383 protein-coding genes and 9 tRNA genes (1 of these 392 only partly in view) are annotated in these 447,716 nt (G+C 67.8%); 208 read left to right on the top strand and 184 right to left on the bottom strand.

Annotated elements, in window-relative coordinates:
• Nucleotides 1–473: 473 nt before the first annotated feature.
• The 5 genes from MLG87_RS07425 (at nucleotide 474) to MLG87_RS07400 (ending at nucleotide 5,603) form a co-directional block, all read left to right on the top strand.
• Entirely contained in the window at nucleotides 474–1,064 is a 591-nt protein-coding gene (locus tag MLG87_RS07425; protein ID WP_243294545.1) for a hypothetical protein, read from the top strand.
• A 44-nt stretch (nucleotides 1,065–1,108) separates the two neighbouring features.
• On the top strand, nucleotides 1,109–2,884 hold the full coding sequence (locus MLG87_RS16075) for a tail fiber protein (protein WP_279341079.1): 1,776 nt from the start codon (nucleotides 1,109–1,111) through the stop codon (nucleotides 2,882–2,884).
• 101 nt (nucleotides 2,885–2,985) lie between these two features.
• Entirely contained in the window at nucleotides 2,986–4,185 is a 1,200-nt protein-coding gene (locus MLG87_RS07410; RefSeq protein ID WP_243294569.1) for a collagen-like protein, read from the top strand.
• A 145-nt stretch (nucleotides 4,186–4,330) separates the two neighbouring features.
• Nucleotides 4,331–4,786 carry an aminoacyl-tRNA deacylase gene (locus MLG87_RS07405; protein WP_243294544.1) on the top strand — a complete coding sequence of 152 codons (456 nt, stop codon included), beginning with the start codon at nucleotides 4,331–4,333 and terminating at the stop codon, nucleotides 4,784–4,786.
• 64 nt (nucleotides 4,787–4,850) lie between these two features.
• On the top strand, nucleotides 4,851–5,603 hold the full coding sequence (locus tag MLG87_RS07400) for an SDR family NAD(P)-dependent oxidoreductase (RefSeq protein ID WP_243294543.1): 753 nt from the start codon (nucleotides 4,851–4,853) through the stop codon (nucleotides 5,601–5,603).
• Here the strand turns inward: MLG87_RS07400 and MLG87_RS07395 are convergent.
• On the bottom strand, nucleotides 5,584–5,949 hold the full coding sequence (locus MLG87_RS07395) for an antibiotic biosynthesis monooxygenase family protein (RefSeq protein WP_243294542.1): 366 nt from the start codon (nucleotides 5,947–5,949) through the stop codon (nucleotides 5,584–5,586). The genes MLG87_RS07400 and MLG87_RS07395 overlap by 20 nt on opposite strands.
• A 126-nt stretch (nucleotides 5,950–6,075) precedes the next feature.
• On the opposite strand from MLG87_RS07395, the gene MLG87_RS07390 reads away from it, so the two are divergent.
• Genes MLG87_RS07390 through MLG87_RS07380 form a run of 3 tightly spaced genes read left to right on the top strand, consistent with a single transcriptional unit; the run spans nucleotide 6,076 to nucleotide 8,199 of the window.
• Entirely contained in the window at nucleotides 6,076–6,858 is a 783-nt protein-coding gene (locus MLG87_RS07390) for a helix-turn-helix domain-containing protein (RefSeq protein ID WP_243294541.1), read from the top strand.
• A 33-nt stretch (nucleotides 6,859–6,891) separates the two neighbouring features.
• The gene (locus MLG87_RS07385) at nucleotides 6,892–7,629 is read left to right on the top strand and encodes an alpha/beta fold hydrolase (RefSeq protein ID WP_243294540.1); all 738 of its coding nucleotides are present in this window, start codon (nucleotides 6,892–6,894) and stop codon (nucleotides 7,627–7,629) included.
• 15 nt (nucleotides 7,630–7,644) lie between these two features.
• The gene (locus MLG87_RS07380; protein ID WP_243294539.1) at nucleotides 7,645–8,199 is read left to right on the top strand and encodes a hypothetical protein; all 555 of its coding nucleotides are present in this window, start codon (nucleotides 7,645–7,647) and stop codon (nucleotides 8,197–8,199) included.
• 51 nt (nucleotides 8,200–8,250) lie between these two features.
• Here the strand turns inward: MLG87_RS07380 and MLG87_RS07375 are convergent, their stop codons facing one another.
• Nucleotides 8,251–9,480 carry an MFS transporter gene (locus tag MLG87_RS07375; RefSeq protein ID WP_243294538.1) on the bottom strand — a complete coding sequence of 410 codons (1,230 nt, stop codon included), beginning with the start codon at nucleotides 9,478–9,480 and terminating at the stop codon, nucleotides 8,251–8,253.
• Nucleotides 9,481–9,542: 62 nt separating this feature from the next.
• Between MLG87_RS07375 and MLG87_RS07370 the strand changes: the two genes are divergently transcribed.
• The 16 genes from MLG87_RS07370 (at nucleotide 9,543) to MLG87_RS07295 (ending at nucleotide 21,151) form a co-directional block, all read left to right on the top strand.
• Nucleotides 9,543–9,833 (top strand): DUF2164 domain-containing protein, encoded by a 291-nt coding sequence (locus tag MLG87_RS07370; RefSeq protein WP_243294537.1) that lies wholly within the window; start codon nucleotides 9,543–9,545, stop codon nucleotides 9,831–9,833.
• A 9-nt stretch (nucleotides 9,834–9,842) separates the two neighbouring features.
• Entirely contained in the window at nucleotides 9,843–10,211 is a 369-nt protein-coding gene (locus tag MLG87_RS07365; RefSeq protein WP_243294536.1) for a 5-carboxymethyl-2-hydroxymuconate Delta-isomerase, read from the top strand.
• An 8-nt stretch (nucleotides 10,212–10,219) separates the two neighbouring features.
• Entirely contained in the window at nucleotides 10,220–10,423 is a 204-nt protein-coding gene (locus tag MLG87_RS07360) for a hypothetical protein (protein WP_243294535.1), read from the top strand.
• A gap of 139 nt (nucleotides 10,424–10,562) precedes the next feature.
• Complete coding sequence (locus MLG87_RS07355; RefSeq protein WP_243294534.1) at nucleotides 10,563–10,940, top strand: thioesterase family protein; 378 nt, start codon at nucleotides 10,563–10,565, stop codon at nucleotides 10,938–10,940.
• A gap of 132 nt (nucleotides 10,941–11,072) precedes the next feature.
• Nucleotides 11,073–13,595 (top strand): putative Ig domain-containing protein, encoded by a 2,523-nt coding sequence (locus tag MLG87_RS07350; RefSeq protein WP_341848579.1) that lies wholly within the window; start codon nucleotides 11,073–11,075, stop codon nucleotides 13,593–13,595.
• 97 nt (nucleotides 13,596–13,692) lie between these two features.
• The gene (locus MLG87_RS07345) at nucleotides 13,693–15,225 is read left to right on the top strand and encodes a M14 family metallopeptidase (protein WP_243294532.1); all 1,533 of its coding nucleotides are present in this window, start codon (nucleotides 13,693–13,695) and stop codon (nucleotides 15,223–15,225) included.
• A gap of 232 nt (nucleotides 15,226–15,457) precedes the next feature.
• Nucleotides 15,458–15,874 (top strand): DoxX family protein, encoded by a 417-nt coding sequence (locus tag MLG87_RS07340; protein ID WP_243294531.1) that lies wholly within the window; start codon nucleotides 15,458–15,460, stop codon nucleotides 15,872–15,874.
• Between the two features lie 62 nt (nucleotides 15,875–15,936).
• Nucleotides 15,937–16,344 carry an SRPBCC family protein gene (locus tag MLG87_RS07335; protein ID WP_243294530.1) on the top strand — a complete coding sequence of 136 codons (408 nt, stop codon included), beginning with the start codon at nucleotides 15,937–15,939 and terminating at the stop codon, nucleotides 16,342–16,344.
• A gap of 64 nt (nucleotides 16,345–16,408) precedes the next feature.
• A complete protein-coding gene (locus MLG87_RS07330; RefSeq protein WP_243294529.1) occupies nucleotides 16,409–16,834 on the top strand; it encodes a YciI family protein in 426 nt (141 codons plus the stop codon).
• A 44-nt stretch (nucleotides 16,835–16,878) separates the two neighbouring features.
• On the top strand, nucleotides 16,879–17,298 hold the full coding sequence (locus MLG87_RS07325) for a VOC family protein (RefSeq protein ID WP_243294528.1): 420 nt from the start codon (nucleotides 16,879–16,881) through the stop codon (nucleotides 17,296–17,298).
• A 10-nt stretch (nucleotides 17,299–17,308) separates the two neighbouring features.
• Nucleotides 17,309–17,887 carry a dihydrofolate reductase family protein gene (locus MLG87_RS07320; RefSeq protein ID WP_243294527.1) on the top strand — a complete coding sequence of 193 codons (579 nt, stop codon included), beginning with the start codon at nucleotides 17,309–17,311 and terminating at the stop codon, nucleotides 17,885–17,887.
• A 32-nt stretch (nucleotides 17,888–17,919) separates the two neighbouring features.
• Nucleotides 17,920–18,393 carry a VOC family protein gene (locus tag MLG87_RS07315; RefSeq protein WP_243294526.1) on the top strand — a complete coding sequence of 158 codons (474 nt, stop codon included), beginning with the start codon at nucleotides 17,920–17,922 and terminating at the stop codon, nucleotides 18,391–18,393.
• 75 nt (nucleotides 18,394–18,468) lie between these two features.
• The gene (locus MLG87_RS07310; protein ID WP_243294525.1) at nucleotides 18,469–19,743 is read left to right on the top strand and encodes an RNA polymerase sigma factor; all 1,275 of its coding nucleotides are present in this window, start codon (nucleotides 18,469–18,471) and stop codon (nucleotides 19,741–19,743) included.
• A 43-nt stretch (nucleotides 19,744–19,786) separates the two neighbouring features.
• Nucleotides 19,787–20,146 (top strand): YciI family protein, encoded by a 360-nt coding sequence (locus MLG87_RS07305; protein ID WP_243294524.1) that lies wholly within the window; start codon nucleotides 19,787–19,789, stop codon nucleotides 20,144–20,146.
• A 104-nt stretch (nucleotides 20,147–20,250) separates the two neighbouring features.
• On the top strand, nucleotides 20,251–20,892 hold the full coding sequence (locus MLG87_RS07300) for a sensor domain-containing protein (protein WP_243294523.1): 642 nt from the start codon (nucleotides 20,251–20,253) through the stop codon (nucleotides 20,890–20,892).
• 10 nt (nucleotides 20,893–20,902) lie between these two features.
• Nucleotides 20,903–21,151 (top strand): DUF4342 domain-containing protein, encoded by a 249-nt coding sequence (locus MLG87_RS07295; RefSeq protein WP_243294522.1) that lies wholly within the window; start codon nucleotides 20,903–20,905, stop codon nucleotides 21,149–21,151.
• Nucleotides 21,152–21,154: 3 nt separating this feature from the next.
• Here MLG87_RS07295 and MLG87_RS07290 read toward each other — a convergent pair whose 3' ends face one another.
• Nucleotides 21,155–22,132, bottom strand: a complete 978-nt coding sequence (locus MLG87_RS07290; RefSeq protein WP_243294521.1) for a SpoIIE family protein phosphatase — start codon at nucleotides 22,130–22,132, stop codon at nucleotides 21,155–21,157.
• Nucleotides 22,129–22,629, bottom strand: coding sequence for a DinB family protein (locus MLG87_RS07285; RefSeq protein ID WP_243294520.1), 501 nt, complete (start codon nucleotides 22,627–22,629; stop codon nucleotides 22,129–22,131). Before MLG87_RS07285 ends, MLG87_RS07290 begins: the two co-directional genes overlap by 4 nt.
• 85 nt (nucleotides 22,630–22,714) lie before the next feature.
• On the opposite strand from MLG87_RS07285, the gene MLG87_RS07280 reads away from it, so the two are divergent.
• The 3 genes from MLG87_RS07280 to MLG87_RS07270 all read left to right on the top strand — a co-directional run bounded on the left by MLG87_RS07280 (nucleotide 22,715) and on the right by MLG87_RS07270 (nucleotide 24,554).
• Complete coding sequence (locus MLG87_RS07280) at nucleotides 22,715–23,368, top strand: CGNR zinc finger domain-containing protein (RefSeq protein ID WP_243294519.1); 654 nt, start codon at nucleotides 22,715–22,717, stop codon at nucleotides 23,366–23,368.
• 78 nt (nucleotides 23,369–23,446) lie between these two features.
• Entirely contained in the window at nucleotides 23,447–24,046 is a 600-nt protein-coding gene (locus MLG87_RS07275; RefSeq protein ID WP_243294518.1) for a hypothetical protein, read from the top strand.
• A gap of 103 nt (nucleotides 24,047–24,149) precedes the next feature.
• Nucleotides 24,150–24,554 carry a VOC family protein gene (locus MLG87_RS07270; protein ID WP_243294517.1) on the top strand — a complete coding sequence of 135 codons (405 nt, stop codon included), beginning with the start codon at nucleotides 24,150–24,152 and terminating at the stop codon, nucleotides 24,552–24,554.
• A 13-nt stretch (nucleotides 24,555–24,567) separates the two neighbouring features.
• On the opposite strand, the gene MLG87_RS07265 is transcribed toward MLG87_RS07270, so the two are convergent.
• A complete protein-coding gene (locus MLG87_RS07265; RefSeq protein ID WP_243294516.1) occupies nucleotides 24,568–26,367 on the bottom strand; it encodes an AMP-dependent synthetase/ligase in 1,800 nt (599 codons plus the stop codon).
• Nucleotides 26,368–26,390: 23 nt separating this feature from the next.
• Nucleotides 26,391–27,212, bottom strand: a complete 822-nt coding sequence (locus MLG87_RS07260; protein WP_243294515.1) for a DUF4388 domain-containing protein — start codon at nucleotides 27,210–27,212, stop codon at nucleotides 26,391–26,393.
• Nucleotides 27,213–27,534: 322 nt separating this feature from the next.
• Between MLG87_RS07260 and MLG87_RS07255 the strand changes: the two genes are divergently transcribed.
• The 6 genes from MLG87_RS07255 (at nucleotide 27,535) to MLG87_RS07230 (ending at nucleotide 34,158) form a co-directional block, all read left to right on the top strand.
• The gene (locus MLG87_RS07255) at nucleotides 27,535–29,550 is read left to right on the top strand and encodes an NADPH-dependent 2,4-dienoyl-CoA reductase (protein ID WP_243294514.1); all 2,016 of its coding nucleotides are present in this window, start codon (nucleotides 27,535–27,537) and stop codon (nucleotides 29,548–29,550) included.
• Between the two features lie 142 nt (nucleotides 29,551–29,692).
• A complete protein-coding gene (locus tag MLG87_RS07250; RefSeq protein WP_243294513.1) occupies nucleotides 29,693–30,877 on the top strand; it encodes a winged helix-turn-helix domain-containing protein in 1,185 nt (394 codons plus the stop codon).
• Nucleotides 30,874–31,470, top strand: a complete 597-nt coding sequence (locus tag MLG87_RS07245) for a methyltransferase domain-containing protein (RefSeq protein WP_243294512.1) — start codon at nucleotides 30,874–30,876, stop codon at nucleotides 31,468–31,470. Before MLG87_RS07250 ends, MLG87_RS07245 begins: the two co-directional genes overlap by 4 nt.
• Before the next feature lie 62 nt (nucleotides 31,471–31,532).
• Nucleotides 31,533–32,543 carry an ABC transporter substrate-binding protein gene (locus MLG87_RS07240; protein ID WP_425250882.1) on the top strand — a complete coding sequence of 337 codons (1,011 nt, stop codon included), beginning with the start codon at nucleotides 31,533–31,535 and terminating at the stop codon, nucleotides 32,541–32,543.
• Complete coding sequence (locus MLG87_RS07235) at nucleotides 32,540–33,358, top strand: ABC transporter permease (protein WP_243294510.1); 819 nt, start codon at nucleotides 32,540–32,542, stop codon at nucleotides 33,356–33,358. The genes MLG87_RS07240 and MLG87_RS07235 overlap by 4 nt, the downstream gene beginning before the upstream one ends.
• On the top strand, nucleotides 33,355–34,158 hold the full coding sequence (locus MLG87_RS07230; protein WP_243294509.1) for an ABC transporter ATP-binding protein: 804 nt from the start codon (nucleotides 33,355–33,357) through the stop codon (nucleotides 34,156–34,158). Before MLG87_RS07235 ends, MLG87_RS07230 begins: the two co-directional genes overlap by 4 nt.
• A gap of 7 nt (nucleotides 34,159–34,165) precedes the next feature.
• Here MLG87_RS07230 and MLG87_RS07225 read toward each other — a convergent pair whose 3' ends face one another.
• The gene (locus tag MLG87_RS07225) at nucleotides 34,166–34,507 is read right to left on the bottom strand and encodes a hypothetical protein (RefSeq protein ID WP_243294508.1); all 342 of its coding nucleotides are present in this window, start codon (nucleotides 34,505–34,507) and stop codon (nucleotides 34,166–34,168) included.
• Nucleotides 34,508–34,570: 63 nt separating this feature from the next.
• Between MLG87_RS07225 and MLG87_RS07220 the strand changes: the two genes are divergently transcribed.
• Nucleotides 34,571–35,200, top strand: coding sequence for an HAD family hydrolase (locus MLG87_RS07220; RefSeq protein WP_243294507.1), 630 nt, complete (start codon nucleotides 34,571–34,573; stop codon nucleotides 35,198–35,200).
• Here MLG87_RS07220 and MLG87_RS07215 read toward each other — a convergent pair whose 3' ends face one another.
• Genes MLG87_RS07215 through MLG87_RS07205 form a run of 3 tightly spaced genes read right to left on the bottom strand, consistent with a single transcriptional unit; the run spans nucleotide 35,201 to nucleotide 38,655 of the window.
• Nucleotides 35,201–35,677 carry a pyridoxamine 5'-phosphate oxidase family protein gene (locus MLG87_RS07215; RefSeq protein WP_243294506.1) on the bottom strand — a complete coding sequence of 159 codons (477 nt, stop codon included), beginning with the start codon at nucleotides 35,675–35,677 and terminating at the stop codon, nucleotides 35,201–35,203.
• A complete protein-coding gene (gene mutS / locus MLG87_RS07210; RefSeq protein WP_243294505.1) occupies nucleotides 35,674–38,202 on the bottom strand; it encodes a DNA mismatch repair protein MutS in 2,529 nt (842 codons plus the stop codon). Before mutS ends, MLG87_RS07215 begins: the two co-directional genes overlap by 4 nt.
• 33 nt (nucleotides 38,203–38,235) lie before the next feature.
• The gene (locus tag MLG87_RS07205) at nucleotides 38,236–38,655 is read right to left on the bottom strand and encodes a GxxExxY protein (RefSeq protein ID WP_243294504.1); all 420 of its coding nucleotides are present in this window, start codon (nucleotides 38,653–38,655) and stop codon (nucleotides 38,236–38,238) included.
• 134 nt (nucleotides 38,656–38,789) lie between these two features.
• Between MLG87_RS07205 and MLG87_RS07200 the strand changes: the two genes are divergently transcribed.
• The 7 genes from MLG87_RS07200 to MLG87_RS07170 all read left to right on the top strand — a co-directional run bounded on the left by MLG87_RS07200 (nucleotide 38,790) and on the right by MLG87_RS07170 (nucleotide 50,759).
• Nucleotides 38,790–39,881 (top strand): NAD(P)/FAD-dependent oxidoreductase, encoded by a 1,092-nt coding sequence (locus tag MLG87_RS07200; RefSeq protein WP_243294503.1) that lies wholly within the window; start codon nucleotides 38,790–38,792, stop codon nucleotides 39,879–39,881.
• Between the two features lie 231 nt (nucleotides 39,882–40,112).
• Nucleotides 40,113–40,886, top strand: a complete 774-nt coding sequence (locus MLG87_RS07195; RefSeq protein WP_243294502.1) for an outer membrane protein — start codon at nucleotides 40,113–40,115, stop codon at nucleotides 40,884–40,886.
• A gap of 131 nt (nucleotides 40,887–41,017) precedes the next feature.
• Nucleotides 41,018–44,032: a serine/threonine-protein kinase gene (locus tag MLG87_RS16070; RefSeq protein ID WP_279341077.1), complete on the top strand. Its 3,015-nt coding sequence runs from the start codon at nucleotides 41,018–41,020 to the stop codon at nucleotides 44,030–44,032.
• A 445-nt stretch (nucleotides 44,033–44,477) separates the two neighbouring features.
• Nucleotides 44,478–47,051 (top strand): ATP-dependent chaperone ClpB, encoded by a 2,574-nt coding sequence (gene clpB, locus MLG87_RS07185; protein ID WP_243294501.1) that lies wholly within the window; start codon nucleotides 44,478–44,480, stop codon nucleotides 47,049–47,051.
• A gap of 309 nt (nucleotides 47,052–47,360) precedes the next feature.
• The gene (locus tag MLG87_RS07180; protein ID WP_243294500.1) at nucleotides 47,361–48,797 is read left to right on the top strand and encodes an HD-GYP domain-containing protein; all 1,437 of its coding nucleotides are present in this window, start codon (nucleotides 47,361–47,363) and stop codon (nucleotides 48,795–48,797) included.
• A gap of 31 nt (nucleotides 48,798–48,828) precedes the next feature.
• Nucleotides 48,829–49,839, top strand: a complete 1,011-nt coding sequence (locus MLG87_RS07175; protein WP_243294499.1) for a glycoside hydrolase family 3 N-terminal domain-containing protein — start codon at nucleotides 48,829–48,831, stop codon at nucleotides 49,837–49,839.
• Nucleotides 49,839–50,759 (top strand): diguanylate cyclase, encoded by a 921-nt coding sequence (locus MLG87_RS07170; protein ID WP_243294498.1) that lies wholly within the window; start codon nucleotides 49,839–49,841, stop codon nucleotides 50,757–50,759. The genes MLG87_RS07175 and MLG87_RS07170 overlap by 1 nt, the downstream gene beginning before the upstream one ends.
• Before the next feature lie 87 nt (nucleotides 50,760–50,846).
• Here MLG87_RS07170 and metK read toward each other — a convergent pair whose 3' ends face one another.
• Nucleotides 50,847–51,989, bottom strand: a complete 1,143-nt coding sequence (metK, locus tag MLG87_RS07165; protein ID WP_243294497.1) for a methionine adenosyltransferase — start codon at nucleotides 51,987–51,989, stop codon at nucleotides 50,847–50,849.
• Between the two features lie 183 nt (nucleotides 51,990–52,172).
• Here metK and MLG87_RS07160 point away from each other — a divergent pair, with 183 nt between their 5' ends.
• The gene (locus tag MLG87_RS07160; RefSeq protein ID WP_243294496.1) at nucleotides 52,173–53,306 is read left to right on the top strand and encodes a hypothetical protein; all 1,134 of its coding nucleotides are present in this window, start codon (nucleotides 52,173–52,175) and stop codon (nucleotides 53,304–53,306) included.
• 132 nt (nucleotides 53,307–53,438) lie between these two features.
• Complete coding sequence (locus MLG87_RS07155) at nucleotides 53,439–55,847, top strand: Ig-like domain-containing protein (RefSeq protein WP_243294495.1); 2,409 nt, start codon at nucleotides 53,439–53,441, stop codon at nucleotides 55,845–55,847.
• A gap of 55 nt (nucleotides 55,848–55,902) precedes the next feature.
• On the opposite strand, the gene MLG87_RS07150 is transcribed toward MLG87_RS07155, so the two are convergent.
• Genes MLG87_RS07150 through MLG87_RS07130 form a run of 5 tightly spaced genes read right to left on the bottom strand, consistent with a single transcriptional unit; the run spans nucleotide 55,903 to nucleotide 64,110 of the window.
• The gene (locus tag MLG87_RS07150) at nucleotides 55,903–57,156 is read right to left on the bottom strand and encodes a 1-acyl-sn-glycerol-3-phosphate acyltransferase (RefSeq protein WP_243294494.1); all 1,254 of its coding nucleotides are present in this window, start codon (nucleotides 57,154–57,156) and stop codon (nucleotides 55,903–55,905) included.
• A 1-nt stretch (nucleotide 57,157) separates the two neighbouring features.
• On the bottom strand, nucleotides 57,158–58,390 hold the full coding sequence (locus MLG87_RS07145; RefSeq protein WP_243294493.1) for a spinster family MFS transporter: 1,233 nt from the start codon (nucleotides 58,388–58,390) through the stop codon (nucleotides 57,158–57,160).
• 21 nt (nucleotides 58,391–58,411) lie between these two features.
• A complete protein-coding gene (locus MLG87_RS07140) occupies nucleotides 58,412–59,011 on the bottom strand; it encodes an OmpH family outer membrane protein (protein WP_243294492.1) in 600 nt (199 codons plus the stop codon).
• Between the two features lie 57 nt (nucleotides 59,012–59,068).
• Nucleotides 59,069–61,639, bottom strand: coding sequence for an outer membrane protein assembly factor BamA (gene bamA, locus MLG87_RS07135; protein WP_243294491.1), 2,571 nt, complete (start codon nucleotides 61,637–61,639; stop codon nucleotides 59,069–59,071).
• Complete coding sequence (locus MLG87_RS07130; RefSeq protein WP_243319851.1) at nucleotides 61,636–64,110, bottom strand: ATP-dependent Clp protease ATP-binding subunit; 2,475 nt, start codon at nucleotides 64,108–64,110, stop codon at nucleotides 61,636–61,638. Before MLG87_RS07130 ends, bamA begins: the two co-directional genes overlap by 4 nt.
• Before the next feature lie 217 nt (nucleotides 64,111–64,327).
• On the opposite strand from MLG87_RS07130, the gene MLG87_RS07125 reads away from it, so the two are divergent.
• The 3 genes from MLG87_RS07125 to MLG87_RS07115 all read left to right on the top strand — a co-directional run bounded on the left by MLG87_RS07125 (nucleotide 64,328) and on the right by MLG87_RS07115 (nucleotide 65,902).
• Nucleotides 64,328–65,635, top strand: a complete 1,308-nt coding sequence (locus MLG87_RS07125) for an adenylosuccinate synthase (RefSeq protein WP_243294489.1) — start codon at nucleotides 64,328–64,330, stop codon at nucleotides 65,633–65,635.
• Between the two features lie 104 nt (nucleotides 65,636–65,739).
• Nucleotides 65,740–65,814 (top strand) — tRNA-Lys (locus MLG87_RS07120).
• 13 nt (nucleotides 65,815–65,827) lie between these two features.
• Nucleotides 65,828–65,902, top strand: a tRNA-Glu gene (locus MLG87_RS07115).
• Between the two features lie 433 nt (nucleotides 65,903–66,335).
• Here the strand turns inward: MLG87_RS07115 and MLG87_RS07110 are convergent.
• The gene (locus MLG87_RS07110) at nucleotides 66,336–67,646 is read right to left on the bottom strand and encodes a hypothetical protein (RefSeq protein WP_243294488.1); all 1,311 of its coding nucleotides are present in this window, start codon (nucleotides 67,644–67,646) and stop codon (nucleotides 66,336–66,338) included.
• Nucleotides 67,647–67,735: 89 nt separating this feature from the next.
• Between MLG87_RS07110 and MLG87_RS07105 the strand changes: the two genes are divergently transcribed.
• Entirely contained in the window at nucleotides 67,736–67,978 is a 243-nt protein-coding gene (locus MLG87_RS07105) for a helix-turn-helix domain-containing protein (protein ID WP_243294487.1), read from the top strand.
• Between the two features lie 607 nt (nucleotides 67,979–68,585).
• Here MLG87_RS07105 and MLG87_RS07100 read toward each other — a convergent pair.
• The 3 genes from MLG87_RS07100 to MLG87_RS07090 form a co-directional block, all read right to left on the bottom strand.
• Nucleotides 68,586–68,978, bottom strand: a complete 393-nt coding sequence (locus MLG87_RS07100; protein ID WP_243294486.1) for a lysozyme inhibitor LprI family protein — start codon at nucleotides 68,976–68,978, stop codon at nucleotides 68,586–68,588.
• A 59-nt stretch (nucleotides 68,979–69,037) separates the two neighbouring features.
• Nucleotides 69,038–76,153: a glycoside hydrolase family protein gene (locus tag MLG87_RS07095; protein ID WP_243294485.1), complete on the bottom strand. Its 7,116-nt coding sequence runs from the start codon at nucleotides 76,151–76,153 to the stop codon at nucleotides 69,038–69,040.
• 808 nt (nucleotides 76,154–76,961) lie between these two features.
• Nucleotides 76,962–78,326: a hypothetical protein gene (locus MLG87_RS07090; protein ID WP_243294484.1), complete on the bottom strand. Its 1,365-nt coding sequence runs from the start codon at nucleotides 78,324–78,326 to the stop codon at nucleotides 76,962–76,964.
• An 845-nt stretch (nucleotides 78,327–79,171) separates the two neighbouring features.
• Between MLG87_RS07090 and MLG87_RS07085 the strand changes: the two genes are divergently transcribed.
• Entirely contained in the window at nucleotides 79,172–79,342 is a 171-nt protein-coding gene (locus MLG87_RS07085) for a hypothetical protein (RefSeq protein WP_243294483.1), read from the top strand.
• A gap of 174 nt (nucleotides 79,343–79,516) precedes the next feature.
• Here the strand turns inward: MLG87_RS07085 and MLG87_RS07080 are convergent, their stop codons facing one another.
• From MLG87_RS07080 to MLG87_RS07070, 3 genes are all read right to left on the bottom strand, one after another.
• Nucleotides 79,517–80,476: an ATP-binding protein gene (locus tag MLG87_RS07080; RefSeq protein ID WP_243294482.1), complete on the bottom strand. Its 960-nt coding sequence runs from the start codon at nucleotides 80,474–80,476 to the stop codon at nucleotides 79,517–79,519.
• Between the two features lie 457 nt (nucleotides 80,477–80,933).
• Complete coding sequence (locus MLG87_RS07075; RefSeq protein WP_243294481.1) at nucleotides 80,934–81,278, bottom strand: lipase family protein; 345 nt, start codon at nucleotides 81,276–81,278, stop codon at nucleotides 80,934–80,936.
• Nucleotides 81,279–82,075: 797 nt separating this feature from the next.
• Nucleotides 82,076–86,965 (bottom strand): RHS repeat domain-containing protein, encoded by a 4,890-nt coding sequence (locus MLG87_RS07070; RefSeq protein ID WP_243294480.1) that lies wholly within the window; start codon nucleotides 86,963–86,965, stop codon nucleotides 82,076–82,078.
• Between the two features lie 723 nt (nucleotides 86,966–87,688).
• Here MLG87_RS07070 and MLG87_RS07065 point away from each other — a divergent pair.
• Nucleotides 87,689–87,841, top strand: a complete 153-nt coding sequence (locus tag MLG87_RS07065; protein ID WP_243294479.1) for a hypothetical protein — start codon at nucleotides 87,689–87,691, stop codon at nucleotides 87,839–87,841.
• 21 nt (nucleotides 87,842–87,862) lie between these two features.
• The gene (locus MLG87_RS16355) at nucleotides 87,863–88,144 is read left to right on the top strand and encodes a helix-turn-helix domain-containing protein (RefSeq protein ID WP_425250881.1); all 282 of its coding nucleotides are present in this window, start codon (nucleotides 87,863–87,865) and stop codon (nucleotides 88,142–88,144) included.
• Between the two features lie 247 nt (nucleotides 88,145–88,391).
• Here MLG87_RS16355 and MLG87_RS07060 read toward each other — a convergent pair whose 3' ends face one another.
• The 3 genes from MLG87_RS07060 to MLG87_RS07050 form a co-directional block, all read right to left on the bottom strand.
• Nucleotides 88,392–88,826: a hypothetical protein gene (locus tag MLG87_RS07060; protein WP_243294478.1), complete on the bottom strand. Its 435-nt coding sequence runs from the start codon at nucleotides 88,824–88,826 to the stop codon at nucleotides 88,392–88,394.
• 333 nt (nucleotides 88,827–89,159) lie between these two features.
• The gene (locus MLG87_RS07055; protein ID WP_243294477.1) at nucleotides 89,160–89,831 is read right to left on the bottom strand and encodes a hypothetical protein; all 672 of its coding nucleotides are present in this window, start codon (nucleotides 89,829–89,831) and stop codon (nucleotides 89,160–89,162) included.
• 271 nt (nucleotides 89,832–90,102) lie between these two features.
• Entirely contained in the window at nucleotides 90,103–92,250 is a 2,148-nt protein-coding gene (locus MLG87_RS07050; RefSeq protein ID WP_243294476.1) for a C10 family peptidase, read from the bottom strand.
• Between the two features lie 742 nt (nucleotides 92,251–92,992).
• On the opposite strand from MLG87_RS07050, the gene MLG87_RS07045 reads away from it, so the two are divergent.
• The 11 genes from MLG87_RS07045 to MLG87_RS06995 all read left to right on the top strand — a co-directional run bounded on the left by MLG87_RS07045 (nucleotide 92,993) and on the right by MLG87_RS06995 (nucleotide 112,260).
• Entirely contained in the window at nucleotides 92,993–93,904 is a 912-nt protein-coding gene (locus MLG87_RS07045; protein WP_243294475.1) for a type IV toxin-antitoxin system AbiEi family antitoxin, read from the top strand.
• A complete protein-coding gene (locus MLG87_RS07040; protein ID WP_243294474.1) occupies nucleotides 93,879–94,751 on the top strand; it encodes a nucleotidyl transferase AbiEii/AbiGii toxin family protein in 873 nt (290 codons plus the stop codon). The genes MLG87_RS07045 and MLG87_RS07040 overlap by 26 nt, the downstream gene beginning before the upstream one ends.
• A 207-nt stretch (nucleotides 94,752–94,958) precedes the next feature.
• Entirely contained in the window at nucleotides 94,959–96,593 is a 1,635-nt protein-coding gene (locus tag MLG87_RS07035) for a type I restriction-modification system subunit M (protein ID WP_243294473.1), read from the top strand.
• A 2-nt stretch (nucleotides 96,594–96,595) separates the two neighbouring features.
• Nucleotides 96,596–97,780 carry a restriction endonuclease subunit S gene (locus MLG87_RS07030; protein ID WP_243294472.1) on the top strand — a complete coding sequence of 395 codons (1,185 nt, stop codon included), beginning with the start codon at nucleotides 96,596–96,598 and terminating at the stop codon, nucleotides 97,778–97,780.
• 2 nt (nucleotides 97,781–97,782) lie between these two features.
• Complete coding sequence (locus MLG87_RS07025; protein ID WP_243294471.1) at nucleotides 97,783–100,980, top strand: type I restriction endonuclease subunit R; 3,198 nt, start codon at nucleotides 97,783–97,785, stop codon at nucleotides 100,978–100,980.
• A 161-nt stretch (nucleotides 100,981–101,141) separates the two neighbouring features.
• Nucleotides 101,142–102,299, top strand: coding sequence for a hypothetical protein (locus MLG87_RS07020; protein ID WP_243294470.1), 1,158 nt, complete (start codon nucleotides 101,142–101,144; stop codon nucleotides 102,297–102,299).
• 158 nt (nucleotides 102,300–102,457) lie between these two features.
• Entirely contained in the window at nucleotides 102,458–105,904 is a 3,447-nt protein-coding gene (locus tag MLG87_RS07015) for an exodeoxyribonuclease V subunit gamma (protein ID WP_243294469.1), read from the top strand.
• Nucleotides 105,901–109,368: a UvrD-helicase domain-containing protein gene (locus MLG87_RS07010; RefSeq protein WP_243294468.1), complete on the top strand. Its 3,468-nt coding sequence runs from the start codon at nucleotides 105,901–105,903 to the stop codon at nucleotides 109,366–109,368. Before MLG87_RS07015 ends, MLG87_RS07010 begins: the two co-directional genes overlap by 4 nt.
• Complete coding sequence (gene recD / locus MLG87_RS07005; RefSeq protein ID WP_243294467.1) at nucleotides 109,361–111,265, top strand: exodeoxyribonuclease V subunit alpha; 1,905 nt, start codon at nucleotides 109,361–109,363, stop codon at nucleotides 111,263–111,265. Before MLG87_RS07010 ends, recD begins: the two co-directional genes overlap by 8 nt.
• 181 nt (nucleotides 111,266–111,446) lie before the next feature.
• A complete protein-coding gene (locus MLG87_RS07000) occupies nucleotides 111,447–111,629 on the top strand; it encodes a hypothetical protein (RefSeq protein WP_243294466.1) in 183 nt (60 codons plus the stop codon).
• A 40-nt stretch (nucleotides 111,630–111,669) separates the two neighbouring features.
• Entirely contained in the window at nucleotides 111,670–112,260 is a 591-nt protein-coding gene (locus MLG87_RS06995) for a uracil-DNA glycosylase family protein (protein WP_243294465.1), read from the top strand.
• 13 nt (nucleotides 112,261–112,273) lie between these two features.
• On the opposite strand, the gene MLG87_RS06990 is transcribed toward MLG87_RS06995, so the two are convergent.
• From MLG87_RS06990 to MLG87_RS06970, 5 genes are all read right to left on the bottom strand, one after another.
• A complete protein-coding gene (locus tag MLG87_RS06990; protein ID WP_243294464.1) occupies nucleotides 112,274–113,356 on the bottom strand; it encodes a 3-oxoacyl-ACP synthase III family protein in 1,083 nt (360 codons plus the stop codon).
• Nucleotides 113,357–113,466: 110 nt separating this feature from the next.
• On the bottom strand, nucleotides 113,467–115,473 hold the full coding sequence (locus MLG87_RS06985) for a DNA topoisomerase 3 (protein ID WP_341848583.1): 2,007 nt from the start codon (nucleotides 115,471–115,473) through the stop codon (nucleotides 113,467–113,469).
• A 61-nt stretch (nucleotides 115,474–115,534) separates the two neighbouring features.
• Nucleotides 115,535–116,767, bottom strand: a complete 1,233-nt coding sequence (locus tag MLG87_RS06980; protein WP_243294462.1) for a hypothetical protein — start codon at nucleotides 116,765–116,767, stop codon at nucleotides 115,535–115,537.
• Nucleotides 116,768–116,810: 43 nt separating this feature from the next.
• On the bottom strand, nucleotides 116,811–116,987 hold the full coding sequence (locus MLG87_RS06975) for a DUF3606 domain-containing protein (RefSeq protein ID WP_243294461.1): 177 nt from the start codon (nucleotides 116,985–116,987) through the stop codon (nucleotides 116,811–116,813).
• Between the two features lie 115 nt (nucleotides 116,988–117,102).
• The gene (locus MLG87_RS06970) at nucleotides 117,103–120,330 is read right to left on the bottom strand and encodes a lantibiotic dehydratase (RefSeq protein ID WP_243294460.1); all 3,228 of its coding nucleotides are present in this window, start codon (nucleotides 120,328–120,330) and stop codon (nucleotides 117,103–117,105) included.
• A 200-nt stretch (nucleotides 120,331–120,530) separates the two neighbouring features.
• Here MLG87_RS06970 and MLG87_RS06965 point away from each other — a divergent pair, with 200 nt between their 5' ends.
• The 6 genes from MLG87_RS06965 (at nucleotide 120,531) to MLG87_RS16060 (ending at nucleotide 127,139) form a co-directional block, all read left to right on the top strand.
• Nucleotides 120,531–120,692, top strand: coding sequence for a hypothetical protein (locus tag MLG87_RS06965; protein WP_243294459.1), 162 nt, complete (start codon nucleotides 120,531–120,533; stop codon nucleotides 120,690–120,692).
• 25 nt (nucleotides 120,693–120,717) lie between these two features.
• The gene (locus MLG87_RS16280; RefSeq protein WP_243294458.1) at nucleotides 120,718–121,806 is read left to right on the top strand and encodes a sensor histidine kinase; all 1,089 of its coding nucleotides are present in this window, start codon (nucleotides 120,718–120,720) and stop codon (nucleotides 121,804–121,806) included.
• Nucleotides 121,778–122,518 carry a LytR/AlgR family response regulator transcription factor gene (locus tag MLG87_RS06955; protein WP_243294457.1) on the top strand — a complete coding sequence of 247 codons (741 nt, stop codon included), beginning with the start codon at nucleotides 121,778–121,780 and terminating at the stop codon, nucleotides 122,516–122,518. The genes MLG87_RS16280 and MLG87_RS06955 overlap by 29 nt, the downstream gene beginning before the upstream one ends.
• A 183-nt stretch (nucleotides 122,519–122,701) precedes the next feature.
• The gene (locus MLG87_RS06950) at nucleotides 122,702–125,365 is read left to right on the top strand and encodes a M1 family metallopeptidase (RefSeq protein WP_243294456.1); all 2,664 of its coding nucleotides are present in this window, start codon (nucleotides 122,702–122,704) and stop codon (nucleotides 125,363–125,365) included.
• Nucleotides 125,366–125,442: 77 nt separating this feature from the next.
• The gene (locus tag MLG87_RS06945) at nucleotides 125,443–125,727 is read left to right on the top strand and encodes a hypothetical protein (protein ID WP_243294455.1); all 285 of its coding nucleotides are present in this window, start codon (nucleotides 125,443–125,445) and stop codon (nucleotides 125,725–125,727) included.
• Nucleotides 125,728–125,810: 83 nt separating this feature from the next.
• On the top strand, nucleotides 125,811–127,139 hold the full coding sequence (locus tag MLG87_RS16060; RefSeq protein WP_341848578.1) for a protoporphyrinogen/coproporphyrinogen oxidase: 1,329 nt from the start codon (nucleotides 125,811–125,813) through the stop codon (nucleotides 127,137–127,139).
• On the opposite strand, the gene MLG87_RS06930 is transcribed toward MLG87_RS16060, so the two are convergent.
• Entirely contained in the window at nucleotides 127,132–128,379 is a 1,248-nt protein-coding gene (locus MLG87_RS06930) for an MFS transporter (protein ID WP_243294454.1), read from the bottom strand. The genes MLG87_RS16060 and MLG87_RS06930 overlap by 8 nt on opposite strands.
• Nucleotides 128,380–128,453: 74 nt before the next feature.
• On the opposite strand from MLG87_RS06930, the gene MLG87_RS06925 reads away from it, so the two are divergent.
• On the top strand, nucleotides 128,454–129,365 hold the full coding sequence (locus MLG87_RS06925) for a LysR substrate-binding domain-containing protein (protein ID WP_243294453.1): 912 nt from the start codon (nucleotides 128,454–128,456) through the stop codon (nucleotides 129,363–129,365).
• A 53-nt stretch (nucleotides 129,366–129,418) separates the two neighbouring features.
• Nucleotides 129,419–131,992 (top strand): serine/threonine-protein kinase, encoded by a 2,574-nt coding sequence (locus MLG87_RS06920; RefSeq protein WP_243294452.1) that lies wholly within the window; start codon nucleotides 129,419–129,421, stop codon nucleotides 131,990–131,992.
• A 7-nt stretch (nucleotides 131,993–131,999) separates the two neighbouring features.
• Here MLG87_RS06920 and MLG87_RS06915 read toward each other — a convergent pair whose 3' ends face one another.
• Nucleotides 132,000–134,003, bottom strand: a complete 2,004-nt coding sequence (locus tag MLG87_RS06915; RefSeq protein WP_243294451.1) for a sigma-54-dependent Fis family transcriptional regulator — start codon at nucleotides 134,001–134,003, stop codon at nucleotides 132,000–132,002.
• A gap of 265 nt (nucleotides 134,004–134,268) precedes the next feature.
• Between MLG87_RS06915 and MLG87_RS06910 the strand changes: the two genes are divergently transcribed.
• Nucleotides 134,269–135,999 (top strand): aldehyde ferredoxin oxidoreductase family protein, encoded by a 1,731-nt coding sequence (locus MLG87_RS06910; protein ID WP_243294450.1) that lies wholly within the window; start codon nucleotides 134,269–134,271, stop codon nucleotides 135,997–135,999.
• A gap of 1 nt (nucleotide 136,000) precedes the next feature.
• On the top strand, nucleotides 136,001–136,234 hold the full coding sequence (locus tag MLG87_RS06905) for a MoaD/ThiS family protein (protein ID WP_243294449.1): 234 nt from the start codon (nucleotides 136,001–136,003) through the stop codon (nucleotides 136,232–136,234).
• A gap of 10 nt (nucleotides 136,235–136,244) precedes the next feature.
• Here MLG87_RS06905 and MLG87_RS06900 read toward each other — a convergent pair whose 3' ends face one another.
• Nucleotides 136,245–136,958: a nitroreductase gene (locus MLG87_RS06900; RefSeq protein WP_243294448.1), complete on the bottom strand. Its 714-nt coding sequence runs from the start codon at nucleotides 136,956–136,958 to the stop codon at nucleotides 136,245–136,247.
• A gap of 168 nt (nucleotides 136,959–137,126) precedes the next feature.
• Between MLG87_RS06900 and MLG87_RS06895 the strand changes: the two genes are divergently transcribed.
• Nucleotides 137,127–137,765 carry a LysE family translocator gene (locus MLG87_RS06895; RefSeq protein ID WP_243294447.1) on the top strand — a complete coding sequence of 213 codons (639 nt, stop codon included), beginning with the start codon at nucleotides 137,127–137,129 and terminating at the stop codon, nucleotides 137,763–137,765.
• A 40-nt stretch (nucleotides 137,766–137,805) separates the two neighbouring features.
• Here MLG87_RS06895 and MLG87_RS06890 read toward each other — a convergent pair whose 3' ends face one another.
• Nucleotides 137,806–138,471 (bottom strand): hydroxyacylglutathione hydrolase family protein, encoded by a 666-nt coding sequence (locus MLG87_RS06890; protein WP_243294446.1) that lies wholly within the window; start codon nucleotides 138,469–138,471, stop codon nucleotides 137,806–137,808.
• A 93-nt stretch (nucleotides 138,472–138,564) separates the two neighbouring features.
• Here MLG87_RS06890 and MLG87_RS06885 point away from each other — a divergent pair, with 93 nt between their 5' ends.
• The 4 genes from MLG87_RS06885 to MLG87_RS06870 all read left to right on the top strand — a co-directional run bounded on the left by MLG87_RS06885 (nucleotide 138,565) and on the right by MLG87_RS06870 (nucleotide 142,614).
• Complete coding sequence (locus MLG87_RS06885) at nucleotides 138,565–139,632, top strand: bifunctional methionine sulfoxide reductase B/A protein (RefSeq protein WP_243294445.1); 1,068 nt, start codon at nucleotides 138,565–138,567, stop codon at nucleotides 139,630–139,632.
• Between the two features lie 58 nt (nucleotides 139,633–139,690).
• Nucleotides 139,691–140,590, top strand: a complete 900-nt coding sequence (locus tag MLG87_RS06880; RefSeq protein ID WP_243294444.1) for a serine O-acetyltransferase — start codon at nucleotides 139,691–139,693, stop codon at nucleotides 140,588–140,590.
• On the top strand, nucleotides 140,587–140,988 hold the full coding sequence (locus tag MLG87_RS06875) for a phage holin family protein (RefSeq protein WP_243294443.1): 402 nt from the start codon (nucleotides 140,587–140,589) through the stop codon (nucleotides 140,986–140,988). Before MLG87_RS06880 ends, MLG87_RS06875 begins: the two co-directional genes overlap by 4 nt.
• A gap of 156 nt (nucleotides 140,989–141,144) precedes the next feature.
• Complete coding sequence (locus MLG87_RS06870; protein ID WP_243294442.1) at nucleotides 141,145–142,614, top strand: hypothetical protein; 1,470 nt, start codon at nucleotides 141,145–141,147, stop codon at nucleotides 142,612–142,614.
• 9 nt (nucleotides 142,615–142,623) lie between these two features.
• Here the strand turns inward: MLG87_RS06870 and MLG87_RS06865 are convergent, their stop codons facing one another.
• Complete coding sequence (locus MLG87_RS06865) at nucleotides 142,624–143,346, bottom strand: lysophospholipid acyltransferase family protein (protein ID WP_243294441.1); 723 nt, start codon at nucleotides 143,344–143,346, stop codon at nucleotides 142,624–142,626.
• Nucleotides 143,347–143,352: 6 nt separating this feature from the next.
• The gene (locus tag MLG87_RS06860) at nucleotides 143,353–143,991 is read right to left on the bottom strand and encodes a peptidylprolyl isomerase (RefSeq protein ID WP_341848576.1); all 639 of its coding nucleotides are present in this window, start codon (nucleotides 143,989–143,991) and stop codon (nucleotides 143,353–143,355) included.
• A gap of 67 nt (nucleotides 143,992–144,058) precedes the next feature.
• Here MLG87_RS06860 and MLG87_RS06855 point away from each other — a divergent pair, with 67 nt between their 5' ends.
• On the top strand, nucleotides 144,059–144,973 hold the full coding sequence (locus MLG87_RS06855; RefSeq protein WP_243294440.1) for a prepilin peptidase: 915 nt from the start codon (nucleotides 144,059–144,061) through the stop codon (nucleotides 144,971–144,973).
• On the opposite strand, the gene MLG87_RS06850 is transcribed toward MLG87_RS06855, so the two are convergent.
• Nucleotides 144,970–145,446 (bottom strand): MarR family winged helix-turn-helix transcriptional regulator, encoded by a 477-nt coding sequence (locus tag MLG87_RS06850; RefSeq protein ID WP_243294439.1) that lies wholly within the window; start codon nucleotides 145,444–145,446, stop codon nucleotides 144,970–144,972. The two genes, MLG87_RS06855 and MLG87_RS06850, sit on opposite strands and share 4 nt — an antisense overlap.
• A 54-nt stretch (nucleotides 145,447–145,500) precedes the next feature.
• Here MLG87_RS06850 and MLG87_RS06845 point away from each other — a divergent pair, with 54 nt between their 5' ends.
• Nucleotides 145,501–146,007 (top strand): hypothetical protein, encoded by a 507-nt coding sequence (locus MLG87_RS06845; protein WP_243294438.1) that lies wholly within the window; start codon nucleotides 145,501–145,503, stop codon nucleotides 146,005–146,007.
• Between the two features lie 7 nt (nucleotides 146,008–146,014).
• Here MLG87_RS06845 and mce read toward each other — a convergent pair whose 3' ends face one another.
• The 5 genes from mce to tmk all read right to left on the bottom strand — a co-directional run bounded on the left by mce (nucleotide 146,015) and on the right by tmk (nucleotide 149,723).
• Nucleotides 146,015–146,419 (bottom strand): methylmalonyl-CoA epimerase, encoded by a 405-nt coding sequence (gene mce, locus MLG87_RS06840; protein ID WP_243294437.1) that lies wholly within the window; start codon nucleotides 146,417–146,419, stop codon nucleotides 146,015–146,017.
• Between the two features lie 44 nt (nucleotides 146,420–146,463).
• Entirely contained in the window at nucleotides 146,464–147,660 is a 1,197-nt protein-coding gene (locus MLG87_RS06835; RefSeq protein WP_243294436.1) for a PDC sensor domain-containing protein, read from the bottom strand.
• A 57-nt stretch (nucleotides 147,661–147,717) separates the two neighbouring features.
• Nucleotides 147,718–147,960 (bottom strand): DUF2492 family protein, encoded by a 243-nt coding sequence (locus MLG87_RS06830; RefSeq protein WP_243294435.1) that lies wholly within the window; start codon nucleotides 147,958–147,960, stop codon nucleotides 147,718–147,720.
• 75 nt (nucleotides 147,961–148,035) lie between these two features.
• Nucleotides 148,036–149,049 carry a hypothetical protein gene (locus MLG87_RS06825; protein ID WP_243294434.1) on the bottom strand — a complete coding sequence of 338 codons (1,014 nt, stop codon included), beginning with the start codon at nucleotides 149,047–149,049 and terminating at the stop codon, nucleotides 148,036–148,038.
• A gap of 8 nt (nucleotides 149,050–149,057) precedes the next feature.
• The gene (gene tmk, locus MLG87_RS06820; RefSeq protein ID WP_243286737.1) at nucleotides 149,058–149,723 is read right to left on the bottom strand and encodes a dTMP kinase; all 666 of its coding nucleotides are present in this window, start codon (nucleotides 149,721–149,723) and stop codon (nucleotides 149,058–149,060) included.
• Nucleotides 149,724–149,821: 98 nt separating this feature from the next.
• Between tmk and MLG87_RS06815 the strand changes: the two genes are divergently transcribed.
• Nucleotides 149,822–150,940, top strand: coding sequence for a zinc-ribbon domain-containing protein (locus MLG87_RS06815; protein WP_243294433.1), 1,119 nt, complete (start codon nucleotides 149,822–149,824; stop codon nucleotides 150,938–150,940).
• A 2-nt stretch (nucleotides 150,941–150,942) separates the two neighbouring features.
• The gene (locus MLG87_RS06810) at nucleotides 150,943–151,425 is read left to right on the top strand and encodes a hypothetical protein (protein WP_243294432.1); all 483 of its coding nucleotides are present in this window, start codon (nucleotides 150,943–150,945) and stop codon (nucleotides 151,423–151,425) included.
• Nucleotides 151,426–151,450: 25 nt separating this feature from the next.
• Here the strand turns inward: MLG87_RS06810 and rfaE1 are convergent, their stop codons facing one another.
• From rfaE1 to MLG87_RS06775, 7 genes are all read right to left on the bottom strand, one after another.
• Complete coding sequence (gene rfaE1, locus MLG87_RS06805) at nucleotides 151,451–152,455, bottom strand: D-glycero-beta-D-manno-heptose-7-phosphate kinase (RefSeq protein ID WP_243294431.1); 1,005 nt, start codon at nucleotides 152,453–152,455, stop codon at nucleotides 151,451–151,453.
• Nucleotides 152,452–152,634, bottom strand: coding sequence for a Trm112 family protein (locus MLG87_RS06800; protein ID WP_243294430.1), 183 nt, complete (start codon nucleotides 152,632–152,634; stop codon nucleotides 152,452–152,454). Before MLG87_RS06800 ends, rfaE1 begins: the two co-directional genes overlap by 4 nt.
• A 117-nt stretch (nucleotides 152,635–152,751) precedes the next feature.
• Nucleotides 152,752–153,105 carry a P-II family nitrogen regulator gene (locus MLG87_RS06795; protein WP_243294429.1) on the bottom strand — a complete coding sequence of 118 codons (354 nt, stop codon included), beginning with the start codon at nucleotides 153,103–153,105 and terminating at the stop codon, nucleotides 152,752–152,754.
• A 12-nt stretch (nucleotides 153,106–153,117) separates the two neighbouring features.
• A complete protein-coding gene (locus MLG87_RS06790; RefSeq protein WP_243294428.1) occupies nucleotides 153,118–154,830 on the bottom strand; it encodes an ammonium transporter in 1,713 nt (570 codons plus the stop codon).
• Between the two features lie 52 nt (nucleotides 154,831–154,882).
• Nucleotides 154,883–155,791 (bottom strand): TorF family putative porin, encoded by a 909-nt coding sequence (locus MLG87_RS06785; RefSeq protein ID WP_243294427.1) that lies wholly within the window; start codon nucleotides 155,789–155,791, stop codon nucleotides 154,883–154,885.
• A gap of 635 nt (nucleotides 155,792–156,426) precedes the next feature.
• Entirely contained in the window at nucleotides 156,427–157,968 is a 1,542-nt protein-coding gene (locus tag MLG87_RS06780) for a sigma-54 interaction domain-containing protein (RefSeq protein ID WP_243294426.1), read from the bottom strand.
• An 84-nt stretch (nucleotides 157,969–158,052) separates the two neighbouring features.
• Nucleotides 158,053–158,745: a superoxide dismutase gene (locus tag MLG87_RS06775; RefSeq protein WP_243294425.1), complete on the bottom strand. Its 693-nt coding sequence runs from the start codon at nucleotides 158,743–158,745 to the stop codon at nucleotides 158,053–158,055.
• 323 nt (nucleotides 158,746–159,068) lie between these two features.
• Here MLG87_RS06775 and MLG87_RS06770 point away from each other — a divergent pair, with 323 nt between their 5' ends.
• The gene (locus MLG87_RS06770) at nucleotides 159,069–160,151 is read left to right on the top strand and encodes a 3-deoxy-7-phosphoheptulonate synthase (RefSeq protein WP_243294424.1); all 1,083 of its coding nucleotides are present in this window, start codon (nucleotides 159,069–159,071) and stop codon (nucleotides 160,149–160,151) included.
• Here MLG87_RS06770 and MLG87_RS06765 read toward each other — a convergent pair.
• The 3 genes from MLG87_RS06765 to MLG87_RS06755 all read right to left on the bottom strand — a co-directional run bounded on the left by MLG87_RS06765 (nucleotide 160,129) and on the right by MLG87_RS06755 (nucleotide 166,779).
• Entirely contained in the window at nucleotides 160,129–162,633 is a 2,505-nt protein-coding gene (locus MLG87_RS06765) for a Kelch repeat-containing protein (RefSeq protein ID WP_243294423.1), read from the bottom strand. The genes MLG87_RS06770 and MLG87_RS06765 overlap by 23 nt on opposite strands.
• Nucleotides 162,634–163,020: 387 nt before the next feature.
• Nucleotides 163,021–164,613 (bottom strand): methyl-accepting chemotaxis protein, encoded by a 1,593-nt coding sequence (locus MLG87_RS06760; RefSeq protein ID WP_243294422.1) that lies wholly within the window; start codon nucleotides 164,611–164,613, stop codon nucleotides 163,021–163,023.
• A 126-nt stretch (nucleotides 164,614–164,739) separates the two neighbouring features.
• Complete coding sequence (locus MLG87_RS06755) at nucleotides 164,740–166,779, bottom strand: (Fe-S)-binding protein (protein WP_243294421.1); 2,040 nt, start codon at nucleotides 166,777–166,779, stop codon at nucleotides 164,740–164,742.
• 159 nt (nucleotides 166,780–166,938) lie between these two features.
• On the opposite strand from MLG87_RS06755, the gene MLG87_RS06750 reads away from it, so the two are divergent.
• From MLG87_RS06750 to MLG87_RS06725, 6 genes are all read left to right on the top strand, one after another.
• A complete protein-coding gene (locus MLG87_RS06750; protein WP_243294420.1) occupies nucleotides 166,939–167,292 on the top strand; it encodes a 6-pyruvoyl trahydropterin synthase family protein in 354 nt (117 codons plus the stop codon).
• Nucleotides 167,289–167,753 carry a signal peptidase I gene (gene lepB, locus MLG87_RS06745; protein ID WP_243294419.1) on the top strand — a complete coding sequence of 155 codons (465 nt, stop codon included), beginning with the start codon at nucleotides 167,289–167,291 and terminating at the stop codon, nucleotides 167,751–167,753. Before MLG87_RS06750 ends, lepB begins: the two co-directional genes overlap by 4 nt.
• 26 nt (nucleotides 167,754–167,779) lie before the next feature.
• Entirely contained in the window at nucleotides 167,780–169,039 is a 1,260-nt protein-coding gene (locus MLG87_RS06740; RefSeq protein ID WP_243294418.1) for a DUF418 domain-containing protein, read from the top strand.
• Nucleotides 169,040–169,160: 121 nt separating this feature from the next.
• Nucleotides 169,161–170,078, top strand: coding sequence for a helix-turn-helix domain-containing protein (locus tag MLG87_RS06735; RefSeq protein WP_243294417.1), 918 nt, complete (start codon nucleotides 169,161–169,163; stop codon nucleotides 170,076–170,078).
• A gap of 88 nt (nucleotides 170,079–170,166) precedes the next feature.
• Nucleotides 170,167–170,319 (top strand): hypothetical protein, encoded by a 153-nt coding sequence (locus MLG87_RS06730; protein ID WP_243294416.1) that lies wholly within the window; start codon nucleotides 170,167–170,169, stop codon nucleotides 170,317–170,319.
• Nucleotides 170,320–170,444: 125 nt separating this feature from the next.
• Nucleotides 170,445–170,783, top strand: coding sequence for a nuclear transport factor 2 family protein (locus MLG87_RS06725; RefSeq protein ID WP_341848582.1), 339 nt, complete (start codon nucleotides 170,445–170,447; stop codon nucleotides 170,781–170,783).
• A 10-nt stretch (nucleotides 170,784–170,793) separates the two neighbouring features.
• Here MLG87_RS06725 and lon read toward each other — a convergent pair whose 3' ends face one another.
• Both lon and MLG87_RS06715 read right to left on the bottom strand, forming a co-directional pair.
• Nucleotides 170,794–173,190 (bottom strand): endopeptidase La, encoded by a 2,397-nt coding sequence (gene lon, locus MLG87_RS06720; protein WP_243294414.1) that lies wholly within the window; start codon nucleotides 173,188–173,190, stop codon nucleotides 170,794–170,796.
• Nucleotides 173,187–173,600, bottom strand: a complete 414-nt coding sequence (locus MLG87_RS06715) for an Hsp20/alpha crystallin family protein (RefSeq protein ID WP_243294413.1) — start codon at nucleotides 173,598–173,600, stop codon at nucleotides 173,187–173,189. Before MLG87_RS06715 ends, lon begins: the two co-directional genes overlap by 4 nt.
• Before the next feature lie 113 nt (nucleotides 173,601–173,713).
• Here MLG87_RS06715 and murA point away from each other — a divergent pair, with 113 nt between their 5' ends.
• The 5 genes from murA (at nucleotide 173,714) to MLG87_RS06690 (ending at nucleotide 178,544) form a co-directional block, all read left to right on the top strand.
• Entirely contained in the window at nucleotides 173,714–175,015 is a 1,302-nt protein-coding gene (gene murA / locus MLG87_RS06710) for a UDP-N-acetylglucosamine 1-carboxyvinyltransferase (RefSeq protein ID WP_243294412.1), read from the top strand.
• 37 nt (nucleotides 175,016–175,052) lie between these two features.
• Entirely contained in the window at nucleotides 175,053–175,742 is a 690-nt protein-coding gene (locus tag MLG87_RS06705; protein WP_243294411.1) for a helix-turn-helix transcriptional regulator, read from the top strand.
• Nucleotides 175,743–175,808: 66 nt separating this feature from the next.
• Nucleotides 175,809–176,312 (top strand): DinB family protein, encoded by a 504-nt coding sequence (locus MLG87_RS06700; protein ID WP_243294410.1) that lies wholly within the window; start codon nucleotides 175,809–175,811, stop codon nucleotides 176,310–176,312.
• Nucleotides 176,313–176,433: 121 nt separating this feature from the next.
• Nucleotides 176,434–177,381, top strand: a complete 948-nt coding sequence (locus MLG87_RS06695) for a ribose-phosphate diphosphokinase (protein ID WP_243286763.1) — start codon at nucleotides 176,434–176,436, stop codon at nucleotides 177,379–177,381.
• Nucleotides 177,381–178,544 carry a class I SAM-dependent methyltransferase gene (locus tag MLG87_RS06690; RefSeq protein WP_243294409.1) on the top strand — a complete coding sequence of 388 codons (1,164 nt, stop codon included), beginning with the start codon at nucleotides 177,381–177,383 and terminating at the stop codon, nucleotides 178,542–178,544. The genes MLG87_RS06695 and MLG87_RS06690 overlap by 1 nt, the downstream gene beginning before the upstream one ends.
• A 62-nt stretch (nucleotides 178,545–178,606) precedes the next feature.
• Here MLG87_RS06690 and MLG87_RS06685 read toward each other — a convergent pair whose 3' ends face one another.
• A complete protein-coding gene (locus tag MLG87_RS06685; protein WP_243294408.1) occupies nucleotides 178,607–180,292 on the bottom strand; it encodes a DUF4382 domain-containing protein in 1,686 nt (561 codons plus the stop codon).
• 145 nt (nucleotides 180,293–180,437) lie between these two features.
• On the opposite strand from MLG87_RS06685, the gene MLG87_RS06680 reads away from it, so the two are divergent.
• Both MLG87_RS06680 and MLG87_RS06675 read left to right on the top strand, forming a co-directional pair.
• Nucleotides 180,438–181,076 (top strand): hypothetical protein, encoded by a 639-nt coding sequence (locus MLG87_RS06680; protein ID WP_243294407.1) that lies wholly within the window; start codon nucleotides 180,438–180,440, stop codon nucleotides 181,074–181,076.
• 80 nt (nucleotides 181,077–181,156) lie between these two features.
• Complete coding sequence (locus MLG87_RS06675) at nucleotides 181,157–182,215, top strand: helix-turn-helix transcriptional regulator (protein WP_243294406.1); 1,059 nt, start codon at nucleotides 181,157–181,159, stop codon at nucleotides 182,213–182,215.
• Nucleotides 182,216–182,218: 3 nt separating this feature from the next.
• On the opposite strand, the gene MLG87_RS06670 is transcribed toward MLG87_RS06675, so the two are convergent.
• From MLG87_RS06670 to MLG87_RS06640, 7 genes are all read right to left on the bottom strand, one after another.
• Complete coding sequence (locus tag MLG87_RS06670) at nucleotides 182,219–182,809, bottom strand: hypothetical protein (protein WP_243294405.1); 591 nt, start codon at nucleotides 182,807–182,809, stop codon at nucleotides 182,219–182,221.
• A gap of 77 nt (nucleotides 182,810–182,886) precedes the next feature.
• A complete protein-coding gene (locus MLG87_RS06665) occupies nucleotides 182,887–183,492 on the bottom strand; it encodes a hypothetical protein (RefSeq protein WP_243294404.1) in 606 nt (201 codons plus the stop codon).
• A gap of 1 nt (nucleotide 183,493) precedes the next feature.
• Nucleotides 183,494–184,684: a M48 family metalloprotease gene (locus tag MLG87_RS06660; RefSeq protein ID WP_243294403.1), complete on the bottom strand. Its 1,191-nt coding sequence runs from the start codon at nucleotides 184,682–184,684 to the stop codon at nucleotides 183,494–183,496.
• Nucleotides 184,685–184,687: 3 nt separating this feature from the next.
• Entirely contained in the window at nucleotides 184,688–185,374 is a 687-nt protein-coding gene (locus tag MLG87_RS06655) for a hypothetical protein (RefSeq protein ID WP_243294402.1), read from the bottom strand.
• Between the two features lie 115 nt (nucleotides 185,375–185,489).
• On the bottom strand, nucleotides 185,490–186,980 hold the full coding sequence (locus MLG87_RS06650; protein WP_243294401.1) for an ammonia-forming cytochrome c nitrite reductase subunit c552: 1,491 nt from the start codon (nucleotides 186,978–186,980) through the stop codon (nucleotides 185,490–185,492).
• Nucleotides 186,981–187,079: 99 nt separating this feature from the next.
• Nucleotides 187,080–187,577, bottom strand: coding sequence for a cytochrome c nitrite reductase small subunit (nrfH, locus tag MLG87_RS06645; protein WP_243286772.1), 498 nt, complete (start codon nucleotides 187,575–187,577; stop codon nucleotides 187,080–187,082).
• A 163-nt stretch (nucleotides 187,578–187,740) separates the two neighbouring features.
• Entirely contained in the window at nucleotides 187,741–188,553 is an 813-nt protein-coding gene (locus MLG87_RS06640; RefSeq protein ID WP_243294400.1) for a DUF4097 family beta strand repeat-containing protein, read from the bottom strand.
• 106 nt (nucleotides 188,554–188,659) lie between these two features.
• On the opposite strand from MLG87_RS06640, the gene MLG87_RS06635 reads away from it, so the two are divergent.
• Nucleotides 188,660–188,920, top strand: coding sequence for a hypothetical protein (locus MLG87_RS06635; protein WP_243294399.1), 261 nt, complete (start codon nucleotides 188,660–188,662; stop codon nucleotides 188,918–188,920).
• 10 nt (nucleotides 188,921–188,930) lie between these two features.
• On the opposite strand, the gene MLG87_RS06630 is transcribed toward MLG87_RS06635, so the two are convergent.
• Nucleotides 188,931–189,395 carry a DMT family transporter gene (locus tag MLG87_RS06630; RefSeq protein ID WP_243294398.1) on the bottom strand — a complete coding sequence of 155 codons (465 nt, stop codon included), beginning with the start codon at nucleotides 189,393–189,395 and terminating at the stop codon, nucleotides 188,931–188,933.
• A 70-nt stretch (nucleotides 189,396–189,465) separates the two neighbouring features.
• On the bottom strand, nucleotides 189,466–190,395 hold the full coding sequence (locus MLG87_RS06625; protein WP_243294397.1) for a GGDEF domain-containing protein: 930 nt from the start codon (nucleotides 190,393–190,395) through the stop codon (nucleotides 189,466–189,468).
• A gap of 104 nt (nucleotides 190,396–190,499) precedes the next feature.
• On the opposite strand from MLG87_RS06625, the gene MLG87_RS06620 reads away from it, so the two are divergent.
• The 6 genes from MLG87_RS06620 (at nucleotide 190,500) to MLG87_RS06595 (ending at nucleotide 195,481) form a co-directional block, all read left to right on the top strand.
• Nucleotides 190,500–190,574 (top strand) — tRNA-Gln (locus MLG87_RS06620).
• 17 nt (nucleotides 190,575–190,591) lie between these two features.
• Nucleotides 190,592–190,666 (top strand) — tRNA-Glu (locus MLG87_RS06615).
• 288 nt (nucleotides 190,667–190,954) lie between these two features.
• A complete protein-coding gene (locus MLG87_RS06610; RefSeq protein ID WP_243294396.1) occupies nucleotides 190,955–193,315 on the top strand; it encodes a DNA methyltransferase in 2,361 nt (786 codons plus the stop codon).
• Nucleotides 193,316–193,541: 226 nt separating this feature from the next.
• Complete coding sequence (locus MLG87_RS06605; RefSeq protein ID WP_243294395.1) at nucleotides 193,542–194,327, top strand: hypothetical protein; 786 nt, start codon at nucleotides 193,542–193,544, stop codon at nucleotides 194,325–194,327.
• 5 nt (nucleotides 194,328–194,332) lie between these two features.
• Nucleotides 194,333–195,277 carry a GAF domain-containing protein gene (locus MLG87_RS06600; protein WP_243294394.1) on the top strand — a complete coding sequence of 315 codons (945 nt, stop codon included), beginning with the start codon at nucleotides 194,333–194,335 and terminating at the stop codon, nucleotides 195,275–195,277.
• A gap of 15 nt (nucleotides 195,278–195,292) precedes the next feature.
• Nucleotides 195,293–195,481, top strand: coding sequence for a hypothetical protein (locus tag MLG87_RS06595; protein WP_243294393.1), 189 nt, complete (start codon nucleotides 195,293–195,295; stop codon nucleotides 195,479–195,481).
• Between the two features lie 43 nt (nucleotides 195,482–195,524).
• Here the strand turns inward: MLG87_RS06595 and MLG87_RS06590 are convergent, their stop codons facing one another.
• The 4 genes from MLG87_RS06590 to MLG87_RS06575 form a co-directional block, all read right to left on the bottom strand.
• Nucleotides 195,525–196,727, bottom strand: a complete 1,203-nt coding sequence (locus MLG87_RS06590; protein ID WP_243294392.1) for a rep family protein — start codon at nucleotides 196,725–196,727, stop codon at nucleotides 195,525–195,527.
• A 327-nt stretch (nucleotides 196,728–197,054) separates the two neighbouring features.
• Entirely contained in the window at nucleotides 197,055–197,279 is a 225-nt protein-coding gene (locus tag MLG87_RS06585; RefSeq protein ID WP_243294391.1) for an excisionase family DNA-binding protein, read from the bottom strand.
• A gap of 421 nt (nucleotides 197,280–197,700) precedes the next feature.
• Nucleotides 197,701–199,068, bottom strand: coding sequence for a tyrosine-type recombinase/integrase (locus MLG87_RS06580; RefSeq protein WP_243294390.1), 1,368 nt, complete (start codon nucleotides 199,066–199,068; stop codon nucleotides 197,701–197,703).
• A 510-nt stretch (nucleotides 199,069–199,578) separates the two neighbouring features.
• Nucleotides 199,579–200,328 (bottom strand): cytidylate kinase-like family protein, encoded by a 750-nt coding sequence (locus tag MLG87_RS06575; RefSeq protein WP_243294389.1) that lies wholly within the window; start codon nucleotides 200,326–200,328, stop codon nucleotides 199,579–199,581.
• 168 nt (nucleotides 200,329–200,496) lie between these two features.
• Between MLG87_RS06575 and MLG87_RS06570 the strand changes: the two genes are divergently transcribed.
• Entirely contained in the window at nucleotides 200,497–201,573 is a 1,077-nt protein-coding gene (locus MLG87_RS06570; RefSeq protein ID WP_243294388.1) for a VanZ family protein, read from the top strand.
• Here MLG87_RS06570 and yihA read toward each other — a convergent pair.
• A complete protein-coding gene (gene yihA, locus MLG87_RS06565; RefSeq protein ID WP_243294387.1) occupies nucleotides 201,562–202,149 on the bottom strand; it encodes a ribosome biogenesis GTP-binding protein YihA/YsxC in 588 nt (195 codons plus the stop codon). The two genes, MLG87_RS06570 and yihA, sit on opposite strands and share 12 nt — an antisense overlap.
• Nucleotides 202,150–202,237: 88 nt before the next feature.
• The gene (gene ftsE / locus MLG87_RS06560) at nucleotides 202,238–202,924 is read right to left on the bottom strand and encodes a cell division ATP-binding protein FtsE (RefSeq protein ID WP_243294386.1); all 687 of its coding nucleotides are present in this window, start codon (nucleotides 202,922–202,924) and stop codon (nucleotides 202,238–202,240) included.
• A 171-nt stretch (nucleotides 202,925–203,095) separates the two neighbouring features.
• Here ftsE and purU point away from each other — a divergent pair, with 171 nt between their 5' ends.
• Entirely contained in the window at nucleotides 203,096–203,950 is an 855-nt protein-coding gene (purU, locus tag MLG87_RS06555) for a formyltetrahydrofolate deformylase (protein WP_243294385.1), read from the top strand.
• Between the two features lie 8 nt (nucleotides 203,951–203,958).
• On the opposite strand, the gene MLG87_RS06550 is transcribed toward purU, so the two are convergent.
• The 5 genes from MLG87_RS06550 to zwf all read right to left on the bottom strand — a co-directional run bounded on the left by MLG87_RS06550 (nucleotide 203,959) and on the right by zwf (nucleotide 209,097).
• Complete coding sequence (locus tag MLG87_RS06550) at nucleotides 203,959–205,131, bottom strand: thiolase family protein (RefSeq protein WP_243294384.1); 1,173 nt, start codon at nucleotides 205,129–205,131, stop codon at nucleotides 203,959–203,961.
• 73 nt (nucleotides 205,132–205,204) lie between these two features.
• Nucleotides 205,205–206,047 carry an SHOCT domain-containing protein gene (locus MLG87_RS06545; protein ID WP_243294383.1) on the bottom strand — a complete coding sequence of 281 codons (843 nt, stop codon included), beginning with the start codon at nucleotides 206,045–206,047 and terminating at the stop codon, nucleotides 205,205–205,207.
• Nucleotides 206,048–206,107: 60 nt separating this feature from the next.
• Entirely contained in the window at nucleotides 206,108–206,950 is an 843-nt protein-coding gene (locus MLG87_RS06540) for an SIS domain-containing protein (RefSeq protein WP_243294382.1), read from the bottom strand.
• On the bottom strand, nucleotides 206,947–207,636 hold the full coding sequence (gene pgl / locus MLG87_RS06535; protein ID WP_243294381.1) for a 6-phosphogluconolactonase: 690 nt from the start codon (nucleotides 207,634–207,636) through the stop codon (nucleotides 206,947–206,949). Before pgl ends, MLG87_RS06540 begins: the two co-directional genes overlap by 4 nt.
• Nucleotides 207,637–209,097, bottom strand: a complete 1,461-nt coding sequence (gene zwf / locus MLG87_RS06530) for a glucose-6-phosphate dehydrogenase (RefSeq protein WP_243294380.1) — start codon at nucleotides 209,095–209,097, stop codon at nucleotides 207,637–207,639.
• Nucleotides 209,098–209,205: 108 nt separating this feature from the next.
• Here zwf and edd point away from each other — a divergent pair, with 108 nt between their 5' ends.
• Genes edd through MLG87_RS06510 form a run of 4 tightly spaced genes read left to right on the top strand, consistent with a single transcriptional unit; the run spans nucleotide 209,206 to nucleotide 214,227 of the window.
• On the top strand, nucleotides 209,206–211,038 hold the full coding sequence (gene edd, locus MLG87_RS06525; protein ID WP_243294379.1) for a phosphogluconate dehydratase: 1,833 nt from the start codon (nucleotides 209,206–209,208) through the stop codon (nucleotides 211,036–211,038).
• Entirely contained in the window at nucleotides 211,035–211,661 is a 627-nt protein-coding gene (locus MLG87_RS06520) for a bifunctional 4-hydroxy-2-oxoglutarate aldolase/2-dehydro-3-deoxy-phosphogluconate aldolase (RefSeq protein ID WP_243294378.1), read from the top strand. The genes edd and MLG87_RS06520 overlap by 4 nt, the downstream gene beginning before the upstream one ends.
• Nucleotides 211,662–211,683: 22 nt before the next feature.
• Nucleotides 211,684–212,682: a type I glyceraldehyde-3-phosphate dehydrogenase gene (gene gap / locus MLG87_RS06515; RefSeq protein WP_243294377.1), complete on the top strand. Its 999-nt coding sequence runs from the start codon at nucleotides 211,684–211,686 to the stop codon at nucleotides 212,680–212,682.
• Between the two features lie 60 nt (nucleotides 212,683–212,742).
• Nucleotides 212,743–214,227 (top strand): AGE family epimerase/isomerase, encoded by a 1,485-nt coding sequence (locus MLG87_RS06510; protein WP_243294376.1) that lies wholly within the window; start codon nucleotides 212,743–212,745, stop codon nucleotides 214,225–214,227.
• Nucleotides 214,228–214,601: 374 nt separating this feature from the next.
• Here the strand turns inward: MLG87_RS06510 and MLG87_RS06505 are convergent, their stop codons facing one another.
• From MLG87_RS06505 to MLG87_RS06455, 11 genes are all read right to left on the bottom strand, one after another.
• Nucleotides 214,602–216,869, bottom strand: coding sequence for an alpha-amylase family glycosyl hydrolase (locus MLG87_RS06505; RefSeq protein ID WP_243294375.1), 2,268 nt, complete (start codon nucleotides 216,867–216,869; stop codon nucleotides 214,602–214,604).
• 19 nt (nucleotides 216,870–216,888) lie between these two features.
• On the bottom strand, nucleotides 216,889–218,541 hold the full coding sequence (gene glgP, locus MLG87_RS06500) for an alpha-glucan family phosphorylase (protein ID WP_243294374.1): 1,653 nt from the start codon (nucleotides 218,539–218,541) through the stop codon (nucleotides 216,889–216,891).
• Between the two features lie 71 nt (nucleotides 218,542–218,612).
• Nucleotides 218,613–220,268, bottom strand: coding sequence for an alpha-amylase family glycosyl hydrolase (locus tag MLG87_RS06495; RefSeq protein ID WP_243294373.1), 1,656 nt, complete (start codon nucleotides 220,266–220,268; stop codon nucleotides 218,613–218,615).
• A 205-nt stretch (nucleotides 220,269–220,473) separates the two neighbouring features.
• Nucleotides 220,474–220,905, bottom strand: coding sequence for a pullulanase-associated domain-containing protein (locus MLG87_RS06490; RefSeq protein WP_243294372.1), 432 nt, complete (start codon nucleotides 220,903–220,905; stop codon nucleotides 220,474–220,476).
• 56 nt (nucleotides 220,906–220,961) lie between these two features.
• Nucleotides 220,962–221,852 (bottom strand): maltose ABC transporter permease MalG, encoded by an 891-nt coding sequence (gene malG / locus MLG87_RS06485; protein ID WP_243294371.1) that lies wholly within the window; start codon nucleotides 221,850–221,852, stop codon nucleotides 220,962–220,964.
• 11 nt (nucleotides 221,853–221,863) lie between these two features.
• The gene (gene malF / locus MLG87_RS06480) at nucleotides 221,864–223,396 is read right to left on the bottom strand and encodes a maltose ABC transporter permease MalF (protein WP_243294370.1); all 1,533 of its coding nucleotides are present in this window, start codon (nucleotides 223,394–223,396) and stop codon (nucleotides 221,864–221,866) included.
• A gap of 76 nt (nucleotides 223,397–223,472) precedes the next feature.
• Complete coding sequence (gene malE / locus MLG87_RS06475) at nucleotides 223,473–224,678, bottom strand: maltose/maltodextrin ABC transporter substrate-binding protein MalE (protein ID WP_243294369.1); 1,206 nt, start codon at nucleotides 224,676–224,678, stop codon at nucleotides 223,473–223,475.
• Between the two features lie 45 nt (nucleotides 224,679–224,723).
• Nucleotides 224,724–225,821 (bottom strand): ABC transporter ATP-binding protein, encoded by a 1,098-nt coding sequence (locus MLG87_RS06470; protein ID WP_243294368.1) that lies wholly within the window; start codon nucleotides 225,819–225,821, stop codon nucleotides 224,724–224,726.
• A 62-nt stretch (nucleotides 225,822–225,883) separates the two neighbouring features.
• Nucleotides 225,884–227,572, bottom strand: coding sequence for an alpha-amylase family glycosyl hydrolase (locus MLG87_RS06465; protein ID WP_243294367.1), 1,689 nt, complete (start codon nucleotides 227,570–227,572; stop codon nucleotides 225,884–225,886).
• 70 nt (nucleotides 227,573–227,642) lie between these two features.
• Nucleotides 227,643–229,001: a maltoporin gene (locus MLG87_RS06460; RefSeq protein WP_243294366.1), complete on the bottom strand. Its 1,359-nt coding sequence runs from the start codon at nucleotides 228,999–229,001 to the stop codon at nucleotides 227,643–227,645.
• A gap of 79 nt (nucleotides 229,002–229,080) precedes the next feature.
• Nucleotides 229,081–230,730: an alpha-glucosidase gene (locus MLG87_RS06455; protein ID WP_243294365.1), complete on the bottom strand. Its 1,650-nt coding sequence runs from the start codon at nucleotides 230,728–230,730 to the stop codon at nucleotides 229,081–229,083.
• Nucleotides 230,731–231,159: 429 nt separating this feature from the next.
• On the opposite strand from MLG87_RS06455, the gene MLG87_RS06450 reads away from it, so the two are divergent.
• The 5 genes from MLG87_RS06450 to MLG87_RS16055 all read left to right on the top strand — a co-directional run bounded on the left by MLG87_RS06450 (nucleotide 231,160) and on the right by MLG87_RS16055 (nucleotide 237,219).
• On the top strand, nucleotides 231,160–232,194 hold the full coding sequence (locus MLG87_RS06450; protein ID WP_243294364.1) for a glucokinase: 1,035 nt from the start codon (nucleotides 231,160–231,162) through the stop codon (nucleotides 232,192–232,194).
• Nucleotides 232,195–232,265: 71 nt separating this feature from the next.
• The gene (locus MLG87_RS06445) at nucleotides 232,266–233,234 is read left to right on the top strand and encodes a LacI family DNA-binding transcriptional regulator (protein WP_243294363.1); all 969 of its coding nucleotides are present in this window, start codon (nucleotides 232,266–232,268) and stop codon (nucleotides 233,232–233,234) included.
• A 115-nt stretch (nucleotides 233,235–233,349) separates the two neighbouring features.
• Entirely contained in the window at nucleotides 233,350–234,252 is a 903-nt protein-coding gene (locus MLG87_RS06440) for a DUF4097 family beta strand repeat-containing protein (RefSeq protein WP_243294362.1), read from the top strand.
• 13 nt (nucleotides 234,253–234,265) lie between these two features.
• Nucleotides 234,266–235,945, top strand: coding sequence for a M16 family metallopeptidase (locus tag MLG87_RS06435; protein ID WP_243294361.1), 1,680 nt, complete (start codon nucleotides 234,266–234,268; stop codon nucleotides 235,943–235,945).
• Entirely contained in the window at nucleotides 235,942–237,219 is a 1,278-nt protein-coding gene (locus MLG87_RS16055) for a M16 family metallopeptidase (protein WP_279341073.1), read from the top strand. The genes MLG87_RS06435 and MLG87_RS16055 overlap by 4 nt, the downstream gene beginning before the upstream one ends.
• Here MLG87_RS16055 and MLG87_RS06425 read toward each other — a convergent pair whose 3' ends face one another.
• Both MLG87_RS06425 and MLG87_RS06420 read right to left on the bottom strand, forming a co-directional pair.
• Complete coding sequence (locus tag MLG87_RS06425; protein ID WP_243294360.1) at nucleotides 237,220–238,098, bottom strand: phosphoribosylaminoimidazolesuccinocarboxamide synthase; 879 nt, start codon at nucleotides 238,096–238,098, stop codon at nucleotides 237,220–237,222.
• 93 nt (nucleotides 238,099–238,191) lie between these two features.
• Complete coding sequence (locus MLG87_RS06420) at nucleotides 238,192–239,235, bottom strand: tetratricopeptide repeat protein (RefSeq protein ID WP_243294359.1); 1,044 nt, start codon at nucleotides 239,233–239,235, stop codon at nucleotides 238,192–238,194.
• A 92-nt stretch (nucleotides 239,236–239,327) separates the two neighbouring features.
• On the opposite strand from MLG87_RS06420, the gene MLG87_RS06415 reads away from it, so the two are divergent.
• Together MLG87_RS06415 and MLG87_RS06410 are read left to right on the top strand one after the other, a co-directional pair.
• Nucleotides 239,328–239,924 (top strand): hypothetical protein, encoded by a 597-nt coding sequence (locus tag MLG87_RS06415; RefSeq protein ID WP_243294358.1) that lies wholly within the window; start codon nucleotides 239,328–239,330, stop codon nucleotides 239,922–239,924.
• 77 nt (nucleotides 239,925–240,001) lie between these two features.
• Nucleotides 240,002–240,763, top strand: a complete 762-nt coding sequence (locus tag MLG87_RS06410) for an MBL fold metallo-hydrolase (RefSeq protein ID WP_243294357.1) — start codon at nucleotides 240,002–240,004, stop codon at nucleotides 240,761–240,763.
• A 7-nt stretch (nucleotides 240,764–240,770) separates the two neighbouring features.
• Here MLG87_RS06410 and MLG87_RS06405 read toward each other — a convergent pair whose 3' ends face one another.
• The 8 genes from MLG87_RS06405 to MLG87_RS06370 form a co-directional block, all read right to left on the bottom strand.
• A complete protein-coding gene (locus MLG87_RS06405) occupies nucleotides 240,771–241,130 on the bottom strand; it encodes an Hpt domain-containing protein (protein WP_243294356.1) in 360 nt (119 codons plus the stop codon).
• A gap of 94 nt (nucleotides 241,131–241,224) precedes the next feature.
• Nucleotides 241,225–241,647, bottom strand: coding sequence for an ATP synthase F1 subunit epsilon (gene atpC, locus MLG87_RS06400; protein WP_243294355.1), 423 nt, complete (start codon nucleotides 241,645–241,647; stop codon nucleotides 241,225–241,227).
• Between the two features lie 115 nt (nucleotides 241,648–241,762).
• Nucleotides 241,763–243,184 carry a F0F1 ATP synthase subunit beta gene (gene atpD / locus MLG87_RS06395; protein WP_243294354.1) on the bottom strand — a complete coding sequence of 474 codons (1,422 nt, stop codon included), beginning with the start codon at nucleotides 243,182–243,184 and terminating at the stop codon, nucleotides 241,763–241,765.
• Between the two features lie 113 nt (nucleotides 243,185–243,297).
• Complete coding sequence (atpG, locus tag MLG87_RS06390; RefSeq protein ID WP_243294353.1) at nucleotides 243,298–244,179, bottom strand: ATP synthase F1 subunit gamma; 882 nt, start codon at nucleotides 244,177–244,179, stop codon at nucleotides 243,298–243,300.
• A 117-nt stretch (nucleotides 244,180–244,296) separates the two neighbouring features.
• A complete protein-coding gene (gene atpA / locus MLG87_RS06385) occupies nucleotides 244,297–245,865 on the bottom strand; it encodes a F0F1 ATP synthase subunit alpha (RefSeq protein WP_243294352.1) in 1,569 nt (522 codons plus the stop codon).
• 37 nt (nucleotides 245,866–245,902) lie between these two features.
• Nucleotides 245,903–246,445: an ATP synthase F1 subunit delta gene (atpH, locus tag MLG87_RS06380; RefSeq protein ID WP_243294351.1), complete on the bottom strand. Its 543-nt coding sequence runs from the start codon at nucleotides 246,443–246,445 to the stop codon at nucleotides 245,903–245,905.
• Nucleotides 246,442–247,209 carry an ATP synthase F0 subunit B gene (locus MLG87_RS06375; RefSeq protein WP_243294350.1) on the bottom strand — a complete coding sequence of 256 codons (768 nt, stop codon included), beginning with the start codon at nucleotides 247,207–247,209 and terminating at the stop codon, nucleotides 246,442–246,444. The genes atpH and MLG87_RS06375 overlap by 4 nt, the downstream gene beginning before the upstream one ends.
• Nucleotides 247,210–247,211: 2 nt before the next feature.
• On the bottom strand, nucleotides 247,212–247,724 hold the full coding sequence (locus MLG87_RS06370) for a F0F1 ATP synthase subunit B family protein (RefSeq protein WP_243294349.1): 513 nt from the start codon (nucleotides 247,722–247,724) through the stop codon (nucleotides 247,212–247,214).
• Between the two features lie 195 nt (nucleotides 247,725–247,919).
• Here MLG87_RS06370 and MLG87_RS06365 point away from each other — a divergent pair.
• From MLG87_RS06365 to MLG87_RS06350, 4 genes are all read left to right on the top strand, one after another.
• A tRNA-Val gene (locus MLG87_RS06365) sits at nucleotides 247,920–247,995 on the top strand.
• Nucleotides 247,996–248,017: 22 nt separating this feature from the next.
• Nucleotides 248,018–248,094 (top strand) — tRNA-Asp (locus MLG87_RS06360).
• A gap of 337 nt (nucleotides 248,095–248,431) precedes the next feature.
• On the top strand, nucleotides 248,432–248,959 hold the full coding sequence (locus MLG87_RS06355; RefSeq protein ID WP_243294348.1) for a DinB family protein: 528 nt from the start codon (nucleotides 248,432–248,434) through the stop codon (nucleotides 248,957–248,959).
• 460 nt (nucleotides 248,960–249,419) lie between these two features.
• Nucleotides 249,420–250,424, top strand: coding sequence for an oxidoreductase (locus MLG87_RS06350; protein ID WP_243294347.1), 1,005 nt, complete (start codon nucleotides 249,420–249,422; stop codon nucleotides 250,422–250,424).
• A 120-nt stretch (nucleotides 250,425–250,544) separates the two neighbouring features.
• On the opposite strand, the gene MLG87_RS06345 is transcribed toward MLG87_RS06350, so the two are convergent.
• The 6 genes from MLG87_RS06345 to MLG87_RS06320 form a co-directional block, all read right to left on the bottom strand.
• Nucleotides 250,545–251,096 (bottom strand): DinB family protein, encoded by a 552-nt coding sequence (locus MLG87_RS06345; RefSeq protein ID WP_243294346.1) that lies wholly within the window; start codon nucleotides 251,094–251,096, stop codon nucleotides 250,545–250,547.
• A 714-nt stretch (nucleotides 251,097–251,810) separates the two neighbouring features.
• Nucleotides 251,811–252,662 (bottom strand): hypothetical protein, encoded by an 852-nt coding sequence (locus MLG87_RS06340; RefSeq protein ID WP_243294345.1) that lies wholly within the window; start codon nucleotides 252,660–252,662, stop codon nucleotides 251,811–251,813.
• A 278-nt stretch (nucleotides 252,663–252,940) separates the two neighbouring features.
• On the bottom strand, nucleotides 252,941–253,579 hold the full coding sequence (locus MLG87_RS06335) for a hypothetical protein (protein ID WP_243294344.1): 639 nt from the start codon (nucleotides 253,577–253,579) through the stop codon (nucleotides 252,941–252,943).
• Nucleotides 253,580–253,990: 411 nt separating this feature from the next.
• Nucleotides 253,991–254,059 (bottom strand) — tRNA-Thr (locus tag MLG87_RS06330).
• Nucleotides 254,044–256,527 (bottom strand): type I DNA topoisomerase, encoded by a 2,484-nt coding sequence (gene topA, locus MLG87_RS06325; protein ID WP_243294343.1) that lies wholly within the window; start codon nucleotides 256,525–256,527, stop codon nucleotides 254,044–254,046. Before topA ends, MLG87_RS06330 begins: the two co-directional genes overlap by 16 nt.
• 148 nt (nucleotides 256,528–256,675) lie before the next feature.
• Entirely contained in the window at nucleotides 256,676–257,533 is an 858-nt protein-coding gene (locus tag MLG87_RS06320; RefSeq protein WP_243294342.1) for a DNA-processing protein DprA, read from the bottom strand.
• A gap of 208 nt (nucleotides 257,534–257,741) precedes the next feature.
• Here MLG87_RS06320 and MLG87_RS06315 point away from each other — a divergent pair, with 208 nt between their 5' ends.
• The 11 genes from MLG87_RS06315 (at nucleotide 257,742) to MLG87_RS06265 (ending at nucleotide 265,723) form a co-directional block, all read left to right on the top strand.
• A complete protein-coding gene (locus tag MLG87_RS06315) occupies nucleotides 257,742–258,599 on the top strand; it encodes an N-acyl homoserine lactonase family protein (protein WP_243294341.1) in 858 nt (285 codons plus the stop codon).
• A 156-nt stretch (nucleotides 258,600–258,755) separates the two neighbouring features.
• Nucleotides 258,756–258,947 carry a 50S ribosomal protein L28 gene (gene rpmB / locus MLG87_RS06310; protein WP_243286606.1) on the top strand — a complete coding sequence of 64 codons (192 nt, stop codon included), beginning with the start codon at nucleotides 258,756–258,758 and terminating at the stop codon, nucleotides 258,945–258,947.
• 80 nt (nucleotides 258,948–259,027) lie between these two features.
• Entirely contained in the window at nucleotides 259,028–259,726 is a 699-nt protein-coding gene (gene tsaB / locus MLG87_RS06305) for a tRNA (adenosine(37)-N6)-threonylcarbamoyltransferase complex dimerization subunit type 1 TsaB (RefSeq protein ID WP_243294340.1), read from the top strand.
• Nucleotides 259,723–260,145, top strand: coding sequence for a GNAT family N-acetyltransferase (locus MLG87_RS06300; protein WP_243294339.1), 423 nt, complete (start codon nucleotides 259,723–259,725; stop codon nucleotides 260,143–260,145). Before tsaB ends, MLG87_RS06300 begins: the two co-directional genes overlap by 4 nt.
• Before the next feature lie 107 nt (nucleotides 260,146–260,252).
• Nucleotides 260,253–260,711 carry a hypothetical protein gene (locus MLG87_RS06295; RefSeq protein ID WP_243294338.1) on the top strand — a complete coding sequence of 153 codons (459 nt, stop codon included), beginning with the start codon at nucleotides 260,253–260,255 and terminating at the stop codon, nucleotides 260,709–260,711.
• Nucleotides 260,712–260,830: 119 nt separating this feature from the next.
• Nucleotides 260,831–261,343, top strand: coding sequence for an RNA polymerase sigma factor (locus MLG87_RS06290; protein WP_243294337.1), 513 nt, complete (start codon nucleotides 260,831–260,833; stop codon nucleotides 261,341–261,343).
• Nucleotides 261,340–261,948: a hypothetical protein gene (locus tag MLG87_RS06285; protein WP_243294336.1), complete on the top strand. Its 609-nt coding sequence runs from the start codon at nucleotides 261,340–261,342 to the stop codon at nucleotides 261,946–261,948. Before MLG87_RS06290 ends, MLG87_RS06285 begins: the two co-directional genes overlap by 4 nt.
• Nucleotides 261,949–262,069: 121 nt before the next feature.
• The gene (locus tag MLG87_RS06280; protein WP_243294335.1) at nucleotides 262,070–262,549 is read left to right on the top strand and encodes an RrF2 family transcriptional regulator; all 480 of its coding nucleotides are present in this window, start codon (nucleotides 262,070–262,072) and stop codon (nucleotides 262,547–262,549) included.
• 35 nt (nucleotides 262,550–262,584) lie between these two features.
• Complete coding sequence (locus MLG87_RS06275; RefSeq protein ID WP_243294334.1) at nucleotides 262,585–263,904, top strand: cytochrome ubiquinol oxidase subunit I; 1,320 nt, start codon at nucleotides 262,585–262,587, stop codon at nucleotides 263,902–263,904.
• A gap of 10 nt (nucleotides 263,905–263,914) precedes the next feature.
• On the top strand, nucleotides 263,915–264,940 hold the full coding sequence (cydB, locus tag MLG87_RS06270) for a cytochrome d ubiquinol oxidase subunit II (protein WP_243294333.1): 1,026 nt from the start codon (nucleotides 263,915–263,917) through the stop codon (nucleotides 264,938–264,940).
• Between the two features lie 156 nt (nucleotides 264,941–265,096).
• Nucleotides 265,097–265,723 (top strand): OmpW/AlkL family protein, encoded by a 627-nt coding sequence (locus MLG87_RS06265; RefSeq protein ID WP_243294332.1) that lies wholly within the window; start codon nucleotides 265,097–265,099, stop codon nucleotides 265,721–265,723.
• 45 nt (nucleotides 265,724–265,768) lie between these two features.
• Here MLG87_RS06265 and MLG87_RS06260 read toward each other — a convergent pair whose 3' ends face one another.
• The 3 genes from MLG87_RS06260 to MLG87_RS06250 form a co-directional block, all read right to left on the bottom strand.
• Nucleotides 265,769–267,532: a B12-binding domain-containing radical SAM protein gene (locus tag MLG87_RS06260; protein WP_243294331.1), complete on the bottom strand. Its 1,764-nt coding sequence runs from the start codon at nucleotides 267,530–267,532 to the stop codon at nucleotides 265,769–265,771.
• A gap of 65 nt (nucleotides 267,533–267,597) precedes the next feature.
• Entirely contained in the window at nucleotides 267,598–268,431 is an 834-nt protein-coding gene (locus MLG87_RS06255; protein ID WP_243294330.1) for a class I SAM-dependent methyltransferase, read from the bottom strand.
• Between the two features lie 180 nt (nucleotides 268,432–268,611).
• Complete coding sequence (locus tag MLG87_RS06250) at nucleotides 268,612–269,835, bottom strand: DNA methyltransferase (RefSeq protein ID WP_243294329.1); 1,224 nt, start codon at nucleotides 269,833–269,835, stop codon at nucleotides 268,612–268,614.
• Between the two features lie 40 nt (nucleotides 269,836–269,875).
• On the opposite strand from MLG87_RS06250, the gene MLG87_RS06245 reads away from it, so the two are divergent.
• Nucleotides 269,876–271,969, top strand: a complete 2,094-nt coding sequence (locus MLG87_RS06245) for a sensor histidine kinase (protein ID WP_243294328.1) — start codon at nucleotides 269,876–269,878, stop codon at nucleotides 271,967–271,969.
• A 747-nt stretch (nucleotides 271,970–272,716) separates the two neighbouring features.
• Here the strand turns inward: MLG87_RS06245 and MLG87_RS06240 are convergent.
• Entirely contained in the window at nucleotides 272,717–273,814 is a 1,098-nt protein-coding gene (locus MLG87_RS06240; protein WP_243294327.1) for an NADH:flavin oxidoreductase/NADH oxidase, read from the bottom strand.
• Nucleotides 273,815–274,143: 329 nt separating this feature from the next.
• Between MLG87_RS06240 and MLG87_RS06235 the strand changes: the two genes are divergently transcribed.
• On the top strand, nucleotides 274,144–274,614 hold the full coding sequence (locus MLG87_RS06235) for a MarR family winged helix-turn-helix transcriptional regulator (protein ID WP_243294326.1): 471 nt from the start codon (nucleotides 274,144–274,146) through the stop codon (nucleotides 274,612–274,614).
• Nucleotides 274,615–274,826: 212 nt separating this feature from the next.
• A complete protein-coding gene (locus MLG87_RS06230; protein WP_243294325.1) occupies nucleotides 274,827–275,729 on the top strand; it encodes an NAD-dependent epimerase/dehydratase family protein in 903 nt (300 codons plus the stop codon).
• On the opposite strand, the gene MLG87_RS06225 is transcribed toward MLG87_RS06230, so the two are convergent.
• Genes MLG87_RS06225 through MLG87_RS06210 form a run of 4 tightly spaced genes read right to left on the bottom strand, consistent with a single transcriptional unit; the run spans nucleotide 275,710 to nucleotide 278,447 of the window.
• Nucleotides 275,710–276,234, bottom strand: a complete 525-nt coding sequence (locus tag MLG87_RS06225; RefSeq protein ID WP_243286589.1) for an adenine phosphoribosyltransferase — start codon at nucleotides 276,232–276,234, stop codon at nucleotides 275,710–275,712. The two genes, MLG87_RS06230 and MLG87_RS06225, sit on opposite strands and share 20 nt — an antisense overlap.
• A gap of 2 nt (nucleotides 276,235–276,236) precedes the next feature.
• The gene (locus tag MLG87_RS06220; RefSeq protein WP_243294324.1) at nucleotides 276,237–276,509 is read right to left on the bottom strand and encodes an acylphosphatase; all 273 of its coding nucleotides are present in this window, start codon (nucleotides 276,507–276,509) and stop codon (nucleotides 276,237–276,239) included.
• A gap of 13 nt (nucleotides 276,510–276,522) precedes the next feature.
• Nucleotides 276,523–277,284: a 5'/3'-nucleotidase SurE gene (gene surE, locus MLG87_RS06215; RefSeq protein ID WP_243294323.1), complete on the bottom strand. Its 762-nt coding sequence runs from the start codon at nucleotides 277,282–277,284 to the stop codon at nucleotides 276,523–276,525.
• Between the two features lie 29 nt (nucleotides 277,285–277,313).
• Nucleotides 277,314–278,447 (bottom strand): diguanylate cyclase, encoded by a 1,134-nt coding sequence (locus MLG87_RS06210; RefSeq protein ID WP_243294322.1) that lies wholly within the window; start codon nucleotides 278,445–278,447, stop codon nucleotides 277,314–277,316.
• A gap of 142 nt (nucleotides 278,448–278,589) precedes the next feature.
• Between MLG87_RS06210 and MLG87_RS06205 the strand changes: the two genes are divergently transcribed.
• The 7 genes from MLG87_RS06205 (at nucleotide 278,590) to MLG87_RS06175 (ending at nucleotide 285,998) form a co-directional block, all read left to right on the top strand.
• A complete protein-coding gene (locus MLG87_RS06205) occupies nucleotides 278,590–279,291 on the top strand; it encodes a hypothetical protein (protein WP_243294321.1) in 702 nt (233 codons plus the stop codon).
• A 64-nt stretch (nucleotides 279,292–279,355) separates the two neighbouring features.
• Nucleotides 279,356–279,925 carry an RNA polymerase sigma factor gene (locus MLG87_RS06200; protein WP_243294320.1) on the top strand — a complete coding sequence of 190 codons (570 nt, stop codon included), beginning with the start codon at nucleotides 279,356–279,358 and terminating at the stop codon, nucleotides 279,923–279,925.
• Entirely contained in the window at nucleotides 279,922–281,019 is a 1,098-nt protein-coding gene (locus tag MLG87_RS06195; protein ID WP_243294319.1) for a hypothetical protein, read from the top strand. The genes MLG87_RS06200 and MLG87_RS06195 overlap by 4 nt, the downstream gene beginning before the upstream one ends.
• Nucleotides 281,020–281,085: 66 nt before the next feature.
• Nucleotides 281,086–283,467 (top strand): VIT and vWA domain-containing protein, encoded by a 2,382-nt coding sequence (locus MLG87_RS06190; RefSeq protein ID WP_243294318.1) that lies wholly within the window; start codon nucleotides 281,086–281,088, stop codon nucleotides 283,465–283,467.
• 115 nt (nucleotides 283,468–283,582) lie between these two features.
• Nucleotides 283,583–284,275 carry a protein-L-isoaspartate(D-aspartate) O-methyltransferase gene (locus tag MLG87_RS06185; protein ID WP_243294317.1) on the top strand — a complete coding sequence of 231 codons (693 nt, stop codon included), beginning with the start codon at nucleotides 283,583–283,585 and terminating at the stop codon, nucleotides 284,273–284,275.
• A 31-nt stretch (nucleotides 284,276–284,306) separates the two neighbouring features.
• Nucleotides 284,307–284,597 (top strand): Trp family transcriptional regulator, encoded by a 291-nt coding sequence (locus tag MLG87_RS06180; RefSeq protein ID WP_243294316.1) that lies wholly within the window; start codon nucleotides 284,307–284,309, stop codon nucleotides 284,595–284,597.
• Between the two features lie 27 nt (nucleotides 284,598–284,624).
• Complete coding sequence (locus MLG87_RS06175) at nucleotides 284,625–285,998, top strand: TrpB-like pyridoxal phosphate-dependent enzyme (RefSeq protein WP_243294315.1); 1,374 nt, start codon at nucleotides 284,625–284,627, stop codon at nucleotides 285,996–285,998.
• Between the two features lie 71 nt (nucleotides 285,999–286,069).
• Here MLG87_RS06175 and MLG87_RS06170 read toward each other — a convergent pair whose 3' ends face one another.
• From MLG87_RS06170 to MLG87_RS06105, 14 genes are all read right to left on the bottom strand, one after another.
• Entirely contained in the window at nucleotides 286,070–287,620 is a 1,551-nt protein-coding gene (locus MLG87_RS06170; protein ID WP_243294564.1) for an efflux transporter outer membrane subunit, read from the bottom strand.
• Nucleotides 287,620–290,790 (bottom strand): efflux RND transporter permease subunit, encoded by a 3,171-nt coding sequence (locus MLG87_RS06165; protein ID WP_243294314.1) that lies wholly within the window; start codon nucleotides 290,788–290,790, stop codon nucleotides 287,620–287,622. Before MLG87_RS06165 ends, MLG87_RS06170 begins: the two co-directional genes overlap by 1 nt.
• 12 nt (nucleotides 290,791–290,802) lie before the next feature.
• On the bottom strand, nucleotides 290,803–291,945 hold the full coding sequence (locus tag MLG87_RS06160; RefSeq protein WP_243294313.1) for an efflux RND transporter periplasmic adaptor subunit: 1,143 nt from the start codon (nucleotides 291,943–291,945) through the stop codon (nucleotides 290,803–290,805).
• 96 nt (nucleotides 291,946–292,041) lie between these two features.
• Entirely contained in the window at nucleotides 292,042–292,701 is a 660-nt protein-coding gene (locus MLG87_RS06155) for a TetR/AcrR family transcriptional regulator (protein WP_243294312.1), read from the bottom strand.
• Between the two features lie 367 nt (nucleotides 292,702–293,068).
• Nucleotides 293,069–293,734, bottom strand: coding sequence for a TetR/AcrR family transcriptional regulator (locus MLG87_RS06150; RefSeq protein WP_243294311.1), 666 nt, complete (start codon nucleotides 293,732–293,734; stop codon nucleotides 293,069–293,071).
• A gap of 548 nt (nucleotides 293,735–294,282) precedes the next feature.
• Nucleotides 294,283–294,359 (bottom strand) — tRNA-Pro (locus MLG87_RS06145).
• Between the two features lie 35 nt (nucleotides 294,360–294,394).
• The gene (locus MLG87_RS06140; protein WP_243294310.1) at nucleotides 294,395–294,796 is read right to left on the bottom strand and encodes a helix-turn-helix domain-containing protein; all 402 of its coding nucleotides are present in this window, start codon (nucleotides 294,794–294,796) and stop codon (nucleotides 294,395–294,397) included.
• Between the two features lie 129 nt (nucleotides 294,797–294,925).
• Nucleotides 294,926–296,305, bottom strand: coding sequence for a sigma-54-dependent transcriptional regulator (locus MLG87_RS06135; RefSeq protein ID WP_243294309.1), 1,380 nt, complete (start codon nucleotides 296,303–296,305; stop codon nucleotides 294,926–294,928).
• A gap of 47 nt (nucleotides 296,306–296,352) precedes the next feature.
• Nucleotides 296,353–296,940 carry a TorD/DmsD family molecular chaperone gene (locus tag MLG87_RS06130; protein ID WP_243294308.1) on the bottom strand — a complete coding sequence of 196 codons (588 nt, stop codon included), beginning with the start codon at nucleotides 296,938–296,940 and terminating at the stop codon, nucleotides 296,353–296,355.
• Nucleotides 296,941–296,952: 12 nt separating this feature from the next.
• Nucleotides 296,953–297,933 carry an NrfD/PsrC family molybdoenzyme membrane anchor subunit gene (gene nrfD, locus MLG87_RS06125; RefSeq protein ID WP_243294307.1) on the bottom strand — a complete coding sequence of 327 codons (981 nt, stop codon included), beginning with the start codon at nucleotides 297,931–297,933 and terminating at the stop codon, nucleotides 296,953–296,955.
• A 9-nt stretch (nucleotides 297,934–297,942) separates the two neighbouring features.
• A complete protein-coding gene (locus MLG87_RS06120; protein WP_243286571.1) occupies nucleotides 297,943–298,494 on the bottom strand; it encodes a 4Fe-4S dicluster domain-containing protein in 552 nt (183 codons plus the stop codon).
• Nucleotides 298,495–298,506: 12 nt separating this feature from the next.
• Entirely contained in the window at nucleotides 298,507–300,693 is a 2,187-nt protein-coding gene (locus MLG87_RS06115; protein WP_243294306.1) for a molybdopterin-dependent oxidoreductase, read from the bottom strand.
• Nucleotides 300,694–300,773: 80 nt separating this feature from the next.
• Nucleotides 300,774–302,462: a DUF3373 family protein gene (locus tag MLG87_RS06110; protein ID WP_243294305.1), complete on the bottom strand. Its 1,689-nt coding sequence runs from the start codon at nucleotides 302,460–302,462 to the stop codon at nucleotides 300,774–300,776.
• Nucleotides 302,463–302,519: 57 nt separating this feature from the next.
• A complete protein-coding gene (locus tag MLG87_RS06105; protein WP_243286568.1) occupies nucleotides 302,520–302,840 on the bottom strand; it encodes a c-type cytochrome in 321 nt (106 codons plus the stop codon).
• Between the two features lie 286 nt (nucleotides 302,841–303,126).
• Between MLG87_RS06105 and MLG87_RS06100 the strand changes: the two genes are divergently transcribed.
• Complete coding sequence (locus MLG87_RS06100; RefSeq protein ID WP_243294304.1) at nucleotides 303,127–303,504, top strand: (2Fe-2S) ferredoxin domain-containing protein; 378 nt, start codon at nucleotides 303,127–303,129, stop codon at nucleotides 303,502–303,504.
• Between the two features lie 28 nt (nucleotides 303,505–303,532).
• Here the strand turns inward: MLG87_RS06100 and mobA are convergent, their stop codons facing one another.
• The 3 genes from mobA to MLG87_RS06085 form a co-directional block, all read right to left on the bottom strand.
• Nucleotides 303,533–304,120 carry a molybdenum cofactor guanylyltransferase gene (mobA, locus tag MLG87_RS06095; protein WP_243294303.1) on the bottom strand — a complete coding sequence of 196 codons (588 nt, stop codon included), beginning with the start codon at nucleotides 304,118–304,120 and terminating at the stop codon, nucleotides 303,533–303,535.
• Nucleotides 304,117–305,163: a GTP 3',8-cyclase MoaA gene (gene moaA / locus MLG87_RS06090; RefSeq protein WP_243294302.1), complete on the bottom strand. Its 1,047-nt coding sequence runs from the start codon at nucleotides 305,161–305,163 to the stop codon at nucleotides 304,117–304,119. Before moaA ends, mobA begins: the two co-directional genes overlap by 4 nt.
• A 74-nt stretch (nucleotides 305,164–305,237) precedes the next feature.
• Complete coding sequence (locus MLG87_RS06085; protein WP_243294301.1) at nucleotides 305,238–308,294, bottom strand: sensor histidine kinase; 3,057 nt, start codon at nucleotides 308,292–308,294, stop codon at nucleotides 305,238–305,240.
• Between the two features lie 74 nt (nucleotides 308,295–308,368).
• Between MLG87_RS06085 and MLG87_RS06080 the strand changes: the two genes are divergently transcribed.
• The 3 genes from MLG87_RS06080 (at nucleotide 308,369) to MLG87_RS06070 (ending at nucleotide 311,937) form a co-directional block, all read left to right on the top strand.
• Nucleotides 308,369–309,148: a TatD family hydrolase gene (locus MLG87_RS06080; RefSeq protein ID WP_243294300.1), complete on the top strand. Its 780-nt coding sequence runs from the start codon at nucleotides 308,369–308,371 to the stop codon at nucleotides 309,146–309,148.
• Complete coding sequence (locus MLG87_RS06075) at nucleotides 309,124–309,819, top strand: hypothetical protein (protein WP_243294299.1); 696 nt, start codon at nucleotides 309,124–309,126, stop codon at nucleotides 309,817–309,819. The genes MLG87_RS06080 and MLG87_RS06075 overlap by 25 nt, the downstream gene beginning before the upstream one ends.
• 102 nt (nucleotides 309,820–309,921) lie before the next feature.
• Complete coding sequence (locus tag MLG87_RS06070; protein WP_243294298.1) at nucleotides 309,922–311,937, top strand: DUF6600 domain-containing protein; 2,016 nt, start codon at nucleotides 309,922–309,924, stop codon at nucleotides 311,935–311,937.
• Between the two features lie 64 nt (nucleotides 311,938–312,001).
• Here the strand turns inward: MLG87_RS06070 and MLG87_RS06065 are convergent, their stop codons facing one another.
• Nucleotides 312,002–313,786, bottom strand: a complete 1,785-nt coding sequence (locus MLG87_RS06065; protein WP_243294297.1) for an acyl-CoA dehydrogenase family protein — start codon at nucleotides 313,784–313,786, stop codon at nucleotides 312,002–312,004.
• A 135-nt stretch (nucleotides 313,787–313,921) separates the two neighbouring features.
• Here MLG87_RS06065 and MLG87_RS06060 point away from each other — a divergent pair, with 135 nt between their 5' ends.
• Nucleotides 313,922–314,614, top strand: coding sequence for a class I SAM-dependent methyltransferase (locus tag MLG87_RS06060; RefSeq protein WP_243294296.1), 693 nt, complete (start codon nucleotides 313,922–313,924; stop codon nucleotides 314,612–314,614).
• 15 nt (nucleotides 314,615–314,629) lie between these two features.
• Here MLG87_RS06060 and MLG87_RS06055 read toward each other — a convergent pair whose 3' ends face one another.
• From MLG87_RS06055 to pyrR, 8 genes are all read right to left on the bottom strand, one after another.
• Nucleotides 314,630–316,375, bottom strand: coding sequence for an acyl-CoA dehydrogenase family protein (locus tag MLG87_RS06055; RefSeq protein ID WP_243294295.1), 1,746 nt, complete (start codon nucleotides 316,373–316,375; stop codon nucleotides 314,630–314,632).
• Nucleotides 316,376–316,457: 82 nt separating this feature from the next.
• Nucleotides 316,458–317,006 (bottom strand): AAA family ATPase, encoded by a 549-nt coding sequence (locus MLG87_RS06050; RefSeq protein WP_243294294.1) that lies wholly within the window; start codon nucleotides 317,004–317,006, stop codon nucleotides 316,458–316,460.
• Nucleotides 317,003–318,619 carry a PAS domain S-box protein gene (locus tag MLG87_RS06045; RefSeq protein WP_243294293.1) on the bottom strand — a complete coding sequence of 539 codons (1,617 nt, stop codon included), beginning with the start codon at nucleotides 318,617–318,619 and terminating at the stop codon, nucleotides 317,003–317,005. Before MLG87_RS06045 ends, MLG87_RS06050 begins: the two co-directional genes overlap by 4 nt.
• Nucleotides 318,620–318,628: 9 nt before the next feature.
• Nucleotides 318,629–320,164, bottom strand: coding sequence for a 2,3-bisphosphoglycerate-independent phosphoglycerate mutase (gene gpmI / locus MLG87_RS06040; protein WP_243294292.1), 1,536 nt, complete (start codon nucleotides 320,162–320,164; stop codon nucleotides 318,629–318,631).
• Nucleotides 320,165–320,167: 3 nt separating this feature from the next.
• Nucleotides 320,168–320,656 (bottom strand): ORF6N domain-containing protein, encoded by a 489-nt coding sequence (locus MLG87_RS06035; RefSeq protein WP_243294291.1) that lies wholly within the window; start codon nucleotides 320,654–320,656, stop codon nucleotides 320,168–320,170.
• A 2-nt stretch (nucleotides 320,657–320,658) separates the two neighbouring features.
• A complete protein-coding gene (locus MLG87_RS06030; RefSeq protein ID WP_341848575.1) occupies nucleotides 320,659–321,165 on the bottom strand; it encodes an ORF6N domain-containing protein in 507 nt (168 codons plus the stop codon).
• The gene (locus tag MLG87_RS06025) at nucleotides 321,162–322,121 is read right to left on the bottom strand and encodes an aspartate carbamoyltransferase catalytic subunit (RefSeq protein WP_243294289.1); all 960 of its coding nucleotides are present in this window, start codon (nucleotides 322,119–322,121) and stop codon (nucleotides 321,162–321,164) included. Before MLG87_RS06025 ends, MLG87_RS06030 begins: the two co-directional genes overlap by 4 nt.
• Complete coding sequence (gene pyrR, locus MLG87_RS06020) at nucleotides 322,121–322,693, bottom strand: bifunctional pyr operon transcriptional regulator/uracil phosphoribosyltransferase PyrR (protein ID WP_279341070.1); 573 nt, start codon at nucleotides 322,691–322,693, stop codon at nucleotides 322,121–322,123. The genes MLG87_RS06025 and pyrR overlap by 1 nt, the downstream gene beginning before the upstream one ends.
• 408 nt (nucleotides 322,694–323,101) lie before the next feature.
• Here pyrR and MLG87_RS06015 point away from each other — a divergent pair, with 408 nt between their 5' ends.
• Nucleotides 323,102–323,458, top strand: coding sequence for a response regulator (locus MLG87_RS06015; RefSeq protein WP_243294287.1), 357 nt, complete (start codon nucleotides 323,102–323,104; stop codon nucleotides 323,456–323,458).
• A 58-nt stretch (nucleotides 323,459–323,516) separates the two neighbouring features.
• Nucleotides 323,517–324,818 (top strand): asparagine--tRNA ligase, encoded by a 1,302-nt coding sequence (asnS, locus tag MLG87_RS06010; RefSeq protein WP_243294286.1) that lies wholly within the window; start codon nucleotides 323,517–323,519, stop codon nucleotides 324,816–324,818.
• A gap of 492 nt (nucleotides 324,819–325,310) precedes the next feature.
• Here the strand turns inward: asnS and MLG87_RS06005 are convergent, their stop codons facing one another.
• A complete protein-coding gene (locus MLG87_RS06005) occupies nucleotides 325,311–325,580 on the bottom strand; it encodes a DUF493 family protein (protein ID WP_243294285.1) in 270 nt (89 codons plus the stop codon).
• Between the two features lie 45 nt (nucleotides 325,581–325,625).
• Here MLG87_RS06005 and MLG87_RS06000 point away from each other — a divergent pair, with 45 nt between their 5' ends.
• Entirely contained in the window at nucleotides 325,626–327,062 is a 1,437-nt protein-coding gene (locus tag MLG87_RS06000) for a pyridoxal phosphate-dependent decarboxylase family protein (protein WP_243294284.1), read from the top strand.
• Nucleotides 327,063–327,105: 43 nt separating this feature from the next.
• On the opposite strand, the gene MLG87_RS05995 is transcribed toward MLG87_RS06000, so the two are convergent.
• Nucleotides 327,106–327,381, bottom strand: a complete 276-nt coding sequence (locus MLG87_RS05995; protein ID WP_243286548.1) for an HU family DNA-binding protein — start codon at nucleotides 327,379–327,381, stop codon at nucleotides 327,106–327,108.
• 49 nt (nucleotides 327,382–327,430) lie between these two features.
• Nucleotides 327,431–328,672 carry a type IV pilus twitching motility protein PilT gene (locus MLG87_RS05990; protein WP_243294283.1) on the bottom strand — a complete coding sequence of 414 codons (1,242 nt, stop codon included), beginning with the start codon at nucleotides 328,670–328,672 and terminating at the stop codon, nucleotides 327,431–327,433.
• 142 nt (nucleotides 328,673–328,814) lie between these two features.
• Here MLG87_RS05990 and typA point away from each other — a divergent pair, with 142 nt between their 5' ends.
• From typA to rsmI, 6 genes are all read left to right on the top strand, one after another.
• Nucleotides 328,815–330,641 (top strand): translational GTPase TypA, encoded by a 1,827-nt coding sequence (typA, locus tag MLG87_RS05985; RefSeq protein ID WP_243294282.1) that lies wholly within the window; start codon nucleotides 328,815–328,817, stop codon nucleotides 330,639–330,641.
• Between the two features lie 136 nt (nucleotides 330,642–330,777).
• The gene (locus MLG87_RS05980; RefSeq protein WP_243294281.1) at nucleotides 330,778–332,187 is read left to right on the top strand and encodes a hypothetical protein; all 1,410 of its coding nucleotides are present in this window, start codon (nucleotides 330,778–330,780) and stop codon (nucleotides 332,185–332,187) included.
• Nucleotides 332,188–332,218: 31 nt separating this feature from the next.
• Nucleotides 332,219–332,533, top strand: a complete 315-nt coding sequence (locus MLG87_RS05975) for a hypothetical protein (RefSeq protein WP_243294280.1) — start codon at nucleotides 332,219–332,221, stop codon at nucleotides 332,531–332,533.
• Nucleotides 332,518–332,919 carry a YdcF family protein gene (locus MLG87_RS05970; RefSeq protein WP_243294279.1) on the top strand — a complete coding sequence of 134 codons (402 nt, stop codon included), beginning with the start codon at nucleotides 332,518–332,520 and terminating at the stop codon, nucleotides 332,917–332,919. The genes MLG87_RS05975 and MLG87_RS05970 overlap by 16 nt, the downstream gene beginning before the upstream one ends.
• Before the next feature lie 112 nt (nucleotides 332,920–333,031).
• Nucleotides 333,032–333,865, top strand: a complete 834-nt coding sequence (locus MLG87_RS05965) for a hypothetical protein (RefSeq protein ID WP_243294278.1) — start codon at nucleotides 333,032–333,034, stop codon at nucleotides 333,863–333,865.
• Between the two features lie 274 nt (nucleotides 333,866–334,139).
• Nucleotides 334,140–334,988, top strand: coding sequence for a 16S rRNA (cytidine(1402)-2'-O)-methyltransferase (rsmI, locus tag MLG87_RS05960; RefSeq protein WP_243294277.1), 849 nt, complete (start codon nucleotides 334,140–334,142; stop codon nucleotides 334,986–334,988).
• Between the two features lie 342 nt (nucleotides 334,989–335,330).
• Here rsmI and MLG87_RS05955 read toward each other — a convergent pair whose 3' ends face one another.
• The 4 genes from MLG87_RS05955 to MLG87_RS05940 all read right to left on the bottom strand — a co-directional run bounded on the left by MLG87_RS05955 (nucleotide 335,331) and on the right by MLG87_RS05940 (nucleotide 337,269).
• Nucleotides 335,331–335,636 (bottom strand): hypothetical protein, encoded by a 306-nt coding sequence (locus MLG87_RS05955; RefSeq protein ID WP_243294276.1) that lies wholly within the window; start codon nucleotides 335,634–335,636, stop codon nucleotides 335,331–335,333.
• A gap of 205 nt (nucleotides 335,637–335,841) precedes the next feature.
• Nucleotides 335,842–336,408 carry an SRPBCC family protein gene (locus MLG87_RS05950; RefSeq protein ID WP_243294275.1) on the bottom strand — a complete coding sequence of 189 codons (567 nt, stop codon included), beginning with the start codon at nucleotides 336,406–336,408 and terminating at the stop codon, nucleotides 335,842–335,844.
• A gap of 71 nt (nucleotides 336,409–336,479) precedes the next feature.
• Nucleotides 336,480–336,824, bottom strand: a complete 345-nt coding sequence (locus tag MLG87_RS05945; protein ID WP_243294274.1) for an ArsR/SmtB family transcription factor — start codon at nucleotides 336,822–336,824, stop codon at nucleotides 336,480–336,482.
• Nucleotides 336,811–337,269: an SRPBCC family protein gene (locus MLG87_RS05940; RefSeq protein WP_243294273.1), complete on the bottom strand. Its 459-nt coding sequence runs from the start codon at nucleotides 337,267–337,269 to the stop codon at nucleotides 336,811–336,813. Before MLG87_RS05940 ends, MLG87_RS05945 begins: the two co-directional genes overlap by 14 nt.
• Nucleotides 337,270–337,424: 155 nt before the next feature.
• Between MLG87_RS05940 and MLG87_RS05935 the strand changes: the two genes are divergently transcribed.
• Nucleotides 337,425–337,955 (top strand): flavin reductase family protein, encoded by a 531-nt coding sequence (locus MLG87_RS05935; protein WP_243294272.1) that lies wholly within the window; start codon nucleotides 337,425–337,427, stop codon nucleotides 337,953–337,955.
• Between the two features lie 11 nt (nucleotides 337,956–337,966).
• Here MLG87_RS05935 and MLG87_RS05930 read toward each other — a convergent pair whose 3' ends face one another.
• The 12 genes from MLG87_RS05930 to MLG87_RS16050 all read right to left on the bottom strand — a co-directional run bounded on the left by MLG87_RS05930 (nucleotide 337,967) and on the right by MLG87_RS16050 (nucleotide 358,894).
• Entirely contained in the window at nucleotides 337,967–338,482 is a 516-nt protein-coding gene (locus MLG87_RS05930; protein ID WP_243294271.1) for a YbhB/YbcL family Raf kinase inhibitor-like protein, read from the bottom strand.
• Between the two features lie 5 nt (nucleotides 338,483–338,487).
• Nucleotides 338,488–339,567, bottom strand: a complete 1,080-nt coding sequence (gene amrS / locus MLG87_RS05925) for an AmmeMemoRadiSam system radical SAM enzyme (protein ID WP_243294270.1) — start codon at nucleotides 339,565–339,567, stop codon at nucleotides 338,488–338,490.
• Nucleotides 339,568–339,571: 4 nt separating this feature from the next.
• Nucleotides 339,572–340,153 (bottom strand): AmmeMemoRadiSam system protein A, encoded by a 582-nt coding sequence (amrA, locus tag MLG87_RS05920; RefSeq protein WP_243294269.1) that lies wholly within the window; start codon nucleotides 340,151–340,153, stop codon nucleotides 339,572–339,574.
• The gene (gene amrB, locus MLG87_RS05915; RefSeq protein WP_243294268.1) at nucleotides 340,128–340,964 is read right to left on the bottom strand and encodes an AmmeMemoRadiSam system protein B; all 837 of its coding nucleotides are present in this window, start codon (nucleotides 340,962–340,964) and stop codon (nucleotides 340,128–340,130) included. Before amrB ends, amrA begins: the two co-directional genes overlap by 26 nt.
• A gap of 80 nt (nucleotides 340,965–341,044) precedes the next feature.
• Nucleotides 341,045–342,400: an SMP-30/gluconolactonase/LRE family protein gene (locus tag MLG87_RS05910; RefSeq protein WP_243294267.1), complete on the bottom strand. Its 1,356-nt coding sequence runs from the start codon at nucleotides 342,398–342,400 to the stop codon at nucleotides 341,045–341,047.
• A 123-nt stretch (nucleotides 342,401–342,523) separates the two neighbouring features.
• On the bottom strand, nucleotides 342,524–344,503 hold the full coding sequence (gene aspS, locus MLG87_RS05905; protein WP_243294266.1) for an aspartate--tRNA ligase: 1,980 nt from the start codon (nucleotides 344,501–344,503) through the stop codon (nucleotides 342,524–342,526).
• Nucleotides 344,504–344,786: 283 nt separating this feature from the next.
• On the bottom strand, nucleotides 344,787–347,885 hold the full coding sequence (locus MLG87_RS05900) for a multidrug efflux RND transporter permease subunit (RefSeq protein ID WP_243294265.1): 3,099 nt from the start codon (nucleotides 347,883–347,885) through the stop codon (nucleotides 344,787–344,789).
• 85 nt (nucleotides 347,886–347,970) lie between these two features.
• Nucleotides 347,971–351,081 carry an MdtB/MuxB family multidrug efflux RND transporter permease subunit gene (locus tag MLG87_RS05895; RefSeq protein WP_243294264.1) on the bottom strand — a complete coding sequence of 1,037 codons (3,111 nt, stop codon included), beginning with the start codon at nucleotides 351,079–351,081 and terminating at the stop codon, nucleotides 347,971–347,973.
• A gap of 4 nt (nucleotides 351,082–351,085) precedes the next feature.
• On the bottom strand, nucleotides 351,086–352,279 hold the full coding sequence (locus MLG87_RS05890) for an MdtA/MuxA family multidrug efflux RND transporter periplasmic adaptor subunit (RefSeq protein WP_243294263.1): 1,194 nt from the start codon (nucleotides 352,277–352,279) through the stop codon (nucleotides 351,086–351,088).
• A gap of 191 nt (nucleotides 352,280–352,470) precedes the next feature.
• Nucleotides 352,471–352,962: a MarR family winged helix-turn-helix transcriptional regulator gene (locus MLG87_RS05885; RefSeq protein ID WP_243294262.1), complete on the bottom strand. Its 492-nt coding sequence runs from the start codon at nucleotides 352,960–352,962 to the stop codon at nucleotides 352,471–352,473.
• A 76-nt stretch (nucleotides 352,963–353,038) separates the two neighbouring features.
• Nucleotides 353,039–354,355: a DEAD/DEAH box helicase gene (locus tag MLG87_RS05880; protein WP_243294261.1), complete on the bottom strand. Its 1,317-nt coding sequence runs from the start codon at nucleotides 354,353–354,355 to the stop codon at nucleotides 353,039–353,041.
• Between the two features lie 204 nt (nucleotides 354,356–354,559).
• Nucleotides 354,560–358,894, bottom strand: a complete 4,335-nt coding sequence (locus tag MLG87_RS16050; protein ID WP_279341068.1) for a BadF/BadG/BcrA/BcrD ATPase family protein — start codon at nucleotides 358,892–358,894, stop codon at nucleotides 354,560–354,562.
• A gap of 240 nt (nucleotides 358,895–359,134) precedes the next feature.
• On the opposite strand from MLG87_RS16050, the gene MLG87_RS05870 reads away from it, so the two are divergent.
• Nucleotides 359,135–360,904, top strand: coding sequence for a tetratricopeptide repeat protein (locus MLG87_RS05870; RefSeq protein WP_243294260.1), 1,770 nt, complete (start codon nucleotides 359,135–359,137; stop codon nucleotides 360,902–360,904).
• A 57-nt stretch (nucleotides 360,905–360,961) separates the two neighbouring features.
• Here the strand turns inward: MLG87_RS05870 and hisS are convergent, their stop codons facing one another.
• On the bottom strand, nucleotides 360,962–362,206 hold the full coding sequence (hisS, locus tag MLG87_RS05865) for a histidine--tRNA ligase (RefSeq protein WP_243294259.1): 1,245 nt from the start codon (nucleotides 362,204–362,206) through the stop codon (nucleotides 360,962–360,964).
• On the opposite strand from hisS, the gene MLG87_RS05860 reads away from it, so the two are divergent.
• From MLG87_RS05860 to prfA, 6 genes are all read left to right on the top strand, one after another.
• Nucleotides 362,205–362,996 carry an N-acetylmuramoyl-L-alanine amidase family protein gene (locus MLG87_RS05860; protein WP_243294258.1) on the top strand — a complete coding sequence of 264 codons (792 nt, stop codon included), beginning with the start codon at nucleotides 362,205–362,207 and terminating at the stop codon, nucleotides 362,994–362,996. The genes hisS and MLG87_RS05860 overlap by 2 nt on opposite strands.
• Before the next feature lie 108 nt (nucleotides 362,997–363,104).
• Nucleotides 363,105–363,181, top strand: a tRNA-Arg gene (locus MLG87_RS05855).
• Between the two features lie 256 nt (nucleotides 363,182–363,437).
• The gene (locus tag MLG87_RS05850) at nucleotides 363,438–363,764 is read left to right on the top strand and encodes a PadR family transcriptional regulator (RefSeq protein WP_243294257.1); all 327 of its coding nucleotides are present in this window, start codon (nucleotides 363,438–363,440) and stop codon (nucleotides 363,762–363,764) included.
• Nucleotides 363,765–363,777: 13 nt separating this feature from the next.
• On the top strand, nucleotides 363,778–364,539 hold the full coding sequence (locus MLG87_RS05845) for a hypothetical protein (RefSeq protein WP_243294256.1): 762 nt from the start codon (nucleotides 363,778–363,780) through the stop codon (nucleotides 364,537–364,539).
• A 141-nt stretch (nucleotides 364,540–364,680) separates the two neighbouring features.
• Nucleotides 364,681–364,929 carry a 50S ribosomal protein L31 gene (rpmE, locus tag MLG87_RS05840; RefSeq protein ID WP_243294255.1) on the top strand — a complete coding sequence of 83 codons (249 nt, stop codon included), beginning with the start codon at nucleotides 364,681–364,683 and terminating at the stop codon, nucleotides 364,927–364,929.
• 69 nt (nucleotides 364,930–364,998) lie between these two features.
• Nucleotides 364,999–366,072, top strand: coding sequence for a peptide chain release factor 1 (gene prfA, locus MLG87_RS05835; RefSeq protein WP_243294254.1), 1,074 nt, complete (start codon nucleotides 364,999–365,001; stop codon nucleotides 366,070–366,072).
• Nucleotides 366,073–366,182: 110 nt separating this feature from the next.
• Here the strand turns inward: prfA and MLG87_RS05830 are convergent, their stop codons facing one another.
• Complete coding sequence (locus tag MLG87_RS05830; RefSeq protein WP_243294253.1) at nucleotides 366,183–367,025, bottom strand: hypothetical protein; 843 nt, start codon at nucleotides 367,023–367,025, stop codon at nucleotides 366,183–366,185.
• 53 nt (nucleotides 367,026–367,078) lie between these two features.
• Here MLG87_RS05830 and hrcA point away from each other — a divergent pair, with 53 nt between their 5' ends.
• The 4 genes from hrcA (at nucleotide 367,079) to dnaJ (ending at nucleotide 371,992) form a co-directional block, all read left to right on the top strand.
• A complete protein-coding gene (gene hrcA, locus MLG87_RS05825) occupies nucleotides 367,079–368,128 on the top strand; it encodes a heat-inducible transcriptional repressor HrcA (RefSeq protein WP_243294252.1) in 1,050 nt (349 codons plus the stop codon).
• Nucleotides 368,129–368,162: 34 nt separating this feature from the next.
• Nucleotides 368,163–368,852, top strand: a complete 690-nt coding sequence (locus MLG87_RS05820) for a nucleotide exchange factor GrpE (protein WP_243294251.1) — start codon at nucleotides 368,163–368,165, stop codon at nucleotides 368,850–368,852.
• Between the two features lie 78 nt (nucleotides 368,853–368,930).
• Nucleotides 368,931–370,793 (top strand): molecular chaperone DnaK, encoded by a 1,863-nt coding sequence (gene dnaK / locus MLG87_RS05815; RefSeq protein ID WP_243294250.1) that lies wholly within the window; start codon nucleotides 368,931–368,933, stop codon nucleotides 370,791–370,793.
• A gap of 38 nt (nucleotides 370,794–370,831) precedes the next feature.
• On the top strand, nucleotides 370,832–371,992 hold the full coding sequence (gene dnaJ / locus MLG87_RS05810) for a molecular chaperone DnaJ (RefSeq protein WP_243294249.1): 1,161 nt from the start codon (nucleotides 370,832–370,834) through the stop codon (nucleotides 371,990–371,992).
• 3 nt (nucleotides 371,993–371,995) lie between these two features.
• Here the strand turns inward: dnaJ and MLG87_RS05805 are convergent, their stop codons facing one another.
• Together MLG87_RS05805 and MLG87_RS05800 are read right to left on the bottom strand one after the other, a co-directional pair.
• Nucleotides 371,996–373,153, bottom strand: a complete 1,158-nt coding sequence (locus MLG87_RS05805) for a GGDEF domain-containing protein (protein ID WP_243294248.1) — start codon at nucleotides 373,151–373,153, stop codon at nucleotides 371,996–371,998.
• Nucleotides 373,154–373,193: 40 nt separating this feature from the next.
• Entirely contained in the window at nucleotides 373,194–375,152 is a 1,959-nt protein-coding gene (locus tag MLG87_RS05800; protein WP_243294247.1) for a hypothetical protein, read from the bottom strand.
• 100 nt (nucleotides 375,153–375,252) lie between these two features.
• Between MLG87_RS05800 and pilB the strand changes: the two genes are divergently transcribed.
• The 3 genes from pilB (at nucleotide 375,253) to MLG87_RS05785 (ending at nucleotide 379,562) form a co-directional block, all read left to right on the top strand.
• Nucleotides 375,253–377,064 carry a type IV-A pilus assembly ATPase PilB gene (pilB, locus tag MLG87_RS05795; RefSeq protein WP_243294246.1) on the top strand — a complete coding sequence of 604 codons (1,812 nt, stop codon included), beginning with the start codon at nucleotides 375,253–375,255 and terminating at the stop codon, nucleotides 377,062–377,064.
• A gap of 12 nt (nucleotides 377,065–377,076) precedes the next feature.
• Entirely contained in the window at nucleotides 377,077–378,267 is a 1,191-nt protein-coding gene (locus tag MLG87_RS05790) for a type IV pilus twitching motility protein PilT (RefSeq protein WP_279341067.1), read from the top strand.
• Between the two features lie 92 nt (nucleotides 378,268–378,359).
• The gene (locus tag MLG87_RS05785; protein WP_243294245.1) at nucleotides 378,360–379,562 is read left to right on the top strand and encodes a type II secretion system F family protein; all 1,203 of its coding nucleotides are present in this window, start codon (nucleotides 378,360–378,362) and stop codon (nucleotides 379,560–379,562) included.
• A gap of 444 nt (nucleotides 379,563–380,006) precedes the next feature.
• Here MLG87_RS05785 and MLG87_RS05780 read toward each other — a convergent pair whose 3' ends face one another.
• The 5 genes from MLG87_RS05780 to MLG87_RS05760 form a co-directional block, all read right to left on the bottom strand.
• Nucleotides 380,007–380,414, bottom strand: coding sequence for a type IV pilin protein (locus MLG87_RS05780; RefSeq protein WP_243294244.1), 408 nt, complete (start codon nucleotides 380,412–380,414; stop codon nucleotides 380,007–380,009).
• Between the two features lie 72 nt (nucleotides 380,415–380,486).
• Nucleotides 380,487–380,960, bottom strand: coding sequence for a prepilin-type N-terminal cleavage/methylation domain-containing protein (locus MLG87_RS05775; protein ID WP_243294243.1), 474 nt, complete (start codon nucleotides 380,958–380,960; stop codon nucleotides 380,487–380,489).
• A gap of 141 nt (nucleotides 380,961–381,101) precedes the next feature.
• The gene (locus tag MLG87_RS16045; protein WP_279341066.1) at nucleotides 381,102–381,578 is read right to left on the bottom strand and encodes a type II secretion system protein; all 477 of its coding nucleotides are present in this window, start codon (nucleotides 381,576–381,578) and stop codon (nucleotides 381,102–381,104) included.
• Between the two features lie 176 nt (nucleotides 381,579–381,754).
• A complete protein-coding gene (locus tag MLG87_RS05765) occupies nucleotides 381,755–382,603 on the bottom strand; it encodes a tetratricopeptide repeat protein (RefSeq protein ID WP_243294242.1) in 849 nt (282 codons plus the stop codon).
• A 21-nt stretch (nucleotides 382,604–382,624) separates the two neighbouring features.
• A complete protein-coding gene (locus MLG87_RS05760) occupies nucleotides 382,625–383,698 on the bottom strand; it encodes a tetratricopeptide repeat protein (protein WP_243294241.1) in 1,074 nt (357 codons plus the stop codon).
• Between the two features lie 131 nt (nucleotides 383,699–383,829).
• On the opposite strand from MLG87_RS05760, the gene MLG87_RS05755 reads away from it, so the two are divergent.
• Nucleotides 383,830–384,609, top strand: a complete 780-nt coding sequence (locus MLG87_RS05755; protein WP_243294240.1) for an enoyl-ACP reductase FabI — start codon at nucleotides 383,830–383,832, stop codon at nucleotides 384,607–384,609.
• A gap of 103 nt (nucleotides 384,610–384,712) precedes the next feature.
• Here MLG87_RS05755 and MLG87_RS05750 read toward each other — a convergent pair whose 3' ends face one another.
• On the bottom strand, nucleotides 384,713–385,186 hold the full coding sequence (locus tag MLG87_RS05750) for a peroxiredoxin (protein ID WP_243294239.1): 474 nt from the start codon (nucleotides 385,184–385,186) through the stop codon (nucleotides 384,713–384,715).
• Between the two features lie 265 nt (nucleotides 385,187–385,451).
• Here MLG87_RS05750 and MLG87_RS05745 point away from each other — a divergent pair, with 265 nt between their 5' ends.
• Nucleotides 385,452–386,705 (top strand): L-serine ammonia-lyase, iron-sulfur-dependent, subunit alpha, encoded by a 1,254-nt coding sequence (locus tag MLG87_RS05745; RefSeq protein WP_243294238.1) that lies wholly within the window; start codon nucleotides 385,452–385,454, stop codon nucleotides 386,703–386,705.
• 14 nt (nucleotides 386,706–386,719) lie between these two features.
• Here the strand turns inward: MLG87_RS05745 and MLG87_RS05740 are convergent, their stop codons facing one another.
• From MLG87_RS05740 to MLG87_RS05730, 3 genes are read right to left on the bottom strand one after another with little or no spacing between them, the layout of a single operon-like run.
• Complete coding sequence (locus MLG87_RS05740; RefSeq protein ID WP_243294237.1) at nucleotides 386,720–387,427, bottom strand: hypothetical protein; 708 nt, start codon at nucleotides 387,425–387,427, stop codon at nucleotides 386,720–386,722.
• Nucleotides 387,424–388,086 carry a hypothetical protein gene (locus MLG87_RS05735; RefSeq protein WP_243294236.1) on the bottom strand — a complete coding sequence of 221 codons (663 nt, stop codon included), beginning with the start codon at nucleotides 388,084–388,086 and terminating at the stop codon, nucleotides 387,424–387,426. The genes MLG87_RS05740 and MLG87_RS05735 overlap by 4 nt, the downstream gene beginning before the upstream one ends.
• A complete protein-coding gene (locus MLG87_RS05730; protein ID WP_243294235.1) occupies nucleotides 388,068–389,429 on the bottom strand; it encodes an ABC transporter substrate-binding protein in 1,362 nt (453 codons plus the stop codon). Before MLG87_RS05730 ends, MLG87_RS05735 begins: the two co-directional genes overlap by 19 nt.
• A 132-nt stretch (nucleotides 389,430–389,561) precedes the next feature.
• Between MLG87_RS05730 and MLG87_RS05725 the strand changes: the two genes are divergently transcribed.
• Together MLG87_RS05725 and MLG87_RS05720 are read left to right on the top strand one after the other, a co-directional pair.
• Nucleotides 389,562–391,316: an ABC transporter ATP-binding protein gene (locus MLG87_RS05725; protein ID WP_243294234.1), complete on the top strand. Its 1,755-nt coding sequence runs from the start codon at nucleotides 389,562–389,564 to the stop codon at nucleotides 391,314–391,316.
• Nucleotides 391,313–393,205, top strand: coding sequence for an FUSC family protein (locus MLG87_RS05720; protein ID WP_243294233.1), 1,893 nt, complete (start codon nucleotides 391,313–391,315; stop codon nucleotides 393,203–393,205). Before MLG87_RS05725 ends, MLG87_RS05720 begins: the two co-directional genes overlap by 4 nt.
• Here the strand turns inward: MLG87_RS05720 and MLG87_RS05715 are convergent, their stop codons facing one another.
• A complete protein-coding gene (locus MLG87_RS05715; protein WP_243294232.1) occupies nucleotides 393,206–394,837 on the bottom strand; it encodes a GspE/PulE family protein in 1,632 nt (543 codons plus the stop codon).
• Nucleotides 394,838–394,938: 101 nt separating this feature from the next.
• Between MLG87_RS05715 and MLG87_RS05710 the strand changes: the two genes are divergently transcribed.
• The 18 genes from MLG87_RS05710 (at nucleotide 394,939) to MLG87_RS05625 (ending at nucleotide 410,692) form a co-directional block, all read left to right on the top strand.
• Nucleotides 394,939–395,325: an NADH-quinone oxidoreductase subunit A gene (locus MLG87_RS05710; protein WP_476729709.1), complete on the top strand. Its 387-nt coding sequence runs from the start codon at nucleotides 394,939–394,941 to the stop codon at nucleotides 395,323–395,325.
• Complete coding sequence (locus MLG87_RS05705; protein ID WP_275975692.1) at nucleotides 395,316–395,825, top strand: NADH-quinone oxidoreductase subunit B; 510 nt, start codon at nucleotides 395,316–395,318, stop codon at nucleotides 395,823–395,825. Before MLG87_RS05710 ends, MLG87_RS05705 begins: the two co-directional genes overlap by 10 nt.
• The gene (locus MLG87_RS05700; protein ID WP_243294231.1) at nucleotides 395,825–396,703 is read left to right on the top strand and encodes an NADH-quinone oxidoreductase subunit C; all 879 of its coding nucleotides are present in this window, start codon (nucleotides 395,825–395,827) and stop codon (nucleotides 396,701–396,703) included. Before MLG87_RS05705 ends, MLG87_RS05700 begins: the two co-directional genes overlap by 1 nt.
• A gap of 9 nt (nucleotides 396,704–396,712) precedes the next feature.
• Nucleotides 396,713–397,813, top strand: a complete 1,101-nt coding sequence (locus MLG87_RS05695) for an NADH-quinone oxidoreductase subunit D (protein ID WP_243294230.1) — start codon at nucleotides 396,713–396,715, stop codon at nucleotides 397,811–397,813.
• Nucleotides 397,814–397,832: 19 nt separating this feature from the next.
• Entirely contained in the window at nucleotides 397,833–398,999 is a 1,167-nt protein-coding gene (locus MLG87_RS05690; RefSeq protein WP_243294229.1) for a complex I subunit 1/NuoH family protein, read from the top strand.
• Between the two features lie 10 nt (nucleotides 399,000–399,009).
• Nucleotides 399,010–399,513 carry a NuoI/complex I 23 kDa subunit family protein gene (locus MLG87_RS05685; RefSeq protein ID WP_243286485.1) on the top strand — a complete coding sequence of 168 codons (504 nt, stop codon included), beginning with the start codon at nucleotides 399,010–399,012 and terminating at the stop codon, nucleotides 399,511–399,513.
• A 34-nt stretch (nucleotides 399,514–399,547) separates the two neighbouring features.
• A complete protein-coding gene (locus tag MLG87_RS05680; RefSeq protein WP_243294228.1) occupies nucleotides 399,548–400,099 on the top strand; it encodes an NADH-quinone oxidoreductase subunit J in 552 nt (183 codons plus the stop codon).
• Nucleotides 400,099–400,401, top strand: coding sequence for an NADH-quinone oxidoreductase subunit NuoK (gene nuoK, locus MLG87_RS05675; RefSeq protein WP_243294227.1), 303 nt, complete (start codon nucleotides 400,099–400,101; stop codon nucleotides 400,399–400,401). Before MLG87_RS05680 ends, nuoK begins: the two co-directional genes overlap by 1 nt.
• Before the next feature lie 20 nt (nucleotides 400,402–400,421).
• On the top strand, nucleotides 400,422–402,773 hold the full coding sequence (nuoL, locus tag MLG87_RS05670) for an NADH-quinone oxidoreductase subunit L (RefSeq protein ID WP_243294226.1): 2,352 nt from the start codon (nucleotides 400,422–400,424) through the stop codon (nucleotides 402,771–402,773).
• A gap of 21 nt (nucleotides 402,774–402,794) precedes the next feature.
• The gene (locus MLG87_RS05665) at nucleotides 402,795–404,465 is read left to right on the top strand and encodes a complex I subunit 4 family protein (RefSeq protein WP_243294225.1); all 1,671 of its coding nucleotides are present in this window, start codon (nucleotides 402,795–402,797) and stop codon (nucleotides 404,463–404,465) included.
• The gene (locus MLG87_RS05660; RefSeq protein WP_243294224.1) at nucleotides 404,465–405,928 is read left to right on the top strand and encodes an NADH-quinone oxidoreductase subunit N; all 1,464 of its coding nucleotides are present in this window, start codon (nucleotides 404,465–404,467) and stop codon (nucleotides 405,926–405,928) included. Before MLG87_RS05665 ends, MLG87_RS05660 begins: the two co-directional genes overlap by 1 nt.
• 60 nt (nucleotides 405,929–405,988) lie before the next feature.
• Nucleotides 405,989–406,270: an AtpZ/AtpI family protein gene (locus MLG87_RS05655; RefSeq protein ID WP_243294223.1), complete on the top strand. Its 282-nt coding sequence runs from the start codon at nucleotides 405,989–405,991 to the stop codon at nucleotides 406,268–406,270.
• Nucleotides 406,263–406,685 carry a hypothetical protein gene (locus MLG87_RS05650; protein ID WP_243294222.1) on the top strand — a complete coding sequence of 141 codons (423 nt, stop codon included), beginning with the start codon at nucleotides 406,263–406,265 and terminating at the stop codon, nucleotides 406,683–406,685. Before MLG87_RS05655 ends, MLG87_RS05650 begins: the two co-directional genes overlap by 8 nt.
• Nucleotides 406,686–406,697: 12 nt before the next feature.
• Nucleotides 406,698–407,429 (top strand): F0F1 ATP synthase subunit A, encoded by a 732-nt coding sequence (atpB, locus tag MLG87_RS05645; protein WP_243286477.1) that lies wholly within the window; start codon nucleotides 406,698–406,700, stop codon nucleotides 407,427–407,429.
• A 166-nt stretch (nucleotides 407,430–407,595) separates the two neighbouring features.
• Nucleotides 407,596–407,895, top strand: coding sequence for an ATP synthase F0 subunit C (locus MLG87_RS05640; RefSeq protein ID WP_243286476.1), 300 nt, complete (start codon nucleotides 407,596–407,598; stop codon nucleotides 407,893–407,895).
• Nucleotides 407,896–407,979: 84 nt separating this feature from the next.
• Complete coding sequence (locus MLG87_RS05635) at nucleotides 407,980–409,161, top strand: TIGR04552 family protein (protein ID WP_243294221.1); 1,182 nt, start codon at nucleotides 407,980–407,982, stop codon at nucleotides 409,159–409,161.
• Nucleotides 409,155–409,493, top strand: coding sequence for an anti-sigma factor antagonist (locus tag MLG87_RS05630; protein ID WP_243294220.1), 339 nt, complete (start codon nucleotides 409,155–409,157; stop codon nucleotides 409,491–409,493). Before MLG87_RS05635 ends, MLG87_RS05630 begins: the two co-directional genes overlap by 7 nt.
• Nucleotides 409,494–409,525: 32 nt before the next feature.
• The gene (locus tag MLG87_RS05625; RefSeq protein ID WP_243294219.1) at nucleotides 409,526–410,692 is read left to right on the top strand and encodes a PP2C family protein-serine/threonine phosphatase; all 1,167 of its coding nucleotides are present in this window, start codon (nucleotides 409,526–409,528) and stop codon (nucleotides 410,690–410,692) included.
• 10 nt (nucleotides 410,693–410,702) lie between these two features.
• Here the strand turns inward: MLG87_RS05625 and rfaD are convergent, their stop codons facing one another.
• From rfaD to MLG87_RS05600, 5 genes are all read right to left on the bottom strand, one after another.
• Nucleotides 410,703–411,638 carry an ADP-glyceromanno-heptose 6-epimerase gene (gene rfaD / locus MLG87_RS05620; RefSeq protein ID WP_243294218.1) on the bottom strand — a complete coding sequence of 312 codons (936 nt, stop codon included), beginning with the start codon at nucleotides 411,636–411,638 and terminating at the stop codon, nucleotides 410,703–410,705.
• Between the two features lie 30 nt (nucleotides 411,639–411,668).
• Nucleotides 411,669–412,619, bottom strand: coding sequence for a DMT family transporter (locus MLG87_RS05615; RefSeq protein ID WP_243294217.1), 951 nt, complete (start codon nucleotides 412,617–412,619; stop codon nucleotides 411,669–411,671).
• 67 nt (nucleotides 412,620–412,686) lie between these two features.
• On the bottom strand, nucleotides 412,687–413,649 hold the full coding sequence (locus tag MLG87_RS05610) for a DUF1573 domain-containing protein (RefSeq protein WP_243294216.1): 963 nt from the start codon (nucleotides 413,647–413,649) through the stop codon (nucleotides 412,687–412,689).
• Between the two features lie 28 nt (nucleotides 413,650–413,677).
• Nucleotides 413,678–414,643, bottom strand: coding sequence for a glycosyltransferase family 9 protein (locus MLG87_RS05605; RefSeq protein ID WP_243294215.1), 966 nt, complete (start codon nucleotides 414,641–414,643; stop codon nucleotides 413,678–413,680).
• Nucleotides 414,634–415,752 (bottom strand): glycosyltransferase family 4 protein, encoded by a 1,119-nt coding sequence (locus MLG87_RS05600; protein WP_243294214.1) that lies wholly within the window; start codon nucleotides 415,750–415,752, stop codon nucleotides 414,634–414,636. The genes MLG87_RS05605 and MLG87_RS05600 overlap by 10 nt, the downstream gene beginning before the upstream one ends.
• A gap of 63 nt (nucleotides 415,753–415,815) precedes the next feature.
• Between MLG87_RS05600 and MLG87_RS05595 the strand changes: the two genes are divergently transcribed.
• From MLG87_RS05595 to MLG87_RS05555, 9 genes are all read left to right on the top strand, one after another.
• Nucleotides 415,816–417,270, top strand: coding sequence for a sigma-54-dependent transcriptional regulator (locus MLG87_RS05595; RefSeq protein ID WP_243294213.1), 1,455 nt, complete (start codon nucleotides 415,816–415,818; stop codon nucleotides 417,268–417,270).
• 88 nt (nucleotides 417,271–417,358) lie between these two features.
• Nucleotides 417,359–417,859 carry a type II secretion system protein gene (locus tag MLG87_RS05590; protein WP_243294212.1) on the top strand — a complete coding sequence of 167 codons (501 nt, stop codon included), beginning with the start codon at nucleotides 417,359–417,361 and terminating at the stop codon, nucleotides 417,857–417,859.
• Entirely contained in the window at nucleotides 417,856–418,389 is a 534-nt protein-coding gene (locus tag MLG87_RS05585) for a YceD family protein (RefSeq protein WP_243294211.1), read from the top strand. The genes MLG87_RS05590 and MLG87_RS05585 overlap by 4 nt, the downstream gene beginning before the upstream one ends.
• 44 nt (nucleotides 418,390–418,433) lie before the next feature.
• The gene (gene rpmF, locus MLG87_RS05580) at nucleotides 418,434–418,619 is read left to right on the top strand and encodes a 50S ribosomal protein L32 (RefSeq protein WP_243286464.1); all 186 of its coding nucleotides are present in this window, start codon (nucleotides 418,434–418,436) and stop codon (nucleotides 418,617–418,619) included.
• A gap of 10 nt (nucleotides 418,620–418,629) precedes the next feature.
• Entirely contained in the window at nucleotides 418,630–419,655 is a 1,026-nt protein-coding gene (plsX, locus tag MLG87_RS05575) for a phosphate acyltransferase PlsX (protein WP_243294210.1), read from the top strand.
• Nucleotides 419,656–419,729: 74 nt separating this feature from the next.
• Complete coding sequence (gene fabD / locus MLG87_RS05570) at nucleotides 419,730–420,668, top strand: ACP S-malonyltransferase (protein ID WP_243294209.1); 939 nt, start codon at nucleotides 419,730–419,732, stop codon at nucleotides 420,666–420,668.
• A gap of 158 nt (nucleotides 420,669–420,826) precedes the next feature.
• Entirely contained in the window at nucleotides 420,827–422,617 is a 1,791-nt protein-coding gene (locus MLG87_RS05565; protein ID WP_243294208.1) for a 2-oxoacid:acceptor oxidoreductase subunit alpha, read from the top strand.
• 8 nt (nucleotides 422,618–422,625) lie between these two features.
• Nucleotides 422,626–423,513, top strand: a complete 888-nt coding sequence (locus MLG87_RS05560; RefSeq protein ID WP_243294207.1) for a 2-oxoacid:ferredoxin oxidoreductase subunit beta — start codon at nucleotides 422,626–422,628, stop codon at nucleotides 423,511–423,513.
• An 11-nt stretch (nucleotides 423,514–423,524) separates the two neighbouring features.
• On the top strand, nucleotides 423,525–424,046 hold the full coding sequence (locus MLG87_RS05555) for a ferritin-like domain-containing protein (protein ID WP_243294206.1): 522 nt from the start codon (nucleotides 423,525–423,527) through the stop codon (nucleotides 424,044–424,046).
• A gap of 109 nt (nucleotides 424,047–424,155) precedes the next feature.
• Here MLG87_RS05555 and MLG87_RS05550 read toward each other — a convergent pair whose 3' ends face one another.
• The 6 genes from MLG87_RS05550 to MLG87_RS05525 all read right to left on the bottom strand — a co-directional run bounded on the left by MLG87_RS05550 (nucleotide 424,156) and on the right by MLG87_RS05525 (nucleotide 430,059).
• On the bottom strand, nucleotides 424,156–424,818 hold the full coding sequence (locus MLG87_RS05550; RefSeq protein WP_243294205.1) for a c-type cytochrome: 663 nt from the start codon (nucleotides 424,816–424,818) through the stop codon (nucleotides 424,156–424,158).
• Nucleotides 424,819–424,835: 17 nt separating this feature from the next.
• Entirely contained in the window at nucleotides 424,836–426,398 is a 1,563-nt protein-coding gene (locus MLG87_RS05545; protein WP_243294204.1) for a DHA2 family efflux MFS transporter permease subunit, read from the bottom strand.
• Nucleotides 426,399–426,564: 166 nt separating this feature from the next.
• A complete protein-coding gene (locus MLG87_RS05540; protein ID WP_243294203.1) occupies nucleotides 426,565–426,999 on the bottom strand; it encodes a GxxExxY protein in 435 nt (144 codons plus the stop codon).
• Nucleotides 426,996–428,108, bottom strand: a complete 1,113-nt coding sequence (locus tag MLG87_RS05535; RefSeq protein ID WP_243294202.1) for an HlyD family secretion protein — start codon at nucleotides 428,106–428,108, stop codon at nucleotides 426,996–426,998. The genes MLG87_RS05540 and MLG87_RS05535 overlap by 4 nt, the downstream gene beginning before the upstream one ends.
• A gap of 11 nt (nucleotides 428,109–428,119) precedes the next feature.
• Nucleotides 428,120–429,538 (bottom strand): TolC family protein, encoded by a 1,419-nt coding sequence (locus tag MLG87_RS05530; RefSeq protein ID WP_243294201.1) that lies wholly within the window; start codon nucleotides 429,536–429,538, stop codon nucleotides 428,120–428,122.
• A gap of 38 nt (nucleotides 429,539–429,576) precedes the next feature.
• Nucleotides 429,577–430,059 (bottom strand): MarR family winged helix-turn-helix transcriptional regulator, encoded by a 483-nt coding sequence (locus MLG87_RS05525; protein ID WP_243294200.1) that lies wholly within the window; start codon nucleotides 430,057–430,059, stop codon nucleotides 429,577–429,579.
• A 482-nt stretch (nucleotides 430,060–430,541) separates the two neighbouring features.
• On the opposite strand from MLG87_RS05525, the gene MLG87_RS05520 reads away from it, so the two are divergent.
• From MLG87_RS05520 to MLG87_RS05500, 5 genes are all read left to right on the top strand, one after another.
• Nucleotides 430,542–431,246 carry a nitroreductase family protein gene (locus tag MLG87_RS05520; protein WP_243294199.1) on the top strand — a complete coding sequence of 235 codons (705 nt, stop codon included), beginning with the start codon at nucleotides 430,542–430,544 and terminating at the stop codon, nucleotides 431,244–431,246.
• 96 nt (nucleotides 431,247–431,342) lie between these two features.
• The gene (locus tag MLG87_RS05515; protein ID WP_243294198.1) at nucleotides 431,343–432,362 is read left to right on the top strand and encodes an alpha/beta fold hydrolase; all 1,020 of its coding nucleotides are present in this window, start codon (nucleotides 431,343–431,345) and stop codon (nucleotides 432,360–432,362) included.
• A 280-nt stretch (nucleotides 432,363–432,642) separates the two neighbouring features.
• Complete coding sequence (locus MLG87_RS05510; RefSeq protein ID WP_243294197.1) at nucleotides 432,643–433,086, top strand: hypothetical protein; 444 nt, start codon at nucleotides 432,643–432,645, stop codon at nucleotides 433,084–433,086.
• 52 nt (nucleotides 433,087–433,138) lie between these two features.
• Nucleotides 433,139–433,885, top strand: a complete 747-nt coding sequence (gene fabG, locus MLG87_RS05505) for a 3-oxoacyl-[acyl-carrier-protein] reductase (RefSeq protein WP_243294196.1) — start codon at nucleotides 433,139–433,141, stop codon at nucleotides 433,883–433,885.
• A gap of 7 nt (nucleotides 433,886–433,892) precedes the next feature.
• Nucleotides 433,893–435,836 (top strand): PP2C family protein-serine/threonine phosphatase, encoded by a 1,944-nt coding sequence (locus MLG87_RS05500; protein WP_243294195.1) that lies wholly within the window; start codon nucleotides 433,893–433,895, stop codon nucleotides 435,834–435,836.
• A 27-nt stretch (nucleotides 435,837–435,863) separates the two neighbouring features.
• Here MLG87_RS05500 and MLG87_RS05495 read toward each other — a convergent pair whose 3' ends face one another.
• The 3 genes from MLG87_RS05495 to MLG87_RS05485 all read right to left on the bottom strand — a co-directional run bounded on the left by MLG87_RS05495 (nucleotide 435,864) and on the right by MLG87_RS05485 (nucleotide 441,065).
• Nucleotides 435,864–438,638: a serine/threonine-protein kinase gene (locus MLG87_RS05495; RefSeq protein WP_243294194.1), complete on the bottom strand. Its 2,775-nt coding sequence runs from the start codon at nucleotides 438,636–438,638 to the stop codon at nucleotides 435,864–435,866.
• A 301-nt stretch (nucleotides 438,639–438,939) separates the two neighbouring features.
• Nucleotides 438,940–440,256: an exodeoxyribonuclease VII large subunit gene (gene xseA, locus MLG87_RS05490; RefSeq protein WP_243294193.1), complete on the bottom strand. Its 1,317-nt coding sequence runs from the start codon at nucleotides 440,254–440,256 to the stop codon at nucleotides 438,940–438,942.
• Entirely contained in the window at nucleotides 440,253–441,065 is an 813-nt protein-coding gene (locus tag MLG87_RS05485) for a transporter (RefSeq protein ID WP_243294192.1), read from the bottom strand. Before MLG87_RS05485 ends, xseA begins: the two co-directional genes overlap by 4 nt.
• 125 nt (nucleotides 441,066–441,190) lie before the next feature.
• Here MLG87_RS05485 and MLG87_RS05480 point away from each other — a divergent pair, with 125 nt between their 5' ends.
• From MLG87_RS05480 to MLG87_RS05465, 4 genes are all read left to right on the top strand, one after another.
• Entirely contained in the window at nucleotides 441,191–444,523 is a 3,333-nt protein-coding gene (locus MLG87_RS05480) for a S41 family peptidase (protein ID WP_243294191.1), read from the top strand.
• Nucleotides 444,524–444,697: 174 nt separating this feature from the next.
• Entirely contained in the window at nucleotides 444,698–446,317 is a 1,620-nt protein-coding gene (locus MLG87_RS05475) for an L-lactate permease (protein ID WP_243294190.1), read from the top strand.
• Between the two features lie 79 nt (nucleotides 446,318–446,396).
• Nucleotides 446,397–447,542, top strand: a complete 1,146-nt coding sequence (locus MLG87_RS05470; protein WP_243294189.1) for a glycerate kinase — start codon at nucleotides 446,397–446,399, stop codon at nucleotides 447,540–447,542.
• A gap of 143 nt (nucleotides 447,543–447,685) precedes the next feature.
• Nucleotides 447,686–447,716, top strand: partial view of an aldolase/citrate lyase/malate synthase family protein gene (locus MLG87_RS05465; RefSeq protein ID WP_243294188.1) — the 5' portion only. Its footprint extends 1,838 nt past the window's final position; 31 of the gene's 1,869 nt are visible here — the first part of the coding sequence; it begins with the start codon at nucleotides 447,686–447,688; its stop codon lies beyond the right edge, outside the window.

The raw sequence follows: 447,716 nt of genomic DNA, 5'->3' as shown, positions 1-447,716 counted from the left end.
GACCTTTTAGCCACCGATTTCGCTGATTTCAGTGATTCCCCGCGACCAGACAGCGTGGGCGGAGCCGGGGGGGGGGGGGGGGGGGCCCGGGGGGGGGGGGGGGGGCGGCCCCCCCCCCCCCCCCCGCCCCCCCCCGCCCCCCCCCCCCCCCCCCCGACTCCCTTCCGGCCACGCCGGAAGCCGCCTCCGGCGGGCCCATGCGGAAAATTCGCGGCGCGAAATCAGCGTCATCGGCGAAATCGGTGGCGAAAAAGGCCCTTGTAGATGCAGTCACAACGGGGTTCCGATCTGAGGCGGATGGCGATGACTTCATCCTCAATTCACTCCAAGTCAGCAGTCAGGCTTGCAGGTTACATCTTGTTTACAGAAGCCAGTCATTGCTGAATACAACTATTAAAAAACGATCATTTAACGTCTTGACATACTCCAATGGATCTAGGAAGAATAAGGCCTTCCACTGCTGAAAGATTTCTATGCGCATACGCCATCGACTCGCGGGCGCCGGTCTGGTTGCCGGTCTGCTCATCCCCCTCCTGGCCTGCTTCGGCAACGGCCGGCCGGCCGCCACGGCCGGCGGGGCCTTCCTGGCGCAGGTGAGCCCGGGGAGCCTGAGCATCCCCGCCGGCGGCGGCGGCTACGTCTCGGTGACCACGGCCCGCGCCCTGCCCCACGCCCCCAACCTCCAGGGCCCCCTGACCCTCAGCCTGGACCAGGCCCCCGCCGGCGTGACCGGCAGCGGGACCATCCCGGCGGACCGGTCCACGGGGACCCTCTCGCTCTGGGTGGACGCCGCCGTGGCGCCCCAGGCGCTCCAGGGCCTCCGGGTGAAGGTCACCGCCCCGGGCCTGGCCACCGTGGCCACCTTCGACCTGACCGTGACCGCGCCCCTGCCCCCGGGGCAGCTCCGCGCCGACCTGGTGCAGGCCAGCGGCCAGGCCCAGCAGGGCGGCGCCTACGCGAACACGCCGGTGGTCCAGGAGCCCGTGGCCGCCCGCCTCACCTCGGACGCCGCCCAGGTCCAGACCCTCCGCCCCGGGTTCCACCCCGCCGCGCCCGCCAACTGATCCCCCTGCGACCCCTCTTCCACATTCCCGCCCTGCGAGGTTCCATGCCCTTCCGTCCCACCCTCCTGACCCTGGCGCTGATCGGCCTGACCCCCGGCCTCCACGGCCAGGGGACGCCCGCCCCCACCGTCGCGGCCCCGGCCCCCCAGGTGGCCTACCAGGGCCGTCTGACGGAAGCCGGCCTGGCCGTCACCGGCACCCGCAGCTTCACCTTCGCCATCCTCGATGCCCAGGGGACGGAGCTCTGGACCTCGGGCCCGCAGGACGTCTCCGTGAACAACGGCCTCTACGCCGCGGTACTGGGCGGCACGGGCCAGCCCGCCATTCCCGCCTCCCTGCTGGGCACGCCGAACCTCAAGCTGCGCGTGGCCATCAACGGCGTGACCCTCACCCCGGACACGGACCTGGTGCCCGCCCTCCAGGCCCGCAGTGCCTTCGAGTTCTCCGGCCCCCTGGCCGGGGATGTCACCGGCACGCAGAGCGCCACGGTGGTACTGCGCCTCAACGGCATCCCCCTCGACGCCGCAACCCCCGCCGCGGGCCAGGCCCTGGTGTTCAACGGCTCCAGCTGGGCGCCCGCCACGGCGGCGGGCCCCATGGGCCCCGAAGGTCCGGCGGGCCCCGCCGGTCCCATGGGCCTCATCGGTCCGCAGGGCCTCCCGGGCGCGACGGGTCCCCAGGGCGCCACCGGTCCCATGGGCCCCGCCGGTCCGCCGCTCGCTTTCCGCAACGCCTGGAGCGCCGCCACCGCCTACGCCACCGGCGACGCCGTGGCCAAGAACGGGACGACCTACATCGCCCTCACCGCCAGCACGAACCTGGATCCCGCCGCGGATGTGGCCGGCTCCGGCGGACACTGGGCCGTGCTGGCCGCCAAGGGTGATCCGGGGCCCGTCGGCCCCATGGGCGCGACCGGTGCCACAGGCGCCACCGGGGCCACGGGTGCGACCGGCCCCATGGGACCGCAGGGCTACCAGGGCATCCAGGGCATCGCGGGTCCAACGGGCCCGACGGGCCCCATGGGACCGATCGGCCCCGTCGGACCGCAGGGCGCCACCGGCCCCCAGGGTCCCATGGGGCCCCCCGTCGCGTTCCGGAGCGCCTGGAGCGGCAGCACCGTCTACGCCATCGGCGACACCGTGGCGGAAAACGGATCGAGCTACATCGCCCTCACGGCCAACCTCAATGTCGATCCCGCCCTGGACGTGGCCGGCTCGGGCACCACCTGGGCGCTGCTGGCGGCCAAGGGCGCGGTGGGCCCCGCGGGCCCGCAGGGCGCGACCGGCGCCACGGGTCCGACCGGCGCCACCGGGCCCATGGGCCTCCAGGGTCCCATGGGACCGATGGGACCGACGGGCGCCCAGGGTCCCACCGGCCCCGCGGGGACGGTCGCGGTCGGCACCACCACCACCGGCGCGCCCGGGGCCGCCGCCTCGGTGACCAACTCGGGCACCTCCACCGCGGCGATCCTGAACTTCACGATCCCCCAGGCCCCGCTCATCTCGACCATCCCCCTGGGCGCCCAGCAGATCGGCACGGTCAAGGCGGTGGGACTCAACTACATCATCGCGCTGGTGGGGATCTTCCCGCCCAACTCCGGCAGCGGCAGCACCAGCTACTCGGAGCAGATCATCGGGGAAGTCCGGCTCTTCGCCGGCAACTTCGCGCCGGACGGCTGGGCCTTCTGCAACGGCCAGCTCCTGAGCATCTCCTCGAACGTGGCCCTGTTCTCCATCCTGGGCACCACCTACGGCGGCAACGGGAGCACCACCTTCGCCCTGCCCGACCTGAGGGCCGCCGTGCCCATGGGCCCCAAGTAGCCTCCACCCGCCAGCCTGCTCCCTCTTCTCCGGAAGGCCCTCCGGGGCCGCCTCCGGCCATGCCCTGCCCGCATCGACGGACACCCGCCCCGAGAGGTCCCATGCCCTTCCGCCCCTCCCTCCTCACCCTGGCGCTGGCCGTCGGCCTGGCCTCCGCCCTCCACGCCCTGCCGGCGCCGGTTCCCGCCCCAATTCCCGCGGCTCCGGCCCCCCAGGTGGCCTACCAGGGCCGCCTGACGGAAGCTGGCCTGGCCGTCACCGGCGCCCGCAGCTTCACCTTCGCCATCCTGGACAGCCAGGGGACGGAGTTCTGGACCTCAGGCCCGCAGGATGTCTCCGTGAACAACGGCCTCTACGCCGCGGTGCTGGGCGGCACGGGCCAACCCGCCATTCCCGCGTCCCTGTTGGGCACGCCGAACCTCAAGCTGCGCGTGGCCATCAACGGCGTGGCGCTCACGCCGGACACGGACCTGGTGCCCGCCCTCCAGGCCCGCAGCGCCTTCGAGTTCTCCGGCCCCCTGGCCGGGGATGTCACCGGCACGCAGAACGCCACGGTGGTGCTGCGCCTCAACGGCGTCCCCCTCGACACCACGGCCCCCACCGCGGGCCAGGCCCTGGTGTTCAACGGCTCCACCTGGGCGCCCGCCACGGCGGTGGGTCCCATGGGCCCCGAAGGTCCGCAGGGCCCCGCCGGTCCCATGGGCGCCATGGGTGCGACGGGCCCGCAGGGGCCCATCGGGCTCACCGGCGCAGCGGGTCCGCAGGGCGCCTCGGGGCCGCAGGGAGCCACCGGCGCGACCGGTGCGACGGGCGCCACCGGGCCGCAGGGCGCCACGGGCCCCATGGGCCTCACCGGCCCCGCGGGCGCGGCGGCCAGCGTCGCCGTGGGCACCACCACCACCGGCGCCCCCGGCACCGCCGCCTCGGTGACCAACTCGGGCACCTCCAGCGCCGCGGTGCTGAACTTCACCATCCCCCAGGGCTCCGCGGGACCGAACGGCGTGCACGTGGTCTCGGGCACCACCCCCAACTACCTCGTCGGACCCAACGATCTCACCGTGGTCGTGACGAGCACGGCCAACCCGACCATCGTCCTGCCCGCGGCATCCGCCAATCCGAACCGGGTGATCCAGGTGATGGCTGGAGGCTTCAGTTTCTCGCTGTCCGCCTCCGGAGTGCCCATCGTCGACGGCACCGGTTCCATCAACCCGACCTGGACCGTTACGCCGGTCGTGACCATCGCCTTCCCCTACTGGACGCTCATCTGCGTCTCCGATGGCACCTCCTGGTATGTGAACTGACCTCCCCTGGAGCGGCCGGACCCCGATGCGCGCCCGGCCTCCGGGCGCGCTTGGCGTCCTGACGTCCTCCCGGGGGACCGCGGCCGATGGCATGGGGACCATTCCGGCCCCATCCTTGGGTCGCGTTCGTTCCGAGGAGGCTGCCATGGCCACGACGAAGCTGGAGGAATTCCTCAACCAGAACGGGGTGGTCCACCAGATCATCCATCATCCGCTGGCCTTCACAGCCACTTCGGTGGCAGGGGCCGCCCACATCAAAGGCAAGGAGATGGCCAAGACCGTCATGGTGAACATGGATGGCCACCTGGCCATGGCGGTGCTGCCCGCCGACCGCAAGGTGGACCTGGAGCGACTGCGGCAGGCCACCGGGGCCGTCAACGTCGAGCTGGCCGACGAGCGCGAGTTCATCGGCGACTTCCCCGAGTGCGAGCCCGGCGCCATGCCGCCCTTCGGGAACCTGTACGGCATGGACGTCTACGTGGAGCCGCACCTGGCGGCGGACCCGGAGATCGCCTTCAACGCCGGCTCCCACACCGAGCTGATCCGCATGGCCTACAAGGACTTCGAACGCCTCACCCACCCGAAGCTCGTGGACATGTAGATCCGCTGAGATCGGCCTTTCCCGGGCGGGCGCCCGGCGCGCCGGGCCCTGTGAGGAGGTTCCCATGCGTCTGAAGGGCAAGTCCATCCTCATCACCGGCGGCGCCAGCGGCATCGGGCTGGCCACGGCGGAGCGCTGCCTGGACGAGGGCGCCGGCATCGTCCTCGCGGACCTCCCCACCTCCCAGGGCGTGGCCCACGCCAAGGACCTGAACGGCCGCCACGCGGGCCGCTGCCTGTTCCTGCCCTGCGATGTCACCGCCACGGACCAGGTGGACCGGCTCATCGCCGACACCGTCAAGGAGTTCGGCCGCCTGGACGGCGTGTTCAACAACGCGGGCATCGGCGGCATGAGCCTGGCCCACGCCTACAGCGATGAGGACTTCCTGCGGGTGATCGACATCAACCTCATCGGCGTGTTCCGCGTGGCCCGGGCCGCCCTGCGCCAGATGTACCCGCAGGGCAGCGGCAGCATCGTGAACTGCGCGTCCATCCTGGGCGTGTTCGGCCAGACCATGGTGGCGGCCTACTCGGCGGCCAAGGGCGGGGTGGTGAACCTCACGCGCACGCTGGCGCTGGAGGCCGCCACCAAGGGCGTGCGCGTGAACGCCGTGGGGCCGGGCTACATCGACACGCCCCTGCTCTCGGGCCTGGATCCCGACGTGCGCCAGGCGCTCATCGACCTGCACCCTCTGGGCCGCATGGGCCGCCCGGAGGAGGTCGCCCACGCCGTGGCCTTCCTGCTGAGCGACGAGGCCAGCTTCACCACCGGGGCCCTCCTGATGGTGGATGGCGGCTTCACGGCCGGGAAGTCCTGACCTCGGCGGCCTGGTAGGTCGCCCGCACCATCTCGACGCCCCAGGCCTTCAGGGCCGCGGGCATGTCGAACCCGAGCCGCTGGTAGTGGGCGCGGACCTCGCGGCCCGCCGCTTCGTAGGCTTCGCGGCTGGCCCAGGCGGCGAGGGTCACGAGGTTGAAGGCGGAGGCCCCGTCCCGCTGTTCGAGGACCAGGTGGCCCCGGAAGCCGGGCAGGGTTCGGATGAAGGCCAGGTTCTGCTGCATCCGGTCCGTGAACGCCGCCCGGTCGGCCTCGGGCACCGTGAATGCGTCGTGCAGGAAGTAGAGTCCGGGCTCGCGGTCGAGGTCGAGGGAGAAGGTGGACATGGAGGCTCCTGATGGATGGCGGAACGGATCGTGCCGCCCCTTGAATGCTTGTCGCGACGGCCATCTGGAACTTGTATGAATTCAGGAACTCCATGCAGGAGCTTCGGGCAGGAGTAGCATCACCCCATGCAGGTCCACGCCTTCGCCCCGACCGAGGCGCTCGTCCCCTTCGTCCGCGCCTTCGAGATCATCGAGGCGGACGGCGCCATGGAGAAGCTGCTCATTCCGGAGACGGGGCTGATCCTCGGCTTCCGCTACGCGGGCTCGTCGAGCCTGGTGGAAGGCGCCACGCGGCTCGAGGTCCCGGACCACGTCGTGACGGGCCTGCGGGCCACGGCCCGCCGCATGGTCACCGCCGCCGGCAGCGGGATCGTCCTGGCGAAGTTCCGGGACGGCGCGGCCGGAGCCTTCTTCGATCCGCCCCTGCACCAGCTCTTCGGGGCCACCCTGCCCCTGGAGGAGCTGGTGGACCGCCGGGCCGTGGAGGCCGCCTCCGCCGGCATCCGGGCGGCCCGAGGCCACCGGGCGCGCGTGGACGTCCTCGAGCGGTTCCTGCTGGCGCAGAGGGCGCCCCGGGACTGGCGCGCGGACCCGGTGGTGGGCGCCGCGCTCCGGGCCATCCGGGCGGACCCCGGCGCCTTGCGCGTCGCGCCCCTCGCGGGCGAGCTGGGCCTGAGCGTCGATGGGCTGGAGAAGCGGTTCCGCCGCAGCGTCGGGGCCTCCCCCAAGCAGGTGGCCTCCATCCTCCGCCTGCGGCGGGCCCTCGGCGCCCATCGCCCGGGGACGTCCCTGACCCGGCTCGCCCTGGACGCGGGGTACTACGACCAGGCCCACTTCATCCGCCAGGTCGTGGCCGCGGTGGGCGTGGCCCCGAGGGCCTTCCTCCACGCCGCGGAATTCTGCCTCTGAGGCGCTCCCGCGCGAAGCTGGGATACTGCCCCCATGTCCCTCCCAGGTCCCGATCCTTCACCGGCCCGCGCCGAGCGCCCGCTCCTGGTGCTGCTGCCCGGCCTGGACGGCACGGGGATCATGTTCGGGCCCTTCGTGGCGGCCCTGGGGGCCGCGGGCTTCGAGGCGCGGGTGGTGCGCTATCCGCCCACCCTGGTGTCCTACCCTGCCTGCGCCCACTTCGCCCACACGCTGCTGCCCCGGGACCGGCCCTTCCTGCTGCTGGGGGAGTCCTTCTCGGGCCCCGTGGCGCTGGCCCTGGCGGCGGAGGCACCGGAGTACCTGGTGGGCGTGGTGCTCTGCGGCACCTTCGCGAAGAACCCCCGGCCCGGCCTGGGCCGGCTGGCGCCGCTGCTGCCCATCCTGCCCAAACGCCTGCCGCCGGCCGTGATCCGCTTCCTGCTCCTGGGCCGCTGGGCCACGGCGCCGCTCATGGACCTGCTGCGCGCCCTGGTGCCCCAGGTGCCGCCCGCCACGGTGAAGGCCCGCCTGCGCGCCGTGGTGGCCGTGGACCAGACGCCGCTGCTGGGCCGCCTCCGCGTGCCCGTCCTGGCTCTCGTCGCCGCCCGGGACCGCCTGGTGCCCCCTTCCGCCACCGCCTGGCTCCGCGCCCGCCTGCCCAACCTGGACATCACGCGCCTGCAGGGCCCGCACTGGCTCCTCCAGACCCGCCCCGACGCCTGCGTCCAGGCCATCGCGGCCTTCCTGGACCGCCTGCCGAAACCCAGGTGATGGGATACTCGCCCCATGCCCTTCCTCGCCCGCCCCGCGATCCGCTGGTCCGTCCTCATCGCCCTCTGGGCGGTGGTGGGCGCGGTGCTGTGGATCCTGCTGGTGCAGGTCTTCCTGCTGGCGCTGAATCCCTTCTGCCACGCGCAGCGGCCCGGCGTGGCCCACGTGGAGGTGCGCAGCGTGGACCGGGATCCCGACAGCCAGATCACGGACTTCGTGACGGTGAAGCACGGGGACTCGGAGCAGGTGCTCAAGATGGCCAAGGCCGAGGCCGCGGAGCTGCGCCCGGACGACGAGGTGTGGATCCTCGACGCCTGGTACGCCGACGGCCTGCGCCCCACCCAGTTCCGCCTGACACCCCTGCGCGTGCTGCTGGAATACCCGGTGCTGCTGCTGCTGCCCGCCGCCTGGGGCCTGTGGCGCGTGCGGAAGGCGAAGCGGGTGGCCGACGCCGCCCCGCCCCCGCCCGTGCGCCGCGTCTTCACGGACGACTTCCACCTCCGCGCCCAGCGCTTCGCGAAGCCCACGGAAGCGAAGAAGGAGGAGCCGCCCGCGGACGGGCCCGCCTGAGGCGGGGCAGACTCCAGTCTTCCGCCGCGCCATGGACACCAGCTGTCCAGTTCACGCCCCTTCGGATTTCCCCACGTCCGAGGCCTTGAAGCTCCGGTAGAGCAGCAGGTCGTAGAGGATCTTCAGGCCTCCGGCGATGAGGAACGGCGCTCCCGCCAGGGCGGGAACGGCCAGCAGGGGCCCGGCCAGGGAGGGCGAAATCGCCGCGCCGGTGGTGCGGGCGATGCCGGTGACGCCGGCGGCGGCGGAGCGCTCGTCCGGCGCCACCACGGCCATGGTGTAGGCCTGGCGCGTGGGCACGTCCATCTGGGAGATGCTGAAGCGCAGCAGCAGCATGACCACCGCGAGCGGCAGGGTGGGCATCAGCGGCACGAGGATCAGCAGCACGTTCGAGGGGATGTGGGTGAAGACCATGGTGCGCACGAGGCCGATCTTCCCCGCCAGCTTCACGGCGTACAGGCTGGAGAGGCCCGCGAGGAGGTTCGCCGCGAAGAAGATCGACCCCAGGGTCCCGGGCGCCACGCCGAATTTCACGTGGAACCAGTAGGCCATGATGCTCTGGATGACGAAGCCGCCGGCGAAGGCGTCCAGCGAGAACAGCGCCGACAGCCGCAGCACCACGCCCTTGGAGGCGTGCAGGCCCCAGCGGCTGGCGTGGGCCGCGGCGGGCGGCGCCTCCACGGCTGGCGACATCCGCGCGAAGAGCGCTGCGAGAAGCAGCCCCACGGCGGCGTAGGCGAAGACCAGCACGCGGTAGCTGGCCACGGGGGTGCGGCCGGCGGCCTGGAGGGCCTGTGCGGACCAGCCCCCGGCCAGGGCGCCCAGGGCGGTGGCGAAGGAGCCCGTGAGGTTGTACCAGGCGAAGACGCCGGTGCGCCGTTCTCCGGGCAGCACCTGGGAGAGGGCCGCCTGCTCGATGGCCAGGAAGGGCCCCACCTCGTTGCCGGAGGGGCTGATGACGCCGAAGGTGGCCGCCAGCACCAGCACCGTGAAATCGCCGCTGAGGGCGAAGGGGATGCCCGCCGCCACCATGAGGGCGGCGCCCACCATCAGCATCTTCTTCCGGCCCAGGCGGTCGGCGTGGAGGGTGATCCAGAGCGAGATGAGCGTGTCGCCCACCAGGGTCAGCGTGAGCAGCAGCCCGATGCGCCCCTCGCTGAAGCCCAGGCCGGCCAGGTAGAGCACCAGCACCACGGACAGGAAGCCGTACGAGAACATCCGCGCGGCGCGGGTGAGGAAGAGGAGGCGGCCGTCGGCGTCCAGGCGGGCATTCGAGGGCATGGGACCTCCCGGCGAGTCCCCACTGTACACTTGCCCGGCCGCCCGCCGGCAGAAGGTCGCCCATGGACATCAAGCTCACCCCCGACACCGAGAAGCGCCTGCGCGGCCCCATCCAGCGCTTCGTGAACGAGGAATACGGCGTGAGCCTCGGCGACCTGGGGGCGGACACCTTCCTGCGCTTCTGCCTGGTGGAGCTCGGCCCGGCCATCTACAACCAGGCGGTGGCCGATGCCCAGGCCTGCGTGCAGGAGCGCGTGAGCGAGCTCTCGGACATCTGCTTCGCCGACGAGTCCGACTACTGGGACAAGGGCGCGAAGAAGAAGGTGGCGCGCAAGCCCCTCGGGGGAAGGTAGGAGCCGGCCATGCCCCACTGCATCCTCGAAGCCTCGGACAACCTGCTGGACGCGCCGGACTGGGCGGGCCTGCTGGAACGGCTCCACGGAACCTTGACAGCCACGGGCCTCTTCCGCGAGGAGGACCTCAAGAGCCGCGTCATCCTGCACCGGACCTTCCGCGTGGCGGACGGCGCGCCGGACCGCGCCTTCGTCACCCTGGACCTGCAGATCATGGAGGGCCGCGAGGACGCGGTGAAGGCGCAGCTCAGCGAAGCTCTCATGGCCCTGCTGGCCAAGGCCTTCCCCCGCACCTCGGCGGCCATGCGCCTGAACCTCACCGTGCAGGTCAGCGAGCTGAACCGCGCCAGCTACCGTCGCCAGACCAGCGAACCCTAGGAGCCCCCGTGGCCGAACCCATCACACCCCGCCAGAAGATGCTGCTGCAGCTGGTGGCCCAGCACCCCGACGTGGCCCGGGACCACCTGCTGAAGGCCGGAGCGGCGGAGGCCGACCTGGCCTACCTGGAGCGCCAGGACCTCATCCGCGAGCGGGAGCCTGGGCACTACCGCGTGTCCCACCTGGGGCAGCAGGTGCTGAAGCGGATGTAGGTACCGGTACCGAGACAGTCATGTTCCGCTGGGAAGCGGAAGGGCCGAAGATGGAGCCCGCACCCTCGCGGCCCGATGTTCCCCATGTTCGCGACCACCCGACTACGCGGGCTGAGGCGGCAGGGACTTCAACGACCACATGCGCAACACGACCGACCTGAACAAGGCCGCCGACACCCGCGCGCACTTCTTCGAGACCCACGGCTTCCCTGCGCCCGAGTTCCCACGCCTGCGGATCGGCCCCGTGGTGCGGAAGGACGAGGTCGAATACATCCGCGAGATCGGGTTGCTGGAGCCCTTCAGGGTCACGCTCGCCGTGGCGGCCCAGTCCGGGGACGGCAGCCGCCCCCAGCTCCGCAACGAGTTCTTCAAGGCCGACGGCCGCGTGGCCACTCGCATCACGAGCCTGGGCGGCTGGCTGGACCACGGCCCCCGCGACCTGGTGGCGCCCTCCGCCCTGCTACAGGCCATGGAGCGCACTGAGGACTTGCAGGACCTGCCGTCCCTGAATGCCTGACCAGCCCCGGCTCCCCAGGCGCGGTGAATGGTCTGGGCCCCGGTGGCCACCCGATGACGATTCGCAAAATAGGGTTGATCTTGCCTACATCATAGTGGATTATCTGGTCACCATAAAATTCCAGGTGAGCGTATGCGTCTGATGTCCAGGGTCTTACTCGGTGGTGTGAGCTGTCTCCTGCTCCTGATCGGCTGCGGAGGCGGAGGCTCCAGCAGCGGCGGGGCCACACCCGTGCAGCCACCCACCTCCCTTTCCTACAGCACCAGCCCTGCGGTTTACACCCGCGGAGTAGCCATTGCGCCCAACCTTCCTATGGTGGGTGGAGGGGCGGCGACCGCCTTCACCGTGTCGCCCGCACTCCCCGCGGGTCTGGCGCTCAATAGCGGTACGGGGGCCATCACCGGTACTCCCAACGCGATCACCCCTGGAGCGCTCTATGTGGTCTCAGTTTCCAATGCTGGTGGGACAACTAGCACGACCCTGAACATCACCGTGAACGACCAGGCCCCAGCCATCGAGCTGCCGGGCGGACCCTTCGTGTTCACGGTGGGCCTGGCCGTATCGCCCCTGGTCCCTGTCAACCACGGCGGATCCGCGGTCGCCTGGAGCCTCGCGCCAGCCCTTCCCGCAGGGCTCAACCTGAATCTTTCGGATGGATCCATCTCAGGGATTCCCACCAGTCCAACTGCTGCCCGGAACTACACGCTCACCGCCTCCAACACCGGGGGAACCACCACTGCCACCGTATCCATCGCTGTGGTCGATACGCCACCCGCCATCGCCCTGAATGGCGGGCCATTCGCATTCACCATCGGCAGGGCCATCACCCCCCTCGTCCCCACCAATACGGGCGGGACGGTTCTTTCCTGGTCGGTCACGCCGACCCTGCCCGCAGGACTCAGCCTCAATCCTGTGAACGGAACCATCAGCGGAACCCCCACCTCCGCCTCCACGACCCTCGAGTATTCCCTCCAGGCTTCCAACACGGGCGGCAACGCCACCGCCAAGGTCACGATCACGGTGAATGAGGCCCCTCCCTCCATCCACCTTGGAAGCGGAGCCTACGGGTTCATTCTCAATCAGCCCATCGCCCCCCTTGTCCCCGTCAACGACGGAGGCCCCGTGGCGACCTGGTCCATCACCCCAGGGCTGCCGCCGGGATTGAGCCTGGATGGGACGAACGGAACCATCAGCGGGACTCCGACCACCCTGGCACCACCCCAGAGCTACAGCCTCCAGGCGACCAATTCCGGCGGATCAAGCGCCGCCTCCGTCGAGCTGCGGGTGATCCCACCGCCGCCGGTCATCACCGCCCCGCCCCTGGACCAGACCGTCGATGGCGGCCAGACGGCCACCTTCACCGTCACGGCCACCGGAACGGGACCACTGACCTACCAGTGGAAGAAGGATGGTGTCTCCATTTCCGGCGCGACCTCCTCCACCTACACCACACCGCCCCTGTTCGTGCCCGACCGGAATGCCCAATTCAGCGTCCTGGTGAGTGATTCCTATGGAAGCAGCCTCACGAGCCCAGCAGCCACCCTGGGTGTGACGGATCCCTGGCCTGCGGCCCCGGAGTGGACCACTTTCCAGGGCAACGAGACGCACACTGGCTACGTTCCGGTATCCTGCGACCCCCGCGCCTTCAAGCTCGCATGGACGACTCCGCCGCTCGCCGCCCAAGTGGCCTTGAATCCCGCCACGGCAGGTGCGGGAAAGGTGTTCGTTTCCACCCAATCCTACTTCGGCAAGAACCTGCTCTTCGCGCTGGACATGGGCACGGGTGGCGTGCTGTGGTCCTATGATTTCGGCGGCATCCACGCCGTCCACCCCCCTGCCTTCGCGGGAAACCGGGTCTACCTCACCACCTCGGGGAATGTTGACGCCTTCCTCTGGTGCTTTGACGCGGCCACGGGAACTCCGCTGTTCCGATCCGCCTATGGGAATCAGTGGGAACGGTACTTCGCCCCCATCATCATCGGCGACCGGGTCTACATGGGAGGCGGCACCTACGGAGGAATGTGCTGCTTCGATGCGACCAACGGGACCAAATACTGGTCCGCCATCCTGAACCAGTACGACCAGTGGACCCCTGCCTACGCCAACGGGCGGGTCTACGCCTACACTGGTTCGTACTCTCCCAAGGTCAGTGTCCTGGACGCTTCCACCGGGCTTTCCGTCGGAGACATCCCCGATCCTGGATTCGTATGGAACGGCTGGTCCATGAACGAGGCTCCGACCCTCGGTTCCAGGAACAACCTGGTGGCCGTTCAGCAGGGGGGCAGTCGCCTGGTCTCCTTCGACCTCGCGGGAAGCCGCCTGGAATGGGTCCTGAATGGAACCTACAAAGGACATGCCACCATCGCCAACGGCGTGATCTTCGTCTTCAACAACAGCCAGCTGGAGGCCCGGTCGGAAACCGATGGATCCCTGCTCTGGATCTGGATCGCGCCCCTCGAGACCCCCACGGGCACCCTCGTCGCCACCCAGAACCTCCTGTTCATCAGCACCGCCACCAAGACCTACGCAGTGGACCTCTCCACCCACAAAGCCGTCTGGTCCTATCCCAAGGGCGGCCTTCTGGCGATAAGTCAGTCCGGCACCCTCCTCATCTCCAGCACCGATGGCACGGTAACGGCGATCTCGGTGAAATAACCCCCGGAGACCACTCCGGTCCACGACATGGAACCTCCCGCATGGACGCCAGGTCATCCATGGGGGGAGAATGCCCTTCCGATCCCCCGGAGGTTCCATGGCCCTGCTGACCCGCGCCGAAGCCACCCGCTACGAGGAGACCAGTCGCCACGCGGACGTGATGGCCTTCATCGCAGGCCTCCAGGCCAAGGGCGACAAGCGCCTGCATGTCACCTCCTTCGGCGTGAGTCCCCAGGGCCGCGAGCTGCCCCTGCTGGTGCTCTCCGCCCACGGCGCGACGACGCCCGAGCAGGCCCGCAGCCTGGGCCTCCCCGTGGTGCTGGTCATCAGCGGCATCCACGCGGGCGAGGTGGAGGGCAAGGAGGGCTGCCTGATGCTGGTGCGCGACCTGCTCGACGGCAAGCCGGGCCTGGACGCGGGCCAGATCCTCGAGAGCCTCACCCTCGTGGTGGCGCCGCTCTTCAACCCCGACGGCAACGACGCCATCGACCCCGGCAACCGCAAGCTGCACCTGCCCAAGCTCACGGGCCAACTCGGGCCCGACAGCGGCGTGGGCACCCGCGTGAACGCCGCCAAGATCAACCTGAACCGCGACTACCTGAAGTACGAGGGCGCGGAGATGCGCCTGCTCCAGACCCGCGTCTGCCAGCCCTGGGCGGCGGACCTCACCATCGACAACCACGCGACGAACGGCTCGGTCCACCGCTTCTCCATGACCTACGACATCCCCCACACCGTGGAGAGCGGACGGGGCGAGCCCATCGAGTACATGCGCAACCGCCTGCTGCCGCCCGTCACAGCGGCCCTGAAGGCCAACCACGGCCTGGACGCGGGCTGGTACGGCAACTTCGTGGAGGACGAGCGGGCCCTGGACGCGGACCGCGACGCCGAGCCCGGCGCCCCCGTGCGCGAAGGCTGGATGACCTACCCGCACCATCCGCGCTTCGGCAGCAACTACCGGGGCCTCACCAGCCGCATGGACCTGCTGCTGGAGTGCTACAGCTACATCCCCTTCTCCGAGCGGGTCCGCACGGCCTATGCCTTCATGCTGGAGACCTTCAAGTATGTGGCGGCCCACCGGGACGAGGTGGCGCAGACCGTGGCGGAGAGCCGCGCGCCCCGAAACCGCATCGCCGTGCGCTACGACCTGAAAACCTTCCCGCAGCCCGTGGAGATCCTCACGCGCACGCCCCGCACCCTGGAGGGCGCGCCCAGCGCCGTGACCATCCCCCACCTGGGCCGCTTCGTGGGCAGCCTGGTGGTGGACCGTCCGGCGGCCTACCTGGTGCCGCCGCCCGTGGCCGCCCACCTGCGCCTGCACGGGCTCGCGCTCCAGGAGGCCCTGGGCACCTTCGATGTGGAAGTCCCCGTGGTGGAGGCCCTGGAGACTGAAGGGGGCCGGGCCATCCTGGAGGCCGCCGCCGTGGGCGAGCTGTCCGTCTCCTGGCGGCGCGGCCCGCGGAAGGCCCCGGCCGGCTGGTCCCTGGTACCCACGGACCAGCCCCTGGGCGCCATCGCCGCCTACCTGTGCGAAGCCGAGAGCGATGACGGCGCCGTGGAGAACGGTCTCCTGCCCGCGCCCACCCCCGGCGACGAGCTGGCCCTCTGGCGCGTGCCGGATCTGGGCTGAGCGCAGCCCCTTCCGGAAGGAGGCTGAGGCCTCCGGCTTCAGCCGGTCGGGAAACCCACGTGTTTATTTACGCCAAATAAACAACTTAATAATTAATGGCAAAAAAAGTTTCAAAGCCTGTCGATTCCGCCGTCTCCCGTTCGTCGCATGAGTAGAATCCGGGATCTGCCGCCACCTCGCGCGGAAGCCACTCCCATGGTTCACGTCTGCAGCGCACCTGGAGGAGGCAACCATGCCAACCAACACCCAACCCATTCCCATCCCGACCGGACGGCTCTGGGCAGGCCGCATCCTCAGCGCCCTGCCCATCCTGTTCCTGCTCTTCGATGGCATCGCCAAGGTGCTGCAGCTTCCCCCGGTCCTCGAGGGCACCGCGAAACTCGGCTATCCCCTCGGCGTCGTCGTTCCCCTCGGGCTCACGCTGCTCGCCTGCACCGTGCTCTATGCGGTCCCCCGGACCTCCGTGCTGGGGGCCATCTTCCTTACCGGCTACCTCGGCGGCGCCGTCGCCTCCCACGTGCGCGTCGGTGATCCGCTGTTCTCCCACGCCCTGTTCCCGACCTATGTCGCGGTACTCATCTGGGGCGGGCTCTTCCTGCGGGATGCGCGCCTGCGCGCCCTCCTCCCCTTCGCCCGGCCCCTCGCCTAGCGTGGCCTCGTCCTGGTCGCTCGTTGAACCGCACCCAACTCCAACGCCTTAAAGGATGAAGCATGCCCATCACCGTTTCCTCGACCATTGCCGCTCCCCTCGCAGAGGTGTGGCGCGCCTACACGACCCCCGAAGACATCAAGGCCTGGAATGCGGCCTCTCCGGATTGGCACACCACCTCGGCTTCCGTCGATCTCCGTGAAGGCGGACAGTTCTCCTCACGCATGGAGGCGAAGGATGGAAGCATGGGCTTCGACTTCGCCGGCGTGTACACGAAGATCATCCCCCTCCACCTGATCGAATACGCCTTCGGAGATCGGACGGCGCAGGTCCGCTTCGAGGAGGGCCCTGGCGCGGTCACGCTCACCGTCACCTTCGAACCGGAATCCGTTTATCCCGAGGAACAGCAACGCGCGGGCTGGCAGGCCATCCTCGACAGTTTCGAGCGCCACGTGACTACTCGCGGCTGAGGTCCGCCGTCTTCATTCCCCGCAGAGCAGGGCTACATCCACCCTCGCGCCTCAGGAGGCCATCATGCGCGTCATGGTCATGATCAAGGCAAACCAGACTACGGAGGCAGGCACCCTCCCCGACGAGAAGCTGCTGGCCGACATGGGCCGCTACAACGACGAGCTGGTGAAGGCCGGCGTGATGCTCGCGGGGGAGGGGCTCCACCCCAGCTCGAAGGGCGTGCGGGTGCGGTTCTCCGGCGCGGCGCGGACCGTGATCGACGGGCCTTTCACCGAGACGAAGGAGCTGATCGCCGGCTTCTGGCTCTGGCAGGTCCGGTCGATGGCGGAGGCCGTGGAATGGATCAAGCGCTGCCCGAATCCCACGGGGGAGACGGCCGAGATCGAGCTCCGCCAGGTCTTCGAAGCCGAGGACTTCGGTCCCGAGTTCACGCCCGAGCTGCGGGAGCAGGAGGAACGCCTGCGCGCCCAGATCGCCGGAAAGGCCTAGTCGCACCAGCCCCACCTCCGCCACGCCACCAGGGAGAGCCTCCGATGCCAAAAATGATTTTCGTGAACCTGCCCGTCGCCGACCTCAAGACGTCGATGGCGTTCTACACCGCCCTCGGCTTCACCAACAATCCCGCGTTCTCGGACGAGACGGCGGCCTGCATGGTCTGGAGCGAGGCCATCTACGTGATGCTCCTGACCCATGCCAAGTGGCGCACGTTCACCACCCGGGCCATTCCTCCAGCCACCTCCAGCGAAGTGATGCTCTCCCTCTCCTGCGAGAGCCGGGAGGCCGTGGATGCCATGAACGCCGCCGCGGCCGCGCATGGTGGAAAGGCCGACATCAACCCCATTCAGGACCTCGGCTTCATGTACGGCCGCGATTTCGCCGATCCGGACGGGCACGCCTGGGGGCCGGTGTGGATGGATCCGTCGGCGATCCCCCATGACCAGCAGGCCGGTTGAAGGGGCTCCCATGAGAAGGCTCAAGATCATCGAACACATCTCGCTGGACGGCGTGATCCAGCATTCCGCCGATGACGACGGTTTCCGCCACAGCGACTGGACCGTGCCGTACCGGTCACCCGCGGGCCGGGATGCCATGCTGGCGGCGTATGGCGGGAGCTTCGATCTGTTGCTTGGCCGCCGCACCTACGACATCTGGTCGGGCTACTGGCCCAAGGCGCCGGGCAGCCCGATGGCGGACGGCCTCAATGCGGCCACCAAATATGTCGCGACCCACCGTCCGGAGAGCCTTGAGTGGGGCCCGTTCGAGGGCCTTGGGCCGGACGTCGTCGAGGGCGTTCGCCGCATCAAGGCCCAGGACGGCCCGGATCTCATCCTCTCGGGCAGCTCCACGCTGACATCGGCGCTGCTTGAACATGGGCTTGCGGATGAAGTCCTGCTGGCCGTCTATCCGGTCCTGCTGGGCACGGGGAAGCGCGTCTTCGCGGCGGGAACCCCGCCCTGTTCCTTCGAGCTCGTCAGCACGAAGGCCTTCCCGTCAGGCATCATCTTCGCCACGTACAAGACCGCTGGGCCCTTGAAGACCTAACCCGACGCTCACGATCCACAGGAGGCTTCCACATGAGCAAGAACACGATCTGTCTGTGGTTCGACCGCGACGCGGAAGAAGCGGCCCGCTTCTACACAGAGACCTTTCCGCAGAGCCGTCTCGGAGCCATCCACAAAGCCCCTTCCGACTATCCGGATGGGAAAGCCGGCGACACCCTGGTCGTGGAATTCGTCGTCGCCGGCATCCCGTGCATCGGGTTGAACGGCGGGCCCCAGTTCAAGCACAGCGAGGCCTTTTCCTTCCAGATCGCCACGGAAAGCCAGGAGGAGACGGACCGGTATTGGAACGCGATCGTCAGAAACGGCGGCCAGGAAAGCCAATGCGGTTGGTGCAAGGACAAGTGGGGCATCAGCTGGCAGATCACGCCCCGCCTCCTGACCGACGCGATGGCCAAGGGCGGTCCGGCTGCGAAGCGTGCCTTCGAAGCCATGATGCCCATGACGAAAATCGACATCGCTGCCATTGAAGCGGCCATCCGGGGTTGATTCCCACCCCTCGGAAAGGTTGAGGCCCCCCGGGAGGTTGCGGCCCGCCGAGGAAGCTGGTCTGATTCCCGTGTGATGACATCCGACGTCCATCGAGCCATCGACGCCGTCTGGCGGATGGAATCCGCGCGGCTCATCGGGGGGCTCCTGCGGATGGTGCGCGACCTGGACCTGGCGGAGGAGCTCGCCCAGGACGCCCTCGTCGCCGCCCTCGAGCAGTGGCCCGGGACGGGGGTCCCGGAGAATCCCGGGGCCTGGCTCATGGCCACGGCCAAGCGCCGGGCCATCGACCGGCTGCGGCGGATCAAACTGATGGAGCAGAAGCACGAGGCCCTGGGCCGGGAGCTCGAGGCCCAGCAGGAGACGGCCATGGAGGCCCTCGACGCCGAGCTGGACGATCCCATCGGGGACGACCTGCTGCGGCTCATGTTCATCGCCTGCCATCCGCGCCTCTCGCCCGAGGCCAGGACCGCGCTCACTCTGCGGCTGCTGGGGGGCCTGACCACCGGGGAGATCGCCCGAGCCTTCCTCGTGCCGGAGGCCACCGTCGCGCAGCGCATCGTCCGGGCCAAGCGGACCCTGGCCGAGGCGCGGGTTCCCTTCGAAGGGCCCCGCGGGGCCGAGCTCCGCGACCGCCTGGATTCGGTGCTGGAGGTGATCTACCTCATCTTCAACGAGGGCTATTCCGCCACCGCCGGCGAGGACTGGATCCGCCCCGGGCTCTGCGAGGAGGCCCTGCGGCTCAGCCGCATCCTGGCCGGGCTGGCCCCGCAGGAGCCGGAGGTCCACGGCCTGGTCGCCCTCCTGGAGATCCAGGCCTCCCGGCTGCGGGCGCGGGTGGGGCCCGAGGGCGAACCCATCCTCCTGCTCGACCAGGACCGCGGGCGATGGGATCAGCTCCTCATCCGGCGCGGCCTGGAAGCCCTGGAGCGGGCCCTGGCCCTGGCCGGGGAGCTGGGCGAGCCCCCGGGGCCCTTCACGCTGCAGGCGGCCATCGCCGGCTGCCACGCGCGCGCCCGCACGGCCGCCGGCACCGACTGGGCGCGCATCGCTGCCCTCTATGGCGAGCTCGCCCACGTCACCCCCTCTCCCGTGGTGGAACTCAACCGCGCCGTGGCCCTCGGCATGACCTTCGGCCCCGCCGTCGGGCTCGAGGCCGTGGATGCGCTGGCCGCCGAGCCTTCGCTCAAGGACTACCACCTGCTTCCGAGCGTGCGCGGAGATCTGCTCGCCAAGCTCGGCCGCGCGGAGGAGGCGAAGGCGGCCTTCGAGCAGGCCGCCGCGCTCACCCGCAACGCCCGGGAACGCGGCTTCCTGCTCGAGCGGGCGGCGGCCTGCGGCGACGCGTGACCACCCGGCCCGGATTCCGGACCCAACCCACCAGGAGCCTCCGATGCCCTACATGCTGCTGATCATGGAACCCCGAGGCCAACGCGCCGCCCGCGGCGAGGAGGCGGGCCGCGCCGTCTACGAGCGGATGCTGCGTTTTGCCGAGGACCTCCAGGGCCGGGGCCTGCTCAAGCTCACCAGTTCGCTCCACTCCGATCACGAGGGGGTTCGCGTGGAGGTGCGGAACGGAAGGCCATCCCTGCTCGACGGCCCCTTTGCCGAGTCCAAGGAGATGGTCGGCGGCTTCTTCTACCTCACCTGCCAGACCCGGGAGGAGGCGGTGGCCATCGCCCTGGCCTGCCCCGCCGCCGAGTGGGCCACCGTCGAGGTGCGTGAGACCGGGCCCTGCTACGAAAGCCCCTGACGGCCGCGATCCCCGGTCCTTCGCCGGCCCGGACCCGCGGTTCGCCGGTTCGCTCCCCGACGGGGGGGAACTCTCCCTAGATTGGAGACACCCCGGGAGATCCCATGCCCCTGCAGTCCCCTCCGCATCCTGGTTTCTTCGAGGTCCTGGCCACGCGCCGGGCCTACACGACCCTGCTCTACCTGCTGCTCACCCTCGTCACGGGCATCCTTGCCTTCACCTACGCGGTGACGGGGCTGTCCCTGAGTCTGGGGCTGGCCATCCTCATCATCGGCATCCCGGTGGCGGTGGCCTTCCTGGCGGGCGCCCGCCTGCTCTCCGCGGCGGAGCTGCGCCTGCTGGGAGCGCTCGTGGGCGACGGAACCCCCGAGGCGCCGGCCCTGCTGCCGGCGGGCGAAGGGTGGCTGGCCCGCACGAAGGCCCTGGTGGGCGACCCCCGCACCTGGACCAGCCTGCTCTACTTCGTGCTGCTCATGCCCCTGGGCAGCGCCTACTTCACGCTGCTGGTCAGCCTCCTGACCACGAGCCTGGCCCTCCTGGCCGTACCGGTGCTGCACCTGCTTCATGTGGGCGGCGGCTTCACCGGCGATGTGGGCGGGGTGGTCTGGATCTCCGCCCACCCGGGCCTGGCGGTGGCCCTCTGCGGCCTGGCGGGTCTGGCCCTCCTGCCCCTCACCCTCCACCTGGCCCTGCTGCTGGGCCGCTTCCAGATCTGGCTGGCCCGCCACCTGCTGGTCAAGCCCTGAAGGAGATCCCATGGCCACGCGCACCGAGGAATTCAAGCTCGAGGGCGGCAAGATCCTCGACAAGATCAAGGAGCTCATCCACCAGGGCAACATCCGGCGGATCACCCTGAAGAACGAGGAGGGGAAGACCCTCATCGAGATCCCGCTCACGGTGGGCGTGGTGGGCGCGGCCCTGCTGCCGGTGTTCGCCGCCGTGGGCGCCCTGGCCGCGGTGGTCACCCGCATGGTGATCGTGATCGAGAAGACCGGGGACGATTGACGCTCAGGCCGCCCGCCGGACCGCCACCAGGGTGAGATCGTCGCCGTGGGGGGCCCCAGCCAGGTAGCGGTCCAGGTCCGCCCGGCAGGCCGTCAGCAGGTCGAGGAGGGGAAGGCCGGCGCCCCGGCGCAGGGAGGCGGCCGCCCGCCCGATGCCGAACTCGCGCTCGCCCCGGGCGGCCTCGGTCCACCCGTCCGTGTAGAGCAGCAGGGTCTGGCCCGGGCCCAGCTCCAGTTCCCGCTCGGTGTAGACGGAATCCCCGAACAGCCCCAGCGGCAGGCCGCCCCCTTCGAGGGGCCGCACGCCGCGGCCGTCCGCCAGCAGCGGCCGGGGATGCCCCGCGTTGGCGATGGAGAAGCGCCCGTCCGATTCGAGCCTCAGGGCGGCCAGGGTCGCGTAGCTGACCGAGGAGGTGGCCTCGGCGAAGAGCTCGTTGGCCCGCTTGAACAGGTCCGGAAGCGGCTGGCCCGTGGGCACCAGGGCCCGGAACAGGGCGTGCAGGTGGGACTGGAGCAGGGCCGCCGCCACGCCCTTCCCCGACACGTCCCCCAGCACCAGGTGGAGGGAGGATCCGGGCGCGGAGGGCGGGATGAGGTCCACGTGGTCGCCGGAGACCACACCGCGGGGCTCCCAGTGGTAGGCCACCTCCCACCCGGCCAGGACCAGATGCGTGGGCGGAAGGAGGGTGCGCTGCACCTTCCCGGCGGCCTGGAGATCCCGCTCCAGGCCCCGGCGCTCGGCTTCCGACAGGCATTCCAGGCAGACCGTGACCAGGGGATCCTCGGCCAGGCGCTCCGAGCCCATGGGATCGTGGCAGACCGCGCAGAAGCCCCAGGTCCCCACCTCGAGGGAGCCGATGGCCGCGTCCACCCGCCGCATCAGGTCCACCCACCGGTGCTCGTTCCGGGAGGCGGTCAGGCGGGCCAGGTGGTCCCGCCGGGCGGTGAGCCGCTCGAGGGTCCGGGCTTCGAGGGGCGTCATGGCAGCTTCCCCAGGGCGGCCTCGGACAGCTTGCGGATCAGGCCGATCTGGCCCGCGTGGTAGGCGTTGTGCTGCAGGGTGCCGAGGAGGAGCCCCCGGAGGGTGGTGTCGGAGCCCGGTCTGGCCTCGTCCAGGCGGGCCTCCTCCAGCGCGCGCACCGCGTCCCGCAGGCCGCAGTGCGCCGCCTCCAGGGCCTGGCAGAGGGCCTGCCAGGCGGCGTCGGACCCGGGGGCCACGGCTTCCCAGTCCCCGCCGGCCTCCGGAGAGGTGCGGGCCTCGCCGAGGATCTGGCGCCGGGCGTCCTCCATCCAGTAGGCCAGGTGTCCCGCGAGCTCGGCGATGGAATGGCCCGAGGGCCCCGGCCGCCAGCGCGCACGGGCTGCATCGACGCCCGCCAGCAGCTCCATCACCGAGGGGCCGTGCCAGGCACCGCCCCGGAAGGCGCGCTCCAGCTGGTCCGCCAGGCGGGTGGGGGTCGTTTCGCAGGTCTCGGGCATGACTAACCTCCTTGATGCTTGTTGTGGGTTAATATGGACCGATCTTTTAACCTGTCAAGCATCCAAGGCAGGTTAGCCTTCTCCCATGGAACCTTCCTCCAATCTGGCCCCGTCAGCCCCCTTCGATCGCTCCGGAGGCGACCTCAGCCTGGATTTCGCGAACACCTGGGGGGACCGGGGCCGTCCCGAGACCGACGACCTGGGATCCTACCCGCGGCTCCTGGCCTTCGCACGGCAGACGGACCTGGTGGCCGCCGATGTGGCGGAAGCCCTGGCCACCCAGGCCCTGGCGGACCCAGCCGCCGCCGAGGCCGCCCTTCAGGCCGCCCGGACCCTCCGGGAGGCCCTGTACGGCCTCTTCTCGGCCCGGGCCCACGGGCGGGCGGTGCCCCCTGCAGATCTGTCCACCCTGAACCGGACCCTCCGGGAAGCCCTGCCCCACCTCTGCCTCGCCTTCGACGCAGGCCCCCCCGCCTGGCGCTGGCGGGAGATGGACCGGCACCTCACGGCCCCCCTCTGGCCCATCGCCCGGGCCGCGGCGGACCTGCTGACCGCGGAGAACTCGGCCCCGGTCCGGGAGTGCGGCGGCTCCCAGTGCACCTGGCTGTTCCTGGACCTCAGCCGCAGCCGCTCCCGGCGCTGGTGCTCGATGACCAGCTGCGGCAACCGGGAGAAGGCCCGGCGCCACTACCATCGGGTCCGGAAGCAGAAACCGGGGCCCGGGGGCACCCCAGATTGATGACGCCTCAATCTTCTTGATTTCCGGAAGGGCCGATGGAAGGATGGGCCGCCTTCCCCTTTTCCATCAGGAGATCCCATGAAGAAGACCCTCGCGCTCGCCCTGCTTCTCGGCGCCCCCCTCGCGGCCCAGTCCTTCGAGGTGGGGCTCTTCGTCGGGCAGCAGCAGTACCCCTCCCCCCACATGGACGTGGCGCCCGGCACCACGCTGAAGGTGGAGGCGGACAACAAGACCGTCGTCGGCGCCCGCTTCGGCTACTCGGTGGTGGACTTCGGCCCCGTCCTGCTCCAGCTCACCGCCGGCTACCAGCCGGAATCCAAGTCGACCCTCAAGGCCACCCTGGGCGGCACGCCCATGGGCGAGAGCGAGCTGAAGCAGAGCCACTGGTCCGCCGGGGCCATGTTCAACTTCAAGGCCGTCATCGCCGTGGGCGCGGGGCTGGAGTTCCGCTCCGAATCCCTGAAGGAGACCACCGGGGACAGCACCACCTACAACCGCGTGTGGGCGCGCGTGAACGCCGGATACGCCTTCCCCAGCCCCCTGGTGAAGCCCTTCATCGGCGTCGAGGCTGCCTTCCCCCTCAGCTCCAAGAGCAACGACTTCGCCTCCGCGGCGGACCTGCTGAAGAGCCTCGCCCCCAAGAGCCAGATCGGCATCTACGCCGGCATCCGGTTCTGATCACGTCCAGTCGGGCAGGCCCGGCGGCGCACCCGCCGGGCCTGCCCCGTTATGCTGGGGCCGGAGACACCCCGGCTATGCTGGGGCCGGAGACACCCCGGCCATGCGCATCCTCGCCCTCGACCACCTGGTCCTCCGCGTCACCGACCTGGGGGCCATGACAGACTTCTACACGCGGGTGATCGGCCTGGAGCTCGACCGACAGGTGCCCGACCTGGGCCTCGTCCACCTACGGGCGGGGCGCTCCATGCTCGACCTGATCTCCGTGGGCGGGAAGCTCGGTGCGTCCGGAGGTGCGGCGCCGGGCGCGGAAGGGCGCAACCAGGACCACTTCTGCCTGCGCATCGAGCCCTTCGACGAGGCCGCCCTGCGCGCCCGCTTCGCCGCCCACGACATCGGGCTGAGCGAGGTCCACGACAACTACGGGGCCGAGGGCACCGGCCCCTCCGTCTACCTCCGGGACCCGGAGGGCAACGTGATCGAGCTGAAGGGGCCCTCGGCGGACTGAGCGCGGGCGGGGTTCAGGCGCCCCTGTAGAGCGACTCGATGAGGGTGGCGTACATCTCGTTCACCACCCGGCGCTTCACCTTGAGGCTGGGGGTGAGCTGGCCGCTCTCCAGGCTCAGCTCGTGGTCGAGGATGGCCACCTTCTTGACCTGCTCGAAGTTGGAGAGGTGCTGGTTGACCGTCTCCACCCGCTCCATCATCAGCTCGTGCACCTCGGGGCGGGCCACCAGGTCGCGGTTGTTGGAGAAGTGGATCTTCTTCTGGTGGGCCCAGCGATGCAGGCTGTCGAAGTTGGGGATGAGCAGGGCGGAGATGTAGTTCCGCTTGTCGCCCAGCAGCACGGCCTGGGTGATGAACTTGTCCGTCTTGAGCAGCTCCTCGATGGGCTGGGGCGCCACCTTCTTGCCGCCGCTGGTGACGATGATCTCCTTCTTGCGGTCCGTGATCTTGAGGAGTCCGCGGGGGCTCAGCTCGCCGATGTCGCCGGTGCGGAAGTAGCCGTCCGCGTCGAAGGCCTCCGCCGTGCCCTCCGGATTCTTCCAGTAGCCCTTCATCACGTTCGGGCCCTTGACGAGGATCTCGCCGTCCTCCGCGATCTTCACGTAGGGCTTGCCGTCCCAGGCGTCGTAGATGGGGCGCCCCACCTTGCCGGGCACCACCTCGCCGAAGCGGTTGAAGGAGACCACGGGGCTCGTCTCCGTGAGGCCGTAGCCTTCGGTGATGGGCAGGCCCACGGCCCAGAAGAAGGCCATGACCTTGGGCGCCAGGGGCGCGCCGCCGCTGATGGCGAAGCGGATGTTCCCGCCGGTGCGGGCCAGGATCTTGTGGAAGACCAGGTGGCGGCTCCACCAGAGCTGGAACTGGATCCAGATCGGGATGTTCTGCTTCTCGTACAGGTAGGGCACGGACATGTCGCCGGCCCACATGGCCCAGTGGAAGATGAAGCGCTTCACCAGGCTGCTGGAGGCCACGTTCTCCCGCACCCGGGCGTAGATCTTCTCGTAGATGCGGGGCACGCTGATGATGATGGTGGGCTTGGTGGCCTGGAGGTCGTCGGCCACGGTGGCGATGCTCTCCGCATAGTAGATGCTGGCGCCGATGCGGAAGGTGGAGTAGTGCCCCGCCATCCGCTCCAGGATGTGGGAGAGGGGCAGGAAGGAGAGGCAGCGGTCCCCCTTCTTGAGCTGCAGCAGCTGGAGCGTGCGCTCCACGTTGGACACCAGGTTCCCGTGGGTGAGCATGGCGCCCTTGGGATCGCCCGTGGTGCCGGACGTGTAGATGATGGTCAGCAGGTCCTCCGCCTTCCGCGCCTTGGCCCAGGCCCGCACCTCGGCACGGCGGGCCTCCAGACCCTCGCCCTCGGCCATGAGGGTGGAGAAGGGGATCACGCTTGAATCGGCGGGGATGCCGTCCATCTGCACCACCCACTGCAGGGCGGAGCCGGGCCCCTGCGCGGTCAGGGCCTTCCGGGCCTGATCCGCCGTGGAGCAGAAGACGATGCGCGCCTCGGAGTGCTTGAGGATGAAGGCGCTCTGGGGCGCGTTCAAGGTGGGGTAGACCGGCACGGTGGGCAGACCGGAGATGGCGCAGGCGTAGTCCACCACCGCCCACTCGGGCCGGTTCTCGCAGATCAGGGCCACGGGCTCGCCCGCCTTGAGGCCGCGGGCCTCCAGGGCCAGGGCCAGGCGCTCCACCCGGGCCTGCAGGTCCTGGTGGGAGATCGGCACATAGCCGCCGCCCTTCCGGTAGGCCAGGGCATCCGGCGACTGGAAGGCACAGGCCTGATAGAACAGATCGGCGATGGTTTGGACCATGGTCTTGCTCCGGAAGAAGATCGTCAGGGCGCGGGCCGCACCACCACCGATTCGGTGGGGCCGAGGCCCCAGCTCTTGAGCAGGGGCTCAGGCACCGAGATCACGCCGTCGGCCAGGCCGGGCACGAAGCGCGCCGCCTCGTGCGCCACGCCGCCCCGCCACTGGATCCGCACCTGGGTGATGAAGCCGTGGCTGTAGGGCTGGAGGCCCCGCCAGCGGGATTCGTGGATGACGCCCAGCGCCACGTGGTCGCCCTTCTTGAACAGCCCCGTCTTCATCGTCTCCACGGCCAGCGGAACGGCAGGCTCGAAGACCTGGAGGCGCTCGGCCCCCAGCAGGGCGAAGGCCGCCTCCAGCACCGCCGTCTCGTTCAACTGGGTGGAGGCCATCACCTGGTGGAAGTCCTGGTAGCCGTCGAAGTGCGCGATGGCCTTGAGGGCCTCGGGGGTGAGCTTCAGGCCCGCGGTGAGGGCCGGCTCCGGCAGGAAGGTCCAGGGCACCGCGTCCAGGGACGGGAAGTAGGCCCCCAGGCGGCGGCGGGTGTCCAGGGTGCGGGCCGATTCCATGAGCAGGTCCGGCACGCTCCGCCGGATGCTGCCCACGGGCTTGACCGGCACCGCCTGGAACTCGAACTCGCCCCGCTCCCAGGCCAGCAGCTCGAAGGCGGCGGATTCGCCGGTGGAGCGCGAGGTTTCCGCGTGGACCACCGCGCCGCCGCTCACGTACATCACGCCCTGGAAGCGACCGTTCTGCATGAGCAGCTGGCCGGTCTTCTTGTTCAGATGGAGCAGCTGCACCACGTCCGTGATGCTGATGCTCTCGAGGAGGCCCCGGAGGTTGCTCATGGGCGCTCCGGAACCGTGAAAGCGTGGATTCCCGCGGCCCCGGCGGAAGGGGTGCTGCGGGGGAAGGCATGGCGCGATGAGTAGGGCATGGCCGGGGACTTACCAATCAAGGAGGATCGACGGGTTGAGTGGTCCATCATTGGAAGGCCCCGCGTGGACCTGGTCAAGATGCGGAAAATCGGCCCATGCAAGAGCCAGCGCCGGTGGCATGCGCCCAGGGAAAACCCGGCCTGGGCCATTGGCCCGTAGCGACACGAGGCATTCATGCCGGCATCGCGGATCTCCCGGGCACCGTACACTGGCATCACCCATCGGAGCCTCCATGCCGTACCCCCACCTGCTGGCCCCCCTCGACCTGGGCTTCACGACGCTGCGCAACCGCGTGCTGATGGGCTCCATGCACACCAACCTGGAGGAGGCCAAGGGCGGCTTCGCCAAGCTGGCGGCCTTCTACGCCGAGCGGGCCCGGGGCGGCGTGGGCCTCATCGTCACCGGCGGCATCGCGCCCAACCTGCGCGGCCGTCTCTCGCCCTTCGGCTCCCAGCTCTCCTGGCCCTGGCAGGTGGGGAAGCACCGCCAGGTGACGGCAGCCGTCCACGAGGCTGGCGGCAAGATCGCCCTCCAGATCCTCCACGGCGGGCGCTACAGCTACCACCCCCTCAGCGTGGCCCCCTCGGCCCTCAAGAGCCCCATCACCCCCTTCAAGCCCCGGGCCCTCTCCCCGCGCGGCATCCAGGCCACCATCCGCGACTACGCCCGCTGCGCCGCCCTGGCGAAGAAGGCCGGCTACGACGGCGTGGAGATCATGGGCAGCGAGGGCTATCTCATCAACGAGTTCATCGCCGCCCGCACCAACCGCCGCACGGACGCCTGGGGCGGCAGCTACGAGAACCGCATGCGCTTCCCAGTGGAGGTGGTGAAGGCCGTGCGCGCCGCCGTGGGCCCCGACTTCATCGTGATCTTCCGCCTCTCCATGCTGGACCTGGTGCCCGATGGCAGCACCTGGGAGGAAGTGGTCCAGCTCGCCAAGGCCATCGAGGCCGCCGGCGCCACGATCCTCAACACCGGCATCGGCTGGCACGAGGCCCGGGTGCCCACCATCGGCCCCATGGTGCCCCGCGGAGCCTACGCCTGGGTGACGAGGAAGCTCAAGGGCGAAGTGGGCATCCCCCTCGTCACCACCAACCGCATCAACACGCCGGAGGTGGCGGAGGAGGTGCTGGCGGAGGGCTGCGCGGACATGGTGAGCATGGCCCGTCCCCTGCTGGCGGACGCCGAGTTCGTGAAGAAGGCCGCCGAGGACCGCGCCCTGGACATCGCCACCTGCATCGCCTGCAACCAGGCCTGCCTGGACCATGTCTTCGAGCAGAAGCGCGCCACCTGCCTGGTGAACCCCCGGGCCTGCTACGAGACCGAGCTGGTGTTCGAGCCCACCATCGCCCCCCGGCACATCGCCGTGGTGGGCGGCGGCGCCGCGGGCATGAGCTTCGCTTGCCACGCCGCCGAGCGCGGGCACGTGATCACCCTCTTCGAGGCCCAGCAGGAGCTGGGCGGCCAGGTCAACTACGCCAAGCGCGTGCCGGGAAAAGAGGAGTTCTACGAGATGCTCCGCTACTTCGCCCGCCGCCTGGCCACCGCGGGCGTCACCCTGCGCCTGGGCGAGCGGGCCACCGTGGACCTGCTGGCGGACTTCGAGGAGGTCGTCCTGGCCACCGGCGTCCTGCCCCGCACGCCGGACTTTCCCGGCGTGGACCATCCCAAGGTCATCAGCTACCCGGACCTGCTCTCGGGCCGGAAGGTGGCCGGACAGACCGTCGCCATCATCGGCGCCGGGGGCATCGGCTTCGACGTGGCGGAGTTCCTGGTGCACACCGACCACGGGCCGGACCGCGCCCGCTACCTCGCGGAATGGGGCGTGGACGGCGCGCACGCCCACCGGGGCGGCCTGCTGCCCGCACCCCAGCCGCCTGCGCCGGCCCGCACCGTGTACCTGCTCCAGCGCAAGACCGACCGCATGGGGTCCACCCTTGGCAAGACCACCGGCTGGGCCCACCGGGCCGGCCTCAAGGCCATGAAGGTGAAGATGATGGGCGGCATCCACTACGAGCGTATCGACGACGAGGGCCTCTGGATCCGCGACGGCAAGGACGCGGGCTCCAGGTGCCTGGCGGTGGACAGCGTGATCCTCTGCGCGGGCCAGGTCTCCGAGCGCAGCCTCGCCACGCCCCTCACGGAGCGGGGCATCTCCGTCCACCTCATCGGCGGTGCCGACCTCGCCGCCGAGCTGGACGCCCAGCGCGCCATCCGCCAGGGGGCCGAACTAGCCGCGAAGATCTAAAAAACATTCACCGCAGAGAGCGCGGAGAACGCAGAGGGAAAGATCTTCTTTGTGGCTCCCAGGGTCCGGGCATCCTGGAACCGGCTTCCTTTCTCCGCGCTCTCCGCGTTCTCTGCGGTTGGCGTTCTTCTTTTGGTGATCCGTGTCCCCCATCATTTCCGCTTCCGCCGCGCGGCGCCTGTTCCTCGGCGCCCAGGGACTGCTGGACGATCCGGCGCGCCGAGCGACGGTGCCGTCGCTCCAGGCGCTCATCGAGAAGCTGGGCTTCGTGCAGATGGACACCATCAACGTGGTGGCCCGGGCCCACGACCTCACGCTCTTCAGTCGCCTGGACGGCTACCGGCCCGAGCAGCTGAAGAAGCTGCTGGAGGACCGGCGCAGCCTCTTCGAGGGATTCACCCACGACGCCTCCGCCATCCCCACGGCCTGGTTCGGACACTGGAAGCCCCGCTTCGCGCGGGACCGGGAGCGCATCCACGCCCACGCCTGGTGGCAGCACCACTTCCGGGGAACGGACGGCGCCCGGGTAGTGGGAGACGTGAAGACCCGCATCGAGCGCGAGGGGCCGCTGAAGTCCTCGGACTTCGAGCACCCGGAGAAACGTGGCCCATGGTGGGGCTGGAAGCCGCAGAAGGCCGCCCTGGACTTCCTCTGGCGCAGCGGCGAGCTGATGATCCCGCGGCGCGAGGGATTCCAGAAGCTCTACGACCTCACGGAGCGCGTGCTTCCGGACCATCACGCCCTGCCCTGCCCGGATCCCGAGGCGCACGTGGAATGGGCCTGCACCAGCGCCGCCGAGCGGCTCGTGATCTTCACGCCGAAGGAGCTGGCGGAGTTCTGGGCCTCCATCGAGGCTGCGGAGGCCAAGGCCTGGTGTGACCGCGCGGCCAAGGCCGGCCGCATTGTCCCTGTGGCCGTGGAGGGGGCCGATGGCGAAGCGCGCCCCGCCTTCGCGCTGACGGACTGGGAGAAGCGCCTGGCGAAGCTGCCCGAGCCCCCGGAGCGCACACGGCTGCTCTGCCCTTTCGACCCCATCCTCCGCGACCGGACGCGCGCCCTGCGCCGCTTCGGCTTCGACTACCGCTTCGAGGCCTTCGTGCCCGAACCGAAGCGCCAGTACGGCTACTTCGTGCTGCCCATCCTCGAGGGTGAGCGCTTCGTGGGGCGCCTTGATCCCAAGCTGCACCGCGACTGCGGCCTGCTGGAGGTCCGGGGGCTCTGGTGGGAACCCGGCATCAAGGCCACCAAAGCCCGGAAGCGCGGCCTGGACGATGCCCTGGAGCGCCTGGCCACCTTCGTGGGTGCCGAGGAGATCCTGCTCCCATGACCGCCCACCCCGATTACTGGAACGCCTTCTACGACGACGAAGCCCGGCCCGGCTGGGACATGGCGAGACCCACGCCCGTGCTGGAGGAAGCCCTGACCCACGCCTCCGCCGCGGGGTTGGCGCCGGGCGCCTCCGTCGTCGTGCCCGGCTGCGGCTACGGCCACGATGCCGCCGGACTGGAGGCCGGGGGCTTCGTGGTCACGGGCCTGGACTTCGCGCCCCTGGCCCTCCAGGGCGCCCGGGCGCGCTACGGCGACCGGATCACCTGGTCGTCGGCGGACTGGTTCTCTCCGCAGCTCGGACCCTGGGACGCCATCTTCGATCACACCTGCTTCGTGGCCATGGACCCGGGGCGGCGCCGGGACTACGTGGAGGCCTGCGCGCGCCACCTGAAGCCAGGCGGTCTGTGGATGGCCGTGGTCTTCGACGACGTCCAGGGGCGCCCCGGGCCGCCGCATGCCATCCCGCTGGAGACTTGCCGCGAGCTCGCCATCCCGTATTTCGAAATCCTCCACCTCGCGCGAGCGGCCGCCAGCCATCCCCGCCGGGCGGGGCGCGAGCTGCTGATGGTGGCGAGGCGCCGGCAGGATTGACCGGTACCCCTCCGGGAATCCTTGGCCTAGAATGGTCCAAACCCCCGGAGCGCCCCATGCGAATGAAGCCCTTGGCTTTCCTTCTCTCGCTATCCACGCTGAGCCTGCTGGCCCAGGACGTGGTGCGTCTGGGCAACCTGAAGTTCGCCCACTACGGCGCCGTGTCCTACATGAAGGAGATCGCGCCGAAGTACAACCTGAAGATCGACGAGCGGATGTTCGCCAAGGGCATCGACATCAACCCGGCCATCGTGGCCGGCGAGATCGACGCCAGCGCCGCGGCCCTGGACGCCGCCATCGCGGGCCGGGCCCAGGGCGTGCCCATCTACGTGGTGGCCGGCTTCGCCAAGGGCGGCGCCCGCATCGTGGTGAACGCCGCCACGGGCATCAAGTCGCTGAAGGACCTCAAGGGCAGGAAGGTGGGTGTGGCCCGGGGCGGCGCCCAGGAGCTGCTGCTGCTGGCGGAGCTGGCGAAGGCCGGCCTGACCTGGTCGGACAAGCCCGGCAAGGATGTGCTGGTGCTCTACATGCCCTTCGCGGACCTGAACCAGGCCCTCATGGCCAAGAACATCGACGCCATGTGCCAGAGCGAGCCCTACAGCTCCCAGGCCATCAACCGGAAGTTCGGCGTGGAGCTCCTGAAGCCCTATGACACCCCCCTCGGTGAGCCCATCCGCGCCCTGGTCATCACCGAGAAGCTCTACAAGGAGCGCCGCGACGTGGCCCGCCGCTTCCTGCTCTGCTTCGTGGAGGCCACCAAGAAGTTCATCGACGACCCCAAGCTGGCCGAGAAGTACGTCCGCGAGAACATGTTCAAGAATCAGATCAGCTCCGAGGATTACCAGGACGCCATCGGCAACTCCCCCTTCAGCTATGACATCACCACGGAGCATGTGCAGATCACCACGGACCTGATGGCCAAGTACGGCGTGGGCAAGATGGCCACGCCGCCCAAGGCGTCCGATTGGGTGAAGCTGGACCTCCTGGCCGAGGCCAAGAAGCAGCTGAAGATCGACCAGCCGGCGGCGGCTCCCAAGAAGGCGGCCCCCGCCAAGAAGGTGAAGAAGGGATGAAGCGCTACAGGCACGCCGCCTCCGGCATCCTCGTTCCGCTGGCGGCTCTGGCCCTCTGGCAGCTGCTGTCCGCCAAGGGCTGGGTGAACGCCACCATCCTGCCGTCGCCCATGCAGGTTCTCACCAAGTGGTGGGCCTACCTGCGACCTCTGGAGGCCTTCGATCCGGCCCAGGGCTCGTACCTCAAGTGGTGCTTCTCCGGCGAGCTGCCGCAGGACGCCATGGGGAGCCTCTACCGCGTGCTCGTGGGCTTCCTCATCGGCACGGGCCTGGCCCTGCCCCTGGGCCTGGGCATGGGGTACAGCAAGGTGGTCTACGCCCTCTTCAACCCGCTCATCCAGGTGCTGCGGCCCATCCCGCCCATCGCCTACATCCCGCTGTCCATCCTGTGGTTCGGCCTGGGCAACCCGCCGGCCATCTTCCTCATCAGCATCGGGGCCTTCTTTCCCGTCCTGATGAACACCGTCACCGGCGTGCAGAACGTGGACAGCATCTACCTGCGCGTGGGCCGCAACCTGGGGGCCTCGGGGTTCACCCAGTTCACGCGGATCATCCTGCCGGCCGCCACGCCCTACATCTTCACCGGCGCGCGCATCGGCATGGGCACGGCCTTCATCGTGGTGATCGTCTCCGAGATGATCGCCGTGAACAACGGCCTGGGCTACCGCATCCTGGAGGCCCGCGAATACCTCTGGTCCGACAAGATCATCGCCGGCATGTTCACCATCGGCCTGCTGGGCCTGGGCATCGACACGGTCATGAGCCGCCTCAGCTCGCGCATGCTGCGCTGGCACCGCGGCCTGGAGCAGGGATGAGCGCCATGGACAGCCACATTTCCGTCTCGGGCGTCCACAAGGTCTTCCAGAGCGGGGGCCAGGACGTGTACGCGCTCAAGTCCATCGACCTCGAGATCGCCCGGGGCGAGTTCGTCTGCCTGCTGGGCCCCTCGGGCTGCGGGAAATCCACGCTGCTGAACGCCGTGGCGGGCTTCAGCCTGCCCAGCTCCGGCCACATCCTGGTCGAGGGCCAGCGAATCGAGGCCCCCGGCCCCGACCGCGGCATGGTGTTCCAGGAGTACGCCCTGTTCCCCTGGATGACCGTGGAGCAGAACATCGCCTTCGGCCTCCAGATCAAGGGGCAGCCGAAGGCCGCCATCCAGTCCAAGGTGGACAGCCTGCTGGAGCTCCTGCACCTCCAGGATTTCCGGAAGCGCTTCCCCAAGGACCTCAGCGGCGGCATGCGGCAGCGCGTGGCCATCGCCCGGGTGCTGGCGCTGGACTCGCCCATCATGCTCATGGACGAGCCCTTCGGCGCCCTGGACGCCCTCACGCGGCGCAACCTGCAGGACGAGCTGCTGCGCCTGTGGACCGAGCTGAAGAAGACCATCCTTTTCGTCACCCACAGCATCGAAGAGGCCCTCTACCTCGCCGACCGCACCGTGGTGATGACCTACCGCCCCGGCACCATCAAGCGCGACCTGCGTGTGGACCTGCCGCGCCCCCGCGACGTGGCCAGCCCCGCCTTCAACACCCTGAAGAAGGAGCTGAGCCTGCTCCTCATGGAAGAGCAGAACCGGCACGAGCAGGACGAGTTCCGCGGCGCGGCGGTGGACTGAGGGCCGGTCACCCCCCGGGGTTGATCACCTTGATGGGGGGCTTGGCTTCCTCCGAAGCCGGAGGCTGGGGAAGGGCCTCCTCGCCTCGGCCCCGGGTGGCGAGGGCCACGGCCAGGGTCCAGAGGGGGGCCAGGTTCAGCCAGGGCACGGCCTCGGTGACGAAGGAGGGCAGGAAGGCCCAGTGGAAGCCCACCAGGATCCACATCACGACCATGGTGATCAGGTCCAGGCCCGCCCCCAGGAACCAGCCCACGGGACCCGTGAGGTCGGCCGGAACCTGGATGGCGTCCACCACCAGGGCGAGGGCCCAGGCCACGCGGATGCGCGTCTTGCTGAGGGGACGGATCATGTGAGGAAGTCTACGCCCGGTCGTCCGGAATGCGAGGATGGATGCTCCGCCTCCGGACGCCCCATGCCCCTCGCGCCACCCGCCCCATCCGCCATCCAGGCCGTGATCTTCGACTTCGGCCAGGTGGTCTGCACCTTCGACAACCGCCGCATGTATCGCGCCCTCTCGGCCCTCTGCGGCCTGTCGGAGGAGGACCTGGGCCGGCGCGTGGCCCGTTCGGACCTTCCCCGGGCCTACGAGACCGGCGAGATCTCCTCCCCGGCCTTCCTGGAGGGCCTGTCCGCCTTGTGCGGCTTCGCCTTCCCCGAGGCCACCTTCATCCGCGCCTTCACGGACATCTTCACGCCCATCCCCTCCACCTTCGACCTGATCCGGCGCCTGAAGCCCCGCTACCGCCTGGGCCTGCTCTCCAACACCAGCCCCTGGCACGCGGAGCACGGCATTCGGACCACGGGGGTGTTTCCCCTCTTCGAGGCCGTGACATTCTCCTACGACGTGGGCGCCATGAAGCCCGACCCCCGCATCTACCAGGACATCGTGGCCAAGCTCGGCCTCCCGCCGGAGGCCTGCGTCTTCATCGATGACCTCCCCGGGAACGTCGAAGGTGCCCGCGCCACCGGGATGCGCGGGATCACCTACCCGGGGCCGGCGGGTCTCCTGGCCGCGCTCCGGGAGCTGGGCGTCGAGCCCTGATCAGCGGCGGGCCTTGCCCGTGGCCCGCTCGATGCGGATCCGCACCACCGCCGTGCGGAAAAGGTCCTTGCCGAGCTCCCGCTCCACCACGTCCGCATGGTCCGGCGCGAAGCGCAGGCCCAGGGTCCGCAGGACTGATCGCTTCTCCGCCTCGTCCTCGATCAGCTCCGCATGGCCGAAGACGATGACACTGGCGTAGCGAGTGGCCAACTCAGCCGGGATGGGCTCCGCCAGGGTCACGGCGCAGTACGAGACCTTCGAGTTGACGGCCAGGTTGTCCAGCTTGTGACCCTTCGTGGCGCAGTGGAGGATCAGGTGGCCGTCCACCACCGCGTGGTTCACGGGCACCGCATAGGGCCATCCGTCGGCGTCCACCGTGGCCAGCACGCCCCACTCCGCCTCCTCGAGCAGGCGCAGGGTCTCGGCCCCGTCCAGGGCGCGGTCGCGGCGGCGGATGGGATGGTTCGGGGCGCTCATGGACGGTCCTTCTGCTTCATCGCCAGCCAGTTCAGCGCCTCCAGCGGCGTCATGCGGCTGAGGTCCAGGGCCTCCAGCTCGGCGCGGAGGGGATCGGCTTCGGCTTCGAACAGCGGCAGGGCGGGCTGAAGGACCGTGGGCGCTTTCAGCGGCGTTTCCGGTGCCTGGGCCATCAGGCGCTGGGCCTTCTGGATGACGGTCTTCGGCAGGCCCGCCAGGCGCGCCACCTGGATGCCGTAGCTGCGGTCCGCCGGGCCCTGGGCCACGCGGTGGAGGAAGTGCAGCTGCTCCTCCCACTCCTGCACCTCCACGTGGAGGTTCTGGATGCGGGCGTCGTCCGCCAGCTTGGTCATCTCGAAGTAGTGCGTGGCAAACAGGGTTCGGGGCGCACCACCCTTGAGGTCTCGGAGGAACACGGCGATGGCCTCGGCCAGGGCCAGGCCGTCGCGGGTGGAGGTGCCGCGGCCGATCTCGTCGAGGATCACCAGGCTGGTGGCCGTGGCCTGGTTGAGGATGCGGGCCGTCTCCGTCATCTCCACCATGAAGGTGGACTGCCCTTTGGCCAGCTGGTCCGAGGCGCCGATGCGCGTGAAGATGCGATCCACCAGGCCGAAGCGCATGAGCTCGGCGGGCACGAAGGAACCGGCTTGGGCCAGCACCACCAGCAGGGCCGCCGTGCGCAGGAAGGTGGACTTGCCGCCCATGTTGGGGCCCGTCACCACGGCCATGGGCTGCGCCGCCGTGAACTGCAGGTCGTTGGGGATGCACTCGCGCCCGAGGCGCGACTCCAGCATGGGATGGCGGGCGGAGGCCAGCACCAGTTCCCGGTCCTCGCCCAGCTCCGGCCGCGTCCAGCAGGACAGCCGGGCCCGCTCCGCCAGGGCCGCCAGCACATCAAGGGCGGCCACGGCCCGGGCCAGGTGCGTGAGGTCAGCCCGGTGCTCCAGGACGAGCGCCAGCAGGCGCTGGAACTGCGCGGCCTCCAGGCGTACCTGGTCGCTCTCGGCGCTCAGCAGCCGCTGCTCGAAGGCCACCAGCTTCTCCGTGGTGAAGCGCTCGGCGTTGGCCAGCGTCTGCTTGCGGAGGAAGTGCGCCGGCACGGCGCCCAGGTTGGCCTTGGTGATCTCGAAGTAGTAGCCGAACACCCGGTTGTATTTGATCTTCAGGCTCTGGATGCCCGAGGCGGCGCGCTCCTCCTCCTCCAGCTCCAGCATCACCTGCTTGGCATCCCGGGCCAGGCGGCGCACGGCGTCCAGCTCGGCGTCCACGCCCTCGCGGATGAGGCCGCCCTTCTCCAGGTCCAGGGGCGGGGCTTCGGCGAGGACGCGCTGAAGCTCGGACAGCAGGGGGGTGCAGAGCGGCGTCTCCGCAGGCCAAAGGCCTAGCTCCGCCACCTCGTCCGCCCAGCCTTCGTCGCGGATCCGCGCCGGCAGCTTCTGGAGGACGGCCAGGCCCTCGCGCAGCTGGGCCAGCTCCGGGGCCGTGGCGAGGCCCAGGGCCACGCGGCCCAGGAGGCGGTCCAGGTCCGGCACCTGGTCCAACAGGCCCTGGATGGGTGTGCGGCGGCGATCCTCCGTGAGCCAGGCCACCTGGGACCAGCGGCGCTCCAGGGTGGCGCGGTCGCGCAGGGGCTGCTCCAGCCAGGCCTTCAGGAGGCGCGAGCCCATGCGGGTTCGACACTGGTCCAGCAGGGCCAGCAGCGAGCCCGCGCGGCCGCCGTCGAGCCCATTGGCCAGCACTTCCAGATGCCGGGCGCTGGTGGCGTCCAGCAGGGGACCCGCCGCGCCCAGCTCCAGGGACACGCCCTGGAGGTGCGCGGGGCGGCCCTTCTGGGTGGCCTCCACATGGTCCAGCAGGGCCGCCAGGGCGCCGAGCGCCGCCGGATAGGGATCGAGGCCCACGCCCTCCAGGTGCTGCCAGCCGAAGAAGGCCAGCACCTGCTGTCTCGCCCGGGAGGGCTCGAAGCGCCAGGCGGGCAGGCGGGTGCGAGCGGTCTCCAGGTCGGAGAGGTCCTCGGCGCCTTCGGCCAGGATCAACTCCTGGGGGCCCAGGCGCTCCAGCGTGGCGCGGAGGGCCTCCTCACCTTCACCGGGCAGCACGCGCAGGGCGCCGGAAGCCAGCTGCAGCAGGGCCAGGCCCCAGGCGCTCCCCGAACGATGAAGCGCGCAGAGCCACCGGGCATCGTCGTCCAGCCAGGTGCCGGGCGTGATGATGCGCTTGATGGCGCGGGGCAGGAGCCCCTTCACCTCCTCGGCCTTGGCCGTGGGCTCGGCGATGGCCGCGGAGAAGCCCGCCGCCAGCAGCTTCGGGAGGTACGAGTCCAGCGCGAAGTGGGGCACGCCGCACATGGGGGTTTCCGAGTCCGTGCCCTTGCCGCGCAGCGTGAGCGCGATCTCCAGCACCGGCGCCGCCCGCACCGCGTCCTCGCCCAGGACCTCGTAGAAGTCGCCCATCCGCGTTAGCAGCACAGCATCGCCCGCCTCGCGCTTGAGGGCGGCGATCTGCTGCATCATCGGCGTGGACATGGGCTTCCTGACCTGAAAGAAAAAAGGAATGAATTAAGCGGAGGGAAGCGGAGGGGCGGAGGAAAGCGGAGAAACCCTGGGGTTCAGGATGCGCTTGATGCCGCCGTCCTTCATGGGCCAACGCCAGGAGTTGAGGAGGAATCCAAGCCGTTTGGAGGCACAACGCAGATAGGTCAACAGCTGTGCCTCGTGGAAATCCGTGAGGTGCTCCACGGTCTTCAATTCCAGCACGATCTCGCCCTCGACCAGCAGGTCCATCCGGTAGGCGACGGGAATCTCCAGGTTTTCGTAATGTATACCGAGGGGAACCTGGCGTTCGACTTTGAGCCCAGCCTTCTCGAGCTCGTAGGCCAGGCAAGCCTCATAGGCGCTTTCGAGCAGGCCGGGACCCAAGGCGCGCTGGACCTTGATGGCACAGCCCAGGATCGCCTCTGTCAAACGTTCCTGTTCCAATCCTCCGCTCTCCTCCGCCACTCCGCTCTCCTCCGCTTCTTTCCCGATTCCTTTCACCCGGAAATCCTCATGTTCATGCCGTGACGTGAACCCCGATCTTCCCACAGCCGCTGGGTTGCCGCGATGATGGGGCCATGGAACGGGTGGAGTGCATCGTCATCGGCGCGGGAGTCGTGGGGCTGGCTCTGGCGCGCGAGCTGGCCCTCCGGGGTCGCGAGGTGGTGCTGCTGGAGGCTGAGGAGCGCGTCGGTACCGGCATCAGCTCACGCAACAGCGAGGTCATCCACGCGGGGATCTACTACCCGACGGATTCTCTCAAGGCCCGCCTCTGCGTGGCCGGCAACCGGGCCCTCTACGCCTACTGCGCCGCCCGCGGCGTGGCGCACCGCCGCTGCGGCAAGCTCATCGTCGCCACGGAGCCGGGTCAGGTCGACGCCCTGCGGGGACTCCGGGCCAAGGCCGAAGCCAACGGTGTGCGGGACCTCCAGTGGCTGGAGGCGGACGAAGCCCGCGCCCTGGAACCCCGGCTCCGCTGCGCCGCCGCCCTGCTGTCCCCCAGCACGGGCATCGTGGACAGCCACGGCCTCATGCGGGCCCTGCGCGTGGACGCGGAGGCCGCGGGCGCGGCCGTGGTGCTGAAGAGCCCCGTCCTCGGCGGCCTGGACACGCCGGAAGGCCTGCGGGTGGACGTGGGCGGGGCCGAGCCCATGAGCCTCGTGGCGGCGCGCGTGTTCAACTGCGCGGGCCTGGGCGCCCAGGCCGTGGCGCGTGGCTTCGCGGGCAACCGCCCCGGCAGCGTGCCGCCCCTGCACCTCTCGAAGGGCAGCTACTTCTCCCTCTCCGGGGCGGCGCCCTTCTCGCGGCTGGTCTATCCCGTGCCCGACGGCAGCCACCTGGGCGTACACCTCACGCTGGATCTCGCCGGGCAGGCCCGGTTCGGACCGGACATGGAGTGGGTGGACCGCGAGAACTACGACGTCGACATCCGCCGGGCGGACGGCTTCTACGCCGAGGTCCGCAAGTACTGGCCCGGCCTCCCGGATGGCGCTCTCCAGCCCGCCTACGCAGGCATGCGGCCCAAGCTCCACGGCCCCGGCGAACCCGCCCCCGACTTCGTCATCCAGCGGGAGGACAGCCACGGGACTCCCGGCCTGGTGAACCTGTTCGGCATTGAGTCTCCTGGCCTCACCGCCAGCCTGGCCCTGGCCATGGAAGTGGCCGGCTAGGTCGCCGCTTCAGGCCGAGACCAACGGGAAGCCTCCGGGATTTGAGCACTGCCACCTTGGGCAGCGCCCGGAGTCCCCTCTTTTCATGATTTGAGATTTTATGACTTAAAATTACAACTAAATACGATCATTAAAAGCCGTTTTAAATTGACAGGGCAAAAGTGTCCGATCTATGCTCAAGTCGTCATGACAGCAAAAAACAGGCATTCAACCCTCAAAAGGAATCTTTTCATGAACCTGAGCAAACCCCTCCTCACCGCTCTGCTCATCGCCGGCGCCGCAGGCGCGGCCTCCGCCCAGTCGGCCGGCGATTGGACCGGCTTCTACCTCGGCGTCAACGCCGGCTATGGCTTCGGGAAGTCGGATGTGACGACCTCCACGGTCTTCAGCAGCACGGGCTACTTCGCCAACTCCAGCGTGGCTTCGATCAACGCCACCGGCGCGGACAGCGTGAAGCCCAAGGGCTTCGAGGGCGGCCTGACCTTCGGCTACAACGCCCAGAGCGGCCACACGGTGTATGGCTTCGAGATGGACGCCAATGCCTCCGGCCTGAAGGACGACCGCTCCACCACCGTGGTCTATCCCGGCTTCGCCCCTTCCACCTACACGATCAACCAGACCACCAAGGCCGAGTACCTGGTGACCCTGCGCGGCCGGGTGGGCTACGCCGACAACCGCAACCTGTGGTTCGGCACCGCCGGCCTGGCGCTGACCTCCATCAAGATCGAGGACAGCTTCTCGGACACCTTCGCCACGGCGGCGGAAAGCGTCTCCAAGTCGAAGTCCAAGACCGGTTGGACCCTCGGCGCCGGCTATGAGTACGTCACGCCGGACCACTGGACCTTCAAGGCCGAGGTCCTCTATGTGGATTTCGGCAAGGTCTCCGTGGATGGAGGGACCCTCACGGCCTACACGCCCTCCATCGCCTACCCCACCAGCACCTTCACCCACACGGCCAACCTGAAGGCGGAAGTCGTCCGCGTCGGCTTCAACTACAGGTTCTGAGCCCCGGCCCAGATCTGGCCATCAGCAGAGAGCCCGCGTGAGCGGGCTCTCTGTTTGGGGGGTCTTCCGCGCGAATGTCGGGTTTTCTGAGACACCGTGGGCCCCAGGGCAGATAATCCTGAGACCTGCCCATGACCGACCTCTTCCCGGATCCGCCCTCGCCCTCCTCCGTTCCCGGCGGCAACGGGGACGACTGGACCGCCGCCACCCCGGAACCGACCCAGGATGCGACCCGGCTCGAGCGGGCCGACGGGTCCTCCGGAAACTCCGGCGACCGCGCCCCCGGCCTGAGCCACGAGGAACTCCTGGCCCGTTTCCCGCTGCCCCGGGAGGGGCGCTACGAGGCTCTGGAGGTGGTCGCCGAGGGTGGCATGGGGGTGGTCTACCGGGCCTTCGACCGCCAGCTGCAGCGCACCGTGGCCATCAAGCTCCTCAAGCGGCTGGACCGGGAGGACACCGAGCGCTTCCTCCAGGAGGCACGGGTCCAGGCCCAGCTGGAACATCCGAACATCTGCCACATCTTCGAGGTCGGCGAGGCGAAAGGCCATCCCTACCTCGTCATGCAGTTCGTGGACGGCCCGACCCTCCGGGAAGCCAACGAGGGCCTCGACCTGCGAGCCAAGGTGGAGGTCATCCTCCAGACCGCCGAGGCCCTGCACGCCTGCCACCGCGCCGGCATCGTCCACCGCGACGTCAAACCCGGCAACGTGATGCTGCAGAAGACCGACAAGGGCCTGCACGCCTATCTCATGGACTTCGGCGTGGCGCGGGATCTGGACGCCATCTCGCACACCCACACCCACGCCATCATGGGCACCCCGGCGTACCTGAGTCCCGAACAGGCGCTGGGCCGGGCCGACAAGGTGGACCGCCGCTCGGACGTCTACGCCCTCGGCACCCTCCTCTACGAGTGCGTCGCGGGAGTGCCTCCCTTCCGGGGCGCGACCCCGCTGACCCTGCTGAGGAGCATCGCCGAAGACGAGCCCGTGCCCCCCGCCCGTCACGTTCCCGGGCTCCCGCGGGACCTCCAGACCATCATCCTCAAGGCCCTGGAGAAGGAGCCCGAGCGTCGCTACGACTCGGCCCGGGCCTTCGGCGAGGATCTCCGTCGCTTCCTCGACGGCGATCCGATCCAGGCCCGGCGCCCTTCCCTCCTCTACCGCGCGGACCGGCTCTTCCGGCGGAACCGGCCGGTGGCGATCCTCCTGGGCTGTTTCCTCCTGGCGGCGGTCTATGGCCTCTTCTCCGCCCTGAGGGCCCGCTCCCAGGCGCGCTTCGCCCAGCAGCTGGCCCAGGAGGTGGAGCGTCTCAACAGTCGCATCTTCCAGGTGCGCAGCCTGCCCCGCCATCCCACGGGCCCGGAGCTCCTGGAGGTTCGCGCCGCCCTGGCGCGGCTCCAGGCGGACACCGAGGCGCAGGGTCGCTGGGCCCAGGGGCCCGCCCGCCTCGCCCTCGGCCGCGGTCACCTCGCCCTGGGGGACCTGGAGCAGGCCCGCATCCAGCTCGAGGCGGCCCGGAAGGCCGTGCCCTGGGATCCGGACGCGGCCCAGGCCCTGGGCACCACCCTGGCGCGCCTCTACGTGGCGGAGCTCGAAGGCCTCCATGGCCAGGCCCTGGAGGAACGCCGCCGGGACCTGGAGTCCACCCTCCGCGGCCCGGCTCTGGCCCTGCTGCGCGAGGCGCGAGGGCGCAGCCTGGAGGGATCCGCCTACGCCGAAGGCCTGCTGGCCCTCGTCGAGGGCCGCCACGACGAGGCCCTGCAGAAGGCCAAGGAGGCCCAAGCCCGTCAGCCCTGGTTCCCGGAGCCCTGGCTGCTGGAGGCCGAAGTCCGCCAGGAGGTGGCCTTCGACCTTCTCGCCAAGGGCCGGCGGGAGGACGCCCTGGCCCAGATCGGGGAGGAGGGCGTGGCCCTCTCGGCGGCCCAGGACCGGGCCCGCAGCGCCCCCGAACCCCTGGTGGAGGAGGCCCAGCGCCGCTTCGTCCTGCTGGGCCTGAAGGTGGACCAGGGCCAGGCCACTCCGGTGGATCGCGACTGGGCGCTCACCCCCGTCCGCGACGCCCTGACGGTGGACCGTGACAACTGGCGGGCGCACAGCTACGGAACCGCCATCCACCGCCGCTGGGCCGCCTACCTCCTGAACCGCGGAGAGGACCCCAGCTCCGAACTCGATGCGGCCGCGGCGGACGCGGAGATGGCCCTCGCGCTCCGGCCGGTCGAGGCCGCCCTGTGGGTGAACTGGGCCACGGTCCTGCGCAACCGCGCCGAGCGCGAGATGGCCCAGGGGCGCGATCCGGAGCCGTTCCTGTCCAAGGCCGAGGCCGGCCTTCAGAAGGCGCTCGAGCAGCCGCGCCTGCACGACTACCTCCTGGACGCACTCGGCAACATCCACGCCCTGCGGGGCGAGCGCCAGCTCCAGACCGGAAAGGATCCGACGGCGGAGGTCCGGGCCGCCGCCGACCACCTGGAAGCCGCCTCCGCCATGCGTCCCTGGGTCGGCCACGACTACAGCGAGGGTGCGGCCTACCAGACCTTGGCCCAGTATCAGGCCTGGGCCGGCGTCGATCCCCGCGCCGCCCTCGAGGAGGCTCTGCGCTGCCACCGGAAGGGTCTGGCCCTCCAGCCCTCCTCGCGCCTCTCGCGCCTGGGCCTGGCCACCGCCCTCCTGGATCGGGCGGCCGCGGACCTGGCCCGGGGTCGGAACGCCAGCGCCGACTTGGCCGAAGCCCGCCGGGAGATCGAGGCCGTCCTGGCCCGGGGCCCTGGCCAGGCGGACGCCCTGGCGGCCAGCGCCCGCGAGCGGCTGCTTTCCGCCCTCGCTGCCCGCGCCTCCGCGCTGGCCCGGGAGGCCCTGGCCCTCCAGAGACGCGCCGTGATGGCCACCCCCGGCAACCCGGGCCTCCAGCTCGCCTGGGGCGCCCTGGCCCTCGAGGCCGCCCGGGAACTGCGGCTGCCCCTGGACCCAGGCGCGGCCGCCGCCCTCCGCAGCGCCGCCAGGACACGCCCCTGGGACGGCTGGGCCCAGCTGCTGGACGCAGAGCTGCTGAAGCGGGAGGGACGCCCCGACGAGGCCCGGACCCTGGCAGCCAAGGCCCTCCAGCTCAACCCGACACTGAAGCGCGAGGCGGCGAGGCGGGGCCTGGCCTGACCGACGGCCGTTCCTAGGGTCTGTTTTCAAAGTGGGGTGTGGCCGCCCCTTGCCCTCCGGGACTGTGGCCAGCCACGCCCCCGGCTGCGTTGCCGGCCTCGAACGATGCCCCGCATCGCCCTTCGGCCGCCGCCTTGCCATGAGCGCGGCTGGCCGCCTCGCGGCTCGCATCCATTTTGAAAACAGACCCTAGCCATCCTCCAGGCGGTCGGCGTGCCTCCTGGAACTGCCGATACTGGGCGAGCCAGCCGGAGGCTTCGCCTTGGGGCCTCGTCTCCAGTCGACAGACTCATGGGGAAGGGCTCGGCCGGAGCCTTGGCAAACGGGTGGGATCCACCCGGGTGGCGAAGGTGGCGCCATGGAGATTTAGGGTTCGTATAATTTTGGAAGAAAATTTTAGTGCAATCAAATCATATTTGCATCACCATGGAACCCGAGGTGGTTCATGTCCCTCCTTCCCTTCACCCAGAAAGCCAACGATGCCCTGGTGGTCGCCCGTGAGCGGGCCGTGGCGGACCAGCACCCGGAGCTGGTGCCCCAGCACCTCCTCCTGGCCCTGCTGGCTCCCGAGGCGGGGCTGCGTCCCCTGCTCGAGCGGGCCGGGCTGACGCCTGAGTCCACCCAGGGCCTGGTGGACGCCGCCGAGGAGCTCGTCTCGAAGCTCCCCCGGGCCGTGGGCGGCGCCGAACCCCAGGTGGGCCCGGCCTTCCGGCACTTCCTGGAGGTGGCCAGCGACACGGGCCGGGGCCTGGGCGACCGCTTCCTGGCCACGGACGCCCTGCTGCTGGCCCTCAGCAACGCCCACACGGACGCCAAGAAGGTGCTGGAGCGCTTCGGATTGGACCGGAAGCGCCTGGAGGCCGCCATCCGCGAGACCCGCAAGGGCTCGAAGGTGGAGGACGAGAAGGCCGAGGAGAAGTTCGCCAGCCTGGAGAAGTACGCCAAGGACTACACGGCCCTGGCCGAGGCCGGGAAGCTCGATCCGGTGATCGGCCGAGACGAGGAGATCCGCCGGGTGCTGCAGGTGCTCTCCCGGCGCACCAAGAACAACCCCGTGCTCATCGGCGAGCCCGGCGTGGGCAAGACCGCCATCGTGGAGGGCCTGGCCCAGCGCATCCACAAGCGGGACGTGCCCGAGAGCCTCAAAGGTCTGCGGGTCATGGGCCTGGACATGGGCTCCCTGGTGGCGGGCACCCAGTACCGGGGCCAGTTCGAGGAGCGCCTCAAGGGCGTCATCGAGGAAGTCGAGAAGGCCGAGGGCCAGATCGTCCTCTTCATCGACGAGCTGCACCTGCTGGTGGGCGCCGGCGCCGTGTCCGGCGGCATGGACGCCGCCAACCTGCTGAAGCCGGCCCTGGCCCGGGGCGAGCTGCGCTGCATCGGCGCCACCACCCTGGACGAGTACCGCAAGCACATCGAGAAGGACGCGGCCCTGGAGCGCCGCTTCCAGCCCGTGCTCGTGGACGAGCCCTCGGTGGAGGACGCCATCTCCATCCTGCGCGGCCTCAAGGAGCGCTACGAGCTGCACCACGGCGTGCGCATCCAGGACGCGGCCCTGGTGGCCGCCGCCCAGCTGAGCCAGCGCTACATCTCCGACCGCTTCCTGCCGGACAAGGCCGTGGATCTCATGGACGAGGCCGCCAGCGCCGTGCGCATGCAGATCGACAGCCGCCCCACGGAGATCGATGTCCGCGAGCGCCGCGAGATGCAGCTGCAGTTGGAGCGGCACTCGCTGACGAAAGAGAAGGATGCCGCCAGCCGCGCGCGGCTGGCAGATATTGAAAAAGAGTTGGCGGAACTGAACGAGGAACTGAGCAAGCTGCGGGCGCAGTGGGAGAACGAGAAGAAGGTCATCGAAGGGACCCGCGCCCTCCAGAAGAGGCTGGACGACCTGCGCATCGAGCTGGAGCAAGCCAAGACCAAGGGCGAGTACGAGCGGGCCTCCCGCCTCGAGTACGGCGAGATTCCGGCCCTGGAGAAGCAGATCGCCGCCGCCTCTCCCAGGGAGAGCGCCATGCTGCGCCTGGAGGTGGGCGAGCCGGACGTGGCGGCCATCGTCAGCCGCTGGACCGGCATCCCCGTGAGCCGCATCCTCGAAGGCGAGGTGGAGAAGCTCCTGAAGATGGAGGCCCGCCTCGGCGAGCGCGTGGTGGGCCAGGACCCGGCGCTCACGGCCATCGCCGACGCCCTGCGGCGCAACCGCGCGGGCCTGGGCGACCCCAAGCGGCCCATCGGCAGCTTCCTCTTCCTGGGCCCCACGGGCGTGGGCAAGACGGAGGTGGCGCGGGCCCTGGCGGAATTCCTCTTCGACGACGAGAACGCTCTGGTGCGCATCGACATGAGCGAGTTCACCCACGAGGCGGACGCCACGCGGCTCATCGGCGCCGCGCCGGGCTACGTGGGCTACGAGGAGGGCGGCCGCCTCACGGAGGCCATCCGGCGCCGGCCCTACGCCGTCATCCTCCTGGATGAAATGGAGAAGGCCCATCCGCGCACCTTCGACCTCTTCCTCCAGGTGCTGGAGGACGGCCGCCTCACGGACGGCCAGGGCCGCACGGTCAATTTCCGCAACACCGTGGTGCTCATGACCACCAACCTGGGCAGCCAGGCCATCTTCGATGCCGGCGGCGATGCCACCAAGGCCGAAGCCGCCGTGAAGGCGGCCCTCCACGGCCACTTCCGGCCCGAGTTCCTGAACCGGCTCGACGAGGTGGTGATCTTCCGCTCGCTGGACCAGGCCGACATGAAGGCCGTGGCCCGCATCCAGCTGAAGCGCGTGGAGGCCCTGCTGAAGGAGCAGCGGCTGGACCTGGAAGTTCCGGAGGACGCGCTGGACTGGCTGGCGTCGGAGGGCTTCGACCCCCACTACGGCGCCCGACCGCTGAAGCGGCTCATCCAGCAGTCCGTGGTGAACCCGCTCTCCCGCCTCATCCTCCATGGCCAGCTCCAGCCCGGCGGCCGGGCCCTGGTCTCGGTCCGCGACGGCCAGCTCCTGGTCGAGGGTGAGGCCGTCCAGTAGGCGCCCTCGCCCGCCAGCCGTTCACCCGGCGCTCCGCTTGGGCTCACGGGCCGGGCCTGCTCCCCCGCGAACGGACGCGCCACTGGCGCGTCCTCCCACTCGGCCTGCGCTGCGCTTGGCCTCGCGGAGCGGGTCCCAGGCTTTGTCTCGCCACATCGCCGTGCTTCCCCTTCGCCGCCCTCGCCCGGCAGTCGTTCACCCGGCGCTCCGCTTGGGTTCACGGGAGACCCGGGCAGAAAACGCCGCATCCGTGCGAAACTTGCCCCAGGCTTGGCCCCACCCGATGAGGCCCAGGTACACGGAGCCCGCGTGCCTCTCCCCCCTCCCATCCCCATCTTGATCGTGGACGATGAGGCCGATCTCCGGAACCTCCTGGTGGAGGCCCTGGTGGACCATGGCTATGACGCGACCGGCGCCGAGGATGGCGCCCGGGCCCTGGAGCAGGTCCGCCAGAAGCACTTCCCGGTCATCTTCACGGACCTCAACATGCCGGGCGGGCTGTCGGGCCTGGAGCTGCTGCGGGCCATCCACGACGAGGACCCGCGCAGTCTCGGCATCCTGATGACGGGCTACGCGACCACGGAATCGGCCATCCAGGCCCTCAAGCGCGGGGCCTACGACTTCATCCAGAAGCCCTTCAAGCTGGTGGAGATCGAGGCCAGCCTGGGACGCGCCCTGGAGCACTACCGGCTGCTGCGGGAGAACGAGGAATACCAGCAGAACCTCGAGCGCATGGTGGAGGCCCGCACCCAGGAGATCCTGGGCCTGAAGAACGACATCGAGCGGCTCTTCGAAGGCTTCGTGAACGCCTCCGTGACCGCCATCGAGGCCCGCGATCCCAGCACCTCGGGCCACTCCAGCCGCGTCGCCGCACTCACCGTGGGCCTGGCGGAGGCGGTGAATGGCACGCCCAACGGCCCCTACGGCCAGATCCACTTCACGCCGGTCCAGATCCGCGAGATCCGCTACGCCAGCCTGCTCCACGACTTCGGGAAGGTCGGAGTCCGCGAGCAGGTGCTGGTGAAGGCCAAGAAGCTGCCGCACGAGCGGCTGGAGAGCCTCTATCAGCGCCTCCACCAGCGTTCCGTCGAATCGCTGCGGGATCGGGTCGTCGAGGCCTGGGGCCAGGGACGGACCTTCGACGAGATCCAGCTCGAGGAGCTGCTGCGCCGCCAGGAGGAGGAGACCCGGCGCATCATGGACCTGGTGCGGCGGAGCAACGAGCCCACGGTGCTGCCCCAGGAGGTGGCCCAGGAGCTGGACCGGCTGGAGGACCTCACCTATCAGCACTGGAGCGGGGATCGCCGGGTCCTCTTCGAGCCCGACGACCTGGACCTGCTGCGGATCCCCAAGGGGAGCCTCTCCACCGAGGAGCGGGAGGAGATCCAGAGCCATGTCACCCACACCTACCGCTTCCTCACCCAGATCCCATGGACGAACGAGCTTGCCGGCGTGCCCGACATCGCCTACGCCCACCACGAGCGGCTGAACGGGCGCGGGTACCCCAGGCGCCTGACGGCACCGGATATCCCGGTGCAGAGCCGGCTCATGGCCGTGACCGACGTGTACGACGCCCTCACCGCGGCCGACCGCCCCTACAAGGCCGCCGTGAGCCTGGAGCGCAGCCTGGAGATCCTGGACCAGGAGGCCAGGGTGAACCTGCTGGATGCCGAGGCCCTGCGCATCTTCATCGAGGCCCGGATCTACGAGCGCACCATGGTGCACGGGAGAACGAACGTCTCATGACCGGCGCCGGCCCTCAAGGTAAGGTGAGGGGATGACCAGCCCGCAGCAGCTTCTCTGGACCGGCTTCCGGGGCCTCGACACCGCGGAGGTCGACCTGCCCTTCACGCCAGGCGGAGTCATCCTCTTCGCCCGCAACCTGGATCCCGATCTGGCGGCGGGCCCCGCCCGCTGCCGGGCCCTCATCGACGGCCTCCAGGCCCGCTACGGACGGGACCTGCCGCTGGCTGTGGCCCTGGACCAGGAGGGCGGCCCCGTGAGCCGCCTGCGCCCCTGGGTGGGGGCCACTCCGCCGCTGCGCCGCATCTGGACCAGCGGCGGCGCTCCGGCCTGCGAGGCCTGGGGCCGTCTCTGGGGCGAGGGGCTCCGCCTGCTGGGCTTCAACGTGGACTTCGCCCCCGTGGTCGACCTCTGGGACGGCCACCCGGAGGCGGGCATCGGCGATCGGGCCGCTAGCGCGGAGCCTTCCGGGGTCGCCGCCGCCGCCGGGGCCTTCCTCCACGGCCTGGAATCCACCGGCGTCCGGGGCTGCCTGAAGCACTTCCCCGGCCTGGGCGGCACGACCCTGGACAGCCACAAGGGCCTGCCCGGCCTGGAGGAGGCCGCCCAGGTGGATCGCAACGCCGCGGCCTTCCTCCCCCTCGCCCACGCGGACCGGCTGGTGATGGTGGCCCACCTCCGCACGCCCGCCTCAACCCCCCTGCCCGCCAGCCTCCACCGCGGCTCCGTGGCCGGGAACCCCTGGGGCATCCAGGGACGGTTCCTGCCGGACGACCTGGAGATGGGCGGCTGCGCGGACTGGACCTGGGACGAGCGCGTGCGCCTGTCGCTGGAAGCCGGCCACCAGTGGCTGCTGGTCTGCCAAAGCCCCGAGGGCTGGACCGCCTGCGCGGAGGCCGCGGACCGTCTTCCCGAGTCCCTGTGGGCCTCCCCCGTCCAAGCCGCCCGGGCCATGCGGCGCCACCTGCCCCCCGCCCCGCCCTTCGGGGCCGCGGCCTGGGACGGCTGGCTCAAGCGGCTCCGGAGCGCCGCCGATAGGGTCTGATGAGCGCCCGCGTCCTCATCGTCGACGACAACGCCATGATCCGGAACGAGATCAAGGCGGTTCTCATGCGCGACGGGGGGTTCACGCACTTCCTGGAGGCCGCGGACGGCCTCACGGCCTTCAAGACCATCATGGAGACGCCGCCGGACCTGGTGCTCTGCGACCTGGTGATGCCGGGTTTCGACGGCCTGAAGTTCCTCGGCCTCAAGGCCAGCCGCAAGGAACTGGAGCAGATTCCCGTGATCATGCTCACCGCCGAGGACGACCTGGACCGCAAGGCCGAGATCCTGGCCCGGGGGGCCTCCGACTACGTCACCAAGCCCTTCCACGAGAAGGAGCTGCTCGCCCGCGTCCGGATCCACACCAAGCTCAAGCGCCTCCAGGACGAGCTTCGGGAGATGAACGCCCGCCTCGAGGGGCTGTCCGTCACCGACGCCCTCACGGGCCTGGCGAACCGGCGCCTCCTGTACTCCCGGCTGGAGGAGGAGGTGCGGCGCGCCCGGCGCACCAGGGTGCCCCTCTCCGTCGTGATGATCGACATCGACCACTTCAAGAACGTGAACGACACCTACGGCCACGCCATGGGCGACCTGGTGCTGCGCAACATCGGGGCCCTGCTGAACGCCTCCATCCGGGCCACAGACCTGGCCGCGCGCTACGGGGGAGAGGAACTCACCCTGGTGCTTCCCTACACCGACGGCGCCGCGGCCCTCCAGGTGGCCGAGGCCCTGCGGCTGAAGATCGCCGATCAGGCTCACACCCTGGACGGCACTACCCTCCAGAAGACCGTCAGCCTCGGCGTCTCCTCCCGCAGCGGCAATGCCGAGATGCCCGGCGCGGAGGAGCTGCTGAGGCTGGCCGACGAGGCCCTCTACCGCGCCAAGCAGGGCGGGAGGAATCGGGTGGAGCGGGCGGAGTAGCCGTCAGCTGTCAGCCAATGCAAAAAGGACGCGGCCCGAAGGGCCGCATCCTTTTCCACTGATAGCTGATGGCTGAGAACTGACAGCCTACTTCGCCGCCTTCCGCAGCGCCTCGATCTTGTCCGTGTTCTCCCAGCTGAACTCCGGACGGCCGAAGTGGCCGTAGGCGGACGTCGCCCGGTAGATGGGCTTGCGGAGATCCAGGGCCTCGATCATGGCCTTGGGGGTGCAGCTGAAGACCTCGCGCACGGCGCGGACGATGGCCTCGTCCGACACCTGGCCCGTGCCGAAGGTGTCCACGGCGATGGAGACGGGTTCGGCCACGCCGATGGCGTAGGCCAGCTGGATCTCGCAGCGGTCCGCCAGGCCGGCGGCCACGATGTTCTTGGCGATGTAGCGGCCCATGTAGGCGGCGCTGCGGTCGACCTTGCTGGGGTCCTTGCCCGAGAAGGCACCGCCGCCGTGGTGGCCGCTGCCGCCGTAGGTGTCCACGATGATCTTGCGGCCGGTGAGCCCCGTGTCGCCCATGGGCCCGCCCACCACGAAACGGCCGGTGGGGTTCACGTGGAAGATGGTCTGCGGATCCAGCAGGTCCTGGGGCAGGGCGGCCTTGATGACATCCTGGACCACTGCGTCGCGGATGCTGTTCTGGGTGATGTGCTCGTCGTGCTGGGTGGAGATGACGACGGTGTGGATGCGCTTGACCTGGTCCCCGTCGTACTCCACGGTCACCTGAGACTTGCCGTCGGGGCGCAGCCAGGGCAGCTCGCCGTTCTTGCGCACCTCTGCCAGCTTCCGGGTGAGCGAATGGGCGAAGTGCACGGGCGCGGGCATCAGCTCCGGCGTCTCCCGGCAGGCATAGCCGAACATCAGGCCCTGGTCGCCGGCGCCGCCGGTGTCCACGCCCATGGCGATGTCGGGGCTCTGCTGGTCGATGGTGACCATCACCGCGCAGGTGGCGTAGTCGAAGCCCTTGATGTGGTGGTCGTAGCCGATGTCCTTCACCACGTCACGCACCAGCGCGGCGACGGGGATGTAGGTCTCGGTGGTGATCTCGCCCGCCACCAGCACGAGGCCCGTGGTGAGGAGGGTCTCGCAGGCCACGCGGCTGCGAGGATCGTCCTTGAGGGCCGCGTCCAGCACGGCGTCGGAGATCTGGTCCGCCATCTTGTCGGGATGGCCTTCGGTGACGCTTTCGGATGTGAAGAGATGACGCCCCTGGGCGGCCATGCCTGACTCCTGGGAACTCCTCCGGACGATCTCGGAGGAAACGGAAAGTATATCGTGGGACCTCAGGTTCATACACCTTTCGGATGACGCGGGAAACCTTGCCATGCCCTAACCTGTGGGATTAAGGTGGGATGTTTCCATCCCCGCAGCGATTGCCCCCAAGCCCCCTCAGTGGAGGAACCCATGATTCTCTTCCGTCGTCCGGCGCTGGCCCTCACGCTGATGGCCGCGTCCATCCTGATGGTGTCCACCGCGTGCAAGCGCGAGGATCCGCAGATCCGGGAACTGACCCAGAAGGCCGCCGAGGCCGACAAGGCCAGCCAGCAGGCCAACCAGGCCAGCGCGGAGCAGCAGAAGAAACTGGCCCAGGCCGGCGTGAACGACATCAGGCCCAATGCCGAGACCCTCCAGCTCACGGACGAGCAGAAGAAGGCCCTGGAAGAACGCATCAAGAACGAAAAGAACAGCTCCTACCAGGCCCTCCTCCAGGAAGTGCTCGACAAGGACAAGGAGATCAAGGACCTCAACTCGAAGATCGCCAAGCTGAAGGCCGACCTGCCCAAGCCTGACATCGCCCGTCCCAACGACAGCCACTACGGCATGGCCATGCGCTTCCTCAAGAAGAAGGGCGTGTCCGACGCCGAGGCCAAGAAGCTGGTGAGCCGCGTGGCCATCATGGAGAAGCTGGCCCCCGGCTTCGAGGTCTACCACTTCTACGCCAACGGCACCTACGGCACCTGGGTCTCCCAGGGCAAGGCGAAGATCACCCCCAACGACCTGATGCGCCAGGAGCGCGAGAAGATCGAGGGCGAGCGCGACGAGGCCGTGGCCCAGAACGAGAAGCTGCAGGAAGAGGTCACGGACCTCGAGACCCAGAAGCAGAAGATCACGGAAGAGATCGCCACGCTCCAGACCGAGCGCGCCAACCTGATCGACGAGCGCACCAAGCTGCAGGCCGACAACTCCGCCCAGCTGGCCAAGCTCAACTCGCTGCACTACGTCATCGGCAACCGCGACACCCTGAAGGCCGAGGGCGTCATCGAGATCCCCGTCTTCGCCAAGGATCGGGCCGGCAAGAACTGGCGGGACGAGGTCTTCACCCAGAGCCTCGACCTCCGCTCCGGCAAGACCATCACCATCAAGGCTTCTGAGGTGGGCTTGAAGAAGATCGGCAAGGTGAACGTGGTGCCCGGCTCCTACCTGAAGGACGAGCACTACAAGCTCACCATCAGCCCCGACAAGCAGACCGCCACCGTGGAGCTCATCACGGTGAGCCGCTTCAAGAACGACAAGGTCGTCTTCGCCGTCACCGACTGACCTACCCGAAGTCAACAAGGGGCCCCAACCGGGGCCCCTTGTTTTTGTGTGGCAATTCCACGCCGGGCCGCCTATTGTCATCAAACCAATCCAGGACCGATTCCACTTCAACCCCACCCATGAGGTGACGCGATGCTTTCACGCTTGAATCAGGCGCTCCTCGGCGCTTCCCTGCTGACGCTTCTGGCCTGCAGCAGCGGCGGGGACTCCAAGGCCCCCACGATCGTCACGGGCCCGGGCTACATGCCCAGCACCACCACGCCGGTGTTCGACCCCGCGAACGCGAACGTGCCCCTTCCGAACGTCCTGGCCACGGCCACGGCCGCGGACCCCCTGACGGGCCGGGCCCCGAACAAGCCCATGACGCCCCCCGAGGCCCTGGCCTACGTGAACCTCCATGAGATGGGCGGCACCAACGCCGTCTCCGGCCTGAACGCCCCGATCTACCTCCAGTTCAACGCTGCCGTGGACGCCACCACCGTCACCGCCGCCAACGTCAAGGTCTTCCAGATCACCCCGGACGCGGCTGGCACCGAGAACAACCCCCTCGGCTTCGCGGACGTCTCCGGCCTGTTCACCTACCAGTACACGGCGGGCGGGACCGACCTCTTCCTGTTCCCCAACTTCCCCTTGCTGCCGGGCACCCGCTACCTCTACGTCGTCACCAACCGCGTGAAGGACACCGCCGGCAAGCCGATTTCCGCCTCCCCCTACTTCGAGGCCCTCAAGTCCACCACCCCGCTCACCGGCTCCTTCGCCGCACTGGAACCCGTCCGGGCCAACGTCCTCAGCGGCTCCACCATCCTCTTCTCCGGCTACGCCAAGGTGATGAACGATCTCATCGCCGCCTCGGCCACCACCACCATCGCCCAGCGATCCGACCTCACGGTGATGGGCCGCTTCATCACCACGGGCGCCGGCTACATCGTGCCCAACCCCACCACCGCCCCCAACACCCGCATCCCCGTGGAGACCGCCCTGCGTTCCTTCGCGGCCGGCGCCACCCTGGGCGGCCTGCCGGGCAAGACCTGGTCGAACGCCGTCAGCGTGACGGCCGTCTTCGACCGTGGCGGCACGAACCCCAGCCCTGACGCCTACTGGAGCGCCGTCATGGGTACCGCCACCACGGCCCCCGCCAGCGTGGGCACGGTCATTCTCGGCACCATCAACAGCGGCGAGCTGTCCGTGGATCCCGTCGTCGTGGCCGCCAATGCCTCCGCCGCCGGCGGCGATCTCACGGGCGTCACCGGCGCCTACAACCCCGCGGCCGGCGTGGTCCAGCCCTATCGCACGAGCGGCGCCCTCACCAGCTACTACCACGTGCCCCGCGCCATCCCCTTCGTCTACATCGCCCCGGCCGCGGGCTCCAACTGGCCCCTGGTGATCTACCAGCACGGCATCACCAGCCAGAAGGAAACCGTCATCGCCCTCGCCCCGACGCTCAGCGCCGTCGGCCGCGCCGTGGTGGCCATCGACCTGCCCCTGCACGGGGCCCTGGCCGTCCCGGCCCACCAGGTCGCCCCCGGGGACTCCGCCACGGTGAAGGCCCAGAAGTCCGCGGCCTGGGGTCAGGACTTCATGGCCATCGGCGCCCCGCTGGCCACCCGCTCCAACATCCAGCAGGCCGCCTTCAACCTGAACCGCCTGGAGCTCACCGTGGCCGCCGGCGGCTTCGCCGCCCTGCCCGCGCCGCCAGCCGCCGCCGGCATCACCTTCGTCGGCCACAGCCTCGGCTCCATCGTGGGGACCTACTATCTGGCCGGGAACACCACCCTCGCCAGCACGGGCTACCCCTACACGCAGGCCACGCTGGATGCGGACATGAAGGGTTACCTCAGCGTGCCCGGCGGCCGCACGGCCTACCTCATCCAGAACAGCCCCGCCTTCGGCCCCTCTGTGGACGCCGGCTTGGCGGCCGTGGGCATCGCCAAGAACACGCCCACCTACCACCAGTTCTTCCTCGTGACCCAGACCATCGTGGACCCCGCGGACCCCGCGACCATGACCACCCCGCTCGCCGCGGGCCTGCCCAGCCGCCTCTCCAACCGCGTCTGCATCCAGGAATCCGTGGGTGATCAGGTCATCAGCAACCCCTACACCCGCTACCTGGGCAACGCCCTTGGCGGCCGCGAGGTTCTCGGCTCCGCCGGCGCCGCGGTGGCTCCCGGCTTCAAGCAGCTGGCCTACACCGCCGGCGGCACACCCAACCACGCCGCGGGCGTCCCGGCGACGTTCATGTTCACGATCTCCGGCGGTGCCCCCGCGCCGAAGGTGGCCAACGCCGCCACCACCGCCGCGGACACCACCCCCACCCAGGGCTACTTCCAGTTCGACCAGACCGGCATCGGGCACAGCTCCCTGCTGGATCCCTCGAACCTGACCAACCTCATGCTCATCCAGAAGCAGATGCGCTATTTCCTGGGCATGACCGGCGTCAACCTCGTGGTGGATCCCACCCAGGGCGGCGCCGCCCTGCCTGTGGCCCCGCCCGCCTTCCCCGGCGTGCAGGTGCCCGCGCAGTACACCATCCTCGGCCACTGATCCCAGGGCCGCATCCTGGAGAGGCGGGGCTTCGGCCCCGCCTCTCTCTTTGTGCCTACCCTTCCAGCTCCGGGAAGGCCGCGAGCAGCTGCTTCCGGGCCTCCAGCAGCTCGGGCACGGCCGGGTCCCGGCGGCGGCGGAAGCCCCGGATGGCCTGGAGGTCCTCCCCGGCCCGCTCGAGGACCGGAAGCCCCAGGAGGACCACCAGCAGGGCCAGGGGCGGGACCAGGCCGACGGGCCAGCCCCAGCGGCTGCCGACCAGGCCACCGAGGACCAGGGCCCAGAGGGGGTGCAGGAGAAGCCCCGCCAGCAGCTTCAGGGTGGCCGCCTGGTCGCCCTCGTCGGTGAATCGGCCCGCCGCCCAGTCCACCAGGCGGTAGGAAGGCCAGAACAGCAGCGCCGGTGGAAGCAGCAGGGCCGCCAGCCCCAGCCGCAGGACGGCGCCCGGCAGCCAGCGGCGGACCTCCGCGCCCGGATAGGGATGCCCCACCTGATCGGGCCGGACACCCTTGGCCCGGAGCCAGGCCTGGACCCCATGGATCCGGGCCTCCAAGGCAGCCAGGTCCTCCTCCGGCAGCGCGGCGAGGTGCGGCACCAGGGCCCGCACTCGGCGGCGCAGGACCTCCAGGTCCACCCGGCTGCCGGGCGCCTCCGTCAGGAGCCAGGCCACCTCCTGGGCCAGGGCCAGCACCCGCACCTCCTCATCGTGGAGGGTGAGGGGCTTGAGGGCGGCCCGGATGCGCGCGGTCAGCTCCGCCACGGCCTCCGGGTCCGCGCCTCGCGGCGCGAGGTCGTGCCAGACCACGGGCTCGCCTACCCGCAGGAGGACGCTGTGGCGGAAGGTGGCGCGATCCCCGTAGACCAGGCCCGCGGGCACCAGGGTCACCGGCACGGGACTGGACAGGGCCATCCGGGCGGCGCCGGTCTTGAGGGGGGCCAGGTCCGCTTCCGAGTGGCTCACGCCCTCAGGGAACATGGCCACGGAGCCGCCTTCGGCCAGCACGTCGTGGACCTTCCGGAAGCACTGCTGGATGGTCTCCGGCGTGGCGCCGCCATCCTTGGGCCGGGTGACGGGGATGGCCCGGAAGGCCGCCAGGAAGGGCCGCAGGGGGGCGAGCTTCCACAGCGTGGCCTTGGCCAGCCAGCCCGCCCGCCGTTCCAGGAGGGCCCCCGCCGCCAGGGGATCCAGCAGCCCGTTGGGATGATTCAGGAGGATCAGGCAGGGACCCGGCGGCAGGTCCGGGCCTTCCCGGCGGAGGGCCCGGAACCAGATCCGCCCCAGCAGCCGTGCGACCCGACTGGCCGCCATGTCAGGCCTTCGCCGGCCGGTGCCGCGCCCACCAGAGCGCCGCGCCGCTGAGGACGATGGCCGGCAGGACGAGGGTGAGGGCCTGGGCCAGGGCATCGCCGCCGGACCGCCCGGCGGCGTGGAGCGCATCCGCCCGGCGACCCACCAGCTCGGGGCTGATGGCGTCCCCCAACAGGTGGATGAGGAGCACGTTCACCGCCACCCCCGTGGCCCGGATGCTGGCGGGCAGGCTGCTGACCGTGAGGGCGTTGACGGGGCTGGTGTTCACGAAGAGCAGGAACATGCCCACGAAGAAGAGGGCATAGGCCGTCCCCAGGTGGCCGGTGGCCAGGGCCCAGGCCACCACCGGCGCCGAGGCCACCAGGGTGAGGCCCGAGATCCCGGCCCCCGCATCGGGCCAGCGCTTCTGCCAGCGGTCCGTGAGCCAGCCACCCAGGAAGGTCCCCAGGATGCCCGTCACCACCGCCAGCGCCCCGAAGACGAGGCCCGCCCGGGCGGTGGACACGCCAAACCGGCGCTGGACCAGGGTCGGCCCCCAGGTGCTGAGACCTCCCATGGCAAAGGTGTAGGCCACGTAGCTGGCGGTGCAGGCCAGCCAGATCCGGTTCCGGAAGACGTGGCCCAGGCGCCGCAGGTAGGGCTCCCCGGCCTCCTGGTCCCCGCCTTCATCCATGGCCCCCCGCACGGGATCCACCTGGAAGGCCATCCAGAGGGCGAGGAGCAGGCCCGGCAGGCCCGCCACCAGGAAGGCGGCCCGCCAGCCCCAGGCCCCTGCCACCAGGCCACCCAGGCCATAGCCGAAGGCGCTGCCCACGGGAATGGCCAGGTAAAACCAGGTGAAGGTCCGGGCCCGGTCCGATTCGTGGAAGCCGTCCGCCAGCATGGCCGGGCCCAGGCTGGCATAGGCGGCCTCGCCCACCCCCACCAGGGAGCGGGTCACCAGCAGGGCCGGGTAGCTGTGGACGAAGGCCGCGCCCACGGTGGCCAGGCTCCAGAGCGCAACGCCCCCGGCCACGAGGCGGGGGCGGTGGAACCGGTCGGCCAGATAGCCGAAAAGGGGCGCGGCGCACATGTACACCGCGATGAAGACGAAGGTCAGTCGTCCAAGCTGGGCGTCGGACAGGTGCAGCTCCCGGCCCAGGGGCTCGAGGATCGCCGCCACGACGTACCGGTCCAGGTAGTTCACCAGGTTGATGCCGGTGAGCAGCAGGAGCAGCCGTCGGGCGGCGGTCATCTCGTGGCGCGGCGGGTCAGGCTACTTCTTGGGGGCCGCGGGCTTGGCGGCGGGCTTGGGCGCGGGCGCCGCAGGCTTGGCCGCGGGGACGGCGGCAGTCTCGCTGGCGTCCAGGCGCTTGGCCACCTCGGCCGTGAAGCTCTCCATCCAGGCCTTGTCGCCCCAGGAGAGGACCTGCACGGCCTGGTCCGAGAAGACCATCTGGAGCTTCTGCTCCTTGGCGAGCTGCTCGACGATGGGGCCGGCCAGCTTGGTGATGGCCTCGCCCACCTTCTTCTCCACGCGCTGGTACTCCTGCTGGCTGTCCTCCTGCATCTTCTTCGCCTCGAACTCCAGGTCCCGGTACTTCTTGGCCAGGGCCTCCTTCTTGTCGGGGTCGATGCTGGGCGAGTTCAGCTGCTGCTGCAGGGTCTGCAGCTCCTGGCCCTTGGCCTGGAGCTTCTCCTGGAGGTTCTTCCCGGTGATCTCCAGCTCAGAGAAGATGGCGCCGGCCTTCTTGGAGATGCGGACCAGCTGGTTGATGCTGAAGAAGGCGAAGCGGGGAGCCTCCTGGGCCGCGGCGGGCGCGGCGAGGGCGGCGGACAGGCACAGGGCGGCCACGGACGGGGCGAGCAGGCGCATGGGGGATCTCCAGGGCGAAAGAGCCATTGTAGCGTGGGACGGGGCCCCTCGCGGGAATCAGAAGGTGGTGCCGATGGAGAACTGGAAGTCGTTCTGGCCCTCCGTATCGAAGGGATACGGATTCAGCTTCCGGGACCAGATCAGGCGCAGCGGGGCCGGGCTGATGGGCAGGAAGAACCGGAACTCCAGGCCCGCCGAGCGCAGCAGGGTCGGGTTCGTGTAGGAGTACTCGTTGTTGCTGAGGTCCTTGTAGGTCACCAGGTTCTTGCTGAAGACCTTCGTGCCGCTGCCCCAGGCGTTGCCCGCGTCATAGAAGAAGACGAGCCGGAACTGGTCGGCGATCTTGAACTGGTATTCGAAGTTCGCGATGAACTGCTTGTTGCCGCCCACCACCACGGGCTGGCCGTAGTTGTCCAGGAGGACGCTGCCCACCTGGCCGTAGCGGTAGCCGCGGATGCTGTTCTCGCCGCCGGGCCGGTAGAGGTCGTAGAGCGGGAGCTCGTCGCTGCCCATGTTCTGGAGGTAGCCGTAGCTGAGGTTGGCGGCGAAGATGTGGCGGTCGCCGATGTTGGCGAACTTGGCGAAATCCCAGGTGGCGCGCAGGAAGGGCTTGTCGCCCCCGAACTGCCAGCCGCCGTATTCCAGGCCGAAGGACACCCGGGTGCCCTGGGTGGGCTTGAACTGGTGGTTCACCGTGCTGAAGGTCAGGCTCTGGCTGAAGGTGGACGTCAGCTGGTTGCCCATGTCCCGGAAGTAGTAGTTCCGCCCGCCCTCGATGCGGATCAGCCGGAAGCTGTAGCCCATGGAGTAGGTCGTGAAGAAGGCCCAGGGCTGGTTGGGGAACCAGTTGCTCAGGCGCGCGCCCACGGACACGCCGAGGCTGCGGGTGAACTGCTTGTAGGCGTTGGCGATGCCCACGCGGGAGGCGTCGTAGTCCGCGGACCCGTTCGACACGGATGTCGAGAACGAGTACGGCAGGTCGAAGACGAAGGGCTCCGTGAAGCCCACCGAGATGTTCTTCGAGAACTTGCCGCCGTTGTAGCTCACGGACAGGGTCTCGCCGCCGCCACCGAGGTTGCGGGTGGAGAAGCTCACGCCCAGGGAGAAGCCGAACAGCGATCCGTAGCCGCCCTGGAAGAGCAGCTCGTTGACGCCGGCCTCCTCGCCGCGGATCACCACGTCCACCTGGGGCTTGTCCGGAACCAGGTCCACCTTGGGCTCGGAGTTCTTCACGTCGAAGAAGCTCAGCTGGCTGATGCCCAGCAGCGAATCCTTGAAGAAGTCCGTGCGGAAGAGGTCGCCCTCCTTCAGCATCATGCTGCGGCGGAGCACCTTGTCCTTGGTGGTGAGGTTGCCTTCGAACTCGATGCGCCGGACCGAATACTGCTCGCCCTCGTCCAGCTTCAGGAGGGTGTCCACCTTCTTGACGCCGTCCTCCTCGCGGATGTCGAACTTCTTCTCCGCGCGGAAGAGGATGTAGGCCTGGTTGCTGTAGGCCTCCTTGAGCTTGTCCACGGTCTGGTTCACCGCGTCCAGGTCGAAGGGCACCGGCTTGGCGCCGGGCTTCGGAGCCTCCAGCGACGGCCTGATGTTGAAGAACTTCTTGAGGAAGGAGTGGTTGTCCCGCTTCACCTCCGCGTACTTCATCGGGTAGTAGGTGTCGCGGAAGAGCTTGCCGCCCTCGGCCTTGAAGGTCCCTTCGAAGAACTGCTCGCCTTCGAGGATGGGAATGGTGAGGGTGGCGCGGAGGTCGTACTTGGGGGACTTCGCCTCCTTGATGCGCTTCTCGTTCTTCTTCTTCTGCTTCTCGGTGGTCTTGTCCTCCACCTCGATGACCGGCTTGCCGACGAAGACGTCCTTGTAGCCCAGCCTCCAGTAGGCCTTCTTGAGGTTCTCCAGGTCCTCTTCCATGTTCTTGTCCACCAGCAGGTCGTGCGTGGTGAGCCAGCTGAACATCCAGTGCCGGCGCGTCTTCTTCATGACGCTCCGCAGCTGGGCGCTGGAGAACACCTTGTTCCCGCGGAATTCCACGCGGTAGATCTTGGCCTTGCCGCCTTCCTTGATGTCGAACACCAGGCGGGCCACGCCCGGGCCCATGGGCTCGAGGGTGATGTCCACCACCGGGTTCCGGAACCCCTTCTCTCCGGCCTGCTCCACGATCTGGTTCTTGATCTTGCGGGCGGCCTCCGGGTCGTAGACCGTGTCCGGATTGATGGTGAGCTTCTTCTCCTTGATCTTGTCCTTGATGTTGGTGATGCCCACCTCGGTGCCGCCGCGGTAGTCGATCTCCTTGATCAGGGGGCGCTCCTTGATCCGGATGACCAGCTTCTTGCCGCCCGGGGCGTCCTCCACCTCGAGCTTGACGTCATCGAAGGAACCGCTGGCCCAGAGCTTCCCCATCACACCGCTGAAATCGATGTTCCGGAGGTCGTCGCCCACCTTCACGCCCGACTTGAAGATCACCGTCTCGGCGGTCTGCTTCTGGGCGCCGATCACCTCGATCTTGACGATGGGCTCGATGTCCTGGGCCGCCAGGGAGAACGAGAACCCCGCAGCCAGCAGCAGGGGAAGCACGCCGCTCCACCACCGGGGCTGAGTCCGGTTCCACTCCATGTTCCGCTGCGTCATTCAGGCGCTCCGACCAGATGGGTTTCCTGGCCAGCGGCCACGTCTCCGGAATCAGACAGGGTGGGGACGAGCTTCTCGCCCACCAGATCGAACTTCACGAGTCCCGAGGGCACCGTGTCCTGGCCCACCATCAGCTCGGCGAGGGGATCCTCCACCTGCTTCTGGATGGCCCGCCGCAGCGGCCTCGCCCCGTAGGCGCGATCCCGCAGGGTGGTCTTCACCAGCCAGTCGCAGGCGGCATCCGTGAGGGACACGGAGAGCTTGTGCTTCTGGAGGGTGACGTTGAGATCCTCCACCAGCAGGCGGACGATCTTGCGCAGCTCGTCGTCGCCCAGGCGGTTGAACACCACGATCTCGTCGATGCGGTTGAGGAACTCGGGCGGGAAGGTCCGCTTGAGCACCTTCATGGCGTCGCCGGACTTCGCGTCGGGACGGGCGTCCTGCTCGACAAAGCCGAGGTTCTTCTCCGCCAGCAGCTCCCGGCTGCCCACATTGGACGTCATGATGATGATGGTGTTCTTGAAGTCCACCAGGTTCCCGAAGGCGTCCGAAGCCTGACCGTCGTCAAAGATCTGCAGCAGGATGTTGATCAGGTCGGGATGGGCCTTCTCGATCTCGTCGAAGAGCAGGACGCAGTACGGATTCCGCCGGATGCGGTCCGTGAGCATGCCGCCCTCCTCGTAGCCCACGTACCCCGGAGGGGCTCCAAGCAGCTTGGAGACCTCGTGCTTCTCCATGTACTCGGACATGTCGAAGCGGATCATCTTCTTCGCGTCGCCGAACAGGAACGCCGCCAGGGTCTTGGCCAGCTCGGTCTTGCCCACGCCCGTGGGGCCCAGGAACAGGAAGGAGCCCATGGGCCGGTTGGGGTTCTTGAGGCCCGTGCGGGCCCGGCGCACGGCGCGGGCCACGGCGCTCACCGCCTCGGGCTGGCCGATGACGCGCTCGTTGAGCTTGGGCTCCATGTTCACCAGGTTGGCCTTCTCGTCGCCCTTGAGGGCCTTCACGGGAATGCCGGTCCAGCTGGCCACCACGTCCTCGATGTCCTGCTCGGTCACCTCGGGGAAGCGCGCGTAGTCCTCGTCCGTCAGCTCGCCCCGGTCCTTCTGCAGCTCCTCGCGCAGCTGCAGCTCCTTCTGGCGGAGCAGCACGGCCTTCTCGAAATCGCGGCTGAGGACCGCCTCGTTCATCTCGTTGATGACCCGGTGCAGCTCCTCCTCGTGCGACTGGCCCTCGGCGTCCTGACCGCCGGGCCCCACGCGCAGCTTCACCCGGGCACCGGCCTCGTCCAGCAGGTCGATGGCCTTGTCGGGCAGGAAGCGGTCCGTGATGTAGCGGTTGGACAGGTAGACCGAGGCCTCCATGGTCTTCTGGGCATAGCGCACCCGGTGGAACAGCTCGTAGCGGCTGCGGATGCCCTCGATGATGCGGAGGCTCTCCGCCTCGTCCGGGGGGTTCACCGTCACGGGCTGGAAGCGCCGGACCAGGCTGCGGTCCTTGTCGATGTACTTGGCGTATTCCTTGTGCGTGGTGGCGCCGATGCACTGGATCTCGCCCCGGCTGAGCGCCGGCTTCAGGATGTTGGCGGCGTCCAGGCTGCCCTCGGCGGCGCCGGTGCCGATGAGGCTGTGGATCTCGTCGATGAAGAGCACCACGCTGGGATCCTTGCTGGCCTCGGCGATGATGGACTTCAGCCGCTCCTCGAACTGGCCGCGGTACTTGGTGCCGGCCACCACGAGGCTGAGGTCCAGGGCGTAGATGCGCTTGTCCACCAGGCTGGGCGGCACCAGGCCTTCGTAGATCTTCTGGGCCAGGCCCTCCACGATGGCGGTCTTGCCCACGCCCGCCTCGCCCAGCAGGATGGGGTTGTTCTTCCGGCGCCGGCTGAGGATCTGGATGATGCGCTCGACTTCCTGCTCGCGGCCGATGAGGTTGTCGAAGATGCCGCGCTCGGCCATCTCCGAGAGGTTGCGCGCGAACTCGGAGAGGAGCGGGTGCTCCTTCTTCTTCTTCGCGATCTTCTCCTCCTTGGTGCTCTCCAGCAGGATCTCCTTGGCGGCGATGAGGTCCGCCCCGGCCTCGATCAGGAGGCGGCCGGCCAGGCAGCCTTCCTCCTTGAGCATGCCCAGCAGCAGGTGCTCGGCCCCCACGTGCTTGTGGTTGAGCTTGGCGCTCTCCGCCGTGGCGTGCTGGAGGATGCGCTTGACCTCCTCCTCCATGGGGATGTCGATGCTGGTGCTGCTGGGGGTGATCTTCTTGTCCCGCGGGGTCAGGGCCGCCACCAGGCGCTCCCGCAGGGCACTCACGTGCACGCCCATGCGCTCAAGCAGCTGGGTGCTGGTCTTTTCCGATTCGCGGAGAAGCCCCAGCAGGAGGTGGCCGCTCTGGATGCTTTCCGCACCGAACTGGCTCGCCTCGTAGCGGGCGAAGAACATCACGCGTCGTGCTTTTTCAGTGAATTTTTCGAACACGGGACACCCTTTCGGGTTAGGTGCGGATCGCCCTTACGGGGGATTGGATGGCTCCGAAGCCAGGATGGTTCCGGGGCGGCCTACCAGGGTAGCGCCTTCCACCCCGGTTGTCCCGGCCGCGCTGGGACAGAACCGAGCCCTGACCCGGGGAAGAACCCCGCCTCCGCCCGGGACAGAACCCCGCTGCGACGGTAGACTGGAGGGCTGGGAGGGCGACATGAGCCTGGTTAGGACCAATCTGGCGATCCTGGGGCTCCAGTGGGGGGATGAGGGCAAGGGCAAGGTCGTGGACCTCCTCAGCCCCAAGTTCCAGCAGGTCGTGCGTTTCCAGGGCGGCAACAACGCCGGCCACACGGTGGTGGTGGACGGCCAGAGCATCGCACTGCATCAGGTGCCCAGCGGCGCCCTCCACCCCGGCTGCTTCCTGGTGGTGGGCAACGGCGTCGTCCTCAACCTCGACGTCTTCCAGCAGGAGCTGGACCGCCTGAAGACCCGGGGCTTCGACCTGGGCGGCCGGCTGATGCTGTCCGACAGGGCCCACCTCATCCTGCCCCACCACATCGCCCTGGACCTCTGGCGCGAGGGCGGCGCCAACAAGATCGGCACCACGGGCCGGGGCATCGGCCCCGCCTACGAGATGAAGGCCGGCCGCATGGGCGTGCGTCTGGGCGACCTGCTGCACCCGGAGACCCTGGCCGACCGCATCCGCCCCGGCTACGAGGAGGTCCGCCTGCGCCTGGGCGCCGAAGCGGCCAGCCTGCCCGCCCTGGAGGCCATCGTCGAAGGCCTGCTCCGCACCGCCGAGCCCCTCCTCCCCTACATCGGCGACACCCAGAGCCACCTGGTGGCCGCCTGGGAGCGCGGCGACCGCATCCTCTTCGAGGGCGCCCAGGCCACCCTGCTCGACATCGACCACGGCACCTACCCCTTCGTCACCTCCAGCAACTGCAGCCTGGGCGGCCTCTTCACCGGCACCGGCCTGCCCCCCAAGGCCCTGGACAAGATCCTGGGCATCGCCAAGGCCTACACCACCCGGGTGGGCTCCGGCCCCTTCCCCGCCGAGATGCACGACGCCACCGGCGAGCGCCTGCGCCAGGTGGGCAAGGAGTTCGGCACCACCACGGGCCGGCCCCGCCGCTGCGGCTGGTTCGACGCCCCCATCACGGCCCACGCCTGCCGCACCAATGGCGTGGATGGCCTGGCCATCATGAAGCTGGACGTGCTGGACGGCCTGGACGAGGTGGGCCTCATCGTGGGCTACCGCACTGGCGAAGGCACCGTCACCACCAAGCTCCCCAGCTGCGCCGCGGACTGGAAGGACCTGAAGCCCGAGGTGAAGCTGTTCAAGGGCTGGGCCAGCACCCGGGGCATCACCCAGCACGGCCAGCTCCCGGACGCCGCCCACACCTACCTCGAAGCCCTGGTCGAGAGCGTCGAAGTGCCCATCGCCTACCTCAGCACCGGCCCCGATCGCCAGGAGGGCTGCATCTATCCCGGGACCTTCCTGGAACCGCTCCTGGCTTGACCATCAGCGCTATCGCAGGCACACTGGTCGTCCTGCCCATTCAGGCATCGCACGCTCGCGTGCACCGCGCGCTCGAGGGCTCGCGGGCCTGAAGCCACCGGCAAGGGCCCTTAGCTCAGCGGTAGAGCAGCGGCCTTTTAAGCCGTTGGCCGCGGGTTCAAATCCCGCAGGGCCCACCAAGTTCCACCCCATGGGGCTATCGTCTAGGGGTCAGGACACCGCCCTTTCACGGCGGTAACACGGGTTCGAATCCCGTTAGCCCTACCAGATGCGCGCCTGACTACGGTCAGGCGCTTTTTGTGTTAACAATAGGGTTACCCATAAGAATGCTTTGGCCCAATGATCTCAATCACTTGGATCAGCAGATGCGCTCTTCACCAACTCTCAGATTTTCCTAGTGCCATCCGAGAGTTGCCCGTGAAGTCGGAATTCTCGAGTTCTTTAACCCCATTGGGGCATGCAAAGTGGCTCCAGTGTTACCGATCAGCTACTCTTGGCCCGGTTTGATCTCGGTTGAGCCAACTCTTCCGAGAGCAAATTCGGCGGTAACACGACTGGTGTTTAAACGATTTTTATCTCGCCCCAAAATGGGCTCAGAAACAGAGAACGCGAACTGGGCCTTCGATGGGGCCTCTGGATCGCATCTGAGAGCATGGTCGCGAAATCTTCTCCCCAAAATATTCTCGGCGTTCCCACGTCTTCAGGAGTAGAAGGAGGGAACCCTGGAAGCCATCTGGATGTCCGAGCGCGAACGGGAGATCACGGCCATCGTCGCCCGCGAGCAGGGGAAACTGAAGAACTTCATCCGGAAGTGGGTGGCCGATGAGTCAGATGTCGAGGACATTCTGCAGGATGTCTTCTTCGAGCTGGTCGAGGCCCAGAACCTGATGACCCCTCTCAGGCAAGCTGGCGCCTGGATGTATCGGGTCGCGCGGAATCGGATGACAGACCTCTTCCGTAAAAAACGTGCCGAGGCTTTGAGGAACGCCCCGTTCATGGAAGCCCTGGATGCTGAATCCGCTTCATGGGAGGCTTGGCTCTCTGGTCGCTCAATCTGAGCCCTCAGATCAGTCAGCATGGTCTCGATCACGTCCTGATTTGTCGGGAGCCCAAGCGTCTGACGCTTCTGATCCAACCACTTGGTCCTCGCCAGGTCAAAGAGTCCCGTCACGTAGGGAGACCATGAGGGAGTGATCCAGAGCTTCTTGATTCCCTTAGGGTCCGGTGCTGCAGAGCGGCTCCAGTCTGAGTCTCCTACGCTCTGGAACCAGATGCTGCCTCTGGAGTCCCCCTCAAAGAAGCCATTTACCAAAGTCCCTTCACTCCTAAATTCATACAGAGTCTGCAGCCTGTTCAGGAGAAGTGTCGCATCCGACTCACTCGGAACCGGTCGAACCTTAATGGCCGCCAATGCAAGGAGCTGGTTTGAGTTTCGCGGGAAGAAGAAGTAGTAGTCCTCGCGCCAACCTCCTAGCTGAACCCTTACAATCCACCCTCGGTAGAACCACGAGTACAATTCTCGAAGGCAGGCCATCCGGTCGTTCTGGATGTTGCCCAGCAGTCGGGACTCTCTGTAGATCTCCACCTGAGCCGCCGTAGAGGCCCTTTCTTCGATCACCTGCTGGTTGAGTTGTAGATACTCAAAGGGTGGATTCTCGAGCATGACGAGCCCCCCGAGCTCCTCGACTCCGCTCACGTTGGCGCGGATTCCTGTCGCAGCGGGTTCCGCGCTCCGACCATCAAGAGCCACCTTCTTCGTGACCAAATCTGCGATCAGAGTCTTCTCTACACCGCTGATGTGAATCGCTACCTTAAAGCCGTCGACATTGACCAGACTCGATTGGAATACCCCTTCCAGCTTCGCCGTGCCAAACAGCTTCTGAAAGACAGGATCCTGAATCGCAGAGGTCGCAGGAGGGATTTGAATCTCTGTCGGTGGAGGTATCAGCACCATTGCCTGCAAGGCAATCGAGGAACCGAGAGTAAGGGCGATCTTGGAAAGCTTCACCATGATTGAGTCTCCCGAAAACAGATATAGTCTATTTTGGACTATTCTAATCGGGAATATAGCGTGACCCCTAGGCTCTCTCCTAGTGGTTCATGCAAAAGTCCATTGTTTCCAGGGAACACAAGATACTGTTGGCCTGCCTTAGGGAGGCTCGTGAGGCTTCTGGGCTGACACAGACCGAGCTGGCCGATCGTCTGGGCATGACGCAGAGCCAGATCAGCAAGTGCGAACGTGGCGAGCGACGACTGGACCTCATCGAACTCCGGGCGTGGTGCCAAGCCATAGGAATCAAGCTCACGGCCTTTGTTAGGACCTTTGATACCCAGGTGTCTTAGCCGCCTCCGTAGCAGCTCACCCCGCCGAACCACAGCGATGCAACGCGGTACAACCGGGAAGCTACAGAAGAGATTTCGACTTGTGACACCGGCGGTCGCCTTCTCTAGCCTGTTTACCCAAAAAAAGGGGTGAACCTCGCAACAAAGGCTAGGCCATCCTCCACTAGCCGGGCGGGGCCTGACCCAAGCTGGGGCGAGAGATGAACAGCCGCGCACCTGAACAGGTGCAGCAACGCATTTTCATGCACGAGCTCATCCACTACAAGCTGTGCCTGCTTTGAACCGCCCTTGAATCAGCTAGTTTGAACCGGCCTGGATAGCCCCGGACAGTCTCGGTGACAGGCGCAAACCTCAGGCCAAACCGCCATGAGGAACCCCACCGATGACCGGCATTTCTTTGATGTGGCGAATTCCAGAGAGTTCATCGGGGTTCCTACTCTTCGGCGAAGATGTGCGCCAGGGACCGTCGGATTGATGGAGCCGATGGACAACACGCGCACACAGGCACGCGCCGAAGCACGCGCCAGTGCCTTTCCTGGCGGAACGCACTCACGGGCGTGGGCACGAAAAAGCCCCCGAGGTTAGCGGGGGCTCTTCGGGGGATTGATCAGTGGTCGAACTCGTCTTTCAGAAGCTGGCGAAGCTCCTTTACACGCGCTTGGGTCATTCTCGTCATACAGTCCAACTTGATTTGAAGCTGAATTGTCCCGCCGTTGTAGAAGTAACCTTCAAACTCTGCCTCGGCGTCACGATACTTCTGCCATGCCTCCTGGGACGCTTTAAATGACTTCTTATGTGCTTCATCCGCCAACTTAGAAAGCAGGGTGGAGCAAACCTGATCTAGGTCCTTCTCTGCATCCTTAAGCTTGAACGCAGCGCACTCCCTCATTTCTAACGTTGTCTTTGGGTTGTCGCAGGGGTTAGCGCTTGGTTGCTGGCAGAAACCACCAGTCGAACCCACAGCCAACATCACCGTGACCAAGCTTGAAGCCAGCTTCATAGAACCTCCTCAATCAATCTCACCCTCAACACGGCTACATTCCTCATGACGGGGACCGCTCATGGGTATGTGCCGTTGTTATAGAGGTCTGTTTCTCGATCCCTTCGCGCCGGGATTCCCTTTCCGCCCTTAAGCCAACCACGGAATCCATCTTTAATGTTATCTGCCGTTGCTTTGCCGGAATTAATACTCTTTAGGAGTTGCGAACTCTCAAGAGAACCTTGACCGACGTTGTATGTGAAATCGACAAGTGCGTCGAACTGCGTCTGCGTCAGTTTGACCTTGACCAACCTCTGAACAGCCCCGACTGAATCTTTCAGGTCGGCATCTAACCAAGCAGTTCTGACCGTAGCCGGGACTTCGGTTCCAACCGGGTATTTCTTCTTCTCTTCTTCGGTCAGCTTGTGACCAACACCTGCTGTTGGGTTTTTGTCCTTGCTGCTGTCCGGGTAGACCTTGCTCTTATCGCCGCCTTCATTGTCTGCGATGAACTTCTTCCCCTTATCACTTACCTTCAGATCCTTGGGCTCGAATGTTGTTTGCGCGGGCGGTGGCTCAGCGGCTGGGGTGCCGGGGCGGTCGTTCGGTGATGGGCGGGAGCCATCTGCTTTCTTCTCCTCCTCTTCCTTCCTGCCGTCTGCCGCCTGCATTCCCGTCGGATCCGTGCTCATTATCGGGTTATTGCGCACGTAGCTGTAGATGTTCCAGGACTGCGTGTTCTCGAAGTGCTGGTCTCTTGCTGGGTCGGGGGATGTGAAGCGCCCCATCCAGGGCATGTAGAACCGAGCCTGCATGTATATCAACCCGCTCGGATCCGTCTGCTCGTGATTGGTATAGCCCTTGGATGTGAGGTAGGTCGATTCACTCTGATCCAGCAGTTCTCCGAACGGCAGATACTTCTGCCTTGATTCCACCTGACCTGATGGTCCCGTCACAATTCGCGGACTTCCCAGGTGATCGACCATCGTGATGTGAATTCCGGCGGCATCGATTTCCGCTGCTTCCCGGGTTCCTAAGTACAGAATGTCCCGCTTCCACGTGAGTGTGCCGCTCTCCGTGACGGTGACCGTCACCTGGGCACTATTCGATCCCGCATTGTTATTCACCACGAGAGTGTAGGTTTGTGTGCTCGCTGGGGCTACCACAATGCTGCCCGTGTCCATAGCCTGGCCATTCAGGGTAACTGAATCCGCTCCCTGAACCGCCCAGCTTAGCGTCGAGCTGCGTCCCTTGGTGATATCGCTTGGGCTGGCCGTGAAACTGACAATCACGGGTTTCTGCGTGACGGGAATACTGACCTGGGCCACGGTCGTGCCTCCGAGATTGCTCGCCGTGATCGCGTAAGTCGTATCCGACAGTGGCGTCACTGCCAGGCTTCCCGACGCTCCAACCCCTCCGATCCCGTTGTCGATCATGACCGAGGTCGGATCGTTGGTGATACTCCAGATTAGCGTCGCGCTGTTCCCCACGTTCACGCTCGTCGGGCTGGCGCTGAACGAGATCACCGGCTTCTGGACGACCACCACCGTGACGTTCGCACTCACCGATTTGCTAGGATCCAGGTTGTTCGTTGCCGTCAGGGTGTAGGTGGCGGTGCTGCCTGGAACGACCCATTGGGCTCCATTCGCCGGCACGCCTCCCACACCTGTCAGGGACACACTGATGTCTCCGACGCCATTGGTCACGGACCAACGGAGTGTCGTTCCATTCCCCGCCCCGATGGTCGTGATATCGGCGTAGAACCCCGTGATCGTCGGCACCGTCGGTCGGGGGTCCACTGTGATGGTCGCCTGCGCGGTTCTGACGACGTCCACACCGTTCAGGCTGTTGGTGGCCGTGAGGGTGTAGGTCGTGCTTACGCTCGGACTCACCCATCGACTGCCCGTGCCGATCACGCTTCCGATCCCCTGGTCGAGGATAAGACCGGTCACATTGCTCACGCCCCAACTTAGAGTGCTTCCGTCGCCCTGGAGGATCCTGGTCGAGTTGGCCGTGAACCACGAAATGACGGGCGCCTGAACCACGTTCACCGTGACGGTGGCGCTGGTGGTGCCTCCATCGTTCTTCGCCACGAGGGTGTAGGTCGTGGTGGAGGAGGGATAGACCGTCTGTCCCCCGCTCGCGCCCACGCCGCCACCCGACAGGGTCACGCTGCTGGCCCCCGAGACGTTCCAGCTCAACGTGGAACTGGATCCGATCGCTATGGTGGTTGGGCTCGCCGTGAAATCCACAATCGTCGGCGCGTTCGGCAGCACGGTGATCGCCACCGAGGTCGACTGGGGCACCCACGTCGTCTGGTACTGGTTGCACACCCGGTTTCCCAGATCGTCCCATCCCCAACTCACGCATTTGCCCTGGGTGGGGATCTGCACTGTCAGCGTCGCCGTATAGGTCCCTGGTGAACCGTACGCGTGGCTCGCCGTCCATCCACCGGCGCTTCCCCCATCCCCAAAAGCCCATGCCGGACTTGTCCCATCTGAAGATGACCCGGAAAACCACACCGCCTCACCTACGCGCACAGTAATAGGCCCAGATGGCGAGGTGATCATTGGGTCCGTTCCAATGGAAGCGGTCGTCATCCGAGTCTTGGAAGTGACCTTCTTCGAAACCTTCAATGTAGAGGTAGTCCCAGCCAAAGTTTGAGTCCCAGTCGGCACCAATCCCCCACTCAAACTTTCCTCGTACTGGCTCACCAACTGGCGCCCGTCGTTGTAGAGGTTGTAGATCCGCTTCACCAACGTCGATCCCTGCCACGCCTCCACCAGGCTCCGCAATCCTTCCGCGGTGTAGGCATACCGCTCCGAAGTGCTGTCCGGTCGCTCCAGCGCGACCACCCGTCCCAGGGCATCATAGTCCATCTTTAGCCTCGTACTGGCGTCCCCAGGCTTCTTGTAGATTTCCTTCAGGTTTCCCTGGTCGTCGTAGAGCGCCCCCGTCAACGCCCCTCCCTCTGTCGTCGCCGGAATCCGGTTTTGCTGGGACAGCGCCGCCGATCCGGGATCGAAGCTCACATTCACCACGTCCCGCCCTGCCGCGCTCAGCAGCGGTGAGGTCGTCGTGCTGGGCGTCGATTCTCCCCGCGCTCCGTTCCATCCCACCACCGCCAGGGTCTCGCTCGACGTCCGGTTCCCGAACGCGTCATACCCGAATCGCTGCAGCTGGTCCCCGAAGTCCCGGCTCTGCACCAGCGCCTCCACCAGCCGGTTCAGCGGGTCGTAGCGATACTGGTCGAAAGACCCTGTCGTAAGGTCGCTCTCCCGCGTCAGGTTCCCCACTTGGTCGTAGGTGTAGACCCACTGCGCCAGAGGCCCGCCGCTCGCGGGGCTGTGCACGATCTGGCTCAGTCGCGCTTGGTCCGCCCCGTAGTCGAAGCTGCTCACCGCGTAGTTCCCGTACTGGATGCTCCGGATCGCCCAGCTCACGGGGTCGTAGTTCCCCCACGGCGTGTCCGCCACCAAACCCCAGTTGTATGTGAGCTGCTTGGGAAGGTCCGTTTCGGGGTGGTAGCTCTGGCTCCACGGGGCGTGCCCGGTGTTCCCTCCGGTCCGTCTCCCGTACTCGTCGTAGGTGAACGTCTGGGTGAACGCCTGGCCCCGGATCGTCGTCTGAAGGGTGTCCAGGCGCCCTCCCCGGCCTCCATAGCCAAAGGCCGTGGCCACCGTTCCGTCCTGGCTGCTCGCCAGCTTTCCAAGGCCTCCCAATGCGGTGTCATAGACGAACGCCTGGCTCACCGTCCCGTCCTCGGACGCGAGATAGAGGGGCCGGCCCATCCAGTCCGGTGTCATCCGCACCACCCGCCCCGCGTAAGTCGTCACAGTCGGCTTCCCGCCCACGGTGAAGTCTGAATAGGCTGTGGATCCGCTTTCCGGTTGGATCAGCCCCGTCAGCCACCCCACGCCGTTGTAGCTCCATGTCCGCACCTGCTGCCGATTCGCCGCATCCGCCTGCCGCACCTCCCGCAGCCGGTCTCCCCCGTCGTAGCGGTAGACTGTCACCTGGCCGAGGGCATCCGTCACCTGGCCTAGCCGACCCGCGGCGTCGCTCCGGTACCACGTCGTCCGGGCATCACTGGTTCCCGCACCCACCGTGACCTTGCGCACAGTGCCTGGTCCGAAATATTCTGTCTGCACATTGATATTGTTGGCGTCCGTCGTGGATATCACCCGTCCACGCCCATCGTAGGCTGTTCGCTGACCCACATTCAGGGCCGAATAATGGGTGGTGGTGGTGGTCCCGGGAATGTACACCCATTCCTCACAGACCGGATCACCACCTTCAACGGGCGTCCAACGTAGGCAGTGGTTCCCTCCAGGCGTGGTGACCGTGACATCCGTCGCTTTGACCAGATAGTCCTTGGCCCAGTCCGCCTCGCGGCCCGCCCCGTCCCCTGGCTGCCACACCGTCTCGCCGGTCTTCCGCCCCAGAGAATCGTAGCCATAGAGCCGGTGAGTCCACGCCCCATCCGGCGCCTTCCGTCGCTCCAAGACCAATTCCCCGAAACCGTTGTACCTCAGCCCGATCACCTGGGCCCCCCGGGTAACCGTCATCCCCCGGAAATCCGCATCATACGCGATGTCCGTCGCCACCTCGTCCGGGGGCGCGATCCGCATCAGCCGCCCCGCCCCATCCCACGCGAAGTCATGCACCTTCCCGTTCATATCCGTCTGGCTGGTGGGCCGCCCCAGCCCATCCTGGACCTGGCTCACGGTGAGAGTCGTTCCGTCGTTCGGCTTCAGGCTAATAGAGCTCAGGTAACCGTTGGCGTCGTACCCATAGGCGCTGACCCCCATCTGTCCACTCAAGGCCAGCCCCGGCGAGGTCAGGAACGCGCTCTGGAGCTGCGTGGCCGCCAGCCCCGACGTCCCCTGGTACGTGAACCCCGTGGTCACCGTCATCCCGTCTGAACCCGTCAGTGCCACGGACTCCACCCGGTTGATGCTTGCGTGGAAGGTCTTTTGTGCCGTCGGCTGGATGCTCGGAAGCATCGTGCCCGGCATCAGTGAACCCGTGTTGTCCGCCACCGTAATAACCTGCTCCCCTTTCACCCGCCCGATGAACCAGTTCGGCACATCCGTGGCGAAGGTTCTCACCGTCTGGCGGGAAACCCCCTGAGTCGCCGGAGACGCTTCATAGCCCCGGCCCTGTTGCGCGAGGCTTAAATAGTCCACTGTCAGAGTCGGGTTAGCCGTGATCGCGGAAGTCCGGTAGACGTTTCCCCACCCGAACGACGCGCTGTCCCAGTTCGCCATCTCCTCGGTGACAAGCACCTGGCTCTCCTTGTCCCAGGTCCGCGTCCGCGTCGGATAGGGCACCGCCTGGTTCGCCAGCTCGCCCCCCGGCGCCCCGGTGGTTCGTACATCGAACCGGTCCTTCACCACCCACTTGTAGGCCGAACTAGACGCCGGGTCCGTCACCGACAGGTCCGACTGCCAGTCCACTCCCGGCAGGTAGAACCGAACCTCACGCTCTAGGGTTTTAATGAAGGCCAGATCCTGCATCGCACTTCCCTGATTCGGCGGCTCCGCGAACCTGTGCACGACCACCGAACCGTCCGCCTGGGTGATGGCGTCGTAGAAGGTGGTGTCCAACCACTGGTCGGGTGGGGCGTAACCTTGCTGGTAGAACCCCCAATTCGAGGTAGGCGTCTTTCTGTCGTGGCTGAGACGGCGCTTCTGAACCCCGTCGTCTTCGACCACCCCGATCACCCCGTAGGCATAGGCAGGTCGGCAAGGTGCGCTGCTGCTCACCATCCCGCCCCATGCCTCCGGGCCGTAGTTCATCCGGAAGGGGTAAGGTTTCCAGGTGAGCTGGATCTTGCGCGTGGACATCACCACTTCGGAGAGCACGGTGGGTGAGATGGTCACCAAACCCCAGGTCGTCGCCTCACCCATGCCGTAGTGGAATAGGATTTCTTCATTGGGCCCCTCCTGCACTACCCGCAGGAGTTGCAGAGGGTCGAGCGCGGCCCCAAATTCCGATCGTCCCATCGCCCAGGACCCTTCCGGAGCGTTGGCGGAGGAGCTCTCGGGTCCACTTCCAAGATACGGGTTCAGGAGCCCACCTTCAGGCGTACAGACTTCCAGGAGGTGGTCGGACAGGGGATATTCGATGCCTTCGTAGCTCACCCGGAGCTGGGTCGCTTGGGTCACCGGCGTCTTGCTGTCCGCGAGCGAAGGCGTTCCGGAAGCGACCGTCACGTCACCAATCCGCTGGACGTGGACCTTCACGGCCGGATTGACGCTCCAGGTGGCGGTGTACCCGATGGCATCTCCATCGTAGGTGAAGGAAATGGATTCGCCGAGCCTGTTCCGGATCCGGGTGATGGCGTAATGCCCCTGGTAGAGCTGTGTTTTCTGCGATATCGCCAGGTAGGGGATAGGAATCGACATATAGGCGTGTTGCACGTAGTGGAACTCGTAGGCGACCTCTCCCTGGATGACCACCATGCGGCGGGGAAGGTCCCAACGATACGTGCTGGATGGGTCCCGCTGGATATCGGCAGACACCTCGTCGGTGAGCTGGGTGGACGGTCCAGCCGCCCGGAGGGCCACCACCAGACTGCCGTCCGACCCCATCTGGATGAGCGGGACCTTCGTGATCCGCTCGACTGGTCCTGGTACGAAGCCAACGCCGACCGTGGCGTCGAACCCGAACTGAGTCAGCAGAGCCGGCACTGTGGTCACGTCCACGCCGACGGGAACCTGGCCCAGCACGCGGCCACCTCCGCCTCCAGGCAGACTGTAGGAGGTGGCTTTCCGGTCAAAGCCGCTCACCAGGGGCCCCAGATCCAGGGTGCCAGGAGAGAGGGAAGCGGATCCGAAGCTGCGCTGATAGAGGGTGTCGATGGTGGTGGTGCCCCAGAGCGTGTCGGATTGACCCCAGGCCGGAAGGACGATGACATTCTCCTCCGCCGAGGAGATTCCCAACTGGGGAGCCATCCGCATCGACAGGGTTGGCCGAAATGTCAGTCCCCGCGCCCCGATCCCCGGCCCGAGCGGAATATTCAGGCTCGCCGCCCCCGTCGCCGCGTCCACCTGCACGCCCCCATGGAACGTCGCTGGCCCCTTCGCCCGGTCGAACTTCACGTCCGAAAACGACGTCTGGTAACTCTGGGCGAGAACAGGGAGGCTGGCCAAGCCAGACAACAGGATTGACAAAAGCATGCGTCGGAACATTTTAGGATTCCTGTATAATTAGGGAGCTTCAACCAATCAGTAGAATTACCGATACCGGTGAACCTACAGGTCCACTTTCCTCGAACGGTTGGTTTTCACCGCCGAACGGTAGTGGCACCTCCACCTCAGGCAATATTTAGCGAACGCGTTTCGATTGCATGGATGTCACCTAGGGAGCCAACGTGCCTGATATTGCATCCATCTTGAAATCGAAAACCCGAACATAGGGGCGATGTGTCGCATTGTATGCCGCCCGAAGGTAGGTTCCCGGTTACGGTATGCCCTCTCAGTCGTACGAGTCCCACCCTGCTCCGAAGTGGTCAACAGGGGACTCCTCTCAAGGCCTCTTGGACAGATTCAGTTGCAGGCTCGCCTCATGGCACAGGGCACGGCCATGACTGAACAGGACCTGGATTTCGCCAAGATCAAAAGATGAATCTCACGCTCTGCCACAAAGCTCAGGCCATTCTGCGGGAGGCGGGCTTGGACCTCATGCCGCTCCCCGTGGTCTGATTGCCCCGCCTGCGCGCTGTGCGGGGCTCGTCGTGATCAGGAAGGACTCGCGGGGAAAGTGGCACCCGGAGATCCGCCTCAGCATCCCCCTGCTGGCCGCCGGGGTTTGGGCTGGTTGGCGAGAAACCGAGAAAATACCTGCTACCCAGCCTCGATATCAGATTAAGGATTAAGCATTGATAACAGTGTTCTAGAAGCTGACAAAGAGCCTCAATTAGTCAGCATTTGAGGCTCTTTGTCACTTTATTATATATCAAATAATTATGCAAATGTTTAATTTATACATTATGTTAATTCAGTAAGAAAATAGAAATGTCCCATAAACCATATCTTGCCATACGATTATTTCGGTGGCTCCAGTCCAATTCGTCGGAGGACGCCAGACCGAATAACCTGATTTTTGAATACTTCCCGAGGATAATGTCTCAGATGTTTTATTCGTCCAAGTATAATTTGAAGTTGAATTTAAATTAATTTTAACAAAAAAATCAACACTGCCCTTAGTGCTCGTAGATACACTGTAAACATCCTGAGATTCAGATGTTGTTGCATCGGATGTTGAATATTCAATGTCCCCTTGGACCAACTGAGGTCCCTGGCCCGGAGCAAGAGCTGCATAATAAATTGAACCCACTTGTTTAAATCTATTATTTTTTAACGAGCTATTGAACGATGGCCTCGTCCCATTCGTACCATCATTTGAGAATGGATTGGATCTGAGAATATTATTAAAATCTTCTATGGTTAAATCTTGCCCAGGTCCAGCCCACGTACGATTCAATCTTTCTCTAAGCGGAGCACTCATCAATGATGGGTTTTTAAGTTCAGCGACGGTTAGATAAATGATATCGGGTCCACCACCTGCATATGGATCGTTACTATCACAGGCAATGGTCCACAGTGGATTGTTAGCCACACTAGGGGAAGTCGAAGCAGCGAAAAGCATTACAGGGTTCAGACAAACGGCAATTTGATCAAAATCGTGATCAACTCCGTAAGGTGGATTTACCTGTCCCTGACTTATTAAAGAACTTCCAATCGTTTTAGATACGGAAAGAGTATTTGAACTTGTTTTTGTCGTAGTCCACCCAGCGCTATAAGTCGTAGTAGCATCAGCAATAAAAATACCTCCACCAACTTCGGCAGAAAATTGCATGCCATTTGAAAAAGACTTTGATACATTTGTAGAAATACCAGCAATAGAAGTTGCAGAATAATCCACACTATCATTAATCCCAGGTGCAGAATAAATTATACTTACTACTTGGTATTTAGGCGACAATCTTCCATTTCCATTGATATATCCCTGACCACCAGTTGCATATAAATAATAACTTGAACCATCGGTGGCTTGAATCTGTGTTAATGACGTGCTGGTTGTTCCGGTTAATTTTCTTGTTCCATCTGGATAATAAAGATATTTATAGTTCGTCTTTGTTGATCCATTAAAATAACGAATGATTCCATTATTATCTGTCCATTTCCAATTCGAATAAGTGGTGCTGATCGGCCAAAGGACGCTCGGATCATTCAAATCCTCTGAATAAATTGTAGATTCACTATTAGATACACTACCTCCAAGCGTCTGCGCTTTTGCCAACGCAGGCAGAAGCCAAAGCATCATAAAAACAATTACAAATATTCTAATCCTCAATATCATAGATTTCTCCTGTTTAATTTATATAATTAATTAAAATACCCACAAATAATATAATTATAACTTAATATTATAATCAAGTGCATTAACAAATAACCTTATGATCGGTGGGGGGCGCGAGAGAAGTGAGACAACATTACATCTACACATTGATTTCCCTAGAAGTTTGGTAATTGAAAACAATTAATTCAAAATCGATTAATTAATATATATGTAATAAATTTTAAAATAGTTTTTCCGCATTCTCGGTGGGTGGGACATGCCGTGACCATATCTTGGGGATCCTGGAAAATGCCTAGAATCTCTTTTTAAAATTTATTTTAATAACTACTAGCAAAGCTCAAAATGCGTTTATATTCTTCTTTGGAGACTATCCCACCTCAAATCAAATTCAACCATTCTCCCTGAACGGTTGATTTCACCCTCCGAACGGTTCCGATCTATATCGGATCTGCTGGCTCAATAATAATTGCCAATTGCAATCATCCGTTGATATCAGCACAATCTAAATATACATAAATCAGTTTTTATTTTCTTTGTTTAAACAAAACAATTTAACAAATCAATGTTTGATCTGTTAACAAACTCAGATGGCCCCCAACCAAACACATGCGCACAGGTGGAATCATGGGCCAGTATGGTGGGAAACCCTATCCCAAGCATTTGAGAGAAGCATCATTATAAATGCAAGACACCACAATGATTCATTGCTTCTCCACCACAAGCCGGGTCGCCCAGACCAAGCCCAGAATAGGAACACGCACCTCACCCTCCGCCACAAGACCCAGGCCATTCTCTGCGAGGCAAGCTAGGACCTAACGCCGCCTCCGGTGGCCTAGTCGCCCCGCATGGCCCGCTGCGTGGGGCTCTTCGTGATCGAGAAGGAGGCGCGGGGCAAGTGGCACCCGGAGATCCGCCTCAACATCTCCCTGCTGCGCCGCCTGGACTGGCCCTGCCCCACTGGATGTGGCGAGAAGAAGCACCCCCTACCGGGGCCAAAGCTCGACCAGCATGCATGAGGATCTCCAAGAACTGGAAGTGAGGCCGAGCATCGGGGGCACAGACGAAAGTTCGCCTGGATCCACAAAGGGGATTGGACCAAATCCTACGATTTGGGACCGAAACCCTTAGAAGATTTCCGCCAAATGGTCGGTTTTCACCGCCGAGCGGTATGAGAGCCTCTATGGTTCAGGCTATCCACGGGTCAGGGCCTCTCGCACTTTGGACCTTAGCCGTGAGGGCGTGAATGGTTTTCCGAGGAAGTGAACATTGGTTTCCAACACGCCATGACGCAGGATTGCGTCGTCGGTGTATCCGGACATGAAGAGAACCGCCAACCCGGGGTGGTGAAGGCTCGCTTGCTCGGACACTTGACGCCCATTCAACCCCGGCATGATCACGTCGGTGATGAGCAACTGAATCCGGTCTATGGACTGGGCGCAGAGCGCAAGGGCTTCATCCCCGTTCCGCGCTTCCAGAACGGCATAACCTGCCTGTCGCAGGATGGCCCCGGTTACTTCGCGAACCTGCTCTTCATCCTCCACCAGAAGGATGGTTTCGCTCCCGCCTTCATCAGCTGCTCCCACAGACATTGGTCCAAAGGAAGGCTGGTCCTGCCCTTGAAGCTGCGGGAAGTAGAGTTTGAAGGTCGAGCCAACCCCCGGTTCACTGTAGAGCCAGATGTGGCCTTGGCTCTGTTTCACGATACCGAAGACAGTGGATAGACCTAGGCCCGTCCCCTTCCCGGGCCCCTTCGTCGTAAAGAAGGGTTCGAAAATCCGTGCCTGCGTAGCCTTGTCCATTCCATGACCGGTGTCGCTGACGGCCAGCATGGCATAGGGACCTGGGGTGACATCGAGATGGTGACTTGCATAAGCCGTGTCCAGGTCGACGTTGTCCGTTTCCACGGTGAGCTTCCCGCCGTCTGGCATGGCATCCCGCGCATTGATCGCCAGGTTCATGACCACTTGCTCGATCTGGCTCGGGTCAGCGAAGACCATCCGAAGATCTGGGGAGTGGAGGATCTGAAGCTCGATGTCCTCACCAAGGAGTCGATGCAGGATCGGACCAAGATCTATGAGCGAAGCATTGAGGTCCAGAGGCTGCGGTGCCAGGACCTGTTGGCGGCTGAATGCGAGAAGCTGGCGCGTCAATTTAGCAGCGCGTTCTGAGGCCAGTGGCGATCGCTTGAGGGTAGCCTAGACCGGTAACACGCCTTGTACTTATGCGACTTATTTCTCGCCCCAAGATGTCCCCAAAATCTAGAGCACGATCTGGTCACTCCGCTGGTTTCCGAAGGGTTTCTGAGAGTACGATCCTGTAGCCTCTGAGCCGATCCCAGGAGCTTGAACCCAACCAAGACAACCCCGCCGTGTGGCAAGCAACCGCTGGAGACCTCACCCACTTAGTGGGGGCCATATTGGCTCCGAGAGGCCATAGATCGAGAGCGCATGTCCTTGCGGCGGTGCCGGAAAGATGTAATACGTTCGCCCGGCAATGCCCTCTACCTACCAGGGATTCGTCGGGCCAAAGCTGGATTCCTCACTCCCCATTAGGTCGACGAGCAGTTCGCCCTTCTTCCAGCGGCAAGTGGACGCTCCTTCTGTTCGGTCACCCCCGGACTCCCCAGGTGCCTCGGGCAGCGTGAACCCTCTGCCCTGCTCCAGCTGCTCCAAAGGTGTAGCAGGCCCCTACACAATCGGGGGCTAGGATTCGAGTTGCTACGATGGCTAACGCTCCCCCCAAAGAATGCCCGGTCATGATCAGTTGATCTGGTTTAGCAGTGGCCAGGGCTTTCTCGATGTCCTCTCGAACAAGTTGGAAGGCCTCCAGAAAACCGCTGTGGATCTCAAAGGTCTCCTTCCCCACAGCCACGCTTGCGAAACGAGCCTTGATGTCGGTTTTGATGTCTCCGAACAGGTGCAGCAACGCATTTTCAAGCACGAGCTCATCCATTACAAGCTCTGCCAGATTTGAACCACCCTTGAATCAACGGATTCAGACCAGCCCTGATAGACCAGGACAGTCTCGGTGACAGGCGCAACCTTCAGGCCAAACCGCCAGGAGGAACCCCGCCGATCACCGGCATTTCCGGGATGTGGCGAATTCCAGAGAGTTCATCGGGGTTCCTACTCACGAGCGAAGATGTGCACCCGGGACTGTCGGATTGATGGGGCTGATGGGCAACACGCGCACGCAGGCAGGCTCCACAACTCGCACCACAGCTTTTTCTGGGGGAATGCAATTGGGGGACACGGGTATGAAAATCGGGGACTCCCCTCATATTCGGGTGTACCTGGTAATCTGGAAGTTCCTCGATTCCTACTGAATCTATACCTAGGGCCTTTCTGAGTCGTCTAACGATTATGGACGATAACAACCAAATATAGACACAAATAGATGAATGCAATCGCTACAGGCAAGTTGACAATCAATATCAACTTGAGACTCAACTTACGTCGACCAAATGTTGTGATGATTGGAAGAACGACCCAGCTGATACTGCCTAAGATCCACGCATAACCAACCCCTTCCCAGTATTCAGCTCTGTAGGGATCTGAAGACTTGATAAAATAAAGGGCAGTATAGTAAAAAGCCATGGAGAGGCTAATCCACCCCCAGATCGATAAAATAATGATCGATATTTTGCGAATCATGACAGCACCCCATTAACACCTGATAAATGTGAAACAATGGTTATAATAATTAAAATATGCGATCGCCATTATATAAAATTTACACCTAGCGGATAGTTAGTGATAATGAATGTATATAGTTAAATTAATCAAACTATTCACATTTTGTTTGCAATTATTAGTGAAAAAACCATAACTTGAACTGAATCCAGATTGGACACCATATGCGGTTTCGAGGTCTGGAATAAAATCCGCCCCACCGATGAAATTTAGGGGACCAAGATTGGAAAGAGCTTGACCAGCTGCCGCAATATCGACATTTGCGTCCATTGACCAACCAGAAGATCCTCCATTTCCATAACTATACGTGTGTAGCAATGTCCCATCTGGATTTGTTGTCACAACAAATGAATGGGAAATCCCTCGACTGGTTGCCTGACCACTCCCACCGAATGTTCGGTTGACCCACCAAACGCCCGCCCCGCCCCCTGCCGCACTCCAATTTATTTGCGGCGAAACGGATATTACCGACCAAAGAAATTCATTATTGGGTCCAATTGAATACTGATATGTGGTTCCATTTAATTCAAAAGTCTGTCCTAAAATTGGGGTGGATGGGAATTGCATCAACTGGCCCCCTTGCGCGGTGTAGCCATTTGAGCCGAAATCAAATAAACTAGAATAAAATGATCCAGTCGATTCAGCGTTGGAGTTCTCAATGGGGTTTCTTGCATCCGGAATTCCCCCTGCCGACGCAGCTAGCCATAGCATCATGTAATAGCCCTGGTAGAATTGCATATCAACTTCAGGGACTTGGATGATCATTCCACTTGGGTCGCGCCCCAAGAACGGGCTCCCTCCCGCATAAGCCTCCTGATTCCACAGCCTGGGGTCCACACCTTGGTCGGAGTTCACAAATGCATGCCAGGCCGGGCTGTAGTAGCGACCCCGCATGTAGATGAGCCCCGAGACCTCGGTCTGCAAATGGCCTGTATAGCCGGTAACGGGCTGGTAATCACTCTGCGACATCAACTCGCCGTAAGGCCCGAAGGCCTGCCTGCCTTCCACGGTTCCATTGCTACCGCTGGGCCACGTGCCCGCACCCTTAGTAACAACCCTCGGGCTACCCAGGTGGTCACTATGCAGTTCGTGGACACCACCAGCGTCGATCTCAGCAATGGCCTGGGATCCCAAGTACACTACATCCCGCTTCCACGATGGTGTTCCAGTGGTGTTCACGTACTCCCCCAGGAGCAACCCTTGTGCGGTGTAAGCATACTTCCGGTTGTTCGCGCTCGTCGTGGTGTCAGTCACGCTCACACGCATACCCGAAGGTGCGTAGAGGTAGGCCTGGTTTCCGGCGGTCCACGTGATTGACTTCACCAGGCCCAGCCCATCCCAGCTCAATCCCAGCACGGTGGAACTGGCCGTGGCAGCACCCACCTGGGTGGCCTCACCCCGAAGGTTCGTGTTCCACCCGGTCGTGGCTTGGTTCTTCTCCGTCCCAGGAATCTGGTTGTTGATCATGGGATCGAATGTGAAGTTGTTGAAGGCCGGTGGCACGGGACTGGTGACTGCCGTGGCCGTGTGGGTGATGGCATTACCGAAAGCATCATACTCATGCGTTGTCGTGATACCAAAGCCGTCCGCATGAGTCAGGCGCCCCAAATCGTCATGTGTAAGAGTCGACCATTCTTGGACCCCACCCAGGGGGAGAGGGTCTAGGACAACGGATTTCAGGGTATTTTTCGCTCCATCATAGTCGTATTTTCGAACCTCGGGTCCGCCTCCCACATAACCTAAGCTCCATTTGGCCAGGCGTGTCCCCGTGAGGTCCGCATCCCACTGGTCCTGGGTTCCTGAGGCGAACTGGGTCTGGTATCGGTTCCCCCAATCGTCAAACTTGATGTTGCTCACCAAGGCCACGCCATTGTTCGTGATGCTGGTAACCCGATTCAGGGCATCGTAGCCGTAGCCGACCACGCGCCCGCTGGGGTAGGAGAGGCTGGTCAAATGCCCGGTGGTGGCGTCGTAGATGTACCCGATCCCCGTCGTCAGGCCCGGCTGGGTAGTGGTCTCCGTACTCAGGCGACCCCCCGGGCCGTTGTAGACGAAGGACTGGGACACGGTCACACCACCCACTGTGCGGGCGGCACTGGTGAGGTTCGGTCCCGTGTAGGTATTGGTCAGACTATCCGAGCCGTTAGTCATGCTCTGCATGCGCCCGAAACCATCGAAGACGAGGGTGCGAGTGCGCACGTCTCCAGTGCCAGCGGCTTCTTTCACCACCGTCGGCTGGTTCAAAGCATTGAAACCGGCAAAGGTCTGTGTGTTCGTCTCGGGCTCGGTCTTGGAGGTGAGCCGCCCCAAGGCATCGTAGGTCCAGGTTCGGGTTTGCACTGGCTGGCCGCTCGCCGGCGTGATGGTCAGGGTTGTCTGGTGTCCTGCGCCATCGTAGGCAGCCTGTGTGACGCTGCCATCAGGTGAATCCACCTGCACCGTCTGCCCGAGCGGATCGGTCCAGGTGGTGGAACTCACCTGATTGGAGAGGGTAGTCGTGACCTTGCTGTAGATGCCAAAGGCGTTGTAGGAAGTGGTGGTACCGCCCCCCACGTAGGGTGCCTGACTGGTCACGCGATCCAGCGGATCATAGGCCCAGGTCCGGCTCCGGCTGGTACCCGCTGGGTTGACTTCCGCCAGCGCCACCTGCCGTCCATAGGCATCGTAGGTCGGCGTCTGGGTCGTGTAAGTCGTGACGCCGCTGGTGCCGATCCCGGTGGGTGTCTTGGACTGGATGACCCTCCCGAACCCATCGTAATCCGTGGTGGTTACTTGGTTGTTGACCGTGACCTTGAGCGGGGTGGTCCCACCTCCGCCAATGCTGGCCACAGGATATTGGTAAGTCACCGTCGGGCTTCCGGAGCGGGACACCGACAGCTCCCGTCCCCGGTCGTCGTAGGTGTAATTGGTGGCCACCCCGGCGGCATTGGTGATAGTCGCGGGTCGTCCTGCCTTGTCGAACCCACTCCGGGTCTCCGTGAGCACTGGCGAGAGCGAGGGCTGATTAGCGATATTCGAGGAGGCAAGCGCGCCGGTGATGGAATCGTAGGTCACCCACTGGGTATTCGGCGAACTCACCGTGGTCGAACCTTCCACGTGGTGCACGTTCTGGATGTAGTGCCTCCCGTCCGTATCGTAGCTGTAGGTAGTCCCGTGTTGGCCCGTGGCCCCTCCGTCCAGGTAGCTCTTCTGAAGCTGGAGCAGGGCTGGACCAGAGCCAGGGTTGTCATAGACGTTCTTCAGGGTGATTGAAGGGAAGGCAGTACCGTCGGGCTTGTACCGTGTGGTCACCGTTTGGGTGAGCTGGCGGCCTTCGAGCATGTCCCATCGGGAAGCATAGGTGTTGACCGTGCTGGATACGGGGTGGGACACGCCCCCGCTATCCGTGACGCTCACGTCCTGCTGGGTCACCTGCAGGTTCGTGCTGTCGGGATACCCCAGGGTGGTGGTGATCGTGGGGGATCCGTCTCGTTGAACGGATACGGACTGGACGCGAGAGAGGCTCCCATTCAATCCGCCTGCGGATTTGTAGGCATAGGTCGTGGTGCTCCAGGCTTTCAGGCTGGTGTCCATGAGTGCGTCCGTTTGGTAGACGCCATTCCCATAGTTGGTGGTATCCGTCGGGAACGTGATCTGGTGGTAGCGATCCGGCGTGGCCATCTTGTCCGGATCCCACCAGCCCTCCAGCTTGATCGTCATCGGAGTGGTAAACGTCCGATTCCACTTCATGGTCTGCTTGCGCAGGTTCAAATCCACGGCTCGGGCCTCGGACACGCCGCGTTTGAACCCGGAGTAGTTGGTATAGAGGAAGGTGGTTGTGACCCCGCTCGGCTCGGTGAGAGAAGTCAACTCGGCAAGGTTCGTGTCGTAATAGAAAAACCATCCCCTGGTCGCGGAATCCGAGGTCCCGTCCCCGGGGGGCTCACCGGGCCCCGAAGCAGCGGGAACTGCGGTGCTGTTCCAACTCGGCTGCGGCAAGCTCCTGAATGATCCCACCTGGATGGAGGTGGGGCGGCACAGGGATCCGATCGGGCTTGGCACGACCACCCACCCATTGTCAGCCACTGGATCGATGGCATTGACCGGATGCAGGTACGAGTAGCCGGGATGTCCCTTGATCAGGACGGATGGGGCACGAACCCCGACGAAGTCCACTCGGAGGAGATTCTCGTCGACCGTGTTCGAGGTGTAATCGGCCCACCGGAGGACGACGCCTTTGGATCGTTGGTTGGTGGCCGTCACCTTGGTGATGGCCGTGATCCCATCGGGAAGGCCCGTGGTGGAGCGCACCCACTGGAACGTCACGTAATGGCCGAAACGATCCGCCCACAGCACAGGCGCCCAGGCATGGACTGATGCCGCGTACGCATAGACCCGGGCCTTATTCTTATCCAGGACCACCTTGTAGCTAGTGCTGTTGGTACCAAACCCGGAAGGCGCCAGCCCCTGGACGATGGACTGGTAGGTCGTTCCCAATCCGGCGGCTGTGGTCGTGTAGGAAAGATAGGTGGCCGTCGGATCCACCTTGGCTGAACTGATGCTCACAGCGGAGAATCCGTAGGCCTGGGGTAAGTTCAGAGTCGTGCCGAGGGTCGGGCTTGAGGAGAAGGTGGTCCACTGGCTATCCGCGATCTGGTTCCCGTTTTCGAGGACCGTGAGGCCATCGACCGTGGTGCCGCCGTAATTGCCGGCGTCAGAGATGTAGCCGAAATGGACGCCGCCCACTGCCGGGCGATCGATTTCGTTCAGCACGGGCACGGATTTCCCTAGGTCGGGGTCGTAGACCCGGGTCGTCCATACCCGGGTGAGGAAGGTCGCATTCAGGCCGAAGGTGACAGGAATCGGAACTTCCCCAGGAACGACGGCGACGGGTATTCCGAAGGTGAGGTTCCCGTTTTGGAGCGTGACATCCCAACCATTCCTGGTCATGTCGATGGGGGGCGGCATGAGGGAGTTGCTCGTCGCCTGGGCCCGAAGCCCCATGGCGGATATGGCCAACCCGCAGGCTAGGCAGATCTGATTCCATCGGCGCATGTGAATCCTCACTGATTGGGTTCTTCAGAAGCATCCGGGGAGGCCACGTCCTGTCCTCCCACCACGACTTGGACGGCTCGGACTCGAAGGACGCCCTGAACCGGCCGCCGGACCTGGACTGCCAGGGCTCCGCTTTGGTTTCCCGGTTTGAGGTGGATCCGGCCGTTCGTGGGAACGTCATCATGGGTTTGGACCCCTTCCACGTAGAACCCGAAGTGGATGGTGGTCGTTCCAAGGTTCCTGAAGAAAACCTGGTATCCCCCTCCCACCTCGAGGATCCTTATGCGCACATCCGCAGGGACCGTGCGTCCGACTTCCACGGGGAGCCAACCGGGTGCCCCTTGGGCGACCAAAGCGCCACTGAACGTGGCCAGGAGAAGGACCCCTACCGGGGCCAAAACGCGACCAGCATGCATGAAGATCTCCAGGAGCTGAAGGGGAGGCCAAGCATGGAGACGCAGACGGAAGTTCGCCTGAGCCCACCCAGGGGATTTGGAAGATCCTAAATTAGGGACTGGAGTCCTAGGAGGACTTCCGCCGAACGGTCGTTTTTCACCGCCGAACGGTAGTGCCCCCCACGGGCTATATTTAGCGTATGCGCCTCAATTTCATGAGTCTCAACCAGGGAGAGCCGACATGCCTGACATTGCGTCCGTTCTGAAATCCGAAATCCTGCGGCTCGCCCGCAAGGAGGTCAGGAACGAGATCGAGAACCTCAAGCGGGCCTCGGCCCAGTACCGCAGCGAGATCGCTCAGCTTAGGCGGCTTGTGGAACAGCTTGAGCGCTAGCAGGCACGGGTCACGAAGAAGATTCTCAAACAGCCGGAAGCGTCGGAAAGCGAGGAAGGCACCACGCGCATTCGATTCAGCGCGAAGCGACTCGCCCAGCAGCGCCAGAAGCTGGGGCTCTCTGCCGCCGATGTGGGCCTGCTGCTTGGAGTGTCTGGCCAATCCATCTACCACTGGGAGGCCGAGAAGAGCCGTCCCTGGCAGGCTCAACTCCAGGCGATCGCTGCCCTCAGTAAGTTGGGTAAGCGAGAGGCGAAGCGAAGGCTGGAAGAGATGACCTCACAGCAGAGCCAGGAAGGCTGAACCTTCATTGCGGGAATAGTCCCACTAGGTTTCTACACCACCCTACCCTCTATGCTCCACCGTGCTCCCGAAAAGGCTGGATCGTCGATTTAGGTTCTCTTGATCCCGGTAAGCCCGGTTGAGTGAGTTCAGCATTGTCCATTACCGACATTACGCAGGATTCAATGAAATCAGAAAATCCGATCACGCACGCAGGGATGGGGGAGAGCAGAAGGCCATGCAGACGGAGTCCTGTTTGAGCGGAAGGTTATGCGCCATGTTTCTTTTCATGTTCCCAGTTGAACTTGTAATTCAGTGGTGGCAATTCAAAATGTTTTACAAAATATAATCTCAATATTTGATTCTCAAGTGCGTAAGAGGATTGCTCTGCTGATGCTTTGAGCCATGTAACCCAAAGGCCTTCGAGAGGCCACTGACTTGCAAAGTCGTAATAGCCGAACCGCCATCCGGCCATATGGCTTGACTTTCTTGTTTTTCTTGCGCAACCGACAAAAGCGGTAAGTCTGGTCCGGAGGCAATTTGATTCACCGACATCGAGGATTCCGTCTGGATCGATTTCATTGAGTCGATGGATCGGTTTGCAGAGAGCGATAATGTACGCCCCACCAGCTTGTGGGGCAAATTTGTAAGAGTCGATCAGATTTCTCCAGCCTGGCCAAGTGAACGGAACTACCGTGGACACGAACTCTCCTGGAATGAGGCTTGAAAGATGCGTTTGCGCCTAATGAATAAAGGCAATCGGCCCTGCCTGCACCGAGGCGCTGACCGAAGCTGAGGAAACGGGACGTTGAGAGAGAACCGAAGCAAATGCAAGCGGGGTCCGAATTGAGTTAAGGCTATGTGTCGTCAACCCAGAGAAAACCAGGGAGAGCGACAAGTACCTTGTGGATGACCAGGTGCGAGGTAGAGCTTGTCATCGCGAGAACGGAACCACGGAGAGCTACTGGGTCTCTCCGGATAGATTCCACGCTGCGATGCGCAATTCGCCTGAGCATTCCTAACTTTTGGCAGGCTTTCAAAATCGAATACCTGTATATATTCCAATTTGTGATTTGGGGGCCAGAGATTTGATTGGTTGAAGTCCATCGCTTGTAGAGGAAAGTGCTGCTGCGAGTTCTAGCCCAACGAAAGGTTTAATAACTGGGGTTGGGAAAGCCATGCCAATGTTGGCCCGGAGCCATGGGCGAGCATAAGACGTACTGTTCGAGGCCAGACTCTGTTTCTCGAAACGCATTTCAATGCCCACGCCCACGGCGAGTAGTGCTTTGAAATTGACCATCATGCCCACAGAAGCGTGAGAGGCTTGGTAGTCAAGAGGGCCAGAATCGGTAGGGGGCTGACCTGGAACCGAAGTGCCTTGGGTAATGACCCGAGCAGTGGTCGTGACGGATGGCTGGTAGCCGACAGTTAGCTGAAGCATGGCAGGCCCAAGATCTATAACCGAATAGCCAAGACGAGCAGCAAGGGCTGTCTTCTTGGCGCAAGATTCATTCGTCGTTAAACCAGGCATTGAAGTTGAGATGGAGTTGTAAGTCTGGCGGCCTGCAAAGACGCCAAGTTCCCAGGTCTGTGCAGACAGGGGAGTGAGAAGGAACAAAGACCAAATAATGGCACTGATTTTCATGGCGTTCTCCTGTATTGGTTGGCCAGACACGAAGGAAAAGACCTGACGGATCAAGTTGACCATACCCGCTTCCAGCGAGGTGCTGTTTCTCGGCCACCCACGGGACCATTCGGTCCAGTGGGTGCCGTCACTGAGTCGCGGCTTTTGCTTGCCGTCCATAGTTGGAAGTCTCTTCCTTTGGCTGGGTTGGGGCATCGAAATTCTCTTGGGAGATAGCTTGGTCCCTTCTGTGTCGACCAACCAGGGCGTTCCACTTAGGTCGACCTGCGGCCTCCCTTCGCTTCGTACCCTGGCAATGGATAGAAACAATCATTGCTTCATATTGTTTAAAGGTTTAAAAAGTGAATATATAAGTACTTTGAATAGAATCTTTAGTTAAAATCAGAGACCAAGCACCACGAGGCCCGTCCACCAAGGTTGCGGGGCTGACCGAACAAAAGCCTGTATCTGTTCCACCATAGTAGTCATAGACAATGGGTCCCATGTAGGCGTTGGTCATTTGTGCGTAGCCAGAGCAATTAGACGAGGACCCGAGGAGTCCATTGAAAGCATTGCTAGGTGTATATACACCAACAACAGTACCGGACGGATCTTTCAGTATCGCATTATCAAAAGTTCCCTTAAAATAAATTTGTTCGTAGCCTTCAAATGTGCATGTGCCGCTTGCCATGGCGTCATCACACATACCATTAGAATAAGAAACAGTTCCAAAATATTCTAAATAAGGGCCAGTATTATTCAAAATTGTAACGTTTGCAAAACCATTGACACTAGAATCAAGTGCACTCTTAGCGGTTATGATACAAGATCCTGGTGAATTAGTCGCTGTATAGAATCCAGAACTATCAATTGAACCAGAAGATGCGCTCCAAGTTACGTTATTACTGCCCACACCATTCACAATGGCCGTAAATTGTTGTGTACCGCCTGATGGGAGTGTGGTTATACTCGGTGTGATAGTGATGTTTCTGGCCGCACTAGTAAAATCGATCCCCCAAGCGTTCCCGCCATAAGAATTTGTTCGAACAGAAGGGATTGGATCTGCCGTTTTCGTAGGGAAAATATAGCCATTTTTGCTGGCTACGACAGAATAATGACCATAATTGACCCTGGGAAAGGCGTAAATCCCCTTCGCGTTGGTAGTGACTGTACGGTTAATGGGTCCAGTAATTGATACATTAACTCCAGCAAGGGGTGTGCCGGAAGCGTCAACGACTCGCCCACTTATGATTTCTCCCGTGCCACCACCAGGGTATACGTTATAAATGCATGCTGGCACATTAGTCCAGGAATAGCCTGCAGAGAAAACAGGCAAATTATACCAGGCATTGTTACTGCCGTCCCATCCCATATTCAGGTGATAATAAGGCATGCCAGCATCATAGCCGTACCCATCACAAACGACTTCGTGATCGGCCGTACTCCCGAGAATTTCGACAAGAACAGGCAAACCAGCATCCAGATTAGGATTTGCCATTGTGGACATATAAGGAGCTATTCCTGCTCCACTGCCATAATATCCAGCGTACATGGCATTAGTATATTTAAATACCCCCATTAGCGCGATATCAACTTTGCTTGTATAGGCGCCAGAGGAATTCAAGGTATAACTCATTCCAACGGAAACACCTGCATCATAGCAAAGAGAACCGATCATGGATCTTTCAGTCGCTGAAATAGATGACCCTGGAGACAAGGGCATTAAGCTGAAGTTATATGCACCACCTGTCCCATTGCCTCCACGAGTATTAAGGGTTCGCCCACTTCCATCTACATAACATCCGAATGAAGACACTCCAATGGCACTAGATGGGTATTGATGGAATCGCATCAACTGGGCCATGGCAGTGGCCACACAACCGCAAACATAATTATTGGGGGTATAATAATTATACGTATTATTGGAAAATACCGTGGATTGCCCCCAGGTGCTGCCCAATAAGGGTTCGACTCGAACATCACTTGGGCTAGAGGAGGAAGTGAAAGTTTGGCCTGTGATCGTTCCAGGCCCAAAACGCTTCATTAATCTGTATTTATTCCATTTTTCCTGTTTTTCCTTTAACTTCCATTCATTCTCAGGACCCATCCCCTTGGCTTCTTTTAGACGATGCGGCATTTCCTTTATTAATATATCAAATAGTGGATTCTTGCTATTTGACAAAAAAAGGCCGTCGGTAGAAAAAGCAATAATTGGTTCGATAAAATCATCTGGAGATATAACAATAAAACCTTCAGGTTTTAAATGTACGACATAGAAAATAATATCCCCATTTATATCTAAGCAACTGTCTACAGACTTGATCTCTTGATTAATTCTCTTATTCATTGGATGTGGATTAAGCCTCATCCAGCCAATCGCGACATCCTTGGCTTGATCTCTATCTCTGGAATCCGTGTAGGCTAGAGTAGAGGGAAAAAACAACAATATTATTCCAAGCAAACCCCGTTGAACTTGTTTTGAAATGGTTGAAAATATTAGCATGATAGCGCCCTTAAATGATTGCTATATTGAATTATTTCGACCTAATATTCTCGAGTTCCTGATGCGCTTAGGCCAAGTAAATAATTGCAGGTGGTTGATGGTGCGCTCATTGTGCTGGGTTCCGGCGGGGGGCGCGTCCTGCCTGCCCTGAGACGGCAAGCGGAGCCGAGGAAGCGGGACGTTGAGAGAGAACGGGGGGCAATGCAGGCGGGGTCCGAGTTGAGCAAGGGTTTAGGCCTAATAGGTCAAATTGTTATCCAACCAACTATTGACTTCCTTTGGTCCATAGCCGACATATGGTTGTTTTAATATGATAACGTTCAGATTGTCGCTTGGGTCTAAATATGGTTTTAGTTGATCGAATACTGTAGATGGCGTTGAATCTGTCCTAATTGCATAATAAAATTCAGAAAGCCGCGCCCACATATAGGATTTAATCTTAGAAATCAACTCAGAATAATCCTGGCCAGGTTCCCGGAGATCGTAGGTGATGAGTAGGACGGCCATTGTTTCTCCTTTGGTATGGTTGCGGTTTAACGAAGGAACCCGACCGGCCTCGCCTGTGGGAAGCGGCCGGCAGAGCAGAGGAATGAGAAGGCCTTGACGAGCCATAGCCTACCCAATGCTCCACATCCATCAATGAATTCCGCCGAACGGTAGCAACCTGGGGGTTGAACGGCGTGATCCCCCTCGACTCGGCAGAGCCACCCTGCTCCGTTGGCGGCCGGATGCCCGGATCGTCGTGGCCAGGGGACAGCGGGAGATCGTCTACTGGGTGGTGGTCAAGAAGACCGTGGATCGTCATGCCGCTCTGGTGGCGTTCAACGAGCTAGCCACCCACGCGGGGCAAGACCGGCTGGCCACGGAAGGGGGCGGCTTGCTGATTACGAATCAGCTGAGCGAAGAACTGGCTGATCGCTGCCGGAAGATGCGGCTGCAATTCCTGGATGCCGCAGGAAACGCCTACCTGAACCAGGATGGCCTGTTCGTGCTGATCCAAGGGAAGCGGCTTCAGGACGGCATGCGGGAGAAACCCGCCCGGGCCTTCGACCGGACCGGCCTAAGGGTGGTCTTCACTCTACTGGTGGATCCGGAGCTGCTCAACGCGCCATATCGAGAGATCGCCAAGGCCGCGGGCGTCGCTCTTGGCACCGTGGGCCGCATTCTGACGGACCTCCGGATGCAGGGACTGATCGTCGAGCAGAAGGATGGCCAACGGCGCTGGGTGGATCGCGATCGCGCCATGAAGACCTGGGCCCTGAACTACCCCCTGCGCCTCCGCCCCAAGCTGAATCCCAGGCGATACCAGGCGAACAACGACACCTGGTGGCATCAGGCAGATCCAGCCGCCTTCGGAGGGTACTGGGGAGGCGAAGTGGCAGCGGCCCGACGGAAGGGGAATCTCGCTCCGACCACCGCCACTCTCTACCTTCCCGAGAACCGGAACCCGTTCCTGACGGCTCATCGCCTGAGGGCAGATGACCAAGGCCCCATCGAGATTCTGGATGTCTTCTGGGACCTTCCAGAGGGCCCCCGTCAGGTGCGAGGCCTGGCCCCCGACCTCTTGATCTACGCTGATCTTGCGGGCATGGGAGACCCCCGCACCCACGAGGAGGCAGAGCGGATCTATGACGACCTCCTGGCTGGAGCTTAAGCACCCCCTGGAGCCTCACTTCGTGGCGCTTCTGGGAGACCTGGATGATGTCCTCCAAGCGGAGGTAATCCCCTACCTCCTCAGCGGCGCCATGGCCCGGGAGATCGTGCTCCACTACGGCCACGAATGCGCCCGGGGACGGAGGACGACAGATCTTGATTTCGGGGTCACGGTGAAGGACTGGAAGGCCTACGAGGCGCTGAAAGCCGCCCTCGTGGCCTCTGGACGATTCAGGCTCGATGCGAAGGAATCCCAGCGCGTCATCCACAGGGACGCGGCCACGGGCATGGACACCCGCGTGGATCTGGTCCCCTTCGGCGCCATCGCCCGCACGGATGGCACCATCGCATGGCCACCTGATGGAGCCCACGTCATGCACGTGCTGGGCTACGAGGAGGCCCTGGCATCGGTCATCCGATTGAAGGTCGACGCGACCCACGCGAACCCCATGGCATCAGCGGCAGGCCAGGCCATCCTCAAGCTGGTGGCCTACCGCGATCGGGGCGCGAGAACCCACGGCCGGGACGCTGTGGACTTCTACGAGCTGCTCAGTCACCACGCCGACACGCTCACAGACGCGCAGCTCTACGACGAGTTCCCAGAGGCGATGGCGCGATACGAATTCCGGCCTGAGCCTGCCGGAGCATGGATCCTTGGGAGACAGGTCGCGGCGATGGTGAAAGCGGGCCTCAAACCATGGATCCAAGACCTGTTCCGGTCCGAGCTGCGAGCCCGGATGATCACGCACATGCTGCTGGCCCGGAGGTCGTATGAGGACGCCGCGCGGGAGGGGGACGCGGCCCACTTGGTCGAAGCCTTCGATCAGGGCTTCCATTCGGCAGGTTGAATGAATCCCAGCTTGGATGACTCCCCATGCCGTTCTGCTCATCCATGGAAGGAAGGAATGACCACCTATCCCTTCTCGAATTCGCAACCTACCATGGGGTGATCTGGTCCCACGACATGTCACCACGCGGAAAAGAGGGGCCTTCATGCCCAAGATCGGGTGCGTTCGAACCGATGTCGGGACCTACACCACGACCAGGAATCAGACATGCAATGGATCGCCCCTTCTGAAAAAGACGCCGCCACCTCCTCGCTGGAAAATCGGCTGTGGGCAGCGGCGGACCAGTTCCGCGCCAATTCGGGGCTGAAAGCCCAGGAGTATTCCGGTCCCATCCTCGGCCTGATCTTCCTGCGCTTCGCCGAGGCCCGCTTCGCGGCCCAGCGGGCCAAGCTGGAGAAGGAGGGAACCTCCTCTCGCCGAGGCAACCGGGTGGACGATCCCAAGGCCTACCACGCGGCCGGGGTGCTCTACCTCAGCCCCCAGGCCCGGTTCGATCACCTCCTGAACCTGCCGGAGGTCACGGACATCGGCGCCATGGTCAATGCGGCCATGCGGGAGATCGAAGCGCAGAACCCTCAACTGGCCGGGGTGCTGCCCAAAACCTACAACCTCTTCACTAGCAGCCTGCTGAAGCAGTTGCTGAAGAAGATGTCAGAGATCCCCGTCACGCTGGATTACGACGCCTTTGGCCGCATCTACGAGTATTTCTTGGGCGAGTTCGCCATGAGCGAGGGCCAGGGCGGCGGGGAGTTCTACACCCCCAGCAGCATCGTCCGCCTACTCACCGAGGTCATCGAGCCCTTCCATGGCCGCATCCTCGATCCCGCCTGCGGGTCCGGGGGCATGTTCGTCCAGTCCGCCCGCTTCGTGGCCGAGCACCGGGCCAACCCTGCCGCCGAGCTGGCCATCTGCGGCGTCGAGAAGACTGATGAGACCGGTCGCCTCTGTCGCCTCAACCTGGCGGTCCACGGGCTGGAGGGCGACATCCGCCACGGCGGCAATGTGAACAGCTACTACGACGACCCCCACGCCGCCACGGGCCAGTTCGACTTCGTCCTCGCCAATCCCCCCTTCAATGTGAACGCCGTGGACAAGGAGCGGCTGAAGGACATGGTGGGCCTGGATGCCAAGGGTAGGGGCCGACGCTTCCCCTTCGGCCTGCCCCGCACCGACAACGCGAACTACCTGTGGATCCAGCTGTTCTTCTCCAGTCTCAACGCACAGGGCCGCGCCGGGTTCGTCATGGCCAACTCGGCCTCCGACGCCCGGTCCTCCGAGCAGGAGCTGCGCCAGAAGCTCATCGAGGCCAAGGCCGTGGATGTGGTGGTGGCCGTGGGTCCCAACATGTTCTACACGGTGACGCTGCCCTGCACCCTCTGGTTCCTGGACAAGGGCAAGGCCAAGACGAAGCGGGCGGACCAGGTGCTTTTCATTGATGCCCGCCACATCTACCGGCAGGTGGACCGCGCCCACCGCGACTGGCCCCCTGCCCAGATCGGCTTCCTCGCCAACCTGGTGCGCCTCTACCGGGGCGAGGCCCTGGACCTCACCCACGGTGGGGCTGGGGCCGAGGCCAAGCTAAGAGAGGTCTTCGGGAAGAAGCCCGCCTATGCCGACATCCCCGGCCTCTGCAAGGTGGCCACACTGGCAGAGATCGAGGCTCAGGGGTGGTCCCTGAACCCCGGCCGCTATGTGGGTGTGGCCCCCGGCGAGGCAGTCAGCGACGAGGACTTCAAGGAACAGCTGGAGACCCTGAACGAGGAACTGGAAGTGCTTAACGCCCAGGCCAGGGAGCTGGAGCAAACTATCGCCGCAAATGTGGCGGGGATTTTGGGGGCGTAAGGATGGCTGCGAAGCTCAACTGGCCGATGAAAAGCCTTGGCAGCCTTGCCGAGTTTCGCAATGGAGTGAATTACAACAAGAGCAGCTTCGGGCAGGGAATTAAAGTTGTTGGGGTCTCCAACTTCCAGGACTACACGAAGCCAAGGTATGCAGAGCTTGAGCAGATCAATCCGGACGGCATCGTTACCGAGCGCAACATCCTGCGCGATGGAGACATCGTCTTTGTCCGGTCAAACGGCAACCGTGAATTGATCGGACGAAGCCTCTTCATCGAAAAACCCCCAGAGGAGATCACGCACTCAGCATTCACCATTCGGTTGCGCTTCACATCCTCCGAGGTCCACCCGAAATTCTTCGCGTATTGTTTCCGAACACCACTGATACGCCAGGCCCTAACGGCACAGGGTGGTGGAACAAATATCAACAATCTCAACCAGGACATTCTTGGTTCACTCGAAGTCCCGCTTCCCTCCCTCGCTGTCCAGCAACGCACTGCGGGCATCCTATCTGCCTACGACGACCTCATCGAGAACAGCCAGCGGCGCATCAAGATCCTGGAGTCCATGGCCCGCGCCCTCTACCGCGAGTGGTTCGTCAACTTCCGCTTCCCCGGCCATGAGGGACACCCCCAGGTCGCGTCCCCGCTGGGCGAGATCCCGAAGGGGTGGGGTTTGGCCCCACTGTTCGACCTCGCGACTGTGAATTACGGTAGAACGCTCCCAACCAAACAGATGAATGAGGATGGAGAACATCCCGTCTATGGAGCTGCAAAAATTATCGGACGCCACACTGAATACAATCGCGAGCATCGAACCATTATCTGCGGTTGTCGAGGCAGCGTTGGCGAGATGCAAATCACCGAGGAGTTCTGCTTCGTAACCAATAATTCGTTCACATTCGACCCAACGCACCCGGACAATTTTTTCTGGCTATTCAACGGATTGAAAGAACGGGGACTCCGCGATGTCGTAGGCGGCTCTGCTCAGCCCCAGATCACACTTGAAGGCATCTCTTCAGTAGTAATTCTGACCCCACCATTGCAACTCAGAACAAGCTATCAAGAAGCAGTCGCGCCAATTTTCGAACAAGCATGGGCTCTTGACAGACAAATTCAAAATCTCCGCCGTACCCGTGACCTACTGCTGCCCCGCCTGCTCACTGGCCAGATTGGTGTGGAGGTCGCCTAGCCATGAGCCCCCACGCCTACACCGAGGACCAGCTGGTCGAGCAGCCCGCCATCGGGCTCTTCGCCGACCTGGGCTGGCAGACGGTGTCGGCGATGCAGGAGACCTTCGGATCGGGGAGCACCCTGGGCCGGGAGACCTCGGGCGAGGTGGTGCTGGTGGCGCGGCTGCGTGCGGCCTTGGTCCAGTTGAACCCGGCCTTGCCCGCTGAGGCCATCACCACCGCCATGGACGAGCTATGCCGGGATCGCTCGGCCATGAGCCTGGAGGCGGCCAACCGGGAGGTGTACCAGCTCCTCAAGGAGGGCCTCAGGGTCTCCGTCCCAGACCGGGGGCATGGGGGCCAGAAGACCGAGCGCCTGCGGGTGGTGGACTGGGAGACCCCAGCAAACAACGACTTCCTGCTGGTGAGCCAATTCAGCGTGACGGGCGCCCTCTATACCTGCCGCCCCGACTTGGTGGGCTTCGTCAACGGCCTGCCCTGGGTGGTGGTCGAGCTGAAGAAGCCCGGCGTCCCCGCCCGCAACGCCTTCGACGAGAACCTCACCCACTACAAGGCCCAGATCCCCGCCCTGTTCTGGTTCAACGCCCTGCTCATCGCCTCCAATGGCCTGGACAGTCGGGTGGGGTCCCTCACCGCCGACTGGGACCGCTGGTCGGAGTGGAAGCGCATCGAGCGGGAGGATGAGCCCCGTCGAGTGTCCATGGAGGTCCTGTTCCGGGGCACCTGCGACAAGGTTCGCCTGCTGGACCTAGTGGAGAACTTCACCCTGTTCTCGGAGCACAAGGCCGGGCTGGTGAAGGTGCTGGGGCAGAACCACCAGGTGCTGGGCGTGAACAACGCCATCACCTCCATGTTGGAAGCCCGCAAGCTGGGCCATGGCCGGGCCGGGGTGTTCTGGCAGACCCAGGGCAGCGGCAAGAGCTTCTCCATGGTGTTCTTCTCCCAGAAGGTGCTGCGGAAGCTGGCGGGGAACTGGACCTTCGTCATCGTCACCGACCGGGTGGAGCTGGACGACCAGATCGCCAAGACCTTCAAGACCGTCGGGGCCGTGGGCGATGCCGAGGGCGACCAGTGCCACGCGAGCAGCGGCGCCCAGCTGCGCGACCTGCTGCGGGGCAACCATCGCTATGTGTTCACCCTCGTCCACAAGTTCAAGACCGCCGAGCCGCTCTGCGACCGCTCAGATGTGATCGTCCTGACCGACGAGGCCCACCGCAGCCAGTACGACACCTTGGCCCTCAACATGCGCGCCGCCCTGCCCAGGGCCCAGTTCATGGCTTTTACTGGCACCCCCCTGATCGCGGGCGAGGAGCGCACCAAGGAAGTTTTCGGGGACTATGTCTCCATCTACGACTTCCAGCAGTCCATCGAAGACGGGGCCACGGTGCCGCTGTTCTATGAGAATCGCACCCCCGAGCTGAAGCTGAGCAACCCTGACCTGAACGATGATCTCTACCGGCTGATCGAAGAAGCGGAGCTGGACCCCGACCAGGAGGCCAAGCTCCAGCAGGAGCTGGGCCGCCAGTACCACCTCATCACCCGCGACGACCGCCTGGAGAGCGTGGCCAAGGACATCGTGAGCCACTTCCTGGGCCGGGGCTTCATCGGCAAGGCCATGGTGGTCTCCATCGACAAGGCCACGGCTCTGAAGATGCACGACAAGGTGAAGCATCACTGGGCGGCGGAAACCGAGCGGGTGCGCCAGGAGTTGCAGGACATCCCATACACCCCGCACGATGGCCCCCTGACGCCCGAGCAGGTCGCCCACACCGCCCGTGTGAGCGAACTCCATCAGCGGCTGGAGGTGCTGACCACCACGGACATGGCCCTCATCGTGTCCCCGGCGCAGAACGAGATCGAACAGATGAAGAAGCTGGGCCTGGACATCGAGCCGCACCGCAAGCGGATGAACGAGTCCCAGCCCCCCCTGGATGAGAAGTTCAAGGACACAGAGGACAGGCTCCGCCTGGTCTTCGTCTGCGCCATGTGGCTGACGGGCTTCGACGCGCCAAGCTGCTCGACGGTCTACCTCGACAAGCCCATGCGGAACCACACCCTGATGCAGACCATCGCCCGGGCCAACCGCGTGTTCCCAGGCAAGCACAGCGGCGTGATCGTGGACTACGCCAATGTCTTTGCATCCCTGGAGAAGGCCCTGGCCATCTATGGGGCGGGCACGGATGGCAGGAGACCGGTGCGGGAGAAGCAGCAGCTGGTGGTGGAACTGCGGAGCGCCCTGGCGGAGGCCACCGCCTTCTGCGCCGACCAGGGTGTCCGCCTCGACAGGATCGAGCAGGCTCCCCTTGGTACCCTCGACCGCTTGAACCTCATCAAGCAGGCCGTGAACGCCCTGATTTCCCCCGACCCCCTGCGCCGGGACTACTTCGGGCATGAACGGCTGGCCACGACCCTCTACCGGGCCATCAAGCCCGACAAGGCCGCCCTGGAATTCACAGGCCGGGTGGCCTGCCTGTCTGCCATCGCGGATGCCATCCGCGCCATGCTGAACCCCAACCCCGTGGACATTTCGGGGGTGATGGGGCAGATCAATGCCCTGCTGGACGACTCCATCCTGGGGCTGGAAGTCCCCAAGGACGGCCCGGCCGCACTGGACCTCTCCAAGATCAACTTCCAGGCGCTGGCGGAGCGGTTCAAGGATTCGAAGCAGAAGAACACCGATCTGGAAATGCTCAAGGTCGCCATCCGGGCGCGGCTGGAGCAGATGGTCCGCCTGAACCACACCCGGGCCGACTTCGCGGAGAAATTCACGGCCCTGATCGAGAGCTACAACGCGGGCAGCCGCACCATCGAGGAGCTGTTCGAGGAGCTGCTGAAGCTGAGCAACGGCCTGAATGAGGAGCAGGGGCGCCATGTGAGGGAGCACATGAGCGAGGAGGAACTGGTGATCTTCGACATCCTCACCCGGCCCGCCCCGGAGCTGTCCGCGGAGGAGCGGGACGAGGTCAAGAAGGTCGCACGAGAACTCCTGGCCCGCCTGAAGGAGCTGCTGGTGCTCAACTGGCGTCAGAAGGCCGCCGCCCGCTCCCAGTTGAAACTGACCATCGAAGACACCCTCGACACCGGCCTGCCCCGCGCCTTCACCCCAGAACTCTACCGGGCCAAGTGCTCAGCGGTGTTTGAGCATGTGTACGAGAGCTATCCAGAAAAAAATGTCGGAGTATACGCCACGATTGCCTGATGGCGTACGGCCCATAAGACGGACGGGGACCAAGCTCATCTTGCCTTGCAGTCGGTTACCCACCGGTTGCTCTTCGCATCCGTCCCACCAGGGTTCAGCCGCCCACCACCTGTGATCTCCATCCAGACCGCATGCCGTAGGATCGAAGCACAGGAGCCCCCGTGACGACCGGCATGTTCGCCCTCCAGGAGGGCTCAGGCATCATCGAGCTGCGTGAATCTCCCTACGCTTCTGAAGACCTGCTTCAAAGCTACTTGGCCGATCATCCGGCCCTGATGCCGGGGGACCAGATCAATCCCTCCGCCCCTCGGCGATGGCTCCTGGTTCAGCGCGAGCTGGGGATTCCTGGCGAGGAGGATGGCACCTCCCGATGGTCGCTCGATCATCTCTTCCTCGATCAAGAGGCCGTGCCGACCTTGGTTGAAGTGAAGCGGAGCAGCGACACCCGCATCCGCCGCGAGGTCGTGGGGCAGATGCTCGACTACGCCGCCAACGCCGTGGCCTACCTCAAGGTTGGAGATCTTCAAGAGGCCTTCGCAGCCGATTGCGCTCGGCAGGGTAAGGACCCTGACATTGTGCTTCGTGAGGTGCTGGGCATCGATCTGGAAATCGATGCCTTCTGGCAGCGTGTGAAGACCAATCTTCAGGCCGGGAGGATCCGCTTGGTATTCCTGGCCGATCGCATCCCCATGGAGCTGCGCCGCATCGTGGAATTCCTCAATGAGCAGATGGATCCCGCGGAGGTGATCGCCGTGGAGATCCGTCAGTTCGAGGGACCAGGGCTTCGCACCCTCGTGCCCCGAGTCTACGGCGTCACCGCCGAATCGGAATCGCGCAAGGCTGCTTCTCCTCGGGGGGCCCGCTGGGACGAGGAAAGGTTCTTCGGAGCGCTTCGCTCTGCCCGGCCCGAGGGCGTGCTGGTCGTGAAGTCCCTCCTCGCCTGGGCCGAGTCCCACGCAGACCGGATCGATTGGGGTGCGGGGCTTTCCAGTGGCAGTTTCACGCCGGTGATCCTCACGTCGGACGCGTGGTACCCCCTGTTTTCGCTCTACACCAACGGCACGTTCGAGATCCCTTTCCAGTACCTCAAGACCCGGCCTGCCTTCATCTCCGAAACCTCCCGCGAGGAGCTATGGGCTCGTTATCAGTCCGTGCCTGGCATCTCCCTTCAAAAGCCGAGTCTGGATAAGCGCCCCTGGTTCAACTGCATGAATCTCCCACCCGAATCCATCACGGCGATTCAAGAAACGCTGGTGTGGTGCATCGAGCGGGCCCGCAGCCTCGCTGTAGGTGCCAACCAAGCCATCCATCCGGGCTGATCTGGAAAGCTGGATGCCGGGGCATTGAACGGACAGTATCTGTCCATCGGATCGTGCCATATCTGGATGGCCCGACTCAGGCCGGAAGGAAGCCTGCCGCTCCGAGTGTCCGCCGCCTCATCCCCACCCGCTTCCGCTACGCTGGACCCTTCCTGACCATGCTGCGCCTGACCTATGCCAACCGCACGGAGCGCCTCCTCGAGACGCTGGCGGAGGCGTTGCGCCAGGAACGACAGGCCTTCGGGATGTGGGAACCCATCCAGCTGGTGGTGCCCAATCCGAATGTGAAGCGCTACCTGCTGGACGGCCTGGGGAAGTCCCTGGGCATCCTGGCCAACTTCAAGGTGAACTACCTGGATGGCCTGTGGCGCGGGCCCCTGGGGCAGATGGATCCGCCGGTGCGGCTGTGGAACCGGCACGCGCTCCAGGGGGCGATCCTGTCCGTGCTGTCGCGGCCGGGCGCGCTGGAGGCCACGGACCTGCGGCCATTGAGGCGCTACCTGGAGGGCGAGGGGACCGACCTGAAGCTCATGCAGCTGGCCGAGAAGGCCGCCGGCCTCCTGGAGGACTACAGCCTCACCCGCCCGGAGTGGGCCGGAGCCTGGGCCTCGGGCCGGTCCGTCTCCGGGGCGCCCGCGGAGCTGGAGGCCTGGCAGCGGGGCCTGTGGAACCGGATTCTCGCGGAGGCCGAGGCGGGCCCCGAGCGCTGGGCCACCCTCGCCGACCTCCTGCGGGAGGGGCGCTTCGACCGCATCCCCCTGCCGCCTCGGATCCACGTCTTCGGGTTGAGCTATGCGGCCGAGGTCTACCACCGGGCCTTCGAGACGGCCGCCAGGCGGGTGGATGTCAACTTGTACGCCCTGAATCCCTGCCAGGAGTTCTGGGACGACCTTCCCACCGAAGCCGAGCAGCGCCGCCGGAGCCAGCGGCGGGCCCCCCTGCCTGAATCACCGGACGAGGCCGATCCCTATGCCCTCGAGTCCGAAGCTGATCCTCTGCTCCTGCGGCGCTGGGGGCGGCCGGGGCGGGAGAACGTCCGGCTGCTCAACGAGATCTCGGACTGCGACTTCCAGAGCGCCTTCCCGGAGCCGGACCGCTCCACCCTGCTGCGCCGCGTGCAGGACGCCCTCCAGCAACGTGCGGCCTGCGAGCCGGGGGAGCCGGATCCGTCCGTGCGCATCCTGGCCTGCCCCAGCCCGGCGCGGGAGGCCGAGGTGGTGGCCTCCGAGATCTGGCGGCTGATGGAGGCGGCTCCCGCCGAGCGGCCGCTGCGGTTCTCGGACATCGCAGTCGTTGTGCCTCCCAACGGGAGCCTTCGCACCGCCTACATCGACCACCTGCGCACGGCCTTCGACACCACGGGACGTATCCCCATGGTGGTGGTGGACGCTCCCTCGCCCGCGCTGGCCTCTCTGCTGGACGGAGCGGAGCTGCTGCTGGATCTCCCCCTGGGCCGGGGCAGCCGACGGGACCTGCTGCGGGCGCTGACCCATCCGGCCGTGGCCGCACACTTCCCCGACCTGGACACGGACGCCTGGGCCCGGTGGACCGAATCCGCGGGCATCGTCCGGGGCCTGGGGCCCGAGGACCTGGCGGACGAGGCCCTGGTCGAGCCGGGCTTCTTCCACTGGGAGCAGGGGCTGGAACGCCTGGCCCTCTCCGCCTTCCTGCCCGCCGAGCTCACCTGGTCCGACAACGGATTCGAGCGTCCCTCCGCCCATGCCGGAGACGCGGCCGCCACGGCCACCTTCGTGGATCAGGCTTCCGCCCTCATCCAGCGGGTGCGCGGCCTGCGGACCTTCCACGGCACGCCCGCGGCCTGGGGCGAGCGGCTCTCGGACTTCCTGCTGGCCTACCTCGGCGGCGAGGATGCCGCGGATGTCGGAGGCCGTGCCAAGCTGGCCCAGGCCCTCCTCCGTCTCTCGTCCCTCGTGCCCCCGGGGCTGGAACCACCGACGCTGAACTACCGGCAGGCCCGCGAGCTGGCCAGCCAGGCCCTTGCCGGCATCCGGGGCGAAGCCGGCGGCCGGCCCCACCAGGGCGTGGTGGTCGGCAGCTATGCGCCCATGCGCGCCCTGCCTTTCCGGGCCGTCATCCTCATGGGGCTCGGGGAGGGCCAGTTCCCGTCGCCCGAGGAGCGGCAGCCCTTGGACCTGCGCAATGCCAAGCGCAAGCCGGGAGATGTGGGGGCGGCCGAGCGGGACCGGTACCTCTTCCTCGAGATGCTGCTGGGGGCCCGCGAGAACCTGCGCCTGACCTACTCCACGGAGGATCCCGTCAGCAAGGAGGAGCGGCTTCCTTCCAGCCTCGTCCAGGATCTCGTCCAATCCTTGGCACCTCTCGCCCTCGACGACCTCCTGGAGCGCCACCCGCGCTACCGGTTCGACGAGGCCTACTTCCCCGCGGCCGGATCCGCGGACCTCCGTTCGCTGGCCCCCGTTGCGCACCGCGAGGCCCGGGCCCAGGCCGCCGGGAAGCTGCTGGCCGCCACCATTCCGGGGATGGAGGACCGGCCCTGGTCCTCACTGCCCCTGCCGGAGCCCCTTCGGAGAGACCTCGACGTCCTGGTGGATCCCTGCCCCGCGCCCGCCGGCCGGAACCTTCCCAGAACCCTGACCCTGCGCCTGGCCCATCTGAGGGCCTGGCTGGAGTGCCCGGTCCAGGGCACTGTCAAGGTCCGGCTGCAACTGCGGGACGAGGAGGAGGACGTGGCGGAGCTGGAGGAGGAGGCCCTCGGCACCTCGGCCTTGCACCGGACCCTCCTCCGCAGGGAAGCCCTCCTGAGGGTGGCCCGCCAGGGCCAGGATCCGGAAACGGCCTACCACGAGGCCCGGCGGGCCCTCCAGCGCGCCGGACAGGCCGCGCCGGGGATCTTCGGGCAGGCCGAGATCCAGGAGGATCTGGAGCTTCTCGGGCACCAGGTGAAGGCCCTGCGAGGGGAGAAGATCCGGCTCGTGCGGTTCGGTCCTTCCATGAGCGTGGAGGAGGAGGCCGATGAGGTCCGGCCGCCCCTGGAACTCGCCGTCGCCGTGCATGGGGAGACCCTGAAGGTCCGGCTGGTGGGCTCCCTCCAACCCCAGGCGGGGCAAGCCAGCCTCTTCCTCCTGAAGCAGGCCGGGGCCAAGCGGAACCACAATCTGACGGACGCCTTCAAGGGCAAGCTGCTCCGGGCCTACCTGGACCAGCACCTGCTGGCCGCGGCTTCGGAGTCGGAGCTCACCCACGGGGCCCTCGGCATCGCCGGGCGATCCGCCGATGGAAAGGTGTCCGGGGCGTACCGAAGCGAGGTGGCCTTCTCGCCCTTGGATCCGGCGGCGGCCAGGACGCGGCTCACGGCCTGGATCACGGAGCTGCTGGAAACCCGGGAGCCTGGCCTGCTGCCCATCGAGGCCCTGCTGGAAGACCCTCAGCGGAATGCGGCGGAGCTTCAGCAGTGGGTTCTCGACCAGGCGGCGAACGACCGGAGCTTCGCCGCCTTCAAGACCGGCCCCCTCCGCCGTGCCGAACGCTTCGACCTCGATCCTGATCCTGCGGGCACCGCCGAGCGGCGGCTGGGCGACTTCCTCCGCCAGGCGGGGACGGGCACCACGGAGGACGTCGAATGAGCCTCCTCCGCTACCCCAAGCCCGCCACCTTCCCGGATCTGGAGCCGAAGCACTGGGTGCTGGAGGCCAGCGCCGGAACCGGGAAGACCTTCACCCTGGAGCATCTGGTCGTGGACCTGGTGCTGAGCGCCGGGCTGCCCCTCGAGCAGATCGTCATCGTCACCTTCACCGAGGCCGCGGCCCTGGAGCTGCGGCGGCGCATCCGCCAGAAGCTCCAGGAGCTGCGGGACCTCCAGGAGGACCGCTTCGAGCCCGGCCGCGTCCACTGGGAGCTGGACGACGCGGCCCGCGCGAAGCTGGACGCCGCCCTCCAGGCCTTCGACCGCACCGTGATCTCCACCATCCACGCCTTCTGCCAGAAGGTGCTCCAGGATGCCGCCTTCGAGACGGGCCGCCTGTTCCGCCAGACGCGGATGGCCGAAGGCGAGCTCTTCGCGGAGGTCTTCAAGGACCACCTGCGCACCGCCTTCTGCGCCACCGAGGCCGATCAGGTGTTTCTGCTGGAGGCGCTCGAGCAGACCGGATCCCCGGAGGACCTGGAAAAGCTCCTGAGGGACGCCTGGGGCACCCGGGCGACCCTGTGCCCCGACGAGAACCAACTGGCCCAGGCCAGGGCGGCGGTCGCGGCCTTTCCGGTGGCGGACCTGGTGGAGGTGGAAGCCCTTCAGGCCGCGTACGGCAAGCGCTCCTCCAACACTGCGCTGGGACGATTCGCCATCCTGGGCCAACAACTGACTTCCCTACAGGCTCAGGAGACATTGAGCGCCTGGGATCAGCTCATCGGCCTGGATCTGTTCGAGGGCGCCTCGGTCGGGGCCTGGGCCAAGGCCGTCTGGGAAGATCCGATTCCCGCCGGTCCCGCCACCCGAATTAGGGAAGGTTTAGCGGCGCTGAAGGCGGTCCTTCCCACGCTGGAAAGCGTGATCGTCCATCGGCTGCTGCCGCCCCTCAAAGTGGCGATGGAAACCCGGAAAGCCTCCGAGGGGCTCTTCGACTTCAACGACATGATCGACCAGGTGGCCGAGGGCGTGACGCATCCCGAGCTGGTGGCCCGCCTCCAGACGCGCTACAAGGCGGCCCTCATCGACGAGTTCCAGGACACGGACGGCCGCCAGTGGGAGATCTTCCAGCGGCTGTTCCACAGCCCGGAGCATCGCCTCGTCCTCGTGGGCGACCCCAAGCAGGCCATCTACGACTTCCGCGGCGGCGACCTGCCCACCTACTTCCAGGCGCGGAAGATCCTCCTCGAAGCTGGCGGAGCGCGGCTCGCCCTCCAGCAGAACTTCCGATCCTCGGAACCGCTGATCGAGGCCGTGAACACCGTCCTGGCTCCGGAGGGCGGGTTTTTCTCGAAGCCTAACGAATACCCGGAACCGGTCACGGCCGGTCGGAAACCCCGGCTCGCGGGGCCGGACGGCGACCTGCCGCCCCTGCGGCTGCTGGAGGTTCCTGCGGCGGGCCCTGCGGGCCGGCTCCGGGCGCAGATCGCCGCGGGCATCGCTTCCGTGTTCCGGGGCCTCATCGACCGCGGAACCACGTTCCATTCCGGAACGTCGGAACCGCCCCGCCCCCTCGACCCGGGGGACCTGATGGTGCTGACCCACACGGGCGCGGAATCCCAGCTCATGGCCCAGGCTCTGCGGGAGGCCGGCCTTCCGTCGGCGTTCTTCAAGGCGGATGGGCTCTTCCAGACGCGGGAGGCCTTCGAGCTGAAGGATCTGCTCGGCGGGATCCTTCGCCCTGACGACCCGGACGCCCGGGGCCGGGCGCTGCTCACCCGGTTCTTCGGCTTCGGGATCGCGGAGGCGGAAGCCTGCCTCGACCTGCCCACGGGCCATCCGGTCCTGGGGCGGCTGGAACGCTGGCGGGAGCTGGCGCACCAGCGGCGCTACCCCCGCCTGTTCAACGCGATCCTCGAAGAGAGCGGCATCGTCCCGCGCCTCCTGATCACCGAGCGGGGCGACCGCTCCCTCACCAACCTGAACCACCTCGTCGAGCAGCTGCTGACGGAAGCCACCGCCTCCCACCTCGATCCCGAGGACCTGCTCCTGCGGCTGGGGCGCTGGATCCGCGAGGAGGATCTCCCCACCCTCGACGCCGAGCCCGGCATCCAGCGCGCCGAAGGGCAGGCCCGGACCGTGCGCCTCCTGACCATCCACAAGGCCAAGGGCCTGGAAGCGCCGGTGGTGGCTCTGTTCGGCGGCTACAGCGAAAACCCATTCACGAAGAATGGGACCGTACATCGCTTCCACGATGCCGCCAACGCCCGGTGCGCCTTCCTCGGGCCCAGGAAAGCCATGCCGGACGCGATCCAAGGGCAGGCCAAGGCCGATGCTGAGCGGGAGGACGAGCGGCTGCTGTACGTGGCCATCACCCGGCCCAAGGTGCACCTGGTGATGCCCGTGTTCACGCTGGGGCCCGAGCCGCCCAGCTCGCAGGGTTCCTTCGACGCCGATGGCCACCCCAAGGGTCGCCACGGCCGCCTCAACCGGCGCGTCAGGGCCCTGAAGGAGGCCGAGGCGGACACCTGGGGCGCCTGGGCGACCCCCCTGCCCGCCCGCATCCGGGCGACGCCCGAGGGGCCTGCCCCCGCCCTGCCCGCGCAGCTCCAGCTCCCTCCCGCCCTGCCCGCGCCCGACTTTCCGGCCCTCGCCCGGCGCGGCCGCCCCCTGCAGCTCCACTCCTTCACGTCCCTCTTCCGGGCCTTCGGCGAAACCCAGCGCGCCGCCAGCCAAGAGGAAGAGGCGCGGGCCGACGAAGTGCAGGTGCCGCGACCGCAGCGGCCGGCCGGCGGCCTTCGCGGCGGCACCGCCACGGGCACGGCCCTGCACGAGCTGCTGGAACGGATCCCCGCGGGGAAGACGCATGCGCTGGACGTGGATGCCTGGCGGGAGGCCTTGCTGCCGCTGGCCGCGGAATGCCTGCGGGGCCAGGGTCTGAGCCCTGCCCTGGCCGGGGAGGCCCTCCGCCTGGCCTGGACGGCCCTGACCACGGAGATCCACCTGCCGGAAGGTCCCGCGATGCGGCTGGACGATGCGGCGAAGCGCCTTCCCGAAGTGGCCTTCCAGATGCCCTTCCCCGACCACCTCGACGGCCTCGAGGGCTCGCTGGACCTCCTGTTCGAGTGGGAAGGCCGGATCTACGTCCTCGACTGGAAGACCAACAGCCTCGAGGGCGGCGACTACGGCCCGGAAGCGCTGGACCGCACCATGGCCGCCCACTACGACCTGCAGGTGCGCATCTACACCCTCGCCGCCTTGGCTTTCGCGGGGATCCAGGATGAGGCCGCCTACGAGGCGCGCTTCGGTGGTGCGGTGTATGTCTTCCTCCGCGGCCTGCCGGAAGGCGGGATCTGGACGCGCCGGCCCGGCTGGGAGGAGGTCCAGGCCTGGCGAGTGGAACTCGGGGCCATGGGCATCGAGGACTTGGCCCTGAGCCGCATGGAGCGGGGGATGCATGGCTGATCGCACGGCCCGCACCGCCCGCCCCCTGGGCGATCCGAAGGTCTGGCGGGAAACCCTCGTCCGCATGGGCCATGGCCCGGAACTCCTGACCCTGGCCGAGACCTTCGCGGGCATCCCGCCGGGCCTGGAACGCCAGGACCGGGAGGCCCTCACCCTGGTGGCCCTGCTGGTGCTGCTCTCCACCCAGGACGGCCACACCCGCCTGCCGCTCGCCGGAACCGGAGGCGAGGAGGTTCAGGCGAGGCTGGCCCTCTTCACGGGGACAGAGGTGCCGCTTGCGGATCTCCTGGACCGCCCGGCCCTCTCGGTGGCCTTCGGCGCCCCCGGAGAAGCTGTCCGGCCCTTCGTGCGCGCCGGGGAATGGGTCGCCTCCGCCCGGCTGCATGCGGCGGAGACGCGCCTGGCCACCGCCATCCGATCGCGGACGGCCGCAGGTCCCGCCGAGGAAGTGGAACACCCGGGCCTGGGGGATCTGCTCCAGGCGCCGGTCCTCCTCTCCGGGGAACAGCGCCAGGCCGTGAGTCGGGCCATCCGGGCGCCGTTCACGCTGCTCACGGGCGGGCCGGGCACGGGCAAGACCTCCATCGTGGTGGCCATCCTCCGGGCGGCGATGCGCTTCGGCTTCGACCCGGCCGAGATCGCCCTGGCCGCGCCCACGGGCAAGGCGGCCCAGCGCATGGGCGAAAGCATCCGCGGCACCCTGGACCGGACCGCGTCCCCCAGCGACGAGGACCGGCGGCTTCTGGAGAACCTGCCCGAGCCCCAGACCCTGCATCGCCTCCTGGCCTTCCTGCCCTTCCGGCAGACCTTCCGGCATCACCGGAACAATCCCCTGCCCCAGCGCCTGGTGATCGTGGACGAGAGCTCCATGGTGGGACTGGACCTGATGGACGGCCTGGCCGCCGCCCTCGATCCCCAGGCCCGGCTGGTCCTGCTCGGGGACGCGGAGCAGCTTCCGTCCATCGAGGCCGGAGCGGTCTTCCGCGACCTGGTGAAGGCCCTGCCCGAGGCCACCCTCCGCCTGACCCACAGCTACCGGATGGACGCCGCCAACCCGGACGGCCGCTCCGTGCTGCTGGCGGCCCAGGCCCTCCGCGCCGGCGAGGCCGCCGCCCTGGATGCGGAGGGCGCCCTCACCACGCGGGCCTCCGCCGCCGACCTCCAGGGCCACGGCGCCGAGCATGCCGACGTGGACGATGCCGCCCTGAGGGCCTTCCTGTGGGGCTACCTCGAAGGGGAGATCCTCGCCCAGCCGGGCTTCCGGGAGGCCTCCGACCGGATCTACCACCACGATGGACGCGCATGGACGGCGGGAGATGAAGCGGCCCTGGAGGTTCTCTTCCGGGCCCACGAGCACGCCAAGATCCTCTGCCCCCTGCGCGAGACGCCCGGCCTGAGGAGCGTGGCCGGCCTGAACCAGAGGCTCCATCACCTGGCGGGACGGGAGGCCGCCGGCGCCCTCGATCGTGATCTGGCCGTCTACGCCGGCGAGCCCGTGATGGTCACCCTCAACGACTACCGGCGCGGCCTCTTCAACGGCGATCAGGGCATCGTCGTCAAGGCCCGTCAGGAGGACGGCATCCACCAGGCCGTGGCCTTCCGGACCGCCACCGGCTTCAGGCTGCTGCCCTACCGCCCCCTCCAGCCCCAGCTCGAGCTGGCCTGGGCGCTGACCGTCCACAAAGCGCAGGGTTCCGAGTTCGACCGCGTGATCCTGGTCCTCCCACCCGCCGACAGCCCCCTGCTGACCCGCGAGATCCTCTACACGGCCCTCACGCGGGCGCGCACCGCAGCCACCATCCTTGGGCCCCGGGAAGCCCTCGAAGCGGGACTGGGGCAGACCAGCCGCCGGTTCACGGGGCTTGGCCCCGAAATCGGAATCGGCCCATCACGCTAGTACCGATCAAATGAATGACATCGCTCAAACACGATGGGACGAGGTCACTCCCGGCAGAGCCACTCCTGGCGCCCCAGGCTCAAGGTGCCGGACGCTGCCCCCGGGACCTCCTGTAGACAGGACGGGCCGCAGGGTGCAGGCTTCCCTTGCACCGGGATCACGGTGCGCGGGGAGCCATGTCATGTCTGGTAAGGAAGACGAAGGTACCGTTCTGCGGACCCTGGCCGAGTTGTACCCCACCCTCAAGGACCTCAGAACGGCCGCGCCTCCGGAGGCCGCGGGCTTCCTGGCCCACACCCGCACGAACTCGGAGAAATGGCCCACCGAATCCTTGATCGAGGGATACCTGGACGCCATTCCCTGAGGCACGCGCCACCCGCTCATTCGATTCAATCGGCCCGACCATGAACATCACAGACCCGGACGCCTGCGCCTCGCTCCTGGCTAAAGTCCGCGCCTGCACCCTGTGCCGGGACGAGCTGCCCCTGGGGCCGAATCCGGTCCTCCAGCTGCATCCGGCGGCCCGGATCCTCATCGTCGGCCAGGCGCCCGGGAGGAAGGTCCACCGGTCCGGCCTGCCCTTCGATGACGCGAGCGGCCAGCGCTTGCGCGCGTGGCTGGGAATCAGCCGCGAGGTGTTCTACGACGCCGAACGGATCGCCATCCTGCCCATGGGATTCTGCTATCCGGGCACGGGGAAGTCGGGCGACCTTCCGCCGCGGCCCGAGTGTGCGCCGGCCTGGCGCACCCAGCTGCTCGGACACTTGCCCAACCTTCAGACCACCCTGGTCATTGGGCAGTACGCCCAGCGTCACGAGTACGGAGCGGGAGCCGCCTCCCTCACCGACCTGGTGCGCACCTGGAGGAAGGACTGGCCCCGCCTGGTCCCGCTCCCCCATCCCAGCCCCCGGAACAACCTGTGGCTGCGCCGCAACCCATGGTTCGAAGCCGACGTGCTGCCCGCCCTGAGGACCCTGGTGGCGAAGCTGGTGTGAAGCCGCTCAAGCCTCAGGGCCAGCGGTAGACCATGGCGTTGATGCTCATGCCCGCGCCCACGGAGGCGAACACGACGATGTTGCCGCTCGCCAGGGTGTGCCCTTCCATCTGGCCCCTCACGATCAGGTCGAGGAGGGTGGGCACGGTGGCCACGGAGCTGTTGCCCAGCCAGGAGACGGTCATGGGCATGATGCCCGCGGGCATCTCCGCCCTGCCGTAGAGCCGGAAGAGCCGCTTGAGGATGGCCTCGTCCATCTTGCCGTTGGCCTGGTGGATCAGCACTTTGTCCACGTGCTCCAGGGAGAGGCCCGCCCGCTCGAGGCTCAGGCGCACCAGGCCCGGCACGGTGGCGATGGCGTATTCGTAGAGTTTCCGCCCCTGCATCTTGATGTAGAGCTGGCGATCGCCGCCTTCGAGGTCGAAGGAGGGGCCCATCCGCAGCAGCCCGGCGTGGTCGAGGGCGTCGGACCGGGTGGCGTGCGAGAGGATGCCCACGGGCCCGTCATGGGCCTGGGCCTCCAGCACCACGGCCCCGGCGCCGTCCGCATAGATCAGGCTGTCCCGGTCGACGGGATCGGAGACGCGGGAGAGGGTCTCGGCGCCGATCACCAGGGCCCGCTTCGCGTCCCCCGAGCGCAGGAAGTAGTCCGCCTGGATCACGGCCTGGACCCAGCCGGGGCAGCCGAAGGGCAGGTCGTAGGCCACGCAGAAGGGATTGGCGATGCCCAGCCTCGCCTTGACCCGCGCGGCCAGGGTCGGCACCAGGTCGGGCTGCCGGCTGCCCGCGGTCACGTCGCCGAAGTTGTGGGCCACGATGATGTAGTCCAGGGTCTCCGGGTCGATGGCAGCCGAGGCCAGGGCCTTCTGCGCGGCCTCCAGGGCCAGGTCCGAGGCGACCTGATCCTCCGAGACGTAGCGCCGCTCGGCGATCTCGGTGATCTCCCGGAACTTTCCCACCATCCGCGCCGTCTCGTCCGCGGGATAGGGCCGCCCTTCACCTTCGAAGAAGGCCTGGCCGAGGAACGCCTCGTTCGGAACCTTCCGGGAGGGGATGCAGCTGCCCGTGCCGGTGATGACGCTTCGTACCTGTGCCACCCGTTCTCCTTGCGGCAGACGAGCCGGAAATGCCGAATACAACCAGTCTACTTCCCATGACTTCCACATCTCCCCGAAATTCCCGAACCTGCCCTCGGATCGGAGATCGGTCAGCGGGGCGACTCGGTTTCCGCCGGGGCGGGCTTCCCCGCTTCCACATGCCGGCAGACCATGCAGCGGTGGACGAACTCGCCGCGGCGGGTGCTGGGGAGGATGCGCAGGGGCTGGCCGCACTTGGGGCAGGGACCGCCGTGAACCTGCGGCGCGGGAGCATCCTGGAGCTCGGTCACGATGCCGGAGACGAAGCCGCGGATGTCGGCCATGAAGGCCCCGCGGGATTCCTCGCCGCGGCGCATGCGCTCCAGGCGGGCCTCCCAGCTCCCGGTCAGCTCGGCGCTGCGCAGGGCTTCGCTCGGCAGTCCCTCGATGAGCCGGATGCCTTTTTCGGTGGGGAGCAGGACGTTGCGCTTGCGCTCGATGTAGGCCCGCTTGATGAGGGTCTCGATCATGTTGGCGCGGGTGGCCGGCGTGCCCAGGCCGCAGTCGCGCATGGCGCCGCGCAGGGCCTCGTCGTCAAGCTCCCGGCCCGCGCCCTGCATGGCCGCCAGCAGGTCGCCTTCGCTCATGCGCTTGGGGGGCGTGGTCTTTCCCTCCTTGGGGTGGAGGGAGGCCACATCCACGGCCTCGCCCTTCTTCACTGCGGGCAGGCCGCCTTCGGCCTCCTCGTCGGCATCCTCCTCAGCTTCGGCCGGATCAGCGGCCTTCTCCGCCTTCTTCCGGCGATGGGGCGGATCCACGGCGGACCAGCCCTCCTCCTTCACCACGGTGCCGCTGGTCTTAAATGCCTCACCCTCCACCTCGGTGATGATCGTGGTCTTGGCCTCCACCCGGTCCGGGAAGTAGGCGGCCAGGAAACGCCGGGCGATGAGGTCGTAGATCCGCAGCTCGTCGCCCTCCAGGCCCCGCGCGGGCTTCTCCGTGGGCACGAGGGCGGCGTGGTCCTCCACTTCCTTGTCGTTGACGAAGCGCTTGTCCAGCTTCACGGGCCAGCGCTTCCGGAGCTCGTCCAGGAAGGGCTGCAGCTCGGCGAGCTGACCCTGGGCCAGGGCCTTGATCCAGTGCGGCGCCTTCTGGGCATCCGCCTCCGTGAGGTGACGGCTGCTGGTGCGGGGGTACGAGATGAGCTGCTTCTCGTAGAGGGCCTGCGCCAGGGCGAGTGTGCCCTCGGCGGTGAACCCGAAGCGCTTGTTGGCCTCCTTCTGCAGGGTGGTGAGGTCGTAGAGCAGCTCGGGCTTCTTCTTCTCGGTGCGGCCCGTGGCGCTGCGGACCTTCCCGGGCTTTCCTTCCAGCCTTGCGGCAAGGGCCTTCGCCTCTTCCTCGGTGGCGAAACGCTCCTGGGTCTGGCCGTCCTGGTCCTTGAACCAGCGGCCTTCGTAGGTGCCGTCCGGATGCGCGAACCGTGCCCGGAGCGTCCAGAAGGGCTGGGGCTTGAAGTTCCGGATCTCCAGCTCCCGGCGCACCAGCAGGGCCAGGGTGGGCGTCTGAACGCGCCCCACGCTCCACACGCCCTCCTCCGGCCCGGCCCGGCGCATGCGCAGGGTCTGGGCCCGGGTGGCGTTGATGCCCACCAGCCAATCCGCCTCCTGGCGGCTGCGGGCGGCGTCGCGCAGGCCCGCATAGGCCTCGCCGGGCTTCATGGCGCCGTAGGCCTCGCGGACGGCCTCGGGCGTGAGGCTGGAGGTCCAGAAGCGCATCACCGGCTTGGCGCAGCCCGCCAGCCGGTACACCAGGTCGAAGATCAGCTCGCCCTCGCGCCCGGCGTCCGTGGCGTTCACGACCTCCGTGATGTCCTCGCGGTTCAGCAGCCGCGCCACCACGTCGAACTGGTCCCGGGTCTGCGCGATGGGGGCGTAGCGGAAGGCCTCCGGGAAGATGGGCAACCGGTCCCAGCGCCAGGGCTTCCAGGCCGGATCGTAGCCCTCGGGATTCAGGGCCTCCACGAGATGACCCACGCACCAGGTCACCACCAGGCCGTTCCCCTCGAGGAGGCTCCGACCCCGCCCGGTCACGCCCAGGGCCTCCGCCAGGGCGCGGCCCATGCTCGGTTTCTCGGCGATGATCAGGCGCAGGGGAGGCTCCCGGGAGCGAGTCCCATTGTAGGGGGACGCAGGGAATGCTCTAAAGCCCCAGCGCCTTCGGCAGCCGCGGGCTAGAGATCAGGTCCACGAAGGCGGCCCAGCGACGGGCGGGGTCGGCCACGGTGCCGCCCTGCTTCTCCACCCAGCTCCGCACCAGGTGTTCGCCCAGGTTGTAGTTGATGACGTAGCTGCGGTAGGTGTCGATGAAGCGCAGGCGCTGGGCGGCTTGGGCCGGGGTCCGCAGGGAGTAGCGGACCAGGAAGGCCTCAGCTTCGTCACGGCGGAGGTGGCCGTCCAGGTAGCCGCGGGCGGCCTCGTTGTCGGCGAAGGCCAGGAGCTTCAGCTCCGTCTGCACCCGGGCCCAGGGCTCCGCCTCGGCGGGATCCAGGCCGGCCAGGGGGAAGAGCACATCGCGCTCGAAGGCCAGGCGCGCCTCGCCGGGGAAGGCCACCTCCACGCCGAAGTTGGCCGTGCCCTCGGCGATGAGGGACTGGGGCGAGAAGAGGGGGTAGGCGGTGAACTCCACCCAGCCCCGGCCCGCCGGGGGCGCCTGGGCGAAGCGCTGCTCCAGGAGCGCGTTGTAGACGTGGTGACCCGGGTAGCCCTCGTGGGCGGCCAGGTCCAGGGCGCGGTCGATGGCGATGGGCAGGTCCAGGTTCACCTGGATCACCGAGCTGCCGCCGCCCTGGTACCAGTTGTAGGCGGACCAGGCCTTGCCCCGCACGTACTCCACGCGGAAGTGGTCCGAGGTTGGCAGCGTCGCGTGGCGCCGGGTGCGCTCGCGGGCTTCGGCGATGGCGGCCTGGAAGACCGCATCCACCCGGTTCCCCGGAATGAGCACCCGCGCCCGGGCCGCCTGGTAGCGGTCCTGCACGGAACCGGGGCCCTCGAGCGCCTGGTCCAGCCGCGCCAGGGCCGCCTCGAAGGTGGCTTCCGGCGTGCGGGGCGGGCGGACCTGGTAGAGAGCCTCGGCCTCGTCGTCGAAGCTGAAGCCCTGGCCATCCAGGCGGGCCAGGTGGGCCGCCACGGCCCCCAATTGCCCCAGCAGGTAGTCGCGCCGCGGCGCCTCGCCGGGCGGGACCTCGGCCGCGGCCACGCCGTCCAGGATGCGCCCGGCCTCCGCCCTCAGCGCCGGAAGGGGCCGCGGATCCCCGGCCTCCGCCTCGGCCTTCCAGGCCGGGGGTCCGTAGTAGGCGTCCACGAAATCGGCGTCATGGCGGCCCACCGCCAGCACCAGCCTCACATAGTCCGTCGCCCACCCTGAAAGCGCCATGCCAGCCGAGGCCTCCCGGCCTTCGACTCTACCTGGACAGGGGTCATTTCCCGAGGAAGTGCTTCACATCCACCACGGCAGGGCCCACGGCCAGGACCGCCTCCTTGAGCCGCTCGCGGGAGATGCTGAAGTAGATGGCCCAGTCCCGCAGGTCGTAGGGGTCCTCGATATGGATCAGCTCCTGGCTTTCGGACGATGGGATCTGCAGGTTGTCGGGCACAGAACCTCCTGTGGATCGATTCCGCACCCGGGCAAGGGCCCAGATGCGTGTCCATACGTGGGATCCTAGGCCCCGCCCGCCGGCGGGGCGAGATTTTCCCCCGAACGGTCGATTTTCAGGTCCGAACGGATTCGACCCCTGGCGATTCCGGCCCCGGCGCCAGCTTCCCCTCTCCGGGCCTGGCCAGCCGGGACTCGTAAAGGCGGGCCAGGAATTCCATGAGGATCCACTCCTGCTCCCGGGGGTGGGTCCGGAACAGCCGGTTCAAGTGCATGTGCGCCAGGCTGCCGGCCAGGGCGGCCCGGTCCTCCCGCAGCTGCCCCTGGTCGCAGGCCTCGCGGATGGCCCCCAGGCTTCGCAGGCCGAACACATCACCAGCCCCGGAAGGCCGGGAGAACTCCGACTCCAGATCCTTCCTCAGCTGCCTGAACCTCGCGCCGATCGCCACGACCCCGGGTCCCGTGCCCTGGAATTCCTTCCGGAGGGCATCCCGCGTGCCCCGGGACAGGTCCCGGCGAGCCAGGTCGTCCAGCCCCAGGGCGGCCCAGATCGCATCCACCTGCCGGAGGCCCGCCTTCCAGCGGTCCTTCCGGCCCAGGCCGACCAGCAGGTGGCTCAGGATCCACTCGCTGTCCTCGAAGAACCACGCCTCCGCGAGGTTGAACCCCCGGAGCCCCCCGTAGCGCTCCAGCTCGGGCTCGAAGGTGTCCACCTGCCATTTCCACAGGAGGCCCTGGGCGCGGCACTCCTCCAGGTGCCGGTGGACCTCGGGCAGCAGGCCCGTGAGGAGGCGGAGGGGCAGGCCGTGGAACCGGACGCGGAGGTGGGGCTCCGGATCGCGGTACCGGATGAAATGCCAGCGGTCCCAGAATCCCTGCGCCCGGGTCCACCGGAGCAGCGGTTCCAGGGCCACGAGGAGGCGGTCCCCGCTGGCGGCGCCGCCGTAGAGCTTCAGGTAGAGCCATTCCGAGCCCGGCGGGTAGGCGCGGATCTCGGTGGTCGAGGGATCCGGCGGGAGGCGCACCGGCCTTGGCGGCGCGGCGGGAGCGGCCTCGAAGGGGATGACCAGTTCGTGGGCGAACGGCCCTTCGGGCGAGGTGACCGGCGTCTGCCCGGCATCCGGGAAGCACTCCGTGAGGATGAAGGCGGACCGGCCCGCCACGAGGTGGTGCAGGGTCTCCACCCAGAGCACGCGATCCAGGTCCACCCGCAGGCTGTTGTCGGCATCGGTGAGCGTGACGAACCGCGGCAGCCCCAGGCGCTCCCGCAGGATCTGGAAGGCCCCCCAGGCCCCCTCGCCGCTGGCGGCCAGGGCTGCCTTCAGCTCCTCGGCGCGGATCCACCATCGCGCGCGGCTGAGGACATGGCGTCCGCGGACCACCCTGGGCAGGAACGGCTGCTCGGCCAGAGCCCCCCAGGACCAGCCGCCGGCCCGGCCGTCCTGGTCCTGCAGGTGGGACAGGAACCGGTAGACCACGGGACCGCGGGCGAAGTTGTGGGCGGAGGACAAGCGGGGGATCACCTCCCGCCCCAGCCGCGTCGACGCCAGCACCACCCGGTCTCCCCGCACGGTCACCTGGAGGTCGGACGGGGGGATCACGTGATCCTGGGGGACGCCCGCCGCCGCCAGGAAGGGGATCTCGTACTCCCGCAGGGCGGGTCGGGCCAGGACGTTGCCCATGCGGCCCTCGGGCACGTGGACCACCTCGGCGAACACCGCCTCTGGCCGCAGGGCCTCCTCCTTCCGGAGGTGCCGCTGGAGGGAGGCCTGGAGGCCCGGGTCGCCGGAGGCGAAGCGCCCCAGCCACCGGGCCGCCGTGGGACCCGAGTACTGCTCCATCCAGAACTGGAAGTCGCCGCGATCCAGGTCCGCGGGGCTGGAGGCCGCCAGAGTGGTAAGCGCCGCGAAGGCTGCGGGGAAGGGCTGGGGGTCCGGCTGGGCCAGCGCGTCCAGATCCGCATCCTCCAGGGTCCAGACCCGCGTCCCCGCCCACCTCGGGAACTGGGCCAGGAGGAACTGGTCCCGGCGCGACAGGCTCCGCGGGGGCGCCGGCGCCTGGAAGGGCAGATCCTCCAGCAGGGGATCGTCGTAGGCGGGAGCGCCGTCGAACCCGATGCCGCTCTCCTCGTCCAGGACCTCCAGCAGGGGCATCCACCGCTGGCCGTACCGCTCGCTGAAGGCCCACCGGAACCTCTCCAGGGGCCGGTCGGTCGGCGCCTGCGTCAGACGGCGGAGGGTGTCGGCGCCCTCTTCCAGGGCCCGGCGGATCCCGGTGGACAGCGCCAGGCCCGGGGCCGGACGGAAGAGGTCCACCTGGAGGAGATCCCGGATTCCCGGGGGCAGGTCCAGCCCCTGGAGGGACGGCATGTGGGCCGGGTAACCTTCGGGACAGGCACCGAGGGGAGCCTGGCGGAGGCGGTCCAAATCCCGGCCGAGGGCCACCAGCGGTTCAGCCTGGGGCGCGGTCAGGGCATGGGCCCGAAGCGCGGCGATCACGTGGCTGAGGGGATCGGGGCTGGTCAAGGGCGGGTGCAGATCTCCGCGCAGCACCTGGGCTTCCACGATCTGCTCCAGGAAGGCGCGGGCGTCCGAGAGCTCGACCTTCAGGCGGACCGCCAGCCGCACGGCCAGGTCCCCGAAGGACTGCCCCGCCCGCGCCTGCTGGAGCGCGAAGTCGAGGTGGGGCGTGGCCTCCACCGCCTCCAGGTGGTACGACCGCCCCTTCCCTTCCGCGTCGCGGGTCTCGAGGTAGCGGCGCCATCCGCCCCAGGCGTAGAGGCTGGAGTTGGGTCGGTAGGTCACGCGGGACCGCACCTCCGGATCCCACTCCAGGCGGTTCACCAGAGCCTCCAGGATGCCCCAATCCAGGCGCACGGCCTTGCGGCACGAGCGCCAAGGCGCCACGGCCAGGCGGCTTTCCGGCCCCCAGGCGCCCGTGGACACCCCCGCGAAGAGTCCGAAGGGCGTCGCGCGGCTGCTCATCCGGCTGAGGTACTTCACCAGGGCCCGCTCCACCCCGCGGGTCGCCACGTCGTCCAGCGCGCCCTCCAACCAGGCATCCAGGCGCCCGGCCAGGTCCGGCGAAGCCAGCGCCACGGCCTCCCGTACGGCAGGCTGGCGGATCTGCGCGCGAACCGCGGCCCGCAGCGCCTCCCGATCCCGCTCCAGCCGGGCTCCCGGGGCTCCCTCCGCCGAACCTCCCCGCGCCAGACCTTCCTGCGACAGGCCTTCCTGCGACAGGCCTTCCTGCGGCGGCGGGAGCGTCACGGCGAGCGCATCCAGGGGGAGGCCCGGGCTCCGGAGCACGAAGAAATCGGTGGTCTGACAGGAAGGTTGCGGCATGGACCGAGGTCTTTCCGAAGAGAATCCCTCTCAGGAGAACATGTCCCGCGGATGCGGGCTCCGGAAGCGCCGAACGGTAGCAGTTGGGGGGCCGAACGGTTCGAGCCGTGGTTACATACCGTTCATGGAAATGGGTTGGAAGGGCTCCCGCAAGGGCTCACAAACGAGGTCGCGCCCGGCGGCGCCACCTGGGAGCTCCCATGACCACCACCCTTTCCTTCCGCAAGGAATCCATCCAGCAGGCGAGCAGCGTCAGCGAGACGCTGAACCGGCAGAAGGTCGCCGTCACCGATGGCCAGGGCCAGAGGGCCGCTCATGAGCCCTGGGCGCCCACCATCACCACCACGGTCTTCACGATCTAGGGGCGACCTGCATGGAGCCCTTGCCGTGGAGGTGGATGCGTCGAAGCCATGGGTCCGGCTGTTCCCGTTGGCCCGGAACTGGCGAGTCCTCCTGGTCTGCTACCTCCTCTGGGTGGCGGTCCTCATCTACAGCTACCAGGCCGCCCACCGGCTCGGGAACATCTGGTACTGGGCCAGCATCCTCTCCGGGCCCTTCACGCACGTCATCGCCTTCGCAGGGCTGGCCCCCCTGCCCTGGACCCTGTCCCGCCGGCTTCCCTCCCCGTGGAGGTTCACCGTGGGGTTCGTCGTCTCGGTGGTCGCCTGTGAATCCGTCTCCTACCTCCTGCCCATCTTCGACGGGTGGCTGCTCTCGCGAGCGGGCCACCAGTTCAACATGGCCCGAGCCACGGCCGTCTACAGCTCTTTCGTGGGGCCAGCCATGATGATCGTCGGGGGTCTCGCCGCATCGCGGGCCCGGTCGGAGGAGCTCCGGGCGGCCTCCGAGGCCGAGGCCCAGATCGCCAAGAACCGCCTGCTCCAGGGGCAGGTCCACCCCCATGTGCTGTTCAACGCGCTCAACGGCCTCGCAGAGCTGGTCCACAAGGATCCCAAGGCGGCCGAAACGGCCATCCGGCACCTGTCGGACCTGCTCCGCCGCATCCTGCGGGCCTCTGAGCACATGCGGCTGCCCCTCGGCGAAGAGCGGAAGATCATCTCCGATTTCCTGGCCCTGGAGGCCATCCGGCTGGGGCCCCGGCTCAGGGTCCTGTGGGACTGGGACGAAGGGCTCGATTCCATCGAGATCCCGCCGCTCCTCCTCCAACCCCTGGTGGAGAACGCCATCAAGCACGGGATCGCGCCGAGCATCCCGGGCGGCGACATCATCATCCGGGCCCGCTCCCGGGACGGCTCGGTCCGGCTGGAGATCTGGAACTCCGGAAGGCCCTTCCCGAGCCAGGTGAACGGAAGCGGCATCGGCCTGAAGAACCTGCGCTCGCGCCTCGCCCTGCACTTCGGCTCCGGCGCCGAGCTCGTCATCGGGCCCTCGGGCCAGGGCACGCTCGCCTGCATCCAGTTCGAGGCGACCCAAGTAGAATGGCCCCATGAAGTCTCTGAAGGCCCTGGTAGTTGATGACGAGCCTCTGGCCAGGGAGCGCCTTTCGCGGCTCCTCCAGGAGGCCGAATGCACGATCGTGGATGAGCTCGGAGACGGCGTCGCGCTGGTCCAGTGGCTGAAGCAGCCGGCCGAGGTGGACGTCATCTTCCTGGACATCCAGATGCCCGGCCTCAACGGACTGGAGGTGTTGGCCGAAGTCCCGGACTGCCCGCCGGTGGTGTTCGTGACGGCCTTCTCCGATTACGCCGTGCGGGCCTTCGAGCTCGCCGCGGTGGACTACCTGCTGAAGCCGGTATTCGAGGATCGCCTCGCCAAGTGCCTCCAGCGCCTCCGCGATCGCCTGGTGCGGCGGCTCAGCCCGGCGGAGTTGAAGACGCTCATGCCGGCTCCCATCCGCTTCCCCATCCGGGCCGGAGACGGTGAGATCTACATGGACCTGGAGCTGGTGACGCACTTCGAGCTCGAGAGTGATCGCGTGTGGGCCTGCCGGGGCCAGAACCGCTACCTGACCCGATGGTCCACCCTGGCGGAAGTGGAGCAGGCCTTCCCGGAAGCGGGCATGCTCCGGATCCAGCGGAACCTGCTGCTGCGCCCCCAGATGGTCAAGGGGATCCGCCCATCCACGGTGGGTCGCATCAAGGTGCTGGTGGCGCCCCAGGTGGAGCTGACCGTCAGCCGGGCCATGACCTCGCGGACGAAGGAGTGCATCCGGGGCGAGGGAACCTGACGGGGAGCCCGTACCCGCCCGTGTCTGAAGGTGAAGCGCGCGGAGGGCGGCCTCCGCATCACCCTCTCCAGAAGCGTCTCATCGCCCGCACCCTCCCGGCGCGGATACCCGGGCGACTCCGCCCGTGATCCAATCGAACCCAGGATCCGGGGCGCTTCAGGCCTCGGACCGGGAGGTTCCCCCATGCGGCTCAAGGCGATCGTCGGCACGGTGCTCTGCGCGATGGGAGCCGCCCTCTGGAGCGGGGAGGCCACGCCCCCCACGCTGCGCCTTCCGGCCTCCGTGCGCCCGCTCCGGGGGCGGCTGGAGCTGACCATCGTCCCCTCGCGGGAGTCCTTCGCGGGAACCGCCACGTACGATCTGGCGATCTCGGAGCCCACGGCGACCCTCTGGATCAATGCCACGGGTCTCAAGTTCCAGCGCGCGGAGCTCGCCGCCGGCGGCGCGAGCCAGGCCGCCACGATCATCCCCGGAAACGAGGACGTGGTGGGCCTGCGCTTCCCGGCGCCCGTGGCGCCCGGCCCCGCGCGGCTGACGCTGGCCTGGGAGGGCGCGCTGGACTCCACCCGCAGCCAGGGCCTCTACCGGGTGAAGGAGGGCGACGACTGGTACGCCTACACCTTCTTCGAGCCCATCGACGCGCGGCGGGCCTTCCCCTGCTTCGACGAGCCCGGGTTCAAGATCCCCTGGACCCTGGTGCTCCACGTGCCCCAGAACCAGGTGGGGCTGGCCAACGCCCCGGCCACGGAGGAAACCGCCGAGCCCGGCGGCATGAAGCGGGTCACGTTCGCGGAGTCCCGTCCCCTGCCTTCGTACCTGGTGGCCCTGGTGGTGGGCCCCTTCGACGTGATCCCCGCCGGCACGGCCGGGCACCACGGCACGCCGCTGCGGTTCGTGGTTCCCAGGGGCCGCGGCGCGGAAATCCGCTACGCGGCAGAAGCCACGCCACGCCTGGTGGGCCTGCTCGAGGACTTCTTCGGCATGCCCTATCCCTTCGGGAAGCTCGACGTGGCCGTGGTCCCGCGCTACTGGGGCACCATGGAGCACCCCGGGCTGGTGGCCCTGGGCCAGCCCCTGACGCTCATCAAGCCCGACGAGGAGACGCCGGCGCGGAAGGAGTTCTACAGCACCATCGCGGTCCACGAGCTGGGCCACTACTGGTTCGGCGACGTGGTGACCATGGCCTGGTGGGACGATACCTGGCTGAACGAGGGCATGACCACCTGGATCGACGCCAAGATGATGGAGGCCTTCGAGCCGTCCTGGCGGGTCCCCGCGAACCGGCTGCAGCTCATGGCCAACGCCATGGCGGCGGACGCCCTGCCCTCGGCCAAGCGGGTGCGCCAGCCCGTGGCGTCCAAGGATGGCATCGAGAATTCCTTCGACAACAACCTCACCTACTTCAAGGGCAACGCCCTCATGACCATGGTGGAGCGCTGGCTGGGGCCCGACCGCTTCCGGGGGATCGTGAGGTCCTACATCCGGCGGCACCAGTGGGGGAACGCCACCTCGGAGGACTGGCTCCAGGCCGTTCGGGAAGGCGCCGGTGATCCGGCCCGGTCCGTGTTCGAATCCTTCATCGGCCAGCCCGGCATCCCGGTCCTCACGGGCCGCTGCGTCAAGACACCCGGAGGCTGGAGCCTCGAGCTGACCCAGAAGCGGTTCCTGGCCGCCGGGGCAGACACGGGAACACCAGCGGTGTGGACCATCCCCGTGGGGGTCCGCACGAACCAGAACGCCGAGCCCTTCTACGTGGTGCTCACCGGAAAGTCGGGCACCTTCTCCATCCCCAGCGGCCCCGGTGGCCAGCGGCCGGACTGGCTCCTGCTCAACGCAGGCGGCTCGGGCTACTACCGGGTGGCCTACGAAGCGGACCAGCTGATCGCCCTCCTGCAGGCGCCCGCCTCTGCGCTGACGACCCAGGAACGGTTCCGGCTCCTGGACGATGCGAAGGCCATGGGCGAGGTGGGAACTCTGGACCTGCCTTCGACGATGCGGCTGGCGGGCACGGCCGCCCAGGATCCGGACCGGCTCATCGTGGCCCAGTCCCTGGCCCTCGCGGGCCGGATCCCTGCCGGGCTGCTGGCTCCCAGCGACCGGCAGCGCCTGGCGACCTACGTCCAGGCCACCTGGGGCGCGCGGGCCCGGGCGCTGGGCTGGACGCCGCGACCCAACGAGGACGTGGAGGTCCGCCGCCTCCGGGCGCTCCTGGTGCCCCGGGTGGCGTCCCAGGGCCTGGATCCGCGGCTGTCCGCCGAGGCGAGAACCCTGGCCGGGCGCTGGCTGAAGACCCGCAAGGGCGTGGACCCCGACCTGGTGGCCCCGGTCCTGGCCGTCGCCGCGCGGACCTCCACCCGGACCACCGGCCGGCCCTTCTTCGACCGGCTCGTGGCGCAGGCCCGTGGGACCCAGGATCGCCAGGAGCGCTCCCGGCTCATGGCGGGGCTCGGCGGTTTCCGCGCCCCCAGCCTCGTCAACGCCGCGCTGGACCTCCTGCTCCGGGACGGCTTCGACATCCGGGAGTCCGTGCTGATCCTGGACGGCGCCCTGGCCGATCCCGAGACCCGGCCACTGGCCTGGGCTTGGCTCCAGCGGCACTTCGACCAGTTGGCCCCTCAGTTCCGCAGTGACGATTTCTGCGGCCTTGTCGGGCGCCTGGGCGAGGCCCTGTGGGACACCGCGAGCCGCGAGTCCTTCGAGGCCTTCCTCCGGCCCCGGGTCCAGCCCTTCGATGGCGGCCCCCTGGCCCTGACCCGCGCCCTGGAGTCCATGGAGGTGCACCAGACCCGGGGTCGGCGGGACCTGGAGGCCAGCACCCGGTTCCTCCGGGGCAAGGGGCGGTCCTAGTTCCGGAAACCCCAACCCGGATATCCGCCAGTCATTGTCCAATCCATGGATCGATCCTGGGGCCAGGAGGTGATCCCATGGTCCGGCCAGACGCACTCCCCCTCACGCACCACGCCCAGCTCCGGATGGACGGGCGGCGCATTCCCCCCGCGGCGGTGCAGGCGGTGCTGACCCACGGACGGGAGGCCTGGGTCCGGGGCGCCCGCATTCACGCGCTGGGAAAGCGCGAGGTGGCGAAGGCGGCGCGCCGGGGCCTCGACCTCCGGCCCTTCGCGGGGCTGCAGGTGGTCTGCTCGCCCGAGGGGGACGTGCTCACCGTGTACCGGAACCACGACTTCCGAAGCCTCCGCCGCCCGGCCTGACCTGGAGAGCGGGCCGTCCGCTGTATCCTGGCCCCAGGCCCCCGGTTCCCCGCGTTGGGGGCGGGGGCGGACATCGGAGCGGTGTGGACGGGAACGGAGAGCGCGCGCAGGTCGTCGTCCTGGGGGGCGGCATCTCGGGCCTGCTGGCGGCCTGGCATCTGCGCCAACAGGGCCGCGGCGTGACCGTCTGGGAGGCCTCCGCCGCACCGGGCGGGTGGGCGCAGACCTTGCCCTGGCCTGGCCCGGCGGGCGAGCCGGGCTGGCTGGAGCGCGGGCCCCAGGGTCTGCTCGTGAGCCGGGGCGGCGCGCTGGACCGCCTGCTGCGGGCACTGGCCATCGAGCTGCGCCCCTCCCTGCCCAGGGGCCCCCGCTGGCTGGGCAAGGCGGGGCGGCGGCGGCCCGGGCCAACCTCGCTGGCAGGGCTGATCTGCGCGCCGGGCCTGGGCCTTGGCGGGAAGCTGCGGGTGCTGGCGGAGCCATTCATCCCGGCAGGAACCAGGTCTGACGAGACCCTTCACGCGTTCTTCGCCCGGCGCCTGGGGGAGGACTTCGCTCGGGAGCTGCTGCCGGCCCTGGTGGCCGGGGTGCTGGCGGCCCCGCCGGAGCGCCTGGGTCTGGAGGCCGTGCCGCGCCTGAAGCGCCTGGAGGCGCATGGCGGCCTGTTCCTGGGCGGCCTGCGGATGGGCCTCGAGCGCACGCGCCTGCCCGTGGGCGGCACCGGCGCGCTGGCCCAGGCCCTGGCGCTGACCCTGGCGGAGCGGCTCGGCGGCGTGTCCACGGGCCGGGCCGCCATTGCCCTGGAGCCCCTGCCCGGCGGTCGGTGGCGGGTCCACGGAAACGGCCCTCATGTGGAGGCCGGAGCGGTGGTCCTGGCCCTGCCGGCGCCCGCAGCCGCAGGACTCCTGCAGCCCTTCGCACCCGGAGTGGCCGCGGAGCTGGCGGCCATCCCCCATCTGGATCTCCGCGTCTGGCACAGCCGCCATCCCCTGGTGCGAGGCTGGGAGCGGGGCCTCGGCCTGCTGGTGCATCCCCCGGAGGGTCGGGGGTTGCTGGGGGCCGTGTCCCTCGCGGCGGACGATCCCAGGGGCGTGCCGGGCCTGCTTCAGCTCCGCGCCTATGTGGGCGGCGCCTACCCCGTGGACCCCGCCCTGGCGGCCTGGCCAGGCGTCTTCCGGGAGCTGCGCCGCTGGCTGCCGGAGCTGGACGAGGCGGTGCAGGTGCGGGAGGAAGCCTGCCCCGACGCCTTCCCCCTGCTGGAGCCGGGCCACGGCACCCGGGTGGCACGGGTGCTCGAGGGGTTGCCGCCGGGCCTCCACTGGCTCGGCCCGGCCCGCTTCGGCCCCGGCGTGGCCAATCTGGCGGAAGGCGTGGAAACCTGGGCAGGCACACTGCCCCCGGCCGGGTCTACCTGAACTCGGGCAGGGGCTCGAGAACGGGACCGGCCTCCTTTGCGGGGTCGGTGCACCCCGCGAGGGTGATGACAATGGTCAGGAGCTGGACGAGGACGACCAGGGCCACGCAGGTGGACCACCCGCCGAAGCCCCAGAGGGTGCCCGGCAGCTCGCCGCCGACGCAGCCTCCGATGTAGTAGAAGGTCACGTAGAGGCCCACGGCCAGGGCCTTGTTCTGGCGCGCGGCCACCCCAAGGTAGCTGGTGGTGGCCGCCTGGGCCACGAACACACCGGTGCAGCAGAAGACCAGGCCCGCCATCACGGCCCAGAGGCTGGGAAGCAGCGTGAGCAGCATGCCGCCGATGCCGGTGCCCATGGCCAGCATCATGGCCGTGCGATGGCCGTAGCGGTCGATGACGTGGCCGGCATAGGGCGTGATGGCCGCACCCACCAGGTAGGTGAAGAACAGGAACCCGAGCGCCAGGGGGCCCAGGCGGAAGGGCTCGCCCGCCAGGTGGAAGGTCACGTAGGTGAAGCTTGCCACCTGGGTGAACAGCACCCCGAACCCCACGGCGAAGGCGGCCCGGAGCCGGGGATTGCGGAGGTGCGCGGCGGCGCCGGCAAGAGGCGACTCCCCCCGGACGAAGCCCGTGAACCGCCGCTCCCGGGGCAGCCAGGCCTGGAGGGCGAAGGCCGAGGCGGCGCCCATGAATCCGATCACCACGAAGGACCAGTGCCAAGGCCAGTGGGACACGATCAGGCCGGTGGTCATGCGGCCGGTGAACCCGCCGATGACCGAGCCGGTGACGTACATGGCCATGGCCCGGCCCGCGCCCCGGTCCGCCCATTCCTCCTGCACATAGGCGATCGTCACGGCGAAGACCCCGGGCGTGAAGATCCCTTGCAGGAAGCGCCAGAAGACCAGGGAGGGAAGCCCCGTGGCCGTGGCGTTCAGCAGGGTGGCCAGGGCCAGCAGGCTGGCGGAGGCGACGATGACGCGCTTCCGTCCCAGCCGGTCGGCCACAAGGCCCACCAGGGGGGCCGCCAGGGCCACGCCCAGGGTGGAGGCGGTGAGCGTGAGGCTCACGGCCGCCTTGCTGGCGTGGAAGAGCTGCTCGAGCATGGGCAGCAGGGGCTGGGTGGCGTAGAGGCCCAGGAAGGCGCAGAAGCCCGAGAAGGTCACGGCCAGGGTGCGGCGGCCCTCCGCCCCCTGGGAGTCCGGTCCGGAAACAAGGGTCGGGGAGAGGTCGCCTTCGTGCATGGCTTCATGGTCGGAGCTTCGAAACCCAATGAAAAATATCTATTCGAGTGCTATCTGATATCCAGGAGATATCAATGGAACTCCGCCTGCTCCGTTACTTCACCGTCGTCGCCGAGGAATTGCATTTCAGCCGGGCCGCCGCCCGCCTCCACATGGCCCAGCCCCCCCTGAGCCAGCAGATCAAGCAGCTGGAGCAGGAGCTCGGCGTCCCGCTGTTCGTCCGCACCCGGCGCCACGTCGAGCTGACCGAGCCCGGCCGCCAGTTCCTGGGCTCGGCGCGGGAGATCCTCGCCCAGGTGGACCACGCCGTGCTCCAGGTCCAGCGCGCCGCCCGGGGCGAGGTGGGCGAGATCGCCATCGGGCTGGTGAGCTCCGCCTCCTACGAGGACACCCTCCCGCGCATCCTCCGGGCCTACCGGGAGCGCCACCCCGCCGTGGCCATCACCCTGCACGAAATGAGCAGCGGCGAGCAGGTGGCGGCGCTCCGGGAGGGGCGGATCCAGGTGGGCCTGCTGCGCCCGCCCATCCACGAGCCGGGCCTCGCCACCACCACGGTCCTGCGGGAGCCCCTGGTGGCGGTGCTCCCGGCCGACCACCGCCTGGCAGGCCGGCGGCGCATCCCCCTGGCCGCCCTGGCCGGCGATCCGTTCATCATGATCCCCCGCAGCCACGGCCTGGGCATCCTGGACCTGGTGATGGGCGCCTGCCTCGCCGCCGGCTTCACGCCCCGCATCGCCCAGGAGGCCAAGGAGATCCAGACCGTGGTGGGCTTCGTGGCCGCCGGCTACGGCGTATCCCTGATGCCCCGAGCCGTGCGCCGCCTCTCGCACGCGGGCGTGGCCTACGTGCCCCTGGCGCCGCCCCAGGTGCAGATCGAAGTCGCCGCGGCCTACCGGCAGGGCGATGAATCCCCCCTCCTGGCCGCCTTCCTGGCCGTGCTGAAGGAAGGCTCACTAAGGGGGGCCTTGGCGAAATCCGGCCTCTGACTATGATGGAAGGGTCCTCCCCCTTCCCGCCCCCATTCCGGCATGGGGCTCCCGTGTCCCTTCCTCCCGGCACCTGGTTCGACGCCTACCAGCTTGTCGCCCTCATCGGCGCGGGGGGCATGGGTGAGGTCTACCTCGCCCACGACGACCGGCTGGGCCGCGATGTGGCCCTCAAAGTCCTGCCCCCCGCTTTCGCGGAGGACCCGGGCCGGCTCCAGCGCTTCCTGCGCGAGGCCCGGATCCTCGCCTCGCTTTCCCATCCGAACATCGTGCAGGTGTTCGGGTCCGGGGAACGCGACGGCGCGCCGTACCTGGTGATGGAGCTGCTCGAGGGCGAGACCCTGGCCGAACGGCTCCAGGGCCGCCCCCTCGCCCTGAAGCGGGCCGTGGACCTGGCCCGCGAAGCCGCCCTGGGCCTCGCCGCCGCCCACGAGCGGGGCATCCTCCACCGGGACATCAAGCCCGCCAACCTCTTCATCACCAGGGACGGCCGCGTGAAGCTGCTGGACCTCGGCTTGGCCAAATCCATGGCCAGACACGGGCCCCCGGGCGGCACCGCCGCCTCGGAGTCCCTCACCGAGCCCGGCCTGGTGCTGGGCACCGTGGGCTACATGAGCCCGGAACAGGTGCGTGGCGAGGCCCAGGATGCGCGCAGCGACCTCTTCAGCCTGGGCGTGGTCCTCTGGGAGATGATGTCCGGCCGCCGCCCCTTCCAGCGCGGCAACACCGTGGAGACCCTGAACGCCATCCTCACGGAGGACCCGCCGGATCTGGATCCCGCCCTGAAGGTGCCTCCGGCCCTGGAGCGGATCCTCATGAGTTGCCTGGCCAAGGATCCCGAAGCCCGCTTCCACAGCGCGCATGACCTAGCCTTCGCCCTCGGCGGGGTGTGGAGCGGAAGTCAAAGCGGGAGCCTCCCCGCCCAGGGGGGGTCGGCGCGGCGGTGGCGCCGCCTGCTCATTCCGCTGGCTGGCGCCGCGCTGGTCCTGGGCGGACTGGGCCTGGCCCGCGCCCGCCAGTGGCGGCCCTTCCGGCCACCGGCCCAGCCCACCTTCCGGCCCCTCACCTTCCGGGAAGGGCGCATCGCGGCGGCCCGCTTCACCCCCGACGGCCAGGGGGTGATGCTGAGCGCGGACTGGGAGGATCGCCAGACCCATCAGCTCTACGCCCTGAGGCTCTCCCCCCGGGAACTGAAGGCCACCGGCATCCGGGACGCCCTCCTCCACGGGATCTCCCCCGGCGGGGAGGTGCTCATGACGCAGAACCTGAGGCCCTACGCCTGGTGGACCTGGCAGGGCCGCCTGGGCCGGGCCCGCCTGGAGGCGCTGTCCCCGCGCTTCTCGGACCTGGACGTGCTCAGCGCGGACCTCGGGGCGCAGGGCCTGGTGGCGGCGAGCCGGCGGGTGGGGACCGGCGCCTATCACCTGGAGTGCCCCCTGGGCCAGGTGCGCCTGGACAATGGATCGGACTTCTCGGACCTCCGCTTCTCCCCGGACGGGGGCCGGCTGGCCTACATCGAGCATCCCCACTCCGGCGACAACTGGGGCCTGGTGGGCGTCCTGGATCTGGCCACGGGCCGGACCCGGACCCTCACCCGGGACTTCCAGGGCGTCTTCGGCCTGGCTTGGCGCGACGACGAGGTGTGGTTCTCGGCCTCGGAGGGCGGCCCGATCCGATCCATCTGGGCCGTGTCCATGGACGGCCGGACGCGCCTGGTGCTGCGGAGCCCCGGAGACCTCACCCTCCTGGACCTGGCCCCGGACGGACGGGCCCTGGTGGCCTCCGAGGAGGCGACCTCCCGGCTCTACCTGGTCCGCGAGGGCATCCCACCACAGGAGCTGACCCAGGGCTGGTATCCCGTACCCGTGGGCATGACCGGACCGGGAAGCCACTTGCTGTACATGGATCCCACGGAATCCAGGGGCCCCGCCTACGACCTCTACCTCCAGCCCCTTCCGGAGGGCCCCGCCCTGCACCTGGGGCAGACCCTGGCCTATCCCGCCCTCTCCCCGGACGCGACCCGCGTGGCGACCTTCGAGGGCAATCCCACCCACCCCGTGATCACCCACCTGGGCACCGGGGCCGTCCGGCACCTGCCCACCTTCGGGCTCGTGGACTACCCCTACTTCACCTACTGGACGGCGGACGGCAAGACCCTGATCCTCACGGCGAAACGGGCGGACGAGGAGCAGGTCCGGATCTACCTCCTGGACGAGGCGAGCGGCGACATCCGCCCCCTGGGGCCCGCCGGCAGGGTGGCCGGCCCCCCCGATCCCGCCGGCCGCCGGCTGGTGGCCACGGTGGCCGGACAGCGGGTGATCCTCGACCTGTCCCGCCCCGACGCCCCTGGGACACCCATTCTGGGCCTCGACCCCGGGGAGCTGGTCCTGGGGTGGGATGCCCCGGGCGCCCGCCTCATCCTGTGCCGCCCCATCCTCACCGGAGTGCAAGTGACCCTCCTGGATCCGGCCTCCGGCCGTCGCACCCCCTGGACCCGGTTCGACGCGCCGGGCCTCCAGGTGCGGCGGTTCGGCGCCCCACCGCGTCTCACGAAGGATGGGCGGACGCTCGTGTTCTCGAACCTGACCTGGAGCTCCACCCTGTTCCTGGTGGAGGGGCTGAAGTGAGGCCGGCTCAGATGCCCAGCTTCTGCACCTTCCGATAGAGGGTGTTCCGGGCCATCCCCAGCTCCCGGGCCGCCTGGCTCATGTTCCCCTTCCAGGCGCGCAGGCAGGCCTGGATCTGCTCCCGCTCCTCCTCCTGCAGCTGCTCCCGGAGGTTGGCGGAGCCCGAGGCCCGGACCGGGCCCGACGCCGCGGAAACGGAGACGGGAGCTGGGGGGTCCGGAGGGCGGAGGATCTCGTCGGGGATGTCCTCCGGGAGGAGCGCCGGGCCCCGGACCGCGTGGATCATGCGCTCGACCACGTTCTGGAACTCGCGGACGTTGCCGGGCCAGGCGTAGCCCTGGAGGGCGCCGCTCACGCCGGGATCGATGCGGAGCTTCGCGACCCCCTTGCGGGCGGCGAACTTGTGGAGGAAGGCCTCCAGCAGCTCCGGGATGTCCTCGGGATGCTCCCGCAGGGGCGGGAGCTTGATCATGGAGACGTTGAGCCGGTAGTAGAGGTCCTGACGGAAGGTCCCCTTGCGGATCTCCTCCCGCAGGTCCTTGTGGGTGGCGCAGATGATCCGCACGTCCACCACGAAGGGCCGGTCGCCGCCCAGACGCGTGATGGTCCGGTCCTGGAGCACGCGGAGCAGGGCGATCTGCTGCTCCAGGGGCATGTCCCCGATCTCGTCCAGGAAGAGGGTGCCCCCGCTGGCCAGCTCGAACTTCCCCGGGCGCCCGCCCCGGGCCGCGCCCGTGAAGGCCCCGTCCTGGTAGCCGAACAGCTCGCTGGCGATGAGCTCCCGGGGAATGGCCCCGCAGTTGATGGCCACGAAGGGCCCCTTCCGGCGCTCAGACTGGTTGTGGATGGCGTGGGCGAACATCTCCTTGCCGGTGCCGCTCTCGCCGGTCAGCAGGACGTTGCTCTCGTTGGCCGCCGCCAGCTGGCCCTGCTGGACGGCCCGCTGAAGGGCCTCCCCCTGCCCCAGGATGTCCTCGAAGCGGAAGGTGGCCTGGGCCCCGCTGAAGCGGTTGATGAGCCCCTTGATCTTGTTGATGGGGTTCACGAACAGCACGGCCCCCTTGACCACGCCGCCCTCGTCCAGGATGGGCTTGCCGCTGGCGACGCACTGGAGGGCGCCCTTTCCGGAGGCCAGCTCCAGCTCCCGGTCCAGGAACTCGCGGCCCCAGGCCAGCAGCTCGCGGATGGGCCCCAGGTCCCGGACCAGATCCGTGATGCGCTTGCCGGCGGCCTGCTGGCTGGAGACCCCCAGCAGCCGCTCCGCCACGGGGTTGATCTGGTCGAGGACGCCGTCGACGTCCAGCACCAGCACCCCGTCGGTGACCGTGAGGATGATGCTGGAGAGCCGGTTGTTCAGCAGCCTCAGCTCCCGGTTCTTCTGGCCCACCTCCAGCTCGTGCTGGATGGCCTCCACCGCGGCCATCACCAGCCCGAGCGTGTGGATGTGCGTCTCGTCCACGGGCCCGGTCATGTCCAGCAGGCCGATGGTCTTCCCCCGCGGATCGAAGATGGGCGCCCCGGAGCAGGTCCAGCGGTGGTGCTTCTGGCAGTAGTGCTCCGCGCCCGAGACCTGGAAGGGGCGGCCCAGCACCAGCGGCGTCCCGGCCCCGTTGGTGCCCACCTCGCCCTCGGCCCAGAGCGCCCCCTTGTTCAGGTTCAGGTCCTGGGACGCGAGGATGCGGTCCGGGTTGCCCACGGCCTCCAGGAGGTAGCCCTGCTCGTCGAAGAGCAGCACCACGAAGCTGGAGCCCGCCACCAGGCTGTACAGGTTCTCCATGAAGGGCTTGGCGACCCGGATCAGGTCCTGCTTCCGCTCCGCCAGCGTCGCGAACTCGGCGGATCCCAGCACCCTCGTGGAGCGTGCGGCCAGCGGATCCACACCGGCGGCCTGGCAGCGGCGCCAGGAGGCCTCCAACTCAGGGCCCAGCGTGCCGGGCTCGAGGACCCCCTCCCGGATGAAGCGGTCCCAGACCGCCCAGCGCTCCGTGGCCTGTCCCCCCTTCTGTGCCATGGCCCCTCCAGAGGCCGGTCTCTGGAACCGCGCCGATCTGTCCCATCATGTTACCGATCCGATACATAAATGATCAATAAGTAACGTTTCGACACAAAGACTGGCGGTGGCCTCCGGAGGATTCGGCTCGCCATTTTTTCCCATCTTCGCCCAGGAGAGTCGGGCTTCGAGGATACCCATGTCGTGAATGATCCTCCCGATCCGGTTCCCGGCATAGCTCCTGCCTTGGTCGGGAATCGACCCGAACCCTCGAGGGGAATCCACCATGGACAAGATCCTGCGCGTGAACATGACCGACCTGACCACCCGGGTCGAGGAGACGCCCGCCGAGTGGGCCGGCCTGGGGGGCCGGGCCCTCACGTCGACCATCGTGGCGAAGGAGGTTCCGCCCGCCTGCCACGCCCTCGGGCCCAACAACAAGCTGGTCTTCGCGCCCGGCCTGCTGTCGGGCACGGCGGCCTCCAACTCGGGCCGCCTCTCCGCCGGCGCCAAGAGCCCCCTCACGGGGGGCATCAAGGAGAGCAACGTGGGCGGCACGGCGGCCCAGATGTTCGCCCGCCTGGGCATCAAGGCCCTGATCGTCGAAGGCGTGCCCCCGGGTGAGGGCTGGTACGCCCTCAAGGTCGGCAAGGACGGCGTCGCCATCGAAGAGGAGCGCGGCCTCCTGGGCCTGGGGAACTTCGCCGTCATCGACGCCCTCCAGGCGCTGATGGGCAAGAAGACCGGCGTGATCGCGATCGGCCCCGCGGGCGAGATGAAGCTCACCTCGGCGAACATCTCGGTGAAGGATCCCTCGGGCAAGATCCGCAGCCACGGCCGCGGCGGCCTCGGCGCCGTCATGGGCTCCAAGCGCATCAAGTTCATCGCCATCGACGACGAGGGCGCCCCCGGCATCCAGCTCGCGGATCCCGAGGCCTTCAAGGCCGCCTCCCGCGTCTTCACGAAGGCCCTCATGGACCATCCCGTGAGCGGCCAGGGCCTTCCCACCTACGGCACGAACGTGCTGGTCAACATCCTCCACGAGGCCGGCGGCCTGCCCACCCGCAACTTCACCCACGGCCAGTTCGACGGGCACGAGCAGATCTGCGGCGAGACCATGCACGACACCATCGTGGCCCGCGGGGGCAAGCCCCGGCACGGCTGCCATGCGGGCTGCGTCATCCAGTGCTCGCAGGTCTACCACGACAAGGAGGGCCAGTACCTGACCTCCGGCTTCGAGTACGAGACCATCTGGGGCCTGGGCGCCAACTGCCTCATCAAGGAGCTGGACGACATCGCCCTGGCCGACAACCTCATGGACGACCTCGGCCTCGACTCCATCGAGACCGCGGTGGCCTTCGGCGTGGCCATGGAGGCGGGCCTCCTCCCCTGGGGCGACGGCAAGGAAGTGGTCCGCATCCTGCGCGAGGAGATCGGCAAAGGTACGGCCCTGGGGCGCATCATCGGCTCGGGCGCGGGCGCCGTGGGCCGCACCTACGGCGTCACCCGGGTACCCGTGGTGAAGAACCAGGCCATCCCGGCCTACGATCCCCGCTCGGTCAAGGGCATCGGCATCACCTACTGCACCAGCCCCATGGGCGCCGACCACACCGCGGGCTACACCATCGCCACCAACATCCTCAACGTGGGCGGCCAGGTGGACCCGCTGAAGAAGGAGGGCCAGGTCGAGCTCTCCCGGAACCTCCAGATCGCCACCGCCGCCGTGGATTCCACGGGCATGTGCATCTTCATCGCCTTCCCGGCTCTGGACACCCCCGAGTGCCTGCCGGCGCTGATCGACATGATCAACGCCCGCTTCGGCGCCAAGCTCACCGGGGACGACGTGACGGGTCTCGGCAAGAACATCCTGAAGCTGGAGCGCGCCTTCAACCTGGCCGCGGGCCTGACCAGCGCCGATGACCGCCTGCCGGAGTTCTTCTGCTCGGACCCCGTGTCGCCCCACCAGGCCGTGTGGGACTTCACGAACGAGGAGATCGACGCCTTCTGGGATTTCTGAGATGGCGCCGATCACCGTCACCATCAAGCTCTTCGCCCACTTCCGGAACGGCCGGTTCAAGGAGGCCGACCACCAGTTCCCGCCGGGCGTGGCCTGCCGCGACGTCATCCTCGGGCTGGGCTTCCGGCTGGGCGAGATGGGCATCGTCATGGTGAACGGCCAGCACGCCCCCCTGGACCACCCGCTGAGCGAGCGCGACACCCTGGCTCTCTTCCCCCTGGTGGGCGGAGGGTGAGGGTGTCCGGCTAGTCTTCGAGGAACCGTGTAAACTCGGAGACCGGCGCGCGCTCGGTCTCCAGGCGGTTCTCCACGGCCTCCGGGTCGGCGTAGCCCAGCGCCATGCCGCAGACCAGCATCTGGTCGGGCCGGAAGGCCAGCTCCTCGGCGATGACGCGGTGGAACTGCGTGAAGGCGGCCTGGGGGCAGGTGTGCAGGCCCCGGGCCCGGCCGGCCACCATGATGGCCTCCAGGAACATGCCGTAGTCCAGCCAGCTGCCCACCTGCATGATGCGGTCGATGCTGAAGATCAAGCCCACGGGCGCGTCGAAGAAGCGGAAGTTGCGGCCATGCTGCGCATGCATCCCGGCCTTGTCCGTCTTCTCGATGCCCAGGAGGCCGTAGAGGTCCCAGCCCACCTTGCGGCGGCGCTCCAGGTAGGGCGAGGTCCATTCTTTCGGGTAGTACTCGTACTCGCGCTCGTGGCGGGCCAGCTCCTCAGGGTCGTCATAGATGGCGAGAATCCGATCGCAGAGGCGCGCCTTGGCCGCGCCCGTCAGCACGTGGACCTGCCAGGGCTGGATGTTGGTTCCCGACGGGGCCCGCGACGCCACGCGGAGAATGTCCTCCACCACCTCCCGCGGCACAGGCGTGGGCAGGAAGGCCCGCATGGAGCGGCGGCTGGTGATGGCGGCATCGACCGCGGTGGTTTCGGCTTCGGTGGGCGGGTCGAACGGATTCACGGGTTCGGTCCTTTCGAGCGGCGTCCGGCGGCGCGGGTGGGACTCGTGCGGCTTCGATCGCCGATCCCTTCAGTACATCATCCTCGATCCGATTCCTGGCCAGGCATTCGCCTGTATATACAATCAATATCGATCGGTTCTATCCGTCCCATCCTCCAGGAGCGTCGATTGATCCCACTCAAGGACCTCGTCCTGTTCGCCGGTGCCGCACTGCTCATGGTGCTCAGCCCGGGGCCCAACATGATCTACCTGATCTCGCGCTCGATCTGCCAGGGCCGCAAGGCGGGGGTCATCTCCCTCCTCGGCGTCGTCGCAGGCTTCCTGGTGCACATGTTCTCCGCCGCCGTGGGGCTGACGACGCTCTTCCTGGCCGTCCCCCTGGCCTACGAGGTCCTCAAGTGGGCCGGCGCGGCCTACCTCCTGTGGCTGGCCTGGCAGGCGGTCCGTCCCGGGGCCCGCTCCCCCTTCGAGGCCAGGTCCCTGCCGGCGGATCCACCTTCCCGGCTGTTCGCCATGGGATTCCTCACGAACCTGCTGAACCCCAAGATCGCCATGTTCTACCTCTCGGTGTTCCCCCAGTTCGTCTCCGCGGCGCACGGCTCCATCTTCACGCAGAGCATCACCCTGGGCCTGACGCAGATCGCCGTCAGCTTCTCAGTCAACCTCGCCATCGCCCTCTCCGCCGCCCGGCTGGCGGCCTGGTTCGGCCGCAACCCGCTCTGGCTGGCGGCGCAGCGCTACTTCATGGGGTTCGTCCTCACCGGACTGGCCATTCGCCTGGCGGTGGAACGGCGACACGCCGCCTAGCCGCGCCTACCCTGACCAGCCTCGCCCCTGATTTGGCCTCTCAACGCAGCCCGTGCTGCGCCTTGAAGGCGGGCCATCCCGCCTTGAGGCGGATGAAGGCCGCCACATCGGGGCAGCGGAGGAAGGGGTTGGCCTCGCGCTCCCAGGCCAGGGTGGAGCTGGGGCGGGCGCCGTAGTCGTGGCCGGGCCAGATCGTCGTGTGGGCGGGCCACTCCCGCAGCAGGCGCTGGAGGCTGTCCCACTCGGTGCGGGCGTCCCGGTCGTTCGGCGTGCCGCCCACCTTCCCCACGAAGAGGAGGTCGCCGGTGAGCCCCGCGGCCAGGTCGCCCGGCAGGCCCTCGGTCAGGAAGGCCAGGTGGTCCGGGCAGTGACCAGGCAGGTGCCACACGCCCAGCCGCCAGGCGCCGAAGGGGACGCGTTCGCCATCCTTCAGCACCCGGTCCAGGGGGCCGGGATGGCCGGGACCGCCCAGGACGGGGGCCCCGGTGAGGGCCTGGGCACCGCCGTTACCGTTGCTGTGGTCCGCGTGGCCGTGGGTGTTCAGGATGGCCGTGATCCGCAGCCCCTGGGCCTTCGCCCGGGCCACCAGGGCGCCGGGGTCGTAGGAGGGGTCCACCAGGACGCCCTCGCCGGCTTCCCGATCGCCCAGGAGATAGCCGAAGTTGCGGTCCCCGCCCACCCTGGCCTGCTCGAAGATGAACCGCATGGGCACCTCCGGCCTCATTGTCCCCCACGCTCCTCCCGGGCGGAACGTCCGGACTTCCCCAGGCATCCAACCCTGCATCCGGAGGAGCCGTCCATGTGGAGCGGAAAGACTTGGTTGACCCTGGCCGCGGCGGCGGTGCTGGCCGCGGGCGCGGCCCTGGCCCTTCCCCGCCCCGGCGGTGCCCATGCCCCGGCCCCGACCGATCGTGAGGTGAAGGTGAACGCACCCGAGAAACCCAGCCAGGACGTGCTCAGGAAGAAGCTCACGCCCATGCAGTACCACGTCACCCAGGAGGCCGGCACCGAGCCGCCCTTCCAGAACGCCTTCTGGAACGACCACCGGGAGGGGATCTACGTGGACGTGGTGAGCGGCGAGCCGCTCTTCTCCTCCAAGGACAAGTTCGACTCGGAATGCGGCTGGCCCAGCTTCGCGAAGCCCCTGGCCGCCGACGAGGTGGTGGAGAACCGCGACACCTCCCACGGCATGATCCGAACGGAGGTGCGGTCCAAGGGCGCCGACTCCCACCTGGGCCATGTGTTCGACGACGGCCCCCGGGACAAGGGCGGCCTGCGCTACTGCATCAACTCCGCCTCCCTGCGCTTTGTGCCCGTGGACGACCTGGAGCGGGAGGGCCTGGGCCGCTTCCTGCCTCTCTTCGGCCGCCCGGCCCCCGCCAAGAAGGAAGCCAAGGAGGAGATCGCCACCCTGGCCGGGGGTTGCTTCTGGGGCATGGAGGACCTGCTGCGGAAGCAGCCGGGCGTCATCGCCATCGAGGTGGGCTACACCGGTGGGAACGTCCCCAACGCCACCTACGAGCACCATGAGGGCCACGCCGAGGCGGTGCAGATCCGCTTCGACCCCACGAAGACAAGCTACGAGGCCCTGCTGCGCTTCTTCTTCCGCATGCACGACCCCACCACGCTCAACCGCCAGGGCAACGACGTAGGCACCTCGTACCGCAGCGCCATCTTCTACCACAGCGAGGCCCAGCGACAGACCGCCGAGCGCGTGAAGGCCGAGGTGGACGCCAGCGGCAAGTGGAAGCGCCCCATCGTCACCGAGATCACGCCCGCCGGCCCCTGGTGGAAGGCCGAGGACTACCATCAGGACTACCTGATCAAGCACCCGGGCGGCTACACCTGCCACTACGTGAGGGACTGATCGCATGGCATCCTTGTCCATCCGGACCGGCCTGGCCCGGATGGATCTTGGAGCGCCCATGTCCGGCATGCGACACCCGGAGAACCGGCCCGACCTCCATGCGGTGGTCGAGGCCCTGGCGGAGGCCTCCTCCGCCCTCACGGAGATGCCCCTGGGCTGTCGCGAGTTCCCCTCCCGCACCGCGCTGGCCGCGCTGGTGGAGGAGATGCGGGCCCTGCTCTTCCCCGGCTACTTCGGCGCCTCCGAGCTGAACGCGGAGACCCTGCGCTACCACTTGGGCGCCCGCATGGACCGGGTGCTCCACGGCCTGGCCGACCAGATCCAGCGCGGCATGATGGCCTCGGACCCCGCCTGCGGCGACTGCGAGGAGCGCGCCCTTGGCCTGGCCCGGGCCTTCCTGGCGCGGCTGCCGGAGGTCCGCCGCCTCCTGGCCACGGACATCCAGGCCGGCTTCGAGGGCGATCCCGCCGCCACCAGTCCCGACGAAGTGCTCTTCAGCTACCCGGGCCTGCTGGCCATCACCAACCAGCGCCTGGCCCACGAGCTGCTGAAGCTGGGCGTGCCCCTGCTGCCCCGCATGATCACCGAGCACGCCCACAGCCTCACGGGCATCGACATCCATCCGGGCGCCCAGATCGGCGAGCGGTTCTTCATCGACCACGGCACGGGCGTCGTCATCGGCGAGACCTGCGTCATCGGCCACAACGTTCGCATCTACCAGGGCGTCACTCTGGGCGCCAAGAGCTTCCCCCTGGACGCCGAAGGCCATCCCGTGAAGGGCGTCCCCCGCCACCCCGTGGTGGAGGATGATGTCATCGTCTACTCCAACGCCACGGTGCTCGGTCGCATCACCATCGGGAAGGGCTCCGCCATCGGCGGCAACGTGTGGCTCACCCGCAGCGTGCCGCCCGGCAGCGTGATCACCCAGGCCAACGAAAAGGACGGCATGCCCGCATGACCACCCTCCTGCGCTTCCTGTTCTCCGCCATCGGGCTCCTGGTGGCCAGCGCCGTCGTGCCCGGCCTGGGCCACGGCGCCTTCCTGGATCTGCTCATCGTGGCCGTCATCCTGGCCGCCCTGAACGCCACCGTGGGCAGCCTGCTGAAGGTCATCGCCTTCGTGCCCATGGCCTGCTCCCTCGGCTGCTTCAGCCTGGTCATCAACGGCCTCGTATTCTGGCTGGCGGGCACGCTGTCCACGCGGCTGGGCCTCCAGTTCACCGTCAGCGGCTTCTGGGCCGGCTTCTTCGGCGCCCTGGTGACCAGCGTGGTGGCCTCCGTCCTCGGCGCCCTCTTCATCCCCAAGGACCGCAAGCGCCCCCAGGGACCAGCCCCGCGGATCAAGGTGGTGAACTAGCCCCTCCGGAAGGCATGCACTGAGACCCGTTCGCAGGGCTTATCCGCCCGTTCGGGGGCGCATCCCTCTCTGCAATGGGGACCTTGAGTAAGGTGGACCCGGCGGGAGCGCCCGGGCATCGGTCCTGGACCCCGACTTGCGATTCGGGAGGCAGGCTTGCGCTTCACCACACCCTTCATCTGGCTCGGATTGAGTTTCTGGATGGCCTGCGGCGGAGGCGGGTCCCAGCCCAAGACTGCCCTTCCCGCCACGGATCCGGTCCTGTTCACCGCGGGGGATTCCATTCACGGGGTGCAGCTGTGGGCCAGCGACGGGACCGCTCAGGGCACCCGCATGGTGAAGCAGATCCATCCAGAGGGCTGGGCCTTCCCCAACAGCCTCGCCACGACCTTCGCCGCCTTCGACGGGAAGGTCTACTTCCCGGCCCAGGATCCCGCCCACGGCTATGAGCTATGGCGCACGGACGGCACGGCGGCAGGAACCCAGCTGGTCCTGGACGCCCTCCCGGGACCCGAGGGAGGCGCTCTCCACGATCTGCGCCAGCCCTGCGTCGTGGGCACGAGCCTGTATTTCCTGGCCCGAACATCTCCCTTTTCCTACGAATACCTCTGGCGGCTCGGGCAGGGTGAGGAGGCACCGGTACGCCTTCTGGATGGGTACCAGGGTGAGTGGCAGGGAAATGCCTTCAACCTGGCCCCCTGGAATTCGGAACTGGCCTTCATTGGCGGAAGTGCCACCCAAGGCGCCGCCCTTTGGCGGACCAACGGCCTGCCCGGAGGTACCCAGTTGGCTTCAACCGGAATCCGCCCCAGCGCGGCTCTTGGGATCCACACCGGACGGGCCATCTTCATCGGCGTCGACAATTCCCAGGTCGGCGCAGGTTTCGGACTCTGGGCCTGCGATCTCACCACAGGGATCTCCCAACTCCTGATTCCGATGGCCAACCTGGTCTCGCCCCACTGGGACAACCAAGTGGGCCTCCAGTTCAACAATGGGTACGCCCTGGTGGAAGCCTGGGAGAGCACCCTGCCCGACCGCTACGGACTCTGGCGCACCGACGGGACCCCCGAAGGCACCGTCAGGCTCATGGACCTGGCCCGACCCACGGGACTCATCGCCCAGGCCCGCGGTTTCCAGGGCAAGACCTGGTTTGCCGCGGACGATGGCCAGCATGGGGTGGAACTCTGGGTCACCGACGGAACCCCCGGGGGGACATGGATGCTCAAAGACCTGACGGCGGGAATGGACGGATCCTATCCCGCCATCTCCGCCGGCTTCGTGCTCCCGACCGGTGGCTTCTTCGTGTTCAAGGATCGGCTCTACTTCGGGGCTGGCGGCCCCATGCTGGATGCCCAGGTGCTCTGGGCATCCGACGGCACGGCGGAAGGGACGCGACGCGTGGTCGACCTGCCGACGGCGGATGGTCGCGTGCCCAAACTCCCGGCCGCCTACTGCGCCATTGGAGACACCCTGTACTTCTCGGCCCTGACCCGGGGCGACGCACCGTTCACCCGCCAGCTCTGGCGGACGGATGGAACCCCGGAAGGTACCCGCCCCGTCACCGCCTTCGACTTCGGAGAGTACTGGAACCCCATCTGGACCATCGTGCCCAGCCCTGGGCCCTGATCCCCTTCATCAGCCAGCCAGCAGTTGCCGAACCACCGCATCGGAAGCAACCCGCAATGCTTCAGCGTCCCGAAACTGAGTTGACTCCAGGGGTGCTCCCACGGTGATGCGGTAGGGCCCTCCCTTCACACGCCAGGTGCCCTTGGGCAGGATCTGAGGGCCGCCGTGGATGGCGAAGGGCACCACGGGCACGCCGGCCTCGAAGGCCAGGGCGAAGGCGCCCTTCTTGAAGGGTAGAAGCTTCCCGTCGCGGCTGCGGGTGCCCTCGGGAAAGGCCACAATGGCCTGGCCCGCGCGGATGCGGGCCGCGGCCTCGGCCAGGCTCGCCATGGCGGCGGCGCGGTCGCGGCGGTCGATGAAGATGAAGTCCGCCAGCCAGATCACCCAGCCCAGGAAGGGGATCCCCGCCAGCTCCCGCTTGGCCACGAAGACGGGGCGGCAGGGCAGCGTGGAGATCATCAGGGGCGGATCGAAGAGGGAGGTGTGGTTCCCGATGAACACGGCGGGTCGCCGACCCGTGCGCAGATCCTCCGGCAGCGCCTCCCAACCCTCCAGCTCACGTCGGATGCCGAAGGCTTCCGCGGTCCCGCGGATGTACCACGGAGCCACGATCCAGAAGGCGCGCGGGCCACCGAGGAAGGGGGCCAGGAGGAAGCAGAGGCAGACGGCCAGCGCCAGCATCAGGGCGCCGAAGATCCAGACCAGGAGCGGACGGACGAAGGGCCTTCCCACCGGCGCCTACTGCGGCGGCAGGAGCACGGCGTCCTTGATGCGCACCGCGTACTGGGGCACGCCGCTCTGACCCTTGCGCCATTCCGTCCGCACCTTCTCGATCTTGTCCACCACGTCCATGCCCGACACCACCCGGCCGAAGGCGCAGTAGCCGTAGCCGTCCTCGCTCAGGTCCCGGTGATCGAGGGCCTTGTTGTCCACGGTGTTGATGAAGAACTGGGCGGTGGCGCTGTGGGGGGAGCCCGTGCGGGCCATGGCGATGGTGCCGCGGGTGTTCTTCAGGCCGCCCCGGAAGGTCTCGGGCGCCTCGTTGAGGATGGCCGGACGGGTGGGCTTCTCATCCATGTTCTCCAGCAGGCCGCCGCCCTGGATCATGAAACCCTCGATGACGCGGTGGAAGATGGTGCCCTTGTAGAACCCCTCCTTCACGTACTGGAGGAAGTTCTCCACGGTCTTCGGCGCCAGGGCCGGCTCCAGCTCCACCACGATGGGTCCGTAGCTGGTCATGAACTGCACGCGGGGCTTGGCCACCGGGGCGGGCGTGGCCACCGGAGCGGATGCCGGGGTCTGAGTCGGGGGCGCCGGGGCCGGCGCCTGGGCGGACAGGGTGGCGGCGAGGAAGAGGCAGGGCAACAGGCGGGGCACGGGAACTCCTGGGGCGTTCCCTTCCATTCTGCCGCGAACGGCCGAGAAGTCCCCGGTATCGTGTCTTATGCCCTTCCTGGACCTGCCGCCCTGGATCCTCAGCCTCTTCCTGGCCCCCTTCGGCCTGATGGTCGGCTCCTTCTGCAACGTACTGATCCACCGGCTGCCCCAGGAGGCGCCCGAGGACCGCAACGTGGTGACGAAGGCCAGCCACTGCCCCTCCTGCAAGGCGAAGATCAAGCCCTGGCACAACGTGCCCCTCTTCGGCTGGCTGTGGCTGCGGGGGAAGTGCGCGGCCTGCGGCTGGCGCATCCCTGTCCGCTACCCGCTGGTGGAGCTGCTGGGCGGCCTGGTCCTCGGCGGGTCCCACTGGCTCTTCCCCTTCGGCACGCTCATCTGGGTCAAGGCGGTGATCTGCGCCTATGCGCTGCTGGTGCTGTTCTTCACGGACCTCACGGAGATGATCCTGCCGGACGTCCTGCAGTTCCCCCTCATGGCCCTCGGCGTGCTCTTCGCCCTGCCGCAGCTGGCCTGGCCGGAGGCCCTCCTGAAGGCCTGGGGCCGTGGCGATACGCTCATCCAGGCTCTGGCCTTCCACAACGGCCTCCAGCCCGGCCCGGCCTACCGCGGCTTCGAGCCCACGGTCACCTGGCAGGCCAGCCTCCTGGGCCTGGCCATCGGCTACGGTGCCCCCGCCCTGCTGAACCAGATCTATAAGTGGATCCGCAAGACGGACGGCCTGGGCATGGGCGACTTCAAGATGCTGGCCTGGCTGGGCGCCTTCTGGGGCTGGGGCCCCATGCTGGGAATCCTCTTCCTGGGTGCGGGTCTGGGCGCCGCCGTGGGCCTGCCCCTCATGCTTACCCGCCGTTCCGGCGGCCAGACCATGCTCCCCTTCGGCTGCTTCCTCGCCCTGGCCACCCCCATCGTCGTGTTCTTCGGGCGGGCGCTATGGCTGGGCTACCTGGGCGTGGTGGGCTAGGACCTCTCCGCGGACTCGAGGACGATCGCCGCCAGCGTCTCCTGCAGGTCGCGGATGCGGCGGGCGCCCACCCGCCGGGCCCAGTCGGCCTCGACGCCGCGGACGAAGGCGCGGATCTCCTTCGTGAAGGCGCGTCCCCGCGCCGTGAGGCGCACGCGCGAGGCCCGGCGGTCGTCGGGATCCTCCACGCGCTCGGCATGGCCGACCCGGCACAGGTGGTCGACGAGGGCCCCCATCGACTGCTTCGTGACGCGCGCCATCTGGGCCAGCTCCGTCAGACGGGCCCCTTCAGGCCGGGTCCACAAGGCCTGGATGGCGGCGCAGTGTGCGGGCTGGATGTCCGTGTGGCCTGCGGCGGCCAGCCATCGGACCAGTTCCTGCCCCATGACCTGGTTGGCCAGCCGGAGCAGCGCCCCGAGGAGCGGGCGGTCAGATGGGTCCGTGCGGCGGCTGGAGGATCGGGGCCTTGACATGAAGTCAGGTTAGCTGACCATATCTAGTCAGGTCAACTGACCATTGGAGCCAGGATGATCCATCACATCTCGATCTCCGCCCGCGACCCGCAGCACGTGGCCAAGGTGCTCGCGGAGCTGCTCGGCGGCCACACGGGCGGCTACGCAGGCCCCTTCATCGGCCCCATCCCCGGCGCCTGGGTCGCCTACGCGGAGGACGCCCACGGCACCGGGGTCGAGGTCTACCCCGAGAGCACCATCCTCGTGCCCGGCGAGAACGCGGGCATGGGCGCCGTCGCGCTGCGCGAGGCGCCCGCGGCCGTCGCTTTCCACGCCCTGATCTCGGTCAAGGCCGGACGGGCGGACATCGAGCGGATCGGCGCGCGCGAGGGCTGGCGGACACTGCACTTCTGGCGCGGGCCCAACCCGCAGGTCCGGCTCTTCGAGCTCTACGAGTTCTGGGTGGAGAACCGCGTCATGCTCGAACTCGTCACGGAGGACATGGTCGATCCGTACCAGAGGATCGCGAACGGCCCCGCCCAGCGCGACCTGCTCGCCCACCTGGCCGGCGCCCGGGGCTGAAGGCGCCTCAGCGGCCTTGGCTGAGCTCCATCAGCACCCCGCCCGTTTCCGAGGGGTGGATGAAGGCCACGCGGCAGCCGTGCGCCCCGTTCCGGGGCGCCTCGTCGATCATCCGCACGCCCTTGGCGAGGAGTCCAGCCACGGCGGCGTCGATGTCATCCACCTCGAAGCAGACGTGGTGGATGCCGGGGCCGCGCTTGGCCAGGAACTTCCCGATGGGGCCCTCCGGATCGGTGCTCTCCAGGAACTCCAGGGTGCTCTCGCCCACGGGGAAGAAGGCCGTCGTCACTTTCTGCTCGGGCACCGCCTCGGTGTGGTCGGGGGTCATGTCGAAGAGCCGCGCCATGCGGTCCATGGCCTCGTCCAGGCCCGGCGTCGCAATGCCCAGGTGGTTGATGCGCAGCAGTTTCATGGAGCCCCCGTGGTCCCATTCTCCGACGATCCCGGCCGGGAAGGCTAGGTCGCCGACCGCCTGGGGAAGGCCTCCCGGGCGCAGTCGGGGCAGATGCCATGGGTGAACTCGGCGTCGGTGTGCTCGTTCAGGTAGGCCTCGAGCTGGTTCCAGTAGCCTTTGTCATCCCGGATCTTCTTGCAGTGGCTGCAGATGGGGAGCATGCCGCCCAGGGTCTTCACTTCGGCGAGGAGCGCCTCCAGGCGCGCATGGGCGGCCTGCTGGCGCACCCAGACGCGATGCAGCAGCCACGAGGCCGCCAGGGTCAGGCAGGTGAAGAGGATCACCTCCAGCACCTCCTGGGCCAGATCCTGCCGCCACTCCGCCAGGACATCCTGATCGGCCAGGCCCACCACCACGTAGAAAGGCCGCCCCTCGACCCGGCGGATGGCGAAGGTGCGCCGAACGCGATCGAAGGGCGTGAGGGCGCGGTAGGTGCCGGCGCCCCGGCCGGACCGGGCGAAGGCCTCGAACTCCGGGGAGACGACTCTCTGCCCGATGGCGGTGCCGGCGCTGGCGGGTTCCGGGTGGCGGGCGATCAGCTCCAGATCCAGGTCCCGGAGGGCCACGGAACCGCGGGGCCCCACATCCAGGGCCGAGAAGGTCCGGCTGAACTGGTCCAGCTCGATGACGGCGTGGGCCATGCCGGCGAAGCTGTGGTCCGGACGCTCGATGCGCCGGGCCAGGATGATCACCCAGGTGCCCGTGAGCCGCCCCACCAGAGGCTTGGAGATCACCAGCCCGGCGTGGGGGTCGTTCCGGAGGCGGAGGAAGTGCGCCCGATCCGACAGGTCCACGGGGGTGGCCATCCCGGCGCCGAGGCCGCGCACGACCACACCCTGGGCGTCGGTCACCCGCAGGGCCTTCACCTCCGGCACCCGCGCCTGCTGGCGGCCGATGAAGGCATCCAGGGCCGCGCCGGCCCGGGCGGGGTCCGCGAGCGCGCGCTCAGCCTCGTCCCTCACTGCCTGCAGCGCGAGGTCAGCCTTGCCGAAGGTCCCTCCCACGGAGTCGTCCAGCACCCGGGCCAGGTTCTGGGCCGTGGCCTCGGCCTGGTCCCGGTGGGTCCTCAGGCCCTTTTGGAGGGAGACCCAGGCCATGAGGATGACGAAGAGGTTGAGGACCAGGACGCCCGCCCCCAATAGGAGCAGGAAGCGCTTGGGCGCGAAGATCTGGGCAGAGGTGGATCGGGGGGGTGCCATGGAATCCGCTGGAAAGACGTCCTGCAGAGATCCTAGCGGCATCCTTCCGGATGACCTTCAGTGCTGGCAGGCCGGGGCCATGCCCAGGGTGATCGTCCCATTCGAGACCTGCACCTTGCCCTTGCTGCCCAGGAAGGCGATGACGCCATCGAAGTCGAACTGGTCGCCGTGGCAGTTGCAGTAGACCGCGGAGACGCCGTGGGCGGCCGTGGAGGCGGCGCGCAGCTCTTCCAGGAGACAGCTTCCGCCCCGTTCCACCAGCAGGGCAAGCAGGTCGTGGCCGTAGAGGGGTTCGGACATGTCGGGCTCCGGTTCAGGAGTCGTGACTCCTGAACCCAGTCTATCGGCCCCGGCGGTGACGGGGGTCACGCCCCCTCAGGTTCCCTGGAGCGCCAGCCCCACCTCCCGCAGCAGGGGCTCGGGGCTGAGGTTCCGCGGCAGGTGCCTTAGCCCTTCCAGGACCGCCTGCTGGGGCGGTCCCAGGTCCCGGTCCCGGGCGGCCAGGGGCTCCAGGGCTTCGCGCCAAGGCTCCAGCGCCGGGGCCTGGCCGGCGCGGATCCGCGCCAGGTCCGCCAGCAGGCGCAGGAGCAGTTCCAGAGGCTGGCGAAGCTGCTCGCCCTGGGCCAAGGTGGACTCCTTGTCGGGCAGGAGGGCCCCGCCGACCTCGCTGAAGGGTTGCCCCCCCAGGAGGGCCAGCCAGGCGTCCACCTGGGCCTCGGCCCGGCGGAAGGCGGCCTCATCGAGGAAGCGCAGCCCGCCTTCCCCCAGGGCAGTCCAGCGGGGGCGGTCCGTCTCGGTCCACCCCTGCTGGAGGGCCACGGCCCAGGCCTCCTCGGGCCCGAGCGGCGCGAAGGGGATGCGCTCGCAGCGGCTGCGGATGGTCTGGAGCAGGGCCTCTGGGCGGTGGGTCACCAGGATGAAGTGGGTGTCCGCGGGCGGTTCCTCGAGGGTCTTCAGCAGGAGGTTGGCGCTGCTCTCGTGGAGGCGGTGGGCTTCCTCCACCAGGATCCAGCGGTGGCAGCCCACGGGCGGCGCCAGGGAGGCCCACTCGATGACGCCCCGGCTGAAGCGCGGCTGGTTGTTCGAATCGAGGCCCTCGCGGATCTGATCGATGCGGATGACGCCCGCCTTGCCTTCGGGCGAGATGCGCAGGAGGTTCGGAAGCTCGAAAGGAAGGTCCTCGCCCATCACCATGCGGCAGCCTTCGCACTGCCCGCAGGCGTTGCGGCGGAGGCAGATCTCGCGGCGGGCCAGCTCCAGGGCCACACGGCGCTTGCCGATGCCTTCAAGCCCCGTGAAGAGGAGCGAGCCCCGGATCCGCCCGGCCCGGAGGCGGTCCAGCAGGCGCTGGCGGATGGCGTGGTGGCCGACGATCTCGGGAGCGAACATGCGGTTCCTCAGTCGACCTTGAACCCGGCGCTGCGCAGGAGCGGCGCCACCCGGGCCCAGATGGCGGCCTCCACCTGGTCCACCGGATCCCGCGCCGGCACCACCGCCACGCGGGTGGGGTGGGTCTGCGCGATGACCAGGAAGCGGTTCCGCACCTTGCGGTGGAACTCCAGGGCCGCCTCGTCGAAGCGCGTCTCCGCGAACTCGGAACCCAGGGACAGGTTGCGCACCTCCACGCGCTGGAGGGACACCTCGGGATCCATGTCGAGGAGCACCGTGAGGTTCGGCCGCAGCCCCCGCAGCACCACCTCGCTGAGGCGGTCCAGGTTGGCCTCGGACACGCCGCTGGCGCCCTGGTAGGCCCGGCTGGAATCCTCGAAGCGATCCACCAGCACCACCTTGCCTTCGGCCAGGGCGGGCCGGACCACGGCCTCCAGGTGCTGGGCCCGGTCCGCGTAGAAGAGCAGCAGCTCGGCATCCGCGCACCAGGCTTCGCCGCTGGCGTGGCGCTCCAGCAGCAGGCGCCGCAGCTCCCGGCCCAGGGCCGTGCCGCCGGGCTCCTTGGAGACCACCAGGGGCAGGCCAAGGTGCCTCAGCCGCTCGGAGAGCCTCAGCAACTGGGTGGATTTCCCTGAACCCTCCACCCCTTCGATGGTGATGAACACGCCCCGCACCGGACCTCCGCCCGATGAGGATACCCGGGGGCCGGCCCTTCGCGGTTTGGCCGCCTTCCGCTGCAGTGCTATCCTGCTCGAAACTCGAGGAGTTCCAGGTGGCCGAAGCGATCCATTGCCCCAGCTGCTCCACCCGATACCGCCTGCGTCCCGAGCGGTTGAGGCCGGCCTACCGCCGGGCCCGCTGCTTCAGCTGCGGCGAGGTGTTCCCCCTGGGCCTCGCGATGCCGGACCTGGTTCCGCCTCCGCCGGCCGAGTCGCCGGCGGCCACCGCCTCCTTCGATCTGGCCGACGTGGCCGCCGCCCTGGAGCCGGCTCCCGTCGTGGCGTCCTCCCTGACGCTGGGGGACCTGGAAAGCACCGACGAGGACATCCTGGAGAAGACGCTCTCAGGCCTTTCCGCCGAACCCGTTCCCGCCGCGACCCTGGCGATTCCCGACGCGCCTTCCGCTCCTGAGCTGGAACCGCCCGCCCCCGCTCCCACGCCAGCCCCCGCTGCCGGCGCCGCCCAGGTGCCGGAGGTCGGGGAGGACACCCTCACGGGCACCTACAGCTCCGCCAAGGACGCCATCAGCAAGCTGTTCGCCGGCATGCCGGATCTCCCCTCGGCGGCCAAGGCGCCGAAGGAACCCGGCACCATGGACATGGAGGCCACCCTCTCGGCCCTGGAGGCCACCCTGGGCAAGACCACCGGCCCCCTGGCGCCTTCCCATCCGGATGGGGACGAACCCACCTCCGCGGGCAGCCTCTCTGAGGTGCTCCAGGCCACCTCCACCACCACCCTGCGCCTATCCCAGGAGGACCTCCGGACCGCCCTGGCCGCGGCGAAACCCGCCCCTCCCGCGGAACCTCCCACCGAGGCCTTGCGGCCTTCGGACCTGGCGGTTCCCCTGCCGGAGCCGCCCGCTCCCGCCGCGCCGGCGGCCGAGGAGGCTGGCGCCGAGCGGCTGCGGCTGAAGATCGGTGAGGAGATCTATCCGGGCCTCACCATGGCCCAGCTCACCGCCTGGATCGAAGAAGGGCGCGTGCTGGAACATCACCTGGTGGCCCGCCAGCACAGCGAGAACTGGCTGGAAGCCCACAAGGTGCCCGGCCTCCGCCTGGTCTTCGATCGCCTGCGCCGCGAGCGCGAGGGCGCCCCCAGCTTCGATGCCTCGTCCATCCCCGAGATCGCTCCCAAGAAGAGCCTCTTCGGTGGCCTCTTCGGGAAGAACTGATCATGCAGACCCTCGCCCTCGCCGCCCTCCTCTGCCTGGCCCAGGCGCCGTCCGCGCCGCCGGCGGCAGCTCCCGTGCCGGCCCCGGTGGCTGACACCTCGCTCTCGTACTTCTCGGAGTCCTTCCCCTTCGCCTGGGATCGCGTGATCCCCCTGTCCGTGAACGTAGACGGCCTCAAGGTCAGCAGCATCTTCTTCAACCGGCGCGTGATGCAGCCCGGGTTCTTCAACATCATGAAAGGGGCGGAATTCGGCACGCGGGCCCAGGTGGAGGTGACCAACACCGCCAAGTACCCCCGCATCCCCGGCTTCGCCGTGGCCGTGCTGGACAAGGACGGCAAGCTGCTGGGCGTGGCCTCGGGGGGCACCAAGGTCGGCACCGTCAAGCCCGGCGAGACCGAGACCTTCGACCTGAACTTCACCCAGGTGAAGGAGCGCCTCCCCAAGGGCGACCGCTTCCTGCTGGCCATCGAGCTGAGGAATTGAGGCTGGGCGGGACCCCCGCCCAGCCTCAATTCGCTTCCTGCTCGTGGTAGTGGGCCAGCAGCTCGGCGGGAGTGACCGTGGCGGTGCCGACCTTGGCCACCACGAGGCCCGCCGCGGCATTGGCCAGCATGGCGGCTTCCCGCCAGTCCGCGCCGGCGGCGATGGCCGCGCTGAAGGCCGCGATGACGGTGTCGCCCGCGCCGCTCACGTCGAAGACCTCCCGGGCCTCCGTGGGCACCATCCAGGGCGCCCGATGGTCCCCATCCGGCGCGAAGAGGGCCATGCCCCGCTCGCTGCGAGTCACCAGCAGGCCCTTCAGGCCCAGCTCGGCCACCAGCGACCGTCCGGCCTCGGTCACTTCCGCATCCGACTTCGCGGCGCGGTGCGTGAGCTCCGAGGTCTCCTTGGTGTTGGGGGTCATGAGCGTCGCGCCCCGGTAGAGGGCCTTGTGGGCGGGCTTGGGATCCACGATCCAGGGCAGGCCCTTGGCCGCGCAGAGCTCCCGCACCGTCTCCATGACCGGTTCGTTCACGGTGCCCTTGGCGTAGTCCGACACGATGAGGGCCGAGGCTTCGCCCAGGGCCCGCTCCAGGCGGTCCCTGAGACCCATCAGCACGGCGGCCTCGGGGGGCCCGGACTCCTCGCGGTCGATGCGGAGCATCTGCTGCTGCTGGCCGATGACGCGGGTCTTGATGATGGTGGGGCGGGAGGGGTCCAGCACCAGCCCCGAGATGGAGATGTCCAGCCGACCCAGGAGGCCCAGCAGCCGGTCGCCGGCGATGTCCTTCTGCAGGGTGCCGATGAGCAGGGGCTCGGCGCCCAGGGCCTTGAGGTTGGCCGCCACGTTGGCCGCCCCGCCCAGCACCGCCTGCTCCCGCACCACGCGCACGATGGGCACGGGCGCCTCGGGCGAGATGCGGCTCACCTCGCCGAACAGGTACTCGTCCAGCATCACGTCGCCCAGCACGGCCACCTTGCGGCCGTCCACGCGCCGGAGCAGGGATTCGGCCTGGGCGCGGTCGAGCCTCACGGCTGCACCTTCCTGGCGCCCATCTGCTTGGCCTGGTCCACCAGCATCACGGGGATGCCGTCCTCAATGGGATAGAGCAGCCCGCAGCCCTGGCAGTGCAGCCCCTCCGCCTGCTCCACGAGGTTGCCGTGGCAGGCCGGACAGCAGAGGATCTCGAGGAGGCGCGGATCGAGCGGCATGGATCCAGCTTATCGGAATCCCTGAAGGTGGGAGGCCGCGGCTCGTCAGGGGGCGTCCAGGCCGGAAACCGGTCCCGGCGCCCCCCTACCACCTAGAGTGCCGGACGACACTCTAACTCACGGCCCGATGGCCGCGCCTCCCACCTCCCCCGTGCGCACCCGGAAGCACTCCTCCAGGTTGAGCACGAAGATCTTCCCGTCCCCCAGCTGGCTGGGTTCCGACTTCGCGGCGCCCATGATGGCCTCCACCGCGGGCTTGACGTACTCCTCGTTGACGGCGATCTCCAGCTTGACCTTCGGGAGCAGCCGGATGAGGCCGATCTTGCTGCCCCGGAACTGCTCGGCGTAGCCCTTCTGGGTTCCGCATCCCCGCACGTCGGAGACGGTCATCAGGTAGATCTCCTTGGCCACCAGGGCGGCCTGCACCGCCTCGAACTTGTCGGGCCGGATGATGGCGACGATCATCTTCATGGTCGTTTCCTCCTACAGGGACGGGGACAGGGCGGACCGCGAGCCGGCGGCCGATTCCTGGTGGGCGGGGACCCGCAGGGGCGCACCTGCGGGAGAGGCCAGGGCCGAGATCACGTACTCGGGATAGGCCGAGATGCCATGCTCGTGGAGGTCCAGGCCATCGTGCTCGGCGTCCTCGTGGAGCCGCAGGAGGCCCGCGGCGTCGATGGCATACATCACAGCGAAGGACACGGCCAGCGTGGAGACCGTGACGATGGCGCTGCCGATGGCCTGGGCGGCCAGGACCTTGGTCCCCCCCCCGTAGAAGAGGCCCGTGAGCTTCGACGACAGGTCCGGCGCGATGGGATCGCTGCCGATGGCCGAGTATTGTCCGCTGGCGAAGAGACCCAGCGAGAGGGTGCCCCAGATGCCGTTCATCATGTGCACGGGAACGGCGCCGATGGGATCGTCGATGCGCAGGTACTCGAGCAGGTCCACGCCCAGGATCACGATGACGCCGCCAACGGCCCCGATCAGGACCGATCCGAAGGGGCTCACCCAATAGCAGGGCGCGGTGATGGCCACCAGGCCCGCGAGGAAGCCGTTGGTGATGGAGCCCGGATCCCACTTGCCCGTGCGGACGTAGATGCAGGACACGGCGGTCAGGCCCGCGGCGCAGGCCGCGAGGGTGGTGTTGGCGGCCACCCGGCCGATGCCTTCGAAGTCCATGGCGGAGAGGGTGCTGCCGGGGTTGAAGCCGTACCAGCCGAACCAGAGCAGCAGGCCGCCGCACACGGCGATGGTGAGGTCGTGGGGCGTCATGGGGCCGCCGCCGTCCCGCTTGAACTTGCGCCCGAGGCGGGGGCCCAGCACCACGGCGCCCGCGAGGGCCACCGCGCCGCCGATGGTGTGCACCACCGTGGAGCCGGCGAAGTCATGGAAGTTCATGCCCAGCGAAGGCAGGAACTTGCCGGCGCTCCCCATGGTGGCCAGGAAGCCGTCGGGACCCCAGGCCCAGTGGCCGATGATGGGATAGATGAAGCCAGACACGGCGAAGCTGTAGAGGATGTCGCCGATGAAGTCCGTGCGCCCGATCATGGCGCCGGAGGTGATGGTGGAGCAGGTGTCCGCGAAGGCGAACTGGAAGAGCCAGTGGGCGAGGATGGCCACGCCCGTGGCGCCATAGGTGGCCGGGGCGCCCTTGAGGAAGAACCAGTGGGTCCCGATAAACCCGTTGCCCTCGCTGAACATGAACGCGTAGCCGAAGGCCCAGAAGAGGATGCCGCACAGGCAGGTGTCGAAGACGCACTCCACCAGCACGTTCACCGTCTCCCGCGAGCGGCAGAAACCCGCCTCGAGCATCACGAAGCCCACCTGCATGGCGAAGACGAGGAAGGCCGCGACCAGGGTCCAGACCGTGTTGAGGGGGTTGATGATATCCCTGGCGGCGACCGCCGGGGGCGCGGGGGCTGGTGCAGGCGCGGGTGCAGGCGCGGCAAGCGCTGGCGCTGGGGCGGCCACGGCGGCGGGCGGGTTCGCGGGCGGCACGTCCGCCCGGGCCGAGCTGCCATTCAGCAGCAGCGGGATGAGGATCATCATCCCGAACAGGGCGGCCACGCCCAACAGCTTGCCCGAGGCCATCACCAGGCCGTAGCGGCGCCACTCCGGGTCCCGCAGGCGGGCGCCCAGGCGGGCCAGTTTTTCGGAGAAGGAGAGCTTGTCGCGCTCGTGGGTGATCCTTGCCATCTCAGGCTCCATGAAAGGGGATGCGGTGAAGGGGGCCCTGGCCCGGCGGCCTCTAGAACGCCTTGGCGATGGTCAGGGTCAGGCGGCTCTTGCCGATGTTCCGGCCCATGGCGTTCTCGTAGACCGTGACGTCGTCATCGGAGGCGCGGGACTTCGTGTCGGCGTAGGTGCCGGCGAGGGCCACGGTGCAGCCCTTGATCTCCTTCGCGAGGCCCAGCTTGTAGTCCGAGTAGCTGAACAGCGCGTTGTCGCCCGTCACGGCGGTCCCGTTGAAGAAGTAGCCCGGGTTCGCCTTGTCGGAGTAGGTGGTGTGGCCGCCATGCGCCAGCACCGTCCACCCGCTCCCGCCCAGCGGGATCGCCAGGGAGAGGTCGACATAGCTCGTTCCGCCGGAGTTGTTGACGCCGAAGGTGTTCGCGCTGATGACCTGCGAGTACTTCAGGCTGGCCCAGGCGTAGCTGAGGCCCAGGTAGGCCTCGGTGGTGGCGGGGTTCCGGTAGGCGCCGAGGTTCTCGTAGGTGCCCGGATAGAGGTAGCGGTAGAGGCCCACATCCAGGGTCCAGTCCTTGGCGAAGCCCCACTTGTAGCCGCCGAAGAGGTCCAGCTCCACGCCGGCGGAGTTCACCTTCCCCGGCCGGTAGAGGGGCGCGCCCACGGCCGCCGGGGATCCCAGGCCGGTGGGCGCGCTGGCCACCCCGGCGTTCTGGTCCGTGAACCAGGAGATGTTGCTGAGGCTGGTGCTGAAGTAGAAGCCCGTGGGGTGGACCAGGTCCAGCTCTCCCTGCACCGTGGGCTTGCCGTCGGTCTGGGTGAGCCCGCGGAAGATGTACTGGGAGCCGAGGGTGGCCGAGCCGCCCAGGACGAACCCCAGGATCGAGGGCGGCGGCGGCGCGGCCGGAGTCTGGGCGGCGAGGTCGGCCGCCAGGACCGCGAGCAGCGGGAGGAACCTGGGTGGGGGCATGGGTGCTCCGGAAGGCGAAGGATCCAAGGGGCACCCTGGATCCGGAGGGAGGGTGGAGGCCGGGCAGGGCCTCTCCGAGGGCCGGGGTGGCCCTGGGTGGAAGGGGATGGGAAGCGGGAGCCGGCACACCGACAGCCACCCGCCCTCGGGGCGGGGACGGCCGGAAGGGCCGGAGCCAGCGGGTTAGGGATGGACGGGATGTATGGGAGCGTGGAGAGGAGCCCGCTGGAGGCCGCCTGCCCTGCCGGCCGGGGACTCGGCCGAGAAGAGCAGGGTGGACATGGCCGCAAAAGCCACCGCCACCGCGATACCCCGGAACAGGGTTCGGCGGTTCATGGGAGTTGCTCCTTCCGTGGAGTGGGGGATCGGTGTGGCCTTCACCGAGGGAATCCGGTGGATCGGCTCAGGCCACGGCTCTCTTCCGATCCTCCCTGGAGTCCGGGAGCCGACCACCGGCTCCCCGTGCCCAGAAAAGAGAGCAGGGAACGTGCCTATTCACGGAAAAGCGGGCTATGTTATTTCAACCAATTTATTCACAGCAATTACACACCGCGAAAAGATGGGACTACGTTAAAACCAGCTTGACAAAAATGTAATGACAATTCAATTGAATTACATTTTTGTACGATTCTGTCTCAAGAGGACCGGAACCGCTCGGGCTCCAGCCCGTACTTCTGGACCTTGTAGTTCAGGATGCGCTCCGTGGTCTGGAGGAGCCGGGCCGCGCGGGAGCGGTTGCCCCGGGCGGACTTCAGGGCATCCTGGAGCAGGTCCCGCTCGAAGGCCGCCACGGCCTCGCCCAGGGCCGTTCCCGGCACGGTGCCCGAGACCTCAGCAGTCTGCAGGGAGGGCGGCAGGTGGTGGGCGTGGATCACGCCGCCTTCGCAGACGAGGATCGCCCGCTCGAGGGCGTTCTCCAGCTCGCGCACGTTGCCGGGCCAGTGGTAGGCCGTGAGCATGTCGATGGCCGAGGTGGAGATGCGGCGGACATCCTTGCCCTGGGCCGCCGCGATCTTCTCCACGAAGTGGTCCGCCAGCAGCAGGATGTCCGCCTGGCGCTCCCGCAGGGGCGGCAGGAAGATCTCGAAGACGCGGAGGCGGTAGTAGAGGTCCTCCCGGAAGGTCCCGGCCCGCACGGCGGCCTCCAGGTCCCGGTTGGTGGCGGCCAGGAGCCGCACGTCCACCTTCACGGGCCGCACACCGCCCAGACGCTCGAACTCCCGCTCCTGGAGGACCCGCAGCAGCTTCACCTGGGTGGCCGGGGTCAGCTCGCCCACCTCGTCCAGGAACAGCGTGCCGCCGTGGGCCAGCTCGAAGCGGCCCTTCTTCACCTGGCGGGCGTCCGTGAAGGCGCCGGGCTCGTAGCCGAACAGCTCGGACTCGATGAGGGGCTCGGGCAGGGCCCCGCAGTTGACCTTCACGAAGGGCTTCTCGGCCCGCGGCGAGTTGTAGTGGAGGGCGTGGGCCACCAGCTCCTTGCCCGTGCCGGACTCGCCGCGGATGAGCACGGTGGTGCTGCTGGGCGCCGCCTGGGCCACGGCCTCGTAGACCCGCTGCATGGCGTGGCTGTGCCCGATGAGGTGGTGCAGCTCGTAGCGCTCCCGCAGCTCCAGGCGGAGCTGCTGGTTCTCCTCCACCAGCCGCTGCCGGTCCGCCGCCACCAGCCGGGCCACCTTCATGGCCAGGCCCACCATGGAGGCCGCGATCTGGAGGAGCTTCGTGTCCCGGTCGAAATCCCGATCCCGGTCGTAGGGCACGGTGAGGCAGAGGGTCCCCGCCGTCTTCCGGTCCAGAAACACCGGAATGCAGAAGAAGGACATGTCGGACTTCTTCCGCTTCTGGGCCTTCAGGACACCGGTGCGGTCCAGGAAGAGGGGCTCCAGACTGGCCTGGGGCACCACGATGGCCTTGCCGCTGGCCAGAACCCGCCCGTTGATGCCCTCGCCCACGCGGTAGCGGGCCCGTGCCACCTCCTGACTGGAGAGGCCGCGGGCGGCCTCGACCCGGAGGGCGCCCCCCTCCTCGTCCGCCAGCAGGATGGCGCCGTTCAGGGCGCCGAAGGCCTCCGCCAGGATCTCCAGCACCCGGGGCAGCGAGGCCCGGATGTCCGAGGCGGCCAGGGCCTGGCTCAGCTCCAGCAGGGGCGAGAGGTGAAGGGCGTCCTCCGAGGCGGCCATGGGGCTCCGGCAAGTGATCTACAAAATTGTACAATCCATAGCTCGGTCTTACAATTTTGTAAATTCCCCAGGGCGCCCCAAATTTCAGAAGCGCTTCTCGACCACGCGCCAGTCGATGAGGGGCTTCACGGCCTCCACGTACTTGGCCCGGCCCGTGGCCCCGTAGTCCTTCACGTAGGCGTGCTCCCACACGTCCACGACCAGGAGCGCCTGGGCCCCCACGGCGATGGCGTTCTCGTGGTCCTGGAACCAGGCGTTCAGGAGCCGGCCCGTGGTCGGGTCCTTGAGGAGGGCGCCCCAGCCGATGCCCGTCATGGTGCAGGTGGCCTTGAAGGCGGCCCACCAGGCGTCGAAGGAGCCCCAGGTGCCGGCGATGGCCTGGTGGAGGGGGTGCGATGCGCTGGGCTTGGCGGCGCTGGCGGACAGGGCCTCGAAATAGAGCTCATGGAGGCGCATGCCGCTGAACTCGAAGCCCAAGCGCCGGCGCAGCTCCTGCACCGCGGGGCCGGCCTTGCCCTCCCGCTCCGCGGCCAGCGTGTCCTTGAGAAGCGCGTTCGTGCGGCTCACGTAGCCCTTGTAGAGCGTCAGGTGCTCCGCCAGCAGATCTTTGCCGAGGCCGGGCAGACCCGTGCCGAAGTCGAAGGGCCGAGCGGCATAATCCGCCAGGGGATTTCCCGTGGGCTTCGCGTCCGTGGCGCCGGGGCCCAGCCCCTTGGCGTGCAGTCCGGCGCCCACGGCGCCGGCGGCGAGGGTTCCGAGAAGGGTGCGGCGATCCATGGCGGCTCCTTGGGAAGAAGCCCAGGCTAGTCCATGTCTCGACAAACATGGGATCGAACCTCAAAAAACATTCATTGATTGGATATCCGACGCATGGCGGACGCCCCTCCGGAATCCGGTCTTGCCTTGACGCCCCGCCGGCCCAGGTCCAGGATGGAGCACCTTCGGACCTCACCATGACGCCCCGCTTCCATCGCTATTATTGGTTCCCGCGCGCGGATCGCGCGTGGCACGGCGAGGGTCCAGCCTGATTCCTGGAACATCCCCATGACCACCCCGATCCGTTACCCGGATCGGGGTTTTTCTTTATCCCGGAAGGCCCCATGACCCACCAGGCGCTCGAGAACCTCAACATCGATTCCTTCGACCGGATGCCCTCGCCGGCGGAGATCCACGCGGCCCTGCCCGTCCCGGACGCCGTGGCCAGGACCGTGGCCAACGGCCGCCGCGACCTCCAGCGCATCCTCTCCCGGGAGGATCCCCGCCTCATGGTGGTGGTGGGGCCGTGCAGCATCCACGATCCCGTGGCGGGCCTCGACTACGCGCGGCGGCTCAAGGTCCTCTCGGACGAGGTCGCGGACACGCTGCTGCTGGTCATGCGGGTCTACTTCGAGAAGCCACGCACCGCCACGGGCTGGAAGGGCTTCATCAACGACCCCCGCATGGATGACTCGTTCCACATCGAGGAGGGCATGCGAAAGGCCCGGGAGTTCCTGCTCCGCATCGGAGAGATCGGACTCCCGGCGGCCACCGAGGCCCTGGATCCGAATACGCCCCAGTACATCGGCGACCTCATCAGCTGGACGGCCATCGGGGCCCGGACCTCCGAATCCCAGACCCACCGGGAGATGTCCAGCGGCCTGTCCACCCCCGTAGGCTTCAAGAACGCCACGGACGGCGACCTGGCCGCCGCCGTGAACGCCATCCTCTCGGCCTCGCGCCCCCACAGCTTCCTGGGCCTCAACGACCAGGGCTCGGCGGCCATCGTGCGCACGCGGGGGAACGCCTACGGCCATCTGGTGCTGCGCGGCGGCGGGGGCCGCCCCAACTACGACACCGTCAGCATCGCCCTGGCGGAAGAGGCCCTGCGCAAGGCCGGGCTACCGGGGAACATCGTGGTGGATTGCTCCCATGCCAACAGCCACAAGAACCCCCGCCTCCAGCCCCTGGTTCTCCAGGACTGCGCCCACCAGATCCGGCGCGGCAACGGGTCCATCGTCGGGGTCATGGTGGAGAGCTTCCTGGAAGAAGGCAACCAGCCCATCCCCTCGGACCTGTCCACCCTCCGCTACGGCTGCTCCGTCACCGACGCCTGCCTGGGTTGGGACGACACCGCCGCCATGCTGCGGGAGACCCAGAACCTACTCAAGGAGATCCTGCCGTCTAGGGCCTGTAGATCTCGGTGACCAGATCGCCACCAGGACCGAAAGCGACCATGACATCTCCGTTGGGGAAACGTATGGAGCGATGGCCTGCCCGTGGCAAGGCCAGGCTATCCGCCGGCGTCCAGACCTGCGTGGCGGGATCGTAGAGTTCCGCGCTGCCGAGGATGGCGTTGGAAGAATCCCTACCCCCCACCACCAGAACCTTGCCGTTCGCGAGGAGGTCGGCCGAATGGCCGCTGCGCGCCGATCCCATGGCGGAAGTCGGGAGCCAGCCGTTCGTCGCGGGATTGAAGACTTCAGCACTGTCCAAGGTTCCGGAAGCACCAGTCCCGCCTGTCACGAGCACCCTCCCATCCGACAGCAGCGTGGCCAGGTGGCCCCGGCGGGCCGTTCCAAGGGCGCCCACGGCGGTCCAGGTCTCTCCAGCAGGGTCGTAGAGTTCAGCGCTGGCGATGGGATCAGAGAAACTCCCACCACCGACCACCAACACCTTCCCGGTGGGAAGCAGGGCGGAGGTGTGGCCGACACGGGCGGTTCCGAGACTGGTGGTGGGTCGCCAAGTGGAGGTGGCGGGATCGTAGAGTTCGGCGCTCTTCAATTCGATGCCTCCGCCGTAACCTCCCACGACCAGGACCTTCCCGTTCGGGAGCAGCGTGGCCGTATGGCCGCGTCGCGTCTCGTTTAGATTGCCAACCGACGTCCAGGACCCTTCAGCAGGGTCGTAGAGCTCAGCGGTGGTGAAGCCTGGCTGCGACTGCGAGTCACCGCCCACCACCAGCACTTTCCCATCCGAGAGCAAGGTGGCTGTGTGACCCATGCGGGTCGTGCCCATGTTCTCCGCGGGCGTCCAGTATCCCGTTTCAGGGCTGGCGATTTCCGCATCGTTTAGGTTTCCTCGCGGGAAGTTCTCTCCTCCCGCGACCAGCGCCTGCCCGTTCGCGAGAAGGGTGGCTGTGTGGAACTCGCGGGGGGCCCGCGGTTGGCCGGCCAAGGGATTCCAGGTCCCGTCTCCCGGGTCGTAGATTTCGGAACTGGCGATGTCATAGAAGTACAGGGACCCGCGGCCGCCGGTCACCAGGACCGTCCCGTCCTGGAGCAGGGTGGCTTTATGGCCGAACCGCCCAGTCCCCAGGTTGCCGGCGGGTGTCCAGGTCGCCGCCATTGGGTCAAAGATGGCCGTGCTGAAGAGGAAATTGTCACGGCGTTCACCACCTGCCATCAGCACCCGGCCATCCGGGAGGAGGGTGGTCGTATGAAAGCGGCGTTCTGGCCCCATGGTGGCCGTGGGAGTCCAGGTCCCGGTCCCGGGATCGTAGATTTCGGCGCTGGACGTTTCCGAGACGAAGGTTGAACCTCCCGTCACGAGGACCTTCCCATCCGCGAGCAGCGTGGCCGCGCACTCGTTCCGCGCCAGGTTCAGGCTTCCGGTGGAAACCCAGGTGCCGTTCGCCGGGTCGTAGAGCTCCGTGGCGGGGTTGTCTTCGGAACCTCCGGCCACCAGGACCTTCCCGTCCAGCAGCCGCGTGGCCGTGTGGAAGGTCCGCGCGATCCCCATGCTGCCCGTGGGTGTCCAGGTTCCGGCGGCAGGGTCGTAGACTTCCGCGGTGGCCGTGTGACCACCTGCCGCGAGCACCTTCCCGTCCGGCAGCAGCGTGGCCGTGCAGGCGCTCCGCGAGGTTCCCGGTTTGCCCGTGGGATGCCAGGTTCCTGAGGCGGGGTTGTAGAGCTCGGCCGTGCCATTGCCTGCCACCAGCACCTGGCCGGTGCGGAGGAGGGTGGAGGTGTGCCAGCCCCGCGGATTCGCCATGCTGCCGACGAGGTTCCAATGGCCCGTCTCGGGATCGTAGACCTCGGCGCTGTTCCCGCCGCCGCCCGTCACCAGCACGCGGCCACTGGGGAGGCGCGTGGACTGGCAGGGGTACCTCGTGACGGAAGCACCTCCGTTCTTGACCAGCCAGGTGCCCGTCTGGATGGTGACCTTCCGAATGGAGGTGGCGTCATCCCCGGCCTGGTTCTGGACATCCACCTTCAGGTGGAAGGTGCCCGCCGATGGGCCCGCCGAGAAGCCGATCACATGGGTACCCTGCCCGGCGGTGATGCTGGCCCTGCCGTTGCCGGGAATGATGGACCAGAGGTAGGTCATCCCCTGCTGGTGGGGCACGCTGGCCTTCATCCAGGAGTCGCCGGGGTGGGTTCTCAAGGGCAGAGCCAGTTCAGCGTTGGGGCGGGGAACCACGGAGACGGAGGCGCTCCCGGAGCCGCTGCCGCCGAAGGCGGTGACGACCACCGTGGCGGTCAGGGTGGTGCCGGCCACACCGGCGGTGAAGGTGATGGCGGGGCTTCCCTGGCCTGAGGTGAGCGTTCCGCCGGTCAAGGTCCAGGCATAGACGGCCTTCGGCCCCCAGTCCGGGGTGCTCGCCACGAGCCCCGCCTTTCCTTCGGTGACGAAGGGAGCCAGGTACACCACCGGGTTCTCGGGCGGAGCCTGGGCTTTCATTGTCATCGTCTGCCCCGGGCCCACCTTCAGGTCCGTGGGCTGGGTGAGGACGGTGATCCCGGCCGGGGCCTCATCACCCCATAGGGCGCCACCCGCCACCCCCAGCGCCAGGAGCACGGACACACACAGGAGGCGAATGAGCGTCGCCGCGCGTCGACTGATTCTTGACCAGACCATTGGATACCCCCTGTGAATGGAAGTAGTTGGCGGCCGCCATGAGGACCACTGGCCCTCACTCATGATCAGTGATCATTGTAAAAACAAGTCTATAGGCGATTACAATATCACCTTCTTACATGAATATGCCATTCATCCCCAGGCGCAATGCTGATTTTTTCGCGTGCACCCTCGCCGGCCAGACTTTCCATCCAGCCATGGATCACGCTTGGGCCCTCACCCCTGGGTGGTATCGCGGGCGGGCCCCTCGAGCACGAAGGCCCTGGCGCTGTCGTCAAGGGCTGACGCCTGCGACGACAGGACCTCCGACGTGGCCGACATCTCCTCGGCGGCCGTCGCGTGCCGCTGCACCACCTGGGAGAGTTCCTCGAGGGCGCGGTTGACCTCGCGCACCGTATGGTCCTGGGCCATGGCGGCGTCGGCGAAGGCCTTCAGCTTCCGGGCGCTCCGAGTCACCTCGGGCGCCACGCGCGCGAGCAGCGCCTCGGCGCGCACGGCGATGCCCACGCTCCGGTCCGAGATGGCGCGGATCTCCTTGGCCCCCTCGCCGCTGCGCTCCGCGAGCTTCTGCACCTCAGCGGCCACCACCGCGAAGCCGCGTCCGTGGACGCCGGCGCGCGCCGCCTCGATGGCCGCGTTGAGGGCCAGGAGGTTGGTCTGGTAGGCGAGGTCCTCGACCATGCCGATCCGCTCGGCGATGTCGCGCATGGCCGCCGAGGTCTCCGCGGCGGCGCTGGTCCCGACCCGCACCTCCTCCGCCACGCCGGCGGCCCGTTCGCTCGCCTTCTTCGCATCCTCCGCGGCCCGGGCCGCGCCTGCGGCCAGCTCCTGCATGGAAGCGGTCAGCTCCTCCACCGAGGCCGCCTGCTCCGAGGAGCCCTCGCTCACCTCCTGTGCCGTGCCGTTCACCTGGGTGCTCACCTGCTTCACGACTTCGACCGAGTGTTGGAGGGTGGCCACCAGGGAGGCCACGGCCTCCCGCATGGCGCGCAGGGCGCTGGCCATGGCGCCGGTCTCGTCCTGCGCGGCCTCGAAGGCCTTCAGGGAATCGTCCTCCCGGAAATCGTAGCCGGCCAGGCGGCCGAGGCTGGCGGTGATCGCCAGGATGGGCCGCGCGATCCGGTGCCCGAAGTTCGCCCACACCGCCACCGTCACGACCAGGCACACGGCGACCACGGCGAGCAGCACCTGGGTGCGCTGCCGGATGTCGGCCAGGGCCGCCGTCCGCTCGGCGGCCAGGATCGCGTCGATGTCGTCCACGTAGTTGCCGGTGCCGATCACCCAGCCGAACGAGGGCACCAGGAGCGAATAGGCCCGCTTGGGCAACGGCACGCTTCCGCCCTGCTTGGGGAACCAGTAGTTGCTGTAGCCGCCGCCGCTGGTGCCGGCCTGGATGATGTCCCGCATGTACGGGGTGCCCTTCGGATCCACGGCGTCGATCCGGTTCTTGCCCTCGAGCCCGGGCTGGGTGGCGTGCACGACGTTCAGGCCGTCCACCGTGTCCGCCCAGAAGTACCCCTCCCCGTCGTACCGGAGGCTGCGCAGGAGATCGGCACCAAGCTGCTTCGCCTCGTCCGCCTTGATCTCGCCCCTCTGCTGCCGCTCGGCGATCGCCTTGAGCATGGATGCCGCTGTCTCGACCTCGAGGCGCGCCCGCCGGTCGTAGTCGGTGCGCAGGGTCTGCTCGAGCTGCTCGATGCGCTGCTCGGAGGTGCGCCGGCCCTCGATGATGAGGAAGGTCCCGAGCGCCAGGCCCGCGATCGAAGCCGTGGCGACCGTAAGGGAGATGATCTTCGCTGCGATGCGCATGCCTGGAGCCTCGTGAGCGGGGGCCCCATCATCTGATCACAGGGTTGGAGGCCGTGGTGACGAAACTTCCCCGGGGCGGGCCCGGGGCGCAGGACACGCCCCGGGCGGTAACCCTGGCCGGGTGGTTCAGGCCTTCAAGGCCTTGGCCGCCAGCTCCAGCACATCCGTGGTGGCCACGCCCTCGTGGTTGGTCTCGCCCGCTGCGTTGCTCAGCATGACGTTGCAGAAGGGGCAGCCCACGGCGATGGTGCTGGCCTTGGTCTCCAGGGCCTGCTCAAAGCGCTCATGGTTCACGCGCTTGCCCAGGTGCTCCTCCAGCCAGAAGCGGCCGCCGCCGGCGCCGCAGCACATGGTGGCTTCGCCGTGCTTCTCCATCTCCGTGAGCTTCACGCCGGGGATGGCGTCCAGGATGGCCCGGGGGGCCTCCACCTGGCCGTTGATGCGGCTGAGGTAGCAGGGGTCGTGGTAGGTGAGGTCCACGTCCACCTTCTGGTCGAGCTTGAGCTTGCCTTCCGACATCAGCTTGGCCACCAGCTCGGTGCCGTGCACCACCTCGAAGTCGCCGCCGAAGGCCGGATACTCGTTCTTCAGGGTGTTGAGGCAGTGGGGGCAGTTGGTGACGACCTTCTTCACGCCGTGGCCCTTGAGGGTCTCAATGTTGGCCTCGGTGGCGGACTGGTAGAGGTACTCGTTGCCCAGGCGGCGGGCGGACTCGCAGGTGCAGCTCTCCTCGGTGCCCAGGATGGCGAAGGAGACGTTGGCGGCCTTCAGCAGCTTCACCAGGGACTTGGACACCTTCTGTCCAGCCGCGTCGTAGCTGCCGGCGCAGCCCACCCAGAAGAGGTACTCGGCGTCGGGGTTCTCGGCGAAGGTTGGCACCTCCAGGCCCTCGGCCCACTTGGCGCGGTCCGCCTGGGGCAGGTTCCAGGGGTTGCCCTGGCGCTCCATGCCCTTGAAGGCGGTCTGGGCCTCGGCGGGGAAGTCGCTCTCCTCCAGGGTGAGGTAGCGGCGCATGCCCACGAGCTTGTCCACGAAGCTGATCTGCAGGGGGCAGGCCCACTCGCAGTAGCCGCAGCTGGTGCAGGCCCAGATGGTGTCCTGGCTGATCCAGCCCTCCAGCTGCTCCTTGCTCCAGGGGGCCACTTCATCATCGCGCTTCCAGTAGGAGCCCTCGGGCACGGGGCCGCCGATGAGCTTGCGGTCTTCGGGCACGGGCTTGTCCTGGCCCATCTGCTCGAGAGGCGTGGCCTTGAGGTAGTCGCGCAAGTCGTTGCCGAAATCCTTGGGGCGGAGCGGCTTCCCAGTCAGCGTCGTGGGGCAGTTCTCCAGGCAGCGGCCGCACTCCACGCAGGTGTAGAAGTCCAGCATCTGCTTCCAGCTGAAGTCCTGGATCCGGTTGATGCCGAAGTGCTCGGCCTCCAGGTCCATGGGCTTGAGGTTCTTCTGGGGCTCGAGCTCGCGGAAGTAGATGTTGAAGAGGCTGGTGAAGACGTGGAAGTGCTTGGAGTAGGGCAGGAAGTTGGCGAAGAAGTAGAGGACGGCCAGGTGCAGCCACCACATGGTCTTGTAGAGAACCTCGAGCCCCGTCTGGCTCAGGCCGCCGAGCAGGCTGGCCACGGCCACGCCCGCAGGGGACCAGGCCTTCCAGGCCTCGGCTTTCCCCATGGCCACGAAGGCACCGTCCGCCAGGAGGTCCGTGACCATGAGGCCGCCGATGAGGCTCAGGGTGGCCCAGGCGTCCCAGGAGTTCTCCAGGCGCCAGGGCTTGGCGGCCAGGCGGCGGAAGGTGGCCAGACCCAGGCCCAGGAGCACCAGCACCTCGAAGATGTCCTTGGTGGCCTGGTAGCCGAGGCCGAAACCACCGAGGGCTTCGGTCATGTGCCATCCGAAGAGGCCCTCCAGCACCAGCCCGATGGTGCGCAGGGACAGGACGCAGAAGCCCCAGAAGATGAGGATGTGGTAGAAACCCGCGTATTTGTCGCGGACCATCCGCTTCTGCATCAGCGCGAGGGTGAAGACACCCTTCAGGCGCACCCAGGGCTGGTCGAAGCGGTTGTCCGGCAGGCCCGCCTTCAGGGTGGCGAGGCGCAGGCGGATGGTCCACGCGAAGAACCCGCCCGCGGCCAGGGTCATGATCCAGAACAGCGCGATTTCCAGGGCCTTCATGGCGGTCCCTCCAGCAGTCAAGGTTCAGCTCGTCCCTCGGCGAAGAGCCGGAGGCCGATCATTGTCTCACCCGGTTATCAGGTATGCGGTCGAAGGCCCAGTGTAGCCGTGCCCATGACAAACTGAAGGCCCGACCTGGAGTCAGTTTCCGGAGCCCCCTTGAGTCCCGCCACCCCCCTGATCTTCGAAGCCGCCGTGACCCGACCCCTGTCGGTGGTGTTCCGCACGGGCGAGGCCTGGGAGGGCCACGACTACACCGTGGAGGTGGTGGCCACCCGCCCGGGCCTGGACGGATTCGACGTGGTGGTGGACTTCCGGGATCTGGAAGCGGCCCTGGACCGCAGCCTGACGCCCCTGCAGGGGAAGCTCCTCTCGGAGCTGGACCTGGACGGCCCCCAGGCCCTGGCCCGGCGGCTGCTGGTCGAGCTGGCCCCCTTCGTCCCCGCCCCCGCCCGCCTCAAGGAAATCGCGCTGACGGACGGGCGGGGAAGGCGGCTGGCCCTCCGCCCGTGAAGCCCTGGATCCCCCTGGCCGCCTTGGCCCTGGCCCTGTCGCCCCTGGCCGTCGTCCACCCAGTGCGGGTCTCGGGGCACAGCATGGAGCCCGCGCTCCGCGACGGCGACCTGCGCTGGGCCCTGCGGGCCTGGGCCAGCCACGGGCCCCGGAGGGGGGAGGTCTGGGTCGTGGCGGGCCCCCACGGATCCTCCGTGAAGCGGGTACTGGGACTTCCCGGCGAGACGCTGAGCTGGGACGGCCCGGACCTCCGGATCGACGGCCAGCGCCTGGAGGAGCCCTGGGTCGTCCATCCTGAGCGGGGCGGGGCGGGGCGCCAGGCCTGCGGGGCCGGCTACCTGGTCCTGGGCGACAACCGCCCCGACAGCCAGGATGGGCGGACCTGGGGTCCGCTCCCGGCCCGATCCCTCCAGGGGAGGCTCCTCGGTTCGGGCCTCGCGGGGCAACCGGACTCCCGATAGGCTTCCGTCCATTCCCAGGAGTCCGCATGGATCATCTCGAGGCCCGGCCGGTGTCCCAAGCCGAGCGGCTGGGCCACCTGGACGCCCTCCGGGGCGCGGCCCTGTTCGGCGTCCTCCTCATGAACATGCCATGGTTCTTCGCGCCCGAGGCGCGGGTCCAGTCCCTCCGGGAATCCTGGCCCAGTCTCGCCGACGGGATGACGGCCTTCCTGAGCACCGTCTTTCTGGCCGGGAAGGCCATGACCCTCTTCTCGATGCTCTTCGCCGTGGGCCTGAGCATTCAGAAGGAGCGGATCGAAGCGCGGGGCGAGGCCTTCGGCCCTTTCATCCGGCGCCGGCTCGCGGTCCTCTTCGGGTTCGGCATCCTGCACATCCTCCTGCTCTGGATGGGGGACATCCTCCATGCCTACGCGCTGTGCGGCTTCCTCCTGCTGCCCTTTCTGGGAAGGCGGGTCCGCACCGTCTGGATCTGGACCGCTTCCCTCTGGGGGCTGGGGCTGGGGATCGCGCTGGTCGTCTCAGTCTTCCACCTGCGGCGAGGGGCCCCGCCGACGCCCTCCGCCTCCGAGCTGGCCGCAGCCCGTGCCTGGACCAGCCAGTGCCTGGCCACCTACGGGCAGGGTTCCTGGTGGCAGATCCTCGTCTTCCGTCTCCGGGACTGGTTCCATGACGCCGGCGGCCTGCTCCTCGGTGGGCTCGGATACTCCATCCTGAACTTCCTCGTCGGACTCGGAATCTGGAAGTCGGGCCTCCTGAAGGATCCAGCCGCCCACCTCCCCCTGCTCCGCCGGGTCGCCAAGGGGGGCTTGGCCCTGGGCATCCTCCTGGGCCTCGGGTGGGCCGGCCGGGACACGCCTCCGGCCAGGGCCTGGGCCCTCGCCCACTGGTCCATCTCCCGCTGGCTGCTGCCGCTCCGCGCCCTCACCACCCTCCAGCCCATGATCCTGGCCCTCGGGTACGGGGCCGGCTTCCTGCTGCTTTGGCAGGATGGGACCTGGCGCCGCCGGCTTCGGATCCTGACCTGGCCGGGGCGCATGGCCTTCACGAACTACCTGGCCCAGAGCCTCGTCATGACGGCCATCTTCTACCACTGGGGCCTGGGCCTCTACGACCGCATGGGTCTTGCCTCCGCCACCCTGCTCGGGGTCGTGGTCTACGGGATGCAGGTCCTGGCCAGCCGGTGGTGGCTCGCGCGATTCCAGTTCGGCCCCTTGGAGTGGATCTGGCGCTCCCTGAGCTATGGACAGACCCAGCCCTTCCGCCTGCGCGGACCGGCCGCCGGGTAACCAGCCGGGGGGTCCGGGGATGTCGGTGGACCAGGCGATGATCCAAGGCGCACATCTGTCGTGACAGGATGACCCGGAAACCCGGCTCACCGCCTCCCCGAGGGTGCACTAGGATGAAGGCATGCCGGGTCGCCCTGACATTCCCGTCGCCTTCCGGGGCCTGTACGACAGCCCCCTCGTCAGCGTCCGGGAATACCGCTGCCATGCCTGCGGCGGCGGCCCCGGGCCCGAAGAGGCCTCCGACGCCAACACGCTCGTTCTCATGCGGCATGGCGCCTTCTGCCGGCATTTCGGCCGGAGCCACGCCACCGCGGACGTCAACCAGGCGGTCTTCTTCTCGAAGGGATCCACGTACCGCGTGAGCCACCCGGTGGATGGCGGAGACAGGGGCACGGTGTTCGCCGTCGCGCCGCGCGTCCTCCAGGACATCATCCGGGAGCTGGATCCCACCGTGGATGACCGGCCGGAGCAACTCTTCCCCTTCGTGTCCGGCCCCTGTGAGTCGACGGTCTTCTGGAGGCACCGAGAGCTGGTGCGGCGCCTGGAGGCGGGGGCCGAGGCCCTGGAACCCTTCTGGGTCGATGTCACGGCCCTCCAGATCGTGGCCGACACCCTCGAGGCGGCCTTCGCCCAGCAAGGCCATCCCCGTCGCCGTCGCCGGGAAGGCACGGAAGCCGATCACACGGCCCTCGCCGAGGCGGCCAAGAGCCACCTCGCGGCCCGGCTGGGGGAACGCCTCACCCTCGACGAGGTGGCCCAGGCCGTCCACGCCTCGCCCTTCCACTTCGCCCGCGTTTTCCAGCAGCGCACCGGGATTTCCATCCATCGCTACCTCACCCTGCTGCGCCTCAGGGCCTCGCTGGAACGCCTGGCGGGGGGCGAGGAGGATCTGACCGTCCTGGCCCTGGATCTCGGCTTCTCCAGCCACAGCCACTTCGCGGACGCCTTCCGGAAGGAATTCGGCCGGACGCCTTCAGAGGTGCGCAAGAACGCCAGCCTCCGGACGCTGCACCAAATGAGCAAGAATCTGGAAGTTTGAGACTCCCCCCATTCCTACCTTTGTTCTCACGGGGTTCGAGCCCGGCGGCCATGGTGGCCTCACGCCAAACCTCGCGAGGAGAAGGTCCATGAGCATCGAAAAGTGCCCCGTGTGCGACTGGGACATGAAGGACGGCGGGATCAAGGTGCGGGTGGCGGGCAAGGAGCTCACCGTCTGCTGCGACGAGTGCGCCGCCAAGGTCAAGGCGAACCCCAGCGCCTACGCCACCATGGCCAAGTAGGCGCCCCTGAATGCCAGGGCCCGGATCCACCCGGACCGGGCCCTCCCTTTTCCATGGGAAAACGCATGCCCTCAACTCACGAACAGATCATCCGCCGCGTCTACGAGGCCTTCAACCGATGAGACATCCCCGCGATCCTCGGATCCTTCGCCCCCGACATCGAATGGGTGGCCGCGGACCATTCCCCCTTGGCCGATCACAGCCCCTATCGAGGCCTGGAAGCGGTAAGAGATGGCGTCTTCGCCCGCATCGGCACCCATTTTGAACTGATGATCCGCGTCGACGACCTCCTGGAGGCAGGCGATCGGATCATCATGCTCGGGTACTACGAAGGAAGCCCCAAAGCCACCGGCAGGCGGTTCCACGCCCAAGTGGCCCACGTCTGGACCCTGACCCAGGGCAAGGTCCGACGCTTCCAGCAGTACACGGACACCTTCCAGCTGGCGGAGGCCCTCAAACCCTGAACCTTCAGCCTCAGGGGCCTTCTTCCAGGACCGCGCCGAGCGCCTCGTACACCTGGTCGATCCAGAGGATCTGCAGGCGCTCCCGGGCCAAGGAAGGAATATCCTCCAGCTCCTTCCGGTTGCGGGAGGGCAGCAGGACCCGGGTGATTCCGGAGCGCAGGGCCGCCAGCACCTTTTCCTTGATGCCGCCCACCGGCAGGACGAGACCCCGCAGGGAGATCTCTCCGGTCATGGCCGTGTCGCTCCGGACGGAGCGTCCCGTGAACAGAGAGACCAGCGCGACGAACATGGCAATGCCGGCACTGGGTCCGTCCTTGGGCGTCGCGCCTGCGGGCACGTGGATGTGGACATCCAGGCGCTCGAAGTCCTCGCCCGCCAGGCCCAGCTCGCCCATGTGCCCCTTCAAGAGAGACAGGGCGGCCTGGGCGCTCTCCTTCATCACGTCGCCCAGTTGCCCGGTCAAGAGGAGCTTGCCACTGCCCGGCATGCGGGCGGCTTCGATGAACAGGATGTCGCCGCCCACGGGGGTCCAGGCGAGCCCCGTGGCCACGCCCGGCCTCCCCGAGCGCATGGCGCTCTCCGACTCGAACCGGGACGGACCGAGGATCTCGCCCAGATCCTCCGGCTTCACATGGACGGTCTCCAGCCTGCCTTCGGCGACGCCCATGGCCACGTGGCGGAGCACGGACCCGATCTCCCGCTCCAGGTTGCGCACGCCGGCCTCCCGCGTGTAGTCGCGGACGATGGCGGTGAGGGCCCCCTCCTCGAAGGCGCAATGCGGCGCCGTCAGCCCGTTGGTGGCCAGCTGCCGCCCCACCAGGTAGCGGCGCGCGATCTCGAGCTTCTCCTCCTCGGTGTAGCCGGGGAGCTGGATCACCTCCATGCGGTCGCGGAGCGGCCCGGGAATGGTCTCCAGCACATTGGCCGTGCCGATGAACATCACATGCGACAGATCGAAGGGGAGACCCAGGTAGTTGTCGCGGAAGGTGCTGTTCTGCTCCGGATCCAGGGCTTCCAGCAGGGCTGAGGCGGGATCGCCGTGGAATCCCCCGGCGCCCAGCTTGTCCATCTCATCCAGCATGAACACCGGGTTGCGTGTGCCTGCGTTGTGGATGCCCTGGATGATGCTTCCCGGCAGGGCGCCGATGTAGGTGCGCCGGTGGCCGCGGATCTCGGCCTCATCGTGGACGCCGCCCAGGCTCGCATGCACGAACTTCCGCCCGGTGGCGTGGGCGATGCTCTGTCCGAGCGAGGTCTTCCCCACCCCCGGCGGACCGACGAAGCAGAGGATGGGGCTCTTCCCGCCGGGGTTGAGCTTGCGGATCGCCAGGTACTCGAGCATGCGCTTCTTGACCTTCTCCAGGCCGTAGTGGTCCACGTCCAGGATCTTCCGCGCCTCGGAGATATCAATGCCGGCCTCGCTTTCGCGGGACCAGGGCAGCTCGGTCAGCCAGTCCAGATAGGTTCGGATCATGGAATATTCGGCCGCCGAATCCGGCATGCGCTGCAGGCGCTTCAGCTCCTTGCGGGCCTGCTTCTCGACGTCTTCCGGCATCTTCGCGTCGACGATGGCCTTCGCGACCGCCTCCAACTCCGCCGCCGTCTCGTCCGTGTCCCCGAGCTCCTTCTGGATCTGTTTCAGCTGCTCGCGCAGGAGGAATTCACGCTGCTGGGCATTCATGGCTTCCCGCGTCTGCTCGGTGATCTTGCGGGACATGTGGATCACTTCCAGGGCGTGGGCCATGCGCGCCAGCACTTTGTCCAGCCGCTCCCGCACATCGAAGGTCTCGAGGATCTCCTGCTTGTCCTGGGCCTTGATGTCCATCAGCCCGGTCACCAGGTCAGCGGCAGGTCCGGGCGCGTTGAGCTGCCGGATGGCGTTGATCAGCTCCAGGGGCGGCATGGGGAGGGCTTCGGCGTATTCCTGCACCTGCTGGCGCAGGGTGACGAGCCGGGCTTCCAGGGCGCTGGACAGGGTCTCGTCTTCGTGGACCCGGTCGATGCGGGCGGCCAGAAAGGGCCACCCTTCGAGGAATTCGAGCACCCGGAAGCGCTGTTCGCCGTGGCAGATGAGATGGTGGGATCCATCCGGCGTCGTGATGAACCGGAGGATCTGGGCCAGGGTTCCGACCTGATAGAGGCCTTCCGGACCCGGCTCATCCTCGGCCGGATCCCGCTGCAGCAGGAACCCCAACACGCGCTCCGCCTTGATGGCCTCCTGCGCCGCGATGGCGGATGGCTGCCCCTGGCCGATGCTCACCACCGTCACCATGCCGGGGAAGAGATCGAGCTTCCGCACGGCGATGATGGCCGTGGCATCCTTCGGAAGGCCGGGCACCGACAACAGCTCCGGCTCCGCCTCTCCCCTGGGTTCGCGGTTGGCCCGCGATCCATGGTTCCTGTTCATGGGCCTTCAACCTTCCGGAACGTGAGGAACAGGCAGCCGTCGCACCATTCATTCCGGACGATCTCGAGCCCCGGCGGCAGGCCTTCGATCCGGCGCTCGAAGTGGCCATGGGGGATCTCCACGCGGTGGATGGCACCGACGCGCTCCTTCCACGGAACGGGAAGGTCTCCGCTGATCACCAGGTCCGCCCCTTCCCAGAGCACCTTCAGGCTGTCGACGGACCTGCCGGGCAGCGCCACCACGACGCGCAGACCCCCCTCGCACTCGAAGATGTCCACCGGCGGTTCCCAGGCCGGGCGCGGCGACGAGGACCGGCTCACGTGAAAGAACTGCTTCTGCAGGCGCTCGGCCTCGTTCAGCACCTCGAGGGCGCGGGTCCACATCCAGGTTCGGGGGTCGCCGGGTTTCATGGTGGAAGCACCGGGGTAAACCTTCAGGGCCGCCCTCCGCCCCACCCCACTTCAAGCATGGTGATCCGTCCCCCCTCCGCAAGGTTGGGCTACGCTGGAAGGCTGGAGTTTCGATGGACCGACTGGTGATCCAAGGTGGACATCCCCTGCGGGGGCGCATCCGGGTGTCGGGGGCGAAAAACGCCGCCCTGCCCTGCTTGGCCGCGGCGCTGCTGACGCCGGAAGCTGTCGTATTGTCCAACCTGCCCGCGGTGGCGGACATCCGCACCATGGTGAAGGTGCTCCAGGCCCTGGGCACCGAGGCCGCGCTGGAGCCCGAGGGCGAGGGCTTCGAGCTGACGGCGAAGCTGGCCTGCGGAGGCAGCGACGATCCCAAGGCCCCTTACGAGCTGGTGAAGACCATGCGGGCCTCCATCCTGGTGCTGGGGCCCCTCCTCGCCCGCTTCGGGAAGGCCACCGTGAGCCTGCCCGGCGGCTGCGCCATCGGGGCCCGCCCCGTGAACCTGCACCTGGAGGCCCTGGAGCGCATGGGCGCCGTGATCGAGATCAGCCACGGCTACATCCACGCCTCGGTGAAGGGCCGGCTCAAGGCCATCGATCACGCCTTCGCCAAGGTGAGCGTGGGCGCCACCGAGAACATCCTCATGGCCGCGGCCCTGGCGGAGGGCACCACAGTCCTGCGCAACGCCGCCCAGGAGCCGGAGATCGGCGACCTGGCCCGGCTCCTCGTCAAGATGGGCGCGCAGATCGAGGGCATCGGCACGGGCACCCTCACCATCACCGGCGTTGAGCGGCTCCACGGCTGCGAGCACGCCGTCATCCCCGACCGCATCGAGGCGGGCACCTACCTGTGCGCCGTGGCCGCCGCCTGCGGCGACGTGGTGCTGGACCGCTGTGAGCCCGAGCACCTGCGGGCCCTGCTGGACCTGCTGGAGCGCTCGGGCTGCGTCATCACCGAACGCGAGGGGCAGGACGGCCGCCAGCTCCGCATCCAGCGCGAGTGCGGCCAGAAGCTGCGCTCCAAGGACGTCACCACCCTGCCCTTCCCCGGCTTCCCCACGGACCTGCAGGCCCAGGTGATGGCCGTCATGACCCAGGCCTGCGGCATCAGCGTCATCAACGAGGGCATCTTCGAGAACCGCTTCCAGCATGCCATGGAGCTGGAGCGCCTGGGCGCCAACCTGCGCACGGACGGCCACACGGCCATCGTGGCCGGCCCCGCGGAGCTGACGGGTTGCACGGTCATGGCCACGGACCTCCGGGCCAGCGCCGCCCTGGTCATCGCCGGCCTCGTGGCCAAGGGCGAGACCATCGTGGACCGCATCTACCACCTGGACCGCGGCTACGCCGGCCTGGAGAAGAAGCTCCAGGGCGTGGGCGCCCGCATCGAGCGCGTGGGTGGCGGCCGGGTCTAGGCCTGGTCCGGACCGACGCCCCAGATCTCCGATCCTCATGCGCCGCGCCGACCGCCTGTTCCAGATCGTCCAATTGCTTCGGCGCGACCGCATCAGCACCGCGGCGAAGCTCTCCCGGGAGCTCGGCGTCAGCGAGCGCACCCTCTACCGGGACATCGCCGACCTCATGGCCTCCGGCGTGCCCATCGAGAGCGAGGCCGGGGTGGGCTACAGCCTGCCGCGCCACTTCGACCTGCCGCCCTTCATGTTCAACGCGGAGGAGGCTGAGGCCCTGCTCCTGGGGGCGCGTGTCGCGGCGGCCTGGGGTGATCCCTCGCTCCGGACGGCGGCGGAGAGCCTGCTCCGGAAGGTGGAGGCCGTCCTGCCACCGGGCCGGCGGACGGCCCTTTCTGATCTCCCCTTCCTGGTCCCCGACTTCCACGTGCCGCCCGAGACCGCCCGCTTCCTCGGGGACCTCCGCCAGGGCCTCCGCGAGCAGCGCCGGGTCCGGATCACCTACGCCCGGGCGGACGGGACGGGCTCGGTGCGGGTGGTGCAGCCCCTGGGCGTGATCTTCTGGGGATACCGCTGGCACCTGGCAGCCTGGTGCGAGCTTCGAGAGGCGCTGCGGACCTTCCGTGTGGATCGCATCCAGGCCAGCGAGCTGCTGGAGCCCTTCGAGGCGGTGGCCGGCCGGGGCCTGGAGGACTACCTGGGAAAAATGAAGACAGAAAAGAACAATCTCTGAACACTCCTGCCACCAGGCTGTCAGGAGCCGGCGTCATGATGGTCCTCCACCACCCAAGGAGCCCCCATGGCCCTCGCCAAAGCCCTCCTCCCCGAGTTCGAACACGAAACGGCCACCCTGCGCCGCGTGATCGAGCGCATCCCCGCGGATCGGATGGACTACCGTCCGCACCCCAAGTCCTTCACGCTCCATGACCTGGCGAACCACCTGGTCACGATCCCGGGGTGGACCATCACCACCCTGAAGGAGACGGAGCTGGACTTCGGTCTGCCCGAGACCCGGGCGAAGCAACCCAAGCCGAGCGCGACCACCGAGGGGCTGCTGCGCACCCTGGACGCGGCCGTGGAGGGCGCGCTGAAGGCGCTGAACCAGGCCTCCGACGAGGATTTCCAGGTCGTCTGGACCCTCAAGAACGAAGGGCAGGTCCTCTTCGCCATGCCGCGCATCGCGGTCTACCGCGGCTTCGTCATGAACCACCTCGTCCACCACCGGGCCCAGGTCGCCGTCTACCTGCGCATGCTTGACGTGCCGGTTCCTTCCATCTACGGCCCCAGCGCCGACGAGGGCTGAGCCGGAAGGGACGCAACCTCCGGCGAGGCTGTCCTGGCCTCACCGGAGGGCTTCCCGCCCATCCCTGTGACGACCTCCACCCGGGCCCTCGGCTACACTTGAGATCGAGATCGGGGGATCCATGTTCGGCGAGATGAAGGTATTTTCCGGGAGCAGCCACCCGGAGCTGGCGAGGGGCATCGCCACACACATGGGGATGCCCCTGGGCAAGCTCAAGATCACCCGGTTCTCCAACGAGAACATCAAGGTGAAGATCGAGGAGAACGTCCGCGAATCGGACGTCTTCGTGATCCAGACCTCCTGCCCGCCCGTCAGCGACAACCTGCTGGAGCTGCTGATCCTCATCGACGCGCTGAAGTTCGCGTCCGCGGCCCGCATCACCGCCGTGCTGCCCTACTTCCCCTACGCCCGCAGCGACAAGAAGGACGAGGCGCGCATCTCCATCACGGCCCGGCTGGTGGCCGACCTGCTGGAGACTGCCGGCGCCGACCGCGTGCTCACCATGACCCTGCACGCGCCGCAGATCCTGGGCTTCTTCCGCAAACCCGCGGACCAGCTGCTGGCCACGCCCACCCTCACGAACTACTTCAAGACCAAGGATCTCGCCAACACCACGGTGGTGGCCACGGACGCCGGGGCTGCCAAGTTCGCGGGCCACTTCGCCAAGCGGCTCTCCGTGCCCATGGCCATCATCGACAAGCGCCGCTTCGACGATTCCGAGAAGGCCCAGAGCGTGGCCCTCATCGGCGACGTGAAGGGCCGGGACGCCATCATCTACGATGACGAGATCGCCACCGGCGGCTCCATCAAGGAGGCGGCCCGCATCCTGCGCGAGTTCGGGGCCCGCACCGTCCGCGTGGGCGTCACCCATGGCGTCCTCTCGGGGAACGCGGTGGAGACCCTCAATTCCGCCAACCTGGACGAGCTGGTGATCACCGACAGCATCCCGGTCCCCCCGGATCGCGCCAAGGCGCTGCCCAACCTGCGGGTGCTCTCCACGGCCGCCCTCTTCGGCGACGCCATCCTCCGCATCCATGGAGGCCGCAGCATCAGCGAAATGATGGACTGATGGCCGTCCGCCTCGGGCCCATCGACGGACCTCCGGGTCTCGACCTGCTTGGGCCCGAGGGACCGGAGATCTCATCGCTCCTGACGCGCCCCTTCCTGGCCCTGCACCGGGCCTCGGGGCTCTACACCGCGCGGACCTGCCTGCACCTGCTCTTCGATCTGGGCTGGGAGGCCCGGCTCCGGCGGGGCACGACCCTCGAATCGCTGTGTGAAGGCCTGCCCGCCCAGGCCCGCAAGCCCCTGGCCTGGATGCTGCCCTTCCTCGCCAGCGAGGGGATGCTCGCCCGAGAGGACGACCGCTACGTCCTGTCCGGCGAGCCCGATCTGGACCTGGCCGGCATCCGCGAGGCCGTGGAAGCCGAGGCGCCGGGACATGCGGCCAACTTCGACCTCCTCGACGGGGTGCGCTCCCACATCCGCCCCTTCTTCACGGACGGGAAGGACGGGGATTCCCTGCTCTTCGGGCTGTCCCTCTTCCCCCTCTGGCTCGCCTACTTCCGCAACGAGAACCTCGTCTACTTCCCCAACAACCTGTTGACGCTCCTGGCCCTCCGGAAGGGGCTTCCGGAAGGCGCCCGGATCCTGGAGCTGGGCGGTGGCGTGGGCTCCTTCGCCCAGCTGGTGGCTGCACGGGGCGCCGCCGAAGGCTGGCTTTCCCGGATGGCGGAGTACCGCTTCACCGATGTGGCGCCCACCTTCATCCACCGGGCCCGGAGGCGCCTTCCGGAGGCGGCCCCCGGACTCCCCCTCTGCTTCCAGACCCTCGACCTGAACCAGCCCCTGGGGGGCCAGGGCATCGAGCCGGAGAGCCTCGACGCCATCGTGGGCATCAATGTCCTTCACGTGGCCCAGGATCTCGAGGCCACCCTGCTCGACCTGCGGAGCCGGCTGAGGCCCGGCGGGCGGCTGGTGATCGGCGAGTGCCTGAAGCCCACCCTCGACACGCCCCTCTACCTGGAGTTCTTCTTCAGCTTCATCCGCAGCTTCACCGAGGTGAAGCTCGACCCGCGCTGGCGGCCCCGGCACGGCTTCCTCACCCCCGAGGCTTGGGACGACTGCCTGCGCCACGCGGGCTTCCGCGACGTCCGCCACATCCCTCCGCCGCGCCCGCTGATGGACCGGCATCCGGCCTTCAACGTCGGGGCGATCTCGGCCGCCGTCTAAGCGTGCAGGTACGAAAAAGCGGCGCCCCTCGCGGAGCGCCGCCCCACCCAGGGAGGGGTGGATCAGAACCCGGTGAACATCACCACGGCGTAGGCGGCATAGGTGCCATCCGGCTTGGGCACCACGGCCACGCGGGCCTGGGTGGCCGTCACGAGCTTGGTGGCCCAGGCCGTCGCATCCACCGGAGTCACCGTGATGGCGCCGCTCTGCTTGGACACCTCCAGCACCAGCGGCTGCGCGCCCACGGTGGTGTTCAGGGTGACGGTGACGGTCTGGGTGGCGGCGGCGGAATCCACGAAGGTGAAGCCCAGCTGACCGCCGTTGTACGAGGTGCTGATGGTGCCCTTCGGCAGGGCCACGGGCATGAAGATGGCGTTGTTGGCATCCCAGGCGCTGGTGCCGGTGTTCCAGACCAGGTCGCTCAGGCCCCGGGGCATCAGGTCGGGGGAGATCGTGCCCATCATGCCCATGCCCATGCCGGAGCAGGCCGAGGAGAAGGCGCTGACGCTGCTGGACGTCATGCCGGGGAAGCCCACGTACCACCAGGCGAAGGCGCTGTCATAGGCGTGGGTCCGGTCGCCGCTGGTGTGCTGGTAGGTGAAGCTGCTGGTGGAGGCGGCACTGATGCGGCCGCCGTCCACGGCGCGCTGGATGTTCACGGACTGCGCGTGCATGGGCGTGGCCAGGGGGTCCTTCACCTGCACCTGGACCTTGAAGCCCGTCCACATGTTGGCGAGGGCCGCGGAACCGGTGCCGAAGGACTGGGCCATGTGGTAGGTGAAGGCGGTGTCGGGATCGATGGCGATGGTCCGGGGCGTGCCGTTGCCCGAGCTGACCACCATGAGGCCGTTGGCCTGGTCCACGCCGTAGACATGGCCCTCGGGCGTCCAGGGTTGCAGGGGGTTGACGCTGTACCACACGCGCACCGCCCAGAGGCTGCCATCCGGCTGCATGCGCAGGGAGACCAGCGCGTACTTCCCGGCGGTCAGGCCCGAGAGGCTGCCGACCGTCTTCGTGTCGGCGTCGAAGAACCAGGCGCCCGTGCCCACATTCACGGTCAGGTCGTTGCCGGCGTCCGTGTGGAGCACGAAGCTCGAGGTGCCCACGGAAGCGATGGTACCCTTGCGATGGCGGAACATCAGCTGCGCCACGCCGGTCATGCCGTTGGCATTGGGACGGTGCCTGACCTGCAGGTTCATCACCCAGGTGCCGTCCGGCAGCTGCACCAGGAAGAGGGGATGGCTCAGGTCGAAATCGAGCTGCACGGCGTTGCTGCCGCTGGCGGTCACCACCAGGTCGGAGCTGAGGTTCACGAGGACGCTGCTGCCCGCCACCTTCACCTGGCTGGAGGGCACCGCCGTGCCATCGGCCTTCACCAGGTTCACGCTGGCGGGATCGATGGTGATGCGCAGGGCATCGTAGGTGCCCGCGGGGATCTGGGCCGAGGCCAGCAGCTCGCCCACGCTGTCCAGGTCCACCAGGTTGATCTTGGCGCTGGCGCCCTGGAAGGCCACCACCTCCTTGGTGTGGTCGGCCTTGTTCAGGAAGGTCACCTGGGTGACCACCACCTCGACGGCGGACCACTGGTCCGACGGGGCGTCGGTGAGGATGACGGCCGCCGTGCCCGTGGGCGTGGCGGAGCCGGCGGAGCTGCTGGAGGAACCGCCACCGCAGGCCAGGCCGAGGGCCAGGGCGGTGAGGCCCAGGGGAAGCGCCAGCAGGGAGCAAGTGCGGAGAACAGGGCGCATGAGAATCTCCATGGGGCGGAGCCGGGCTCCGGGTGAAGGGGGAAGCGGACACCCCTCTGACCCGCCCTTCCGGAAAAGGGTTGATCACAGGTTTCAGGTTGCAATCCGGAGCACCGGTCTTGCCAAACTGGTCCCGGGAGATCGAATGGCCTCCACCCTGCGGGACCTCCTCATCCAGCGCGCGGCCCGCCTCCAGGGTCGCCCGGCCCTGACGGCCCCCGGCTGGGGGACGTTGGCCTATGCCCAGCTGCGCAACCGCGTCGAGGGGGTGGCCCTGGGCCTGCTGGCAGGCTCACCTCCCGCGACGGTGTTCTGCGCCACGGGCACCATCTGGGATTGGGCCGCCGAGCTGGCCGCGGCGGCCTCGGGCCTGGCGTGGGAGCCGGAGGGGCAATCCGTGCCCATGGAGGTCCTGGGCGGCCCCCGCTTCAACACCGAGGCCGGGCGCAGCGCCTACCATGCCCGGGAGCAGGTCGTCACCGAGGGCACCCCCTTCACGACGGGTCTGACCCATGGCGAACTGATGGTCCGCCTGCGGCGCCTGAACGCGCTGCTGGGCTGGGATCACGACACCCGGGTGGATCTGCCTCTGGCCCGCCTGGGCGAGCCTGCCCTCCGCGCGGCCCTCTGGAGCGCCCTCTACGCCGGCGCCCATGCCGTGCTGGCCCCCGCCGCCGCACCGGCCACCGGCCTCCTGGCCCGCTTCCGCCACCACGAAGCCCCATGGGATCCGACACCCTTCAAGGCCTTCTGGGCCCCCATCGGGGCGGCCACGGACCGATAGCCGGTCCCCGGAGCCCGTCGCCGCCTTCCTGCCTTGCTTCTGGACAGTCGCTGGCCAATCATGGTGCCCAGGAGGTCGCCATGGCCCGTCCCGCGTCCCGCAAGGCCCCCGAATCCCCTCGTCCGGACGGGGCCAGCCTCGTGAAGCCGGAGCGTCTCCAGGCGGTGCTGGACGCCATCCGGGACGCCGGGGAGCGCGGCATCACCAAGGCCGCCCTGGTCCGGAAGCTGGGCGGCGTGGCCATGCGCACCGTGGACCGCGCCATCGTGCTGCTGGAGGAGCAGGGCGCGCGCTTCGGCAAGGCCCGCGAAGGCCGGCCCGCCGTCATCCACTTCACCCTGGAGAAGGCCCCGGACTGGGACAGCAAGATCACGCCCCACGCCCGCCTGGCCCTGGAGGTGGCGCTCATGGCCCTGGAGGGCACGGCGACGGAGATGTGGTACGACCAGCTCGAGGGCCTGCGCGCCCTGGCGGACAGCCACCTCAGCAGCCGTGACCGCAGCCTCTTCGACGCCCTCCAGTCCCACGTCTGCGTGCGCGGAGCCGCCGACGACCAGCAGGCTCTCGACACGAAGATGCTCTCCCAGGTGCTGATGGCCCTGGGCCACCCGGAGGGGCCGCGCGAGCTGGAGCTCACCTACGCTGCCGCCTCCACGGGCCGCACCGGCACGCGCACGGTGGTGCCCTTCACCCTCACCCACGACGTGTTCTCCGGCGGCGCCTTCCTGCTGGCCTGGGACCCCGCCAAGCAGGAGCCCAGGCACTTCCGCCTGGCCCGCATCGAGGAGGCCAAGGCGCTTTCCCGGCGCGGCCTCATCCCCGACAAGCGCCCCCTCGAACAGGCCCGGGACCTCCAGATCGGCGGCTGGTTCAGCCCCGGCGCGCCCTTCCAGGTGCAGGTGCGTGTGGGCGGTTCCAACTGGCCCCAGTCCCTGCAGGACGCCCCCCCCGCCCTGCCCCGGGTCGAGGTGCGGAAGGAGAAGGGCGGCACCGTCCTGCTCAGCTTCATGGCGACGGACCTCCACGGTCCCACCCGCTACATCCTCCAGCTGGGCGCCGAGGCGGAAGTGCTCGAGCCGAAGGCGCTGCGGGCGCACCTGGCGACCACCTTGAAGGCCATGGCGACGCGGTACCGGTAGGTTTCAGCCCTGCTTCACGCCTCGTGTATTGCTCTCGATGGCGCAGAGCAGGCCCAGGAGTTCGGAGGCGAGATAGCCGCCCAGGAGGCCCAGGGCGGCGGAAGCCAGGCCGGTGAGCAGCATGGCCAGGCCCGCGGGGAAGGGATCGCCGCCGGCGCCGGGCAGCAGCAGGCGCAACTCGCCCAGGTCGGGCCGGGCCTCGCCTGCGCTGATCCAGATCATGAGGGCGCCGCCCACGCTGGCCACGGCCATCAGGCTGGCGTAGAGCTCCCCGCCCAGCCGCAGCAGCAGCCGCGTGAGGGGGATGATCACCTCTCCGGCGATCTGGGGCATGGCCGCCACGTCCTGGGCCCGCACCCAGCTCAGGTGGGCCACGAGGTAGGTGGCCAGGACCAGGGCGACCTGGAAGATCAGCTGTCCGAAGATGGCCTGGGTGCTCGTCCCGCCGCCCCGCCACAGCTCGATGGACAGCCAGATCCCCGCCACGAGGGCCGCCACCGCCCACAGCCGGAGGAGCCAGGAGAAGACCTGCTTGAAGAAGCTGCCCTCGGAGATGAGGCGCAGCAGGGCGGGAACGATGGACAGCTTCGGCATCGGAGCCTCCGGCGGACGTGGGATCAATGGCTCCAGCCTCCGGAGGTCACCGGCCTCCGTCAAGCGATTCCATCCGGTCAGCCCTTCTCGCGGGGACGCGCCGACTGGGCGATGACCTCGACCTGGGGCAGGTGCTTGGTGAAGTAGTGGATCCGGGGGGCCTCGTACACCATGAGGAAGAGCTCGCCGCGGTGGATGGCGCCGTAGGCCACACCCCGCGTGCGGACCTCGTCGCCCTTCCTCACCCGGCTGAACTCGAACCGGAAGCCGTTCTCATCCGCGAACCGCGCCGGAGCCAGCTTCTCCAGCTTGAAGACGCTGCCGTCCCGGCTGGCGAAGGCCTCGTACATCTCCACCACATCCTGGGCCTGCATGTCCTTCCGGAAGCGGGGGATGGGCTTGTCGGCCGGGCGGTCCTTGACGGCCACGAAGGCCTCCCCCTCGGCGAGCCCTGCATAGAAGTGGAGCTGATCCAGCGGCATGCCCTCGGAGGTCCAGACATCGTGCTTGGGCTGCTGGGTGCCCTCGAGGCGGCTCCAGGCGCCGTCGATGCGGACCGCCAGCCGCTCGCACACCACCATCTCCCCGGGCGTGACGCCCACCCAGGTGGCCGGCTTCGTGCAGCCGGGCAGCAGCACCAACGAGGCGAGGAGCGCGACGAGGAGCACGGGCTTCAGGTTCATCTCAACCCCCTTCCGTCAGGTAGGAACGGATCATCTCGGCGTCCTCGGCATCCGGGCGGGCCGCCAGGTACCGGCCGAAGGCCTCCCGCATCTCGGGCAGCCGTCCGGCCTTGCGGTGGAGGACGCCCAGGGCCCGGTGGACTTCGGGCGGCACGCCCGGCAGGCCCGCGGCCTTCTGGTAGGCGGCCAGCGCGCGCTCGCCGTCCCCGTCCGAGGCCCGCAGGCGGTAGGCCTCGCCCAGGAAGTAGGAGGCCTGGCCGTCCTTGGGATCCGCCGCGGTGAGCCGGTCCAGCAGAGCCAGGCTCTCGCCGAACTTGCGGCGCCGGAGCTCGTCCTCCAGCCAGAGCTGGCGCCAGGGCGCCGTGGCCTGCCGGAGGGCCGGGGCGCGGGGGTCGAGATCCGGTTGGCCGAGGGCCTTGGCCGCGGCCTCCAGCTTGGTCTGGCGCTCCTTCTCCGTGGGATGCGTGGCGAAGAGGAGGCTCCGGGAGGAGGCGTCGCCCGTCCAGTCCTTCTCCGCCTGCAGTTCCGCCAGGAGGTTCGTCCAGACCTTCGAGGCCTCCAGGGGCGGATAGCCCGCGGCGGCCATCAGCTCCAGCCCGATCTGATCGGCCACCCGCTCGTGGTTCCGGCTGTAGGCGAACGCCCCGGCCAAGACGCCCAGGCCCGCCAGCGTGCCGGCCACCGGCACCAGGCCCAGGACATGGGCGAAGGCGGTCCGCGACTTGGCGTCCCGGAGGCGCTCCACCGAATGGCGGGCCATGTAGTGCCCGACCTCATGGCCGATCACTGCGGCCAGCTGGGCCTCGTTTTCCGCCCGGAGGATCAATCCCGTCCAGACCTGCATCATGCCGTTGGGGGCCATGTTCGCGTTGAAGTAGGGGGACCGGACCACGTAGGTGCGCACGTCCGGGCAGTGGGCCTGGGCCAGGCGGCAGGTGATGGCGTGGACATAGGCGGAGAGGGCCCCGTCCCGCACCAGGAAGGAGCTCTGGCGCAGGCGCTCCTCCTCCCGGTCCATGAGGGCCCAGAGGCCGCCCTCATCCGTCTTCGGCGAGGGCCGCGGGATCCGGGGCGGCGGCGTCCAGCCCTGCTCCGCCCTCAGCGCCGACCCCAGCGCCGGCCCCAGCGCCGGGCCCAGGAGGGCCATGGCGCCGCAGCACCCGCAGGTCTCGACGAAGTCGCGGCGGTCCACACCCTACTCCGGGAATTCCTTGAGCAGATGGCCGAGGGTGGCCTTCGCGGGTTCCAGTTCCCGCACATCCCCGGTGACCTTGGCCATCTCGTTGAACCACAGGATGCGGCCCGTCTTCAGATCCACCAGGGAGGCGTAGCCCACCTGGGCGCCCCCGCCCACCCCCACGCCGAGCGCCGCGTAGAGGACCATGGTCGCCACCCGGCCGCCGGTGGCGTAGCTGTCCCGCAGGAAGATGAACAGCGCGTAGTCCGCCGAGGCCTGCTTCCGGATCTCGGCGACCTCCTCGCCCAGGGACCAGTCGAGCTTCCCGGCCTTGCTGGGCAGCTTCCAGCTGCCGAAGTGGTGGAGGTCGATGGCGCGGGCCACGGCGCCGTGCAGGTGGTTGAGCTCCGCCAGGAGCTCTCCGTCCCCGGGCGGCACGGGCACGAAGGTCCCGCCCTGCCCCGCCTTCCGGAGGCGGAGGGCCTCCTTCAGGTTCGCGATGGCCTTGGTGGTCCACTCCGCCCGGGGTTCCAGCACGCCGCCGGCGGTCACGGCGAACAGCTCCACGTCGAGCGGCATCACGGCTACCGTGGCCCCGGCGGGTAGGCCCGTGAAGCCCTCGGCGAGGTGGGACTGGGCGGCGAGCCCGGAACCCAGGCCCAGGCTCAGGATCAGGGCCAGGAAGATCAGGCGGAAACGGACCATGGGTTGCCTCCGGATGCGCGGAGCAGGTCATGTGTGGGATCGGTTCCTTCCATGCTACCTCCAGACGCAAGCGGGGCCGGCTGAGCCGGCCCCGCGGGGTGCTAGGTGGGAATGCCTACTTCCGGGCCGACTTGGAGGTGCCCAGATCGCGGAGGGCCACCTGGCCCTGGCGGCCGAAGTCGATGGCCTCGCCGAGGATGCGGGCGACCTCCTGGGGCGCGTGGAAGCCCATGGAGTTCTCGGCGTTCACGAAGTCGACCCGCCACTGGGCCTTGCGCTGGAACTCGAGGATGGGCTTCAGCTTCGCCTCGTCCACGCCGGCCTTCTTGGCGGCCTCGATGTCACTGATGAGGTTCACCACGGCGTCCTCGGCGCGGTCCATGAGCGCCTTGGTGCGGTCCTGGATGGCCGTCACGCGGGCCTTCAGCTCCTCCTCGGGGAAGCGATGGCAGGTCTGGCAGGAACGCGAGACGTTGAGCAGCGGACTGCGCACCTGGTGGTCGCTGACCTTGAGCGCGCCTTCGCGGACGTAGGGCATGTGGCAGTCGGCGCAGGAGACGCCGGAGCGGGCGTGGATGCCCTGGCTCCACATCTCGAACTCGGGATGCTGGGCCTTGAGGACCTCGGCGCCGGTCTTGCCGTGCTGCCAGTCGAAGAAGCGGTGGCCGTCGGGGAACTTGTAGCTGTCGTAGTACGCCTCGATCTGCTCGACCTTCAGGCCGTTGTTCCAGGGGAAGAAGAGCGTGACCTTCGGGCCGCAGTAGTACTCCACGTGGCACTGGCCGCAGACCATGGAGCGCATCTCCTGGCGGGAGGCGTCGCGGTTCGCGTCATAGGGCGTGGCGCGGTCGCCCTTGCGCCACTTCTCGATGGACGGCAGGTGCGGCACGGGCTCGGGGCTGTTGGCCAGGGCCACGATGCCGCGGATGAAGCCGGGCTTGGTGACGCGCAGGGCCATGTTCTTGGGATCGTGGCAGTCGATGCAGGCCACGGGGTGCTTCACCAGCTTGGTGGCGTCGGCGTAGGGCATCTTGCACACGGCCTCGAAGCCCGCCATGAGCTGGGCCTGGGCGTTGGCGCTGGTGAAGTCCTCATCCAGCGTGCCGGGCGCGCCGGCCTTCAGGCCCTGCTCGCGGAAGGCCACGGTGTTCGAGGCGTGGCAGTGGAGGCAGGAGCCGGGCTGCTTGCGCTCGGTGACGCGCTTGGTGTTGCGCTGGTCATCCAGCATGTAGGCGTGGCCGCGGCGCTGGTTGAAGTCGATGGCGAAGGCGTAGCCGTCGAAGATGGTCACCAGCCGCGGATCCTCCTGGATGCGGCTCTTGGGCAGGGCCTCGCTGCCGGCGCCGCCGTACTTGGTGTTGTACTTCTCGGAGGTCTTCAGGTAGGTCTCGTACTCGCGGGGGAAGTTCTTCCCCCACAGGGCGGGATCGACGACCTTCTCGTCGAGGTCCACGAGCTTGAAGCTGGTCTGCTTCGCCTCGGCCTTGCGGGTGGTGATGCTGGCGTAGAGGGCCATCACGAGCACCGTCGCCACGGCGGCGCCCGCGGCGATGAGGCCCATCCGGACCACGGGCCGGGAGAAGAACGGGGTGGGGTTGTCGGTCATCGGGGGTTCCTCCCGCGTGGCGGACCACGCGCCTTAAGGTGGGATCGGGGGTGAGATCTGGGGTGGGGTCAGGGGTAGGTGGTCAGGTCGGTCGGAAGCTCAGCCCATGGGCCCATGGCCCACTTCCTGGTGGCAGCGCACGCAGCCGTAGAGGTCGGCCTTCTGCGTCGGGTCCGTGGGCACGCCCAGGGTGCCGTGGGCGGTGATCTCGCCCGTCAGCTCGCCGTGGCAGCGGATGCAGTTGTCCTCCAGCACCTTGGCGTTGCCGGGCTTGATGCGGATGGGCTCCGCGAAATTCAGCAGCGTGAAGGCCTTCGAATGGTGGTACCCGTTGCTGGCCTTCACGAAGAACTTGTTCACGACGTTGTCGTGGGGCAGGTGGCAGTCGTTGCACACGGCCACCGCATGGTGCGAACCATGCCGCCAGCTGTCGTACTCCCCGCGCATCACATGGCAGTTCACGCAGACCTGGGGATCGTTCGACAGGTACGAGGTGCCGTGGGCCGCCACGAACGTGTAGGCCCCGGACCCCACGAAGACGCCCGCGAAGACGCTGGCGAGGACGCTCAACAGGAAGAGGCGACGCTTTCCGCTCACGAGGTATCCATCCGATGTCCGAGGGTCCGTCCTCCGACCGGAACAGGATGAGATAAAATTAGGACCTGTCAATCCGATATCAAAATATCTTTTCAGACGATATGGTTGCCTATGCATGGAGAAGAGCCGGCAGAGCCGGCTCTTCTCCATGGGTCGAGAGGTCCTAATCCAGCGTGATCGCCCCGTTCACCGTGCTCAGGTGGATGTCCTGGTCCCCTCCGGGGAAGGTGGCCGTGACCCGCCGCTTGGCCACCTCCACCTGCTCGGCGCCCTTGGCCTTGAAGGTGATGCCGCCGTTCAGCGTGGTGGCGGTGAGGTGCCCCTTCAGGCCCGCGATCTGGAGGTGGATGGTGCCGTTGACGGTCTCGGCCTTGACCCCGCGGCCCAGGCCGTCCAGACCCGTGCCCTTGATGGTGCCGTTCACGGTCTGGATGGTGAGGCCACCCTGCACCCGCTCCAGGGTGACGGCGCCGTTCACCGTGGTCGCCTTGAGGGAATCCCCCAGGTCCGTGGCGCGCACCCCTCCGTTCACGGTGGTTAGGCTGGCGGCGCCCTGGGTTCCGCTGAGGGCCACCTCACCGTTCACGGTCTCCAGGGAAGGGACCACTTTGCGCGGCACCTTGAGGGTCATCAGGCACTGCGGCCCCTGGTAGGAACCCCAGCCATTGTGCTTGGGGTACTCGCCGCGGATTTCCAGACCGTTCTTCCCGGATTCGAGGACCACCTTCACCTGCTCGTCCCGGCTGCTGGGCTTGAACTCACCCGTGAACTGGACCTCGTCGCGGTCCCAGGCCTCCACGTGGATGAATCCGTTGACGTTCTTCACCTTGAGCGTCGAGCCGGCCGCCAGGGGTACCGTGCGGGTCTCCGTGGTCTTCTCAGCCTTGGCGGGCTGGATCACCTGGGTCTGGGCGGCGAGCGGGGCCCAGAGGAGGACGGCGGCCACGGCCGCGGCGAGGGGATGGGTGAGGGACATGGAAGCCTCCTGCGTTGTCAGAGAACGTTGGAGGTGATACGAAGGCCTTCGGAGGCGGTTTAGACTCCTTTCCAGCTCCGTATACTTGGGAGTGCGCGGAGTCCCCATGTCCCAGACCATCGACCGCCCCGAGCTCAGCCCCGCCGAGTGGAAGCTCATCCAGGACCTGCGCTCCCTTCCGGACGCGGCCCTCCGGGAGCGCATGCAGACCTCCATCGGCGAGCTGCTGTTCTTCTTCCGCACCCCCCGCTGCCAGGGCATCGGCATCGAGGGTTTCCCCTGCGGCGATCCGCGTTCCTCCTGCGAGGACTGCCACCAGATCTGGGACACGCTCGACAAGGTGGCCGAGCGGGTCCGCAAGGCCTGAGCGACCGGCGTCAGCGCGCCAGCCAGCGGTCGCCGAAGTTCACGAGGATCGCGCCCGCCAGGATGAACCCGGCCCCGAGAAGGCGGATCCAGGACAGGCCCCGCGCCTGGAGACCGATGAGGCCGAAATGATCGAAGGCCAGCGAGGAGCACACCTGCCCCGCCACGATGAGGGACACCATGGCCGCCAGGCCGATGCGGGGAGCCAGCAGGGTCGTCCCGAACACGAAGAAGGCCCCCAGGAAGCCGCCCAGCCACTGCCACCACGGCACGCGGGAGAGGCCGCCCAGCGCCGCGAAGGGCTGGCCCGTGAGGGCGGAAACCACCAGCAACGCCACGGTGCCCACCGCGAAGGACACCAGGGCCGCCAGCATGGAGCCGCTGTGGAGCGATGCCCTGAGCGCGTTGTTGACGGCCGACTGGAGGGGCACCGCCAGTCCGATGGCGAAGGCCATCACGAGAAAGAGCAGAACCATCCGTGCCTCCGCCTGGAAGGGCCCATGGTAGCCACCTTGGAAGCCCCCGCCGTCCTTTGACCGGAGTTCTTCAGAGGGCGCACACGCGGTTGCGCCCCTCCACCTTGGCCCGGTAGAGGCCGGCGTCCGCCCGGGCCAGCATCTGCCCCGCATCCAGGTCCCCGGGGCCCCGCTCGGCGATGCCGAGGCTGCAGGTGACCAGCAGCCCGCCGCCGGGAAGGGGCACGGGCACTTCCCCCATGGCCTTCCGGAAGCGCTCCGCGAGGGGCCGCGCGCCATTCAGGTCCGTCTCCGGAAGGATCACGAGGAACTCCTCCCCGCCGATCCGGCCGGCCAGGTCCGCCTCGCGCAGCGTGGCCCGCAGCCGCTCCCCGAAGACCTGGAGCACGAAGTCCCCGGCCCCGTGGCCGTGGGTGTCGTTGATCTGCTTGAAGTGGTCCAGGTCGCACATCAGCACCGACAGCGGCCGACCGTAGCGCACGCTGAGGCCGAAGCGGGTCTGGAACTCCGCCAGGGCGCGGGTGCGGTTGGCCAGGCCCGTGAGCGGGTCCTTGGTGCTGAGGTCCAGCAGGGTCTCGTGGAAGGCGCGCTCGAGGGGGTCCATGGCCACCAGCTTCAGCACGTGGCCGCCGATGGCCATGCGATCGCCCGGATGCAGGGCCACGGCCCCCTGGATGCGCGAGCCGTTCAGCAGGGTGCCGTTGGTGGACCCGAGGTCTTCCAGCCACACCTGGCCGCCGATCACGCCGATCCGGGCGTGGTGCCGGCTCACCTCGCCATCCAGGAGCGCCACCTGGACGTCCGGGGCCCGGCCGATGAGGGAAGCCCCGGGCCGCAGGGCGAAGATCCGTCCCAGCGCCGCGCCCGCGTAGGCCACCAGCGCCCATTCCGAAGGGGCCTCGGGGAGGTCGCCCCCGGGCTGGATCCCCGCCAGCGTGGGCATGTCCGCGGTGACGGACGCCTGCACGGGCCGGGACGGGGCAGGCCGTTTGCGCACCATGGGTCCTCCGGGAGATCCCTTCTTTTTTGGAAGACTACATCCCACCTGCCGGAACCACCTCTTGTCTTTTACCCAACACCTGGTACATTGAATCTTCCACTCGTTGGGGAGTGGTCTAATGGTAGGACAACAGATTCTGGTTCTGTCAGGTGAGGGTTCGAGTCCTTCCTCCCCAACCACTCAAAACTTGGTTCCTGGTCCCATCGTCTAGCGGTTAGGACGACGCCCTCTCACGGCGTAAACAGGGGTTCGATTCCCCTTGGGACTACCAGCAAGCCCCCTAGAGAAATCTAGGGGGCTCTTGTTTTTTAGCGACCTCCCTACCCTGCATCTTGGCCTCAGGGGGAAACGAGGGGGAAAAGCCCGGCCCACGAGGGCATGCCGCCGATGGTCGAGGGCGCCACCATGCGCTCGCTTGAGCGCCGCGTCGCGGGGCTTGACGATGCGCCGATGGATGCGTGGTCTCGACGACGGTGTGGCCCCCCTGCCCAGAGCCCCCGTGGCCCATCGCAGGCCCTCCCGCGGCTCCACCTGCCCACTTCCAGGTAAGGTATTCCCCATGTCCCCCGCGCTCGATGCCTTCCTGAAGACCTGGCGAGGGTCCGCCGGCAACGAGCGGGCCAATTTCCAATCCTTCCTGCGCGACTTCTGCGCGGCGCTGGAGCTGCCGATGCCCGAGCCCAAGGGGCCCGGCGCCACTTACTGCTTCGAGAAGGACCTGAAGCTCACCCACCTGGACGGCACCACTTCCACCGGCAGCATCGACCTCTACCGCGAGGGCTGCTTCGTGCTGGAGGCCAAGCAGGGCAGCACCACGGACGCGCCCGGTTCCGCGCCCCGCCGGGGCACCCGCGCCTACGACCGCTACATGGAGGCCGCATTCGGGCAGGCGGTGAACTACGCCCGCAACCTGTCCCGGCGCCCGCCCTTCGTCATCACCTGCGACATCGGCCACGCCATCCATGTGTGGGATGGCTTCGCCGGGGCCTATGGCGGCTACGGCGCCCGGCGCAGCTTCACGCTGGACGACCTGCGCACGCCCCAGGTGCAGGAATACTTCCGCGCCCTCTGGCTCGATCCCCAGAGCCTCGATCCCGCCCGCTCCCGCACGGCCGTCACCCGCGAGGTGGCCTCGGCCCTGGGCGGGCTGGCCCGCAGCCTGGAGGCCCGCTTCCCCGCCGAGGTGGTGTCCCGCTTCCTCATGCGCGTGGTGTTCACCTTCTTCGCCGAGGACGTGGGCCTCCTGCCCGAAAAGCTGTTCCAGAGCGCCCTGGAGGGGGCCTGGAAGGAGCATCCCGAAGCCTTCCCCAAGGGCATGGAGAGCCTGTGGGACGCCATGAACACCGGCGGCTTCTGGGGGCCCCTCAAGGTGCTGCGCTTCAACGGCGGCCTGTTCTCCGAGAGCCTGGCCCTGGACCTGAACGCCGACGAGATCGCCCGGCTGGCCAAGGCCGCCGCCTTCAACTGGGCCGAGGTGGATCCCAGCATCTTCGGCACCCTGTTGGAGAGCGCCCTGGATGCCCGCGAGCGCCACCGCCTGGGCGCCCACTACACGCCCCGCGCTTACGTGGAGCGCCTGCTGCGCCCGGCCCTGGAGGAACCCCTTCGCGCCGATTGGGAGCTGGCCCAAGCCGAGGCCATGGCGCTGCTCGGCGCTGAAGCCACCGACGCCGACAAGGCCAAGGCCCGCGAGGTGCTCCACGACTTCCAGCGCCACCTGGCCCATGTGAAGGTGCTCGATCCGGCCTGCGGCAGCGGCAACTTCCTGGCCACGGCCTATGACGTGTTGAAGCGGCTGGAGGGCGAGGTGCAGCGCCGCCTGGAGGACCTGGGCGAGACGGGCCGCTCCCTGGCCCTGGAGGGCGTGCTGGTGACGCCCGCGCAGTTCGTGGGCCTGGAGGTAAAGCCCTGGGCCCGGGACATCACCGACCTGGTGCTGTGGATCAGCCATCTGCAATGGTTCCACCGCCTGCACCCCGACATGAACCCGCCGGAGCCCGTGCTCCAGGCCTACGGCAACATCCAGTGCCGCGACGCCGTGCTGGCCTCGACCGGCACCCGCGACACGGGCCGCAGCCGCTGGGATGGCCGCACCTTCAAGACCCACCCCGCCACCGGCAAGCCCGTGCCCGACGAGACGGCCCAGACAGCCATTGTCGAATACCTGGACCCGCGCCCAGCCCCCTGGCCTGAGGCCGACTTCATCGTGGGCAACCCGCCCTTCTTGGGGAACAAGCGGGTACGCGAAGCCCTGGGGGACGGCTACGTGGAGGCCCTACGCGCCGCCTACCCCGCCGTGCCCGACAGCGTGGATCTCGTCCTCTATTGGTGGCACAAGGCCGCCGAAGCTGTGCGAGCGGGCCGTGCCCGCCGCTTTGGGCTCATCACCACCAATAGCCTCACCCAGGCCTTCAACCGCCGCGTCATCACCCACGCCACGACCGGGAAGAATCCCCTCAAGCTGCTGTGGGCCATCCCCGATCACCCCTGGACCGACGAGGGTGCCGCCGTCCGCATCGCCATGACCGTGGGCGGCCTGGAGGGCCAACCCTGGCTGGGCCGCGTGGTAGAGGAGCGAAGCGCCGACACGCCTGAGGCAGAAGCCGCTGCCGTGAGGGTGGACGGGGGGAACGTGGAAGCGATCCACGAGGATCTGAGTGCGGGGGGTAAAAGTATCTGGCGCGGTGCCGCTGAAGGCCAATTCCGCCATCGGTGGAAGGGGCATGATTCCTTACGGGGAAGGTTATCTGGTCTCCGAGCAGCAGGCTTCAAACTGGGGATACCCTTCGGTATTGAAAGCCTATTTCAATGGGCGCGATATAACCGACAAGCCGCGCGGCCGCTGGATCATCGACTTTTTCGGATTTTCAGAGGACGAAGCGAAGCGAATAGCTCCTGGCCCCTACCAGCATCTCTTTGAGACGGTTCGAATCCAGCGGCTTAACGCTGGAACCAAGGGGGTAGCCGATAATTGGTGGTACTTCTGGTGCCCCCGGAAAGAGTTGCGGCAGGCCCTTGCAGGCCTTTCCCGTTACATCGCTACGCCCCAGGTGGCAAAACATCGAGTCTTTCAGTTTCTCGATGGGGCTGTTCTTCCTGATGACAAACTCATCGCGATCGGGCTGGAGGATGCTTGGTTTATGGGCGTGCTGGAATCTTGCCCTCACAAGGTTTGGGCATCACCCGGCGCTAATGGCTCGCTTCTGGAAGATCGGCCAGTCTATAACAAGACCACCTGCTTCGACCCCTTCCCCTTCCCGGACGCCACGGATGCCCAGAAGGCCCGCATCCGCGACCTGGCAGAGTGCCTGGACGCCCACCGCAAGGCGGCCCAGGGGCGGGGCGTGACGATCACGGGCATGTACAACCTCCTGGCCAAGCTGCGGGCCGGTGAGGCCTTCACGGCTAAGGAACGCGAGCAGCACGAGGCTGCCCAGACCGAGATCCTCCGCCAGTTCCACGACGAGCTGGACGCCGCCGTGGCCGAGGCTTACGGCTGGCCCGCGGACCTGCCCGAGGCCGAGATCCTGGAGCGCCTGGTGGCCCTGAACCAGGAACGCGCCGCGGAGGAGGCCCGGGGCCTCGTGCGCTGGCTGCGCCCTGAGTACCAGGCCCCCGAGGCCGCGCAGGTTGTAGCGACGGCCCTCCTTCCCGAGGAAACCGATTTTAAGTCCGCGGTGTCGGGGTCAGCTCCCGAGCCCCAGCCCTGGCCCAAGGGCCTCAAAGACCAGCTCGCCGCCCTGCGCGGTGTGCTGCTGGCCTCCGCCCGCCTGTGGGCCCTGGAGGACGTGGCCAAGGCCTTCAAGAGCAAGGGCCGCTACCGCGACAGCATCACCGCCCACCTGGACCTCCTCACCGACCTCGGCATGCTCAGCCGCGTGGACACCCCCGAAGGGCCCCGCTGGCATAGACCGATTGCAATTGGAGTGTAAGGAATATGATCAAATATATTAAAAAAATCGTTTTCGCAATTGGCAAACAAATTGCCAATATTTCACGCGGTTTTTCAGAAGATCACCCTAAAAAAGTCCTAGCATTTGAAGTATTAATCGTTGGAATTCCTGCTGCGGCAATCGGCATAATTAATTCAAATGTTGATCTACCAACTCAGAAGAGCCTAAAATTATTCACACAATTTCATCCATACTGGTATTTTTCTCTGTTTTTAATTCCATCACTGTATCAATTAATCGCTGGAATTATTAATTTAATGATCAAGAAATGGTTTATTATTGGAGAAACAAAGGTTTTGACCAATACCATAGAACTCCATGATCGTTTTTTTAGAGATAAATCCAACCCGCTTACCATTTGCTCGCTAGGGCAGTGTGGCAGAAGGAGCGGCGGTGGTATCTCTGCCAAACATCTTATAAGTTGTGCAATTCAACCTAAAGAAGCCCTGGCGAATTTAATAAAGGAAATTAAATATTCACTGAATGAACTACTTGAAGATGAATCCATTAAAATTGTATTGGCCGTCAGGGATGAAAAGGGTGGAGCAATCAGTTATTTGCAATTTTACCCGAGGGGAGTAGGTTGGACGCCACACAGTGAAATGCTTAAAAATCCACATTTAACTTTCTTTGGCCATGTCGCAAAAGAAAAGAAAATTCTCATAATCGAAAATATTGAAGAAGAATTAAAACTAAAATCGCCTAGATACGTTAAATCTCCTGTCCCTACTCACAATATCGGCTCTATAATCGGAATGCCAATTACAAATCCTGGAGAAGACAAGGTAACATTGATATTAACTATTAAATCTGACAATCCTTATGTCATTTCGGAAGCCAAGCAAGAAGTCCTCAAGGCAATAATGGATCGTTTTGCCCTCTGGATTCTTTATGAATATCACTTAACCTTAATCGAAGAACTCGTGTGATCCGCTGGAGGGGTTATGGCCAAGACAAGCGGTAAGCAGGCGGTGCTCTCAAGGAATAAGCCAGCAAGCGCATCTGGCTCCAAATTTGCACACTCAAAAGATGCTGATGCCAATAATAAAATATCACATTGGTTTTTTAATATGTTTCGAGAAGAAATCCTAGAAGACAAGCAACTTGCGAAAAAGTTGAGAATTAAAAAATAAGATTTATGAAGTATGCCCTCCCCGAGGCATTCAAAGACGCCCCTCAACTCCGGCGCAATTTTAGGGCGGCGCCTCCTAGCGGATCTGCCGTGACTGCTAGGCTCTTGGTCTTTGGGGGGAGCAGAAGCGGTGCCTCAACCGCCCCCTCACGAACAAAGTCGGCCCAGGCCTTGACCGTTTCGGCCATGGCTTCCGGGGAACGGCTTCGATCAACGAGGGCGACCTGACGTGCTCGGCATTCTGAGCGGGGCCACTTCGACCACACCTTTGCCGGGATGGCGAGGATGACTTTATCGGCCTCCTTCGCGTTGGAGGGGTGGCAGGAGGCATTGGACACCTCCGAAGGGCCCCTTCCGGCTTCGCCACCGTCTCGATTGGCTGAGGCCTTCCAGCAACCGCTGGCGCCGAACCAGCGAACCCCCGCTGATTCACGCCATACGGCCTCGTAGGCCATGGCCACCTGGGCGGCCGTCAATCGAAAACGCCCCCCCGCCAAGCCTGGGCGGCTGAGCTGGGCCAGATAACGGCCCCAGGGCGGATTCTTGAATCTGTACCCAATGGCCCTGGGCAGCCCCTCGGAATCAATTGGCGACCACCAGCCCTCCCGATAGCCACAGGACATCCCGGCCCGCAGTGCTGCACGCTCACAGACCTCCGCCACGCGCTCAAAAAACGCGGCGGGGCTCAGGCGTAAGAGGGGATGAATGGACACCAGGAGATGCGCGTGGGGATGGTGTCCATGCTCTCCATAGGTGGACTCCAGCACCCGGAAGCTGCCCTTGACCGCTTTTCTGAACCACGCTCGGCTTTGCAGGACATGCAACATGCCGTTCAACACACCCACCTGGGCCCCCCAACCCGTTTCCTTCTGATGCCGCATGGAGAGGGTCAAGGAAAAGTGCTGAAGGTTCTCAATGCTAGCGATCCGGCCGCCTATCCGCCCCATTTCGCGCAGGCGTTTTGCGAGCAGATAGGGGCCGCAGATGAGGCAGGGCATCCGTCCGCAATAATTCAGGCCTGTCCAATACCGCCACCCATCCGGACGTTCACGGAGCACCACCATCCCGCGCCCAATCGGAATCGTGTTGCACCGGGACACCTCACCGGCGGTTTTCGCGTATCCGTTGGCCTTCAACAGCCCGAGCATGGCGTCCCTGGCTCCCGGCCCAGTCATCCTGTCGCTCACCACCCGGGGCATGAAGGCGTGGGGATGATCCGGCTGCTGCAATTGTTCATTCAATATCAAGGAGGGCTCCTCCCGGCGTTGCTGACGGTGGAAGGCGCCGCCATGACAGGCCTTCGGCTGGGCCTAATGGCCGCGGGGTTCCTACTTCGTCTAGATGCACCTGCGGGCCGTCCGCACTTGTGCCTTGGACTTGGTGCTGATGGTTCTGCGACGCTTCGCCGAAAGATCGGCGACAGGTCACCGGTTCATCTGGAGAAGTTCTGAAGTTTTCCGACGCAGATAAAAAGGGGAATAGGGGCCATAACGTTGAGCATCAAAGGCCCTGCGGATCCTCGCCCAGTTTCCGGGGGGCCCCCTGACACAGCCTTGGAAAGGGTGTGCGCCGCGTCAGGCGACACGGCCCACCCCTTGCCCCTCTTCGATCAGGCTCTTGATGGCCGCGATGGGGATCAACCGACGGCGGCCCAGCTTGACGCTTGCCAACCGGCCCTGCTTGATGAGGGCATACACGAAAGTCCGGCCGATCCCAAGCTGCTGGGCAGCGGCTTCGATGCTGAAACAGGTCGCCAAAGCAGGCGCGATGTCGGGTTGTATCGAGAGTGATGAGTTCATGCGTCGTTCTCCTAGAACACAGGCGATGGCCTGTGTATTCATGCGAACGCACTTCTCTGTTTTTGTTTATTCCCCTGGGGGAAAAAATGCGTAGCCTGAATTTCGCGCATTCTGTGTTGGAGACTTGAACCATGTCTTCCAGCGTTCCCCCCAGCATTCCCCTTGCACTAAGTCACGCCTACTTCGCCAAATTCCACCGCCCCATCCCGCAATTCATCTCTCAGGGTGATGACCTGGGCCGGCGAATTCACGCAGAGGCCATCAAGGCCCTAGCTGGGGAGCGAGGCTCCTTGGACCCGGAAGAATTTGCGGTTGAATGCCCGCCTGGAGCCGAACTTTAAGCCGGTGATGTGAGCCCCACATTCGGGCACAAATATGGGCGGCCCGAGAGGACACACCATGGAGCCGCCTTCGTGCAGCTTCAACCGCGCTTGATCTTCAATTCGGCCACCGGAGCCACCGCGAGGCCGAACTTGGGTGCCAAGGTCTCCAGTGCGCGTGTAAGGTCGGACGGGGCCAGGTGCGCGTAATGTTTCTCCAACATTCGTGTATCTGCATGCCCGGTGAGCTGGGCCACGTAGGCCAGTGGCATCCCCGCGGCCACCAAGGCACTGGCGTAGCTGTGCCGAAGCTGGTGGAAGCCCATCTTCGGCAATGAAGCCGCCTCGCAAGCATCGTGCATCCGCCGCGTCTGCTCGGCCGGTCCCCAGGCCAGGGGATCCACGCCGCCGGCCCTTGTGCGCCGCTCAACCTGGTCGCGCTGAAATAAGGTTTCCACGGGCTTCCTGCCCGCCGTGAGGGATCTGAAGTATTCCTTCCCCTCCTCGGTCAGCATCGCTCGTCGGGGCTTCCCCCCCTTCGCCTCGCGCACCAATACGGTGCCGCCGAGGCTGTCGAAATCCCCCACCACCATCCTCGTCAATTCCCCGTACCGGCACCCGGTCAACAGCGCCCCTGTCACCAGCCGCTTGAAGTCGGGTTCTCGGATCGAGTTCAGAAGCCGCTGCTGCTCTTCCGGGGTCAAGTAGCTTTGCCGCGCCTCATCCACGGCCTGGAACGGCCTGACGCTCCGCCAAGCATCATCAGGGCAGTGAACGAGGCCACGGCTTTTCGCATAGGTCAGGGCCGCCTTCAGCGTAGATAGAACGCGGTTGGCCGTGGCCTTTCGCGCACGCTTTTCATCTGCGGTCTTCGGGGTTTTTGGGGCAGGCTTCAAATACTTCTGTGGTTTCCTGGGTTTCGCAGGTAGTGGGCGCTTGCGTTGCTTAATTAATCGCGGGGATGCGGCAAGCTCGTTCTTCCACTTGTCGAGCCGGAGGCGGGTCAACTTTTCGACCTCCACCCCACCAAGGGCGGGGAGGATGTGGTGTTCCGTCCTCTTGCGGGCATCGGCAGCGGACTTCTTCCCTTCCTGATCCATGTGGTCGAGATATGCCTCCATCGCATGAGCCACCGTGAAGGGGCCGCGATGAACCCGCTCTCCCGCGGCCTCGGCCATGGCCTGGGCGAACCATTCCCGGGCCTTGGCCTGCGCCTGGGCATAGTTGAGAATCGTTCGACCATCGGCATCGGCGTGGTCATCGGCTGTGCCCAGGGCCTTCTTCTGTTTGGCCCGGGTCTCGGGAAGGTAGATTCTCGCCCGCCAGGTTCCCGATGCCCCGCCCTCCGGCTTGAAGTAGCCCAAGGCCTGATTTGGTGCGATGGAAACCCAATGCGGTTCATGCTGGGCGGCCAGCTTTCGGCGGGCCTCTCGGCGATCCAGTTTCGGGCTTCGCATGGTTCTGGCCATCACTTCACTCCGGGGGGAAACCAGGGGGAAAATATGTTCCCGAACTCGCCCGAACTCAAGTGAATGCAAATATCGAACCATTGCAGTGTTTTCAAATACTTCTGTGTTCACGGAAGATCGCTCATGTCCGTGAATTCGTATTTTCAACCCCTCTCACAGCGTAAACAGGGGTTCGATTCCCCTTGGGACTACCAAACGGCCCGGCGCAAGCCGGGCCTTCTTCTTGTCCCAAGGGGAATCGAAGTCACGGATGGCGAAGCCCAGCCGGGTGGCGAGGGAGATGGCAAAGGCCGTCTTCCGAGCCGGGCCCCCGGCGGGCTGAGCATCATGTCCAAGTTGTCTCTGCCTAGCCGCGCCAGCCGCCCGCAGTCGCCCCTCCCCGGCGCTATCCTGAAGGCATGGCCGCCTCTGTTCCCATTCCCCCGCCGGCGCCCAAGGCCGCGCGCCCCGCCTGCTCCTGGACCTGCCTGGGCCACTGCCCGACCTGCCAGGCCCGGGCCATGGAAGGGGTCAGCTCCGGATCACCAGGCCCACGCGCATCGGGTCGTGCCTGAAGTAGTCCGGATCGGGCCAGCCGCCGACCACGATCCGCCGACAGGCCTGGGCGATGGTCTCCACGCTCTGGCGCTCGTTGTTGAACACGGCGTCGTACCAGCGGGAGGACGTGACGTCCGCGTGGAGGCATTCACTGATGAACTTCTCCCGCAGCTTCGACTGCTTCCGGACCAGTTTCTCGGCCTCCGCCAGGGGGATGTCCAGGCGGCGGGCGATGGTCGAGATCCGGAAATCGAAGCCGGCCTCCAGGCGGAAATGGAAGCAGTTCTTCAGGTCCTGGCAGGCCACGGCTCCGCCCCGGCCGACGATGATGGCGCTACCGACCATGGCGATCTGGACGAGGTGCTTCACCACCTTGGCGTAGGCGTCATCGTGGGTGAGGTGGCCGAAGTGGGTCCGGAGGACATCCTGCGCGTGGCTCTCGTCCCCCAGATGGCCCAGGAGCTGGCGGGACAGGTTCTCATCCGAGGCCACCTGGTCCACCAGCGCCTTGTCGAACAGGTTCCAGGGCTGGCCGGAGGCCTCCTCCAGCAGCACCTTGAGCCGCTGGCCCAGCGCATAGCCCTCGCACCCGTACTGCCTGGAGATGGTCACGGACGGATGAGCCTGGGGCCGATGGGCCTGCTCGAAGCGCTCCCGGAGGCGCATCCAGCCGGCTTCGCGCTGCTCGATGCTGGGAATAAGGGAATCGAAGCTCTTGGGCATGGAACCTCCGGCTTCTGAGCGGCCAGATCCGGGGCCTACGCCCGGAAGGTACGGCCTCCACGGGCGGTGGCAAGGTCCCCGCGCGCTGATATTTCGGGGATCGCCCGGTTCCAGAGCCGCCTGGGCGGGCCGGCTCGCATCTCCCCATCGCCTGTGGTTCGATGGATCATGCGCTTCCGTGGATATTGGCTCCTTCCCCTGGCTTTGGCCGGAACGATCTTCTGGCTGAGTGCGCAGGGGCACTACCCGGGTGGGATCGAGCTGCCCTCGCCCCTGGACAAGGCCGCCCATGCCTCGGTGTACGCGCTGCTGGCCCTGGCCTTGGACCGGACGCTGCGCCACACTGCCACCGGCCTGCCCCTCTACCGTCGGCACCTGTGGATCCTGGCCGCCGTCGCCCTCTACGGCGCCTCCGATGAGCTGCACCAGTTCTTCGTCCCCGGCCGCTCCTGCGAGTTCGGCGACTGGCTGGCGGACTGTTTCGGTGGGGGCCTGGGCCTGACCGTGGGCTCCCTCCACCTCCTGTTCACCCGGCGCCTGGGAGCCCTCTCCTGGCGCCGCGGCACGCCGCGCAGGTCGGACCCCGCCCGGGATCTCATCCTCGTCGCAGACCCCCACTGGAACGCCACGCTCACCGGCCTGGAGGCGGCCACCGCAGCCCATCCGGAGGCCGACTGGCTGCTCCTCGGCGATGTCTTCGACGTGTGGGTGGGCTTTCCGGGCATGGAAACGGAGGCGCAACGGACCTTCCTCGCCTGGGTGGACGCCCGCCGCGCCTCGGGTCGCTGGGTGGGTCTGTGGATGGGGAACCGCGAGTACTTCCTGGACCGCCACGCCGCGCGCTTCAACCTCATGGGCGAGGGCATCGGCGGGGCGCTGGAGGACGAGTTCCTGGCCTGGGAGCACGGTGACCTCATCAACACCGCGGACCGCCAGTACCGCCTGTGGAACCTGGTGTCCCGCTCCGGAGCCCTGTGGCTGGTGTTCCGCCTGATGCCCGCGGGCACGGCCCGGAAGGTGTCCGCCTGGATGGAGCGGAAGCTCCGCACCACCAACGCCGCCTACAAGCTCACCTTCCCCCGCGAGGCCTTCCGCGCCACCGCCCAGGCCCACCCCGGCGCCACCTTCCTGACCGGCCACTTCCACACCCACGAGGTCGAAGCCAACGGCATCGCCCTGCCCTGGGCGCACGAGGGGCGGTTCATGGTGTGGCGGGGCGGGAAGGTCGAACCGCTAGAGTTCTAGCAGGTCCGCCACCTCGCGCCGCAGCTCGGGAATGCCCGTGCCCTTGCCAGCGCTCACCCAGGCGATGTCCCCGGCATGCAGGCCCAGGTCCGCGGCCACGTCCTTGCGCTGTTTCAGGGCCCTGCTGGGCTTCACCTGGTCGGCCTTGGTGGCTACGACGCGGAGGGGCAGGCCCTCGGCGCGGAGCCACTCGATCATCTGGTGGTCCAGCTTCGTGGGGCCCACCTCGGCGTCCACCAGCACGAAGACCATGCGCAGCGTGGCCCGGCCCGTGAGGTAGCCCTCGATCATCTTCTGCCAGGTGGCCCGCTCGGCGGCGGGGCCGGTGGCGAAGCCGTAGCCCGGCAGGTCCACGATCCAGCGGTCAGGCCCCGTGAGGAACACGTTGATGAGCCGCGTGCGTCCTGGCGTCTTGGATACCCGCGCCAGCTGCTTCTGGTTGGCCAGGGCGTTCAGCAGCGAGGACTTCCCCACGTTGCTGCGCCCCACAAAGGCCACCTCCGCGTGGCATACCCCCAGCGTCCGCGCGTCGGAGGCGGAGGTGACGAAACGGGCATCGGTGAGGGGCTGGGCCATGGGACCTCGGGTGGCTACGACGAAGGTCGAGGCAAATTCAAGATTAGCGCCCTTCCAGGCCGTCCGCAGTCTGGAGTCCGGACTGCCCCTACACCGTCACCAGGCTCGTGGGCGCCGGCTGGTCGAAGGCGATGCGCCCGTGGTCGAGGCCGATGACGCGCTTCCTCATGCGCTGGATGAGGCTGCGGTCGTGGGTGGCCACGACGACGGTGGTGCCCTGGCCGTTGATGCGCTCGAAGAGGGCCATGATCTCCTGGGCGAGGTCGGGGTCCAGGTTGCCCGTGGGCTCGTCCGCCAGCAGCACCAGGGGGTCGTTCACCAGGGCCCGGGCGATGGCCACGCGCTGCTGCTCGCCACCGGAGAGCTGGAGCGGATAGCTGCTGAGCTTGTGCTGGAGGCCCACCATTTTGAGGGCCCGGAAGGTGCGCTGCTTCTGCTCCGCGGCGCTGACGCCCAGCACCCGCAGGACGAAGGCCACGTTCTCGAAGATGGTGCGGGTCCGGATGAGCTTGAAGTCCTGGAACACCACACCCAGCTTCCGGCGCAGCAGGGGGATCTCCTTCTCGGGCATGGCGGACAGGCGGTGTCCCGCCAGCTGGATCTCGCCGCTGCTGGGCACCTGCTCGCGGAAGAGCAGCTTCAGCAGCGTGGACTTCCCCGCGCCGCTGGGCCCCGTGAGGAACACGAACTCGCCTGAATCGATGGCGAAGCTCACATCCGAGAGGGCGGTGTGGATGCGGTCGTACTGCTTGCCGACGTGGGTGAGGGTGATCATAGAAAAAAAGTAACCGCGAAAAACGCGAAAACACGCAAAAGAAGAGGTTTTCATTTTCGCGCTTTTTGGCGCGTTTCGCGGTTCCAGTCTTTCGATCCTCTCCACCAGCATGGCCACGTCCCGGCCACCCGATTTGCTTGCGGCCCGGGCAGCCCTGGAGTGAAATCACCTATGTCCAACCCCACGGCCATCTTCCTCATCTCCTGCCCGGACCAGAAAGGCATCGTGGCGCGGCTGGCCGGCTTCGTGTACCAGCACGGCGGCAACATCGTCGACTCGGACCACCACTCGGACCTCCAGGCCGGGCGCTTCCTGGGCCGCATCGAGCTGGAGGTCGAAGGTCTGGACCTGGATCGCGCCGGGCTCCGGAAGGGGTTCGCGGACATCGCCGATCCCATGGGCGGCCACTGGGAACTCCACTTCTCGGACGTGGTCCCCCGGATCGCCATCTGGTGCAGCAAGCAGGAACACTGCCTCCTGGACCTCCTCTGGCGCCACCAGGCCGGCGAGCTGGGGGCGGAGATCGCCCTGGTGCTCAGCAACCACGCCACGCTGAAGCGCCATGTGGAGCCGCTGGGCATCCCCTTCCACGTGGTCCCCATCACCGGTGAGACCCGGGAGGCCGCCGAGGCCCGGGAGCTGGCCCTGCTGCGTTCCGAGGGCGTGGACCTGGTGATCCTCGCCAAGTACATGCAGGTCCTCAGCCCTGCCTTCCTGGAGGCCTTCCCGTCGGTCATCAACATCCACCACAGCTTCCTGCCTGCCTTCGCCGGGGCCCAGCCCTACCACCAGGCCCACGCCCGGGGCGTGAAGCTCATCGGCGCCACGGCCCACTACGTCACGCCGGACCTCGACTCGGGCCCGATCATCGACCAGGACGTGGTGCGCGTCAGCCACCGGGATACCGTCGAGGACCTGGTCCGCAAGGGCCGGGACATGGAGCGCCTGGCCCTCTCGCGGGCCGTGCGCCTCCACCTCCAGCACCGGGTGTTGACCTACGGGAACAAGACGGTGGTGTTCGAGTAGCTCTCGGCCTACAACCGCTCCACCAGCATGGCCACGCCCTGGCCGCCGCCGACGCAGAGGGCGGCGAGGCCGAGCTTCTTGTTCTCGTCCTGGAGCAGGTGGAGGAGGGTGACGAGGATCCGGGTGCCGCTGGCCCCAATGGGGTGGCCGATGGCGATGGCGCCGCCGCGGCGGTTGACTTTGGCGGGGTCGATCTCCGGCAGCTCGGCCAGCACACCCAGGCTCTGGGCGGCGAAGGCTTCGTTCAGCTCGAAGAGGTCGATGTCCGTCAGCTTCACGCCGGTCTTCGCCAGCAGCTTCTGGATGGCGGGCACGGGGCCCAGGCCCATGGTGGCGGGATCCACGCCGGCCTGGGCGAAGCCGAGGATGCGGGCGATGGGCCGGTGGGCCTTGGCGGCGGCCTCGGAGGCCAGCACCAGGGCGCCGGCGCCATCGTTGATGCCACTGGCGTTGCCGGCGGTCACGGTGCCGTCCTTCTTGAAGGCCGGCTTGAGCTTGGCCAGGCCCTCGGCGGAGGCGTCGGCCTTGATGTACTCGTCGCGGTTGAAGAGGACATCGCCCTTCTTGCCCGCCAGAGTGACGGTGAACACCTCGCGGTCGAAGGCCCCCGCGGTCTGGGCGGCGGCGGCCTTCTGCTGGCTGGCGAGGGAGAAGGCATCCTGGGCCTCGCGGGTGATGCCGTGCTTGGCGGCCACGTTCTCGGCGGTGATGCCCATGTGGGTGTCGCCGTGGCCACACCAGAGGCCGTCCTGGATCATGCTGTCGATGAGCTGGGCGTTGCCCATGCGCGCGCCCCAACGGGCGGCGGGCAGCAGGTAGGGCGCGTTGGACATGCTTTCCGTGCCGCCGGCCACCACCAGGTCCGCGTCGCCCATGGCGATGGACTGGGCGCCCAGGGCGATGGCCTTGAGGCCCGAGCCGCACACCTGGTTCGGCGTGTGGGCGGGGGTCGAGAAGGGCAGGCCCGCCTTGAGGGCGGCGAGGCGGGCGACATTCTGGCCGCTGCCGGCCTGGAGGACGTTGCCCATCACCACGTCGCCCACGGCCTCCGGCGCCACGCCGGCCCGCTTCAGGGCCTCCGTGATGGCGAGGGCGCCCATCTGCACAGCATTCAGCGGCTTCAGGCCGCCCCCGAAGGAACCGACGGCGGTGCGGGTCGCAGACAGGATGTAGGTGGACATGGCGGACTCCGGAGGATCCCCACAGGGTATCGCGAAGCCGCGCCCGCCAGGACCCGGCGGTCTCCGGGCGGCCTCAGAGCGTCTTCAGGATGGCCTGGCGCTTCTCCTGGTATTCGGCCTCGGAGATCAGGTTCTCATCCCGCAGGCGCTTCAGGGCCTTGAGGCGCTGGTACTGGAGGTCGTAGAAATCCTGATCCGGCTTCGGGGCCGCGGGCACGGCCGCCTGAGGAGACGATGCCGCCGATCCGGGTGCCAGCAGCGAGGCGGGTGCGGGTGTGGGCGCGGGTGCCAGTGCGGTGGCCGCTGGCGTCACCGCGAGGGGGATGGCCAGCCAGTCGGACCGGAGGTTCGTGGCGCCCTCGGCCTTGAGGGACACGGCGGTGCCCGCCGTCCGCGACCCGTAGGCGAAGGTGGGCAGCGTGCGGTCCGCGGAATAGCGGTCCATGAAGTCGAGCCGGGCATCGTGGACGATCAGGTTGAGGGCCCCCGCCTTCACGAAGAGCCGCGCCGTCACGGCCAGGGCGGGATCCATGAAGTGCCCGCCCCGCCGCTGGGTGCTCAGCAGGACCAGATCCTCCGACGGCCGGGCGGCGGCGAAGGCCTCCTCCAGGGCCTTGGCGAGCGCGGCGGCCTCCTTGGGCTCGAAGAGGGGCGTGTCGGCCCCGTCCACCTGCGCCATCACGGCGCCCAGGGCCTTCTGGAGCACGGCCTGGGAGACCTGGGCCGGATGGCCGTTGGCGGCGACTCCCACCTCGGCCGGAACCCGGTTCACCCAGGTGAAGTTGGCCAGCTTCCACTGGGTCCGTCCCGGGTCGGCCGCCCGGACGGACAGGCCCGGGAGCAGGGCCGCCATCAGCACCAGCATCAGCACCGGCCTCAACATCGGCGCCCGCATCACTTCGCTCCTGTGTCGCATGCTTCCCCCTTGGTGGTGTGCGGTCGGATCCGTCCCGGAAGCATAGCCCGAAGTCCCGCCCTACCGGGGTTCCCGGGTGGCCTGGAGGGACGCCTTGGCGGCTTCCATCCGCGTGATGGCCGCGGGGCCCTTGCGCAGGGCCAGGGCCACGGTGAGCACGTCGATGATGGCCAGGTGGACGAGCCGGGCCACCATGGGCGCGTAGACCTCGGGGTTCTCCTGAACGTCCGCGGGCAGCAGCAGGTCTGCGGCCTCCGCCAGGGGCGTGCCCGAGCGCGTGAGGGCGATGACCGTGGCGCCGGATTTCCGCGCCAGGGCGACGACCTCCAGCAGGTTCCGGGTGCGCCCCGAGTTGGAGATGGCCAGCACCACCGCGTCGGCGGGCAGCAGGGCCGCGGCCACGCGCTGCATCTGGGAATCCGTGCAGGCCACCGTGGGCGTCCCCATGCGGAACAGCTTCATCTGGGCGTCCTGGGCGGTGACGGCGGAGTTGCCCAGGCCATAGCACTCGATGCGGCTGGCCCGGTCGAGGGCCTCCACGGCCCGGGCGAGCCGCTCCGGCCGCAGGGCGTCGCGTCCCCTCGCCAGGCCCGCCAGCGCGCTATCGAAGACCTTCGAGATCAGGCGGTCCATGCCGTCGCCGGCCGCCAGGCGGTCGTGGACGAAGGGGATGCCGGCGCCCAGATCGCCCGCCAGCTTCAGCTTGAAGCCGGGCAGGCCCGGGAACCTGAGGCGGCGGCAGAACCGGATGACCGTGGGCTGGCTCACGTCGGCCAGGGCGGCGATCCGCGAGATGGGGGCGGAGACCACCTCCACCGGGTGGTGGAGCACCAGGTCCGCCACGCGCCGTTCCGAGGGCGGCAGCTCCGGCAGGAGGGCCTGGATGCGGGTCAGGAGGCTCATGGCGCCCAGCATACCGAGACCGGCACCGCAGTCTGGCGCAGGATGGCCCGCACGGGCAGATCCTCCACCGGCCCGTCCTCCAGCGCCCGCTCCAGCACACGGCGCTTGGCCGGACCTGAGATCATCAGCACGAGGTCGCGGGCGTCCAGCAGGGCGCGCAGGGAGAGGCTGAGGCGCGGGTGGGGCGCGTGGGGGGGATGCACGGCCAGCGCCGCGGCTTCCGTGGTCAGGCCCTCGTCCAGCTCCGCGGCCCCCGGGAACAGCGAGGCGATGTGCCCGTCTTCGCCCATGCCGAGGATCACCCGGCTGAACGGCCGGGGCAGCTCCGCGAGCGCGGCGCAGACAGCAGGGGCGCCCTGCTCCGGCCCGGCGTCCCCCGTGAACAGGGGCACGAACCCCGCCGCGGCCGCACGGCTCTGCAGGAGGTGGTCCCGCACCAGGGCCTCGTTGCTATCGGGATGATCCGCCGGCACCCACCGCTCGTCGGCCAGCGTGACCGTCACGCGCTCCCAGGGCAGCGCCAGCCGGGACAGCGCCTGGAAGAGGGGCACGGGACTGCGGCCTCCGGAGACCACGAGCACCGTTCGATCCTCGTGCGCAAGATCCTCCTTGAGACGCCGCGCGACGTCCTGGGCCAGGGCCGCGGTGAGCGAGGCCTGGTCGGCATGCTCGCGTAGGGAGAACACCTAGTCCTCCTCGGACCAGGCCAGGCCGTCCCGCGAGAGCAGGGCGCTGGAGGCCGCGGGGCCCCAGCTTCCGGCGGTGTAGGACTTGGGCCGGTCCTCGCTGGCGGCCCAGCTGTCGAGGATGGGCTCCACCCAGCGCCAAGCCGCCTCCTGCTCGTCGCGGCGCACGAAGAGCGTGAGGCGTCCGCGGATGGCGTCCAGCAGCAGCCGCTCGTAGGCCTCCAGGCGCCGCGCGCGGAAGGACTCGGCGAAGTCGAGGTTGAGGTTCACCGGATGGAGGGCCATGGCGTCGCCGGGCTGCTTGGCCACCAGGTAGAGGCGCATGCTCTCGTCCGGCTGCATGCGGATGACGAGGCGGTTGGCCCGGGTGCCGTGGGCGGCCTCGCCGAAGATGAAGTGGGGCACCTGGCGGAAGTTGATGACGATCTCCGCCAGCTTCTCGGGCATGCGCTTGCCGGTGCGGAGGAAGAAGGGCACGCCGGCCCAGCGCCAGGTGTCGATCTCCGCCTTCGCGGCCACGAAGGTCTCCGTGCGGCTCTCCGGGGCCACGCCCGGCTCCTCCACGTAGCCGGCCACGGGCCGCCCCCCCACGGCGCCGGCCTTGTACTGGCCCCGCACGGTCTTCGCGGCCACGTCCTGGGGCGTGAAGGCGCGCAGGGAGCGCAGCACCTTGAGCTTCTCGTCGCGCACCGCGTCGGGATCGCTGGCCGTGGGCGGCTCCATGGCCACGATGCAGAGCAGCTGGAGCAGGTGGTTCTGCAGCATGTCCCGCAGGGCGCCGGTGCCCTCGTAGAAGTCGCCCCGGCCCTCCACGCCCAGCTGCTCGGCCACGGTGATCTGCACGTCCTGCACCCACTCCCGGCGCCAGAGCGGCTCGAAGAGCACGTTGGCGAAGCGCAGGGCCAGCAGGTTCTGCACCGGTTCCTTGCCCAGGTAGTGGTCGATGCGGAAGATCTGGCGTTCCGTGAAGTGCCGTCCCACCGCGTCGTTGATCTCCCGCGACGACTCCAGGTCGTGGCCCAGGGGTTTCTCCACCACCACACGCGAATGCGCCGTGATGAGGCCCGCCCCGCCCAGGTGGGCGGAGATGGCCGCGAAGAAGTCCGGCGAGGTGGAGTAGTAGAAGACGCGGATGCGGTCGGGATGCTGACCCAGCGCCGCGCCCAGCGGCCCGTAGCTGTCCTCGGACTGGACGTCCATGGGGAAGTAGCTGATGCGCTCCGCGAAGGAGGCCCAGGTGACGGTGTCGTAGTCCGCGCCCAGGAAGGGCTTGCAGCTCGTCTCGGCCAACTCCAGGAAGGCCTCCCGGGTGAGCGACCGGCGCGCCGCGGCGAGGATCCGGGAACCCGGGCTCACGGTTCCCGCCTTCACCTGCTGGTAGAGCGCGGGCAGCAGCTTGCGCATGGCCAGGTCGCCGGTCCCGCCGAACAGCACCATGTCGAAATCGGGCAGGGTTCTCATGGGATCTCCGGATGTAGAAATACTACGACTTTTTTTATGCAACCGGTTACAAAAAGTAATAATGTTACATACACCCGGTCCACCGGGACTCCGGGAAGGAACCTCCCCATGGCCCTGAACGCCCACGTTTCCGCCCTCACGGACCGCATCCGACAGCGCAGCCACGCGGGCCGGGAGGCCTACCTGGCCCAGCTCCGGGAGACCGGGGCGGCCCGTCCGCACCGCTGCGACGTCTCCTGCGCCAACTTGGCCCACACCTTCGCCGCCGCCGGCGCCGACAAAGCCGCGCTGAAGGAGGGCCGCGAACCGAACCTGGGCATCGTCACCGCCTACAACGACATGCTCTCGGCCCACCAGCCGCTGGGGGCCTTCCCCGCCTGGATCAAGGAGGCCGCCCGCGAGGCCGGCGCCACGGCCCAGGTGGCCGGCGGCGTGCCGGCCATGTGCGACGGCATCACCCAGGGCCAGCCGGGCATGGAGCTGTCCCTCTTCTCCCGGGACGTCATCGCCATGGCCACGGCGGTGGCGCTCTCCCACAACGTCTTCGACGCGGCCCTCTGCCTGGGCGTCTGCGACAAGATCGTGCCGGGCCTGCTCATCGGGGCCCTCCAGTTCGGGCACCTGCCCGTGGTCTTCGTGCCCGGCGGCCCCATGCCCAGCGGCCTCTCCAACGAGGAGAAGGCCAGAGTCCGCCAGCGGTACAACGCCGGCCAAGCCACCCGAGAGGAGCTGCTGGCCGCCGAGGGCGCCGCCTACTGGGCGCCCGGCACCTGCACCTTCTACGGCACCGCCAACAGCAACCAGATGCTCATGGAAGTGATGGGACTGCACCTTCCGGGCGCCTCCTTCGTGCCCACGGGCACGCCCCTGCGGGAGGCGCTCACGCGCCGCGCCGCCGCCCGCGCCGCCGCCCTGGTGGAAGGCGGCGCCGAGTACACGCCCCTGGGCCTGGTGATCGACGAGCGCGCCATCGTGAACGGCATGGTGGGTCTGCTGGCCACGGGCGGCTCCACCAACCACACCCTGCACCTGGTGGCCATCGCCCGGGCCGCGGGCATCGTCATCGACTGGAGCGACTTCGACGAACTCTCCGCCCACGTGCCCCTCCTGGTGCGGGCCTACCCCAACGGCCAGGCGGACGTGAACGCCTTCCACCGCGCCGGAGGCATGGGCTTCCTCATCCGGGAGCTGCTGGACGCGGGCCTGCTGCACGGCGACGTGCTGACCGTGGCGGGGCCGGGCCTGCGGCCCTACACCCAGGCTCCGGCCCTGGAGGCCGGCGAGCTGGTCTGGCGGGACGCCCCAGCGGAGAGCGGCGACGAGTCCGTGCTGCGCCCCATGGCGCGGCCCTTCGATCCCAACGGCGGCCTGCGCCTGCTCACGGGCAACCTGGGGCGCTCCGTCATCAAGGTCTCGGCTGTGAAGCCCGGGCATCGCCGCGTGGTGGCGCCTGCCCGGGTCTTCGACAGCCAGGAGGCCCTGCAGGCCGCCTACAAAGCCGGGAGCCTCACCGGCGACCTCGTGGCCGTGGTGCGCTTCCAGGGCCCCCGGGCCAACGGCATGCCTGAGCTGCACCAGCTCACCCCGACTCTGGCCAACCTCCAGGACCAGGGCTTCCACGTGGCCCTGGTCACCGACGGCCGCATGTCGGGCGCCTCGGGCAAGGTGCCCGCGGCCATCCACCTCTCCCCCGAGGCCCTGGCCGGTGGCCCCTTGGCGAAGCTGCGCGACGGCGACCTCATCGAGCTGGACGCCGAGCGGGGCCTGCTGGAGGTGAAGGTGGACCCGGCCGACTGGGCCGCACGCCCCTTGGCCGCCCTGCCCGCGCGCCACGACCACGGTACGGGCCGCGAGCTGTTCGGGCTCTTCCGGGCCCACGCCACCGAGGCCGAGGCCGGGGCCACCTCCTTCGGCGAGGCCTTCGACCGGAGCCGGCCATGAGCGCCTCCCTCGAGACCATCCTCCGCGCCGCGCCGGTGATGCCGGTCATCGCCCTGGACCGCCTGGACCAGGCCCTGCCCCTGGCCGCGGCCCTGCTGGAGGGTGGCATCCCCACCCTGGAGGTCACCCTGCGCACCCCCGTGGCACTGGAGGCCATCCGGCAGATCCGCCGGGCCTTCCCCCAGGCCCACGTGGGCGCCGGCACCGTGACCACGCCTGAGGCCCTGCGACAGGTGGCGGACGCGGGCGCGGCCTTCGCCGTAAGCCCCGGCCTCACCCGCCCCTTGCTGGAGGCGGCCGCCGGCTCGGGCCTGCCCCTGCTGCCGGGCGTCATGACGCCCACGGAGGTGATGGCCGCCATGGATGCGGGCTTCCGCTTCCTCAAGCTCTTCCCCGCCGAGCCGGCGGGCGGCATCCCCATGCTCAAGGCCCTGGCCGGCCCCTTCCGCGACCTCGCCTTCTGCCCCACCGGCGGCATCAACCCCGCCACTGCCGCCGCCTACCTGGCCCAGCCCAACGTGGTCTGCGTGGGCGGCTCCTGGCTCGCCCCGAAAACCCTCATGGACGCCGGCGACTGGGCCGCCGTCACCCGGCTGGCCCGCGAGGCCGCGGCGCTCCGCTGACCCCTTCACTCAGGAGCTTTTCATGACCCTCAAGATCGGCATCAATGGATTCGGCCGCATCGGCCGCATGGTGTTCCGCGCCGCCGCGCAGGACTTCCCGGACCTGGAGGTGGTGGCTATCAACGATCTGCTGGAGCCCGACTACCTCGGCTACCTGCTGCGCTATGACTCGGTGCACGGCCGCTTCCGGGGCAAGATCTCCCTCGAGGACGGACACCTGGTGGTGGACGGCCGGAAGATCCGCCTCACCGCCGAGAAGGACCCGGCGGCCCTGCGCTGGAACGAGGCGGGTGTGGACATCGTGGTGGAGGCCACCGGCCTCTTCCTCACAGAGGAGCTGGCCTCGAAGCACCTGGCCGCCGGGGCCAAGAAGGTGGTGCTCTCCGCGCCCAGCAAGGACGCCACGCCCATGTTCGTCTACGGCGTGAACCACGACACCTACGCCGGACAGGCCATCGTCTCCAACGCCTCCTGCACCACCAACTGCCTGGCGCCCCTGGCCAAGGTGCTGAACGACACCTTCGGCATCAAGCGCGGCCTCATGACCACCGTGCATGCCGCCACCGCCTCCCAGCGCACCGTGGACGGCCTCAGCCACCGCGACTGGCGCGGGGGCCGGGGCATCCTGGAAAACATCATCCCCAGCAGCACCGGCGCGGCGAAGGCCGTGGGCAAGGTGATCCCCGAGCTGAACAAGAAGCTCACGGGCGTGTCCTTCCGCGTGCCCACCTCGGATGTCTCCGTGGTGGACCTCACCGCTGAGCTGAAGACGGAGACCACGTACGAGGCCATCTGCGCCGCCATGAAGGCCGCCTCCGAGGGCCCCATGAAGGGGATCCTGGGCTACACGGACCGGAAGGTGGTCTCCACGGACTTCCGCGGCGAGAGCTGCACCTGCGTCTTCGACGCCGACGCCGGCATGGCCCTGGACGGCACCTTCGTCAAGCTCGTGGCCTGGTACGACAACGAGTGGGGCTACTCCAGCAAGCTCCTGGAGATGGTGCGGGTCATCACGAAGTAGGCGTAGGGTCCGGGCCGCCGGATCACCGCTATCCTGGTCCGGTTCCCCGGCGGAGTTCCCATGTCCAAGCCCCTCGTGCTGTTCGCGAGCCTCCTGCTCCTCGCCCCCGGGCTCCCGGCCCGGGCGCAGCTGGCCCCGGTGTCCCAGGTCCAAGTTCAGGTCCCGGCCGACCTGCCCACAGGCGAGCGCTGGCTGCGGCACTTCCGCGAGGACCTGCTGCCCTTCTGGAACCTGCCGGATGCCTGGGGCTCGCCCCGGGGCGACTTCCCCACCTTCCGCGGCAACGACGGCAAGGTGGTCGACTGGGCCAAGCCACCCGCCGAGCTGGCGGACGCGCCGGGCTGGATCAAGGCCGAGTTCGGCCGCGAGTACGTCCGCATGAAATCGCGCCAGACCTATTTCTACGGCGCGGCCTACCACCTGACCGGCGACCCGAAGATGCTGGAGCTGGCCCGGGAAGGCGTGGCCTTCATCCGGTCGAAGGCGCTGGATCCCGCCACCGGCAGCGCCGTCTCCTGGTTCGAGAAGGGCGAGCCGAAGCCCGAGGTGCTGGCCCGCACCAGCCAGGACCTGGCATACGCGGAGCTGGGCATGGCGATGTACTGGTACCTCACCCGTGACGAGGCCGTGCTGGCGGACATCCGGCGGCTCAAGGAGCACATCTTCTCCCAGTACTGGAACCCGGACTGGCAGGCCTTGCGCTGGGTGGTGAAGGAGGACGCCGACAAGGATCAGCTCCGCCAGGAGCTGGTGGCCCAGCTGGACCAGGTGAACGCCTACCTGCTGCTGGTCACGCCCTTGCTGCCTCCCAGGGAGCGCCGGGCCTGGACCGCCGACCTGAAGCGCCTCGCAACGGTCATGGTGAAGGACTACCACGACGCCGACCGCCACCTGTTCTGGGGCACCATCGACGACCCCGCCCAGAAGCGGCTGGGATCCCGCCACACGGACTTCGGCCACACGGCCAAGGCCTACTGGATGCTGGAGCGCATCGGCCGACTCACCCACGACCAGGCCCTGATCGACCTCGCCACCGCCGGCGCCCAGGCCGTGCTGAAGCAGGCCTACCTGCCGGATTCCGGAACCTGGGGCTCGCGCCTCGGCCGCGATGGCAGCGTGGACTCGGGCAAGGAATGGTGGATCTACGCGGAGCTGGACCAGCTGGCTGAGACCCTGGCCCTGCGGGACCCCGCCCAGGCGGCACCCCTGCCCCGCACCGCGGACTTCTGGTTCCGCCGCATGGTGGACCCTGTGAGCCACGAGGTCTGGGGTGGCGCGGGAGGGCCTGATTTCGAGCCCTGGGAGGGCCCCAAGATCCACCAGTGGAAGAGCGGCTACCACTCCGCCGAGCACGCCCTGGTGGGCTACCTCACGGCCCAGGCCCTCCACCACCAGCCCGCGGTCCTCTACTTCGCCCCCAAGGATCCGAAGGCGGTCCTGCGACCCTACTTCTTCGACGGGCGCCTGGCGAAGCGCACCAGCCATCCCCTGCCCGGCTTTCCCGGGCGCCGGAAGGTGGAGGCCGCCTTCGTCGAGTTGAAGTAGCGCTCTCTCGAACCTGGGAAGGGGAAGGCAAGAAAGGTAAGCCTACCCACCACCAACGCGCCAAGACCACCAAGAACCGCGAAAGACGCGAATCGCCCTGCGGGCGCGCGAACGGCGAACAATCTTCCTTCCGCCTCCACGCGCGGGGCGGGCTTGGCGGCCTTCAAGAGCTGGCATTCCCGCCCCGCGTGTGGCCAGCCGCGCACGCGCGACTGGGGGCCGAAGGCCCAGGTGGCCAATCTCCATCGCGCTTCGCGCCTTTTCGCGTCTTTCGCGGTTCCTTGCTTTTCTGGCTGGGTCAGGCCGATAACCAGGCTTGGCTTTTCTTGGTGTCTTCGTGGTGTTCGTTTATCTTTTGAAAGCGTCGTACAAGACTATTTCCTGAAGATGGCCGAAGTCAGCGGATCCAGAATCACCGAGGAGCCGCTGACGGCCACGCCGGTGGAGGCGGTGATCGCCGTGGTTCCGGCGGTGGCGCCATCAGCGACCAGGGTGGCCGTGGCGAGGTCGATGTCCGCGGTGAAGGTCTTCGCGGTGGTGTCGGCGTTGTGGAAGACGTACCAGGTGCCCGTGCCGTCCGATGACACGGCCTTGTACCCGAAGGCCAGGGCGCTGCTGCCGGCGCCCGAGGCCGGAAGGCTGGTCAGGCTGGCGGCCCGCACGGCGTCTGGCAGCCGGAAGGCGTTGGTGTTCTTGCGGAGGGCGATGAGTCCTTGGACGTAGCGGTAGAGCTGATATCCGTTCTGGGTCGTGTCGTAGTTGGTGAAGCCGCCCGCCAGGGGGTTGCCGCTTGTGTACACCCGGGACCAGGCCACCAGGTTGATGGCGTCGGAGGCGTTGTAGGAGTTGTCCACGAAGTAGCGCCCGCCGTTCGATTTGGTGTTGGCGTACAGCCCGGTGGTCTCCTTCGTCCGGAACATCTCGTCCCCGGCATGGATGAACGCGAGCCCCTGGGAGGTCAGCAGCGCGGCGTAGCCCACCTTGGCCCGCTTGAGGAGGATGGCGTCGCCTGCCGCGGTCTTGGGCGAGGCGGTGGCCATGGCCAGCACGTCATAGAGACAGAGGTTGTCGTGGCAGGTGAGGTAGCTGGCCACGTTGCTGGTGGAGCCCGGCGCGAAGGTCGGGCTGGTATTCGTGGGGACGCCGGCGATGTTGGAGAACAGGGTGGCCACGGACTGGGAGACGCCCGTGAGGAAGGCGGGCTGGCCGTCGTTGGGGTAGCCGTTCTTGAACACCTGGCGGTAGCTGTCGGAGAACATGGCGACGTTCTGGCCCAGAAACTGGGCTGAGTTTCCCTGGTCCGCGCCGGTGGTGGCATCGCCGTTGTAGTCCGTGGCGGGCCCGCTGTAGAAGCCGTTCCACCCTTCTCCGATGAAGAGGGTCTTCGGGTTGTACGACGAGGCCGCGGCATAGGCGGCCTTCACCGTCTGGGTGTCCAGCACGCCCATGAGGTCGAAGCGGAAGCCGTCCACCTTGTACTCGCGCACCCAGTAGGCGATGGAGTCTACGATGAGCTTCCGCACCATCTTGGCCTCGGAGCGCACGTCCTGGCTGCCCGCGCCGTTCCGGCTGGTGCTGCGGTAGTAGTAGCCCTGGATGCCGGTATCGCCCAGCACGGCGTTGTTGGCGGTGTGGTTGTAGACCACGTCGAGGATGACGCCCATGCCCTGCTTGTGGATCTCGTTGACCAGCGTCTTCAGCTCATTGATGCGGGCGACGGGATCCGTGGGGGCCGCCGAGTACATGCCCGTGGGCGTGAAGTAGTTCTGGGGATCGTAGCCCCAGTTGTAGTTGGCGCCGGAGGTCTTGGCGATGTCCAGCTCCCGGGTGCCGATCTTGGTCTGGTCGTAGGTGTAGTTCTCCAGGGGGCAGAGAAGCTGCACGTGGGTGACGCCCAGCTTCTGGATGTGGGGCAGCAGGTCCACCAGCCCCTTGAAGGTGCCCCAGGTGTGCCCGGCGGCGAAACCGCTGAGGTTGGGATCCACCGTGAGGTCGCGCACGCCGGCCTCGTAGATGATGGCGTCCCGGTTGGAGGCGAAGGCGTAGGGAGCGGCCGTGGCCCCGTCCGGCCCCTTCATGGCCGATCCGTCGAAGTAGTAGGAGGCGCCGGCGTAGGGTGTCCAGCCTCCGTCCGGTCCGACGGATGCGGGATCGATGATCGCTCCCTTGCCGATGCTGTCCCCCGTGATCGAGGCGCTGGGCGTGCGGACCCACTGCGCCATGGACTTGGCGTAGGGATCCAGCACGTACTCGCCGCCCACCTTGAAGATATAGAAGCTCTGCGCGGGGAGTGCGATGGCCCCGGTGCTCCAGACGCCACCGGATCCGCGGGTCATGGCCACCGTGGCGGCCGGCGCGTTCAGGGCGTCGTTCCAGTGGGCGTAGAGGCAGAGGCTCACACTCGCCGCGTTGGGGTTCCAGTAGGAGAAGCTCACGGTTCCGGGACCGAAGACGGGGCCGAGGGAGGTGCTGGGCACCTTGTAGTAGCTGGCGTCAGGGGCCGGCGTGGCGTTCGGATCCGCATCAAGGGCCGAGGCGCTGGGGTTGGAAGGGCTCGTGCTCCCTCCCCCACCGCCTCCACCTCCGCAGGCGAGCAGGAGGGCCAGGCTGGCGGCCAGGGGAGACAGGGCGGCTCGGGACATGGGGCCTCCTGCGGAGGAACTAGCGGGAGACCCGCTTGTACATCCGGCTGTAGTACTCGTCGAGCATGCGCTCGACACCGAAGGCATCACGGGTGCTCCGGATCGAGGCGGCCATCATGTCCACCCAGGCGTCGTGGCGATCGTAGTAGGTGGGCAGCACCTCGTCGGACAGCACCTTCTTGAAGGCTTTGAAGTCGTGCTTGTCCAGCAGGGCCTCGTCCTCGCTCTCGAACCCGTCGCCGAACTGCCAGCCGTTCACGCCGTGTTCGCAGGCCTCGGGCCACCAGCCGTCCAGGATGGAGAGGTTGAGCACACCGTTCATGGCGGCCTTCATGCCGGAGGTGCCAGAGGCCTCCTTGGGCCGACGCGGGTTGTTCAGCCACACGTCAGAGCCGCGGGTGAGCATGCGGCCGATCTCCATGTCGTAGTTCTCGAGGAACACGACGCTCTCGGGGTACCGCTTCGTCATCTCCAGGATGTTCTCGACGATGCGCTTGCCGTTGTCATCCAGGGGATGGGCCTTCCCGGAGAAGACGATCTGGACTTTGCCTCCCTTCAGCAGCGGCTCGATGAACTTCCGGTCGGTGAAGATGAAGTTCGAGCGTTTGTAGGGCGCGGCGCGGCGGGAGAAGCCGATGAGGAGCCGGTCAGCGTCGAGCTTCACGCCCGTGCGGGCCTCCACGAAGGCGATGAGCTTCTTCTTGTTGTCCAGGTGCGCCTTCCAGAGGGAGTCCTTGGCCTTCTTCGTGCCATCGTAGGCGGCGCCGAGGTCGAGCATGCGGGCATCCACCCAGGTGGGGCGATGGATGGCGTTGGTGATGCCGATGATCTCGCTCCGGCCCTCGATGTGCTTCCACATCTTGTTGGAGGTGACGCGGTGCAGGTCCGCCACGGCATTGGAGATGCGGGACAGGTGCAGGGCCCCTACGGTCATGTTGAAGGGGCTGCCCCCGAGCTGCTTGAGCTGGGCCTTCGTCATGCCCAAGTTGGCGCCCATGTAGAGGAAGCGGTCGATGGGATGGGACTCGTTCCCCTGGACGATGGGCGTGTGGGTGGTGAAGACGACCTCCTCGCGGGTCTTGGTCCAGGCGGCCTCGAAGGCGGCACCCTTGGCCATGCGCTGGTGCATCAGCTCGAAACCCGCGAACAGGGCGTGACCTTCGTTGAAGTGGTAGACATCGGGCTTGATGCGGAGGGCCTGGAGGGCGCGGACGCCGCCGATGCCCAGCACCATCTCTTGGGCCACGCGCTCCTCGCCGAACCAGCCGTAGAGCTGGCCCGTGATCCAGCGGGCCTCGCCATCGTTCTCCTCAATGTCCGTGTCCAGCAGGTAGAGGGAGTCCACCCCATAGCTGTTCACACGCCAGACCTTGATCTTCACCGGCCGGCCCTTGATCTCCACCTCGACGGTGACGCCGGTGTCCTCCAGGAACTCGTGGCTGGCGTTCTTGTAGGCGTCGTAGACCTTGCCGGTGGAGGGGTCCACCATCTGCTCGCCGTAGCCCTGCTTCCAGCGGATGCCGATACCCACCATCGGGTAGCCGTGGTCCTTCACGCCCTTCAGGTAGTCGCCGGCGAGGATGCCCAGGCCGCCGGAATAGATCTTGAACGAGCTCTCGAGGGCGTATTCCATGCAGAAATACGCGACCCGGGGCAGCTTCTTGGTGGTCATGCAGGCTCCTTCGTTCCCGATTTGTGCGATGTTCAGCGCGCCATTCGTGCCGAATGGCGCGGAGGTCAAATTCAGTGGGCTTCGCCCTGCACCCGCTCCAGCAGCACGACGCCATCGGCCTCCAGCGTGACCTTTCCGGCCGCCACCGTGGCGGTGCGTCCGGTGTAGGCGTCCCGCAGCGTTTCGCCGTCCTGGAACGCGCCGGCCACGGGCAGGCTCACCTGGCCCTTGGCGCCCAGGGCCACCACCACGTGGTCGCCGCTGGCCGCTTCGACGCGGCTGAAGGTGTAGGGAGCGTCGCCCAGCTGCTTGTGTTCGCCGGTGGCCAAGGCCCGGTGGCGGGCCCGGAAGGTGCCGAGCTTGCGCCAGTGGGCGAGGACCTTCGCATCCACCTTGCCCCAGTTCATGTCCGAGCGGGTGGCCTGCTGCTTGTCCGTGCGGGGCATGGGCCCCTCGGGCCGCGCGGTCTCGTCGCCGTAGAAGATCTGCACACCGCCGGGGGCCAGCAGGAGGGCCGTGCCCCCCTCGATGAGCCGCGCGCGGTCGAAGAGCTCGGTGTCATGGGACGAGAGGTAGTTCAGCATGTGGACGGGCTTGCCGGCCTGGGCCTGGGCGTAGCTCCGGAAGAGCTTCTCGGGCTTGGCGAAGGCGCCGTCCTGCTGCTGGAAGTCGAAGTTGATCATGGCGTCGAAGCCGAAGCCCGTCATCTTGTGCTTCTCGGGCCCCGCGCCCCAGTACTCGCCCACCATCCAGAAGGGGGCCTCGTCCACCTTGCGGGTGGGGTTCTTGGCCTTGAACTCCGTCAGGGCCTTCACGGCCTCGGTCTTGAGGGCGGCCCAGGCCTCCGGCTCCACGTGCTTCACCGTGTCGCAGCGGAAGCCGTCCACGCCGTACTCGCGCACCCAGTCCGTGAGCCACTTGATGAGGTAGCCGCGCACGGTGGTGTTGGCGAGGTCCACCGCCTTCGTGTCCGTCTTCTCCTTCAGGAACTTCGGGAGCTTCACGGCCTCGGTGCTCTCGGTCCGGAAGTCCGGCAGGAAGGCCAGCTGCATGGTGAGGTCGTTGCGGCCCCCATCGATGTAGCCGGGCAGCCCGGCGCGCACCCAGGGCCGGCCCCACCAGTCGCCGAACTTGAAGGAGTTGTAGTCGATGTAGTTGTGGTAGTTCCGCAGCAGGTTCGGGTCCTTCTCCCAGCCCTCCCAGAGCACATCCACCTTCAGGTCCTTGGCGGTCTGGATGTCGAGGTAGCCGGGGTGGTTCATCACCACGTCGAAGAGCACGCGGATGCCCTGGGCGTGGGCCGTGTCCACCAGTTCGCGGAGGTCCGCCGCCGTGCCCAGGTTCTGGTCGATCACCGTATAGTCCAGGGCCCAGTAGCCGTGGTAGCCGTAGTGCTTGAACTCCCGCTGGCCGCCCTGGACCCAGCCGTGGATCTGCTCGTAGGGCGCGGTGATCCACAGGGCGTTGACGCCCAGCTCCTTGAACCAGCCCTCCTTGAGCTTCTGGGTGAGACCCTTGAAGTCGCCCCCGTGCCAAGTGCCCACGTCGTCCTTGGGATTCATCTCCCGCTGGCGGCCGTAGGCGTGGTCGTTGGAGGGGTCACCGTTGACGAACCGGTCCGTCATCACGAAGTAGACGATGGGGTTCTCGGCGAAGGTGCCGGGAACGGCCACAGGCGCCTGGGCAAGTGCGGACAGGTGGGTCGCAGCGAGTCCAACCGCCAGCAATAGGGAACGAAAAGCCGGGCGGCTTTGAAGCGGAAACATGGGACCTCGGGTAGAAACATTCAACATGACGGTGATTCAAGGCAGGCCTTCTTGTTCACCGTTCATCACCGTCTATCACTGGTTCCTTTTTCTTGAGCGCTCTGTTCGAGGAAAAGGAAGGTCAACCGGTGATGAACGGTGATGAACGGTGAGAAGGCTGAAGGCCCTACTTCTTGCAGACGTGGTCCTTCAGGGCCTCTTCCTTGGAGAAGAAGATGGTGCGGTCGCCGTTGACCACCCAGATCTCCTTGTGGGCGCGGCCGTCGAAGGCCATGTCCTTGGCGCCCTGCTCCTTGATGTCGCCCTTGTGGATGATGTAGTTCACCTGGGACTTGGAGCCGGTGTTGAACTCCTCGAGGTCCACCTGCCAGAAGACGCCGAAATCGGTCTTGCCGGTGGGCATCATGGGGTTGGGCCACTCGATGTCGGGCAGGGGCATGTTGGGGCTCTTCCAGAGGTGTACGCCCCACTTCTCGTACTTGCCGTCGCAGCGGTGGTAGTTGATCTGGATCTTGCCCTCGGGCGGCGCGGCGAGGGCGGGGGTGATGATCAGGGCGATCACGGCGATCGCCTTGAGGAAGGTCGTGCGGAGGCTCATGCGTGACTCCTTGGGGGAAGGGAGGGCTCGGCCCTCGGGTTGGGTGGGAAAGCGGTTCAGCCCTTGTTGGCGCCGGCGGTGAGGCCGGAGATCATCCAGCGTTGGACGAGGATGAAGACGATGGCGATGGGCAGGCCGGAGAGGATGGCAGCGGCCGCGAAATCGCCCCAGAGGTACTTCTGCTGGTAGAGGAACTGCTTCATGCCCGCGGCCATGGTGAGCTGGTCCTGGCTGCGCAGAAGGATGGAGGCCACCGGATATTCGTTGACCGCGCCGATGAAGGCCAGCAGGAAGATGACCATGATGATCGGCAACGCCATGGGCAGGAGCACCCGCCAGAACGCCTGCCAGGGCGTGGCCCCGTCCACGGTGGCGGCCTCCTCGATCTCGGCCGGGATGGTTTCGTAGAAGCCCTTGATGGTCCAGATGTGCAGGGCGATGCCGCCGGAATAGGCGAGGACCAGCGCCCAGGGGCTATCGATGCCGAAGGCGGGGAAGGTGTGCCCGAGCCGGGAGAAGATCGAGTGGATGGCGATGAGGGCCAGGATCGTGGGGAACATCTGCATCAGCATCAGCCCCACGAGCGAGGCCTTCTTCCCGGCGAACTTCATGCGGGCGAAGGCGTAGGCGGCGGTCGTGGAAAGCAGGACCGCCGTGGTGGCCGAGAGGGTGGCCACCTTCACCGAGTTCCACAGCCAGCGCAGCACGGGCAGGTCGGGCAGGATCACCCGGCCATCGGCGTTGGTCACCGGGAGGCCCAGGGCGAAGCGCCAGTGCTCGAGGCTGATGGTCGTGGGGATGAGGCTCCCAGAGGCGAAGTTCCCGGGACGAAGCGAGATGGAGACCACCATCAGCAGCGGGAAGATGACCAGGGCGCAAAGGCAGATCAGGAACACGTGGGCGGCGACGACGCGCCAGCGCTGGGATTTGTCGATGACGATGGCCATGGCGTCTCCCCTCAGCGCTTGGTGTCTTCGGCGATCCGGGTGGACCGGATCTGGATCATCGAGATCACGGCCACCATCAGGAACACCACGGTGGAGATCGCGGCGCCCAGGCCGAACTTCTGGCCCGAGTCCTGGAAGGCCATGCGGTAGGTGTAGGACACGAGGATGTCCGTGGTGCCCGCCGGCGTGGAGGTGTTGAGGAAGTCCGGCAGCCCGCCCGTCAGGAGGTTGATGAGCACGAAATTGTTGAAGTTGAAGGCGAAGGAGGAGATGAGCAGCGGCGTCAGGGGCTTGAGGATCAGCGGCATCGTGATCCTGAAGAAGTTGGTGATCGGCCCCGCGCCCGCCACCGCCGAGGCCTCGTAGAGGTCCTGGGGGATCGCCTTGATGAGGCCCATGCAGACCACCATCATGTAGGGGAAACCCAGCCAGGTGTTGACGATGAGGATCATCGTCTTGGCCAGGAACGGATCCGAGAACCAGGTGGGCTTGATGCCGAAGAGGCCGTTCAGCACCAGGTTGATCTCACCGAAGTTGTTGTTGAAGAGGCCCTTGAACACCAGGATGGAGATGAAGCCCGGCACCGCGTAGGGCAGGAAGAGCAGCAGCCGGTACAGTCCCCGGAACCGCAGGTTCTCCCAGCTGAGCAGCACCGCCAGCACCATGCCGAGGGTGGTGCAGAAGACCACCGTCAGGGTCGAGAAGACGATCGTCCAGATGAAGATCCGCCACAGCGGCTCGCGCAGGGAGGTGTCCGTGAAGATCTGGACGTAGTTCTTCCAGCCGATGTCCACCTGGAAGCCCGGCGTCACCTGCTCGCCGTCGGCGGTCTCGTAGAAGCCGGTCTTGTGGTTGGGCCGGAGGATGCTCTGGTCCTGGTTGTTCGTGAGGCTGCCGTCGGGGTTGCGGGCGTACTGGGGCCGGCTGGGCGCGAACTCCCTCAGGCCGGTCATGCGCACCTGGCCGCCATCGGGCATGGCTACCGTGATGCCCTTGAGGAAGGGCTGCTGGTCGATCAGGTCCTTGAGGGGCATCTCGTCGCCGGGCAGCGGCTCCGTGGCGGGCTGGGCCTTCAGGATGAGGTGCGTCCCCTCGGCGCCCAGGGCGAAGGGCTCCGTCGCGAAGGCGGCGCCGCTGTCGGCGTCCTCCAGGTGGAAGCGCCAGCGGCTGCCGTCGGCGTGAAGCGCGGACGTGTAGGTGGCGCCCTCGGCCCGGTAGGTCTCCTCCAGCAGGTACTGGGTGGCCCGCTTGAAGGTCAGGAGGTTCGTGGAGCTGTAGTTCGTGAAGCCGATGCGGATGGTGTAGAGCATCGGGAAGACGACGAAGATCAGCGCCGCGCCGATGCCCGGAAAGAGGTACCGGTACGCGTAGGTCTTCTTCGAGGTGTAGATCCACACGAAACAGACCAGGGTCACGAGCATGACGCCCGCCAGCAGGGTCTCACCGGTGGCGTAGATCACGGTGACGACATACAGCCCGGCCAGTCCCAGGAGGGCCATCAGGAGGGGCGGCAGGAGGCGTTTGAGAACCGGCGGCATGGGCATGGGTGGATCCGAATCGGGAGGAGGGCCCCGGGCGGCGGAGCGGACCCAGAGGCCCGCCCCGCACCGGGAGGAACGGCTACTTGAGGATCCGCTTGGCGGCGGCGTCCAGGGCTTCCTTCGGGGTCTGGCGGCCTTCGGTCATGTTGTTCAGGGCGGAGACCATGGCGGCCCAGAAGCGGCCCATGCGGGGGTTGTTCGGCATGACGACGCCATCGGTGGCGCTGGCCATGGAGACCTGGATGAAGGGATCGTTCTTCATCTTGGCGTAGGCGGCCTTGTTGGCGGGGGCGCCGATGGCCACGTCGGCGTTGATGGTCTCGAGCCCCTTCAGCGTCAGCATGTTGTTCTCGATGAACTCGCGGGCGATGTCCACGTTCCCCGCGGAGGAGGCGGCCTTGGTGATCATGGCACCCATGTAGCCCACGAAAGGCTTGGCGGGCTTGCCGGCCACGCTGGGGAGCTTGGCCACGCCGAAGTTGATCTTGGCCTTCTTGAGGTTGTCCCAGGCCCAGGGGCCGCTGATCATCATGGCGAGCTTGCCCTGGGCCATCTGGGCTTCCATGTCGGCATAGGTGGCGCCCTTGGGCATCACGCCCTCCTTCACCAGCTTCGTGAGCAACTCGGCGCCGATGACGGCCCCGGCGTTGTTCACGCCCGTGTCCTTCTGGTCATAGGTGCCGTCGGCGTTCATCTTGAATGCGTAGCCGCCGTTGGCCGCCAGCATGGGCATGGTGAAGTAGGTGTTCGTGTAGTCCCACAGGATGGCCTTCTTGCCCTGGGCCGCGAACTTCTTGTCGAGGGCGAAGATCTCCTCGAAGGTCTTGGGCGGGGTCTTGACCAGGTTCTTGTTGTAGATGAGGGAGACCGCCTCGATGGCCACGGGGTAGGCCCACACCTTCCCCTTGATGGTGAAGGCCTGCCAGGCCTTCTCATCGATCTGGTCCTTGATCTTCTTGCCGGGGGTCACGGCGTTGATGACGCCACTGTCGGCCCACTCGCCCACGCGGTCATGGGCCCAGATCCAGATGTCGGGCCCCTTGCCCTCTTCGGCGGCCGCCTGGAACTTGCCGGGGGCGTCCTCGGGGTGCTCGACGACGACCTTCACGCCGGTCTTCTTGGTGAACTCGTCGCCCACCTTCTGGAGGCCGTTGTAGCCCTTGTCGCCGTTGATCCAGATGAGGAGCTTGCCCTTCTCGGCGGCCTGGGCCACGGTCAGGGCGCCGGCGACGAGCAGGGTGGCGGTGGTGGCCGCCAGTTTGCGGAGGGTGGATGGATGACTCACGACAGTCTCCTTGGGTTGGGCCGGAAGGTCCGGTGGATGAGAACGCTAGATGAGGCGGGTGCAGGCCCGGCCGTCCGGGCCGAACAGGTGGCAGTGCTTGGCCGGGAAATGGAGGTGGGTCTCGTCGCCGGTCCGGAGGGGGGTCTCGGGCAGGGCCTTCACGGTGAGCTGGCCCTGGCCGCCGGGGGCATGGACGTACAGGAAGACGGTGTCGCCCAGGTGCTCCGACACAATCACGGAGGTGCGGGCCGTGCCTTCGCCGGAGGCGGTCTCGGCCAGGAGGCGTTCGGGGCGGATGGCCAAGGTGAGCGCCGCGCCCTCGGCCTGGCCCCGGGCGTCGACCTGGGCGGTCACCTGGGTGCCATCCTCCAGCCGCACCGTGGCCAGCGCTTCCGTCGCGGAGACCAGCGTGCAGGGGAGGAAGTTCATCTTGGGCGAGCCGATGAAGCCGGCCACAAAGCGGTTGGAGGGGCGCCGGTAGAGCTCCAGGGGCGTGCCCACCTGCTCGATGCGGCCCTCGTTGATGACCACGATGCGATCGGCCAGGGTCATGGCCTCCACCTGGTCGTGGGTGACGTAGACCATGGTGGTGGCCAGGTCCTTGTGCAGGCGGGCCAGCTCCACCCGCATCTGCACGCGCAGGCCGGCATCCAGGTTGGACAGGGGCTCGTCGAAGAGAAAGACGCCGGGCTTCCGCACGATCGCCCTGCCGATCGCCACCCGCTGGCGCTGTCCCCCCGACAGCGCCTTCGGACGGCGATCGAGCAGGGGTTCGATCTGGAGGATCTGGGCGGCCCGCTGGACGGCCTCCGTGATCTCCTGTTTCGGACGCCCGGCGAGCTTGAGGCCGAAGGCCATGTTCTCGGCCACGGTCATGTGGGGGTAGAGGGCATAGCTCTGGAACACCATGGCGATGCCGCGCTTGGAGGGCGGCACCTCGTTCACCTGGCGGCCTCCGATGTAGAGCTCGCCGCTGGTGATCTCCTCCAGGCCGGCGATGCAGCGCAGGAGCGTGGACTTCCCGCAGCCCGACGGCCCCACGAAGACGACGAACTCCCCGTCCGTGATGCCGAGGTCGATCCCGTGGAGGATCTCGATGTCCCCGAAGGACTTGCGGAGGGCTTTGAATTGGAGGTCGGCCATGGGGATTCCGGTGGAGACAGGTGGAGCCAGATGGATAGGGCCGCGGGGCCCGGGAGGCAAGGTCAGTTCAGGTCGCCGTGGAGGGTGCCCTGGAAGCCTGTGCCGGCCACGTAGAGCACGCGAACCCCGAAGGAGGGCAGGCCGGTGGCGGTGTAGGTGTCGCCGCTGAGGGCGCCGGCGCCCTTCAGGTCGCCCAGGATGGCCTGCACGGGACCGGAGACGGGCACGCCGAGGGCCGTCAACCCGGAGACGGTGACGGTCTGGGCCGCGCCCGTGAGGTTGGCCACCACCAGCACCCGCTCGGTGCCCGCGTCCCGGAGGTAGGCCAGGGCCTTGCCGGTGCCCACGTCGGTGGAGAGGGTGGTGTAGCCGCCGCGCAGGGCCGGGTAGGTCTTCCGGGCCTGGATGAGGTAGGTGCACCAGCTCAGGATGGAGTCGGGCTGGCCCGTCTGGGCCGCCACCGCCGCCCAGTCCATGGGCTGGCGGAGGTTGATGTCCGAGCCCGCCTTGCCGGTCATGCCCACTTCGTTGCCGTAGTAGAGGATGGGCGTGCCGGGGGACAGGAGGTTCAGGGCCTCGGCCAGGATGATCCTCCTCCGGTCGCCGCCGTACTGGGTGCCGGGGCGCGAGATGAGGTTGTCGTGGTTCGAGTCGAAGGTGGCCGAGCGATAGCCTGCCGGGTAGGTGCGCTGCTCATACTCCCAGAGGGAGGTCAGCTGCGTGGCGTCCCCCCGGCTGATGGTGTTGTAGACCGCCCAGGGCGCGCTGAAGTCCAGGCACAGGTGGAACTCGTTCGTCCCATTGCCGTAGTAGGGGGCCACGCCGGATGCATCGTTGGTCCAGGCCTCGGCGATCATGGCCTTGCTGCTGTGCTTCGTGGGGTCGCCACCCGGATGGGGATGGAGGTCGCCGCTGTCGTACTCGTCCAGCAGCGCGCGGAAGGCCTGGAGGCGCGCGTGGGTGTCCGGCTGGTCCGCCTGCTGGCCGGGGCCGGTCTCGCAGAGGTAGCGGACGGCGTCCACGCGCATCCCGTCGAAGCCGCGGTCCAGCCAGTAGGCCTGGACCTTCCGCATCTCCGCCTGGACGGCGGGGTTGTAGAAGTTCAGGTCCGCCAGGGTGTCCGTGGCGAAGGAGGTGTAGAAATAGCCCGAGGCGCCGGATTTCCAGACGTCCTGGGGCGTTCCGCCGCCCCAGGGGAGGCCCCAGCCCGCGGGCTGGCCGGCGCTCCAGATGTACCAGCTGTCCCGCGTGGCGGCATTCGTGAACCAGGGGTGCTTCGTGGAGGTGTGGTTCGGCACGAAGTCGAAGAGGATCCGCATCCCCTTCGCGTGCACGGCCTCGATGAGGGCCTTGAGGTCCGCGCGGGTGCCGAAGCGGTCGTTCACGGCGTAGTAGTCCGTCGTGTCGTACCCGTGCATGTTGTCGCCCTTGTAGCCGCACTCGAAGATCGGCGAGAGCCACAGGGTGTTCACGCCCAGGGACTGGAGGTAGTCCAGCTTCCCCTGGAGGCCCGGCAGGTCGCCGATGCCGTCCTGGTAGGCGCCGTCGGCGAAGGCCTTCACCCAGACGTGGTAGACCACCGCGTCCCGGTACCAGCCGGGGGCATTCTCCAGCTGCTGCCCGGGGGCGATGGTGGTGGTGTCCACCGGGTAGCGGCTGGCGTCGCTCGATTTGGGGCCGACGCAGGCCATCCCGCCCACCAGGAGGTAGGCGAGCAGGGCCGTGGCCGTCATCAGGCGGGGGATCTTCACATCCGGTCCTTTGCGTCAGGAGCCAGGAAACGGCCCGTCCCGGAGGACGGGCCGTTTCGTCAGCCAGCCATTACCACCAGGCCTCGACCTGGGCGCCGAACGTCAGGCCCTGGAGGGAGTTGCCGAACTGGCCTTCTCCGATCAGGTTCCAGTTGTTGGCGTTCTTGTTCCAGTCCGCGCGGGTGACGAAGAGGCGGATCACCGGGCGGCTCCAGAAGGAGGCCTGGGGGCTCCACTGCAGCGCGATGGTGTTCTTGAGGAGCTTGCGAGCCTCATCCTCGTTGTCGAACTTCAGCTTGTCGAAGCCGACTTCATACGCCACGGAGAAGTGCTTGGTGAAGAAGTAGGTGGGACGCACGCCGACGGAAGTCCAGGCGTTCGTGGTGCCTTCCATGGTGCCCTTGCCGTTCTGCTTCCGGTACTGCACCACGCCCTGCATCTCGAGGTTGGACACCGGCTTGATGTAGAAGATGTCCATGACGTGCCACCAGTTGTTCTCGGTCTTCACGTCGGGGTTGTACCAGTTCCAGTAGGTGGAGCCGTTGCCCCAGGTGGCGTAGACGCGGTTGTCGCCGCCGAGCACGCCGGCCTGGTTGACGATCAGGTTGTACTGGATGCCGTTGTTCTTGTTGCCATCGTTCTCGTAGCCGGTCTTCGTGCGGGCGTCGTTGTACTGCACGCCGAAGGTCAGCGATCCGCCTTCCCAGAGCTTGATGTCGGACACACGCAAGTCGTGGGAGCCCACGATCGTGTGGCCGCCGCCGCCCACCCACTGGCTGTAGGGATTCACGGTGCCCAGGATGGCGCCGTTGTTCCAGTCGCTGCCCAGGTTGCCAGTGTCGTGCTGGATGTAGGCGTAGTGGAGCTTGAGGGCGCCGAAGTCGATGTTCTCGATGCCCACGCCGTCGCCGCTGTTGTTCCAGTACCACTGGTCGCGGATGTGGAGGTCCTGGCGCATGTAGAAGCGCCGGCCGGCCCACAGGGAGGCGTCCTTGAAGGGGCCGCTGTTGCCGAAGATGCCGGTGGCCTCGCCCCAGGTCTCACGGAGGTAGACCATCTGGTTGGGGTTGGCGACCTTGCTGTTGTCCACGTTGCCACCCGCGTCGGCCGACGCGTCGCGCACCTGGTAGAACTGGCGGAAGGTCGGGCGGAAGTGCAGCTTGAAGGTGGTGTTGCCCTTCTCATAGGCCTTCACGTCCACGGCCAGCTCGAGGTAGTTGTCGGTCTCGTTGCCGAGGCGGTAGCCGGGGCCGTTGGTGGGGGCGCCGCCGGTGTTGGCCATGAAGAACGACACCTGCTCGCCGCCGTTCGACGAGCGGCCGACGCCCATGCGGGTGTAGCCGTGGATTTCGACCACGTCCTGCGCGAGGAGCGGTCCGCAGGCCAGCGCCAGGGGCAGCGCGGCCTTGATGAGGGAGAGAGACTTCATGGTCTTGCCTCCAGTGGGAGAAGCCGCGGGGGCGGCGGGTTGGGTGGGAAGCTTGCGGAGGGAGGGCCGGCGCATGGGATCAGGCCATGCGGCCGAAGAACCCTCCCCAAGGGGGAAGGTGGAGGGTCCGGCCTTCAAGGCGGCAGGCCGGGAGGCCAGGCCCGTCGAGGGGCTGGACGGAACGGGGAACCGTGTGGCTGATGGGGTTGGGGCTCAGGTTGAAGGCCGCCAGGATGTGCTCATCGCCGGCCTCGCGGCGGAAGGCCAGAAGGGGCTCGACAGTGCGCTGGAACCGGATGGTCCCGCGCCGGAGGGATTCGAAACCTTTCCGCCAGGCGAGGAAGCGCCGGTAGAAGCCCAGCACCGAATCGGGATCGGAGGCCTGGGCCGCCACGGAGCGGCGCAGGTGATCCGGGAACATGGGCAGCCAGGGTTCCACCGTCGAGAATCCGCCCCGCGGCGCCTCGCTGGTCCATGGCATGGGGGTGCGACAGCCGTCCCGACCCTTGAAGTCCGGCCAGAAGGTGATGCCGTACGGGTCGATGAGGCGGTCGAAGGGCACCTCGGCCTCGGGCAGGCCCAGCTCCTCGCCCTGGTAGATGCAGAAGCTTCCCCGCAGGGAGCCCAGCACCGCCAGCAGCAGCTTCGGGAAGGCGGGATCATCCACGCCCTTGCCCCAGCGGGTGACCACCCGGACGCTGTCGTGGTTGGAAAGCGACCAGCAGCCCCACCCGCCGCCGCGACGGACATGGCGCTCGAACTCCTCCACCACGGACCGGATGCGCCCGGCGCTGAACTCGTCCGTGAAGAGGCTGAATCCGTAGGCCATGTGCAGCTTGTCGCCGTCCGCCGTGTACTCGGCCATAGTGGCGAGGGCGCTTTCGTCGCCGATCTCGCCCACGCTCATGGCGCCGTACTGGTCCAGCAGCGTCCGGAGGCGCTTGAGGAACCCCAGGTTCTCGGGCTGGGTCTTGTCGTAGCGGTGGATCTGCCGCCCGTAGGGGTTGCCCTCCTGGACGGAGGTGAGCTCCACGGATCCGGGCCGGGCCGCCGGGTTGTTCCGCAGCCGCTGGTCGTGGAAGTGGAAGTTGCAGGCGTCGAAGCGGAAACCATCCACGCCGCGCTCCATCCAGAAGCGAACCTCCTCGAGCATCTGGGCCTGCACGGGCTCATGGTGGAAGTTGAGGTCCGGTTGGGACTCCAGGAAGTTGTGGAGGTAGTACTGCCGTCGCCGCGGCTCCCAGGTCCAGGCGGAGCCGCCGAAGACCGACTGCCAGTTGTTGGGCGGCGTGCCGTCCGCCTTGGCCTCGGCCCAGACGTACCAGTCCGCCTTGGGATTGGTCCGGCTGGCGCGGCTCTCCTTGAACCAGGCGTGCTGGTCGGAGGAGTGGGACAGCACCTGGTCGATGAGCACCTTCAGGCCCAGGCGGTGCGCCTCGGCCACCAGCCGGTCGAAGTCCGCCAGCGTGCCGAAGGTGGGATCCACGCCCCGGTAGTTCGACACGTCGTAGCCGAAGTCCTTCATGGGCGAGGTGAAGAAGGGCGAGATCCAGATGGCGTCCACCCCCAGGCCGGCCACATGGGCCAGGTGGGCGGTGATGCCCGGAAGGTCGCCGATGCCATCCCCGTTCGTGTCCTGGAAGCTCCGGGGGTAGATCTGGTAGACCGCCGCCCCGCGCCACCATTCGGTGCCTGGGATCGGGTGGGTGACGGTATCCCGGACGGGCATGGTCTGAGTTCCTTTTGGAGTGAGGACGAAGGCGGGAAGTGGGAAAATCGAATGTAACCGGTTACAAATCGATATTCGCGGTGGATCAATCCTGGGTATCTGCAGGAAACATGGATGGGGACAGGGGTGTGGCGTCGAGGGGTGTGTAAACGGTTACAAGGAAGTCGCAGGTATGGTCGACTGGTGTCATGGGCGTGTCAAGAAAGGAATTCAGGGGAGGGGGAACTTTTTGACGATTCGCATGCGATGCAGCATTCAGGCTGCTTTCAGTCGCCGAGGCCCAGCCGGGGGTCATCCTGATCCGTCGGGAGCGGGTCGTGGGATCCAGTGGACGCCTCGCTCCGGAGGGAACAATCTGATCCTGGCCGGCCGTCATGGCCTGAAGGGGCGGTACTGCCCCGCTTTCGGGACCTGCTGAGGTGATATCCAGTGGATGCAACCGTTGACAACCTCATCCTGGTGGCGGACGTGGGCGGCACCAACCTCAGCCTGGCCCTGCTGGCGCCCGGCGAATCCGGCTACCGCCTCCACCGGAAGGAACGCTTCAGCACCCAGGATGAGCCGTCCATCCTGGGGCCGATCCGGCGGTTCCTCGCCTCTGCTCCGGCTGACCGGCCGGTCCGGGCCTGCCTGTCCGGGGCCGGCCCGGTCCTCGATCGCCGCATCCGCCTCACCAACGCCCCCTGGGACATGGACGGCGCCGAGCTGGAGCAGGCGCTGGGCATCCCGATCCGCCTGATCAACGACTTCACCGCCCTGTCCTGCGGCGTGCTCGAGCTGGACCTCTCGGACGGCCGCCAGGTCCTCCCCCTTCCCCACGGCGACGGCAGCCTCCCCAAGGCAGATCCCAAGGGCCTCGCCCTGGTGGTGGGCGCCGGCACGGGCCTCGGCGCGGGCTTCATCGTGCGCACGCCCCAGGGCGCGCGGGCCTACCCCAGCGAAGGGGGGCACATCGGCCTGCCGGTGTTCGACGAGGACTCCCTGGCCCTCTGGAGGCACCTGGCTGACGGCCTGACTGGCCCGCCGGGCGCCGAGCTGGCCGTCTCCGGACAGGGCCTGGCCCGCATCCTCCGCTTCCTCCTCGACTCGGGCCGCGCGCAGGGGGCGGCTGGAACCACTGCCCTCCTGGACCTTCCCGCCGCGGACCAGCCCGCCGCCATCTCCGCCCGTGCTGGCTGGGATCCGGCCTGTGCCCGCGCCATGGCGATGTTCGTGGACCTCTACGCCCGGGTCTGCGCCGAGCTCTGCGCCGCGTTCCTGCCCACGGGGGGGCTCTTCCTCGCCGGGGGCATCGCCGCCAAGAACTCCGAGCGATTCCTGGAGGGCGGCCGTTTCATGGCCCGGTTCGAGCGGAACTACCGCCCGCACATCGACGTCCTCACCCGGGAAACGCCGGTCTTCATCACCCGGGACTACGACCTGAGCCTCTACGGCGCGGCCCGCGCCCTGGACTGCCTGGATTGACGCCCGGATGACCGAACGCTATTCATGGGTGGTCCCTTCCCTTCTCCCGAGCTCCTTTCCCGGCGGCCCCCATGAAGATCACCATCGGTGAGATCGCCCGCCAGGCCGGTGTTTCCACGGGCACGGTGAGCCGCGTCATCAACGGCAAGCCCACCGTGGCCGCCGAAACGCGGGAAACGGTCCTCGCCGTGATGAAGAAGCTCGGCTACGAGCCGGACCCCGTGGCCAGGGAGCTGTCGCGGCGCAGCAAGCACACCCTCGGCATCTGGGTGGGCGCTGGCGAGAACCGGCTGTCGCCCTACTTCAGCGTCATCTGGCGCGCCCTGCTACGGGAGATGCAGATGCACGCCACCCAGTTCATCGAGCTTCCGGTGGACATCACCCCCGTGCGGCGGCGGCTGGACGCGGTGCTGATGTTCCATTGCACCGACATCGACCAGCGGCTGGCGACCCTCTGGCGGCGCGGGGTCCCGGGCGCGCTCATCGGCCACCACCCGGGCGTGTCCTGCGTGGCGCCCGACGACATCGGCGGCGGCCGCCTCGCCGCCATGCGCCTCCTCGCGCTGGGCCACCGCGACCTGCTGCACCTCACGGTGGCCGATGAGCACCAGTGGGCCGTGGACCGCGCGGCCGGCTTCACCGCCGCCCTGGCCGAGCACGGCGGCCAGTCCCTGGCCCCCGTCATCCTGCGGGGCGGGGGCTCGGTGCTGGGCGGCTACCGGCTCATGCGGGACGCCTGGCAGCAGGGCCACCGCCCGACGGGCATCTTTTGCGCGACGGACGAGATGGCCGTGGGGGCCCTCGGCGCCCTGGCCGACCTGTCCGTGGCCGTCCCCGAACAGGTCTCCGTGCTGGGCTTTGACGGCCTGGTGGACCTCTACCCCGGGCTCGCCTCCGTGGCCCAGGACATCCCCGCCATCGCCCACGAAGCCGTCGCACTGGCCCTCGGGGCCATCGAGCGCGACGCCATCCGGCACGTGGTGGTCCCGGTGAAGATCGTCGAGGGGTCCACGCTGGGGCCCGCCCCCAGGAAAAGCTGAGGTCCGGCCGCCCCGGCCGGGACCGGGACAAGCCCTGGTGACTAAACGCCCCCGAGGCATTACCGTGAACTTCACATCCAGGCCCGCCCTGGTTCTTTCCTCCACGGAAGCCGCCATGACCGTCTCCAGCCGTTGGATCCCCCTGTTCCTGGTCGGGAGCGCCCTGCTGGCCCAGGCTCCCCCTCTGCCGCCACCGCCTCCCCCGCCGGCGCCCCCGGCTCCGATGGTCGGGGTGGACGTGCCTTCCGGCTCGCGCACGGAGCAGCGAACGGAGAAGCTCGCCTACGGGTCGAAGCTCTGGGTGAAGAACCGCAACGGCGGCATCCGGGTGACCGGCTGGGACAAGGAGGAGGTCGCCCTCACCGCCCAGATCCGCGACAGCGAGAAGCGCCGGGTGGAACTGGTGCTCCAGCACAAGGGGTCGGACCTGGACATCGAGGCGATGTTCCAGCAGCCCTCCTGGAGCTTCGGCGTCTACATCAGCCCCCGCTGCGAGATGACGCTCCAGGTGCCCCGTCGGGTCCTGGGCTATTTCCGCACCACCAACGGCACCGTGGCCGTGGAGCACCTCGAGGGCTACGCCCGCTGCGAGGCCACCAACGGCGCCATCCTGGTCGCGGACGTCCGGGGCGAGGTCCAGGCGGACACCACCAACGGCCCCATCGAGGCCCGGAACCTGGCGGCCCGGATCAAGGGCGGCACCACCAACGGACGCATCGTCCTCGAGGACGTGGCCGGCGGCATCCGCCTGGAAACCACCAACGGCAGCGTCCGGGCCCGGAACCTGGACGGCTGGGGCGAGGGCATCTACCTGGAATCCACCAACGGCAGCATCGAGGTGGAGCTGGGCAAGGCCACGGGCGAGCTGATGGCCGAGAACAGCAACGGCTCCATGGACGTCAAGGTCCCCGGCGCGCAGATCGTCGAGATCACCAAGCACAGCGCCCATGTGAAGGTGCCCGGCCGAACGCAGCAGATCCGGCTCGAAACCACCAACGGCAGCATCCGGGTGAAGTAGTACCCTACGGACCATGCGACGCCTGGTCCTGCCCCTTCTTGCCGTCCTTGGCCTGAGCGCCCAGGCGCCCCTCCTCGACTCCCGCACGGAGGACGTGCAGGAGCGGCGCCTGGCGAACGGCGTCCGACTCCTGGTGGTGGAGCGGCGGGCCGTGACCGCCTTCCACGCCGCCCTGGTCTTCCGGGGCGGCCGGGCGGAGGAACCCCCGCCGCTGGCCGGCGCCACCGACCTGCTGGCCCGGGCTCTCTATGGCGCCACCTGGCCCGAGGATCTGGACCCGGCCAAGGGGAACGGCTCGCTCGATGCCCTGCTCAAGGAGGAGGAGGGCCTGCTGGAGGCTTTGCGGCTGGAGCGGCTCCGCCAGCGGAAGGCGCCCGAGGCTGCGAACCAGGCTCAGGCCCTGGGAGCCAATCTCTGGACCCTGCACCAGGCCGTGCGAGCCCGCTACTCCACCTCGCCCCTGGCGGACCTCTACGCGGCCCGCGGCGGACGCCAGACGGCCACGGCCGGGGCCGACGCCCTGCTGGTCCAGGCCGAACTGCCCGCCTCGGACTTCGAGTTCTGGTGCCGCACCGAGGCCCAGCGGCTGACCATCCTCCAACTCAGCCGGTTCTCCGAAGCCCGCGCCGCCCTGGCGGCGGAGCTGCGGTCCCGCGGCCCCCAGGGCCTGCCGATGATCCAGGGCGCCGCCCTGCCCGGCCACCCGTACGGCCGCGACCTGGCGGACCACCTTCCCGCCCTGGAGGCCATGCGCCGCTCGGACCTCCAGGCCTGGGCCCGCCGCGCCTGCCGGCCGGACCAGCTCACGGTGGTGCTGGTGGGCGGCCTCGGCATGGACGCGGCCCTGCCCCTCGTGGAGCGGACCTTCGGGGCCCTGCCCGTCGGCGCGGCCAGTGCCTCGACGGAGGACTCCCTCCTGCCGGAGATCCCCGCGGACCTCGGCGACCGGCGCATCCAGGCCAGCCTGGGCGGGGCGCCCGCCCTGCTGGTGGGCTGGCGCATCCCGGCGCGCCCCCACCGGGACCACCTGGCCCTGCGCATGGCCGCCCGCCTCCTGGAGGGCCCCTCGGGCCGCCTGGCCCAGCGGCTGGTGCGCCAGAAGGCCGTGGCCCAGTCCGCCGAAGTGTGGATGGATGTTCCCGGGGGCCGTCTGCCCGGCCTGCTGGTGGTCCGCGCCGTGCCGTCGGAAGGCCACAGCCTCGCGGAACTCGAAGGCGCCCTGCACACGGAGATCCTGCGGCTCCAGCAGGAGCCCATCCCCACGGACGAGTGGCAGCGTGCCCTGACCCAGATCGACGTGGAGCAGCTCCGCATCCAGGATGAGCCCGGAGCCCTCGCCTCGACCCTGGCGCGCGCCTGGGCGGAGGCCGGGGACTGGCGGCAGGCGGAACAGGAGGTCCAGCGCCTGCGGAACCTGGGGCCGGAGATGGTCCAGCTGGCCACCCGGACCTGGCTGAACCCGAGCCACCGGACGACCCTCTGGCTGCAGTCGGGCACGGACGAGAGCCAGGATCCCCTGGAAGCAGAGACGGCGCGGGTGCTGAAGGCCCTCGCGGCCACCCGCATCGAGGACCTGGCCCAGCGGGAGCACCTGGTCTCGGAGGGACTCCGCCAGCTCCGGATGCTCAGCCTCGACGAGCGCCGCCGGACCCTCAAGCTCCTGGAAGCCCAGCTCACCCCGGAGAAGCGATGAAACCCCTGGCGGCGCTGGCTGCGATCCTCCTCACCCTCCCGGGGCGGGCCCAGATCTCGATCCGGCCGCAGACCTTCAGCCTGCCCAACGGGATGCGGGTGGTCCTCCTGGAGGATCACGAGCGCCCCCTGATCCGGGCCCGCCTGAACGTGCTCCTGAGCCGCGACCTGGAGACGGTCCACCCGGGCTTGGCGGCCCTGGCCCTGCGTGTCCTGGGGCATTCGGACGCCGGCGCCTTCAGCGTCGACGAGTTCGAGCAGCTCCTCGCCGGGGCCGGCATCGAGCTGGTCCCCGCCCTCCGGACGGACGGCCTCTCCTGGAGCCTTCTGGCCCGGAGCCGGGATCAGGATCTGGCGCTCGGCCTGCTGGCGGATCGCGCCTTCCGCTCGGTGGCCACCTCCCTCACGCTCGAGACCGACCGCCTCGCCAGCTGGCGCGAGACGGAGCGCCTGGAGGCCGCGCCCCGGGCCAAGCTGCGCCTGCTGCTGGAACCGGACTGGACCCTCCAGGCTCCCACCCTCGAGCACCTGTCCGCCATCAACCACCCGGACCTGCTGGCCTTCTACGCTCGCGCGCTGAGGCCCGATCGGGCGGTGCTGATCCTCCAGGGCGACCTCGGCCTGGAACAGGCCAAGCGCCTCGTGCTCCTCAGCTTCGGCACCTGGGTGGTCCAGGCGCCGCCGCCGGTTCCGGCCGCCACCGAGGCCGCCACCCAGGTCCCCGCCCAGGCCGCCGCCGCACCAGCGCCCGCAGCCGCTTCAGCCCCCGCTCCCGCGGCCCCGCAGGCTCCCCGGATCCTGGTCCGGAATCCTCGACCCGCCCTCATGGCCATGGCGGTGGCGGCCCAGCCGGAGGACCTGGACCCGGAATCAGCGGCGCTTCTCGCCCTGCTTCTTCCTGGAGACCCGGCCCTGGCTCCCGCGCAGCTCCGATTGGAGGGTCTGGACCTGGTAGGCGAGCTGGAGTCGGATCCCTCCGGATCCGCGGCCAGCGCCGAGACCTCGATGCTGGAGCGCCTCCAGGCCATCCGTCAGCGCGGCTTCACCGAGACGGACCTCCGCCGCGCCCAGGCCGCCTGGTCCGAAAGCCGCGCCCTCATCACCCTCCACCCGGAAGCCCAGGTGGCCGAGGCCCTGGCCGACGCGCGGGGACGGTCGGTCTCTCCCGCGCGCGTGAATGCGCTCACGGTGGAGGCCCTGAACCAGGGGCTCCGCCGGTGGCTGGACCCGGCCCGCATCCGGACCGGGGTCCTCGCCGGCCCCGTCGGCCCCTGATCAGACCTGCACGCCGAACCGTCCGGCCAGATCCAGGTACCGGGCCCGGATCCCTTCGATGACGGCCTCCGGCAGGTGCGGCGCCGGCGGCTGCTTGTTCCAGCCCGGAAGCGTCTCCAGGTAGTCGCGGAGGAACTGCTTGTCCAGGCTAGGCGGGTTCTTCCCCGGCGCCCAGCTGTCCGCCAGCCAGTAACGGCTGCTGTCCGGCGTGAGGGCTTCGTCAATGAGGATCAGCTCGCCGGCATCGCTCAGGCCGAACTCGAATTTCGTATCCGCCAGGAGGATTCCCCGCTGGGCCGCCAGCTCCGCGCCGCGCTGGTAGAGGGCCAGGCTCAGGTCCCGCAGCCGCGCCGCAAGGTCCGCGCCCACGATCTCCGCCATGCGCTCGAAGCTGATGTTCTCGTCGTGCCCTTCCTCCTCCTTGGTGGCGGGCGTGAAGATGGGTTCGGGCAGGCGATCCGCCAGACGCAGGCCCGCCGGCAGCGGCACGCCGCACACGGACTGGCCGCTCTGGTATTCCTTCCAGCCGCTGCCCGCCAGGTAGCCGCGTACCACGCACTCCACGGGCATGGGCCGCGTCTTCTCCACCACCACGGCGCGGCCGGCCAGGGCCTCGCGGTAGGGTTCCAGGGCCGCCGGCCAGGCGGGATTGCCGCGGAAGTGGTTGGGCACCAGGTCCTCGGTGGCCTCGAACCAGTAGGCCGCCACCGCCGTGAGGATGCGCCCCTTGTCCGGGATGCCCTCGGGCATCACGCAGTCGAAGGCGCTGATGCGATCCGTGGCCACGATGAGCAGCTGCTTGCCGAGGTCATACACATCCCGGACCTTGCCCCGGCGGAAGACGGGAAAGGGGAGATCGGTGCTCAACACGACGGCCATGAAGCCTCCAGAGTCGAAACATCCATCCTAGCGGTCGGCCGTCACCGGTCCGTCACTGATCACTGATAGCCGATAGCCGATAGCCGACAGCTCCTACACCAGATCCGGCAGGCGCCGAGGGGTGGGGGCCGCCCAGTTGAGCCCCCCAGGCAGCAGGGCGTAGCGGTTCATCACGCCCGCCCACCGGGCCAGTTCCGATTCGCGCACGGCGCCCTCGGGCCCCGTGAGGGGCAGCCCCAGGAACTGGAGGAAGTCCTGGATCTCGGCGCCAGAGACGCCGAGGAGGGCCGGCAGCGCGTCCAGGGGATGGACCCGGTCCCCGGCCGGGGGCTCCAGCAGCCGGTAGTCGAAGGTCTCCCGCAGCACCGAAGCCGTGGCGGCGGGATCCAGCTCCTGGGCCGCGTCCAGGTGCGGGAACGGATTGCCCCCCAGCATCCCCAGGGCCTGGGCCATGCCGAGGTGGCCCAGCAGGTGGACCGGCTGGGTCTTCAGGACGGCCTCGAAGGCCGCTCGGGCCTCCCGCGCGTGCCCCAGGCGCAGCTGCGCCTCACCCAGGCGCAGCTGCCCCTCCAGGCGGCCGGGCTCGGCCTTGACCCACCGCTCGGCCACGGCCGCCATCTCCTCGGCCATGCCCTGGTCGCGGAAGAAGGTGGTCAGGTAGGCGAGACTGGCGACATCCTTGGGCGCGAGGAGCAGCAGGCGATCCAGCACTTCGGCGGCCCGGAGGGCCTGGCCCTCCTGGTCCAGGCGGTTCGCCCAGTCCCGCAGGATCTCCACCTGGCGGGCCACGGGATGGTTCGGCGTGGAACGCGCCGCCTCGGCCGGATGGAGCAGCTGGGTCCTGACCCACAGGTAGCGCAGGGGGTTTCGTCCCTCGGGGCCGGGCAGCTCCTCCTCGATGGCGTGGATGACGGTCTTGAGGCCATGTTCCCAGAGGGGCGGCACCGGCATCTGCACGTGCGTCCGGAGCTGGCGGCTCAGGGGGTCCAGCGCGTTGCCGGCCCTTCCCAGGTGCAGGTGCAGGCGGATCAGGTCCATGCCGGGCTCCGGCCCGGACTGGAAGGCCACCCGCAGGGCGAGCTCGCCCGTATCGGGGTCGAAGCCGTCCAGGATCAGGAAGCGAAGGTGGGCCCGCATGACCAGAGGTTAACAAGATGCCGGGACCAGCGGAGGTTGACCACAGCCACCGAAGGCCCGATGATGCCATATCTGCCGGATTGGGGGACCCTATGCGCAGGCAACTGCTTTCACTCGCGGCGCTCGCCGCCATGACCGCCCTTCCGGCCTCCGCCGGCGAGGTCGGCGTGCTGCTGGACAAGCAGGTGGGCAAGGCCCAGGCCGCTTCCTTCGGCACGGGCCAGAAGTACGACGCCGTGAGTCCCACGGGCTTCGCCATCCGCGGCGGCTTCGACATCGTGGACCTGAAAGTGGCCGCCCTCCAGCTGAACGCCACCTGGCACAACAAGACCACCGGCGATCTGACCTACGGCGGCACCAAGTACGGCGAGCTGGAGAACCAGTACTGGGCCGTGGGCGCCATGGTGAACTGGAAGCTCTTGGTGAACGTGGGCGCTGGCGTGGAATACCGGTCCGAGAGCCTCACCTTCCGCCCCACCGCCGGTGCCAGCACGGACAGCACCCTGGGCCGCCCTTGGGCCCGCGTGAACGTGGGCTTCAGCATCCCGACCCCCATCGTCAGCCCCTTCTTCACGCTGGAAGTGGCCGCGCCCCTCACCAAGAAGGACACCACGGCCACCTACAAGGACTTGAACGAGGCGCTGGCTCCCCAGGTGCAGATCGGCATCTACGGCGGCATCCGCTTCTAGGGTCGGCCTCCGCGACGAAAAAGGGGCGCCTCCGGCGTCCCTTTTTCGTATGATGAGTCCACTTACACCGAGGGACGATGGAACTCAGGGTCCTGGGCTGCAGCGGCGGAGAGGTCGAGGGCGAGCGCCTCACGGGCCTGCTCGTCAACGGGTGCGTGGCCATCGATGCCGGCTCGCTGACCGCGGCCCTCACGGTGGCCGAGCAGGTGGCCATCCAGCATGTGTTCCTCAGCCACTCGCACCTGGACCACATCTGCACCCTGCCCTTCTTCACCAAGAACATCTTCGGGCACACCCACGAGGCCGTGGAGATCCACGCCCTGCCCGAGACCCTCGACGTGCTGCGGCGCCACCTCTTCAACGACGAGCTGTGGCCCGACTTCAGCGTGATCCCCAGCCCCAACGACCCCACCATCCGCTACACGGAGATCGAGCCCGAGCACACCTACCGCGTCTGCGGCCTGGCCATCACGCCCATCCGCGTGAACCACCTGGTTCCCTGCGTCGGCTACAAGGTCGACGACGGGAAGGACGCCTTCATCTTCACCAGCGACACCGCGGGAACGGACCGCATCTGGGCGGAAGCCAACGCCACACCCAACCTGCGCCTGGTCATCACGGAAGCCAGCTTCCCCAACGAGCAGGCCGGCCTCGCCGAGGCCTCCAAGCATCTGACCCCCGCCATGCTCGGAACCGAGCTCCGGAAGCTCACCCGGGACGTGCCCGTGAGGATCTACCACCTCACCCCCGGCGACAAGGCCACCATGCTGCCCCAGCTGCAGGCCCTGGGCGACCGCCGGGTCAGCCTGCTGGCACAGGACGAACGGCTGGTCTGGTAGGGGACGGTCAGGCCTCCGGAAAGGCCGCCCGGATCGCGGCCAGAGCTTCCTCATAGGCGGCGGGAAACGCCTCCAGGAGGTGGCGCGCGGCCTCCCACTCGCCGGCGCGGAGGTGCTCCTCCATCCGGTGGCCCAGGTCGGCGAAGCGCCGGAGCCCCATGGTCCCCAGGGCCCCCTTCAGCTGGTGGGCCTCCGGTATCGCGGCATCGCCGTCCTCGCGCGCCAGGGCCTGCCGCAGGACGGCCATCCGCGCGGGGACATCCGCCTCCAGCAGCCCGATCAGCTCCGTCACCAGACCCGGCTCCGCCCCCATCTCCAGGAGGTCCCGGAGGGGACGGGGATCGAGGACGGGCGGAAGGTCCGGCAAGACAGCTCCGACAGGAAGACTTCACCCGCCCTCATCGGCCCGGGGCAGCGGGTCCATGAGGACGGGTGGAAGACGTCGGCGGGAGATGAACTGATCAGAATCCGTGGCCGGCCGGGTGCCCCGCGGCCTGGAGGCGGATGAGGCTGGCGTCGAGAGCGGCCTGGGCGGAGGCCAGGTCATGCTCGGTCTGGGCCTCCTTGAGGAGCTTCAGGGCGTGCTGGCGGTCTGCTTCGACGCGCTCGAGGTCGATCATGTCCACGGTCTCGCTCTCGCGGGCCAGGATGGTGACGCGATCGGGGCCCACTTCCGCGAAGCCCCCGAACACCGTCAGCCAGTGCTTTTGGCCATCCTGCACGTAGTAGAGCAGGCCGTCGCCCACCGCGGTCATCAGGGGTGTGTGGCCCGGCAGGATGCCGTAGTAGCCGCGGGCCGCGGTGGGGAACTGAACCTCCGCCACGTCGGCCGAAAAGACGGGACGTTCCGGGGTCACGACTTCAAGCTTGATGGATTGGGACATGATTGCCTCTCGGGATCCGTGGCCATCTTCTCGGAATCCGCTTCGCGGATTGCCGAGACATCAAAGGTGGATGCCTCGGCGTACCGTTCCATGACTTTTCAACCTGGCTGGGTGGTTAAACCGCCGCCAATTTCTCAGCCTTCTCAACGGCTTCCTCGATGGTGCCGACGAGGTAGAAGGCCTGCTCGGGCAGGTGGTCCCACTTGCCGTCGCAGATCTCGCTGAAGCCCTTGATGCTGTCCTCCAGCTTCACGTACTTGCCCTGCATGCCCGTGAACTGCTCGGCCACGTGGAAGGGCTGGCTGAGGAAGCGCTGGATCTTGCGGGCGCGGGCCACGACGAGCTTGTCGTCGTCGGAGAGCTCGTCCATGCCCAGGATGGCGATGATGTCCTGCAGTTCCTTGTACTTCTGGAGGATGGCCTTCACGCGCATGGCGGTGTTGTAGTGGGCCTCGCCCAGGATGCGGGGATCCAGCAGGCGGCTGGTGGAGGCGAGCGGGTCCACGGCGGGGTAGATGCCCAGGGCCGCGATCTCACGGCTCAGGTTCGTGGTGGCGTCCAGGTGGGCGAAGGTGGTGGCGGGCGCGGGATCCGTGTAGTCGTCCGCGGGCACGTAGACGGCCTGCACCGAGGTGATGGAGCCCTTCTTCGTGGAGGTGATGCGCTCCTGGAGCTCGCCCATCTCCGTGGCCAGCGTGGGCTGGTAGCCCACGGCGGAGGGCATGCGGCCCAGCAGCGCGGACACTTCGGCGCCGGCCTGGGTGAAGCGGAAGATGTTGTCCACGAAGAGCAGCACGTCCTTGCCTTCCACGTCGCGGAAGTACTCGGCGACGGTGAGGCCGGTCAGCGCCACGCGGGCACGGGCTCCGGGGGGTTCGGTCATCTGACCGTAGATGAGCGCCACCTTGCTCTTCGAGATGTCGTCCTTGTTGATGACGCCGGAATCCATCATCTCGTGCCAGAGGTCGTTGCCCTCGCGGGTGCGCTCGCCCACGCCGGCGAACACCGAGTAGCCGCCGTGGCCCTTGGCGATGTTGTTGATGAGCTCCATGATGAGCACGGTCTTGCCCACGCCGGCGCCGCCGAAGAGGCCCGTCTTGCCGCCCTTCGCGTAGGGCTCCAGCAGGTCGATGACCTTGATGCCCGTTTCGAACATCTCGGAGGAGGTGTTCAGGTCTTCGTACTTGGGGGCTTCGCGGTGGATGGGCAGGGTCATCTTGTGGCCGATGGGGCCGCGCTCGTCCACGGGGTCGCCCACCACGTTGATGATGCGGCCCAGGGTCTCAGGACCCACGGGCACGTTGATGGCCTTGCCGGTGTCGGTCACGATCTGGCCGCGAATCATGCCTTCCGTGGGCTGCATGGAGACGCAGCGCACGCGGTTCTCGCCGAGGTGCTGCTGCACCTCCAGCGTCACCGTGACGCCGGCGATCTCGGTGTGCAGGGCGTTCATGATCTCGGGCAGGTGGGCGTCGAACTCGACGTCCACGGCGGGACCGACGATGGCGATCACGCGGCCTTGAAGTTGGTTGGACATGGGAACCTCGAAAGAGTAGGAACCGCGAAAGACGCTAAATCACGCGAAACAGAAAAGAAAAGACGAAGAAGTGGGATCCGCACATTTCGCGATTTTTCGCGATTTTCGCGGTTTCAAGCATTGGCGCCCGACACGATCTCGATGATCTGGTTGGTGATGCTGGCCTGGCGGATCTTGTTCATGGTCAGCGTCAGCTTGGCGATCATCTCGCCGGCGTTGTTGCTGGCCTTGTCCATGGCCGCCATGCGGGCGCCGTGCTCGGAGGCGCTGCTCTCCAGGAGGTTGCGCAGCAGCTCGGTCTCCACGAAGCGGGGCAGCAGGGTCTCCAGCACCGCGTTGGGATCAGGCTCGAGCAGGTGGGGCACCTCGGCGGCCTCGCGGCTCTCGGTGCGCCGGTCCAGCTCCATGGGGAAGACCTTGAAGACCGTGGGCGTCTGCGCCACAGGGCTGTTGAAGTAGTTGTAGATGACGTAGAGCGCGTCGATCTCCCCCGCATGGTACTGGGCGGCGGCGCCTTCGGAGATCTCCGTCACCACACGCTGGAAGCCCGCGAGGGGGATGTTCAGGTATTCCCCGGTGGCGGTCAGCTTGCGCTTGCGCGCCCACTCGGCCGCGCGCTTGCCGACCACGTCCAGATGCACGATCTCAGCCTGGGTTTCCGTCGCGAAGGCGGTGGCGGCCTTGAGCACGTTGGCGTTGAAGCCGCCGCAGAGCCCCTTGTCCGAGGCCACGAGGACCACGCGGATGCGCTTCTCCTCGCGGGGAGTCAGGAAAGCCTGGGCGGCGGGACCCGGCTGGATCTCGGAATCACCCTTGATGCGGCCCACGACGCGGTGGACGACGTCCATCATCTTCCCGGCGTAGGGGCGCAGGGCCACCAGGCGTTCCTGGGACTTCCGCAGCTTCACCGCGGAAATCATCTTCATGGCCTTGGTGACCTGCTGGGTGTTCTTGACTGACCGAATACGGCGTCGGATGTCTTGGAGGCCGGCCATGGCTAGTTACTCCAATCCGAAAGGGGTCGGTAAGGCAAGCTCATGGCCTTGGTGACCTGTTGGGTGTTCTTCACCGACCGGATGCGGCGGCGAATGTCCTGGAGACCGGCCATCGGACTAGGCTCCCGCGGCCTGGTTCAGGGAGGCCAGGAAGGTCTCCTTGAAGGTCGCCACCTGGGTCTTGAGCTGGGCCTTGGCGTCGTCGCTCAGCACCTTGGTGTCGCGGATGCCGCGGAGCAGCTCCGGGGCGTTCACGTCGAGGTAAGCCATGAACTCGCTCTCGAACCGGCGCACCTGGGGCACCGGCAGGTCATCCACGTAGCCGTTGGTAGCGGCCCAGATGCTGACGACCTGCTTCTCCACGGACATGGGCTGGTACTGGCCCTGCTTCAGGATCTCCACGAGCCGCTGGCCGCGGTTGAGCTGGGCCAGGGTGGCCTTGTCCAGGTCGGAGCCGAACTGGGCGAAGGCCGCCAGCTCGCGGTACTGGGCGAGATCGAGCTTGATGGTGCCGGCCACGGACTTCATGGCCTTCACCTGGGCGGAACCGCCCACGCGGCTCACAGAGATGCCCACGTTCACAGCGGGACGGACACCCGCGTTGAAGAGGTCGCTCTCGAGGAAGATCTGACCGTCGGTGATGGAGATGACGTTGGTCGGGATGTAGGCGGACACGTCGCCGGCCTGGGTCTCGATGACCGGCAGGGCGGTGAGCGAACCCGCGCCGCGCTCGTCGCTGAGCTTGCAGGCGCGCTCCAGCAGGCGGGAGTGGAGATAGAACACGTCGCCGGGGTAGGCCTCGCGTCCGGGAGGGCGGCGCACCAGCAGGGAGATTTCGCGGTAGGCCGCGGCCTGCTTGGAGAGGTCGTCGTAGATGCAGAGCACGTGGCCGCCGGGGTTGTCCTTGCCCGCGGGCTTGCCGTCCTTGCCGTGCCACATGAAGTACTCGCCCAGGGCCGCGCCGGTCATGGGGGCCAGGAAGAGCAGCGGGGCGGCCTCGGAGGCGGAGGCGGCCACCACGATGGTGTGCTTCATGGCGTCGTACTCTTCCAGGGTCTTCACCACCTGGGCGATGGTGGAGCGCTTCTGGCCGATGGCGACGTAGATGCAGATCACGCCGGTGTCGCGCTGGTTGATGATCGTGTCCACAGCTACGGCGGTCTTGCCGGTCTGGCGGTCGCCGATGATCAGCTCGCGCTGGCCGCGGCCGATGGGGATCAGGCTGTCGATGGCCTTGAGGCCCGTCTGCATGGGCTCGTGAACGCTCTTGCGGTCCACGATGCCAGGGGCGATGCGCTCGATGGGGTTGGTGGAGGCCGCCTGGATGGGGCCCTTGCCATCGATGGGGTTGCCCAGGGCGTCGATGACCCGGCCCACGAAGGCGGGGCCCACGGGCACGGACATGATCTTGGCGGTACGCTTGACGGTGTCGCCTTCCTTGATGGCGGCGGCATCGCCCAGCAGGATGATGCCGACGTTGTCCTCCTCCAGGTTGAAGGCGAGGCCCATCACGCCGTGGGGCAGCTCCAGCAGCTCGCCGGCCATGGCCTTCTCGAGGCCGTAGGCGCGGGCGATGCCGTCGCCCACGCTGATGACGGTGCCGACTTCGGCCACGTCCACCTGGGCGTCGAAGCCTTCGATCTGGCTGCGGATGATGCGGGAGATCTCTTCCGCGCGGATGTCCATGAAGTCCTCCAAAACCTGCGAGTGAAAGCGAAGGGGATTAAGCCGAAAGGAGCTGCGTCTTGAGCTGGCGGAGCTGGCCCTGGAGCGAGGCGTCCAGGACCGTGGAGCCCACCTGGACCTTCAGGCCGCCGAGAAGGGCCGAATCCTGCTGCCAGGAGAGGCGGATGGTCTTGCCCGTGCGGGCGGCCAGCGACGCGACGAGGGCCTTGGACTGGGCCTCGCTCAGGGCCTGGGCGCTGGACACGCGGGCCTCGACGATGCCGGCCCGCTCGTCCACCAGCTCCGCAAAGGTGCGGTGGATGTCCGCGAGCAGGTTCAGGCGGCCGGCCTCGGTCACCACCCGGAAGAAGTGGCGGAGGGTCTGGCTCACCTTGGCGCTGGCGAGGATGGCCTCGAAGACCTCGGCCTTCCTGGTGGGCAGCACCAGGGGCGACGCCACCAGGCGGGTGAGGTCGGCATTGGCGGCCACGGTGGCGGCCACGGTGTCCAGCTCCTGCTGGAGCTGGGGCACGTTGCCCTGCTTGTCGCCGATCTGGAGGAGGGCCTTGGCGTAGCGCCGGGCGGTCAGGCGGTTGCTCACTGGATACCCCCGGTCTGCTGGCCGATCTGCTGAATGGCGCGGTCGATGGCCTTGGCGGCGTCAGGGCCCGCCAGCTTGGCCTCCAGGCGCTTGGCGGCGCCTTCGACGGCCAGCTCGGCCACGAGGGCCCGCAGCTCCTGCTCGGCCTGCCGCTTCTGGAAGCCGATCTCCGCCTGGGCCTGGGCCAGGATCTGGGCGGCCTCGGCTTTCGCGGCCTCCAGCACGCGCTGCTTCTCGGCCTCGGCGTCGGTCTCGGCCTTGGCCAGGATGCCTGCCAGCTCGCCTTCAAGCCCGGCCATCTTGGCCTCCATCTCCTTCATCTGGGCCTCGCCCTCGGCCTTGTCCTTCTCCGCCTGGGCGAGCATCGTTTCCAGCTCCTCCTTGCGGGACTTGAACATGGCGGACAGGGCGCCCTTCAGCAGGAAGAAGAGGGCCGCGGCGTAGATGGCGAAGTTCAGCAGCTGGACGAGGAAGGCGCCCAGGTTGCCGTAGGCCTTGCCGAAGAGCTTCATGGCCGGGCCGTGGTGGGCGCCGCCATGCGCTTCATGCCCTGTAGCTTCGTGGCCGGCGGCCTCGGCTCCGTGGGCTTCTGGCGCGTGGCCCTCCGCGGGCTGGGCTTCATGCCCGGCCGCCGGGGTTTCGTGCTTCTCGGCAACGGGAGCTTCGTGGGTGTCGTGGGCCTGGGCCGACAGCCCGAGGGGGCTGAGCGCCAGGGCAGCGGCGAGAGAGAGTCGGGTCAGCGTCTTCATGCTCAGGGTCTTCATGCTCAGGCCTGCTTCAGGAGGGTCTGGGCCATGGTCTCGGACAGGGCGTCCACCTGGGCCAGCAGGTTCTGCTTGGCTTCGGCCTGCTGAGCCTTCAGGGAAGCTACAGCGGCCTGACGCTCGGCCAGGGCCTTGGCCCGGGCCTCGTCAAGCAGCTGCTGCTTGTCCTTGCCGGCGGCATCCGCCAGGGCCTTGCGGCGCTCGAAGGCCTGCGCACGGAGATCCTTCAGGCGACCCTGATAATCCTTCTGACGGGCCTCCAGCTGCGCCGCGGCCTCGGCCTTGGCATCCCCGCCGGCGCTCAGGTCCCGCTCCCGGTCGTCCATGACCTGGGTGATGGGCTTGAAGAACACCACCTTGAGGTAGAGGTAGAGCACCACGAGCAGGACGATCACGAACAGGATGGCCGGCAGGTCCGGGCGCATGGGATCCGGCATCTGGGCCAGGATGCGCGCGACGGGGCCGTCCCCTTCCGGTGATCGGAGCGTCAGATTCGCCAGTTCCAGCAGCGCCACAGGCCACCCTCCAGAAACGTCCCAAGGCCACGGCCGAAGGGATCGGCCAGGGTCACACCGACACCAGCGAAAGGTCCCCGGGAACCCCTGGCACGGAAGTCTGAAAACCTTACCAGATCTGGAGGAAACCCTCAACGCAGACCTTTGGCCTTGACCCTTCCTGCATCCTGTGTGAGCATCATGGTTCGGCGATTCGGGCGATTAGCTCAGTCGGTAGAGCAGCTGCCTTACACGCAGCATGTCGGCGGTTCGAGCCCGTCATCGCCCACCAGATTCATCTGGTGAAAAAGCAAGGGGTTGTAGCTCAGTCGGTTAGAGTGCCGGCCTGTCACGCCGGAGGTCGCGGGTTCGAGCCCCGTCAGCCCCGCCAAAAAGCGCCCAGGGGGGGGGCGGTGGGGGGTGTGGGGGTTGGGGGGGCGGGGGGGGGGGGGGCGCGGCCCGCCCCCCCCCCCCCGCGCCCCCCCCCCCCCCCCCCCCCGGCTCCGCCCACGCTGTCTGGTCGCGGGGAATCACTGAAATCAGCGAAATCGGTGGCTAAAAGGTCTTTTCAATCGGCGGCCATCGGCGGCTGATTCAGCCTTTCGGCTTGGATGCACCGGCGCGCCGTTCTTCGATGAGGCCGACGAGGGGCAGGCGTCGCAGGCGGGGCCCCTTTCGCGAGTCCCCGTTCCTGGGTAGGCTCTCTCCCCACCCGCACGGAGGACCCCATGGCGACCACCCCGGATCCGCAGGACGCCACCGCCGCCTACCGGGCGAGAATCCTGGGGTTCCTGGGGGACCGGGATCCGCTCGCGGTGCTCGGCTCGACGGGTGACGTGCTGGCGGGCCTGGTCCGGGACCACGCCGGGAAGCGGCTGCAGACCCGGCCCATCGCCGGGAAGTGGACACCCTGCGAGGTCATCGGCCACCTCTGCGACTGCGAGTGGGTCTACGGCTACCGCACCCGGCTCATCCTCTGCGAGGAGAACCCGCCCATGCAGGTCATGGACCAGGACCTGTGGGTGGTGGGGCAGCATTACAACGAACGCGATCCCCGCGAGCTCGTCGAGCAGTTCCGCGCCCTGCGCCCACACAACCTGCGCCTCTGGGGGAGCCTCACGTCGAATGATCTCGCGCGCGCCGGCCGGCACAGCGAGCGCGGCCCCGAGTCCCTGGGCCAGCTCCTGCCCATGCTCGCGGGCCACGACCTCCTGCACCTGGACCAGCTCCAGCGCCTGCTCATGGCCATCGTGTAGGCGGGCCGCGGCTCAAAGGCTTTTTTCGCCACCGATGTCGCCGATTACCTGGATGTCGGCCTGACTCGACCAGAAAAGCAAGGAACCGCGAAAGACGCGAAAGGGCGCGAAACGCGGCGGGGATGGGCCGCCTGGGCCTTCGGCCCCCAGTCGCGCTAAGCGCGGCTGGCCACACGCGGGGCGGGAATGCCGGCTTCTGAAGGCCGCCAGACCCGCCCCGCGCGTGGAGGCGGAAGCAGGATCGTTCGCCTTTCGCGCGCCCGAAGGGCGATTCGCGTCTTTCGCGGTTCGGTCATTCCAGGCGGAGGCAAGCCGATCACCGAAAAGATCTTCTCCATCGGTGGTCCTCCGTGGCCGGCCGGGTTTGCACGGGGGGACAAGCGGCACGGACACGGAGGCCTGCGGATTCGCTCAGGGACCGGGGCGAACGCCGCTATCCTGCCTGTCCGAGGAGCCGACCATGCCCAGCCCGCAGACGCCCCTTCCTTCCGGTTTCGGTCCCGCCACCACGGCCCGCGAGGTGCTGCGGGGGCTGGATCTCACGGGCCGGGTGGCCGTGGTGACGGGCGGCTCCGCGGGGCTGGGGCTGGAGACGACCCGGGCCCTGGCGGAAGCCGGGGCCACGGTGGTGGTGCCGGCCCGGAACGCGGAGAAGGCCCGCGCGGCGGTGGCAGGCCTTCTCCGCGTAGAGGTGGCCCCCATGGACCTGCTGGATCCGGCCTCGATCGACGCCTTCGCGGTGGAATTCCTGAGCACGGAGCGGCCCCTGGCCATGCTCATCAACAACGCCGGCATCATGGCCACGCCCCTCACGCGGGACGCCCGGGGCTATGAGGCCCAGTTCGCCGCGAACCACCTGGGCCACTTCCAGCTCACGGCGCGGCTCTGGCCGGCGCTGCTGGCCGCCGGGTCCATGGCCGGAGGCGCGCGGGTGGTGGTGCTCTCCTCCCGGGGCCACCAGCGGGCCGGGGTGGACTTCGACGATCCGCACTTCGAGCGCCGGCCCTACGACAAGTGGCAGGCCTACGGCCAGGCCAAGAGCGCCAACGTGCTCTTCGCCGTGGGCCTCGACCGGCGCGGGGAGGCTCGCGGCGTCCGCGCCTTCGCCGTGCATCCCGGCGTGATCCTCACGGACCTGGGCCAGCACATGACGGACGAGGACCGGCAGGCCTTCGGGCTGACGGCGGCGGACGGCCCCGGCACCGTGCCCGCGGGCCGCTCCGTGGCCGAGGGCGGCGACTTCAAGAACGCTCAGCAGGGCGCCGCCACCAGCGTCTGGTGCGCCACCAGCCCCCAGCTCGCGGGCCGGGGCGGCGTCTACTGCCAGGACTGCGACGTGGCGCCCATCCTGCCGCCCGGCGCCCCCGGCACCGTCGGCGTCCGCCCCCACGCCATCGACCCCGACGCCGCCGAGCGCCTGTGGACCCTGAGCGAGCGGCTCACGGGCGTGCGGTTCGCGGGGTGAGCGCTTGGCCAGTGATGGCCGGGCCAGAAAGACAAGGGAACCAGTGATGAACGGTGATGAACGGTGATGGAATGGGTCCGATCACCGTTCATCACCGGTTCATTCAGTTTTTTGTCTTGATCAGTGTTTATCAGCCTTTATCGGTGTTCTGTTCTTGCCTTCCACGGGTGTGGATGCAGCGGCGAGCTGGGCTTCGGTGAGGCCGAAGAGGGGGGCGACGGGGCGGCCGCGGAGGCTAGCCATGAGGTAGAGCTGGCCGCGGTGGTGGGCCTCGTGCTCGGCCATGGCGCGGAGCCACTTCCATGTGGCCATGGAAGCCCCGGCCGGGTTCACGCAGGGGGCCAGCAGGTCCGCGTCCGTGAGGGTGCCGAAGATGGCCAGGGACTCGGCGTGGCAGACGTCCAGGTAGGCCCGCACGCCGTCCAGGCCCGCGGCCAGCCCCCCTGAGAGTTCAACCCCGTGGCCCGGGTAGGCGCTGGGGCGGCCCTGCACGTTCTCCGCGTACATGAAGCGCTCCAGCCCCGCCAGGTGGCGGAACAGGTCGCCGAAGGTGAAGGCCCCGGGCGCCGGCGCCCACTCCAGGTCCTCGGGCCTCAGCGCCTCCAGCACCCGCATCGTGCGGGACCGGGCGTTGCGCCAGTAGGCGAGGAAGGAGGGGGTGTCCTGGAGCATGGAGATCCTTGTGGCCATGGCCTAGCCACAACAGAAGGATGCCGGTGTTCTTTATGGCAGGGCCTCCGGAGGGGTGGGGCCATCCTAGCGGGAGCAGTCGGGCGTGGGGTAGGACCGGCGAAAAGCCTGTGAACGCGGAGGATGGCCGAGGCATGAAGGGAGCAGAGAATGCCTGGAACCGGAAGCCGCTGCTGTGATCCCCTTCATCCTCTGCATCCCTGTGCATCAAGGCTTTGGGAACAGGGATAGAGGGATGGAAGAGATACGTCAAGGAAAGTCGTTCTCCGCAGCCCTTGGCTACTCGGCCGGCCCCTGCGTGCCCAGGTCCTTCTCCAGGAGTTAGGAAAAGCATTGGATCAGCAGTCGAGTCAAGATGCTGTCAACCATAAAAAAACGTTGTTTGCGGATGAACCAAAATCAATATAGGAATTAAACCATCCACCGCTTTTTCGATTTTGACTGATTGGTTGACGGAAGTTTTTTGGTGCGTCTGCTTCCGGTCGTTCCGGATTTTCGCATGCGAGCCAAAGTTCTAAGTCATTCAAAGAGGTGGCATAATCAAACGACCACAGAGTGTAGTGATCGGGATGGGCTGGAGATTCTTCGCAGCGACCAAAACCTTGCTTTGAAGGTTTTGCAGGTCGCAGGGCTGCCGATGTCCACATTCAGAGGTGTTTTAAGGCGCCTGCATAAACGGATATTGATCTATATAAATTATTTTTTAACCCAATTAGGAATGTCCTGGTCTGAACGAATAAGAATGCTAATTCTTTTCCGTGTTGCATCGTCGATACCTTCAGAGCGCATAATGTCTGTAATCTTATCTAACAATTGTTGCTTTTTTGAGGGAGCAGTTCGCTTGATATCGTCATAAATCATAGCAATTTGATCAGTGGTAACCGAGTTACTATCTTGTTGGGCAAGAGCTTCTCTTAATTGTTTCTGATGGGCTGGATTCACCCAAAGGCAGTACTCATTCAGCAGCTCTTCGAGGTGTTCATCAAATTTTTCTTTTGTGCAAACTTCAGGAACCCAGTCAGCTGTTCCAATTCTTGAGAACAAATTCCCTGTCAACCAGCCTAACTTATGTTGAAAACTGTCATCAAGTTGGAGAATTTTGGCTTTCAGCAATTTGTCATAATGAGGGAGACTTTTAACTGGTATTGATAATGCTAAAAAAGCGCAATGGGGCTCAGACAGACCTGCCGCAGGCTCTTCGTGTAGATAGAAATACTCTGGTTCGTTGTTGTTTAGTATGCGTTCAATAAAATTTCGAATTCTACCTCGATTTTTTTCATCGCATATACCGTGCCGTTCATCCATTGGATCGTGTTGGAATTTGGCAATTTCACGCTTAAATACAATCGAAAAAGGACGTACAGCCGCAAGAGAGATATAACGGGCCTTGCAAATGTTTCCTGAATCGCCCCCAGACCTCGGGACCAAGTCGCATGTCTGGGTGAGCACCATAAAATAACGATAATCTACCCTGCCCTTGTGGTGTGGATAGTACTCTTGAAGAATTAATTCTATTTCATCCGTGCGTCGAATCACATCGCCTTGCATTAGCGATTTGTAGTCGGGTGTCTCTGAATATGTTATATGCACAGATGGGTTTTCCGGTTATTTGGTGTTAATCGCTTTAAGTAATTTGCGCAACGAACGTTCTTTGGTGTTATATTCAATTGTGATTGATTCGGCTGAGCAGGAAGAAATCAAAACAATTTCATGTGATCCCGAATTTGTTTCCCTAGACGAGGCTTGAGTCTTTACCTCATAGGAATCTGCCCTACTTCTATACTCCCCTTTTGGAGATGTGATATTTGAGTAATTGCCCAGTTTATTCATGTGGCCTCCGCACCTTCGACTTCCAAACCATAAAGAGATTTCATAACAGTTAAAGCCATTCTTTTGCATGAGATAGTTTTACCATCTAAAAAATCGGCTGCACTATCGGGACTCGAGATTTCTTTGTGAAAATTAAAATTCAATGAAACATCAGAAGTCTCATCACGAGAAACGATGAAATTAAGCTGAAAATCTGAACCATCAGCAATAAGGTTTCTTTGAACGGAGTTGGCCCGAACGACGTAACCACAACCGGCTAATTCTGAACGATCTTCAAAATTAAAAACCTTTGTTACGGATTCAGGTGGCTCATGTTCACGAAAATCAAAATTTATACCAACAGCCGAAATCGGAGTATGCACAAGCGTTCTAAGAATTTTAATTGCATAATTTTCCATCCGTATGAGCACTTCATCAGAATCAACTTTGGGGGCTAATACCAAGGCATCCGGTCTCCCGACAACGATTACGTTATTTAAATCATACCTGACAGGAAGGTTCGGGTTTCCAATTGGAAACTGCATGCCTATAAGACCTTCAAAGGCAAGTGTTTTTGTTAACCAAGCAGGATTTATAATCGCCTTGTTCCAGGAGCCAACAATAGCGATGGACCAATTATCTAGATTTATTTGCACGTTGTGCCTCTGTTTGAAACTCGTGGGGATTTTGTATCGAAACCGTCCTTGCGTCCTTCACCAATGGGTGCCGGAACCTGATCTCTGGTTCAAGGGTGGGATCATGAGTGGAGGAATGCTATCACACATGGAACCCCCTTCTCTGGATTATCCTCCTTGGCTTGATGAGCCTTGAATGGTTCATCGCACTACCTGTGTAACCGTCTCCCCGTCTGTTTGCATGATCCGCTAAAGCTCCCTCAGCCGTTGCTCATCCGAAGGGCGGCCACTTTTCCGGCGTTCTTCGTCTTTGTGAGCACTGGTTGATAGGCCCGCTTCTCCACCACGTCAGGCAGGCCATCCCATCCGGGATCATTGACCATTATGGGATAGAACCTCATGAGCTAGATTCCTCTGAAGGGGCCTAAATCCTGGAGCCAACTACAGGATTCGAACCTGCGGCCTGCTGATTACGAATCAACCGATCATCCCATCGGCTCCTCATGCCCGCACTTGGGGCAGAGCAGTACCTGGATGGGGTCCTTCCCCCGCGGCTTCCGGGTTTTCTCACCCATGGTGGGGTTCTTGCAGGCGGGGCAGGTGACGGGGACGGGCTTGTCCCAGGCGGTGAAGTCGCACTTGGGGTAGTTCACGCAGCCGTAGAAGACCTTGCCGAAGCGGGTCTTGCGGGGGCTGAGGCCGCCGCCGCACTTGGGGCAGGGGACGGCGAGGATCTCCTTCTTCACCGTCTTGCAGGTGGGGTAGTCGATGCAGCAGATGAACTCGCCGTAGCGGCCGTGGCGTTTCACGAAATCCTTGCCGCAGTTGGGGCACTTCTCGCCGATGGGCTCGTCCGGCGGCACGGGGATGCCCTTGGGATCGGCCTTCACGATGCCCTTGCACTTGGGGTAGTTGGGGCAGGCCCAGAAGGGGCCCCACTGGCCCTTGCGCAGGTTCATGGGCGTGGTGCCGCAGAGCGGGCACTCGGGCGCGTCCTCGGGCTCCTCCATCTTCTCGAGGTCCGCCGTGTAGTCGCACTTGTCCTTTTCATTCTCGGCGCTGTAGTTGGTGCAGCCCACGAAGAGCCCGTTGCGGCCGATGCGCTTGAGCAGCACGCCCGGGTGCTTCTTCCGGTCGCCGCACTTGGGGCACTTCTCGCCCGTGGGCACGCCGGCCTTGAGGTTCTGCATGTCCGTGCCGGCGGCCTGGAGCGCCTTCTCGAAGGGGCCGTAGAAATCGGTCATGGCCTTCTTGAAGGTGAGCTGGCCCTCCTCGATGCGGTCGAGGTTGCCCTCCATGCCCGAGGTGTACTTGCTGTCCAGCAGGCGCGGGAAGCCCTGGATGAGCAGCTCCGTGACCACCATGCCCAGCTCCGTGGGCTTGAAGCGGCCCTCGTGCTTCTTCACGTAGTCGCGGTCCTGGATGGTGCTGATGATGCTGGCGTAGGTGGAGGGCCGGCCGATGCCATCCTCCTCCAGTTCCTTCACCAGCGTGGCTTCGTTGAAGCGCGCCGGGGGCTTGGTGAACGACTGGTCGGCGTCGAGCTGCTCCAGCTTCAGGGCCTCGCCCAGCTTCAGGGCCGGGAGCAGGGCCTCGTCCTCGTCCTCCTCGCCATCCCGGGTGCCATCCTTGGTGGCGTCGGCGATGGACTCGGCGTCGCTCTCCGTCTTGTCGGCGCGGTAGACCGCCAGCCAGCCGGGGAAGCGCTCGATCTCGCCCTTGGCCTCGAAGAGCGCCGTCTCCTTGCCGACTTCCGCTTCGGTCTGCACCACCGTCTCGTCGAAGCGCGCGGCCTCCATCTGGCTGGCCATGGTCCGCCGCCAGATGAGGGCGTAGAGGCGGAACTGGTCGGGCTCCAGGTGCCCGCGCAGGCTCTCGGGCGTGCGGGCGACGTCCGTGGGGCGGATGGCCTCGTGCGCGTCCTGCGCCCCGGCCTTGCCCGTGTACACGCGGGCCTTGGCGGGCAGGTATTCCTTGCCGTATTTCTTGGCGATGAGCTCGCGGGTGGCCTCCACGGCCTCGGGGGCCATGCGGGGCGAATCGGTGCGCATGTAGGTGATGAGGCCCACGGGGCCTTCGCCGAAGTCCACGCCTTCATACAGCCGCTGGGCGTTCTGCATGGTGCGGCTGACGCTCATCTTGAGCTTCTGGGCCGACTCCTGCTGGAGCTTGGCGGTGGTGAAGGGGGCGGCGGGATTCCGCTTCTTCTCCTTCGTTTCCAGGCTGGTGACCTTGTAGGCGGCCTTCTCGAGTTTCGCCTTCAGATCCTTGGCCTGGGCGGCGTCCGCCACCCGGCGCTTGGTCTCCTTGTTGCCGAGCTGCAGGGCCTCGCCGCCCACCTTCACCAGCTTCATCCAGAAGGATGGCGGCAGCTTGGCGGCGAACTTGGCCTTGAGCACCCAGTACTCGACGGGGTTGAAGGCCTGGATCTCCTTCTCGCGGTCCACGATGATGCGCACGGCCACGCTCTGGACGCGCCCGGCGCTGAGGCCACGGCGCACCTTGTCCCAGAGCACCTGGCTCACCTTGTAGCCCACGAGGCGGTCCAGCACGCGGCGGGCCCGCTGGGCGTCCACCAGCTTCTTATTAATGGAGGTGGGCGCGGCCATGGCCTTCTGGATGCCCGCCGGGGTGATCTCGTTGAAGAGGACGCGGCTGACGGGCAGGCTCTTGGGCGGCTTGATGGCCTCCAGCAGGTGCCAGGAAATGGCCTCCCCCTCGCGGTCGGGGTCGGTGGCGAGCACCAGCTCGTCGGCGGTCTTGGCGGCGGCCTTCAGCTCCTTGACCACCTTCTCCTTGGCCGGGCTGATCTCGTATTCCTCCTGGAAGCCGTTCTCGATGTCGACCCCCAGCTTGCGCGGGAGGTCCCGGATGTGGCCCACGGAGGCCATGACCTTGTACCCCTTGCCGAGGTACTTGGTGATGGTCTTCGCCTTCGACGGGCTTTCGACGATCACGAGTTTAGTCACGGCACTTCTCCTTGGAGGGCAGGCCTCCCATTCACAGCACTTGGACATTCTCAAAAGCCAGGGGGCGCAGGGCCCGCCCCGGGGCCGCCCGAAAAACGCTATCCGCCCCGAACGGCCCCTAAGGATGGATCCTGGCCCTGCCGGTTTGTCAAGTGCGGGGGGGGAGGCCCAGGTCCTGCAACAGGCCCTCCGGGGATAGGCAAACCCGTGCAGCGCCTTCTCTTAGTAAAAAGTTTGGACCTTCGGCGGAAGGGTCCTCCGGAGACCCGGGGCACACCCAGAGGTCCTTGCCCAGGTCCAGGGCGAGGCGGGCGGTGACCATGGACCCGGACTGCCACCGGGCCTCCACCACCAGGACGCCCTCGGACCAGGCCGCCAGCAGCCAGTTCCGGCGGGGGAAGTGCCACTTCCGGGGCGGGGCCTCGGGCGGGAAGGGGGTGATGACACCGCCGCCGGCGGCCACCATGCGGTCCATGAGGGGGGCGTGCTCCGGCGGATAGGGATGATCCAGGCCCGAGCCCAGGACGCCCCAGGTGCCCGCGCCGCCCGGGCCCGCGTCCAGCGCCCCCAGGTGCGCGGCGACATCGATGCCCCGGGCCAGGCCGGAGATCACCGCCACGCCCGCCTCGGCCAGCACCTTCGCCCAGCCCCGGGCGCGGTCCCGCCCGTGCCGGCTGGCCTGGCGGCTGCCCACGATGGCCAGGCTATGCGTCCCGCCGGGCACCGGCGGGGGCAGGTTCCCCCGCACCCACAGGGCCACGGGGTAGGGCAGGGGCGCCAGCAGGGCGTCGGCGCCCTCGTCGCCCGGCAGCAGCAGGCGGGCGCCGCGGTTGAGGGCCTCCTGGCGCCGCCGGGGCAGGCTGGCCTCCAGGCGGACCAGGGCCGTGACCTGGTCGGGCGATATCGCGGGCTCCGCCCCCGCCTGGACCGCCGCCCAGGCTTCGGCCTTCTGGCGCTCGGGCCAGTCCAGAACCGTGAAGGCGAGGGCCCAGAGGGCGAGGTCCATGGGATTCCCGAAGGGAGGGCTCATCCTGGAACGGAAGTCCCGCGCCGCGCAAGAGAGTCGGCTCCAGGGGAGGGCGGGATGGCGCACCCATGGGCGCCTAACTCACTCGAGGGTGCCTGCTTTCAGGCTGGTCGCGGACCTCCTAAGGTTCCGGGACAGGGCTGTCTGGACAGCAACCAGCTTCCAAAGCCCCACCTTGGAGCCCGACATGCGATTCGAAACCCCTCTGCGCCTGGCCCGCCTGGCGGTTCTGGCCCTCTTCGCCCTCGCGGCCTTCCCCTCCCGAGCGGATGAACCCGTGAAGGAGGTCCGCCTGTACGCCCTCGACACCGGGAGCATCGAGCTGAAGGACCTCGGCGCCTTCTCGGACACCGGCGAGTACGACGGCAAGCCCGGGACCCTCGTCGCGCCGAGCTTCATCATCCGCCATCCCAAGGGCATCCTGGTCTGGGACACGGGCCTCGGCGACAAGCTGGCGGAAAAGCCGGACGGCCTCGATACCGGCTTCGCCCGGCTGGTGGTGCGCCGGACCCTGGCCGGCCAGCTGAAGGCCTTGGGCCTCACGCCCTCGCAAGTGACCCATGTGGCCTTCTCCCACTTCCACTTCGACCACACGGGCAATGCCGCGCTGTTCGGCGCTGCCACCTGGATCATCAACCGCCAGGAGCTGGCCTGGGCGCTGAGTGAACCCACCCCCTTCGGAGCCGATCCCACGTCCATCAGCGGCTACAAGACGGCCAAGACCCAGCTGATCGACGGAGACTACGACGTGTTCGGCGACGGCACCGTCCGCATCCTCAAGGCCCCGGGGCACACGCCGGGCCACCAGGTGCTGATGGTGAAGCTCAAGAACGCCGGCACCTTGATCCTCTCCGGCGACCTGTACCACACGAACGAGAATCGGACGCACCGTCGCGTTCCTGGGTTCAACACCGAACGGGCCGACTCCCTGGCCTCCATCGACCGCATCGAGCGGATCATCGCGAACACCAAGGCGCGCTTCGTCGTGCAGCACTCCGAAGCCGACTTCCGGGCCCTCCCCGCGTTCCCCGCCTACCTGGACTAAAGCCGGGCCCGCCGGGCGGCGACCGAACTACCAGCGGGTGGGGCCGGGGGTACCCGAGTCGATCCCCCATCGGCAAGCCCTTTCCTCTTGCATTTTCCGGGCCCGTGATTACACTGGGTCTCTTGGCTATTTCCCTTTCCGGCCCGTGAGGTTCCCATGTCCCGTCAGTGCGAAGTCTGTGGCAAGAAGCCCCAGTTCGGGAACAACGTCTCCCATTCCAACAACGTCACCAAGCGCCGCTGGAATCCGAACATCCAGCGCGTGCGCGCCCTGGTGGGCGGCGCCCCCAAGCGCCTGCGCGTCTGCACCTCCTGCATCCAGGCCGGCAAGGTCCTGAAGGCGGTCTAGGGCTTTTCTCGATACGCGAAGCGGCGGCCGACCGGCCGCCGCTTCGCGTATGGGCGCGGTGCGCCTGTCAGACTGATCCCATGCTGCTCGCCCTCGACACCACCACGGAAATCCTGCACCTGGCGCTGATCCGGGGGGACCACGCGTGGACGCGGCGGGTGGTCTCGAGCGTGGGACGGGGGCACAGCGAGCGCCTGATTCCAACCCTGGACGCGCTCATGGCCGAGGCCGGCGCCGCCCCGGGCGACCTCACCGGCGTGGCCGCCTGCCTGGGCCCCGGGGGCTTCACCAGCCTGCGCATCGGCGTGGCCACGGCCGAGGGCTTCGGCCTCACGGGCCTGCCCACCTGGGGCTTCTCCGCCTTCGCGCTGCGGGCCGAAGCCCTGCGCCAGGCCCAGGTGACCGGACCTCTGTGGATCCTCCTGGACGGCCAGCGGGGCGAGGCCTTCCACCAGCGCTGGGGGGCGGAGGGCCCTTCGGAAGCCGCCGCTAAGCATCCCCTGGCCGACCTGCCCGGGCGCGTGGGCGAGGAGGCCTGGTGGGCGCCGGAGGCCTTCGCGCCCAAGGTGGCGACCATGCTGCCGGACCACCGCATCGCGCTGGCCGACGAGGGCGCGGCCACGCTGGCGGGCCTGGTGGCGCTGGCGCGGGGGGTGTCCCAGGGCGCGCCGGAAGCGCCCCTCAAGCCCTTCTACCTGCGGGAGACCGACGCCGAGGTGAACTTCCCCCACGCCGCCGCCCACCTGCCGGAAGCCCTGCGGAAGGGCGTGGCGCGATGACCCGGCCCCACGCGGTCCACCGGCTCCTGGAGGGGGCCGAGCTGCCGCCCTGGGTGGTGGCCCTGGACCGCGAGGCCTTCGGGGAGCCCTGGGGCGACCTGGCCGGCCACGAGGCCCTGTGGATGGTGCCGGAGGTGGGCTTCGCCCTGTGGTCGCGGGCGCCCCGGGCGGGGGAGGCCGAGCTGGTGCGGATCGTCGTGGCCCCGGCGGCCCGCGGCCGAGGCCTGGGCCGGGCCCTGCTGATGACCAGCCAGCGGGAGCTGGCGGCGGACGGGATGGACCGCCTGTACCTGGAGGTGCGCCCCTCGAACGAGGCCGCCGTGCGGCTCTACGAGGCCTGCGGCTGGTCGCCCTGCGGCCGGCGCCCCCGCTACTACGCCGACGGCGAGGACGCGCTGCTGTACCAGCGCCTGGGCTGAGCCGGGCCGGCGGAACCGCGGGCCCAAAAAGAGGACGGAACAAAGCGTTCCCTCGTGCATCCCTTCCTGTGAGCCGCTGAATCAGGCGGACTCACCTGGGAGAAGTCATGAAGATCACTCGAACCCCACTCGCCCTGCTGGCGCTCGCCGCCTTCGCCCCCGCCTTCGCCGGGGACGCCGGTTCGATGCCCGCCCATGCCCCCTCGGCCTGCCAGATGGCCTCATGCACCATGGACATGGCGGACATGGCGAAGGCCGTCCACGACGCGTCCGCTCCGGAGGCGACCGGCTCCTGGTACCTGCCGACCTGGGAGGAGGCGAACGCCGCGTCGAACGGCGTCATGGCCTGCGATGAGACGCGGAGCACCGCGGCTCCGGCGAAGCAGGACGGCGCGGCCGACCTGAAGGCGACCGGCTCCTGGTACCTGCCGACTGCGGAGGAAGGCGCCGCCTCGGCGGCGAATCCCATGGCCTGCTGCGAGACAGCCTGCCCCATGGACCAGGCCAGCCACGCCAAGCCCACCCCTGCCGAAAATCCCGTCGACGCCTGGTACTTGCCGTCCTGATCCGTCCCGTGCTTTGGTGGAATGGCCCGCTCCGCCACCGTTCCGGCCGCCCTTGCGGGGGCGCCGCGCGGGGTTGATGCCCAGGGCAGGCGCGTCGAGGACGGCATGCAGGACATCCCTTGGACCTGACATCGGAATCTCTGGTGGAGGCGCATCTTGACGCGGTGTACGCCTATGCCCGGGCGAAGCTCCGCCAGGAGGATCTCGCCCGGGAGCTCGTGCAGCGGACCTTCCTCAAGGCCTTCGAGAAGCTCAGCCAGCTTCGGGACGCCCTGGCGGCCCGCGGCTGGCTGCTGTCCATCCTCCGCCACGAGATCGCCATGGAGTTCCGGGCCAGCGCCCGGTTCGAGGTCTGGGACGACGAGGCCTTCGAGAACCTTCCGGGCCCCGAGGTCGACGAAACCGTGGACCCTTCGCTGCTCGCGGCGCTGCCCGCCGCCCTCGACCGGCTTCCCGAGGCGGCACGGTCCATCCTGCTCCTGCGATACCAGCAGGAGCTTCCCTACGACCAGATCGGCAGCCTCCTGGACCTTCCCCTGGGCACCGTCCAGAGCCGGATTCACCGGGCCAAGGCGGCCCTGAAGGCAGCCATGGCGGAAGAAGGGATCTCCGTGAAGGGAGGTGCGGTATGACCCGGAACACGGCCCCCACCCCTGGGTTCGACCAGCAGCTCAAGGACACCCTGCGCCCCGGTGCCGCCCCCGACGACCTTCGGCGCAGCCTGCTGCGCGGGGCCGGGACGCGGCGTTCGCGCTGGACGTGGCCGGCCCTGGGAATCGCCGCCCTGCTGATGGTCCTCCTGGGCGGGGGAACCTGGGGGTGGATGGCCCTCGGGCGCGGCCAGGAAGGCTCGCGGCTCGCCCGGGCCTCGATCCAGCGGTACATGGAAGGCCCGCGCATGGAGTTCACCGCGGGGGCCTCCGGGCCGGATTCTGGTGAGCAGGGCCGGCGATGGTCCGCGCAGGCCGCCGGATTCTCCGCCGCGCTGCCGAAGTGCCTGGCCGGGCAGGCCATGAAGGGGGGCTGCGTGTGCGACATGGAGGCCTGCCGCGCTGTCTGCTACTACCTCCAGGATGGCCGCGCCATCTACGTCTTCGACCGCACCCTCCGGGGCCTGCCGTTCGGGTTCGACCAGCCGCGCAGACTCGCCTTCGAGGGACACCAGGCCCAGGCCTGGAACGAGAACGGCCGGGGGTACGTCCTCGTCGAGCCGCCGGGATGGGGCGGGCAGGGCTGAGCCGGCCGGCCCCGGCATACTGAGAAGGGGACTCATTCATCCTCAAAATTGTTGACCCATGGGTATTGACCAATGTGACTGGTTGGGTAATGTTAGTGAAACAGTCACATTCCGGGGCCCCATGATCGGCATCTCCAGACAGACGGACTACGCGGCGCGGCTGGTGCTTCACCTGGCCACGCTCGAGCCCGGCACGCGCGTCTCCATCGGCGAGATCGCCCAGCTCCGCCTCCTGCCGGAGGCCTTCGTACGGCGCCTCTCGGCCAGCCTCGTGAAGGCGGGCATCCTCCATACGGCCCGGGGCACGGGCGGCGGCATCAGCCTGGCGCGGCCGGCCGCGGAGATCTCGCTGCTCGATGTCATCGAGGCGGTGGAGGGCGGCATCGTCCTCAACCAGTGCCTCGACGGCAAGCACATCTGCCCGCTGTCGAAGGGCTGCCCCGTGCAGGGCGCCTGGGCCGCCGCCACGCAGGCCCTGCGCGATCACCTGGCCGGCGTGCGCTTCGACGCCCTGGCCCACGATTCCGAGGCGCACCTCAGCGCCCACCTCTCCCGCCACGCCGCCGTCCGGACGGCGGCGTCGGCCTGTAACGTCTCCTAGCGCTCCCACCCAACCCCCCCTGAAAGGAGGACACCTTGGATGTCCTAGCCCTGTCGCGCCTGCAATTCGCGGTCGCCACCTACTTCCACTTCCTGTTCGTGCCCCTGACGCTGGGCCTCTCGATGCTCGTCGCCCTCATGGAGACGCAGTACGTGCGCAGCGGGGACGAGGACTACAAGCGCATGGCCAAGTTCTGGGGGAAGCTCTTCCTCATCAACTTCGCCATCGGCGTGGTGACGGGCCTGACGCTGGAGTTCCAGTTCGGCACGAACTGGTCGCGCTACTCCGCCTACGTGGGCGACATCTTCGGCTCGCTGCTGGCCATCGAGGCCACGGCGGCCTTCTTCCTGGAGTCCACCTTCATCGCCGTGTGGCACTTCGGCTGGAACAAGCTGTCGAAGAAGGCCCATGTCACCGCCATCTGCCTGGTGGCCATCGCCTCGAACATCTCGGCCTTCTGGATCCTGGTGGCCAACGCCTGGATGCAGCACCCCACGGGCTTCATCCTGCGGAACGGCCGCGCCGAGCTGGCGGACTTCTTCGCCGTCATCACCCAGCGCTTCGCCATCCTGGAGTTCATCCACACCCTGGGCGGCGCCTACATCACCGCGGGCTTCTTCGTGCTGGGCATCTCTGCCTGGCACCTGATCCGCAAGCATGAGACGGCCTTCTTCAAGAAGTCCTTCCGCCTGGCGGCGGCCTGGACGCTGATCTTCGCCCTCTTCGAGATCGCCCAGGGCCACATGAATGCCGAGATCCTCAGCACCGCCCAGCCCACCAAGCTGGCGGCCATGGAGGCCCACTGGGAGACGGGCCGCAACGTGCCCATGCACCTGCTGGCCTGGCCTGACGCCGCGAACGAGCGCAACGCCGTGCAGTCGCTCTCCGTGCCCAGCGGCCTCAGCCTGCTGGCCACCTACTCCACCGGCGGCGAGGTGAAGGGCCTGAAGGACTATCCGGCTGACCAGCGCCCGCCCGTGCTGCCCGTGTTCCTCAGCTTCCGCGCCATGGTGGGCCTGGGCGTGCTCTTCCTGGCCCTGGGCCTCTGGGCCTTCCTCAAGCGCCACCACATCGAGGACCAGCCGCGTTTCCTGAAGGTGCTGCCCTGGCTCATCCCGCTGCCCTACCTGGCCAACGAACTGGGCTGGACCATCGCGGAGCTGGGCCGCCAGCCCTGGATCGTCTACGGCCTGATGAAGACCTCCGACGCCGTGTCGCCCCTGGCCACCTCGCAGGTGGGCACCTCGCTCGTGGCCTTTTTCCTCGTCTACGCGCTGCTGGGTGCCGTGGACATCTACCTGCTGTTCACCTTCGCCCGCAAGGGCCCTGACGCCGCGACCGCGGCCGCGAAGTGAGGAGTCGACCATGCTGGAATCCATCTGGTTCGTGATCTGGGGCGTGGCCTGGGCCGTCTACTTCATGCTCGACGGCTTCGACCTGGGCCTGGGCACGCTGTTCCCCTTCCTGGCCAACGATGAAACCGACAAGCGCATCCTCGTGAACGCCATGGGGCCCTTCTGGGACGGCAACGAGGTGTGGCTCATCACGGCGGGCGGCGTGACCTTCGCGGCCTTCCCGCGGGCCTACGCCATCATGTTCTCGGGCCTCTACACGCCGCTCATGCTGCTGCTCTTCGCGCTGATCCTGCGGGGCGTGGCCTTCGAGTTCCGGGGCAAGGTGGACAGCGCCCGCTGGCGCGCCACCTGGGACGCCTGCCTGGTGGTGGGCTCCTTCCTGCCCTCGCTGCTGCTGGGCGTGGCCTTCGCCAACATCTTCCAGGGCCTGCCCCTGGACGCCGCGGGGATCTTCCACGGCAACCTGCTCACGCTGCTCAACCCCTACGGCCTGCTGGGCGGCGGGCTCTTCGTGGTGATCTTCGCCGTGCACGGCGCCCTGTGGCTGACCACCCGCACCGAGGGCGACCTGCAGGCGCGGGCCGGCCGCATGGCCACCACCCTGTGGCTGATGGAAGCCGTCGTGGCCGTGGCCTTCCTCGTCCTGACCTGGTTCAGCACGCGGCTCTGGCAGAACGTGCTGGCCAAGCCCGTCCTCCTCGCGCTGCCCCTGCTGGCAGTCGCTGGCCTGCTGCTGACGCGGGTCTTCGCAGGGCAGGGCGCCTGGTGGAAGGCCTGGTTCGCCTCGTCGGCCCTCATCCTGGGCGCCGTACTCTTCGGCGTGGCGGGCCTCTTCCCCAACCTGCTGCCCTCCAGCCTGGACCCCGCGGCCTCGGTGACGGCCTTCAACGCCGCCTCCAGCCCGCTGACGCTGAAGATCATGCTGGGCGTGGTGCTCTGCTTCCTGCCTGTGGTGATCGGCTACCAGCTGTGGGTGTACCTGACGTTCCGGGACACCGTGACCGCCGAGAGCATCCGCAAGGGACCTGCCTACTGAACACGCTGGAACCGCGAAAGGCGCGAAAGATCGCGAAACAAGACTTTCCTTTTTTCGCGCCCATTCGCGTTTTTCGCGGTTGCCTGTCCCACCCCAAGACCCAAATGATCCCCTCCCGGGGAGACCTTCCCCGGGCCTTCCCAAGGAGTACGACCCATGAAGACCTACGTTCTGCCGGTGGCTCTGGCCGCCGGGTTGCTGAGCTCTGCCCCGCTCCAGGCCCAGGAGGGGCCGCGCCAGGAAAGCCCATGGATGGTGCGCCTGCGCGCCGTCTCGCTCCAGCCCGCGGACAAGTCCGACGCGGCCTCCGGGCTCCCAGCCGACGCCATCCACGTCAGCTCGAAGACCATCCCCGAGGTGGACATCAGCTACTTCTTCACGAAGAACCTTGTCGCGGAGCTGGTGCTCACCGTGCCCCAGGAGCACGACGTCACCCTGTCCGGCACGAAGATCGGCACGTTCAAGGAGCTTCCGCCCACCCTCACGGCCCAGTGGCACTTCCTCCCGGGCCAGACGGTGGATCCTTATGTGGGCCTGGGCCTGAACCTCACCCTGATCTCCGACGTGAAGCTGGCGGGCGGGGCCCTGGACCTCGACCGGACCAGCGTCGGCCTGGCCGCCCAGGTGGGCGTGGACTTCAAGGTGGCGAAGCAGTGCTTCATCAACCTGGATGCGAAATATGTGCAGATCCGCAGCGACGTGAAGACCGCCACCGGCGCCAAAGTCACCACGGTGAAGGTGGATCCGTTCCTGTTCGGGGTGGGCGTCGGCTACCGGTTTTAATGCTGTCCGAGGACGTAGGCTACACGCTGAGTCCTCGAAATCAGCTCAGGAGATGGGGATCGGCGCCTCGCCTGCGATGCGGGCGAGGCGCTCGTCCAGGGTGGTGCGGAAGGCGGCCACGGCGTCGTCGGCGTAGGCGCGGAAGTCCTGGGGAAGGCGCCGGTACCGCGCCTGCACCTGGGCCAGCACCCGGTCGCGGGCGGCCCTGAGCTCGGCCAAATGCTGGGGCAGGCGCTGGGGCATGCCCTGGGCGCGGGTGGTCTGCAGGCGCGCCTCGAAGGCCCGCCCCAGCTCCTGCAGGCCGGCCTTGAACCGCTCCAGCTCGAGGAGGCTGCGGGTGATCTTGAAGTAGTGGTGGCCCTTCACGGCGAGGGTGACGGTCTCGGGCACCATGAGGGGTCGGGCGAAGAAGCCCTTTACGAGGAAGCGCCAGTAGGCCCAGCCGTAGCGGGAAAAGGTCTGGACGAGGAGGGACCGGACGAAGGCCCGGAGCTCCATGGCGTGGAGCTTCCGCCGCGTGGCGCGGTGGGGCTTCAGGGTCTTCAGGAGCCGCAGGCAGCGATCGAAGTAGTGGTCCGGGTGGTAGATCTCCGCCAAGAGGCGCTTGTAGCCGTCGACGAGCTTGCGGGGTTCCATCTTCGGGCGGAAGTTGAGGCGCAGGTCGTGGGTGTTGTTGCCGCCGCCGGAGTCGCCCGTGAGGCGGCCCTCCGCCGCCAGGCGCCGGTGGAGGCGGGTGCGGGGCAGGGCGGTGAGCAGGCCCACCATGGCCGTGGGGATGGCGGCCTCCTGGATGAAGCGGGCCTGGCGCTCGAAGATGTCGCCGCGGTCGCTGTCGAAGCCCACGATGAAGCCGCCGCAGACCTCCATGCCCTTGCGCTGGATCGTCCGGATGCTGGCGAGCAGGTCGGCCCTGAGGTTCTGCTGCTTGCCGGCGGCCTTCAGGGCGCAGAGGTCGGGGGTCTCGATGCCCAGGAACACCATGTTGAAGCCGGCCTGGACCATCTGGTCCATGAGGGGCTCGTCGGTGGCCAGGTCCAGGCTGGCCTCGGTGAAGAAGGAGAAGGGGTGATGGTGCTTCCGCTGCCAGGGGATCAGCTCGGCGAGCAGGGCCTTCACCTCCCGGCGGTTGCCGATGAAGTTGTCGTCCACCAGGAAGAGCGGGCCGCGCCAGCCTTCCGCGTAGAGAAGCTCCAGCTCGTGGAGGAACTGGGCGGGGGCCTTGGTGCGGGGGCGGCGGCCGAAGAGCTCGATGATGTCGCAGAACTCGCAATCGAAGGGGCAGCCGCGGGAGAACTGCAGGGCCATCTCGGCGTAGTCCTTCCGCCGCACTAGGTCGAAGCGCGGCGCGGGCGTGCGCGCGAGGTCGGGCTTTTCCGCGCTGGCGTACAGGGGCTTGGCCTCGCCCCGGGCGTAGTCCTGGAGGAACAGGGGCAGCGTGACCTCCGCTTCGTTCAACACGAAGTGGTCCACACCCTCGATCTGGTCATGGCAGCTGGTGGGGTAGGGTCCGCCCGCCACCACCGGCTTGCCGAGGGCGTTGCAGCGCCGGACGACCTGCGCCATGGATTCCTTCTGCACGATCATGGCGGAGACGAAGACGAGGTCCGCCGCGGCCAGGTCAGCGTCCCGCAGCGGCGCCACGTTCAGGTCCACCAGGGAGACCTCGGCGTCGGCGGGCAGCAGGGCCGCCACCGTGAGCAGGCCCAGAGGGGGGAAGACCGCCTTCTTGCCGATGAAGGGCAGGGCGTAGCGCATGCTCCAGTAGGTGGGCGGCATCTCCGGATAGACCAGCAGGACTCTGAGTCCCAATCCCGCCCCCTTCCTGGTTCAGAAACCAGGACAAGGGTCGGCCCTTCCGGGGCTGGGGCAAGCTGCTATTCCCGGACTGCCACCACCTCGAGGTACTCGGCCTCGACATCCGTGGTGCCGTCCTGGGCACGGTTGTGGTCGGCCCAGAGCTGCTCGAGATCCTGGTGCAGGGCCTGCTGCCCGTCGGCGTCCAGCGCGGCGAAGGCCCGGTTGACCGGGCCGTAGTAGGCCTGGAAGAAGTCCACCACGTCCCCTGGCGGGAAAGGATAGCGCATGGGGTACAGGCACTTGCGGGTCTCCACCTTCGCCACGCCCTCGCGGAACCGCTCGCGGACCGTGGCCTCGTCTCCCCACTTCACCGGGGGCGCCATGAGCGGCGGCGGCGGGACATGCTTGCCGACGGCCTTGAACATCTGGCCGACGAAGCCCCCGGGCGTCCAGTTCGCCATGGCGATGCGGCCGCCGGGCCGGCACACGCGCACCAGCTCGGCCGCCACCTGCTCGGGCCGCGGCGCGAACATGGCGCCGATGAGGCTCACCACCAGGTCAAACGCTCCATCCTCGTAGGCGATCATTTCCGCATCGCCTTCCTCGAACCGGGCCTCCACGCCTTCGGCCTTGGCGCGGGACCGCGCCGCCTCGATGGAATTGGTGGCGATGTCGATGCCCGTCACGTGCACGCCGGCCCGTGCCGCGGGGATCGCGATCTGGCCTGCCCCGCAGGCCACGTCCAGCATTCGCGTGCCGGGCTCGGGACCGAGGCGGTTCAGGAACTCCAGGGCGCCCGGCTCCAGGTAGGTGGCGAAATGGCCGTAGTTGCCAGCCATCCAAATGGCTTTGAGGCGGGCCTTGAGGGCGGCCATGTCGGGCGTCAGGGAGGCGGTTGCGGTTGGGGGCATGGTCGCTCCTCACCTCAAGGCATCAGCCCGGGAATGGCAGGGCAGCCAAGGGCAGAGCCCCAAGATGGGATTTATTGAACCTGAGTCAATGAATCAAAATGATTTTTACATCGTTTTTTAACCATGACTTCGCCTAGATCCCGGGCTGGGCTCTGGCGAAGGCCACGGTGGCCTCGAGACTCAGACCTTCTCGAACAGCACGATGCGGTTGCTGTTGGTGCCCTTGTCGTTGTTGTCCACGCCCCAGATGTGGGCGGTCTTGGTGAAGACCTGGGTGTTCACCAGTACCCCATGGGCGCGGAAGCCCGCGGCCAGGCCCAGGGGGAGGGCCACCTCGTCGAGCTTGAGCTTGCCGCCCCGCACCTCGCCCACTTCGAAGGCCACGAAGCCGCCGCGCCGCGTGACGCGGAACAGCTCGGCGAAGACCTCGCCCATGGCCTGCGACCAGGCCTCCACCGTGCGGTGCGTGCTGAGGCCCCGGCCGATGGCCTGGGCGTCCAGGCCGTTGAACCAGCAGCGCAGCCAGTTGTCGCCCACGTAGTCGACCACATCGAGGAAGGGCGGCGAGGTGACGGTGAGGGTCACGGAGCCGTCCGCCAGGGTCGGTGTGGACCGGGCCTCGCCGGTGAGGAACCGTGCGTCCTGCGCCGCGGCGGCGAGGTTCCGCAGGGCCAGGGCGTCCAGGCCGGCGAGGAGCTGCCGCGTCTTCTTCAGGATGAGCGCGTGGGTGTCCCGGTAGGGGGGCACCTGCTGGCGCTTCGCGTTGATCTGGCGCTGCTTGTCGGCGCCGACGGCCTGGTTGGGGGGCAGGGTGTAGACGGAGAAGAAGCCGGGGCTGTGTCCCGTGAGGCGGTTGGTGGCCACCATGCGGATCCAGGTGTCCAGGGCGTCCAGCTCACCGGCGGCCTCGCGCGCCAGGCACCAGGCCCGCAGGCCGCGGATCTCGGCTTCGGTGTCGGCGTGGAAGAACATGGACAGATCCAACCCGTCCGAGGCGCCGGCGCGGGGGATGTCCGCCAGGCGCGCGGCCACGGCGGCGGGCTCCGGCGGCGTGAGGCGGGGCTCCGCCAGCATCCGGGACAGGGGGTTGAGGTCGTTGGCGGCCACGCGGCGTCCCATGAGCGCCGCTTCCAGCGCGGTGGTGCCCCGGCCGCTGAAGGGATCGTAGACCCGCTCGCCGGGCAGGGTGAGGCGCTCGATGAAGTGGCGGGGCAGCTGAGGCTTGTAGCAGGCCCGGTACGAGATCTCGTGGAGGTTGGCGGCCTGCCGCTGGCGGGAGGTCCAGAACTCGGCCGAAAGGCGGGGGCGCCGGCCGGAGGCCGTCTCGACCTCGTCCCAGGCCGCATCCTCCACCGGGGCGAGGTCGGCCAGGAAGGCCCTGCTCGCGGCTGTCTCCGTATCCATCGCCCTGCCTTTCGGGGAGCTTCCAGGATAGCCTGCTGGCATGGTCCCCAAACCGCCCAAGCGCCACCCCGAGCTGACCCGACTCTACGTGGCGGTGGGGCTGGGGGTGCTGATCGTCATGATCATCCTCAGCTACAAGGCCGTGGGGAACCGCGTGGCGGAGGGCGGGCTGGACGCGCCCACCCGCTGGGCCCTCATCGCCGTGGGAACGGCCAACGTGCTGGCCATCGGGACGCTACTGTTCATCGTGGCCCGCAGCCTGGCCAAGCTCTACTTCGAGCGCAAGAGCGGCATCCTGGGCTCCCGGCTGCGCACCCGCATGGTGCTCACGCTCTTCATCGTGGGCATCGTGCCCAGCCTGATCCTCTTCCTGGTGGGCCGGAACTTCATCAACAAGAACGTGGAGCGCTGGTTCAGTCCCGAGACGGAGGTGGCCATCCGCGACGGCCAGAAGGTGGCCGGCGACCTACGCGCCGCCGCCGAGGCCCGCCTGGACTTTGGCGCGGGCCGCCTGCTGGAGTCCCCCTCGGCGGAGGCGCCCGTCCTCCGCGCCGCGACCAACCTCGACCTGGTGGCCTTCCTCGGGCCCAGGACCGGTGAGGGCGTGAAGGGTGGCGACGGCGGCGTGAAGGCCATGGACCTGCGCGAGGGACTCGAGCCGCCGGACCTGGCCGGCCTGGGAGCCGAGGGCGCGCGCGAGACCCGCGAGGGCCTCTGGCTGCTGCGCACCGTGCCCCGGGGCGACGGGACCTGGGCCGTGGGCATCCTCATGCCGCGGGAGACCCTCGAGCGGGTGCTGGCCCTGGAGCAGCGCTACCGGGAGAGCCAGCAGATCCGGGCCGCTCGCGCCACGCTCCAGACCCTGCCCCAGAGCACCTTCCTCTTCCTCACCATGCTCACACTCTTCTTCGCGGTGTGGTCGGGCCTGGCCCTGGCCAAGTCCCTGAGCGAGCCCATCCGCGCCCTGGCCAAGGCCGCCCAGCGCGTGGGCAGCGGGGATCTGGAGGTGCAGATCCCGGAGATGGGCGAGGACGAGCTGGCCTTCCTGGCCCGCACCTTCAATGCCATGATCCGCGACCTCAAGGCCAGCCGCGCCGCCATCGAGGCCCAGGCCAGCCGCCTGGAACAGCAGCGGGCCTACCTGGGCCAGATCCTGGCGGCCCTGCCCGTGGGTGTCATGAGCTGGCGGGCGGACGGCGAGCTGCGCACCTTCAACGCCGCGGCCAAGACCTGGATGGGCCTGGAATCCTTCGATCCCTCGGAGGAGAGCTGGGGTTCCGTGGCGGCCCTGCCGCGGCTGGGTCGCCTGCCCGAGCTGCTGGCGGCGGTCCGCGAATCCGGCCGCGGCGTGCAGGAGGAGCTGCGCCTCGGCGGCGAGGGCGAGGGCCGCCCCGTGCGCGCCATCCTCGAGCCGCTGGAGGGCGGCGGCGTCCTGGCCGTGCTGGAGGACCTCTCCCTCCTGGCCCAGGCCGAGAAGCGCGCGGCCTGGCAGGAGGTGGCCCGGCGCATGGCCCACGAGGTGAAGAACCCGCTCACGCCCATCCAGCTCACGGCCCAGCGGCTGCTGCGGCGCACCCGCGAAGGGCGCCTGGATCCCGAGGCCGTGCAGGAAGGCGCCGAGACCATCCTGGCGGAAGTCGCCAGCCTCTCGCGCCTGGTGGACAGCTTCAGCCGCTTCGCCCGCCTGCCCTCGCCCCAGTTCGCGCCCTGCGATCCGGCGGAGCTGCTGCGCCAGGTGCTGGCCCTCTACGAGCCCAACCAGCCGGGCATCCGCTGGACCCTGACCTTCCCCCAGGGCCCCCGGGAGGCCTTCTGGGACGCAGACATGGTGAAGCGGGCCCTCATCAACCTGGTGGACAACGCCGTGGCCGCCGTGGAGGGCCAGGGCCACGTCTCCCTGTCGCTCACGGACACGGACGGGCGGCTGCGCTTCGACGTGGAGGACGATGGGGCTGGCGTGGCCGAGGCGGAGCGGGACCGGCTCTTCGAGCCCTACTTCTCCACCAAGTGGAAGGGCACGGGCCTGGGCCTGGCCATCGTGCGCCGCATCGCCCACGACCACGGCGGGGACGCCTGGTACGAACCCCTGGCGCGGGGCAGCCGCTTCAGCCTGGCCCTGCCGCCCCAGCTCTGAGGGCCGGGCCCTGGAGGCGACGTCGCCGGATCAGATCGTCCGCCGGCGCCGGCGCCGCAGCCAGAGCCCCACGGGGCCGATCACCAGCCAGGCCAGTACGACCATCTTGAACAGCGGCGACACCGAAGGCTCCGAATGAGGGCCATGCCCCCGAACCAGCCTCTCATGGGTGTGGGTTCCGGTATCCGGAACCGTCGGCCGGCCATCGAGCGCCTTGCTGGTCACAGAAGGCACGGAAGAAAGCCGGAAGGCACGGAACAAGGCAGGTACGTCCGCTCCGAAAGCACGGGCTGTATCCCGGGGGCGCCTGCGCCGCGCTTCTGGACGCGGATCAGGCGCCCCCGAGAGCACTTCCGGCCATGCCGGAAGCCTGGACTTTGGACAATACGAGCATCTGAACGCCCTGGAAATCCAGGGCGTTTCGTTCAAGGAACTCCAAATAGCGGTCGTCGTGGCTCAGGGACGTGACCGATGTTTTTCCTTGGTCCTCGGAATTTCAGGCAGTCCAAGGCGGATCTGACCGACTCTCGGGAGATGAGTCAGCGGAGGGCGGCCTGAAGTAAGGCGATGGCAGGTTCTGGTCTACGGTCGCAGGTACGCTCCCGCGGACCCAACCGGGGCTGAGGGAATGCGCCGCAGTCCACAGCCTTGATACCCATTGAACGATATTCCTGATTTCTCAAGAAGCGTGGACGCCCAGCTCTCAGGGCGCCCACGCTTTTGGGGGCCGGAAGGTCGGATTTCGGCTCAGTGGTAGCGGGAGAGCCAGTGGGCGTAGGGCGGCGGAAGCGTCAAGGCGGCCGCCTCCGGAAGACCGAGGTCGCGCGCTGCGTGGTAGGGCCAGTGTGGATCGTCCAGCAAGGGGCGCCCCAGGGTAAGCAACTCGAGTTGCCCGGCCCGAAGCAGGGCATCAGCCGCCTTGGGGTCACGGGGCAGGTTCCAACTGGTGGCCACCGGCAATCCAGTCGCCTCATGCACCTGGCGCGCAGTCGGTACCATGAACCCAGGCCCCCAGGGGATCTGCGCTTCGGGGGTGTTGAACCCGAGCGAGACGTCAACGAAATCGAGCCCTTCGGCCTTCATCTGCTTGAGCAGGGCGACGGCCTCGGCGAGCATCGCCCCATCGTCCCCGTGGAATTCGATCACGCCCAACCGCACATTGAGCGGCAGGTTCGCGGGCCAGACCGCGCGTACGGCGCGGAACGTCTCCATCAGGAAGCGCGCGCGGTTCTCGGCGCTGCCACCGTAGAGATCGGTACGCCGATTGACGAGTGGCGAGAAAAACTCCTGCGCCAGGTAACCATGGGCGAAGTGCAACTGCAGCCACTGGAAACCCAGGTCGCGGGCGCGCTCAGCGGCGCGCACGGTGTCCTCCTGCACCCGACGGATGTCCTCCAGGGTCATGGCCCTCGGGACCCGCGGTAGGCCCTTGCCGAAGGCGACGGCGGAGGGGGCGAGGGTCTCCCAGGTATTGGGCTGGCCAAGGGCAATATGGTCATCTCCTTCCCAGGGGCGATTGGCCGATGCCTTTCGGCCTGCGTGGGCGATCTGGATGCCGGGTACCGCGCCACCGGCCTTGATGGCGGCCACGATCGGGCGCATGGCAGCCGCCTGATCGTCGTTCCACAGGCCCAGGTCGGCCCAGGTGATTCGGCCTTCCGGGGAGACGGCGGTGGCTTCAACCACGATCAGGCCGGCGCCCCCGCGTGCGAGGGAGGCGTAGTGGGCTTGGTGCCATTCGTTGACCAGGCCGTCCTGGGCCATGTACTGGCACATCGGTGGCACGGCGATGCGGTTGCGCAGCGTCACGTCTTTGAGTTGGTAAGGGTCGAACAATCCAGGCATGGCTTACTCCTTCACGAGTTTCAACAAAGCCGCGGCGACCGGCTCAGAAGAGGCGGGGTTCTGTCCGGTCGGCGACAGTCAGGCCAGGCACGATCACCTCGTTGCAGACGTAGTTGTCGGCGCTTCCTGGGGTATAGCGCTCGGGCCAAGTCACAGATTCCATGGCTCATCCTTTCGGGAGTGGGTTGGGGAGGGGCGCCTGGCGGCTGGTCCGGGCTGCCAGGCCGGGGAGTAGAATAATTGCATGCGCCGGTAATTCCAAATTAAAAATTTAGCGATTATGAAATATATCGTCCTGGTATCATCTAGGTGCAGTGCCCGGAGGTTCAATGCCTGCCGATTCCCCTAGACCAACCGCACTGGCCCAGCACTGGTGCGCCCTGTCTCTCCTGCATGAGCGCATCCAAGCGCACCTGGAGAACACCCTTCAGGACCGACACGACTTGAGCGTGCGCGAGTACTCCCTGCTCACCGTGCTCAGCCGGCAGCACGAGGGGACTGGAGGCCATCTGCAAATGAAGCAGGTGGCGGATTCGGTCCTTCTGAGCCAGAGCGCCACCACCCGCTTGGTGACCCGGCTGGAGGATCGGGGCCTGCTGCAGCGCGACTTCTGCCCCATCGACCGCCGAGGGATCTACACCAACGTCACCCAAAGTGGCTTCGCGATGTTAGAGCAGGCTCGGCCCACCTACGACGAGGCGCTGGACCAGGCCCTGAGAGAGGCGCGCCGCGATCCGCAGATGCTGCCACTGGTGCAAGCGCTGGATGCGCTGGAAATGGTCAGTCGGCCGACGACTTGAGATCGACCACATAGCGGTAGCGCACCTGCTTGGCCCTAAAGGTAAACACCATCACGATGTTACGTATTGGCGGACCTTAAAATGTCCAAACTCCAGACTTCCGGCCATGCCGGAAGCCGTCTCTGGCGGGCCGTGCGGCGAGGGCCACGGCCCCTTCCGTGTCTTCCGTGACCAGCGCTTTGCTCCGGAATGCGGCGGGCTATGCTGGCCCCATGAAGACCGAAGTAAGCACCTCCGCAGGCACCCACCTCCTGGTGGGCTGCGGCTACACGGGGGCGCGGCTGGCCCGGCGCCTGGCGGCGTTGGGGCCCGTGTTGGGACTGGTGCGCTCGGAGGCCTCCGCCGCGGCGCTCGCCGCCGCCGGGATCCCCGCGCGGGTCCTGGATCTTGACCGCCCGGGACCCTTCGATCCGCCCGGTGACCTGGCCTCCGTGGTCTACCTGGCGCCCCCGCCCTCAGATGGCGAAGGCGACCCCCGCCTGCGGCGCTTCCTGGAAGCCCTCAGCTCGGTGCGCCCCCAGGCGTTGGTCTACCTGAGCACCACGGGCGTCTACGGGGACACGGGGGGCCGGCCCGTGGACGAGGCCTCGTCCGCCGTGCCCCGGGACGACGCCTCCCGCCGGCGCCTGGCCGCCGAAGGGCTGGCCTCGACCTGGTGCGGGGCGCACGGCGTGCGCTGCGTGATCCTGCGTGTGGCGGGCATCTACGGGCCCGGGCGCCTTCCGCTGGAGCGCCTGCGAGCCGGGGAGCCGGTCCTGCGGACCGAGGACTCCGGCCCCGGCAACCGCATCTTCGTGGACGACCTGGTGGCGGCCTGCGAGGCGGCCCTGGACCGGCCCCTGTCCGGCGTGGTCAACGTGGGGGACGGGGACTTCCGCAGCCTCGGCGCCTACCTGGAGCGGGTGGCCCAGCTGGCCGGGCTGCCGGCACCGCGCCGCATCACCCTGGACGAGGCCCGCCGCGAGCTGAGCCCCGCCATGCTGGCCTACGCGACCGCCCGCCGCCGCGTCCTCAGTCGTCGCCTGACCGAGGAGCTGGGCGTACGCCCCCTGGCCCTGGACGAGGGTATCCTCGTCAGCCTGCGGCAGATGGGCCTCAGTACCGCAGCACGCTGAACACCGGCAGCCCCTCGACCTTCTCGCGGCCGGGCAGGGAGGTCAGCTCGATGAAGACCGTGAGGGCCACGGGCTGGGCGCCGGTGCGGTTCACGAGGCGCTGGGCGGCGGCGGCGGTGCCGCCGGTGGCCATGACGTCGTCCACGATGAGCACCCGGTCGCCGGGGCCGAAGGCATCCTTGTGGATCTCCAGGGCATCGCTGCCGTACTCAAGGCCGTAGGCCTCCTTGTGGGTGGGCATGGGCAGCTTGCCGGGCTTGCGGGCGGGCACGAAGCCGACGCCCAGCTTCTGGGCCAGGGCGCTGCCGAAGATGAAGCCCCTGGATTCCAGACCCAGCACGTGGGTGGGCTGGAGGGTGAGCACGGGCTGGGACATGGCCTCCACGGCCTCGCCAAACGCCTCGGCGTGGGACAGCAGGGGCGTGATGTCCCGGAAGAGGATCCCGGCTTTCGGAAAGTCCGGAACATCGCGGACGAAGGCGGTGAGGGGAGTCGTGAGGGTCATGGCTACCTGATGATCTGGAAAGGAAGGGGAAGCGAGGATCGCACATCCAGGGCCTCCCAGTCCAGCCGTCCCACGGCCGCGAAGGCCGGGCCTTCCGACAGGCGGGCGCGGAAGGCCGCCAGGGCGGCCTCGGGGCCTTCCACCTCGCCGCTCACCGATCCATCCAACTCGTTGCGCACCCAGCCCGCGAGATCGAGGGCCCGGGCCTCCCGCTCGGCGAAGCGGCGGTAGCCCACACCCTGGACGGCGCCGTGGACGTGGAAGCGGGCAGCCACGGCACCCACGGCGCTACCCCCTCGCGGGCCCGTTGAAGGCCGAGTCGAAGTCGGCCTGCCGCGCCAGGGTCTCGGGGCAGCCCAGGTCCAGGCGCAGGGGCGTCACGCTGGCCCAGCCCTCGAACACGGCTTCGGCGTCGCTGCCGGGGGCCTTGGCATAGGTGGGGCCCGCGTCGCCCCCGATCCAGAAGTAGGGGGTGTTGCGGGGATCGGCCCGGCGCTCCACTAGGTCGTGGTAGGCGCGGCTGTCCTGGCCCGTGAGGCGGAATCCCTGGGGCTCGCCCTTGGGGAAGTTCACGTTCCAGATGCGGTTGGCCGGCAGGTCCATGGTCTCCCAGCGCTCGAGGAAGCGGCCGATCCAGGGCTCCGCCTGCTCCAGGGAGCCCCGGGGATCGATGGAGAAGGCCGCGGCGCGCGCCCCCTGGAGGCGGCCCTCGAAGGCCGCGCCCACGGTGCCGGAATAGAACACGTCCTCGCCCAGGTTGAAGCCGTGGTTGATGCCGGAGAGCACCCAGTCCGGGCGGCGGTCCAGCACCTCGCAGACACCCAGCAGCACGCAGTCCACGGGGGTGCCGTCGCAGGCGTGGCGGTCGGGGCCGACTTCGTGCAGGCGGAGGATGTTGTGCAGGCTGAGGGCCGACGAGATGGCCGAGCGGTTGCGGTCAGGGGCCACGGTGACCACCCGGCCGAAGCGGGACGCCACTCGGGCCAGGGCCGCCAGCCCCGGGGCCCAGAGGCCGTCGTCGTTGGTGAGCAGGATCAGGCGTTCAGACATGGAACCAGTGTACCCGCCGGACCGGGACGTCAGTCCTGGGCCAGGTATTTGTGGTAGTCCCGGTCGGAGCCGAGGATGTGCCCCTTCACCAGGTCGAGGGCCAGGAACCCGAGGATGGCCGGCAGGTCCGCGCTGTCGCCCCCCATCTGTTGCTGGAGGGCCTTGGCCTTGGCGAGGAGGCGGCCGTGTTCCTGTGCGTGGGCGGTGAACTCCGGGTACCCCACCCGGATCAGGACGGCTTCCTCGTCGTGGAAATGCTGGGCCACATGGGCGATGAGGAGCTGCATGTGGAGCTTCGTCTCCTCGGGGTACTGGCCCTGGTTGATGGAGGCCAGGAGGCCGTTGGAGAGGCGGTAGAGCTCCTGGTGCTGGTGGTCGATCAGGGGCTCGCCGCAAGCCAGCGCCGGGTCCCAGACAAGGGTCAGGAAGGATGGCCGGTCCTCCCCATCGGCCACGCCCACATCGAGGGAGGCCTCGGTCTGGTTCCGGCCCCGGGCCTTGGCCCGGTAGAGGGCCTCGTCGGCGCGGCGGATCCAGCCTTCCAGCGGTTCATGCTCCTGGCGCTGGGCCACGCCCAGGCTGATGGTCACCACGCCGACCTGCGGGGTGACGCGAGCCTCCACGGCCTGGCGGATCTTCTCGGCCAGGATGGTGGCCCCCGCCAGGGTGGTGGCCGGGCAGAGCGCGATGAACTCCTCGCCGCCCCAGCGCGCCAGGGCGTCCGAGGCGCGCAGCTGGCCGCGGACGGCCTCCGTGACGGACCTGAGCACCTCGTCGCCCACCTCGTGGCCGAAGGAGTCGTTCACCCGCTTGAAGTGGTCCAGGTCGTACAGGATGAGGCTGATGGGCGCATCGCCGCGGCCGGCCGCGGCGATCACCTGGGCCGCGCCATCCTCGAGCCAGCGGCGGTTCCAGGTCCCGGTGAGGCGGTCCGTGGCGGCTGTGCGCTCCAGCTGGTCCAGCGCCCGCCGGAGCTCGGCGTTCGCCCGTTCGCTGGCCTCCCGGGCCCGGGCCAGGGCCTCCAGTTGGTGCTGGCAGTCGGGATCGATCAGCTCCCCCGCCCGGGGCCGCCGCCGGTGCCACAGGCCCGCCACCAGGGCGCCGAAAAGCCCGGAGAGGAGGGAGGCGAGGAGGACCAGGAAGATCGACAGTGCCAGGGGCATGGGATGCTCGGAGTGGGCGGGACGGGCCATTCTCGGATCAGGACCGGCGCGCATTCTATCTTGCCGCCCGGACCGGTTGTCCAGACCCACCGAACCACCGTAACCTGTTCGGATCCCCGTCATTCAATCAGGAGTTTTCCCCATGCGATGGTTCGCTTTCTCTCTGCTGTTGCTGGCCGGCGGTTCGGCCCTGCCGGGCCAAACGGTCTTCCTGGATTTCACGACCAAGCCCAAGCTCCAGGAGGTGGCGCTCCTGGACGCCCAGGGGAACCAGACCATTCCGGGCGAGGTGGAACCCCACCACATCACCTCCCTAACCGTCCCCTTCGTGGGCCTGAAGGTGAAGGTGTGGTTCGAGCTCCCCAAGGACACGCCCACGGTGCAGCCCGCCCGGATCGTCCTGGGCAAGGTGAACCCCGAGAAGAGCGGTGGCGTCCGGCTGGCTTCCCTCATCAGCGAAGACGGCAAGGCCTACCTCAAGGGGCGCATCCGGATGTCCATGAGCATCGATGACGAATGCGAACCCTACAAGGAAGCCGAGCGGCCCAAGGCGACGCAGAACGCGGACGGCCTCTGGATCCTGGACCTACCCAGGCCCCTGCCTCCGGGTCTCTACACCCTGGTGTCGGCCACGGGGGGCGTGTCGATGTTCGGGGGCCCCAAGGTGAACGCCAAGGCGCGCATCTTCTGGGTGGGCGAGGTCCCGGTAGCCAAGGCCGCGGCGGCCCCGTCCGCCGCTCCGGCGACGGCGACCGCTCCTCCCGTCGTGACGGCCCCTCCGGCAGTGACCGTCTCCCCGGCGGCGCCTGCTCCCGCCCAGCCCCAGCCGGCCGCCGGCCAGTAGGTCCCGGCGGTTTTCCTGCCAGGATGGAGCGCACCCCATCCCCGCCATGGATCCCGACCTCCCGATGACCTCCGCCCTCCCGATCCCCGACGGGGAGGCGGGGGGCGTGGCGGCGCCGGGGCGGCTCGAGGTCCTGGCCCGCCTCCGTGAAAGGATCGTGGCCTTCGCGGCATCCCGGGGTGCAGGCGCCCATGCGGAGGACCTGGCGCAGGAGGTGCTGGTGCTCATCCACACGAAGTACGGCCATCTGGAGCGGGCGGAGGACCTGGTCCCCCTGGCCTTCCAGATCCTGCGCTTCAAGCTGGGGGCCCACTTCCGCAAGGCGGCCCGCCGGGGCGAGTTCGACGCCGTGGACGTGGACGCCTTCCCGCCCGCCTCGGACGCGCCGGACCCCGCGGCCACGCTGGAACGGAAGGAGCTGCTGACCCGGCTCATGGGCGGTATCGCCCGCATGGGCGGGCGCTGCCGCGAGCTGTTCCGGCTGAAGCTGGAGGGGCGCAGCTTCCCCGAGATCCAGGGCCTGATGGGTGCCGCCACGCTCAACACCGTCTACACCTGGGACCACCGCTGCCGGAAGCAGCTGCTCGAGGCCCTGGGAGGCCGGTGGGAAGGGCCGGGAAGGGGGGCGTCATGAGGCGCGCCACGGCTGAGAAGCTCCTGGGCGGTTACGCCACCGGCACCCTCACCGCCGAGGAGCGGCGCACGCTGTTCGAGGCGGCCCTGGCGCACCAGGACCTCTTCGACGCCCTGGCCGACGAGGAGGCCCTGCGGGAGCTGCTAGCGGATCCCGCAGCGCGGGCTCAGGTGCTCGCCGCCCTCGCCGCCCCTGCTCCGAACCTGGCTCCGAATCCGGCCTCGGCGAAGGCCGTGCCCCTCTGGCGCCGACCCGGCGTGCTGGGTGCCGCGGCCGGGGTGCTGATGGCCTCCCTGGCGGGCCTGACCTGGCTGCGGAATCCCCAGGCACCGCCGCCGGCCCAGCAGGCGCCACCTCCGGTCCGGCAGGCGCCCGCGAGCCCGAAGACCCTGTCGTTCGAGGCTTCTCCGGAGGCGCCCGCGGAACCGGCCGCTGGATCCAAGCTCGAGCGGCGCGCCCCGGCCCAGGCCCCGCCGAACCCCAAGGAAGCTCCCAGGCAGGAGACCGCGCCTCTGCCGGCCGCCGGCATCTCCGCCGATGCCGCCTCCGCGCCCGCAACGCCGCCGCCTCCACCCAGGCCGGTGCCCGTGGCCGCGCCTGCTCCACGGCCGGTCCCGGTGGTCCAAGGCAACGCTCAGGGGGCCGTCGGGGCCCCGCAGGATCGCCTGGCTCCGCAGGCAGTGACGGAGGCCCTGTCCACCGCCTCCCAGGCCCGGGCCAAGGCCGCCCGGACTGAGGCCAAGGCCGAAGGCCGGCTCACCGGCGCCCCGGTTCCCGAGTCCCCCACCTGGACCCTCACGCCCCAGGCGGACGGGACCACTCTGGTGACCGTCACCGCTCCGCCCCAGACGCAGGTGTGGCTCCTCAGGCGCGGGGGCGGGGGTGTGGAAGTCCTCCAGGATCGCGCCGTGGCGCTCCAGGAGGTCAGGGAAGCCCAGCGCCGCTACCTGGTGCGGCTGAAGGCGGGGGATGCCCTGGACCTCTATGCGCTGACCCATCCCGTCGCAGACCCCGCGAAGCTGCCGGAGACGGGCCCCTTGGCGGGCTTCCGAGCCCGCATTTTCCCGATCGAGAAAAATCATCCCGTTCCGTGAAAGGGATCCGGGGCCGGCGGCATTCCCTCCTGAACCGCGCCATCGCGCGGCCACCGGGAGGATCCCATGTCGCACCGCGCCACCGCCTTCATGCTCGCCTGCTGGACGGGGCTGACGCCCCTGGCCTGCGCCCGCAGCCGCCCCTTGAGTCCCTCGGCTTTCCGCCCCGACCCCCAGGGCGAGGCCTCAGCGGACCGCACCCTCTCGCCCTACTTCTTCGTGAAGGGCGAGGATGCCGCCCTGGACCAGCTGCCGCTGAAGGCCACCTCCGCCAAGGTCGCCATCGCGGGCGTCATCGCCGACGTGACGGTGACCCAGGTCTACCGCAACACCGGCACGAAGCCCCTGGAGGCCCTCTACGTGTTCCCGGGCTCCACGCGCTCCGCGGTCTACGGCATGACCATGCGCATCGGCGAGCGCGTGCTGAAGGCCCAGATCAAGGAGCGCGGCCAGGCCCGCGCCGACTACGAGCGGGCCAAGCAGGAGGGCCGCAGCGCCTCCCTGCTGGAGCAGCACCGGCCCAACATCTTCCAGATGAACGTGGCGAACATTCTGCCCGGCGACGAGATCCGCGTGGAGCTCCGCTACACCGAGCTGCTGGTGCCCACGGACGGCACCTACAGCTTCGTCTATCCCACGGTGGTGGGCCCGCGCTACGCCGGCAAGGCGGGCACGGAGTCAAGCACGGGCGAGCCCTGGGTGGCCAATCCCTATACCCACGCCGGCGAGAAGCCCACGACCACCTTCGACCTGGAAGTGAAGCTCTCCGCGGGCCTGCCCATCCAGCGCATGGCCTGTGACACTCACAAGACCTCCATCGCCTACGACGGCAAGGCCGAGGCCACGCTGAAGCTCGATCCCAGCGAAGCCCACGGCGGCAACCGCGACGTCATCGTGAAGTACCAGCTGGCCGGAAACGCCGTGCAGTCGGGACTCCTGCTGGATCAAGGCCACCGTGAGGGCCGGGACGAGAACACCTTCCTGCTCATGGCCCAGCCGCCCAAGCGCGTGACGCCGAAGGACCTGCCGCCCCGCGAGTACGTCTTCATCATGGATGTCTCCGGAAGCCAGATGGGCTTTCCCATCGAAGTCTCCAAGGTGCTCATGAAGGAGATGATCCAGGGCCTGCGGCCCCAGGATCTCTTCAACGTGATGGTCTTCGAGGGCACCTCGGCCTTCTGGTCGCCCAGCGGATCCCAGCACGCCACACCCGAGGCCACGGCGCAGGCCCTGGCCTTCGTGGGCTCCCAGCACGGCGGCGGCGGCACGGAACTGGGCAGCGCGCTGCGCAAGGCCCTGGGCCTGCCCCGGGTGCCCGGCATCTCGCGCACCTTCGTGGTGTCCACGGACGGCTACATCAGCGCCGACGGCCAGGTCTTCGACCTCATCCGCAAGAACCTGGGCGCCGCGAACCTCTTCGCCTTCGGCATCGGCAGCTCCGTGAACCGCCACCTCATCGAGGGCATGGCTCACGCGGGGCAGGGCGAGGCCTTCGTCATCACCAGGCCCGAGCAGGCCGCGGCCGAGGCGGAGCGCTTCCGCGCCTACGTGTCGTCGCCGGTACTCACGAACGTGAAGCTCACCACGAACGGGTTCCACATCCAGGACCTGGAGCCCCTGCAGCTTCCTGATGTGCTGGCGGACCGGCCCGTCATCTGCCTGGGCAAGTGGACCGGTGAAGCCAAGGGCACAGTCACGCTCTCGGGCATGACTGCCGCCGGCCCCTGGAGTCAGACCTTCGAAGTGGGGAAGGTGAAGGACCGCGACCACGGCGCCCTGCGCCAGCTCTGGGCCCGCCAGCGCATCCAGGTCCTGTCGGACTACGACCAGTTCGGCGCGGACGAAGGCCGCAAGGCCGAGGTCACGCGGCTGGGCCTGGCCTACAACCTGCTGACGGCCTACACCTCCTTCGTGGCGGTGGACACCCAGGTGCGCAACGCGAACGGCTCTTCCACCACCGTCACCCAGCCCCTGCCCCTGCCGGAAGGCGTGTCGGATGCGGCCGTGGGCGGCATGGGCGGCGTGGCCACCAAGGCCATGGCCTACGCTCCGGCGCCGCGGATGATGTCCCTGGAGGCGCCCGCGGCGGCCGCTGCGGAAGTCGTCGCCCAGGATCAGGCCCGGCGCGAGCGGGCCAAGGGGGTCAAGGCCGCGCCCCGGCTCTGCATCCTCGCCTTCTCAGGCATCACCGGGACCTCGGACCCACGCTCTCTGCGGGGCGAACTGGAGGCCCGGCTGATGGACCCGGCCCTGGCGGCGGCGCTGGCCAGCCTTCCCTCCGCCACGGATCTGGAACTCAAGGTGGACGCCTCCGGACAGGTGACCGCCGTGACTTTCAGCCAGGCCTTCCCGGGGGCGGCGAAGGCCAAGGCCCTGATCCTCGCCTGGCACCTGCGGGCCTGGACCGGTGGTCTGGCCGGGCAGCTCGAGCTCACCCTTGGGCTCTAGTCCTTAACTCACGCTTTTCCTTCCGCGCATCCCGGGCCTGCCCGGGATGCGCGCTGGCGTGGACCCCCGTACGGGGTACCTTCGAACCATGCGATGGCATCTGGGAGTGACCTTGATGCTGACCCTCGGGGGCTGTGACCCGGAACCCGCCCGGCCCGCTGTTCCGGTGGCGGACGAGGTGCTCGCGCAGGCCCGGATGCGCATGGTGCGCGAGCAGATCGTGGCCCGGGGCGTCGCCGATCCCCGCGTGCTCGAAGCCATGGGCCGGGTGCCCCGGCACGAATTCGTCCCGGCCGCCCAGCGCAGCCAGGCTTACGAGGACTGGCCCCTGGCCATCGGCTACGGCCAGACCATCTCCCAGCCTTACATCGTGGCCTTCATGACGGCGGCGCTGGCGCCTCGGCCCGGGGACCGGGTGCTGGAGATCGGCACGGGCTCGGGGTACCAGGCCGCCGTGCTGGCGGGCCTGGTGGCCGAGGTCTACACCATGGAGATCGTGGAGCCCCTGGCCCAGCGCGCCGAGGCGGACCTCAAGCGCCTCGGCTACGCCAATGTGAAGGTCCGCGCCGGGGATGGCCATCTCGGCTGGCCCGAGGCCGCGCCCTTCGACGCCATCATCGTCACCTGCGCGCCCGAAGACGTGCCCCAGCCGCTGGTGGACCAGCTCAAGGTGGGCGGCCGCATGATCATCCCCGTGGGCTCCCAGTGGGGGGCCCAGGAGCTGTACCTGCTGCGGAGGACGGCCACGGGGCTGAGGCGCCAGGGGGTGCTGCCGGTGCGGTTCGTACCGATGGTGAAAGGCCATTGACGAGGCCGCCATCCCCTGATGAACTGTTTCTATGCATAGAAACAGTCTGGACCGCCTGCCGGAACTGGCCTCACTCTTCGACGAGGCGCGGGATCCGCGTCTCGTCGAGCAGTTCCTGCGGGAGATCCTCACGCCTTCGGAGATCCACGGCATCAGCTCCCGCTGGGAGCTGGTGAAGCGGCTGGACGAAGGCGAAAGCCAGCGCGCCATCGCGGCGGAGCTCGGCCTGAGCCTATGCAAGATCACCCGGGGATCCCGGGAGCTGAAGAAACCCGGTTCGGCCCTGCGGACCATGCTGGACCGCCACCGACGCCAGGGCTGAGTCCCGTTCCCGTTCAAGGAGCACCCCGTGTCAAGCCGCGCCATCCTTTCCGACCAGGAGATCCCCCGCCAGTGGTACAACCTCGCGGCGGACCTGCCTCACGCGCCTCTGCCGCCCCTGGGACCGGACGGGCAGCCCGTGGCCCCGGAGGCCCTGGCGGCCGTGTTCCCCATGAACCTCATCGAGCAGGAGATGAGCCAGGAACGCTGGATCGGCATCCCGGACGAGGTGCTGGAGATCCTGCTGCGCTACCGCCCCACGCCCCTGCACCGGGCCCGGGCCCTGGAGGCGGCCCTGAAGACGCCGGCCCGCATCTACTACAAGAACGAGAGCGTGAGTCCCGCGGGCAGCCACAAGGTGAACACCGCCATCGCCCAGGCCTACTACAACAAGGTGGCGGGCATCCGCCGCATCACCTCCGAAACCGGCGCGGGCCAGTGGGGCAGCTCCATCGCCTTCGCCTGCGGGCAGTTCGGCCTGGAGTGCAAGGTCTACATGGTGCGCGTGAGCTTCGACCAGAAGCCCTTCCGCAAGATGATGATGCGCACCTGGGGCGCGGACTGCGTGGCCAGCCCCAGCCCGGAGACCGCCGCGGGCCGCGCCATCCTGGCGGAGGATCCCGACTGTCGCGGTTCCCTGGGCATCGCCATCAGCGAGGCCGTGGAGGCGGCCGTGACGGATCCCACGGGCCAGACGCGCTACACCCTGGGCAGCGTGCTCAACCATGTGCTGCTGCACCAGACCATCATCGGCCTGGAGGCCCAGAAGCAGCTCGCCGCCCTCGGCGAGAAGAAGGTCGACAAGGTCATCGGCTGCGTGGGCGGCGGCAGCAACTTCGCCGGTCTCAGCTTCCCCTTCGTGAAGGAGAAGATCGCCGGGGCGGACATCGACATCATCGCCGTGGAGCCGGCCTCCTGCCCCACGCTCACCCGAGCCCCGTATGTATACGACCACGGCGACGTGGCGAAGATGACGCCCCTGATGGCCATGCACAGTCTCGGCCACACCTTCATGCCGCCGGGCATCCACGCCGGCGGCCTGCGCTACCACGGCATGGCGCCCCTCGTGAGCCAGACGGTGGTGGAGGGCCTCACCCGCGCCGTGGCCATCCAGCAGCTGGAGTGCTTCGACGCCGCCGTGCGCTTCGCCCGCACCGAGGGCATCATCCCCGCGCCGGAATCCAGCCACGCCATCGCCCAGGCCATCCGCGAAGCCGAGCAGGCCCGCGAGGAGGGCAAGGAGCGGGTCATCCTCTTCAACCTCAGCGGCCACGGCCTCATGGACCTGAACGGCTACGCCGACTTCCTCGATGGCAAGCTCTCGGACCACGCCCTCTCCGAGGAGGAGATGGCCCGCAGCCTGGCCTGCCTGGCGGGGCTGCCGCGGCCCGCGGCCTTCTGAGGACGCCTTCCGGCCAAGGCCCCCGCGCTTCCGGATCCGGAGTGCGGGGGCCTTGGGTTGATGGGATCGCTTCAGGAGCCTGGCGCCGCGGGGGCCTTTGCGGGTGCAGGCGCAGGCGCGGGCGTGGGCGCGGGCCGGCCGGGGCGGTCCCAGCCGCCGCCCAGGACCTTGTAGAGGCCGACGAGGTTGCCGTACTTGGCCTGCCGGAGGGCGATGAGGCCCTGCTGCGCGGCGTAGTAGGACCGCTGGGCGTCCAGGACCCCCAGGTAGCCGTCGATGCCCGCGGTGTAGCGGGCCTGGGCGAGGCGGTAGGTGCCCTCCAGGGCCTGCGTGAGCGATTCCTGGGCCGCCAGCTGGTCGTCGAGGGTGCCCCGCTGGGCCAGGGCGTCGGCCACCTCCCGGAACGCCACCTGGATGGCCTTCTCGTACTGGGCCAGGGCGATGTCGCGGTCGGCGTTCGCCGCCTTGAGGTTGGCCTGCCGCGCGCCCGTGTCGAAGATCGGGAGGACGATCTGGGGCGAGAAGGTCCAGGCGTCGGAGCCGGACTGGAACAGCCCGGAGAGCTGGCGGTCCATGGTGCCGAGGTTCGTGGTGAGCGAGATCCGGGGGAAGAAGGCTGCCCGGGCCGCGCCGATGTTGGCGTTGGCGGCCTTGAGCTGGTTCTCGGCCATGAGGATGTCGGGCCGGCGGGCCAGCACCTCAGAGGGCAGGTCCGGGGCGACGTCGGTCAGGGCGGTCACGCTGCCCAGCGCGTCGGGCAGCCATTCCGCGGGCACTGTCGAGCCCACCAGGAGCTGCAGGGCGTTCTGGTCCATGGCCACGGTGCGGGTGTACCGGGCCATGTCGCCCCGCGCGGTCTCCACGCTCACCTGGGCGCGGTACGAGTCGATCTCGGAGACGACGCCCACGTCGTACTGCCGGCGGACGAGCCGGTAGGCCGCCTCCTGGTTCGCGAGGGTCTCCTGGGCGAGCTTCAGGCTCTCGCGGTCCGCCGCGAGGGCGAGGTACACGTTGGCCACTTCCGCCAGCAGGGAGACCTGGGCGCTGTTGCGGGCCTGCTCCGTGGCGAGGTACTGCTCCAGGGCCCGGTTCTTGAGGCTGCGGATGCGCCCGAAGAAATCCAGTTCCCAGGCGCTGATGCCCACGTTGGCGGCGTACTGCTCGGCCACGATCCGCTGACCCGTACCAGAGACGCTGGCGGGCAGCCGCTGGCGATTGCCGTAGCCGACCGCGTTGACCGTGGGGAGCAGCTCGGCCCGCTGGATACGGTAGTAGGCGCGTGCCTTCTCGGTGTTCAGGGCCGCGATCCGGAGGTCCCGGTTGTTGCGCAGGGCGAGGTCGAGCACCTTCCGCAGCCGCTCGTCCGCGAAGAAGGCCTGCCAGGGGAGGTCCGCGGCCGGCTGGCCCGGGGCGGCGACGCCCACTTGGCCTGGGGCGGCGACGCCCACCTGGCCTGAGGCGGCAACGGCCGGCTGGCCTGACGCGGTGGCGCCCTTGTAGGCGGGGCCCTCCGGCCAGGCCTTCGGCACGGGCGGCTCCGGCGTCCGGTAGCGCGGGGCCATGGAGACGCACCCGGTCATGGCCAGGGCGAGGGGAAGGATGGACCAGGCTTTGGGCGACATCATGGCTGCCCCTCCTCGGAAACCGCGGCCTGCGCCGGGGCGGGCTCCTGGGCCTTCTTCCTGAACAGCTGGCTCACCAGGACGAAGGACAGGGGGATGTAGAAGATGGCGATGAAGGTGGCCGACAGCATGCCGCCCACCACGCCGGTTCCGATGGCGTTCTGGGCCGCCGCGCCGGCGCCCCGGGTGAGGGCCATGGGCAGCACGCCGAAGGTGAAGGCCAGGGAGGTCATCAGGATGGGCCGGAGCCGCAAGCGGGAGGCCTCCATGGCCGCTTCGAGGAGGCCGGCGCCCTGGGCGATCTGCTCCTCGGCGAACTGCACGATGAGGATGGCGTTCTTGGCGGTGAGGCCCAGGGTGGTCAGCAGGCCGATCTGGAAATAGACATCGCTGGACATGCCGCGGGACCAGGTGGCCAGGACGGCGCCGAAGATGCCCAGGGGCAGGATCAGCAGGATCGAGAAGGGGATCGTCCAGCTCTCGTAGAGGGCCGCGAGGCACAGGAAGATCACCAGGATCGAGACCGCGTAGAGGGCGGGGGCCTGGGCGCCGGCCTGGCGCTCCTGGTAGGAGAGGCCCGTCCATTCGAAGCCGATGCCTGCGGGGAGCTTCTTGGCGAGCGATTCCATGGCCAGCATGGCGTCGCCGGTGCTCTTGCCCGCGGCGGGCTCACCCTGGATGTTCACGGACGGGAAGCTGTTGTAGCGCTGGAGGTTGGGGGATCCGTAGCTCCACTCCCCGGCGGAGAAGGCCGAGAACGGCACCATCGCGCCGGCGGTGTTCCTGACGTAGAGCTTGTTCAGGTCCTCCAGCTGCATGCGGAAGGGCGCGTCGGCCTGCATGTAGACGCGCTTGACCCGGCCGCGGTTGATGAAGTCGTTCACGTAGGAACCGCCCCAGGCGCTGGCGAGGGTATCGCTGATGACCGGCAGGGGGACGCCCAGCGCGCCGGCCCGGTCCTGGTTGAGCTTGACGTTGTACTCGGGCTGGTCGTCCAGGCCATTGGGGCGCACGGCCTTGAGGTTGGGATCCTGCGCCGTCAGGCCCAGCAGCTGGTTGCGGGCCTCCATGAGCTTGGCGTGGCCGACGCCCGCGCGGTCCTGCAGCTGGAAGTCGAAGCCCGTGGCGTTGCCGAGCTCCAGGATGGCGGGGGGTGCCACGGCGAAGACCATGGAGTCCCGGCGCGAGGAGAAGGTGCGCATGGCCCGGCGGATGACGGCCTCCGCCTTCAGCTCGGAGCGGTCCCGGAGGTGCCAGTCCTTGAGCTTGACGAAGGCCATGCCGTTGTTCTGGCCGCGGCCGGCCACGCTGAACCCGCCCACGGTCAGGCAGGAGGCCACCGCCTCCTTCTCGTCGTCCTGGAAGTAGTGCTGGACCTCGGACATGACCTTCTGGGTCTGCTCCAGCGTGGATCCGGCGGGAAGCTGGACGAGGGTCATGATGATGCCCTGGTCCTCCTCCGGCAGGAAGGCGGTGGGCAGGCGCAGGAACAGGACCCCCATGCCGGCCACGATCACGCCGTAGATGACGACGTAGCGGCCCCACTTGGAGAGCACGCGCTCCAGCTGGCCCACGAAGATGTGGTTGAGCTGGTAGTAGACCCGGTCGAACCACAGGAAGAAGGGCCGCGTGACCTTCCAGCCCTTCTCGGCGGCCTCGTGGCCCTTCTCGACGGGCTTGAGGAAGGTGACGCAGAGGGAGGGCGTGAGCACCAGGGCCACCACCACGGACAGCATCATGGCGGTGATGAGGGTGAAGGAGAACTGGCGGAAGATGATGCCCGTGGACCCGCCGAAGAAGGCCATGGGGCCGAACACGGCGGACAGTACCAGGCCGATGCCCACCAGGGCGCTGGTGATCTGGCCCATGGACTTCCGGGTGGCCGCCAGGGGAGACAGGCCCTCCTCGTGCATGATGCGCTCGACGTTCTCGACGACGACGATGGCGTCGTCCACCAGGAGACCGATGGCCAGCACCATGGCGAACATGGTGAGCATGTTGATGGACATGCCCACGTACTGGAGGATGGCGAAGGTGCCCAGGAGCACCACGGGGACCGCGATGGTGGGGATCAGGGTGGCGCGGAAGTTCCCCAGGAAGAGCAGCATCACCAGGAAGACGAGGATCACCGCTTCGATGAGGGTCTTCACCACCTCGTTGATGGCCACGGACACGAAGGGGGTCGTCTCGTAGGGGTAGTCGACCTTCACGCCTGGCGGGAAATAGGGGGAGAGCTCGTTGAGCTTGGCCTTGATGAGCTTCGAGGTGTCCAGCGCGTTGGCGCCGGAGGCCAGGCGGATGAGCATGCCGGCGGCGGGCTGGCCGTCGAGCCGCGTGTCGCTCTCGTAGGACTCGGTACCCAGCTCCGTGCGGGCCACATCCCGCAGGCGGATGGTGGAGCCGTCGGGGTTGATGCGCAGGGGGATGGCCGCGAACTGCTCGGGCGTCTGGAGGAGCTCCTGCACGTTCACGGTCACGTTCAGGCGCTGGCCCTTGACGGCCGGCAGGCCGCCCGCCTGGCCGGCGGAGATCTGGGCGTTGTAGGCCTTCACGGCCTGCCGGATGTCGTCGGGCGTGATGTGGTAGCCCACCATCTTGTCGGGGTTCAGCCAGATGCGCATGGCGTACTGGGTGCCGAAGGACAGCACTTCGCCGACGCCCTCCACGCGGCTGATGACGTTCTCCACGTTCGAGGCCAGGTAGTCGCGCAGGTCCTCGGCGTTCATGCTGCCATCCGTCGAGGTGATGGACAGGATCATGAAGATGTTCTTGGTGGATTTCGTGACCGCGATGCCCATCTGCTGCACGACCTGGGGCATCAGGGGTTTGGCCAGTTCCAGCTTGTTCTGGACCTTGGCCCAGGCGGCATCGGGATCGGTGCCGGGCTGGAAGGTGAGCGTGACGCTGCCGTGGCCCGCCGAGTCGCTGGAGGCCGACATGTAGAGCAGGCGGTCCAGGCCCGTCATCTTCTGCTCGATGATCTGGGTGACGGTGTTCTCCACGGTCTTCGCGGAGGCGCCGGGATAGAAGGCATCCACGGAGATGGAGGGCGGAGCCACGGGCGGGTACTGGGAGATGGGCAGGGTCTTGATGGCCAGGAGGCCCGCCAGCATCATGACGATGGCCACCACCCAGGCGAAGATCGGCCGGTCGATGAAGAAATTGACCATGGACGGCTCCTCTTACTTGCCAGCCGCGGGAGCGGGGGCCGATGTGGAGGTCGACGCGGGCACGACCTTCACGGCGCTGCCCGGGCGGATCTTCTGCAGGCCTTCCACGACCACGCGGTCCCCGGCGGCGAGTCCTTCAAGGACCAGCCACTTCGGGCCGATGGCGCGGTCCACCTTGAGGGTCCGCTGTTCGATCTTGTTGGACGGGTCGACCACCATGGCGATGGCGTTCCCCTTGGGATCGCGGGTGACGCCCTGCTGGGGCACCAGGATGGCCTGCTCGGCCACGCCCTCCTCGATGATGGCGCGGACGTACATGCCCGGCAGCAGGACATGGCGGGGGTTCGGGAAGACCATGCGCAGGAGCTGCGAGCCCGTACTGGGATCCACGGTCACGTCCGAGAACTTCAGGATCCCCGTCTGGGGATAGGGCGTGCCGTCCTCCAGCAGCAGCTTCACGCGGGCGGAGTCCGCGCTGCCCTTGATGCGGTTGGCGGCCAGGTTCCGCTGGATGCCGAGCAGGATGGCGCTGGACTGGGGCGAATCCACATAGACCTGGTCCAGCTGCTGGATGGTGGTGAAGGCCGCGCCCTGGTAGGCCGCGGCCAGGGCGCCGGGCGTCACGCTGGACTTGCCCGTGCGCCCCGAGATCGGCGCGGTGATGCGGGTGTAGCCGAGGTTGATGCGGGCGGACTCGACGCCGGCCTTCAGGGACTGGACCTCGGCCTCGGACTGCTTGAGGGCCGCGGAGGCGTCATCGTAGTCTTGCTGGCCCACGGCGTGGACCGCGAGCAGCTCCTTGAACCGCTCGGCGCGCTTCCGGATGGCGGGCAGGTTGGCCTCGGCCCGGGCCAGCGCGGCGGCGGCCGTGTCGTAGGCGGCCTGGTAGGGCCTCGGGTCGATCTGGTAGAGCACGTCGCCCTGCTTCACGTCGGCCCCCTCGGTGAAGAGCCGCTGCTGGACGATGCCGTTCACCTGGGGATGGACCTCGGCCACGAGGAACGCGGACGTCCTTCCCGGAAGCTCGGAGGTGATCGCCACCTTCTCCGGCTGCAGGGTCACCACGGAGACCTCGGGCGTGGCCTTCGCCTGCTCCTTCTTGCCGCAACCGATGGTCAGCGCACCTGCCACCAGGGCGCCGGCGACGACGATCATTCCACCTCGATAGGGAGTCTGCATGGGAGTGCTCCAGGAAGGGCTGAGAAAAATCTGGTTGCCTGAGGGGGAATCAGGAACGGCGGATCGTCAGTATCAACGCTGACGGAGGCCGTGATAAGTGAAATCAGCCAGGCGGTCGGACATGACCTCGAGGGTCAGCGAGGGGTCGGCCGACGTCCAGGCCAGGTGCTTGATCTCGAGCATCAGCGCCTGGTGGATGCAGCTGCCATGGAGCGCGATGCCCCAGAAGTCGATCTCCTCGGGAGATAAGTCGGGACGGATGGACCGGAGGCAGGCCCTGGCCTCGCGGACGTAGGGCTCCATGCGCGCCTGGAGGAGATCCTTGACCTCGTGCCGGGGGGCCTGCAGCTCGTTCATCCACAGGCGGCAGGCCGGTTCCCGCAGCGGATCCGAGGTGTCGAAGTGGGCGTCGACGTCGTGGAGGACTCTCTGGATGTGGGCGCGGAGCCGCGCCCGCCCGTCCCGGGGATCCACCGTGGCCGGATCCGGATCCTGGGGGCCCCCGTCGCCCGTCTTGGCGGCGAAGTGGGCCAGCACATAACGGAAGACCTCCCGGTACAGGCCCTCCTTGCTCTTGAAGTAGTACGAGATGAGCGATGAGTTCTTTCCGGCCATGGAGGCCACGAGCCGGATGGAGGTGGCTTCATAGCCGTACTTGGCGAAGCAGGCCAGGGCCGCTTCGATCAGGGCATCGCGGGTATCGGGGGATGGGGTGGCATCGGAGGGGCACATGCGGCGTTCACCCTTAGTCGTTCGACCGACCAATAGAATCAACCGATTGAATAATTTTGGCAAGGCCGATTTCAAAAAACATTTAATTCAATAAATAAATCAAATTACAATTTCAATGAAGATCGCGCGGCGTTGTTTAGTGTAATTATTTGTATTGATCAATCGTACTATTTAATCGAATGAAAACACGGACCCTTGTCCTCCATCCCGCCTGCGTGGCTGGCCGGAGGCTCGGACTCCGTTCGTGATCTCAGGCCGGCCCGCTCCACCCGCGCCCCGAAACCGGACCAGCCTCGCCATGGCGAAGGTCGTCATGGCCTGCCCAGGCAAGCGCGGATGGCGCCCGGACGCCGGGCGCGGCGCCTCTTCAGCCTTCGCGGGAGATCGTGGGACTGGTCCTCAGGCCGTGCAGACAGAAATCCACCAGGAGTTCCGCCTCCTGGAAGTGGCTGCCGAAGGGTGGGTATTCGCCCCACAGCACCTTGTTGAGGCCCGACATCGTTCCGTGGCCGGCCACCTGGCCCATGATCGTGGCGCCGAGGAAGGCCACCTGTGCGGCGTTCAGCTCGGGGCGGAGCACCTGGATGCAGTCCCGGATCAGGTTGGTGGCGGGGCCCAGATACTGCTGGATGAGCGGACGGAGGCTGGACCGTGGGGAGCGGAATTCCCTCACCCAGAGGCGGGCCCGATGGTCCTGGAGTGGCCTGGCCGCCACCGCATCCGGAGCCGCCTGCTGGTACATGAAGTGGATCTGCTCCCGCAGCAGGCGGATGGCCGCCTGCGGGTCCCGCTGCTCCAGGCCCGAGGACAGCGCGGGATTCGGGAGCTGCGGCGCGGAGGTTTCGAAGATGTGCTTGAACACCTCCAGGTACAGCCCCTCCTTGTTCCCGAAGTGATGGGAAAGGAGCGAAAGGGGCCGGCCCGCCTTCTCCGCGATCATCCGCATGCTCGTGCCGTCGAATCCGTGGTCGGCGAAACACACCAGGGCAGCCTGGAGCAGCGATGTGCGCGTGTCTGAGGTTTTGGGTTCCATATCGGTCCCCAGGATATCCCCAGTTGGATTCGAACTGCGTCTGGCGGCGGCAGCGGGGGACCCGCTCCGTCGTGCGCACGGGCTGTCTCCGTGGTCCCACTCGGAGGTGGGCTGTGTTCCGTCGTTGGGATCGACCCATCGGGGCGAGATTCGAACTGCGCCTGGCTGCGCCAGCCGCCGGTCTCGCTCCGGCGTGCCATCAAGACACGCCTCGGGCGGTCCCACCTGGAGGTGGGCCGTGCTCCGTTGTTGGGATCGACCCACCAGAGCGGGATTCGAACTGCGCCTGGCTGCGCCAGCCGCTGGTTTCGCTCCCGACAGCGCCCCGCGCTGTCTCCGCAAGCCCACACAGAGGTGGGCCGTGCCCCGTAGCTGGGATCGACCCATCAGAGCGGGATTCGAACTGCGTCTGGCTGCGCCAGCCGCCGGTCTTCCTCCGACGCGACATCAAGTTGCGTCTCCGGAATCCCACTCGGAGGTTCGAATCCTCTCGACCCGATGGGTCAAAACACCAGAAGGGCCCTCTTTCGAGGGCCCCTCTGGTGTTTTGGTCGGCGCGAGAGGATTCGAACCTCCGACCCCTACCACCCCAAGGTAGTGCGCTACCAGGCTGCGCCACGCGCCGTGAACCATTGACTCTAGACCGGGTGGGGCCTCAGGTCAAGGTTTGACTGGATGGGACAGCCGTTCGTACAGGGCGCGCACGGACTTGAGGATGGGCTGGAGGTCGGAACTGGTCCGCAGAAGGCGGGGGATGGTGGGCTTGGGCTTCGCCGCGGGCGCGGCGGGCAGCTCCTCGGCGTCGAGGCCCAGGTCCAGGCGCTGGACGAGGTGGCCGTGGGCCAGCAGCTCCTCGCAGTCGGCCACGGTGAGGCCTTCGGCCAGCCAGGCCTTGATGCGCTTCAGGCGCGGCAGCTCGTCCACGTGGTAGTAGCGCAGGTTGCCCTTGCTGCGCCGGGGCTTGATGTCGGGGATGACGTCTTCCCAGTAGCGCAGGTCCTTGGGACCGACGCCGATGAGGGCGGCGGCCTCTCCGATCTTGAACCACTTCTTGTCACTCACGGCCAGCCTCCGACCGTCGTGATTCGCTCCCTGTGGGGGCCCCGCTCCGCAGGCTCCCCCGGAGCCTGCTCCGCGACCCACATGGTCGCGAGATCTTGAACCACTTCTTGTCCGTCATCGGGACACCGGTCAGCTCTCCCTGGGCTCGATGCCCAGGGCCTTGAGGCGCTTGTAGAGGTTGGAGCGGTCCACGCCCACGCGCTCGGCCACGCGGGTCATGTTGCCGCTCTGGAGCTTCATCTCCCGCTGCAGGTACTGGGCCTCGAACCAGTCGCGGGCCTCCTTGAGGCTGGGGAACTCGGGGAAGGAGAAGGGGTCGGTCTCGGCCAGATGCCGGGCGGCCAGGGCACCCAGGTCGCGGGGGCCGATCTCGGCGCCGCGGCCCAGGATGACGGCCCGCTCCATGAGGTTCTTCAGCTCGCGCACATTGCCGGGCCAGTCGTGGCGGAGCAGCGTGTCCTTGGCCTCGGGCCCCAGATGCCGAGGCGGGCGCCCGTACTGGCGGCCGATGCGGCTGATGAAGGCTTCCGCAAGCGGCAGGATGTCCTCGGGGCGCTCGCGCAGGGGCGGGATGCGCAGGGGCACCACGGCCAGCCGGAAGTAGAGGTCCTCGCGGAAGCGGCCCTTGGTGATCTCGCCGGCCAGGTCCTTGTTGGTAGCGGCGATGACGCGCACATCCACCCCCACGGCGCCGCCGCCGCCCACGGGCTCCACGCGGCCCTCCTGGAGGGCGCGCAGGACCTTGGCCTGGGTCTTGAGCGACATGTCGCCCACCTCGTCGAGGAAGAGCGTGCCGCCGTCCGCCTCGCGGAACTTGCCCTTCTGGTCGCGCACGGCGCCCGTGAACGCGCCCTTCTGGTGGCCGAAGAGCTCGCTCTCGATGAGCTCCTCGGGGATGGCCGCGCAGTTCACTTCCACGAAGGGGGCGTCCTTGCGGGGGCTCTGCTGGTGGATGAGGCGGGCCACCTCCTCCTTGCCGCTGCCGTTCTCGCCGGTGAGCAGCACGCGGCCTTCCGTGGGCGCCACCAGGGCCACGTCGGCCATGAGCCGCTTCATGGCGGGGCTGTCCGCCAGGAAGAAGCGCCCGCCCTCGACCGCGGCATGCAGCCGCTGGTTCTCCTGCTCCAGCCGGGACTGCCGCAGGGCGTTGCCCGTCACGAGCAGCAGGCGGTCCAGGTCGATGGGCTTCTCGAGGAAGTCGAAGGCGCCCAGCTTGGTGGCCTGGAGGGCCGTGTCGATGCTGGCGTGGCCGGAGATCATCACCACGGGCAGGTCGGCGCGGATCTGCTTGGCCTGCTTCAGGGTTTCCAGGCCGTCCTGGCCCGGCAGCCAGACGTCCAGCAGCATGAGCTGGATGCCCTCGCCATCGGGGTTGTGGAGCAGGTCGATGGCCTGCTCGCCCCGCTCGGCCTTCACGACGTGGTAGCCCTCGTCCTTGAGGGCTTCGCCCAGGGACCGCCGGATGCCCGGCTCGTCATCCACCAGGAGGATGGTCGTGGGGACAGTCATGGCTCCATGCTGGACGCGGGGCAAGCCTTTGTCCAGCAGGGGGTTGCCTAGATTTCCGCCAGCGCCTTCTCGGTTTCCGGCAGCAGGGCCACGGCCAGTTCCGAAGCGGCCAGGTAGTACGGATGGGCCTGCACCTGGGGCAGCTGCTCAGCCACCACCGCCGTGAAGGGGCGCAGATGCTCCTGGATCAGGCGCTGGGCCAGGGCCACGAACCGCGGCCGCTCCGCCAGATCGCCTTCGATCACCTGGGCCAGGAGGTAGCTGAGGCAGGAAAGCTCCAGACCCAGGTGGTCGGGCGGAATGCCGAGATCCTCCTGGAGGCTGATGTCGGCCTCGTCGTAGATGGCCTTGAGGGGCTCCAGCACCTCGGGGGCCATGTGGTGTCCCCGGGCCTGGACGGACTCGAAGAGGTGGACCGTGTCCGTGTCCTTGGCGTGGAGGAAGAGCCGGGCGTATTCCACGGGCTGGTCGGCGGCGGAGAGGGTGGATCCCGCCATCCGGCCCAGGGGCGACGCCAGGGAGGGGCTGCCGCAGCCGTCCAGCAGCTGCTGCAGCCCCTCCTTGAGGTCGGCGTCGGGCTCCAGGAAGGCTTCGGCGAGGATCTGGGCGAGGTCCGCCAGGAGCGCGAGCGACATGGGTGATCCTTCCTAGCGCAGCAGGCCCATCCGGTGGAAGCTGCTTACCTGGCCAGCGTAGACGAAGATGTACCGGAGCAGGAAGCCTCCGAAGAGCACGAGGCCCGCGGCGGTCAGGGCCATGCGGCGGCTGCCGTGGAACTCGTGGCCCTTGAAGATGCTGGGGAAGAGTTCGTAGACCTCGATGGCCAGGGGCACCAGGAGGCCCAGGAAGAGGAAGAACACCCAGAAGACCAAAGTGTAGGGGCCGCCCAGGATGAGGGTCAGGGCGTCCTTCACGGCCTGGGACGAGAGCTGCCCGTGGATGATGTAGGGCAGGATGATGAACAGCTCAAGGGAGATGAACACCACGTCCAGGGTCACCAGGAACTTGGTCTCGTGCTTCTCGATGGGGTTCTTCCGGTCCAGCAGCATGGCGAGCAGCAGGGCCGCGGAGCCGCTGGAGAGGGCGGAGAACAGGAACATCTGGGCCACCAGGTTTGTGTTCCAGAACGGCCGGGCCGAGACGGCGCCCAGCAGCACGCCGGTGTAGATGCCCACGCCGATGGAGAAGGGGAAGCCCACCATGGCGATCTTCTCGCGCCAGGAGGAGATGTCCACGTTCAGCCGATGCACCTGCTTCCAGGTCGCGGGGATCTTGCTGAAGATCCACTTGCGCTCATCCTCCTTCAGCCAGGCGAAGAGGTAGACGAAGGCGATGAGGGTGAAGATGGTCAGCAGGTAGGAGCCGATGGACATCGGGCTCTGCCAGCGGAAGTGCAGGAACAGCTTGTAGAAGCGGTACCAGTTCCCCAGGTCGAGGATGAGCAGGCCGGAACCGACGGCCACGGGCCAGGGGGCCAGCAGGGCGCCCATGCGGGCGACCTTGGCGTAGACGGGCTTGTCGTCGACGGTCAGGTAGTTCGCCAGGCCCGCGGCGAAGAAGAGCCCCGCGGAAAGGCCACCCAGGAACAGGTAGACGACGATGAGGAGACCCCAGTTGAACTCGTGCATGGCTTCCTCCTAGAGCAGGTAATAGAGTTGGGGGCCGTTGCCCGTCTGGGGTTCCTTCACGCGGTAGCGCCGCGTGGAGAGCAGCTCATGGATCCGCGCGGTGGGATCCTCGAGGTCGCCGAAGACGCGCACCTTGGAGGGGCAGGTCTCGACGCAGGCCGGGATGTCGCCCTTGTCCACGCGGTGGCTGCAGAAGGTGCACTTGTCCACCACGCCCTCCTCCTCGTTGAAGTAGCGGGCGTCGTAGGGGCAGGCGACCATGCAGTAGCGGCAGCCGATGCACTCGTCGTAGTTCACGAGGACGATGCCGTCCTTACGCTGCCAGGAGGCCCCGGTGGGGCACACGCGGACGCAGGAGGGATCCGCGCAGTGGTGGCACTGCTCAGGCTCGAAGTTGATGCTCAGCTTGGGATACTCGCCCTTCCGCTCCTCGTTGATGCGGTTCCGGAAGTTGCCCACGGGGACCTTGTTCTCGGCCTTGCACGCCACGACGCAGGCCTTGCAGTTGATGCATTTCCTGGAGTCGATGACGAGGGCGTAGCGCTTCTTCTTGATGGCCATGGTTCACCCTCCTCAGGCGTTCGCGACTTTGACGAAGGTTTCGTGGAAGGCCGCGTTCCCGGAGACCTTGTCCCAGGCGGTCTCGAGGATCACGGCATCGCTGGCGCCCACGTTGTAGACGAGGCTCTGCATCTTCGACTTCTTGCCGAAGCCGTGGAGCATGAACACGCAGTCCGGGCGGATCTCCTCGGTGACGCGGGCCTTGAGCTTCACGCTGCCCACGCTGCTGCTGACCGTGATGTAGCCGCCATCCTTGATCCCGAGCCGCTCAGCGGGCTTGGGATTGATCCAGAGGTCGTTCTCCTTCATGAACTCGTGCAGCCAGACGTTGTTGGACTGGTTGGCGTGGGTGAAGTAGCCCACGCGGCCCAGGATGAGCCGGAACTGGTCGTTCCGGGGCTGAGGCTGCGCCGTGTAGACGGGCAGGGGGTCGTGGCCGGCTTCCTGGAGGCGCTCCGAGAAGAGCTCGATCTTGCCGCTCTTGGTGACGAAGCGGTGGTCCGGGTTCAGGGTCTTGCCATAGCTGGGCTGGCCGCTGGCGGCCCAGACGCCGTGCTTCTTCATGTGCTCGGCGGCCATGGGGATGGGCAGGTCCTTGAACTCCGCCTCGACCCACTGGTCGATGGTGTAGTCGAAGTAGTCGCTGAGGCCCAGGCGCTTGGCGATGCCCTGGACGATCTCGAGGTTCGGCCTCGTGTCGTGGATGGGCTTGACCACCTGCTGGCGGTAGACCACGGCGGGCCAGATGCCGGGCATCACCTCCACGGGATCCGTGCGCTCCAGGTAGGCGCTCTCGGGGAACACCACGTCCGCATACCAGGCCATGTCGCTCATCTGGACGTCGATGACGCCGATGAAGTCCATCTGCTCGACCATCTTCATGGTCTTGGCCTGATCGGGCAGGGAGTTCATGGGGTCCTGCTTATAGACCATCCAGCCCTTCACGGGGTAGGGCTTCCCGCTGAGGACGTTCTCGCGGAGCTTGAGGTAGACACCGTCGCCCTTGGCGGCGAGGGGGAAGGCGGTTTCGATCTCGTCCACCCGGGGGGCCTTGGGCTCGTCCCAGGGCATGAAGAGGAACTCGCCCTTCGGCAGCTTGGCGTTGGGCACCATGCCGCCCATCTGGTCCCAGTTGCCGACGATGGCGTTGAGGATGGCCTGGGCGCGGCGCATCTGGAAGTCGTTCTGGTACCACGAGGATCGGCGGCCTGCGTAGTAGAGCGCCCGGGCGCCGGCATCGGCGAACTCGCGGGCGATGCGGACGATGTCCGCGGCCGGGATCTCGGTCTCCTTCTCGGCCCACTCCGGCGTGTACTGCTTGACGTGCTCGGCGAGCTGGTCGAAGCCGGTGGTGTAGGTGGCGACGAAGTCCTTGCTGTGGCGGCCCTCCTTGATGATCACGTGGATCATGGCGAGGATGAAGGCCAGGTCGGAGCCGGGCTTGATGGGGTACCACTCGTCGGCCTTGGCGGCGGTGACGGTGAAGCGGGGATCGAGGTAGACCAGCTTGGCCTTGCGCTCCATCACCCCGCCGATGAGGTCCATGGTGTCGGGCGTGATGATGCTCTCGAAGCGGTTGGCGCCGGACATGATGACGAACTTGCTGTTCAGCAGGTCGAAGCTGGGGACCGTGCCGAAGGTGGCGCTGTAGGCCAGGTTCACCGAGGCGAGGCACAGCGTGGGATGGCGCACGATGTTGGGAGAGCCGAAGGCCAGGCCCAGGTTCTTGAAGAAGACCTCCTGGAAGCCCTCGGTGGAGGACCACAGGGTGCCTTGCGGGCCGTACTTGTCCTTCACCTCGGACAGCTTCTTGGCCGCGAAGTCGAAGGCCTCGTCCCAGCTCACGGGCTTCCACTTGCCCTCGCCGCGGGCTCCCACGCGGATCATGGGCTGCTTGATGCGGTCGGGGTCGTAGACCTGCTTGATGGCGGCGTTGCCGCGGGCGCACAGCATGTCGCGGGACTTGGGGTTCTCGGGGTTGGGGTTCAGCTTCCTGACGAAGCCGCCCTCAACCACGGCGATGGCCGAACACTTGTTCGGGCACAACTCGCAGGTCGTGGGGATCTCCTTCGTTTCTGCGGCGGAGCTGCGCCCCTTCTTGAAGTATCTGAGGCATCCCACCTGTGTGGCGGCGACGGCCCCCGCGGTGGCGCCCGCGCTTTTCAGGAACAGCCGGCGATCCATGCGAATCGTTCCCATCGTGGTCTCCCTGGTGATGCGAGGAAGGGTGGTGGAGGATGGGCCGGAGGGTCGCCCCTCCGGCCCGGGTGTTTCAGACGCTAGAAATGCACTTCGATGGAGGCGTAGAGATTCTTGACTGTCTCCGGGTAGGCGTACTGGAGCATGGGGTTGTTGCTCAGGTTCATGGCGGACACCCAGTCCTGACCGGGCTGCACGGAGGGGCCGATCTGCCAGCCGCTCATCGCGGTGGTGTACTTGTAGTCGATGTAGCCCAGCCGGATGGCGGCGTTATGGGCGAACCGCCACTGGATGTAGCCTTCCCACACGTCGCCGCGGGCGCCGAGCTTGTCGGTGTACTCGCCGGTGGCGGGGGTGTAGGTCCACCAGCGCGGGGAGCCGTGGTTGAACTCCACACCCACGCCGAAGGTCGGGGTGGGGTCATAGCGCATGCCGGCATAGTAGGCCGTGGCGGTTTCGCTCTCGTTGGGGTTGCCCATCAGGCCGCCGAAGCCGGACAGCTGCACGGTGTTGCCGCCCATGGAGGCCGGCATGGTCCAGTAGGCGCCGTACTGCGAGACCTGGCCGTTCGGGTGGCTCTTGAGATACCCGCCGCTCACGAAGTAGGTGAAGGTGTCACCGATCTTGTGCTTCCAGGTGGCGGTGAACTGATCCATGTCGCCGAGGTTGGCGGTGGCGGTGACGTACTGGGTCGAGGGCGTCTGGCCGGGGATCGGGAAGTTGATGGTGTTCCCGAAGGGGATATCCGTCATGTTGCCCATGCGGTTGTAGCCCAGGTAGAAGTTCGCGCTCTGGACCGACTCGCCGATCTGGAAGAGCAGGGGCATGTCGAACATGGCACCTAGCACAGTGGTGTCCTTCAGGGGTCCGATGTTGCCCACCACCGGCGCGATGGCGGAGGGGTTCGTCCCGTTGAAGTTGGTGAAGTTCATGCCCACGATGGTCTGGTTCGACTTGACGTTGCCGCCGCCACCGAACCCGCTCTCGTAGCCCACGCCGTAGCAGAAGCCCAGCAGGGTGCCTTCAGGAAAACCGATCTTTTCGAGCTGGAACTTCCAGCCGATGCCGTCGATGGTGGCATTCACGGCCAGGGCCTGCGGGGTGGCCTGACGCTCGCTGCCCTCGCGGACTTCGAACGGCGGGCCATCGGAGGTGTTCTGGCGGCCGATGGACAGGATGCTGGCGACCGAGTTGAAGTGGTAGACCAGGCTGGCCCGCTCCACCCGCAGCGCGTCTGTTGCGGGCGTCTGGCCGGTGGTGAAGGACGTGGCGATGGTGTTGGGCGAACCGTTGAAGGTGGGCACATCCGCCCCGCCGTGGACCTTGTACATCACGAGGCGGCCCATGATCTTGGCGTTCTCGTTGATGGTGATGCCCATGTTCAGGCGGAGTCGGGTGGACCACTGGACGGAGTTGGTCCAATCCTGCGCACCCACCGGCTGGGCGATGGGCGCGAAGGGGTACGGATTGGACGCGCTGGGGGTGTTCTGCATGAACCCCATGAACTGCGTGTAGGGCTTGAAGTGCTGCTGCGTGCTGTCGAAGCGGGTGCGGAGTTCCCCGCCCCACTGGATGTTGTCGCCGGCGACCTTGGTCTCGACCTTGGTCAGGCGGGTGTCCACTTCCTGTGCGGCGGCGGCCTTCTCTTCGACGGCCTTGAGCTGGACCTTCAACTGCTCGATCTGCTTCTGCAGGTCCTGGGCGGACTGGGCGCTGAGGGCCGCGGGCGCCAGCATGGCGACCAGGGCGAGCGCGATTCTGGAATTCATGGCGTATGCCTCCGGGGTGAGGGGTTCAAGGGCAGGGGTTCGACTGCGCGGCCGGGATCAGCCGCCGCAGGTTTCGGGCTGAGGGGAATCGGAGGCGTGGTTCACGAGGAAGGTCTGGATGTCCTTGACCTGCTCGGGCTTCACGACGGAGTCGATCTTCTCGGCGCCCTTCTTGTGCTTGCCGGCGGCGAAGTAGGCCTTCCACTGGGCCTGGGTCTTGGAGAGGGGGGTGATCTCCTTGGCGGCGCTGCCGGGGGTGTGGCAGGACTTGCAGGTCTTCTTGAAGAAGAATTTGCCCTTGGTGTCGCTGCCGCCCTGAGCGGCGAGGGGCACCGTGAGCGCCGCGAGCACGGCGAGGAGCTTCAGGGTGTTCCGCATGGAGCACGTCCTTTCTGGGGTGGGTGAGGAAGGGATGGCGCCCGGCCAGGCAGGCCGAAGGCACTGGATCCCGGGGATCCTGTGGGAGCTTGTTACGGGCGCGGATGAGAGCGCCGCTGAATAGAGGATGAATGGGTGGATAACGAGGTCAAGTTGTTCGTGACTATGGTCACCAATAATTAAATAACCACCAAGTAATTTGAATGAAAACCTTCAATTGGCATGGATCTGGAAGCTGGCCGTTGAAGCTGGAATGGACTGTTATCTTGAGGGTTGCGAGGCCCCCATGGATGCACCCCGTCCCCTACCCACCCCCGAGCAGGACGCCGCCGTAACCCCGGTAATGGGGCCCGCGCTGAAACGGCAGGTGCTGGTCTGCACCGCCAAGAGCTGCACGGCCAATGGGTCCGAGGCGGTCCTGGAGGCCTTCAAGGCCCACCTGATCGAAGAGAACCTGCTGTTCTACAAGGGCAACCGTGAAGGCGAGGTGCAGTGCATCCACTGTGGCTCCGTGGGCTTCTGCGCCATCGGCCCGGCGGTGCTGGTGTACCCGGACGGCATCTGGTACGCCCACGTCACGCCCGCCGACGTGCCCGAGATCATCGAGAGCCACCTCAAGGGCGGCGTGCCCGTGGAGCGCCTGGTGCGCAAGCGCCTGGGTTGAGCGTTTCCGCGCCCACCAGCCCCTAGCCTTAGTCCTGGTCCTGGCCCTCATCCTCGAAGGCGCGCCGCTCTTCCGGCGTATCCACGTCCAGCCATTCGGGGCCCTCGGCGGGCAGGACCAGGTGCGGGAGGGATTCCGCCAGGGCCATGAGCGAGCGGGACGTCGCGGCGGCGACGGCCGGGCGGAGCGCGCTGGCGACCCAGCCGCCCAGAGGCTGGAGGTGGCCCCGATGGCGCGCCATCACCCAGTGGAGGGCCTGAGGATCGGCAGCCTCGGCGCGGCGGGCCCAGTCCTCCAGGCGCTCCGGCGTCCAGCGAACCTGGTCGCAGGCCAGCACCCACCAGCGGCGGGCGGCGGGCGCTTCGAGGGCGGCCCAGACCTGCAGCGCACGGGCAGGTCCCTCACGGGGATCGACGATCACCGGCAACCCGGGACGGTCGGGCAGGGGCTCTCCCAGCACCTGGACGGGCGCCCCCGGGAACACGGCCTCGAAGACCCGGACGAGGCGCGCCCCCCAGGAGCCGCCGGCCGGGTGCGCCAGGGCATGCTTGGCCTCGCCCATCCTGCGGCCCTGGCCGCCGCTCAGAAGCAGCAGACCGGCGCGCTGGGACCTCATCCACCCACCTGCCACATGCCACTCGAGAGGATCGGGACCTCCCCGTGGCGCATGGGGTGGCAATCCAGCTTCTCGGTGAGGGCCTGGCGGACGAGCCGCGCGAGATCCTCGTGCGAGGCGTGGTTCCGCAGGGGCTCCAGGAGATCCACGGGCTTGTTCCCGAAGAGGCAGGCCTTCAGCTCGCCGCGGCTGGTGAGCCGCACCCGGTTGCAGCGGTCGCAGAAGTCCGCGCTGAGGGTCGAGATGACACCGACCTTGCCTTCGCTCCCCGCCAGCTTGAAGATCCGCGCAGGGCCTTCCTCCAGGCCCACCACCGGCTCTTCCTCCAGGGAGGTCCCGAGGCCTTCCTGGACGGTGCGCAGGATCTCGCCTGCGGGCATGAACTGGTCCCGCCCCCAGCCATTGCCCTGGTAGGGCATGAACTCGATGAAGCGCACCTGGATGCCCTCCATCCGGGCCAGCCGGGCGAGGGGGACGATCTGGTCTTCGTTCCAGCCCTTCAGGACCACCGCGTTCAGCTTGGTCTTGAGGCCGGCGGACCGGGCCGCCTCGATCCCCGCCAGCACGCGGGACAGGCCATCCTTGCGGGTGAGACGCTCGAAGGAGCCGCGCTCCGCGGCGTCCAGGCTCACGTTCACGCCGCACAGGCCGGCGTCCCGCAGGCCCCTTGCCCGGCGGGCCAGGTGGATGCCGTTGGTGGTGAGGTGCACCCGGCCCTCCACTTCGGGGCTGATGCCCGCAACGATGGTCTCCAGATCCCGGCGCATCAGGGGCTCGCCGCCCGTGAGGCGCACCTTGCGGATGCCCAGGCTGGTGAAGACCTGGGCGATCTGCACCAGCTCATTCCGGCTCATGGCCGGAGGTTCGGCGCGCTCCTGGGCTCCGGTTCTCGGCTTGCAGTAGACGCAGGCCAGGTTGCACTGCTCGGTCACGGAGATCCGCAGGTAGGTGATGGCCCGGCCGAGGCCGTCCTTGAGGCCGTCCTTCAGCCTGAGCATCCGGGGGGGCTGGCTGTTCATCGGCATGGGGAAAGAGGGGGGCACAGAGTCTCCGGGTCCACCCAGGATGCTCGGAACGGCCCGGACGTGCCTGGGGTTTATGCCCTCGGTCACAGGGATCAGGCTTCCTGCAGCGGGAGCTCCACCATGAAGCGGGCGCCCCGGCCGGGTTCGCTGTCGATCTTCATCTCCCCCAGGTGCGCGTCGATGAGGCTGCGGCAGATGAAGAGGCCGAGCCCCCATCCGTGGGCGGCATCGCCGGCCTGGGTCTGCCGGAAGGGCATGAGCAGCTCCTCGACCTTCGAGACATCCAGCCCGCGCCCGGTGTCCCAGACCTCGAGGCGCCAGATCCGGGCCTCCCAGTCCACCGAGGACCTGACGCCGACCTCGCCTCCGGACGGCGTGAACTTGAGGGCGTTCTCGAAGAGGTTCAGGAGGATCTGGTGGAGGGTGGCCGTATCGGCGAGGATGTGCGCCCGCCCCGCATCCGGGGAGACCTCGAGGTGGAAGGTGAGGCCCCTGGCCTCGGCCTTCAGCCGCAGCACATCCTCGAAGCCCTCGGTGACTTCGGCGGGGACCGTGGGCACCAGCTTGAGGCTCTGCAGCAGCGCCTCCGAGCGGCTCTGGTCCAGGAGGTTCCGCAGGAGCGTCTCGATGCGGTTCGCCTCCCGCTCCATCACGTCGAGCAGGTTCAGGTTGGCACGGGGGATCAGCTCGCGCAGGCGGTCCAGGGTGAGGAGGATGGTGGTGAGGGGCGAGCGGAGGTCGTGCGTGACCATGTCCAGCAGCTTCAGCCGGCTTTCGAGGCTGCGCTTGATCTGCTGGTGGGCGTGCTCCAGGGCTCGGTTCTGCCGGTCCAGCATGAGGGTCCGGTTCTCGATGGTCTCCTCGAGCTCGCGGGAGCGCATGGCGAGGCTGTGGCCGCGCCACCAGAGCGCCCAGGCGAGCAGGCCGATCAGGGCCAGGGCGACCAGCCCGCGCATCAGCCAGCGCTCGTACCAGGCCGGGCGGACTTCGATGGAGACCGGCGCCGCCTCGGCCCAGGTCACGCCATCGCTGGAGGCGCGCAGGTAGAACTCGTAGTGGCCCGCCCGGAGGTTCCGGTACTGGAGCGTGAGGCCCTGGTTCACGGGCTGCCAGCCGTCGTCCACACCCTGGAGGCAGGCCTGGTAGTGGAGCTGGGAGGGCACCAGGGGGTCGCCGGTGTCGAAGCTGAGGTCCAGGTAATCCGGGCGCGGCGGGACGGTCGCCTCGTCGGGAAGCGCCTGGGAGCCCCCGGGCCACCGCACGTCGAGAAGGGTGGGCGGCCGCAGGGGCGTGTTGTGGAACGCGAGGGCGTCCTGCAGGATGCAGACGCCCCCGATCATGCCGATCCACAGGCGGCCCTTGGAATCCAGCAGGAAGCCGTCGTGGTTGGTCTCCTCGGAGATCAGGCCCTGGCTGCGGCTCAGGTGGTGGAGGTTCCGGCCCTCCAGCAGGGTCACGCCCTTGTTGTGGCCGAAGGCCATGTGCCCGCGTCCCACGTCGGCGATGAAATTGATCCCTTCGTCCGGCAGGCCCTCGTTGAGCCCGAAGGTCGTCCACTGGTCGTCCCGCCACAGGTGCAGGCCCTTCATGGTCCCGATCCAGAGCCGGCCCCGGGAATCGATGGCCATGGCGGTCACGGTGGAGCTGGCGAAGGGCGCGTCCGGGAAGGCCCGCTGGAGCTTCCCGCCGACCAGCTCCCACAGCCCGTAGCCCGTGGCCAGCAGGAGGCGGCCCTGGTAGCGCAGGATGTTCGAGACGGTCTCGTTGCCGGCCTCGGGGGGAAGGCGGTGGTGGGCCAGCAGGCGCCCCTGGCCATCCAGCTCGAACAGACCCTGATCGGTGCCCGCCAGGATGCCGGAGCCGCTCCGCACCAGGGTCAGCACCGCCGCCTTGGACATCTGCGCCGGGCCGGCGGGCGACACCCGGCCGTTCCTCCAGCGGGCGAGGCCGCGATCCGTGCCCACCCAGGCGCCGCCCGCGCCATCGGCGAGCATGCCCCAGGTCTCCGTGGCGGGGAGGCCTTCGCGCTGGGTCCAGTGGGCGGTGATGTTGCGGCCATCCTCGACCAGGTAGACGCCGGTACTGGCAGCGAGGAGGTACCTCTGCGGATCGAGCTCGAGGATGCCCGAGACTGCGGCCAGATCCTTGCCCAGGATCACGCTGGAGCTGTCGATGGTCAGCAGCTCCGGCAGCGCCTGGGCCGCCAGCCCGTCGCCGTCGGAACCGACCCAGAGCACGCCCCGGTGATCGCGCATGGCGACGAAGATCCGGTCCCGGGGAAGGCCGGTGTCGGAGGTGAGGATGCGGGTGCGCCCATCGGGTTCCCGCACCAGCACGCCATCGCCGCCCAGGGAGATCTGGAATCCCTCGCCCTGGGCATTGAACCGGAGGCTGACCATGCGGGGAACGCGGGGAAGACCGGACAGCGGCTCGTTCACCCACCGGCCCCGGTCCATGCGGAGCAGCGCGCCGTCGAGCAGCACCCAGGCCTGCCCGTGGGCATCCACCTGGAGGTCGCGGACCCGGCCGCCCGGATGCCTGGGGGACAGGGAATACATGCGGAGGCCCTGCGGGTCCCAGCGGGCCACGGCGCCGTCCTTGCCGAGGATCCAGATGCCCTTGGCGCGGTCCCGGGCCAGGCGCCGGATCGGCCCGCCGGGCCAGGGTGCCGGCAGCTGGACCGGAAGGAACCTCCCCTCCTCCAGCCGGAACAGCCCCTGGCGGTTGCCCACGAGGACGCGATCCCTGTCATCCAGGCCGAGGGCCAGGCCCTCGAAGACGCCTTCTCCTCCGGCGAGGCCGTAGTTCAGGACCAGGTCGCCGCGGATCTCGGAGACCCCTTCCTGGCTGCCCACCCAGATGCTTCCGGAGGGGGATTCCATGAGGGCGTAGACGAAGAGGGCCTTGAGTCCCTGCGGCGCCGCGAAGGTCCGGAAGCCGGAGGCGCCCAGTCGGGCGACGCCGCCGGTGTTGGTGCCCACCCACAGGAACCCGTGCTGGTCCTCGATCAGCGCCGTCACCTGGCTCTGCGGCAGGCCATCCCGCAGCCCGAAACGCCGGAACGCGGGCTGCTGTCCCGCCAGGGGCAGGATGGCTCCGACCAGTCCCAGCCAGAGCCAGGCGAGGAATACGAGGGGTGTTGAGCGCATGAAACCGAGGTCAAGGGAATCATCGGCGCGGAAGCGCGCAACGTGATTCTTGGATGGCATGGGACTATGAAAGCATGCTTGTGGACGCCCACTGCCATCTCACGGGAACCCACCTGGCCGAGGGCCAGGTGGAGGCCACCCTGGCCCGGGCACGCGCGGAGGGGGTGACCGGCTTCATCGCCGTTGGCACCGATTTGGAGGATTCCCGCGCGGTGCTTGACCTCGCGCGGCGCGTTCCGGGCGTCCAGGCCAGCCTGGGCGTGCATCCCCACGAGGCCAAGACCTGGTCTCAGGATACGGAACCCGCCCTGGCGGTCCTGGCGGCCGACCCCGCGGTGCGCTTCGTGGGCGAGACAGGTCTGGACTGGCACTACGACCTGAGTCCGAGGGACGAGCAGGAGGCGGTGTTCCGCGCCCAGATCCGCCTGGCGAAGGCGCTTCGGAAGCCCCTCATGATCCACACCCGTTCCGCCCCCGAGGCCACGTTGAGGATCCTGGAAGAAGAGGGCGCCGACGCCGTCCGGGGCATCATCCACTGCTTCAGCGAGGACCGGCCCTTCGCCGCGAGGGCCCTGGACCTGGGCTTCTACCTGAGCTTCTCGGGCATCGCCACATTCAAGAAGGCCGAGGCGGTGCGGGACGTGGCGGCCTGGGCCCCGGCGGACCGCATCTTGGTGGAGACCGACGCGCCCTTCCTGGCACCGGTCCCCTACCGGGGCAAGCCGAACGAGCCGGGTTTCGTGCGGTACACCGCCGAGGCCGTGGCCGGCCTGCGGGGGATCTCCTCCCTGAAGCTGGCTGAACTGACCACCCGCAACCTGGAGGCCCTGTGCGGCTGGGCGCCCTCTTCCTGATCGGCGCGGCGCTGGCCGCCGCCACCCCCCAGCTTCCTCCCGCTGCCGCCCAGGGAGCGCAGAGCCACCCGCGCCTGCCCTGGGAGCAGGCCTCCCCCCTCGCCTGGCAGGCGGAACCCTGGGCGCCGCCGGCGGACGTGCCGGGCGTTCCCGCGGCCTCGCAGGGACCCATGACCGTGCACCTGAGCGGGGATGGCACCCTGCGGGTCAGTGACGCCCGGGGCCTGATCCTCCTGCAGGCGGGTCTGCCGGGGCGACCGCTGCGGGCCTGGCGGGATGGCGGTGTGCCCCTCGCCTCGGCCTGGGGCGTCTGGGGCTTTCCCACGGATTCGCCGCTGACCCAGGGGCTGGGCGGGCTCCGCTGGGCCGCCGATGATTTCCGCCCCTTCCTGCGGGGCCTGCTCTGGGTGCTGGAGGATGGCGAAGGCTTCCTGACCGTGGTGCATCCCGCCACGGCCCGGGTGGTCCACCTGCCCCTGCCGCCGGGGCGCGACCTGCGGATCCGCTTCCTCCCGGATCGCCTCGAGGTGGCCGCCGGAGACGTGGAGAAGGGCGCCCCACGCCAGTGGTCCATCCCCTGGATGGGCCTGCTGCCGAGGCTGGCCGCCCTGGGACCCCATGCCGAAGCACCCAAGCTGGGCACGGCCCTCGCTCCCTTTCCCAAGGATTGAAAAAACTGAAGCGCCTCGGGTTTTCAAAACTGGCACGACCCTGGCTCAGTAGCCCCCGGAACCGACCCTATGGGAGTCGGCATCCAATCCAGCGGAGGTCCCATGAACGCGTCCTTCACCCATTCCCGTTACGCCGCGGCCCTGTTGCTTCCCGCTGCCCTCCTCAGCGCCGCTCCGCAGGCCGCCAATCAGAACCCGGCGGACGATGAAACCTACCAGGGCGAGGCTCCAGAACGCTATGCCATGGTCCGGGCCCTGGAGGGCGAAGTCCGCATCCGCAAGGGCGACGTGGACGAGACCCTGAGCCGCGGCACGCCCGTCGGGGAGGGCGATGTCGTGGAAAGCCGCGGTCGTGGCGTTCTGCAACTGGGCGATGGCACCCGCATCGCCTTCGGCGGCGCCACCCGGTTCACCGTCGCGGCCCTCTTCACCGACCGGAAGGGCGAGAAGCAGGTCCTGCTGCGCCTGGACTACGGCCGGATGCGCGTGTTGCTGGGCGGCCAGTCCGATGCGCGCTTCCGGGTGGACACGCCTTCGGGCACGGCCACCTGCTTCGACAGCGGCTCCTTCACCATCGAGGCTGAGCGTGACAGAGTGGTGCGGCTCAAGGTCCACAGCGGCCGCGTCTCCTTCGCCAACGAGCGGGACGAGAACCGGATCGCCGCCGGCGAGCGCCTCACCGTCTACAGCCCCCAGGACCGCCTGGACCGCATTCGCGACTTCAACACCTACGATGGCGACGACTTCGACCGCTGGAGCGAGCGGGCCGTGGTCATCCGGCGCGGCGAGAGCTGGGACCGGGTGCCCCCGGAGATCCGCTACTACGCCGACGAGCTGGACGACCACGGCCGTTGGGTCCACTCCGACGAGTTCGGCTGGGTCTGGCAGCCGGCCGGCGTGGCCGAGGACTGGCGCCCCTACTACGACGGCCGCTGGGCGCCCTACTCCGGCGGCATGACCTGGGTTTCCGACGAGCCCTGGGCCTACGTGGCCTACCACCACGGCCGCTGGCACTGGAGCCTCGGCGTGGGCTGGTTCTGGATCCCCGGCATCTACTACAGCCCCGCCTGGGTCGCCTGGAACTACACGCCGGGCTACTACGGCTGGGCCCCCCTGGGCTACTACAACACCCCCTGCCACTGGGGCTATGGCGCCTGGGGCGGCGGCTACGCCTGGAATGTGGTGTCCGTGAACTACATCAATGTCGTGAACGTCCGCGGGCGCATCTACTCCGACGCCAACGTCCTCCGGACCTTCAACGGCCCCACCGGCAGCACCACCTGGACGGGCGGCGGCCGCGACCTCCGGGCGCCCTGGCAGCGGTCCCCGCTGGTGGTGTCTCCGACCGAGTTCCGCAACCCGGCCCAGATCCAGCCGGTCTTCCAGCGCGACGTGAACCGCCAGCGCCTGGCAGCCTATGAGCGCCAGGCCCAGGCCGCCACCGGCCGGACCATCATCCGTCGGGAACTCCCCCCCGCCGCGGCCGGAGCCAGGCCCGGCGCCGCCGGCACCCCTGGGGCTCCGGGAGCGGCCGTCACCCGCGTGCCCTTCGAGGACCGCGGCCGGAGGGTTCAGCAGGGCGCCGATCGCCCCGCCGCCTCCCCCCGCGAACGGGGCTTCGAGGACCGGCCGAGGGACCGGGCGCGCGAGCTGCCCGCGACTCAGGACCGCAAGGCTGAACCCGCTCCCAGGGAACGCGGCGCGGACCCCCGCGGACGCACGGAGGATCGGCGCCAGGAGCCCGTCACGCGGGAACGCCCTGCGGAGCCCCGGTCCCGCGTCGAGGAACGGCGCCAGGAACCCCAGCCCCGGGAATCCCAGCCTCGGGAATTCCAGCCCCGGGAACGCGGCTACGAGTCCCGCCCTTCCGCTCCGGACCGCCGCCCGGAAGCCGCCCCCCGGGAGCGCCCCGTGGAACCGCGGCCACGGATCGAGCGCGAGGAACGCCGCCCGGACCCTTCGCCTCGGCCCGCAGAGCGGGAATCCCGCCCCGCGCCGCGGGTCGATCCGCCCCGCGAAGAGCGCCGAGAGTCGGCTCCCGAGTCCCGTCCCACCCAGGCGCCTTCCCGGCCTTCCGGCGGTGAAGGACGGGGCGGCGGCCGCGAGATCCGACGCTGAACCGACTCCCTGAATGCGGAATGGGCCCCGGTGGGGCCCATTCCGTGTCTGCCGTCATGCTGGTTCAGATCACTTCGACGGGATAGCAGCCCTTCTGGATCAGCTCCGAGGCGATGCGGCCCCGCAGGCGAGCGCTGCTGGTGGGGTGGAACTCGGTGAAGGCCTTCACGCCAGCCAGGGCGTGGCGTAGGGCCTCGCCCTCGACCACGTCCGCGCAGAGCATGCGGGCGTCCCCGTGGACCTTGTGCCAGCTCTCGTTCACGTAGAGTTCGGTCATGTCGCGGGCGATCTGGGCCCAGCGGTGGCCGGACTCCACCATGCGCTCGGCGCGCACCACGGCGCTCTCCATGGCGTAGATCTCCATGAGCATGTTGCTCATGCGGGCCATGACCTCCTGGTTGTCGACGAGCTTCTGGCCCAGCACCTGCACCGCCAGGCCCGCGGCCAGCATGCACTGGCGCTTGCTGAGCTCCACGCCGTGCTTCAGGCGGGCCAGGGGGCCCGTGAAGCTCTCGGCCTTGATCGGGTTGGAGATCTCCTTGGCCACCTGCTGGCCGAACTGCATGAGCGGCAGCTCGCCCTTCATGGCGCGCTTGAGCAGCGTGCCGGCGATGAGGAGGCGGTTGATCTCGTTGGTGCCCTCGAAGATGCGGTTGATGCGGCAGTCGCGCTGGGCCTTCTCCGGGGGATACTCGGCGCTGAACCCGTAGCCGCCGAAGGCCTGCACGGCCTCGTCCGCCACGTTGAACAGGGCCTCGCTGGCCCACACCTTCGAGATGCTGCACTCGATGGCGTACTCGTCGATGGCGGCCATCTTGTCGGCGCCGGCCGTGGGGCTGTCCCAGCTGGTGGCGTGGAGGGCGTCGTCCAGGTAGCCGATGGTGCGGAAGTTCAGGGCCTCGGCCACGAAGATCTTGGTGGCCATGTCGGCCAGCTTCTGCTGGATGAGGCCGAAGCTGTTGATGGGCTTGCCGAACTGCTGGCGCTCGCCGGTGTACTTGATCGTGTATTCCAGGATGCGCTTCATGCCGCCCTGGCTGCCCACGCCCAGTTTGAAGCGGCCGATGTTCAGGATGCCGAAGGCGATCTTGTGGCCCTTGCCGATCTCACCCAGCAGGCGGTCCTTGGGAATGCGGCAGTTCTCCAGGATGACGGTGCGGGTGGAGCTGCCCTTGATGCCCATCTTCTTCTCTTCAGCGCCGGTGCTGACGCCGGGATCCGTCTTCTCGACGATGAAGGCGCTGAAGTCCTTGCCGTCCACCTTGGCGAAGATCACGAAGACATCGGCGAAGCCGGCGTTGGTGATCCACATCTTGGTGCCGTTCAGCACCCAGGTGTCACCGTCCAGCACGGCCGTGGCCTTCGCTCCGAGCGCGTCGGAGCCGCTGCCGGCCTCGGTCAGCGCATAGGCGGCCAGCCACTCGCCCGTGGCCAGCTTGGGCAGGTATGCCTTCTTCTGGGCCTCGGTGCCGAAGTAGACGATGGGCAGGGTGCCGATGCCGGTGTTGGCGCTGTAGCTCACCGCGAAGCTGCCCTGCTTGCTCATTTCCTCGAGCACGAGCATGGCGGTGCGCTTGTCCACATCCATGCCTTCGTAGGCCTCGGGGATCTCCAGGCCCAGTAGGCCCAGCTCGCCGGCCTTCTTCATGAGCTCGATGGTGAGGGGGAGGTCGAGCTTGTCGATGGCCTCGTCCTTGGGGATGACCTCGCCCTCGATGAAGTCCCGGGCGGCCCGGGCGAACTCCTTGGCGTCATCGCCGAACTCCTCGGCGGTGAACTGGGGCAGCGCCCCAATGGGGGTCAACAGGAAACTGCCTCCCTTGACCTGCTCTGCAGCGGCGGTGCTCATCTCTGTCCTCCAGATTGGGGTAGGGACCACGATGGGGGCCCGCAGGGCTCTTGGCTAGCCTCTACCCTCGGTCAACGCCTGGGATACCTCAGGTAGGCCCCCTCTCTGGTTCAATGGAGGTTCCCAGGAGGTTGGATGCCGGAAGGCCGTCACGTGCAGCAGATGTTTTCGGCCATCGCCGGGAAGTACGACCTCCTGAATCACGTGCTGTCCGGCGGCGTGGACTTCTGGTGGTGGTGGCGCATGGCCCGCCGTGCCGGGGCCGCGCCGGGGAAGCGCTTCCTGGACGTGGCCGCCGGTACCGGGGATTCCAGCGTGGCCCTGGCCCGCCGCGGCGCCGAGGTGGTGAGCACGGACTTCACCCACGCCATGCTGCGCCTGGGACCGGCCAAGTTCCGGCGCAAGGGCCTGGCGGACCGGATCTGGGCCTCCAGCGACGCGGATGCCCAGCGGCTGCCCTTCAAGGACGCCACCTTCGACGGGATCACCATCTGCTACGGCATCCGCAACGTGGAGGCCCGGCCCCTGGCCTACGCGGAGTTCCTGCGGGTGCTGAGGCCCGGCGGCCAGCTCACCATCCTGGAGTTCAGCACGCCGGTGGTACCGGGCCTCAAGGCCTTCTACGACTGGTACAGCCTGCGAGTGCTGCCCCGCGTCGGCGCCTGGATCAGCGGCGACGCCTCCGCCTATACCTACCTTCCCGAGAGCATCCGCGGCTTCCCGGACCAGCGGGCCCTGGCGGCCGAGTTGGAGGCCGCGGGCTTCCGGCAGGTGGGCTGGACGAACCTCACGGGCGGCATCGCCGCCCTGCACACGGGGGTCCGGTAGCCATCAGCCGGCCGATCAGCCGATGGGGTAGCGCCCCTGGTCCATGAGGGCCAGGGCGATGCGGTTCCGCAGGACGGAGAGGGGCGCCGGGGCCGGGGCATGCATGGCCAGCAGGTCCGCCATGAGGGCGTCCAGGGTCTCGCCGGAGGCCAGCTCGCCCGCCAGCATGCGGGCTTCGGACTGGACGCGGTTCCAGGCCTCCTGGGCGTAGACCTCGGCCAGGTCCCGGGCCAGGGGGGCCCAGCGGTGGCCGGCGGCGGCCATCTTCCCCGCCCGCACCACGGCAGACTCCATGGCGTAGAGCTCCACCAGCAGGTTCGCGATGTGGGCCGCGGCCTCCTGGTTGTCGAGGATCTTCGGCCCCTGCTCGGCCTGGGCCCGGGCGATGACCTTGAGGGCACGGGCCTTGGCCAGGGCCACGGTGGCCAGGAGGGGATCCGCGGGCAGGTCCAGGTCCGCCGCCGCGGCCTCGGCCAGGGGCAGCCCCTCCGCGCCGCCGCAGCGCTTGAGGAAGGTGCCGGCGACGAGGAGGCGGTTGATCTCGTTGGTGCCTTCGAAGATGCGGTTGATGCGGCAGTCGCGGTAGATCTTCTCGGCCGGGTATTCGGCGCTGAAGCCCGCGCCGCCGAAGGTCTGCAGGGCGTCGTCGGCCGTGGCGAAGAGGGCCTCGCTGCCCCAGACCTTGGCCATGGACGCCTCCATGGCGTACTCCTCGATGGCCTTCATCTTGTCCGCGCCGCCGGTCTCGCTCTCCCAGCTGGTGCGGGCCAGGGCCTCGTCCAGGTAGCCGATGGTGCGGAAGTTCATGCTCTCGCCCACGAAGATCCGCACGGCCATGTTGGCGAGCTTCTGCTGGATGAGACCGAAGGCAGTGAGCGGCTTGCCGAACTGGGTGCGCTCCCCGGCGTATTTCAGCGTGTACTCGAGCACGCGCTTGCCGGCCCCGGCGGAGCTGGCGCCGAGCTTGAAGCGGCCCACGTTCAGGATGCCGAAGGCGATGCGGGCGCCCTTGCCCTTGCCGCCCAGGATCCGGTCCTCGGGGATGCGGCAGTTGTCGAGGATCACGGTGCGGGTGGAGCTGCCCTTGATGCCCAGCTTCTTCTCCTCGGCGCCGGTGCTCACGCCGGGATCGGTCTTCTCGACGATGAAGGCGCTGAGGTGGGTGCCGTTGACCTTGGCGAACACCACGAAGACATCCGCGAAGCCGGCGTTGGTGATCCAGGCCTTGGTGCCGTTCAGCACCCAGTGGCCGTCCTCCAGCACGGCCGTGGCCTTGGCGCCGAGCGCGTCGGAGCCGCTGCCGGCCTCGGTCAGCGCGTAGGCCGCGACCCATTCGCCGCTGGCCAGCCTGGGCAGGTACTTCGTCTTCTGCGCGTGGTTCCCGAAGTAGACGATGGGCAGGGTGCCGATGCTGGTGTGGGCGCCATAGCTGGTGGAGAAGCTGGCCTGCTTGGCCATCTCCTCCAGCACCAGGAGGGCGGTCTTCTTGTCGAGGTCCAGGCCGCCGTAGGCCTCGGGAATCTCGATGCCGAGGATGCCCAGCTCACCGGCCTTGCGCAGCAGCTCGCGGTTCAGCTCCAGGTCCAGGTGGTCGATCTCCTCGTCGCGCGGCATGACCTCGCCGCTGACGAAGTCGCGGGCGGCCTCGGCGATGGCGAGGGCCTCCTCGCTGCTCTCCTCGGCGGTGAACTGGGGCAGGGTGCCCGCGGGGTGGAACATGAAACTGCCGCCGCGCACGGACAGGATGCTGGTCTCGGCCATAACGGACCTCCCGACCTCCTGATCATCTACCCGGAGTCAGGGGCCCTCCAGGCAGGAATGGGGGACCTGGGTCACATTCTCCCTAAAGCAGCCGTTTCTGGCCCTTGGGATGGCTCAGGACGACCTCCTTGACCCGATGGATCCAGCCCGGCCGATCCTTGGGATCCAGGCGCTCGTGGACCAGGTTCCGCTCGTCCAGGAGCCGGTCCACCAGCTTGTCGATGGACTCGGCGAAGAACGTGTCCGTGTCGCGCACGCCATCCGCCGCCAGGTGGCCGGAGAAGGGCACCTTGAAGAGCAGGTCGTAGCTCTTCATCCAGTGGTGCATGAAGCGCTCGATGGCCAGCTGGCGGCCGAAGGCCAGCATCATGTAGGCGTAGTTGTCCAGCACGCTGCGGTCGCACACCACGACATCATGCTGGCTGCCGGACCGGATCTCCTCCGCCATCTGCGTGAAGAAGATCCAGGTCTGGGCCTCGAGCGAGGTCTTCTGGTTGATGGGCAGCGGGGAGAGGCGCGCCACCTCCTTCACGATGTCCACGTGGACGCCGTCCCGCTTGAGGGCCGCGGCCAGCTCGTAGCAGAGGGTGGTCTTCCCCACGCCGTGGGTGCCGATGAAGGCGATCTTCAAAGCTCGTCCCCTTCCTTCCTCTGGGCGCGGCGCGCCTGGATCTCGTCCCGGAACTTCTGGGCGCAGTCGGGGCAGACGCCGTGGGTGAAGGTGGCTTCCGTGTGCTCGGACAGGTAGGTCTCGATCTGGCTCCAGTAGCCGTGGTCGTCGCGCACCTTCTTGCAGTTGCTGCAGATGGGCAGCATGCCGCTGAGCTGCTTCACGTCGGCCAGTGCGTGGGTGAGGTCCTGGATCAGGCGCTCGCGCTCCACCTCCAGGCGCTTGCGTTCGGTGATGTCCCGGGTGACGCCCTGGAAGCCGAGCAGGCGGCCCTCCTCGCCCCAGACGATGCGCCACTGGGCTTCCACATGGATCTCCCGGCCATCCTTGCGCGTCACGGTTGACTGGAGCAGGTCCTGCTCGAAGGGTTGGGACCCGGGAGGAAGCTGACGCGCCTTGTCCATCCGTTCCCGGAAGATCTCGCTGCCCTTTCGGGAGAGGGCCCGGTTCTCGGGGGCGAGCGCCATGAACTCCTCGGGCGTCCAGCCGCGCTGGCGGAGGATGGACGGGCTCACGTAGGTGAGGCGGCCGTCCGGATCCATGGACCAGATGACATCCGTGGCATTCTCGGCCAGAAGGCGGTACCGGGCCTCCTGGGCGGTCAGGCGCTCCTGGTCCGCCACCTGGCGGACCCAGGAGGCCCGGGCCTGCCAGCCCAGGGCAAGGGTGAGGGCGGCCAGGCCCAGGACCGAGGCCACCGCGAAGATGACTTGGTGGCGCCAGATCCGGAGGTACTCCGATTCCGCCAGGCCCACCAGGATGAAAAACCGGGGATCGTCGGTGCGGCGCAGGGTGTAGATGCGGCGGGTGCCATCCAGGATCGAGCGCTCGGAGAAGTGGTAGGTGGTGGCCCCGCTTCGTACGGCCTCAAGATAGGCCCCCTGGATCTGGGTCTCGCCGGTCATCCGCTGCTGGCCTTCGAAGTCGGGATAGCGGGCCAGGAGGCTCAGGTCCGCGCCCCGCAGGGAGACCGATCCATGCCGGCCCACGTCCAGCCGGGACATGGCCCGGGCCAGCTGTTCGGTGGGGAGCTGGGCGAAGACGACGCCCGTGAACTGCCCGTCTTCGCGGACCACCCGGCGGGCCAGCACGATGACCCAGGCGCCCGAGGAGCTCCGCACGGGCGGCGGGATGACCAGATCGTCGCCGGTCCCGGCCTTGAGCCTGAGGAAGAAGGGCTGGTCGCCCACGCTCCGTCCGGCCCCGGCCGGAGCCGCGTGGAGGACCCTCCCCTCGGCGTCGGCCATCTGGAGGGAGGCGAGCAGCTCCACCCGTCGGAACTGCGTCAGGACCAGAGGCCCCAGCCGCCGATGGGTGGGGTCGTGGCGCTCCTCATCCCGGACTGCCTGGAGGGCCAGGTCGATGCGCTGGATGGTGTCCGCCACATTGTCTTCCAGGACCTCTGCGAGGTTCCGGGTGGCGGACTCCGCGCGCTCCACCTGGTGGCGGCGGTTCATCGTCAGCAGCCATACTGCGGCGACCAGGGCCACCAGGTTGAACAGGCCCAGTAGCGCCCCCATGGCCTTGATGAAGGTCGGAGGCGTGAGCCGGGGAGGACGCAGCTGATCCGTCATGCGGTTTCGTCAGAACAGGCTCTTCCCGTCCATGACCTCGGGCTGGGAGAGGCCGAACAGCTTCAGCAGGGTGGGGGCCACGTCGCTGAGGGCACCGCCGCCGCGGAGCTGAAAGGCCTCGAAACCCTGGGCCACGAGGACCGCGGGGACCGGATTCAGGGTGTGCGAGGTGTGGGGGTTGCCGCCTTCGTCGCGCATGCACTCGCAGTTGCCGTGGTCGGCGGTGATGAAGAGGGCCCCGCCCGCGGCCAAGGTGGCATCCACGATGCGGCCCACGGCGGCGTCCACCGCCTCGCAGGCCGTGATGGCCGCTTTCAGATCGCCCGTGTGGCCGATCATGTCCGGGTTGGCCAGGTTGCAGACCAGGAACCGGTACTGGCCGGATCGGATGGCGGCCTCGAGTCCCTGGCTCACGTCCGGCAGGCTCATCTCCGGCTGCAGGTCGTAGGTGGCCACCTTGGGGGAGGGCACCAGTCGGCGTTCCTCGCCCTCGAAGGGCGCCTCCCGGCCGCCGTTGAAGAAGTAGGTGACGTGGGCGTACTTCTCCGTCTCGGCCGTGCGGAACTGGCGCCAACCCTGCGCGCTGACAAGCTCGCCCAGGATGTGCTCGAGGCTCTGGGGCGGGTAGGCCACGGACACGTACGGATCCAGCTCGATGTCGTAGGCCGTGAAGGTGACCAGCTCCACCGCAGGGCGGTGCCGCGGGGCGAAGCCCTTGAAGTCTGGATGCACCAGGGCATGGCACATCTGGCGGGCCCGGTCGGCGCGGAAGTTGAACCACAGCACGCCATCGCCGTCGGCGATGGGGTGGAAGTCGGTGAGCTTCGTGGGGGCCACGAACTCGTCCGTCTCGCCCCGGGCGTAGGCGGCGGCGATGGCGGTCAGGGCGTCCGGCGCGGCCTGGGGGGCCTCGCCGTCCACGTAGAGCTTCCAGGCCTGCTCGGTGCGCTCCCAGCGCTTGTCGCGGTCCATGGCCGTGTAGCGTCCGCAGACCGAGCCGATGGTGACCAGGGGGGTGTTCCGCAGCTGGAAGGTCAGCCACTGGAGGTAGCCGTCGGCGCTCTTCTGGCCCGTGTCGCGGCCGTCCGTGATGGCGTGGATGGTGGTGGGCACGCCCTCGGCCTGGGCCCACTGGGCCAGGGCCACGAGGTGATTCTGGTGGCTGTGGACGCCGCCATCGCTCACCAGACCCATGAGATGCAGGCGCTTCCCGGAGGCCTTGAGGCTGGCCAGCAGGGCGCCCATGGCCGCATTCTCCCGGAAGGTGCCCCGCCGGATGGCGGCGTCGATGCGGGTGAGCTCCTGCCAGACCACCCGGCCGGCACCCAGGTTCATGTGCCCCACTTCCGAGTTGCCGAACTGCCCGTCGGGCAGGCCCACGGCTTCGCCGCTGGTGAAGAGCTGGGTGGTGGCGTAGGTCTTCCGCAACTCATTGAAGCGCGGCATGGCCGCCACGAAGGTGGCATCGAAGGCGTTCCGCGGCCCATCGCCGAAGCCGTCGAGGATGAGGAGGGTGATGGGGCCGGGGATCATGGCGGGCTTCATCCCTTACTTTTTGTCGCGCTGCTGGGTCTTCAGCCCATGGGGCAGGTCTTCTTCGTTGACGAAGCCGATGGGCCGCTGCTTCGGGGCACCTTCGACTTCCTCGCCCTGGATGACCTTGATGAGCGTGTCCAGCTTCTGCTCCAGGGCCGTGACGCGCAGGGACAGTTCGGCCTGGGCGGTGATCACGTGGCGGGCCTCGGCGAAGGCGGGCAGGAGCTTGAGCAGGGCCGGCTCGTGGCCGGGCACCAGCCCCGCCAGCAGGGCGGCCCCGGCCTCGGTGAAGGCCAGCACCGGCGCGTCCGGGATGCGCTGGCGCTCCTCGGCGGTCAGGTGGAAGACGAGGCTTTCGGGGAACCGGTCGGCGTGGGTGGTCACCAGGGCGGCGAGGGCCTTGGTTTCCAGCCCCAGCTGATCCGCCAGGGCCTGGTCCGGCAGGGCCGCGGCATCACGGACCCAGAGCAGGCGGGAGAGGATTTCGACGGGGGCGGCCATGGTCACTTCCTCGGACGGAAGCCGATGGGCTTCTTGGCTGGGACGGGTGGTTCCATCAAGTCCCGGATCGCTTCAAATACCACCCGGAACTGGCCATCATACTTGCGTTCCAGGGCTTCGAGCTTTCTGGCGAGATCGGCATGGGAAGCCAGAATGCCCCGGAGGCGCGTGAAGGCTCTCATGATCTCGATGTTCACGGCGATGGCCTGGTCGCTGTTGAGAACGCTCGAAAGCATGGCAATGCCATGTTCGGTGAATGCGTAGGGAGCCGTTCTGCGACCGCCCCAGGCACTTGAGATCACCGTTTGTGATCTCAAGTCGGCCCATTCCTCCGCATCAAGCTGGAACATGAAGTCGGCCGGAAATCGCCTGGCGTTGCGTTTGACGGCCTGGACGAGGGCCCGGGTCTCTACACCGTAGAGGGCCGCCAGGTCCGCATCGAGCATGACCCGCTCCTTTCGGAACAGGTGGATGGAATGGAAGATGCGCTCCGCCGGGAGGGCGCTCACGGCACCTGCTCGCCGTGGGGATGGGACAGCAGGTAGAGGACGGCCATGCGGACGGGCACACCGTTGGTCACCTGGTCGAGGATCAGGTTGTTGGGGCCGTCGGCCACGTCGCTGGTGATCTCCAGGCCGCGGTTGATGGGGCCCGGGTGCAGGACCACCACGTCCTTCTTCGCGCGCTTCATGCGTGCCGGATTGAGCTGGAAGAAGCGGCTGTATTCGCCCTGGCCGGGGATGTAGGCGCCGGTGCCCCGCTCGAACTGGGCGCGGAGCATCATGATGGCGTCCTGCTCGGGGATCACGGCGTCGAAGTCATGGCTGATCTTGATGCCGGGCCAGGTGGCGGCCATCTCCTGGGGCACCAGCGTGGGCGGTCCCACCAGGGTGACCTTGGCGCCCATGCGGGTGAGCAGCCAGAGGTTGGAGCGCACCACGCGGCTGTTGCGAATGTCGCCCACGATGGCCACCCGCAGGCCCTCCAGGCTCCCGAAGTGCTTGCGCAGGGTGTAGGCGTCCAGAAGGGCCTGGGTGGGGTGTTCGTGGGCGCCGTCGCCGGCGTTCACGATGCTGGCCTTCATGTGTCTGGATAGGAGGGCGTGGGCCCCGGGGGCGCTGTGGCGCATGACGATGAGGTCCGGGTGCATGGCCTCCAGGTTCATGGCCGTGTCGATGAGCGTCTCGCCCTTGTTCAGGCTGCTGGTGTCCGCGTCGAAGTTGATGATCTCGGCCGAGAGGCGCTTCTCGGCGATCTCGAAGCTGTTGCGGGTGCGGGTGCTGTTCTCGAAGAAGAGGTTCACCACCAGCTTCTTGCGCAGGGCCGGCACGATCTTGATGCTGGGACGCTCGCAGACCTCCTCGAAGGCCCGGGCCTGGTCGAGGATCGCCGTGATGTCCTGGGGGCTGAGGGGCTCGATGCCCAGCAGGTGCTTGTGGGGAAAGACGTAGCGTTCGGACGTCATCAGCAGGCCTCCACGGTCACGCCGTCTTCACCATCGATTTCCTTCAGGCGCACCGCCACCCGGTGGCCCGGCGGCACCTCCACCCGCAGGCCCGCCAGATCGGCCTGGATGGGCAGCTCGCGGCCGCTGCGATCGGCCAGCACCAGCAGCATCACCCGGCGCGGGCGGCCGTGGTCCAGCAGGGCGTCCAGCGCCGCCCGGACCGTGCGGCCCGTGTAGAGCACATCGTCCACCAGCACCACCGTGCGCTCCTTCAGGGTGAAGGGGATCTCCGTGGGCCGGACGATGGGACTGCCCACCATCTCCGTGAGGTCGTCCCGGTAGAGGGTGATGTCCAGGGCGCCTACGGGAACCGGCGCCCCGGTGGCGGCGCGGAGGTGGGTGGCCAGGCGCTCGGCCAGGGGCAGGCCCCGGGAGCGGATGCCCAGCAGGACCACCTCCTCCTCGGGCCGCAGGCGGGCCAGCAGGTCCGCAGCCAGCCGCCGGAGGGTGGCGTCCATCTGGCCGGGGTCCAGGCAGCCTGACCCAGACCCCCCGTGTGCCGCGACGGTACCAACCGGGATGCTCGGCAAGGAAGAGCCCGCAGGGCAACGTGGTTCGTTGCTCAAGGGCGCTGACGCCGCTGAGCGCCCGGTTGGTGCCGTCCCTTCGGGCTGGGGCGGCGGGCAGCACCCCGCTGCGTCAGGCTCGGATCGCGTAGAACCACTAGGCTCACCTCGCCTTTCTGGCGGGCCACCGCCCGGCGCTCCCAGCGCGGCGCGCGCGGGGTCTGGGTTAGGCTGCGGAGGGCAGGGGCCTTGGGCTTCGGGCATGGAACCTCCGGGGTGCGCCCCCGCGGGGCGCGCGCACGAACCCAAGTCTATCCCAGCCCGGTCCCGGACCGGGGGCCGCCGGGGCCAGATTTGACGACGTTCCAAACCGTTCTGATTGGGAGACAATGCCGGGAGCGCCCCGGGCGCCTCCCCTTCCCTGGAGCCTCCGTGAAGATCCTCGTGGTGGACGATTCCCCGACCATGCGGCGCATCATCATCGGCAACCTCTCCCGTCTGGGGCATACGGACGTGGTGGAGGGCGAAAACGGCCGGTCTGGGCTGGAGCAGTTGGATCGGGGCGGGGTGGACCTCATCATCACCGACTGGGACATGCCGGAGATGGACGGGATCGCGTTCGCCAGGGCCGTGCGGAGCCGGGGCGCCACCATGCCCATCCTCATGGTCACCACCCACGCCGCCACCCAGGACATCGTCCAGGCCCTCGAGGCCGGCGTGAGCACCTACGTGGTGAAGCCGTTCACCCAGGAATCGCTCAGGGAGAAGATCGACTCCCTTCTGGGATAGGACCCTGGAGCCGGCTCCTTTCCCCGGGCACAATAGAGGTTTAGGCCCAGGAGCCCCCGTGACCAGCCAGCCCTTCACCGAAGTCCGATTCCTCGCCGGCCAGGTCGGCGAGACCGTCCGGCTGCGGGGCTGGGTCCGCAATGCCCGCACCAGCAAGACCCGCTTCGTCGAGCTGCGGGACGGCTCCGGCTTCGTGCAGTGCGTGGTGGGGGCCGCCGAGGCCGATCCCGAGAGCTACGAGCTGGCCGGGAAGCTCACGCAGGAATCCGCCATCACCGTGACCGGCGTGGTGCAGCAGCACCCCAAGACCGGCCAGCCGGAGCTGCTGGTGAAGTCGCTGGAGCTGGTGGGAGGGAGCACAGACTTCCCCATCACGCCCAAGGAGCACGGCACCGAGTTCCTCATGGAGAACCGCCACCTCTGGCTGCGCAGCAAGCGCCAGTGGGCCATCCTCCGCATCCGCCACACCCTGGTGAAGGGCATCCGCGACTTCTTCGATGGCGACGGATTCACCCTGCTGGACGCGCCCATCCTCACACCCAGCGCCTGCGAGGGTACCAGCACCCTCTTCGGCACCGAGTACTTCCACGAGGGCATGGCCTTCCTCAGCCAGTCGGGCCAGCTCTACCAGGAGCCGGGCATCGCCGCCTTCGGCAAGACCTACTGCTTCGGCCCCACCTTCCGGGCCGAGAAGAGCAAGACTCGGCGCCACCTCACGGAATTCTGGATGGTGGAGCCCGAGATGGCCTTCGCCCACCTGGACGACGTGATGGCCCTGGGTGAGCGCATGACCAAGTTCCTGATCCAGCGCGTGCTGGAGACTCGCCAGGAGGAGCTGAAGATCCTCGAGCGCGACACGGCGCCGCTGGAGACCGCCCTCAACACCACCTTCGACCGCATGACCTACACCGAGGCCGTGGAGAAGCTGAAGGCGCTGGGCAGCGACATCAACTGGGGCGAGGACTTCGGCAACGACGACGAGACCATCCTCATGAACGCCACGGACAAGCCCCTCTGGGTGCACCGCTTCCCCAAGGCGTTCAAGGCCTTCTACATGGAGCCCGACCCTCAGGATCCCCGCCTGGCCCTGGGTGCCGACCTGCTGGCCCCCGAGGGCTACGGCGAGGTCATCGGCGGCGGCGAGCGCGCCTCCAGCCTCCAGTACCTCCTGGACCAGATCGAGCACGAGGGCCTCAGCCGCGCCGACTACGAGTGGTATCTCGACGTCCGCAAGTACGGCAGCGTCCCCCACGCCGGCTTCGGCATGGGCCTCGAGCGCGCCGTGGCGTGGATCTGCAAGCTGCCGCATGTGAGGGAGACCATTCCGTATCCCCGCATGATGGGCACACTCAGGCCGTAGCGCTCGGTCACGACACCGCTCCCGCTGCGCGATCGCGGGCGGCAGCCTCCGCAGGGCTGCGCCCTGCTCCGACTCGGGCCGGCGGGACCCCGCGCCGCCGGCTGCCGGTGCAGCCCGCTCTGCGACCCGCTGCGTCCCTCACCGCATGTCCGCGAAACCATTCCGTACCCGCGCATGATGGGGACGCTCAGGCCTTAGGGGTCGGTCACGATACCGCTCCCGCTGCGCCTGCGGTTTGCGATCCCGGGCGGCAGCCTCGCCGGGGCGTGCGCCGCGGGGCGGCGCTTGGCCCCGGCTCGACTCGGGCCGGCGGGTCCCCGCACCGCACGTTCGCGAGACCATCCCGTATCCCCGCATGATGGGAACTTTGAGGCCGTAGGAAAGATCTCCACGAAGGACGCGAAGAAAGAATCTAAGGGTACCAAGATCGTCTCTTGGTGCCCTTGCATTTTCCCTTCGTGTCCTTCGTGGAAATCCTTTTCCGGAGTGGAGCTACAGCTGCATCACCACGCCCGGCAGCTTCTGGATCGCCTCCCGCAGGGGCGTCTCGGCCTGGCTGTGGGGCAGGGTGACCCAGAAGGTGTAGCTGATGAAGGCGCCCTTGCAGGCGGCGGTGTGCTGCTCGTCGCCGTCGGCCTGGGGCCCCAGGTGGGCGAGGATCAGCTCCATGACCATGTCGGGGCGCAGTTCCTCCTGGCGCCCGATGATCTTCATGGGGATGCGGTTGGGGTAGGTGACTTCGGGGCGGCGGCAAGCTTCCATGACGTCATTGTACCCCTTGGTAGGCTGGAGGGTCGGAGGCCCCCCGTGCTGGATCGTCTGAAGGACCTGGAAGCGCAGTCGCGGCTGCTGGACCCCGGAGCTGAAACGCGGGCGGCGCTGTGGGATGCGGCCCGGGGCTATGCCGAGGGATTCCTCCGGGCCCTGCCGGAGGCCCCTGCGTTCGTGCAGAAGGACCGGCCCGGGGCTGGCCTGGCGGACTTCCCCATTCCCGAGGCGGGGCGCCCCTTCCCCCAGGTGCTGGGCGCCTTGGGCGAGCACGTGGATGGCGTGGGGGCCAACGGGGCCTCCGGCCGCCATCTGGCGTTCATCCCGCCCTCCTCCCTCTTCACGGGGGCCCTGGGTGACCTGCTGGCGGCCCTCACCAACCGCTATGCGGCCTACTTCTTCGCGGGGCCCGGCGCCGTGCGGATGGAGAACCAGGTTCTCGGCTGGCTGGCCCGGGAGATGGGCCTGCCCGAGGGCAGCTCGGGCAACCTGGCCGCGGGGGGCAGCATGGCCCACCTGGTGGGCGTCTGCACGGCGCGGGAGGCTGCGGGCCTCAAGGCGGCGGATTATCCGAAGGCCTGTGTGTATCTGTCGGACCAGGCCCACCATTGCCTCGTGAAGGCCCTCCGGGTGGCCGGCATGGCCGAGGCGCCCGTGCGGGAGATCCCCACGGACACTGATTTCCGGATGCGCCCCGAGGCTCTGGAGGCCGCCATCCAGGCGGATCTGCGGGCGGGCCTGCGCCCCTGGCTGCTGGTGCCCACCGCCGGCACCACCAACACCGGCGCCGTGGACCCCCTGGAGGCCTGCGCGGACCTGGCCGCCCGCCACGGCCTGTGGCTGCACACGGACGGGGCCTACGGGGCCTCCTTCGCCCTGACGGACCTGGGGAAGGCCACCCTCCGGGGGCTGGAGCGCAGCGACAGCCTGGTGCTGGACCCTCACAAGGGCCTCTTCGCGCCCCTGGGCCTGGGGACCCTGCTGACACGGCACCTGGAGCCCCTGCGGCGAGCCCACGCCTTCGAGGCGGACTACCTGCCCTCGCCGCCGGAGGACCTGGAGGAGTTGAGCCCCTCGGAAACGACCCTGGAGTTCAGCAAGCACGCCCGCGCCCTGCGCCTGTGGCTGCCCCTCCAGGTGCATGGCGTAGCGGCCTTCCGCGCCGCCCTGGAGGAGAAGCTCCTCCTGGCCCGGTACGCCTACGGCCGGCTCCAGGGGATGCCCGGTGTGGATCCGGGCCCCGCACCCCAGCTCAGCGTCCTGGCCTTCCGCTTCCTGCCCAAGGCCGGCGACGCCGATGCTTTCAACCAGGCCCTGCTGCAGCGCCTGACGGCCGAGGGCCGGGTCTTCCTCAGCGGCACCAAGCTGAACGGCGCCTTCCACCTGCGCCTGGCCATCCTCGCGGCGCGAACGCACAAGGACCAGGTGGACGAAGCCCTGGACCGTCTCCAATCGGAGGCGGCCAAGTTCGCCTGATCACTGCCTTTTCACCGCGCAACGCGCCAGCGTGGCGCGCAGGCTACCCGACCTCGATCTCCCGCAGGTCCTTCCCGGGCTTGAAGCGGATGCTCTTGCCCTTGGGGATCTGGACGCTGGCGCCGGTCTTGATGTTCCGGCCCATGCCGCGCTTGCGGGGACGGGGCTCGAAGACGCCGAAGCCCCGGATCTCGATGCGGTGCCCGTTCAGGAGGGCGTCCTTGAGGCGCTCCGTGAGGAGGTCCACCACCTGGAGGGCGGTGGCGCGGGAGCAGGGATGAACCTTCATCAGCGAATTGGCGATGTCGATCTTGATCATCGGCGACCTCGGTTCGGGGGTGGGAGAGCCAGGATAAGGGGAAGGGCGGTCAGCGTGCCAGGGTGATTTTCACGTCGGTGCCCGGAGGCATGGCCATGGGCATGCCCGGGGCGGGGGGCTGGACCTGGGGCGGGGCCGACGGCGCGCCGGATTCCCGGCCTCCGCCCTGGGCGATGGACATGCCGCGCTCCATGTTGGCCCGGGCCATGTCCGCCGTGGCCATGACGCCTTCGAGCCGCAGCTTGAACTCGCCCACGTTGGTGGCGCGCAGCAGGGCCTCCTCCTCGGTGATGAGACCCTGGCGCAGCAGGAAGTAGAGGCTCTGGTCGAAGGTCTGCATGCCGTACTGGGCCGTGCCCGCCGCGATGACGTCCTTCAGCATCTTGGTCTTGTCCTTGTCCTCGATGCAGGTGCGCACGGTTTCCGTGGCCACCATGACCTCGACGGCGGGGACGCGGCCCTGGCCATCGGCCCGTGGCACCAGGCGCTGGGAGATGATGCCCTTGAGCACCGCCGCCATCTGGAGGCGGATCTGCTTCTGGTGGTGGGGCGGGAACACGGAGATGACGCGGTTGATGGTCTCCGTGGCGTCCAGGGTGTGCAGGGTGCTGAAGACCAGGTGGCCGGTCTCGGCAGCGTGCAGGGCCGTCTCGATGGTCTCCAGGTCGCGCATCTCACCCACGAGGATCACGTCCGGGTCCTGGCGGAGGGCGGCGCGGAGGGCCGTGGCGAAGGTCTTGCAATCCGCCTCCACCTCGCGCTGGTTCACGATGCTGAGGTTGTCCCGGTGCAGGTACTCGATGGGGTCCTCGATGGTGAGGATGTGCTCGGACCGGGTGGCGTTGATGAGGTCGATCATGGCGGCGAGGGTCGTGGACTTGCCCGATCCCGTGGTGCCCGTCACCAGCACGAGCCCGCGCTGCTCCTGGCAGATGGTCTTGAGGACCTTGGGGAGCATCAGGTCGTCGATGGTGTAGATCTTCCGGGGGATCACGCGGAGGACGAGGCCCACGGTGCCGCGCTGGTTGAAGATGTTGCAGCGGAAGCGGCCCAGGCTCGGCACCGAATAGGCGATGTCGAGGTCGAGGTTCTCCTTGAACTTCGCCTTCTGCTTGTCGCTGGCCATGATGGCGTAGGCCATGGCGATGGTGTCCTCCTGCACCAGGCGCTTGAACTGCGTCATGGGCGTGAGTTTTCCCTTGATGCGGGCGATGGGGTGGTTGCCGACCTTGAGGTGGAGGTCGCTGGCGCCCTGCTCGCAGACCACGGTGAGCAGTTCGTTGATATGCATGGGGTTCTCCCGGTGAGGGTCCGCTTATCTTAGACCCCTGGCGCGACAATGGAAGGGGTTGCAATCAGGGCTCGGAAATCAGCCTCGCGTCTGGTAAAATCAAAGGTTCTGCCGGGCTTGTGCCTGGACTGCCGGGAGCCCGATGACCTCGCTCGAGAAGATCCGCAACATCGCCATCATCGCCCACGTCGACCATGGCAAGACCACCCTCGTGGACGCCCTGTTCAAGGGCGCCCACATGTTCCGGGACAACCAGCGCGTCCAGGAACGGGCCATGGACAGCAACGACCAGGAGCGCGAGCGCGGCATCACCATCCTGGCGAAGACCACCTCCCTGCACTGGGGCGGCTACCGCTTCAACATCGTGGACACGCCCGGCCACGCCGACTTCGGCGGCGAGGTGGAGCGCGTGCTCTCCATGGTGGATTCGGTCCTGCTGGTGGTGGACGCCTTCGACGGCCCCATGCCCCAGACCAAGTTCGTGACCCGCAAGGCCCTGGCGCTCGGTTTGCGCCCGATTGTCGTCATCAACAAGGTGGACCGCCCCGGCGCCCGCCCGCTCTGGTCCCAGGACCAGGTCTTCGACCTGCTCATCGAGCTGGGCGCCACGGAGGAGCAGCTGGACTTCCCCTGCGTCTTCGCCAGCGCCAAGCAGGGCTACGCCATGCTGGACATGAACGACGCCAGCGAGAACCTGGACCCCCTCTTCGACACCATCGTCAAGCACTGCCCCCATCCCCAGGGCAGCCCCGACGCGCCGTTGCAGATGCTCGTGACCCTCATGGATTGGAGCGACTTCGTCGGCCAGATCGGCATCGGCCGCATCGTGAACGGCCGCCTCAAGGTGGGCGAGACCGTGGCGGTGGTGAAGCGCGACGGCAGCGTCCAGCAGCACAAGGTCACCCAGCTCTACGGCTTCGAGGGTCTGTCCCGCATCCAGCAGACGGAGGCCAGCGCCGGCGAGATCGTGGCCCTGGCGGGTATCCCCGACATCCGCGTGGGCGAGACCATCGCCGACGCCGCGAGCCCCGTGGCGCTGACCTATGTGGACATCGACGAGCCCACCATTTCCATGATGTTCATGGTGAATGCCGGGCCCTTCGCGGGCCAGGACGGCAAGCACGTGCAGAGCCGCCGCATCCGCGAGCGCCTCCAGAAGGAGCTGCAGCACAACGTGGCCCTTCGCGTGGAGGACACCGACAGCCCCGACTCCTTCAAGGTGAGCGGCCGCGGCGAGCTGCACCTCTCCGTGCTCATCGAGACCATGCGCCGCGAGGGCTTCGAACTCTGCGTGAGCCGCCCCGAGGTGATCCTCCACACGGATCCCGAGACCGGCGAGAAGCTGGAGCCCTACGAGGACGTGACCATCGACATTCCCGAGGCCTTCATGGGCGTGGTGATGGAGCACATGGGCAACCGCAAAGCCGAGATGCAGGACATGGGCAACGAGGGCGGCCGTCTGCGCCTGCACTTCAAGATCCCCAGCCGTGGCCTCATCGGCTTCCGCAGCGAGTTCATGACCGATACCCGCGGCGAGGGCATCCTCCACAGCCTCTTCAGCCACTACGGCCCCTACAAGGGCGAGCTGCCGGGCCGCAAGAACGGTGTGCTCATCAGCATGGAGTCCTGCGAGGCCGTGGGCTTCGCCCTCATGAACCTGGAGGAGCGCGGCGTCATCTTCATCCACCCGAACACCCGCTGCTACGAGGGCATGATCGTGGGCGAGCACGCCCGCGAGAACGACCTGGTGGTGAACGTGGCCAAGGGCAAGAAGCTGTCGAACATGCGCGCCAGCGGCAGCGACGAGGCCACCCGCCTCACCCCGCCCCGGGAGCACACCCTGGAGCAGGCCCTGGAGTACATCGAGGCCGACGAGCTGGTGGAAGTCACCCCCAACTTCATCCGCATGCGCAAGCGCGTGCTCGACACCAACGAAAGAAAGAAGTCGGAAAAGCGCACCGAGGCCTGAGGTCAGGCCGTCTGAAGCGCCCCGGGGCTTGAGTCCCGGGGCGCTTCCCGTATATGCTCCAGGGCTCATCCCTTTTTTCCTGGAGCGTAGCTGAGGGGCAAACCCCTTCCGGTGCGTTCTGGCCCGGAGGTCCCTCATGCGCCTCGCCGCCGTTTTCCTCGGTCTGGCCCTCTCCACCCTGGGATCCGCCCAGGGGCTGCCCATGCCCATCCTGGCCAAGGCCGATCCCCAGATGGTCTACCCCCAGTCCGCCGGCTGGCTGGATGCCTACGGTCGCGTGGTGATCACCCTCACGGGCGCCAACCTCGCGCCGCCGGACGGCGACCTCGGGCACCCCGCCGGGCCCGAGGGCGGCTACCAGCACATCTACGTGCGGGGCGTCTCGCCCAGCGGTGACCGGGCCACGGCCTGGGTGCCCGCGGTCTGGGACAACGGCGCCCGAGTGCTGGGCGCCTGCGCAAGCACGGTCATCCTGCTGGCCGTGGATCCCGGGCGCTTCCTCAGCGAGCCGGGCAGCCACCTCCAGGTGAAGCTCTGGGTGTCGGCCGGCGCGGATGGGGCGAGCGATCCCAGCGGGTCCCACCAGCTGAGCAGCCCCTGGTCCGCCATCAAGACCATCGATGTGGCGCCCGCCGGCGCCGTGAAGCCGGTGACGACGCCCCCGCCCAGCGCTCCGGCGGCGCTCACCCGCATCGTCCCCTCCGACATCCAGATCGGGGCGCCCCAGCCCTCTTTCCGGCTGAAGATCTACGGCACCCACCTGAGCCCCAACGCGCTGAAGGTGGTCTTCAACGGCGATCGAGGCGGCGCGGTGTCCGCGGAGGACCGCGTCCACTACTACGACGATGACGGCAGCTTCACGAAGGGAGGCGAGGGCCTCATCCACGTGACCATCCCCGAGCGCTACCGCCCGGCCAAGCCCGGCCAGCTCCGGATCGCCGTGATGGACGACAGCGGCGCCACGCCGGAGAAGGTGGTCACCTTCAGCCTCCCGGTCCGCACCTCGGCCCGGCCCGCGATCCCCGCCCTCTCCCAGGCGGCCGCGGTGACCGCCGCCCGGACGGCGTTTCCCGGAGTCCAGGCCGGGACCGCGAATCCGGGCGCCACGATTCCGGGGATCATCGGTCCTGGCCCGCAGATCACGCGCCTGAATCCGACGGAGCTGAAGGTGGGCGACCGGGCCGCGGCCTTCCGCATCCGGATCTACGCCAGGCACCTCGGGCAGGAGGTGCCGAAGGTGGTGTTCAACGGGGAGGAGGCCACCGCCATCCCCGCCGAGGATGCGGGCCGGACCGCGGACGACGATGGCGCCAGCCTCCAGGCGGGCGAGAAGGTGCTGCACGTCACGATTCCGGACCGCTACCGCCGCGCCACGCCCGGCCTCCTGTCCGTGAGCCTGCTGGTGGGGAAGGCGAAGAGCGCCCCGGCCCAGATCCTGTTCAAGGGGCCGGAGCCGGTCCAGGCGGTGCGTCCCCTCGCCCCGGCGGCGCGTCCCGCGCCGGCCCCCGCGCCGCCTCCCCTGGTGGCGCCCACCATCCGCCGCTGACCCCTCGCCGGCCGGGATGGCATCCTGAAGCATGGCGCCGGACCGTCCCTACACCGCTCCGCCCCGGTCCACCTTCCTGCAGAAGTTGGGACCGGGGGGACTGGCGTCCTTCCTCCTGGCCTCGGGTTCGGCGGTGCTGCTGCTGGGCCTGCCGGTCTGGTGGCGGATGCGGCGCGTGCTCCGGGGGGCGGGCGGCGATCCCGTGGAGCCCTCGGACCTCATCCTGGTGCTGGGTCGCCGGCTGGAGCGGGACCGCCCCACGAAGACCTTTGAGGCTCGCCTGGCCCACGCCGCGGGCTCTGGCGGCAGGGCCTCGCCCCGCGGATCCTCGTGGCGGGCGGGCTGACGGGACGCGCGCAGCTCAGCGAGGCCGAGGCGGGCTGCGCGTGGCTGCGCAGCCAGGGAATCCCGGAGGAGGCGCTCCGGACCGAGGACCAGAGCCAGCACACCCTCGAGAACCTGTTCCATGTGCGGGAGACCCTGCGTACCGAGGGTTGGCGGAACCTCATCCTGGTCTCCGACCACCTGCACCTGGCCAGGGCGGGGACGCTGGCGCGGGGCCTGGGCCTGGCGGTGCGCTGCAGCCCCGCGCCCAGCTGCCCCCCGACGCCGGGAAGCCTGGCCTGGTGGCGGAGGGCCGCCCTCGAAGCCTTCTTCCTGCACTGGTACCACACCGGCCTGGCCTACAGCCGCCTGATCCGCAGCGAACGACAGCTCAACCGGGTAACGTGATTATGGATGATCGGCATGAATCGCGTGTAGATGCTTACAAGGTATCTTAAAAAAAAGATATATTCGTGAGCATTTTGGCGTAGCCTCATGGGCCTCACTCAAGGAGGAGTCCATGGACACCCGGATCCTGCTCTGCCTTTCCCTCGGCGCCACGCTCGTGGGTGGCGAACCGCCGGTCCCGAGCTGGCCCAAGGTCCTGCGCATCGGCGTGGAGGACGTGAAGCCCGGCAAGGAAGCCGCCCACCAGAAGAACGAGTTCGCCTGGTCCAAGGTCCTCGCCCAGGCGAAGAGCCCCTACCACTTCCTGGGCCTGGTGCCGGTGGTCGGCGCGAACCAGGCCACGTGGGTGTGGTTCTATGATTCCCTGGCGGGCATGGAGGCGCAGCAGGCCTACATGGAGAAGCACCCGGCCCTCAAGGCTCAGGTCGAGGCGTTGGCCGTCAAGGATGCCGAGTACATCACGACCTACAGCAGCGCGGCCTACATGCTGCGTGGGGACCTCAGCCGGGAGATCGGGAACATGGCGCCCCGCTACTACTGGACCTCCACGATCCAGGTGAAGCCGGGCCACGACGCCGAGTTCGCGGCTGGCGCGAAGAAATACGCCGAGCTCTGCGAGAAGGCGGGCCTGAAGCCCCGGTGGGCCGTGTACCAGGCCGTGGCTGGGACCGCCAATCCCACGTTCCTCTGGGTGGTGCCGCTGCACAGCCTGGCCGATGCGGATGCGACCATGGCCGATGACGAGAAGATGGCCAAATCCGCTGGTCCCGAGGAACTCAAAGGCCTTTCGAAGCTCGTCGCCGACTGCTTCCTGCGGGAGGACGCCCAGCTGCTGGCCGTGGATCCGAAGATGAGCTATCCGGATGCCGGGGACATTGCCGCGGACCCCGAGTTCTGGAAAGCCTGGACGGCCAAGCCCGCTCCGAAGGCGGCGGCTGCAAAGTAGGCCTCGGAAACAGGACCGGAGGGGCGTTGCGGATGCGACGCCCTCCGCCTGCCCTGCCAGAATGAAGCCATGGCCGGCCACTCATTCTTGTCCCCACGCCCATCGGCAACCGGGGGCCCCTCTCCGCGAAGCCAAGCGAAAGCGCGGGCTGAGTGGGAGGACGCGACTTCCGCCTGACGCCCCCTGCCTCGCAGGGCGCTCCCGCTCGCCCTGCGGGCTTTCGGAGGCGGAGCCTTTGTCGCGTCTGATCGAGGGCTGCCAGACTGGATGGGTTATGACTGGCCACCTCATCCTTGTCCCCACCCCGATCGGCAACCTCGGCGACCTCACGGACCGCGCGAAGGAGGCCCTGGCGGAGGCCGACCTGGTGGCCTGCGAGGACACCCGCCGCACCGGCGGCCTGCTCAAGCATCTGGGACTGGACAAGCCCCTGCTGCGCTTCGACGACCACGCCGGCGCCGCGGCCTACGAGCGCATCGGCCTGGAGCTGGCCTCGGGCCGAACCGTGGCCTACTGCAGCGACGCGGGCATGCCAGGTATCAATGATCCCGGCTTCGAGATCGCCCGGGCCGCCCGGGCCGCCGGAGCCAAGGTCACCGTGCTGCCCGGCGCCTCGGCCGTGCTGCTGGCGGTGGTGGCCTCGGGCCTGCCCAGCCACGCCTTCAGCTTCTGGGGCTACCTGCCCAACCGCAGCGAGCCGCGGCGCACCTTGCTGCGCAAGCTGGGCGCCGAGGAGGAGACGGTGGTCGTCTTCGAGACGCCCCACCGCATCCACGAGACCCTGTCCGACCTCTCGGAGCTGCTGCCGGACCGCGAGATGGCCCTGGGCCGCGAGCTGACCAAGCTGCACGAGACCTGGTACCGCGGCACGCCGGACCAGGTGAAGGCCCAGCTGGGCCGCGAGGACCGCGGCGAGATGGTGCTGGTGCTGGCGGGCGCCGGGGCCAAGCGGATCGTCAACGACGAGCAGGCGGCGTTCGACGGCACCCTGCCGGATTGGGCGAAGGCCTACCTTGCCGCCGCCCGTGAAGGCGGCATGACCCTCCGCGAAGCGGTGAAGCCCCTGGCCAAGCACCTGGGTGTGTCCGCCTCCGAGCTGTACCGCTTGGCGGCCGACCTCTAGGGAAGACCGGATCCTCCGGCGGGCCTGTCCCAGCCCTCACCCCGACTCGTGCCCGATTCCGTGGGTCGCGACCATGTGGGTCGCGAAGCAGGCTCCGGTGGAGCCTGCTTCGCGGGGCCCCACAGGGAGCGAGTTTGACCATGTGGGTCGCGGAGCAGGCTCCAGGGGAGCCTACGGAGCGGGGCCCCACAGGGAGCGAATCATGCCGAACTCGCGCGCTGGACTAATCGGGCTCTGAGCCGATGCCGTGGGTCGCGACCATGTGGGTCGCAGAGCAGGCTCCGGGGGAGCCTGCAGAGCGGGCCCCACAAGGAGCGAGTCATGCCGAACTCGCGCTCGGGACTACTCGGACTCCGAGCCGATGCCGTGGGTAATGCTCTGGTGCCCGAACACCTCCCAGGCCAGCTGCCGGAACCGCTCCGTATGGCCCCAGTCCCTCTCCCGGTCCATCCAGAGCTTGAAATGGATCAGCTCGTGCTCGAGGATGCGCCGCTGGATGTCGTCGGGCGTGTGGCAGTTCATCCCGCACACCGGCTGGGGCCAGGGCCAGTCGCGGCGGCGCAGCAGGGGGATGCTGAGGCGGATTTCGGGATGCCACTTCCCCCGCGAGTCCTTCTCGATCACGAAGAGCCCCGCGCACCGGGCCATGCGCGGGGACCAGATCACAGGTGGCGGCGCGAGGTCCCATCCCGCCTCTCGGAGGATGGCCTGGGCCTTGTGGCGGAGCGTGAGGTTCAGGTTTCTGCTCTCCAGAGGATTCGATGGCTTGTCTGTGATTGTAGGGGCAGATCAAGAGATCGGGCCCGGTTCCGCGGCACCGGATTCCGGGGTTTCAACGCCCCACTCGCAGCCCTCAATTCCAGTTGTCGATCTTCAGGTCGCCGGGCGAGGGCTTTCCGGCACCCGCCTCCGCGTAGGCGCGAAGGCTCAGGAGGAAGGTCGCCCACTTCATGCTGCAGTGGGCCATGAACTCGGTCGATTCAGCCCAGTTCCGGTGACCGAACAGGACGATGGTCTGATTGTCCTGCCGGGAAAGCTGGAACGTGATCAAGGTTCCCAACCAATCCGAAGGCCCCTCGGTGCAGAGCCATCGCACCTCGTCGGGAGCCTTGAGCTCCTGGACCGTCATCGCCATCTTTCCGATGAGATCCCCGGCGGGCGACCGGAAGGAGAACGTGATGGCTCCGCCAAGCGCGGCATTCCCTTCCGTGTCTTCAGTCCACCAGTGCGCCAGGCCTTCGAGGGTCGTCAATGCGGAGTACACCTTTTCCGGTGAAGCCTTGATTCCCACGCGATGAATGATGTCGACCATAGAACCTCCGTTGTGTTTTCGGGACACAGCCCGCTTCACCTGCATTGGCAGGCGATGAATCGGTTTCGAGTTCGTTTCAGTACAGGAAAAGAGAATGACGCCAGGCACGATCGGCGAGTTCCTCGAGCCCGAAGAGGGCTGCACAGGGTCAGGACTGGGGCATGGGCCTCCTCTGGATGTCAGGTTTCGACGAAGGCCTTGAGCCGCCCCAGGGCGACGTCCCACTCCCTGGACAGGCGCTCCAGGTACTGGTGGGCATCCTCGAGGCGCTTGGGCTCGAAGGTCCAGATGCGCTCTCTTCCCTGGCGGCTGCTCTTGACGAGCCCCGCTTCGGCCAGCACGTCGAGGTGCTTGGTGATGGCCTGCCGGGAGACGTCGAACTGGCCGCTGAGACGCGTGACGGTGAGCGGCCCCCCGGAGCAGAGGCTCACGAGCAGGCCCAGACGCGTGGCATCCCCCAGGGCGGCGAAGAGCGGGGCCGCATCCTTCAGCCGCGTAGAGGAGAGGGCCTCAGCTCGTGACATGGCGTTCGATCCTGACCAGCTGGCTCGTCCAGCCCCCATCGTTCATGCGGAAGGCCTCGTCGCGCCGATCCGGAGGCAGCTGGTCGAAGCCGGACTCCACCACCTTGAGCAGGGTGCCGCCCTCGGCCGCTTCGAGGTGGAACTCCACGAGGGTCATGGGTTCGATCGAGTAGTCCCGCTTCATGTCCATGGGATAGGGGTGCCAGCGGTAGGAGAAGAGGCGCTCGGCTTCCATGCGTTCGATCCTCATTTCCAGGTGGATGTGCGAGTAGTCGGGGTGGGTGATCCGTCCGAAGACCGGCTGACCGGGGGCGAAGCGCCCCTCCAGCTTCATCCCGAACCACGTGCCGAACTCCTCGGCGTCCGACAGCGCCTTCCAGACCCGAGTCCGGGGAGCGCGGAGATGGATCTCCTTCCTGATGCAGTCGGTGGTCGATGTCGTCATGCGTAACCTCCTGGTTGCATGTTAAGCGAGTCGGGGAATGATGCAACCCCCTGGTTGCATTTTTTCTTGCCAGGGCCGATGCGGACCTTCCGGCCCGGCGTAGGCTTGGATCGGGTCACTCCCGGACGGGGGCCGGGGGAAGGAGACGCGCCATGATGAGGGCCCTTCCACTGCCAGAGGTGTACACCTTGTTGGAGCCGGGACCGGTGGTGCTCCTCACCACGGCTCAGCGGGGGCGCGCCAACGTCATGGCCATGTCCTGGCACATGATGATGGAGTTCAATCCGCCCCTGGTGGGCTGCCTGGTGAGCGGCGCCAACCACAGCTTCGAGGCCCTGCGGAAGACGCGGGAGTGCGTGATCGCGATCCCCGCGGCCGGGCTGGCGAAGCAGGTGGTGAAGGTGGGCAACGCCTCGGGCCGCGACCTGGACAAGTTCGCGGCCTTCGGCCTCACGCCCCTGCCGGCGAAGAAGGTGGCCGCGCCGCTGGTGGCCGAGTGCTTCGCGAACCTGGAGTGCCGGGTCGCGGACACGCGCTTCGTGAACCGCTACAACCTCTTCGTGCTGGAGGTGGTGCAGGCCTGGATCGACCCCGCGCAGAAGAAGCCGAAGACCCTCCACCACCAGGGGTACGGCGTCTTCGTGGTGGACGGCGAGACCATCCGGTTGAAGTCCGGCAAGCCCTGAGGCCCGGCCGCTCAGCGCCCGTAGGTGCCCATCCAGGTGCCCTCGGCCAGGACCTTCCCCTTCATCGCCGCGTCCACCTGGGCCCGGCTGGCGCCGGCAGGGAGGCCCAGGGGGGCTGAGAGGGCCAGGAGGCGGAAGAAGTAGCGGTGGGGCTTTCCAGGCGGGGGCGAGGGGCCGTTCCAGCCCAGACGACCCCAGCTGTTCTTTCCCTGGTGCGCGCTACCCGGAAGATCCGCCGTGCGGGGCTGGTCCTCCGCCAGGGACCGGGCCGTTCCCGGCAGATCATAGAGGACCCAGTGGACCCAGGTGCCGGCGGGGGCGTCCGGGTCATCCACGATCAGGGCGAAGGCGACGGTGCCGGCGGGCGGCTCGTCCCACTGGAGGGCCGGGGAGCGGTCGGCGCCGTCGGCGGTGTGGGCGCGGGGGATCGTGCCCCCGTTCGGGAAGGCGGAAATCCGGAGTTCCATGCGGGCCTCCTTCGCCGGCGAGAGGGCCAGCAGGGCGGGGAGCAGCAGGATGGGGATCATGAGCGTCAGAAATCCTGGATGGCGAGGGGGATGCGCCGGCGGCCGAAGGACTGGGGATCGGCCTCGAAGTGGCCAGGGATCACGGCGCCGCAGTCCGGGCAGCGGCCATCCGGACCCAGACGGTTCCGCTCGATGCGGTACCAGTCGCGAACGATGAGGGGGGCCTGGCAGCCGGGACAGTAAGTCGTCCCCCCCGCGGCATCGTGCACGTTGCCGGTGTAGACGTACCGGAGGCCGGCGGCGAGGGCGATCTCCCGCGCCCGGGTGAGGGTGGATGCGGGCGTCCGGGGCAGATCGGTCATCTTGTAGTCCGGATGGAAGGCGGTGAAGTGGAGGGGGACATCGGGGCCCAGCTCCCGGGCGATCCAGGCGGACAGCGCCGCGAGCTCCTCGCTGGAATCGTTCTGTCCCGGGATGAGGAGGGTGGTGATCTCTATCCAGACTTCCGTCTCTTGCCGGAGGTACAGGAGTGTGTCCAGCACCGGCTGGAGGTGGGCCGCGGAGAGGCGCGCGTAGAACCCCTCCGTGAAGGCCTTGAGGTCCACGTTGGCGGCGTCCATCTTCGCGTAGAAGGCCCGCCGGGGCTCGGCGTGCATGTAGCCGGCCGTCACGGCGACGGTGCGGAGGCCGCGCTCGTGGCAGGCATCGGCCACGTCCATGGCGTACTCCGCGAAGATCACCGGATCGTTGTAGGTGAAGGCCACGCTCCGGCACTCGGAGGCGGCGGCAGCCCCAGCGATGCCCTCCGGCGAGGCTCGGTCCGTGAGGCGGTCCATGTCCCGCGCTTTGCTGATGTCCCAGTTCTGGCAGAACTTGCACATGAGGTTGCAGCCCGCGGTGCCGAAGGACAGCACCCGCGAGCCCGGGAGGAAATGATTCAGAGGCTTCTTCTCGATGGGATCGACGCAGAAGCCCGACGAGCGGCCGTAGGTGGTGAGGACCATCGCGCCGCCCAGGTTCTGCCGGACGAAGCAGGCACCGCGCTGGCCCTCGCCCAGCTTGCAGTCGCGGGGGCAGAGGTCGCACTGGATCCGTCCATCGTCGAGGCGGTGCCACCAGCGAGCGGAGTGGGAGGTGGGATCCATGGCGTTACCCCGGACTGCCCACCTCGGCCTCCTCGTGGAAGCGCGTCACCGTGAACCGGGTGATCCGGATTCCGTCGTCCCAGAAATCCATGGGCAGGCCGGCCTTCCGCTTCAGGTGGGCCAGGAAGTCCTCGGGTTCGGGCAGCTGATCCCAGACCTGGGGCAGGAAGGCGCCCCGCAGCCCCTGCCATTCCAACACCAGGCCGTCCTCCCCCGGCCGCAGCAGGGTCAGCAGATGGGCCTGGCTGTTGAAGGGGAGCGGCTCGAGGCCGGAGAGAAGGGACACTTCCACCCGGAGGTCGGTGAACTCGCTGCGGGCCAGGGGCGGGAAGCGGGGATCGTGGAAGGCCGCCTGCCGGGCGTTCTCGGCCACATCCTCGCCGAGGGGCCGCCGGGGCTCCAGGGTGCCCATGCAGCCCCGAAGCTGGCCCAGGCGATGGAGGGTGACGAAGGTGGCGGCGGGCTCCTCGAGCCAGGCGGCAATCGGGACCGGCGACGCCGCCATGCCCAGCTTCTCCGCGATGGCGTCGCGGGCGATCCGCAGCAGGGTGGGGCCCCAGTCAATGCTCGCGTGCGGATGGGTCATGGGCGCCCTCCTGGACGAACGCGAAGGCGGCATAGCCCACCACATGCTCGCGGTCCCCGGCCGTGTCGCCGGAGTTGCGCAGGTCCATCAGATGCGGCGTCAACCGGTGGTGGCGGGCGGTCAGCAGCAGCCCGTTCACCGCCGTGGCGCCGCAGGCCTGGTCGTGGCTGGCCAGCAGGTCCAGGTCCGAAATGCTGGCGCAGGTGCGGCGGTCCAGGGCCTGCGCCCGCTCGTAGGGCAGGTAGTGGGACAGATCGGAACTCACCACGATCAGGGTCTCCATCCCTCCCCAGACGGCCTCGATGGTCTCCGCCACGCGCTCGGCGCTGGCATGGCCCACGGCCAGGGGCACCAGCTGGAAGGTGCCCAGGGCCTGCTGGAGGAAGGGCAGCTGGACCTCGATCGAATGCTCCCTCGCGTGGGCGGCGGGGCTTGTCGTCACGCCGGCCAGGGGCCGGAGGACCTCGGCGGCCGCGACATCCACGGGAACGCGCCCAAGGGGAGTGTCGAAGGCCGAGGCGCCGGGCAGGGCCAAGCCCACCACGGGCACGTGATGGGCCGGGCCCAGCAGGACCACCCGCTGGATGATGCCCCGCAGGCGATTCAGGGACGCATAGGCGCTGGCGGCGATGGGCCCGGAGTAGACATAGCCCGCATGCGGGACGATCAGGGCCTTGGGGGGCCCCAGCCATGGATTGGCCCCGGTGGCGTCCGCGAACATCGCCTGGATGGCCTGGCTCAGCTCGCTGCTCTCCCGTGGGTAGAAAATTCCGGCCACCGCAGCCGCACGGACATCCATCGTCGTGTCCATGCCGCAAAAATAACCCCTGGACCGGACCGGGCCAGGGGTTGCGGAGAGAAAGGGTGGAGACGAGGCGCGGCGGGTCGCGCTCAGGGCGCGAGGAAGGTCGTGGCGACGCCGGCGGGGGTCACGGTCCTCAGCAGGTGGTTGGCCGTATCGGCCACCGCCAGGTTGCCCGCGGGGGTGACGGCGATGCCGCAGGGCCGGTAGAAGAGGGCCGCGGTGCCGGTGCCGTCCGCGTTGCCGGCCGAGCCGCCCGCTCCGGCGGGGGTGCTGACCGTGCCATCGGTCCCGATCCGCCGGATCGCGTGGTTCTGGGTGTCGGCGACCCACAGGACCCCGGCGGTGTCCAACGCGATCCCCACGGGGGAATTGAACTTGGCGGCAGAGAGGCCGTTGCCGTCGGCGAAGCCGTAGGTGCTGGTCTGCCCGGCCAGCCGGGTCACGATGGCGCCCGGCGCGATGGCGCGGATGCAGGAATTGCCATAGTCCGCCACGTACAGGGTCCCGTTCGGCGCCAGGGCGATTCCGTTGGGCTGGTTGAACTGGGCGGCCGTGGCGGTTCCATCCACGAGCCCCGGCGCGCCGGCCTTGCCCGCGTAGGTGGAAACCGTTCCGTCCGCGGCCAGGTAGCGGATGGTGTGGTTCTGGGTATCGGCGATGTAGGCTCCGCCGGTGGTGTCCGCGGCCAGGCCGAAGGGGGCGTTGAAGCGGGCCTGGGCGCCCGGACCGTCCGTGGTCCCGGGTTGTCCTGCGGCGCCGGCCAGGGTGGTCACGGTGCCGTCGGGCGCGATCCGCCGGAGGGTGTGGTTGCCCGTGTCCGCCACCAGCAGGTTCCCGGCGGGGTCGATGGCGAGGCCGCCCGGATGGCTGAACCGCGCATCCACGCCCGGGCCGTCGGCGGAGCCGGCCAGTCCGGAGCTGCCCGCCAGGAGGGTCTTGTGGTTCGTGGCGTCCACCTTCCAGATGGTGTGGTCGTCCATGTCGGACACGAAGAGGTTGCCCGAGGCGTCGTAGGCTAGGCCCACCGGCGCAGGGAACATCACGGCGGCGGTCACGGTCAGCGTGGCGATTCCGCTGGTGACGGTGCCGTTGGGATTGGTGATGGTCACGGTGTAGTCGCCCGCATCCTCGACCCTGGGCTGGAAGATGGTGAAGCTGGAGCTGATGGCCCCCAGGATGTTCTGGCCATCCTTGGCCCACTGGTAGGCCAGCGTGGCGGCTCCGGTGGCGGTGACCGAGAAGGTGACCGGGCGGCCGGTGACGGTGCTGGCGTTCGCCGGAGCGGTGGTGATGGCCGGCGGGGTGCCCGGGGCGGAGGCATCGGCGGACTTGTGGCCAGAACAGGCCACCCCCAGGCTCAGGATGAGGATGGCGGAGAGGGACAGGAGCCGGGCCCGCATCGAACCGGCGGCCCTGACCAGGCTAGGACATCCCAGGATCATCGAATCTCTCCGAAAAACTAGACCCCGTGGGCCGAAGCGTGATGGAAGGGTGGACCGGGTCTCGCCGAATGGGAGGATCCCATGAATGGTGGCCGCTCGACCGGTAAGGTTCCACGGAGGGCCTCAGAACTCGAAGGTCGGCCCGCTGAGGGTCTGGGCATCGAGGATCTGGCCCTGGGCGTCGAGGGTGACGAGGCCCTGGGCCTGGCGGGGCGTCATCTGGCTGATCTGCTGGAGGGCCTGGCCCCGCAGTTCCGGACTTCCGCCTTCGGCGCTCTCGAAGAAGACCGCCCCCACGCGGTAGGTCTGCCTCGCGTCCTGCATCAGGTGCAGGTCGCGGAGCTGGCGCTCGTCCACCGGGCTGGGGGCGTCCGTCATGAGGCAGCGGGCCTGGGCCGTCTTGGGGAAGGCAATGACTTCGCGGATGTTGTCCACCCCCGCCAGCAGCATCACGAGGCGGTCCAGGCCCAGGGCCAGGCCGCCGTGGGGAGGGGCGCCGTAGCTGAGGGCGTCCAGCAGGAAGCCGAACTTGGCGCGGGCCTCCTCGGGGCCGATGCCGATGGTCCGGAACATCCGGCTCTGCGTCTCCGCATCGTGGATGCGGATGCTGCCGCCGCCCACCTCGAAGCCGTTGAGCACCAGGTCGTAGGCCACGGCGCGGCAACGGGCGGGATCCGTCTCCAGCAGGTCCAGGTCCTCCGGGTGGGGGCTGGTGAAGGGATGGTGGCAGGCCACGAAACGGCCCTCCCCGTCATCCTCGCCGCTCCACTCCAGCAGGGGGAAGTCCACGACCCAGAGGAAGTCGAACCGGGACTCGTCCAGCATCCCGAACTGGCGGGCGAGGCGGAGACGCAGCTCACCCAGCACGCGACTGGTCTGGGCGTCGGGTCCCACGGCGAAGATGGCCAGGCCATCCCCGGTCGCGCCGAGACGCTGTCGTAGGGCGGCTTCATCCGCGGGTTCGAGGAACTTCTTGAAGCTGCTGGAGAGCCCGTCCTTGCCCCACTTGGCGTAGGGCAGGCCGCCGGCGCCCAGCTGCTTGGCCGTTTCGCCCAGCTCGTCCAGCTGCTTGCGGCTGAGGGAACCCGCGGCCTCCCCGGGGAAGAAGAGGGCCCGCACCCGGCGGTGGCCCTGGCTCTCGGAGGCGGCGCGGAAGAGGTTGAAGGCGCTGGCGGCGAAAAGGCCGGTGACGTCCTGGATCTTGATGGCGCAGCGGAGGTCGGGCTTGTCGGATCCGTACCACTCCATGGCGTCCCGGTAGGGGAGGCGGGGGAAGGGCGCGGTCACGTCCTGGCCGATCATCTTCGCCAGCTTCACCATCAGTGGCTCGATGACGCCTTGGACATCTTCCTGGCGCACGAAGCTCATCTCGATGTCGATCTGCGTGAACTCGGGCTGGCGGTCGGCGCGCAGGTCCTCGTCGCGGAAGCAGCGGCAGATCTGCACGTAGCGCTCGAAACCCGAGACCTGGAGCAGCTGCTTGAAGAGCTGGGGGCTCTGGGGCAGCGCGAAGAACTCCCCGGCATGGACGCGGCTGGGCACCAGGTAGTCCCGGGCGCCTTCGGGCGTGGACTTGGTGAGGATGGGCGTCTCGACCTCGATGAAGTCCAGCTCCCGGAAGTGGTTCCGGGTGAGGTTCGCCACCTCGCTGCGGAGCACCAGGTTGCGTTGGAGCTGCTCCCGGCGCAGGTCCAGGAAGCGGTAGGTGAGGCGCAGATCCTCGCCCACGCCCTCGTCCTCCAGAGGGAAGGGCAGGGGCGCGGCGGTGTTGAGGATCCGCAGGCCCGTCAGGCGGATCTCGATGTCGCCCGTGGGCAAATTGGGGTTCTTGCTCTCCCGCTCAGCCACCACGCCTTCGACCGCCAGCACGAACTCGCTGCGCACGGCCTTGAGGCGCGCCAGCAGCTCCGGGTCGGCGGTCTCCTCGTTGGCCACCAGCTGCACCAGCCCCCAGCGGTCACGCAGGTCCAGGAACACGAGGGAGCCGAGGTTGCGCACGCGCCGGCACCAGCCGAGCAGACGCACGGTCTGGCCCGCGTGGTCGAGGCGCAGGTCGCCGTTGCGGTGGGTGCGTTGGAAGTCGCCGAGCCGATCGAGTTTCATAGCCTTCCAGGATCGCACCCCGGGCCGGGTCGCTCAAGGCGGGGCGGAAAAGAAGGGGAATTAAACGGAGGAAGGCGGAGGGGCGGAGGAGAGCGGAGGGTGGCCGGGGGTTGGTGATCGTGAGGCTGGGTCAGAGCGTTCTTTTCGCCGCTGATTTCGCAGATTGCGGCGATAGGGCCATGGCACCCCCATGGAGCCCATGCTGAGCCGGGGCAGGTACAGTCTTTTCTCTGCTCTCCTCCGCCCCTCCGCCCTCCTCCGCTTATTCGATTCCTTTTCTTTTTCAGTTCCCCCCAGGCGCCACAGCGACCTTGGCTCGGGAGGCCGCCCGGTAGCGCGCCCACCGCAGCCTAGCGCGGTCCATGTAGAGGTAGATGACCGGGGTGGTGTAGAGGGTCAGGAGCTGGCTGAAGAGAAGGCCGCCCACGATGGCGATGCCCAGGGGGCGGCGCAGCTCGGAGCCGGTGCCCATGCCGATGGCCAGGGGCAGGCCGCCCAGCAGGGCCGCCATGGTGGTCATGGTAATGGGCCGGAACCGCAGCAGGCAGGCCTGGAAGATGGACTCCTCCGGGGTCTTGCCCTCCCGCCGCTCGACTTCGATGGCGAAGTCGATCATGAGGATGGCGTTCTTCTTCACGATGCCGATGAGCAGGATGATGCCGATGAAGGCGATGACGCTCAGCTCCGTGCGGAAGGCCAGCAGGGCCAGCAGAGCCCCCACGCCCGCGGAAGGCAGGGTGGACAGGATGGTCAGCGGGTGGATGAGGCTTTCGTACAGGACGCCCAGCACGATGTAGACCACCAGCAGCGCCGCTGCCAGGAGCAGCGGCTGGTTCGCCAGGGAGGCCTTGAACGCCTGGGCCGTGCCCATGAAGCTGCCGCGGATCGATCCGGGCAGGCGGATCTCCTGCTGGGCCACGTCGATGGCCGCCACCGCGTCGCCCAGGGCCACGCCGGGCGGCAGGTTGAAGGAGAGGGTCACCGAGGGCTGCTGGCCCTGGTGGTTCACCGAGAGGGCCGTGTTCCGCCGCTCCAGCCGGGTGAAGGCGCTGAGGGGCACCAGGTTCCCCGAGCTGGCGCGCACGTAGGTGTGGCGCAGGCCGTCGGGGGTCTGCATGAAGGGCGTGTCCACCTCCATGACCACGTGGTACTGGTTCAGGGTCGTGTAGATGGTGGAGACGAAGCGCTGGCCGAAGGCGTCGTAGAGGGTGCTGTCGATGGCCTGGGGGGTGATGCCCAGGCGGGAGGCGCTGGCGCGGTCGATGACCAGCGAGGCCTCCAGGCCCTTGTTCTGGAGGTCCGTGTTGACATCGGCCAGCTGGGGCACCGTGCGGAGCTTCTGGAGCACCCTCGGGGACCAGTCGAACAGCTCCCGGGCGTCATCGCCCTGGAGGGTGTACTGGTACTGGGAGCTGGAAGGCCGGCCGCCGATGCGGATGTCCTGGACGGGCTGCATGTAGAGCGTGCCGCCGGGCAGGTGGGCGGTCTTCCCCCGCAGCCGGGCGATGACCTGGTCGGCGGTCTCCTTGCGCTGGTCGTTGGGCTTCAGCGAGCAGAACATGCGACCCGTGTTGCCCCCACCGATGAAGGCGGTGACGTTCTCCACGGCGGGATCCGCCTGGACGATGGCCACGTAGCCCGTCATCAGCTTCTCCATGCCCGCGAAGGAGATGTCCTGGGCGGCCTGGATGGAGCCGGTGAGGCGGCCCGTGTCCTGCTGGGGGAAGAAGCCCTTGGGGATGACCACGTAGAGGCCCACGGTGGCGAGCATGGTGCCCAGGGCCAGGCCCAGGGTGAAGCGCTGGTGCCGCAGGACCCAGGCCAGCGAGGTCTCGTAGTGGCGCATGACCCACTGGAAGGCCCGCTCCGTGGCCATGAACACGCGGCCGTGCCGCTCCTCGGCGTGGGGCCGCAGCAGCCGCGAGCACATCATGGGTGTGGTGGTGAGGGAGACCACCATGGACACCAGGATGGCCACGGAGAGGGTCACCGCGAACTCGCGGAAGAGCCGACCCACGATGCCGCCCATGAGTAGGATGGGGATGAACACGGCGATCAGCGAGATGCTGATGGAGACCACCGTGAAGCCTATCTCCTTGGCGCCGTAGAGGGCGGCCTCCATGGGCTGCATGCCGTCCTCGAGGTGGCGCGTGATGTTCTCCACCACCACGATGGCGTCGTCTACCACGAAGCCCGTGGCCACCGTGAGGGCCATGAGCGAGAGGTTGTCGATGGTGTAGCCCAACATGTACATGGCGCCGAAGGTGCCGATGAGGGAGATGGGCACCGCCACGCTGGGGATGAGCGTGGACCGCACGCTGCGGAGGAAGACGAACACCACCAGGATCACCAGGCCGATGGAGATGCTCATGGCCAGCTGCACGTCCTTCACGGAAGCCCGGATGGTGCGGGTGGCGTCGATGAGCACCTTCAGCTCGATGGTGGGCGGCAGCGAGGCCTGGAGCTGCGGGAGGATGGCCCGCACGCGGTCCACGGTGTCGATGATGTTGGCGTCCGGCTGGCGGAAGATGGGGATGATGATGGCGGGGACGCCGTTCGAGAGGCCGCGGTTGCGGACGTTCTCCACGGAATCGGTGACCTGGGCCACGTCCGACAGGCGCACGGCATTGCCGTTCCGGTACCTCACGATGAGGGGCTGGTAGTCCGCGGCCTTCATCAGCTGGTCCGTGGTGGACAGGGACCATGTGGTGCTGGGGCTGGCGATGTCCCCCTTGGGCCGGTTGATGTTGGCGGCCGCGATGGCGAGACGGACGTCCTCCAGAGCCATGCCCTGGGCGTTCAGCGCCGCGGGGTTCACGTCCACGCGCACCGCCGGAAGCGCGCCTCCCCACACGAAGACCTGGCCCACGCCCTGGACCTGGGACAGCTTCTGCTGGAGCACCGAGGAGGCCACGTCGTACATGCGCTCCCGGGGGATCATGTTCGACGTCAGCGCCAGCATGAGGATGGGGGAATCGGCGGGATTCACCTTCCGGTACCAGGGGTTGTTCGGCAGGTTCGAGGGCAGGTCGCCGCGGGCCGCGTTGATGGCCGCCTGCACGTCGCGTCCCGCCGCGTCGATGTTGCGGCTCAGGTCGAACTGGAGGGTGATGTTCGTGGATCCCAGCGAGCTGGCGGAGGTCATCTCCGTGATGCCCGCGATGCGGCCGAACTGGCGCTCCAGGGGCGTCGCCACGGAGGAAGCCATGGTCTCGGGGCTCGCGCCGGGGAGGCCTGCGGAGACCTGGATGGTGGGGAACTCCACCTGGGGCAGGGGCGAGACCGGCAGGAACTGGTAGGCGATGGCGCCCAGCAGGGCCAGGGCCACCGTCAGCAGCGTGGTGGCGACGGGCCGGTGGATGAAGGGCGTGGAGATGCTCACGGGCGTGCGGGCAGGGGCTCCAGGCGTTCCGCCTGGAGCATGGCGCCGCTGGCGCGGCGCGGTGAGATGGGGTGGTCAGGGCCGTTCATGACTCAGCCATTTCAGGCGAAACCTGTTCCGCGCCGCGCCAGCGGCGCAGCCTCCGCGCCAGGCGGTCAAAGGCCAGATAGATCACGGGCGTCGTGTAGAGCGTGAGGATCTGGCTGAAGATGAGGCCGCCCACGATGGCGATGCCCAGGGGGCGGCGTAGCTCGGCACCCACGCCGGTGCCCAGGGCCAGGGGCACGCCCCCGAGCAGGGCCGCCATGGTGGTCATGATGATGGGCCGGAAGCGCAGCAGGGAGGCCTGGTAGATGGCCTCCTCCGGCGGCAGGCCGTCCTTGCGTTCGGCCTCCAGCGCGAAGTCGATCATCATGATGGCGTTCTTCTCCACGATGCCGATGAGCAGGATGATGCCGATCAGCGCGATGACGCTGAAGTCGGTCCGGCAGATCATGAGCGAGAGCAGGGCGCCCACGCCGGCCGAGGGCAGGGTCGAGAGGATCGTGACGGGGTGGATGTAGCTTTCGTACAGCACGCCCAGCAGGATGTAGACCGTCAGGACCGCGGCGAGAATGAGGAAGGGCGTGTTCGTGAGGGAGGCGCCGAAGGCCTGGGCCGTGCCCTGGAAGCCCGCCTTGATGCTGGCGGGCATGTCGAGCTCGTTCCGGGCGCGCTGGATGGCCTTCACCGCGTCGCCGAGGGAGGCGCCAGGGGCCAGGTTGAAGGAGACGGTGGCGGTCGGGAACTGGCCCTGGTGGTTCACGGCCAGGGGCGCGGTGACGGTCTCGATGCGGGTGAAGGCGCTGAGAGGCACGGATCCGCCGGAGGTCGACCGGACATAGATGTTCTGCAGATCCTCGGGCCTCTGGTACTGGCCCGGTCGGGCCTCCAGCACCACGCGGTACTGGTTCAGCTGGGTGAACATGGTGGAGACCTGCCTCTGGCCGAAGGCGTCATAGAGCGCGTCGTCGAGCATCTGGGGTGTGATGCCCAGGCGCGAGGCGGTGGCTCGATCCAGGACGATGCGCACCTGGAGGCCGGCGTTCTGCTGGTCGCTGGCGACATCCCTGAGCTCCGGCAGCGACGAGATGCGCTCCACGAAGCGGGGAACCCACAGGCCCAGCTCCTTTGGATCCGCGTCCTCGAGGGTGTACTGGTACTGGGTGCGGCTGACCCGGTCCTCCACGGTGAGGTCCTGGATGGGCTGGAGGTACAGGCGGATGCCCTGGATCTTCGCCAACTCGGGCTGGAGGCGGTGGATGACGTCCATGGCGCTGAGGCCGCGCTCTTCGAGGGGCTTGAGGTTGATCTGGATGCGCCCGCTGTTGAGGGTGGTGTTCGTGCCGTCGATGCCGATGAAGGAGGACAGGCTCTCCACGGCCGGATCCTTGAGGATCTCCGCGGCGAGGGCCTGCTGTCGCTCGGCCATGGCGGAGAACGACACGGTCTGGGAGGCCTCGGAGATGCCCAGGAGCACGCCCGTGTCCTGCACAGGGAAGAAGCCCTTGGGGATGGCGATGTAGAGCAGCACCGTGGACGCGAGGGTGGCCACGGCCACCACCAGGGTGCCGGTCTGGTGCTTGAGCACCCATGAGAGGGTGCGGCCGTAGAAGGCGATGATCCGCTGGAAGACCCGCTCCGAGGACTGGTAGAAGCGCCCCTGTTCCGAAGGGGGCGTGTGCTTCAGCAGCTTGGCGCACATCATGGGCGTGAGGGTGAGCGACACCACGGCGGACACCAGGATGGTGACGCTGAGGGTGACGGCGAACTCGCGGAAGAGGCGGCCCACGATGTCGCCCATGAAGAGCAGGGGGATGAGCACCGCGATGAGCGAAACTGTGAGGGAGAGGATGGTGAAGCCGATCTGACCCGAGCCCTTCAGCGCCGCCTGGAGGGGCGGCTCGCCCTCCTCGATGTAGCGCATGATGTTCTCGATCATCACGATGGCGTCGTCCACCACGAAGCCCGTGGAGATCGTCAGGGCCATGAGCGTGAGGTTGTTCAGGCTGTAGCCCAGCAGGTACATCACCCCGAAGGTGCCCACCAGCGAGAGCGGCACGGCCACGCTGGGGATGACCGTCGCGGCCAGGGTGCGCAGGAACAGGAAGATCACCATGACCACCAGGGCGATGGTGAGCATCAGCTCGAATTCCACGTCCGCCACCGAGGCGCGGATGGTGACCGTGCGGTCCGTGAGGATGTTGAGCTCCACGGCGGCGGGCAGGGAGGCCCGGAGCTGGGGCATCAGGTCCTTCACCCGGTCCACCACGGCGATGATGTTGGCGCCTGGCTGCCGCTGGATGTTGAGGATGACGGCAGGCGTTCGGTTCATCCAGGCGGCGAGCCGCGCGTTCTCCACGTCGTCGGCGACGGTGGCCACCTCGGACAGGGTCACCGGCGCGCCGTTCTTGTAGGCGATGATGAGGGGCCGGTAGTCCTCGCTGGAGAGCAGCTGGTCGTTGGCGCCGATCGCGTAGGCCTGCCGCAGGCCGTCGAAGCTGCCCTTGGCCTGGTTCACGTTGCTCTGGGCCACGGCGGTGCGCACGTCGCCCAGGGTGAGGCCCTTGGCCGCCAGGTCCGCGGGGTTGGCCTGGATGCGGACGGCGGGCTTCTGGCCGCCGCTGATGCTCACGAGACCCACGCCGGGAAGCTGGGAGATCTTCTGGGCCAGCCGGGTGTCCGCGAAATCCTCGACCTTCGACAGGGGCAGGGTCTTCGAGGTGAGGGCCAGGGTCAGGATGGGCGCGTCGGCCGGGTTGATCTTGCTGTAGATGGGCGGATTGGGAAGGTCGCGGGGAAGGTAGGTGCCCGCGGCGTTCACGGCCGCCTGCACCTGCTGCTCGGCCACGTCGATGTTCAGGTCCAGCACGAACTGGAGGGTGATGATCGAGCTGCCGCCGGAGCTGGAGGAGGACATGCGGTTCAGGCCCGGGAGCTGGCCGAACTGGCGCTCCAGGGGGGCGGTGATGGCGGAGGCCATCACGTCCGGGCTGGCGCCGGGATAGAAAGTGACCACCTGGATGGTGGGGTAGTCCACCTGGGGCAGGGCGGAGACCGGGAGCTGGCGGAAGGCCAGCAGGCCCACCAGGAGCAGCCCGGCCATCAGCAGCGAGGTCGCGATCGGCCGGAGGATGAAGGGCCGGGATGGATTCATCGGGTCAGCCCTTCGCGGCCGGGGGTTTCGGAAGGGCGACCTTGCTGCCCGGACGGAGCTTGTCGAGGCCGTCGGTGATGACGGTCTCGCCTCCGGCCACGCCCTGCTTGAGGGCGGTGTCATCGCCATCGGTGGCGAGCACCTCGACCGGGCGCATGTCGGCGGTGCCGTCCGCCTTCACCACGTACACGAAGGCCCCCTGGGGGCTGCGCTGCACCGCGGCCGTGGGCACGATCACCACACCGCGCAGGGTGTCGACCAGCAGCCGGGCGTTCACGAACTGGTTGGGGAAGAGGGTGCGGTCATCGTTGGTGAAGAGGGCCTTGAGGCGCACGGTGCCCGTGGCGGAGTCCACCTGGTTGTCGATGGCCGAGAGTGAGCCGGTGGCGAGGCGGACCTTGAGGTCCCGGTCCCAGGCTTCGACGGGCAGCTTCGCCCCCTTGGCGGTCTGGCGAAGCACGTTCTGGATGTTGTCGGCAGGTACCGCGAACACGACGTTGATGGGCTGGATCGGCGCGATGACCGCCAGGCCGTTGGCGTCGCTGGCCCGCACCATGTTGCCGGCGTCCACCTGGCGCAGGCCCACCCGGCCCGAGATCGGCGCGGTGATGTGGCTGTAGGTGAGGTTCAGCTTGGCGCTTTCCACCTGGGCCTGGTCGGCCTTGAGGGTGGCTTCGTACTGGGCCACGGAGGAGCTCTGGGTGTCCAGCTGTTGCCGGGAGATGATGCCCTGCTGGACCAGCCCCTGGAGCCGGTTCAGGTCCGCCAGCGCGTTCTGGTACGCGGCCCGGTCCTTGGCCAGCTGGCCCTCGGCCTGCATGAGCTGCACCTGGAACGGTCGGGGGTCGATTTCCGCCAGCAGGTCGCCCTGGCGCACCATCTGGCCCTCGGTGAAGGCCACGCGCACCAGCTGGCCATCCACGCGGCTCTTCACGGTGACGGTGTTCAGGGCGGTGACCGTGCCCAGGCCCGTGAGGCTCATGGGCATGTCGCCCTGCCGGGCGGCGACCGCCACCACGGGAACGGGACGTCCCCCCGCGGCGTTCTTGCCGGCATCCTTCTTCGTTCCGCCACGGAAGAAGATCGCCCAGACGAGGATCACGGCGGCTCCCAGGACAGCCCAGAGGCGCCAGCCGCTCAGGAGGGTGGGGCGGGCGGCGCTGGATTCATACGACGGGATGGGATCGGTGGCGTCCATGCGGGAATCGAAGCCTTTTCAAGGAGGAGGCGGAGGATGAGCTCAGCTCCGGACCAGCGGCAGGTCCAATGGTTGGACCATCCAGCCGGACATCCGGTTGGCCGTGAAAGAAGAAGATCTGCCCCCGGCGGGCCGGACATGGCCCCGATCAGATGGGGCGGATGAGGCAGATGAGGCAGGCCGCGGCCCGGTCATGGCACCGGAGCCTGGTCCGTCCCCTGGGCGACCGTGGCGGCATACATGGCCTCCAGGTTGCCGACCATGGTCCGCAGGCTGTGGGTCAGGACCCGCTGCTCTTCCGGAGACAGGCCGGCCGTCATGGATTCCCGGATCTCCGTCGCCAGATTCCTGAGCTCGTGGGCCAGGGTCAAGGCGCCCGGGGCGAGCTCGATGAGGATACGGCGTCCGTGCCGGGGGTCCGGCTTGGCGGTGAGCCAGCCCTGCTTCACCATGGCCTTCACCACCCGGCTGGCGGTGGGATCGTCCATCCAGACCTGCTGGGCCAGCGGGTGGAGGGAGGAAGGACCCTGTTCGAGGAGCACCAGCATCACCCAGAACTGCTGGGGGCTGAGGCCATAGGGAGCCAGCCGCGCCCAGACCACCTGCTTGAGGACCCGCCGGACGGCGGCAGCCAGAGTGCCGGGGTTGGCATCGGAGAGGGAGATGGAAACCTGATCTTGCATAAGCAACAAGGCTGCGCCCCATCTACCCTCGTGTCAAGGGGTATAAGCGCCTTTGTCGACCCGGCAAGTCGCCTGATTACTTGCCGCGGGTGCTGGGGCGTGACGGATGGCGGCCGCGCTCGCCCCGGGGCGGCTGGCCCTGGTCGGAGCGGGGGCCCGGGCGGGAGCTGGGGCGGGAGCCGCGCGCGGGACCGCGGCCCCGGCCACCGCCCTGGCGCCCGGTCTGGATGGGCTCGGCCGGGATGCTGGGATCCGGGGCATAGCCCGTCACCACCTGTTTCGGCAGCTCCTTGCGGAGCAGCTTCTCGATGTCACGAAGGAGCTTGTGCTCGTCCACGCAGACCAGGGACAGGGCCTCCCCTTCCGCGCCCGCGCGACCCGTGCGGCCGATGCGGTGGATGTAGTCCTCCGGCACCTGGGGCAGCTCGTAGTTCACGACGTTGGGAAGCTGATCGATGTCCAGGCCGCGGGCGGCGATGTCCGTGGCCACGAGGACGCGGACCGCGCCCTTCTTGAAGTCCTCCAGGGCCTTGATGCGCTGGGGCTGGCTCTTGTTGCCGTGGATGGCCATGGAGCTGATGCCGTCCTTGTCCAGCTGCTCGGAAAGCCGGTTGGCGCCGTGCTTGGTGCGGGTGAAGACCAGCACCTGCTCGAGGTTGCGGCTCTGGATGAGGTGGGCCAGCAGGGCGCGCTTGCGCTCCCGGTCCACGGGATGCACGACCTGGCGCACCAGCTCGGCGGCCGTGTTCTGCGGGGTGATCTGCACGGACGCGGGGTTCTTGAGGAACTTCGCGGCCAGCTGCTTGATCTCGTCCGTGAAGGTGGCGGAGAAGAGCAGGGTCTGACGGCTGGTGGGCAGCAGGGCGAGGATCTTCTGGATGTCGCGGATGAAGCCCATGTCGAGCATGCGGTCGGCTTCGTCCAGCACCAAGATCTCGAGCTGGCTGAAGTTCAGGTTGCCCTGGCCCTGGTGGTCCAGCAGGCGGCCGGGGGTCGCGACGAGGATCTCGACGCCGGCCCGCAGGGCCTTGGTCTGGGGGTTGATGTTCACGCCGCCGAAGATGGTGGTGGAGCGCAGGGGGATGTGCTTGCCGTAGGCGCGGACGCTCTCCTCCACCTGCATGGCCAGCTCGCGGGTGGGCGTGAGGATGAGGGCGCGGATGGGGTGGCGCGCGGGCGAAGCCGAGGTGCTGGCATGGGGAGCGAGCAGCTGCAGCAGGGGCAGGGTGAAGCCGGCGGTCTTGCCGGTGCCCGTCTGGGCGCGGGCCAGCAGGTCGCGGCCCTCGAGCACCAGGGGAATGGCCTGGGCCTGGATGGGGGTGGGGGTTTCGTAGCCCTGCTCGCGTACGGCGCGCAGCAGCTCGGGCATCAGCCCGAGGGTATCGAAGGACATGGTCGCTCCTGGAAGGGCCCGCCCGCGGATGGTTCCGGGGGCCCGGTCAGGGCGAGAAAGGGGTATTCGGACTGAAAAGAGGCGGAGACCGGGGGTCGCCTGCGATCACGAAGTCATTAGTTTATCTGAATAGTCAGGATTTCGCCAGCCGCCGTTCCGGACAGGGTTTCAGGATGGCCGGAGAACCAGGAACGATGGGGCTCTTCAGATGGAAGACGCCGTGCGCAGCAGGGCATCCGCGGGGGCCGGGCGCCGGATGCGGCGATGGCGGCGGTGCTGGTGCCGGCGGTGGACCTCGAAGGCGAAGGCGTCCAGGGCCTCGGAATCCGGGGGCTCGCCGTTCAGCGACAGGGAGAGCGTGAGCAGCCCCTCCCGCTCGGCCACGTGGATGAACTGGGCGTCCGCCAGCTTGGAGGGCATGCACTCCAGGGGCCCCACCAGCACGGCGGCGTCGATCTCGCCCCGGCGCCAGCCCAAGATGGGGGCGCCGAGGGTGAGCACGGCCTCCCCTTCCAGGGCCTCGCGCAGGTAGGGGGCGGAAGCCTCCAGGACCCGGGGCAGGGACCCGCGGCGCGGCCAGCCCAGCTCCGTCTCCAGGAGGCCCTCGGCCACGGCCAGGATCCGCTCGCGGATCCACCGCTCCACCTGGGTGGCGGGGCCCCTCTTGGCGCCCTGGGCCCGCGAGGTGTACTCGGAATACTGGATGAACTCCGTGGTGGCCTCCATGTCCACCCGGAGCCCCCGGGACGCGAGGGCGCGGGCGGCCTCCCCGTTGGCGAAGGGATCCAGGCGCACGTAGATCTCGCCGGTCAGCAGGACACGGGGCAGGTCGGCGCCGCTGTCCGTCTGCCGGAGCTCGCCGAGGGCCTGGCGGAGCAGCGCGGGCAGGCCGTAGATCCGCCTCGTGGCCACCTCGGTGATCACGCGGGTCGCGCTGAGGTCGCCCTTGGCGGCCGCTTCCAGGTGGGCGGCCAGGCGGCCGGCCCAGCGGTCCCGGATGGCCTGCGCCTGGCCCGGCAGCCGTTCCGCGGCCCGGACCAGGCCGAGGGCGCGCTCCAGCGTGCCGAAGGCCGCCATGCCCGCGAAGAGGATGGCCTTGAAGCCGGCGGGCAGACCGCCGAAATAGTCGCCGTAGGGGGGCGACCAGATCCGCACGCGCCCCTCTTCGCCCAGCCGCTTCAGCACCAGCTGGTGCAGGGTTCGATAGGCGCCCATGCGGCAGGGGCCCGAGGCGGCGGGGAGCAGCAGGATGACGCGCTCGCCGGGGTGGCGCTCCAGGTGCGCCAGGAGGTTCCCCAGCACGAGGGTCATGGGCAGGCACTCCTTCCCGGATGTCTGCCGGCGGCCCAGGAGCAGGGCGGTGTGGTCCGAGGGGGGCAGGGCCTCCGCGTTCACGCCCATGCCCCGTAAGGTCGCCGCGGCGGCTTCGGTCTCAGGGCCCATGGGCGGGATCAGCAGGCGCTCGCCCAGGCTCTGGATCTCCCGGAAGGTGCGGGTGCCCACGGACAGGTCCGACGCGTCCCGCGGGGCGCTCCGGGAGATCCGCTGCCGGTCCTCGTGGACGCAGTGGAGGAAGGCCTCCACGCGCGTCTTGGTGCCCGCGTCCCCGGAGTGGCCGTCGGTCTCGATCACGGCGTAGGGCCGGCCCTCCATGAGCCAGGCGAACATCGGCACCGTGAAGCTGTCCGGCCCGCAGGCGTAGTTGGAGCAGAAGATGCTGTAGAGATCCGGCGTCCTCCGGACCTGCCAGGCGGCGCGCAGGATGCGCTGGCTGTGGCCCCAGAAGATCTCGTCGAAGATGGGCGCGTCCTCCGTCACGGGCAGGCAGTCCAGGGGGATGCCGATGGCCCCCTGTTCCCGGAGGATGGCGGGCACGTTGGAGTTCAGCACGTCGTTGTGCAGGGTGTAGCCGCGCCCCAGCAGGACCACCGGCACGATCTCGCGCTCCCGGCAGAAGGCCAGGGCACGGCGGCCCATCTCGCGGAGGTCGGCCTCGAAGGCGAGCTGCGCGGCGCGGGCGATCCGCCAGGCGGGGCGCCAGCTCAGGGGCCGACCCAGGTCCGTGGCGAGGGCGCGGCAGACGGCGAGGAAGGTCCGGGAGTCGAAGGCGCCAGTGCCATGGTCCACCACGGGCGAGAGCACCCTGGGCCCGCCCTCGCCCAGCAGGAGCCGGAGCACGTCCGGCGCGCCCTGGGAGATGGGGCAGACGACGGAATGGGTCTCTCCGCCCACCCGCGGGAGCTCGCGCATCATGGGCAGGAACAGGTAGTCCGGCCGGTCGCCAGGCATGTCGGCCATGCCCGCCACGAGGCCGTGGTACTGCTGCATGGGGGCGCAGAAGGGCACCCCGGCTTCCTCGATGCCGCGCTTCAGGGCCTCCCGGCCCGGGGTGGACGCCACCTGCAGGTCGAAGCCCAGCTCGTGGAGGAAGGTGGCGAAGAAGGGAAAGGTGCCCTGCAGCTGGAACTCGCCGCTGATCCCGATGAGCGGGCGGCCGCGCCGTTCGGAGAGGCGCGCGGAGAGCCGGGCCACCCACTCGCGGCGCTCCCGGAAGGGATCCGGGGCCAGGTCGGGCAGCTTGGCGCGGCGCGTCCCCTTGTCCCACAGAGAGCAGCCGCCGCCCCAGGTGAACTTCGTGACCCGGCCATCCACCTGGGTGGTGAGCCGGTCGATGCGGCACTTGTTCCCCGCCCCGCCACATCCCTGGGTGGCCGCGCAGACGAACTGGTCCTTGGCGGCCACCTCCGCCTGCAGGAAGCGGGCGCCGTCGAGGGGCCTGGCCTCTTCCCAGGCCAGCTCCCGCGCCGCCAGGAGCGCGATGCCCACGGCGCCCATGAGGCCGGGCCGCGGCGGCACGATGACCTCCGCCCCGGTCTGGCGGGCCACGGCCGCGGCCAGGGCGTCCGACGCGAAGGGCATGCCCTGGCAGAAGACCACCTGGCCCACCGATCGGCTGCCCTTCACCCGGTTCAGGTAGTTCGCCACCACGGAGTCGTAGATGCCCGAGATGATGCTGGCCTGGGGCGCGCCGGCGGCCACGGCCTCGTCGATGACCTCGGCCATGAAAATCGAGCAGTGCTGGCCCAGGGAGATGCAGCTGTCCGCCGACAGGGCCACCTGTCCCAGCTGGGCCACGGACTCGATGCCGGTGAACCGCCGCCCCTGCTCCTCGATGAAGGAGCCCGTGCCGGCGGAGCAGGCCTCGTTCATGGCGGCGTCCACCACCTTGCCGTCCGCGAGGCGGATGTACTTGGCGTCCTGCCCGCCGATTTCGAAGATGGTGTCCACCCGTGGATCGCATTGGAGGGCGCCGGTGGCGTGCGCGGCGATCTCGTTGATCACCCAGACCGCGTCCCGGCCGTAGCAGACGGAGAGGAGGGAGCCCACGATCTCGCGGCCCGAACCTGTGACGCCGAAGCCCTGGATGCGGTGGGTGGCGGCTGGGCTGGCGAGGAACTGGCGCATGAGGGCCTGGGCGGCGGTCACCGGGGCGCCGTCCGTGGGCAGGTAGCCCTCCCAGAGCACCGATTCCTGGCCGGCGTCCAGGGCCACGGCCTTCGAGCCGGTCGAGCCGATGTCGAAACCCATGATCACGTCCCGGGGCTCCACTTCCACAGGACCGGAGGGCACCGGCCCGGCGGTCAGGGGGCCCGACGGCTCCGCCAGGCGACGGATCCGGTTCAGGTGGAAGGCCAGGGGTTCTGTGACCTCCAGGGAGGCCCGGTCCGGCGGGCGCAGCAGGGTGCCCAGTCCGGGCACGGCGGCCGGGGCCTCCGCGGCCAGCACCGCGCAGCCCAGGGCTTCGAGGAAGAGGCGATCCTCCTCCCCGGCCTCCAGGAAGGTCATGCCGTGGGCCGCCGCATGGCGCCGGAAGTGGGCCTGGACGCGCGCCGAGCGGGCCACGCCGCCCGCCAGCAGGAGGCGTCCGGGGCAGACCTTCGGCTTCATGAGGGCCTGCACGTTCTCGGCGATGGCGTCGAGCAGGCCCGCCAGGATGCGCTCCCGGGATTCCCCCTTGTTGGCCAGATGGGTCATGTCCGTCTTGAGGATCACGGGGCAGCGTCCCGACAGCGGTGCCGGGTCCGCCACGCCCTCCGCCAGGGCGGACGCCTCCTCCACCGTGAGGCCGAACCGCCCCACCAGCTGTTGCAGGAAGTTGCCCGTGCCCTGGGCGCAGCGGCCGTTCTCCCGGAAGATCTCCCGGCCTTCCCCCCGGAGTTCCAGCACGGAGAAACCCCGGCTGCCGATGGACACCACGGTGGCGGGCGTCGCGCCGTGGCGGAGGCGGAACCCCGCGGCCAGGGCCTGGCGCCCCGGCACCCGCGCCAGCGCCACGGGGCGGCCCATGCGGCCGGTCACCGCCGCGCCGTCCACGTGGGCCCAGCCCCATGTTTCGAGCAGGTCCACGAGCACCTTGCCGGGTTCCTTCCCATGGGGCACCCGGGCCCGGCGGGTCCAGGTCCATGCCCCGGCCTCGCCCACCAGCTCCACCGCCTTCAGGGTCTCCGCGCCGAGATCGAGGCCGATGAAGCGTGCCATGGCGTCTCCCTTCGATCACCCGATGGGTTCCCGGGCAGGATGGGTGCGACCAGAGGCCAGCGGCCAGCGGCAAGGCGCGGGTGTCGTCCTTTGTCGTGCCCTTCCGGGATGGGGGTAATCCATCCATGAATCCGAGGTTTTGGTTTGACGGTCAAGGGGGTTTCGGTAGAATTCCGTTGCATTTTCAATGGGATCATCCGGCGTCGGAAGGTGGAGGGAAGGTTCTCCCCGGGAGTGACGATGGCAGACGAGGTCCTGGAGGAGCGGCTGGAATCCTGGAAGGAAATCGCGGCCTACCTGGACCGCGATGTCCGGACAGTACAGCGCTGGGAGAAGGGGGAGGGCCTCCCCGTGCACCGGCACCTCCACGACAAGCAGGGCAGCGTCTTCGCCCACCGCTCGGAGGTGGACGCCTGGCGGGCCGGGCGGATCCTCGCCCCCGAGGCGGAGGGACCGGCCGCGACGCCCGAGGCCGTCGCCACGGCGGAGCCCGCCGCCGTCGAGGTGATCCGGCCGGAACCGCGGGGCGTGGTGCCCTGGGTGCTCTGGTCCCTCACCGCGGCGCTGGTGCTGGCGGGCGGCCTCGCCCTGGCCTGGCGCCTGGGTTTCAGGCCCTCCCCGCCGGGCCCGGCCCTGGCGGTGCTCCCCTTCGTCGACCTCGGTGGAGAGCGCGGCCAGGAGTTTTTCAGCGACGGCTTCACCGAGGAACTCATCACCCAGCTCGGCCGCCACCAGGGCGAGGGTGGCCGCGTGGTGGCCCTGCGTTCGGCCCTGGGCTACCGGAACACGGAGAAGCGGCCCCGTCAGGTGGCCCGCGAGCTGGGTGTGGACTACCTGCTGCAGGGATCGGTGCGGCGCTCGGGCGACCGGGTGCGGGTGGCGGTGCACCTGCTGCGCGGCGCCGACGAGACGCACATCTGGGACAGCAGCTTCGACCGCGACGTGCGGGACGTCCTGGTGCTCCAGCGGGAGGTGGCGGATGCCATCGCCAGCGGGATCAGCCTCAAGCTGGAACCCGGACGCGCCCACCCCAGGCCCGTCAAGCCGGAGGCCTACGAGGCCTACCTGCGGGGCCGGTTCCTCTGGAACAAGCGCACCCCGCAGGACCTCTACCTTGCGCTGGAACGCTTCCAGGAGGCGGCGCGGCTGGATCCCACCTTCGCCCCCACCCACGTGGGCATCGCGGACTGCTACGCCCTCCTGGGATCCGCCGAGATGGGCGCCCTGCGGCCCGGCGAGGCCATGCCCATGGCCAAGCGGGAGGTGATGACCGCGCTGGAGCTGGACCCCGCGTCGGCCGAGGCCCACGCCTCGCTCGGCCACATCCGGCTGATCTACGAGTGGGACTGGGATGGGGCCGAGGCCTCCTTCAACCGGGCCCTTGATCTGAACCCGGGCTACGCCACCGCCCACCAGTGGTACGCCCTCTACCTCAGCGCCGTGGGCCGGAGCGACGATGCCCTGGCCGAGTTGCGGAAGGCCGAGGAGCTGGATCCACTGTCGCCCGCCGTGAAATCCGCCGTGGCCGAGGCCCACTACTTCAACCGGCGCTACGGGGAGGCCGTCGCGGCCTCGCAGAAGGCCCTGGAGCTCGATCCCGGGTTCATCCTGGGCTACCTGAACCTGGGCCGGGCCCTGGTGATGCTGGGACGCCACGACGAGGCCGTCACAGCGCTGACCGAAGGCTGGGAGCGCTCCGGCCGGGCCCCGGGCATGACGCTCTTCCTGGGGCTGGCCTACGCGGCCAAGGGGAACCGTGGCAAGGCCCAGGAGATGCTGAATCTCCTCAACCACCCCCCGGACTTCCATGGGAAACCGGTGTACGTGCCGGCCCTCTACCTGGCCGGGCTCCAGGGCGGACTGGGGGACCGGGAAGGCGAGTTCCGCAGCCTGCAAAGGGCCCTGGAGGAGCGCTGCGAGTACCTGATCTACCTGGACCGCGAGCCCATGGCGGATCCCATCCGTCGGGATCCCCGGTTCAAGGGCCTGCTCAAGACCGTCCGGCGGTAGGGCCGGTTTGGACCTGATGATTAGGGCCGGTCAGGACTGGCCGGTGATAGGAGCCGGTCACCGGCCCAGGCGCCCCGCCAGTCCATCCAGGGGCCAGCTCTCCTGCTCGCCGCTGGCCATGTGCTTGACGGTGATGGTGCCCCCATCCAGTTCCCCGTCGCCGAGGATGAGGACGGTCTGCACGCCGGTGCGGTTGGCCGTGGCCATGGCCTTCTTGAGGGCCCCGCCGCGGGTCTCCAACTGGAGGGCGATGCCCGCGTCCCAGAGCTGGCGTGCGAGCTTGAAGGCTTCGACGGTGGCCCGCTCGCCAAGAGGGATGAGCAGGGCGGGAGCGGCCTGGGGGGCCTCGCCGCGCACCTGCTGCAGCACCATGGCCAGGCGGTCCAGGCCGATGGCCCAGCCGAAGGCGGGCACGTCGGGGCCGCCCAGGTGCTTCACCAGCAGGTCGTAGCGCCCGCCGCCCAACAGCGCGCTCTGGGCGCCGAGGTCGGAGCTGAGCAGCTCGAAGGCCGTGCGGGTGTAGTAGTCCAGGCCGCGGACCAGGCGCGGGTTCTCCTCGAAGGGGATGTCCAGCTCCGTGAGCAGGGCCTTGAGCCGCGCGTGGTGCTTCGCCGAGGCCTCGTCCAGGTAGTCCGTGATGACCGGATGGCCTTCCAGCGCCGCTTGGCAGCTCTCGTTCTTGCAGTCCAATACACGCAGCGGATTGGACTCGATGCGCCGGTGGCAGTCCTCGCAGAACTGCGCTTCCCGCGCCGCGAAGAAGGCGCGGAAGGCCTCGTAGAAGGCGGGGCGGGATTCGGGCGTGCCCACGCTGTTGATGGAGAAGACCATCCGCTTGAGCCCCAGCTCCTTCAGGAAGCTGTGGAGCATGAGCAGGCTCTCGGCCTCGCTCTCGGGCGTGGCCACGCCGAAGCTCTCGGCGCCGATCTGCCAGAACTGGCGGTAGCGGCCCGTCTGCATGCGTTCGTAGCGGAACTGGGGGCCGATGTAATAGAACAGGGCGGGATCGCTGGAGGCCAGCAGCTTGTGCTGGATGGCCGCCCGCACCACGCCGGCGGTGTTCTCGGGGCGCATGACCACCTGCCGGCCGCCCTTGTCCGTGAACTCGTACATCTCCTTGTTCACGATGTCGGAACTTTCCCCCACGCTGCGTTTGAACACGTCGAGTTCTTCGAGGATGGGCGTGCGGATCTCCCCGTAGCCGTGGCGGCCGAACACGCGGCGGGCGGTTTCCTCGATATGCTGGAACCAACGCAGCTCCGCCCCGAACAGATCCCGCATACCTTTCACCGATTGGGCCATGATCCGACTCCTGAGCTTTCTGCCGCTCGCCACCTTCAGCCTACTGTCTTGGGCTCAGAGTCCCAAACTCGCCGGTTCGGCCCCCCATCCCCCGCGCCTGAAGGTCATGGTCGACCCGGGGCATGGCGGCGAGGACGGGGGGGCCAAGGGACCCAAGGGCCTGAAGGAGAAGGCGGCGGCCCTGGAGATCGGCAAGGCCGTGGCGGCCAAGCTCGAGACCGCGGGCTTCGAAGCCGTCCTCACGCGCGAGGACGACACCTTCATCCCCCTCTGGGATCGAGCCAAGGCCGCCAACGCCCAGGGGGCCGATCTCTTCATCAGCCTCCACCTGAACGCTGCCCGCGCTCGGGCCGCCCGGGGCTCCGAAGTCTACTTCCTGAGCCTGGGGAAGGGCGATGACGAGGAGGTGGTGGCGGCGGAGAACGCCGGTGCCGGCGACGCCCCGGCCAGCGCGGACACCGTGGTGGCGAGCATCCTCGACGACCTGGCCCAGAAGGCCTTCCTCCAGGACTCCGAGCGGCTGGCCGTGGCGATCCAGGGCCAGCTGAACCGGCTGGCCGGCATCAAGGAGCGGGGGGTCAAGCAGGCCCCCTTCATCGTCCTCCGCGGCGCAGCCATGCCCGCCGTGCTGGTGGAGGTGGCCTTCATCTCCAACCCCAAGGAGGAGGGGAAGCTCAAGGAGGCCGCGTTCCGCGCCAAGGTGGCCGATGCCATCACCCGCGGCGTCCGCCGCTACTTCGCCCAGGCCAACGGGAGCGTGCGCCGGAAGACCGTGGCTGGACCGGGCTGAACGACCCTGAACGCCCCTTGGCCTCCGAAGCCAATGGTCGCGGAAACCCCGCCTCCCGAGCCTCAACCTTGAACGGAACGCCGATCGCCGCCATGATGGAAGGCCGCAGTACCCGTAGCTCAGTTGGATAGAGCGTTGGCCTCCGAAGCCAAAGGTCGCTGGTTCGAATCCAGTCGGGTGCACCAACAAAGCCAGGGGGGCCAACGGCCCCCCTGGCTTTGTTGATGGTCCATGGATTCGAACCAGCGAGTGGACCGCCCGAGACGCGCCTAGATGGCGCGTCGAAGCGGGCCGAGGCGGCGCAGCCGCACGGTTCGAATCCCGATCGGGCCGCATACCCCCTGGCCGGTGGGAAGTTCCTTCCTGTGAAAACATTTGCGGGGCGCCTTGACTGGCCTCATTTTGCGAGGCACAATGATCCTGCCTAAACCGGAGGTCCCAGTGGATCGTGAACTCCTGAAAGGCAGCACTCCCTTGCTGCTGCTGTCGCTGCTCTGCGAGGGGCCCATGTACGGCTACCAGATCATCGAGACGGTCCGCCAGAGAACGGGGGGAACCTACACCCTCAAGGAAGGGGCCCTGTATCCGGCCCTCCACAAGCTCGAGGCGACCGAGTTCATCACGTCCTACTGGGAAACCCAGGAGAACGGGCGGGAACGGCGCTACTACGCCATCCAGCCCGCGGGCCAGGCCTTCCTGACCGCCAAGAAGAAGGAGTGGAACCAGTTCGTGGACATGGTCCAGGCCTTCGTCGGGCCGAGGGCCTGAAGGATCCATCACCGTGTCGCGCGCGCTCGACGGCTACCTCGCCCAAGTGGCTGCTGGCCTGAGGGGGGTGTCCCGCTGGCGGCGCCTCAGGCTGCTGCGGGAGCTGGAGACCCACCTGCTGGACGAGGCTGAGGCCCGGGGCATCGAGGGCGAATCGGCCATGGCGGCCCTGCTCGCCGAGAAGGAGCGCCCCGGTCTGCTGGCCGGGGAACTCGCCGCCGGCGAGGGCCAGGACGCCAACCACCGCGGCAGCACCGCCCTGGCCGCGGGAATGATCATCGGGATCGCCACGGGCAGCCACATGTGGTTCGAGGGCTGGCGCTGGTACATCTGCGTGGCCTTCGCCGCGGCCCAGGGGCTGGCCGTGGGGGCCGGCTACTTCTGGGCCCGGCGCCACTGGCTCCGGCTCGATCCCTGGGCGAGAACGGCCGTGGCCGTGCTGCTCACCTCCCTGCTCTCGATCCCCCTCGGGTTCACCACCGCCCACGGGTTCAAGCCCACGCGCCTGCTCTATGGCGCCTATACGGGATTCCTCCTGGAACGCCACAGCCAGGAGCGCCCGCTCTGGCAGACCCTCCTGGAACCGGTCCTCTTCACGGCCTTCATGTTCGCCCTCGAGACGGGGTTCCTGGGCCGGATCCGCTTCCGGTGGTGGCAGGTGCCCCTGGAGCTCAGCTTCAACGCCACCCTGCTGGTCAGCGTGATGCTGGCGCTGAAGCTGCGCCGCGTCCTGGCCGAGCGCTGGGTGCTGACGCCCCAGGAGCAGGAGGGCTGATCCAGGCCTGTCTCCGGGCCCTGCCTCGGGAATCCTCCTTGAGGGACGGGCGATTTGGCGATAAGCTATCCATCTTGCGTGGACAAGCCGCGTGCGTTCACCCCGCCCATGGGGGCATCCGGTCGGTCCCAGGAGGAAGAGATGAAGGAAAAGATCCACCCCGAACTGCACGATGTGAAGGTGCACTGCGCCTGCGGCAACGAGTTCATGACGCGCTCCACCAAGAAGGAGCTGCGCGTGGAAATCTGCTCGGCCTGCCACCCCTACTTCACCGGCAAGCAGCGTCTGATGGACACTGAAGGCCGCGTGGAGAAGTTCAACAAGAAGTACGCGAAGAAGGAAGCCCCGGCCGCTGCTCCCGAAGCTGCCGCCGAGACGACCGAAGCCTAGCTGCACCATTCCGAGGGAGGGGCCGATCTTCGGCCCCTCCCTTTTTCGTACCGGTGCTCTGGAGGTCCCATGCTTGATCAGCTAGAAGCCGTGGATGCCCGCTTCCAGGAAGTGGAGGCGCAGCTGCAGGATCCGGCCGTCGTCTCGGATCCCAAGCGCCTGCGGGAGCTGACGAAGCTCCGCGCGGAGCTGGAGCCCGTGGTCCAGGCCTTCCAGGCCCAGCGCACCCGCCTCAAGCAGCTGGAGGAGGCCGAGTCCATCCTGGGCGACAAGACCATGGACGGGGACCTCCGCGAGATGGCCGAGATGGAGATCCCCGACCTGAAGAAGGCCATCGCCGAAGGCGAAGCCGAGATCAAGCGCCTGCTCATTCCCAAGGACCCCGCCGACGCCAAGAACGTGATCCTCGAGGTCCGCGCCGGCACCGGCGGCGAGGAGGCGGCCCTCTTCGCCGCGGAGCTCTTCCGCATGTACATCCGCTTCGCGGAGCGGCGGGGCTTCAAGGTATCTGTGCTGGATGAGAGCGACGCTGATGCGGGCGGGCTCAAGGAGGCCACCGCCGAGATCCAGGGCGACGGCGCCTACAGCCTCTTCCGCTTCGAGAGTGGCGTGCACCGCGTGCAGCGGGTGCCGAAGACCGAGACCCAGGGCCGCATCCACACCTCCGCCGCCACCGTGGCCGTCATGCCCGAGGCCGAGGAGGTGGACATCGAGATCCACCAGAAGGATCTGCGCATCGACACCTTCTGCTCCGGCGGCAAGGGCGGCCAGAGCGTGAACACCACCTACTCCGCCGTGCGCCTCACCCACCTGCCCACGAATACCGTCGTGAGCTGCCAGGACGAGCGCAGCCAGATCAAGAACATGGCCAAGGCCATGACCGTGCTGCGCAGCCGCCTGCTCCAGAAGGCGCAGGACGAGGCGGACGCGGCCCACTCCGCCCTCCGCAAGTCCCAGGTGGGCAGCGGCGACCGCAGCGAGAAGATCCGCACCTACAACTTCCCCCAGGGTCGTGTCACCGACCACCGCATCGGCGTCACCATCCACCAGATCGACAGCTTCATGTCCGGCCAGCTCGAACCCATCATCGAGCCCCTGCGCGCCGCGTTCGAGGCGGAGCGGCTGCAGGCACTGGAGGCGTGAAGCGGCTATCAGCCATCAGCCATCAGCTGTCAGCTCTCGGTAAAAGCAGAAGCGGGAGGCAAGCCTCCCGCTTCCGTTTTTGCTGATAGCTGACAGCTGAGAGCCTTCAGCTACTTCTTCAGCGTCACCTTTTCCGGCGAGGTCAGGCTGAAGGCGACGGGCTTGCTCGCTGGAATCTTGATCACGGTGTCGGCGGTACCAGCGGCCACGGCGGTTCCGGCGGCGGCGCCGATGGCCGCGCCGCCGAGGGCATGGTCACCCTGGTTCTTCTTGTCGGAGAGGAGGCCCACCAGGGCGCCGAGGGCCGCGCCGCCGCCGATGTACTTGGCGTTGCGCTCGCCGCGGGCGGTGGCCACCACCACGTGCGTGTCCGTATCGATGCCGACGCCGGCGATCTCGGTGAGACGGATGCCGAGGGCACCCTTGCCGTTGCTGAGACGGCCCGCCGCGGCGCTCTGCGTCACGACGCCCCGGGCCGGGCTGCCGGCGCTCCAGACCAGCTTGCCGTCCACCACGACGTCAGAGGCCAGCGAGCCCTCCCAGGCATCCCCGGCCTGATCCTTGTCCGTGGCCAGCTCGCGGGCCAGGGTGATCTCGAGCTTGGTGCCGGTGGGCACGTCGACCACCACGGGCTTGGGCGCCTCCTTGGCGACGGGGGCGGTAGCCAACATGGCGGCTTCCTGCTTCTTGGCCTCGGCGCGCTTCTTCGCGTCGGCCACCTGGCGCTCCAGGGCCTTCACCTGCGACTTGGTCACCTGCTTGACGGTCTCGGCGTCCTCTCCGGTGACCTTGCCGGACTTGGCTTCGGCGAGCTGCTGCTCGAGCTGGGCAACTTTGGCCTCAGCGGCCTTGGCCGCTTCATCCGCCTGGATGGCGGCTTCGCTCTTGCGGTTGCATCCCACGGCCAGGACAAGTGCCGCGGCGAGGGACATTCGGATCAGGGCTGTGCGCATGGGACCTCCATTGGGGGGGTATATAGTATGACAGCCCGCAAAGTTTACCTACCATGGCCACTCCCAACCTCAACCCCCGCGGCGAATCCGTGCTCCGCACCCTCATCGAGGCCTACCTGGAGGCCGGCGAGCCCGTGGGATCGCGCCTGCTGTCCAAGCGGTTTCCAGAGCCCCTTTCCAGCGCCACCATCCGGAACGTGCTCTCGGACCTGGAGGACGAGTCCCTGGTGGCCCAGCCGCACACGTCCGCCGGACGGGTTCCCACGGAGCGGGCGTATCGCTACTACGTGGACCGCTGGCTGAAGGCGCAACCCCCAGACTCCGAGCTGGAAGGGCGCCTTGCCGCGGCCTTGGACGGTCTCGACCTGGATCCCGAGTCCTGGGCCCGGCACGCCAGCCGGACGCTGGCCGAGGTGATGGGAGGAGTCTGCCTGGCCCTGCCTCTGCCCCTGACCCAGAGCCGCCTGGTGCGCCTGGAGTTCGTGCCGGTGGGACCGGGCCGCCTGGTGGCCATCTGGGTGGGGAGCCTCGGCGAGGTGGACCATCGCATCATGGACAACCCATGGAATTACAGTGATACCGTGCTTACCGAGCTGGCGAATTTCGCCACCGCCCAGTTCGCGGGCCTCACCCTGGGGGAGATGCGGTCGAGGCTGCTGGACGCCCTGCAGGCGGGAGCCCGGGAGGGGGAAACGCTCCGCACCCGTCTTCAGGAGTTGGCCTCCCAGTGGCCCGAGGAGCGCCAGGCTGGCGACCCTCCGGTGCTGGTGTCAGGGCTGGGGCGTCTCGGCCAGCTTCCCGAATTCGAGGACGTGGCCCGGTTCCGGGGCCTGGTGGCCGCCTTCGAAGAGCAGGGCCGCCTGGCCCGTCTGCTGAATGCCTTCGCGGATCGGGCCTCCCAGGACATCCAGCTGCTGCTGGGATCGGAGAATCCCTACCTGGACGGCTGGCCTCTGGCCACGGCCGTCCGCACGGTGGGGCTGGGCCCGGCCGGCTACGTGACCTTCGCCCTGGTGGGGCCGCTCCGCATGGACTACGGCCGGGTCATGGGCGGCCTGCGGTGGTGGTCCCGGCAGGTCCAGCGGCGACAGGGCGGATCCTGACGCGGTTCACCGCCGGACTGCGTATACTGCTGCGATGACCACCGGCACTCCCCGCGAGCCCAACGACCTGCCCGCTCCACCCTCCGGCGAGCCCGAGGATGTGGTGGATCTCAGCCTGGACGATGCCCTGGACGCGGATCTCCAGTCCGTTGCCGACGAGGTGGCCTCGGGATACCCCGCCCCATCCCTCGAGGAAGGCGAGCTCACGGAACTCGACGGCTCGCGGGAGGGCCTGGAGGCGGCCCTCACCGAAGCCGAGCGGCAGATGGAGGAGATGCTCCGGCGGGAGGCCGAGCTGATGGATCAGCACCGGCGCCTGGCGGCCGACTTCAACAATTTCCGCAATCGTGTCCAGCGCGACATCGCCCTGGCCGTGGAGCAGGCCGAGCGGAAGATCCTCCTCGAAGTGCTTCCCGTCCTCGACAACTTCGAGCGGGGACTCAGCGCCTCGTACCAGGATGTCGACACCTTCCGGGCCGGCGTCGAGCTGATCCAGAAACAGTTCGTGGAAGCGCTTCGCCGCATGAACGTCGAGCCACTCCCGCTGAAAGTCGGCGACACATACGACGCCCTCCATGCCGAAGCGCTCACCACCTTCAGCGATCCGAACCTTCCCGACGGCGCCGTGGCCGCGGTCTACGAGCGCGGCTACAACCTCAAGGGACAGCTCCTCCGGCCCGCCCGCGTGGTGGTGAATCGGCTCCAGGATTCCGGTAAGTCCTAGCGGCCGCCCGTCCCGTGTCTTTGGATGACCCAAGAATCCGATTTATCATGAAGTTGCAATTCCCCGGGAGTTCCACCCATGGCAGGTAAACTGATCGGCATTGACCTCGGTACGACGAACAGTTGCGTCTGCGTGATGGAGAGTGGCGATTCGCGGGTGATCCCCAACCGGGAGGGGAGCCGGACGACTCCCTCGGTGGTGGCTTTCACGGACAAAGGTGATGTCCTGGTGGGCCACATCGCCAAGCGCCAGGCGGTCACGAACCCACAGCGCACCCTGTTCGCCGTCAAGCGTCTCATCGGACAGCGGTTCAACGCCCCCAAGGTCCAGGAGGCCATCGGCCGGCTGCCCTTCCCCGTGGTGTCCGCGCCCAACGGAGATGCCTGGCTGCGCGTGGGCGAGCGCGACTACGCGCCGCCTGAGGTCACTGCCATCGTCCTGCGTTCCCTGAAACAGGCGGCCGAAGCGTTCCTCCATGAGGACGTGATGGACGCGGTCATCACGGTTCCGGCGTACTTCGATGACGCCCAGCGCCAGGCCACCAAGGATGCGGGCAAGATCGCCGGCCTCAACGTGCAGCGCATCATCAACGAGCCCACGGCGGCGGCCCTGGCCTACGGCTTCAACAAGAAGGGCCTCAAGCAGATCCTCGCCATCTACGACTTTGGCGGCGGCACCTTCGACTTCACGCTGATGGAGATGAACGACGGCGTGTTCGAGGTGCTGGCCACCAGCGGCGACACCTTCCTGGGCGGCGAGGACATCGATCTTGCCATCCAGAACTGGCTCGTGCAGCAGTTCCGCGAGAAGACGGGCATCGATCTCTCCTTCGACCGCATGGCGCTCCAGCGGCTGAAGGAGGCCAGCGAGAAGGCCAAGTGCGAGCTGTCCACCCTGGAGCGGGTGGAGATCCGCCTGCCCTTCATCGCCCAGGCCCCGAGCGGTCCCCAGCATCTCGAGGCCACCCTGACCCGCGACCAGCTTGAAGAGATGGCCAGGGCGCTGGTGGAGCAGACGCTGGTTCCCATCAAGGACGCGCTGGAGCAGGGCGGCAAGACGGCCAAGCAGGTGGACGAGGTGATCCTCGTGGGCGGGCAGACCCGCATGCCCATGGTGCAGCGCCTGGTGCGGGACTTCTTCGGCAAGGAGCCCAACCGCAGCATCAACCCGGACGAAGTGGTGGCCACGGGCGCATCCATCCAGGGCGCGGTCCTGAAGGGCGACATCAAGGACCTGGTGCTGCTGGACGTCACGCCCCTCAGCTTGGGCATCGAAACCCAGGGCGGGGGGTTCGTGAAGATCATCCAGCGCAACGCCACCATCCCCACCCGGGACGCGCGCACCTTCACCACGGTCACGGACAACCAGAGCCGGGTGGAGATCCACGTGTTGCAGGGCGAGCGCGAGCTGGCCGAACACAACAAGAGCCTGGGCCGGTTCGACCTCATCAACCTGCCGCCCCTCCCCAAAGGTGTGCCCCAGATCGAGGTGGCCTTCGACATCGATTCCAACGGCATCGTGAAGGTCTCGGCCCGGGATCTCATGACCGGCCTGGAGCAGAGCATGAGCATCCGGCCCAGTTCCGGCCTGTCCGAACTGGAGATCCAGCGCATGATCCGCGAGGCCCTGGCCAACGCCGAGACCGACGTGAAGAAGCGGGACGCGCTGAAGTACATCGCCTCGGCCGAGGGCCTGATCTTCTCCTGCGACAAGAGCTTCGCGGAATGCGGCAAGTACCTGGCGGAAGACCAGCAGATCATGATCCGCGAGGTGCTCTCCCGCGCCCGGCAGGCCGTGGCCTCGCAGGACTCCGCGGCCCTCCGGGCCTGCGAGGGCCAGCTGCTCGAGGCCCAGAACCTGCTGACCGACGCCGTGCTGGCCGCCAGCGAGGCCATGATGGCCTCCCTGGATGGCGAGGATGAGGGGGCGGGGCCGAATTAGGCCGGTCCATCGGCTATCCTGGAATCCAGGATGGGTGCATGAAGCGTGACTACTACGAAGTCCTTGGCGTTTCGAAGGACGCGGGGACGGATGAACTGAAGAAGGCCTACCGCAAGCTGGCCATGGAGCTGCATCCCGACCGCAATCCGGACAACAAGGAGGCGGAGGAGAAATTCAAGGAGGCCGCGGAGGCCTACAGCGTGCTGTCGGATCCCGAGAAGCGCCGGGTGTACGACCAGTTCGGCCACGCGGGCCTGGGCGGCGCGGGAGGCGGCGGCCAGCAGTTCCAGTTCGACCCGAACCAGTTCGCGGATTTCGAGGACATCCTCGGCAGCTTCTTCGGCGGCGGGCTGTTCGGCGACCTCTTCGGAGGCGGCCGGCGGCGGGCCAGCGGCGAGGAGCGGGGCTCGGACCTCCAGTACAACCTGAAGCTCAGCTTCAAGGATGCGGTCTTCGGCAAGGAGAGCGTGGAGCTCAGCATTCCGCGCCTGGAGGCCTGCGGCACCTGCCATGGCTCGGGTTGCGAGCCGGGCACGCGTCCGGAGACCTGTCCCCAGTGCCGGGGCGCGGGCCAGGTGGCCATGCGCCAGGGATTCTTCCAGATGCTCACGCCCTGCCCCCGCTGCGAAGGCAAGGGCCGCATCATCCCGAAGCCCTGCCGCGAGTGCCGCGGAGAGGGGCGGGTCCATCGGAAGGCCAAGGTGAGCTTCAAGGTGCCCGCGGGCGTGGACCGGGGCACGCGCCTCCGCCTCCAGAACCAAGGCGAGGCCGGGCGCTTCGGAGGCCGCACCGGCGATCTCTACGTGGTGTTCGATGTGGAGCAGGATCCGAAGTACGAGCGGGACGGGTTCGATCTCCACCAGCGGCTGGAGGTGTCCTGGCCTCTGCTGGTGACTGGCGGCGCGCTCGAGGTCGAAACGCCCTACGGCGCGGACAAGGTGAAGCTGGCGGCGGGAACCCCCGCGGACCATGTGGTGAAGCTGGTGAATGCCGGCGTCCCCAGGCTCCAGGGCAGCGGCCGGGGCGATCTCTACCTGCACCTGCGGGCGGCCGTGCCGAAGTCCATCACGGCCGAGCAGCGCCAGCTGCTGGAGCAGCTCCGTCGAAGCCTCGACGGCGAGCCCGCCGGGGAGGGCGAAGAAGGCTTCCTGGCCAAGGTGTTCGGGGCCGAGAAGGGCGGGAAGAAGAAGCGGAAGTGACGGTCAGTCCGCCACCACCACCTGCCGCTTGCCTTCCCGCTTGGCCCGCAGGAGGGCGCGGTCGGCCTGTTCGATGAGGTGGCCGGCCCCGTCGGCGTGCTCCGGGAAGGCGGCTACGCCGGCGCTGAGGGAGATGGTCAGGCGGTCGCTCCCGATGGCGACGGGCTGGCCAAGGATGACCTCGATGAGGCGCTCCGCCAGCTTCTGGGCTCCCGGGGACCGGGTGCTGGGCATGATGAGGCAGAACTCATCCCCTCCGTAGCGGTAGAGGCGGTCGTGGGCGCGGCAGAGACGCTGGGCGGTCCTCGCGACGGCCTCGAGCACGATGCTTCCCGCGGGATGGCCGTACTGGCTGTTCACCTGCTTGAGGTCGTCCACGTCGATGAACACCAGGGCCACGGATTCCCCCTTGGCGGCGGCCTCGCGCACCGTCTGGGGCAGCTCCGTCTCCAGGCACCGGCGATTCTGGGCCACGGTGAGATCGTCCTTGAAGGACAGGGCCCGGCTCTCTTCCAGGCGCCAGGCGTTGAGCAGCAGGGGCTCCACGTCCTCGAAGCCCAGGAGGAAGCGCTCAGGTGGCTCGAGGGGGTCCAGCAGGCGCAGGAGGCCCAGCTGTTCCGAGGCAGCCAGGAGGAAGGCCTCGCCCCGGTGCACCAGGTCCAGGGCCTCGTGGCGGGGCAGGGGGGCTTCCGGGAAGGACCCGTCGCCGGCCCGCTGGTAGAACCGGTTCTCCTTGCGGAGCCAGATCGCGCCGCCCTTCGCCCGGGATTGCCGGATGGCGCGGCTCAGCATGAGCTTCAGCAGCTCGTCCAGGGAAGCCAGGTGGAGCATCTGGCGCAGCCATCCCTCGCTGCCGAGATCCCGCTGCCGCAGGTGCCGGAGCGCCTCCCGGGCCGCCTCGAGGGGGCGGTCCTGGCGCATCACCCAGCCCGGCCGCTGTTCCAGCACGGCGCTGATCTCCTCTGCCTCCGCCTCCTGGACCCACCACAGGATTTCCGAGCCTTCCGCCGGGATCAGCCGCGGGTCGGGCCGTTCCGCCACCAGCACCAGCGAACCGGGTCCCGGGCCCGGCACCACGTCGTGGCCCCAGGCCTCCAGGGCCGCTCGCAAGGCATGGCCGGCCGTGGACGGTTGCGGTTCCAGCCAGTGGATGTGGTGCATGGGGCTCCGGGGAGGTGGGGGTCGGGTCGTTTGCGGGCGGTCAGCCCAGCGCGGCTTCGAGTCTCATGGCGAGTTGGCCGAGGTGGGCGGCGAGCGGCTCCAGGACGGGAAGCGAACCTTCCCGCTGCCCGCGCTCGGCGCGGACCCAGCGCTTGAGGAGGACCACGGCCTGGGCATCGCGCACGCCGAGGCGCTTGGTGCTCTGGATCAGCTTGTGGGAAAGGCGGGTGCGTTCGGGTCCTGCCGGGCCCGCCCTCAGGCTGGCGATGAGCTGCAGGGCCTCCTGGGCCACTTCCAGGTCCTGCCGGATGAGGGGCACCCGGGCGTTGATCCGGAGCAGGAACAGCTCCAGGAACCGCAGCAGCTCGCCCAGCACGTCCATGGCGTCGCGGAGGGCCTGGTGGACCTCCTCCGGGGATTCCAGCAGCTGGCCCAGGTCCTCGATGAGCCGCTCAGCCTCCTCCCGGTCGGGCCGCCGCATCAGCGGGAACTCCGGGCTGCGACGGAAGGCCAGCAGGTGACGGTAGGCCTGGGCGAGCCCCAGGGCGAGCCGCGGCCAGTCCTGGAGCTCCAGGCTCAGGAGGAGGTGGGTGTGGATGGGGGGGACCTGTTCCCAGAGCCGCTGGATGCGCAGCCGGAGGCGATCCCCCTCTTCCATCAGGCTGGGGGAGTCCGGGAACAGACGCTGCTGCACATCGGGAGAGAACAGGCCCACGAGTTCGCCCATGAGCTGCTTCTGGTGGTTGAGGAGCAGGCCGCGCAGGCTGTCCTGGGCGTGGGCCACCTGTTCCGCGTCGGCCCCGGCCAGGGCCTGCTGCAGGAGGCTCCGCAGGGTCCCCTGGTCCTGGCGCAGGCTCAGCACGGCCTGGCGGAGGTAGGCCCGGAGCCGGGGCGCCTCGGGCCGATCGGGGTCCACCAGGGCGGCCCGGGCGGGGTCGTAGGCGCGCTCCGCCACCCGGCCCAGCTCGGATTCGATGACCAGGAAGGTGGGCACGGACGCGTAGATCTCCTGGGCGCCGCTCCCGGCGGAAGGTTCCAGGGACTCCATGAGCCCCAGGAGGGAGATGTGGCTGGCCAGGGCCCGGGCCACCACGGAGAAGAGGGCCGGATCCCCGGCGCGAAGGTCCCGGAGCAGTTGCCGCAGCTCGATCGGCGTGCGATCCCTGAACAACTCGGCATCCATGCGGGGCAGCACCCATCCCAGGTGATCCCAGAGCCAGCGCAGGCTTCCCCGCACTTGCTCCACGGCGGGCCAATGGATACCCCGGTCCATGGGCCGCATCAGACCCAGGCGCAGGTTGGACACGACGTGCTGGAGCAGCAGCAGGGGCTCCACGCGGGCATGGAACTCCGGAGGGATGCAGGCTTCCAGGTGCTCCGCCAGCCGAGCCAGGGATTCCTCCAGCCGACCCTGCCCCTGGATGGCCCGGTTCACCACCTTCATCTGGGCGTTCAGTCGCGCCACGGCCTCTGGTCCGTCCTTGCAGGTCTGAAGCGCGGTCATGATCTGGCGGAAGGAATCACGGTGATCTTCGAGAAAGGCCGCCCACAGGGCCTGAAGGGTCCCGGCCTCCTCACCCGGCGGGGCGGCCATGGTGCGGAGCGAGGCCAGCAGATCGAGTAGCAGGCCCACCCAGGCGGGCTGGTCGTGTTCCACCATCAGCTCCCGATGGGCGGTGCCGGTCAGGCGGGTCAGCCGTCCGAGGCTGTGCTGCAGCACCAGCCCCATGGCGACCCGGGCCTCGCCGAGGCGGCGGGGCGAGAACTGGTGGAGGAAGGCCAGGAAGAGTCCGAGGTTGCGTCGCAGGTTGGCCTGGGCCGGGGACTCCTCGCTGCTGGCGGTCTCGCCGGAAGGCGCTTCCAGCAGGGGATCCAGGTCTCCGGCCCCTTCCCGCAGGATGTCCTCCAGCAGAGCCAGGTCCGTCCTGGATAGGCCTTTCTCCCGGATCAATTGCCGGGCCAGCATCAGACGCTGGGGCGGAGTCCCTGGGGCAGGCATGGCGAAAGCATACAATGGGCCGGGCGTGGGATACCTCCGGGAGGTGTTACCATCGCATCACCCCATCCGGAGGCAGCCAGTGGTCAGCAAGCTAGGGGAAATGCTCGTCAAAGCTCAGCTCATCACGGATGCCCAGTTGGAAGAAGTGATCAGGATCCAGCGCCGGGAAGGCGGCAAGCTGGGCAGCATCGTCGTGCGCCAGGGCTACTGCTCGGATCAGGACATCGTGAGCTTCCTGGGCATGCAGTACGGCGTCCCCGCCGCGGACCTGGAACAGTGGCCGCCCATCGATTCTGCTGTCATCGCGCTGATTCCGAAGGACCTGGCCCAGCGGCACAAGGTGCTGCCCCTGCAGCGCACCGGCAACGTGCTGACCCTGGCCATGTCCGATCCCACGGACATCTTCGCCATGGACGATGTGCGGTTCCACACCGGCTACAACGTGGATCCCGTCGTCTCCAGCGAGATGGGCCTGGTGCGGGCGGTCGAGAAGTACTACGGGGGCTCCAGCGGTGTTCGGCTGGCGGATGCCCAGGGCGCGCGGGCCACCATGAGCGGCGCGGCGGCGGCCGGTCCCACCGACAGCGGCCCAGCCTCACCATTCAACGAGCAGGACGAGCACTTCGACCTCCAGGAACTGGAGCAGGAACTGGATGCCGACGCCGAGTACGAAGCCACGGACGACGACGAAGAGAGCATCAACGTCGGCGCCCTCAAGAAGGGCAGCGAAGACGCCCCGGTGGTGAAGCTCGTGAACATGGTGCTCATCGACGCCATCAAGCGCGGGGCCTCGGACATCCACATCGAGCCCTACGAGAAGAACTACCGCATCCGGTTCCGCATCGACGGCATCCTCCAGGAGGTCATGCGGCCGAACCTCAAGCTGAGGGATCCCCTCACCTCCCGCGTGAAGATCCTGGCCAAGCTCAACATCGCCGAGAAGCGCCTGCCCCAGGACGGCCGCATCAAGCTGCGCGTGAACATGGGCGGCCGGCAGAAGGTCATCGACTATCGCGTGAGCATCCTGCCGACGCTCTTCGGCGAGAAGATCGTGCTGCGACTGCTGGACAGCGACAAGCTCATGCTCGACCTCACCAAGCTCGGCTTCGAGCCCGAGAGCCTGGAGCGCTGGGATCGCCAGATCTCGAAACCCTATGGCATGGTGCTGGTGACGGGGCCCACGGGATCGGGCAAGACGAACACCCTGTATTCATCCATCGCCAAGCTCAACACGGTGGACACCAACATCCTCACGGCCGAGGATCCGGTGGAATTCAACTTCCCCGGCATCAACCAGGTGCAGATGAAGGAGCAGATCGGCCTCAACTTCGCGGCGGCCCTGCGCTCCTTCCTCCGCCAGGATCCCAACATCATCCTCGTGGGTGAGATCCGCGACTTCGAGACCGCCGAGATCGCCATCAAGGCCTCGCTCACGGGCCACCTGGTGCTCTCCACCCTGCACACCAACGACGCCCCCAGCACCATCAACCGCCTCATGAACATGGGTGTGGAGCCGTTCCTGGTGGCGACCTCGGTGAACATCATCTGCGCCCAGCGCCTGGTGCGCCGCCTCTGCAACAGCTGCAAGGCGGTCGACACCCACCACCAGCCTGAGGAGGCGCTGCGCGAGGTGGGCTTCACCCCGGAGGAGATCCAGCGGGGCATCACCTTCTACAAGCCGGTCGGGTGCGATATTTGCAACAAGCGCGGCTACAAGGGCCGCGTCGGCCTCTACGAGGTGCTGGAGATGTCGGAGACCCTGAAAGACATGATCCTCACGGGCGCCTCGGCCATCGAGCTGCGCGAGCAGGGCCAGAAGGAGGGCATGATCACCCTCCGCCGCTCCGGCTGCCGAAAGGTACTCGACGGCGTCACCACCATCGAAGAGATCATCCGCGAGACAGTCCTCTAGGAAAGGTTCGGCATGAGTGAGATCGGTTCCAACTACGTAGCTCCGCTGCAGCAGCTGCTCAAGACGATGGTGGAGTACGGGGGTACGGACCTCCACATCACCACGGAATCGGCGCCGCAGATCCGCATCGACGGGCGCATGGTGCCCCTCAAGCTGCCTCCTCTGGACGCGTCCCAGACCCGCTGGCTCTGCTACGGCGTCATGACCGACCAGCAGAAGCACCGCCTGGAGGAGGACCTGGAGGTGGACTTCTCCTTCGGCCTCCAGGGCGTGGCCCGCTTCCGCGCCAACGTCTTCAACCAGCGGGGCGCCACGGCGGGCGTCTTCCGGACCATCCCCGAGAACATCCGCAGCTTCGACCAGCTGGGCCTGCCGCCTTCGGTCCAGGCGCTCTGCGACAAGCCCCGCGGCCTCGTACTGGTGACCGGGGTGACGGGTTCCGGCAAGTCCACGACCCTGGCCGCCATGGTGGACAAGATCAACGCCGAGGAGCCTGTGCACATCCTCACCATCGAGGATCCGGTCGAATACGTGCACAAGCACAAGCGGGCCCTGGTGAACCAGCGCGAGATCCACGCGGACACCCACAGCTTCAAGAAGGCCCTGCGCTCGGCCCTCCGCCAGGATCCCGACGTGGTGCTGGTGGGTGAGATGCGCGACCTGGAGACCATCGAGTCGGCCCTCACCATCGCCGAGACGGGCCACCTCACCTTCGGCACTCTGCACACCAACAGCACCGTGCAGACCATCAACCGCATCATCGACGTGTTCCCGAGCCACCAGCAGGCCCAGATCCGCGCCCAGCTCTCCCTGGTGCTGGAGGGCGTTATCTGCCAGAGCCTCATCCCCAAGGTGGGCGGCAAGGGACGGGCCCTGGCGCTGGAGGTCATGATCCCCAACTCCGCCATCCGGAACCTCATCCGCGAGGACAAGATCCACCAGATCTACGGCACCATGCAGTCCGGCCAGACGAAATACGGGATGCAGACCTTCAACCAGAGCCTCTCGGATCTTGTGCTCCGCAAGGAGATCAGCCAGGAGCAGGCCTTCGAGTACACCTCGAACGCCGACGAGCTGCGGGAGCTCATCAACCGGGGCGTGGGCGTCGGCTCAGCCGGCGGCCGCGGGGCCGCTGCGGCCCAGCCGACCGCCAGCACCAATCCCGCCCTGGGCGGCCGGAATCCCAACATCAAGTACACCTAGACCCTTTCCCGCGGCCCATTAGATCTTCACCACTGATCCATTCCTGCCTATCCTGAAGGCACCATCGTTCCCAGCTGTCCGCCGAGGTCCGCATGCCCGCATACGCATGGAAAGGCAAGAATCGAATGGGGGAGGCCCAGGAGGGCGTCCTGGTGTCCGAATCCCGGGATGCCGCCGCCGCCACCCTGAAGCGCAACGGCATCGAAGTCACGGGCATCAGCGCCATGGCCGCCAAGGGCACCAAGTCCCTCGGCAAGGTGAAGCCCAAGGATCTGGCCATCTTCACCCGTCAGTTCAGCGTGATGATCGACGCGGGCCTGCCCCTGGTGCAGTGCCTGGAGATCCTGGGCGCCCAGCAGGTGGACAAGGGCTTCCAGAAGATCATCGAGGCCGTGCGGGAAGACGTGGAGAAGGGCCTCACCCTGCAGGCGGCCCTTTCCAAACACCCCAAGGCCTTCAACGACCTCTACGTGAACATGGTGGGCGCCGGCGAGAGCGGCGGCATCCTGGACGTGATTCTCCAGCGGCTCTCGAGCTACATCGAGAAGGCCGTCAAGCTCACCGCCAAGGTGAAGGGCGCCATGACCTATCCGGTGGCCATCATCACCATCGCCATCGCCGTGGTGGTCATCATCATGGTGAAGGTGATCCCCGTCTTCTCCGCCATGTATGACGGCCTGGGCAGCAAGCTGCCGTTCCCCACCCTCGTCTGCATGGCCATCTCCAGCGCCCTCATCAACTACAGCTGGATCCTGATCCTGGCCACGGTCCTCATCGTGGTGGGCCTTCGCCAGTACTACAAGACGCCCGCGGGCCGGCTCCAGATCGATGCGCTCATGCTGAAGATCCCCATCATCGGCGATGTGCTCCGCAAGGTGGCCGTGGCTCGCTTTTGCCGCACCCTGGGCACCCTCATCAGTTCTGGCGTGCCCATCCTCGAAGGCATGGACATCACGGCCCGCACCGCCGGCAACATGGTCATCCAGAACGCCATCCTCAAGTCCAAGGACGCCGTGGAGCAGGGGCGCAACATCAGCACCCCGCTGGCGGAGACCAAGGTCTTCCCGCCCATGGTGGTGCAGATGGTGGGCGTGGGCGAGGCCACGGGCGCCCTGGACGCCATGCTGGCCAAGGTGGCCGACTTCTACGAGGACGAGGTGGATAACGCCGTGGCCAACCTCACCAGCCTCATGGAGCCCATCATGATCGCCATGCTCGGCGGCATCATCGGCTTCATCGTGGTCGCCATGTACCTGCCCATCTTCAACCTGGCCAACGTGTTCGGGAAGGAGTGACCTCTTTCATCGGGGTCGCTTCCTGGCTGCGAATCCCGGGACGAAGGTGAAGGAACTGCGACCCAGCGGTCGCTTGCTTCGCCGGTCATGGATTCCCGGCTGGATGGCGCCCGGTCCACCCTCTGTCTTCTGCTCCTTCATCCAACGCATCTGTCGCTCATGCGCTCCTAGCCAGAGCGGCCGTGGCCTTGGCTGGTTCGGCATGGCCGCACCCTCGGGGCCGCCGCGGTGCATGGATGCCTGCCCGGGACTCCCACCGAAGGCCATTGCAGGGCCGGCCTCGAACTGGAGGTTCCCCCGTGTCGTGTGTGTTGCCGTACGCGCAGACGCCACAGCCATTCAGGCCGTGGCGTCTGCGCGTATCAGGGAAGATCCAGGCACGCTGGCCGTCCGGAGCCTCAAGCAACTGAACCGGCTCTCACCGGGTGGGGCGAAACACTGGGCTCAGGGTACGTTTGCGCCGCTCTGATCGATCTTGACCATCTGCTTGTTGCTCTGGGTATCGACGGCCGTGATGGTGTAGGTCAGGCGGTCTGCGTTGATGGCCAGGGTGAACCTCATCTTGCTGGCATCTTTGATCGTGAAGGACACGGGCGGTGTCAGGGCGGGGGCGGTCCCATCCGGCAACCAGACATAGTTGCCTGCGGTCGGGTAGAGCCCGGCTTCCGCCTTCACGTTTTCCAGGGCCATTCGAAGGGCGGTGGCGTTCGCGCGGGCATCACCCACCTGACGGGCATAGTCCTTGGCGCCGCTGAATCGGGGGATGGCGATCATGGCCAGGATGCCGATGATGGCAAGGGCCAGGAGCAGCTCGATCAGGCTGAAGCCTCGGGTGGCGGGAGATTTTTTCATCGCAGCTCCTTCAGAGCCTCAAGACCGTTCAACAGTCATTCGAGTATAGGCGCACAGGGCCGGAGACCGGCTTCACAGAGGCAGGGAGGTTTCCGGGGTCCTGGCCAGGGTGTGGATCTGGACGCCCCCCTGCACCTTGAGCCCATAGGTGATTTCGATGACATACGAACCGTTCGGGTTGATGGGTACGAGACCCACCTCTCCGGGAATGGCGGCCGCCGCCCCGAAGGTGTAGGCGTACTTGGTCTGGTCGAAAGGGTTCCTCATGTTGAGGAACTCGAAGCGGGCCTTCATGACTGCCATGGTCTCGGTGATGGTGGTGGCCGTGGCCAGGTCGGCGGCGGTGCGCTCCGCTTGGGGCTGCTCCACGGTATCCAGGGCGTTCTGCATGGCAGCGGCAATGTCGGCCGCATTGGCCTGGGTGGCGCGGTTGCGGGCGGACTCGCGCTGGCCCAGCAGGGCCGGGATGGCAATGGCGCTGATGATGCCGATGATGGCCAGCACCAGCAGAAGCTCGACGAGGGTGAATCCAGTGTCTCGTCTCATGGTCGGCTCCTGGATTCATGGATGGGAATGGTGAAACAAAACCCATGCCAAGGGAGTGAGACTTGTTGAAATAAGCACAAGAAAAGGGGCCGCAACAAGTGCGGCCCCTCTCCATTCAGGCCGAAGCCCAAGGGTTCCGAATTACAGAGCCAGGGAGCTTTCCGGCGTCTTGGGCAGGGTGTTCAACGTGAAGGCGCCCTTGACCTTGGTGCCGTAGGTGATCTGGACCACGCTCTGGCCGTTCACCGTGGCGGCCAGCAGTCCTACTTCGCCCGGGGCGGCGGCAGCAGCGCCAAAGGTATAGGCCGCCAGGGTCTGGTCGAAGGGATTCTTCATGTTGGCGTACTCAGGGCGCGCCGCGATCGCATTCAGGGTGTCACCGACCGTGACAGCCGCATCCAGATCCGCAACGCTGCGCTGGCCAGCCGGCTGGTCTTCCACGATGCCCAGGGCCACCTGGAGGGCGCCGGCGATGTTGGAGGCGTTGGAAGCCGTGGCGCGGTTGCGGGCGGCCTCACGCTGGCCCAGCAGGGCGGGGATGGCGATGGCGCTGATGATGCCGATGATGGCAAGCACGAGCAGCAGTTCGATGAGGGTGAAGCCCTTCTGGTTCTTCATGTGATGTCTCCTTGTGGGCGATGGCCGCGTGTAAAGATATCAATCCCTATGCCAATTTCCCAATCCTCCCGAGAGGCTCCTGAAATCCCAGCACCTTCGGGCAAGAAAGGATCGGTGGATAGCCGGGGCAGGTCGGAAAGGGTTACGTGAGTGACGCAGAGGGTCAGATTTCTGCCCTACTGCGTCGGAGGGCCCGGTGGAGGAATGGGGAGACCCGCCTGCGGCCTCCCATGGGCCCGGAGCCAGGCCTGGGCTCGGCTCGTGGCGCGGACCTGCTGATCCGGGGGCAGGCTCTTCCCGTAGGCCTCTACGGCAAAGGCCTGCGGGGGGGAAATGCCGAGCCTTCTCGCCAGAAGCATCCAGTAGAGGGCCTCTTCGGAATCCGGAACCACACCGAAACCCTGGCGGTACAGGAAGCCGAGGGTGAAGCAGGCCTGGCCATCCCCGGCCTCGCCCTGGACCCGGAGAAGCGGGAGCGCGCGCTTGAAGAAAGGGGCCGCTTCGGCCGGAGAGGATTCCTGAAGCAGCTCCCCCGCGAGAACCATGGCGAGCGGATGCCCCGCATGGGCCGCCGCCTCAGCCCAGCGAAGGGCCTCCGCTGGATCCTTGCGGGTCCCCAACCCGGAGCGGTAGGCGCTTGCCAAGGCTAGCTGGGCGAGCGTGTGGCCCTGGTCCGCCGCGCGGCGGAAGGCGGGTACCGCTCGCTCCGGAGACTGCTGAAGAAACCTGTCTCCCTGCTGGTAGAGGACTCCGGTCAGGTACTGGCCCTCCGGGGAACCCAGGCGACCTTTGAACAGGGCCCACAGCACCGGGCCTTCCCTGAAGGCTGTCGCCGCCAGGAAACTGACCAAAAAAACCACGAGGGAGGTTTTCAGCCATCGCCGGGTGGACGTCCAGCCGTGGCTGCCGATGCGATTCAAGTACACCGCGTACCCAAGGCCCCAAAGCAGGGCCGCGCCCAGGGCCGTCAAGGCGAGAATGGCCCCCCAGTTGCAGACGTAGTCCCAATCGATCATTCCGTTCATGATGTCGCGCACCCTACTGGATCATGGTTCGAGCGTTTCGAGGAGCTCCCGCGCCCCGCGGTGCTTCGGATCCAGCCGGAGGGCCTCCTGGGCGGCCCGGCGAGCTTCGTCTTTCCTCCCGAGGTCGCGGAGAATCTGGCCTTTGCGCCACCAGGCGCCGGGGTAGCCGGCGGCGCCGCCTTCGAGGGGCTCGCGGAGGACCTGGTCGAGGGCGGCCAGTCCCTCGGGGCGGTGGAGGCCGCTGGCGGCGGCCACCTTGCCGAGCTGCAGGCGGAGGAGGCTGGGGGCGTCCACCTGGGTCAGGTGGTCCTGGGCGACCTGCCAGGCGAGGTCGGGGCGGCCGCCGTGCAGGTAGGCGTCGCTGACGGCGGCTACGCCCCGGGCGCGGGTGCGCACGCCGGGCAGGAGACGAGCGGCCTCGGCGAGCAGGCGGGCGTTCTTCCCGACTTCGCCCATGGCCTTCTTGGCGGGGCGGCGATCCAGGGCATCGAGCCACTGGCCCACCACCTCAGGATCCTGCGGCGCCTGGGCCAAGGCGCGACCGAAGTACGGCTGGGCCTCCCACCACTTGTCTTCTTCCACCAGGACCAGGGCCTGGAGAAGGTCCCCCCGGGCCGGGGCCACGCGGCGGAGCTGGTCGGCGCAACGCAGGGCCTTCCGGGTGGAGCCGCCCAGGATGCCCGGCAGCATCTCAAAGGCCAGACCAAGGCTCATCCAGGCGGGGGCGAGGGTGGGATCGGCTTCGGTGGCGGCGCGCAGGTCATCCATGGCGCCCAGGGCGCCGCGGAGGCTGCCGAGGTCCCGCTGGCGGATGGCCTCGCCCGCCCGGGCCAGGCCCCGGGCCAGGAGGGCGTCCGCCAGGCGGGGATTCAAGGCCAGGGCGCGATCCGCGGCCGAGTGGGCCTCGGCGAAGCGCTGGAGGCTGGAGAGGGCCTGGGACTTGGCCGCCCAGGCCGCGGCATCGTTCGGGTCCTGGCGCAGGCGGGCCTCGGCGTTCCCCAGGACCCTGAGGTAGTGCCCTGCATCCAGATCCGGCCGGAAGGAGGCGGGGGCGGGTTGGGTGGCCTGGGCGATCAGGAGGGGAACGGGGATCATGGGGCCTCGCGGAGACTTCCAGATTAGATGAGAGGACCTCGGTGGGAGGTGTACTGACCCCGGGTATAGCGTGGCGGCGCGGGTTCGGCTATGCTAAGTGATTGTTTGCACATGGCTCTGGAGGAGATCGCATGAGCGCCAAGGGCGGATTGTTGGAAGGGAAACGGGGCCTGATCATCGGCGTGGCGAACAAGCGGTCCATCGCCTGGGGTATCACCCAGAAGGTGGCCGAGGCCGGCGCCCAGCTCTGCCTGACCTACCAGAACGAGCGCCTGGGTGAGAACGTCCGCGAGCTGGCGGCGGAGCTGAAGAATCCCCTCCTGCTACCCATGGACGTGGGCAGCGACAGCCAGATCGTCATGGCCTTCGACGAGATCCGCAAGAAGTGGGGCAAGCTCGACTTCCTGGTGCACGCGGTGGCCTACGCTCCCCGGCAGGCCCTGGAGGGCCGCTTCGTGGAGACCAGCCGCGAGGACTTCCGCGTGGCTCACGACATCAGCGCGTACTCCCTGGCGGCGGTCTGCAATGCGGCTCAGCCCCTCATGGCCGAGGGCGGCTCCATCGTGACCCTCAGCTATCTGGGCGGCGAGCGGGTGGTGCCCGGCTACAACGTGATGGGCGTGGCCAAGGCCGCCCTGGAATCCACCGTGCGCTACCTGGCCGCGGATCTGGGGCCCCAGGGCATCCGCGTGAACGCCATCTCCGCCGGCCCCATCAAGACCCTGGCCTCCTCGGCCATCCCCGGCATCGGGTCCAAGCTGAAGGCCCATCGCTCCCACACCCCGCTGCAGCGCGACACGGACCAGCTGGAAGTGGGCGATGCCGGCGTGTTCCTCGTCAGCGACATGGGCCGCGGCATCACCGGCCAGGTGCTCTACGTGGACGGCGGCTTCAGCATCATGGCGGGCTGATGTTGTCCGGGGGGTCCGCGCTGCGCGCACACCCCCGGGCCCCCACGCTCAGCCCGGCATGGCCGGTCTTCGCTGGTAATCACAACCATCTGGGATGACGACCTCAACCCTTCTGTAGTCCCGTCAATACCTCGAGCACCTCCTGCACGTGCCCCTTCACGCTCACCTTGGGCCATGCGTGGCGGACGACGCCCTTGGGGTCGACGAGGAAGGTGCTGCGGATGATGCCCTCCACTTCCTTGCCGTACATCATCTTCTTGCCGAAGGCGCCGAGGGGCTTGAGAAGGGTGCATTCAGGATCGGAGAGCAGGCGGAAGGGGAGGCTTTGCTTGGTGATGAAATTCTGGTGGCTCTTGAGGCTGTCGCGGCTGAGGCCGTAGACCTGGGCGCCCAGGACCTGCACGCGTGTCCAGCTGTCGCGGAAGTCGCAGGCCTCCGTCGTGCAGCCAGGGGTGCTGTCCTTGGGATAGGCGTAGAGCACGGTCCAGCGGCCCTTGAGGTCCGCGGCCGTGACCGTGGCGCCCTGGTCGTCCTGGAGGGAGAAGGCGGGGAGGGGATGTCCGATCAGCGAAGTCATGGGCCGTAGCCTAATACGAGTCGGGTCCCCGGCGTGGAGGAAGCCGCTTGAAAGAATTTTTAGCCACCGGTTCCGCCGATTGCGGTGATGCGCCTCGAATGTGCTCCGAGTGGGCCCATGCTGCGATGGGGCAGGAATCCGTTTCTCATCAGCGAAATCAGAGAAATCGGTGGCGAAATCGCTTTTCTCCCGGAACCCGTCCCTCCGCCGCCTGTGACCGGGGACATGCGATCTTGCGGCCAGAATGGGGGCCGCGAGGTGGTCCATGGATCTGACCGAGTACCTGTCCGCCGAATGGAAGCCGGCCCTGGGCTGTACGGAGCCGGCAGCGGTGGCCTACGCCGCCTGCCTGGCGGCCCGCCAGGGGCGCGGCGAGCCGCGCATGGCCCGGCTGGTGCTCGATGTGCGCACCTACAAGAACTGCCACGCCGTGGGCATTCCCAACAGCGGCGGGCGCACCGGGGTGCTCTGGGCGCTTGCCCTGGGGGCCGTGCTTCCGGACCCCGCGCCGGCGCTGCAGATTTTTGAGACCGTCACGCCCGAAGCGCTCGAGCAGGCCGGACGGCTGCTGGACCGCGGTGCGCTCCACGTGGAGGTGGATGCCTCCCGGCCCGACCTCTACATCGACTGCACCGTGGCTTGCCAGGAGGGCGTGGGGCGGGCGGTGCTGGAGCAGGAGCACACCCGCCTGACCCGCCTGGAGACGGATGGCGTGTCGGCGCCCCTCGCCGCGGGCCAGGTGGGCCCGGACGCGGGAGATCGCATCCGGGAGCAGGTCGGGACCAGGTCTCTGGCGCAGTTGGTGGCTCTGGCGGGAACGATCACCGAGGCGGACCGGGCGCGCCTGCGCGAGGGCCTGGCGCTGAACCTCGCCATGGCCGAGCACAGCGTCGGGCACCTGCCGGCGGGCTTCGTGCCTGGGCCGGAGGGCGAGCCCTGGCTCCGCATCCCGCGGCTGGTGAGCTCCGGTGTGCTGGGGCGCATGTCCGGCGAGCCGCTCACGGTCATGTCCCTGGCAGGCTCCGGCAACAAGGGCATCACCGTGTCTGTGGCGCTGGGGCTGTGGGCCCGGCGCAAGGGGTACGAGGAGTCTCGCATCGAGGAGGCCCTGGCCCTGGCCTGCCTGCTGACCACGGCCACCACGCATCGCCTGGGGACGCTCTCCGCGGTGTGCGGGGCCTCCAACGCGGCGGGCATCGGCATCGCCGTGGGCCTGGTGCACCTGGGCGGCGGGGGGATCCCGCAGATGGAGCTGGCCGTCCACAACATGGTGGGCAACCTGGCAGGGCTCATCTGCGATGGGGCCAAGATCGGCTGCGCCATGAAGGCCATGACAGGCGTGGAGGCGGCATTCCGCTCGGCGGAGCTGGCCCTGGCGGGCTTCGGCATTCCCGGGACGGATGGCATCGTGGGCGCCACCGGCGAGGCCTCCCTGGCCCACCTGGGCCGCCTGGCCCAGCAGGGCATGGCCTGCGCCGACGGCGAGATCCTGGACATCATGCAGGCCAAGCTGGGTTGAGAGGGGAGACAGCCTCAGAGGCTCGTCCGCCGGGGCACGGAGGCCCAGGCCAAGCCCAGTACGAGAGCCAGCGCCGCCCAGCCGAGGGGAGTGGGATCTGTGGCGAGACGGGGGAGCTGTTCCAGCAGCAGGCGCCCCAGGCTGTCGTGGTCGGGGCCGGGGCCCAGGCCGAGGGTGGACAGGGTGGCCTCGCCCCACAGGGCCCCGAGCCAGGCGCTGGGGAACAGGCCCGCGGCCTGATCCAGGGCCCAGGGAGACCAGCGGCGGAGGGTGGAGGCTGGCGTGGCGCCCAGGGTCCGCTCCGCAGCCCAGGCCGGCGATTGCCGGAAAGCGTCGAGTTTGGCACGCAGGGGAGGCTCCAGGTGGGGGGCCAGCAGCAGGCCCAGCAGCAGGAAGAGGGCTGCGACGCCGAGGCCTCCGACGGCCGCGGCCAGGGGGAGCAGGAAGAGCACCGGCGGCAGGCTGCGCAGGGCGGACAGGGCGCCGGACCAGCGCCGGCCGTGCCAGGCGAGCAGCAGCGCGGTCCCCAGACCCAGCAGGGCGCAGGCGCTGGCGAATCCCACGCTGCGGGAACCCGCCAGCAGCAGGCGCAGCAGGGCATCCCGCCCCAGGTCGTCCAGCCCCAGCGGATGGCCGGGTGAGGCGGGGAGACCCCCGTGGAACGGGTCGAGGGGCAGATCCGGCAGGACCAGTGCCAGAAGGAAGGCGAGGCGCCATTTCACGGCGCGGACTCCGGATCCATCCACCTGGACAGCAACCAGAGCAGGGCCAGCGCCACCACCCAGGCAGAAAGTCCGACCCGATCCCGCCCGGCCACGCGATCCATCCAGTCCATGCCGAGGCCCGGCACGCCCAGCATCCATTCCAGGACCAGCGAGGCCGTGAGCCAGATGGGCAGCCGAGCGGCGATCCAGCGGCCCGTGAGGTGCGCGAGAGCGAGCCGCCGCGCCCGGAGCGTCACCGCCCGGCCCCAGGCGGCCGGGAAGGGCACCTCGCCGGGAAGTGCCGTCGCCAGCCACCGGACCTCACCGGGGAGGGCGGCCAGGAGGAAGGCCGCGAGCCAGCCGCCCTGGTCCGGCGGGCCCCAGGCCGCGGGCCAGAGGGCGAGCAGGGTGCCGGCCCAGAGCAGGTCGGGCGGGGCCTCCAGCAGGGCCAGGGAGTTCCGGGCCGCCAGGGTGGGCCCGCCGAGCCAGGCCAGCAGCGGCGCCGCGATGGCCAGGGCGCCCAGGGCGAGGGCCGCCGGAAGCAGGGCGTGGACGGGGAAGGGCGGGGGCGGAGCCGGCCGCCACAGGGCGCCGGGCAGGCTCCAGGCCAGAGCCAGGGCGAGACTCCAGACGGCCAGGCCCTGCAGGCTGGCCCGCCTCACCGGTTCCAGCGCCAACCCGCGGCCCCCGGGGTGGCCAGGTACAGACCCAGGGGGCTGGGCGTCACAGCGAGGCGCTTGTCCACCCAGACCACGCTCTGGAAGTCGAGGATGGGCAGCGCCGCCGGATGCTTGGCCCAGACTCCCTGGAGCTCGCGCCAGCCGAGGTCGCCCGCCTGCCGGAGCCCGGCAGCCAGCGAGGCCACCTGGGGGTCAGACCAGCCGGTGACGTTCATGGGGCCCTTGGGTTCGAGGTATTCCAGGACGGCCCACGGATGAGGCTCGAAGACCACCACGGAACAGGCCAGCTCGAACTCGCCCTTGCGGAGCCGGTCCACCAGGATGGCCTGTTCCAGGGGCATCAGCTGGAGGTCGAAGCCGTCCTTCCGGGCGCGGTCCCGCAGCGCCAGCAGCAGGTTCTCGGTGGACGCCTCGCCTGCGGCATAGAGCAGCTTCAGCCGGCCCGGAGGCTTGGGCGGATCAGCCGGACTGTCGATGGCCTGGGGGTCGAAGCCCAGGCTCTCGGGCCACAGGCCGCGACTGGGTCGGGCGTTCTGCCCCAGCAGGCCGGGCGGGAAGGCATCCTGGCGCCAGCGCTCCAGGAGCTGCAGGGGCCCCGTTCCGGCATGGCTCCAGACCACCAGTTGGGCGTTCATGGGCTGGACGACCACGCGATGGGAGGTGGGCGACGGCAGGGGCCGGGCCGGCGGGGCGCCGATGGTGAGCCAGCCTTTCTGGAGGGCCTGGAGCACCGCGGCCGGGTCGGGCAGCAGGCGGAACCGGATGCCATCGATGCGCGGCTTCAGGAAGTGGTCCCGGCGGTAGAAGGTCCAGGCCGCGGGATCCCTCTGGAAGCGGAAGGGGCCGGAGCCGCGCTCGGGATGGCCCTTCTGGGCCACGGGCACCCGGGCCAGCTCCAGCAGCAGGCGGCCGGGGGGCTTGGGCGAGCGGATCCAGACCCGGCCGTCCTGCTGTCCGATTACCGCCCTGTCGAGGATGGCCCGCTTGGTGGCGCTGGCGGAGGGATCCCGCCGGATCTCGGAGAAGGTCCAGAGCGCGTCCTCCGGCGTCACCAGGCTGCCGTCGGTGAATCGCGCGTCGTCGCGCAGGGTGAATGTGATGAGCCCGTCCCTCTGGATCTTCCAGGACGCGGCCAGCCTGGGCACGGCCTGCCCCTCGGACCCGAGGCCCACGAGCGCGTCGCCGGCCAGGGACTGGAGGATCCACTGCTCGTAGCTGTCGCCGCGGATGAAATCCAGGGGCCCGGGATCCCGGGGCAGGGACTCCTCGACCATCTGGCCCCAGGCCGGAGCGAGGGCGGAGAGGAAGACCAAGGTCAGGGCGGCAAGGCGATTCCGCATGGCTGGGGGCTCGAGGAAGTTTCCTCCAGCATGCCCGGGCGCCCGGGGCTCTGCCAAGGGACACTGCCAAGCGACACCGCCGGGGGACTCCACCGGACGATGGCTGTTGCTACTCTGATTGGCGGAGGCCTCGTGGCGGATCTTTCCGAATCCAAGCTGTTCTGGTGGTGGCCGCTGATGGATCGCCACCGGCGAACCCTCTACTGGGGCCTGACGGCCACGATCTGGTGCAGCGTGGCCGCCTCCGTGGTGCCCTACTGGTCCGGCCGGGCGGTGCATGCCCTGGAGCGCCAGGACTGGCACGGCTCGCGGGTCTTCCTGGCGTGGATGCTGGCCTTCACGGCGGCGGCGGGGATCGGTCGCTACCTCATGCGCAACACGCTCATCGGCCTCAGCCGCGACGTGGAGCGGGAGCAGCGCGAATCCCTCTACACCTTCCTGCTGTCGCGCCCCTTCGCCTTCTACGAACGGCAGCGGGTGGGCGATCTCATGTCCCGGTTGGGCGACGACGTGGGCACGGTCCGCATGGCCACGGGGCCGGGCCTCATGAGCTTCCTCCAGGTGCTCTCGATCCTGCCGGTGACGCTGGGCCTGATGTTCAGCACGAGCTGGAAGCTCACCGTCGCCGTCATGCTGCCCTTCTCCTTCCTGGCCATGGGCTACTACGTCATCGGGAAGTGGAGCCATGTGGTGCAGCAGAAGCTGCAGCTGGCCTTCTCGGCCCTCACCACCCACAGCCACGAGACCATCAGCGGCGAGCGTGTGGTGCAGGCCTTCGGCCTGGAGCGGATCCGGGTGGCCCAGTTCAGCGACCTCAGCCGCCGCCACGCCTCCCTCAGCATGAAGCAGTCGGTGATCTTCAGCGCCTACGCGCCCCTGTCCGCCTTCATCAGCGGCGTGTCGGCCCTGGTGCTGGTGTCCTACGGCGGCAGCCTGGTGGTGCGGGGCGTCCTCAACCTGGGCGATCTCACCGCCTTCACGGGCTTCCTGGTGGCGCTGGCCTGGCCCATGATGAGCCTGGGCTGGTCGGCCAACCTCTTCCAGCGGGCCAAGGCCGGGCAGGAGCGGCTGGACCAGCTGCTGCGCAGCCCGGAGACGTCCCTGCCGCCCGCCGAGGCCATCGCGCTGCCGGAGGTTCCTGCGGCGCTGGTCCTGGACGGCGCGAGCCACCGCTTCGAGACCGGCCGGGGCCTGGGCCCCCTGGACCTCACCCTGGCGCCGGGCGACAGCCTGGCCGTGGTGGGCGGCATCGGCTCCGGCAAGACCTTGCTGCTGCAGATGCTGGCAGGCCTGCGCGCTCCGCAGGCGGGGCGCCTGCTGGTGGACGGGGAGCCCCTGTCGGATGCCACCCTGCGCCGCCACTGGGCAGGCCTGGGCTGGGTGCCCCAGGAGGCCTTCCTCTTCTCGGACACGCTGCGCATGAACCTGGCCATGGGCCGCCCCGAGGCCACCGAGGAGGAGATCTGGGAAATCGCCCGCGTCGTGGCCATGGACGACCTGATCCACCGCCTGCCCCAGGGACTGGACACGGTGGTGGGCGAGCGTGGCGTGGCCCTCAGCGGCGGCGAGCGCCAGCGGACGGCCCTGGCCCGCGCCCTCCTGCGCCGCCCCCGACTGCTTCTCCTGGATGACGCCCTGTCGGCGGTGGACGCGGAAACCGAGAGCCGCATCCTCGAGAACCTCCGCGCCTTCCTCGGCAAGTCCACACTGGTGCTGGCCACGCACCGGGTGTTCGTGGCGGAGACCTGCACCCGGGTGCTGGTGCTGGAAGAGGGCCGGGCGGTCCAGCTGGACACGCCCGAAGCCCTGGCCACCCAGCCGGGTCTCTTCGCGCGTCTCAAGCGGCTGCAGAGCCTGGAACGGGAGTTGGTGAAGGGAACCCTGTGAAGGTTTCCTTCCTCGACCGCGCCGTGGTGACGCGGGGGCTGGTGCTGGCCCTGTCCGCCTGGCTGGCCTTCGCCATCGCCACGTTGGTGCACGTGCAGAACGCCTACTGGGCGGCCATGCCAGTGTGGGTGGTGGCCCAGGCCTCGCGCGGGGTGCTCCTGGAGCGGGCCCTCTTCCGCGTGGTGGGCACCCTGCTGGGGGCGGCCGTGGGCTTCGCGCTGCTCCACGTGCCTGCGTCCCCCTACATCCAGTTCCTCCTGCTGGGCCTGTGGGTGGCCCTCAACGGCGGCCTCACGCATGTCCTGCGGGGCGTGCACGGCTACGGAGCCCTGCTTGCGGGGATCACCGCCTGCATCGTCGTCGTCCCCTCCGTGCTGGCCCCGGCGGCTTCCCTGGAACTCGCCACGGCACGGGTGGAGTGCACCCTCATCGGCGTGCTGGTGGCCACGGTCATCACGGGGTTGGCGACCCCCAAGTCGCCGGCCCAGGCCTTCTTCCTCCAGATCCGGCACCTGTCGGCGGACGCCGTGGCCTACGCCGCGGATGTGCTGCGCCTCGGGGCTCCCGCCATGGGAGCCGAGAAGCGCCGCATCCTCGCGGAGATCAGCGAGGTGGAGGCCTCCGCCCGCCTGACCCTGGCGGGTTCCTTCGAGGGCTACCGGCGGCTGCACGACGTGGATTCGCTGGTGGTGGGCGCGCTGGGCGTCATGAGCGCCGCGGTGGCGCTCCGGCCCCAGGTCGCGGCGCCGGCCGGCTGGACGGAGGGGCTGGTCTCCAGGCTGACCTCCGTGGCGGAGCGCCTGCGCTCGACGTCGGATCTGCCGCCGGAGGAGATTTCTCCCATCGGTCCGGGGGCGGGAGGCGAGCGCCTCTCCAGCGCGCTGGCCCGCATCCTCGAGGCCAATGCGGCGCTGGCCCGGTCCCTGGGACCCTCCAGGGCGCTGCCCTTCCAGCGGGAACTGGCCGTCCTCGCCCCGCACCGGGAATGGCCCCAGGCCGGGCGCACGGCCCTGGCCTCCGGAGCCGCCGCCTTCCTGGCCGCGGCCCTGGCCCACGGGACCGCCTCGCCCCTGGTGGTCCAGGCCGCGATGGGCCTATGCATCTTCCCCCTGGTGCTGGGATCCATGGCGCTGCCCCAGCGCGTCGCGCCCAAGCTGCTGACCGGCGTGGTGGCCGGGGCCTTCGTGGCGGCGCTCTACCGCTTCCTGCTGCAGCCGGTCTTTCCCGCGCCTCCGGCGCTGTGGTGGACCCTGGCGCCCTTCCTGCTGGTGGGCGGCTTCCTGCGGGCCCACCCCCGCACGGCCATCGCGGGCGTGGACTTCAACATGTGCTTCCTGCTGGCCAGCCAGGCCGGCGCCGCGGCGACCGTCAGCCCCCTGGCCATCGTCGGCGGCTCGGCCGCGCTGGCCACCGCGGCCTGTCTGGTGGCCGGCAGCTACATCCTGATGCCGCGCAGCTCCGTGAAACAGGCGGAGGAAGCTGTCGGTGTCATCCGCCGGGACCTGCTCCGGATGGTGGACCCCGGCCCCGGAGACGCCATCGGCGACTGGCGGGCCCGCGGCGCGCGGCAGATTCTTCGGCTCTCGCTCCACCTGGGCCGCGCCAAGGACCTGGGCTGGCGCTGGCCCAAGGGAATGCTGGCGGTGCTGAGCCTGGGGCACGCCATCGAGGCGCTGCACGAGCTCCCGGAGACCGCGGACGGATCCACCAGGGCGGCGGCCTTCGGCGCCCTGCGGCGGCTGGTGGAGGATCCCGGCGGTACCGCCGGAGAGCTGCGGCGCCTGGCCGGCGTCACCCCGGACGTCCCCTTGCGTCAGGTGCTGGCCGACCTCGCGGATGGCCTGGAGACCTCGGCGGAGCTGCTGACCTTCGGACAACCCTCTGCCTGATCAGGCCCCGTCGCGGAAGGTCACCTTGTTGATCTCGGCGAAGGTGGTGATGCCCAGCCGCACCTTCTCGATGGCGCTCTCCCGGAGGAACTGCATGCCGCCCCGGCGGGCCGCGGCCTTCACTTCGCGGGTCGGCGCCCGCTGGATGAGCAGCTCGCGGATCTCGTCGTTGAGGCCCATGAACTCGATGATGGCCTGCCGGCCTCGGAAGCCCGTGCCGTGGCAGTCCACGCAGCCCACGCGGTCGAAGAGTGTGGCGCTCCGCAGCCAGGCCTCGTCCACGCCGTTCTCCTCCAGCTCCTGGGGGGCGGGAAGCGGGGCGGGGCGCTTGCACTTGGGGCAGAGCACGCGGATGAGGCGCTGGGCCAGGATGCAGTTCAGGGACGACACGAAGTTGTAGACCTCGACGCCCATGTGCTGGAAGCGGCCGATGACGTCCAGCACGTTGTTGGCGTGGACGGTGGTGAAGACCAGGTGGCCCGTGAGGGCGGACTGGATGGCGATCTGGGCTGTCTCGGGGTCGCGGATCTCGCCCACGAGGATCTTGTCGGGGTCGTGGCGCAGGATGGAGCGCAGGCCCAGGGCGAAGGTGAGGCCCTTCTTCTCGTTCACGGGGATCTGGGTGACGCCCTCGAGCTGGTATTCGACGGGGTCCTCGATGGTGATGATCTTGTCCTCGGGGGCCTTGATCTCGCTGAGTACGGCGTAGAGGGTGGTGGTCTTGCCCGAGCCCGTGGGGCCCGTCACCAGGAACATGCCGTAGGGCTCGCGGGAGAAGCGGCGCAGGCGCTTCAGCTCATGCTCGGAGAAACCCAGGATCTCGAGTGAGAGGGCCTGGAACTCCTCCGTGAGGTTCTCCTTGTCGAGGATGCGGATGACGGCGTCCTCGCCGTGGATGGTGGGCATGATGCTCACGCGGAAGTCGATGGCCCGGCCGCGGACCTTGAGCTTGAAGCGGCCATCCTGCGGCTTGCGCTTCTCGGCGATGTCCAGCTCGGACATGACCTTGATGCGGCTGATGATGGGCGAGGCGAAGCGCCGGTCGATGGGCTCGGCGGCCGGATACAGGCTGCCGTCGATGCGGTACTTGATCTGGAAGCCGGTGGCGGTGGTCTCGAGGTGGATGTCGGAGGCCCGGCGCTGGAGGGCGTTGAAGACGGTGGTGTCCACGAGGCGGACGATGGGGGCCTCGTCCTTGTCGGTCAGGCGCTCGAGGTCGAGTACCTCCTCGTCCAGATCCTCCTCGTGGAGCACCTGGATCTTGAGGGCCTCGCCGGCCTCGTCCATGACCTTCTGGCCGCTCTCGGATTTCTTCAGCACTTCCTGGATCTGGGCCAGGGGCGCGCCGGCGAAGCGGAGGGGCCGCTTGAGCTGCTGGCGCAGGAGGTCCTGGGTGGGAATATCCAGGGGGTCGGCCATGGCCAGCCACAGCACACCTTCCCGCTCCTGCACCGGCACGAAGTGGTGCTTGAGCATCAGGTCGAGCGGGATGGCCTGGAACAGGGCGAACTCCACCAGCTCCCGGGTCAGGTCCAGGGTGGGGTACAGCTCCCGGGCCGGCCGGAAGCCAGTCAGGCCAGGATCGCCGGTCTCGACACTATCCGCAGGCTCCGGGGGATTGGGAAAAGTCATGGAATCATCCTACTGGAAGGCGTGCCCGCCCGGATGCGCGGAATCGGACCTGGATCACAAAGGACGCCCCGGTTGGCTTCGATCGTTGACCTGCGCCGTACCTGCGCCGCACAATGACTGGTCCTGGAGGCTCCATGCGTGGGTACGCGTCCATCCTGCTGCTGATCCTGGTAGCAGTGGCCCTGCCGATCATCATCCTGAATCTGTCACGGCTCTTGCGCCCGAGTTGGCCAAGTGCTGCGAAGTATTCCACTTATGAATGCGGCATCGTCACCACCAGCGGGGCGCGGGAGAAGTTCTCCGTTCGCTACTACCTGGTGGCGGTGATGTTCCTGGTGTTCGACGTGGAAACCGTCTTTCTGATGCCGTGGGCCATTCAGATGAAGGAACTGGCCGTCTTCGGCTTCATCGAACTGGGCCTGTTCCTGTTCCTGCTGCTGTTCGGCTACGGCTACATCTGGTCCAAGGGAGCCCTGACATGGGAATGAACCAACCCACCGCCCTTGAGCACATCCTGATCACCACCAAGGTGGAGAAGGTCATGAACTGGTCCCGCGCCACCAGCGTGTGGCCGGTGACGTTCGGCCTGGCCTGCTGCGCCATCGAGATGATGGCCGCGGGCGCCAGCCGCTTCGACTTCGACCGCTTCGGCGCCGGGATCTTCCGCGCCAGCCCGCGCCAGGCCGACCTGATGATCATCGCGGGCACGGTGACCTACAAGATGGCGCCGGTCATCAAGACGCTCTACGACCAGATGCCTGAGCCGAAGTGGGTGATGGCCATGGGCTCCTGCGCCACCGCCGGCGGGCCCTTCGACTCGTACCACACGATCCAGGGCGTGGACAAGGTCATCCCGGTGGACGTCTACATCCCGGGTTGCCCGCCCCGTCCCGAGGCCTTCATCTACGGGTTCCTGAAGCTGCAGGACAAGATCATGACCAGCAGCCTGGCCGACCGGTACAAGGACATCTTCGAGGAGGTCGGCTGATGTCGGAACCGAACGTCCCCCAGACTCCGGAAGCCGCGGAGGTGCCCGCGGGCCCCTACGTGTATGACTACAAGGCGGCGCCGTACCGCCAGATCACCATGCCGAAGACGGTGCCCCTGCCGAGCTACCGCGCCTACGTGGCCGAGCAGAAGGCGGCCGCCGAGGCGGATGAGGCCAAGTGGCAGAAGACCCTGGCCGACTACGAGACCGCCAAGACCAAGGCCGAGGCCGAGGGGAAGGACGCCCCCAAGCCGCCGGTCCGGCCCGTCCCCCGCAAGGACGACAACGACATGAAGCCCCCGGTTCCGCAGGAGGCGACGGACGCTGATCTCTTGAAGCTGAAGGAGCTGCTGGGCGACAAGGTCGAGGAGATCTTCGAGCAGGCCGGCGAGCTGGTCTGCCAGGTGAAGAAAGAAGCCATCCACGAGGCGCTGGCGTTCTGCCGCGACGAGGCGGCCCTGAAGTACGAGATGCTCGCCGACCAGTCCGCCACCCACTACCCGGCGGCCAAGGACTACGCCTGCAGCGTGGTCTACCACCTGACGAGCATCAGCCGTCGCAAGCGGCTCCGGCTCCGCATCCTCGTGCCCGAGAGCTTCGCGCCGGAGAGCGCCTGCTCGCTCTACCCCAGCGCCAACTGGATGGAGCGGGAGATCTACGACATGCTCGGGATCCGCTTCCAGAACCATCCCGACATGACCCGCATCCTCTGCCCCGAGGACTGGGAAGGCTATCCGCTCCGGAAGGACTACCCGACCGTGGGCTGGGGCCAGCGCGACATCGCCTTCCGCGAGGATCGCGGCGGCATGCTCGAGCGCATCGCCCTCCAGAAGGCCGGCCAGCTGGGCATCAACCTGAAGCAACCCAAGGCGGACTAGGAGCGGACGGTGTTCAAGAACGAGGAAATGGAAATCAACCTGGGCCCGCAGCACCCGTCCACCCACGGTGTGCTCCGGGTGAAGCTCCGGTTGGATGGCGAGACCGTCACCCACTGCCGGCCGATGATCGGGTACCTGCACCGCGGCGTGGAGAAGATCTGCGAGAACCAGTCCTTCTTCCAGGGCCAGGTCTGGACGGATCGCATGGACTACTGCTCCGCCGTGGCCAACAACCTGGGGTGGGCGGAAGCCAATGAGAAGCTGCTCGGCATCACCGTGCCGCGCCGCGCCCAGTACATCCGCACCCTGCTGAACGAGTTCAACCGCATCGCCTCGCACCTGATCTGGCTGGGCACCCACGCCATGGACATCGGCGCCTTGACGGTGTTCCTCTACGCCTTCCGCGAGCGCGAGGACGTCCTCGACATCAACGAGGCCTTCTGCGGCTCCCGCCTGACCACCACCGCCTTCCGCATCGGCGGCCTGCGCGAGGACCTGCCTCCCGGCTTCGAGAAGATGGTGCTGAAGTTCCTGGCGAAGTTCTCCGACTGCCTCGAAGAGTACGAGGCCCTGCTCACCGAGAACCGCATCTGGAAGAAGCGCACCATCGGCGTGGCCCGCCTCAGCGCCGAGGACGCCATCGCCCTGGGCGTCACCGGCCCCATGCTGCGCGCGGCCGGCGTGGCCTACGACATCCGCAAGGCCTTCCCCTACGCGGCCTATGCGGAGATGGACTTCGAGATCCCCACCCGCACCGAGGCCGACACCTACGCCCGGTACCAGGTGCGCATGGCCGAAATGCGCCAGAGCGCCCGGATCATCCAGCAGTGCATGGACGGCATGCCGGAAGGCCCCGTCATGGCCAAGCTGCCCAAGATCCTGCGCTCCGAGGTCAACGAGGTCTACCACGCCACCGAGTCGCCGAAGGGCGAGATCGGGTACTACCTCGTGGGCGAGAAGGGTTCCCTGAACCCCTACCGCTTCCACGTGCGGGCTCCCGGGTTCATCAACCTCCAATCCCTGCCCAAGATGGCCGAGGGAGGACTGATCGCCGACGTCGTCGCGGCCATCGGATCCCTGGACATCGTGCTCGGCGAGATCGACCGCTAGCCGACGAGGATCCCAAGACATGCCGACCCCGACCCTCACCCAGTCCATCGTGATCACCCTCATCCAGTGCCTGATGGTGGTGATCTTCGTCTTCGTCGTCGTCCCCCTCACGGTGTTCGCCGAGCGCAAGGTGCTTGGCCACCTCCAGCAGCGCCTGGGCTCCACCCGCGTCGCCAGCGGCCATGTCGGCTTCAGCGGCTGGATGAACCGCAGAATGTGGAAGATGGGCAAGGTGCCCGTCGTTTCCTACTGGCGCGGCATCCCGGGCCTCGTGGGCGACGTCCTGAAGCTGATCCTCAAGGAGGACGTCATCCCGGCCAAGGCCGACAAGTTCGTCTTCTTCCTCGCGCCGTCCATCAGCATGGTGGCCGCGATCGTGGTGTTCGCCGCGATCTCCTTCGTGCCTGGCACCTTCTTCACGTTCCCCACCTGGTTCCCCTACCTGGGCGGCCTCCCGGTCTCCGGGGGCATCTCCGACATCAACGTGGGCCTGCTCTGGATCCTGGGCGTGGCGACCGTGGGCGTGTACGGCATCGTCCTGGCCGGCTGGTCCTCGAACTCCAAGTACCCCCTCCTGGGCGGCCTGCGCAGCGCGGCCCAGATGGTGAGCTATGAAGTTCCCCTGACCCTCAGCCTCCTCGCGCCGGTGGTCCTGTCCGCCAGCCTCAACTTCAGCGAGATGGCCACGCGCATGGCGGTCGGCATGCCCGTCTGGGCCCTGATCCCCCAGGTCATCGGCTTCCTGCTGTACCTCACCTGCGGCTTCGCGGAGACCAACCGCCTGCCCTTCGACATGCCTGAGGCCGAGAACGAGCTGGTGGCGGGCTTCCACACCGAGTACTCCGGCATGAAGTTCGGCCTCTTCTACCTGGCCGAGTACATCAACATGACCGTCGTGTCGGCCCTGGCTTCGGCCTTCTTCCTGGGCGGCCCCTGGCTGCTGCCCTTCGGTCTGCAGGGCCTGCTGAACCCCTATCTGCCCGGGTTCCTGTCCTGGTTCGCGGCGCCCCACGCCATCTTCTTCGTGGCCAAGATCGTCTTCCTGCTCTTCACCTACATCTGGGTGCGCGGCACCATCCCCCGCTACCGGTACGACCAGATCATGGCCGTGGGCTGGAAGTACCTGATCCCTCTGGCGCTGGTCAACCTCCTGCTGGCGGCCGCCATCCGCTGCTTCGTCGTCTAAGGGGCCGACCATGAACAAGTTCCTGAGGACCCTTCTCCCCGCCGACATCGCCAAGGGCCTGTCCGTCACCGGCAAGCACTTCCGCCAGGTCTTCTTCACAGCCAACCGGCGCAAGGTGCCGTTTCACATCGTCTCCGAGTACCCCGAGGTTCCCGCCAAGGTCCAGCCGCGCTTCCGTGGGCGCCTGACGATGCTGAAGGACGAGCAGGGCGTGATCAAGTGCGTCTGCTGCCTGGCCTGCGAAAAGATCTGCCCCACCCAGGTGATCACCATCGAGAAGGGCAAGCAGGAAGGGCGCAAGATGCCCTATCCCGTGCGGTACGACTTCGAGATGGAGCGCTGCATCTTCTGCGAATTCTGCGTGGAGAGCTGCGGGTTCGACGCCATCATCCTCAACCACCAGTTCGAGCTGGCCGCCTACAACCGCGAGGACTTCTCCCTCGGCACGGAGGGTCTGGGCCAGAACATGTTCGAGCCCTCGCACGTGGGCAAGTTCAGCGTGGCTGACGACTGACTCCATCCCTTCGCGCCTATCCAGAGGACGTCCCATGGAACATTTCATCGAAACGATCGGCCGGAACATGTTCGCCATTTTCGGCGTCCTGGCCCTTGTCGGCGCCCTGATCATGATCGGCGCCAGGAGCGCGATCCACAGCGTGCTGGGCTTCCTCTTCGCGATGCTGAACATCGCCGGCTGCTTCCTCGCGCTGGAGGCCGAGTTCCTGGGCGTGGCCCAGATCCTGGTCTACGCGGGCGGCATCGTGGTGCTCTTCCTCTTCGTGGTCATGCTCGTGGAGATGAGCAAGAAGCACGAGGGCGAGGTCTTCCAACTGCAGTCCCGCTACGCGGTGCTGGCCGTCGCGGGCGGCGTGGCGCTGTTCCTGGGGGTGTTCCGCAGGGCCATCTTCGGCGCTCCCTCGCCGGAGGCCCTGGTGCTCCGGCCTGAGCTGGCCAAGGGGCTCGACGTGGCCCACCAGAACGCCCAGGCGGTGAGCCGCGGCCTTTTCGCGGACTACCTCCTACCCTTCGAGATCCTCAGCGTGATCCTGCTGGTGGCCCTGGTGGGCGCCGTGGTGCTGGCAAAGACGGAGCGGGTGTGATGGTCAGCCTGAACGCAGTCCTCGTCATCTCCTTCCTGCTGTTCTCCATCGGCATCGCGGGGGTGCTCATCCGCCGCAACGCCCTGATCATCCTCATGTGCGTGGAGCTCATGCTCAACGCCGCCAACCTGAACTTCATCGCCTTCGCACGTCACAGCGGGTCCGCCTCGGGACAGGCCTTCGCCCTGCTCGTGATGGGCTTCGCGGCCGCCGAGGTCGCCGTGGGCCTCGCGCTGGTGGTGGCCCTCTACCGGCGGCGCGACACCGTCCAGGTGGACGACATCAACCTGCTGAAGGGATGACGACGACCATGAGTGCCGAAATGACCCTGACGCACGCCGCCACCGCCGCCTCCCAGGCCGGCAGCTACCTCTGGCTGATCCCCTTCCTGCCCTTCTTCGGGTTCCTCATCAACGGCCTCAGTGGCCGCAAGCTGCGGAACACCGCCATCGTGGACACCCTCGCCCTCGGCAGCGTGGGCGTGGCCTTCCTGCTCACGATCTGGCATTTCGTCCAGCTGGCCGGCCTGCCGGCCGAGGGCCGCTCCATCCACCAGAGCCTCTGGACCTGGTTCGACATCGGCGGCGCCCACGTGCTGGGGGGGATGACCACCTACAAGATCGAGTGGGCCTACAAGTTCGATGTGCTCAGCGGCTGCATGGCCCTCCTGGTCTCGGGCGCCGGCTTCCTCATCCACCTGTTCAGCACCGGCTACATGGCGGAGGAGCGCAACGACGGCCGCTACTACCGCTTCATGGCCTACATGAACCTCTTCGTGTTCAGCATGCTGAACCTGGTGCTGGGTGCCAACATCCTGATGATGTTCCTGGGCTGGGAAGGGGTGGGCCTCTGCTCCTACCTGCTCATCGGCTTCTACTTCGACAAGGAGTTCGCCGCCGTCGCCGGGAAAAAGGCCTTCGTCACGAACCGGATCGGCGACTTCGGCTTCATGATCGGCTTCTTCCTGATCTTCCAGGTCTTCGGCACCCTCGACTACGACACGCTGATGGGCTCGGTACGGGGCATCGCTAACATGCCGGCCATCACGCTCTACGGCCACACCGCGAGCCCCACCTGGTGGTTCAACCTCATCGGCTGCTGCCTCTTTGTGGGCGCCATGGGCAAGTCCGCGCAGATCCCCCTGTATGTGTGGCTGCCGGACGCCATGGCGGGCCCGACGCCCGTCAGCGCGCTGATCCACGCCGCCACCATGGTCACCAGCGGCCTCTACATGATCACCCGGCTGAACTTCATCTACGTGAACGCCCCGGTTGCGCTCGCTGTGGTGCTGGCCTTTGGCTCCCTGACGGCCTTCGTCGCCGCCACCATGGGCCTGGCCCAGTACGACATCAAGAAGGTGCTCGCCTACTCCACCGTGTCCCAGCTGGGCTTCATGTTCATGGGCATGGGCGCCGGGGCCTTCAGCGCCGGCATGTTCCACGTCTTCACGCACGCCTTCTTCAAGGCCAGCCTCTTCCTCGGATCCGGCGCCGTGATCGCGGCCTGTCACCACGAGCAGGACATGCGCAACATGGGCGGGCTCAAGAAGCTGATGCCCATCACCGCCATGAGCATGATCCTGGCGACCTTCGCCATCGCGGGCATCTTCCCCTTCTCGGGCTTCTTCTCCAAGGACGAGATCCTCTGGAAGGTGTTCGAGGGCTGGTACCAGCACGGCCACTACACGGGCCCCACGCTGAACCTCGTGGCCTGGATCCTGGGCATGCTCGGCGCCTTCTGCACGGCCTTCTACATGACCCGCCTCATCGCCATGACCTTCTACGGCAACTACCGCGGCGCGGGGGACGATCCCTGGGGCCTGTCGGTGCAGTCGGAGGCCCATGGCCACGATGACCACGGCCACGGCGACCACGGTCATGTGGCGCATGCCCCGGAGGTTCCCGGCCACCTCGAGAACCACCTCCATGAGTTGGGCAAGACGCACGACCATCACGTGGATGACCCGGAGGACCACGACTTCGTCCCCGGCCACCATCCCCATGAGGTCTCCTGGCGCATGTGGCTGCCGGTGTTGATCCTGGCCATCCTGGCCGTGGTTGGCGGATTCCTGAATTTCCCGGAGAGCCTGCACCGTGTGCTGCCGAATTTCCTCAAGCCTGTATTCCCGGCTGAGGTATTCAGCAAGTGGATCGAGCCGATCCTCTACCAGGCGGCGCCCGTCCACCACGGCGAGCACGTGCCGCCCGCCATCGAGTATGGCCTCATGGCCTGGGCCACCCTGCTGTGGGCGCCGGGGGCCATGCTCCTGGCCTGGTGGATCTACAAGGTGGATCCCAGCTGGGGCCGGGCCAAGGCCTTCGTGGCCCGCTTCCCGAACCTCTACCGCTGGGTGAACGCCAAGTACTATGTGGACGAGTTCTACGAGGCGGCCCTCATCGAGCCCATCAAGCGCCTCTCCGCCCAGCTCTGGAGCTTCGACACCTGGGTGGTGGACGGCATGGTGAACGGCGCGGCCCGCATCACGATCCTCTGGGCCGAGCTGTCGCACTGGATCGACGAGTACCTGGTGGACGGCACCGTCGACCTCGTCGAGTACATGGTGCAGGAGACCAGCCAGGTCTTCCGCAGCGTCCAGAGCGGCCGTGTGCAGCACTACGCCTTCGTGATGTTCCTCGGCTTCCTCGTCATCGCCTTCTGGAAATTCCTCGTCTAGCCCTCATTGGTCGGAGTCCCCATGTTCACCGCAAACACGACACTGATGCTGGTGGCGACCTTTCTGCCCCTTCTGGGGGCGCTGGTCCTGCTTCTCGTGCCCAAGGACCAGCGCCGGGTCTTCGAGATCGGCTCCCTGCTGGTGATGATCGTCAGCTTCCTGATGAGCGCCGTTTTCTGGTTCGGCTATGACCGGGCCAGCGACGCGGTCCAGTGGGCCCAGGCCTGGAACTGGATCCCCTCCATCGGGGTGAAGTTCAGCGTGGGCATGGACGGCATCAGCCTCCTGCTCTGGCTGCTGACCACCTTCATCGGCCCCATCGCCATCGCCTGCTCCTTCAGCGCCATCACGGAGCGCCACAAGGAGTACTACATCTGGATGCTGGTGCTCCAGACGGCCATGCTCGGCGTGTTCATCACCCAGGACATGTTCCTCTTCTACCTGTTCTGGGAAGTCATGCTGGTGCCGATGTACTTCCTCATCGCCATCTGGGGCGGCCCGCAGAAGCTCTACGCGGCCATCAAGCTCTTCCTCTACACCCTGGCCGGCGGCGTGCTGATGCTGGTGGCCATCCTGGCCATCTACTTCCTGCAGCACAAGACGACGGGCGTCTACGACTTCTCGCTGGCCAGCTTCCACGCCATGGCCCCCGTGATCGCCCAGCAGACCAAGACTTACCAGATCCTCCTGGCCCTGGCCTTCTTCATCGGCTTCGCCATCAAGGTCCCGATGTTCCCCTTCCACACCTGGCTGCCGGACGCCCACGTGCAGGCACCCACGGCCGGTTCGGTCATCCTCGCCGCCATCCTCCTGAAGATGGGCACCTACGGTTTCGTCCGGTTCCTGCTGCCCATCCTGCCCGATGCGACCAAGATGCTGCTGAAACCCTTCCTCATCCTGTCTCTCATCGGCATCATCTACGGCGCCCTGGTGGCCATGATCCAGAAGGACATGAAGAAGCTGGTGGCCTACTCCTCCGTGAGCCACCTCGGCATCTGCATGCTGGGCCTCTTCGCCCTGAACCCCTACGGCATCAAGGGCGGCATGTTCCAGATGATCAACCACGGCATCAGCACCAGCGGGCTCTTCCTCGCGGTGGGCATCGTCTACGAGCGCCGGCACACCCGCATGATCGCGGACTTCGGCGGCCTCTCGAAGAGCATGCCCGTCTACGCCACCATCTTCATGATCATGACCATGAGCAGCTTGGGGCTGCCCCTGCTGAACGGGTTCATCGGCGAGGGCGTGGTCCTCATGGGCGCCTTCCAGGCCTTCCCCTGGGCCGCTGTCGTCGCCACCCTGGGCATCATCCTCGGCGCCGCCTACCTGCTGTGGATGTACCAGCGTGTGATGTTCGGACCCATCACCGCCGTCAACGAGAAGATGGATGACCTCAACCTCCGCGAGGTGCTCTACTTCGCGCCCCTGGTGGTGACCGCCTTCTGGATCGGCATGTATCCCAAGCCCATCATGGACGTGATGGACGCGCCGGTGCGCAAGCTGGTGGAGCAGATCACCCCCGGCTACCACGCCGCCCAGTCCCTGGCCGCCCAGCAGGCCGTCGCCGCCAGGCTCGGCATGCAGGGGATGACCGCCCCGGCCCACCACGAGGAAGCGGCGCCTGCCGGCCATGAAGCTCCCGTCCACGAAGCTGCTGCCCCCGAAACCCATGGCCACGGCGGAGGCCACTGATGACCGGCTTCGCACAGGGGCTTCTGGACGCGCTCCTTCGGGACACGCACCTCATCACGCCCCAACTCTTCCTGATGGTCGTGGCCACGCTCATGCTGTGGCCCGGCGACCTCTTCTTCAACCGGAATGAGAAGCATCGGTGGGCCCCCATCACCCTGGTGGTCCTCGCCATCACGGCGGCCCTGATCGGCCGCACGCCGGACGGGGAAGGGTTCTCCCGCATGTTCCGCATGGACGGCCTCACCCGGGGCTTCGAGATGCTGTGCGTGCTGGGCGCCGCGGCCACCGTGGCCCTCAGCGTGAAGCTGCTCAACGGGCTCAAGCAGCAGACGGTCGAGTACTACGCCCTGATCCTGTTCTCCCTGGCGGGCATGCTCTTCCTCTGCGGCGCCTCGGACCTGATCTCCGTCTACTTCAGCCTCGAGCTGATGGCCATCTGCATCTACATCCTGGTGGCCTACCTCCGGGACCGCGCCACCAGCGTGGAAGCGGGCGTGAAGTACTTCCTGCTCGGCGCCTTCTCCAGCGGCATCCTCGTCTACGGCATCAGCCTGCTCTACGGCGCGGCCGGCGGAACCACCACGAACCTGGCGGACCTGAACCAGGCGCTGGCGCTGACGCCCACCACCAGCAACCTCCTGGTGTTCTCGGGCGTGCTCATGGTGCTGATGGGCATGGCCTTCAAGGTGGCGGCGGTCCCCTTCCACATGTGGTCGCCGGACGCCTACGAGGGCGCCCCGACGCCCATCACCATGTTCATGGCCACCGCTCCGAAGGCCGCCGCCCTGGCCGCCTTCCTGCGGGTCTTCGGCGCCGGCCTCCACGGCGTGTCCAGCGACTGGGTCCTGCCCCTCTGCTACATCGCCGGGGCCAGCATGATCCTGGGCAATGTCACCGCCGTGCGGCAGGAGAGCATGAAGCGCCTGCTGGCCTACTCGAGCATCGCCCACGTGGGCTACATGCTGCTGGGCGTCCTCTCGGGCGATCCCAGGGCCGGGGCCCAGGCCGTGTGGCTCTACATGCTCATCTACATCGTGATGAACACCGGCGCCTTCGCCGTGGTGATCTACCTCCAGGGCAAGGGGGAAGGCGAGCGCATCGAGGACTTCAAGGGCCTGGGGCGCAAGCATCCCGTGCTGGCCTTTGCCATGATGGTCTTCATGCTCAGTCTGGCCGGCATTCCGCCGCTGGCGGGGTTCTTCGGCAAGTTCTACCTCTTCAAGCTCGCCATCGAGCAGGGCTTCGTCACCCTCACCGTCATCGCGCTGCTCACCAGCGCCGTGGGTGCCTACTACTACCTGGGCGTGGTGAAGGAGATGTACTTCCGGGAGCCCGAGGGTGAGGCCGTTCCCATGGGCGCCACCTCGGTCTTCGTGGTGACCCTGGCCTGCGCCCTGGTCCTGGTGGCCACGGCGTTCGGGCCCTGGCTGGTGGACTGGGCAGCGAAAATCACTTGGGTGTAGGCCTCGGCCGTACACTGGGAGGCGCGGGGTGACCCGCGCCTTTTCTTTGGGAGGGCACCGGTGATCTTCAGGCGCGGCGGGGACGCGGATCCCGGGGAACGGGCCCTGTGGGGCGACCTCATGTCCCTGGGCCTGACCTTTCCCATCTGCATCGCCCTGGGGTTCTTCCTCGGGCGCTGGATCGGCGGGCGGTTCGGCCACGCCGCGGCGGGGCAGTGGGTGGGCCTGGCCTGGGGCATCGTCACGGCCTTCTGGGAGCTCTACAAGGTGAACCAGCGCATGGCGAAGCGGGATGCGGAGGAGCTGAAGCGCCTGAAGGACGGGAAGGACCGCCATGAGTGAGGGCGGGGGCGCAGGTCCGAGCGAGGGCAGGGACGAGGGCGAGGACCATCTCCGCCGGGTGACCTGGACCATGGTGGCCCTGGGCCTCCTGGGCGTTCCCCTCTGGGGGTTCCTGCGCTCCTGGACCGCCGCTCTGGCCTTCGGCGTGGGGGCCCTGGCCAGCCTGGGGTTCTGGGTCCTGCACCGCTACCTGATGGCCCGCATGCTGACACCGTCGGTGCGCCGGAGGTGGCTCTACGGCTTCCTGTCCATCGGCAAACTGGCGTTGATCGCGCTGGTGCTGCGTGGGATGATGGGGAGATACCCGGCGGAAGCCCTGCCGCTGGCCATGGGAGTGCTTCTCTTTGTGGCCGGTATCCTGCTGGAAGCCCTCCGCCTGGTTTTCCGGAAACCCGAAGCCACGCCGCCTGATTGAGGTCCGACCGAGATGGAACACCACGCATCGTTGCTCGCCCAGTGGCTCACCCAGGTCCTGCACCTGTCGCAGCACCCCTGGCCCGGGTTCGCCCATGGGGCCGCCCTATCCATCCTCGAGCGCTATGATCATCTGCTGAACGCCGCCCTGGCGGCTCTGGTGACCATGCTCTTCACGGCCCTGGTGCGGAAGAACCTCTCCCGGATCCCCGGGCCCCTCCAGCAGATGTTCGAGGGCGTGGTCGAGTGGCTCAAGGGCATGATCAACGACAACATCGCCCATCACGGGGAAAAGTACCTTCCCTTCATCGGGACGATGGCGCTCTTCGTCTTCTTCAACAACCTCTTCGGCCTCCTGCCCGGGCTCAGCCCCGGAACCAGCAACTGGAACGTGACGCTGGGCGCGGCCCTCGTGGTGTTCGGCTACTACAATTTCCACGGGATGAAGGAACAGGGCTTCCTGAAGTACTGGGCCCACTTCGCCGGTCCCATCTGGTGGCTGTCGATCCTCATGTTCCCCCTGGAGATCCTGGGCCTGCTCAGCCGCATCCTCAGCCACTCGCTCCGTCTCTTCGGCAACATCGCCGGGGAGCACGTGGTGGCCGGGATCTTCTTCGGCCTGATGCCCATCCTCCTGCCGGTGCCCATGATGTTCCTGGGCCTGTTCTTCGGGCTCATCCAGACCTTCGTGTTCACGATGCTGGCCACCATTTACTTGAGCGGCGCAGTCTCCCACGAGCATTAGCGTCGTCCCGGGGGCGCCCGCTTGGCGGGCGACGGCCCCCCCCTCGATACGAGTCTCGGGCAGAGCCTGATCCCCGCATCCGCCCTTCCGGGCAAGGCCATCCGCCGTTTCCCCTTCACCGTCCGCGGGATTCCGAACCCTTCGGGCACCACTTAGGAGCACCACCATGAAGAAGTTCCTCACCACCGCCTTCCTGTTCACCCTGGCCGCCGTCGCCTTCGCGCAGGGCGCCCCCGCCGCTGCCACGAAGAGCCTCTTCGAGGGCCAGTTCACCGCCCACATCGCCCTCGCCATCGCCGCCGCCGGCTGCGGTCTGGCCCAGGGCAAGGCCGTGGTCGCCGCCTGCGAGGGCGTGGCCCGCAACCCCCAGGCCGCCGGCAACATCCGCACCACCATGATCATCGGCCTGGCCCTCATCGAGGCCCTCGTGATCTACGTGCTCGTGGCCGCGTTCGCCATCAAGTAGGATCGAAGCGGTTTCAGAAACGGGGCGTTCCTTTTCCGGGGCGCCCCGTTTTTTTATGATTCATACTGAGGAAAGTCGGTAAAGATGCTGGACGTCATGCGTCACCATGCCCTATTTCCCATGCCGCCGGAGGTCACCCAGGTGATCCTTGGCGGAGGGTCGCCCATCGACCTCGAGGGTCTGCGCATCCAGTCCTCCGACGAGGCCTGGACCTTCGCCCTCAACTACGGCTACGACATGAGCGTCCCCGCTCAACGGGCCAAGGTCGTGAAGATCTACGAGGACGCCATCGACTTCCTCGAAGGGGTGGTGCTGGAAGGCACGAACCTGCATGTCCCGAACGAGCTGCGCGCCGTCGGGGACCCCCTCGACCTCCTGGTCTGGGCCTCGGAACGTCCGCGTACGCTCAGTGGCCGGTGGGCCTGCGCGATCCTGCGGGTGATGCACACGCTCTTCCACGTGGACCACAACGTGAACCTCCGGTACCTCCCGGAGATCCAGCGCCAGGTGTTCAGCCGCTACGACCAGTTCCTAGTGTGCGAGGAGGGGCGATGGCTGCTGCGGGGCGCCTACGAGGTGCCGCTCGTGGCCGTGGAGCGCAAGGAGAACAAGGACCGCGTCTCCATGCTCCTGAAGATGCTCCACAAGCCCGAGAACGTCGCGGAGACCATCTACGACCAGATCGGCATCCGGTTCGTGGCCGAGGACCGCCTGGGTGTGCTCATGGCCATCCGCTTCCTGCTGGACCACCACGTGCTGATGCCCACCCACATCAAGCCCAGCCGCAGCCGGAACCTGATGATCGACCTGAACGCCCTGGCTGCCTGGACGGAGACCCTGCCACCCCTGTTCCAGATCCAGGATCTGAGCCCCGAAGAGCGGCAGGTCCTCAGCAGCACGCTGGCCCTCAAGACCGGCGGCATTGAACAGAACCCATTTTCCAGCAAGGATTATTCAGCCATCCAGTTCACGGCGCGCACCCTGATCCGGCTTCCGGGCCCCGGCGCCTCCGTGCTTGAAACCCTCCAGGACCGCCTCCGGGACCTGGGACACGGGGACCTGGCGGATCTCGCCCGGATTCCAGAGTTGATCCAGGATCAGGAGGAGTTTACTTTCTTCTTCGCACACGAAGTCCAAGTGATGGAACAATCAGGGTTTCAAAGCTCACGTTCAGGTCCAGCATCCCATTCGGAATACAAACAACGCCAGCGTGACGCTGCGCGCCGGAGAGTGCTTCAGGGAATTCTTCAGGAGGAGCCATGTTGAACATCCAGACCCGCCAAGAGGGCGCCGCTTCCGTGGTGTCGATCCAGGGCAAGGTCAACTTCGAGGTGACCGCCCAGCTGCGGGATGTGATCCGGGAAACGGTGGCCACGGCCCAGCCCAAGCTCCTGGTGATCAACCTGGAGGGCGTCAGCTTCATTGATTCCTCGGGCCTGGGCCTGCTCGTCGCGGCCCGGAACAGCGTGGACAAGTCCGGCGGGAAGCTGCACCTGTCCTGCCTTCCCGCGCCGGTGAAGAAGACCTTCGACCAGACGAACCTCACCAACTACTTCTCCATCTTCGCCACGGAGCAGGACGCCCTCCGCGGGGCGTGACAGCCCCGCAGGGGCCTTCCTGAAGGGTCTGAATGGCCAAGGGCGTGGTCCTGGTGGTGGATGATGAAGCGCCCATCCGGGACATCCTCAGCTTCTACCTCAAGCGGGCGGGCTACCAGGTCCTGACCGCGGGCCACGGCGTGGAGGCGATCGCGGAGATGGCCCGCCTGAAGCCGGATCTCATCATCTCGGACCTGCGCATGCCCGAGATGTCCGGGGACGAGCTGTGCAAGCGGGTGAAGAGCGATCCCGCCACCCAGGACGTCTACTTCATCATCCTTTCGGCTCTGGACGGGACGGCCTCCCGCATCGGCAGCCTCAGCATCGGCGCCGACGACATGATTCCCAAGCCCTTCCACGCCCAGGAGGTGCTGGCCAAGGTGGATTCCACCTTCCGCCTCATCGGGATGCAGAAGGAGATCAAGCGCCAGAACAAGGAGCTGACCGCCTTCCAGGAGCGCGTGCAGGAGGAGATGGAGCTCGCCGCCGCCCTCCAGATGGGCCTGCTGCCCAAGCTGCCCGGCGAGGGCCCCGGGGTGCGCTACACCCACTGCTACCTGCCGGCCGCCGGCATTGGCGGGGACATCTACGCGGTGCTTCCGCTACCCGACGGCAGCACGGCCATGATGATCGCCGACGTGAGCGGCCACGGCGTCACCGCCGCGCTCATCTCCGCCATGGTGAAGACCTCCTTCGAGAACCAGGTGCGGCTGGGCGGTGAGCCCCTGGCCTGGGCCACGGGCATGAACGAGGACCTGTGCCGCTCCACCCTGGCCGAACAGTTCGCCACGGCCTGGCTGGGCCGTCTGGACCCCGCCGCGAACCGCATCCGCTACGTGGCGGCTGGCCACTGTGCGCCGCTGCGCATCGTGCGGGGATCCCAGGGGGGGCTGCAGCGCTCCGAGGTGCTGCGGGGCAAGGGCTTCATGCTGGGGCTGGACGTCCAGCTGCCCTTCATGGAGCACGACGCGGAGTTCCTGCCCGGAGACCGCCTGGTGCTGTACACGGATGGCCTGGTGGAGGTGGAGCGGGAGGATCGCACCATGCTCGAGGAGGCTGGCCTGCGCCGCATCTGCGCCGAGCTGCCCGCCGGGGCGGAGGACGCCGCGGCCGCCATCATCGCCCAGACCCGCAGCTTCAACGCCCCGGTGCCCTTCGTGGACGACGTGACGCTCGTGGTGCTGGACCGCAGGGGCTGAGGATCCGGCCCTAGATCTCCGCGAGGGTGGCGGCGATGCCGGCCTCCAGCTCCGTGAAGGGCGCGGTGTAGCCCGTGGCGCGGAGGCTGCGCACGTCCGCCTGGGTGAAGCTCTGGTACTTCCCCCGCAGGGCGTCGGGGAAGGGGATGTACTCGATGCGGCCCCGCCCCAGGTGGGCGATGAGGGTCTTCGCGATGTCGTTGAAGCTGCGGGCCTTTCCGGTGCCCGCGTTGACGATGCCCTTGGCCATGGCTCCGCCGCCGAAGTGCAGGTTGATGGCCACGATGTCGCCCACGAAGATGAAGTCGCGCCGCTGCTCGCCGTCGCCGTAGCCCTCCGTGCCCTCGAAGAGGCGGCAGACGCCCTCCTCCTTCAGCTGGCGCAGGAGCTGGTGAAGCACGGACATCATGCGGCCCTTGTGGCCCTCCCGCGGGCCGAACACGTTGAAGTAGCGCAGGCCCACCACGGGGCTCTGAATGGCGGCCATCAGGCTCCGCACGTGCTGGTCGAAGGCCAGCTTGGAATAGCCGTACACGTTCAGAGGGCCTTCGTTCTTCGGGACAGGCTCGAAGTCCATGCTGGCCCCGTAAGTGGCCGCGCTGCTGGCGTAGACCAGGGGCGTCTTCCGGGCCAGGCACCAGTGGAGCAGGGCCTTCGAGTCCCCGTAGTTGTTCTCCATCATGTAGCGGCCGTCGGTCTCCATGGTGTCGGAGCAGGCGCCGTTGTGGAACACGGCCTCGGGCCGAAGATCCAGGGTGCCGGCGTCCAGGCGGGCCCGGAACTCCCGCTTGTCCATGTAGTCCGAGAGGGTCAGGTCCGCCAGGTTCCGGGCCTTCTCCGCCCGAGCCAGGTTGTCCACCACGAGGATGTCTGTGTGCCCGCGGCGGTTCAGTTCCCGCACCAGGTTGCTGCCCACGAATCCCGCGCCGCCCGTGACGATGAACATGCCCACTCCTCTTCTCCAACAGGATACCGGCTATCCGATGGCCTCTTCGGCCTCCGGCCGCTGGAACCGCTTCAGCAGCCTCGGTCCCAGCTCGGCCACGAAGGTGGCGGCGAAGATCAACAGGCCGCCGGCGAGCTGCGTTGGGCTGAGGTGCTCCCGGATGCCCGGGACGAAGCCGCTGACGGAGATGGCCAGCGTCCAGACCGGCTCGAGGCTGAACAGGATGGCGCTCTCCGTCGCCCCCAGACGGGCCTGCATGGTGCTCTGCACGTAGAAGGCGAGGGTGGTGGCCAGCAGTCCCATGAAGCCGAGAGAGACCCAGGTGCCCACGTGGGCGAGGGCGGGACCGGCCCCCTGGAAGCTGTGCGGCGCCGGGAGGGCCAGCGTGATGGCCAGGGAGATCGCCCCCGTGACGGCCACCTGGATGAAGGCCAGCACCCACCCGGAGGACCGGCGCGAGAAGTGGGCCGTCATCACGATGTGGAAGCCGCACAGCACCGCCGCCAGGAGCGTCTCGGAATCGCCCCGGGTCCAGCCCCCCCAGGCCGCGCCGGGTACCCGGACCAGCAGCACCAGGCCCGTGACGGCCACCAGGGCGGCCAGCCCGTGCGAAGCCCGCAGGCGGTCGCCCGCCAGCAGCGCCACCAGGGGGGTGAAGATGACGTAGAGCCCCGTGATGAAGCCGGACTTGGACGGCGAGGTGAACCGGAGGCCGTCGGTCTGCGCCCAGAAGATGGTTGCCAGCACGAGCCCCAGCCAGAGGCCGTCCAGGGCGTCCCGGCGCCGGATGGGCACGCGCAGCACCAGCAGCATCAGGCCCAGTCCCGCGGTCCCGATGGCGAAGCGCAGGGTCAGCAGGGTCCCCACCGAAAGCCCCGCCTGGAGGCAGTACTTGGTGGCGGGGAAGCCGCCGCCCCATACGGCCGCGATGGAGGCCATGGCGAAGACGGCGAAGAGGTGCGACCTGCGGGATTCCGGCATCCCTCCAGGCTATCGCCCCACCCGGGATGGGCGAAGGTGGAATCGCGAAGTCTTTGACGCTCTGCTGTTATTTCAAGATGGCGGCCAGGCGGATCGTCAATTCGGGCTGGTCCGGATCGTCGGTGGCCAGGGATAGGACCTCGCTGTACCGCCCGGCCTTCAGGGAGGCGGGCAGCACCACGGACAGTTCCTGGCTGGCGGAACGCTGGCCCAGGCCCTCCACCCGGACACCGGTGAGGGAACACCGGGTTCCGGTGACGCGGAAGGTGTGGCCGTCCGCCTGCTTGAGGGCGATCTTCTGCCGCAGCTCTTTGCCGGCCGCGTCCTGGAAGACCAGCTCGACCGGCGTGGCCTGGATCGAAGGCTTCAGCTCCCACTGGATGTTCAGGCCCAGCTGGCTCATGCGGGGGTTCGTGAAGTGCACCGTGGCCTGCTCCACGCCGCGGAACCGGCCGGCGGGCACCTTGCGGCCGTCGAAGGCGACCTCCAGCACGAGGTCCTTGCCCTCCTGCCGGTAGGCGAAGGCGAGGAAGGGAGCGCCGGGGGCCTTCACGTCCACGATCTGGACCGGCTCGCCATTGCCGCTGGCGTAGCGGACGAGGCTGCGCGAGGTCGAGGACTTGGGGGCGTTGTGGAAGTAGACGGATTCGACGGAGGGCATGATCTCCTGCACCACTTCCGCCTCGAGGGTCAGGCTGGTGGCCGGGGCCTTCGGATCGTTGCAGACCACCTCGATGGACTTGCGCACGCCGCCCTTGAGGCCCCGGGGATCGAAGGTGGCCTCCAGGTCGGTGCTCTCGCCCGGCGCGATGGACCACTTGCCGATGACCGTGGCCGTGCAGCCGCAGCTGGGCCGCACCTGGGTGATGCTCAGGACGGCGTTGCCGGTGTTGGTCACGCGGTACTTCGCGGCCACCTTCCGATCCGGCGTGATGCGGCCGAAATCGTGGTGGGTCTTATCGAAGTGGATGGCGGGGGCCTGGGCCATGAGGGTGACGGCGGCGCAGGCGAAGAAGAGGCGGTGGAGCATCGGGACCTCGTCGGGAAGAGTTGTGATTCTATCCGCAGATCAGGTCGCGGAGGGCGACCCAGACCTGATCCGGTCCGATCCCCGCCAGACAGGGGTGGCCGGGGGTGAAGCAGTCCCGCTTGAAACAGGGGGCACAAGGGACGCCATCTTTGCGCAGGCCGCGGCTTTGCGGTCCCCAGGGGGTGGATCCGCCGGGGTCCGTGGCGCCGTAGAGGGCCAGCACCGGCGCGCCGGTGGCGGCGGCCAGGTGGCTGAGACCGGAGTCGTTGCCCAGCACCGCCGCGGCGCCACGCATCCAGGCCGCGGCCTCTTTCAGGGTGGTTTTCCCGCAGAGATCCAGGCCCTCGGTCCCGGCCACCGCCGCGCAGGTGGGGGCCTCGTCCGGCGAGCCCAGCACCGCCACGGCGTAGCCTTCGGACCTGGCCTTCAGCAGCAGGGCCCGGTAGTGCTCCACGGGCCAGGCCTTGGAGGGCCAGGTGGAGCCGGGCATGAGGCAGAGGTAGCGCTCCGCGGGCTTGTCGATGGCCACCTGCGGATCGAAGTCCGCGTAGGGCATGGGCGGCAGGTCCGGCCAGCGCCGCTTCAGCACCGCGTGGTAGCGCAGCAGGAAGGGGCCTTCCGCGTCCCAGAAGGGGCCGCTGTGCGTGTTGAAGGGGCCGGCCAGGCTCTCGTCCACGCCGATGCGCTCGGGCACCCGCGCCAGCCAGGCCGCCAGGGCGGGTCGCAGGGACTTGGGGAAGTGGATGCTGCGGGCGGCGCGGTGGTGCCTCAGGATGCGCGCCATGGCGAAGGGGCCGGGCTTGTCCTCGTCCGGCAGGGCCGCGTCGCAGAACCACGTATCCGCCACCAGGCCCACGGTGGCCTTCGGCCCCCAGACGACCAGGGGCCCGGCGTTGATCTCCCGAAGCAGGCGCAGTACGGGAAGCTGCATGGCGGCGTCGCCCACGAACCGCGGGAAGCGTACCCAGGTGGCGTGGTCGGGGATCACAGCCACGGCGCCACCGCCTCGCGGAACTTCGCCGCGGCGTCGTAGTCCCGGGTGAGGGCCGTGCCGAAGGCATGGGCCTTCGCGCGCTGGACTTCCCAGGCGGCGGGATCCGCCAGCAGGGGGGCGATCCGGGCGGCGGCGGCGCGCAGCAGGCCATCCTCGATGGTCTTGCGGTCGTCGGGTTTGGGGATGAGGAAGCCGCCCTCGCCGTCCTTCAGCATGGTCCCGATGCCGCCCACGGTGGGCGCCAGCACGGGCACGCCCCGCTCCAGGGCCTCGATGAGCGCCAGGGGGAAGAAGCCCTCGTTGCGGCTGGTCATGACGTAGAGGTCCAGGGCGGCGAAGGCGGGGGAGAGGTCCTTGAGCGGGCCCGTGCGGGTGCAGTGGTCCAGCAGCCTCTCGTCCTCCAGCGCGCCCTGGATCTCCTGGGCGTAGGCCTGATCCTCCCGGCCCGCCAGCAGCAGGTGCAGGGGATTCGGCACCTGCTCTCCCAGCCGGGCGGCGAATCGGACCACGTCCGCGGTCGCCTTCCGGGCATCCATCTGCCCGGCGTAGCCCACCACCACCGCGTTTTCCGGTACGCGCAGCGCGATGCGCGCCGTGCGCCTCGCCCCCGCGTCCACAGGTTCCACCACCGCCCGCGGATACAGGGGGTGGATGATGCTGCACGGGGCGGCGCTGAGGTGCCGCCGCACGGCGGCGGTGAAGTCGTAGGTGCAGATCCAGCGGTCCACGAGGTTCCGCACGCCGCGGTACTTGCGCAGGTGGCGCTCGTAGTGCTCATGGAGCGTGAGGACGGTGGGGATGCGCACGCCGAACCGCGCCAGCCAGGGCAGGGCCCGCTGCACGCCCTTGTGGTTGCAGAGCACCAGCAGGTCGGGCCGGGTCCGGCGCAGCCAGCGGAAGGCGCCCACGGCGCCGGGGAGGTGGAGCACCTCGACCACGTTCGGGTTCCGCTGCCGCAGCTCCGGCTCGATGTCGCGCTTCCCGGGCTCCTTCCGGAAGATCACGCTGACCTTCACGGGCAGCCCCGCCAGGGCCGCCACCTGCTCCAGGAGCACCCGCTCGCCTCCTCCGAAGGACAGTTTCCGGTGCGCGAACACGACGTGCTTCACGGGACTCCACGAAAGGGTTCAAGATAGGGTAACTGACCTAACGCGTCACTTCTCCAGGTTGCCATGTCCCTCGTCTCGACCCAACGGATCCTGCTGGTGGAGGACGAACCCGGCCTTCGGGAGGTGCTGACCCTGGCCCTGGAGGGGGCCGGCTTCAAGTGCGAGGCCGCTTCGGGCATCGAGGAGGGGCGGCGGGCCCTCCAGGAGACCACCTTCGACGGCGTGCTCTCGGACCTGAAGCTGAAGGACGGCTCCGGCATCGAGCTGCTCACCTGGATGAAGGAGCAGGGCCTGGAAACGCCGGTGGTGATCATGACCGCCTACGCCACCACGGAGACCACCGTGCAGGCCCTCAACCAGGGCGCCGTGGACTTCATCACCAAGCCCTTCAAGCACGAAGAGCTCATCGGGACACTGAAGGGCCTGCTGGCCGCGGCGGAGCCCGAAGCCCCGCTGCCGCAAGACCTGGGCGAGCTGGTGGGCGTGGGTCCGACCATGCGGAAGATCAACGCCCTCATCGGCAAGGTTTCGCGCGCCGACACGACGGTGCTGCTCACCGGCGAGAGCGGCACCGGCAAGGAAGTGGTGGCCCGGCTCATCCACCGCTATTCCGATCGGGCCAAGGGTCCCTTCATCCCCGTGAACTGCGGGGCCCTGCCCGAGGCCCTGCTGGAAAGCGAGCTGTTCGGCTTCGAGAAGGGGGCCTTCACCGGGGCCGGCGCCATGAAGCGCGGGCTCTTCGAGGAGGCCGGCGGCGGGATCCTCTTCCTGGACGAGATCGGCGAGATGCCGCTGCCCTTGCAGGTGAAGCTGCTGCGGGTCCTGCAGGAACGGCGGGTCCGTCGGCTGGGGGCCACGGAGGAGCGGCCCGTGGACGTGCGCGTCATCGCCGCCACCAACCGGGACCTGCGGGCCCGGGCCGAATCCGGCGCTTTCCGCGAGGACCTCTTCTACCGGTTGAACATCCTCCAGATCGAGCTGCCACCCCTGCGGGAGCGCCTGGATGACCTGCCCATCCTCGCTGAGCATTTCATCCGCCGGTTCTGCCAGAAGCTGGGCAAGCCGCCCATGCAGCTCCACGCGGACACCATGGCCCAGCTCCTGGCCTACCGGTTCCCGGGCAACGTGCGGGAGCTGGAGAACCTCATGGAGCGCTGCGTGGCGCTCAACGCCGGCGGACCCATCACCCGGGACCTGCTGCCCGACGGCTTCGGCCAGGCTGGCGTCAGCGAAGGCGCCGGACGCCCGGCCCCTCTGGCCATCCCCCCGGACGGCTTCGACCTGGAGGCCTGGATCAACGCCCTCAAGGGCCACTTCCTCAAGCGCGCCCTGGAAGACGTCGGCGGGGTGAAGACCAAGGCGGGCAAGCGGCTGGGCATGAGCTTCCGGGCCTACCGCTACTGGCTGGCCGAACTGGGGGGCCTGGAGGCCCTGCCCCAGGACTTCCCCTGGCCCGACGACTTCCCCCCCGCCCCGGTGGACGAAGGCGGCGGAACCGATGGGCCGAAGGACGCATGATGCCGATGGATCCTTGCTTTTTCAGCCATTTCTGGCACACTGTAACGCTCGGATGCGCCGCAGACGAGCCCTCACCCCGGACCCTCCCATGACCCCGACCCACGCCCGCCGACGAGACCAGGGATTCTCCCTGCTGGAGCTCCTGGTGGCGATGATGATCATCGCCGTCCTGGGCACCCTGGGGTTCTCGCAGTACAAGAAGCACTCCGCCCAGGCCCGCTACCTCAAGGCCCAGGACGACCTCAAGATCGTGGCCGAGGGGCTCGACCAGTACTACCTCAAGCACGGCCGCTTCCCGGATTTCGGCAGCTTCGACGCCATGGTGGACGGCAACTCCTCGCTGGTGAAGGAGAGTCTCATCAAGGTGGGTATGGCCGCCCAGGACCCCTTCGGCCAGCCTTACGAGGGCAAGTCCAGCCGGGCCACCTACGAACTGAAGTGCGCCGGCGACCCCGGCAACCAGGAGGACGCGGGCCCCATCGTCCGGACCCCCGGGCAGGTGACCGGTTCTTCGCCCGTCAGCGGGGCGGGCAGCACGGCGGCGCCCAAGGCGGATGCCCCGGCCGCCGACGCCGGAGCCGGCAAGTGATCGATCTCCACAAGCTGCCCCTGGAGGGCCTCCGCCTGAACGGCACCACCGACGAGGTGGTGCTGGAGGGGGGCGTCTCCCTGCGGGATCTGGCCTGGTCGGTGTTCGCGCTGGCCTCGGACGGCGATGTCTTCCTCGAGGTGAAGGGCCAGGCGGTGTGGCAGGGGGCCTGCAGCCGCTGCCTCGCGCCCCTGGACCGGCCCATCTCCGTGGAGAGCCAGTTCCTGGGCAGCAAGGATCCCGACCTGGTAGGCCGCGGCTCCCACACCCTGGGCTCCCAGGACCTGGACGTGGTCTTCCTGCCGGAAGACACGCTGGACGAGACCGAACTGGTGCGGGAGCAGTTCGAGCTCCAGGCGCCCATGCACCCCCTCTGCGCCGAGGACTGCAAGGGGCTTTGTCCCACCTGCGGCAAGAACTGGAACAAGGGCCCCTGCCAGTGCCCGACCGGATCCGCGCAGGCCCCCTCCGCCCTCAACCGGGCCCTCACGAAGGCGCTGGCGGGAATCAAGCTGGACCCGGAATCCTGAAACCCTTAACCTGGAACTTTGCGTTTTTCCCCTAGGAGCAAGCCATGCCGAATCCCAAGCGCCGCCATTCCAAGGCCCGCCGCGACCGCCGGCGCACCCACGACGCGCTGGAGGCCATGAGCGCCAGCACCTGCCCCAACTGCCAGACTCCCAAGCTGCCCCACCGCGTGTGCCCCAGCTGCGGCTTCTATCGCGGCAAGCTGGCCGTCCGCGTCGCCGAGAACGCCTAAGAGCCGTCCGGTGGACGGTCATCGCATCGCACTGGACGTCATGGGGGGCGACCACGCTCCCCATGCGACGCTGCTGGGCGCCCGGGAAGCCCTCCAGGCCTGGCCGGGACTCTTCCTCCTCCTCGTCGGGGATGAGGCGGTGCTCCGTCCGCAGTTGGCCCGTCACGGCTTCACGCCGGAGCTGCTGACCCGCGCGGAAGTGGTCCATGCCTCCCAGACCGTGGTCATGGAGGACAAGGCCACCAGCATCCTCAAGGAGAAGAAGGACAGCTCCATCCGCGTCGCCGCCCAACTCGTCCGCGAGGGGCGGGCCCACGGCGTGGTGTCCATGGGCCACACGGGGGCGGCCATGGTGGCCTCCAGCCTCGTCATCGGCAAGCTCGAGGGCGTGGACCGGCCGGCCCTGGCCAGCGTGATGCCCAACATGAAGGGCGGGCCCACGGTCCTCCTGGACGTGGGCGCCAACGTGGACTGCCGCGCCGAGCACATCGCCCAGTTCGCCGTGATGGGCTCGGTCTATGCGGAGGAGGTGCTCGGCCTCGAGCGGCCCCGCGTGGGCATCCTCAGCGTGGGCGAGGAGGACGGCAAGGGCACGGACGTGACCAAGGACGCCTCCGCCATGCTCCGCGAGATGGAGATCCGCTTCGAAGGCAACGCCGAAGGGCGGGACATCTGGAACGGCAACTTCGACGTCATCGCCTGCGACGGTTTCGTGGGCAACGTCGTCCTGAAGTCCAGCGAGGCCCTGGCCGAGGGCATCATCGGCGGCCTGCGGGACAGCTTCATGGAGTCGCCCATCACCAAGCTGGCGGGCCTGCTCGCCAAGCCCGCCATGAAGCGGTTCAAGCAGAAGCTCGATTACGCGGAGTACGGCGGCGCGCCGCTGCTGGGCGTGAAGGGCGTGAGCATCATCGGCCACGGCCGCAGCGACCACAAGGCCGTGCGCAACGCCATCCGCGCCGCCCTGCGCGCCGTGGAGCACCGCCTCCACGAGCGTATCCAGGAGCGCGTGGCCATGCTTCTCCCGCAGGATTGATCTTATTTGCCACGGATGAACACGGATGTATCGTCATCTGAGTTCATCCGTGGCGGACATTTCTTGAGGTTGTCATGAGCAAAGTGGCTTGGCTGTTTCCGGGGCAGGGGTCGCAGGCGGTGGGCATGGGCGTGGCGCTGGCAGAGGCCGAGCCGGCGGCGCGGGCCGTCCTCCAGGACGCGGATGCGGCCCTGGGCTTCTCGCTCTCGAAGCTCATGGCCGAGGGGCCCGAAGACACGTTGAAACTGACGGAACACACCCAGCCCGCCATCCTGACCCACAGCACCATGGTGGTGCGCGCCTGGGCCCACCGCCTGCCGAAGCCGGACTTCGCCGCGGGGCATTCACTGGGCGAGTACAGCGCCCTGGTGGCGCTGGGCGCCCTGGGCTTCCAGGACGCGGTCCGCACCGTGCGCGAGCGCGGCCGGGCCATGCAGGAGGCCGTGCCCGTGGGCGTGGGCGCCATGGCGGCCATCCTGGGGATGAGCCAGGCGGACGTGGAGGCCAGCTGCGCCGAGGCCGCCGCCGCGACCGGGAAGATCGTGGTGCCCGCCAACTTCAACGGCCCCGGCCAGATCGTCATCGCCGGCCACGCCGAGGCCGTGGACGCGGCCCTGGAGGCCGCCAAGGCCCGCGGCGGGCGCAAAGCCATGAAGCTGCCCGTGAGCGCCCCTTTCCATTCGCCCCTGATGGAGCCCGCCCAGGCTCGCATGGAGCCCATCCTGCGGAGCCTGGCCTTCAAGGCCCCCATCTGCCCCCTGGTGAACAACGTGGACGCAGCCGCGATCTCAGAACCCGAGGCGCTGCGGAACGGGCTGGTGCGCCAGATTCCCGGCGCCGTGCGCTGGCAGGCCACCCTGGACCTGCTGCTGGACCAGGGCGTCACCTCCTACTTCGAGCTGGGCCCGGGCAAGGTCCTGGCGGGCCTGGTGAAGCGGCAGGCCAAGGAGCGGGGCCTGGAGGTGACCGCGCTGAGCCTCGGCGCCCCCGAAGACCTCGTCCAGCTGGGCTGACACAGCGCTGGCAGGGCCTTCCCGCCGGGAAGGTGTGATGAAAAGCAATGCCCCCCGGGGGTAGGGTGGATGGAACGACACTGCGTCTTCCAGTGGGCGGCGGCGGGCGGCGGAAAGTGGCCCGGTGCCGCGCACATCACCCTCAGTCCGAGGTGCCCATGCGCAAGGATCTTGTCTTCGGAATGGCCGGTTCAGGAGGCGATGGCATCGTCTCCGCCGGCGACTCCCTTCTCCAGGCTGCTTCGGCGGAGGGTTATCACGGCGTGATGACCAAGAGCTTCGGCTCCCAGATCCGCGGCGGCGAGTCCTCCTGCCGCGTGCGCATCAGCACGGACCCGGTCCTGAACCCCGGCGGCAACCTGGACGTGGCCGTGGCCCTGAACTGGGAGGACTTCCTCAAGTTCGGCGCCGAGCTCCCCGTGGCCGGCACCACCGTGGTGATCTACGAGGCCGCCACCGGCGTGCCCGAGAACCAGATCCCCCTGGTGGGCGTGACACCCCTCCAGGTGATCGCCGTGCCCATCGCCGCCATGGCCAAGGAGACCGCCGGCACCGAGCGCGCCAAGAACACCGTGGTGCTGGGCCTCATCGCCGGCTGGTTCGGCATCGGCGGCGAAGCGGTGATGAAGGGCATTTCGAAGAAGCTGGCCAAGAAGAGCCAGGAGCTCGTCGAAGCCAACCAGAAGGCCTTCGACGCCGGCGTGGCCTTCGCGAAGTCCCATCCGCTCAAGGCCGACATGACCGTCGTGCCGTCCTCGACCAAGGGCGCCGTGAAGCTCCTGACCGACGGCAACGACATGTGCGCGGCCGCCGCCCTCTTCGCCGGCTGCCAGTTCTTCGGCGGCTATCCGATCACCCCTTCCACCGAGATCATGCAGTTCTTCACCAACCACGTGTGGAAGTACGGCGGCGCCGTGCTGCAAGCCGAGGACGAGATCGCAGGCATCGGGTCCGCGGTGGGCGCCTCCTTCGCCGGCAAGAAGGCCATGACCGCCACCAGCGGCCCCGGCCTCTCCCTGAAGTCCGAGATGATGGGCCTCGCCAGCATCGCCGAGCTGCCCCTGGTGATCGTCGACGTGCAGCGCGGCGGCCCCTCCACGGGCCTGCCCACCAAGACCGAGCAGTCCGACCTCTTCGCGGCGGCCTTCTCCGCCCACGGCGACGTGATCCGCCCCGTGCTGGCCCCCACCTCCGTGGCCGACATGTTCCGCACCACCGTGGAGGCCTTCAACATCGCCGAGTACTACCAGACGCCGGTGATCATCCTCTCCGACCAGGAGATCGCCTCCCGCAAGGAGACGCTGGATCCCATCGACACCAGCACGTTCAAGATCATCAACCGCCTGGTCCCCGCCGGCGCGGACCTGCAGGACTACAAGCGGTTCAAGCAGACCGAGAACCACATCAGCCCCATCAGCCATCCGGGCATGCTGGGCGGCACCTACCTGGCCTCCGGCATCGAGCATGTGGAATCCGGCGCGCCCACGAACAGCGGCTCCGTCCACCAGCGCATGAACGACAAGCGCATCAAGAAGTTGGACCCCCTGAAGGAGCGCAAGGACCTCTTCGAGATCACCGGCAACCCCGACGCCCCCCTGGCCCTGGTGGCCTGGGGCAGCGTGGCCGGCGTCTGCCGCGAGGCGCTGCAGATGGCCCAGGCCGAGGGCCTGGACGTGAAGCTCATGGTGCCCTACCTGCTCTACCCCGTGGCCGAGCAGACCTACCGCGACTTCTTCGCCTCGGTGCAGAAGGGGCTCGTGGTCGAGCAGTCCCACCTGGCCCAGACGTTCAAGGTGCTGCGCATGCACCTCGACCTGCCCAAGGGCCTGCAGTCCCTGGCCCGCAGCGGCGCGAACCCCTTCCTGCCCGGCGAGATCGTCGCGGCCCTCCACCATCTCCTCTCGGAGCTGCAGCGCAGCCACGAGGGCAAGCTTCAGCCCCAGGAGTGAGGTTCACCATGAGCGCTACCATGACCACCCCCGGCGAATTCCAAGCGAAGGACTACAAGAGCGACCTGAAGCCCATCTGGTGCCCCGGATGCGGCGACTACTCCGTGGTGCAGGGCATCTACCGGGCGCTGGCCGCCATCGGCCGTCCGCCCCATGAGGTCGCCTTCATCTCGGGCATCGGCTGCTCCAGCCGCATTCCCGGCTACACCACGGCCTACGGCTTCAACACGGTGCACGGCCGCGCCCTGCCCATCGCCCAGGGCATCAAGCTGGCCAACCCCGACCTGCTGGTGCTGGCGGCCGGCGGCGACGGCGACGGCTTCTCCATCGGCGGCGGCCACATCGCCCACCTGATCCGCCGCAACATCGACATCACCTACATCGTGATGGACAACCAGATCTACGGCCTCACCAAGGGCCAGCTCTCGCCCACCTCCCAGAAGGGCCGCACCACCTGCACCTCGCCCTACGGGAGCCTCGAGAACCCGGTGAACCCGCTCCTCTACGTGCTGGCCTACGGCGCCGGCTTCGTGGCCCAGGCCTCGCCCACGGACCTGGCGGGCATGGCGGCCACCCTAGAGGAGGCCATCCGCTACCCCGGCTTCGCCTTCGTGAACGTCCAGTCCCCCTGCGTCACCTACGGCGAGGAGGCCCAGCAGATCAAGGGCCTCAAGGCCATCAGCGAGAACCTCTCCGCCATCGGCCACGACCCGGCCGACCGGCTGGCGGCCATGGACCTGGCCCAGCACTACGGCGAGAAGCTGCATCTGGGCGTGTTCTACAAGAACCCCGAGCCACCGCCGACCTACGACGCCCTGATCCGCGAGCGTCAGGCCCAGCTGTCCCAGGGCGCCCTCCCCAAGGAGCGCATCCTGGATCTCTTCATCAAGAAGTGACGGGAGGCCCCATGGCCGCACGGATCGATTTCGCCAGCCTGAGCCTGATGGATGCCCTCGATCTGGCCGTTCTGATCGAGGACGAGGCCAAGGAGCGCTACGAGGAATTCGCGGCGCAGATGGACCAGCACCGGACGCCGGATGCCGCCAAGTTCTTCCGCCTCATGGCGGTGAACGAGGCCAAGCACGGACAGGAGCTGGCCGATCGCCGGAGCCAGCTGTTCGGCGGCGTGACGCCCACGGTCACCCGGGCCATGGTCTTCGAGGTGGAGGCCCCTGACTACGACCAGGCCCGCGCCTTCATGAGCCCGCGCCAGGCCATGAAGGCGGCCCTGGCCTCCGAGGTCAAGGCCCACGCCTTCTTCGTGGCGGCCCTCCCCGCCCTGAAGGACGCGAAGGTCCGCGCCCTCTTCGAGGAACTCCGCGACGAAGAGGTGCAGCACCAGGCCCTCGTCAAGGCCGAGCTGGCCAAGCTCCCCCCGGACAGCGGCCTCTCCGACGACGATTTCGTGGACGAGCCTACAGCTCAGTAGCCCACTTAGTTCAAGCCAGAGAAAGAACTTTTCAACACCAAGGCACCAAGAACTGCTTTTTTCTTTTCTTGGCGTTTTGGTGTCTTGCTTGGTGTCTTGGCGGTGGTCTTTATTCCAGGTCTTCGGTGGGGCGTCGCCAGACCTCGGTCAGCACGAAGGCCGCCGCGGCCAGGTAGCTCGCGGCCAGCAGTCCCAGGGCCACCCAGGGCGCCCAGGCGGTGCCAGGGTGGCCCTGGCGCATCCACCAGAGGGTGGCGTCGAACAGCACGGCCACCGCGCAGCCCCCCATGAGGAGGTGGCGGCCCGGCCACTTCAGCCGCCGCAGGTAGAGGACCGCCACCGCCAGGAACACCAGCGGGAAGACGGCAAGATGGAGGCCCCGGGCGCCGATCGTGGCGTAGAGGCTCTCGGAGGTTTCCTCCAGGGCCAGGGGCCGCAGGTCCTCGTAGCTCGTGAGGCGCGGGTACTGGCCGCCGTCGCCGTGGCAGCTGGCGCAGTTGTTGGCGACGATGGCCTCCACGGGCGCAAAGCCTTCACGGGTGGCGCCCCCCTGCACCCAGGTCCGGAAGACCGCGACCTGCGCGGGGTTGGTGTTGGGCGCCATGACGCCCTCCAGCACCGAGATCAGGCGGGACCGCGCTGGCGGCGCGGCCGCCACCGGGCGCTCCTGTCGCGCGGCGAAGGCCAGGCCACCCGCGAGGAAGGCCCCGAGGGCCAGGATCACGAAGGTGGCGAAGGCGCGTTCGGAGGAGGGCAGGGTTCGAAGCGACATCCGCCCATGGTATCCGCTCACTCCAGCGGCATGTCGCCGGTGGCGAGGCTCCGCCGCATGAGGAAGAGCAGGGGGAAGAGGCAGAAGCAGAGGATGCCCATGAACCAGAAGGTGTCCGCGAAGGCCATCATGGTGGACTGCTTCACCACGGTGCCGTAGGCGGCGCCCTGGGCCATGTGGGCCGCGTCTGTCGGCGACAGCCCCCCGCGCAGGACGCCCAGTTGGGTCGTGCGGTCCAGGAAGCCCTGGTAGGCCGGGTTCCCGGGCGACAGGTGGCCGATGAGGTTCGCCTGATGCACCTGGGACCGGCGGGCCAGCATGGTGGTGGCCAGGGCGATGCCCGTGCTGCCGCCAATGTTGCGCACCAGGTTCATGAGGCCTGTGGCGTAGGCCGTCTTCTCATGCGGGATGTGCTGGAAGGCCGACACGTTGATGGGGATGAAGAGGAAGGCGAAGCCGAGGCTCTGCACCACGCGCGACCACATGGCCGTGCGGAAGTCCACCTGGAGGTTGAAGCCCGCCATCTGGATGAGGCCCAGGCCGCAGGTGAAGAACCCGATGCCGATGAGCCAGCGGGTGTCCACCTTCTTCAGCAGCATGGCCACCACCGGCATCATCAGCATGATGGCCAGGCCGCCGGGGCTCAGCACCCAGCCGCTCAGCAGGGCGGTGTAGCCCAGCAGGGTCTGGAGGAAGATGGGCAGCAGGGCAAGGCTGCCGTAGAGCACGAAGCCCAGCACGAAGAGCATGAGGATGGACACGGCGAAGGTGCGGTCCTTCATCAGGCGGAAGTCCACGATGGGCCGCGTCTTGCGCAGCTCGTAGAGGACGGCGAACACCAGGGCCACCGCGGCGATGATGGCGAAGAAGACGATGAAGTTCGAGGAGAACCAGTCCTTGCGCTGGCCCTCGTCCAGCACGACCTCCAGCGAGGCCAGGCCCAGGGTGAGGACGCCGATGCCGAAGTAGTCGAACTTCGCGCCCTCCTTGAGCGAGATGCGGTGGAAGGTCGGAGGATCCTGCACCAGGGCGCTGGTGAGCGTGAAGGACAGGAAGCCCACGGGGATGTTGATGAGGAAGATCCAGTGCCAGCTGAAGTTGTCGGTGATCCAGCCGCCCAGCACCGGCCCGATGATGGGCGCCAGCACCACGCCCATGCCGTAGACGGCCATGGCCGCGCCGCGCTTCTCGTGGGGGAAGGTCTCCACGAGGATGGCCTGGGAGATGGGCTGCAGGCCACCGCCGCCGAGGCCCTGGAGCACCCGGAAGAAGATGAGCCAGCCCAGGGAGGGCGCGATGCCGCAGAGCAGCGAGGCCACGGTGAAGGTGGTCACGCAGGTGAGGTAGAACCGCTTGCGGCCCATGAGGCTGGAGAAGTAGCCGCCCAGGGGCAGCACCACGGCGTTGGCCACGAGGTACGAGGTCAGCACCCAGGTGGTCTCCTCCACCGTGGCGGACAGGTCCCCCGCGATGTGCGGGAGCGCCACGTTCGCCACGCTGGTGTCGAGGACCTCCATGAAGGTCGCGATCATCACCGTGAGGGCGATGATCCAGGGGTTGATGCGGCGGTGGGAGGTCATAGAGAAAAACTCACGCAGAGGAGCGCAGAGGAAACGGAGGATGCAGAGGGAATAGGAACGCTACTTAGAATGTCTTGCTCCTCGACCCTCCGCTGTCCCCCTGATCCTCTGCGTGAGTATTGTTCTCGCGCAACACCGGCTTGAATGAATGGAGGAATGGAGAAGGTCACGACCTGCTCCTCACGATTCGTTCGATGCCGCCGTCTTTCAGGGGCCAAGCCCAAAAATTGAGCAAGAGTCCCACCTCTTTCTCAGAGAAGCGGAGATAGCTATGAAGCTGTGCGCGGTGAAGGTCGAGGATGCGCTCCACGGTTTTCAATTCCACGATGACGGCGTCATCTACGAGCAGGTCCAGACGGTAGGCTGCTTCGATCCGAAGTTCACCGTAGTGGATATCCAGGGGGACCTGGGTGGTGACTCTGTGCCCGGACTTCTTGAGTTCGTAGATCAGGCAGGATTCATAGGCAGACTCGAATAGCCCAGGACCCAGGGCTTTCTGGACCCTGATAGCCGCGCCGATGATGGATTCGGTGATGGCTCGGTGAGGGAAGTCTCCGCGTCCCTCCGCTCCCTCCGCAATCCTCTGCGAGAGTGGTTTCATCGGACGATCACCGTGGCCTCGACGTTCATGCCGGGGCGCAGGACGACCTTCTGGGCTTCGGCCTCGTCGATGTGGATCTTCACGGGGATGCGCTGGACCACCTTCACGAAGTTGCCCACGGCGTTCTCGGGGGGCAGCAGGCTCATGCGCGAGCCGGTGGAGCCGGCGATGGAATCCACGTGGCCCTTGAGCACCACGCCGTTCATGTCCACCTTGACCTCGGCCTCCTGGCCGGGCTTCATCTTCGCGAGCTGGGTCTCCTTGAAGTTGGCCGTCACCCAGGTCTGGTGCAGCGGGATCAGCGTCATCAGGCCCTGGCCCGGCTGGATGGTCTGCCCGGCCTCCACGAACTTGCGGGTGACCACGCCATCCACCGGCGCGAGGATCTTCGTGTAGCCGAGCTGCAGCTCCAGCCCCTCCTGGCTGGCGCGGGCCTGCTCCACTTGAGCCTGGGCCGACGCCAGGCGGGCCTCGGCGGCGCCCACGGCCACGCGGCGGATGTCCGCCTCGCGCTGCAGGGAGCCCAGCTTCTGCTGGGCGGCGCGCCAGTCGCCGTCGGCCACCTCGGCCTGGGTGCGGATGCCGTCGAACTGCTGGGCGGAGATCTCCTCGCGTTCCGCCAGGGGCTTCATGCGCTGGACGTCCATCTTCGCCTTGTCGAGACTGGCCTTCTTGGAATCCAGATTGGCCTTGGCCGTCTCCAGGTCCGAGCCCTTGGCCTGCTGGAAGGCCACCTGGGCCCGCTCCAGATCGGCCCTGGCGCCCTCGACCTGGGCCTTGGCCTGGGCCAGGGCGGCCCTGGCCTGGTCGAGCCGGGCCTGGATGTCGCGGGGGTCCACGGCCACCAGGGGGTCGCCGGCCTTCACGGCCTGGTTGTCCTCCACCAGCACCTTGTCCACGGTGCCGTAGACGCGGCAGGAGACCGGTACCAGGTGGCCGTCCACCTGGGCGTCGTCGGTGCTCACGCGGTTGCGGGAGTAGAGCCACAGCCCGCCGCCGAGGAGGAGGGCGATGGGCGTGCCGATGAGGAGGGCCCGCAGGGCCTTGGAGATGCCGGCGGCTGCGGCGCCGCTGGGGGTGTCCGTCACGGGGGAAGCGTCTTGGTTCATGGGTGTCTCCATCAGCGGGCGAAGGTCTGCTCAAGCTGGCCGGTGGCGCGGGCCAGGTCCACGCGGGACTGGTTGAGGCGGTAGAGGGCGTTGATCTGGTTGTCGTTCGCGCGGGCCAGCTCGTCCTGGGCGTTGATCACTTCGATGTTGTTGCTCACGCCGGCTTCGAACCGGTGCCGGGCCTGGGTGAGGGCCTCGGTGGACAGGCTCACGGCGAGGTTGGCGACCTCCACCTCGTGGGTCGCGGCCTCCAGCTCGGCCTGCGCCACCTGGACTTCGTATCCCACCTGGGCGCGTACCTCGCGGCGGGCTTCCTGCACGCGGGCCTGCTCGGACTTGGCGCGGGACACATGGGAGGACACCAGGCCGCCCGTGAAGAGCGGCACCCGGAGGCCCAGCGAGATCTGGTAGGTGTGAGCCCAGGATTCGGACTGGAGACTCGTGGTCCCGAAGGTCCCGCTGGCGACGAGGGTGGGCAGGCGCAGGCCCTGGGCGGCCTGGCGCAGGTTCTCGGCGGCTTTTTCGCGGGCATCGAGGGCCGCGAGTTCCGGGCGCTGGGTCAGGCCGGCCTGGTAGGCCGCCTCGAAGCCGCCCGTGGGCAGGGCGGGCGCCGAGAGGGTGTCGGCCAGCTCGATGCGGGTTCCGGGTTTCAGGTCCAGCAGCCGGCCCAGGCCGGCCAGGGCGGTGGTGCGCTGGGTCTGGGCCTGGATGAGGCGCTGGCGCTCGGTCTGCAATTGCACCTGGGATCGCAGCGTGTCGAGCTTGGTGCCTACGCCCTGCTTCTGCTGGTTCTCGGCCAGCTTGGCCAGGGCTTCCGCCAGCTCCACGCGGGATTCCCCCGCCTTCACGGAGGCCGTGGCGCGGAGGGCGTGCAGGTACTGGCCCACCACCAGGGCGGCGATCTCCTCGCGCACGGCGCGGCCCTGGGCGCGGGCGGCGTCCTCCGCATGGCGGGAGGCCCGCCACTTCTTCCAGAGGCTGAGGTCGAACAGGGAGACCTGGGCCTCCACGCCCACCTGACCCCAGTTGAAGGGACCCACCACCTCGGGGCCGCCGGGCTGCGGAATGCCCATCAGCGCGTCCAGGTTGTACTTGTTGCGCTGGCCGAAGGCCTGGGCGCTCACCTGGGGCATGAGGGCGGCGGCCGCCGCCCGGCGGTCGTCCCCGCTCTCGGCGATGGTCAGGAGCGACTGCTGCAGCCGCGGATTCTGCTCGAGGGCGGTCTTGAGGGCCTGGGCCAGCGTGAGCTGCACGGTGGGGTAGGCGTTGACCGGCGCGGCCGGCGCGGTCGTGGCGGAGGCGGCGGGAGGAGGAACCTGGGCCCAGGCGGCGCCCGCGGTCAGCAGGGCGAGGGAGAGCGCCCGGTCCCGGCCGGGGACACGAGGGGCGCCAAAGGCCCGGGAGCGGGCCCGGGAACTGGTGCGGGACATGCGAACCTCCATCTGTCTCGAAACATCGCGTGGGTCGGTCATGAAGGCAGCTCGCTGTTGGCGCGGATCCGATTCAGGAAACCCTTGAGCTGGTCCAGTTCCTCCCGGGAGAAGCCCTTCAGGTGCGCGTTCAGCACCTTGATGGCCACGGGCGGGAGGTGGGGCAGCAGGTCGTGGCCCGCTTCCGTGAGCTCGAGGAGGGTGATGCGCCGGTCCTTGCTGCTGGGGACTCGGCGGATGAGGCCCTTCTCCTCCAGGCGGTCCAGCATGCGGGTCATGGAGCCGGTGTCGCAGTGGCCGAAGCGGCAGAGCTCGGCGGCCGTGGACGCGCAGCCCCGGGCGATGCGCATGAGGATGACCCACTGGGCCCCGGTGATGCCCATGCCCTGGCTGGCCATCTCCTCGTCGAAGCCGGTGAGGATCCGCCGCGAGACGTCCGCGATCAGGCGCCCCAGGCTTTCCTCCGGCTGGTAGTTCTCGGGGGTGTACAGAGGCTCGGTCTTCTCGGGTTCGACAGGCATGGCGATGTCCTGATTGGGTGCCTAAGCAATTACTGCCAGAGCAGCAATCTTGGGAACCCCAGGAACTTCCGTCAACTGCCCAGGCCGCCCGTGGACCTCTCGAAGGAAGGTAGCCAGAGTTGGAAAGTTCTGTTTCTGTGTCTTGTTATCAATTGAGTAATGGTTAAAAACAGGCTCAAAAAAATAACGAAACCTGATCACCGGCCAAACTCAGCCAGAAAAGCAAGGAACCGCGAATGGCGCGAAAAGGCGCGAAATACGGCGGAGAAGGGTGGCTGGGCCTTCAGCCCTCAATCGCGCCTTGCGCGTGGAGAGGGAAGCAGGATCGTTCGCCATTCGCGCGCCCGCAGTGCGATTCGCGTGTTTCGCGGTTCGATCATTCCAGGCTGAGGTTCGCCATCACCCAGTGACGGAAAACGAACCTTGTCCGCCTCATTCCCCACCCGCCGAGAGGACAATGGAGGCCTTCGCAGGAGGTCGCCATGGTTCGCGCACCCTTGCTTAAACGGATCCTGCCTGCCGCTCTGGTCGGCGCCCTGCTCGGCGGCGGTCCCCTCAACCCACAAGCCGCGCCAGAGCCCGGTCCCGGCGGGCTCCTGGCCCTGCCTACGCCCACGGCTGGCACCGTCCCGCTGGACGCCGCCCTCCGGGAACGACGCACCACGCGCACGCTGGCGGGCCCGGCCCTCTCCCTGGCGGAAGCCTCCCAGCTGGCCTGGAGCGCCCAGGGCGAGAACCGCCCGGGCCGGCGCACGGTGCCGAGCGCCCATGCGAGCTATCCCCTGGGCCTGTACCTCGTCACTGAGGGAAGCCCCACATTGGGAACCGGCACCTACCGTTACCAGCCGGGTGCGCATGGGCTCATGAGTTCGGGGTCCAAGGGCGTGGCGGCCCTGCTCGGTCCCATTCGCGCCATGCAGCCCTGGATCGTCAAGGCGCCCGCGGTGTTCGTGGTCACGGGAAGGCCCCTGAAGATCTCCTCGCGCGAGCCGGCGCCCAGGATGGACTACACCTTCTGGGAGGCGGGCGCGGCGTCCCAGGCCCTGCTGCTGCAGGCCGCGGCCCTAGGCCTCGGTGCCGGCGTGGCTTCGGGGGTGGACTTGGCCTCGGTGGGCGCGGCCCTGGGCCTGGACCCGGAGGAGAAGGTGCTCGTCCTGCTGCCGGTGGGGCGGCTGAAGGGGAAGTGATCCGCGGTGAACCTTCGACCGCGCCGGCCCACTGAAGGGAAAGATCCACGCTTCGTCTACCCTGGACGAAGGGACGCCCGCGACCCTGGAGACCTCATGAACCCTGCCTGGCCCTGCCTTCCCCTCACGGCGCTCGCGGCGTTCTCCCAGGCGGTCCCGGCTCCCGCCCCAGCACCAGTTCCAGTGCCTGCCCCGGCGGATCGCGAGATCACCTTCCCCGGCTTCAATGCCTTCCCTTTGAAAGGCAGCGTCAGGGCCGGTGGGGCGCACCGCTACTTCGCGGTGATGGTGGCTGGCTCCGGGCCCACGGACCGCGACTGGTCCAATCCCCTGATCCCCGTGCCCAGCCATGGCGGACGCGACGTCGCGGCCTGGCTGCAGGGGCAGGGCATCGGCTCCCTGCGCTACGACAAGCGGTTCATCGGCTCGAAGGATCCGAAGCTCGACATCTCCCTGGACGCCCAGGTGGGAGACCTCAGGGCCGCCCTGCAGGCCGCCCGCGCGCTGCCGGAAGCGAGGGGGAAGAAGCTCCTGCTGGTGGGCCACAGCGAAGGGGCGCTGCTCGCCCTGCTGACGGGCGGGGAGGCGGACGCCGCCCTGCTGCTGGCCATGCCCGGCCTCAGCATGGGCCGCGTGATCCTGGCCCAGGTGAAGGCGCAGCTGGACGCCGCCGGGGCGCCCGCGGAGGTGGCCCAGGCGAACCTCGGCTACCTGGAGGCGGCCGAGGCCTCGATCCGCCAGGACAAGCCCCTGCCCGAGGCGGGTCCCCAGGTCGCGCCCGGCGTCCTGCGCCTGGCCCGGATCCTGGCCCAGCCGGAAAGCCGGGGCTTCGTCCGCGACACCCTCGACCTGGATCCCTGGGCCCTGGCCCAGCGCCTGCCCGTGCCCTGCGCTGTGGCCTGGGGCGATCGCGACGTGCAGACCTGGCGGCCCGACGCGGTGCCACCGGGCTTCAAGGGCACGGTCATCGAACTGCCGGAGACGAACCACCTGTTCAAGCGTGAGACCCGTCCCCGCGCCTCGCTCGATGGCCGGTCGGCCGCGTCCGCCTACGGCGACGGCACGCCCCTGGCGGACTTGGGGCCGGTGGCCCGCTGGCTGGAGGGACTGAAATAGCCTTCCTGGGTCTCGGCCTGACTCAGCCAGAAAAGCAGGCAACCGCGAAAGACGCGAAAGGGTACGAAACGCGCCGGGGATGGGCCGCCTGGGCCTCCGGCCCCCAGACCCGTCCCCCCGTGGAGGCGGAAGCATGATCGTTCGTCATTCGCGCGCCCGTAGGGCGATTCGCGCCTTTCGCGGTCAGGCCATTCCGGGCGGAGGCAAGCCGATCGCCAGAATAGTCTTCGAACGGAGCCGGGATTGGCCTCATCATAGGAAAAGATCTTCGAGGTAATCCATGTTTCCTATCCGGCTCCTTCCGCTGGTGATCGTTCTGTCCATGGCCCGGGCCGCCTTCGCCACCGAGTCGTGGGACGCGGCCGCCTCGCGGCTTCAGGCCCACGTGGACGCTCGGCAGGGCCAGGGCGCCGTGGTGCAGGTCGAGCGGCTGGACGCCCAGACGGTACGGGTCCGCCTCAAGACCCTCTGGCCCAGGTTCATGCGCGCCAGCTTCCAGGGTTCCGGGGGCCGGCCGGGCCACCGCCTCTGCCAGATGGAGGGCCGCGGCGGCGAGACGCTCGAGGGCACCGCGCGGATCGAACCCGGAACCACCCGCCTGGAGGTGCGCCTCCATGGTTCTGACTTCAACCCCAAGATCATGCTGAGGCTCCCGGAGACGGGCCAGAGCGAGGTGGGGGTGGTGCTCGTGGCGGCCAGCTCCGAGGCCAACTCCGAGGCCTGAACGTCCGGGAGGCCGCGCGGCTAGACTGGACCTTCATCCGTTCGGAGGTCCCATGTTCAGCCTTCAGGGCAAGGTCGCCCTCGTCACCGGTGCCAGCCAGGGCATCGGCGAAGCCATCGCGAAGCGCCTCGCCGCCCAGGGCGCCACGGTGGTGTGCGCGGCGCGCACGCTGAGGAAGCTCCAGGAAGTGGCGGACGCCATCACCGCCGCGGGCGGCAAGGCCGATGTGGTGGTGGCCGACCTCTCGGACGGCGCCTCGGTGCGCGCCGCGGTGGCCACGACGGTGGAGCGGCACGGCGCCATCCACATCCTGGTGAACAACGCCGGCATCACCCGCGACAAGCTGCTCATCCAGATGAAGGAGGAGGACTGGGATGCGGTGATCGACACCAACCTCAAGGGCGCGTGGACGGCCATCCAGGCCGCCACCAAGCCCATGATGAAGCAGCGCTGGGGCCGCATCATCAACATCGCCTCCGTGGTGGGCCAGATGGGCAACCCGGGCCAGGCCAACTACGTGGCCGCCAAGGCGGGCCTCATCGGCCTCACCAAGTCCGTGGCGCGGGAGCTGGCCAGCCGCAACGTGACGGCGAACGCCGTGACGCCCGGCTACATCGAGACCGCCATGACCGCGGGCCTGCCCGACGACGTGAAAGCCGAGTTCACCAAGCAGATCCCCCTGGGCCGCATGGGCACCGCCGACGACATCGCCGCTTCCGTGGCCTTCCTCGCCAGCGACGAGGCGGGCTACATCACGGGCCAGGTGCTCAGCGTCAACGGCGGCATGTTGATGGCCTGAGCCGACCATGCTCGAACGCGCCAGGGATCTGATCCGCCGCGGCTGGGCCGCCTTCCGATTCCGCCGCCACTGGCCCTGGGTGCTGGTGGCGCTCGGCCTGCCCCTGGCCCTGAAGCCCGTGGATTCGGGCTGCGCGGCCTTCCTGGCCTGGATCGGGGCCCTGGTCCTGCTGGGCCGGGCCCTGCGCTGGATCTGGGACCGGCTGCTGTTCCGGGTCTCCCGGCGGCTCTGGGTGATCCTCGCGCTCATGTCCGTGCTCCCCGTCGTGGCCATGGCCGTGATGCTCATGGCCCTGGGCTGGCTGGGCCTCGGCGCGCAGGTGAGCCGCTCCACCCAGCAGACGCTGGCGGCCTGGGAGGAGGCCCTGCGGAGCGCCAACGGCGAAGTCTCCGACGCGGCGGCCCTCCAGGCCCTCCGCACTTACGGCGGGGCCTGGGTGGAGCACTCGCGCCAGCTGCCCGAGGGCGTGGACGCTGCCTTCGTGGGCATGGTCTGGGCGGACAGCCATGATGCGAAAGATGGCGCGAGTGCCGAAGCGGGCCGGAAGGACACCTACCTGCGGGCCGTACGCAAGGAGGCGGGCGGCTACCGCATCCTGTCGCTCAACCTGGGCGTGCTGGGCGACCGGGCCCAGGCCCTGGCGGGGGGGCAGGTGGTGTTCCAGCTCACCCCCCGGCGGGAAGGTCGGGCCCGCGACGAGAAGCTGCAGATCAAGGCCGGCGGCCGGCGGAGGGACACGGAGGCGCCCATCCTCGTGGGCCAGCGGGAGGCCCTGGCCACCTGGACCAAGGGCCAGGCCCTCCAGGGCTCCGGACTGTTCGCCCCGTTCAACCTGCCGCCCCTGGCCTTCCCCATCGTGGACTGGACCTCGGGCCGGTCCATGGTGCTGACCGCCACGCCGGAGACCAACCTCTACGCCCTGTTCGCCGGCTTCCGCTCCGGCGACCGCCAGGCGCTGTCCGAAGGCACCGTGAAGGCCATCGTCGTGGTCTCCCTGGTGCTGATGGCCCTGCTCATGGCCCAGGCGGTGGCGGCGATCCTCGGGCTGGTGCTCGCCTGGTCCCTGGGCCGGGCGGTGAACGACCTGCATGGCGGCGTGAAGCGCCTCAGCCTCGGGGATTTCTCCACCCGCATCCGGCCCCGGGGCCGCGACCAGGTGGCCCAGCTCTCCTCTGCCTTCAATGAGATGGCGGGCCGCCTCCAGGCCGCCGCCACGGAGCGGGACGAGCGTCTGCGCATGGAGGAGGAGCTCCGCGTGGCCCGCGAAGTCCAGATGCGGCTGCTGCCGGACCTGGAGGCCCTGCGGATGCCGTCGGTGCGGGCCGCCATCCTGCCGGCCCTGGAGGTGGCGGGGGACTATTACGACCTGTTCCCCCTGTCGGACGGCAGCCTGGCCTTCCTCATCCTCGACGTGAGCGGCAAGGGCACCAGCGCCGCCTTCTACGCGGCCGAGACGAAGGGCGTGCTGTCCGCCCTGGACAAGCAGGCCCTGGGCCCGCTGGAGGTGGCCGACCGCCTGAACGCCATCTGGTGCCAGGGCCACGACCGGCGCCTCTTCCTCACCCTGGCCTACGGCACCTTCCACCCCCGCACGGGCCAGTACCAGTTCGTGCGGGCGGGCCATCCCCCGGCCTTCCTGCGCGGCGCGGACGGCCGCGTGGCGCGCCTCCACCCCCGGGGGCTGGGCGTGGGCCTCAGCGCCGCCCGGTTCAAGGCCTCACTGGAGCTGTGCGAAGGCGTCCTGGAACCCGGCGACAGCCTGATCTTCTACACGGACGGCCTGTCGGAGGCCCAGGCTCCGGACGCCTCCTTCTACAGCGAGGACCGGCTGGAAGCCCTGCTGGCCGGCCCCTCCGAGGACCTGCAGGCCACCATCCTGGCGGACGTGATGGCCTTCACCCAGGGGCGGCCCCTGGCGGACGACCTGACGCTGCTGATCCTCAAGCGCTGACCAGCCTCAAATACGGATCAGAACGATTCAGCCCTGGGCCGCCGCCTTCAGCTCCCGCACGATCTCCGGGGCCTGGATGCGGGCCCCGCCGAGGGCCTTCGCGAACAGCAGCTTCGCCTCGTCCAGTCGGCCCTCGGCGCGGGCCAGCCAAGCCTGGGCCCGGAGGATGTAGGGCGTCTCCTCGGTGGAGAGGCCGCGGCTCCGGTCCAGCAGGGCGCGGGCCATGCCGCGCCGGCCCTCGCGGGCCATGCATTCCGCCTCCGCCGCCAGGCAGTGCGTCTCCATCAGCGTGTCCGCCAGCTCCTCGTGAAGGGCCAGGGACTGCCGGTAGAACGTGCGCGCCGCGTCGTAGCGCCCGGCATCGCGGTTGATCTCGCCCAGGTTGTAGAGGGCGGTGGCCTCCATGGGCTTGAGCTGGGTCTTCCGGGCCTGCTCGAGGCACTGGCGCTCCAGGATCTCCGCATGGTCCAGGTCGCCTCGAGCCTGGGCCACGCTGGCCAGGCCCATGAGGGAGTAGACCAGGCCGTTGTCGTCGCCGATGGACTGGCGCAGCGCCTGCGCCTTGCGGAAGAAGGCCTCCGCGCGGTCCAGGCCGCCCTCCTGGGCGAGGGCCAGGTCGCCCAGGTTGTTGGTGATGAAGGACTCGCCCCAGCGGTCGCCGTAGGCCTGCACGGTCTGGAGGGCGCTCTGGTAGCGGGCCTCCGCCTCCTTCAGGTGGCCGCGCTCCTTCTCCATCACGGCCAGGTTGTTGAGGGACCGTGTGGCGTTCAGCTTGTCGCCCACCTGCTGGTACAGGGCCAGGGCCTTCTGGTATTCGGCCTCCGCCTCCGCGGACTTGTGCTGGCGCTGGAGGTTTACACCGAGGGTGGCGTGGATGCCGGCCTCGAAACCCAGCTCCCCCATGGCCTGGGCCAGGTCCAGGGCCTGCTGCCCTGCGGTGTCGGCCGCCTCCCACTGGCCCCGGTCGCCGTAGCGGATGGCGAGGTGGTGGAGAGCCCTCATCTCGTGCACCCGGTCGCCCTGGGCCCGGGCGGACCAGCGCGCCCAATGGAACACGGGCTCCGGGGGCGCATCCGCCATGCGGCTGAGGCATTGCGCGTATCCCAGCACGGCCGGCGTGAAGCCGGAGGACTTCAGGACGGCGGCCTGGAAGGCCGGCGCCGCCTCCCGGAAGGCACCCTTGTCCATCAGCTCCACGCCCCGGGTGTAGGCTTCCAGGGCCCCGTCTTTCAGGTTGGGCAGCAGGAGCTTGGGGGCCGACGAGAAGGGGTCCACGGCCTTCACGAGATCCAGGACGACCCGGCGGGCCAGCGGCACCGAGGTCGCCGACGGAGAGCCCTTCTCGGAGAGGGTGCCCGCTCGGCGCACCTTCCCTTCGGCGTCGCGCAGCTCGTAGGCCAGCACCAGGGCATCGCCATCGCCCCGGGAGAGGGTGCCCCGCAGGATGAGCCGTGCGCCGAGGGCGGCGGCAAGGTTGGCCTCTTCGTTGGGCCCGAGCGGTCCCTTGGGCGACAGGTGCAGGGCCACGCGAGCCCGGGCCAGGTGGTTCACGTCGATGGGAATCAGCCGGGGCAGGTCGTGGAGGGAACCTTCGATCAACTCGGGGAGCACCGTCTGTACCAGGGAGTCGAGGCGGGGATCCCCCGTGGCATTGGTGAACGGCAGGACCGCCAGCCGGACCGGGCGCTCGCGGGTGAGGTCGGCGATGATCCCCCGGGAAGTGAACCAGTTGAAACCCAGCGCCAGCACCAGGGCGCCGAAGATGGAGGCGGCGGCCCAGCGCAGGGCGCTTCGGGGCCGGAGCAGATGGTCGAGGCGCCGGGCCACCTGGGCGGCGGTGGGGCGCTTGAAAGGGTGGGCCTCCAGCATGGAGAAGAGCAGGTCCGACACCCCCGAAGGCAGGCCGCGGACCTTCAGGTCCCGGTGGCTGCCCTGCACGATGGCGACCATCCGCGCGCGCCCCTCGCCGGGAAAGGGATGGTCTCCCGACAGCAGCTCCCAGGCGAGGATGCCGAGGGAGAACACGTCGCTGGAGGAGCCCGCCGCCTGGCCCTGGATCTGCTCGGGGGATGCGTAGCTGGGGCTCCCCATGAAGGTTCCCGCCTGGGTGAGCTTGTCCCAGGTGCGGCCGCCGGAGGGCTCTTCGCCCGCGGCCTCCTCCTTGGCCCGCCCCGCCTCCTCCACGGCCATGAGGGCCCCCAGGTGCGGCACCCCCGATGGCGTGGCGACGCGGGGGTAGTCCCCGGTAATGGGTTTTACGGCGTCCGCCAGCTTCGCCAGGCCGAAGTCGAGGACCTTCACCTGGAACTTCCGCCCCGCATGGCCATGGCCCTGGCTCACCATGATGTTTCCGGGCTTCAGGTCGCGGTGGATGATCCCCTTCGCGTGCGCCGCCTCCAGAGCACGGGCCACGCCGCTGACGATCTGGAGCTTCTCCCGCACGTCGAGCTCCGGAGCCACCTGGTCCAGGGTCCGCCCCTCGATGAGCTCCATGGCGATGTAGGTGCCGTTGGCGTTCTCCATCCAGTCGTGCACCTGGCACACGTTCGGGTGGTTGAGCTGAGCCAGGGCCAGGGCCTCGCGGCGGAAGCGCTCCGGCGCCGTGGCCTCGCGGTCCGGACCCGTCCGGAGGGCCTTGAGCGCGACGCTGCGCTCCAGGGTGGGATCCCAGACGCGGTACACCTCGCCCATGCCTCCGGTGCCCAGGAGGGACTCCACGCGGAAGCGGCCCACCATGGTGCCGGGTTGCAGAATCCGCCTCTTGGAAGAGGGAGCGGACTCGGCATCGATTTCATTGGACATCTGAGCACCGGCGAATTTTTTTTACGTTATCACGCGACGCGGTCCGAGGCGCATATAAGAAGTCCGTTTACCTGAGGATCGGCGGGCCTCAGCCTGGAATGACGGAACCGCGAAATACGCGAATGGGCGCGAAACGCGACGGAGATGGGCCGCCTGGGCCTTCGGCCCCCAGCCGCACGAGGCGCGGCTGGCCATGCGCGGGGCGGGAAGAGGATCGTTCGCCTTTCGCGCGCCCGAAGGGCGATTCGCGTCTTTCGCGGTTGCCTGCTTTATCTGGTTGAACACCGCCGGAGCCAGCCGCCTAGTCCAGCCGCGCCTTCCGCTCGCCGTCGCGCCAGCGCAGGCGGAGGTCAGCGCCCGCGGGCAGGGCCCGGGCCGTGGTCACGGGGCGCCCTTCGGCGTCCAGGGCCAGCACGAAGCCCCGCTGGAGGGGCCCAGCGGGATCCAGGCCCCGCAGCCGCTCCGCCAGCACGGCCAGGCGCTGGTCCCGGCGCTGGAAGGCGCTCAGGACGGCCGGCACCAGACGGCGCCGGGCCTCGTGCACCCGGGGCAGGTCCAGCTCGCCGGCGGCGCGGCCGGCCGCCTGGCCCAGGCGGTGCCGCAGGAGGGATAGCCGCGCGCCGGCAGCGTCCAGCCCGCGGCTGGGGTGGGCCAGGGCCAGCCGCTGGCCCAGGGCGGCCAGGCGCGCACCGCCCGACGCCAGCGGCTCCGCCCGCTGCAGGCCGTGGTCCACCAGCAGGTTCAGCGTGGTCTCCAGGCCCCGCAGGCGCCAGGTGGTCTTGGCGGCCAGGGCCTCCACGCGCCGGCGCAGCTCCGCGGCCAGGGTCGCGCGATCCGGCGTGGCCAGCTCCGCGGCTTGGCTGGGCGTGGCGGCACGGCGATCCGCGGCCAGGTCCACCAGCGTCGTGTCGATCTCGTGGCCCACGCCGGTGATGACGGGGATGCGGCACTCGGCCACGGCCCGCACCAGCTCCGGATCGTTGAAGGCCCAGAGGTCCTCAAGGCTGCCGCCGCCCCGCACCAGCAGCAGGGCCTCGCATCCCCAGTGGGCATCCTGGAGTTCCTGGATGGCGAGGAGCGTCTCCGGCACGCAGCGCTCGCCCTGGGCCGCCGCCGGCGCGATGAGGATGTCGATGCCCGGGGCGCGGCGGCTCGTCACCTCCAGCACATCGCGCAGGGCCGCGCCGCCCAGGGCCGCCACGATGCCGAGCTTCTTGGGGAAGCGGGGCAGGGGGCGCTTGGGGCGGTCGAAGAGGCCCTGGGCGCGCAGGTCCGCCTCCAGCGCCCGCAGCCGCGCCTGCAGGTCGCCCACGCCCGCGGGCTCGCAGTGCGTGACCGCCAGCGTGATCGTGCCGCCCGCCACGTAGAGGTTGAGGCTGCCCTTCAGCACCACCCGCTGACCGTCCGCCGGCTTGTGCTGGAGGAAGCGCTGCTGGCTGGCCCACACCGCGCAGGAGAGCGCCGCGCCCTCCTCCTTCAGCGTGAAGTACCAGTGCTTTCCAGAGCCCCGGAAGTTCGACACCTCCCCCACCACGCACACCGCCGCGAACGGCGGCTCCAGCCGGGTCTTGACCTGCTCCAGCAGGCGCTTGACGGAGAGAGGGGCGGCTTCACTCATGGCTTCCGGAACCGCCCGAGGCCCACCGTGAGCCCGGTGAAGAGGGTGTAGCGCGGCGCCCCGTGGGAGAGTCCCACGTCCGCGCCGCCATCCAGCACCAGCCGCTTGGATACTTTGTAGGCGACACACCAGAGGTTGGAGACGATCCGCCCGTTCTGCGGCGTGGCCTGGAGAGTGTACAGCTCGCCCGTGAGCGACCAGGCGTCGTCGAGGTTGCGCGTAATGGAGACCGTGCCCGCCGTCTGCGCCGCCCTTCCTCCACCTTGGCCTGGGGGCTGGCCGATCCAGGACTCCAGCAGGTTCACGTCGATGTGGTAGTCCCCCGCATCACGGCTGAACAGCAGCGTGAGCGTGTCGATGGGCTCGCCGTTGCCCAGGCCCTGGGAGGCGGGGGCCGTGGGAAAGGTGTGCGCCATCTGGATGGCCTGGTCCGTTCCGAACAGCCCGTCGTGCAGGTAGCACCACTGGGCGGCCAGGTTGAAGTCGCCGAACCCGGTGGCGGTAGGCGCGCCCGCGGGTTCCAGGCTGAGATAGCCCGGGCTGGAGAGGCGGAGCTCCACATCCTTGGCCAGGCCCAGTTTCAGGAGGGTGGGCGTCCCGAAGCTGGGGCCCTCCTCGCGCAGATGGCTCTGCTGCACGCCCCACTCCAGCTCCGCCAGCCCCGGCTGGGTCGTGAGGGCAGGATTGGCGAAGGTGGGCCGGTTGGGGTTCACCTCGATGGGCGGCGGTTCCTCCGCCCCGAGGGCAAGCGCCAGAGCGAGGGACAGGGCGAGGGACAGGGCGGGGATGCCGGGCCGGTGGGTCTTCATGGCCTTCCAGGCTAGCGGATCTGCAAAGCGGTGGTTGGGGAGGCCGCGGATGAATCCGACGACACGGAGTTTCTACCTCGTCTTACAATGCTCGCGTCCCCAAACCCTACCCTTGAGGTGCACCGATGCCCGGACGACCCTTCCTCCTTTCCCGGCTGGCCCTGACACTCGCTTTCTGCGGCGTGGCGCAGGCCCAGACGAAGCTGCTGCGCTTCCCGGACATCCACGGGGACAAGGTGGTGTTCACCCACGGCGGCGACCTCTGGAGCGCACCGGCCACGGGCGGCACGGCCACGCGGCTGACGGCCCATCCGGGCCTGGAGCTATTCGCGAAGTTCAGCCCCGACGGGAAGTGGATCGCCTTCACGGGCCAGTACGACGGCGACGAGCAGGTCTACGTGATGCCCAGCGAGGGTGGCATTCCGCGTCAGCTCACGTTCGATCCCGCCGCCGGGCCCCTGCCGCCCCGGGGCGGCTACGACCACCAGGTGGTGGGCTGGACGCCGGACGGCTCCAGCGTGCTGTTCCGCGCCGGCAGCGACGCCGACGGTGTGCTGAGCCGCACGGCCCTCTACACCGTGAGCCTCAAGGGCGGCCTGCCCACCCGGCTGCCCATGCCCACGGCCGGGCCGGGCGCCTACTCGCCGGACGGCACGCGCCTCGCCTACGCGCCCATGTTCCGCGACTTCCGCCACTGGAAGCGCTACCAGGGCGGCTGGGCGCAGGACCTCTACGTCTTCGACTTCGCCACGAAGCAGCAGAAGAAGATCGCCGCCAGCCCGCGCACCGAGCGGGATCCCATGTGGATCGGCGACCAGGTGTACTTCGCCTCGGATCGTGACGGCACCCTCAACCTGTTCTCGGTGGACCCCGCCACGGACGCCGTGAAGCAGCTCACCTTCCAGAAGACCTGGGACGTGCGCTGGCCCTCCAGCGACCGCCAGTCCCGCATCGTCTACGAGCTCAACGGCGAGCTGCGCGTGTTCCACGTGAAGGACGGCCGCGACCAGGGCCTCTCCATCACCGTGCCCACGGACGGCGGCGCCTCGCGGCCGGCGCGCATCAGCGTCGAGAAGAACATCGAGGGCTTCGCGCTCTCGCCCAAGGGCGAGCGGGCCCTCTTCGTGGCCCGGGGCGATGTGTTCACGGTCCCCATCGAGAAGGGCCCCGTGCGCAACCTCACGAACAGCTCCGGCGCCCATGACCGCCTGGCCCGCTGGTCGCCGGACGGCAAGACCATCGCCTTCATCTCCGACCTGAACGGCGAAGACCAGGTCTACCTCGTGGCCCAGGACGGCAAGGGGAAGCCCGAGGCCCTCACCAGCGGCCTGGTGGGCCAGCTCAACGGGCTCACCTGGGCGCCGGACGGCAAGCACCTGGCCTTCACGGACAAGGACGGCGTCGTCTACGTGCTGGGTGTTCAGGACCGCAAGCTCGTGAAGGCCGCCAAGGATGAGTTCGCGCGGGTGGGCGACCTGGCCTGGTCCCCGGATGGCCAGTTCCTGGCCTTCTCCCTGGCCAACCTGAACGGCACGCGCAGCCTCCACGCCTGGGGCCTGGCGGACCAGCAGCTTCACCGGCTCACGGGCGAGCTGTTCACGGTGGCCGATCCCGCCTGGGATCCCGAGGGCAAGTACCTCTACACCCTCAGCCGCCGGGACTACGCGCCCCAGATCAGCAACCTGGAGTTCGATTTCGCCGGCAACCGCAACACCGACATCGTGGCCTACGCCCTGACGAAGGCGGCGCCCCATCCCTTCCCGCCGGAGAGCGACGAGGTGGGAGCGGCGCCGGAGAAGGCCGCTCCTGAGAAGACCACCCCTGAGAAGGCTGGCCCCGAGAAGAAGGAGGAGGGTGGCAAGAAGCCCGAAGCTGCCAAAGCCCCCGTCGCCGTGCGCATCGACTTCGACGGCTTCGAGCAGCGCGGCGTGCGCGTACCGGTGCCCGCGGACAACCTGGGTGGGCTGGAGGCCGTGAAGGGCTTCCTGCTCTACAGCAAGTCCGAGCCCTTCGTGTACGGCGAGGCCAATGGCCGTAGGCCCGGCGGTGGCGCCCTGTGGATCTTCGACCTGAAGAAGCGCCAGGAGAGCGAGCTGCTGGCGGGCGTGCAGGGCTGGGTGCTGAGTCAGGACGGCAGCAAGGTCCTGGCCCGGGCTGGGCAGGGCCCCGCGGCCTCGTACCAGCTCATGGACGCCAAGCCCAAGGCCACGGAGAAGAAGACGGTCTCCACCAAGGAGCTATACGTGGACCGCATCCCCGCCGAGGAGTGGCGCGAGGTCTACGACGAGACCTGGCGACGCTTCCGCGACTTCTTCTACGTGAAGAACATGCACGGCTACGACTGGAAGGCCCTGCGCGAGCAGTACCGGCCCTGGCTCCAGCATGTGACCCACCGCTCGGACCTCACCTACGTGCTCACGGAGCTCATCTCCGAGCTGAACATCGGCCACACCTACACCGAGGGCGGCGACCAGTTCCTGCCCGAGCGCGCCAAGGTGGGCCTGCCCGGCGCCCGCTTCGAGCTGGACGCCGCCGCCGGCCGCTACCGCCTGGCCCGCATCTACCGGGGCCACAACGAGGAGCCCAAGTACCGCAGTCCCCTCACGGAACCCGGCGTGGACGCCCGCGAGGGCGACTACATCCTGGCCATTGACGGCGTGGAGCTGAAGGCCGACGACAGCCCCTACCGGCTGCTGCGGAACAAGACCTTCCCCGTGACGCTGACGCTGAACGCCAAGCCCGGCCTGGAGGGCGCGCGGCAGGTCACCTACCAGCCCATCCAGAGCGACGCCAGCTTGCGCTACCTGGACTTCGTGCTGCGCTCGAAGGAGACCGTGGACAGGCTCAGCGGGGGCAAGGTGGGCTACCTCCACATCCCCGACATGGGCGGGCCCGGCCTGTACGAGTTCATCAAGTGGTACTACCCGCAGATCCGCAGGGAGGGGCTCATCGTGGATGTCCGCGCCAACGGCGGCGGCAACATCAGCCAGATGATCCTGGAGCGCCTGGGCAAGAAGCTGCTGGGCACGCGCTTCGGCTATGCGGGCGAGCATCCCACCACGTACCCGTCCACCGTGTTCCACGGCCCCATGGTGGCCCTCGTGAGCGAGACCAGCGCCAGCGACGGCGACATCTTCCCCTACCACTTCCGCTTCGCGGGGCTCGGCCCCCTCATCGGCAAGCGCACCTGGGGCGGCGTCGTGGGCGGCGGCAACTCGCCCCTCATCGACGGCGGCAGCGTCTTCGTGCCCCAGTCCGGCACCAACGCCCCCACGGGCGAGTGGATCATCGAGGGCCAGGGCGTGACGCCTGACATCGAGGTGGAGAACGATCCCACTTCCATGCTGGCGGGCCACGACCGCCAGCTGGAGCGGGGGGTGCAGGAGGTGCTGAAGCGCATGGCGGAGACCCCCATGCACCTGCCGAAACGCCCGGCGGATCCGGTCAAAGTGAAATAGGTCTGGTGGTCTAACCACCGCGATTGGTGCCGATAAAATCCACTTTGGAAGATGTGGATACAAGGGCCGGGATCTGACGGATTCCGGCCCTTGTAGTCCAAAAACCTTTTTGGCTTGGTGGTCAGACCGACCCCCGATACTGTTTGGCAACCGATTCGGAGGTCGACAATGTTTTTGAGCATCCTCGCAGCCACGCTGCCCCTCATCGTTCTGCTCATCGGCATCCCGCTGCTGATGAAACCCGCCGCCAAGGTGGCGCCCATCGCGCTGCTGGTGACGGTGCTCGCGGCGGTCACCGTGTTCCACTTCCCGGTGAAGACGACGGTGCTGGCGGCCTTCCAGGGCGGCCTCACGGGCATCTTCCCGATCATGTACATCCCCTTCGGCGCGCTGGTGGTCTACAACGTGCTGAAGGCCACGGGCTGGATGGACAAGATGCAGGGCGCCATGGCGAACCTCACCGTGGACCGTCGCGCGCAGGCCCTGCTCATCGGCTTCGGCTTCAGCGCGTTCCTCGAGGGCATCTGCGGCTTCGGCGCTCCGGTGGCCATCCCCGCCAGCATCCTCATCGGCCTGGGCTACAACCCCATGATGGCGGCGCTGGTGTGCCTCGTGGCCAACACGGGCCCCGTGCCCTTCGGGTCGCTGGCCATCCCCACCGTCACCCTGGCCAAGACCACGGGCCTCGACGTGATGCGCCTCTCCCAGATGACGGGCCGCTTCATGGCGCCCCTCTCCCTGATCATGGCCTTCGCCACCGTCTACGCCATGTCCAAGTCCAAGGGCATGAAGGGTGCCCTGGGCGCCATCCTGGTGTCCGGCCTCAGCTTCTCCATCGTGCAGTTCCTGGTGTCCAACTACATCGGCGCGGACCTCACCTCCGTGCTGGCGGCGTTGGCCTGCCTCGTGTCCACAGCCGTCTACCTGAACTTCCAGAAGAAGGGCCAGCCCTGGCTCTTCGAGGGCGAGTCCGCGGCCGCCAGCGCGCCGAAGGAATTCCATCCCAAGGAGCTGTTCCTCTCCTGGCTGCCCTACCTGCTGCTGGCCGTGCTCGTCATCGCCGTGAACCTGCCCAAGACCAAGCCCCTCTTCAGCGGCGCCGCCGCCGGCTGGAACTGGGTGGTCTTCAAGGCCCAGATCTACAACCCCGGCAAGGTCTACGCATTCACCTGGCTCCAGAGCCCCGGCACCATCATGCTCATCGCCGGCCTCATCGCTTTCCCCTTCATGGGCATCAGCTACGGCGTGATGGGCGAGCAGTTCGGCAAGACCTTCAAGCAGATGATCCCCTCCTTCATCGCGGTGGCCAGTATTCTCGCCATCGCCGAGGTGATGAACCTGGCCCTGCCCATCATCGACCCCAAGACCAAGCTGGCCGTGGTCGGCGACCTCGCCACCAAGCAGATCTCCATGGTGGCCACCATGGCCAACGGCATCGTGGCCCTGGTGAGCAAGCACGTGTATCCGTTCCTGAGCCCGCTCTTCGGCACCCTGGGCGTGTTCCTCACGGGCAGCAACACCTCGGCCAACGCGCTGTTCGGCAACCTGCAGAAGCTCACGGCCCAGGGCATGGGCCTCTCGGACATCCTCATGGCCTCGGCCGGCAGCGCGGGCGCCTCCGCGGGCAAGATGATCTCGCCCCAGAGTATCGTCATCGCCGCCACCGCCGTGGGCCTGGCCGGGAAGGAGGGCCTGATCATGCGGCAGACCATCAAGTACACGATCCCCTACGTGATCCTGTTGGGCCTCATGGTCTTCGCCTTCGCGTTCCTGGCCCCCGGGCTTGTTCCCTGACGTGACGACCGGCCACCGCCAAGGCGCGAAAGCGTCTTGGCGGTAGTTCTATTCTTTGAATGCAGTCGAGGTGATCTCCATGCGCATCATCGTGGCTCCGGATTCCTTCAAGGGCAGCGTGTCGGCCCTCGGCGTGGCGGAGGCCATGGAGCGGGGCATCCATGCGGTGTTTCCCGCCGCGGAGGTGCTCAAGGTGCCTATCGCCGACGGTGGCGAGGGCACGGTGGAGGCCTTGGTGGCGGCCACGGGCGGACGCCTCATGCACACGGAGGTGCGCAGTCCCCTGGGCGAGCCCGTGCGGGCCCACTGGGGCATCTCCGGCGACGGCGGCACCGCCTTCATCGAGATGGCCTCGGCCTCGGGCCTGCCCCTGGTGCCCAAGGAGCGCCGCGATCCCCGCATCACCAGCACCGTGGGGACGGGCGAGCTGATGAAGGCAGCCCTCGATGCCGGCCTGCGCAAGCTCGTCATCGGCATCGGCGGCAGCGCCACCAACGACGGCGGCACGGGCATGGCCCGGGCCCTGGGCGTGCGCTTCCTGGACGCGCAGGGCCGCGACCTGCCCGAAGGCGGCGCCGCCCTGGCCCGGCTGGCCCGCATCGACCTGTCGGGCCTGGATCCGCGGCTGGCCCATGCCAGCGTCATGGTGGCCTGCGACGTGGACAATCCCCTCTGCGGGCCACGCGGCGCCTCCGCCGTCTATGGGCCCCAGAAGGGCGCCACGCCGGAGATGGTGCAGGAGCTGGACGCGGCGCTCGGCGTCTTCGCGGGCGTGGCCCAGGCCGCCACGGGCCGCGACATCGCCCTGCTGCCTGGGGCCGGCGCCGCCGGTGGCCTGGGGGCGGGCCTGCTCTTCTTCACGCCGGCCAGCCTGCGGCCCGGCGTCTCCATCGTACTGGAGACCACGGGCTTCGAGGCCCTGGTCCAGGGCGCGGATCTGGTCATCACCGGCGAGGGTCGCACGGACTTCCAGACCGCCATGGGCAAGGCGCCCGTGGGCGTGGCGGCCGTGGCCAAGCACCACGGCGTGCCCGTGATCTGCATCGCCGGGGGCCTGGGCGATGGCGCTGACGATGTGCTGCGGCATGGCATCGATGCCCTGGCCACCACGGTGCCCCAGCCCATGACCCTGGAGGACTGCATGGGGCAGGGTGCCGCCCTCGTGGAGGCCGCCGCCGCCCGGGCCTGCCGGCTGGTGAAGGTGGGCATGTCCCTGCGGCCATGAGTGTCGATTGACACGCGGATGCCTTGTGATTGACATGCGTTTGACACGCGCACTTGATTGACACGCGCTCGAGGGGTGAAGGCACCTCCGACCCGCAAGAATGGATGCACCTGTCCTGCCGATGTTCCGAAGGGAGACCCGCCATGACCCTCGAATTCCGCGACGCCGTCCTGT

Source organism: Geothrix mesophila, from assembly GCF_022808835.1.
Taxonomy (GTDB): domain Bacteria; phylum Acidobacteriota; class Holophagae; order Holophagales; family Holophagaceae; genus Geothrix; species Geothrix paludis.
Note: the sequence above shows the minus strand (reverse complement) of the source record. Positions and strands in the feature narration are given on the sequence as shown.

Coding starts and splice junctions, on each gene's coding strand:
- MLG87_RS07425 (WP_243294545.1), top strand. CDS start 474: ATGCGCATACGCCATCGACTCGCGGGCGCCGGTCTGGTTGCCGGTCTG.
- MLG87_RS16075 (WP_279341079.1), top strand. CDS start 1,109: ATGCCCTTCCGTCCCACCCTCCTGACCCTGGCGCTGATCGGCCTGACC.
- MLG87_RS07410 (WP_243294569.1), top strand. CDS start 2,986: ATGCCCTTCCGCCCCTCCCTCCTCACCCTGGCGCTGGCCGTCGGCCTG.
- MLG87_RS07405 (WP_243294544.1), top strand. CDS start 4,331: ATGGCCACGACGAAGCTGGAGGAATTCCTCAACCAGAACGGGGTGGTC.
- MLG87_RS07400 (WP_243294543.1), top strand. CDS start 4,851: ATGCGTCTGAAGGGCAAGTCCATCCTCATCACCGGCGGCGCCAGCGGC.
- MLG87_RS07395 (WP_243294542.1), bottom strand. CDS start 5,949: ATGTCCACCTTCTCCCTCGACCTCGACCGCGAGCCCGGACTCTACTTC.
- MLG87_RS07390 (WP_243294541.1), top strand. CDS start 6,076: ATGCAGGTCCACGCCTTCGCCCCGACCGAGGCGCTCGTCCCCTTCGTC.
- MLG87_RS07385 (WP_243294540.1), top strand. CDS start 6,892: ATGTCCCTCCCAGGTCCCGATCCTTCACCGGCCCGCGCCGAGCGCCCG.
- MLG87_RS07380 (WP_243294539.1), top strand. CDS start 7,645: ATGCCCTTCCTCGCCCGCCCCGCGATCCGCTGGTCCGTCCTCATCGCC.
- MLG87_RS07375 (WP_243294538.1), bottom strand. CDS start 9,480: ATGCCCTCGAATGCCCGCCTGGACGCCGACGGCCGCCTCCTCTTCCTC.
- MLG87_RS07370 (WP_243294537.1), top strand. CDS start 9,543: ATGGACATCAAGCTCACCCCCGACACCGAGAAGCGCCTGCGCGGCCCC.
- MLG87_RS07365 (WP_243294536.1), top strand. CDS start 9,843: ATGCCCCACTGCATCCTCGAAGCCTCGGACAACCTGCTGGACGCGCCG.
- MLG87_RS07355 (WP_243294534.1), top strand. CDS start 10,563: ATGCGCAACACGACCGACCTGAACAAGGCCGCCGACACCCGCGCGCAC.
- MLG87_RS07350 (WP_341848579.1), top strand. CDS start 11,073: ATGCGTCTGATGTCCAGGGTCTTACTCGGTGGTGTGAGCTGTCTCCTG.
- MLG87_RS07345 (WP_243294532.1), top strand. CDS start 13,693: ATGGCCCTGCTGACCCGCGCCGAAGCCACCCGCTACGAGGAGACCAGT.
- MLG87_RS07340 (WP_243294531.1), top strand. CDS start 15,458: ATGCCAACCAACACCCAACCCATTCCCATCCCGACCGGACGGCTCTGG.
- MLG87_RS07335 (WP_243294530.1), top strand. CDS start 15,937: ATGCCCATCACCGTTTCCTCGACCATTGCCGCTCCCCTCGCAGAGGTG.
- MLG87_RS07330 (WP_243294529.1), top strand. CDS start 16,409: ATGCGCGTCATGGTCATGATCAAGGCAAACCAGACTACGGAGGCAGGC.
- MLG87_RS07325 (WP_243294528.1), top strand. CDS start 16,879: ATGCCAAAAATGATTTTCGTGAACCTGCCCGTCGCCGACCTCAAGACG.
- MLG87_RS07320 (WP_243294527.1), top strand. CDS start 17,309: ATGAGAAGGCTCAAGATCATCGAACACATCTCGCTGGACGGCGTGATC.
- MLG87_RS07315 (WP_243294526.1), top strand. CDS start 17,920: ATGAGCAAGAACACGATCTGTCTGTGGTTCGACCGCGACGCGGAAGAA.
- MLG87_RS07310 (WP_243294525.1), top strand. CDS start 18,469: ATGACATCCGACGTCCATCGAGCCATCGACGCCGTCTGGCGGATGGAA.
- MLG87_RS07305 (WP_243294524.1), top strand. CDS start 19,787: ATGCCCTACATGCTGCTGATCATGGAACCCCGAGGCCAACGCGCCGCC.
- MLG87_RS07300 (WP_243294523.1), top strand. CDS start 20,251: ATGCCCCTGCAGTCCCCTCCGCATCCTGGTTTCTTCGAGGTCCTGGCC.
- MLG87_RS07295 (WP_243294522.1), top strand. CDS start 20,903: ATGGCCACGCGCACCGAGGAATTCAAGCTCGAGGGCGGCAAGATCCTC.
- MLG87_RS07290 (WP_243294521.1), bottom strand. CDS start 22,132: ATGACGCCCCTCGAAGCCCGGACCCTCGAGCGGCTCACCGCCCGGCGG.
- MLG87_RS07285 (WP_243294520.1), bottom strand. CDS start 22,629: ATGCCCGAGACCTGCGAAACGACCCCCACCCGCCTGGCGGACCAGCTG.
- MLG87_RS07280 (WP_243294519.1), top strand. CDS start 22,715: ATGGAACCTTCCTCCAATCTGGCCCCGTCAGCCCCCTTCGATCGCTCC.
- MLG87_RS07275 (WP_243294518.1), top strand. CDS start 23,447: ATGAAGAAGACCCTCGCGCTCGCCCTGCTTCTCGGCGCCCCCCTCGCG.
- MLG87_RS07270 (WP_243294517.1), top strand. CDS start 24,150: ATGCGCATCCTCGCCCTCGACCACCTGGTCCTCCGCGTCACCGACCTG.
- MLG87_RS07265 (WP_243294516.1), bottom strand. CDS start 26,367: ATGGTCCAAACCATCGCCGATCTGTTCTATCAGGCCTGTGCCTTCCAG.
- MLG87_RS07260 (WP_243294515.1), bottom strand. CDS start 27,212: ATGAGCAACCTCCGGGGCCTCCTCGAGAGCATCAGCATCACGGACGTG.
- MLG87_RS07255 (WP_243294514.1), top strand. CDS start 27,535: ATGCCGTACCCCCACCTGCTGGCCCCCCTCGACCTGGGCTTCACGACG.
- MLG87_RS07245 (WP_243294512.1), top strand. CDS start 30,874: ATGACCGCCCACCCCGATTACTGGAACGCCTTCTACGACGACGAAGCC.
- MLG87_RS07240 (WP_425250882.1), top strand. CDS start 31,533: ATGAAGCCCTTGGCTTTCCTTCTCTCGCTATCCACGCTGAGCCTGCTG.
- MLG87_RS07235 (WP_243294510.1), top strand. CDS start 32,540: ATGAAGCGCTACAGGCACGCCGCCTCCGGCATCCTCGTTCCGCTGGCG.
- MLG87_RS07230 (WP_243294509.1), top strand. CDS start 33,355: ATGAGCGCCATGGACAGCCACATTTCCGTCTCGGGCGTCCACAAGGTC.
- MLG87_RS07225 (WP_243294508.1), bottom strand. CDS start 34,507: ATGATCCGTCCCCTCAGCAAGACGCGCATCCGCGTGGCCTGGGCCCTC.
- MLG87_RS07220 (WP_243294507.1), top strand. CDS start 34,571: ATGCCCCTCGCGCCACCCGCCCCATCCGCCATCCAGGCCGTGATCTTC.
- MLG87_RS07215 (WP_243294506.1), bottom strand. CDS start 35,677: ATGAGCGCCCCGAACCATCCCATCCGCCGCCGCGACCGCGCCCTGGAC.
- mutS (WP_243294505.1), bottom strand. CDS start 38,202: ATGTCCACGCCGATGATGCAGCAGATCGCCGCCCTCAAGCGCGAGGCG.
- MLG87_RS07200 (WP_243294503.1), top strand. CDS start 38,790: ATGGAACGGGTGGAGTGCATCGTCATCGGCGCGGGAGTCGTGGGGCTG.
- MLG87_RS07195 (WP_243294502.1), top strand. CDS start 40,113: ATGAACCTGAGCAAACCCCTCCTCACCGCTCTGCTCATCGCCGGCGCC.
- MLG87_RS16070 (WP_279341077.1), top strand. CDS start 41,018: ATGACCGACCTCTTCCCGGATCCGCCCTCGCCCTCCTCCGTTCCCGGC.
- clpB (WP_243294501.1), top strand. CDS start 44,478: ATGTCCCTCCTTCCCTTCACCCAGAAAGCCAACGATGCCCTGGTGGTC.
- MLG87_RS07175 (WP_243294499.1), top strand. CDS start 48,829: ATGACCAGCCCGCAGCAGCTTCTCTGGACCGGCTTCCGGGGCCTCGAC.
- MLG87_RS07170 (WP_243294498.1), top strand. CDS start 49,839: ATGAGCGCCCGCGTCCTCATCGTCGACGACAACGCCATGATCCGGAAC.
- metK (WP_243294497.1), bottom strand. CDS start 51,989: ATGGCCGCCCAGGGGCGTCATCTCTTCACATCCGAAAGCGTCACCGAA.
- MLG87_RS07160 (WP_243294496.1), top strand. CDS start 52,173: ATGATTCTCTTCCGTCGTCCGGCGCTGGCCCTCACGCTGATGGCCGCG.
- MLG87_RS07155 (WP_243294495.1), top strand. CDS start 53,439: ATGCTTTCACGCTTGAATCAGGCGCTCCTCGGCGCTTCCCTGCTGACG.
- MLG87_RS07150 (WP_243294494.1), bottom strand. CDS start 57,156: ATGGCGGCCAGTCGGGTCGCACGGCTGCTGGGGCGGATCTGGTTCCGG.
- MLG87_RS07145 (WP_243294493.1), bottom strand. CDS start 58,390: ATGACCGCCGCCCGACGGCTGCTCCTGCTGCTCACCGGCATCAACCTG.
- MLG87_RS07140 (WP_243294492.1), bottom strand. CDS start 59,011: ATGCGCCTGCTCGCCCCGTCCGTGGCCGCCCTGTGCCTGTCCGCCGCC.
- bamA (WP_243294491.1), bottom strand. CDS start 61,639: ATGACGCAGCGGAACATGGAGTGGAACCGGACTCAGCCCCGGTGGTGG.
- MLG87_RS07125 (WP_243294489.1), top strand. CDS start 64,328: ATGAGCCTGGTTAGGACCAATCTGGCGATCCTGGGGCTCCAGTGGGGG.
- MLG87_RS07110 (WP_243294488.1), bottom strand. CDS start 67,646: ATGGTGAAGCTTTCCAAGATCGCCCTTACTCTCGGTTCCTCGATTGCC.
- MLG87_RS07105 (WP_243294487.1), top strand. CDS start 67,736: ATGCAAAAGTCCATTGTTTCCAGGGAACACAAGATACTGTTGGCCTGC.
- MLG87_RS07100 (WP_243294486.1), bottom strand. CDS start 68,978: ATGAAGCTGGCTTCAAGCTTGGTCACGGTGATGTTGGCTGTGGGTTCG.
- MLG87_RS07095 (WP_243294485.1), bottom strand. CDS start 76,153: ATGTTCCGACGCATGCTTTTGTCAATCCTGTTGTCTGGCTTGGCCAGC.
- MLG87_RS07090 (WP_243294484.1), bottom strand. CDS start 78,326: ATGATATTGAGGATTAGAATATTTGTAATTGTTTTTATGATGCTTTGG.
- MLG87_RS07085 (WP_243294483.1), top strand. CDS start 79,172: ATGGCCCGCTGCGTGGGGCTCTTCGTGATCGAGAAGGAGGCGCGGGGC.
- MLG87_RS07075 (WP_243294481.1), bottom strand. CDS start 81,278: ATGGATGAGCTCGTGCTTGAAAATGCGTTGCTGCACCTGTTCGGAGAC.
- MLG87_RS07070 (WP_243294480.1), bottom strand. CDS start 86,965: ATGCCGCCCCCCATCGACATGACCAGGAATGGTTGGGATGTCACGCTC.
- MLG87_RS07065 (WP_243294479.1), top strand. CDS start 87,689: ATGCCTGACATTGCGTCCGTTCTGAAATCCGAAATCCTGCGGCTCGCC.
- MLG87_RS07055 (WP_243294477.1), bottom strand. CDS start 89,831: ATGGTCAACTTGATCCGTCAGGTCTTTTCCTTCGTGTCTGGCCAACCA.
- MLG87_RS07050 (WP_243294476.1), bottom strand. CDS start 92,250: ATGCTAATATTTTCAACCATTTCAAAACAAGTTCAACGGGGTTTGCTT.
- MLG87_RS07040 (WP_243294474.1), top strand. CDS start 93,879: ATGACGACCTCCTGGCTGGAGCTTAAGCACCCCCTGGAGCCTCACTTC.
- MLG87_RS07035 (WP_243294473.1), top strand. CDS start 94,959: ATGCAATGGATCGCCCCTTCTGAAAAAGACGCCGCCACCTCCTCGCTG.
- MLG87_RS07030 (WP_243294472.1), top strand. CDS start 96,596: ATGGCTGCGAAGCTCAACTGGCCGATGAAAAGCCTTGGCAGCCTTGCC.
- MLG87_RS07025 (WP_243294471.1), top strand. CDS start 97,783: ATGAGCCCCCACGCCTACACCGAGGACCAGCTGGTCGAGCAGCCCGCC.
- MLG87_RS07015 (WP_243294469.1), top strand. CDS start 102,458: ATGCTGCGCCTGACCTATGCCAACCGCACGGAGCGCCTCCTCGAGACG.
- MLG87_RS07010 (WP_243294468.1), top strand. CDS start 105,901: ATGAGCCTCCTCCGCTACCCCAAGCCCGCCACCTTCCCGGATCTGGAG.
- recD (WP_243294467.1), top strand. CDS start 109,361: ATGGCTGATCGCACGGCCCGCACCGCCCGCCCCCTGGGCGATCCGAAG.
- MLG87_RS07000 (WP_243294466.1), top strand. CDS start 111,447: ATGTCTGGTAAGGAAGACGAAGGTACCGTTCTGCGGACCCTGGCCGAG.
- MLG87_RS06995 (WP_243294465.1), top strand. CDS start 111,670: ATGAACATCACAGACCCGGACGCCTGCGCCTCGCTCCTGGCTAAAGTC.
- MLG87_RS06980 (WP_243294462.1), bottom strand. CDS start 116,767: ATGGCGCTTTCAGGGTGGGCGACGGACTATGTGAGGCTGGTGCTGGCG.
- MLG87_RS06970 (WP_243294460.1), bottom strand. CDS start 120,330: ATGCCGCAACCTTCCTGTCAGACCACCGATTTCTTCGTGCTCCGGAGC.
- MLG87_RS06965 (WP_243294459.1), top strand. CDS start 120,531: ATGACCACCACCCTTTCCTTCCGCAAGGAATCCATCCAGCAGGCGAGC.
- MLG87_RS06955 (WP_243294457.1), top strand. CDS start 121,778: ATGAAGTCTCTGAAGGCCCTGGTAGTTGATGACGAGCCTCTGGCCAGG.
- MLG87_RS06950 (WP_243294456.1), top strand. CDS start 122,702: ATGCGGCTCAAGGCGATCGTCGGCACGGTGCTCTGCGCGATGGGAGCC.
- MLG87_RS06945 (WP_243294455.1), top strand. CDS start 125,443: ATGGTCCGGCCAGACGCACTCCCCCTCACGCACCACGCCCAGCTCCGG.
- MLG87_RS06930 (WP_243294454.1), bottom strand. CDS start 128,379: ATGCACGAAGGCGACCTCTCCCCGACCCTTGTTTCCGGACCGGACTCC.
- MLG87_RS06925 (WP_243294453.1), top strand. CDS start 128,454: ATGGAACTCCGCCTGCTCCGTTACTTCACCGTCGTCGCCGAGGAATTG.
- MLG87_RS06915 (WP_243294451.1), bottom strand. CDS start 134,003: ATGGCACAGAAGGGGGGACAGGCCACGGAGCGCTGGGCGGTCTGGGAC.
- MLG87_RS06910 (WP_243294450.1), top strand. CDS start 134,269: ATGGACAAGATCCTGCGCGTGAACATGACCGACCTGACCACCCGGGTC.
- MLG87_RS06905 (WP_243294449.1), top strand. CDS start 136,001: ATGGCGCCGATCACCGTCACCATCAAGCTCTTCGCCCACTTCCGGAAC.
- MLG87_RS06890 (WP_243294446.1), bottom strand. CDS start 138,471: ATGCGGTTCATCTTCGAGCAGGCCAGGGTGGGCGGGGACCGCAACTTC.
- MLG87_RS06885 (WP_243294445.1), top strand. CDS start 138,565: ATGTGGAGCGGAAAGACTTGGTTGACCCTGGCCGCGGCGGCGGTGCTG.
- MLG87_RS06880 (WP_243294444.1), top strand. CDS start 139,691: ATGTCCGGCATGCGACACCCGGAGAACCGGCCCGACCTCCATGCGGTG.
- MLG87_RS06875 (WP_243294443.1), top strand. CDS start 140,587: ATGACCACCCTCCTGCGCTTCCTGTTCTCCGCCATCGGGCTCCTGGTG.
- MLG87_RS06855 (WP_243294440.1), top strand. CDS start 144,059: ATGCCCTTCCTGGACCTGCCGCCCTGGATCCTCAGCCTCTTCCTGGCC.
- MLG87_RS06850 (WP_243294439.1), bottom strand. CDS start 145,446: ATGTCAAGGCCCCGATCCTCCAGCCGCCGCACGGACCCATCTGACCGC.
- MLG87_RS06845 (WP_243294438.1), top strand. CDS start 145,501: ATGATCCATCACATCTCGATCTCCGCCCGCGACCCGCAGCACGTGGCC.
- mce (WP_243294437.1), bottom strand. CDS start 146,419: ATGAAACTGCTGCGCATCAACCACCTGGGCATTGCGACGCCGGGCCTG.
- MLG87_RS06835 (WP_243294436.1), bottom strand. CDS start 147,660: ATGGCACCCCCCCGATCCACCTCTGCCCAGATCTTCGCGCCCAAGCGC.
- MLG87_RS06830 (WP_243294435.1), bottom strand. CDS start 147,960: ATGTCCGAACCCCTCTACGGCCACGACCTGCTTGCCCTGCTGGTGGAA.
- MLG87_RS06825 (WP_243294434.1), bottom strand. CDS start 149,049: ATGTTCGCTCCCGAGATCGTCGGCCACCACGCCATCCGCCAGCGCCTG.
- MLG87_RS06810 (WP_243294432.1), top strand. CDS start 150,943: ATGCAGACCCTCGCCCTCGCCGCCCTCCTCTGCCTGGCCCAGGCGCCG.
- MLG87_RS06800 (WP_243294430.1), bottom strand. CDS start 152,634: ATGCCGCTCGATCCGCGCCTCCTCGAGATCCTCTGCTGTCCGGCCTGC.
- MLG87_RS06795 (WP_243294429.1), bottom strand. CDS start 153,105: ATGAAGATGATCGTCGCCATCATCCGGCCCGACAAGTTCGAGGCGGTG.
- MLG87_RS06790 (WP_243294428.1), bottom strand. CDS start 154,830: ATGGCAAGGATCACCCACGAGCGCGACAAGCTCTCCTTCTCCGAAAAA.
- MLG87_RS06785 (WP_243294427.1), bottom strand. CDS start 155,791: ATGCCCCCACCCAGGTTCCTCCCGCTGCTCGCGGTCCTGGCGGCCGAC.
- MLG87_RS06780 (WP_243294426.1), bottom strand. CDS start 157,968: ATGGCCGCCTCGGAGGACGCCCTTCACCTCTCGCCCCTGCTGGAGCTG.
- MLG87_RS06775 (WP_243294425.1), bottom strand. CDS start 158,745: ATGGATCGCCGCACCCTTCTCGGAACCCTCGCCGCCGGCGCCGTGGGC.
- MLG87_RS06770 (WP_243294424.1), top strand. CDS start 159,069: ATGACCCACCAGGCGCTCGAGAACCTCAACATCGATTCCTTCGACCGG.
- MLG87_RS06765 (WP_243294423.1), bottom strand. CDS start 162,633: ATGACAATGAAAGCCCAGGCTCCGCCCGAGAACCCGGTGGTGTACCTG.
- MLG87_RS06760 (WP_243294422.1), bottom strand. CDS start 164,613: ATGCGCATCGCAGCGAAGATCATCTCCCTTACGGTCGCCACGGCTTCG.
- MLG87_RS06755 (WP_243294421.1), bottom strand. CDS start 166,779: ATGAAGGCCCTGGAAATCGCGCTGTTCTGGATCATGACCCTGGCCGCG.
- MLG87_RS06740 (WP_243294418.1), top strand. CDS start 167,780: ATGGATCATCTCGAGGCCCGGCCGGTGTCCCAAGCCGAGCGGCTGGGC.
- MLG87_RS06735 (WP_243294417.1), top strand. CDS start 169,161: ATGCCGGGTCGCCCTGACATTCCCGTCGCCTTCCGGGGCCTGTACGAC.
- MLG87_RS06730 (WP_243294416.1), top strand. CDS start 170,167: ATGAGCATCGAAAAGTGCCCCGTGTGCGACTGGGACATGAAGGACGGC.
- lon (WP_243294414.1), bottom strand. CDS start 173,190: ATGAACAGGAACCATGGATCGCGGGCCAACCGCGAACCCAGGGGAGAG.
- MLG87_RS06715 (WP_243294413.1), bottom strand. CDS start 173,600: ATGAAACCCGGCGACCCCCGAACCTGGATGTGGACCCGCGCCCTCGAG.
- murA (WP_243294412.1), top strand. CDS start 173,714: ATGGACCGACTGGTGATCCAAGGTGGACATCCCCTGCGGGGGCGCATC.
- MLG87_RS06705 (WP_243294411.1), top strand. CDS start 175,053: ATGCGCCGCGCCGACCGCCTGTTCCAGATCGTCCAATTGCTTCGGCGC.
- MLG87_RS06700 (WP_243294410.1), top strand. CDS start 175,809: ATGGCCCTCGCCAAAGCCCTCCTCCCCGAGTTCGAACACGAAACGGCC.
- MLG87_RS06695 (WP_243286763.1), top strand. CDS start 176,434: ATGTTCGGCGAGATGAAGGTATTTTCCGGGAGCAGCCACCCGGAGCTG.
- MLG87_RS06690 (WP_243294409.1), top strand. CDS start 177,381: ATGGCCGTCCGCCTCGGGCCCATCGACGGACCTCCGGGTCTCGACCTG.
- MLG87_RS06685 (WP_243294408.1), bottom strand. CDS start 180,292: ATGCGCCCTGTTCTCCGCACTTGCTCCCTGCTGGCGCTTCCCCTGGGC.
- MLG87_RS06680 (WP_243294407.1), top strand. CDS start 180,438: ATGGCCTCCACCCTGCGGGACCTCCTCATCCAGCGCGCGGCCCGCCTC.
- MLG87_RS06675 (WP_243294406.1), top strand. CDS start 181,157: ATGGCCCGTCCCGCGTCCCGCAAGGCCCCCGAATCCCCTCGTCCGGAC.
- MLG87_RS06670 (WP_243294405.1), bottom strand. CDS start 182,809: ATGCCGAAGCTGTCCATCGTTCCCGCCCTGCTGCGCCTCATCTCCGAG.
- MLG87_RS06665 (WP_243294404.1), bottom strand. CDS start 183,492: ATGAACCTGAAGCCCGTGCTCCTCGTCGCGCTCCTCGCCTCGTTGGTG.
- MLG87_RS06655 (WP_243294402.1), bottom strand. CDS start 185,374: ATGGTCCGTTTCCGCCTGATCTTCCTGGCCCTGATCCTGAGCCTGGGC.
- MLG87_RS06650 (WP_243294401.1), bottom strand. CDS start 186,980: ATGACCGACAACCCCACCCCGTTCTTCTCCCGGCCCGTGGTCCGGATG.
- MLG87_RS06640 (WP_243294400.1), bottom strand. CDS start 188,553: ATGTCCCTCACCCATCCCCTCGCCGCGGCCGTGGCCGCCGTCCTCCTC.
- MLG87_RS06635 (WP_243294399.1), top strand. CDS start 188,660: ATGTCCCAGACCATCGACCGCCCCGAGCTCAGCCCCGCCGAGTGGAAG.
- MLG87_RS06630 (WP_243294398.1), bottom strand. CDS start 189,395: ATGGTTCTGCTCTTTCTCGTGATGGCCTTCGCCATCGGACTGGCGGTG.
- MLG87_RS06625 (WP_243294397.1), bottom strand. CDS start 190,395: ATGGTGCGCAAACGGCCTGCCCCGTCCCGGCCCGTGCAGGCGTCCGTC.
- MLG87_RS06610 (WP_243294396.1), top strand. CDS start 190,955: ATGTCCCCCGCGCTCGATGCCTTCCTGAAGACCTGGCGAGGGTCCGCC.
- MLG87_RS06600 (WP_243294394.1), top strand. CDS start 194,333: ATGATCAAATATATTAAAAAAATCGTTTTCGCAATTGGCAAACAAATT.
- MLG87_RS06595 (WP_243294393.1), top strand. CDS start 195,293: ATGGCCAAGACAAGCGGTAAGCAGGCGGTGCTCTCAAGGAATAAGCCA.
- MLG87_RS06585 (WP_243294391.1), bottom strand. CDS start 197,279: ATGAACTCATCACTCTCGATACAACCCGACATCGCGCCTGCTTTGGCG.
- MLG87_RS06580 (WP_243294390.1), bottom strand. CDS start 199,068: ATGGCCAGAACCATGCGAAGCCCGAAACTGGATCGCCGAGAGGCCCGC.
- MLG87_RS06575 (WP_243294389.1), bottom strand. CDS start 200,328: ATGCCCAAGAGCTTCGATTCCCTTATTCCCAGCATCGAGCAGCGCGAA.
- MLG87_RS06570 (WP_243294388.1), top strand. CDS start 200,497: ATGCGCTTCCGTGGATATTGGCTCCTTCCCCTGGCTTTGGCCGGAACG.
- yihA (WP_243294387.1), bottom strand. CDS start 202,149: ATGGCCCAGCCCCTCACCGATGCCCGTTTCGTCACCTCCGCCTCCGAC.
- ftsE (WP_243294386.1), bottom strand. CDS start 202,924: ATGATCACCCTCACCCACGTCGGCAAGCAGTACGACCGCATCCACACC.
- purU (WP_243294385.1), top strand. CDS start 203,096: ATGTCCAACCCCACGGCCATCTTCCTCATCTCCTGCCCGGACCAGAAA.
- MLG87_RS06550 (WP_243294384.1), bottom strand. CDS start 205,131: ATGTCCACCTACATCCTGTCTGCGACCCGCACCGCCGTCGGTTCCTTC.
- MLG87_RS06545 (WP_243294383.1), bottom strand. CDS start 206,047: ATGCGACACAGGAGCGAAGTGATGCGGGCGCCGATGTTGAGGCCGGTG.
- MLG87_RS06540 (WP_243294382.1), bottom strand. CDS start 206,950: ATGAGCCTCCTGACCCGCATCCAGGCCCTCCTGCCGGAGCTGCCGCCC.
- zwf (WP_243294380.1), bottom strand. CDS start 209,097: ATGAGAACCCTGCCCGATTTCGACATGGTGCTGTTCGGCGGGACCGGC.
- edd (WP_243294379.1), top strand. CDS start 209,206: ATGGCCCTGAACGCCCACGTTTCCGCCCTCACGGACCGCATCCGACAG.
- MLG87_RS06520 (WP_243294378.1), top strand. CDS start 211,035: ATGAGCGCCTCCCTCGAGACCATCCTCCGCGCCGCGCCGGTGATGCCG.
- gap (WP_243294377.1), top strand. CDS start 211,684: ATGACCCTCAAGATCGGCATCAATGGATTCGGCCGCATCGGCCGCATG.
- MLG87_RS06510 (WP_243294376.1), top strand. CDS start 212,743: ATGTCCAAGCCCCTCGTGCTGTTCGCGAGCCTCCTGCTCCTCGCCCCC.
- MLG87_RS06505 (WP_243294375.1), bottom strand. CDS start 216,869: ATGTCCCGAGCCGCCCTGTCTCCCCTGGCCGCCAGCCTGGCCCTCCTG.
- glgP (WP_243294374.1), bottom strand. CDS start 218,541: ATGACCACCAAGAAGCTGCCCCGGGTCGCGTATTTCTGCATGGAATAC.
- MLG87_RS06490 (WP_243294372.1), bottom strand. CDS start 220,905: ATGAGCCTCCGCACGACCTTCCTCAAGGCGATCGCCGTGATCGCCCTG.
- malG (WP_243294371.1), bottom strand. CDS start 221,852: ATGGCCATCGTCATCGACAAATCCCAGCGCTGGCGCGTCGTCGCCGCC.
- malF (WP_243294370.1), bottom strand. CDS start 223,396: ATGCCCATGCCGCCGGTTCTCAAACGCCTCCTGCCGCCCCTCCTGATG.
- MLG87_RS06470 (WP_243294368.1), bottom strand. CDS start 225,821: ATGGCCGACCTCCAATTCAAAGCCCTCCGCAAGTCCTTCGGGGACATC.
- MLG87_RS06460 (WP_243294366.1), bottom strand. CDS start 229,001: ATGAAGTCTCTCTCCCTCATCAAGGCCGCGCTGCCCCTGGCGCTGGCC.
- MLG87_RS06455 (WP_243294365.1), bottom strand. CDS start 230,730: ATGCCCGTCCGGGATACCGTCACCCACCCGATCCCAGGCACCGAATGG.
- MLG87_RS06445 (WP_243294363.1), top strand. CDS start 232,266: ATGAAGATCACCATCGGTGAGATCGCCCGCCAGGCCGGTGTTTCCACG.
- MLG87_RS06440 (WP_243294362.1), top strand. CDS start 233,350: ATGACCGTCTCCAGCCGTTGGATCCCCCTGTTCCTGGTCGGGAGCGCC.
- MLG87_RS06435 (WP_243294361.1), top strand. CDS start 234,266: ATGCGACGCCTGGTCCTGCCCCTTCTTGCCGTCCTTGGCCTGAGCGCC.
- MLG87_RS16055 (WP_279341073.1), top strand. CDS start 235,942: ATGAAACCCCTGGCGGCGCTGGCTGCGATCCTCCTCACCCTCCCGGGG.
- MLG87_RS06425 (WP_243294360.1), bottom strand. CDS start 238,098: ATGGCCGTCGTGTTGAGCACCGATCTCCCCTTTCCCGTCTTCCGCCGG.
- MLG87_RS06420 (WP_243294359.1), bottom strand. CDS start 239,235: ATGCGGGCCCACCTTCGCTTCCTGATCCTGGACGGCTTCGACCCCGAT.
- MLG87_RS06415 (WP_243294358.1), top strand. CDS start 239,328: ATGCGCAGGCAACTGCTTTCACTCGCGGCGCTCGCCGCCATGACCGCC.
- MLG87_RS06410 (WP_243294357.1), top strand. CDS start 240,002: ATGGAACTCAGGGTCCTGGGCTGCAGCGGCGGAGAGGTCGAGGGCGAG.
- atpC (WP_243294355.1), bottom strand. CDS start 241,647: ATGTCCCAATCCATCAAGCTTGAAGTCGTGACCCCGGAACGTCCCGTC.
- atpD (WP_243294354.1), bottom strand. CDS start 243,184: ATGTCCAACCAACTTCAAGGCCGCGTGATCGCCATCGTCGGTCCCGCC.
- atpG (WP_243294353.1), bottom strand. CDS start 244,179: ATGGCCGGCCTCCAAGACATCCGACGCCGTATTCGGTCAGTCAAGAAC.
- atpA (WP_243294352.1), bottom strand. CDS start 245,865: ATGGACATCCGCGCGGAAGAGATCTCCCGCATCATCCGCAGCCAGATC.
- MLG87_RS06375 (WP_243294350.1), bottom strand. CDS start 247,209: ATGAAGACCCTGAGCATGAAGACGCTGACCCGACTCTCTCTCGCCGCT.
- MLG87_RS06355 (WP_243294348.1), top strand. CDS start 248,432: ATGGCGACCACCCCGGATCCGCAGGACGCCACCGCCGCCTACCGGGCG.
- MLG87_RS06350 (WP_243294347.1), top strand. CDS start 249,420: ATGCCCAGCCCGCAGACGCCCCTTCCTTCCGGTTTCGGTCCCGCCACC.
- MLG87_RS06345 (WP_243294346.1), bottom strand. CDS start 251,096: ATGCTCCAGGACACCCCCTCCTTCCTCGCCTACTGGCGCAACGCCCGG.
- MLG87_RS06340 (WP_243294345.1), bottom strand. CDS start 252,662: ATGCAAGGCGATGTGATTCGACGCACGGATGAAATAGAATTAATTCTT.
- MLG87_RS06320 (WP_243294342.1), bottom strand. CDS start 257,533: ATGGACCTCGCCCTCTGGGCCCTCGCCTTCACGGTTCTGGACTGGCCC.
- MLG87_RS06315 (WP_243294341.1), top strand. CDS start 257,742: ATGCGATTCGAAACCCCTCTGCGCCTGGCCCGCCTGGCGGTTCTGGCC.
- rpmB (WP_243286606.1), top strand. CDS start 258,756: ATGTCCCGTCAGTGCGAAGTCTGTGGCAAGAAGCCCCAGTTCGGGAAC.
- tsaB (WP_243294340.1), top strand. CDS start 259,028: ATGCTGCTCGCCCTCGACACCACCACGGAAATCCTGCACCTGGCGCTG.
- MLG87_RS06300 (WP_243294339.1), top strand. CDS start 259,723: ATGACCCGGCCCCACGCGGTCCACCGGCTCCTGGAGGGGGCCGAGCTG.
- MLG87_RS06295 (WP_243294338.1), top strand. CDS start 260,253: ATGAAGATCACTCGAACCCCACTCGCCCTGCTGGCGCTCGCCGCCTTC.
- MLG87_RS06285 (WP_243294336.1), top strand. CDS start 261,340: ATGACCCGGAACACGGCCCCCACCCCTGGGTTCGACCAGCAGCTCAAG.
- MLG87_RS06280 (WP_243294335.1), top strand. CDS start 262,070: ATGATCGGCATCTCCAGACAGACGGACTACGCGGCGCGGCTGGTGCTT.
- cydB (WP_243294333.1), top strand. CDS start 263,915: ATGCTGGAATCCATCTGGTTCGTGATCTGGGGCGTGGCCTGGGCCGTC.
- MLG87_RS06265 (WP_243294332.1), top strand. CDS start 265,097: ATGAAGACCTACGTTCTGCCGGTGGCTCTGGCCGCCGGGTTGCTGAGC.
- MLG87_RS06255 (WP_243294330.1), bottom strand. CDS start 268,431: ATGCCCCCAACCGCAACCGCCTCCCTGACGCCCGACATGGCCGCCCTC.
- MLG87_RS06250 (WP_243294329.1), bottom strand. CDS start 269,835: ATGGATACGGAGACAGCCGCGAGCAGGGCCTTCCTGGCCGACCTCGCC.
- MLG87_RS06245 (WP_243294328.1), top strand. CDS start 269,876: ATGGTCCCCAAACCGCCCAAGCGCCACCCCGAGCTGACCCGACTCTAC.
- MLG87_RS06240 (WP_243294327.1), bottom strand. CDS start 273,814: ATGCCTGGATTGTTCGACCCTTACCAACTCAAAGACGTGACGCTGCGC.
- MLG87_RS06235 (WP_243294326.1), top strand. CDS start 274,144: ATGCCTGCCGATTCCCCTAGACCAACCGCACTGGCCCAGCACTGGTGC.
- MLG87_RS06230 (WP_243294325.1), top strand. CDS start 274,827: ATGAAGACCGAAGTAAGCACCTCCGCAGGCACCCACCTCCTGGTGGGC.
- MLG87_RS06225 (WP_243286589.1), bottom strand. CDS start 276,234: ATGACCCTCACGACTCCCCTCACCGCCTTCGTCCGCGATGTTCCGGAC.
- surE (WP_243294323.1), bottom strand. CDS start 277,284: ATGTCTGAACGCCTGATCCTGCTCACCAACGACGACGGCCTCTGGGCC.
- MLG87_RS06210 (WP_243294322.1), bottom strand. CDS start 278,447: ATGCCCCTGGCACTGTCGATCTTCCTGGTCCTCCTCGCCTCCCTCCTC.
- MLG87_RS06205 (WP_243294321.1), top strand. CDS start 278,590: ATGCGATGGTTCGCTTTCTCTCTGCTGTTGCTGGCCGGCGGTTCGGCC.
- MLG87_RS06200 (WP_243294320.1), top strand. CDS start 279,356: ATGACCTCCGCCCTCCCGATCCCCGACGGGGAGGCGGGGGGCGTGGCG.
- MLG87_RS06195 (WP_243294319.1), top strand. CDS start 279,922: ATGAGGCGCGCCACGGCTGAGAAGCTCCTGGGCGGTTACGCCACCGGC.
- MLG87_RS06190 (WP_243294318.1), top strand. CDS start 281,086: ATGTCGCACCGCGCCACCGCCTTCATGCTCGCCTGCTGGACGGGGCTG.
- MLG87_RS06185 (WP_243294317.1), top strand. CDS start 283,583: ATGCTGACCCTCGGGGGCTGTGACCCGGAACCCGCCCGGCCCGCTGTT.
- MLG87_RS06180 (WP_243294316.1), top strand. CDS start 284,307: ATGCATAGAAACAGTCTGGACCGCCTGCCGGAACTGGCCTCACTCTTC.
- MLG87_RS06170 (WP_243294564.1), bottom strand. CDS start 287,620: ATGTCGCCCAAAGCCTGGTCCATCCTTCCCCTCGCCCTGGCCATGACC.
- MLG87_RS06165 (WP_243294314.1), bottom strand. CDS start 290,790: ATGGTCAATTTCTTCATCGACCGGCCGATCTTCGCCTGGGTGGTGGCC.
- MLG87_RS06160 (WP_243294313.1), bottom strand. CDS start 291,945: ATGATCGTCGTCGCCGGCGCCCTGGTGGCAGGTGCGCTGACCATCGGT.
- MLG87_RS06155 (WP_243294312.1), bottom strand. CDS start 292,701: ATGTGCCCCTCCGATGCCACCCCATCCCCCGATACCCGCGATGCCCTG.
- MLG87_RS06150 (WP_243294311.1), bottom strand. CDS start 293,734: ATGGAACCCAAAACCTCAGACACGCGCACATCGCTGCTCCAGGCTGCC.
- MLG87_RS06135 (WP_243294309.1), bottom strand. CDS start 296,305: ATGACTGTCCCCACGACCATCCTCCTGGTGGATGACGAGCCGGGCATC.
- MLG87_RS06130 (WP_243294308.1), bottom strand. CDS start 296,940: ATGTCGCTCGCGCTCCTGGCGGACCTCGCCCAGATCCTCGCCGAAGCC.
- nrfD (WP_243294307.1), bottom strand. CDS start 297,933: ATGCACGAGTTCAACTGGGGTCTCCTCATCGTCGTCTACCTGTTCCTG.
- MLG87_RS06120 (WP_243286571.1), bottom strand. CDS start 298,494: ATGGCCATCAAGAAGAAGCGCTACGCCCTCGTCATCGACTCCAGGAAA.
- MLG87_RS06115 (WP_243294306.1), bottom strand. CDS start 300,693: ATGGGAACGATTCGCATGGATCGCCGGCTGTTCCTGAAAAGCGCGGGC.
- MLG87_RS06110 (WP_243294305.1), bottom strand. CDS start 302,462: ATGAATTCCAGAATCGCGCTCGCCCTGGTCGCCATGCTGGCGCCCGCG.
- MLG87_RS06105 (WP_243286568.1), bottom strand. CDS start 302,840: ATGCGGAACACCCTGAAGCTCCTCGCCGTGCTCGCGGCGCTCACGGTG.
- MLG87_RS06100 (WP_243294304.1), top strand. CDS start 303,127: ATGGATGCACCCCGTCCCCTACCCACCCCCGAGCAGGACGCCGCCGTA.
- mobA (WP_243294303.1), bottom strand. CDS start 304,120: ATGAGGTCCCAGCGCGCCGGTCTGCTGCTTCTGAGCGGCGGCCAGGGC.
- MLG87_RS06085 (WP_243294301.1), bottom strand. CDS start 308,294: ATGCGCTCAACACCCCTCGTATTCCTCGCCTGGCTCTGGCTGGGACTG.
- MLG87_RS06080 (WP_243294300.1), top strand. CDS start 308,369: ATGCTTGTGGACGCCCACTGCCATCTCACGGGAACCCACCTGGCCGAG.
- MLG87_RS06070 (WP_243294298.1), top strand. CDS start 309,922: ATGAACGCGTCCTTCACCCATTCCCGTTACGCCGCGGCCCTGTTGCTT.
- MLG87_RS06065 (WP_243294297.1), bottom strand. CDS start 313,786: ATGAGCACCGCCGCTGCAGAGCAGGTCAAGGGAGGCAGTTTCCTGTTG.
- MLG87_RS06060 (WP_243294296.1), top strand. CDS start 313,922: ATGCCGGAAGGCCGTCACGTGCAGCAGATGTTTTCGGCCATCGCCGGG.
- MLG87_RS06055 (WP_243294295.1), bottom strand. CDS start 316,375: ATGGCCGAGACCAGCATCCTGTCCGTGCGCGGCGGCAGTTTCATGTTC.
- MLG87_RS06045 (WP_243294293.1), bottom strand. CDS start 318,619: ATGACGGATCAGCTGCGTCCTCCCCGGCTCACGCCTCCGACCTTCATC.
- gpmI (WP_243294292.1), bottom strand. CDS start 320,164: ATGAAGCCCGCCATGATCCCCGGCCCCATCACCCTCCTCATCCTCGAC.
- MLG87_RS06035 (WP_243294291.1), bottom strand. CDS start 320,656: ATGGCCGCCCCCGTCGAAATCCTCTCCCGCCTGCTCTGGGTCCGTGAT.
- MLG87_RS06025 (WP_243294289.1), bottom strand. CDS start 322,121: ATGACGTCCGAACGCTACGTCTTTCCCCACAAGCACCTGCTGGGCATC.
- MLG87_RS06005 (WP_243294285.1), bottom strand. CDS start 325,580: ATGGAAGCTTGCCGCCGCCCCGAAGTCACCTACCCCAACCGCATCCCC.
- MLG87_RS05995 (WP_243286548.1), bottom strand. CDS start 327,381: ATGATCAAGATCGACATCGCCAATTCGCTGATGAAGGTTCATCCCTGC.
- MLG87_RS05990 (WP_243294283.1), bottom strand. CDS start 328,672: ATGCATATCAACGAACTGCTCACCGTGGTCTGCGAGCAGGGCGCCAGC.
- typA (WP_243294282.1), top strand. CDS start 328,815: ATGACCTCGCTCGAGAAGATCCGCAACATCGCCATCATCGCCCACGTC.
- MLG87_RS05980 (WP_243294281.1), top strand. CDS start 330,778: ATGCGCCTCGCCGCCGTTTTCCTCGGTCTGGCCCTCTCCACCCTGGGA.
- MLG87_RS05975 (WP_243294280.1), top strand. CDS start 332,219: ATGGCGCCGGACCGTCCCTACACCGCTCCGCCCCGGTCCACCTTCCTG.
- MLG87_RS05965 (WP_243294278.1), top strand. CDS start 333,032: ATGGACACCCGGATCCTGCTCTGCCTTTCCCTCGGCGCCACGCTCGTG.
- rsmI (WP_243294277.1), top strand. CDS start 334,140: ATGACTGGCCACCTCATCCTTGTCCCCACCCCGATCGGCAACCTCGGC.
- MLG87_RS05955 (WP_243294276.1), bottom strand. CDS start 335,636: ATGGCCCGGTGCGCGGGGCTCTTCGTGATCGAGAAGGACTCGCGGGGG.
- MLG87_RS05945 (WP_243294274.1), bottom strand. CDS start 336,824: ATGTCACGAGCTGAGGCCCTCTCCTCTACGCGGCTGAAGGATGCGGCC.
- MLG87_RS05940 (WP_243294273.1), bottom strand. CDS start 337,269: ATGACGACATCGACCACCGACTGCATCAGGAAGGAGATCCATCTCCGC.
- MLG87_RS05935 (WP_243294272.1), top strand. CDS start 337,425: ATGAGGGCCCTTCCACTGCCAGAGGTGTACACCTTGTTGGAGCCGGGA.
- MLG87_RS05930 (WP_243294271.1), bottom strand. CDS start 338,482: ATGATCCCCATCCTGCTGCTCCCCGCCCTGCTGGCCCTCTCGCCGGCG.
- amrS (WP_243294270.1), bottom strand. CDS start 339,567: ATGGATCCCACCTCCCACTCCGCTCGCTGGTGGCACCGCCTCGACGAT.
- amrA (WP_243294269.1), bottom strand. CDS start 340,153: ATGACCCATCCGCACGCGAGCATTGACTGGGGCCCCACCCTGCTGCGG.
- amrB (WP_243294268.1), bottom strand. CDS start 340,964: ATGGACACGACGATGGATGTCCGTGCGGCTGCGGTGGCCGGAATTTTC.
- MLG87_RS05910 (WP_243294267.1), bottom strand. CDS start 342,400: ATGATCCTGGGATGTCCTAGCCTGGTCAGGGCCGCCGGTTCGATGCGG.
- aspS (WP_243294266.1), bottom strand. CDS start 344,503: ATGAAACTCGATCGGCTCGGCGACTTCCAACGCACCCACCGCAACGGC.
- MLG87_RS05895 (WP_243294264.1), bottom strand. CDS start 351,081: ATGAATCCATCCCGGCCCTTCATCCTCCGGCCGATCGCGACCTCGCTG.
- MLG87_RS05890 (WP_243294263.1), bottom strand. CDS start 352,279: ATGGACGCCACCGATCCCATCCCGTCGTATGAATCCAGCGCCGCCCGC.
- MLG87_RS05885 (WP_243294262.1), bottom strand. CDS start 352,962: ATGCAAGATCAGGTTTCCATCTCCCTCTCCGATGCCAACCCCGGCACT.
- MLG87_RS05880 (WP_243294261.1), bottom strand. CDS start 354,355: ATGTCCTTCGATACCCTCGGGCTGATGCCCGAGCTGCTGCGCGCCGTA.
- MLG87_RS16050 (WP_279341068.1), bottom strand. CDS start 358,894: ATGGCACGCTTCATCGGCCTCGATCTCGGCGCGGAGACCCTGAAGGCG.
- MLG87_RS05870 (WP_243294260.1), top strand. CDS start 359,135: ATGGCAGACGAGGTCCTGGAGGAGCGGCTGGAATCCTGGAAGGAAATC.
- MLG87_RS05860 (WP_243294258.1), top strand. CDS start 362,205: ATGATCCGACTCCTGAGCTTTCTGCCGCTCGCCACCTTCAGCCTACTG.
- hisS (WP_243294259.1), bottom strand. CDS start 362,206: ATGGCCCAATCGGTGAAAGGTATGCGGGATCTGTTCGGGGCGGAGCTG.
- rpmE (WP_243294255.1), top strand. CDS start 364,681: ATGAAGGAAAAGATCCACCCCGAACTGCACGATGTGAAGGTGCACTGC.
- prfA (WP_243294254.1), top strand. CDS start 364,999: ATGCTTGATCAGCTAGAAGCCGTGGATGCCCGCTTCCAGGAAGTGGAG.
- MLG87_RS05830 (WP_243294253.1), bottom strand. CDS start 367,025: ATGCGCACAGCCCTGATCCGAATGTCCCTCGCCGCGGCACTTGTCCTG.
- hrcA (WP_243294252.1), top strand. CDS start 367,079: ATGGCCACTCCCAACCTCAACCCCCGCGGCGAATCCGTGCTCCGCACC.
- MLG87_RS05820 (WP_243294251.1), top strand. CDS start 368,163: ATGACCACCGGCACTCCCCGCGAGCCCAACGACCTGCCCGCTCCACCC.
- dnaK (WP_243294250.1), top strand. CDS start 368,931: ATGGCAGGTAAACTGATCGGCATTGACCTCGGTACGACGAACAGTTGC.
- dnaJ (WP_243294249.1), top strand. CDS start 370,832: ATGAAGCGTGACTACTACGAAGTCCTTGGCGTTTCGAAGGACGCGGGG.
- MLG87_RS05805 (WP_243294248.1), bottom strand. CDS start 373,153: ATGCACCACATCCACTGGCTGGAACCGCAACCGTCCACGGCCGGCCAT.
- MLG87_RS05800 (WP_243294247.1), bottom strand. CDS start 375,152: ATGCCTGCCCCAGGGACTCCGCCCCAGCGTCTGATGCTGGCCCGGCAA.
- pilB (WP_243294246.1), top strand. CDS start 375,253: ATGCTCGTCAAAGCTCAGCTCATCACGGATGCCCAGTTGGAAGAAGTG.
- MLG87_RS05790 (WP_279341067.1), top strand. CDS start 377,077: ATGAGTGAGATCGGTTCCAACTACGTAGCTCCGCTGCAGCAGCTGCTC.
- MLG87_RS05785 (WP_243294245.1), top strand. CDS start 378,360: ATGCCCGCATACGCATGGAAAGGCAAGAATCGAATGGGGGAGGCCCAG.
- MLG87_RS05780 (WP_243294244.1), bottom strand. CDS start 380,414: ATGAAAAAATCTCCCGCCACCCGAGGCTTCAGCCTGATCGAGCTGCTC.
- MLG87_RS05775 (WP_243294243.1), bottom strand. CDS start 380,960: ATGAGACGAGACACTGGATTCACCCTCGTCGAGCTTCTGCTGGTGCTG.
- MLG87_RS16045 (WP_279341066.1), bottom strand. CDS start 381,578: ATGAAGAACCAGAAGGGCTTCACCCTCATCGAACTGCTGCTCGTGCTT.
- MLG87_RS05765 (WP_243294242.1), bottom strand. CDS start 382,603: ATGAACGGAATGATCGATTGGGACTACGTCTGCAACTGGGGGGCCATT.
- MLG87_RS05760 (WP_243294241.1), bottom strand. CDS start 383,698: ATGATCCCCGTTCCCCTCCTGATCGCCCAGGCCACCCAACCCGCCCCC.
- MLG87_RS05755 (WP_243294240.1), top strand. CDS start 383,830: ATGAGCGCCAAGGGCGGATTGTTGGAAGGGAAACGGGGCCTGATCATC.
- MLG87_RS05750 (WP_243294239.1), bottom strand. CDS start 385,186: ATGACTTCGCTGATCGGACATCCCCTCCCCGCCTTCTCCCTCCAGGAC.
- MLG87_RS05745 (WP_243294238.1), top strand. CDS start 385,452: ATGGATCTGACCGAGTACCTGTCCGCCGAATGGAAGCCGGCCCTGGGC.
- MLG87_RS05730 (WP_243294235.1), bottom strand. CDS start 389,429: ATGCGGAATCGCCTTGCCGCCCTGACCTTGGTCTTCCTCTCCGCCCTC.
- MLG87_RS05715 (WP_243294232.1), bottom strand. CDS start 394,837: ATGACTTTTCCCAATCCCCCGGAGCCTGCGGATAGTGTCGAGACCGGC.
- MLG87_RS05705 (WP_275975692.1), top strand. CDS start 395,316: ATGGGAATGAACCAACCCACCGCCCTTGAGCACATCCTGATCACCACC.
- MLG87_RS05700 (WP_243294231.1), top strand. CDS start 395,825: ATGTCGGAACCGAACGTCCCCCAGACTCCGGAAGCCGCGGAGGTGCCC.
- MLG87_RS05690 (WP_243294229.1), top strand. CDS start 397,833: ATGCCGACCCCGACCCTCACCCAGTCCATCGTGATCACCCTCATCCAG.
- MLG87_RS05685 (WP_243286485.1), top strand. CDS start 399,010: ATGAACAAGTTCCTGAGGACCCTTCTCCCCGCCGACATCGCCAAGGGC.
- MLG87_RS05680 (WP_243294228.1), top strand. CDS start 399,548: ATGGAACATTTCATCGAAACGATCGGCCGGAACATGTTCGCCATTTTC.
- nuoK (WP_243294227.1), top strand. CDS start 400,099: ATGGTCAGCCTGAACGCAGTCCTCGTCATCTCCTTCCTGCTGTTCTCC.
- nuoL (WP_243294226.1), top strand. CDS start 400,422: ATGACCCTGACGCACGCCGCCACCGCCGCCTCCCAGGCCGGCAGCTAC.
- MLG87_RS05665 (WP_243294225.1), top strand. CDS start 402,795: ATGTTCACCGCAAACACGACACTGATGCTGGTGGCGACCTTTCTGCCC.
- MLG87_RS05660 (WP_243294224.1), top strand. CDS start 404,465: ATGACCGGCTTCGCACAGGGGCTTCTGGACGCGCTCCTTCGGGACACG.
- MLG87_RS05650 (WP_243294222.1), top strand. CDS start 406,263: ATGAGTGAGGGCGGGGGCGCAGGTCCGAGCGAGGGCAGGGACGAGGGC.
- atpB (WP_243286477.1), top strand. CDS start 406,698: ATGGAACACCACGCATCGTTGCTCGCCCAGTGGCTCACCCAGGTCCTG.
- MLG87_RS05640 (WP_243286476.1), top strand. CDS start 407,596: ATGAAGAAGTTCCTCACCACCGCCTTCCTGTTCACCCTGGCCGCCGTC.
- MLG87_RS05635 (WP_243294221.1), top strand. CDS start 407,980: ATGCTGGACGTCATGCGTCACCATGCCCTATTTCCCATGCCGCCGGAG.
- MLG87_RS05630 (WP_243294220.1), top strand. CDS start 409,155: ATGTTGAACATCCAGACCCGCCAAGAGGGCGCCGCTTCCGTGGTGTCG.
- MLG87_RS05625 (WP_243294219.1), top strand. CDS start 409,526: ATGGCCAAGGGCGTGGTCCTGGTGGTGGATGATGAAGCGCCCATCCGG.
- rfaD (WP_243294218.1), bottom strand. CDS start 411,638: ATGTTCATCGTCACGGGCGGCGCGGGATTCGTGGGCAGCAACCTGGTG.
- MLG87_RS05615 (WP_243294217.1), bottom strand. CDS start 412,619: ATGCCGGAATCCCGCAGGTCGCACCTCTTCGCCGTCTTCGCCATGGCC.
- MLG87_RS05610 (WP_243294216.1), bottom strand. CDS start 413,649: ATGCTCCACCGCCTCTTCTTCGCCTGCGCCGCCGTCACCCTCATGGCC.
- MLG87_RS05595 (WP_243294213.1), top strand. CDS start 415,816: ATGTCCCTCGTCTCGACCCAACGGATCCTGCTGGTGGAGGACGAACCC.
- MLG87_RS05590 (WP_243294212.1), top strand. CDS start 417,359: ATGACCCCGACCCACGCCCGCCGACGAGACCAGGGATTCTCCCTGCTG.
- rpmF (WP_243286464.1), top strand. CDS start 418,434: ATGCCGAATCCCAAGCGCCGCCATTCCAAGGCCCGCCGCGACCGCCGG.
- fabD (WP_243294209.1), top strand. CDS start 419,730: ATGAGCAAAGTGGCTTGGCTGTTTCCGGGGCAGGGGTCGCAGGCGGTG.
- MLG87_RS05565 (WP_243294208.1), top strand. CDS start 420,827: ATGCGCAAGGATCTTGTCTTCGGAATGGCCGGTTCAGGAGGCGATGGC.
- MLG87_RS05560 (WP_243294207.1), top strand. CDS start 422,626: ATGAGCGCTACCATGACCACCCCCGGCGAATTCCAAGCGAAGGACTAC.
- MLG87_RS05555 (WP_243294206.1), top strand. CDS start 423,525: ATGGCCGCACGGATCGATTTCGCCAGCCTGAGCCTGATGGATGCCCTC.
- MLG87_RS05550 (WP_243294205.1), bottom strand. CDS start 424,818: ATGTCGCTTCGAACCCTGCCCTCCTCCGAACGCGCCTTCGCCACCTTC.
- MLG87_RS05545 (WP_243294204.1), bottom strand. CDS start 426,398: ATGACCTCCCACCGCCGCATCAACCCCTGGATCATCGCCCTCACGGTG.
- MLG87_RS05540 (WP_243294203.1), bottom strand. CDS start 426,999: ATGAAACCACTCTCGCAGAGGATTGCGGAGGGAGCGGAGGGACGCGGA.
- MLG87_RS05535 (WP_243294202.1), bottom strand. CDS start 428,108: ATGAACCAAGACGCTTCCCCCGTGACGGACACCCCCAGCGGCGCCGCA.
- MLG87_RS05530 (WP_243294201.1), bottom strand. CDS start 429,538: ATGTCCCGCACCAGTTCCCGGGCCCGCTCCCGGGCCTTTGGCGCCCCT.
- MLG87_RS05525 (WP_243294200.1), bottom strand. CDS start 430,059: ATGCCTGTCGAACCCGAGAAGACCGAGCCTCTGTACACCCCCGAGAAC.
- MLG87_RS05520 (WP_243294199.1), top strand. CDS start 430,542: ATGGTTCGCGCACCCTTGCTTAAACGGATCCTGCCTGCCGCTCTGGTC.
- MLG87_RS05515 (WP_243294198.1), top strand. CDS start 431,343: ATGAACCCTGCCTGGCCCTGCCTTCCCCTCACGGCGCTCGCGGCGTTC.
- MLG87_RS05510 (WP_243294197.1), top strand. CDS start 432,643: ATGTTTCCTATCCGGCTCCTTCCGCTGGTGATCGTTCTGTCCATGGCC.
- fabG (WP_243294196.1), top strand. CDS start 433,139: ATGTTCAGCCTTCAGGGCAAGGTCGCCCTCGTCACCGGTGCCAGCCAG.
- MLG87_RS05500 (WP_243294195.1), top strand. CDS start 433,893: ATGCTCGAACGCGCCAGGGATCTGATCCGCCGCGGCTGGGCCGCCTTC.
- MLG87_RS05495 (WP_243294194.1), bottom strand. CDS start 438,638: ATGTCCAATGAAATCGATGCCGAGTCCGCTCCCTCTTCCAAGAGGCGG.
- xseA (WP_243294193.1), bottom strand. CDS start 440,256: ATGAGTGAAGCCGCCCCTCTCTCCGTCAAGCGCCTGCTGGAGCAGGTC.
- MLG87_RS05485 (WP_243294192.1), bottom strand. CDS start 441,065: ATGAAGACCCACCGGCCCGGCATCCCCGCCCTGTCCCTCGCCCTGTCC.
- MLG87_RS05480 (WP_243294191.1), top strand. CDS start 441,191: ATGCCCGGACGACCCTTCCTCCTTTCCCGGCTGGCCCTGACACTCGCT.
- MLG87_RS05470 (WP_243294189.1), top strand. CDS start 446,397: ATGCGCATCATCGTGGCTCCGGATTCCTTCAAGGGCAGCGTGTCGGCC.